Origin of the sequence: Pseudoalteromonas sp. T1lg65, assembly GCF_051930985.1 — a bacterium.
Classification (GTDB): Bacteria; Pseudomonadota; Gammaproteobacteria; order Enterobacterales; family Alteromonadaceae; genus Pseudoalteromonas.
In genome coordinates this window covers 461,372-922,744 of the sequence record NZ_CP196838.1, presented here as the reverse complement: position 1 = coordinate 922,744, position 461,373 = coordinate 461,372, and the positions used below count along the sequence as shown (strand labels likewise).

Genomic DNA, 461,373 nt, shown 5'->3' with positions numbered 1-461,373 from the left:
ACGCCATAGGCGCTACCGCCAACTGTACCAGCAACGTGTGTACCGTGACCATTACAGTCTGTCGCATCAGCGTCATTGTCCACAAAATCGTATCCGTGCGATGCGCGGTTTCCGAAATCATTGTGAGAAATACGAACACCGGTGTCGATAATGTAAGCCGTTACGCCTGAACCGTCATAGTCATAATGATAGTTTGAATCAAGAGGTAGATCGCGTTGGTCAACACGGTCAATACCCCAAGTTGGGCTGCTTTGGTCACCATTTGTAGTGAATGTAGGCTCGATTGCTACAACTTGATCTTGCTCGATGTAGGCGATGTTAGGGTTTCTTACCATCTGCTTGAGTTGAGATGGTGTTGCTTCAACCAAAACGCCATTGATAACACCGTTAAACTCACGTGCGATTTTTACGTTGTGCTTGTTTGCAAGGCCGCGAGCTTGGCTTTTGGCATAAGCTGAAATTGCTTTGCCATCTTTAGGATTGACTACAGAAGGAGTATCGAAAACGACGATGTAGTTATTTGGAACTGCCTTGCTCTTATCTACTGCCTTAATTTCTGCTGCATTGATTGCTGAAGATGAAAGACCAGCAAGTACAGCAATACTGAGTACACTCAATTTACTCATTTTAATTTCCTTTACATGTTGTTGTTGAATAAAAACCATACAAACCATAACTGGATTGGCGTGAAAATAAACTATTCCACTGCAATTAACTTAACGTGATATTAACTTAAATGTAAATATAAAATTACAATGTTTGGTTTTTAAATTTTTAAGTAATTGATTTTGGTGGTTTTAAAGTTTGTTTTTTCGATTCGTTTTTTTACATGTTTTAACATTTTTTAGTTTGCTTAGTAAGTTTGGTACATGTTATTAACATGAGTTGAGTGCACTTTAGGTGTCGGCTAGTATGGTGTTTAGCGGCGGGGAAACGTATCGGTCTTTTATTTATGCAGCAGGTTCAATTTGGAGTCTCTTGGCTCGGCCTAGCCATGAACTTAGGTTTAAAAAGTGTTGATTAAGATCCGTAGCAACGTTTTACATGTTTAATTTGTTCTGACAGAGAAAGGCTACTTTGCCACAGGGAGAGTTGCACCTGTGGCAAAAAAGTTACAGAGAGAAGCGATAGCTGACTGATAGACTCGCTTGATATTGGTGGAAAACGTCACCATCAAATTGCCAACTGCAAACATCTTTTGTTTCTGGATTCGTGTCACATGAAACCGTTGATTTATTGTCGACCAATGTTGCCAGCCAACGGATCTCGCTACTTACATGAAATCCAGCACCCACTGCATACTCAAGTCCTGCGTATAAACCTGATGCAAAAAAGGTATCGGCTTCCAAAAAATTTGGGTCCATGTAATTGATACCTAATTGAGCACCAAGATAACCATGTAGATCACCCACAAGCGGACGTATGACTGCACTTTGAAAAAGTAAATATTCGTTGCGAATTTGGTGAAGCGGTGAGCCAGTCAATTCGATATCACTTTTAGCGTAATAAAGGCCATAGCGTCCATCTTGGACGTAGCGATCGACACTCAATGCATAATGACTTTCATCTTCAAATTTATGAGTTTGATTCAAAGTGGTAAGCAGATCTTCACTTATTGTTTTGCCACCATATACTGTGATGCCATAGTCTGCATAAGCCGCACCAGAAACGCCTAGTGCCAATAACGAAAACAGAGAAATTTTAAACATAATTTATTCATTTCCTTGAGATTAAGGTCCCTATTCTCGCACAACAAACGGTGAGAAAATAGCTTGAATTTGTGTCATTCCAAGCTTATTATTGCCAAGATCTTACTGGTTGGAATTGACATTGAAATTGATTGTTAGGCTCATGATTTTATTTATGCTGACTGCGAGTTTTTCGGGGCAGGGCATGACTGTGAGTGATTCAACCTGCGATCAACATCATTCTGGCGCAAGCAACATTGCTGTCAACGACATCGAAGATACTGAGCTTCATGCGATGATGGAAAAGATGGATTGCTGCGAGTCAGACATTTCAAGATGTGCTGACTGTAATTGTGTGGCTCATGCCTGTTCGCCGAGCATTGCACTGTATCATAATGATGATTTGGCTCTGACCCTCAAGCAACAACTCACCAAATCGATATTTATTTCTGGTGAAATCAAACGTATTTCTCTTTCACTGTATAAACCTCCTATTCAAGCCTAAAACAGGATAGAACCGTCTGAATTTAATGACGTGTTTGGTCCGTATTCCCAGTTATATAGTTTCGAGTTAATTTAGATCGTTCATAGCTTATCTACATTAATTGCTATACCAATTGAATCAATGGGTATTGGTAAGTCACCTGAACGGTTAGCGTAGAGGAAAAACGCGTGAAATATTCATTTCAGCATACAACTATGGTTAATGATATAAACCGTGCAACTTTGCTTAAGCTGAGTAAGTTGATATCGGTATCACTGAGCTTAAGTATTATTGGGTTTGCGTTTCCGGCATTTGCCGCGATATCAAATCTTGACGAAGCAATTCGTGTTGCCATTGCACAAGACAGTCAGTTACAGGGCAATCAATTTCGTAAACGTGCACTTGAGGCGAAGAGTATCGCAGTCAATACACTCCCTGATCCTCAAGTTTCTGTAAAGATGATGAATTTACCAGTTGATAGCTTTTCATTTAATCAAGAAGCAATGACTCAGTTGGCTGTAGGAGTTACTCAGGCCCTACCAAGAGGAGACAGTTTAACGTATCAAAGTCAGGAAATAGCGCTAGGCGCCGCAAAAGTTCCCTTGTTAAACGAAGCACGAATGGCGTTGATAAAAAAAGAGGTGTCGTTACTTTGGTTAGACATGCTACACGCAAAAAATGACTTGGCGTTAATCAATCGAGACACTGCACTTTTTGAGCAGATGGTTGACATCGCCAACGCTAGTTACTCGAGCGCCTTGGGGGCTGTTCGTCAACAGGATGTGATCCGCTCTCAGTTAGAACTTGTCCAGTTACAAGATAAAAACATAGCAGCGGAGCAACGATTTAATAACGCAAAAGCAAAACTCGCACAGTGGTTAGAAGCAGATCCATTAGCTCCTGCAGGTCCCTTAATCACGGTATCTAAAGTCGCTGACCAGCTACCCGTTATTCCATTCGCCAAACCTGAGCTGTTACATCAAACTGATAGGCCTATAAATTTAGCTCACTCTTTGCTGAAGCACCCGTTAGTTATTGCGGCTGATATTGATAGTGAACGAGCAAAGAAATCTATTCAGCTAGCGGAGCAAGCTTATAAGCCACAGTTTGCCGTAAATGCGAGCTATGCATACCGAGATGATGCACCGTCTTCGGCGTCACGTTCGGATTTCTTTTCGGTAGGTGTTACGTTTGATGTGCCGTTATTTACAGACAATAAGCAAGACCAAACTAAGGCTGCCGCAGTAGCGCAATTAGAAGCAGTAAAAACCGATAAAATGATAATTTTAAAAAGGTTGTATGCCGGTTTAATGAGTGAGTTAGAGGTTATTGAGCGTCTAAAAAAACGGCAGTCACTTTATCAGCAAGCAATTGTTATACAAAGTATTGAACAAGCTGAAGCTGCACTTACAGCCTATACCAATGATGATGGCGACTTTTCGGAAGTTGTCAGAGCGCGTATTGCTATGTTGAGTGCGCAACAAGCAGCGTTAGCCATTGATATTGATTTACTTAAAGCCGTCGTGCGCAGTAACTATTACCTAGCTCAAGCAAACAGTCAGGGAGTCTCACATGAATAAACACACCACAACGATCATCATTGCCCTGATCATGCTTATGTTGGGAGTCACTTTGGGTAGTCAATTTTCACAACCAAGTAGTGGTTCAGGCGAGCAAGCGAGCGGTGAAAAGCAACCACTGTATTGGGTCGCTCCCATGGATCCAAACTATCGTAGGGATAAGCCAGGGAAATCACCGATGGGCATGGATCTCGTGCCTGTTTATGAAGAAGCATCTAGCACCGAACAATATGGTGAAGGTGCGGTGGAAATCGCGCCTCATGTGGTTAACAACCTCGGAGTAAAAACGGCAAAAGCCAGTGTTACTGTAATGGAACACGAGATAACTACGGTAGGTTATGTGCAGTATAATGAAGACAGCTTGGTACATATCCATCCCCGTGTTGCTGGTTGGATTGAACAATTATTTGTTAAAGCAGAAGGCGATCCGGTGCAGCAAGGAGAGCCGCTCTATACTTTGTATTCGCCTCAATTAGTGAATGCTCAGGAAGAGTTTTTAATAGCACTGAAACGCAATAACCAAGCCCTTATTGATGCTGCAAAAGAACGCTTGCGTGCATTGCAGCTCAGTAACGCGTTTATTAAGACGCTAGAGCGTACGACTAAAGTTAGCCAAAGTATTACTTTTTATGCTCGCCAGTCAGGGGTGGTTGATGGTCTTAAAATTCGAGAAGGATTTTATGTCCAGCCAGGCACGACGTTGATGAGTATTGCCAAGTTAGATGAAATCTGGGTAGAAGCTGACGTTTTTGAACGTGATGCAATGCAAGTTCAGGCAGGTCAAGCTGTGACAATGACATTAGACTTTATTCCTGCAAGGCAATGGCAAGGCAAAGTCGATTATATTTATCCCTCTCTCAGTGAAAAAACGCGAACGCTCAGAGTAAGACTGCGTTTTAGTAATCATGATGGTACGTTAAAGCCCAACATGTTTGCCAACGTAATGATCCATGCGAATCAACGTGAAAATGTGCTGCAGGTACCCAAACAAGCGGTGATCCGAGGCGCGGATCAAGACCGAGTGGTAGTTGAGTTAGAGCCTGGGGTATTTAAGTCGGTGGCCGTGACGCTTGGGCATGTTGGCAAAGATAGTATTGAGATCATCGATGGTCTGCTGGCTGATGACGTGGTAGTGACCTCTGCACATTTCTTGATTGATTCACAATCCAGTATTAATTCAGACTTTTTGCGAATGCAGCCGTCGCAATCTGAGGATTCGCTGTGGATGGAAGGAAAAATTCACCATCTTGATAGCGAAAAGCGCATTGCAAACATTGAACATGGTCCTGTAGAAGAGTGGCAGTGGCCATCTATGGTAATGGATTTTGAAGTGGCACAAACCGTAGATTTTGAACAACTCGCTACAGGGCAAAGCTTGCATTTTGAAGTAACAAAATACTCAGACGGGAGCTATTTACTTACAGGTATCCACATTATGGAAGCGGCTTCACAGACCGAGTCAAACGTCGCAAGTGCGACGGTAGATGGTGTGATCAATCGCATTGATTTGGAGCGTCGAGTTTTGAATATCTCTCGCGAGGCGATTGAAAAGTGGCAGCGTCCACCGGCAACCATGGATTTTATGGTCGACGAGAGTGTCGCGTTGGAGCAACTGAGCGTAAAAATGGCAGTCTCATTTACTTTTGAAGTACGTGATGAATTTATCATTGTTGAAATACAGCCCAAAGCTGAACACTCGGCACATCCGCACTAAGGAGCAAGCGATATGATCGAATCTATTATTCGCTGGTCGGTATTTAATCGCTTCTTTGTGATTTTACTCACCGTGATGGTCACAGCTGCGGGGATCTTTGCGGTCAAAAACACACCCGTAGACGCGATTCCAGACTTGTCGGATGTACAGGTTATTATAAAAACCTCCTATCCGGGCCAAGCTCCACAGGTGGTGCAAGATCAAGTCACGTTCCCATTGACTACAGCGATGCTGTCGGTACCAGGCGCTAAAACTGTTCGTGGCTATTCATTTTTTGGCGATTCTTATGTGTACGTCATTTTTGACGATGATACTGATCTTTATTGGGCTCGCAGTAGAGTGTTGGAATATTTGAGTCAAGTTGACTCACAACTTCCGGCAAGTGCTAAACCACAGCTAGGTCCAGATGCAACTGGTGTGGGTTGGGTATACCTGTATGCTTTGGTCGATAAAAGTGGCAATCACGATATAAGCCAATTGCGCAGCCTTCAAGATTGGTTTTTAAAGTACGAATTACAAACTGTGCCCGGGGTGTCAGAGGTAGCACCAATCGGTGGGATGGTGCGTCAGTACCAAGTACAAGTTGACCCGGACAAATTGCGTGCTTATGGCATTCCGCTACAGCATGTTCAGCAGGCACTGCAAAGAGGTAATCAAGAGTCAGGCGCCTCGGTCATAGAGATGGCTGAAGCAGAATATATGGTGACCAGCAGTGGGTATATTCAAAGTGTTGGTGACATAGAATCTATCCCGTTGGGGCAGGCAATAAAAGGAACGCCATTAACGATAGCGGACATTGCTTCGGTTAATATGGGCCCGCAAATGCGCCGTGGTATTGCTGAGCTCAACGGGCAAGGAGAAACCGTCGGTGCTGTAGTGGTGATGCGTTTTGGCGAAAATGCTCAACAAACTATCGATGGTGTTAAGCAACGTCTCGCCGAATTGCAAAATAGTTTACCGGAAGGCGTTGAAGTAGTGACGGTTTATGATCGTTCAAATTTGATTAGCAGCGCGGTGGATAATTTATGGAGTAAATTGCTAGAAGAACTGGCTGTGGTTGCTGTTGTGTGTTTAGTCTTTTTGTTCCATTTACGTTCATCCATTGTGGCGGTAATTACGCTTCCTTTAGGCATTTTAGTGGCTTTTATCGTCATGTATTTCCAAGGCGTGAATGCCAACATTATGTCGCTAGGTGGCATTGCAATTGCCATTGGTGCGATGACGGATGGTGCAATCGTGATGATAGAAAACATGCACAAGCACATGGAAAAAGTACCGTTAACCAATGAAAACCGCTGGCAAATCGTAACTAAATCAGCCGCAGAAGTAGGCCCAGCCCTGTTCTTTAGTTTACTTATTATCACTGTGAGTTTTTTACCAGTGTTTATTTTGGAAGCACAGGAAGGGCGCATGTTTGCTCCATTGGCTTATACGAAAACCTATGCCATGGCGGCATCTGCAGGTTTGGCGATTACGCTCATTCCAGTATTAATGGGTTATTTTATTCGGGGTAAGGTGATGCCTGAGCATAAGAACCCAATCAATCGTTTTTTAATAGCCATTTATACGCCTGTACTTAGACAAGTATTACGGTTTCCGAAGTTTACTTTGCTGTTGGCGCTATTGATTACCGGTGTGGGTTTTTATCCGTTAGATAAAATTGGCAACGAATTTATGCCGCCGCTCGATGAAGGCGATTTAATGTATATGCCTACGACCTACCCAAGTATTTCAATCGGTAAAGCAAGAGAGTTATTGCAACAAACCGACAAATTGATCGCAACCGTGCCTGAAGTCAAAACTGTATTTGGTAAGATTGGCCGCGCAGAGACCGCCACGGATCCGGCACCTTTAACCATGATTGAAACCTTCATTCAATTGAAGCCTCGTTCACAGTGGCGTCAAGGCATGACAACTGAAAAGCTTAAAGCTGAGTTTGATCAATTAGTTAAGTTTCCAGGTTTAACCAATGCGTGGGTAATGCCAATTAAGACTCGGATCGACATGTTAGCAACGGGTATTAAAACACCTGTCGGGATTAAGGTAGCAGGTCCAGATTTGCAGGTGATCCAACGAATTGGTCAACAACTTGAGCAAGCGCTGCAGAATGTTGAAGGCACTGCATCTGTTTATTCTGAACGAGTGGCAGGTGGGCGTTACATAAAAGTGGATATTGATCGCGACAAAGCGGCAAGGTTTGGGTTAAACATTGCCGATGTGCAACAAGTTGTGGCGACTGCAATTGGCGGCATGGATGTAACGCAAACCGTAGAAGGACAAGAACGTTATCCGGTCAGTTTACGCTATCCTCAAGCTTACAGAGACTCGCCAGAGGCCTTGCAAAGCTTGCCCATTGTGACGTCATCAGGGCTGAATATTACTTTGGGAGATGTGGCAGATATTCTAATTGAAAATGGTCCTCCGGGGATAAAAAGCGAGAATGCTCGGATTAATGGCTGGACACTTATAGATATCAGCGGTGTTGACGTTGGTCGATACGTTGACAGAGCGAAACAGGTCGTAGAACAGCAAGTGATGCTGCCCCCAGGCTACTCACTGACTTGGGCGGGTCAATACGAATACATGGAACGGGCTAAAGCTAAGCTCAGTGTGGTACTGCCTTTGACGCTCGGAATTATTGTGGTGTTGCTTTACCTGTGCTTCAGAAGCTTTACGGAAGTGGCGATTATTTTACTTACCTTGCCAATGGCGATGATTGGTGGGTTGTGGCTACTGTATATCGAAAACTTTAATTTTTCTGTGGCTGTCGGGGTTGGTTTTATCGCGCTGGCGGGGGTTGCGGTAGAGATTGGTGTGATAATGCTGGTGTACTTAAATCAAGCCGTCTCTGCGTTAAAAGACAGCAATAATAACCCAAATCGTCAGGAGTTAGCTGAAGCCATTCTAGAAGGTGCGGGGCAGCGGGTTAGGCCTGTAATGATGACTGTCGCGACGATTATTATTGGGTTAATGCCTATTTTATATGGTACTGGAACCGGATCTGAAGTCATGAGTCGAATTGCTGCACCTATGGTTGGGGGCATGCTGAGTGCCTTGTTATTAACTTTGTTGATCTTACCTGTGGTGTATTATCAAATTCAACGCGTCAAATTGACGATGAAAGGTGAAAATTAATCCTTAGGTATTGAAATTGAGCTATAGCTCTAATTCTTTAAGCTTGTACCTTCTCTTGCCGTAAGGTCATTGCTATACTGCGCCGGTTTTGTATAAAACTGGCGCATTCTAAGTAAAGTGCCCGACGAACAACACGGCAACAGTAAAACACTGAAGTCGTTTTATCCCATTTGTTCTACTCTATCTTATGTTGTTTAAGGTAAGGCTGTTAGTTTTACTTCTATACTAAATCTGGATTGAGAGTGTTGAAAGGGATGAAGGACCGCTAGCAAATGTACATTATCGCACCATTAAGTACGATCCCGCCGTATATTTGTATTAAAAAAACAACAAACAACGAGTTGATATAAAAAATGCCTTTGTAATTACATAATTGAGTGTCAAAATTAGGTACGGCTCGTTTATGTGTGCAACTATGACTTAATCGCTTGAATATTAAATAAATTATTCAAATTTAAACAAGATATTTGGTGGCGATTACCCGTAATTTAATTTTTCAGATATTTGGCTGTATTTAGGTAGTTTTATGAAATCATCCCAACGAGGAATGCTTGGTAATATGTCGCTGACTTGGCGGCTGGTATTAAGTGTTTGTTCTATTGTTTCCGTCATTTTTATTGTTTTGTCCGTGATTGCGGTTAACCGTGTTAAGGTTGAAAGCACCGAGCGAACTAAAGCCGGTTTGGCCAGAGCGATTGAAACAGAAGCTGCGAACGTGCGCGAATTGTTTGTCAGTCGATATAAAGTACTACAAACTACTTTTGACTCAAATACCATGCAGCAATGGCTCAGTAGCCGAGTTCAGCCTTGGGCACCACTTGATGCTGAACCGCTGTATGCACAAGTTAATCAATTTTTATCACGCGTAGTCGATAGTGAACCGGAAATCATCAGTGTATTTTACAGCCCTGAAAAAAGCCGAGAATACTGGGATGAAGGTGGCCGCATTCCACAAAAGGTCATGACCAGACCTATTACAGAGATCCCCTGGTGGCAGCTGACGGAAGAAAAGCGCCAAGGCGTTGTTAACGAACCGTTTGAAGATAGCCGAACAAAAATAGTCTCCGCCGCGATATCAAAGCCTGTATTTGACCACAATGGTCGCAGAATAGGTATTGCCGGTGTTGATTTGAAATTAGAAGCAATTCAGGACCAAGTTGCAAATAACACCAAATATCAAGGCGCGGGTCATGCCTTCTTGTTTCAACACGATAGTCGCTTAATCACCCTGTTGCCGGATACACAACTGGAAGGTAAAGATAGAACCTTAAACAAACTTGATTCATTATCGGGAAACTCGGGTTTTACCGCTATGGAAACCCTAGAGGATGATTTGTCGTTTTTTCCTGTGATGTGGCAAAACCAGCCTTACTTGGCTGCTGTAGCCAAGGTGACGGTTTCTGAGCCACTGATGAATTGGCGATTGGTGTTACTTTACCCACAGCAAAAAATCGATGCACCAATTAACCAAGCAATATGGCAGTTAATCTTAATGACGATTGTGCTTATCGCTGTAATCGCTTTAGTGCTTACTTGGTCTATTAAACGTGGTTTAAGGCCATTGCAAGAAGTGGGTGATGCGATGGCTCGGATAGTCAATGGTGACGGTGACCTAACGCAGCGCCTAGAAATCAAAAATGATGATGAAATAGGTAGAGTAGCGGGACTATTTAATGGCTTTGTAAATAATATCAATGAGATAGTATCAAACAGCCTACGCGTTTCTGACTCTGTTTCAGCTTCAAGTGCTAATATGCAGCAAATGATGGTGAATGCTGAACAAGCCGTGAGGGAGCAAGATTCTCAGCTTGATATGGTGGCCACTGCAACCACTGAGCTTGCTCATGCAGTGAATGAAATTAGCCGCAATTCGCAGCGTTCAAGTGATGCAACCATTGAGGTTAAACAGCAAGTAGAACATGGCATGTCTTTGGCGACTCAGGCAGATCAACAAATCAATCAATTAGCTTCCAGTTTCAGAGAAAGCGAAGAGTTGGTAAAAGAGTTGAATATCAGTAGTGATCGCATTGGTGAAGTGTTGGATGTGATTGGTAAAATAGCAGATCAGACCAACCTGCTGGCGTTAAATGCTGCTATTGAGGCAGCTAGGGCGGGTGAACATGGTAGAGGTTTTGCTGTGGTTGCGGATGAAGTTAGGACATTAGCAAGTCAAACCCAAGATTCAACACATAATATTCAAACTATAATCGACTCGTTGCGCGGCAATACTAAACGTGTGTTGGAAGTGATGGTGAACAACCGCTTACAAGCAGAAGAAAGCGTTGAACATGCGCAGACAATCCACCAGAAATTGACCGAGCTCACCACACAAGTAGAGCAAATCCAAATGCAATCAGTTGAAATTGCCACTGCGACGCATCAACAATCAACGGTGTTGGAAGATGTATCGAAAAACATCGTTACCACCAAAGACCTTTCACATAGCACGTCAGAACTAATGAAAGAAGCCAATGCAGCCGGCGGTAAACTGCAAGAAGAAAGCGAAGCTCTGCTGCAGAGCTTACAGCACTTCAAAACTCGATAAACTTAAATATTCTGCTCAGCGTTGGTGTGAATTTAGCGCTGAGCAGCGAAGACTTTTATTTGAAGCTTACTTTCAGATCAGAATACGTCCTTACTTCAAACACTTATCCATATCATGATCAAATCTAAAGAAAATACAAAGATACCAATGGTTTTCATGAAGTTGCATTCGTGTTTGTTGGCAACTCCTTGTAATAGAAATTATCCCAATCAATAGTTATTACACTAGAACGTTTTTCATTCTAAGCTGCTTGTTTGTGTGATTTATATTTCTAAGTTCGTTGTGCCATTAGAATAAAATTTTGAGCCATGCTTTACTCATCAATAACGTGGTTGAATATAACTCACCATTGAAATGTTAATTTATACTAATCCGCAATAACACTTAATCATTTTGAAAGATTAAACCTGACGATAGCTGCGTTAAAAATTTCTCATTTAGAACAACTAAATAACGAAATTTTTGCCTTGCCTACATGGATGTAGGTACCTTAGCGGTAGCAGGACGCGAGAGCGGAACTATCGACAAGGTTTTCTTGCTTGAAAATAGATCTCTTAGTTAAGCGGATTGGTATTATTTTAAAATGTTGATGTCTTGTGGGTTTTGGTATTAACTAGTTTTTATCTTTGTTATTGTAAAGGAAACTACTATGAGAAAACCATTACTAGGCTCGATCATCGCTTTTGCAGGAGCTTTCGCTTTAAGTACTTCCACTGCTGTGAGTGCAGGAACCGGTTATACACAATGTAACTATCTATTAATACAAGGGACTCCAGCCCACTTAAGACCACCAGGTTCAGAGAATATTAGCATTACACATCCAGGCAATGTGCTATGTGATTTTTCTTATGTCGGAGAGTGGGGATACTACAGCCTAACTTCTCAAAAATACGTACCCAAGTTCTCGTTATAAGACACTAGCGTTTTGACAAACTTAGTTATTATAATTTGATATTTCTTGCCAAGTTTTGGCAAGAAATAACTTGAATACTAGAAAAAATAAGAGCTTTGGCATGTGATTTAACGTTTCAAAGTATCACAACAGGCTCAAAGATTTTGCGATATAAACGCTTCTAACGCTTCGCAATTTAGAGGCTTTGCAAAGTAATATCCCTGCACCAAATCACACCCGTACTCTTTGAGAAAGTCAAGTTGTTGTTGGTTTTCAACGCCTTCTGCACAGGTTTTGAAACCGAGCGCCTTGGCAATATTAATAATTGCCAGCACGATAGCACAGTCGCTTTTGGAATGTGGAATGTTAGCAATGAAGGACTGATCAATTTTTAATGTATCAATTGGTAAGCTATTTAAGTAGCTCAGTGACGAATATCCTGTTCCAAAGTCATCAATAGAGATTTGATAGCCGCTTCTTTGCATTAACGATAATAGTTCGTTGGCTGTGGAAGACTTGTATCCCATTATGGTACTTTCTGTTAACTCAAACTCAATGGCTGATGGCACCACTGGGATTTCAGCTAGCGCAATCAGCATATTGTGAATGCTTTCGACGTTATCGAGTTGTATACCGGAAATATTGATAGAAATAGGGGGGATGGGTAAACCATAACTTTGCCATTTGTTTATCTGCCGCAAAGAGGTTTTTAATACCCATAGGCCAATATCGATAATAATTCCCGACTCTTCAGCGATAGGGATGAAATCGTTCGGCGATATCACACCTCTTTCAGGGTGACGCCAACGAACGAGCGCTTCGCACCCCACTACCTTATTGGTCGTTATGTCAATTTTAGGTTGATACAACAGAAACAACTGATCTTGTGTAATGGCGCGTTTTAAGTCTATTTCCAAACTGAGCTTATCCGACTGAAAAGTAGATAACTCTTGAGAGTAAAATTTGTAGAAGTTCTTGCCGTGTTTTTTTACGTAATACATGGCAGCATCGGCCGACTTTATTAGAGCCTCAGGGGTTTTACCATGGTTGGGATATAACGCTGCTCCCACACTTACCGAGATATCAATTTGTTGATTGGCTAGCGCGAAACTTTCATTAAAACAAGCCAGAACTTTTTCACAGACCCTCGTTATAGAACGAGTAGAATTTACGTTTTCGACCAAGATGGTAAATTCGTCTCCACCTTGCCTGGCGATAGTGTCAGAAACGCGCAACGCCTGTTTGAGTCGTGTTGCTGCCTTAATCAGCAGCTCATCTCCAGTATGATGACCAAAGGTGTCATTAATAACTTTAAAACGATCTAGGTCTAAAAATAATACGGCGACTTGAGTTTTATTCCTTTTTGCTAATTCAATGGCATGAGAAAATTTTTCAGAAAACAATTTTCTGTTTGGTAGGCCAGTTAAGGCATCGTGCATTGCTTGATGTGAAAGCTTCTTGTGCATTTCTTCAAGTTCTAAAGTACGCTTTTTTACTCGATTTTCTAGCTCCTTATTTATAGTTGCGAGTAACTGAGCTTTTTCCTTTTCGGCTTCGATGTTTTGTTTTTTTTGCTGTGTTATTGCGGCTTTCAGGTTTTTTTCAGCTTGTTGATATGAACTCGTTAGTTTCTCTAGTTGGTGCTTACTGTTATCGACGAAACCTTCAACGATGATAACTTGCTTAGCTTCGAATATAAGCTTTTTAAACAGTAAGTTGACCGCCTTCTCATGATTGTCGATGGTCATACTTATAACCACTTCATAGGTGTTATCCAACGCGAGTTCACTTTGTAGTTGCTTGTGGTTAATGCGCTTACTGAGTTTCGAAATCGCTAAGGGTAAAGGGGGGTTGCCAAGCCAATTAGTGAGCGTGCAATTAGCTTCAATTAGCTCTAGCGAGTCAGGATTAATGATCCCAATAGCAGACGTTAGGGCGTTGGTAATTTCATTTCCAAACACAAGTAAGATGCTCATCTAACATGTTGGTGTGATCATGGATTAATAGCACTGAAGATTTATTGCTTTGCAGCTCCATTCCTTATCCTCAAGTGGTTTTACTAGAACCTACACATGATTATAGCGACAATTTGACATTTGAGGGGGACTCAACCGGATAAAATTCAATGTTTCTAGGTAACTGCGGTTTTGCATATTAAAAATTGTGAGCAATATGGAATTTGCTATTCAACCGAAACATGAAATGGACAAGTGTTCAATTGAGAGTATTTCAACCAAAAAGCAGACGAGTTTGGAATTGAATTAATCTCAATAGCCACTTATTGAAAATACATTTGGTCTAATGTTAACTGTTAGCTTAATTAATGTACAAAAACGTAAAGGAAACTACCATGAAATCTATCTTGTTTGGCGCAGTAATTACGATTGCAGCACTTGGTGCTGTGGTTCTATCTCCCTCGGTAACGGCAGGGACAGGTTACACAGTTTGCGAATACACCTATTGGTGGGGAGCACCTTCAAATAACAGACCGCCAAGTACTGATAACTTTAGTGTTCAGTACGCTGGTTACGTTTCATGTCCATCTACTAACATCACGCCTTGGGGGCACTACCGTCTGACAGCTCAACGATACGTAAACTAATTGCAAGGGCCCAAAGGTGATCAGTGTTTACGGTTACCTTTGGGTATATACTTTACTGTGCTGTTATTTATGCCATCTGCAAAGGTAATATTGTTATTCAGGAGTTAATACAAAAGGTTCCGTAAAGACAATAAAATCTTCCGATAAATCAGTATTTAATGTTTGTTCGCATGGTTCGCATCGAAGTTTATTTTGGGCAAGAAAATCAGCCTCTATTCTCAATGCATATTGACCCTTCTTAAGGCGGTCGATGATAAAAAAACCATCTTGTTCAGTGTAAATCTCCCTAACTTCACCGGTACTATGATTGATTAGTTCAAAAGGGATAAAACCTGGATTTCGCTGTACGTTTCCTTTTTCATCTTGTTTAAACACTTCTCCCTCAGCTTCAAAGAGTTGCTGAAAAGGCAGTATGACGTTCACTTCACCACCTGGGTGTGACTCTAATTTAACAGATGTATATGTTGGTATTAAAAAAGGGTTATCCAAGGATTCAGAGCTCACTTGAAATACCTTTGGATCATAAATATCAACTCCGACTAGTTTCGCGTAGTCTTCTTCTTCAATGGTTTTAACGGACTGGCTTACTCCAGAAAGCGCAACGCCTTGCAGACTTGGTTCGTTAAGTTCTTTGTCCCACAGACCGTTGTAGTTATGATCGATAAAAGCGCTTTTTTTGATGGTGCTACCTCTGCGATAAGAGCTGCTGCTAAAGGTGCTTAGAGGGTTGCTACTATTGAAAGAAAAAGCCATGCTCAAGGCTGCAATAGTATTTCCCTTACTACTATGAGATAAAGATGCGCTAAGAGATAGTTGCCGAAAAGATTTGCTCACTCTGAGTTTTGTTGTGGTGTCATCTCTGCTTGTTTCATGGCGTATTGAGGATGAAAAATTGTAACCGTTAAAGTAGTGACTATAACGGATGGTAACGTCTTCGACCGGTGTTGAAAAATATTCTTTGCTATAAGAAAAGTGCAACACTCCCCATTTGCTGCTTAGTGATGAAACGTATGCAATACGATCTGCTGTGACCCCTTTGATTTGTTTTTTCAGAGTCAGATAGTGAGTTTGGTTATTTACATTAAATCCCAGTCTACTCTCGAAGCCTTCTTCTGTGACTCCCAAAGCACTGCTTTGATACAACTGACTGCTAATTTTGATTGAGTCACTGTCATAACTATGCCCTATGGTTTTGTTACGACTGGTTATTCCGTTAGAAGCGCGCTTCTGGCTGAGTACATAAACACTATGCTCTGCAATGCTAAAGTCAACTTGATTGTCGTACAAAAATTGTCCGTCGTAGCCCAGTTTAGTGGAAATAACTGAACTAGATTCGCCTCTCCATTCAACGTCAGAATAGGGAATACTGCGATTCGAGACGTCTGTGTTTATCCACTGAACGCCACCACGTATAAGCGTCGATGGATTATATACATACGTGCCATTTAACATGGCAAATTGTTGTTTTCGCTGTTGAGATAAGCGTCCTCTGCCTAGCATATTGTTGTTGGCATCAATAAATACAAACTCAGGAGTCCATTGTCCTTGGCGCAATCCTTGCCAACTTGACTTTTTAATTTCGCGTTTTTCAATACTTCCATCGGGATTAGTAAATTGTAGGTAGTATTGAGTGTCAGCGTTCCTAAAATCAATATCTATAAATTGATAATAACCGTCACTCTCTGTTTGTTTGAAATCAACTAAATAGCCGTCTTTAAATAACGCAACTTCGCTTCCAGGAATAGTGTAACCGCTGATATCGTCTTGTAATTTCCGGCTTCTTCTTTCATCTTGGCCAATAAATAGTCCAAGCCCTCTAGACACGCTCTGCGTCAGCGACGATGTCGTTGCCCGAATATCACCAATCTGATAAGTCATTGGGATGTTGTTTAACGCTAATTTGCGAGAAAAGGTGGCTTCTCCTGTGACAGATTGAGTATCGCTTTTTGCTAGTTTAATATCTGCTTGGTGATATAAAATATCTTGAGTGAGTTGAGTATATGCTTGATAACCTGCTTTATTTTGATGTTTCAGTGAGAGATTGACATCCAAATTAGGTGCAGTATATAGCTGATACTTATCGTGTTTTGTTAACTGACTCGCATCACGTCTTTTTAGAACTTCAATTAATTTTTTCCTTTCTGCGATAATAAGTTCCGCTGTGTTGGGATGTCGATCACTTGTGTTAATACTCAACGACTGTTTGCTTGTATTTAAAAAATACTCAATCTCAAAATTATCTAATAGATTGAGTGCAAGATATGTTTCTCCATCCTCAATAAGAAAGCGTGCAGGTTTTAAATTGGCATCAACATGCTCATTCCAAAAAATACCTGTGAGTGTTGCAGTTGCTAGATCAAACTTTACGTTTGTAGCTAACAGTGAATTAAAACGATCAAGATGTAAAAAGTAATCTTCGTAATTTTTGGTGACTAATTCGACTTCGCTATTGATTGAGCGGCCGTCAATTCTTGTATCAACAAACAAATAGTCCAAATAATCTTCTGCGTGACACTTATTACAGTTAAGCGAATATAAAAGCAGAATTAAAACTGCAATAACTATTTTTTTCAATGGGTTGTATATTCTTCAGAAAACGCGGAAATGTGTTAGCTGATAACACAGCTAACACGTTTTATACTTATTGATAAGCAGCAATGATGTCATAGGTAAAAGACTTTTCACCGGTACTTTGCATTGCTGTCTCGTGGTCAACAAGCGTGATTGTACCGAAGTTACCAAGGTTAAGATTGCCATCAGCATCGAGCTTTTGGTAAATAGCTTCTTTTTCGCTGGATTTTATTTCAGTCATGGTGAATTTTAGTCCATCCAATTGCTGATCTTGCGCAGGAAGTGTCCAAGTAACGTCTGCGTGTGGGACGCCAGAGAGTCTGAAGTGAGCGTATGCACCTGCACCTTTACACAGCCTGTCTACATCTTGTAAACGTGGAGGTTGACTCGGTTGCGAAGTACAGCGTGCACCCACATTGGTTGCGCGAGTAATTACCAAAGGAGGAAACTCCATTTCTTGCGTTTGGTTAATGACCAGAGGCTCTTCCTCTTTGGTCAAGTTAACAGTAACCGTTGATTGCTTGGTGACAGCCAAAGCTGGTGCAGAAAGCGTAATAGCTAGGGCAATGAGAGATAACTTTTTCATGATTTTCCTTTTCTATATTAAGTGGTGGTTTTATTGATAAGCTACTGAAATATCAAATGTAAAATGATACTCAGCAGTTTGGGTCGAATCCTTATCTATTAGCGTGATGATACTTTGTGCGTTATATTGAGCTTCTCCAGATGAGTCTAGAGTCAGAGTCTTAACAATGGGTGTGGCATGCTGGTTAGTTGTAAGACGCAGGCCATTAATTGTTTGATCTGCTGTGTGTGTTAGTACCACTGCGGCACCAGCAGCTCCTGTAACTCGATATAAACCTGGGTATGCTATTGAGCCCGGACATAAAGAATATCGATGGTCGCTATCATTAACGATGCCATTAGCATTACATACAGCGCCTTCAGTCGTTGCTGGTGTTGCTGATAAATCGGGAAACTGTATTTTGTTAACTTCTAATATCTCGAGCGCAGTTTGAATGGACTCGAAATTGACGTTTAAATTGAATTCCTTTGCCATAGTGGCTGTCAATGGAATAAAACAAAACATGGACCATAGCGCTTTATTCTTCATAGCTTTTCCCTTTACTATATTTTGACTTTGGTTTGGAACTGGTGGTTATCCCTGTTTTCTAATTCTTCCATGGTAATAATAATTTCTTCATAATTACTTTCTTTACCAATGTCAGTTTTAAAAATACGCGTATCTAACTCTGGATAAATACTGACCTGGTTAATTCTAAACAGCTCTTTTCCGTCTTTTGTACTTACGACAAGATTACCGGTAAAAGAACCTATGCCTTCACGTTTAAACTCAAGGAGTAGTTTCTTGTTTTCTGAATAGTAATGCTTTGATAGAGTTACTTTGGCTTTTTTTTCTGCAGAGTAGTTTTTCAGAAAAACAGGTATGATGTATTTAAAGTTAGGTTGAATAAAGACACCTGAAACCTTTTTTACTCTCTCAGAAGTTAACGACTCAATCATCAAGTGCGAGCGGAATTCCCCTTCACTTTTAAGGCCTTTTTTTATTAGTCTAATGCGGGCGAAGCCTTTCGGTGGTACGTCCCGTACAACTCTTGGCCCAACTCTTAAATACTCCTTTGCTGAAAGGGCATACTCATCTGCAGGCTCTAAGTTACCATTAAGATCCATTGTCATTTCAGTTAATGTTACTCGAAAGCTCTGTAGCTTTTCAGAATCATTATAGATTTTAAATTCCTGTCTTCTATCGCTTTTTTCAAAAACTAGTCTTGTTTTATCTAATTTAAAATTAGTTGCATGAGTTTGAAGTGAAAATAGCATTAAAACAAAAATTGCAACTTTATTAACTTTGTTCATGGATTGTGTTTGTTTGGTTGTTTTTTTTATTAGACTCAAGCGTGGATTTCAAGTCAACGTGATTTTTGGTTTTGATAAAAATCTAATGTTTTAATTTTTGGGTTTTACTTGCTTGTTTAGTTTTTTTATTTTGGTTATGGCTTGGTAATAAAAAGATAAGAGTTTTGTTGTTTTTAATATCTGATTTAAAGGTTGACTAGAGGTTTTGTTTTTGAATCTGATGTGGCTTTTATTTTGATAAAAATAACGATGAGATTTAGTTAGCATGGATTTAGCCACTGAACAGAAAGCTCTCAACAGAGATAAATTAACATATGTGATATGGAAATTTTGAAAGTGAATATATCTCAACTGCTAAGTGTTGAAAATATGAACTTTGTAATGTTAACTAATAGTCCCTATTAGAGTACAAAAACGTAAAGGAAACTACTATGAAATCTGTTTTGATCAGTACAACCATCGCACTGTCTTTTATTGGTGCATTAACAACAGCACCTTCGGTAAACGCAGGCTCAGCTTATACTATTTGCAACTATGTAATGACTCAAGGTGCTCCTTCTCATGTTAGACCGCCGGGATCAGATACACACCGTATCGTGCTGTCGGGTCATGTGCAGTGTCAGGCATCGTTTGTTGGTGGCTGGGGCTTCTATAGTTTGACTTCTCAAAGTCATGTCAATTAACAGCTGAAGCATGTGCCCTACTCAAATAGGTGTCATTCATTTTAGTGTGTATTTGAGTTATTGATAGGAGGTTTAACGATCTCCTTTTTATTCGCTACGATGTATTAATTAATATTCCTTTTCATTCCTTCTGATTTACATTTTGTGACCGCTTATACGTAAAATTATTGGGTTACAACTTGGATTAAATAACCTCAACTTCCTAAATCCGACTAGACAATGAAAATGTATGCACTACCCATTTCATTTTCATATACTGGAAAAGTTATTGTTTTTGAGTAGTAAGTGGAATTTAAAAGATTGGTTAAGCAGTAAAATTCCAAGCCAGAATCGACCTTTTTAATCGTTGATAACTGCATTATATAAACTATTTTTAATTTTCTTATTTAATTAAGGATTTTTATTTAGAAGTGGGTTGTGGATTAATATCATTTTTAATGAACAGGTTCTCCTGCAGAAAGATGAATTTATTGCATAATAAAGTTGGTTATTTTTTCTCTCATTGCTGCTAATCTAACGCTCTTAACTTAGCAAAATTTTGGAATGCTTGGGTGAATACGCGGTTTTATGAGATAGATCTTCTACGGTTTTTGTGTGCTCTCGGTGTTGTGATATTTCATTATACATACACAGCACATATGGAAGGGTTTGCACCTATAGCTGATTTCCCATTATTGCGAGAATTTACTCGGTATGCTTATATGGGGATTAATTTTTTCTTCGTAATAAGTGGCTTTGTCATTTTGATGAGTGTGAGTAGCAGATCTTTAGCACACTTTTTAAAGTCACGGTTCATTCGGCTTTTTCCTGCCTACTGGGCTGCTTTACTCTTAACAACCTTAGTTACCCTATATATAGGTGGTGACAAATTTACCGTTAGCCCTGCGCAGTTCATCGCTAACATAACAATGGTTAATGAGGCAATGAACTATGCACCAATAGACAGTGCCTATTGGACACTATATATCGAAATTAAGTTTTATTTATTTATGGCTGTGATCTTACTGATAAGGGGGTTACGCTATCTTGAAGCTGTAATTGGCGTTGTATTAATCGCAAGCTTATTAATACTATTTACACCTTGGTCTTTAGAAATCAATATGTTCACCGCAATATTCCCACATTGGAGTGGTTATTTTGCGGCAGGTTGTACTCTATATTTAACTAAACAGCATGGGGTGAACATTTATAGAGCAGGCTTATTGTTACTCTCTTTGTGTTTTGTTGTGGTGCAATCGACAAAATTTGGAGGGTTAATGGCGAGCTGGTTTAACATTGAGTTTGACCCATTTATCATTGCGACAATCAACGTGATATTTTTCGCTATTTTTCTCATCAGTGCATTATGTGAAAAGCATCCGCTTAGACTGCCGGTTTTTTATTATTTTGGTATTCTTACTTATCCATTGTATTTAGTGCATCAGCACATTGGTTATATGATTTTTAATCAGTTTGGTGAGCAAAAATCAATAGCGCTACTCGTCGCTTTGTGCATATTGTTAATGCTAGCTTTAGCTGCGGCGATTCATTATATTGTCGAAAAGCCTGCTAGCAGGCTTTTAAAGCGACTATGGGAACGGCCTAAGCAGGTTGAAGCAAGTATTAAAGAAAGCTCGTATAGGCTTAGGTAAAGTGGCTATTTTCCAGCCTGTCCAGCTTCTAGGATAGGCAGCCCAGCTTCTGTAGGGATATAGATCCGCTCGCCGTTACCTTCTTGGAGTCCCTTAATCCAAACATAACGCAAATATGCTTCATTTCCTTTGAGCGATTCTCCAATTATTTTATTTGCTTCTGCAGCCGCTTTTGCTCGTTCGATATCGGCTTGACCCTCTGCTTTAGCCTGAACTATTTTCGCTTCACCCTCTGCTTGAGCGAGCGTTACGCGCGCTTTAGCTTGCATTAGAGCTGCTTGCTCTTTTGCTTTGGCTTCTTCTATTAATATTTGTTTACTCCATTCGGCTTCTTTTAGCGCGGCAATACCATTCATTTCTAATTTATATACTTTGTACTTTGGCCAGGCCCAAAGTGCTAATACGATAAGTAATACGAAAAACAAAGTGGTAATAACCAATCCGCCAAAAGCGATGGCGTTGCGATTTGGATGCATAACTTTTCCTCGAACAGCGCAGGTAGCGTGTGATAAATAGAATAATTGTACCTTATAAGGTTACGAAAATTCAAACTGTGAGCAAATTGCTTCTATCGCAGATTTGCACCTTGTGGAGGCTGTAACTCAAACGGTTCGCAGGGAGTGCCTTGATGATAGCGAAGCTGCCAATAAGCATTGTTTCGTATCCACACTGAGGAGCGTTTGGCAAAATAATTTACTTGCCCCAGTCCTGATACTACGGCTGACTTATACACTAGCAGATATGCCTGATCCCCTAGTTTTATAGACTCATAATCCTGCGAATGAATGGTTGTATTTGATGGCTTTTCTTTTTCCATCATGGCAACGATTGCGTTGAAGTTGTAGCTATTGCCAGACATGCCAGTTTCATAAAACTGCGGGTGGAGCAGGCGGTTTATTTCCGATTTAGATTGTCGTGTATGATACTGATGTAAAGCGATTTCTTGCTGAATTAAAATATCCATTTAGGTTCACAGCCGAATGCAACGTGGTTGGTGGTTGTCATTATACTCAGTAATTGTTCAAGAAGTAATCGCTGCCGTGGTTTTATTTTGTCAACGGATCACGCGTCTCAGAATTGGTAACTGAATTGAACGCGCAGATTTCTGGGAGCTTGTAAATATTGGATTGGAGAAGTGCCCCGAGCATTCCCATGGTAATAGAGTTTGTCGAAGACGTTTTCAATATAAAAACCAAGTCGATAGTTCGGTGTTTGCTTGTAGAGGTGAAGAGCCACGGTCGTCCATCCGTCAATTTCAGTAATTTCCGTTCCGACATCGTTAATACGGTTGGCTTCTGTATAGTTTTCGGCCCAGTGGTCGACAAAACCTGCTATTCGCCAGTGTTGATTTAAGTTATAAACCAAACCTAATTTCAGTTTATATTTTGGAATATTAAGGACTTGGTACTGGCCATTAACTTGTTCTTTGTCTGGCGAGACGTAACGGAGCGCTATTTGTCCTTGCCAGCTACCACGATGGAATTTCAGTTGGTTTTCAAAGCCGGACACTTTTTGTTCTCCCGTAATTTCCGTGGTCCATGTGCCATTTTGTGGGTCTAAGATTTTTTCATAGAAATTTTCGGCTTTCATTTGATAAATAGCGGCAATATTGGCAAATGAAATCTCGTGCCAAGTAAATCTTTTACTCCAGTTTAGCTCTGCCATTTTCATCGTTTGTGATTCAAGGTTATCATCAATCACCAAATCAAATTCAAAAATCGTCGGTGGCCTGAATGCTTCGCCGTAAGTGAGCTTGATTGCTTGGGAAGGATCTGGCTGATAAACAAAACTGGTCCTTGGCAAATAGGCTGAGTTAGTGAAATCTTGATGGTTGTATCTTATGCCAGCGCTGATTTTGAGACTACGCTCCTGCCATGAAAGTGTTTTTGAGTATTGAGCGTATAGTGCATGTTTTTCTGACTTTTCTTTGTCTTTTGCCCATTCTGGAGGAGTGAATAGCATAATGCCGTTGCCAGTATTTCGGTACTTAACTTTGCGGCCAATTTCTGTTTTCCAGCCATCATAACCAAAAATCCAATCGCTGTTTTCCTGTGAGGTATATTGCCACTGGGTGTTAAGGCGAATTCTATCAGATGGGCCGATGTCTTCTCGTTCGTTATACTGTACTAAGTCTTGATAACGTGTGGCTCCATCGGGAATAAGGGTGGTTAACCTGTCTTTCTCTTTGTATTCTCTAAAATAGCTTAATTCGATAGTGCCTTGCCAAGACTCTGATGGCGCGAAATTTTGTCCAATATAGTAATTTTCATACCCCCTGCGCGAATCGTCTCCGGTAACGTAGTCGTATGAGACGGCTTCGATGCCGCTAACATTTTCTCCCCGACTGAGGTTGCCACCGATATAGAAGTCCTGATAACTCAATGTAGCGTCTAAAGTATAGTTACTTTCATCATTTCGAAATTCGCCACTGCTGAGATCTCTTAGCGGATCTTTGCTGCTTCGGCTGAATCGCACTGTATCAAAAACAAACTGTTTTAATTCCTTATAATCCTGCGCACTGTCAAAGTAACTGGCACTGAATGAAAAAGAGAAGCTGTCGTTTTTGTGATTTAGTAGTACATGTCCATGACGCGTATTCGCTTCACCTATGACTACGTGAAGCTCGTTCTCTGGTTGACCTAAGCGAGTGATAACGTTAATCACCCCTTGTGTTGCATTGCCGCCATATAGTGTTGAATTAGGGCCTTGCAATACTTCTACTCGTTCGATACGACTAGCAGGAAAGTTATTCATAATAAACGCTTCGTTGGCCAACAGATTTTGTACTTCTCGACCATCAATTAACATGAGCGTACCAGACATGTTTCCAGTAAAACCACGCTGCCCGCCGGGTAACCAGCTCCATTGGTAGAAGTAGTCCATATTGGGAATACTGGCTAACATTTCTTTTAAATCTCGCCAGCCATAGTTGACGATATCATCGCGACTAATGACATATACGGTGCCCGACGAGGTAAGCCAAGGTTCACTTTTTTTTGCTGCAACGGAGACCTCAACTTGCATAAGCTGTTCGAATGGTAAAGAGAATAGCGAGTCCTGCTCATTGTTTTCAGCGTGTAAATTGAGAGAGCAACAGCTAAGTGCAATGTAATAAACATGGCGAACGTGGGTCATAGATTCCGATTTCACTGCGGATTTACCACGAAGTATAGTGCAAAATTAAGAATTGAAGGTGAGCCAAAACGCTTACAAAAAGCCTGAGTTTAGATACTAGAAACCGAAGAAGTCTACACTGCTAAAATGTCAATTTACACATCTTCAGCACCCTCAAGGGTAACCTTTCCTAGCGAAGTTCCTAAGTTTGACATTCTGCCTCTTAGAGTTGCAGGGTAACAGTTTATCAAATAGCAGCGTAAGCTCACGGCTATTGTTTATTGAAACCAACCCGAGGTCAGCATGAATATTAAATTTGATGATGTTCTAAATCTATTTGAGCTAGTTAATTTTGGTTCTCCGTACGAAAGTGAAGAATATATTTGTAAAGAGTCAGGAAAGACATATTGTTACACTGAGTTTGCTGACAACGAAGAAGAATTGCCAGACGATATTAATGATGAAAAATACTTAGCGATTCCTTATAAAGATGACTTGAATCTTGGTAATAATCTCGCATTCAATTTTACTTTAGAATATCTACCGTCTGAATATGAAAACGTACGTTCAACCTTTAAGCGTAAAGGTGCTTATGTGAGGTTTAAATCATTGCTAGAGAATGCTGGCATAATTGAAGCGTGGTATAAATATGAAGCCATGCACACGGAAAAAGCGTTACGAGAATGGTGTACACAGCAAGGTATTATATAATCAGCGGTTAACATGCCAAGAAAGTTTGAGGTCAGGTCTTGCTTTTTGCCTCTCTCCACACTTTTTTGTTTAGCAAAGTGCAAGACCTGACCCCAGGCCGTTCCAAGACCTGACCCCAGGTCGTTCTTCTAAACTTTTTCATCCAGTCCTCTGATTTAATTGTATTATTAATTCTAGTGTAGGTTGGAAAAGCCGAAGGCGCCTTCCAACAAAGGTGTAAAGGGTTCGCGACTAGGCTCTTTTTACGCAAGGAGAAACGAGCCCGTTTAACCATTGTTAAGGGACTCTCAATCGTCGGATGGCGCTTCACTTATCCGACCTACAAATCTTAAGAGCAATCACAAGGAGGTGGTACGCGGTATCGGCGTAATTATGTGGCTGGTGGCACGTATTTTTTCACGGTGAATTTGTTAAACCGTAATCGCGCTTTGCTGGTGGAGCATATTGATGTTTTACGAGAGTCTGTTAGTAGGGTGAAGCAACGGCAGCCGTTTGATATTGATGCTTGGGTGGTGATGCCCGATCATTTGCATGCTGTACTTACTTTGCCTCAAGGTGATTGGAACTACTCTAATCGTTGGCGCGAGATCAAAAAGCGCTTTTCTAAGTCATTACCAAAGACTGAATTTATTTCTAATACTCGTCAGCAATCTGGTCATAGGGGCGTTTGGCAGCGGCGCTTTTGGGAGCATACCATTCGAGATGAGCGGGATTTTTGGCACCATGTAAACTACGTTCATGACAACCCAATGAAGCATGGTTTGGTTAAACGTGTCGTTGATTGGCCGTATTCCAGTTTTCATTATGCTGTTGCAAAAGGGGTTTATGATCCGTCATGGTCTGGAGGAGTCTGATAGGTGGACGATACAAATTTTAGTTGTGTTTAATAAACACGTCGTATGGCGGCGCTTTGCGCTTTATTCCGACCTATGGGTTTAATCTGCGTAGGTTGGAAAAGCCGGAGGCGCGACCCAACAAAGTGTCAGATGTACGCCTTAAAGGTCCACTTGTGGCACAAAGCCGTCCTCAGGCTCTAACTCATTTCTGTTATTCAAATTTAGCTGCGCCAATCGACGCAGCTAAATTCAACACTTAAAACGATAGATTATTTAAAATCTCATCATCCACGTTATTGGCTAACGTGACTTTTAATTTCGGTGTACGTGCCATTTCGCGTTTGATTGCGAAGTTGGCCTCTTCGTTACGTGCCCAACTGCGACGGGCAATACCATTGTTAACATCAAACAATAGCATTGACTTTAAGCGACCTTCGGCTTCTGGTGACCCATCAAGTAGCATACCAAAACCGCCGTTGATCACTTCGCCCCAACCAACGCCACCGCCGTTGTGGATAGATACCCAAGTCGCACCGCGGAAACTATCGCCAATTACGTTGTGAATGGCCATATCCGCAGTAAAACGGCTGCCATCGTAGATGTTTGACGTTTCACGGAATGGTGAATCAGTACCACTGACGTCATGGTGATCACGACCAAGGACCACAGGACCAATCTCGCCGCGAGCAATTGCATCATTGAAGGCTTTGGCGATTTCAGCACGGCCTTGTGCATCTGCATATAAAATACGTGCTTGCGAGCCAACTACCAGCTTGTTTTGTTTTGCGTCTTTGATCCAAGTGATGTTGTCTTGCATCTGTTGTTGAATTTCCTCAGGCGACTCAGCCATGATCTTGTTCAACACGTCTGCGGCGATTGCATCGGTTTTATCTAAATCTTCCGGTTTACCTGACGTACATACCCAGCGGAACGGGCCAAAGCCATAGTCAAAACACATGGGTCCAAGAATATCTTGTACATAAGAAGGGTATTTAAAATCGATGCCGTTTTCCGCCATGACATCGCCGCCAGCGCGTGATGCTTCTAGCAAGAAGGCATTACCATAATCAAAGAAATAGGTGCCTTTTGCTGTATGCTTGTTCACGGCGTCGGCGTGGCGCTTCAACGTTGCTTGTACTTTTTCTTTGAATAGTTCTGGTTCTTCACGAATTAAACGGTTTGATTCTTCGTAGCTAATATCCACAGGGTAATAGCCGCCTGACCAAGGGTTGTGTAGCGAAGTTTGATCAGATCCCAGATGCACGAAAATCTCTTGTTCGTAGAACGTCTCCCACACATCAACCACGTTCCCGATGTAAGCAATTGATACGACTTCTTCATTTGCTTGCGCTTCTTTAACACGCGCTACAAGGGCATCCATGTTGTCGATTAGCTCATCTACCCAACCTTGCTGGTGACGTTTGGTTGCGGCTTTTGGGTTTACTTCTGCACACACAGTGATACAGTTTGCAATGTTACCCGCTTTAGGCTGTGCACCACTCATGCCGCCAAGACCTGCGGTTAGGAAGATCTTACCTTGCGGGCTTTCCCCTTTGTTTAAAACTTTACGGAACGCGTTCATCACTGTAATGGTGGTGCCGTGGACAATGCCTTGTGGACCAATGTACATAAATGACCCTGCTGTCATCTGACCGTATTGTGTTACGCCTAGCGCGTTAAAGCGCTCCCAATCATCCGGTTTAGAGTAGTTCGGGATCATCATTCCGTTAGTGACGACTACGCGTGGAGCATCTTTTGAGGACGGGAATAGACCCATAGGGTGTCCCGAGTACATGTGCAGCGTTTGGTCTTCTTCCATTTCGCTTAAATACTTCATGGTCAATAGATACTGCGCCCAGTTTTGGAAAACTGCACCGTTACCACCATAAGTGATCAGCTCTTCAGGGTGCTGCGCTACCGCTGGATCTAAGTTATTGTCGATCATTAGCATGATCGCAGCTGCTTGTTCACACTTAGCAGGGTAATCGGAGATAGAGCGGGCTTTAAGCTCATAGTTTGGCTTGAAGCGGTACATATAAATACGGCCAAAGTCCTTTAACTCTTGGGCAAATTCAGCTGCGAGCGCTTGGTGCCATTCTTTTGGGAAATAACGTAGTGCGTTACGAATTGCCAATTGTTTTTCGTCGGCAGATAAAATGTCTTTACGTTTTGGTGCACGGTTAGCGTCTGCCGGATATGGTTTTGGCTCAGGTAAAACGCTTGGGATCCCTTGTTTAATTTGTTCTTGGAAATTCATCACAACTCTCCCTTAATTCACGGTAAATGCTTGAGATTTCACTAAAGCTATCATGGCATCGATGTCAGGTTTCAATAATCTATCTTCTTCTAGTTTGGCAACCTTGGCACGGATCACTTTAAAGTTCGCTTCGATTAAATCTGAACAGGTATTTGGGCGTCTAAATTCGATTGCCTGAGCTGCGTACATTAATTCGATAGCGAAGATTTTTTCTAGATTACCTAAGATCTGGTTTAACTTACGGCCTGAGATACTGCCCATAGAAACATGATCTTCTTGACCCATCGAAGTTGGAACACTATCCGCGGAAGGTGGGAAACACAGTGATTTGTTTTCAGTAACCAATGCAGCAGTGGTGTATTGTGGGATCATCATGCCTGAGTTTAAACCACCCGATGTGGTTAACAAACGTGGCAAACCGTGTAAGCCTTCGAGTAACAAGTAACAGCGTCTGTCAGAGATATTACCTAGCTCGGCTGCTGCAATTGACGCATAATCTAACACCATAGCCAGAGGTTGACCGTGGAAGCTACCACCTGAAATCGCTTCTTCTTCACTGATAACAATCGGGTTATCGGTTACCGAGTTCATTTCGATTTCGGCAAGTTCTTTAAGGTGATTGTAAGCATTACGAGAAGCACCGTGCACTTGCGGAATACAACGCAGTGAGTATGGATCTTGAACACGATCACAATCGGTATGTGCAGCCATGTTTTGCGAGTCTTTGAAGAAGCGACGCATACGGGCTGCAACCTCGATATTCCCCTCAAAAGCACGAATTTGGTGTAGCTCTTCTCTAAACGGCGATTGGCTACCTTGCATACCTTCAATACTCATTGCGCCTGCAAGATCTGCAAGGTCAAGCAAGTAACGCATTTTGGTCAATGCGGTGATGGCATGAGATAGAATAAATTGCGTACCATTGATAAGCGCCAAGCCTTCTTTTGCGTGTAGCTCAAGTGGCTCTAAACCATGCTCTTTCAGCATCTGTGCTGCAGGCACTATTTGCTCACCTTGCCAGAACTCACCTTCACCAAGCAAAGGTAAAAACAGATGTGAAAGCGGCGCTAAGTCACCCGAAGCACCGACAGAGCCTTGTTCAGGAACCACTGGAATTAAGTCAAGTTCAATGAACTTTAACATGCGCTCAACCACTTCAAGGCGAATGCCTGAAAAGCCTTGGCTTAAAGCGTGTACTTTGGTGATCAGCATTAATTTTGAGATGGGCTTGACGATTGGCTCACCCACACCGACAGCATGGGTGATCAGCAAATTCTTTTGTAGCAGGTGGGTTTCCTCAGGCGATATTTGGGTATCACACAAGGGGCCAAAACCGGTATTTATGCCATAAACAGCTTTATCAGAAGCGGCCATTTTGTCGACGTTACGACGGCTTTTGTTAATTTTATCTAATGCTTCTTGGCATAGTTCAGCTTGGATACTGCCATTGGCAATCCCGTTTACAATATCCAGATTTAGACGGTCAACACCATATCTAAACGTCATAGTTTTCTCCCAAATATCATCTTGTTGCGATCTGCATTATCGCGTTTATGGGAGCATGCTAACTTGTGCAAGATGTTTTATAAATGCATAATAATCGTAATTCATTCCGATTTTATCGAACTAAAGGTTTGGCACTTTAATGCAAGTTCATGACGTTGATTTACGGTTACTCCGAATTTTCGTGGCAATTGTTGAATGCGGTGGTCTGTCGGCCGCAGAATCACGATTAAATATTGGTCGTTCTACCATCAGCTCTCACCTGTCGGATCTTGAAGTGCGGCTAGGAATTAAACTATGCAAGCGCGGTCGCAGTGGCTTTGAGCTAACAGAACCCGGCCGAATAACTTATCAGGCTTCATTGGAACTATTACAACAATGTGAGGCATTTGCCACCACCGTGGCTAGCTCAAAAGATGAGTTGGCAGGTAGGGCTACGATTTCGGTTATTGATACTATGGTGAGTGATCCGCGATGCGGCGTTGCTCGAGCTATTTCAGCACTCAGAGCAAAGAGCGATAAAATTCAATTTGAGATTAATGTGTGTGAAGCGCGAGAAGTGGAAACATCCGTCGTGAATGGTCGCTCTTTGGTAGGACTTGGCGTGAGTCGACATCAGCTGAGGGGATTAGAGTATCAACCACTACACAACGAAGTGAATTACCTCTACTGTGGGGTTGGACATCCACTTTATGATTGCGACGCTTCAGAGACCGATTCGCTATTGGCTGAAGCGGAGGTTATTTCTAGTAACTACACAAGAGATAAGGAATCGCGAAACGACGGCTTAAATTATCAAAATAGTGCCGTTGCCTATCACGATGAGGGGATTGCACATTTGATTTTATCTGGGCAATTTATAGGCTATTTGCCTGAGCATTATGCCAGCTATTGGGTGGATAAAGGGGTGTTTAAACCGATATTGCCAACTAAATACAACTACCAGATCCCGGTGATGTTGATATCTTCGAAAAGTAGTGCCTCTTCTCCTTTAGCGACTGCACTTATAGAAGAAATTAAACGTTGCCATCATCATCAGTAAATACGATTTCTTTAGAAAATGTTCCCATATTTGCAATTAGTAAAGTAGCTATTTTTAACTAAACTTAGAGGGATGTTCCATGTAGTAAGCGAAGTTTATATGAAAAAATTTGGCTTGGTTATTGTTGTTACCTTGCTTTTTATCCCACTTTTAACATCAGCGAAGATATCCGATGAAGCTTTTAGCCAAATGCGTTCAGAAGTCAGCGCCGCAGGCGGAAAATCTCCATTGAGTGGAATTGAAACCATAGACAATCTGTTGGCTAAACACGGATCGGAGCTCGCAAATTCACAAACAATCCGACTACTTTATTTAAAGTCTTGGTATCTGATCAATGCAGACCGGATAGAGAGTGCAGTCAGCACTTTAGCTCAAGCGCGTCTGCTGGCGCGTGATATTGACGAACCGGGTATTCTCTACAGTTATTACAGCATCTCTGCCAGTGCTTTCTCCAATGTCGAATTATATGAGTTGGCACTGGAAAACAATTTAAAAGCGTATGAGGAAGCGCCAAAGTTAAACCGACCTGAATTTATCAGCCAAACCGAAAACAATATTGGTCATGTTTATCTTAAGCTAGGGTTGCTAGACCAAGCGCGATACTACTTTCAACGTTTTTACAACTCGGCAGTGGAACTAAAATTGGTGTCCCAGCAAGCAACGGGAATGAATAATCTCGGTGAGGTTGCCTTCTTAAAAGGTGAATTAGAAGAGGCATTGCAACTCCATGAACAAGCTTTAACAATACGTCGAGAAAATGGCTATCAGTATCATGAGGCATGGTCATTGTATAATCTCGGCCGTGTTTATGCCGCAAAACGCAGGCTCGATTTGGCAGAACAATATCTTGTGCAAGCAGTGGAAAGTTGGGAAAACAACAGTGCTTTTTCTAAAGCGTTGTTAGCTAAGTTGGAATTGGCAAAGTTACATTCAGAATTGTTGAGAGTAGATAATGCTGCCAATCTAATAGAGGAAATTATCCAACAGAGTACTAAATACAATCAATTAGTGACCCTAAAAGAGGCGCTGTTACTAAAAAGTCAACTCAAGCGAAGTACTGGCGATTTTGCAGAAGCGCTAGATGTGATAGATAAATTTAACGCAGTGACCAGGCAATTTTCAGAAAAGCAAGCATCCATAGGACTTGCCTATATGGTGTCACAAACTGAACTGCAAACCAAAGAAGTCGCGCTCAAACAGTTAGAACAAGAGCACCAACTCACTCTGGCCATCGCAGAGGCTCGCCGTCGACAAAACTACATTATCGGTGTTAGTGCGGCTTTGGTCGTCTTAATTACTTGGTTCTTTATCTATCGCATTAATCGGCAAAAACGTAAGCTTCAGATTTTGGTCGAACGTTTGAAACGCACTCAAGACAAGCTTGTTGAATCAGAGAAAATGCGTGCGATGACCACTTTGGTTTCAGGGATGGCACATCAGCTTAACACGCCATTGGGACTGGTGATCACAGCAAATTCTACCTTGCAGTCACAAGTAGAAACCTTGACAGAGCAATTGTCTAATCAGTCATTAACGCAAAACCAGCTTAAGCAGTTCATTAACGAATCTTCAGAGTTGTTGCAGCTAAGCCAAAAAAACAGTGAAAAAGCGGCTGATATGATCCAGCGATTTAAAATGATGTCCGCCAAACTTCAAATGAGTGAGTTGAGTCACTTTGATGTGCTGACATACTTGCAAGAAAAAGTCGGCAAATTAGAGGCCATTCAACAACCGGGAATCGCATTCGAGATCACTGGAGAAAGTATAACTATTACAACTTATGCGTCTGTTTTACTTAAAGTGATTTCTCAATTAATTGAAAACTCAGTGAAACATGGCTTTCAAAATACCAACAAGCCAAAAATACTTCTTGAGGTGAGGTCCGGTGATGAACAACAAATTGACATTCACTATATAGATAATGGTGAAGGCATCTCACTAGATAAGCGAAAACAGGTGTTTGATCCGTTTTATACTACGCGGTTAGGCGAGGGGAGTCTGGGGCTTGGACTTAATATCATCTACAACTCAGTGGTGCATATAATGCAGGGACAAGTTGAGTGCGTAGAGGACTCTAAAGGGGCGCACTTTGTGATCAGTTTACCTCGAGTTATAGCTAAACATACGATAGATTCTCCACAACAAGAGGAAGTAGATTCGTTATCAGAAGCCTTTAATGCGTGATAAGCCAGGGTTGTTTTACAGATTCAAAGAAATACTGATAGTCGCGTAAATCGCACTAAGAGTAATAAATGCCAAAACCGCCATCATTACTGAGCGCTCGGGAATGGCGTGAATAGCTAATGAGGGCATCCACATTAGTACATTGAACTTGGGTAAAAAGAACACGCAGTGCTGTTCAAATTTTTTTAGCTGCTGGTATACGTTGGTCAAAGCTAGTTTTGCCCCTGCTAGGTACGCTAACACAAACGTGGAAGCGCCAACTAACTCAATCATTGCCATCAGCTCTACCCCTACCATGATCTCAGTTCCTGCCAAGAACAATACAAGGATCATGGCACTGGTGTGCCAAAAGCTTTGAGCGCATTGATCTTTTAATTTGCTGAGCAGCTTCATACTTTATCCATTGTGTTTTAGCGCACTTCGGAGGATACGCGCTAACCTAAGAGCGTTTAATATGTATTTGTCTATATTTTATACATATTGAAATACCGCTGCCAGGAAATGAAGCTTGAGCTTATTCGCTTATGGTGATAGAAGTAAAATAGTAGAAGCGAGTTTAGCACTTAACCCAAATGGGTTAATTAACTGTCGAAGAAAAAAAGTACCTAGTCGCTTCCTTTTTTGTAAGGAGATTAAATGGTCGTTGAATATAACAAGCACAAAAAAATTACGACTACACAATTCATACTGGTGATCGGTTCCATTGTATTTATGCTGTTAACGGCATATACCTCAAACTTGCTATCAGACGACTTGGAGCAGTTTAATTTAAGCGAAGAAGCGCGACTTATTTTTATTGTTTTTAGTGCTGTGGGATTACCTGTTGTGAGTTTATGTATATCTCAACTGCTGGTTAAGTGGCGAGGTGTGGACTGTGGCATTAAAGCTGTATTTTATTCATCGTTAATCGTATTGCTAGCGCAAATCCCTTTTTTGTTTAGCTGATTGAGCTGAGTTTTATTGGCGGTTAACTTGGTAACCGCCTCTAGGTGATTTGTTAGCAGTACCAGCCGTCACAGGTGAAGTCAGAAAGACAACGACCAATATTAGATACACCACGGCGACCACCAGCTACAGCCGGTGTATTTTCAACAGGAAGCTTGCGCTTCGATTTTGATTCTGACAGATCTTTCAATCGAGTTTTAGTAAGTTTTAGTTTCATAATATTTTCCTTAACTATCTGCAACCGGTATTGGTTGCTATGTCAAAATTAAATGATAGTGGTATTCATTCCAATAATAGTTTTCTTATCTACATGTTATCTTTGATAATATATTCGTGATTTGATGATTTATTTGACGTAATCGCTGACTATTCAATGGAGTTAGAGTGGATTCACCTAAACTTTGTGTGACGTATGACCATCATTACTGATGTTTATTAGTCATAAAACTCTTGTATTTGTTGGTTGGAAAGTAGCCGGCTTGCCTTTTGGAGTAAACTTTTTAACGACAGCTGTAGTAAATGACGGCTGTGAGAATCCCTAAAAGGCAAGAGTTAAACTCAAGCAGGGACTCATGAACGAAACGCACGTCCTAGCTTACAAGCTTGGTATTTAAGATATTTTTTCGCTGATTCGAGACCCTTGTTGGGTTAGGCAGAGCTTTATTTTTTCTCTTACTGCCGATGATTTGTTCTGGCTCAGTTTAAAGTAGCCTTGAATGTGGTTGATGTTTATCTCAAAAAAGGTAATTGCTGCAAACAGACCTGTTAGTTGTTTTTCATTAAGCATGTCCATAGTCCAGTTACCGTTTGATGGCGCTTCAAAATGAGTTACTTGCTTACGCATGGAAGTATTTTTATCAGCAATAGAGTTTGTGACTTTCAACTCTCCCTTCACAATCACGTTGGCGTACAGCCAAGTGGGGAGTTTTACTTCAGGAATCATTGACGGCGACAAGTATTGGTTTTCAGCGTGAAAAATTAAGTGAACGATATTTCCTTTCGCCTGAAATAAAGGATTACTGTTTTGTGCGTGGCCAATGAGCCGGTTGGTATCGTGGTCATAAGTTAGTGGCAGAAAAACAGTCTCGATTACGCCGTCGATTACTACTGATATGGTGGCAAGTGGGTAAGCGTTAATCACTTCTTTCAAAACGGCTTCATCGTGTTCAATAACATAGTTATTTGGGTAACTCACAGTTTTGCCTCCAAATTCTTTTTAACCTCTGGCCACATATCGTCGGTAATGACGTATCTCGCGGTGTTGCGATAGCTGCCGTCTGGTAACTTACGGTCTTTCAACATTAATCCTTCAAAGTGCGCCCCTAAGCGAGCGATGGCATTTCTCGAGCGCTGGTTATTTTCATGAGTCTGAAATTGCACACGCACTAATCTCAAATCTTCGAAAGCATGTTTTAACAACAGGTATTTAGCATGTGTATTGACATGCGTACGCTGGAACTTAGTTCCGATAAAAGTGTGACCTATCTCTGCGCTGAGGTGTTGTTTATCAAGTCGGAATAGTCGAGTGTTACCGGCAAGTTGGCCGGTGACTTTATCCTCGACAGCCATAACAAGTTGCTCATTTTCATCAAACTGTGCGGTTTCATTGAACCATTTGCTGATCACTGATTGGTTTTGGCAATAGTTATTAAAGAGCCACTGCCAAACCATCGGATCTTGGCCTAACTCAAGTAGATCGATTAAGTGAGAACTTTGCAACGGGGTTAGCGTAACTTTCTCGGATGATAAAGTGACTGGGTGTAGCATTTGGACAACCTTTACAGCGTTTAGGATTAACAAAGAAGTTGCATTGTTGGTTAATTTTGGTTGAGATAGAACAACCAGTTTTATATTTTTTACTAGACCAGATGGCAATTTCTATTTCGACTGATGTGCAACTAACTCAGAGTAAACACCGAAGACTCGCGGCAATACTACGTGAGGCGATTGTCAATGGCACTTTAAAGCCTGGGGAAAAACTACCTTCCGCTAGGGATCTCGCTATTTTGCACCAGATAAATCGGCATACCGTGATGAATGCACTACAAAATCTGGTGTCAGAAGGCTGGTTAGTCGCAGAGCAACGTAAAGGTTATTGTGTGAATAGTGATTTGCCAATCACGGCATCGCATAAAACAACCGCCCCCATCGAAAACGTCCTAGAAAAAAAGATAAAAGCTAACTTTGCAACCGTTTTAACAGCAGTAAAGTCTCCCAATGTATTTGAATATCAATATAATTTTGCCAGTGGCATGCCGGATATTGAGGCATTCCCATTTGCTGAGTTTCGACGCTGTTTGAGTCAGGCGTGTCGAACAACGCATGTTCAACATTTACATTATGCTGAAGTTTCTGGAATTGAACGGTTACAGATCCAGATTAAAGAATACGTGCGTAAAGCTAGAAATTTAGCGTGTGAGCAATTGCTTATCTGCAATGGTTCGCAAGAAGCTTTAACTTTGGTGGCAAGTGCCTTTATCAATCCAGGAGATGGAATCGCAATGGAAGCATTAGGATATCCACCGGCGAGAAAAGCATTCCAACGCGTTGGTGCTCGTGTACATGCAATAGAACAAGATGACAAAGGGATAAAAGTCGAAGCACTAGCCAACTGCCTAAAAGAAAATAATATCAAGCTCCTTTATTTGACTCCTCTGCATCAATATCCAACTTCTGTAACGTTAGCTGTGCCACGTAGAATGGCTATTTATCAACTCTGTCAGCAATATGGGGTATTTATTATTGAAGACGATTATGACCATGAGTTTCACTATACGTCACCGCCACTACAGCCCATGGCAGCAACCGATCCTAGTGGCATTGTGATCTATGTTTCTACTTTTTCTAAAATTATGTTTGCTGGTGCCAGAGTTGGATATTTAACGGCGAGAAGCGATGTAATGCAGCAGCTTATTGCGCATAAGCAACTCCTCAATCATAAAAACGAAGTTTTAACTCAACTTGCATTGGCTATCTGGATGGAACAAGGTGGCTTTGAACGACATTTACGTAGAGTGACCAAAAGTTATGCTGCGCGTTATAAACATACTGAACGACTTCTTATCGAACAACAAAAGTCGATGGATGTCTGTTTTAATACCCCACAGGGAGGTATGGCGTTTTGGATCGATTGTAAAAAAGATGTCGGTAATTTGACCGTTCTAGCTAAAAGCCAAAGCATTTATGTACAAACCGAGCCGGAGTTTTGCATTGAACCCAAATCATGGAATACTCACATCCGGCTAGGATTCGCTAGTCAAAACGAGCAAAAGCAACAAGCCGGAATTGAACATCTATTTAAAATAATCAAAGAGATGAAATGAACAAGCGTGAAGCATTAGCAGAATTTATTACCTTTGGGGCAAACCAAGAACAAGCAATAGCAATTATTGTGGCGAGTGATGAACCATGCCATCTGCGATTAACACAATCTATGTTAAAGGGCGCACTAGCGCGCTATGTTGACGGTCGTATCAGCGAGGACGAACTTCAAATGTGGGCCTATGTGGTTGATAGCCGAGATGAGATCGAAAAAAGAGAATTCGAAGATTACATTTATGCGCTGATAAACCCTGAGTTAATGGGTGGACTTAGCAAAACTAATATCAAAAAAATGTTAGCCTTGCTCGACGACTAGCCTGATCTAGAAATTTTTAAATAAATTTCTCCCTCCAATCAACTTTTCAAAATTTGCTCAGTATAAGAGTAACAAGCAATTAAGAATAACAACAATCATGGCGGTAACTGATTAATGCAGGAAGAGAAACAGCTGATGTTACGAGTGAAAGAAGGAGAGCTGGATTGTTTAGCACCTTTGTTCGAACGATACAAACGCAGGTTATTTCAGTTCTTTATGAAAACCGGTCACAACAAACAAGTCAGTGAAGATTTAGTTCAGGAAACGTTTATGCGGGTTTTGGCTTATCGCACTGGATATAGCGGGGAGGGGGCATTTAGCACCTGGTTATATAGTATTGGACGAAATACCGCGGTTGATCATTACAGACGTAACAAAAATAGTATGAACCACGATGAACTAGATGAAGAGGCTGTAAATTCAGATCAGTCGCTTGGTGAAAACTTTGAAATTCAAGAGCGACAGAAACTGTTTGATCGAGCATTACTGAGTATTTCTGCGGAGCACCGAGAAATATTGGTGTTGAGTCGATTTCAGCAAATGAAATATGAAGAAATAGCAGCAATTCAAGGGTGTAACGTTAACACCTTGAAATCTCGAATGGTCAAAGCGGTTGAGCTGCTTAAGGCAGCATACCAATCTCTATGTGGGGAGGAAAAATCATGAATCATTCAGCGTTAATTGCTAAGAAAATTGCACAACTGAGCGACAGCGAAGCTGAGCAATTTAGTGATGAAGAACTATCGATTATTGCAACGGATAAAGCATTGCGAGCAGAGTTGGATTTCATTGCGTCGTTTTGGCATACGCCTGCGCAGCCGCTTCCTGAACCATCAAGTCAGTTGGATTCGCGTTTTTATGAGATGTTAGCCCAGGCGAACTCGGTTCAAAATGAGGCATCACCCAATAACAACCGAGTCGAACAGTCGATAGAAACCACTTGGACAAAGTTGAAACATTTCGCAAGTGCGATAGTCGCAAACAGCTTTAGCCCTCAAGTTGCTGGGATACAGCTAGCAGTTATAGCGGGGGTTTTCACTCTTGGTTATAGCTTGAACTCGCCACCCTCAGGTTCAGCAGAGCTCTTTGCTTTACAACAGCAGGTGGATGGATTGCATAACCGAATCGCGCTGTCGTTGATTCAAAAAGGCTCTGCCAGTGAGCGCTTAAGTGGAGTGAGCTATGGAAAACAACATTGGGGCAAAGATGCAGAACTAACTAATGCAATGCTGCAATTATTGAATCACGACCCGTCCAGCAATGTTCGCTTGGCTGTCGTCGCTACCTTGGACTCACCAGAGCTAGTAGCGTCGCTGAAAACCGATCTGATAAGTAGTGTTGTCAACCAACACCAACCCATAGTGCAGCTAGCACTTATTAAACAACTGCTGCGTTTTGGACCACAGCAACTCGAAGAGGAACTAATGTCACTGACTGTCGAAGATGGAATAACTGAAGAAGTGAAATTGTTTCTCAACAAACAACTCAATAAAAACCTTATTTAATAGAGGCCATGACAATGAAAAAACTAATAATAAGTGCACTTATCTCTTTGGCGTGTTCAACAACTTACGCAGCTGATTACAGCCTAAACTTGTCAGAGCCAAGTAAAGCAGCAAATATCGAGATTAATGTGGTATTGGGATCGGTGAAAGTAGTGGGCTACTCTGGCAAAACCGTCGAAATAACCACAGATTTGGAGCCGTTAGAAGTTGTTGAGTCAGACGATAGTGATGACAAAAAGTTAAAGGGGTTAAAATTAGTTACCCCGAAAAGTCCACAGTTAATTATGGAAGAAGATGGCAATAATGTGGAAATCAATAGTTTGTCTAGAAAAAGAGCGGTGCATTTTACGATAAAAGTGCCTAACACAAGTAACTTGGATATTAGAGTTGGTAAAGGGGGCGATATAACCGTTAGTGATGTGAATGGTGAATTAGATTTGATCAGTGGTCAGGGAGGCATTTATGCTGACAAAATTTCCGGACCTATCGTTGCAGAGAGCGGAAAGAAAGGGATTAAAGTACAATTTACTCGCTTTGAGCAAAAATCACCGTCATCACTTATTTCACACAAAGGTGATGTAGACGTTAGTTTACCGGCTAAAACCACTTCTGATATCAGTTTGCAAACATTTATGGGAGAGGTATATACCGGCTTTGAGATCCCATTTGTATCCGAACAAACCGCAAATGAGCAAGATAGCAATGGGAAGCGGATCATCGTGGGTGGCAGTATGATTGGAAAGCTTAATGGCGGAGGGCAGAAGCTAACTCTAAGTTCTTATAAAGGGGATATATACATCAGAAAAATGTAAAGCTTGGACTATTCCTTCACTCCCATTTAGGCCACATAAGCACAATTTGCTGTGCTGTGGCCCATTTCGCTTCTTTGACCTATCTAATCGTACAGAATCGACACCGCAAAAGTGATTGGGTTGTTATCGATACATTGGATTGTTGCTCTAAACGTCATTATTTATCAATTTATACAATAAATTTAAATTAATTACATTTTGGATCTGATGTTTTTTTTGATTTTTATTCCTTGTTTTTTATGGATATAATTTGTTTTTCTCGAAACTATTCTTATGGATATATTATTTGTTGTTAACTGTTGGGTTTTGAAGGTTGATTAATTGTTTCCATGTGTTGATTATGTTTACTCCAATTCTGGAAACGCAAAAAAGGAAAGTCCAATGAAAACAAAAATGATTTTACTAGCGGCAAGTTTGGTTGCAGGTTTAGCGGCAACAGCAGCATCAGCGTACCGTGGTGGATATATTCTTGAGATTATGTATCTAGATGATAATGGCAGAGTTGTCGGTGAAAAAATTGTTAACCAGTGCTACGGTTCAACGTATTCATGGGGTCAAAAAACTTCGCGAACAATCGTAAGCTCCGAGCCTTGTGGCGATAACTTTGACATCAGATAACCTCTGCAACGCTTAGCGTTCAGCTTTGACTTTGCAGTTTAGCTTACACTGTAGAGTGCTCAGTTATTGAGATTAATCGATATTTAAAGACAACAAAAATTTAAGGAAAATATCATGAAAACAAAAACGATTTTATTAGCGGCAAGTTTGGTTGCTGGTTTAGCGGCAACAGCGGCATCTGCATACCGTGGTGGTTATATCATCGAAATCCTTTACTACGATAACAACGGTAAAGTGGTTGGTGAAAAAATCATCAATCAATGTTATGGCTCTACATTTACTAGCGGTACAGTTACATCGAATGCTCGTATCGTAAGTAGTGAGCCCTGCGGCGATAACTTCTAAAAAATAGCGTTATCGAAAAGCAACCCTCGTAGTCCTAACAAGAATTACGAGGGCTGGATTTTTCAAATTTTTACACCTTCAAATACTTATTCAGTTAACTCTCTCGAACTCAATATTAGTCTCTGATGACATTTAAAGAAGATACTTTGATTGGAGTTGGTTGACCAAATAATGGATGAAGATAGTCGGTAAACGCAAAATTAGGGACAATATAAGATGAAAACAAAAATTATTTTATTCGTGGTAAGCACATTAATCGGCTTGTCGGCGACAGCAGCATCTGCGTATCGTAGTGGCTCTATCATAGAGTTTATTTATTTTGATGATAACGGTATGGTTGTTGGAGAGAGAGTAATAAACCAATGTAATCGTACCGATACTAGTTGGGGACAAGTGACATCTAGAAAAATCGTTGGCAGCGAACCTTGTGACGATAGGTACCACAATTTTAACTAGTCTTAATTTCGGATAAGTCATGCTTCTCTAGCTACCGACTTTAGTGTTTACGGGGTTGAATTTACCCAGTTGTCTCTAAAACTAACTGGCTAGAGTTACTTGAAATGTAAGTGTCTTTAAAACCAATAAGGTTACCATCCCTTTATTCAATGGTTAATTAAGCCTGTCATCTTTAATCGTTCGTACATCAAACAAACATGATGGGAATGCATTGTTCTCCTATTAATAAATTTTCGTAAGTATAAGAATTTGCACTCACCAGTTAACCCGAGTGATGAATTATGAGATCAAATTCAGTAATACAGACTACGTGCCCAGCAGTAATTTGGGCTAAATGTATTGACTTGTACCTTTTATAGGTTCAATATGGCGTCGGTTTTTTCAAGGAGAATTACAATGAAACTAAAATTAATGAAGAAAAATATCAAAACCTTAAGTAATACTAATCGTCAATTAGATAATGCACAGACGCCAAATGTGGCTGGTGGATTTATTACTGGTTCTGTCGAGACTAATCAAGCCCAAATTGCATCATTTGTAAATGAATGTCACACTGCAACATGTTTAACGACGAACTCACTTGTATGTAATTCAGGACCGGTTCTATGTGACATTAGCATGAACGGCTAATCATAAACTAAATCTGCTCAAGCATAAGCAATGGTGTAGACGCTTATGCTTGTTTGATTGTGTCAGTGAGGTGCGCTTTCCAATACTTGATGATAAAAGTCGGTTTGGCTTATTTCAGTAAATGCAAGCTTAAGTTTGTTTATCACATCTATCGACGTATTATAATTTGCTGCAAGATAACCCTTTACAGACAGTTGCTTTACGTCGAATACGAATTTGAAATGGTCTTGAGGTAGGTTAAGTTCTTTGGCCATTGAGGAAAGATATCTAGGGTCGTCTAGCACAAGGTCAACCTTGTTACCTATCAACAATTCATAAGACTTTTCAATATCTGTGGTCAGCACATAATCAAAACCCAAAGCTTTTAATACGCCTTCTGCAACATCACCTCGTTGCAATGCCAGCTTATACTGTTTCGCATGCTCTAGAGTAGTAATGGTAACGTCATCTCGATAACTATTAGTGACAAAGCCTAAGTGAAATAGGGCTACTGGACCTATCCAGTGAAAGTAATTTTCACGCTCAGGCGTTCTGGCCATACTGTAAATTAGGGTGTTACTTTCCCGCATGGCAAGCTTGTATGCTCTGGCCCATGGATAAATAGTGAATTCAGTATCTATACCAGCGTGATGGGTGATCTGCTTGACCAATTCAGTGCTTGTACCTGCGACTTTATGATTTTCAACCGTTTGATTTGGTGGAGAAAGCTCCGTCACTATCTTGTAGATGGTATCTGCATCCGCAAAGCGACTAAGGCTGATGCCTACTAATAGAACGATAATTCTGAGCACGGCGACTGTTTACCTCATTTTATACAAATTAAGTATTGCTTTGATTTTACTTAAGCGCCAGTGCGTGAGTGAATAAATGTGTTATCGAGTATCTAAGATATTCATTTGATGAATACTACACATCACTAAAGATTGTCGACAATTTGCTTTTCGTTAGGTTGACGTAAACGTAAACCATCACTATATTGTCTACACTGTTTTTGGCCACGGCAAATTCCACAGATATGAGCTTTTTTAACGAACAAGCTGTTACCTCTTCTGACAAAGCCTTCTTTCGTTTGCGCAAAGAAATTGTTGAGGGCGTTATCCCCTCCGGTGCTAAACTGAGTGAGATGGAATTGTCGACAAAGTATGAGGTAAGTCGTGCTGTGGTCCGTGAAGCTATTAACCGTTTGGAGTCATGTCATTTAGTTGAACGTAAGGCTAACATCGGCGCTCGAGTAGTGACGCTAACACCGGAAGGGCTGTTAGAGCTGTATCAAGTTAGAGAAGCACTAGAAGGTATGGCTGCACGTCTTGCCGCACAACATATGTCTGACGACGACATTAATAATTTAGAATCATTACTCCATAGTCAATTTGATGAAGTAAAAAATCAACATTCCTATTATCAAGAAGCTGGTGACCTAGATTTTCACTATCGGGTTATTCTGGGTAGCAATAACACCAGCCTTATTTCTATGTTAGTCAATGGGTTATATCACTTAGTGCGGATGTATCGAGTGCAGCTGGGCATGGCTGGGCCGAGAGTAGAAACTGCTTTTGAAGAGCACAGAAATATCGTCCGAGCGATTGCCAGTCGTGATCCAGAACTGGCAGAAATGCTAATGCGCAGACATATCCAATACTCCAAAAACAACATTGCAAACAAATTAACTAATAACCAAATTTAGAACTTAGAGAGAACATCATCATGAGTGCAGGAAAAAAATTTCGTGAGGCGCTAAAAGCCAATCACCCTTTACAAATCGTCGGAACAATCAACGCTTATTCTGCAATGATGGCGAAAAAAATTGGTCATCAGGCCATTTACCTATCAGGTGGTGGTGTAGCAAATGCATCATACGGGTTACCGGATTTAGGCATGACGTCGCTAAATGACGTTATTGCTGACGTTAACCGTATTACTTCAGCGTGTGATCTACCTCTTATGGTTGACATCGATACCGGCTGGGGCGGTGCGTTTAACATAGCGAAAACCATTCGTGACATGGAAAAAGCCGGTGCAGCGGCTGTGCACATGGAAGACCAAGTTGCACAAAAACGCTGTGGTCACAGACCAAATAAAGAAATCGTGTCAACTGAGGAAATGGTGGATCGCATTAAAGCTGCGGTTGATGCGCGTACTGATCCAGACTTCTTTATCATGGCGCGTACTGACTCATTCGCACAAGAAGGTTTGGAAGCTGCTATTGAGCGTGCTAAAGCGTATGTTGCAGCAGGTGCAGACGGTATCTTTGCAGAAGCTGTACAAACGGAAGAACATTATAGAGCGTTTAGTGAGGCGTTAGACGTCCCAATTCTGGCTAACATTACCGAGTTCGGTAAAACTGAGCTTTGGAATAAACAAGAGCTAGGTGAGTGGGGAGTCGACATGGTGTTGTATCCACTTAGTGCATTTAGAGCTATGAATAAGGCTGCCGAAATGGTGTATCAGTCAATTTTAACCAATGGCGATCAAAAAGCGGTAATAGACAACATGCAAACTCGTATGGAACTCTATGATTATCTTGGATATCACGAGTACGAGCAAAAGCTAGATGCACTGTTTGCTGAAGGCAAGAATAAATAATCGATTTGCTGTGGTTAGCGCCACGGCGCACAAAATATCAATACCCAACAGGTAAAAAAATTCAGGAGAATAACTAATGGCTAAAGTACTAAGTGGCGCAGGCCTTCGTGGTCAAGTAGCAGGAAAAACAGCGCTTTCAACGGTAGGAAAATCAGGTTCTGGTTTGACCTATCGTGGTTACGATGTAAAGGATTTAGCTGACAAGTGTCAATTTGAAGAAGTTGCTCATCTAATCTTAAAAGGTCACCTACCAAATCAAACTGAGCTTGACACATACAAGGCGCAATTAAAATCAATGCGCGGCTTACCATTGGCACTTAAAGAAGTACTAGAGCGTATCCCTGCAGACGCGCACCCTATGGATGTATTGCGTACTGGTTGTTCGATGCTGGGTAACCTAGAAGGTGAGCACAGTTTTGAGCAGCAAGGTCAAGTAACAGACCGCATGTTAGCTTGTTTCCCAAGCATTATTTGTTACTGGTATCGTTTTAGCCATGATGGCGTGCGTATCGATGTAGAAACAGACGATGATTCTATTGGTGCACATTTTCTACACATGTTACACGGTAAGAAACCAAATGAATTACATGAGCGTGTAATGCATGTGTCGCTAATTTTATATGCTGAGCATGAGTTTAACGCGTCGACGTTTACTGCGCGTGTTTGTGCGTCAACGCTGTCAGATATGCATTCTTGTATCACAGGTGCGATTGGTTCACTTCGTGGTCCTCTACACGGTGGTGCAAATGAAGCGGCGATGGAAATGATCGAACGCTTTGAATCTGCTGATCATGCGGAACAAGAAATGATGGGCATGCTTGAGCGTAAAGAGAAGATCATGGGCTTTGGTCATGCGATCTACTCAGAATGTGACCCACGTAACGAGATCATCAAGCAATGGTCTGAAAAACTCGCAGCAGATGTTGGTGACACCGTACTTTATCCGGTTTCAGTGCGCTGTGAAGAAGTGATGTGGCGTGAGAAAAAGCTATTCTGTAATGCTGATTTCTTCCACGCATCAGCCTATAACTTTATGAAGATCCCAACGAAGCTGTTCACGCCTATCTTCGTAATGTCACGTCTAACTGGTTGGGCGGCACACGTAATGGAGCAGCGCGCTGATAACCGTATTATCCGTCCATCAGCGGAATATACCGGTGAAGAGTTGCGTCCAGTGCCAGCTATTACAGAGCGTTAATAAATTCGTTCTGCTGGCGCTACTACTCGCCTCTGCCTAATCTCGGCGGCCTTTCGGCCGCCTTACCACCGTCACAGATTTTTTGGAAGTTGCTATGAATACCCAATTTCGTAAACGTTTACCCGACTCTGAGCTGTATTACTATGACACGCGAGAAGCGGTAGAGCACATCAAGCCAGGTGCCTATGAGACTTTGCCTTATACCTCTAGAGTCTTGGCTGAAAACTTAGTTCGTCGTGCTGAGCCTGAAAAGCTTACTGACTATTTAACGCAAATTATTGAGCGTCGTCGTGATTTAGACTTTCCTTGGTTTCCTGCTCGTGTAGTTTGTCATGACATCCTCGGTCAAACCGCATTAGTTGACTTGGCTGGTCTACGTGATGCTATTGCTGAAAAAGGCGGCGATCCGGCAAAAGTAAACCCGGTTGTGCCAACCCAGTTAATTGTTGATCACAGTTTGGCTGTAGAGCACGCTGGCTATGAAAAAGATGCGTTCGAAAAAAACCGAGCGATTGAAGACCGACGTAATGACGACCGCTTTCACTTTATCAATTGGACTAAGACTGCGTTTAAAAATGTCGATGTTATTCCTCCAGGTAACGGCATTTTGCACCAAATCAACTTAGAGAAAATGTCTCCGGTTATCCAAGCTCGTGACGGCGTGGCGTTCCCAGACACGCTAGTGGGCACCGATAGTCACACACCACACGTTGATGCACTCGGCGTTATTGCGGTTGGGGTTGGTGGCCTTGAAGCTGAAAGCGTGATGCTTGGCCGTGCTTCTTACATGCGACTGCCGGATATCGTCGGGGTTGAAATCACAGGTAAACGTCAGTCGGGGATCACCGCAACGGATATCGTGTTAGCCATCACTGAGTTTTTGCGACAAGAGCGCGTAGTATCAAGCTACCTAGAGTTTTTTGGCGAAGGTACACAAGACCTAAACTTGGGTGACCGCGCCACTATTTCAAATATGACGCCAGAATATGGCGCGACAGCAGCGATGTTCTACATCGATGAGCAAACCATCGATTACCTTAAATTAACTGGTCGTGATGACGAACAAATCAAATTAGTTGAGCAATACGCAAAGCTAACAGGTCTTTGGGCTGATTCGTTAGATAAAGCGCAGTATGAAAGGGTGTTGACGTTTGATCTATCAACGGTGACTCGTAACATCGCAGGTCCGTCTAACCCGCATCGTCGTGTTGCCACGAGCGATTTAGCGAGCCAAGGTATTGCTAAAGACATTGCACCGACAGAAGATGGTCTAATGCCAGATGGCGCAGTGATCATTGCTGCAATCACGAGCTGTACCAACACCAGTAACCCAAGAAACGTTGTTGCAGCAGGTTTGTTGGCGCGTAACGCTAATAAGCTAGGATTAAGCCGTAAGCCTTGGGTAAAAACGTCATTTGCACCGGGGTCAAAAGCGGTTCGTTCTTACATGGAAGAAGCGAAACTATTGCCTGAGCTTGAGCAACTCGGTTTTGGTGTGGTCGCCTTTGCGTGTACGACCTGTAATGGCATGAGTGGCGCACTTGATCCAAAAATTCAGCAAGAAGTGATTGAGCGCGACCTTTATTCTACCGCTGTATTGTCAGGTAACCGTAATTTTGACGGTCGTATTCACCCGTATGCAAAACAAGCATTCTTAGCTTCGCCACCTTTGGTTGTGGCTTACGCCATTGCTGGAACGATCCGTTTCGATATTGAAAATGGCGTACTAGGTCATGATCAGCAAGGTAATCCTGTCACATTAAAAGACATTTGGCCGAGCGATGAAGAAATCGATGCGGTGATCGCCGAAAGTGTAAAACCAGAGCAGTTCCGTGCCGTTTACGAGCCGATGTTTGACTTGTCTGTTGATTACGGCGAAGACAATGATCCGCTTTATCAGTGGCGTCCAATGAGTACTTATATTCGACGCCCGCCGTACTGGGAAGGCGCGTTGGCAAGTCCACGCACGATGAAAGGGATGCGTCCGCTGGCAATTTTAGGTGACAACATTACGACAGATCACTTGTCTCCTTCGAATGCGATACTGGCAAGTAGTGCAGCAGGTGAATACCTTGCAAAAATGGGCCTGCCGGAAGAAGACTTTAATTCTTACGCAACTCACCGTGGCGATCACTTAACAGCGCAGCGTGCGACGTTTGCTAACCCTAAACTACTTAATGAAATGGTGGTTGAAAACGGGGAAGTGGTACAGGGTTCTTTGACTCGTGTAGAGCCTGAAGGCCAAGTAACTCGCATGTGGGAAGCAATCGAAACCTATATGGAGCGTAAGCAGCCTCTGATCATTGTTGCAGGCGCGGATTATGGCCAAGGATCTTCTCGTGACTGGGCTGCTAAAGGGGTTCGCCTTGCAGGGGTTGAAGTCATTGTGGCAGAAGGCTTTGAACGTATTCACCGTACCAACCTGATTGGGATGGGCGTATTGCCGCTTGAATTCAAAGCTGGCACTACGCGCAATACTATTGGGCTTGACGGTACAGAAACCTTTGATGTTGAAGGTGAGCCAGCACCAGGTGCAACGCTTACGCTTATCGTTAATCGTCACAATGGCGAGCGTTTGGAAGTACCAGTAACATGTCGACTAGATACTGCCGAAGAGGTTTCTATTTACTCGGCTGGTGGTGTATTGCAGCGTTTCGCGCAAGACTTTTTAGAAGCGTCAGGCGTTTAAGGTAGGAGCGGGGAATGTTTAAACCACAATTAAAAGTCCCCGCCACCTACATGCGTGGCGGAACCTCTAAAGGGGTGTTTTTTAAACTAGACGATTTACCGCAAGCGGCGCAAATGCCCGGTGAAGCGCGAGATAAGTTACTACTCAGAGTTATCGGCAGTCCAGATCCGTATGGTAAGCATACTGACGGAATGGGTGGTGCGACATCAAGCACCAGTAAAACGGTAATTTTGTCAAAAAGTACCCAAGCTGATCACGATGTTGACTATTTATTCGGCCAAGTGGCGATAGACAAACCCTTTATTGATTGGAGTGGCAACTGCGGCAACTTAACCGCAGCGGTTGGCGCTTTTGCTATCAGTAATGGGTTAGTCGAGGCACATAAAGTGCCCGAAAATGGCGTAGCGGTTGTCAAAATTTGGCAAGCTAATATCCAAAAAACCATTGTTGCACACGTTCCAATGTGTAACGGTGAGGTGCAGGAAACCGGTGACTTTGAGCTAGACGGAGTGACTTTCCCTGCCGCAGAAGTGGTAGTGGAGTTTATGGACCCAAGCGATGCTGATGCGGATATGTTCCCGACGGGAAACTTGGTCGATACGCTAGTCGTGCCTGAAGAAGGCGAGTTTGAAGTCACCATGATCAGTGCAGGCATTCCCACTTTGTTCTTTAGAGCCGCTGATTTAGGGTATCAAGGTACTGAATTACAAGAAGCAATCAACGGTGATGAGCAAGCATTAGCCCGATTTGAAAAGATCCGCGCTTATGGTGCGTTAAAAATGGGGCTTATTGCAGATCTTGAAGAAGCGAAAGTACGTCAACATACGCCGAAAATTGCCTTTGTTGCTGCACCACAGGCTTATACCTCTTCCAGTGGTAAAGCCATTGCGCAAGCGGATATTGACCTAAATGTTCGTGCACTCTCGATGGGTAAGCTACATCATGCCATGATGGGCACTGCGGCGGTGGCAATTGCAACAGCCGCAGCCATTCCCGGTACATTAGTAAATGAAGCTGCTGGTGGAGGTGAGTTGCATGCGGTCACGTTTGGTCATCCTTCAGGCACGCTAAAGGTAGGTGCAGAAGCGGCGCTCGATGATGGACGTTGGCAAGCCAAAAAAGCAGTGATGAGCCGCAGTGCTCGCGTATTAATGGAAGGCTTTGTGCGAGTACCTCAAGAGTAAAGCATAATTTTTCAGTTTAAATTGAACTAGGAACCTCATAGCCCTACCGCTAAGGTGGGGCTTTTTTATGGGAAAAATATCATGTTAGATGCAATTTTAGCGTTAATGTTGACCACCGCTTTACTACTTGGCTCGCCGGGCCCTGCACCATTGGCGCTGGCTGCTACTGGCGCATCTGGTGGAGTGAAAGCCGGTTTGCCTTTTTTGATTGGGATTTTGTTGGGATTACTGGTTGCGATTACGCTGGCCGCAACTGGTGTGGCAGGATTTTTGGTTGAACAACCAAAATTGAGTGAGATACTGAAATGGCTAGCCGCAGCGTACTTGTTGTATGTGGCCTACAAAATAGCAAGTAATCGTTCAAGCCTGTCAGCGCAATCAACGTCATTACCCAGCTTTAAAGATGGCTTTATTCTTAATTTACTTAACCCTAAAGCCTATGCGGCTTGTATTGCTATTTTTTCCAGTGTCACTATACCTGCTAGCTCGACACTCATCTCTGCGAGTATTGCCGCCGTAGTTTGTTTTGCAGTTGCCGTTTTTGTGGATTCGCTTTGGCTAGTATTTGGTGCGGTGATCCACCGCTTCCTAGAAGATGACAAAAAGTTGCTTTTGGTGCGTTGGGGCTTTGCGGCAAGTCTGGTGCTGTTGGTATTAGCCGCGCTAATACGCGGCTAATAGAGGTTAACTTAGTGCGGTAGGGCGCTGCCATCACAATAACTAACGGCTTGCCATGCATCATATTCCCCTGACTTATCCGGCTCAAAGTTATAGCTCCAATGGCGAGCTTGATAGATGATACCTTTATAGCTTACGTTGGCATCGCCTTGTCGGTAGGACTTGTTCCGTTGCCAAGCACTCGCCGCACAGCCACCAAACTCGTAACCTAGAGTGAGTGGGATCGATAATTGACGGCCGAAGTCAGCTTGCAATGAGTGACTTTTTTGCTGCTCATTCTGTTCATAAATAAGTTTTAATTCACCTTTGCCTTTTGCGGCATTGAAAAATGGAAACGCCAGTCCGTCTTGGGCGCTGTCAGAAACGCGTAATTCATAACAACCCACAGGCTGGTCAAGAATGAGTTCGTGCCATTGAGTTGGTGCAAAATCTTGCCAAGTTTTTACCACATTTTGTTTTGCATCTAAAAGTTCGATTTTGGTTTCTTCAGGAATTTTTCCTGTGAGTACTTTGAGGATTGGGTTGTCAAAAACGGCGAGTGGTTTTTTGAATTTTGCCTGTAGGGTGTTATTACTTGCTACCTCATCACCTGGCGTAGTTACAGCTACATTAAGCTTAGCTGTGCTACTATCAAATTCTCCTAAGTACGCTGTTGGAATACGTATTTTTCTATTTTCATTAGGTGAAAGGTCGCCTCGCCACGTAAAATTATGCTGCTGATTGCCATCAATTCCATAGGTAAAATCGAGATGTTGTAGAGCAGTCGAACCAGTATTTTTCACCTCGACTTCAATAGCACCACATTGCACACCAAATCTATCTGGTGTATCGGCATTAGGAGACAGTATTAGGGATAACGCGATATCCGTATTAGTTGGTTTGTTTGCATAGGTCACTAGTACGGCATTGACGATATATCTCGGTGCTGTATTACCATATTGGGAAGGCTGCCAGCTATAGCGTTGCCAGTCGAGATCTAGGCTATTGTCAGTTTGTGTTGTTTTTATCTCATAACTAAATGGTTCGACTTTTTCGCCAGGGCACCAGTTAGAGCGCGCAAAAATGTAGGTTCCACCCTGCGGGAAGGTGGCACTTTGATCGCAGTCGTCACGCCATAGTTGTTGCTTGACGAGTGGTTGGTCGTTATGGGTAAAAGTGAAGAAACGATCGCACCACTCACCGCATAGCTCTGGCTCATTGTTTTCGTTGTCAAATGACAGTGCATGACCGTGAGATGAAACAATCATTTTGATTTCTGCATGTTGCTCCCGAGCGGAAAACGAGAAGGATTTGGCAGGTAGCTGGGATGCAAATTGATCCGCTGTTTTATAGGCCCAGCCCTCGGAGCCTGATTCGTATAATGGGATCACTCTAAGCACTTCTTGTGAATTAAAATCAGGCTGAGAAACTAACCTAGCACTTATTCCAAAGGCACTTTGTTTGGCACTCCATCCACCGTAATGTACGTTAAATGTGCCTTCGCCCTGAAGAATAGGGATCAGATGAGAAACATCAAAAACATAAGTACGTCTCCAATCGCGACTAAAGCCGTGCATATTACGCTGCATATATCCTGCATAAGGTGTTATCAATCTGCCGAGTTCATAACTTACACCATCTTTTTGCCATTCAAAACGGACTGTGTAGTCCCAGTCACTACAACCTTGCTCAGCACAGCCAAGCTCGACTTCGAGTAAATGCTGTCCATGGTTAGATTGGGACTCTAGTCTCACGGGGAATTGATGATCGCCGTGGTGATCAAATGAGGTATACGGGGCGAGTATTTGTGGTTTAGCAAGTACCGAGGTACTTAAAAGGGTAATGAATATTAGCCAGTGTTTCATGGTCTATCCTTGTTTACATTAAATTTACACTGTGCCATAAAGTTCCTGCTTCGAATACAGTGTTTGTTCTCAATTGACTTGAAGAATTTTAACGTTATATGCGGTTAAACCGCTAATATGATGAATTTATTCAGAACTATGGAAATATGGAATAAGCACAATCGAATTGTAAATTTTTAGTTATAGCGAAGGTGGTGTATTTGGACTACATATTACTTGCTAATCGTAGCATTAGACTCTGAAAAAGTAGGAGGGAATATGTCTAATTCAGGTCAAGTTGAACAACACATCTCTAAACGTGTACTCGAGTCCACAACCACTAGCGAACCGTCACTAGGTCCACTTAGCCATTTGCCCGGCGTGTGGAAAAACACAGGGCAATTTCAAGGCCATGGTTGGAACATGATCGCTTTGCCTTTTCCAACAGGTAGTCATGACTATCGTCTGCTCAACAATCAATATAACGAAACATTGACTTTTCAACTGGTTGACAAAAACGTGCCAAATCGGGGTATGAATGGTGATCAGGAAGTATTTACTATCGATTATGTACAAGCAATAGATCAAATCGCAGCCGACGATGCGCCGAGATCTGGGCTTGCTGGTGGTGATGGTTTAGCCATTCACCATGAGCCCGGCCTGTGGTTGCACATGAAAGACCATATTACAGGGGATTTAGATATTGCTCGCCTTTCTAGCATTCCTCATGGCGATGCATTAATGGCACTGGGTAAAAGCCAACAGAGCAAAACGGGCTTTGATATTCCTAATATCAGTGGTTTACCAATTGGTGTGGATCAGGACTTACACAACCCATATTTGCAACCGTATTTACATTTTCATGAACAGCCTTTCAAAGATCTTTTTGACCCAACACAACCTAATGAACTGCTGGATCAAGCGATTTTACCTTTTTTCCAGCAGAAAAAAGTCGCCAATGTTACTCAACTAAAGGTTGATTCATCGTTAGCGAGCGGTGGGGTAAACAATATTCCATTTATCACCAAACAAGCCAACGCGACGGAAGTTAGCGCTATTTTTTGGATTTACGAGCTAACAGAAAAGCTACCAAACGGCGAACCCAGAATGTTGCTGCAATACACGCAGACGGTAATGCTGGAGTTCTTTGAGCGAAAAGATGGTCAAGGATTAATAAAATGGCCACACGTTAGTATTAATACACTAGAAAAACAGCCTTAACTTTATATCCCTTGCCAGTTAAAAATCTGGCAGGGGATAGTTCTTCTAAAATCAGTTAAGCATTTTAGGCTTACAAACTGGTTTGCCATCTTTTTCATATAAGCAGCTGGGGCTGTTTTTTCCTTGTAACTTCCATTTTGCAAACTTTAATAACGTTTTAAACAGTATGTAGCCCTGTTTGTGCGGCCCTCTAAGTTCAATAGGGATAGGGGAGGTTGCTTCTTTTTCATGAACGGCCCCTTGCATAACTCCAGCTTTTGCATCTAAGCCTGGGTCTTGAATAAAGCTATGGATAACACCAATAAACGGCCAGTTTGCCGAGACCGTGTTGCCAATAGGAGTGCTACAGCAATTAGCGTACCAACGGTGCATACCCTTGTTTGATAGCTTTAGACAAGCGAGGTGCTCCTTGCCTGAATCTAAATGAAAGTGAGACAAAGGCACCTGAACGATTTGCGTGCCGCCAGCTACATCTAACACAGTAGATTGTTGCTGTAATTCAATCGCAAACTGGCGACAGTCGCTGCAGTAACAAGTTAGGTTGTTTGCATTATTTGGCGTGATGTTTTCGATATGTCCAGTAACTTGGTTACATTGGCATGATAAATTGAGTTTGTTCATCAGTATCTCCCTATCTACACCTAACAGAGTCGAGTCTAGCTATAACTATTTGTGTTTTGCCAAAGTTGTATTTATCCAGTCAATGTAACTAGAAATTCGTACTTGGTAAGATTTACCACCATAGAGACCATGTTTAAATGACTTAAGATCTCCTTCCACATAATCCCAACTAAACATTCCGGCGAGGTATTGTTTACCATTTTTCGTAATAACCAATGGACCGCCACTATCTCCCGAGCCATCTATCCCTTCTAGTGCGGTAGCATTTTTACCTTGATCTAATGAGATTGAAATCCAGTTGCCATCAACAAGATCTATTTTATTGGTCATGGTCCTGAGTATTTTTGCGCGTTTTGTCTCATAGATAGAACCATCCACGCCATTGCCTGTAGAACCTCTGCCAAATGCAGTAATAAATTGGCCAACTTCATCTTTTTGTGTGTAAAGTGCCAGTGGTTTCACATGAGTAACCGGTGTCGTGAGTTTAATAAGCGCAATATCACTGGTGGTTTTCATAAAATCCATAAGAGGCTTAGCATCGCCAGAATAAAGTGAACTGTCAGCTTGTTTTGCATTTGGATGAATAAAGACACTTTCGATAGTAAAAGTTTTACCTTGAATTTGTATGTCTCGACCTTGATAGTCACCGAAAATCAAATGAGCAACAGTAACTATCCATTGCTCGTCAAACAAAACACCATGACCTTCTCCGGGCATGTTAATTAGATATTCCGGTGCTTGCTTTGCAATGTAACTTTCTTTTGGTACATCGTGACGAGTGACAATGGCTAAACTACTAAAACTAAAACTGGCAAGTAAACACATTAAAAGAACTTTATACATACATATCCTTTGACTACTAACAACGACAACTAACCGTAACAACGTTTAAATTGTGAACAGTTAAATTTGCTGGTCGCATTATTGCAGATAAAGTACATCTAATCGACAATGCGAGCATACTGATTTATGTAATAAATTGTGTATTTTTAGTGCTTGTCTACAGGCATTAAAGTAATTGTCGGTACGGGTAAGAACTGAGTAATATTCCTAGCTCTCAGTATTGTTTATCTTGGTCTAGGCTTCTTTCGTATACTTTTGCGTGGTCGACAAAAGTAATTAAGCACTCGTATTCTTTTAGGCTATTTGAGACTTTAGTAAGACGGTTTGCCATTGCTACTTTCGAGTAACTGGCGAGAGTATGGGCTTAGTTTTGTAAACCCCGTTTACAGCTAAAAATCCCTGTTCGTGAAGAGTATGGTGATCATTTTTTGCTAAAACTTTGGCTCTAGCGTTAGCCTGGTGATTTACTATTGTCGACCTATTAACAGCTGCTATTAGCATAAGCAGAGGTTATGATTGCTAAAATGAATCGTATTAATTTCATGATATCCCTTCTATCAAGATAAGATTGCTCTTATCTTGATAGAAGGGATATAGCTCAATCCAGACTGCCTTTACCACCGCCACGATTCAGTGAGCTAGTGATTATTTTACATCCTCATTCTGGGTTGCTACCTGCAGATTCTGGAAGTTCCTGCTCCCATAAATCACGCAGTTTTAATTAACGTTTATAAACGACATCAGCTGGTTGCCAGCAGTGATGGTGTTCTTTTCGCCTTCATAAATATCTTGTGCACGCTTGGTGACAAAAACATCGTTAATCCAGGAGAATAGATCATTATTAAACATAACTAATAACTCGGCCGGAAAACTATCATCACCACTTTGTGCTTTGAGTGTTTCAGCAACTTCATCAATTAACAGCGCACCGTCATTAAATTCCACACAAAAAAACAAGCCGTTTGCGACTTCTTTGTAATACTTAGCGACGTTTTGGCAGCGTTGGTGGGTAATTCCATTACTTTCGATGAGGTAAATTTCGGCTTCCAACTCTTGTAAAACGTCTCTTATGCCGGCTAAGTCTTCTTCAAAGATAGGATTTTCGCTCCAATAGTGCTCAGCAGAGAGCGGCGCTTTGTCCGTTCGCGCACCTAATGCACCTTTTTCACCGGGCGAAAAATCAAAAAAGGCCTCTTCGAATAGTTCACAATTTGTTTGCGATCTGAAATTGGCATTATAGAGTTTGGCATTTTTCTTTAATTCTTCGATCACTTTGGGATTTGTTCTGCGAGATTCTTTATTCGACTTATCGAGTAAATGCTCTTTAAATATTTCGTTAGAATATTTGACTTGTTCTACCAACGCTAGCATGTTTGTAAGGTCTTTTTGCATTGAAATGTAATGAGTTGGCTTACCTTCACTATCAAGGATTGCTGAGATGTTCCATTCCACAGGATACATACTACCGTCTTTGCGATAATTAATAGAAGAACCGTAAAAGTAGCCGCGCTCCTGAAGCGCTTTGCTTAACTTAGCTAATACGCGTTGATTACTTTGTGGTCCTTGAAATATCGACGGGGATTGGCCAACCAGCTCCGCCAAATCGTAACCGGTGTGGTAACAAAACACTTTGTTGGCGTAAACGATGCGATAGCCGTTTGCTCGGTCAGCGTCGGTGATAACTATAGCATGGTGTGAATTCGCGAGGATTTGCTTTAATAGTTCAAGCGCAGAGCAGCTATTTAGAAGCTGACTGAAAAACATCGCTTCTTCCATACCAATGGTGTTTCTGTTCATGTTTATCACCCCAAAAGTCGTCGGTTAGAGAGTTTAAAGCATCACTAAATATTCAACGTTTAAGCTTAGATTAAAGATCAGCTATTTGGTTTGTTTTTATGCCAAAATTAAGAGAGTTTTTGGCAACTGAACATTGGTTAACTAAGCCAACTGAGCCCTGAGGTGATCAATAAAGAGTTGGGTTTTAAACGGGGTAAAACTGGCTTTTGGATAGTAGGCCCAAAGTTGCTTGGCTTCTGACTTGACTTCTGGCAGCACCAGGGTGAGCAATCCGCTTTCTAGCTCATGCTTTATGTATTCGGGTGAGATAAACATCAACCCCATGCCTTGAATGGCTGCGGTAAGGATCGCGTCTAGGTGATCAGAAACAAAGTTGTAATTATTGAAGTGAAACACTTCCCCTGAATCTAACACGATGCCGCCGATCTTGTGATAATAGTTACTTAATAACATTCGGTGTTGTTTTAGGTCTTCTAGGCTATTAATTTTGGCGTGGCGGGACAAGTATTCAGGTGCGCCAAACAGTTGCATTTGATAGTCAATCAAGCGAGTGCCTTTGTGTGCCGTAGAGTCAAAGCCTTCGTAATAGCGGGTGATGACTAAGTCGTGCTGAAGGTCAGGGTGCGCACCGGGTGCAATTACGTTGAGGTGAATTTTAAGTTTTGGGTACTTGGCTAGGAACGACTCGATATTTGGCATCAAGATAGTACTACCCACAGCCAGTGTAGCCGCGATTTTTAAACTGCCCTCAGGTTCATTGGCAGCCTTTTGCGCTTGTTCTTTCATTTCGGCAAACTGTGTTACCCATTCCAGAGCTTTGGGTAAAAATAATTGACCATCTTCGGTCAGGTTTACTTGTCGAGTGGTACGAATAAACAAGCTCATCCCCAGTTCTTTTTCCAGCCAGTCAATTCGTTTGCTGATAGCTGAGGCGGAAACTGCATGTTGCTCCGCTGCTTTTGTGAAACTTCCAGTTTCTACAACATGACAAAAACTACTTACGGCTGTTAACCAGTCCATTATTAATTCCCCATAGGAAAAGGTGTTTTTATTATTACCTTGTTTTTAGGAAATTAAAACCACTATAGAATAGTGTTAAATCAAACTGTGAAGCTTTTTTAAAGCTGAACATGTTTGTCACTTTCCGCTGTTACCGCTTTCTCTATTGAAAATTTGGAGTGTCTCGTGTCGTTAGTTGTAATACTCGCTATGTTATTAATGTCTTGTTCTCAGCTAGCCAGCCAGATTTATATTCCGGTGCTGCCAGAGATCACAGAGTCTTTGGCCTTGTCTCCAGGTTTAAGTCAAGCCGCGGTTGTTAGCTATTTCACCACTTTGGGTGCATCGCAACTGCTAGTTGGACCGCTGCGCGATAAATTTGGTGATCGGCCATTGTTTATGTGGGGACAGGGGGTTTTATTGGTCGGCACCGTATGTTGTTCAATAGCGCAAAATGCAGAGCTGTTTTTTATTGGTAGAGTGTTACAAGGGGTGGGAGCTGCTTCACCTGTATTAATTGGTCGAACAATCTTGGCTGCTAATTTATCTGGAGCGCGTTTAAAAAGTGCCATGGCGACGTTAGCCATGTCTTTGAGTATTACGGCGATTATTACACCTGTTACGGCGGGCGCGTTGTCTATTTACCTTGGTTGGCAGGGGATGTCTGCATTGGCAGCAGTGTACTTTTTTGCTGTTACCATACTTGGATGGATGGTTATTCCAAAACGCCACAAAACAACCTCGATAATTCGACCTGCCAACTTGATTTCTCATTACTATCAACTAGTTATAGATAAATCATTTATTTCTTTGGCTAGTTTAAAATGGCTACCCACATTTTTGTATTTAACCATACAGTTATACTTGCCATTCCATCTAGCTGACAAATTTGGCTTTTCTGCATCTCAAATTGGTCAAGCGATGATGTACTCCATGTGTGGTTTATTGGTCGGTGCAACATTAGCCAAGGTGCTACAAAAACGACACTGTTACCTCAAGATTGTTCTTTGGTTATGGCCATTTTTGCTATTGAGTACGGGGTTGTTGTTAGTCGCAGGTGATAGCGCGGTTGCGATTTTAATTGCTTATGCAGCAATTATGCTGGTATTTGGTGCTTACTTTCCCAGTTATATGCATTTGATAGGTGTGTTATATCCTGAACAACCGGGTACAACGAATGCATTGGTTGGTGCAATCGAGTTGCTCTGCTTTTCGTGCCTTGCATGGTGGGTTAATCAATGGCTGTTAAGCGATAGTGTGTCTTTGGCCTGGTTAGTACTTGGATGCGCGGTTTTGTTATTAGTGACTTGGAGGCATCTGTCTATAGCGATGCCGAATATGCAATTAGAAAGAGGTTAAGTATGGAGTTTTGCACACAAAGGCTAGTGATTCGGCGCATGAAACCAAGCGATCTAGAGGCTGTGTATTTACACCGAAGGGATCACGTTACGGCGAAATACATCGGTGCACCGGCAACCATGGAGTCAGCAAAAGCCAGATTAGATATGGCATGTCGTGTATGGGCTGGCTTACCACAAGAGCGGTTAATTCTAGCGATTGAGCGGCGTTGTGACAGGCAGCTCATTGGCGAGCTGGTGTTTAAGTATCTTGACGAAACCAAACAACGCGGCGAAATCGGTTTTCGCTTGGCTCGCGCAGCCATTGGTCAAGGGTTTGGGTATGAAGCTGCGCAGCAATTTATCACTGAGCTATTCTCGCAATTTCCAGTAAAGCTTATTTGTGCAATCTGCGCGGTTGAAAATCACCAATCAAAGGCATTGATGGAAAAGTTAAGGATGGAATTCAAAGAAGTTCGTAAACAGTGCTTAGAACTTGAGACAGGTTGGCACGATGGTTTGGTTTATGAAATATCAAAGGACGAGTTTTCAAAGCGGCAAAACAATTTGACGTTAAATCCGCAGGTGACTGCTTGATTCTTTGCTCCTTGTTGTTCGTCACAATAAGCGACTTCAACGAACTCTTTATGAGTATCTAAGCTAATGAAAAGTATGTTATGTTTGTTCATGGTAGCCTCAGCTGTTTAGTTACTTTACAAACTAATTATGGCTCTGGCTTTTGGCTAACTCACGAAGATGCGGAGACTAGCACCGTGCGGAAGCCATTATGTCTATATACAATCTGGTCTAGCGAGTGAAAATTATATGGATCATGCAATAGTAATAAGAAAAGCAAATGAAAACGATCATGCATTCATTTTTGAGCTTTCACCTCGTCTAGCTGAGGTCGCGCAACTAGATTGGCATACTGACGATGCAGTTCAAGAAATGCAGGATAACTATATTTCTGAAATGCTTGCCCAAACATCAACACCAAATACAACACTGATTGCCGAGTCGGAGAATACCCCTCTAGGTTTTATTCATGTTCGTACAGGCAAAGATGGTATTACGGGTGAAAATTGTGGCACTGTTCCTCTTTTGGCTGTATTACCGAAAGCTCAAGGACTTGGTGTAGGTAGGGCTTTAATGGCCGCAGCTGAAGGTTGGGCTAAAAAACTGGGCTGCCGCTTGTTGCACCTTGAAGTATTTGCAAGCAATTCAAAGGCAAATAGTTTTTATCAGAATCTTGGTTTTAAACCTGAGATGTTGCATATGGTCAAAACCATAGAGTAACTTGCATATCAGGAAAATTAAAAAATTTACAGGATAGCCACTCAAATTTGTCAGAGTGTACAACCACTCATGACCTTTGGACGCCAATAAAATTAACTCTTTATTTGTGCATGGATAAGAGGTTGTGGATAATTTCCTTTATCCAAAATTCGTGCTGATCATGCTGTAATTTACTGAGACGGAGACCGAACATTTTGCATCGGATTATACAACTTGCAAATTAGCTGTTAAATTGTCAATTGACACTATCAATTTTGGATGGAGTTTATGATGAAAATATGCAACAAAAAATGCATTGCAATTAGTCTTTTGTGGGCAGCTGCGATTTTGTCGGCAGCCATTTTGGGTGCACCACAATTTTTAACATTGGTGTTATTACCTGTCTTAGGGTTCATGTCAGTAGCCATTTTTAAGAAAACCACTCGTTCTTAAATTAACCAGTTACACGATCCGTAACTGTTTAAAAGTAGAACAAATAACGCGTTAATTGTGGTTGGAATCTCTTACGCTTGGCGTGCGCTCATTATTCGCGTTTCTAGCTAAGCACTTATGCGTCCATACTGCGCCTAGGAGGATTAAATGTGATTATCAAGTTTGACGTTTTTGGTAAACAAATGTCTGTGATAAAAAAAGAACAGCAATGGCAGCTATTTAATGAATCGTACACCGGTATTCGCTCAAGAGTATATGACGTAATAATTCCTCCTGATATAAACGAAAATGAATTAAAAAGATTTTTAGATGACATTTACCACGAGTATTCATCTGAAAAGCATTCTAAAGTGAAAAGGCTAAAATAGCTAAATAGCCACATAACAAGCGATTGCAGTAAGGAACCTTTAATAATTGGCTTACCTCACTGCGTTCGTTTTATTATTCAACTATAAGCAGACCCTGAATGGGGCGATGGAACGCATTGAAGGAGTGGTGGAATTGAAGCGCAGTGCTGCGTTAAAGTTTTATTTGGCTTTGTTTGTGGTATGCATCATCGCTTATCAACGGAAACTGACTACGATTGATAACTTTTTTATCAATCCCTTGTATATTGGCTCAATGTTGCTTGGCATTTTATTGGTGTTTAAGTCATTAGGCTACTCTTGTAAAAAATGCCTCAAAAATCAAATAATATTGGGATGTTACAAATATCGTTTACCCACAGCAAAGTGTTATAAATGTGGGTATGACATCGATAACAATCATCCATAACCGTGCGTTAAAAAAACAATAAATGCAGTTCTATGAAATATTTTAGAAAAGTGATTGAGCAGCATATTCCTATCAATGATGACGAGTGGGCCTCTGCATGCGGAATATTTAACCTCAAGCATGTCAAAAAAGGAACGACAGTTCATCATGCAGGTGAAGTGTTTAGTGAGATCTGGTTTATTAAAAGTGGCTTAGCCAGATCATATTTTAGTGATATGAATGGTAAAGAACATACTTGGCAGCTCTATTTTCGTGGAAAAAGTAAACATGGACTAAACCACTTTATGGACGATAGTGTCAGCTTTTATGAAAAAACAGGGTCAATGCTTAACTTTGAGATTCTTGAAGATTCGGCCTTTTATGTGGTGTCTCTGACAGAGCTTGATAAGTTTATATCACAAGAAAAAAAATGGGAGATCTTAGCGAGGATATGGATACATAACACCTATTATTCTGCAACATACAAACGCGTTCTTTCTCTTATGTCAGAAACCGCAGCCCAAAGATATGAGCGTTTACTTGACGAATACCCCTCTATATTTAAGCAAGTTAAGTCATATCATATAGCCTCTTATCTTGGCATCGCTCCACAGACATTGAGTAAATTAAAAAATGAATCTAGGTGAATGAATTTTAGTATTCCGTTGTTTACCATGTGTTTTTTCGATGGAAATAAACAATGAATATGTTACAAAAATTTAAAAGCCAATATGAGCAAAGTTCCCCGCCTTTCGTCGGTAACGTAGATGGAAACAGCGCCACTGAGTGCCTTGCTATGCATGCATGGAGAACATCATGATAGAACTTACTCAGATAGGTAGACAACTCATCTTTATTGGCATTGTCTTTTTCCTTGTTGGTCTAATACAAGGTGCGTTGATACCAGCTGTAAAAAATTCTCGGATGGCTCTTTCTGGTCACTTAACCGCTGTTCAGTGCGGAATGGCTTTGGCCATCTTTGGTGTTATCTGGTCGCTGGTTGCGTTGCCTTTATCTTTAGAAATCTTTGTGGCTTATGGCTGTGCATTGGGATTTATACTTATTTGGTTGGGAATAACGATTGCGTCTGTAACAGGTGCAAGTCAAGCGCTTCCAATCGCTGGTGACGGATTTTCAGCAACCGTTACTACTGAATCTATGGTTAAGGTTATGGTACGAATTGGGTCACTGCTATCACTAATCGCTTGTATTTTGATAGCTTTTTCATTACTACCAATACTTCGTTAGTCATAATAGATACGTACCGAAGTCGTCTAAACGGCCCATTTTGACTCGCTTTTTGGAATTAGCAAAAACGTCGGTTTAGCCCAGAAAGAAAGTTAAAAGGGCAGCCTTTTTAATGGTTACTTTAATTTATCAAACACTCAATCAGATCTTTTTACTGTTTGAGTGCTCTCTTGACTATCACTCTCTGTGATTTTAACAGGGTTGCTTGACGGTAACGTATCGTTTTTTTGGCTCACAATATACAACTGTAACTGTTGTGAAAAATAAGTTGGACTTTTAAAACCAACTGCAGCCGACAGAGCTTTTTGTGAGGGATATATTTTATCGCAGTAGTATTCATAGGCTTTTGCCATGCGCATGTTTTTCAGATAACTACCAGGGGGAACACCAAATTGAGTTTTGAACTTACGAGTGAATGTTTTTTCCGTCATATACAACTTGGTGGCAATGGATTTAGTATCTAAACTTGGGTCGCTCAGGTTTTCTTCAATGACCTGTTTGACGGATAAAGCAAAGTCCGTAGTAATTGGAGTCATATGACTTTTAAACTTTGCTTCTTGTATTTTTCTGGTTTCTTCTTTTTTTGTATAAGCCTCGTTTTTTAGTTTCACTGCAGCAATATCGTTATTGCGCTTGTGTAGTTTATCCTTCCTAGCTCGAATATAAAAATATGCGCTTAAGGTTAATGCCAGAACCAACAACATGGGTAAAGGTTTCGTTACCAACGGTGTTACCTGAACTCCGTTTTCTACCAACATATTAGTTGAGTAGATAAAGCTCCCCCAGCCAAATAACATCAAACTGATGTTATACAGTCTTGCATACCAATCCGTCGCAAGTGCCAAAGAAGAAACTAAGCAAATGTGCAGTGCAAGTAGAAGTAGAGGAACCGGAACCAATATAGATTCACTATTGATAGCACCAACTCGCAAAATATTATTGTGTGTGATCACCAAAAAAACCACATAGATCAAAAAAGCAGCGGTAGCAATAAGGTGATTGCGTGACTTTTTAACGAACCGATTGGCGGTGAAAAAAGTGAGTATATTCATTTCCCTGATAAGACATCCATTAGAGCACTTAAAAATCCAGACATTAACATCAAAATAACAGACAAACATTTTGTTTACAATGGTCGGAGCTATGAGTGTTGGATATAGTTTTTGCAGATTCATCGGAGTCGGGTTTTACCTTTTCCTATGACGATTGTATCAAAGGGAAAAACAAGATCTGATCTCATCTTTTAGTCATTTAAGAAATAGAAATGATGACTATTTATTTTACCTATTATTAGGAACTTAACTATGAATAAGATTGAAATTGCAAGAGTGAAAACATTCAAGCTAGCTTGGGACGACCAGAAAAGTGGCGCGGGTATGAATGGGGCTTTCTACAACCCAACCGATATTCCAGTAGGATTTTATGCTATCGGTTCGTACGGGCAAGGAAATTATGATGCGCCAAATGGCAGCGTTGTGGTTGTTAAGCAATTGGACGATGGTGCATTGACACATCCACAAGACTATTCACTGATGTATGACGACAAAAAATCGGGAGCGAGATTAAACGGTTCTTTTTGGTTACCAATTCCGCAAGATGGCTATGTTGCAATGGGCATCGTTTGTGTAGAAGGATATGAAAAGCCTTCGACAGACATGGTTGTTTGTTTACGAAAAGATCTTGTCACGAAGGGAAGTGCTGGAAGCCCAATTTGGATTGATAGTCATTCTGGCGCTACTATGGACGGTGGCTTTTGGAATATTGATGTCGAAGCGGGTTCAATCAATACAGGTACGTTTGCAGGCACTCAAACTCATGTCTCTACTGGAGCGAAACCTCTGTTCGGGATCAACAATAATGTTGCGTAGCAGAATATCTCGCAACTACTTTTCAAACTAAAAAGCGAACAAGATGGGTATTGCTGCTGATTAAAAGGTGGCAATCTCAATTTTGGCGTTGTTGTTTTGAGCGCAGGATAATCCAAGGACAGTCATTGCAGTAACAGTATTGTGCGACTGTCCATATTTAGGTCCATAATTACATTCCAGAGTGCTTTTTCAATTGCCCTGAATAAGGTCTTCACAAGCCTGCTGTGGACAGTTTGGCGTGCAAATATCTACTGTAGATTTTCCCACATTCCCAAAGCCCGCACTAATCAGTAAGGAAAAAATAATGTAAAACTCATTGTTGCTGAGTTTATAAAAAGAGCGTGTTTGGTGAGGTTTTGTTAGGCTTAGCTGTCGGTGAATAAACACGACATGACTAATCATTAAAGGAAATAATATGAAACTCAGTCTATCTAAGAAAAAACTAAAAGCACTTAGTCAACAAATGCAACTGAACAATAATGTGACTCCTCACGTTGCAGGTGGTGGAAATTCGGTTGAATGGTGTCGAAGCCAAAGATCTGTGTGCATTGTAACGCGTAACTTCTGCTAGCCACTAAATGCTTCAATCAAAAAATGCTGCGCCTAATTTGGCGCAGCATTTTAGTCGACATAAAACAATTTTAGTCAAAGTTTACAGTAGCAGAATCAGCAGGCTTCACTGCTTGTGATCCATCATCATCTTCAACTGTTGCGGTTACTGTATTCACATGTGGTGAAGAAGTAACGATAGCACTAAATTCACAGCTGTAGCTGTCACCGGCTTGTGTGGCTTCAGCTAAAACTTGAGGTACAGAACACGTAGTAGACTGAATATCTCCAGCAATCACGGTGATATCACCAAACTTATCGTCTATCAGACTGGTTAGTGTCAGAGGTTCAGCATCAGAGTCATTAGACACCGTTACTTGATATGTCACCACTGCTTGTGTCGCAGTTTTCACCAGACTTGCTGCCGGTTGTACGTTTTGAATATTAACCGTTGCATCGGCCATATCCGTTAACGTTTCACCATCATCGTCGACACCAGTTACAGTGACAATATTGGTAACGGATGAGTTACCATTGCCAGCAACATAGCTTGAGACGGAACAACTATAAGTGCCACCCGGTGCAATAATTTGTGGTAATGAACAACTTCCCTGACCATCCAGTGCACCCAGTTTATCATCGTCAAACACCGTGATTGTGACTGTATCCACCGTCGAAGTGTTATTGATGGTATAAGTATACGTCACGTTACCGCCGGGTTCGTGTAATAGCTCAGGTGACGCTGACTTAAGTACATCAATACTTGATGGTGTGTTTAAGATAACCACAGTTGCTGAGTCACTGGCACTCACGGTGTTACCGTCATCATCACTACCAGTTGCAGTGATGGTGTCTGTTTCTGAGTCTCCAGCATTACCATTAACAAGTACTGTGAATGCACAGTTATAACTACCACCGACCGCAATAAGTTGTGGCACCGAACAATCACCTTGACCATTTAGGTCTCCGTGAATTGAGTCAATTAACGAATCGATAGTTACCGGATCAGACGAGGCTGCGCTGGTATTATTAATTACCACTGAAAAAGTAACTGCTCCGCCTGGCTCAAGTAATTCTGTGGGCGAAGCTGTTTTAACCAGTGTAATACTGGGTATTGAATCGCTAAGCGTGACGGTGGCGTCATCATCACCATTGAGGTTATTGCCGTTGTCGTCGGTGCCACTTGCAGTCACTATGTTGGTTTCAACATCACCAGCATTTCCAACTAGGTCAACCGTAAAACTACAGGTGTATGTATCTATACCGCCGGGGTTTCGGTCATCCGGCACTATCGTTTGTGGGACGCTACACGTTGTATTGATAATACCGTCATGGCCAGCAACCGTGATATCGCCGTAAATACTGTCCATCAAAGTATTTAGAGTGACATTATTTTGTGGATCAATGCCGACGTTAGTCACAGCAACGGTAAAGGTTACGCTACCGCCAGGCTCTACGAGCGTCGTTGGATCAGCCGTTTTTGAAACCAATAGTTCCGCGGGTGGGACTGAAATTGGAATGTTAAAGGTGTTATCACATTTACATTTTGACGGTGAACCAGGATACGCATCACTCGGTACCGTACACAATTCATTGGCACCGGCTTGACGCCAACTTGTACAGTAAGGCAAGTTCAATTGACCGTCATTATCCGGGTCAACACAAGTCGCAGTTAACGTAAATGTTGGATATAAGGGATTAAAATCAGGTTTACTGATGTCGCCACATTGATCTTGAATGCCCGAAGGAGTGGATTCTCCAGGTAATGGATCATCAGTTCCATCTAAGTCTAACCAAGGTGGAGATGGCTGGAATGGTAGCGTTGATATACTACACGAACCACTTTGAGCTCCATCATTATTAGGATCACCATCGGTGACGAAATAGATCCCGACATCATGACGTTCTTTTGAAGTTGTCTCTATTTCAAAAGTCGCTGTGAAGGAAACCGTGTCACCTTGATATGCACAACCATCATCTAAAATTTCTAGCTGAGGTGTACCGTCAGGATTCGTTGCTACACCAGCAATCGCGACGTCATTTGCGGTACATTGCACAGCAAATCCGGCTGTTTCTTCCATACAGCCACCAAGCTCGGTGGATAGCGCAGTGGCATTAACACTGGTTAGTAGTCCAATCGTTAATGCTATTCCTGTGGTTAAAGGCCGTAAAGCCTTTTTGGTCGGACGTGCTAATAAACTGCTGACCACGCTTTTTGCACGTGTTCTGTAAGTTAAAAGCATAAGGATACTCCTTTGAGGTAAATAGTGTTCACATTGTGCTAACTACAACCAATACGACTACTCCTGTCAGCTCGTTAGAACGGTGAAGGCTCATAGTGCAGCCCGTACTTCATCCATCAATAAATGGATGACATAAGGTTTTTACTCGTCGGTTCATCACCTCCAAATGATCGGTAAAACAAAGACCTAAAACAGAGACGAAATATGCGTTTATTTCAGTGTTGCTCGAAATGGATTTACATTATACATCTATATAAGACATAAAAATTTCTATATAAAGTGGAGTTTTAATTTATCGTTGCTTTTTTGGGGATAGGAGTTGCACTAAAAGCCATACTTTTCATGTGGTTATTTTAGAAATCAAAACAAATATTAAAGTATTAATATATTAATAAAGTTGTAGGTAAAAAGTTTGGTGGTGCGTCGCTGTCAAACATGTCGTTAACGCACCACCGAAAACAACGGAATTAGGCTTGTTTATCAGTATCACCGGGATAGTAAATTACGGCAGGTTCCGAATAATTAGGTACGTGGTCATAACTGAATACCGCATAATATTTCGAGAGCTTTGAAGTCCCAAAGTTATCCAAAGTATACTCGTCTTTACCACCATAGAGTTTAACGCCATCAAATGGCGAACGCGGTGGATGAAAGCGGTTTCTAACTACAAAGTTACCGACCAGATCGGCATTATCAGGGTTGTCCCATGTTAGTTTTACCACGCCATTTTCTACCTTGGTTTGTAAGTTAGTCGGGGCGGGGAGTGCTTGAGTACGACGGCGAATAAAGTGGACAGTCAGTTGTGCTGGTTGTTGAGCACTGCAATCGGCCCAATTGATCAACGCCGACTGAGCCTGCGACTCGGCAGTGGCACGAATAATAAAATAAAACGGTGTCTGGGCACGATACAAGCGGGCTAACTCGTTCAGGCTGTAACTATCAAAATTGAAGTTATGGGTGGTGCGTTCTTTTAGCTGAGCGTTACTCACTTCGTAGCCAATGTATTCAATTTTTTGCCGCTGTTTTACATGTTTGAAATCAACATCTTTTAACTCAACCAACTCAACGGTAAAGCGTACATCCTTGGCGGAAGACAAGCTATTATTACTATGAAGGGTTAAGCAGGCTTGAGTAAACACGGTCTTCTCGGGATCGAGAGGTTGTTCGTGCTCAAATGCCAATTGCCCATATACAATTTCGCCCTCGTCATCAAAACCTGAAGCCAATTTGTCTGCAATCACTTTATCGCGATAAATGGTATTACAGGAGGAAGCGTTCAAGGTTAATGACTGTTCGGGGAGCTGATAGATGAGTTCAAGGTTAGGGCGGTAATGTAGGCCGCTGCCAAATGGGCCGTAACCGATGTCGAATTGCATTACTTGGGAATCGTTTCCAACTGGCAATCGGTCTGGGCCTTGAATGCGTAGCAGTAACGTGCGTTGGCTCAATAGCCGGTTGAGTAACGCACGTTCAACACCATTCAGTGACCATTTTAGCCAGATCCCTTGCGTCATTTTGTCTGACTCAATGGTTTGTCCCAAAGTATGTAATGGCTCTGCTTCGGTAATAACCTGAAAGTCGTAAATATCGTCAAGCAAGCTGGCGTCTAGAATTGAAATAGACCATTCACCATACTTTTCAATTTTCGCATTAACACGATTCATTGGATACAAATAGAACTGCGCCGTTTCAATATGAGAACCCTCAGGAATATTGCTGATGTCGAATGCGACTACACCAACACTGATACCTCGGCTCTTATCTATGCCGATAAACATTGAGTTGTAGCCAAAGTGCTCCTTATTTTTACCTAGAAAGTTCTGTGACAAATAGCCAATATGCTCTCTTGCTGGAAATAGTGTGCGGCTACATTGGTGATTGTCTAGTTTGGTGCGAAGTCTCAGTTCAGGACTAAATGGGGATTTAATCTTGGTCACTTTGTCCACGGCGCGAATATTGTAAAAGTAGGTATGCCCACTTTTTAGCTGTTGATCAATAAAGGATAAAGATTTGGTAATGGCTACCAAAGAGGCTTCAGTACATGCTGCCTTATTATGCTCATTGCGATATAGCTCAAAATAAATATCATCGCGTTCTTCATATTCCCACTCTAACTCTGCGCTGTCATGATTGACGTTAGCGATGGTGAAATTAGTGACACGGTTTGGCGCAAGTGGGGAATAGTTAATGGCTTCACTGAGCGCATACAATACAGCGGGAATATTTTCTGCGACACTTTCGGCCATATTTTTCATGTAATCAGGAATATTCCGAGTTCCAACTTCAACCACAGTGGCGATAATGCCTTTGCGATAGTAATATTCTCGACCACTACCATGGATCAGTTGTGCTGGTGGTTTGCCGCGATGTATACCATATTGCCGGCCAGTTACCTTTTTAATCTCGTTGTTCATGTTGGCGCACAACACATTTAAATCGGTGCCTTCTATCTCAACCTCATGGTTGAACTTATGGGCAGGAAAAAACACATTGCCTTGTGAGTGATAATCCAAAGCAATACGGATGTTCTCATGACTCTCCACAAAATCTCGTATAGCGCAGGTCTCAGGCTCTGAAAAGGCGTGCGGACCACCGTAGGTGTTTGATGCGGTATTTTGGTTTCGCATAAACTTTGCATCGAAATTGCGGTTTAGATCTACGCCAAACGAACCATCACCATTGTTACGACGGTTTTTTCGCCAGAATGAAAAGTGGTTTCGTGAATATTCAAAGCCGTCAGGGTTTAGGCAGGGCACCATATACAAAGTATTTCGCGTTAACGCGGTTTGTAACTTTGGATTAAAGCGATAATTGTCGATCACATACTGAATAAATTTAATGGCGAGCTCGTTACCAATCCACTCTCTTGCGTGAATGGAACCAGTGTAAAGTAATGCAGGTTTATCATCGGCGTAAGTCACATCAAGGGATACCGTGACCAACATAATTGGTCTTCCTTCCCAAGTTTCGCCGATGCTTTGTAGCCGAATAAGGTGAGGGTGTTCGCTCATTGCTTTTTTGAGCATGTCGATGGTGTCTTGATACGACGCATATTGAATTTTCATAGATACTCCGAGAAAGGCAAAACCCGCTTGTAAACAAACAAGCGGGTGGTGTGATTACGCAGGTGTTGGATAGTTATTGTGGCTCATCACGTGTTGCCAATGAGATAATATACGTTCGAGCTTACGGCTTTTCAGGTTGCGGACAGAGCAAAGACGCTCAGGGTCGTTATTCAGGGCTTCTACAACGCCAGGCGCTCCAAAACTTGATAGCAGTTCATCAATCATTTTGTCGCCAATACCTTTCACTTCAGACAGAATCGCTCTTAGTTGCTGTTCATCAAATTCACTTGGCGCATAGCTATTAAGTTCAGAGTTGTTTTCATCACTCCCTGGAAGCGGCGCGTATTGCTTTGCTTTGATATTGGTAGCTTGCAGCGTGTAATTATCCTGAAAATTCCAGACTTCTGATGGCCATTCTTCACTTGGGTCATATTTCACATCCATGATTGGATAGTTGTTTTCATCTAGACCGGTAAATAGCTCGCCAGAGTCTTGGCTCGGTGTGTACGAAGAAAAACTGATATGGCGCATAGTGCGTAGCAAATTTGAGTTGATTTTGCCCAGCTCTTCCCAATTGTAGAGCGGGATGTTGGGCTTTCTGAAACGACCGCTACCGAGCATCCACATTAAATACTGACCGATCCAGTCACGGATGTAGGGGAACGCTGCAAACGCGGTGGCACATTCTAAAATACGGAGTTTTCCATCGACACCCAAAGCAATGTCACAAGCCCAGTATTCTGCGTTGGCTGCTTTTGATGCCTTAGCTGCTAGGTCTAGTACAGACTTTGGCACGTCTTGATAATCCATGCTGCCACCTTGGCTGGTGTTAGTGAGCCATTCACCCTCAGGCGGTCGACGCCAAAATGCACACACCGGTTTATGACCAACCAGCATGACACGAATGTCTGCCTGCATCGGCACAAATTCTTGCACGTAAACTGGATAGTAGCGCTTTTCCGTGAGTAACTGTTTTGCCTCAGTATAGCTGTCTACTTTATGTACAAAGTAGCCGCCATAGTTGGACGGACCATAAGAACGTTTGATGATTTTTGGGTAGCTCGCCTTGGCCAAATATTGCTGGGCTTTTTCAGGAATATAAAAGATTTCTGTATGTGGCGTTGGCAGATCATATTTACGGCAAAAATGCGTGACGTTTTCTTTGGATTTGTTAGAAAATTGGCTATCTAAAGAGGGTAAAAATCTCACTTCAGGAAGCGCACGAGCAATCTCTCGAAATGTCTCATAAGCGGTCGCAGGGATATTACCGATAAGTACGTCAATTTTCTTGCGTTTAACTTCTTTGATAAACCGCTCTTTATCATTCCCCCAATGGTAGGTGACGGTTTCTATTTTATCTGGCCAGCCTTTGAAGTTAGATTTGTCAAAAAAGCGCAGTACATAGTCGAGATACAAAAGTCCAATTTTTGGAAGTGTTTTTTTGGTTGTCATTGCCCTAGGCCACCTTCGCTGAGTGAATACCAGATTTGCGTTGAATCGTTTTTTCAATGAGCTCAACCATGGCGTTAAGCTTGGTATTATTAAAGTTGAGTCCCAACGCTTCTTGTTCGGGGGTTGCAAATGCTGGAATGGTATTAACCTCTAGCACAACATACTGTTCTCGTTCACGGTCATAAATCAAATCAACACCGGCGATTTCTAGGTCTAAAATATTAGCGGCCTGAATGGCTAAGTCGACCACCTCTTGATTTGGCTCACGGACAAACACTGAGCCGCCGCTGGTGATATTGGTTTTCCAATCGTCTTTTGGTGCTTTACGGCCATAGCAACCAACAAATTTGCCATCCACCACATCGATTCGATAGTCGGTATTGTCATAGTTGATAAAACGTTCTACATAAAAGTAGCGCAAATCGGTACGACTGAGAAATGGCAGCAACATGTCCAGTGCTTGTTCACCATCGATTTTAACTATGCCTACACCTCCCCAACCATCCGTCGGCTTGTACACCAACTTACCACCAAAGTCGCGAATAGCGGATTTCAGACCATCCATATCATTTTTGTGACAAAGGCGGTAATCCGCGGTGCAAATTCCGTGACTGGATAGTAGGTGAGAAGTTCTGAACTTATCTTCGGCGAGAGAGAAAGCGTTGAAATTGTTGAGAGTGGGGATGGTGCGGCTAAGAACTTGATAAAGGTAGAGTTGAAATTGTGTTTGTTGTCCGGCGTTGTAACTGAGAAAGGCGTCTAATTCTTCCATTACCACTCCGTTACACATTATTTTGCCATCTTGTGCCCTCGCATCTCTGAGGTTTAGTCCTACACTCGCTTGAATTCCGCGTTCCGCTAGTAGGTGCACAAGTTTTTGTTCTATGGCTTTACCACCGCCATTTTCATACATCCAGATGCCAACATGTGATGCTGCCACTGTGTTCTCCTTGGTTAGATAGCGTTAATAGGCGTTGTCGTAGGTGCATTGTAAACGTCATTGTGTGACAGATTTTTTAAAAAAAAGGATGAACAAAATTTGTTCATAAAAGCTTCACTTTACTGCAACGACTGCTCGCCAGCATGAGGCAAAATTGATAAGGAGCAGGATGATGGCTGAGTTAGATTTTGACGAATTAGCAACACTAATTAATTGCAATTCCTACAGTAAAAATAAGGCAGGTGTCGATCTGCATGGAGAACAGATGGTGGAGTTGTTAGTACCACTCGGGTTTTCGCTAACGCGTTATCCAAGAGAAAATATTGGCGATCATTTGTTGTTTCAGACTCCAAAAAGTGTCGGTAAGAAAATCTTGCTGCTAGGGCATCTCGATACGGTTTTTCCGCCCGATACGTTTACTGATTTTAGGCAAGATGATACGTGGGTGTATGGGCCCGGTGTGTGTGATATGAAAGGTGGAAATTTCGTTGCATTAAATGCACTAAGAAGGCTTAAACAAACATTTGGTACCTTAAACAATATCGACTTTTTGTTGGTTAGTGATGAAGAAACCGGGAGTGATGATAGCAAGTTATTAACGCACACAATCGCAAAAGAATACGATGCGTGTTTAGTGTTTGAAGCCGCAGGTCAAGATCATGAAGTGGTGATCGCTAGAAAAGGCATTGCTACGTTCGACATTACTATTCAAGGCAAAGCCGCTCATGCTGGCAACCATTACCAAGATGGAATTAACGCCAACCTTGCGTTAGCAAATATGCTAATTGCTCTGACTAGACTTACAGATTTAGAGCAGCAAAGCACCGTGAACGTCGGTAAAATTAAGGGAGGGATCGGCGCAAATACCATCTCACCCCATGCCAACATGTTAGTTGAAGCAAGATTTACCAACCGCCAAGAGCAATTACGTTTGTTAAGCGCCATAGACGAGGTTTGTATTCAAGCCCGAACGGAAGGCGTACAAATTGAAGTCTCAGGTGGTCTTCAGCGTGGAGTAATGAGTGAAACGCCAGAGCAGCTCGATTTTTTGCGACAAATTGAATCGATACTCGGGTATGCACTGAAAACGGAAAAGCGTGGTGGCGTTTCGGATGCGAATGTTGTGGCATCAGCAGGAGTTCCAACACTTGACGGATTTGGACCCTATGGCGACGGTGACCATACCATACATGAACGGGCGTTAAAATCGAGTTTCGCACTGAGAACTTCTCAGGTTAGTGAGATCTTAGCTTGTTTGTGTTTTAACTATAAAACAGAGGCATTAGAGACACATTCTGCCTAGCTTGTCGGATTTACTCTGTTAGACATAAATAAAAAGCGCAACAGTGGTCTGACTGTTGCGCTTTTACTTGATACCAACACTAATAGGGGTTATGTATTAGTTTGCTTTGATAGCTTTGTACTTAAGAGTAACGCTGTGATACGGGAAGATACCACGCAGTCTAAAGTTCCACTTACCTTCAGCAGGTTGATCAAAGGTACAGCTTTCTTCACTACCCCAAAGGTATGGGCGGCAGTCATATTTAAAAAAGCTTGGCATTTTGTGATAGCGGACATATAAATCCGCTTCGCCCTGACCTGTGATCGACACTTCTAGTTTGTCAAAGCCCGCAGGGAGGTCGATGGATTTGGTCTGCCACCAGAACCAGCCCGCTAGATTGGTAAACTCACCTTCGATAACTGTCGGCTCTTTTGCAAAGTTGAAATCGATTACCACAGGATCGTGATCAGAAGCACGGTAGGCATGCTCAGCATACAAGCTAGCTTTGTGGTTATCTGATTTATATTCTGTGTTGTAGTCTAGTGCGACTGGCTCATCAGCATTGATATGCCAGTCAGTCACTGACTGTACTTTGTCGTACATGCTAGATGAAGCAAAGGCGTGATCTAGGCTACCAATACGGCCTTGATATACATATGAGTAGTCTTGGCTGTTTCCGTGGAACTGTTTCTTCACGTCGACAAAGCCGTTATTGATGTAGGTCGTGATAGGATCTTCCAATCCATAGGCATTCATATCACCTAAGATGATGACATCTTCTTCAACTACGCCAGTTGGGTTAGCGGCAAGCCACTCAGTCAATTTGTTTACTGCATTGACACGAGTTTGGTTCCAGCAGCCTTGGCCGTCATTTTGGTCTTGGTCTAGGCCTTCTGCTTTTGAACAACTCCCTTTTGAGCGTAAGTGTGCCATAACCACAGTGAAAGTTTCATCACTGCTAACATCTTTAAATGTTTGTACCACAGGTGGACGGTTACCATAGTCAAATGGCACCGCTTCTGTGAATGAGGCCGTTCCGACTTCAGACACTTTGTTACTGCGATAAATAATCCCAGAAGTAATCGCATCACCGCCGACTTTATCCACGTTTAAGTTAACAAAGGCATAGGTATTATCGCTGTCAGCTGAGTTCAAGCTGTTAACCAAGTCAGCAATTGCACTTAATTCAGAGAAGCCATCGTTTTCAACTTCTAATAAGCCAATGACGTCCGCATCTAGTGCAACAAGCGCTGATAATGTTTTGGCTTTTTGACGCTCAAATTCTTCGATATTGTCTGCGCCACGAGGTGTTGGGAAACCACCGCCTTGACCGTCGCCATTGAAGTAATTTAATACGTTAAAACTAGCAATTCTTAAATCACCACGTTGTTCTACAACGGGTGCTTCAGTGCGTAAATTGGTGTTGATAAAGTTTGGCGTCACGGTTGGGTGGATGCGGTACTTACTGTAGCCGTAACCTAGTACACCTTGAACACCCGTGACTTTATCGCCAAGTCTTAATGTGTTGTATGCGTCAAGCGTTGGCGTTGGGTAAGGAATAACGTCAGGATTTTGAACTGAAGAACCATCATCGAGAAGGATTTCTTTAGCTTTGTTTTGTGCTTCAAGTTGGTTTGCAGCTTCACCAGGTGTTGCAATTTGCGTGCTTTGATAAAGGCGTTCAGTTCCTAACAGGACTTCACCATAACGCTTAAGTCCATAGGTATCATTTACGATCAAATCGTTGCTGATGTTTACAAACATCCCTTCGTAGGCTTCTAGGCCCTGTTCAACAGGCAAGGAAATATCGGTGGCGCTAAATGGTGCAGTGCCGCAAACTTGCAAGTCTGCAACAAAACCAAGCTGCGTTTGGCCATATTTTTCTTCGACTTTTGCGCGTAACTTAACAACATCTCCAACGTTCACTGAGGTGTCTTTAAAGTAAACAAAAATACCTTCTGATGTACTGCTGTCAGAATCTTGATCGGCACTTTCTTCTTGAATGAAGAAACCTTTCAACTGCTCGTCGCCTTGCAAGCTGGAAGTCACAACCGCTTGTACTTCAACAATTTCACCAGCTAGTGGACTAGCATCGCCATTCCCTTGAATCGCACTGATTAAGGTGTTGTTTTCACCACAGACAAGTGGATCTGGCTCTGGTACGTCACCACCGTTTATGTGACTACCTAAATTTGAAAAGTCGTCTTTTGCTAATACTAACCATTGTGATTCACCAGCAAACTCAGCGGTTGCATCGGTTCTGCCTGTAGTAATAGTATTTTTACGTACCAATGTTCTGTCTTTGGTACGAACTTCTCCGTCTATCCATTCACTTCCAGGATCTACACCAAGCTGTCCAAGGCTATCTACGACGTCACCATTGCGGGTTAGCGTAATGGCATCATCACCATTGAACCAACTACTTTTGTTGGTCAGTTGTGCTTTATTTACAACCTCAGCAGCGGCATCTGCATGTGCAATAACATAGGTAGCTTTTGCAGCTAAAGTGCCAGAAAGCTCAATGTTAGTGCGTGCTTCTTGAGCACCGTTAAAGAAAAAATTAACCGCATATCCTGACAGGTCAACGTCGCTATCGCCACCGTTATATAACTCGATAGCTTTGTTATAGCTGCTTCCTTCTACATATTCAGAGATGATCACTTCGGCTTGAACGCTCATACATGCAAGCGTTACTGCAGAAGCGAGTAGTGATTTTTTAATCATATTATTATTTTCCCGTGTTTTTTATCGTTACCCGAATATTGCTCCGGGTGGCATAGTTTAAGTTTTTCACTTTACATTTCAATTAAAGTTAAATGTCTATTTACATTGGTTTACATTGAGTTGTGCGGTAGAGGACATTTATCGTTGCAATTTGGATTGATTTGGTTGTTTCTTTACTCGGTGAACTATTCGCCTTTTGGCGCTGCTGCCTTCGGCGTCTGATATGGTCTACACTGAATTTATTAAACGAAGAGCTAGAATGAGATTAGCGTGCGTGAAGGCGTGAATTGGTTTGTCATTGTGTTGATAGTGCTTTTGTCGTTCGATGGACAAGCAGGTTCTAGTGTTGTTCCAATTTCTAAAGTAACGGGTAGTCACAACCTTTGGCCGCCCTATGTGATCGATGAGAGTTCTGGCTTTTCGGTTGAAGTAGTGGGCCAAGCGTTTGCTAATCAGAACATACGGTTCCAATTTATGGATGCGCCTTTTAGTCGTTCCATGCGTCTGCTAAATAAGCACAAAATTGACATTATTCCGGCACTTTGGTGGTCAAAGCAGCGGGCTGAGACGGTGCTATTTAGTCAATCTTACTTTCATAACAATCTGGTTCTTGTCTCAGCTCAGCAAGGTGTTTTTCACTTTAGCAAAATTGACGAATTATCAGGCAGAAGTGTATGCGTTATTCGGGGTTATCGCTCAGTAGAGTTATTGGGTGCGGTTGAAGGAATTTTGTTGGTGCAGCTAAATTCGCTTAACGCTTGTATCATTCACTTGAGTATGGGAAGAGTGCAGCATGTGGTAGCGGATGAGCTGGCAATTTTATATCTGAAACAACGTAATCCGAGGTTTACGAGTTTGTATATTCATCAAGAAAAGCTAGCGATATGGCCGCTGCATATTGGTATTAATCGCCACCATCCTAACGCAGAGCAAATTATTTCTGCATTTAATCAAGGTTTGCAAACCCTAAAAAACAGTGGGGTATATCATCAAATCCTAGCTAAATACGGTTTTAAACAGGGCTGAATTAGCAATCAAATCTTGCATTGAAGGCAGCACAGACAAAACGAGCAACACGGCCATCACACCATTAAAGTAGCGCCGACGTTGACCATTAATAAGCCAGTTTTGCAGCGAAACACCAGCCAACATCCATATGCCCACACAAGGAATGGCAACAATTAAAAAGACGAGCGGTAATAGCCACTGGGTGTTCATAAAGTCCGTCGATTGAGTGCCAAAAGCGCCGATTGCACCAATCGCTATCACCCATGCTTTACCGTTTATCCATTGCAATAAAGCACCGTGTATAAACCCAAGCGGAGACGCATTGTCTTTGCTATCAGCTTGACTTGTGTCGTTGGCTACTTGCCACGCAAGGTAAAGCATGTACAAACAACCCGTCCATTGCAGCAAATGTTGCATGACCGGAAATGCCTGTAGCAGTTCACCAATACCCATTAATACCGCAAGTAGCATAAACGCGAACCCGAAGCAGATCCCGAACAACAGTGGCATTGAACGGCGGGTGCCATGATTCAAGCCAGAAGACATCACCAATATGTTGTTTGGTCCAGGCGTGATTGAAGAAACAATCGCAAAAAGTGTAATGGCGATGAGCGTGTCCATTTCGGTTCCTTAATTCAAACTTGCTTATCTGCTGCAATGTTCAATCAACAGGCCTCATAAGGTCCATGTTATTGCATACGTATTCAGTGGACTGATTTTACTGAGCAACTATTGTGTTTCATAAATGTAAATAACCACAACTGCGGATAAACGAATTTGCCCAATAATACTATTTTGTCCACTATCTTCGTTGTTTTCACTTGTAATAGCCAGCTATTAAAAGCGAAAACGCCGTAGTATTGAGCAAAATATCATCATTGGCATGAGAGGAATCATTGGGTTTTGAGAGTTTACACTTTCAAAACTCTTATCCGCAGCTGAAGTTTAATAAAAACAGAGAGCACAATGATAAAACTAAAAAACCTTTGCGTTGCTACCATGGCTGCGGTAACGAGTATAGCGAGCGTGTCCAGTTACGCAGCTAACAATGACGTCACGACTTTCGTTCATTTGTTCGAATGGTCATGGCCAGATGTTGCGAAAGAGTGCGAAACCTTTCTAGGACCGAATGGCTATGCAGCGGTACAAGTATCACCACCAAATGAGCACATTGTTGGCGATACATGGTGGACTCGGTATCAGCCCGTTAGCTATCAATTAGTCAGTCGTAGCGGTGATAAGACTGAGTTTGCAGATATGGTGGCACGCTGTAAAGCAGCTGGTGTCGACATCTATGTGGATGCGGTCATCAATCATATGGCTCATGGCAGTGGAACAGGTGTTGCTGGCAATCAATTTGCTAATAAACAATACCCTATTTATAGCCCTAGAGACTTTCATGAAACGTGTGCTATCAATCCACAAGACTACGGCAACAATGCGTGGCGAGTACAACACTGTGAATTAGTTGGATTGCACGACTTGGATACCGATGCAACTTACGTTAAAGGCAAACTTACGGAGTTTTTAAACTCACTGACAAGCTTAGGTGTGGCTGGATTCCGACTTGACGCTAGTAAACATATGCCCGCACAACACATTTCCGACATATTGTCTGGCGTTTCGGGTAACCCTTTAGTGTTTCAAGAAGTCATAGACCAAGGCAGTGAGGCGGTTTCTGCGTCTGAATATTTTGGCAATGGTTTAGTAACCGAATTTAAATACAGTATCAAGCTCAGTGACACGTTTAAAAATGGCAAATTAGCTTGGTTGCGGAACTTCGGTGAGGCTTGGGGCATGATGCCTAGCTATCAAGCCGTGGTGTTTACTGACAACCATGACAATCAGCGTGGTCACGGTGGAGCCGGAGCGGTGGTCACATTTGCCGATGGCGATTTATACGATTTAGCCAATGTTTTTATGCTAGCTTACCCTTACGGATATCCAAAGGTCATGTCTAGCTTTGAGTTTAATGGCGATACAGATGCGGGTCCTCCGAATGTGCCTGTTCATCAAGAAAGCCAATTGAATTGTCATCAGACGCTTTGGCAATGTGAACATCGTCGCGAAAAAATTGTCGGTGCAATGCGTTTTCGCAATGCGACTAATGGTAATTGGCAAGTTTCCAACTGGTGGGATAATGGAAACAATCAGATCGCTTTTTCTCGAGGGAATTTGGGCTTTGTCGCGATTAACAAAGAGTCCAGCGGCATGAACGTATCGCTACAAACAGGGCTGGCACCGGGGGTATATTGTGATGAACTATCAGGTCAAAAAAAACAGCAGGATTGCAGTGGGCGTAGTGTTTCAATCGATAGTAACGGGATGGCAACGATATCTTTAAATGCGATGGATGCCATTGCTATTCACCACCTTAGTAAACTTGAGCAGCCGCCCATGAATCCAGATTGGCAACGAACGCTAGTGTTTATCAAAGCGCAAACTCAGTCTGGTCAAGATATGTTTGTGCGAGGTGGGATCGATCATCAATTTGCACAGACGATAGGTAGAGACTGCGATCAAAACCCAGTACTGTGTATGATACCAATTAAACACCTGAATTTAAGAAACCCAACTACAACAAACTGGAAAGTGGGCGACGGCCACCTTGACTGGTTGGGTTCTGAGCCATCTCAATCATCTGAGGCAATGGGAAGTCCTCTTGATTGGACCACAGATCAGTGGCCGAATGACTGGGGCGCGGCCAAACGCTACGCAACCGATGGGTTTGGTGAGATGATTTTAAACCAATGGGGTGCGCATTACTGGCTGTTAGATGTAGAAATGGATTGCAGTAAAAGCTATCAAGGTTGGTTTGAATTGAAAGCCTATGTCAAAAATGGACAAGGCTGGGAAAATGACATTAATCAGCTTGATGCTCCGTATAAAAGCAGTAATCACTTTGCTCGCTGCGGCAAAATCAATGTCTTTGAATTTAATGCCGGTGAGGTACAAATAATTAACTTTTAGCTACTATAACCTCAGCTGCGTATAAGGGTTTTGGTGATCCAAAATTAAGGCGACGCTTAGCTCTTAACCACCATTGGGCAAGTTCGCTTATGCGTAGCTGAGGTTAGTATAAGTCAGGCATTGCATCTACTTTGCCTGACTTAGCCAACGGTAATGCTACGCATTTCTTAATTCCCTTGAACCAGTTAAACTAACCGCAACGGATACATATTGGCTTCACTTTGTGTTGATAGCCTCACTCATAATAATAATTGCGAACGACTTATATGGAACAGCAACAAAATTCTCGTTATTCGATGCTTTGGCAACTTTTAGGCCCGGCTTGTTTTTTGATTACTTACTTTAGCCACTCTCCAGAAGGGATGAGCATTGAAGCTTGGCGTACTGCAGGGTTGGCTATGTGGCTAGCAATTTGGTGGGTGAGTGAAGTAGTTCCCATACCTGTTACATCGCTGGTACCGCTAATTGTTGTTCCGCTTGCTGATATTAACAATATCAGTAGTGTTTCAAGCCTCTACGCCCATCCCCTGATTTTTCTGTTTTTTGGTGGTTTTATTATTTCCATCGCGATGGAACGTTGGCAGCTGCATAAGCGGATAGCGCTTTGGACCATGCTTCGAAGTGGTAGTAACCCCAAAATGCAAATCTTAGCGATGATGGCAGTGAGCGGCTTTTTGTCTATGTGGATCAATAATACGGCGACCACACTAATGATGCTGCCCATCGCTTTATCGGTTATTTACGTGTTAGGCGAAAATCACTGCGGCGATGAAAATTACGGAAAAGCGTTATTACTAGCCATAGCTTACAGCGCTAGCCTTGGTGGAGTAGGGACTATTATTGGTACGGCGCCCAATGCCCTAATGGCAGCGTACTTATGGGAAAACTACGGGATTAAAATTGGTTTTGCACAGTGGATGGTGATGGCGGTGCCATTTACCGTCGGCATGATATTACTGTGCTGGGTTTGGCTCACTAGGTTTGCGTTTAAGGTGACTGCCAATGGGAATGAACAAGCACTAAAAGATATATTTTCAAAACAACTCGCTGCTTTGGGCAAGATGTCGCTGGCGGAGAAAAATGTTGCGTTGATTTTTGTGTTCGCCGCGATTAGTTGGATATCTCGGCCGTATTTAGCTAACTGGACAGGCCTTGCTATCACCGACACGGGAATTGCAGTGTTTTCTGCTGTAATGCTGTTTTTACTACCGGCTAATAAGCAAACTGGTGAAAAAGTGATGGATTGGGAAGCTGCCAAAGCTGTGCCTTGGGGGATTTTATTGCTGTTTGGCGGCGGTCTGGCGTTGGCGGCGCAAATCAAAAGTTCGGGTCTTGCGGTGTATATTGCTCAGGTGCTGTCAGGCGCAAGTGTTATTCCTGTGGTGTTGGGGGTGTTGGCAGTGGCAGCGTTAATCACTTTTCTTACTGAATTAACCAGTAACACCGCAACCGCGGCAGGCTTTTTACCGCTACTTGGCCCTGTTGCTGAGCAGGTAACTGGTACTCCGCTCATTTGGGTTGTACCTGCTGCAATCGCAGCCAGTTGTGCGTTTATGATGCCAGTCGCAACTCCGCCAAATGCGATTGTATTTGGCTCCGGAAAATTGCATATTGCCGATATGGTAAAAGCTGGCTTTGTCATGAATTTACTGGCAATCGCGTTGGTAACGATACTTACTATGACGATAGGTGCTTGGGCATTTGGCTATTAAATCAACATAAGCTTAATCGCTTCAGAATAAGTAACGGGCGCATCTGCGCCCTTGGCTATTTTTCTGTCAAGCTGCGATAGAAGAGGGTGGTCACGCGTTCTTCAGGTAGCCAACTGGCATACTGTAGCTCGAGGGGAGCCAACGGTCTTGCTGTAACGACATCTTCTAATGAAGCACCCACATGCATAGCTTTTAACATCAGTGACTTAGCTTGGTTAAGTAATGCTAGATAGTGGATTAGTGCACTTTTATTGGTGACTTGTCCATGTCCCGGAATGACGATGGTTTTGTCGTCAATCTTGTGAATAATATCTTCAATTGCTTTCATCAAGCCATTGAGAGAGCCTCCACCATCCACATCTACAAATGGCAAACTGCCTAAATTGAAAAATAAATCTCCCATGTGTACCGCGTTTGCATTTTTGAAAAACACCACAGCATCACCGTCGGTATGTGCATGGTGATAATGCCATAAATGAGCTTGCTCTTGGTTAAAGTTTAACTTCATATCTTGGCCGAAACTGAGAACTGGCAAATAATCAGAGTCAGCGCCATGTTTTTCCTTGAGCCGCTCATACACATTGTGGTGGGCGATGATGTGACTTCCTGCATTAGCAAAGTTTTCGTTGCCGCCGGTGTGGTCACCGTGATGGTGGGTGTTGATGACAAACTCGGGCGCTGCTTTGTTCAATGTTTTAAGTTGTGCCTTAATGTCATCGCTCAAGTTGGCAAATTGATCATCAACAATATATATACCGTCTTCGCCACTACTCACTGCGATATTTCCACCTCGTCCGTACAACACATAAAGGTTCTTTTTGAGTTGTTCGAGCTTGAAATCTACTTGTTTTTCATCGGCTTGTGCAGCCCCGCTAAGTAGTAGCGTTGAGGTTAAGAGTAAAAATATACCGTGTTTCATGTTGATCCTGCTGTGATTTTTATGTGAGTTATTAATTTATACTAGCCCCGAGTAAATTTAGATTAGTAAATTACCTCATCTAGGGGCTAAACAAGCCTAGACCAATACTGTTTAATGTAAATTGCTTGAGTCAATTTACAGCATTGTCGAATTTATGCCTGTGCTAGCATAAGAGTAATAGGCAGTGTAAACGAGTAAAAGCGTAAGCAGGGCGCTTGGTTTAATTCTCTTAAAACTAAGCGCTCACTGAGCACGTTTTTTATGGCTCACTTTTCGTTACTTGCATTAACGCTTGGTCCATCTTGACGATAAAGTCGCGCTTATACGGAAACCGCTCGTTATAGCCTGAACGATAGCCAATATGAGCGGTTCTGCGCATTAACACTTTATCTTCTATTATGGCTGAAATATCTAAGCTTAGCGGCGGAGCAGCAATCGAATCCAGCGCTATTTGAGTAGAGATCCTGTCGTTTACGTAACAGTCTATACGGCCTTTAGCTAGTTTCTCCACATTAGAAATCGTGTCTTTGTTTTCCCATATTTGGACTAGTCCGAGCTGCTGTGATTGTTTTAATGCGTTATCCAATATTTTGTAACCTGCGTTTAATCCAACATTGATCACATGAGTAGGAGTGGTATTAGGTAAACCTTTTAATGATGAGCCTTGATTACAAAAAGCGACAACGACTTCCTCCTGCAAGGTGACTGAATAGGGCCACATATATGGACGTGAATCACGATGTATGTAGGGTGGAAGTATGGCAAAGTGCTCGCCCTCTTGTATTGATAAGATACCGCGTTTCCAAGGCACACCAAGAATTTCCACTTCGTATTCATCAGCAATAAGAGATGCTGCTTGTTGCACTAATCTGACATAAATACCACGCATTTCACCGTCTTGTCGGTAACTGTAGGGCGGGTAGCTTTCGTCTGCTAGGATGGTAACTCGGACCGGTTTGGTGGTGCCACGTGTTAAGCCATCGCTATTGGCTTTTACAGGTGTAAATACAAAGACAGAGAGTAAAACTATGCTGATTAAAGCGCGCAAAAGTATATTCCTGATCATGCGTTTAATAACAACCATGTATTTAACATTAGCTGGTTCTTGACGGAATAGAAATTGAATAATGATATGTAAGACAAGTTATTCAAGTAAGGCTATATGATATGAAACAGTTGTATCAGTCGCTGAGGCAATTTCTACAAGATGTTTTTACTTGAGATGAGTATTTAAACATAGCGATACAACCATCAAGAAGTGAACCCGTTTGTGCTATTGAGTATGAACAACAAGGCTCAGGTATGTTCATATTTTAGAATTCAAGTTAACCTCGACTGTGCATAAGTTTTAAAATAGTTACGAACATGACATCCAAAGGAAAGGAGTTAATCAATGCAGGTTTCCTATTTAGCACAACATCCCAATGAAGTTGAAACCATAGCCCAGTGGTATCTTGATGAATGGGGACAAACTATTGCTGGCATTACCTTGTCAGAGATAAAAGAAAAAGTAGCGGCGAAAGCGCAAAGCCAAGAGGAGTTTCCGCTCGCGTTGGTTGTGCATGAGCACGACGAGCTAGTCGCGGTTGCCGAGCTTAAATTGCAAGAAAATAAAAACCACCCTGAGTTTATGCATTGGTTAGGTGGTGTCTATGTCGCCAAGTCCCAGCGTGGAAAAGGTTATGCACATGCTCTTATCAACCGCGCGAAGCAACATGTCGCACACTTGGGAATTAGCAAATTGTACTTGCAAGCAGAGCAGCACAATGTAGCTTTATACCTAAACCATGGCTTTAAGTTCGTTTGTAAGACTGAACATAATGGCGTGCAAACAACGGTAATGGTGTGGGAGAGTGAATCTTGACAGGAAGCTTAACTTTTGGAGCATTATTTAAGTAATTGTTTTTATTTTAAAACGGGAATAAGCAAGAACCTAGCGTAATTATCTAGCTTATTCCTTTAAACATTAAATGCTCAAAATTACCCCTTGACCATCGAACTCTGTACAAAACATCACTAAGTGGTCTGCTAATACCAAATCGTAGACGATACGGTTAAAAATTACGGTTCCTGTCTGCCTATCCGTACAAACTACTCGGTAAGTATAAGTCCCTTTAGCTGGTGTAAGGTATGATGCAACTTCTTGCTGCGCGGCGACAGGTGTAGCCATTGCTGAAATAGTCAGAGCTGCAAAAGTACCGAATATGACTGATTTTAAGTTCATGTTTATTCCTTTGAGAGATAAATAGTTTATATTTCATGGTGGATAACTTACCATGTACCAAATATGTTTACTTGATTTACATTTTGTTATCAAGTTGTTTGCGCCTATATTGTGAAAAAATGCGTGTTAGAGTGATATTTTATTTGAATTTTCAATGTGTTATACGTTTTATGAATTGTATTTGACAGTCGTGTTTTGAAGTGAAAAGCGTAAGATCTAAACTAACTCTTCAAAACAATCAGTTCATATGAACGGTTGGGTGTATGAAAGGGAGTGGTTTATTTAATGGCTGGTTTAAGCTGTGAGATCAACCGGTGGCAAACTCACTTTTGGACAGAAGTGAGTTAGAGCCGAAAGGACGGCTTTGTGCCAATATCGGATCTTCAACGAGCCTGTAGAATAACTCGTTTCAAATTTGTTTTTGTAATCACCAAACGATAACTGAGTTCCTATTTTGATTCAATCGTTTAGTTGGGTGTGAGTAATTATTTTAGAGCGTTTGGTTTAAGCTGATTTGTTGTGGTTTAAGAGGCGTTTCGGAGCTGTTAGGTCAGGTTGTTATTGGCTTACGACACCCTTTCTCGTAACTTTTCGATATTGTGAACAAGGCAGTATAGCTGCCATTGCGCATTGACTTTTACTTGACCGCGTAATGTGAGCTTATTCATCCCTTTATTCACCGTGATGCTGCCGAACACAGGTTCGATACATCCAAGTCGTTTGCTGTATTGTCGTCGTCCCATTGGGCTGTCTATTTTCACTTTCATTTTATCGATGAAACTGATTATGTTGCGTGATTCATCATTCTTAAACTGTACTTGTCGCCCTGTTTTTATCGGTGGTTTTCGCATACATTGCTGTTGCAGGGGGCAGATTTTACAGTCTTTTAAGTAACCGCAGAATCGCGTGTATTCGTGATGATGACTTTTTACCTGAGTACCACTTCGCCACATTTCTTTACCTGCTGGGCAGCGACAAGTTTGTGTACTGTCATCAAAATGGAAGTCGTCTGAGGTAAATAAACGGGGTTTGCCGTTACGCCGTTTTAATCGGCGCTTTTCTTGCGCTGTTTCGTAGGTTTTGCTCTCTTTAAACAGCGGGTTGCGTTTTCTAAATTGGTTATCGGCGATGTAACTATCAAAGCCACTTTGCGCCATAAATGCCAAGTTAGATTCGCTGTTAAAGCCGCTGTCTGCGGTGAACTTTATTGTGAGTTCATCTGTGGGTTTAACCGTGTTTAATTTATCAAGCTGCTGCTTTAATTGCGTAATGGCTGGTTGTAGTGTTTGCTGCTCACCCACCGAGCCACACACTTGTGCTTGCAGGATAATTTGGTGCTTATCGTCATTTATCGCAATACCGTTGTAGCCTTGGATGGTGCCTTTAGAGGTGGTCATTTTTGCACTGTCTGGGTCGGTGATATTGCTTTTAACTGGCTTCCCTTTGCTGCCTGTTCTTTCTGTATGTGTGGCAAGGAACCTTGTGATTTTAGCCGCGCTTTTATCTAGCTTTTCTTTTTGCTTTAAGTCCTGAATGACTAGTTCTTCACTTAGGCTGTCTTGTGCTTGATGGCGCTCAATGATGCGTTTACTTGCCCGCTCTAGTTTTGCTTTTTTACGGCCTAACTCATCGAATGTGCCGCTCCACTCCTTGCTCGCATTCGACTTTAACTTGCAGCCATCAATAGCAAACATGTTGCGGCCTATCAGCCCTTCTTCGTCACAAATCATCAGCACTTGTGTGAACAGCGGTTCAATCTGTTCGTGCATTTTAGCTACAAAACCTGCTATTGATGTGTAATGCGGCTGAATATCACCCGACACACTCATAAATAAAATGTTTGTTTCACACGCTTTAGCAATTCGACGACTACTGATTAAACCATGTGCATAGCCAAGTAAAATAACCTTTAACATCACCGTGGGCGGATACGCCGCAGCGCCTGTTTTGTCGTTGTTATACCAAGCGTCAAAGCCCGACAAGTCCAGCTTATTTTCAACAATATAACAAAGCGCATATTCAAAGGTTCCTGGCAAAATTTGCTCAGCGAAATTGATAGGTATGAATTTGCTTTGGCAGGATAAGTCTGGCTTGTAGTTGGCCATAACAGATTACCATGGGTGAATAATATCTATTAGATCACAGTAACCAACTCGATTCAAGGTTGAAAAATAGTCAACCCAAAACCAACAATCCAGTACCTGAAAAGAGTAATTCTACAGCCTCAACGCCCCAATAAGGGGCTGATAATGCTTGGCTAAACTGTGTAGCGAAGCGGAACCGAGCCAAGCTTTAGCAGTCCCGCACTTAATTGGCTTGTTAGGTGTTTTTTACACCAGAGTATAATTCCCCTAACGTTAGATTATCATGCCACACATCATTGAGTTTAACTCCGTATTTTTTACTTACTTCGTCTGCTAATGTTTCAAATTCAAGTGCGTCAGCCATCCATTTTGAAGGATAAAGCTCCCGATATATATCGAGTAGTTTATCGTTAGGTTCAAATTTAAGTTTGTCATTTTCAGAGAATGCAAAAGAATCGGTGAACAAAAGTAAGAATTTACGGATGTCTTCTTTGCTAGAGTTTGGAAACTCAGTTTTCCAACTCCTTCCCATGCATTTCCGGCTACGGTATTTTTTTGGCAAAGTCTCACTAGACCAATAAACGATCACGAGAAAAACGATAATACCGATTATGTACTCTGCGCTCATGAAACACCTAACGCCCCAATCAGGGGCTGATAATAGCTTGCTAAAATGTGCAGCGAAGCGGAATCGAGCAAGCTGTTAGCAGTCCCACGCTGAATTGGCTTGTTAGGTAGCGACTGCCTCTATTTTACCAATTTCTTTTACATTTGGGGCCTCGCTACAAATAACCTCTAAACATTCGTCAGCAGTAACTATTAAGTGAGACCATTCATCATCATTTCCCATGAAAAAGGTAAGCGGACTTTCTTTATGCCAACCATGACCTTTTACTTTAAAAGTATTTAATTTTGGTCGATCATTGTTCCAGATTTCTGTCAGCCCATGTTCATCAAGGCAACGAAAGCCATTTACAGATTCAAATAATAACTCGAATATAGTTTGCGACTCCTCGTGAAACACGCGAGCAACAAGCTCATGACCTTCGTGTTTTGCGTCGCCTTTGATTTTGTACTTTATACCGTTCGGTTTTTCCAGAGTCCACTCTTTAGTGCCCCAAGACAAATCAATTAGCCACAAACTGCCATCTTCAAAAGGTGTCGACCAACTCTCAAATTCCATCTAGCTACCTAACGCTTTGCTAAGGGGCAATTGACAGTTGGCTAAACTTGCGCGAAGCGCCAAGCCAACGGTTAATTGTCCCAGTGAGTTTACGAACGAACTTGAGCAACTTGTTATAAGCCATTGGTTGCCACTCTTTGCCCGCAATGAATACATACAATAGAACCAGAAAACCAGCGCCAAACTACTTTATCCCAACTACCACTTGAAGCTGGGTGAGGCTTCTTAAAACCTTGAACAGTTAAACACTTATTGCAATGAGGACAACGGTTAAAAAGTGCCAAAACAATGTGAACTAATACTGCACAAAAGAAAGCACCAAACAAATAGACTAAATGAGTTGCACTAGCATCAGGTTCAGAAAAAATTTTCCCATAAGCCAAAGATACAAAGAAAACTAGCAAAAGTGTCCACGCTGCAAACACGCTTAACACATCAAGTTTTCTGATTATCGATTTCATCACCGAACTTCCCTTGACTTATAACAATTTAATATCGACCCATTGGGTCGTTTTTCTACCGAGCCTCGGGTTGTTTTTGTCATTGTACCAGATCTATCATACTAACTAACTTGTTAATACAGGTATATTTTTAATAATTATAGAAAGAATAAAAACGACCCAATGGGTCATTTTCTTGACTATAGAAGAAACACAAAATGACTGGACATAAAAACAGTGTTTTTGAAATGATTTTCTAATGGCCGCTTCACGCCCAGAAGCACTACTCTAAACACGTTTTGGGGCATAAACGAGTTAATACCACGGTTTGTTATTGCCCCTAAGAGACTATTGTTAGCTGTTTCTAGCTTTCGGTATAAGTGAAGCGCCATGCTACTTTGACCGTTTGATACGGTTTGTTTCCAAATTTTATGTGTAATCGCATCGCTTGCAATCGAATATAAACAACTTATTCGAAGGAATGATTCTCACCCCACATTCAAATAACCTACCGAGCCGCAGCCAAATCTAGTGGCACATTTATCGCAGACGCGTGGCGCATTGTGTGTGGGTTTTCCACACCATCAATGCTCCACATCAAATCGGCCAACTAATTTGTTGAGATCTTTGGCGAGTGCGACTAATTGCTCAGCGCCGGAATATAAGGTATCGGCCTGTTCACCAACCTGACGCACCGAAGTGTCAACCGCTTGGATCTGCTCACGTGTTTGCTCAGAGGCATGGCCTTGTTGGTTAGCTTGATCTGCTACGTTTGCGACAATATTTTTGATCCGAGACACTACACTGGCGATTTCTGAAAAGGCTTGTTGTGCGCTTTGCGAATGGGTGATTGTGGTTTCTGATTCACTAACACTTGCGGTCATTTGCTCTGATACGTTTCTGGTTTGTTCAATCAACTTGGTTAAGACTTTTTCAATATCCTGTGTGGCATCATGTGAACGTTGAGCTAGAGTTCTGACTTCATCGGCGACCACGGCAAAACCTCGGCCTTGCTCTCCGGCTCTTGCTGCCTCAATTGCAGCGTTTAATGCAAGTAAGTTCGTCTGCTCTGCGATACCTCGTATCACACCAAGAATATTAGTGATATCTTGGCTTTCGGTTTCTAAATGGCTCATCGCGGTAGCTGATTCCGCCAAAGAGTTATTTAGTTTAGCAACCTGAGATACGGTGCTCTCAATGATATCGCTACCTTGTTTAGCATGTTCGTCAGCGGTTGAGATATCATCCAGCGCCTGCTGGCAGCAGTGGTTAATCTCTTGGGCAATGTGTTCTACTGATTCGGTCGTATTAGCCGCTTTGCTGGACCCTTCAGCTTGATTATGACAAAGCGTGCGAATGTCATTAATGCTTCGTTGGGATTTGTTCGCAGCGCTATTTAGAGTGTGAGCGTTATTTTGAATATCTTTTACTAGTACATTGATTGAGTCCAAAAATTTATTAAACCAGCTGGCTAACTCGCCAATTTCGTCTTTGCTTATCACTTTCAATCGTTTTGACAAATTGCCTTCGCCCTGCGCGATTTCTTTCAGACCATCTGAGACCATTTCGATGGGTTCAACAATTTTGTTCGCCATCACAATGGCGATAATTATAAACAATATCAGCATGATCAAAGCGATAAATGCAATGCTCATCGACATGTTGTATGAGGAAGCCAAAATTTCTTCTTCGTCAATAACCGCGACGAACTGCCATCCTAACTCATCAGAACGATAAATTTTGGCATCTACGGTCTTTTCGCCTGTTTCGATGGTTAAATAAGGCTTGCTACCGGCATTTTTTATTGCATTGAAAATAGGTGTGTCTAAATCATCTATATGTTTAAAATTCGACGCTTTATTCTTGGGATCTGCCAAAACGGTACCTTTCGCATCGAGGAGAAGAAGATAGCCAGTCTCTCCAAGTCTGATGTTGCTAACTATATCGGTTAAGGTACCAAGCGTGACATCAAGGGATTGCACGCCAATAAGGCTGCCATTACGTTTAATTGCTGTTGCAACTGACACCATTGCTTGTCCAGTCACCCCTTGATAGGGGTCGGTGATAATGACGTCGTTTGGTGCTTTTTTAACACTTTGATACCAGGGCCGTTTGCGAGGGTCATAATTTCCTAGTGGCTCGGCGGGATACTGAATAAAGCCGCCACGTTCAGTGCCAAGGTAAACGAATAGCAATTCCTCATGGGTCTGTCCAAACGACTCATAAAGCTCAAAAATTTTTGCTTCTTGCGGACCATTTGTCGCCGGGGTCATCGGTTTAGGCGCATCGAAATAGGTCGTCGTGTCGTCAGAAAGATTGGTAACGTCGCGGTTCTGTGCCAAAAATCGCGCATTTTTCTTGGTTTGTTCGAAAAACAAGATAAATGAATTCTCCACCTGACGGATTTCATTACTAGAGGTTTCCAAGAAGCGATTTAAAGACTCTTTTTTGGTTTGCGATATACTGACTAAAGAAATAGCAATGATGGGTACTATGACGGTTGCCACAAAGCTGACTATCAACTTTATTCTCATTCTCATAATGATGCCTCTTTATAACACGGACTACCGTTTAGAAGTTGTAACGTATACAGCACAAAACTACGCTAGGTATTTTTTATTGTTATTAACGGCGATGATTGCAGCATAAATTAGCCTTTTTACTGCAGTCATCTATTACTAAGTATTAGCACTGAATTTCATGTTTTTTAAGTAATTTATAAAAATCTGTTCGATTCCTTTGCGCTAACTTGGCTGCTTCAGATACATTTCCTTGGCACAAGGTAAGTGCTTTTTGGATGTAGTCTTTTTCGAATGCTTTTTTGGCCTCGTTTAACCCCTGAAAGTTAGCCTGACTTTTTTCATCATCTGGGATGGCTTGTTTTATTAAGTCTTCGCCGATAATTTTGCTCGGGGCAAGCGCTGCGCAGTATTCAATTACGTTGTGAAGCTGTCTGATATTACCAGGCCAATGATAGGTCAGTAGTTGCGTGATTGCACCAGGACTAAGTTGTTTAGTTTGGTTGCTTAATTTGGCTAGAAAATGATTTGCAAGTAACGGAATGTCTTCGATGCGTTGGCTTAAAGAAGGCAAGGTGAGGGTAACCACGTTTAGTCTGTAGTAGAGATCTTTTCGAAATGTCTTGTCGGATATTGCTGATTGAATGTCTTTATGGCTCGCAGAAATAATACGCACATCTACGTCAATTTCAGTGTCACTCCCAACAGGTCTGACGCGCCTTTCTTGTAAAACTCTTAACAGTTTCACTTGCAGTTCAAGGGGCATATCACCGATTTCATCTAGAAACAAAGTACCGCTGTCTGCGGTTTGTACAATACCTTTTTTATCAGCGATAGCGCCTGTAAATGCGCCTTTTTTATGTCCAAATAGTTCAGACTCTAGAAGGTGACTTGGGACCGCGCCACAATTGATTGCCACAAATGGCCCGGACGCTCGGTGACTGGCTCGATGGATAGCTTGAGCGGTGACTTCTTTTCCGGTTCCGCTTTCACCTTGGATAAGTATATTTGCGTTGCTGGTCGCAAGTGCTTTGATTTGTTGTACCAAGTGCTGCATTGGCTGACATTGATAAATCAAGCCATGAAATGCTGCAGATTGCTCGGCTGATGAATGTTGTCGGTTACCAAGCGCTTCGCGGAGCACATCTGCAAGCTGCACACTGTCAATGGGCTTAGTGATAAAGCTGACAAACCCTTGTTGCATTGCTTCTACCGCTTCAGGAATTGAACCATGGGCAGTCATCATCACCACTGGGAGGCCGGGGAACTGACTTTGGATCTGTTGATTCAGCTCAAAACCATTCATATGGTTCATTCTTAAGTCGGTGAGTACAAGGTCGACTGGTTTAAGTCTCAATAGCTGTAGTGCTTTGTTTCCGCTCGGTGCAGTTTCTACTAAGTAGCCAAAACTTTCCAAGCGCATCGCGAGTAACTCGGTGAGTGAAGGATCGTCATCAACCAACAAAATACGTAAACTTGTTTTTAACGTGTTCATTCTTGCTCCTCCTTTTGGGAAAACGCTTGAGGTGAGCTGTTCATCAGTCTTTCAGATTCGGTTGCGGCAAGTTGTAGCTTTAATTCTTTCAGTTGTTTGGTGAGCGCCTTAAGTTGACTGTCTAAAGACTGTTTCTCACTCTCAGCTTGTTCTAAGCGCCTATCAAGATAAAAATTATCTATTCGTTGCGTTCGCAGCTGTTGTGTATGTAAGGTTAAGTGTTCGAACCACACAATATATGACTCTGGCCAATTACTATCTACATGTTTAATTTCTTCAATTTCATTAAGTTGTTTGGTGGTCGACTGTGTCGAACAATAATTTTCGATAAACTGATTTAGTTGATCAGCGTTGATATATTCAATGTCGAGCGGGTTGTAATGCGCATTTTTACAACGTTGAATTAGCGCTTTTACCGTGCTTGTAATCGGCGGAAAAGCAGTTTCCTTTGCAGCTGCTTCGCTTTGGCTATTTGGGCTTATGGCACAGCCTACGAGAGAAAAAGTGATCATAGTAATAATCGCAAGCTTCATTCTAAATCTCCTTTGGAAAGCTAATCTCTATACACGCACCTGTTTTGACAGGCACCCAGCGCAATTTTCCTGCTAATTGGTTTACACACTCAGAAACAATCGCAAGGCCTAGTCCAGAGCTTTGGTGTGGTTTATCTTGCTCCTTCTCACAGCGGACAAATGGCTGAAAGAGTTGCTCTGGATTGTCGTGGACAATGCCTGAGCCATCATCCGATACCAACAAATTTATCGCCGCATTGTGTTCTTGCACACAAACGATGGCTTTGGTCTTGGCATATAGGATAGCGTTGTTGAGAAGTTGAATAAGGATCAACTTCAGTGGAAAATGGGGCAGGGGGATTGAAACATCAACCTCCCAGCAAATTTCGATGTTTGTACTGTTAATACGTTTGTGTAAATGCTGCTCAACTTCGAATTGGATAGTGCTCATGCACACTTTGTGGTTCATACACTCGGGGTGGCTTGCGGCACTGTAATTTAGTAATGCATCAATTTGTTGTAATAAAGTATCAACTGCTTGAGACATCAAGTTCACGATCCTACGCTGCTTACAGTTGATCCCACCTACAATTTCACCGTCTAGTAAGTTTACGCCTTCGTTTAATGACGCTAACGGAGTCTTAAGCTCATGCGTCACATGACGTAAAAATGTTTCTTTTTGCTGCTGGACTCGCTGCAATTCTGCGTTTAGCCAGTTGAGTCGCTCACCGAGCTGTTGCATCTCAAGGCTTCCTTCAAGCTTTATTGGTTTGGAGAAGTCACCTTTCCCAACAGCCGATATTGCCGAATCTACTTTACCAAGTGCAGAGCAAAGCCGGTTGATTAAAAATAAACTCAGGCCTATCAAGAGTGGATACAAAATGACTAGTCCTAACAGAAAAGCTTTTTGATCATTTGCGAAGCTCTCTTTGTGTTGGTTAAGTTGCAGCTCAAGTTGGTTTTTAAAGCTAGGAGCTAGCGTTAATAGTTGCTCAGATAAATGTGCAAGCTGCGATGCATTCGGCGCAGCGATGTCGCTGCGTTTTTGAAATTGTTGCCAATTTGCGACAAAGCTTGGGGAGGGAGCAAAAGCTAACTGTGCTATCTGGTCACGTGTTGTATGCCACTTTTCGTTGATACTCGTCGCGAGTTTATCATTTTGCAACAGCTCATTGTTTTTAGACGCCTTTTCCAAACTTTGCAGGTCGTGGATCAGCTGATTGTAATCAACAATAAGTTGCTGATTTTGTTGATAGGTTTCGTGTACTTCCTGCTGATTTAGTGACAAGGTATGGGCATACCATAAAGTAAGTAAGCACAGCGGAAATATACCCACTAATAAGGCGAATAAAACTTGTTTTTGTAGCGGTAAAAAAAACATGTTTTTCATATCCTAAATCTCACTTGTTATGTATTCGATTTATGCATTCCATGACTAGGTGTTGCAAAATAGCGACATCGTAATGTATTGATATTATTAACATTTAAATCTTCAGCGATCGCTTATGTAGCCATTTGGCAACATTATTACTTAATTCTGCCTGAATTATTTTCGATGATTTTTATTAACTCTATGTATTTATTGGCTTTTTATTTTTTGGCACTAAGTTTGATTAGTAAGAGGTGAGCAGCAAGAAACGCTGCAGCTTATTAGCTTCCAACTCAATGTTGAAATAACTTAATGAAATAAAGAGGAATAATTATGAAATCATTCACAATTCAACTATCAGTTTTAGCGTTTTCTCTATTGTCTATCACGGCTCAAGCAAGCTCTGCTTTTGCCGAATATGACGCTGATAAAGATGGCTACATTTCGCTTTCAGAGTCGAAGGTTAATCCAAAGCTAATGGCACAATTTGCAGATTTAGACACAGATGAAGATGGTCGTCTAAGTGAATCTGAGTTCGCTAAGTTTAACGGTTAATAGTAATTAATTCGATTGAAAAGGAGAATGGTATGAAAATCAGATATGTAGGTATTACAACAGTTTTAGCATTGGTCAGCACTTTAAGCTTTGCAGCTAGCGAGACCTTTATCGATTTGGACAAAAATGAGGACGGTAAAATTAGTCGAGTTGAAGCAGCGTCGTCTTCACAGCTGCTCGCTCGATTTGATGAGCTTGACACCAATAAAGATGGTGTTTTGAGTGAAAGTGAATTTGCGAAGTATAGCGATGAATAACCGCTAAAGTTCCTGTGGTGGCGTCGGATTAAAAAGGTGCCACTCCTTCCCAAGCCCTCTGTGTTGAGGGCTTTTTTACTCTACCGCAGTTGCCCACCTGACTTGCTATAAATACATGTTTATTGCTAATCGCTAGCTTCTTAGTTTCGGCGTTTAAAAAAAATACCTTTTAAACATAATAAAACCTCACTTTTAAAGATAATAACTGACCTCAGCTGCGGATAAGCGTTTTGAAAGTGTGAATATTTAAGAGCCCATGACACTTCTCGTACCAATGAAGAAATTTCATTCAATATTAAGGCGTTTTTACACGGTAATAGCTGGTTATTGCAAGTGAAAGCAACGAAGAGAGTGAATAAAATAGCATTATTGGGCAAATTCGCTTATCCGCAGCTGAGGTTAAATACTTATTCGTATGACTACAAAGCGCCGATTTACTTAACCGCTCAGCTGGGTTGTTCATAAAGCTTTATGCGGTTTTTAGAAAAACAAGGAATATTTTCTTCGTTATAACTTTGACAATTATGAATAGTTTACTAATTTTGTTATCGACCTGTTTAAAAGGTTAACAATTTGAATAATTATAATAGGAACAACAAGATGAAAAAAACTATTCTAACTTTGTCCATTCTCTCATCTCTAGGTATAGGAACCGCTCTTGCGGGTGATGCAACGTATCAAGGCGCACAAATGGATGCGGCAATTGCAAATACGTGCATCATTCGTTTCAATGACAATGTTTCTAAATTTGATGTAGAGGGCAAAGCTCGTGGAATGGTGGCTAAAGTGAACGCTCAAGCCAAACATATCTATAAAAACACGATTAAGGGAATGGCAGTCAACATGAACTGCGAAAAAGCACAAGCGGTGTTTGCTGGAAACACTGATATCATGCGTTTTACACCAGACGGTAAAGTGTATGCGAATCCAGCAATTGCTAAAGGTAAACCTGGTAATGGTGGCAGCGATCCGCAGCAAGTTCCTTGGGGAGTGACACGAGTTGGTGGTCCTGTTGATGGTAGCGGTTACACAGCGTGGGTTATTGATACCGGTATCGATTTAGACCATCAGGATTTAAATGTTGACGCCAGTCGTGGCTTCACTGCATTTTCCAGCGGTAGAAACGCAGGTATGGATGATGGCAATGGTCACGGCACCCATGTTGCGGGAACCATCGCTGCATTGAATAATGACATTGATGTTGTGGGAGTTGCTGCTGGCGCAACCGTTGTTCCAGTCAAAGTACTTGATGCGCGTGGATCTGGTAGTTGGTCTGGCGTGTTAGCTGGAGTTGATCATGTCGCTGTGAATGCAAGCCCTGGAGATTGCGCGAATATGAGCTTAGGTGGCGGCTTCAACCAAGAGTTGAATGATGCTGTGGAAAGCGCAGCACAACAATCCGGAGCATTTTTTGTGGTAGCCGCGGGCAACGAAAGCCAACATGCTGGAAATGTTTCTCCAGCGAGTGCCTCACATAATCGCGTTTACACTATTTCTGCATCGGATTCGAATGACAACTTTGCGAGCTTTTCTAACTATGGCAACCCTCCGGTAGATTATGCGGCTCCAGGTGTGGCAATCCTGTCTACCAGAAGCGGTGGTGGCACAACGACCATGTCTGGCACTTCTATGGCATCGCCAGCTGCTTGCGCCGTTATCATGATGCGTAACGGAAATCCAGCCACAGACGGTAAAGTGTCAGGTGACCCTGACGGAAACGCAGATAGCATCATCCACCTTTAATTAAAACAACCTGAGCATCTTACAAGGTGCTCAGGTTGCTCTAGTTTATCACCCGTCAATGATACCATTGCAGTTATTATCTACACCATCTCTACTCCAGCGACCTTTACTGTCATTCATATTCGGGTGAATATTGGCATTACTATCGTCACAGTCACCATCTTCAATACACACACCGTCATTATCATTGTCAGTACACTGCACCGGTGGCGGAGTAACTCCGGGTTGCCATTGTAATGCTGCGTGTGCATTGATTAGGCCTGCCCCCGATATTTTGTCCCAACCAGAGTCATAAAGATCAACAGCAGTTTGGGTAAGTGCTGTTTTAATCTCGTCTGGCGTTGTCGCTGTACCATTGCTTATTAACATCGCTGACAAGGCCGCGACATGTGGAGAGGCCATTGAGGTACCCTGAAAGAAGTAGTAGCCCCAGCTACCGTTAACACGGGTTTCTTGCAAAATCCCATCACCATAGCCATCACCATTTTGGTCAGCGCTGGTGTCTCCGCCTGGTGCAACAATATCTAACAGTGCTCCACGGTTGGAATAACGCGTTACTTGGTTGACTAAGTCCGTTGCACCAACAGAAATCACTGTTTTATAGCTTGCTGGGTAACTTATGTTTCTTTTGCTGGCGTCATTACCCGATGCCGCAACAACGGTCACTCCGTTATTGAAGGCGTAGTCTAACGCAGGATCAAGTATTGGATCAGAGGTAATGTTATATCTGGCGCTCACACCAAGGCTCATATTGATAACATGCGCCCCATTGTTGACTGCGTAATATATCCCGTCTGCAATTGCCGCCATACTGCCGGAGCCATTATCGTCAAGTACTTTTACTGGCATGATACATGCGCTGTGAGCCAAGCCCGCAACACCGGTATTGTTATTAGTAGCTTGAGCAACAGTGCCAGCCACATGTGTGCCATGTCCATCGCCATCTTCAGGATAACCGGTTGGATTGTAGACATCATAAGGGGCTATAACGCAGTTTATTCCATCCACAGGATTTGTTGCCAAACCTGTATCTAGCACGGCGACAATAGTGTTACCACCTGTCGTTATATCCCATGCATTATGAGCTTGAATATTTTGCCAATTCCATTGATACGTTGCAAAAGGGTCGTCAACGATAGCAAATGCGGTGACTTGCAAATTAACATGAGCAAATTTGCCTTTAGCACGTATGTTGCGAGTCGCAGACAGCTCATTACCGTTGCCTACACTTAATACCGTTAGGTCTGCATTTGGATAATAATGCACCACAGAAAATTGGATATCGGCCGCTTTACCTTTAACAACCAGTTCTCCAGACTTAAAAAGGGCATTACTGTGTGCGCTGAGTGGTAAGGCAAGCGCACAGGTTATTATAGAGGTTACAAAAACGCGCATCTCTATCACCTAAAATCGTGTATAGGTAAACTTAAGTATTGCGCTTATCTGAATAAAGTAAACGTTAAGTGCTAACTTCGGCTATTCGAATTTATTACAACGATATAATTGTCTGGTATAAAAATTTCGTCGGCTTTAGCTACACCAGCTATAAACCCCCTTTGGTTGCATTTTCACTGCATGTTCTGAGGTTCTCTTTTGCGTAATGCGCTCGCACCTCGTATTCGTCAATGGCATTGTGATAGAAGACTACTTCGCCAATAGCACCTTTAAATAACCCTGTTTTATAGGATGATCTACTGCCGATGCGAAACGGCATGGAGTTTGATAAAGAGCCTCGTCTGTCTGTTGGATCTAGCGTGGAGACATGTACACCATCTACATAGAAATTGGCGCCTGCTTGATTATCTCTATCGACAGAGACTGCGACATGATGCCATAAGTTGTCAGCAACAAAAGCGGATGAATTGTAAAAGGTGCAAGATGAATTTGCATTTTGACAGTACCAGTCGCCGTTCCCATCGGCTAGTTGCAGAGATAGGTAGCCATCATCTATATAAAGCGCATAACCTTGTACATTGCTTATTTGATTTTCAAAGCGTTTGTCCACAATTACATGTTGACCTAATCCAGATGACTTAATCCAAGTCATAATAGAAAAGTCTCCCTGGCTGACATTGAGGTTTGGTTCGTTTACTTCAACGAAATCGTCGTAACCATCAAGGCAGAACGCGAGGTTTTCCTGAGATTTGGCAAGCTTAATTGCCTGTTCTTGTTGCACTAGAACTTGCGACGAAGAAGATGTGACAGATTGCAGCTTGGTATTGAACACGGTATAAAGCAATCCTGCAAATACACAGCAAATCAATATAATAGCACCTAAAAAAAGTGATTTTTGTTGTGATTGCTGGGTATTAACGTCATATCTAACGGGAGAAATAAGCTGGTAGCCACGCCCTCGAACGGTTTTGACATGTTCTTGTGTATCAAGTTGTTGCAGTGATCTGCGAAGTATGCTGATCCGTTGCTTAACATTTTCGTTGCCCGTTATAATCCCTGACCAAACCTCGTGTTGCAGTTGTTCTGGACTTAAAGGTTCACTATTACGAGCGGCAAGTACACGAAGTAACTTAAAGGACAGGCTAGATAATTGTTGTTCGGCGCTACCATTGCTAATCTTCTCAGTTTTGACATCGGCATAAATTTGACCGAGCCAAAAGCCTCTAATTTCTTTTAGTTCATCCGTTTTATTTTCAGGTGCAAACTTATCCATAAAAGAGTTGGCAATGTAGTTTCTTATTTAGGTAATTTCAATATTACGTGTATTTGACCCGTAATTTCCAGTGCTTTTATTTAAATTTTAATTGTTATTATGCATATTTGAATGATTATTGCTCAGTTGCTGGAGTTTACTCTAAATGACTGGCATAAAATGTAATATTTGGTAACTTATCGCCTAAAAAATATTATTAATTGTTATCCTCTGGTTCTATCAACTTAATTACCAATCCTGCATTGAACTTCAACTCGAAGTTAACCTGTCCCAAAACCGCGAATCTATTGAGTTAGCAATACAGACCGATGGGCATTTTAAATTCTTCTGAGCGTTTAAAGTAGACAAGTCACAGGGGGAGAGAGAATAAAATAAGTATAAATATCAGTAAAATAAAAATCGTGAATTTGCTTTCACGAAAGCTTTACCTAGTTTTTCTGCCAATTTGTACGGAATATAGGAATATTCAAAAAATCATTATGATAGGACTACTTTTATTGCTTCTTAAGCGATGGTCTAGCATAACTCAATCTTGGATGGGCAGACATCAGAGGACCTTATGGAGAAACGTATCAATTTGTCGTTGGCTTGCAGTATCTTGTTGCTAGTCAATTCAACTATGGCTCAGTCGAGTGAACAGCTAAGTGCTTCTTCAGCGACGCAATGTGACCACGTAATACCAACTACGCAGTATCTAATAGATGGTGAACAACTAAACATTTTGGCTGGTGATACGGTTTGTTTAGCTGCAGGCAACAGGGGGCCGTTAAGGGTAAAAAATGTGGTAGGAACGACTTCTTCACCAATTACCATCCGCAATCAAAATGGCATCGTAACCTTTAAACCCTATGAATATAGTATTTCCATCCAATCTTCTAAATGGGTGCGACTAACTTCAATAGAAGTGGAAGGCGCTGCAAAATACGGGATCCGACTCGGAGGTACCCTAGGAGTTGGTGGGTTATCAGAGTACATTGAAATCGATCATATCGAAGTTTATCAGGCACGGTTCGCAGGCATGTTGATTAAGACCGATCCTACTTGTGAGCAGTCAACTTGGGCTGAAAACTTTACGATGCGTGGTGTAAACATTCATAACAACTATGTACATGATACCCAAACAGGCGAAGGATTTTATATTGGTTACACAGGCAAATACCGTACATTGAACTGTGATGGACAAGAAATCGTCGCGTATCCACATAAAATTGAAGATGTAAATATACATAATAATAGGTTGGAAAATATTGCTGCCGATGGCATCCAGCTCAATTCTGTCAAAGGTAAGGCAAAAATTAGTAATAACACTATCTATCGAACCGGAGTTAGCCCGTTTGACAAAAACTGGCAAAATACTGGCATACAGGTCGGTGGTGACGATGTTGAAGTGACTGGAAATTTGATTTACCGCAGTGGCGGAAATGGAATGATGCTTGACGGAGATGGGCTAAAAATCGAGGACAATCACATCATTTTTGCCGGTGAAAATGGTATTTTCTCCCGTAATCCTGCTCAGCAAAATGCCAATATCAGCGATGGTGTGGCACATAGTTATAAGCGAAACCTCATCATTCATCCAGCCAGCTATGGAATAAAGATCTATGCGATAAATACTCGGACAGCGCACGAAATTGTTGAAAACACTTTCGAAAATGATGGTGTGGTAGATGCTGCTGGTAGAGAAATGACGCTAAGCTATCTGAATAATCAGGTTATTAGATCAGAAGTCAATAATCATCACTACGTGACTAAAAAGCCGATATTAGATTAACAGAGATAAAAAAAACTATTGTAACGCAAAAGGACTGTGGATGAATGGAATTCTCTACAGTCCTTTTTTCGTGTTTAACACTTTCAATTTAAAGATTAAATCAAAATCGGTTTAGTTATTTTGACGCTTGTGTTGGTGCTGTTCTTTGATCAACTGTTTAAGTTCTTGGATCTCAGCATGTAAATCTTCTATGGTTGGTTTGTTTTTCGCTTGTTCTTTTTCCTGTCTCATTTTGGCATGCTCATCTTCCATAACGTTAACAACAATGCCAATTACCATATTCAAAAATGCGAAAGCCGTGAAGAAGATAAATGACAAATAGAATATCCAGGACATAGGATAAACTTCCATTGTCTCGTATTGGATGTCTGTCCAGTCTTCAAATGTCATAATTCTAAACAGTGTTAACATCGATATGGCGATATCTCCCCACAACTTAGGGTTGATATCTTTAAAGATAAAGCTGCCAATTGCTGCGTAAATATAGAAAATAATGAACATCAGCAATACGACATAGCCCAATTGGGGCAGAGCTTTTATCAACGAATTAATCAGAACCCTTAATTCGGGAACCACAGACACCATTCTTAGTACGCGGAATACTCTGACCAGTCGGGCTAGTAAAGCCATTTCACTGTCGTTGATTGGTACCAAACTAATCACGACGACTAACGTGTCGAAGATATTCCACCCTTTTTTAAAGAAGTTCCTCTTGTCATCGTCGGTAATAAAGCGCACGGATATTTCAAACAAAAAGAACAACGTAATGAAGACGTCTAGAATATGAGTCAAGGAAATAGCGCTATCAGGAAGTGCGAAAGTTTTGGCACCAATTTCTAACGCTGAAATAATAATGACTGTGACTACAGTTAACTCGAAAAACTTATTGTTTTTGAGTGTGTTTAGGTTTGTCTTGATATTATCGTACATGCTTCGCCAATAAAGTGTTTGTTACTAAGTAAAACCAGCGGATTATATCCTAGTTCTGTGTCATTGAAAGGAATAAATAGTTGGGAAGCTCTTACTTTAAATTTTGATTTAAAAACATTGTGTTATCACAATGTGGAAGGTAACGGGTTTTGATTAACTAGAATGGAAGTGTGTTAATATTTGAACACGTCGAATAAGCTACAACAATAGCCTTTGCTACACATTATGAGAACGCTGATGTTACCAGTTTTGCATTTCCGTTATTCGACTAATGGTACGTTGGAATGCGAAGGCCAGTTGCTCACCTTGATAAATATCTTCAATCTTTGCTGCTGCATTAATTATGAGTAATGTTTTTGCCTCATAGCATTCATCTACCAAGGCAATAAGGCGTCTCGCTTCATCATCGCCTTGTCGCTCGCTCAAGTTATTAGCTTGACGTATATAGCCCTCTTCAATACCTTGTGTACAAGCTTTTGTATCCGGTTTATTCGCCAGTATCGGAATGCTATTTATATAAATAACGCTAAAACGTTCAGTTAGGGCGATATAGTCTTCGACTGCTCTTGGGCTGGTGCAAAGTGATTCAAACTCAAAATAAGCTACGTTTGTTCCATAGCCTGAAAAAACCACAGGGCGATTGTTAAGTATTAATGTTTGTGGTGCGAGGGTGCCGCCGTTTTGTGCAAAATGTCGCTTGATTGCATCGTCGTCGTTGATAAAGTAATGGCGGTACTGCAAGTCTGCTGCAAAACGATGGTCGTGGTCGCCATCAACTGAAATTACTTGGCAATGCGCCAGTAGTAAAGCGATGGTTGGCGTAAACCTGTCTCTGTGAATTCCATTTTTGTATAGCGATTCGGGATGACAGTTAGACGTTGCGACCAAAGTGATACCTGCCGCAAACAGTGCTTCAAACAACCTTGCCATTATAATTGCATCGCCGATATCAGTGACAAAAAACTCGTCGAAACACAGCAAGGTTGTACGCTTAGCCCATTGCTTTGCGATATGTTCCAAAGGGTTCTTTACACCTTGAATCGAATTTAACTCAGCGTGTACTTTTTTCATAAAATGATGGAAATGGAGGCGAGTCTTTTTGCTAGTGGGTGCAAGGTGGAAAAACAAGTCCATTAGCATGGTTTTGCCCCGACCGACACGACCGTATAAATAGATTCCACGGCAGACAGGTTGTGTTGCTAGTGAGGCTAGCAAATCATCCAATGCTTGCACTGCGTATTGTTGTGCAAGGTCCTGTGACAATTCACCGTTAGATATCATTTTATTATAGTGATTGGAGATAGACATAAATACTTAGCAACCGACATAATGAGCAATAATATCATAAAGCTAGGTATCACAATGGACCGATTTGACAAGTTAAAAGCTACGCTGCAAAGCTATAGTCCAATTTCCGACCAAATATGGAGCGCATTTTCTAAGATACTCTCTTTAAAAACCTATCAAAAGGAGCAGTGGATTTATAAGGAAGGGGAGATCCCGTGCACTTTTGCGTTTGTCACTCGTGGCCTTGTTCGGTTGGTAAGCACCAATTCGGATGGTCAAGAATATAACAAACGGTTTTTTACTGAAGGGGAATTTCCCGGCGTGATGCATGCGTTGCATAGAAACGAACCTGCACGCCATGGCATTCAGGCGCTTGAAGATTGTGAACTAGTGTTGATTGACTTTAAACAGTATCGGGAGCTAATGCTCGAAAATATTGAACTGCTCAGGCTACAAGTACACTATCTTGAAAAAAATTGGTTACTTGAAAAAGACCAAAGAGAAATTTATCTGGTGCAGCAAGATGCAAGGCAACGATATTTAACGTTTTTAAAGGAGCAACCAGAATTGGCGAAGCGCGTACCACAATATCATTTGGCGTCACATTTAGCAGTGACAGCGACACAATTGAGTCGGGTGAGGAAACAATTAAAAAATGAGGGGATATTTACATAGGTAAATGAGTTAGCGTTTTGCGCTTGTTACTGTAGCTGCATCTTAACGAAGGAGAATGATGATGAAAGCAGAACAGTTAAAAGCGTTGTTACACTGGCGATATGCCGTACGTAAGTTTTCTAATAAAAAGGTCAGTCAAGCAACAGTTAACACATTACTCGAATTCACAGGGCTTGCACCTTCATCGTATGGCTTGCAGCCTTATAAAATTATTCAAATTACCGATCAGCATACGAAGCAGCAGCTACTTCCTCACTCTTATGGACAAGATAAAGTAGCTGAGAATAGTCATTTGCTAATTTTTGCAGCCGATATGTCTCCAATCGATAAACAAGTTGACGGTTACATGGATAAATTCAAGCGTCAAAGAGACTTACCTACGAAGACCTACGAAAACATGCAGTCGGGTATGACAGGTGTGCTCCTTAACTTATCAGAGCAGCAGAGGTTACAGTGGGCTTCAGAGCAGGCCTATATTGCACTTGGCACATTGTTAATTACAGCTGCTAGTTTAGGTATAGATGCCTGTCCCATGACGGGTTTCGATAACGCAGCTGTAGATAAAGCACTAGGACTCGAAAAACAACAACTGCGTAGTGTCATGCTATGTCCCCTTGGTATTCGCGATATCTCAGATAACAATGCTGATATGCCAAAAGTTCGCAAAACACTTTCCGAGCTGACCATGGAGCTATCATTGTGATTTTCTCATTGCTTGCGATTCTAGCTGGCGGCACGATAGCCCTACAAGCGAGTATAAATGCGCAGCTTGGCAGTATTCTTAAAAGCCCGCTGCTAGCGACAGCGGTGGTACTATTAGTCAGTGCTTGTAGCACCATGAGTGCGTTTTCTGTTTCTGATAATGCATTACCTGAAATGCAAATTCTCAAAACAACCCCGTGGTATTTATGGATAACCGGTGGGGTGTTAAGTGCGATAGGAATTAGCTTATGCTACTTCCTAATTCCAAAGATGGGGATTGGCAATATGATGGCCTATTACCTGTCTGGACAAATTGTAGTGGCTATGGTCATCGCTCACTTTGGCTGGTTTGGGTCTAACCATACACCCGTTACTTGGTTAAAAGCCGTGGGAGTAATCGCTATTATATGCGGGGTGATATTGGTTAACTTGAGCCAAAAAACAACTGTCTAACACCGATTACGATAAGGCTAGGCAGCAGTTACCAAAGTACTGCAGGCTACATGTATAACCTGTTGCATATACCAACTATCTTGTGCCAAAGTCTCTCCAATGTACTTTGGCTTGCGCTTCATTAAGGGGTCGTTGCATCTACCGCCTTGGCAATCTCAGGGACGTTATTTAGTTGCTTGATGTAACCTTTTAGATTCTTAAATGCGGCACTGCGCTCTAAATACTGTTTTGCTCTAGCACAAATCATATATAGGTAACTGTCGCAAATAGTAAACTGATCTGAGAGCAGGTAATGTTTATCCTTAAGCATGTTATCAATCACTTTAAAGCTCGCATCCAAGCGCGTTTGTTGAGTTCTGATTAAGTCATCGTACATTAATGCACTTTGGGTATGTCGTTCTGGATAAGCGTAGATTAACCAATCGTTTTGTAGTGTTGAACTCATATAGTGTAGCCACTGTAAGCAGGTAGCCTGTGCCTCAAACGATGAGGGCAGTAGTGACTTGTCTTTATGCTTCAAGGCAAGATACTGACTAATTGCAGCACTATCAAACAAGGTAAATTTATCGTCGACTAGCGCAGGCACTTGTGCAGCTGGGCTGATTTTCATAAAAGAAGAACTGTGATGAACGTTTTTCTTCATATCGACGAGTTCAAGCTGGTAGGGTTCGCCAATCATTTCTAGCAGGATATGAGGGGCGAGACTAGCGCTTTGAGGATAATAAAACAGTGTGTACATAGATCACCTATGAATTGACTCATCAATTAGTAAAACGATCTTATTTGCCAAGAGACTAATTGAATGAGATTAAATTAAGACAGGCTCCTTCTTTGGTACGTCCTATTCAACCTTAGGTGAGTAATTGAAAATACTCAAATAAAAATGCCAGCAAAGCTGGCATTTAAATCAGATATTTTGACGAGCCTTACCTGCGTATGGACACAGACTTAAGGTTGGTAATAAATTGGTGAGTCAGGCCCAACTGGAAGGCCAAAGTAGAACACCCAAATATAGAATAGCGCAACCCAGCCAATGAAGAAGAACATGCTGTAAGGCAACATGGTGGCCACCAGTGTTCCAATCCCCATATCCTTTTTATACTTGGTGGCAACGGCCAGAATTAAGCCGAAGTAACTCATCATCGGGGTGATTAGGTTGGTGACAGAGTCACCAATACGATAGGCTGCTTGAATAGTCTCTGGAGCGTAGCCTACCAACATCAACATCGGCACAAAAATTGGTGCTGTTACTGCCCACTGAGCAGACGATGAGCCTAAACTGAGGTTGACAATTGCGCACATAAAGATAAACAAAATGAACACTTCTGGACCAGTAAGGTTCAACGCCTGAAGCAAAGCTGCGCCATTGATCGCTAAAATGGTGCCTAGATTAGTCCACTTAAAAAACGCAACGAATTGTGCGGCAAAGAATACCAGTACGATATACATGCCCATAGAGCTCATACTTTTACTCATGGCGTCGATCACATCGCGATCATTTTTCATGGTGCCAACGACACGTCCATAAACAAAACCAGGAATAGCAAAAGTAATAAAAATAATGACTACGATACCTTTTAAGAAAGGAGAACCGGAAACAGCGCCGGTTTCAGGGTGACGCAAGATCCCATTTTCGGGAATAATGGTTGAAGCTAAAACCAAGCCTAGTATTAAAAATGTCACACCGGCCCACTTTAAGCCACTTTTCTCTTTAGCTGAAAGCTTTTCAATACTTGTAGCAGAAAGGTCTATGCTGGCCTCATTTTCATTATATTTGCCGAGGCGTGGTTCAACGATTTTCTCTGTGACCAAAGTCCCGATGATAGCGATTAGGAACACAGAAATCATCATAAAGTACCAGTTTGCCTCTGGTCCCACTTGGTAATTAGGATCAATCATTTGCGCAGCGGGTGTAGTGATACCAGCCAGCAAAGGATCGATAGTACCTAAAAATAAGTTTGCACTGTAACCGCCAGAAACCCCGGCGAATGCAGCTGCAAGGCCTGCAAGAGGATGTCTGCCAAGGCTATGAAAAATCATAGCAGCAAGTGGGATCAGCACCACATAGCCGAGCTCTGAGGCGGTATTTGAGAGGATTGCTGCAAATACAACCATAAAAGTAACGAGTCGTTGTGAGGCACCCATAACCATACCACGCATTGCTGCGGATAAAAGCCCTGAGTGCTCAGCCACACTTACCCCCAACAGCGCCACAAGTACGGTGCCTAGCGGGGCAAAGCCTGTAAAGTTAGTGACCAAACCGGTCATAATGCGCTGCAAACCCTCAGCACTCATCAAACTCACCACTTTGATCACGCCATCACGGTCTGGTCTTGGATCAACAGCACTTAAGCCCATCCAATCTGCAACACCACTAAACACAATAATGGCGATACAGAACATAGCAAAAAGAGTGATAGGGTGAGGAAGCAAATTACCCAAGAATTCAACAGTGGCTAAAAAGCGGTTAAAAAGACCACTTTGTTTTTGTTGTTGTTCTTGATTATCAGCTTGCGTCTCTACAGCATTTGACATAGCTAAATTCTCAGTTTCTTAAAATGCCGCGAATAGTACCACTTTTATCTGAATTGGTCATGTGTAAGAGATGTGATGCTCGTTGCTTGGGATGAATTACAGGTAAAAAAAGGCACATCGAGGAGATGCGCCAAAAAGTCACTTAGTCAAAGTGTGTTAGAGCCTGTTTCTTTGTTACAAAAACAAGCTTGAAAGATCAGAACTATCTATTTAAACGCAGCTACCTAGAAATAGATCACAGTAAAGACAATTGATTTTGCATCGGGTCGTGTTTGTCTTTTGGACTAGGCTTTCGTTTGCTTTTGCGTTTTCGAGAAGCATGCTTACTGATCACTCTTTGTGTTTCTTGGCTATCTATGTGTGATTTATAGTATTCAGCAATTTTCTGTTTCGCAGCCTTGGCTGCCTGGTCGGGATCTAGTTCCGGTAATGTATAGAGATCTTCTTTAATGCCTGAAAACAACCAAGGTGTATGAATATAGCCGTCGGGCACATGAGCCAGTTCAGGAATATAGTGGCGGATAAAATGTCCCTCAGGGTCGTACTTTTTCCCTTGCACCACTGGGTTATAAATACGAAATGGGTTAATCCCCGTGGTGCCTGCTTGCATTTGCACTTGGGGATAGTGAATACCCGGCTCGTAGTCGATAAATAAGCTTGCTAAATGCGCAGCGGTTTTTGGCCAATCTAGCCATAAGTGATAGCTGGCGTATGCCATTAGCATTGCGCGCATGCGAAAGTTAATCCAACCTGTATCAATGAGCATTCTCATGCAGGCATCGACAAAGGGGACACCGGTTTCACCTTTCGCCCAACGCTGAAATTTCAGTTCGCAAAAGTCGTTTGCACGCATTTCGATTAAAGAGCGATGCACAGAGCGCTCGGCATAACAGGGTTCTGACTCTAACTTTTGTACAAAGTGACTATGCCAGTAGAGTCTAGACAAAAACCCCGAACGGTTACGGCTATGAGGTACTTGCTCAAGAGTTTGCTGTAATACTTGTCGTAAACTCAGCAGACCGTAGCACAGGTAAGGGCTTAGTCGTGAGCAGGCCTGTTGCGCTGTCACGGGACTGGAAATACCGTATAGATAGCGCTCAATACGAGCATTTAAGAACGAACTTAAAGTGCGAGTCGCGTTCAGATAGCCTCCATGCTGAGGATTACGTGCATAGTTTGTATCATTGCCGGGATACTCATCAAGCAAGCTCAGGCCTGAGTGATTAACAAGAAAGCTGTTCAGTTTACTCGGGATCTTCGTGATGGGGGCTGACAAAAACGCATCGGCTTGTGTTTGCCAATCGTCTCGGTTAAGTCTTCCTCTAAACACTGCCTGCTGCTGAAACTCCTTGATTTTAATACTTTTAGTTTTGCACCACGCAAATACCTGGCTGTCTCTTTGATAAGTCCAAGGGTTGCCTGTTTCTTGATGGCAAAATAGCGTATCAATTGCAATGTAGTTATGGATTTTCTCAAACACATCAATAATATTACCCTTGCGGATTGTGAGTGACGCACCTCTCTCAGCTAATAATTTGGCCAAGCCAAGTAGGCTTTCTCGGATGAAGCCAAATTGTCTGGCACTGGTGTCAGCGAGTTGCCAATATTGCGGCTCAATGATGTACACAAACAAGGTGGGATAAGCTGATGCAGTGGCTTCAAATATAGGCAAATGATCCTCGAGACGAAAATCACGCTTCAACCACACGACATTAATCATCTAATACGCCTTTGAATAATAAAGGGTAGCGACGCAATCGCTTACCAATATAATCGTCTGCCAGTAGTTGCTCACAAATACGATTAACATCTTGATCGACTTCAAACACCCACTCGAATCTGTCGACTGCAATCAGGAAACCACGTTTTAAGAACCGTTGTTGTTTATAGTAGGAAAGGTTGTTGCGAATAATGTTGAGTTTGCTTGGGTCGTCTTTTAAGCGAGCGACTACCTGCGTGATAAAACGTTTACTGTGCTCGCTTTCAGGGCGTACACGGTTGTTTTTACGCCCTCGGTTTGAAAATGGATAGTAGCTACTCATTGGCTTTGTTGTATATGTGTTTCAATTTATTGATGAAATCGTCTTTGTGCTTTTCGTGCTGATAGTCAAGGTGGTAAGTGTTATGAAAACCAGAGCGTAGCATTACTCCACTGCCTTGCAGATAAATTGTATAACCGTCGGGATCGGAGAATGCGGTAACACCTTCATAAAACTTACCGTTTTCGGTGCTTTCTCCATGCTGTTGAATATATTCAAAAACATTTAGTAAAAATCGGCTGTCGAGTTCATTTTTCATGTTTCACCTCAATCTGATAAACGTTGTAAGTGGCGTTGCAGATCACTTGATTAAGTTAGAAATAGATTTAAAGTGTGGGTTTTTTGCTGACGTAAGCCACTGAAATAGCGCTGATTCCAAGCTCATAAGTCGAGCACCATCGGCTTGCATTTGTGAAAGTGCCCATTGTGTGTGTTTACTGTTTCTGGAGCAGACACAGTCAGCCAAAATAACGACATTGAAGCTATCGTTCAGCAAGTCATTAACGGTTTGTTGAACACAAATATGGGTTTCTAATCCGACCACAATCAAGGAGTGTTTCTGCGTTGCTTTTACTTTTTGCTTAAGTTCATTATCCAGATAGGCACTGAACGAACATTTTTCAATGGCGGTGTGCTTGAAGGCGAGGAGCTTGTTCGCACTGTGACCCAAACCTTGTGGGTATTGCTCGAAAAGCAAAGTAGGAACACCAAGTATTTCAGCGGCAGTCAATAATGTTTCGACATTACTTTCTACGTCAGCGAAGCTGTCGATGTGAGGGCGAAATTTTTCTTGAATATCAATGACCAAAACTAGGCAGTCTTGAGCGTTTAAATTCATAAATAACTCCTTTGCAGTTAGCAAGAGTGAAAACGCTAGGTAAACTTCAGAGATAATCGCGAGTAGTACGCGGTTCTACTTGATATAGTGGTATTGAAAAACAACGAAGTAAATGGATTAGCGATGAAAGTTCACTTTTTAGGCACCTCATCCGGTAGCCCTTCAAAAACCAGAAATGTATCAGCGACAGGGGTGAGTTTTTGCAATACCAAACAATGGGTGTTGGTAGATTGTGGAGAAGCGACACAACATAGGCTATTAGCCAGTGAGCTGTCGTTGTATCACTTAGAGGTGATATGCATTACACATTTACACGGTGATCACTGTTATGGTTTGCCTGGGTTAATTGCTTCTATTGCTCAGTCTGGACGCACTCGTCCAGTTACCTTGATAGCGCCTAATGAAGTTATTGAATTTGTGAGAGCGACGCTGTCCATGACACAAGTTGAGTTAGACTTTGATCTGAAAATGCAGTCACTCGACACATTACCTAAAACCTCCGCATTTGATTTTTGCGACATTGAGGTTTCAGCGCTTCAGCATCGAGTGCCAAGTGTCGCCTATAAAATCACTGAAGTTAAAGTGCCCAAAAAGCTTAAGATAGAAAAGCTCAAAAGTGAGGGGGTTGAAACGGGGGCTCACTATAACGCGTTACAAAAGGGGCTCGACGCGATTTATGATGGTCGGAAGTTGCTCGCGATTGATTATACTTATCCTAGCTGGTGTCCCAGAAAAGTGGTGATTTGTGGCGACAATGAAAAGCCTTCGCTGTTAAAACCGGTTATCGCTGACATTGATTTACTCGTTCATGAAGCCACCTTTACTTCTTTTGATCTTAATAAAGTAGGCGGTCATACCGGCCATAGTGATGCAAAACGTATCTGTGAGTTTGCCAAAGCCGCGGGCGTTAAACATCTCATACTGACTCACTTTAGTGTTCGTTATCATGGCAAAGGCATGCTCAAGCCATTAGAAAAGGAAGCCAAACAATACTTCGATGGTGAATTGACCTTCGCGAAAGATGGCTTGGTCATAGCGGTTCCAGAAATCAGTAACTGACAACACTCGATAGTCAACAATGCGTTAAAGTTTTTGCTTGTTATCAATGGTCCGCATTAAAATTTCAGCCAGCCGCTCTCTATCAATGGGTTTTGCAAGGTGACTATTAAAGCCAATCGCTTCGGCTTGCGCCTTATGCTCGGGCATTACATCGGCGGTCAGAGCGATAATTGGCAGTTGAGATTGTGAGAACTTCTCGCGCACTTTGGCTGTAGCTTCATAGCCGTCTAATACCGGCATCTGGCAGTCCATTAGCACCATATCAAATGGTTCAGCTTGGATTGCTTCAACGGCTAGTTGACCATTTTCGACAATTTTTGGCTCGATACCGAATGAATTTAACATGGCGTTGATCACAACTCGGTTAACTGGATTATCCTCTGCCACCAATACTTTTAACCCGCTAATCGCAGATCCGTCAATATCTAAGGATGTTGCTTGAGGGCGCGTTCCCTCTGGTAAAGACAGTGTTATTTGAAAAGTCGAACCTTTCCCGAGTTTACTATTGAGGGTTAAACTGCCACCCATTAACTCAGTCAGCTCTTTTGATATAGCAAGCCCCAGTCCAGTACCACCATATTGGCGAGAAGTGGAGCTATCGGCTTGGCTAAAAGGAGCAAAAATGAGGTTTTGCTTGTCCTTATCAATACCTATACCGGTATCTGTTACGGTTATGGTTAAAGTGATTACGCCAGCAGTGGATTGAGCTTCAATATGCAACGTTACTTTGCCCACAGAAGTGAACTTAATTGCATTACTGCTCAAGTTGATAAGTATTTGTTCCAGTCGCAACATATCACCTTTTATCCAACACTCCTTGGGAAGCTGGTGCTCAATTTGCCAAGATAGTCCTTTTTCTGACGCAATTGAGGCAAACATGCTATCTAAGCGTTCCAGCAATTCCGTCAGGTTGAAATCATGTTCTTCTAATTCCATGTTGTTGGATTCGATTTTTGATATATCGAGAATGTCGTTAACGAGATTCAGTAAGGTGGTGGCTGCCAGTCCAATGCGTTTTATGTAACTTTGCAATTCTTCGTTCGATTGGCTTACTTTTGCGAGTGATGAAAACCCTATCACGGCATTTAATGGCGTTCTTATTTCATGACTCATGTTAGCGAGGAAACGACTTTTTGCTTGGTTGGCAAAATCTGATTCTTGTTTGGCTTGTTCTAACGATCTGGTTTTTATTTCAACAAGGTTATTTAGCGCTTCATTTTGCCGCATAAATAGCAGTACCAGCAAAGAGAGCAGGCTACAGATAGACACCTGTAAGATCATCAACATCAAGGTTTGTTGTAGATTTAAGCTTGCGATGAACTCATCTCTTAATCGAAGCTTCATTAACCATTTTTGTCCGGCAAAATGCAGAGTACGCTCCCCAATATACGGGTGATGAGAAGTTGAGTCAGTCTCTCGGTTCCGATAAAAAGGTTGTATTGAACCCATCTCATAAAGAGAGATATCGAGCATATTAGTATTACTTTGCGCCAAGGCTTGCGCTGCAATTATATTTGCGTCTACAACAATCGTTGCAAAGCCTTGTAATCTCGCAGAATTGATACTTCCTTCTACTGATTGCCCATAAACCGGAGTAAACAGTAAATAGGCAGGTTGTGGTGTTTTACTTTGCACCAGCTGCAAGATACCAGATGCCTGTGGTGCATTGGACTGTATGGCGGCATTGAGCGCAGCTTTTCGGTCTGGTCGTGAATAGACATTAAACCCTAAAGCATTGCTATTTTGCGCTTCAGGGGAGATATAAGTGACGACGACAAGCGGATCAGACTCCAGTAGCGGCGTGCCTTTAATATTAACGTTATCGCCATATAGTCTTTGCAGCTTGGCGTTTAACGCTTGGATCCCATCGTTGTTGATGTAGCGATTCCAAGATTGCGCTTTTATAAATGGATATTGCTGACGCAACTTATCGGCTTTAACTTTAAACTCGTCTAGGCTGATATCTGGATTTTTATGTATCACCGCCGCTAAATCGTAAGCAGCAACGAGGGTACGATCTAAGTATCGATGGAGTATATTCTCGACGACTTGAGCTTCCCGTTCTGCCACGCGTGCTGCATTTTTTTGATTGTTTTCTGTATATAAATAGGTGGTTAGAGCAACGGAACAAGTCAGCGCTAGACTACTAAACAAAGCACTCCAAGCTCGCGGTTTATTTCTATAGTCAACTAACCAAGGTTGCAGTAGCACCATGAGGATCGGGGTGATAAGTATGACGCCTAAGCTATCACCAAACCACCAGAACAACACGTTATTCCAATGACTATCGGCACTGTAATTAGGATTGAATAAGCTTAATGCTGAAACGCCAATATTGGCAGAAATTAGATTGACCGCAATGCCGACGAGTCCAATTGTGAAAAAGGCATGCTTTCTGGTGGTTGGAAAAATGGGGTTCCCTAACCATTTTCTTAGTAGCAAACCACCAACTAGGGCTTGTAGCATTGCGCCACTTGCGATCATGCTTACTTCTTTTAGTTGCAGCCAAGACAGACTTATGAAATCGCTAGTTGAGACACTCCAGTTGAAAAACGCTGACGCGAAAAATACCCCAGGGAGAAAGCGAAATCCAAAAAGATAAGTGCCAGTTAATGCAAAACCTGCCGGCAGCCAAATCGGCAAAACTTGTGATTGAACGGTGAAAAACAACAGTAAATGACCGCTGGTAATATAAGCGCCGACAAAGGATAGATAAAGCAAAGACCTTTTCCATGCGGATTTTATTGTAAGCAAGATTGGTTCACACAGTTGGATAGTATTGATTTGATTAAGTATAGCCAGAAAATTTAAAACTAAATGGTTATGTAGTTGTTGTGCGCCTTCGTTTTATAAACGATTAAAAGGGCAAGACATTAGCAGAGGTAACAAAAGTGTTTTTATTTGTTAATTTTTTTGCTTGCTTAGTACTGATTGTACCTTTTAAAATTCCAACCTGTGACTGAGGTGTGGTTTTCATTTTTAGGTTTTTGAAAAGGTATCGGACAGTCATGGTTGCGACCCGCTGACTTTACTGGGTCTGTGAAATATTAACTTTATTAGGAGCTTTATCATGAAATTTTGGGAAAAGGACTTTTTCCGTCAAGTAATTATGGTTTTATTTGTAACGACATTTTTAGCTGCATGTGGCAGTGAAAACAAAGATGTTGTTGAGCCACCTCCACTCGCAAAAACGAGGGATGCAATTATCGTAGGGGCAGGCTTGGCGGGTTTAACCGCTGCTTACGAACTTGAGCAACTTGGTTATTCTGTCACGGTATTGGAAGCGCGCGATCGAATTGGTGGGCGAGTCGCAACGATAGAAATGGGCGACAAGACGGGTGAAATAGGTGGAGAGTTTATAGATGGCGAAACGGTCCATAAAGAACTTCATCGCTATGCAAGTTTGTTCAACGTTGAACTTGCCGACACCGGCTATTGGGGAGATATAGAGAGCGGCGCATATTACATTGATGGGCAATTGGTAAGCTACACCGATTTTGAAGAAAATTATGACTCAGCGGTGGTAATCGATTTCAATCGGTTTAACGATCAACTCAGTATGCTAGCGGATGCAGTTCCAGACCCTGAAAAGCCAGCCCAGTTATCTTTGGCACAAGACTATGATTTGCAAAACGTACAAAGCTGGATTGACGATTTGCAGCTCCACCCAAGTGCTAAACAGCTTGCTGAGCAATTTGTTCGTGGCGAATTTGATGAACCGAGTGACCTCTCGTTATTACATTTAGCTCAGTATGCCAAGGTGTATGAAAATGTCTCGGAAGATGATGTTGAAGCGTTTCGTTTCTTAAAAGGTGGTCGGGCAATGGTGCAAGCATTTGCAGATAATATTGAAGGCGATATTTTGGTTAGTCAAGCTGTAACCAAAATTACTCAGGTCGATAATAAAGTAGTGGTAAATACCGTGACTGACAGTGAGTTTAGAGCTGATGTTATTGTTGTTACCGTGCCACTCAAGGTACTCAATAAGATTGCTTTCTCTCCGGCTTTACCAGAAGCAATGCGTCAAGCTGCCGACAATATAAACTACGGAACACACTCTAAGGTACTGCTTAGATATAGCAAACGCTTTTGGCTTGACCAAAACCTAGGTGGTGACACAGTGGTTGCCAGTTTACCTACAGGTTGGACTTGGGAAACGACAGAGCGTCAAGGTGGTGAAGGAGGAATATTAATTGCTTACACCTCTGGTGATTACAGCAAAATGCAACAGCAATGGACAGATCAGCAGATTATAGACGCGCGTCTTGATGAAATTGAGATAATGTATCCTGGATCTTCACAATACTTTGTTGAAGCCAAAGCGCAAAATTGGCTGAATGAAGAATGGACTAAAGGCGGCTTCCTTGCTTACGGACCCGGCCAAGTTACTAAGTATTGGGACTTGTTTAAAGCGCCGGTTGGGCGAATTTATTTTGCCGGTGAGCACACCGACACACTTTACTTAGGTTATATGGAAGGCGCGGTTAGAAGTGGCGTTACCGTAGCAGAGCAAATTGAAAAGTTAGGGTTATAGCGCTTGCTTTTTTTATGCACAATAGCTTCTTAATCGTTATTCATATCACTTAGATAATTTGACTATATTGTTCACTTTTATGGATATTAGCTTGATATGTACCTCATGAAGGGTCAAAATGCTGGTGGTTTTTTTAAAAGGAAATTAACTATGAAATTTAAATTAAATAAAAAGAGTATAAAAGTTCTTACTCAACAAGGTAACCAGTTACCATTTGCACAAACCCCTCTAATCGCTGGCGGTAGATTACCACACACAGTTGGTAAACATTACGATTGCCCTACATTAGACATGCGTTGTCCTTCAAGACGCGCTTGCTAATAGCGACATTCAATTACAACTCGGGCCGGTACTAGTAACAAGTACTAGCCAATCATTAGAAAGCAGTTATTAATCCCTAGGGTAAAGGGCTTAATATTAATCAGTTTAAAAGGAAATTTTAAATGAAACTTACACTTAATAAAAAAAGCATTAAAGTATTAAATAAAACCAATGGTCAGCTTCCTTTTGCACAGACTCCTCAGGTAGCTGGTGGCAGAATTGCTTCTTTAGTTAACGAATGTAATACGGCGTTATTGTGTCCGCAGACTATCCCTTGTAATTCAGCACTTGATATTTGTCCAACGATGATGGTTAAGTGCTTACCATAGTCTTTACTGGCTTGTAATCGGATTGTTTGAATTAAGAAAGTTGCTGTCATTTGGCTACTTTCTTATTAATAGTTCGAATTAAATAGTTTTATGCTGAACCGTTTTACTCAGATTTAATAATGCTTAGGTGTTTAGTATTAAAGCGTTGATTTGCATGCGTGTGTCAGAGTCGTTGAACAATGGTTGGCAATTATATGGTAGTTCAACACTCACTTTTAATAGAAATACGCCAATAGCGGGCCAAGCATTGGTGAAAGATGTGCCGGACGAAACATTTAGTCAAGACATTGATTTGAGATCGTCTTGAACTACAAACAAACAGCTATCAGTGATACAGCGCATAAAGCATTTATGTGAGCCTGTCGGTCAAGTTTGATATTTATCCGAGTAAGCGGCTTCAATCACTAGCTAAGTTGCTTTTCCCATTTAGCCGACCATTGCCTTAATGGGTTTAATGTCTCCATAAGGGAACTTCCTAACTCTGTAAGTAAATAACCATCAACGGATTTACTGATAAGTTTTGCCTCAGTGAGTTGTTTAATTCGAGTGTTTAGTACGGAAGGAGACATGTGGTCACATTGTGATTGTAACCCTCTGAAACTCATAGGTTGTTTATTCAGCTCCCACAAAATTCGCATATTCCACTTGCGGCCAAGTAGGTCGAAAACTGCCATGATAGCAACGCCGCTATCGGATCCTCTCACTGGGGAATTTGGTAATGGTGTCGTCATAATCCTTGCGCTTCTAAAAAAGTAGCGGTAAATTGCTACGGAAAAAGTAGCGATTATTTTAACTTATCTATCTAATAAAGCGAGGAAATGATGTTTTTAGTCGATATGACGTTTACCGATATTTCAAAAGTGACACCGGAAGTAACCGAGTTACACAAAGCCTATTTGGCGAAGGAATATGCATCGAACAACTTATTATTTGGAGGGCGTAAAGTCCCAAGAACCGGAGGAATTTTGATCTCTCAGCACGCGAGTAAGGAGGAATTATTGCACGTGCTGGAGCATGACCCTTTTGTGCAAACTGGTGTCATGGAATATACCATCACTGAATTTTCGCCCATGATGGCATCACAACCATACCAACATATATTGCTTGAATAAATCAAATAGACAAGGCGCTGTCTGAGCGCCTTTACTATTACATTTCAGCTGCGAAGCGAATATGCTATTTTGGCCACGACCACCGTTGCGTTCACTTGTAATAGCTAGCTATTACTGCATAAAAATGCCTTGGTATTAAAAGCGTCTTGAGTTCTTAAATGTTGACACTTTCAAAACCCTTATCCGCAGTAGAGGGTATTTAGGTATTATCGATTTTGCTAGCAAACCAGCGCCAATCGGCTTGTACCGTTTCGGCATAATGACTGGCTTGTTGAACTAAATTATCCACCACATCAGGGAAGTGTTGTAGTATCCCTTTTTGAAATTCTAGGGATCTCCTGTCTGCCCGCATATGTGATAATGCCAAAGCATGACCGCATGTGTGTGCATATTGGCTAAATCCAGCTTTATTTGCGGCACGCTTACCTATTGTTACATCTTCTGGACTGATCCCGACTTTAGCGTGATGTCTCGAACGAATGAGCCAATGACTTTCTTGCCAAAAAGCGCTATCTAAAATTAAATCGGCTCTTCGTTGCATTTTTCGCTGACAATTAACGGTCAGATGAGCGGGATTCAGCCGGTTTATCGGACTCAAGCCATCAAAAAAACGCAGCGGTGAAGCCTGTTGCTGTTGTTTAATCTCTACGATATGACATAGAGGTAAAATCGATTTGGTTGGTTTTTGCTGTAACGGTCCAACAAGCAAATAGTAGCGGGCGAGATGCAACGAACCGGTCCCTTGATCTACTCTGGCGACGCAGTCCAATATACTGTCGTCTACATACGGTGCAAACTCATGACACAAGGCTTGTTGCTGTTCAGAGTTTAAGCGCACAAATCTTAACTTATCATCGCGAAAACGCAGTGGTTTGGCATCTAAGTCGACTTCTTTTGCAAGGGTACTTTTAATCGTGAACGCAGCGCCACCAGCCATACGCTGTAGGCCTTTTTGCCAGCGTTTATGCAGAATGTGAGTTTGATCAAATTGGGTGAGTCCAGTGTGACTGTTTATTTCGTTTTTTAAAGACAATTCACAGGCGCTTAAATATCCAGCGATAAACTCATATTGCGCTTGGACTACCTGTTCTTTTGTCACTATAGGTTTGGTTTTGTCTTGTAAATCAATAGCGCTTTCTTTAATCCGGCAGCCTTCCAGCTGTGTTAAAGGTAAACTGACTAGAAATCGGAACACATCCCATACTGCATGGCCGACACAGGCATCATCAAAATCATTTGGTTCAAATATTAAGGTATCACCATGACTGCCTTCTTCGCTATGAAACCCAAAATTACTGGTGTGGCAGTCACCCATAATGTTAGTCAGTTCAGGTTGATATGCAGACTCAGGCAATTTAATGAAGCCGGACTTCAGGTCATGGTACATCAATGCTGCACTGCCTCTAAAGAACCTAAAAGGGCTCAAGCGCATTTTGTCGAACTTTAGGTTTTGGGTTTGAGGAAGAAGCCCTTCGTGTTGTTCAAAATAGGCATCTAATTGCTGGTGGCGATTCATGATGGAGTCCTCCAAATGATGATGTCTGTTGCACTTTTTCGCAGTACGCAGAAGTAAGTGGCTTTTTTTAAAGCTTGTACTTGAGACAAGTCAATGAAAGTGGCGAGACATCGATTACTCAAAGTTACTCTAGCTAGCCGCAATGACAGTTTTGTGTCAGTTCAAGACAATATAACAATTGTCTCTTATATGGGAAGGATAATTGAAATAGGAGATAAACCGTTTTGTACCTTTTATTGGGGGTAAAGGTAGAATACTCAGTGGGTATTCTACCTTAAGCTCGGTTTAACTATCGGGCATTGGTACTTTCAAAGATTTTGTCGGCTGATGCAGCAACAAAGCCGGTATAGATTTCGCCATCTGGCTTGGCATAGCGTAGTGCAAACTCGTAGAAGCAGCTCGGAATGCTGTATTCACCATCGCTAAACGTGACCAATTGGTGATCTGCAAGGGTTGATGACTGCTCTAACAGAACTTCAGGAGAGCCTTTGATTTCGCCGCCTGATGCGTTTAGCTCAAAACCATTGTCTTTTAATGCTTGGTTTACAGCTTCGATGGTTGTGAAGTTTTTCAAGTAATTGATACTTACCGTAAAGTGATTAGCACGGTAGCCCCATGCCGACATCCAAGCAGCATATTCACTCTCAGCTAGCAGCTTTTGATAAGTCTCGTGGCTTACTTGCCAATGGGTACCAGAATACAAGAAGTCATCGGCCGATACGGCATCTTCGTCAATTTGCTCAACCATTTCTTGGATGACTTTTTGCAAATCTTGCGAGAATTTATCGACCAATAGCTCTGAGATAAAGACTTTAGGTTTGCTTGGATCTTGATGTTCAAAATGCTTGGCATAAAGCTTTTTCGCTTCAAAATGATACTCGCCACACTCTTTGTAACCGACAGCTTTAAAATGCGCTGCTAGCTTTTCTAAGCCGACTTTTTCAATGTTGAATGTACGTAGTGCAATATGATCATTGATCACATCGTCTTGTTGGGTAGAGCCAAGCAGCTCATGGACCTTGACCGCTGAAGGTGTCACTTCTAGGTAGTTATCCCAAAGTTTTTCGAAAAGTGTATCTACGTTGTTGTGCATAATCGTTTCCTAAATTGTCGTCAGTGAATAATTTAAGCCTTTCAACAAGGCATTAGCACGACACTGAACGCGTTAAAGCGCAAATGCGTTTACCATATCACCAGAAGTCACATTAATCGCTTTTGCGACCTCTGCTGTCATTTGTATTTTTTCTTCAGCGGTACACAGATAGATTTGATCGCTGAAAGTAGCTTTAAATTCCTCTAGTAAGCAATTGGACACCGCCATTGGCCGAGTGTTTCTGGGTAAAGTATCGACGATTTCGACTTCACCACTAAAAGACTCTCTTACCGTACGAATGTTGTCTAGTTTAGCTTCCACCGTTGGACCTGCGTCAAATAGGTCAACATAACCTCGGTGTTCAAAACCTTCATTTTGTAGTAACCGCAGTGCAGGCTTGGTCTTTTCATGGACCTGACCAATAACCGCTTGTGCATCAGGCGACAGGAGATTGGCATAAATTGGGTACTTTGGCATCAGTTCGCAAATGAATACCTTATCACCAAGACCCACTAAGTAATCGGCCTGAGGAAATTCGATGCTGAAAAAGTGCTCTTGCAGCCATCGCCAAAATGGCGAATTACCTTGTTCATCACTGACTCCACGCATTTCAGCGATAATGGTATCGCTGAACCGTTCTCGGTGTTGAGAAATAAACGAAAAACGAATCCGTGATAAGAATCTACCTGCAAACCCTTGGCGGTGACTTTCTCTTAAAAACAGAGTGCATATCTCTGAACAACCGGTGTAATCGTTACACATGGTTAAGATATCAACCGTATTGTAGACATTTAACGTTCTTGAATGATGGACCGTCTTACCGAGATGATAGTGATACAGCGGCGTTGACATACCTACTGCAGCTTCGACAGCCGTAGTACCCACAATCTTGCCTTGTGAGGTATCTTCTAATACAAACAAATAGCCTTCATCAGCGGGGGATTTGACCGCTTTTGCGAAGCTAGCAACAGAGCGTTCAATTTTACTTGCCAGAAGTTCATCGTCTACAGGCAACGAGGTAAATCCGTGGCCAGATTCGACCGCGATGCGTTTAAGCGCATCGAAGTCGTTGTGTGTTATAGGTCTTAATACCAGCATGATAATAACAAGAAGCTATGCTTCTTTACCCCTTGTTTGCCACGACTTCTGCGACTGCTTTTTCAAATCGAGCCAAGCCTTCAACTATTTCTTTATCACTGATAACCAGCGAAGGAGTGAACCTGACGACGTCAGTACCGGCGACTAAAGACATCAAACCATGTTTATTACTGGCAACTAAGAAGTCACGAGATTGGCCTTTGAATCTTTCATTCAAAACAGCTCCTAGCAACAGTCCTTTACCTCTTATTTCAGAGAACACATCGAATTTGTCGTTGATGGCCATCAAACCTGCACGAATAAGCTGTTCTTTTTGCTTCACACCGTTTAATACTTCTGCAGTGTTAACGGTATCAAAAGCGGCTTCTGCTACCGCACATGCCAACGGGTTGCCACCATAAGTCGAACCATGTGTACCCACTTTAAGGTGAGCTGCAATTTCAGTTGTAGTCAGCATGGCACCAATTGGAAAACCACCACCTAGCGCTTTAGCCGTAGTCAAGATATCAGGTGTTACGTTAAGGCCTTGGTAAGCATAAAGGTCGCCAGTACGACCTACACCAGTTTGTACTTCGTCAAAAATCAATAGCGCGTTGTGCTTGTCACAAAGGGCTCGGACACCTTTCACAAATTCATTGGTAGGAGCGATGATCCCACCTTCACCTTGCAGTGGTTCCATCATTACTGCGCAAGTGTTATCTGACATGATAGCTTCAAGTGCGGCTAGGTCGTTATAATCGACATGAGTGATGTCCGCTGGCTTAGGTCCAAATCCATCAGAGTAAGCTGCCTGACCGCCAACAGTGACGGTAAAGAAGGTACGGCCATGAAAACCTTTATTAAATGAAATGATTTGTGTCTTGTCGGCGCCGTAATTATCGAGTGCGAAGCGGCGTGCTAGTTTTAATGCCGCTTCATTTGCTTCAGCGCCCGAGTTTGCAAAATAGACTTTTTCAGCAAACGTCGCATCAGTTAATTTTTTTGCTAATCGAAGCGCTGGCTCATTGGTCATCACATTTGAAAGGTGCCATAGCTTTTCGCCTTGCTCTTTTAGTGCGTTTACCAACGCTGGATGGCAGTGACCTAAGCAATTAACCGCGATACCGCCAGCAAAATCAATATACTCAGTCCCATTTTGGTCCCAAACTGTAGCACCAAGTCCTTTGACGGGGATAATGTCCGAAGGATTATAATTGGGAACCATTACTGCATTGAATAACTCACGATTTACTTGCATGACGCCTCTCTTTAATCGATTTTTGCTTGCTGATTAGATACCCAAATTGTTGTCATTTTAGAGGGTATTCATTGAATTTTTAGAAACTGGAACTATTATCAAGGTCTTTTATGATAATTTGCAGTGCAAAATTTCACATATTTGATATGATTTTTGTCAATTTGATGGTGTTAGGTTGCAAAATGCTTACTTCTCAAGATGAAAAACTGATAGCTTTGTTAAGGAACAATGCGCGTGAAAGCGTTTCTGAGCTGGCAAGAAAACTGCATTTGTCTCGAACCACTGTTCAAAATAGGATCAGTAAGTTAGAGCAGTCGGGAGTAATTAAAGGTTATCGTGTTGAGTTCGCCCAAGAATATACCGATGACTTGGTTTCGGCTCATGTTTCTATCAAAGTAAAACAAAAACTTACTGCGAAAGCCTATTTGGCACTCCAGCAGTTACCCCATGTATCGGCCTTGTATGCCATTAGTGGCGAATATGATCTTATCGCAATAGTGCAAGCGCAAAGCCTTCAGCAACTGAGTCATTTACTCGATGAAATTGGTGATCTTGAAGGCATCGAAAGAACCAACTCCTCGGTGATTTTGGAAACCAAATTTGAACGCTAATATCTTGTAGCAAATAATGTTTTATAAGTATCGCGGGAGGCTAGAGTCATCTTGATGATTGCTTTTCTTATGCGAAGTTTCCCCCGAGAGTGTGGTACTGTGGTAACTATCAACCTATTAGCCGTTTATCACAGCGCAATAATCGGCAACTCGTTTGTTGTAATACAACGTAATTCCTAGCCAATGTGAGACTAATGTCTAATACCTAGATATCCCTCAACTATTTGAAGAACTTAAAGAACTTCTCTAATTCATCGTCTAGAGATATTAGTTAAATTCACTTTACAACCATGCGGCTCTGGACTAATTTTTCCCCAATTCCCGTGACACTTGGCGCATGGATTGCAGAGTTCTCATATTGATGTCGCAATATTCAAATGAGCAGTGACTTTGCGCCATATTGGTGCAAACGTGCACCACAAAGTACTGTCATAGAAACACAATATATTTTTGTTTTACTGGGCGGAAAGTGAGCGGTCTTATAAGTGATTGTTCAGCCCAGAGATTGTACACAGTAACCGAACGTTTGCAGTTTAGCGCACGGCGCTGTGATAGAGGAAATCACACAGATATTCGGGGGTATTATGCTGACCAAGCGTTTTTTCAAAACCAAAGATGAAGCAGAAGTAACATTCTCTTTTGAGCATCCAGAAGCCACTAAAGTTGAGTTAGTCGGTGATTTTACTGATTGGCGTCCAGTGGAGATGAAGTTTGTTAAAAAGGATAGGGTATTCAAATCTAAGCACAGGCTTCCTGCCGACAATCGCTTTCATTTTCGCTATTTGATTGATGGACAGTACTGGGACAACGATGCAAAAGCTGATGGTTACGTGCCAAATGGCTTCGGCGAAGACAACAGCGTGGTATCTACATTAAGGGCGTAATCGAAGCTATGGACCCAGTTTCTCAGCTGTTATATTTGTATGGCATTGGCTACGAATACCACAAATATAATGGAGAGCATGTCGTATTTGACCATCAAGTGCGATTACAGGCACTGAAAGAATGCGGAATTTCATGTGACCAGCCATCAGAAGTCATTTCACTTAACTATGAGTTGGATGTCGCAAAGTGGCTTGGTTACGTTGAACCAATCACCTTGGTAGATTTTGAGCGTCCAGTTTTATCTCTTCGTTTGCCTGCTGAGCGGTTGCCGGATGTGGTGCAGCTATGGGTCAAGGAAATTGATTACACTGCAACGATAGATTTGTGTTTGGCAACAACGGTCGGCAACTACAGCTTTGAAGGCTGCGAATATATTCATATTGAGGTACCCATAGCGAAATTACCTGTTGGATACCACAATGGGGTCGTTGTGATCGATGGTAAACAATTTGACACTGAACTGTGGGTGACGCCATCACAGTGTTTTGATCCTGTGGCCAATGATGAAAAGCTTGTTGGTATTTCAATTCAACTATATTCATTGCGCCCCGAAACCAACAAGCCGTGTGCAGATTTTTTTGAGCTGCATACTTTAGTAGAGCAATGCGCTGGACGCAGTATCGATTATGTGTTGCTGAATCCACTTCACTTGTTGTTTGAAGACAAACCCGAACGCGCAAGCCCATACAGCCCAAATGATAGAAGGTTGTTAAATCCTCTTTATCTATCATTTGAGTTGCTAGCGGAAAGGTTTCCGTCATTACAACTTGTACTCAACAGCAAGGAGCCAGAACTCAGGGAGGATGGCCTGTTTGTCAATATGACCGACGCCGTTGAGTATAAGTATCAGGGGTTAAGAAATAATTGGTCGAAGATTCAAGCGTTGCAAGCAGATTGGCAACCAGAGCTCGAGAAGTTTTATCAAGCCAATCCTGAGCTCCATGCGGCGTTGGCAGATGATGAATTTGAATCTTTTGTGCAGTGGCAGCTGTTTGAGCAGTTGGCCTATTGTCAGAAAGTCGCCATCGAATCTGGTATGAAAATAGGACTCATCAATGACCTAGCTGTAGGTTGTGCAAGAGATGCTAGGGAGTACCTATCTAACCAAGGGCTTTACTCTCACAATGCGAATGTGGGCGCACCTCCAGATCCATGGGCTGAAAAGGGCCAAGATTGGGGTCTGCCTGCTATCAATCCAGTAAGCTTGAAAAACAGTCATTTTTCGTTTTTTAAACAGTTGGTTAGAGCTAACTTGTCCGGTGTCGGCGGGTTGCGTATTGATCACGTGATGGGGTTGAGGCGGTTATGGTGGTGTTTCAGCCATGAGGGTGAACGAGCGGGTTGCTATGTCTACTATCCATTTGAGCACTTGCTAGCAATTCTAAAAATTGAGTCGGCGAGAGCAAAGGTCATGGTTATTGGGGAAGACCTAGGGGTAGTGCCTGAAGAAATAAAAACCTCAATGCACATGAGTCATATCTACAGCAATATTCTATTTTACTTCGAAAAAGACCATTTAGGTCGATTTAAACACCCCAGTCAATATGCCAAAAACGCCTTACTTATGGTGGCCAATCACGATGTTCCGCCTTTTTGTGGCTGGTGGCAAGCTTATGATCTTAAGCTAAAACTAGAATATAAATTGTGTACCGAGTCAGAGTATCAGGCACAGCTTTCGCAAAGACAGGTTGAAAAACAACAGATGCTTGAATGGATATCTGAATCAGGTGGTCCACAACTTACAGTCGAAGACCATGAAGAAGCCGTTTATTCAGCGCTTTTAATCTGCCTTGCACATTCAAATGCTAAGCTTCTCACGTTGCAACTTGATGACCTGGACAAGCAACGAGTACCGGTCAATATACCTGGTACCGATCTGGAATATCCAAACTGGAGAAGAAAGCTGTCAGCACCGATTAATACCATCATTAGTCAATCAGCGATATTGATAGAAAACATCGTTGATTCAAGGAAGTAAATATGAATTCAATTGTCAAAGTAGCAAGCAATAACCCAAATTATGACCTTCAACTGATGGCATTAGAAAGTGGCAACTTTAGAGATCCATTTGCCTTTCTCGGTAAGCATGTTATCGACGAAAAAACATCCATTATTCGTGCTTTTATACCGGGAGCTCAGTCGGTATCTTGCTGTTTCGGTAACGTCCAGTATGCAATGACACAGTACAAGCAAAGTGCATTGTATTTTATTGAGCTAGCGACCAGAAAATGTGTTAATCGTCATCAGTTTGAAGTGTTTTTTGAACAGTATTCGGTGGTTAGACATGACCCTTATAGTTTCCCCACTTCGCTGAGTGATAGTGATCTCTACTTATTTAATGAAGGTACGCAGCTTCAAGCATATCGACATTTAGGCGCGCATTGTATTGAAATCGATGGTATTTCAGGCACTCGGTTTGCGGTCTGGGCACCCAATGCCCAAGCTGTGTCCGTTATTGGTGAATTTAACCATTGGCAAAATAACGAACATGGTATGCGGCTGCACCCAGCAAGTGGTATTTGGGAGATCTTTATTCCGGAATTAACCGTCGATTGCTGCTACAAATTTTCTTTACTAACTTATGATGGGCAACGACTGGAGAAAGCCGATCCGTTTGCGCTGAAGATGGAACAGGCCCCCGGGACAGCTAGCATAATTCAACCGTCAATCACGGCCATCTCGTTGACTGATGAACAGCGCCAACAGCGACAAGTGCGAAATAAAATCGATGCGCCAATTGCTATTTATGAGGTGCACTTAGGCTCGTGGAAAAGACGTACCGAAGAACAAAATCGTTATTTGACCTATCGTGAATTAGCGGATGATTTAGTACCTTATGTCAAAGAGCTGGGTTTTACACATTTACAATTAATGCCTATCAGTGAATACCCCTTCGATGGTTCATGGGGCTATCAACCTGTTGGCTTATTTGCACCGACCAGTCGTTTTGGTGGCGTAGATGACTTTAAGCATTTTGTATTAAGCTGCCAGAAACATAACTTAGGCTTATTAATCGATTGGGTACCTGGACACTTTCCATCAGATCCACATGGGTTGCACAAGTTTGATGGTACGCATTTGTTTGAACACGCAGACAAAAGGCAAGGATTCCATCCTGATTGGAACACCTACATCTACAACTATGACCGTGCCGAAGTAAAAAGCTTCTTAGCATCTAATGCCTTATATTGGTTATCTGAGTTTGCCATTGATGGGCTGAGAGTCGATGCAGTGGCATCGATGTTGTATCTCGATTACAGCCGCGATGATGGTGAATGGGTGCCAAATTGCTACGGTGGTAGAGAAAACTTGGGCGCCATAGATTGTCTCAAAACCGTTAATACACAATGTTATGGTTTTGACGGCGATATTATGATGGTGGCGGAAGAATCCACAGCTTGGCCAGGTGTAACTCAAAGTGTTGAGCATGGCGGTTTGGGTTTTGGTTTCAAGTGGAATATGGGATGGATGAATGACACGTTGCAATACATGTCTAAAGATCCGGTCCACAGAAAATATCACCACCATGAAATGACGTTTTCTATGGTATATGCCTATTCAGAAAACTACATTTTGCCGTTGAGCCACGATGAGGTTGTACACGGTAAAGGATCATTATTAAGTAAAATGCCAGGTGATGATTGGCAACAATTTGCAAACCTGCGCGCCTATTATGCATTTATGTATGCTCATCCAGGTAAAAAACTACTCTTTATGGGGAGTGAACTTGCGCCTCGCAGTGAGTGGGACCATAACCAGCAACTTGACTGGTCACTGCTAACCAGTGAAGCGCATAGTGGTATCTATAAAACCATTAAGCAACTGAACCAAGTGTATCGTTCGACACCACAGCTTTATGAATGCGATAACACGCCCGCTGGATTTAAATGGATTGATGGTGGAAATGCCGAGCAGAGCATTTTTAGTTTTGCTCGATTTGCTAAGAATTCGTCATCACCATTGGTGGTGGTTGCTAACTTTACCCCAAATACCCACCATCGCTTTAGATTGGGTGTACCAGCACCTGGGGTCTATCAAGTTTGTTTAAATACCGACGAACAATCGTTTTGGGGCAGCGGTTGCTCAGTCGTTGCAGGTAAGCAGCAACTAGTAGAAGCGAAACCTAAATCAAGTCATGGCTGTGCCAATAGTATTGAGATCACCATACCGCCTTTAAGCACTATTTATTTGCTACGTATTACGGGTGAGGCATGCTAACCAGCTATCGTGGCACCACAGCCGCTGTTGGCGCGACCGTTAATGACAGAGGTGTCAATTTTTGTGTGTACGCACCAAAAGCGACACAGGTGTGTCTAAGCCTGTTTGATAAAAGTGGCCACAGCGAGGTCAATAAGCTCAAAATGTTTCGTCATGAAGGCGGATATTGGAGTTTGTTTATTGAAGGGCTGGAAAACCAAAGTTTGTATGGTTTTAGGGCTGATGGACCTTATGATCCAGAAAAAGGCTTGTTATTTAATAAAAATAAACTGCTGCTCGATCCGTACGGCAACGATTTTTTTGGCGAGTTCACTTGGAGCGAAAGACATTTTTGTCATCTACCTGTTGGCAAGCTCAGTCTCAGTGATAATGCTATAGATATGCCCAAATCTCGAGTTACTCAAGTAGAAAAATATCAAGGCAAAAGACCAAATATACCTTGGTCAAAAACCGTGATCTATGAATGCCATGTAAAAGGCGCAACAATACGTCATCCCAATATTGCTGCTGCGCATCGCGGAAAATTTCTTGGCATCGCCGCAGCCGAGTTTATTGAGCACCTAAAGCAATTAGGTATTACGGCTATTGAGCTGTTACCAGTACACGCATTTATTACAGAGCAATTTTTAACGACCAAAGGGCTGCAGAATTATTGGGGCTATAACACTCTGAGCTTTTTTACCCCCCACAAAGAGTATTTGGTCAACGATGATATTCGAGAATTTCCAACAATGGTTAAGGCGCTCCATGACGCAAATATCGAAGTCATTATTGATGTTGTTTTTAACCATACAGCTGAAGGCGGCATTGATGGACCCACTCTAAGTTTGAAAGGGTTAGACAACTTAGGTTACTACCGCACCCTAGCCAACAAGCAAAACGTCTACATCAATGATACCGGGTGTGGTAATACCTTGAACATCAGCAATCCGGCGAGTTTGAAGTTGGTGCTCGATAGCCTCCGGTACTGGGTAGAATACATGGGGGTTGATGGATTTCGATTCGATTTGGCAACTATCTTAGCTAGGGAAAGTACCGGATTTAATGCAAGTCACACGTTTTTACAAGCGCTAGCGCAAGATCCCGTGCTATCAAAAGTAAAACTTATCGCCGAACCATGGGATATTGGACCAGGCGGTTATCAAGTTGGCCAGTTTCCGTCTCCTTGGCGAGAATGGAACGATAAGTTCAGAGATACGGTAAGGCGGTTTTGGCGAGGTGACTTTGGCGTCTTGCCCGAACTTGCTATGCGGATCCATGGCTCTTCAGATTTATTTGAGCATAACTATCGTGGCCCCCTAAATTCGATCAATTTTATTACTAGCCATGATGGTTTTACGTTGTACGACTGGACCGCTTATAAGCAAAAGCATAATGAAGCCAACGGCGAAGGTAATCGAGACGGTCACAGTGAAAACTTCTCAATGAATTGCGGTGTGGAGGGTTTTAGTTCGGACCCTGAGGTTATGGATAAACGCCTCACCATGCAAAAAAATGCGTTGCTAACGCTGATCTTATCCAAAGGTGTGCCAATGATATGCTCAGGATCAGAAATGGCACACAGTCAAAATGGTAATAACAATGCGTATTGTCAGGATAACTGTACTAATTGGTTGGCATGGAAAAATCATCAGCAGCACCATGCGTTAAACTTTTTCATTCAAGACTTATTGGCGATTAGAAAGCAATTTAGTGCTTTTTCTCATGCATTCTATGTCCATGATTCAGATAGTCGTTATGCCGTAAATTGGTTCGATGAACATGGTGAGACATTATCTCCGCAACAATGGCAAGAACCGACCAGGCAATGGTTAAGCTATACCATATCGGATCAGCAGCTAGGGCAAAGTTTGTTGCTGATTTTTAATGCGAGTAACCAAGATCTGCAGATGAGCTTGCCTCCGAGCGCTTTTTCTAAACACTGGCACTTAGCAATTTCCACAGTCACACATCAGCTTACGAAAAAATTATCAGAACACATTCAAGTGCCTGCAAAAACGGCATGGATATTCACATCGATTCAAGAGGATAACAAGCATGGCTAAAAACAGTGGATCAGTTTGTGTGGTAAAACACTGGCAAGATGCTCCAAAAATGGATGAAAGCACCTTAGTTGATGATTTGACGCGTCACTTTTACTACACCTTAGGTCGCGACAAAGTGGGAGAAAGCCAGTTGTATTTATACCATGCATTGGCGCTGACTATTCGCGATAGGCTGGTAGCACGTTGCCGAGCCACTAATCAGTACTTGGCAGACAAAAAGACGCGTAAAGCAGCTTATATTTCTCTGGAATTTTTGATGGGCCGAGCGCTTTCTAATGCGGTGTTGAACTTAGATCTAGAAGACAAAGTTCGAGATGCGCTAAAAGAGTATTGTTGTGAGCTAGAAACGGTTGCACAAGCAGAGCATGATGCAGGTTTAGGTAACGGTGGTTTAGGCCGTCTAGCTGCTTGTTTTCTTGATAGCTGTGCGTCCTTGGCATTGCCAGTTATCGGTTATGGGATCCGCTACGAATATGGCATGTTTAACCAAAAAATTGAGCAAGGTCATCAGGTAGAACAGCCTGATAACTGGCTGCGTGAAGGACACCCTTGGGAACTCGCTGCGCCGGAGAAAGCCAAGCGAATTAAGTTTTCAGGGCATGTTGTTTCGCATATTGACCGTTCTGGCAGAGAGCACAGAGAATGGATTGATACGCAAGACGTCTTGGCCGTTCCTTATGATGTGCCGATACCCGGTTATAAAAACGAGGTCGTCAATACACTCAGACTTTGGAAATCCGAAGCGACCGATGAGTTTGATTTAAATGAATTTAACGCCGGAAGTTACTCGGAGGCTGTGGCCAAAAAGAACCTCGCTGAGCAAATCACGATGGTATTGTATCCCAATGACACGAGTGAAAACGGCAAAGAGTTAAGGCTGAGGCAGCAATACTTTCTTTCTAGTGCGAGTTTGCAGGATATCGTAGATAACTGGGTTGAGAGATATGGACCCAGTTTCAATGACTTTGCTGACTATCATGTGTTTCAACTTAATGATACTCACCCTAGTATTGCCGTAGCCGAACTGATGCGTATTCTTGTTGATGACTATGAATTGGAATGGCAGGAGGCGTGGCAGATCACCACCTCTACGATGGCTTATACCAACCACACCTTGTTACCTGAGGCACTAGAGAAATGGCCAGTGTCTTTGTTTGCTCGACTGTTACCACGACTGCTTGAAATCATCTACGAAATCAACGCTCGGTTCTTAACTGAAGTGGCGCTGAAATGGCCTGGGGACATTGGTAAGCAACGCGCTTTATCATTAATCGAAGAGGGTGAGCAGCCACAGGTAAGAATGGCCTACCTAGCTATTGTAGGCAGCTATTCCGTGAATGGAGTCGCAGCCTTACACACTGAATTATTGAAATCAGGGCTATTTAGTGACTTCTACCAGTTATGGCCAGAAAAGTTTAATAACAAAACCAATGGTGTCACGCCAAGACGCTGGTTGTCGCATTGTAATCCGCAATTAGCCTCATTAATTAGTAGCAAGATAGGTGATGCTTGGAAAGCGGACTTTGCGAAGATCAGTGATATCAGACGCTACTTTGACAACAAGGCTTTTCAGCAAAAATGGCAGCAAGTAAAGCTCGAAAATAAACAAAGACTTGCAGACTTAGTGAGTAAAGAATGTGGTGTTGAATTTGATGTGACGATGTTGTTTGACGTACAAGTTAAACGGATCCACGAATATAAACGCCAGCTGCTCAACATATTGCATGTGATCCACCTTTATGATCGGATCTGTCGAGGAGACACTGAGAATTTAGTGCCACGTTGTGTGTTATTTGGTGGTAAAGCCGCGCCTGGTTATTACATGGCGAAAAAGATTATCAAGCTAATCAATAATGTCGCAAGTGTGATTAATCAGGATAGAGCTGCACATCCTTTCCTACGTGTAGCCTTCTTACCCAATTACAATGTTTCTGCGATGGAAGTGATCTGTGCTGCTACGGATTTGTCGGAACAAATATCTACGGCAGGAAAAGAAGCCTCGGGTACTGGCAACATGAAATTCATGATGAACGGCGCGGTTACCATTGGCACATTAGATGGCGCAAATATTGAAATCAGAGAATGTGTTGGGGCTGATAATTTCTTTTTGTTTGGCGTAACTGCAGAGCAAGCTCAGCAAATCCGACAAGATTACAAACCAATGGAAATCATAGATGGCTGCATTGAGTTAAAACGGGTGATGCAGTTATTAGAGAGTGGACATTTTAACCTATTTGAGCCGGGTATATTTGACGACATCGTCAACGCCATCAAGTGTCCTTCAGATCCTTGGTTGGTGGCGCAAGATTTTCCTTCGTATGTAAAGTGCCAAGAAAACGCTTCGCAAGCGTACGAAGATAAAGAACATTGGTTGCGAATGAGTATTCTCAATACCGCAGCAAGTGGCAAATTTTCTAGTGATAGAACAATTCAAGATTATTGTGATGATATTTGGCGTCTGAGCCCAATGCAGTTAATCACCGCAAACTAAAGTTATGGAGAATAAACGGTATGCCTAATTATGCGAATCGCTACATTAGTACTTTAACACGTGAAACGTACGCGTTGATTTTAGCTGGTGGTCGTGGCTCACGATTACATGAGTTAACGAATTGGCGAGCCAAACCTGCGGTTTACTTTGGGGGTAAACATCGGATCATAGATTTCCCGCTTTCAAACTGCATTAACTCTGGGATCCGTCGGGTCGGTATTGCGACCCAATATAAATCACATTCTTTGATCCGTCACGTGAATCGTGCGTGGGGACATTTTAAGAAAGAATTAGGTGAGTCTGTTGAGATATTACCAGCATCACAGCGCTATGGAGACGAGTGGTACTGCGGCACCGCAGATGCCGTGTTCCAAAACATGGACATCATTCGTCATGAATTACCAAAATACGTGATGATATTATCTGGTGATCACGTCTATCGAATGGACTACGGTGGGTTATTGGCTAAGCATGTTGAAACGGGGGCGGATATGACAGTTTGTTGTATTGAAGTGCCATGTGAAGAAGCGGCGAAAACCTTTGGTGTTATGACCGTAGACGAAAACAAACGAGTGAGACGTTTTGATGAGAAGCCAGCAGAGCCAACATCGATTCCTGGCAAGCCAGGCACATGTCTAGCATCAATGGGTAACTACGTATTTAATACCGAGTTTTTGTTTGAACAACTGAAACGAGATGCAGCAAGAGAAGGATCAGGACGAGACTTTGGTCACGACATTATTCCGTCTATTATTGAAGAGCATAACGTATTTGCTTATCCGTTTAGAGATCCCTCACACCAAGGTCAACCATATTGGCGTGATGTAGGTACCATAGATTCGTTTTGGGAAGCCAACATGGAATTGGTTTCACCTGAACCGCAGCTAGATTTGTATGATCCACACTGGCCAATTTGGACATACCAAGAGCAGCTACCTCCTGCAAAGTTTATTTTTGATGACGATGACAGAAGAGGGATGGCGGTGGACTCGACAGTGTCTGGTGGCTGTATCATTTCTGGTTCGAAAGTAAAACGTTCACTGCTATTTTCTAACGTTCATGTGCATTCCTACTGTGAAATCGAGGGGGCAGTCGTACTGCCAGGGGTACAAATTGGACGTGGTTGTAAGATCAAAAATGCCATAATCGATAGAAGCTGCCAAATCCCTGAAGGGATGACAATTGGCTATGATCTTGAAGAAGATAAGAAAAATGGCTTTAGAGTATCCAATAAAGGTATAGTGTTGGTTACCAGAGATATGCTGGCGACCATTGAAAAAAGTGCCAGAGAATCCGTAGTAAAGTCGGCGTAGAGGATATATGCATGTATTAATGGTGGCAGCCGAGAATGATCGGTTGCCCAATTGTAAAGTTGGTGGCGTAGCAGATGTTATAAGAGACATCCCTTACGCCTTGGCTGAACTAGATACCAGAGTATCCGTGATCACACCCGATTACGGTCAGCCAGCACTGCCACGAACATTTGTAGCAGACATTGCAGTGCCGTTTAGGCAGCATCTGGAAACTGCGACCTTGTGGTTAGTTGAGCAGTCCCAACACGTCACGCAATATGTGATTTCTCATTCATTATTTAGTGAGCATCATGGCGCAATCTATTGCAATGATGCCGAGCAGCCATTTGCAACTGACGCAAATCGTTTTGCGTTTTTTAGCGCTGCGGTTGCTGAACTGGTAGAGCATGACGTGGTTACTGACGTTGACGTATTGCATTTGCACGATTGGCATGCAGCGGTGATAGCGGTATTGAGTGAGTACAATCCGAGATTCAAAAAGTTATCAGCAATTAAACAAGTTTATACGGTGCATAATTTGTCATTGCAGGGAATTCGGCCGTTTAATCATGACCACTCAAGTCTCGAAGCTTGGTTCCCCACCATGACTTACGACGGGATCACTATCTGTGATCCTAAGTTTCCACACTGTTTTAACCCAATGCGCGCAGCAATCAATTTGTGCGACAAGGTACATGTGGTGTCCCCTAACTATGCGAAAGAGGTAATGCGAGCAAGTCATCCAGAACTTGGTTTCTTTGGTGGTGAAGGGTTAGAGTTGGATATGCAAAATGCTTCAAGCCAAGGCCGTTTGGTTGGGGTATTAAATGGTTGTGTGTATGACAAAGATGGTAGCGACCGCGCTTCAGCTATCGCTTTTAATGACTACTTACAACATGCAGAGCATCACCTGTTTCAGTGGATGGCAAATCATCAAACGGTTCAGCCTCGTTATTACATTGCTCATCAGCGTATCTTACAGTGGCGTAAAGAATCACATGATGGTCCGTTAATAACTAGCGTGGGGCGATTAACCGACCAAAAAGCACTGTTACTTAGGCAGCCCTATGATGACTATTTAGTGCTAGACAAAATAGCTTCGCTTGCTGCTCAGCACAGTGCTCGTATTATTATCGTCGGTTCTGGTGATAGTAATTTGGAAATGCTCTTTACTCAGGTCATGTCTCGACATCAAAACCTATTATTTTTAAATGGCTATAGCCAAGTTTTAGGGGATGAATTATATGACTTGGGGCAGCTGTTTTTAATGCCTAGTTCATTTGAACCCTGTGGTATTAGTCAGATGCTGGCGATGAGATCGGGGCAACCCTGTCTCGTACATAACGTAGGTGGGTTGACGGATACCGTCAAACACGGTGAAACAGGTTACTGTTTTGAAGGAGAAAACCTGGCTTCACAAAGCCATGCGCTGGTTTGTACCTTTGCAAGTGCCCTAGAAGATATTGTTAACAATTCAGAAAGTTACCAACAGATAAAATTGCAAGCAAGTTTACAACGCTTTGATTGGCAATCTGTAGCTCAAAAATACCTCTCATTTATTTACAAGTAGGCTTTTCAGCCTACTTGTCTTTCTTTTTTATCAAAAAGATTTATCTTTTACGCTATTATTTTAATACTTAATAGCTTAGGTTGATTTTATTTATAATCTAAAAGGTTTAAAATTGAAAAATGTCTAAACCAAAAGTATGAAAATAGTACTTTAGGTACGAAGGAGTTCCTGTTTGAAGGTTTTTGTGGCTCGCCAGGCCATATTTAATCGCAAAAAACAAGTTGTGGCGTACGAATTGTTATTTCGCGATGGTATGAAAAACAGTTTTCCCAATATTGCTGATGATGCAGCAACGGCAAAGTTGATTGTAAACAACCAGCTTAATTTAGGCACGAGATATTTAACCTCGGGCAAAAAGGCATTAATCAATATTGGCCCGGACTCATTGCGTCAATCGTTGTGTGAATTTTTACCTGCCAGCGATGTAATTCTTGAGTTGTTGGAGACAATCCCACCGACGAAAGAGAATTACGAAAGGGTGAGAGAGCTATTTCATGATAACTTTCGTTTGGCCCTTGATGATTTTCAATATACGAAGGAATGGGAGCCTTTTCTCAAATTAATCAGATTGGTTAAATTTGACATCATACAAAATCCATTACACACGATAGGACCTTTGGTTAACCAACTGAAACAAAGAAAAAACTTAAAGCTGCTCGCGGAAAAAGTAGAGACAGAAGAAGAATTTGAGCAAGCAAAAAGAATGGGGTTTCAGTTTTTCCAGGGATATTTTTTTGCAAAACCGAAAGTAATAGAACATAAAGACATAGAAATTAACTACGTCGTTGCCATGTTGATCTATGAAGAAGCGCTGAAACCCAACATGAGTATCTCACGACTATCTGAGCTGTTTGCCCAAGATACTGCACTTGCCTACAAACTACTGCGCTTGATTAACTCCGGCGTGTTTCCCGTAAAACATAAAATAGAATCACTAAGACAAGCGCTGGTTTATTTGGGCAATGAGCGAATTTTGCGGTTCGTTAACTTGCTGATGACGGCGCATGTGGCAGAAGGTAAACCGACGGAGTTAACTCGTTTGTCCATTATGCGTTCGCGTTTTTGTGAATTGATAGCGCAACAGATTGCCCCAGGTTTAGTCAACATGAGTTTCCTCACTGGGCTGTTCTCATTACTTGACGCAATTTTAGATAGGCCCATGGATCAACTAGTTACAAAATTACCGTTTCCAGAACAGTTACACGATGCGCTTTTAGGAAAGGCAAATACGTTGTACTATATCTTAAATATTGTTAAGGCCTACGAATCTGGAAGCTGGTGGAAGTTACAAGATGCATGTGGTTATTTGAACTACAGCGATATGAACTTACCTGATTTTCATGCAGCCGCGATTAGCTGGGCCGATATGTATAAGAATCGCGTATATTAATGAACAGAATAATAACAATTGATGTTATCCGAGGCTTGGCGCTACTCGGATTGCTTTCTATGAATGTGTTTCATTTTGCTAATTTTGAACTCGGCTATGTTGCTAATGACCCAGCTCATCCTCTAGACAGTTTGTTGCAATCTATAAACATTATATTTTTTGATAGTAAATTCAGAACCTTATTTGCGATGTTGTTTGGTGTCGCACTGTGTATGCAGCTACAAAGTCGAACTAACGAGGTGATAAAAAGACGTTTAAAAGTCATCGCTGTGATTGGATTACTCCATGGTTATCTTATTTGGCCTGGGGATATACTACTCAATTATGCCTTCTCTGGTTTTATCGCGTTTTCAATAATCAAAGGGCCGCAAACTTCTCTACGTACTAAATCGCTATTATTGTTTTTGATCCCTACCATACTGATGTTCGCAATTGGTTTGCTCGATCCGGAGCCCAACCATACACGAAGTCATGCAGACTATATTCAAGCTTTATCTAATTTGCCGAACGACTACCTATCATTACTACTGAGCAACCTGATTTATTTCAGCTTAATGGTTGTGGTGATGTTTATAGTAACCCTTTGGTATACGGCAGGTTTGATGTTATTTGGTGCTATGTTGTTTAGACGTGGTTTTTTCGATCTTGAAAATCGCCAAGATGAAAGCAAGATTATAGCTGCTGGGGTCATTGCGTTTATCGTATCTATCATTATGGCGCAGTCAGATCTATTACCAAAAACGGCGTTAGAAGCGCTAACCTGGGCTTTGGCAGTCCCCGTAGCATTGCTTTATGCCGTCATCGTTAAGCAAGTGTTGCGCAGTGGGTTAAGTGCGTTAAGCTGGTTGGCAAGCACCGGCAGGTTAGCGTTAACCTTATATATCAGCCAGTCAGTGTTTATGACCATATACTTTGTGTTTTTATTCCCTGAGTATCGAGAATCTTATAATCGAATTGACTATTTTTCACTTTTTGTTGTCTTCGCTGTACTACAGTTAGTTATCGCGCACCTGTATTTTAAGTTGTTTAAACAGGGGCCTTTAGAATGGTGTGTGTCAAAGGTAGTTAACAAATAACGTGATGAAAAGACTGTTACTAGCGTATGCGTTTTTCCTTAGCCTATCTGCAAATTGTTATGCAGCTATTGATTTCAACGTATTACTAGTAAACCCTTCGACAACCGACGATCCTTTTTGGGGTAAAGTTCAGCAAGTCACCGTTGCAGCTGCAAAACAATTAAACGTCGGTGTGTCGGTGATATATGGTGAAGGGAATCGTCATATTCAATTAGCAGAACTACGCCGCTATCTCAGTGTAAATCGTAAACCAGACTATGTGATCTTGATTAACTACCCTGGCGGTGCAATGCAAACCTTGCAGTTGCTTGAGAGCCATGGCGTAAGGTATCTCACCCTAGAGCAAACGCTAAATGGTACAGAAAAACAACAAATTGGCTTGCCGGGAGAGAACTACAAATATTGGTTGGGTGAAGTCTTCCATGATAATAAGCGCGCCGGATATCTACTTGCTGATGCTTTACTTGATAGTGTAAAACGTCAAGGCATTAAGGATATTAAGGCGATTTCTATCAATGGACACTATGGAAGTGAGTCAGATCTGCGAAATATCGGTGCTTCAGAGCGTTTGCTAGAAGCGGATGTCACGTTGCAGCAAACGGTTTATGCTGGGTGGTCGAAACAGCAAGCTTACGACAAAACCTTAAAACTATTGGAACGTTATCCACAAACAAACCTCATCTGGTGCGCATCAGATCTGATGGCGATAGGAGCCAAGAAAGCACTAAGAGACAGTAATCACAGCGCCGTTGTGGGAGGATTTGATTGGTTAAAAGAGGCCATTTCGGGTGTTGAGACTGGAGAAATTCAGGCCTCAGTTGGAGGGCACTTTATGATGGGGGCGTGGGCGTTGGTTACGCTGTACGATCATCATTATGGTCATCCTTATTGGTCGCAGCACAAGAGCCTGACATTTGATTTGTCGGTGATCACCGCCACGAATGTCTCTGAGTTTTTATGGATAAAGTCCATAAAAAATTGGTCAAAGATTGACTACAAAGCCATGAGCATTAAAAATCAACCAACCAAGACTTATCAATTTACGCCAGACATTTTACGAATGCCATAGAGGAAAGCCTGCAACTGGTTTACAATATCGGCTTTTATAGCAAACTGGATTAAGCGTGTCAGAACCAAAGCGCCTCAACAAATATATTAGTGAAACTGGATTTTGTAGTCGTAGAGAAGCGGATTCGCTGATTGCTGATGGACGTGTGAAAGTCAATGGTAACCCTGCAGAAATGGGTCTTAAAGTCAGCGATGCGGACAACATCGTCATCGATGGCAAACCATTAAAAGCCAAACCGAAAGCGGTATTTATTGCTTACAATAAACCAGTTGGCGTGACCTGCACCACCGAACGTAAAATCAAAAGCAATATTATCAGTGCGATAAACTACAAAGAACGTATTTTCCCCATAGGTCGTTTAGATAGGCCTTCAGAAGGCTTGATATTTTTGACTAACCAAGGTGATATGGTTAACAAGATTCTCAGAGCTGGAAACAATCACGAAAAAGAATATGAAGTTACGGTAGATAAGCCGCTCAATGACCGCTTTGTATCCAGAATGTCAGCGGGTGTGCCAATTCTTGGTACTGTTACTAAGCGATGTAAGGTTAAAAAAACGGGCACTAATTCGTTTACGATTGTGCTGACTCAGGGACTTAATCGTCAAATCCGACGTATGTGCGAATACTTGGGTTATGAAGTTACAAAGCTCAAGCGCGTTCGTATCATGAACGTTGATTTGTCGGGTCTTGCTGTGGGTCAATGGCGTCATCTTACAGACAAAGAAATGGCTGAAATAGAAAAAGCTACGGCTAGCTCAGTAAAAACGGAAGAAGCATCTGGTGCCGTTGGGACTTCAACCGCAAAATCTACAGAAAACCACAGATCTGGTCGGGTTAAAAAAGCAGAACACTCTGTTCGTACTCCAGCCAACAAATCAACCAAAAAGCCCAGCAAAAGGGTGTCCGGGACGCTAAAGTTGAACAGAAACTAAATGGTGTCAATGCACTAGTTGCGGGTAAACACATTGGTAGAGTAATTAAAAACGGCCCCTTGTTGGGGCCGCTTTTGTTTAAACACTTGGCTGTTTAATACTGAAGTAGATGCAATACAATACTGGCAACACAATAAGCGTCAAAATAGTCGCAAATCCCAAGCCAAACATAATTGTGACTGCCATTGATTGGAAAAATACGTCGAATAGCAGCGGGATCATACCCAATATGGTAGTTATCGCAGCCATGGAAACCGGTCTAACTCTGCTAACACCCGAATCAAACACTGCCTGATATGGTGCTTTGCCACTTTCCAGCTCAAGGTTGATTTGATCCATCAACACAATCCCGTTTTTGATTAACATACCCGACAAGCTTAACAAGCCAAGCAGTGCCATAAAGCTGAATGGCGCTTGCAATAGGACTAAACCAGCAGTAACACCAATAATTGCCAGCGGTACTGTCGACCATATTACCAGTGGCTTTTTGACCGAGTTAAATAACAAAACAGTGATCATAAACATGGCCAGATAACCGATGGGTAATGAGCCAAAAATGGCTTTTTGCGCTTTGCTGGAAGACTCAAACTCACCACCCCATTGCATTTCATAGCCTTGCGGTAATGCGATAGATTCCACCTTACCACGAATACGGTTGAATAACTTTGCAGGTGTTTCATCGCCCAACACGTCATGATCTGCCATTACAGTAATGGTACGTTTGCGATCTCTACGCATGATTAGGCTGTCTTCCCAGACCACATTAAACTCATCGACAATTTGGGAAACTGGTACATAAATATTCAATACTGGGCTGAATATTTGTAAGTCACCCAAATTTTCGACGTTTAGCCTCTCTTCTTCTGGAGAACGTGCGATTATAGGAAGCAACTGCGTTCCGTCTCGATATAACCCGACTTTGGCACCCGATAAAGACGTAAGCAGTAACTGATCTAAATCTGATTTGCTGATCCCAAGGCGTCTAGCTTTGTGCTCATTAAATTCTGGACGAATAAGTTTGGTTCTTTGCCGCCAGTCATCACGGATGTTGAACGCTTTATCATCGCTGGCGATTGCGAGCTTGGCTTGCTCAGCGAGTTGTCTTAGCACTACAGGATCGGGGCCGGAAAACCGCGCTTCTATTTTTGCGTTCGTCGACGGACCGATCTCCATACGTTTAATAATCAGTTGACCATCAAGCTCTTGTGCTGCTTCAAATTGACGCAGCTTTGCTATCATGGCGGCTACGGACTCTCGGTCTTGCACCCTAACAATTAGCTGGCCATAGGCACTGTACTGCTTTTCTGGAGGATAGGTCAGCATAAATCTTGGGGCACCTTGGCCAATGGTCGTGGTTACTTCTTCTACCAAATTATCCTGCAGCAGAAATGATTCAATGCGCGCGATATTCTCAGCAGTACTGCGAATATCAGCACCTTGATAATGCCAATAGTTAACGTAAAACATTGGCGTATTAGACGCTGGGAAAAATGATTGTTTCACGGATTTAAACCCAACTATCGAGCTGACCAGTAAAACGAGCATTGCAATGATAGTGATAACTCTGTGTTTTAAACAAAATGATAATAGTGATTTATATACGGTGAAAATCACTCCTTGATACGGATCGTCTTGTTGAGCATTTTGCTCTCCTGATGCAGTTTTTGGCCCACTAAACATTAAGTTCGCAAAAAAAGGCGTTAGCGTAATCGCTGTAACCCAGCTTAATAGTAGAGAAATCAACAACACCCAAAATAAGGAACCGGCAAACTCTCCACTGGCGTCAGAACTTAAACCGATAGGTGCAAATGCCGTGATACCAATTATCGTGGCGCCAAGTAACGGCCATTTTGTTTGCTCGACGATATTCACAGCCGCTTTTACTTTAGACTGGCCCTTTTTGATATTAATGAGAATACCTTCTGTCACAACGATGGCATTATCCACCAGCATCCCTAATGCAATGATCAGTGCACCGAGAGAAATTCTTTGTAAATCGATGGCAAATAGCTTCATAAAAATGAACGTACCAAGCACTGTAAGCAAAAGAATACCACCAATTAAAATACCGCTTTTAACGCCCATAAAAATAAGCAAGACTACAATCACAATCGCGACAGCTTCGAGCAGACTAACAATGAAACCATCAACCGATGTTTCTACTTCGTTGGGTTGGTGGTAGACGGTGTTAATATTCATCCCATATGGACGTTGATATTCTAGCGCCTGTAAATGCTGCTCAAGTCGAGTTCCAACTTCAACAACATTAACTCCGGAGCTGAACGAAACCCCAACTAACAGTGCTCTTTGCTGATCAAATCGCGTGATATGATTTGGCACCTCGGCATATTCTCTAGTTACTGTTGCAACATCACCAAGATAAATCAGCTCTTTTGCACCAGGCTTGGAAATAAGCAAATCTTCAAGCTCTGAAACATGATGAAATTCCCCGGTAGGGTGAAGGCGAATGGACTCATCGCCAACCTTAATTTTACCTGCATTTGAGACTGTGTTTTGCGCTTGTAAAAGGGAAAATATATAGCTTGGAGATAGCCCAAGTTGAGATAACTTTTGAGTTGAGATCTCAACAATGACTTGTGCTTGCTGTTCACCCGCTACGGTAACTTTACTGACGCCTTCAATCAGCACTAATTCGCGTTTCAAAAAATCAACGTAGTCTTTTAACTCATCATAGGAATAACCATCACCAGTGACTGCATAAAGAACACCATATACGTCAGCAAATTCATCGATGACACTGGGGGGATAAACACCTGGGGGCAACTTTGAGGTTAAGTCATTGACTTTACGGCGTAATTCATCCCAAATTTGCTGTAGATCTGCTTTGCGATAGCTACTTTTCATCTCCACCGAAATCTGTGATTTACCTGGTGAAGAAATTGACGTGACGTAATCAACATAGGGCAATTGTTGAATTGCATTTTCAATCGGAAAGGTGACTTCTTCCTCGACTTGTTGGGGCGACGCGCCCGGATACATTGTGATCACCATCGCTTTTTTTAGTGTGAACTCGGGATCTTCAAGTTGTCCTAATCCAAAATACGATACGGTACCTGCAATCATCAATAGCAGGGCAAACATCCAACTGATGACCTTGTGCTCAATCGACCAATTTGCAATGCTCATATTATAAGCCTCTTTCTTTGGTCCAAGGTCTAACTTTTGCGCCTTCTTTGAGGTAATGAACACCGGCTGCAACAACTTTTTGACCCGGCTGCAAACCAGCAAGAATTTCAATGCCATCGTGACGAAGTGGGCCAACTTTCACCGCCTGCTTAGACACTGTTTGTTGTGTCTCATCAAACACCCAAACATAACTATTCCCCTGAGTCTGTTGCGTTTTGTCAGAAAAAACAGCTTGATTAGGAATAACGATATTGATCACGCCATCTTGGGTAATTTTACTAGAATCGATGTAGACATGGCCGGTCATACCTGCCAATAAATTAAAGTCTTTGGGGATTGGGAGCGTAAACACGACCTTATAAGAAAGGGTGGTAGGATCGGCCTGTGTGTCCCACTCTTTAACTGTAAGTGAATATGATTTATGCGGATAACTATCAAACACCACGGTTGGTTGATAGTCGGAATCTTTATCCACACGTGCTACAAGTTTTTCTGGGACGTGGATGACCACATCCATCATATCTCTGGTTTCTAAGCGAAGAATATTTTGCTTGGCAGCGATATTTTCGAAGTTTTTCACAAACACTTTTGCCACAGTGCCGCTAAATGGCGCTCGCAGTTCACTGTACTCAAGATTGGTCTTAGCAATTTTAAAGGCTGATTCTGCAACTTGTTTGTCGGCTAACGCTTTGTCAAATTCTGCTTTAGTTGCGATACCTTTTTCAAATAAAGGTTCAACACGAGAGAGTTGCGCTTTGGCAAGTTCGAATTGCGCTTTACGCTGCTCATATTGCAATTCAAAGTCCTCTGGGTCTAATTTGGCCAAAAGCTGACCTTTTTCCACTTCTTGCCCTGCTAGCACTGGGAATTCGATCAGTTCACCATTCACTCTGAATGCGATATACGATCCTTGATTGGCGACCACCTCAGCTGGAAAGCTGCGCATTGTGGTGGCACTGGGGTCTGTTACCTGATGAAGTTTTACTGGCCTAATTGGATCTGGCTGATTATTTTGCTCTGCTTGCTTTTCACAACCACCAAGCGCAGTTGCTAGCAGCAAAATCGAAAAAACTCGTAACATGTTATTCTCCATGAACTTATGCCAATGATGGGATGCAGAATAATGGAAATAGCTATAAAATAAAAATTATAAAATCTTCTTATCTTAATAATATTTATTTATGAAAATTTCAGAACTCTACGTATTTCGTGTCGTGGTTGAAGCGCAAAGCCTTGCCAGCGCTGCAATGCAGTTACACAAAACCCAGCCGGCAGTAACACAAACAATTAAAAGACTAGAACAAAGCCTCGGTTTTGCGCTGTTCACTCGCGATAAATATCGTATTGAGCTTACCGAACAGGGGCGGCGATTTTACTTTCAAGCAGAACAACTATTAGAACATCATCGTGACCTATCTTTGCTAGCTAAAGAGTTTGCTGAAGGGAACGAGCCAAAATACAAAATATGTTACGAACCGGTTTGCTACCATCCGAGCTTTGATGCAATTATCGCCGACACTTTTAAGTCGTTTCCAGCCACAGAAATGACCATTACAAGTGGTAAGCGTTTTGTCTCTTTAGAGCAAGTGAATCAGGGTATTGCAGGTCTAGGTATCGGACCATGGTTTGACTTATTTCATTCTATGGGTAATTTAGAGTCGTTGCCGATTGGTGACCTAAAATTAGGCCTAGTTTCAAAACCAGGTTTTATGCCCAAAGAGGTGTACTTTGAAGAACTTGCAGATTATCCGTCACTTGCGATGGTGGAAAGCGAGTTCAAATTTGACAGTGAAAGGTTGTCATACACGAACAGTACCAATACGATGAAATTAGATGATGTCGCTTCAATTAAACGTTACTTGCTCAGCGGTATGGGATGCGCGCTAATCGCGCTGAACTTATGTGAGGACGAACTGGCGAGTGGCCAACTACAGCAAGTCAAAGTCAAGGACAGACGTGATGAATTTACCGCTGAAATTCATGTATTTCGACAACATAAACGCCATCATGGCCCGGTAGCAAGATATCTATGGCAACAATTTAAGCGATTAAGTGATGAGTACCAATATAATGCAGCAACTTGCTGAACGCGTTTACACCGTAATTGGAGGCATTCCTGCTGGTAAAGTGCTGGCTTATGGCCAAGTGGCTAAATTAGCTGGCTACCCAAAGCACGCACGCAAGGTAGGACAGTTATTGAAGACACTTCCAAGTGATTCGACTTTACCTTGGTTTCGGGTGATTAACAGTCAGCGCAAAATTTCATTTGCTGAAAATTCTGCCAAATTTATCCAGCAAAAATCTTTGCTAGAACAAGAAGGCGTTATCTTTGATAAAGCTAATAGAGTAAGAAAAGAAAATTTCTGGATATAGAAAATGCTGATCTAGATTATCGGTCCGTGCGTAAAGACTAGCAAGTTCTGGCAATTACGACGAGTTTATGAGAGCAGCAATTTTTCCGCTACCCGTTTTTCTTTTACCTGGCGGGTACACAAGATTAAAAATTTTTGAGCAGCGATACCTGAAAATGGTGACTGACGCTATGAAAGGCGATCGTTGTTTTATTTTGTGTACTTATAGCGACACCGCTCCACATAACGTTCCTCGCGAGGGTGTACTGGTTGAAATTATTGATTTCTCTCAGGACGAAAATGCTCAATTGTTGATTGACGTTTACGCCAAACATCTTGTCGTTATTGGTGATGTTGATGTGAACGCAGAAAACTTGCGACATGGTGAGTACGTAATCATTAACGACCCGCCTTGGCAATACTGTGACGATGACTTGACTTTATTAGATGACGATCTGGCTAATCGATTAGAACTTGTGTTTCTTTCTAATCCTATTTTGGATGATTTGTATAGAGAGAAGCATTACAGCGATGCGTTATGGGTGACTTCTCGTTGGTTAGAACTGTTACCAATATCTACCAAACAAAAGGAAAAAGTAAGATCGGCAACCAAGTTTTCGCAGGTAGCCGAGTTTTTACATACCGTTTTTGAAGAAAATGAGTGATCGCAGAAAACAACGCTTACGTATAGCATAAAATCAATGTAGTTTAGGGGAACCACAATGATTACTCAGCAGCAAGCAACTGACTGCTATCAAAAAACAGGAAGTCAAGGCGGGATGCAAGAAACCCCAACTAAAGCTTTGTCAGAAGCACTGATCAAGGTGGCCGAAAACCGAGATAAGCGCGCTTTTGCGTACTTGTTTGAGTATTTCGCGCCCAAGATAAAGCGCTTCGGTGTGAAGCAATTTGGCAATGAAGCGCTAGCCATGGAATTGGTACAAGATACCTTAACCTCGGTTTGGCGTAAGGCACACCTTTATCACAGTGACAAAGGCGCTGCGACCACTTGGGTGTATACGGTAATGCGTAACGCGTCTTTCGATACGTTACGGAAGATGAAAACCAACAAGGAAGAGCATATCAGTGAAGACATTTGGCCGATTTTACAAGACAGCCAAGCCACTGATGAAGATTTTAAAGACCATCTCCAAAACGCGCAGATTCAAAAGTACATTAATAAACTTCCCGCAGCACAGCGTGATGTGGTTAAGGGCGTGTACTTTCAGGAGATGTCGCAAGAGCAGTTGGCAGAGCAATTAGATATACCCGTAGGCACGGTCAAGTCAAGATTGAGACTAGCGCTACAAAAACTCCGTTCACAGATGGGAGAGCAGTAATGATTAAACATCACCCACAAACCGAACTGTTAAATCAATTTGTTGAAGGTACTTTGCCAGCAGGCCTTAGTATTGCTGTTGCTGCGCATGTTGAAATGTGTCCACATTGCCAGCAACTAGCGGCTGATTTGGAATCTAAAGAAGCAGCTGTTCATCTCGGAGGTGACGCAGAAATATACGTCGACTCAGATTTAGAAGCAATGATGCAAAATATCACGCTCTGCGATGATGTAGATGAAGTGTCCGAATACATTCAACCCAAGTTTGAATACCAAGGCAAAAGCTTGTGCCTGCCAAGAGCCATTGCTAACACGGATCGCAGTAACTTTACACAGGTCGGTAAAATTGCACGTTCACGATTAATGCTTGAAGACGGTGAGTATCGCAGTAGTTTGTTACAGATAGGCCCTGGCGGTGAGATCCCTGAACATACTCACACTGGCTTTGAGTTAACACTGCTACTAGACGGCGAATTTGAAGATGAATCCGGCCATTATGTACCGGGAGATTTTATCTGGCAGGATGGTAGGCATAATCATTCGCCGAGAACAAAAGAAGGTTGTTTGTGTTTTACTGTTGCTAATAGTCCGCTACATTTTAATAAAGGGATTAGTAAGTTACTCAATCCAATCGGTAAATTGATTTATTAAACTGAGGCTTTAAATTCTGTGGAATTTTCATCACCAATAAAAATTGGCATCAGCGCTTGTCTGGCCGGAGACAAGGTTAGGTTTGACAAAGGCCACAAGCGTTCAAATTTTTGCATGGACGAATTTGCAAACCATGTTGAGTATGTAAGGTTTTGCCCAGAAGTCGCGGTTGGTTTACCCATTCCACGACCTACAATTCGTCAGGTCAGAGTGGGAGACACCATTAAAGTATGTCGTCCCGATGGCAGCAATGATGTGGCGCCACAACTAACCGAATACGGTAAAACTGTCGCTTTACAGCAGGCTCAAGAATTATCAGGGTTCGTTTTTTGTGCCAAAAGCCCGAGCTGCGGTATGGAGCGGGTAAAAATATATAACGAGGAAGGAACTGGCAACACATCAGAAGGCATCGGCATCTTCGCGCAGCAAATCATGAAGCACAATCCACTGTTGCCGTGTGAAGAGAATGGCAGATTAAATGACATGCACCTGCGTGAAAACTTCGTCATGCGTGTGTATGTTTTTAAAAGCTGGCAGGAGCTGAATTGTAACAGCGAGATTGGCTTGCACGAGTTAACGTCGTTTCACGCAAAGCACAAATATTTGCTGATGAGCCATAACTACCAAGCGTATAAAGATTTGGGGAGATTACTGGCGGACGGCAAGTCCCAGTCGCTTGACGAGCTCAAATCACAGTACATTCATGGACTGATGAAAGCGTTAAGCAAGCCTGCGTCAAGAAAGAACCAAGCCAACACGTTAGCACATCTGCAGGGGTATTTTAAAAATGAGCTCACAAGTGTAGAGAAACAAGAGCTTTGCAAGGCGATAGACGAATATAGAACGGGTATTGTGCCACTATATGTGCCACTTACGTTATTGAAACATCACCTGACAGTGCATCCAAAAGACTATTTAGAACAACAGGTTTACTTTGATCCTTATCCCAACGAATTGAGACTCAGGTTTGGTATTTAAATGACAAACTCCGCTTTTTGGTTTCGCAGAGATCTTAGGATCTTTGGTAACGAAGCACTAATAGAAGCAGTAAACAACGGCGCACGAGATGCGCTGTTTTTTTATTGTGATAAACAATGGCAACAGCATGGATCGGCATCGATCCAAATCGACTTACTGGAGCGTCGCCTCATCGAGCTTGGCAATATGCTGGCTGAGTATGGTGTGTGTCTGCATATAATCGATGCTGGAGATTTTGCGGCTATCCCCGAATTGCTCAAACAGTTTTGTACAACCCACCAAATCTCAGCGTTATATGCGAACAAAGAATACGAGGTCAACGAAGTCGCCAGAGATAAAGCATGCGAAAACATCGTTAACTTGAAATTGTATGATGGAGATCTCATAGCAAAGCCGGGCACAGTTGTTACGGCTAGTGGTGATATGTTTCGTGTATTTACGCCATTTAAAAAGGCATGGTTAAAACACTTTGTAGGACAGTCCTTTACCGTTGCAAATTGGCCGCTAAATCAGGAGCAGCCAACCACATGGGCTGCTCCCACTTGGTTTAAGTACACAGGTGAGTCTGAAAAGTGGCCGGTTGAGGATCCACATATCGTAGATATCGTGAGCAAATTCATAAATAACAAGCTCTGTGATTATCAACAGTATCGAGATTTCCCTGCTATAAAAGGAACATCTGGCCTGAGTCCTTATTTAGCCCTTGGCATTGTGTCACCAAAGCAATTGCTGGCAGAAATTCAACTGCACTATCCGGAAGTGTTAGAGCAGCCAAGCAAACCAGAGTTCTGTTGGGTTAACGAAATTATCTGGCGCGAGTTTTATCGGCATCTTATTGTTGCTTACCCCAAACTATGCAAAGGATTTAATTTCAACCAGAAGTACGATTTTGTGGCGTGGCGAGATGACCAACAACAATTTCAAGCTTGGTGTGACGGCCAAACCGGTTATCCCATTGTTGATGCTGCGATGCGCCAGTTAAATAAAACTGGCTGGATGCATAATCGGTTGCGAATGATAGTTGCTAGCTTTTTAACCAAGCACTTGCTGATAGATTGGCGTCAAGGCGAGGCTTATTTTATGTCTAAATTGTTAGACGGCGACTTAGCAAGCAATAACGGCGGATGGCAGTGGGCTGCCAGTACAGGATGTGACGCGCAACCCTACTTTAGGATCTTTAACCCGATAACTCAAAGCGAAAAGTTTGATCCCGACGGTAGTTTTATTCGTATATATGTGCCTGAATTAAAGGATGTTCCAGCTAAGTATATTCATTTTCCGCATGATTATTTAGCCGTATACGGAAAAGGACAATACGCTGGTCCATTGGTTGACCACAAACTTGCAAGAGCCAGAGCGCTTGATGCATTTAAGGCATAATTATGGACGCGAGAATCGAACGATTTGTTTCTTTATACAATGAAATCGACAAACATAATTTAGACAAATTACAGCAGATATATAGCTCAGACATTGAGTTCGTGGACCCGATGCACCGTATTGACGGACTCGAACAATTAACCGAGTACTTCAAAAAGCTTTATGAAAATGTAGGTTCAGTCACATTTGCAGTCGACAGGTCATACTCCGCTGACGAAATGAGTTTTTTGTATTGGACGATGCGGTTTCGTCACCCGAAACTCAATGGCGGTAAAGAGGTTTCAGTTGATGGACACAGTGTGTTGCAGTTTCGGCAGGACTATGTAGTTCATCATCGCGACTACTTTGATACTGCGCAAATGCTCTATCGTCATATTCCGGTGCTTGGCACTTTGGTCAAATTTGTAGAAAAAAGGGCGGCATCATGAAACGAGTACTGATCACAGGCGCAACCTCGGGTATAGGATTGGGGCTAGCTAAACGGTATTCAGCTAATCATCAGGTTATTGCATGTGGCCGTAATTCTGAGGTGTTGCAGCAACTATCGAAAGAACACGGTGTTGTGGCTAAAGCATTTGATGTGACTGATTCTGATGCAATTGCAAGCAACTTTGCCGAGTTACAACCTCTAGATTTAGTCATCCTTAATGCGGGCGGCTGCGAATATATTGATAACCCAAATCAATTTGACGGCAAACTGTTTGAACGCGTCATGCAGGTTAATCTCATTTCAATTGGCTACTGTCTAGAGCACTTGTTGCCAAAAATAAAGCCCGGCGGCCAATTGTGTATTGTCAGTTCTAGTAGCGTTTACTTGCCGTTACCAAGGGCAGAAGCATATGGTGCTTCGAAAGCTGCTATTACCTATTTGGCACGGACCTTAACCGCTACGTTGAATGACATAGGGGTGACCGTTGTTCATCCTGGGTTTGTTGAAACGCCACTCACAGATAAAAACGACTTCCCGATGCCATGCATTGTTAGTGTTGAACAAGCTGTGTCAGAGATTGAAAAAGGATTAGAGAAAAGAAAGGCCGAAATCCACTTTCCACGGCGCTTCACCTATATTTTAAAATTACTGGGGTTATTGCCATTCTCAATGTGGTTACCCATAGCCAAAAGGATAGCAAGTTGAAAAAAATAGCGATTATTGGCAGTGGTGTGTCTGGAATGACAGCTGCCTACTTGTTGAGTAAAAAATATCAGGTCACGGTGTTTGAAAAGAATGACTACATTGGCGGTCATACCGCGACGATTGATATTGAGCATCAAGGCGAACGGCTGGCCATAGACACTGGGTTTATCGTATTCAACGACAGAACGTACCCTAAGTTTGAAAAGCTACTTGCAGAAATTGGTGTTGGTCGACAAGAAACACAGATGAGTTTTAGTGTCCACAACACCAAGACGCAATTCGAATACAATGGTCATACCTTAATGACCTTGTTTGCACAGAAACGAAATGTCCTGAGACCAAGATTTTGGCGCTTATTGTACGACATTGTGCGTTTCAATAAGATTTGCAAAGCGTTATTTGACAGTGACGACTTCAGTCAGTGTGAGACACTTGGCGAGCTTCTCGAGCTGCATGACTTTAACGACTTTTTCAAAATGCACTACATTTTGCCAATGGGGGCCGCTATTTGGAGCACGAGTATTCGTGAAATGGCTGACTTTGAATCTCGCTTTTTCGTACGCTTTTTTTATAATCACGGCCTGTTGGATATAACCAATCGTCCTCAGTGGTACGTTATTCCTGGAGGTTCTAGGGAATATATCGCCCCTTTGGTTGAGCAATTTAAGGACCATATAGTGCTTAATGCTCAAATCACTTCAGTGCACAGAACCGAATCTGGTGTCGTCGTAAATCATCAAAACGGTGAACAGCAAGCATTCGATAAAGTTGTATTTGCATGTCACAGCGATCAGGCGTTGGCACTGATAGATGACCCAAGTGAAAAAGAGCAGACAATTCTTGGCGCAATACCTTACACCGCGAACTCAGTGGTATTGCATACCGACACATCGTTGTTGCCAAAAAGAACCGCAGCGTGGGCCAGCTGGAATTATTTGCTCAATGATGCCACGGAAAAAGCCGCTGTTGTTACCTACCAAATGAATATCTTGCAAGGGTTAAATGCCAAGCATCAATATTGTGTCACCTTGAATCATGACCAAGGCATTGACGAGGACAAAGTGCTTCGTCGCTTTACTTATCATCACCCAGTTTTCAACACATTGAGTATTGCAGCGCAAAAGCGAAAGCATGAGATTGATGGTGAGCATCATAGCTATTTTTGCGGCGCTTATTGGTTTAATGGCTTTCACGAAGATGGTGTGAAGAGTGCGGTTGATGTTGCCAAGCAACTCGGAGTCGAATTTTGAACAGTGCGATTTTGATTGGTCGCGTTCGACATAGACGCTATGAAACTGCAGAACATGCATTTTCTTATCCTATGTATATGATGTGGCTAGATTTAAATGAAATAGCTAAGTTCGACCATCAATCTCGTTTATTTGGTACTAAAGGGTTTCGAGCGCTGCGCTTCGAGCAGGGTGATTATTTACAGCATGAAACCGGTTGTCTGCAACAGAGAGCGCTTTCAACCAGCGCCAAATTAGGACATCCCTGCGAGGGATTTAACGTTTACTTTATGGGGCAAATACGGTGTTTGGGGATTTATTTCAGCCCGGTAAACTTCTTTTTTTTCAAAGATCCTGAGACAAACGTCTTCACCCATGTGGTAGCAGAAGTGAGCAACACCCCATGGAATGAAAAACACTGTTATCTAGTAGAACTTAAACAAAATGTGAACTTTAAGAAGGACTTTCACGTATCACCGTTTATGGATATGGATATGAATTACCATTGGAAAATCATTCCACCTGGTAGTCGAGCTGTTATTCATATTGCGAATAAACGAGCAGAGCAGTTGGTGTTTGATGCTACTTTAGCATTAAAAAAAATACCGTTAACTCACCAGTCACTGGCAGGGTTGTTGAGGTCTTTTCCTGTTATGACTTTGAGCATTGTTAAAGGTATATATTGGCAAGCACTGAAACTGTTCTTGAAGAAAGTCCCATTTATTGGACATCCTGGAAGCGTACACGATGGAAAACACAACGACATATGATCAAACCACTTCTTTGTCCTTTATGGACAAGTTTTATAGAAAGCTTGTATTTGGTGCTTTGAACACCCTTGAGTGGGGTGCTATTAAACTGATTGAAGATAATAATGCATACCGATTTGGTGAAAAGAACACCAAAGAAGCGGTAGAAATCAAAGTACACAGTGTTGAAATGTACAAGTATTTTGCAACCGGCGGCAGTATCGGTGCGGGTGAATCATACATTCTAGGACACTGGTCAGCGTCTAACTTAACCAAGCTAATTGAGATATTTGCGGTTAATCAGAAGCAGCTAGATGCGTTTGAGAACAAGTTTGCTTTGTTCACGGGAGTCGCAAACAAGCTAAAACATTGGCGCAACAAAAATACCAAGCAGGGCTCCAAGAAAAACATCGCTGCACATTATGATTTGGGAAACGATCTTTATTCGTCATTTTTGAGCGAAGAGATGCTTTATTCTAGTGCAGTTTATCCCACTCCGAACGCATCTTTAGAGGAGGCACAACAGTACAAATTAAAAGCGATATGCGAACGAGTGGATTTGCGCGCTTCAGATCGTGTTATAGAGATCGGTACTGGTTGGGGGGCATTTGCGGTATACGCTGCTAAAAACTACGGTTGTCACGTTACCACCACGACGATTTCAGAAGAACAATATGCTTATGTAAGCGAGCTGATAGAAAAGGAAAACCTAGCGTCGCAAATTACGTTATTAAAAAGTGATTACCGTGATTTAACAGGGACCTATGACAAGCTAGTGTCGATTGAAATGATAGAAGCGGTAGGACATAAATTTCTACCAGGCTTTTTCGAAAAATGCAGTAGTTTACTAAAGCCCACGGGAGCGATGTTAATTCAAGCCATTACCATCGCCTGCCAACGTTACGAGCACTATCTAAAGGAATCTGATTTTATTCAGCAATATATCTTTCCAGGAGGTTGCTTACCTTCCATTACCGAGATGACCAAGCAAGTGAATGAAAAAACCGATATGGTTGTCCATGCACTTGACGACATTGGCGCACATTACGCAAAGACCTTGTATGATTGGCGAGTCCGGTTTGAGAAAGCGTGGCCATCGCTGGATTCAAAGCGCTTTGATGAACGTTTTTATAGGTTGTGGGAGTTCTATCTGTGTTATTGCGAAGGGGCATTTAGGACTCGTGCTACTAGTGCGGTGCACCTAGTCGCTAGAAAACCGAGGTATCAGTCTCATGACTGTATTAAAACATTGGATTACTAATGCCTTAGTGTTCCAACTAATTTGGTTTTCGGCGTTCTTCCTTCAGTCTGATGCCTTACCGATTATGATAGCGGGCTGTGCTTTTATGCTCTGGAGTCATCAAAATCGGCGCCTGAACGGGTTGTTGATGGTGTTAGGAGCGGCGATTGGTATAACCACTGAGTACCTAGCAACTCAGCTAGGACTTCTAAGCTACTCGGGGGAGCAGCTGATACCGCTTTGGCTACTAGTGCTGTGGATGGCCTTGGTACTAACTATCAACAATGCGTTGAGTAGGCTCTTGCATCTTAAGGCTTGGGTGCTGATCCCGTTATTTGCGATTTGTGCACCACCGAGTTACTTCGCTGCTGCTCAAAATGACATCTTGGAAGTACACGTGAATTGGGTTCAATTTTGGTTTATGTATGGGTTACTTTGGGCTGTGTCATTTTACGTCATAACGCGTCTAAACCGCTTATTGCATGGAACAAGGCTTGCCAAACGCCAGCCAAATTGCTAGTTTTTTGTCAGGGCAACCGTTGTTACTACCCTTAAGGTCAAAAAATAATAATTAATTCGACGAAATAGTGGAATTTGGGGTTGCACAAAGAAGCAAAATGCATAAACATAGGTTTTGCTTAGGCATATTATAAAGTTATAGGAATCTAATAATGAATAAAGCTCAACTAGTTGAAAAGATGGCGGCAGACGCAGAGATTTCAAAAGCAGCGGCAGCTCGCGCTTTAGAAGCATTCACAGGTGCAGTAACTAACACGCTTAAAGACGGTGGTTCAGTTGCTCTAGTTGGTTTCGGTACTTTCTCTGTAAAAGAGCGTGCAGCGCGCACAGGCCGTAACCCACAAACAGGTGCTGAAATCCAAATCGCTGCGGCAAATATCCCTACTTTCAAAGCAGGTAAAGGCCTAAAAGATCAAGTTAACCCTTAATCTTTAGCATTGAATTTGAAAACCTCCTTTTATGGAGGTTTTTTAGTATCTGATTATGCCTTAAAGTTTGGCCTCGGTGATTAGCTTTCCACAGGCTTATATTGCAAACTTTTATTATTAATGGCTACATTGCTGTTGTTCTTGCTAAGAATCGATTTAAATGACGAAGTACCAACTTAAAGCTCAATCGGGGAAGTTGACCGTATGGGCAGAAGAGCCAATGATCATCAGCTCCTTTGAAGGAAATATAAACGAAACTCTAATCTATTTCCTCAACGAGAGTTTGAGTAAATGTTTGGCGGAGTTTAAAACTGATAAATGGGTTTATGTGAGTTACTCAAACCAAGCGAAAGCTGCCACACCTGGAGCTTACAAGATGTTGGTGCAGTCGGCTAAAGACTCTATTGCATCGGGTTGTGTCGCAGCTGCGTACGTACTTGATTCTGCGATAGCGAAAGATCAAACCAAAAAAATGCGCGCCGAATTAGGGCTACCAGAGCCATTTGAAGACGTTCTGTTTGACACACTCGAAGAGGCTAAGGACTCTGTGTTATCACGCTTACGCCAGCACTGAGACAAGCTTAGGTGTGATCCTAAGTATCTGAAATAAGAAAATCACCTCAAGCAAAGTCGCTAGAGCTTCTACTCAATCGTCATAATCAAGTCGTGAAACTGTCATATAGCTGCCTTAAGCTTGTCCCCCGAAACAGTAAAATACAGCTAGAAAATATCTATTCGTCTTACGATGTGAAGCAGTTACGGGAATAATACTTTAGCGCCTTTATAGGTGTTCGATTTGAGAGAATAAATCAGCGATTAGCAAGGCTCATATATAAGTTCGCTTAATTTATAGATAAGATTTTATCTCCTCGATAGTGGTTCGCTTAAATTGTGCATAATTATTATATGAACGCCAATAGTATTATAGATTTTATACTATTTACTTCATGCCTTCGAAATTCAACGTAAACGCGTATCAAACTATTTCTAGCTGCCTAATTAATTGCGAAGGATTTTAACATGGCAGGTTTTACACGCCGAGATTTTATAAAAAGTGCTTTGATGGGAGTTGGAGCAGCAACAATCACTATCTCATTAGCGGGTTGCTCAAGTGATGATAGCAAGGTTGCTCAAAACGATTTCAGTGTTGACTTTAACCATGGTGTAGCAAGTGGTGACCCACTTGCTGATCGCATTATTCTGTGGACCCGAGTAACACCAGAAGGTCTACCAGCATCGGTAGATGTCACTCTGCAAGTTTCTGAAGATCAAGAATTTGGAGTTTTATCTCACAGCAAACAGTTGGTCGCTCTGGCAAAGAATGATTATACGGTAAAAGTTGACCTAACCGGTTTAGCTGCAAATAAAAAGTACTATTATCGATTCGCTACTACAACAGCGCAATCACCAATAGGCAAATGCAAAACACTGCCGATTAATGACGTTGAACAAGTAAAACTCGCAGTGATGTCTTGTGCAAATTACCCCGCCGGATATTTCCATGTTTATGCAGAAGCAGCGAAACGCAACGACCTAGATGCTGTACTTCATTTAGGTGATTACATCTATGAATATGGCATGGGTGGTTATGCTACTGAAAAAGCGGCAGAAATGGGTCGAACCCTCGATACAGGTAACGATAAAGAACTACTGACTCTTGAGGATTATCGTCTTCGATATGCAAAATATCGTTCTGATCTAAACCTTCAAGCACTCCATGGAAATGTGCCATTTATCGCTGTTTGGGATGACCATGAGGTGTGTAATGATACTTATGTTGATGGAGCTGAAAACCACAACTTAGGTGAGGGGGACTTTTCTGCTCGTAAAATGGCCGCCTTGCAGGCGTACTACGAGTGGATGCCAATTCGCCCTATGGTAAAAGATCAGATGGAAAGTCTATATCGTCGCTTTGACTTTGGTGATTTGATTTCGCTTTATATGCTTGATACACGGCATGAAGGCCGAGCGAAAGCGTTAAACTACGCTAACTATATCGACGCGCAGACTGGGCAAGTAGACTTACTGAATTTCCAAAACGATTTGCTATCGACAGAGCAACAATTGTTAGGCACCAACCAATTAACATGGCTGACCGATAATATCAAAACTTCAGGATCAAAATGGCAAGTTATTGGTCAACAAGTTTTAATGACTAAAATGACGATACCTGCAGAGTTACTTGCCGCATTGGCGAACCCGTCAACAGATGTTGTTTCATCTATTACTCAGTTGACAGAATTAAAGGTACGGGCTAAGCAACAAGACACGAGTTTGAGTCAAGCTGAATTAGCACGTGTTACCACGGTAGCGCCATACAATCTAGACGCTTGGGATGGTTATCCAATAGAGCGCGAAGTGATCTTAAAAACAGCGAAGGCTGCTGGCAAAAATTTGGTGGTAGTTGCAGGGGATACCCATAACGCGTGGGCAGGTAAGTTGTGCGATACACAAGGCGAAGTGTGTGGTTATGAATACGCAACCGCGTCGGTAAGCTCACCTGGATTAGAGTCATACCTTAAGTTAACGCCTGAGCAATGCCAGAAGTTTGCACAGGCACTTACCATATTGGTGGATGATTTAGATTATGCCAACCTCTATCAACGAGGGTATTTGACGCTTACTTTCAGTAAAGAGAAGGTAGATAGCCAATGGTATTTTGTAGATAACGTTCACCAGGAACGTTTTGAAACAGGAACCAAACAGCTTGAACTAGTCGCCAAATACTAGTGACTGCGAAAAAGTCCCTTGTTTTGGCGAGGGGCTTTTTACGGGTACTGAAGAGAACACATCATACAAATTGTAATTGCAGTAAAAGTTAGTAACCACTAAGTTAAATAACATAGATTTTTTATCAATGCTCGGAATATTCATAATTTCAAAATGCAATATTGATAAAAATAAAACGCTATTAAATCGATTTTGATTGTTTGAAATTTAACCTAATGAAATAAAGCATATTAATTTTCTTAGTGATTGTTATCTAAAAGAGTATCAAGATATTTGCGTAATTTAGTATTCTTTTTAATGCATGTATTTTTGTGTAAGAAGCTGTAATGGATAAGCTTTTTCATTATATGTAAGGTATGTTTGCATTCTTTATTTAAGACTGCACCTTGCATAATGCAAGATACAACATGAAAAGGTGAGTTAAATGACGATATCTAGAAAGCCTCCAACATAAGCAACTATAACAGAGGTAGCTAATTACTGACCTTAGCGAGGTAAAGCTATCCAAGACATGACAAGGTCAAGTCGCTCACACTGGGAACTGCTTGGAGTTTCTAAGATGAGTCGATGCTCTTCATTTCAAATTATTATGTTTCACTAAAACAGGGATGTGTCATTCAAATGTTGGTGCGCAGTATCACCAACATTTTTTTATTCAAAAGGTTAGGATGACTCAATTAACAATATCAAAACAGCGCTCAAGTTTGTGGAACCAAACTAAATCTGGCGGAGTTAAACGCTGTGGAGTGGCAGAAATTTCAAAGCTCAAGTCAAATTTCGGGGCGAGATAATTGTTCACTAAGGCTTGAAGTTTTAAAGTTTCCAACTGATGAAACCCGTTGATTAACACGCCTTTCGTTTTCTCATCAATGACTTCACCTTTATTTACGTTGTTTGCAGCGACAAGCCATGTTAACAACGCCTTTTTGGTGCTATCGGGGTAGTTTTCGATGTATGTCGTCATGGGGCCAATTAATCTTTGAAAGTTCAAGGTGTTTTTTTGAATACTAAAAATCAATAGCAAATTGGTTCCTGCAGTGATGATGCCAGAACGCTTGTTAGTTTCTTGAAAGCCGCTGAGCGCATTGCGGTAATATTCTTCTGCTCTATCTAGGTATCCCATATCCAACTCTAATGTACCTAAGTTGTTATAAATTGTGGCTAAGGCTCTTTTATTGTTCAGTCTGAGCGCTAGGGTTTCAGCTTGCTTGTAATAAAGTTTTGCCTGTGGATGGTTTTCCAAATGCCTTGCCAGCACAGCTTGATTGATCAATAGACCAATGCGTTCTTTATCTGTGTTGGTAAGCAGTAGCGCACACTGATAGCTTTGTTGTGCTCGCTTTAGATGGCCCAATTTACGTAATACAATCCCAGAGATCCTAAACGCTTCCATGGCATTATCCTGAAAGTATTGGTGCTGCTTTAAATTGAATAACGCTTGAATCTCATTTTCTATTCCGGTTAGTTTATTAGTTGCGATGGCAGCACGCATCTTAGTTAAATGCCACCTGACAGATTGAGCTGCTGTGAGCGTTGACAAATCGTAAGGTTGTGACAATAGCTCAAGAGCCCGAGACGCCTCCACGATGATATAATCCTCCGCCTCTCGCAAAATATCGCTTGCGGAACGCTGTGGTAGTGTTTCAACATTGGCTAATGCAACGGTGTGATAGGTGATAATTAAACATAGAATAGCGATGGCTTTAAGCAACAAATCTAACTCCTGCTCTATTCACATCTTACGATGTTAGTAATTGCTGATATTACAACAGTAAAGGTTAGTTGAGAACCGACATAATTGCATTCGAATTGACTAAGAAGTTGGGATGATGGGTGTGGATTGTACCGTAACAGGAATTCCTTCATTCAGACGATAGTGCTAAGGACAGCTTGAAAGTCATAATAGTGACTTTAGTATTTTAAAACTGCATTTTAATAGGTTACCATCTGTATAGGGACAAGTTATTTCTTTAGCAAAATGTTTGAACTGATTAAGTTACTAGGGCGGGAGATAACTCCTGAGTTAAAACTTGCACTGAAATATATGGCACTATTTGGTGCCGGATATTTTGTTTTTATTACTATTTACAGTATCTTTTTTTATATTTATGTCGCCAAACAGCAAACACAATTTATTGATCATATTCTGTGGTGGCTAAAGCTATCTGGAGTTTGGTATGTTTTCGCTCCTCTGCTTCTGTACAAACTAACGTCATGGCGATTATCAAAACTTTTTTTACAAAAGACCTTAGTGCTCTGTCTATTTTTGGTTAATAGCGCAGCGGCTTTGCAACTCGCCTATGACTATCAATATTATCAATCCGAGTTAATTGAGCAGTTTATTCTATTCTTGCCCAAGCAGATAGGTATATGTGCCGTGGTTGTTCTTTACTGGTATTTGTTTGTCTACCAGCGTTTAGCTAATGGTAAAACTAATGATGACAGAGAAAATATAAACAACTTGATGGTAAGCAGCAATAGAAGTCTTCAGCTCGAATTTAAAGGCCGCCCCGTAACTTTGTACTTAGAGGATATTGCTTTTATTCAATCAGCAGGAAATTATGTTGAGATAACAACAGAGCAAGGTACGTTTTTAAAGCGGACAAGTATTAAGCAAATGTTGGATGAGTTGTCGAGTGACTTTTGTCAGTGTCATCGCAGTTATATTGTTAACCTAAAAAAGGTCGTTGCGCTACAAAGCTTACCTTCGGGTGCTGCGATACTGACTTTAACCAGAGGAAACGAGATCCCCTTGAGCAAGCGCAGTAAAGCGCACGTAAAGCGGCAGTTGAAAAAGGTTTCGGTCATGGAACTTGAGACTGTAAGTTAACCTATTACAACACAACCTGACTGTCACCTTTGTGTCAATATAAAATCTAAAAACATGCCAATTTAAAGTACGAGTATCAAATAATTAAGGCTACTATACAGAGGTTATATCCGGTGACGTGTGCTCTAAGGTGTAAATGCAGATGTGTTATACCTGCATAGAAACCGACTTGATTATGTGTTAATACGAAAAATTACAAAACACCTTTTGCCAAAGTAACGCTACAGGCTATAGTATTGCCATTAAATTGTTGAATAAAATGTAAAAATAGCAAAATTTCACCTGGCAAAAAGGAGCTTAGCGATCTGTGATGTTGACTCGTGAGCTAAGTGAAAATATGCGTAAAGATAGGGAATGTTTATATGAATAATTTAAGTAAAGAATATGTAAGCGAGTGCCGGAAGGCACTAGAGGAAGAGCAAGCTTACAGTTTATCAAACACTAATAATTGGTCACATGTTAATAGAGAACTAGTCCATCAAGATTGGGATATTTTATATAAAAAACTGGCTGAATACGTTGGTAAATTGACCGTTGCAAATGATAGTGTTCAATCGCTAATAAAAGAACATTTTGAAATTGCTTGTAGATTTTATACACCATCAAAAAAAGCTTATATTGGTATGGGTTTCTTTTATAAAGAAAACAAGGAGATGGAAAAGTTTCATAATTCATACCATCCTGAAATGGTTGATTACTTAGGCAATGCAATTGTCCACTATGCTAAGAATAACCTGTAAATAAGATAATTAGCGTCAGTAGAGAGCACACTATGTTTGCTCTTTACGGAAGGGGATTTTAGATGGAAAATGAGTGAACTATCTTTTTTCGTAGCGCTTTTCCTCAGTTGTTTTGCTCACTACATTAATCACTCGTATCAATCAATTACATCTTTCTCATACTTTCTTTTAGCCAAAAAACAAACTTGAAATAGCCGATGATACAATCATCTTTGATGCGCAAATAGTGCAATTTAGCTGTGCACTTTTTATAAGAGTTGAACCAAATAAGTTTGTTTGACGTATTGACTCGGTCGATATATGGAGGGCTTATGTTCAATTGGTTTCGATCAGATATTTCTAAACTCTACAAAAGCGTGCTAGATGCCTCTATTGACGGTGTTGTAGTAATTGATGAAAACAACTCAGTGATTTTTTTTAACCAAGCCGCAGAGGCTATTTGGGGCTATAGTGCCAGTGAGGTACTAGGGAATAACGTTAAAATGCTCGTTCCTGCCGAGTTTAGAACAAACCATGACCAGCATGTAAATCGTCATCGACAAAGCGATGATGATAGACTCGTCGGTCAAACATTAGAACTATTTGTTGAAACCAAACAGGGTGAGCGTCGTACCATTAGTTTATCTTTGTCAAAGATAGATCTCGGTAAACAAAGGCTTTATTCAGCAATAGTCAGAGATATTACGAAGCAAAAAGAAACCCAACAAATCATAGATCAAACCCTTGAACAGTGTGTTGATGGTGTAGTCACGATCAACGAAAAAAACGAAATCATATTCTTTAATTCAGCAGCAGAGTCGATTTGGAAATGTAAAAAAGAAGATGTGATGGGAAAAAACGTTAAGGCACTTGTGCCAAAAAACATCCAACCAAAACACGATGACTTTATTAATCGCAATCGCACTTCAGGTCACAACCGCGTGGTTGGCACATCCATCGAGTTACCGACCACCACATTTACAGGTGAAGATATTTGGGTTGCCCTATCTTTGTCAAAAATAGAACTAGAAAACAGAGTGTTATACACCGCGTTTGTCAGAGATGTGACCGCTCAATATCATGCGAAGAAGTCCTTCGAAAAGCTTTCTTTAGTGGCAAACAATACCAGCAATTCAGTGGTCATTACGGATAGCCTTGGATGTATTGAATACGTTAACGAAGGCTTTGAAATCATGACTGGGTATACTAAAGATGAGGTGCTCGGGAAGAAACCAGGAGAGCTTCTGCAAGGTGAACATACAGATAAAGCAACGGTAGCGAGAATTGGACAAAAACTTCGTAATAGAGAGTCATTTTATGAAGAAATATTAAACTATGACAAGTCAGGAACTCCTTACTGGATATCGTTAGCAATAGATCCCGTGATTAATGACAAAGGCGAATTAACTAATTTCGTTGCTGTTCAAGCAAATATAGACGAAACCAAAAAGCTATCTCTTGAATCTGATGTAAAAATGGCTGCAATTGAACAGTCAAATCTGGTGATAGAAACGGATAATGTTGGACAAATTAACAGAGCCAATCAACTTGCGTTAGACTTGTTTAATGTTGCAGACATTGACAAACTCAATGCAGCCATTGGCAATATGAAATCCCATTTTAATAACGAAGATTGGGGGGAGCTCATCCGTGGTAAAAGTATTAAAACTGAAATTAACTTACAATCAAGCGTTGGTGAGTTTCGTTTAGATATAGTGGCAACACCCATCAATGAAATGACTGACAAAACATCTGGGATATTGATTTATGCCGAAGATATTTCAAGTAAAAATAAGATGATTACTCAAACACATTCCGCGATGTCACAAGTGCTTGATAAGATTAGTTTGATTGTGCAGTCCATTAATAACATATCGAACCAAACTAATTTGCTTGCATTAAATGCGGCTATTGAGGCAGCGCGTGCTGGAGAAGCTGGAAGAGGTTTTGCAGTGGTTGCGGACGAAGTCAGAAATCTCGCCCAAAGCTCGACCGATTCTGCCGAACAAATTACATCATTAATTGGTGAAACAAAAACGCATGTTGAGCAGTTAGCCACCTATTTGTCAGGTGAAAGACAATAATCGCTAAATGAATAATCTTTAATCAAATCTGGCAGTAGCATGAGCGCCATAACCTGAGCCTCAAGGCGTGAACCTAAAATTTTGTCGTGTGGCGCCTTCAGCTTAACCAACCTACCTTTTGATGTAGCTCGGCATAAGGCGCGCAGCGCCGCCATCCGACTAGAAGCAACCAGACTTACCGCGTTCTATGGATGCAAATAGTAAAGGGAGTAATTACTTTTTTGATGTCAGCCAGAGGCTAAAATAATTTTGGTGGCGCACTCCCACTTCATGGGGGTACTAACAAACACCCTGAGGCATCATCCTGATCTGAAACCCAGACAAAATAAGTGTCCGGTGATGCAGTCTGTTTAGACCTGAGTAAACCCAATTATTCTGAGCCGACTTCATGGTTGGCTTCGTCTTGAATTTTCAAGATGCCACTGCAGTTACTTTCTTCGATTTGTCGAATTTTATCCAATTTTAACAGTGTGTTATATGTTTATTCGTAAAGCTTATCTGTTGCTTTTTTAAGTTCAGAGTGTGGTAGAAATTGATCTGTGATGGTTAGAATTGAATGCAGATTATTTCTTAGTTTATCAAGTTCTATGTTTCCTGGCTTCACAGCTGTTTGTAACAAATGAATTGCCATGTCTGCTAAAAGAATACGCTGTTTCTCTAGCCATTCTTCATCGCTTTGGGTAGCGGAGTTACTAAGGTAACTATTTTCTACCAAACTATGTAACTCCCAGCTTGTTTTAATTAGCTTATTCCTTTCAATATCATTCACTGTCGACCTCCCGAAACATCTAAAACCTCATTAATGAGACTTGGCAAAGTTGCTTACTTTGTAAAACAAACAAATATTAACGCATTGAAAAGTAATTTAAATCAATTAAGGACTAAAAAATAAATTAAATGTTTTCGAACGGCCGCTCCTCGCTCAAAGCCGCCTGTTGGGTGAAGTCTAAATCTGTTTTTTAACGCTAGAAAAAATATGAGCTACGGCAGTTAAAGGCAGATATATTTGACAATTTCGGCACTCTTTAGCTTTGGCGGCATAGCTTCTTATCTAGATGATATTTGGAGTAATATTAAATTTATTCAGTAATGGATTAAGGGTTTTGCGCTTAATTGGTGTTTAAGCACGTTTGTTTTTTAACGGGTAGGATAGGCACCGTGTCGTTTATCCCTTAAGCCACATTATCAATTCGTTGCTAACAAAAACCGGCCGTTCGTACCAAAGCGCTAGATTTGCGTCGTCCAGACATATTAATTTGTCGTTCGCTCATTTATTGGAGGAAGCGATATGCAAAATGAACGACATAAAATGACTCGATTTATTCACTGGCTCAGTGCTGTTTTGGTCATTGGTTTGTTGATATCGGGTGTATTAATGACCCGAGGAGAGGTTTACTCACTCTACGATTGGCATAAATCATTCGGAATAATAAGTTTATTCATCATAGTAGTCAGGGTTTTCTATCGAAGGCTTAACCCTTGGCAATCGGCTGCGCAAGGGACACCACAACAGGTAGTTGTCAACAATGTGCATTTATTCATACTATTTGCATGTGTACTGATGCCAACCTCCGGTTTGATGCTCTCGGGTTTTAGTGGTCATGGTGTTGCGCTATTCGGTATGGAAATTATTAGCGAAAATATAGATGCCGAAGGGCAGGTGATTGCGCATAGTCAAATGGGTTACGCACTAAGTGCTTTGGTGCATGAATATTTGGGCTATGTACTATTATTGGTCGTGGGTCTGCATATTGCCGCTGCACTTAAACATCATTTTATCGACAAAGACCATGTGTTACGAAATATGCTGACAGGTAAATCGAGTTGATGATCAAATGCTAGCCGCACTGGGCGGCGATAAACAGGCTGAAAGTGAAGCTTGCATCGAAGGCTTTGATGCAAACTTCACTTGTAATCAATCGTCAAATTTTACTTCAGTAGCAAGGACAATATTGTTCGCTTGCAATAATCCTTTGATTTCTACACGAGCTCCTCGCTCAAGTTCGGCAGCACTGCCATCGATAAAAACGGTATTCGCATCTGTGGTAATTTTGCGAGAACCAATAGAGAAGTCGGTTGCGGAGGTAAATTTGTTAATCCGTCCGCTAACTTCGATTTGCTGATCTTCATCATCGGCATCGATAAACTCGATTTCTTCAGCTGTAACATGTGTATCACTTTGCTTTCTACCTTCGAGTTTAATGTTGACGCCAACTGCTAGATCGGTCGCTTGACCATTTTCAAATTTAGTCTGAGCAGAATATTCAACAGTAAAGTTTGAAATGGTGAAAGCTTGCTCTGATAAGCTAGAAATACTGCCTTCTAGTTTTATCTTTTCAAGTTTTTCAAACTCCACCTTGCTAGCAACTAAAACACCTTCTTGGTTTATTGAACCTTTTACAGTGACAGATTCGCCGTCAGCTAAACGGCTGGAATTTCCGTTTTTGAAATTAGTTTCTGCTGTTGTTGTAATAGCTTGATCATTGACCGAAAACGCTTGAGCCGAAACAAAGTTGGAGATTTGTCCAGATACTTCGAGCTCATTTTGTTGGTCTTCTATTTCGACCTTTTCAGCAACCAAAATACCTTCCGCGTTGAGTATACCTTCTACTTCGACACTCACGCCAATCGAAAGAGCATCACTATCGCCCTTAAAACGAGTTTGCTCGTTGGTTGTAACAGCTTGGTCTTCTACTGAAAAGTCGGTAACAGAGTTAAATGCGGTAACCAGGCCCTTTACTTCCACTTCTTCGACGTCATCTTCTCGTTCAAACTCAATTTTCGTGGCAAGGATGCTTCCATCAGAGAGCTCTTCACCTTTCACTTCAACCAGCACGCCATCGGCTAAATCGGCTTCTGTTCCATCCTCGAAACGCGTAAATTCGTTTGTCGAGATACTGCGGCCGCTAACGCTAAACTCAGACGAAGAGACAAGATCCTGCACTTCTCCTTTAAGCTTTACGTATTGTGTGTCGTTATCGTCATCGTTTTCAGCAGCAGATTTTGCTTCGATTTCTAACGCTAACACCTGATTATCTGGTAGCACTTGTCCTTCGATTTCAACTAAATAACCACTTTGAACCGTGGCAAAGAAACTTTCTGAATCGACAGGCTCATCATTCACTTCAAATTCAGTGACTGCACTGGTCGTAACATCTACACCTTGTACCGTTATTATCGGTGCACTGATTTGTTCGATAAGTCCGTCTATGTTTACTGCATCAGAGGGCTCGTCAGTAGAAACGGATTCTCTAGTTAGCTGTTTAACCAGTAATGTTTGATTTTCTGAGGATAAAAAGGCCTTCAGCGAAATAATGTCACCAATTACCAAGTCGTCTAGCGTCATCCTTCTTACTTTTTGACTAGATTTGTCCTTGAGTTTGCTGTGCGCGTCAAGTGTAAATAGGGTATTTAGTACGGTAACTTGTTGGGTTTCACTGTTGATTGATCCAATGGGACCATCCAGCTTGATCACGCCTTGCTTGTCCAAGCGAATTTTGCGTGCAATAAACTGTTCATCGGCTAAACTTCCGTGCACTTTGACTCTCACTCCGACATTCAGATCTGTTTCACTGCCGCCAAAAAACTCTGTGTCAGAAGACCAGTTAACTGTATTGTCACCCAGAATAAATGCATTTTCATTTTCGATAGCGCTGATCACGCCGTCAATGGCATATTGGAAGCTTGTGGTCTCAGAATCTTCATCTTCTCGCTCTATGACTTTCACTTCTGTTGCGGCCAGAACCCCCTCTGTGGTAGAAGTTTCACTGTAAACAACGACTTGCTCACCATCAGCCAGCGCGCCTTCGATTTGCGCCGCACTGTAATCGACAACCAGGTTGTCTAAAGAGAAAGTGAGTGTTTCTGGATTTAATAGAGAAATAGTACCTGCGAGCTTTAGAGTCGTTTCAGAATCATCCAAAGCAATATGGGTCGCAATAAGCTGCTGTTGTTCGTCTTGAATGGCGCTTACTTTAATGAAGTCACCAATTTGTAGGGTTTCAAAAGTGGTTTCAGTAAACTCAGTGCTTTCATCTACCTTAAATGTCAGACCTAATACCTGAATACTCGATTCGGTTAAAGAAATAGCTTCAATAGGGCCTTTTGCCTTAAGTTCGAAGTAAACTTCTTCTGCTTGGGCATTTTCACCATCTGCATCTGTACGACCGACCACAGTGACTAACATACCAACTTCAAAGTCTTCTTCGGTAGTTGGATCTCCATCTTCGTCTTTAAATTCAGTCGTGTTTGTTTCATAACGTGTACCGTTAACGTAAATACTACCAAAGTTGCTCACCACCCCTGTGCTTATCACTGGGGTTTGATAGACGAGTTGAAGATTGGTTGTTGTATTTTTTGTAACAGTAACAGTGTGAGTAGTAGGTAGAACATCAAAGTTTAATGCGTCTGCCGTGACGTCATTTGCTGTTACGGTGTAGCTGCCAACGGCTAAGTCGGTAAGGGTTTCTGAGCTAGTGATAGTGTTATTGTAGCCATCAGGTCCCGTTATGCTCACATTAGAATCTGTGTTCTCTGGTAAGCCTTTAATAGTTATTGATAATGCGCCCTTTGATACGGTTTGTGTGGGGGGAGTATCACTCCCATTTGAGCCTGAATCTGAGCTGCCTCCGCCGCCACATCCCGCTAATGAAATAAGACAAGCACCAAAAAAATAAGTGATAAAGCGTCTCATATATGACTCCATTATTTATAAATTAATCTACATCACAGTGCCCCGAATTAAAAAGGTCCTAAATTGAGGGTAAAAGAGATGTTAAGTAAGGTTGTCAGTCTAGTTGATTTTATTGCACTATACAAAATTACTAGTTCCCGCTTTAACACCTAGTTGTAATGTATTGCTTTTGGTCGTGTTTTTTAGGAATAATTTTGAGTTTTTGTTAGTCTGGTCATAAATTGCTGTTGTGGAAATGACAAAGCATATTCAGTAAAAGCAATATTTCACTTGGGATTAAAGATACTCTACAACAATTATAAGGATGTGGTTCTAATGAATATCAACACCAAAGTTTTCATTTTGTTCTTTGTTTGGGTAATGCAATTTGGTTCGGTCGCGTGTGGTTTCGAATTAACTAAACTGGCTAACGAACACCTCCTGACTTACCAACAGCAGCACCAATTCCAAGGTGCGGTATTAATCGCTAAAGAAGGCAAGGTGTTGTTTAGCGAAGCATACGGTTTTGCTGACAGAGAAGATAAAAAAAACAATGCATTAGATACTCAGTTTTTGATTGGTTCGTTAACCAAATCGTTTACGGCAGTGGCAATTATGCGGTTGTTTGATGCAGGTAAACTAGACCTTAAAAAGCCACTTTCAGCGTATTTGCCAGCACTAGAATCCAATAAAGCGACAGCCCTGACGCTGCACCACCTACTAAAACATCAGTCGGGCTTGGCCGTACATTTGGAGCGTTTGACATCCTTTGAGCAAAAAGATGTGTCATCTAAAGAAATATTAGAAATTATTAATCAATCTCCTTTGCACTTTACGCCAGGAACACAGTATCAATATTCTAATCTAAATTATCACCTTGCCGCGTTGGTGATTGAAAAAGTGACCGATAAGACCTACAGCGAGGCGATGTCGGAACTGGTTTTTAAGCCGTTAAATATGCAACACAGCGGTGTCGAACGTATGGCCAGCCCGCCAGATAATAGGGCTAACGGATATCGCAAAGGGCTATTTGGCATCAATAGAGATGAGAATATAGTGTCTTATGCGTTAGGCTCTGGAGATATATACTCCACGGTTTATGATTTACTCACTTGGCAGCAAGCACTAACCAAGCCTGGCTTTTTAACACAAAACAGTTTGCGTTTACTGTTTACGCCTGCCAGTGAAGCTTTTGGAAATTATGGCTATGGCTTTAGGATCCAACCGTATCAGCGTGCAGAAAACAGCCGTGGGCAAGTTATCCGTCATGGCGGGTCAATGGACGGTTTTTTAACTAATCTGCATTATTATCAGGACGACCAGTTAACGGTAATTGTCCTGGCAAACATTAGAAACTTTCCCATTCGTCAGTTAACATTTGAGTTAAAAGAGCTCGCATTAGGGTTTTCACCGGGTACACGTAGCAGAGATGAATTGGAGTAATCATTGTGCTGCAAACTCAGCGTGTATGCATTTTGAGTTTGCAGCAGGTGCGATTGCAATTACGTTTTATTGAGGTGCTCAAGAATATAAGGGAAAACATCTTTATCGGCTTGTTTTCCGAATATACAATCTATATGAGCATAGTTTGCAATGACCTTGCGGCAAAACTTTTCATTTCCAAAGTGCTGACATAATCGATCATAAGACAGTTTAGTACTTTCAGGTAGATAACATTCATTATGCTCACCGCTGATAAAAAGAATGGGCACGTTTAACCTTTCTATATGACTCATGTATACGTCTTCACCTTGCGCATTTACTAGCCTTTTTGCTCTACATATCGTCGCGAGATGTTCCAACGTTTCTATATTTGCTTCTGCAAACAATTCATCAATGTGCTGGTGTAACAAGTCGGTAAGCTGATCATGCCGATATAACGAAGCGTACATAAAAGTGACCCGGTGACAACTGTCGTTGTTGCATCGTCCTTGCGCTTCGGCTAGTGCATAAATACTCAGCGCTTTATCGTATAGTTTAGTTAGACTATTACTGTACTCTGGAAGCCTTGCCGATAATGAATCAATTCCCAGTCGCTCTAAGAAAGAAGGGAGATGCAGGCCAGTTTTTAACTCAGTTGAAAGGGGTAACACGACGTCCGTTGCAATTTGAGATGCGACGACGCTGCGCACACCTTTTAAGCCGTTTAGCATGGACATAAAAAAGGTGGTGGCACCGTAGCAGTGGACCACTGCTTGTATATCATTTGCACCTGTTACCGTTCTGATTTTTTCAACTGCGGCGGGATAATCATATTGGGCAATTTGATCTCCGTTAGATTGCAACCTAGCAGTCGGTAATGCGATACTGACCCGATAGTCGAACAGCCAAACATCGTATTCATTTGCCACTAAAAACTCGACTAGGTTGGTATCAATCATGTCCGTTGAGAAAATGCTCGACGCAACACCTAATCCGTGTACCAACATTACCGGTCCCTTTGTACCGCCGTGATAGCGAGTAAGCAGTAGTTGTTGACTGTCTTGTGTAACTAGGGTGTGTAACTCTGGTGCAGGTGCTCTTAGCGGGCGTTTTTTTCTAGTAATACTGCTGCCGTCAGCTTTAGCATTATAAAAAATACTGCCATAGCTTTCGTACAAAGTACCAGCAAAGAACTTACCAAATTGTGCGATTGTTCGGAGTCTCTCGGTTACATTTGCTGCATTGCTGACTTTAATTGTGGCTAGCTGGCGTAAAAAATCCTCTGGCTTTATGCGTAGTATGCCATGCCCAACGGTTGTTCCGTTGGCGTTTTCTCCCTCGTAAATGTCTACAAATAAAGTCGTTGTATCGTCCCATAAATCCAGCTTCCCTGGCTGATCTTTTATTAACTTAAACCCCTCAAAGTAATAGCTTTTTCCAACAGACGATTTGAGGTGCATCTTATAAATCATCTTGCGAGTATCTGGTGGAAAGGCTTGACGTTCAAACAACCTGAACTCCCCTTGTGTGACCTGAAGCGGAGTAGGCGACAAAAATTGACACTCGACAGTGCCACTTATGGTTGCTTTGTGATGCTCGTCTTGCAGCATATGAGACAGATCATCGGAGTCAATAGTGACAATGAAAGACAAACTCCGTTGGTTGCTCTCACCTTGCGAATAGGCCTCAAAGTACTTCTGCTCATTGGTAATGGCAGGATCGGTTGGCGGTGAGAAAAACCCAGCCATACGTTCGGTAAAACTTAAGCCTAATGGACTTTGTTGAGCTGGTTTTGTTGATACACTGGGTAACTGGTAGCTAATATGCCACCCTCTATCTTTCGCAATTAAAGCACAGCAACGCTCGGCAAGCGCGCTAATGGTAAGTAATGGATTCACAGCTAATGATGTTGGGATGATCGAGCCATCAGCAACGTAGAGATCGTCATAACAGGACTGTCCAGCATCGCAAAACACCTGTCCTTTATGATTAACAACACCAAAACTTCCGGACTCTGCCAAGTTACAACCTCCTAGAGGGTGAACGGTGACTAAACTTTTATTGAACAGTTTTGACCACAACGGATTTTTAACATAAGTACCACCCAAAGCTTCTGTTGCTTTGCGTAAACGTTGATCTGCAAATTCAAAGTTGCTTTGGCTGCCTAAGTTGGGCCAATTGATTTTAATCTTGTCGTTTTCTAGGACCAGTTCGCCTTTACCATCGTCATGACTCATTACTAAGTAAGTTTGCGTATTGTTGGTTGCACCATAGTAAGCACCACGCAGCTTACTTTGCCAAATACGTCCTTGCTCTGAGATATCGTCTAACAGTCCTGTATCGGTGTCATGACCGAATATCCCGGCAGTAGTTTGAAGGGTGTCAGGTAAAATTCCAGCGATAGCACCTGGCAAACTGCCTTCTTCGATAATCATTTTAGATTGTGCATTGCTATCAGTTCTAAAATCGATTGCGCTAGTGATGCACGGACCGACGGGATGTTTAGATTTAGGGTCGTGACTACCGAACCCGATACCGTTTATGGGTTCATCGCAATTGTATCCAAACGCCAATACATCACCGTTACCAGTAAAGTTTTTGCCGAGTTGCGGGGATACCGCTAAGCCGAACTTGCGGCTACGCAGTAAAATTTCATTACTGCCTAACGTGCCAGCCGCGAGTATTACTAGTTTAGCTTCAATAAATCGTGGCGGAGAATCAAACTGATCGTCACTATTGGGGCGATAATATATCCGCCAACCAACGTCAGTCTTTTCTAAATAACGCACGCTGGCTTCACAAAAAATTTCTGCTCCGTGATTGTATGCATCGGGCAGGTAATTCATTCTCGTGGTGTTTTTAGCGTTGTGATTACAGCCTGATACACAGTCGCCACAATTAATACAGGCAGTTTGCTCAACGCCGACATGATTGACGCCATTTTCAGGTGTTTCAAAGCACACGTTAATAGGGACTTTTGAAAACGATGCATCACCAAATTGCTCAGCTGATTTTCGATGTGCGTTGAGCTTATTTAGAGCTGGATAGTGGTCAGGGTAGGTTTGAGGTTTTAGCATTTCAGTGGCTTTTGCAAAACCATGAGCTAAGTGTTCATCTACGTCTTGCCTAATTTCTTCGGGCCATTGTGGCTGAGCGAATACATCGTCTGTCGGCTTTAAAGATACATTGGCATTGATTAAAGAGGTGCCTCCTAAGCCACAACCCACGACAACATTTTGTTGTTCCTGTACATGTATATCAAATAGTCCGGTTTTAGAGCCAATGCTTGTAGTGTTGGTATGTACTTGTAGTTCAGCTGCGGCTTCAAGTTCCGTATCTGGAAAGGAACCGGTTAGAATTTCGCGACCGCGTTCTAATAAACAAACATGCTGGTTTGCCCTTGCAAGCCTTGAGGCTGAAATCGCGCCTCCATAGCCGCTACCGACAACGACAACATCATAATGGGGTTTAATTTTTGCTAATGGGATAGAAATAGGTTTCATAAAAAATTCCTTCTCAATCACTGGCTAGTGATATGAAGCTAGCGTAAAAAAGCGAAGCGACACGCTGTACAGAACATTAAAGATAGTGCTGATAGAAAGGTTTTTCCAAAAAGTGATATGTGGATCAGAAAAAGCCGAGGTTAATTAATATCAATGCGTCCTTACACAATATTACTTGCCATTTTAGGTGTGTTGCTCTAAATTACTGAACCCAAATTGAGAACGGATAGGCAAGGGATCGTTGCTTGGTTAACAGTCTTACTGTGCTTTATCTCAGGTCTTCGCAACTTTTATTAAAGGAACATTCATGAACGCAAAATTAAGCAAGTTCGCTATGGCTTTGGCTATTCTAGCCACATTATCAGCATGTCAAACAACTAAGCAAGAAGGCGAAAAAGTTGACAAACTGACAGTTGGCGTAGTGCAAAAGGAAATCAAAAAAGGGATGCCTTCGACAGATGTGGTAGTCGCTCTAGGAAGTCCTAATATCGTCAAAACGGCACCAAATGGTAACGAAGTCTGGGTATATGACAAGTTTTCAAAAGAGCAAGTTTATCAAACTGCTGGCGGTGCTTTAGGATACTTTTCAGGCAATGGCGGTGGCGTTATTTCTTCTGAGTATGGTTCAAGTCAGGTGAGCTCAAGCACGCTAACAGTGATAATTAAATTTGATGTTGCGAGCAACGTTGAAAGTATTGCCTATCACCGTAGCAAATTTTAAGTTTGAGCCTTGGTTATGAAGCAGATATTAAAGCTATTGCTAGTTAGTTTGGTTGCCTTGTTGTCGGTTGGTTGCTCATCAACAAAGCCGCAAATGTCGACGCTAGAAGTAAGAAGCATGCAAACCAAAGAGTATGAAAATACCTCTGATTTAGTTGTGTATAAGGCGCTGATCAATGCACTGTTGGACCGAGAGTTTATTCTTAAATCTTCAGACTCAAACGCGGGCGTGGTGTTAGCGAACTATACTACGACTAAGTTGAATGGCACTGAAGTATTAACAAAAGCACTAGCTACCTATCTTACCTTTGGTTTGAATTGGATTTTTGGTGATAATAACATGGATGACTCATTGTCTATTGACGTTTCTGCGAATGTAACGCAATTACAAGGGATCACCAAGGTTAGGATCAATGCCATTGCAAAGCGTATGAACAGTGAAGGTGAAATACTAGAGTCGGAGATGATTGTGGCACCCGAATACTATCAAGATATTTTCGAGCAAATTGAAAAGTCAGTATTCTTGGAGCAAAACCTGGACTAATTTCAAAGTCTTAACACCTCTATAAACAAAGCGGCAAACACAATGTGTTTATTGCCGCTTTGCAGTTCTCAGCCATTCCGTTTTTTACATTACTTGAATCTGGTAAAAGATACTGAATTTACGCTGCGTTTATATGGTTTCAAGTAGTGGAAATTTAACCCGCCCTCAAACTTTAAAGGGTTGCAACGAACTGGCCTGCGGGATCTTTCCTTTGTGCCTAGTACGTTACTATGCGCAAGGGATCTGTGGGCTGGTATAGCAAACAGGATAACTAAATTGACACATCCAGGGGGCGGTGCGAGTATCACCGCCGCCAATATTAGGCGTTTGTTGTGCCGGAATTACCGCTTTTTTGCTCAAGTCAATTACCGCTTTTTTCTTCAGTACGAGTTTCATCATTTTTTCCTTACATGTTGTGTTAATCTCGCTATTTACCCTATGTAAACGCTTTTATTTGGTAAAGAGAATAAATTTCATACAGGAACAAAAAAGCCCCTAAACCACGATAGCTTAAGGGATCTTGAATCAACAACGTTGCGTTTAATACCATTCCACAATAAAAATTAATCATTTTGAGGAGCTAAACCTGAGGTTAGCCGTGTTAGAAATTTTTCTTTTACCTTAGCGTTAGCAGGACGCGAGAGCGATCCTGCCGACAAGTTTTTCTAACCTCAAAATTGATCAACTCATTAAGCGAATTGGACTTATTCGTTAGTCACTCCTTCCCACACGGCTGATCATTTCGCCCGATTTCGCTCTTACTAATATTTGCTGATCAGTATCAATCGGACCTTGGTATTGTTGCCAATCTTGTCCGCCGTCAGTGCTGTATTCTAGAATAAGACCGGGCAACTGGCTTAGCACGTGTATTTTGCCATCAATCTTTTTCGCACCAGGTACTGGCACGTAATAGTTTAGTCCGGCCTCGGCGAGTTTAGGGTATTCTTTTAGCGCGATGACACTTGCAAATTGGCCCCATTGTTTAGTCTTGAGGACAGTATTCTTTTGGTCAGCTTCCCACTCAGCCTTATGCCAAGCTCGTTCGCCAAGCGCAATAAGTCGAGGAAATAGCATTTCGGTTAATTGCTCTGGGGTTCTAATGGTTTCTGTCCAAATTTGTCCCTGCATACCAACAATGTTTTCAGGTTTTTCAAGCTTTGGCATAGCTCGGCCAACCAAATCTTCAAGGTTTTCGATTGGCTTTCCGGAGCGTTCGTAATCTGCATTGGCGTAAATATCGTCGGGCATAAAGCCGTAGACTTGTTCTACGTCAGTGTAACGAGAGGCCCAATACAAGCCACGTTCTTTCGGATCTGGCTCTTGTGGATGATCTAAATATAAATGCGTACCGGCAGAAATAATTGCTTTATATCCAGCATTGGCTAACCGATAGGCTCTGTCTGCGACACCCCATTCCCAAATATTGTCCCAGGCGTTGGCATAGACATTTTCACTGTCAAATTGTTCGATAGGGAAGGGAGTAATACGATCATACATTAACCCATCTTCCCAAGCGCCAATATCTAAGCCTCTTTTACCCAGTAGTTTTGAAGCTCTGGCGGTAAAGTAAGCTTTTAGGTCGGCAGGCCCTTTGACACCGCTGTCAGGCTGTGCAAAAAGTTGATCGCAAATCGGAGATTTGGTCCAAGAACCAGGGCCAACTTCATCGCCACCAATATGCAGGGTATTGAGTTTCAATCCAGCCTCGCGGTACATTTGTTGCAGCTCATAGGCAACCTTATCAACAAAGCTGTAGGTAGAGTCCATGCACACATTGATTGAGTTATCAGTAAAATACTGCATGGTTGAATAAACTGATTTATCCTCTGGATCAGATAACAAATAGGCTTTTGCTTGTGTTTCTTTGCCTGCCGCCATCAGCTTTTTATAGCGCAGTTCCATAGACTTGATTGCTGCTCTTGCGTGACCTGGCATGTCAATTTCAGGAATGACTTCTATATGTCTTTGTGCTGCGTACTTTAGTATTTCGATAAAATCAGCCTTAGAGTAATAGCCGTCATTTTTGCCATTAGCAAACGGGCCGGCCCCCCGTGTGGGTAGCAAGCACTTGGTTTCGCTCAGGTCAAAGCATCGTTTTGAACCTAGCTCGGTCAATTCAGGTAACCCATTGATTTCAATACGCCATGCTTCGTCTTCTGTTAGGTGTAAATGAAGCTTGTTCAGTTTATAGCGAGACATTTGGTCAATCAGTTGCTTAGTGACTTCTACGCCGTGGAAGTTGCGGCCCATATCGTACATAAAGCCACGCCACTGGTATCTTGGGCTATCTATCGCTGTTAGCCTTGGAACATCAACGGCTGATTTAACGCCTGCAGGAATAACACTCAATAGACTCTGGATACCATAAAATACACCAGCATTATCAGCACCGATGATTTCAATGGTTTTGCTGTCGATGTTTAGCATATAGCTACCAGACACACCGTTTGCGACTTTTTTATCAACCGTCATTTTAATGACTTGTTTGTCAGCAGCCGGAATATGATCGGCGGTTGCCGCCAGATTAATTCCTAATTTGTTCTTTAATTCATTGAGTAAGTACTGCATTTCAGACTTCACGCTGCCTTGATAGCTCACCGACCAATTTGCATTTAGTTCGGTACTGCGGCTGCTATATTCGACCCGCTCAGGTGTTGGCACGATCAATCGTTTGGCTTGTTCAGCACTAATAGCGTGTTTTTGCGCCGCCAAATAGCGATTATATCGCCACTCACCGGTAGGTAACTGCCAGTGGTCCTTTGGCGTGGCATAACGTTCATACTGTTGTGGTTTAGTGATTGGTTTCACATACTCGCTTTGTACTTCCGTATCAGTAGACGCGATAACAGCAGGTGTTAAGCCATTTTGTACGATAAAAACGCGTGGGAAAAAGTCGGTAAATGAAACTACCGAGTTTCCAGCTTCATAAGGCAGTATTAAAGTTTCTCCGGCCTTCAATCCCTTAAATTCGTCAGTTGGCACTAGTCGATAGACATCGCCTTGCACAAACTCAATTTGTAAGCCTTTGACTTGCTGATTTTTTAGAGGCGGTAAACTGTTAAAATAGATTTGCCAGTCAGATTTACCGGCTGGTAGGGCAGTTGATGAATGGTTTACCAGCTCAAGTTCTTGCAGGTGTGACGCTGCTCCGTTGTGGTGATTATCAATTACTGCCCAGTTCCAGTCTAATTTGCTGGCCAAGTCATTTAACTCAGATTGAGACAAAGATGCGTGCGCGTGGCAAGCGCCAAATGCAAAGCAGGATAATAGTATTGATGAAATGGGTTTCATTTAATACTCCTTAAATTATTAGTTATTCAGTTGGTGCCTCATCTGGTGCGATCTAATTAACGTTTGGCTAATTAAGAACATGATAATAATCGCTTAATGGAGCAGGGGTAAAAGTTAGGTATAAATCAGGGCTAGTGTTAGAGAAGCATTGCGCAACGGTCGAAACAGCCGAGTAGTGTAACACCGAAAAGGACTGACAGGTGTTAGGCCAAAAACTTGATAAGTAAACTGTTTCCATACAACACTATTGTAATTTTCTATTCAATACAGGCTGTTATATCTTTCAGACCGTAGCAAGTCAATGCAGAAAATTTCAAGATCTAGCGGTAATATTAGGCGTAGCCGAAAAGAGTAGAAACAATATACGCAAAAACCCCCTTAACGTAAAATTAACCCCAAATTATCGCTGAAGTGTTGTTATTTTGGCTTAGCGAAACCAACCTAACCCAACATACGCAGTATTCGGTTAAAGAATATTCGAGTAAACCTACTATGTATAAAATAGCGGGAAAATTGTAACGCATCTGCTTGATTTTCATAAATCATAAAGTAGAATGCCTGTTCACAGTTTGTAAACGTTTAGTAACTTTACTAGTTGTAACCTGATCTAATCTAAAAATATCTAGTGTCTAATAAAAAAGGATTGAGTTGGTGAGTCGTTTTGATGATTACAGCACAGGAGAAGATTTGCGACGCATGCGCATTGTTGCTGGCAAAACTACCCAGCAAATGGCTGACTTGGTTGGTATATCCCGACAAACCTACGAAAATTACGAAAACAACATCGGTAAATTCTCTTACGCCTATTTCCAAGTTTGGTGTGACCACTGTGGTATTAACCTCAATCCTGTTAGAGAGCAGTTCAAAGCGTTGCGAGCCGTCATTGACGACTCAAAGCTGTGGCGTAAGAGCCCCACACCAAAAAAACAACGTGGGAATGTGAAGTGATGTTTATAAATTGTTTTGCATATGTGAATATTGAGAATTTATTAGAAATTTCATGCAACGTGATATTTTCATATGTACCCGCACAGGCTAAAGTAGCATTAACGTTCACACATTAAGTGCCTAGTTAGAGAGGAATTTATAATGCTATTCAATACTTTAAATAAAATTAACGTTTTCTTATCAAAGTTTAAAATCCACACTCAGAAAACATCACATTTACCCGCTGAAAGTAAAAGTAAGTGTGAGCTACAATGCATGGACCGTAACGTATTAAGTGGAGTGGTTGGTGGAAGCTGGGGTGACCAAGTTAAAGACGAAAAAGAAGATCGACCCGCACAGCCGCAAGCCACCACACCAACAGCTAACTATATGGCGGTTGTTCCAGTTGATGAATTAAAGAAAGTAGTTGGTGGCAGTTCAGGTGGCAAAGTTATCAAACGCGATGATTTTATAAGTACAAGGGTAAAGTACAAGGAGCTTAAATGAAGCTATCAACGCTCATATTATTTTTTGGTTTGTTGCTAACTGTAGCATTATCCTTTTTTCAGTTTGAATCTCCGTATTTTGGTAATGCTTTGTGGCTTGGTATTGTTTTAGCGCTATGTTTTCTCGTTAAAGAGCAAGAGAACATTAAGCATATAGTGATCTTTCTGATAGTTGCTTTAATTACTGAAAAAATGTTATTTCAGTACCTGCTCAGTTTATATGAAGCGGGAATGAAAGGGTACCAAACTAATTTCTATATTTATAGCATGCACTTTTTTGTTGATTTAGTGACCTTGTTATTTATCAAGTATCGAGTTCGGCTTTCGTTAAGATATATTCACCGCTTTAAACCCGATGAATGGCGCTTAATTTATACCACTTATGCAGACGCATTGCTTTATGCTATTTTTATTGCTTTTATAGTTGTTGATTTAGCTGCCTTTTTTGAAAATATAATTCGTAATATGGAGCACTTTTTAGGGCTAAGTGTAGAAGTGGCAAAACCATACTGGGACTGGTTCTGGGTTAAAAAGAGTTATCCGTACGTTAAATCATTCCTATTGTCGTGTGTGATTGCAACGTTAATTATGACAATCATCGCTGAGAGAAAGCGCAGGGTACTTAGGGAGATGGAGCGTGAAGACGCTGAATCTGAAGTAAGCTAGCTGCTGAGTCACCTCAGCTGAGGTGAGTTAATTTAAGTATCAAAACCTGCCAAGTGCAGGTTTTGTTGTTTATGCAAAAAGATAATAAGTTCTTGCGGAGTCTTGTTCTAACACTTAGGTTTAACTCTGTTATACCTCAGAATTGCAAAGTGTTCCGGAAATATCTTGTAGGGTGTATTAGCCGCAGAAAATGTTAGGCGGCAATGGGTGGCGACAAATCCAGTTGGTGAGGTCTTTAGCGTGAAAGCGTATAGCCGATACAGCTGGCAGCAGTAAACTTGCCTTCAAGGAGATGATGAATCCTAACAAAACGATAATCTAGTTGATTTAACATAATATAAATTATGGGAGGTTGATATAAAGCCAAAAATAATTAAAATAAATATTTAACCTTTTAAAAATCAATTACTTATGACCGATATTGTCTAGTATTGGACATTATACAATTTTCTTGAACTTACCAGTCTTAATGCTCCTAGCCATATATGGAACATGATCTGTATTTGAACACAAAAAATCAATTGTCTGTCTGAGCTCAACTTCAGAATGCTCAGGTATCCAAAGAGTAACTTTTTTTAAACCGCGAGATTTTTGTTTATTTTCATAACGTTGGTTCTTAGTTTCCATGGGTCACCAGTGACTTATCCTTAGATTAAAGATTTAACCATTATTGGGTTTTGGTGTTGCCGCGCTACGCTCAGGCTTCGCTTGGCGCGTCACCACCAAAACCAAAATCAATATTAGGCTCCGTTTGAGCTGGTTCATAGGTTGGTTTGTTTGGCGTTGTTGATTTGCAAAAGGCATTGTATTTGTAATCCGCGTGCTCAATGATGACATAGCAATAACTCATGATGTTGACCGTAAAGCCCATTAGCTTCAAATCAAACGTGTTTAGAGAAACTAAACCATCAGGTGTATCAAATTCCAAAATGGCAGTCTGTTCGATTTTCTCACCGTCAAATTTAACGTGATAACCGCTAACCTGCGCCCTAGTTGCATCAAATGGTAGACTCACATGAATAGGCTCACGAGCAACAGCCGGAACAGGGTCATTATTAACAGCAGTAGAAATATCCGTTTTACTATTTTTAGTAGGAACCTGCGCGGGTTGCGGGTTTTTTTCCACATCCATAGCACCACTGAAATATAGGATGAAATAACCAGCGCACAAAGTGAGAACGACCACCGGAAAGGCAAACATAGGACTGAGTAGAAAATTTTTTCCTGTTGCGCCTGTAATAGATTGGGTCGCTGTTGATTTGTAGAGTCTGTGGACGTCGATGGGGATTTTGCGCCACTTTTTCGGGTCTGCCCTGTTTGGCGTTTTGCCGTCCAATTTTGGATTATGTTCATGTATTCTCGGCCTCCGGTTGAAGTATGGAATTTTGGCTAGCCCGTCAAAATATTTATGTGCATAGGCGTACTGGCTAACGTTACGGATGTATTTATGTACAGAGGTGATATCAGGCGTACAGCAAATGATGTCCCAGTTGTATTTACGGTGGCGCATGTACGCCTCCTTTAGGGTTTTTGGGTAGATGATATGCCCGTGTTCGTTAAATATCTCGATACCCAAATCATCAACATCACCGCTAGTTAGGTCGTCTGGTTTGTACGTTTCGAGTGTATCTAAATGGTACTGATACCAGTCACTAGGTAGATAATCCTGATAGTTTTGAACGGGCTGATAATCACATGATTCAGGTTTGAATTGAGTGGTTTCAGTCGGGTAAATATCCTGAACCTCATCCATGATAATGAGCGCACCGCACGGCATCCAATGATACCAATTACGCCACAATTTATGGCCTGATTCGCTCTGACTAGACATTCGCCACAATTTTGCAGAATCAGGGAATGTTTCGTTTAACTCGCGCTCGATATCATCCAGAGGTTTAATGCCCTCGATATTAGTGACTACTAAACGCCCCGCTCTCAGCGCTGGCAATAACTCAAACCAAACTGCTGAGGCTGATTTAAACGAACCTGGCGCACCATGAAATATTGACGTCGCCATTATAGAAACCTCATAACATAGCGAGTGATTAGCGCCTGAATTACCACATTGAGCGCATCAAATGCACGCATATCAACGAGAGCAGCACGAACGTCAGCAGGTAATTGATTAGCAGCCGAGGTGATGCGACTGGCTATCTGAAAATTCTCAATGATGTTTTTCGAAACCTGCCAACTAAATTTAATAGTCTCTAACTCTATTTTGAGTCTGAGTAGCGTTGCATATTCAACGAACCATGCAAAAAAACGCGTGATAAAATTAGGGAGGTCGGTATCTAAAAAATCCCAAATATCAGAAACAAAATCGTTCATAAAACTAAACACACCCTGATAACCGTCGTAGTGAGATGCTAGCGCTACAGGCGATAAAAATAGAAATGCGGAAATTAATAAAATGGTTTTGGTTTGTGTGGATTTAATCATGGCGCTCCCTCAACAAAATAAACAACGCGGACATAGTGGCGATTAGCATTAATGGTGCTGCTAGCATTTGATAAAAATTGCTAAATCTGGCTACTGAAATATCAATTGATTCACCGTAAATATCTAATGTTCGCTCCTCGTATGAACCGCTAATGGTTGGCGAAACATCAAAAACAGTGTCTAACTGAGTGCGAATGTCGTCTAGCTCTGCAGTGTTCAATTCGATTTGGTCAGTAATTTGAACCCTGATTTCATCAATAGAATCCTGAGTAAATAGGTCATTCAGACCCCCCTGCTTTCCCGCCTGAGCAACACCGGCACACTCGAACCCCTCACAATCTGGCTCAGGGTCTGGGCAGTCCTCGCCCTCGCAAGGTTCATCACCAGCGAGTTTATCGTTAATAGAATTGAGTGTGTCACGGATAGAATTTAGTGTTGCAGTTTGGGCGTTGGTTGAATTGACAATGTACCTAGTGTTATTCGCAACAGTAGCGGTTTGTTCGACGTTAGTAGATGCAGCACGAAACGCGTTATTTGCCTGCTCGGACATAATTTGAGTATTTTTACCGATGACGTCTAATTGAGAGGAAAAAAACCGAGTCAGGTCATTAGAGTGCCTAGACTCAATATAAATATTGTTGAGCGCTCTAACATTGGCTCGACCAAAATCAACCTGATTTTGAGTAGACGCAGTAACATTACGGTTCATTTGGTTTATACCGTCTAGCTCGGTTTCTGAGGTTGACGGGTCGGAGATTTGGCCTAGCGGCTCAGCAGATGGAGCGGTACTAGGAGCCTCAGGCAAATCAGACAAATCAGGCGGAATAAATGGATCTGGAACAGTGGGTAAACCATCGCCACCATCACCATCATCACCACAGCTAGTCCCCTCCTGACCGTCGTATAATGGTGACACCATCATCATGTCATTATTGTCAGATGAGTATTTACACGTTGAGCCGTCTGGATTGGTGAAGCAGCGATTACCACCACCTATACTAAATGATGGACGGTCATCTAACGATGGCTCCTGACAGTTATCACGGGCTGGGTCGATGCAACGAGATGGGTTGTCATCAGTTTCACCACCCCGTTTTTGGGTATACGTTGGGTGACCATCAGGTGGGCAATCCTCTACCTGAACAGTAAATTGAATGTAAAAACGCCCAGCGGTATATATATACGGCTCAAATGTACAATGGTCCTGACCATCACAACCGCGACGCTCAGTAACAGTAGCTAAAATAGGATATGAATTATCATCGAGAGGACCTGAATGAAAACCGGTATAAATATACGTTTTGCCCTCACTCGCGGATTCAACAGCAGATAAACATTCAGACAGCAGATGACCGCCACCATCTAAATGAGTGCAACGTCCATAGTCAGTAGGAACGAGAATAGGTTTTTGCTCATCACGTTTAAACTCTAAGGACAATGAGTTGAATGATAGAAAAAAGGCGCTGATAAGCGCCGTATAGAAAACTCGCATATAACGCCTTTAATATTAGGAGGTACGAACCCCGCTAGAAAAGCCCTCGACGAAGACCCAAACGAGAAACGTACCTAGAATAATGGTCGTAACCATTAACGAGATAATTTGCTAATGATAAAACCAACACCGAAACCGATTGAAGCTAGTGACAACAGACCAACGACAACGAGCGTATAGTTTGACTGACCAGCAGCAACAGCGGTTTCAATCGTTGCCGCAACATCAGGAGTGGTTGCAGTAGCTGACGCCATTGCAGAACCTAGCGCAGCAGTAGAACCTAGAGCGATTTTTGATAGTAATTTCACGATTTTTCCTTAATTTAATTGAGTGTGTTTTTAGGTTTTGCCCATCACTCGGACGATTCGACCAATTGAATGAGCGGTAAAAAATGCGGTCAATGCCGCGGCGTTGATTAGGCCGAACGTAGCCAAATCAAATTGGAACAGCTCGTTGAGCGTGTCTACCAATCCGTTTAATTGAATTTGCGTCACCTGCTCAGTCGTCAACAAAACGTATTCGCATGTTTCAGCAGTTGCTGCGATTAGTTGGCCTGATTCGGAAATGATGACGCATTGCATATCAGACAGCCTTAAGCAATTCTTGAGAAGCTGGAACAAGCTTCATTTGACGACCGTTAATTTCAAGGTCACCCCAACGGCCAACACAGAAAGATTCAAGAGCTAACGTATATTTGCCAACTGGATAGGCATTGTTGTGGTCATCGTGAGACAAACGAAATTCCTTAGGAAAAGCACCACCCGTATGAGCGTATGCCTTTTGGTCATAAACCACCCTTTCGTTGTCTTTGCCCTTATTAACAGTGCGAGGCATTGGGTTCTCATGGCCTTTTACGATTTCAATAATTAGTTGTTGATGTTGCATGTGTTTTCTCCGTTAACTTACTAAGCGTAGGCCGCTTTCGAATTGCTCTGATAGTCGCGTAGGTTCAGTCCAGCCTGCTGGGTGCTGGCGTTCGAAATCGACGTTGATAAATCTGATTAAAGGCACGACATTGGATGCCGTGGCTTGTAGGTTTTGTAGGTATGCCTTGGGGACTACCTCTGTAATTTCTTTAATGCTTCTATGGAAAGTTGCTTTTGGTGTAGTCGCTTTAACCTCTTCCCAACCCTCGTGCTTCATCATTCGGAAAAATCGAAATAGACGATCAGCCTTGGAATAACTAAAACCAGTTTTAGTCTCTGTTTTAAAGTGCTCTCTCAAATTTTCATGAACTTCAGTGTCGCTGTATGTACGCATATGTTCGCCCTCAAATGTCTTAAAAATATCTGACCAAGCGTGATTCCATAGCTCTTTAATTAGACACCCATCAAAACTTCTAGCGTGACTTTCAAACTCCCAAACATTCGTAGGAATAGCGAGGCGATGCAACATGCGGGGCATGATACTGGCCTCTAAACGAAGGGCGTTTGTAGCAAATTCTTGTACATCGGGTGCGCTCATAGCATCGAGCTGTATTTTATAAATTGGGTCTTTGGTCTTATCGTAACGTGACGTGATTTTGGCTATTTGGTCTGCAAGCTCAAACTGCTTCAAGTAAGCTTTGAGACGTTTATGGCGGCTACCTTTGCCAAAGTAGGCCGTGGTATCAAACGATGATTTACTACCTCTCGTTTGACCGTTTGAAATGTTTCTAAGTGCGTGTATCACATTCCTGCTGTCAGACTCATTTGGTAAATGAGCAGTAAAAGTGCAGTCAATCTGAGCAAGCGTAGCGTGTTCAAAATCCAGTATCTCGACCATATCAGGAAGTGCGTAACAGAAAGCAGAAACCAACGAATCAAGGCAAGTCATAACGTTGCATGTACCAAAAACATTTTGACCAGTAAGGAGTTTCGCAGGGCTAGCTTTAAGCTCAATGTGTGGATAGTAATTAGAACCGCCTTGATAAACCTTAAAACTTAAAGTTGACCAACTGCTAGGAAGTGATTCAAAAGGATGTCTAAGACATGAAACCTCAGCAAGTGCAACGTTCTCAGCATCTAGACGATAGTCGTTCGGACGAAAAGTAACGTCCCCCGCTTCCATCTTGCAACCGCGTTTTTGACATTCACGCAAATCAACCAAACCGCTATCACCTTCAGGTGATGCAGCAACGACAGAGTCGTTAAATGGCACTTTGATTCGCAAGAGGTCTATCACAAAAAAATCCTTCTGATGAGTAGTAATGGTAACTAATCCCAAAAAATGAGACAGGTCATTACCGACCTGAATAGGTGAATACATCTATTCAACTGCGATATTTATAACAGAAGTGAATGGGTGAATACAAGTATTGATGAATAATAAAATTCAAGCGTGCTAACATTCAGCTATTAACAGAACGGAGTTAAAGAAGTGGCGAAAGCAAACAGAACAACGATCTCGATACCAATTGAAAAGAAACTAGAGTTAGAAAGAAAAGCTATTGAGGTTTCATATAAAACAGGGAGATCAGTAACTTGGACGGACATTGTTCATTACATGATAGATAATTATCAAAATATGGCGAAACAAGATCTAATCGAAGAAGAAGAAGAGAAAGTTTCAAAATGAGACTAGAGTCCACTATTAAAGTATGTGGACTCTCCACACCGTACCCCACTCGGTACAACTGAGCTGACTGAAAGTTGGTTTCGGTTTATCAAGGGAGCGAACGCATTCGCTCGGGGTCAGGTCTCCAGAAATAGTACCGACCGCCATCGGCGGGTTCTCGCGCTAAAACACCTGAGTTAAATCACTATCGAGTTGGCGCTTCATGCGGCAAGCCGCATCGTATCGAATTCTACTTAACCACCAAACTTCATTTCACCAGTAGAAGGATGATGACTGGTTTCTAAATAGAGTTTGATTTCATCTTTATTTTCAATGTCATAAAGAACATTTATTACAGCATAACAATCGCCACGATATAAAATGTGCTCACCAACTCTAGGGATATCTGCAGTATCTATAGATTTCAATATAGGAGCATTTGGAGATTGTTTAATTACTAAATTTAAGCGTGGCATAATTAATTTCCTTTTTTAAGAGTTTAAATTTGAAGGCTATATATTCAATACATGATTTTTAAAATGTGGGATGAAAGCCAACCTCACCATAATTTGTATTATGTTACGGGCACTAAAGCAATGCTTTTGTGATGGTCGGTCACCTACCTATTTTGACCGACCATAAACCACAAAACCCCCGCAGAGTAATGATTTTGCGGGGGTTTCTCTCAACATAACACTGCTGCCATTATCGGTGGTTTTATTGTGTGTGATATCGGTTGCTTTTGTAAACCAACCTTTTTAGAATAAGTCCAATACTAACCAATATCGGACTTTTATGCTTATTCCCTTGGTCGATACGCTCAAACAGCTGCGCTATCAAATGGCACATGTTGAGGATAATACACTTCATCAGGAATATCCCGAGTTACATCAGTTTTTGTCTGATTTAGATTGTCAATTGGATGTCTGGCAAGATCTGTCATTTTTATTTCAGTTTTTATATGTGTATGGCCGTAAGTCTGAGGCGACATTTAATCGATTTAGAAATGAGCTGGAACGATTTTATTTATGGTCATGGTTAGTTGCTAATAAGTCTGTATTTGAATTAAAGCGTGATGACATCGAAGCTTATGTTGATTTCGTTGTTGAGCCAGATAAAGCTTGGGCGCAGTCTTCAGTCCAATGGCGTTACAAACAGAATTTAGGGGTTCGACAGGTCAATCCGAATTGGCGCCCCTTTGTTGCTAAAGAAAATGGCGTTAGCCAACAGACATTAGCGGCTATGTTCACGGCACTGAATGTTTTTTATAAGTTCGCCATTCTTGAAGAAAAGTCGTTTACCAATTTTGTTCCTGTGGTTAAGAAAAACAGCCCCTATTTAGTTGTTCAATCGCAGATCAACATGCCAGATACGTTAAGCGACTTACAGTGGGAATATGTATTTGGTGTAACCAAAGATCGGTGTGAAGATAAACCAGAGTTAGAACGAAATCTATTTACTTTGGCCTGTTTAAAGGGATTGTATTTACGTATTTCAGAGCTGTCGGACCGCCCTCACTGGTCTCCTGTGATGAGTCATTTTTGGCAAGATCAAGATAACTTTTGGTATCTTAGAGTGATGGGCAAAGGAAATAAATTACGAGATGTCACACTAAGCGAAGATTTCATCGACTATTTAAAACGCTATCGTCAATATCGCGGTATGACTGCCCTACCGCGTGTCGATGAGCCATTTCCCATTATTCATAAGCTGCGTGGTCAAGGCGGCATGAATGTTCGTCAATTGAGACGTATCGTGCAACAAAGCTTTGACTTAGCGATAGAAAAGTTGAATGAAGACGGATTTACCGAAGATGCAGAACAACTAGAAGCTGCTACCGCTCATTGGCTCCGCCATACTGGTGCGACACATGATGCGCAACATCGTCCTTTAAAACATTTATCAGAAGACTTGGGTCATGCAAAAATTGCTACCACCGACCAGATTTATATTCAAACAAATATTAAAGAGCGCGCGAAGTCAGGATTAAAGCGAAAAATCTAAGCTTATTATTAAAAACAATATGTTATATAGGCCGGTCAGATTTGATTGAAACGAGTAATCAAATCTGACGGTTGTAGTAGATGTGCCAATGGCGCGTCGTAGGCACGATCTGCATTTCCTCGTTAGGCGTCAGCGCCAACTACTGTCATCATTTTCTTTGAAAGCGAACAATAAGCTCGTGCATATCTTTTGCAACTTGCTCTAACTTGTTACTTTCGTGCTGCACGTTATCAGCACTGCCAAGACTGTTGTGTGCGAGCTCCGCAATATTCACTACTTGCTGATTGATTTCCTCAGATACCGAAGCTTGTTGCTCTACGGATGAGGCAATTTGCATAGACATGTCGCTGATCTGAATTACTGCGCTAGTAATTTGTGCCAGCATTTCGGTGCTCTCATTCAGCCTCTCGATACCTAAGTTGGATTCGTCCTGACCTTTTTGTGCAATATTTACTGCCGCATCAGTGCTAGAAGCTAATTCTTCGATGATCGCATGGATCTCTTTGGTGGATTCTTGAGTACGCTGCGCTAAGTGTCTGACTTCATCAGCAACAACGGCAAACCCTCTGCCCTGTTCACCTGCCCTTGCCGCTTCTATTGCTGCGTTCAGTGCAAGTAAGTTTGTTTGCTCGGCAATTTGTTCAATCATTTGTGCAGCTGAAGCGATTTTGTCGGTCTGTTTTGAAACCCCCTCAACAGAGTCTCTGATATCTCCAATGGTGCCACTTAACTCTTGAAAGGCGACCCTTGTTTTATCTGCAATTTGCTCACTTTGCGAAGTTAATGCTAGCGATTGTTGAGCTTCTTGCGCACTTTGTTTAACGCTTTCTGATACATCACTAATCGACGTCGTCATTTCATTCATAGCGGTTGCGACTAGCTCTGTTTCCGATTGTTGTTTTTGCAGATCTCGATAGGTAATTTCTGCTTCATGACTTGCGGTATTAGCCCCTTTAGACACAATAGAAGCTGCAAGTTCAATACGAGTAAGGATGGTATTTAGGTGTGAGCGTTCGCTTTTTAGACGCACAAATAGCGAGCCTAGAGTGCCCTCCCACTGGGTGTACACCTGTTGTGATATTTCATCGCAAAAGCTGTGCGCTAATTCATTTTCAATTTGTTGTAGATGCTCTTTATTGCGCCATACTGAGTAAGCAGAAAGCGCCAACATATTGCCCATCAACCAAAAGAACCCAATTGACTCCGAGGAAAAATACCATAATAGGCTTGAAGAAATGATATTGAATACTGGCCAAATATAACCCAACCTTGGCAAGGTAAAGCGCTTAGTCTGGCCTGATTGGACGCTTTTATATAGTGCAGATGCCCGATCGACATACTCTCTTTTTGGTGCGCACCGGACCGACTCATAACCGACAATTCGACCACTTTCGGTTATTGGTGTAACGTAAGCGTCAACCCAATAATGGTCGCCGTTTTTACAACGGTTTTTCACGATCCCCATCCAGGGCTTACCGGCTTTTAGTTCCGCCCACATGGTTTTAAAAGCGAGTTCTGGCATGTCTGGATGACGTACTAGGTTGTGCGGTTGACCAATCAACTCTTCCCTCGAAAATCCACTGACCTGAACAAAAGCCTCATTACAGTCAGTAATAATGCCTTGCAAATCGGTTACAGAAACCAGCCTAACATCTGGCGGGAACGTTTTTTCTCTTTGGGTTACAGGTTGATTGACTCTCATTAAGCACCTATCCGGATTTGGTTATTCTATCCTTTCAAGAGCGTGGAAAATACGCACTAAGTTTATGAAAGGCAAGCGTAAATAGATACACAGCAGAGTAATTAATACTTTGGTGTGAGTTATTTATATGCTGACTGTAAAATATAAGCCAAGAAATCCAATTTTGCCTTACGTGCGTATTATGTTTCTTGTAAAATGAAAAACTTATCTTTAGTGATTAAGGAGCTTTTGGTGTCGAGATTTTCTGCAATTACAGACAACCCTCATGACAATCGATTTAACGCAAAAACGGGGATTTTAGTAACTAACCTTGGCAGTCCAGACGCCCCTACACCAAAGGCGCTTCGAGTGTATTTAGCGGAATTTTTATCCGATCCTCGTATCGTAGAGATCCCCAGACTAATTTGGCTGATGATTTTACATGGCATTATTTTACGGGTAAGGCCCAAAAAATCGGCGCATGCGTATCAAACCATTTGGACTGAAGCCGGCTCACCGCTTATCACAACCACTCATGCCCAAGCGAATAAGCTAAGCGAACTACTTACAAAGCAAGGAGTTAACAATGTTGAGGTGGTAACCGCCATGCGTTATGGCAATCCTTCTATTGAGGCTGGTTTGGAACAACTAAGAGAAAAAGGCATTACGCGGATTATTATACTGCCCCTTTATCCTCAGTACTCTAGCGCTACAACAGGTTCAACATTTGATGCCGTAGCAAAAGTATTGGCTAAATGGCGTTGGGTGCCAGAACTCCATTTTATTAATGGTTACCACAAGCTTCCTGCTTATATCGACTCATTAGCGAATTCGATAAAGGAAGACTTAGATAAGCACGGTATGCCTGATAAGTTGGTGTTTTCCTATCACGGCACACCAAAATTGTTTTTGGACCGAGGCGACCCTTATCACTGTTTCTGCCAGCAAACCACACGTCTTGTGGTAGAAAAGTTAAACCTGGATACGGATAGGGTTTTGACGACTTTTCAGAGCCGCTTTGGGAAAGCCGAATGGCTACAACCCTACACAGACAAAACACTAGAAGCTTTTCCAAAACAAGGTGTTAAAAATATCGCAATTTTAAGCCCCGCATTTAGTGCAGATTGCTTAGAAACACTAGAAGAGCTTGAAGTTGAAAACCGCGATGTATTTATGCAGGCAGGCGGTGAACATTATCGCTATATTGCTGCGTTAAATGACAGGGACGATCACATTCAGGCTTTAGCCGAATTAGTCAAACCCTTACTGTGAACCCAGAAACCACGAGTAACCAGTACTAATCAGTACAGGTTACTCGAGATCACATCAAACTCGTTTTGTTGGTTTGTCTGTAGCATTGATATGCATTCATCAATCGGTTTGGCAGGACTAAAATAGTAACCTTGGATATGGCGACAGCCAAAACGAGTCAGTGCATTTAGCTGCTCTTGGGTTTCTACGCCTTCTGCGATGACCGTGATATTAAGACGTTGACTTAGGTTTATTAAGCAATCGATCAGTGTCTGCTTGTTTTTGTCGGTGACCAGACTATCTACAAAGCTTTTGTCGATCTTAAGATAGTCGACTTGATTTTCAATCAAATTACTCAGAGATGAATAACCAGTACAAAAATCATCTAGCGAAATCTTTACGCCAAACTCTCGCAGCCGGTTTAGGGTCTTCCAAGTATATTTGTTTGTTGCAATCGATTCTGTAACTTCGATGGTGATCGCATCATACGGCAATTCTGCACCTTCAATGGCCTGAGTGATGAGTTCAGCTTGGTTGTTGGTGGTCATAAACTCATTGACTGAACGATTGATCGAAAAGCCTATCTCTTTAAAACCTAGCGCATGTACAACGGCTAAATCACGGCAACTTTGCTCTAAAACGTACTGACCAACCAAATGGATAAGACCAAACTCCTCAGCAATAGGAATAAATGACCCCGGTGAGACCACTCCATAATCATTATCAAACCATCGAACCAGTGCTTCAAACTTCTCTATTTGGCCCGTATAGGTGTTTATAATTGGCTGATAGTGGACGGTCAGCTCCCTTGCTTTTAGGGCGCGTTTTAGTTTGTCACGTAAGCGAATTTTATTTAGATGTGCACTCTGTAGCATTTCATCATGCAGTGCAATTTGGCCTTTGGCGGTTTTTTTTACGCTATTTAAGGCGTATGCCGCATTTTTCAAAAAGTTTGCCGCGCTGAGTTTTTGTTTTGCTTTGAATTGTGCGACACCCGTCGAGACGGTTAATTCGATGGTAATATCGTTAAAAACGTACGGCATGCTTAGCTGTAACGAAACATCCTTAGCAATTTTTAACGCGCTATCTTGTGTTTGGTTGTCGACCAAAATAGCAAACTCATCACCACCATAACGTGCGACCAGGCTATCTTTGTTAAGGTTTGCCTTTAGTCGTTTAGCGACACACACTAGCACTTTGTCGCCAATACTTGGTCCGAATAAGTCATTGACGTCCTTAAATCTGTCTAAGCCAATGAACAACAAAAACAGATTTGAACGTTCCGCCGCTGCGACTTTATGCTCCAGCTTTTGCATAAAGCTGCGTCTATTCAACAACGCGGTTAATGGTTCATGATTCGCGTAAAAAATGAGCCTCTGTTCATTTATCTTCCATTCAGAGATGTCTCTAAAAATCGCCACATAGTTGGTAATTTCACCTTCATCATCGGTTACAGCAGTCAAAGTCAATTCTTCAGGATAAATTTGGCCGTTTTTTCTGCGGTTATAAATTTCACCTTTCCAATAGCCTTGTTTAGAAAGTGCTTGCCACATTGCTTCGTAAAACGCTTTGTCTTGGCGCCCAGAGGACAATATTGACGGATCCTTTCCTATTAATTCACTACTGCTGTAGCCAGTCAGAGTTTCGAAAGCTTTATTAACCATGATGACCTTATTGTGCTGATTGGTGATCATAATGCCTTCAGTTGAGTGTTCAAATACGACATTGGTAAGCTCAAGCTGTTTATTCAGCGCCCAAACGTAGCTAACATCTTGAATTGTGCCTGTGAAAATAGGTTCACCAAAATTACGCGTATCGTTTTCAACGTGACCAATTATCCTAAATAGACCGTGCTGATTATCTCGACCTAAATGTGAGACTTGAATATCTAGCTGGCTTTTTTGGTTTGCTCTGATTAATGACAGCGCTTCATTCAGTCGTTTTTGGTCGGGTTCTATTAAGCTAGTTAGCAGTGATTTTAAGCTCAGAGGCTGATCGCTAAGGTCCAGCAACCGAGACAACTGCTCTGAAAACTGGTGGCTGTCTTGCTTAATATTCCAAGTCCATGTGCACAAATCCGTAACCTGCTCACCCTTTGCTAACTGTTTCAACAAGGTATCTTGCTTGGAAAGCACTAAATTATGGTTAAGCTCGGTAGCAACTAAATGACTTAGCTCCTTAAACCACAGTTTACTTTCTGTCGACACTGACTTTTCGTGGTCAAACATACATACAAGTATGCCAATGGGAGAATGGTCCAGCGCTCGAAGTGTAACAGCTAAGTAGCTTGAAATACCTAACAGAGAAAGTAACTCATCTTCGTTATAAAGGGTTTGCAGACCCGTATTTACACAGCAAACGGATTCGCTATTTTTAGCATCAAAGCAAGGGCTGCCAGCAAGTGAATAAGTAATGTTATCTACCAGTTTCCCTTCATGTAAGTACATCAACGTTTTGACTTTACTATCATCATCGATGAACTTACCGATAAAGCAGTGGCTTGGCTCAAGTTGTTCATAGATATTGGTTAATGCGAATTTATAGCGCTCTTGTGTGCTGGTTAAATTGAAAAACTGGCTAAATGATAATGTCATACCGGCTACGGAAACTAAGTCGTATGGAATTGCAAGTGTAGCCAAAAAATTAAAGGTAACCTAAAGGTAGATCAAGGAATTGCGGGAAAGTGCTAAGATTTTGAGACGTATGACAAATTTGGCAGTGCAGCCTTGACCTCAAAGCTGCACGTGATTAAAGAATCATCTAATTGTTAGATACTTGGCTGGACGTCTAGCCCATAACCGAACATCACCGCCAGTACTAATACCGTGCCTGCGGCCAACATCAACTTTGCCATTAGCGGAAGACAGAATCTGAACCAATGTGTGTATGGAACGCCAGCCATGCCCAGTATACCCATTAGTACCGCATTGGTTGGGATTATCATATTTGAGAATCCATCACCAAATTGATACGCAAGCACCGCGACTTGTCTAGGTACACCAACTAGATCGCCAACAGGTACCATTAGAGGCATAGTTACGTATGCTTGTCCTGAGCCAGAAGGAATAAACATGTTCAATAACGTTTGGATTAGCAACATGCCGACCGCTGAAACTTCTGCAGCTACGTAAGAAAGTGGCGTTGAAAGTCCGTTCACTATGGTATGCAAGATTTGCCCATCTTCGAGAACCAAAGCAATACCACGTGCAACACCAATTAAAATTGCAGTTGTTACAAGATCTGAAACGCCTTCAATAAATCGGTGTGCGGCATCGTCAGCTGATAGTTTACCGATAATAGATATTACAATACCCCATGCGACAAATAATCCGCCGAGTTGATTAAGGTACCAACCGTGATTAGCTATGCCCCACACTGCAACTACAAGTGTAATAATGAAGGTAAGCAGCACCAGCTGATGGCGCTTATTTAATTGAGGGTAGCTTGGTTGTGCTTGACCAGCTAGTGGGCAAGGCACATCTTTCATCATCGAAAGCTCTGGGTTATGTTGAACTTTGTTCATGTAAGACCAGACGTGATGAAAGCCAATTAATACGAATGGCACGAAAATGGCAAGCCTGAGCCAAAGACCCGAATATACGGGAACTTCTGCAATCTTTTGGGCTACTATTACAGTAAATGGATTAAATGCTGATACACCATAACCAATGCCGTAGCCGGCTACGATCATCCCAACAGCCACCATTGCATCAAGACGCATAGCTTTACACAGGGCAACTAGAATTAATACGAATGGGATGTACTCCCCTGCGGTACCTATGGCACTTGAGGCAAGTGCAAAGCAAAACACTACCATAAAGATTAGTTTTTCAGGCTTATCTCCATGTTTTTCAAGTAATCTTCCGATTAGTGCATCGACAGTTCCAGTCGCTCTGGCAATGGATAACACACCACCGACGATTAAAACGAAAAAGATAACATCCTGTGCTGCTGCAAATGCTCGCGGGATGGCTTTAAGTAAATCCCAAGGGGTCAAAAAGACAGTTTCGCTGGCGATTTTATATGTGCCAGCCAGCACTATTTGTCGATCTGAATCGGTGGTTGCTGTATCAAAAAAGCCTTGTGGCACTATCCAAGTAGAGATAAGTGCAATAACCATCATACCCAAAAGTAACACTAAGGTATGAGGAACTTTCAATGTTTTTGCCATGGAAAGTACAACTCCATTCGGTGGGGTGAGAAAAATTGTACGCATCTTACCGATATTCGGCGCAAATTTCACGACTTTTACCAAATGATAACGTTTTGGTTGTTTTTAGACCTAGCTGGGTGTGATTTACCTGTACTGTTTAGTAGCGGGGTTATTCGCTCGACGCTACTACGGTTTGGTTACGTCCATTACGTTTTGCTCTATACAATGCCTTATCTGCAAGCTTTATTGCATGTTGAAGAACAGGTGTAGTTGTGGGCCAATGCGCCACCCCCACAGATATGGTCAATTGCTGCTGATGAGGAAACTCGGCTTGAGATACTGAGATTCTGAGTCGTTCCGCCACGGAAAAAGCCGCCTCTATAGTGGTGTTTGGCACAAAAACGAAAAACTCTTCGCCACCACTGCGGCAGAGGTGATCTTCAGCCCTCGCATTAATCTTCATTAATTCTGCAAGTTTTCGGATTACCTTGTCACCAGTATCGTGTCCATAAGTGTCGTTCACGTTTTTAAAGTGGTCGATATCCAGCGTGATGATGGCGATAGAGGCCAGTTCCACTTCGCTATGACGCAGCCACTGCTCCATACCTCGCCGATTGTTAAGTCCCGTTAATTGGTCTTTTTTACGCTCGTCGTCGAGTAATCTAATACGTTGCCCGAAGGTTTCAGCACTGGCGAACATTGCCCGTTTAAGCCAAGCAGCCTCGTAGTACCAGGTGCTTATTGAGGCCAAATGAAGCTCTCTGTCGTCCTTTGCCTGTTCTTGCAGTTTAGCCAGTTTCCACAGCGGTTTAGAGATAGCAGTACCAACCCAAAACACAAGAACCAACAGCAACACGGTGATCGGGATTGCTGACTTCAATACCACAATCATAGTATTTTCTAGCTGGTCCATCGTAACTTGAACCGGCCGCTGAACAACGACTCCCCAATTACTTGTCTCAATTGGGGCGTAACCGGCAAGCATTGTTACGCCGCGTGTATTGGTTAGTTCCATAGCACCGTCACGGCCATTAATTAGTTCAGTTACCGCTTTATTAGTGGCAACGTTTTCGCCAACTCGCGATTCGTCATGGTGATAAATGAGTTTACCTTCAGGGCCAACCACGTAAACATAGGTTTGATCGTTATGGTGATGTGAAGCAAGCAGCTTGCTGAGAATATTCTCTCCTTTTAAATACACTCCTGCTGCGATAAATCCAAGATACTCTCCGTCTGATGAAAATATGGGGTGAGTTGGGCTAACCATGAGATTTTTAGCTGGCGAAACAAACGGCCCAACGATAGCCGGTTGACGATGATACAGCGGGCTGCGTTCGACTTCACTTTGTAAACTAACGCCAATAATTGCAAGGCTTGACGGTTGCGCTGCAATGATCTGCCCTTGCTGGTTAACTACGACAGCGGAGTCAAAGCTATTAGTTTGGGTTAATAGTCGTAATAACTCCCGATTGACGTTTTCATTGTTGTCCAAATTAGGTGCAATCGCTTCACTTGCTGCTTTTAGTTGCATTAAACTGGTTGTCAGCAGCAGATTGGTTACGTCAGCTAGCTTCTCAGCATAGGCTTTATTCGCGGAAAGTGTGTCGTTAACTAGTACTTTTTGCTGAACCTTATAACTTGATGTTAATGCGTTGAGCAGCGAAAAGATGACACTCAATGTGGCCAACAGAAGAATTAATTTTTTTAAGTCTAGCCATGGCTTCACTGTCGTTGTCATCAAAACTGCTCGTCGTAAGTATCTTATAATACAATGGGTTAAAGTTTTTTATGGTTGCTGCTGTTCAAGCCGAGGGAAGAACTGCTGCAATTTTGTGGTCATTATAGCGACTAAAATAAAATTTGCAGAGTTTTAACGCTTTAGATATCGTTATTGAATTAATACAGTGTAAAATATAACAAACGTAGCAACTGAATTGGTCGTACATGAAAAAAACCAGAACTAACCCTCTTGTAGGGCATTTTACCTTGGCTGCTGTGGCGTTAGCCTTTATATGGTTATTTGTTGATGATTCAGACATGTTACTAGTATTTAATTCTTTAGTACTAGTTTACGTTGTGGCCGCATTGGGCCACCGGATGTTGAAGTCAGGTAACAAAAAGAAAAAATAGCACCTCACAACATTTTCAACGAGCGCTATTTTTTAATAGCATCTAACAGTCGGCCACCGTCACTGCTCACTTGGTTTAACAGTGGTAGCCCCATAATCGACGCAAGTACCGGATAAACATCTAAGTTACTTGCTTCATCAATGACGAGTCCTTGACGAAAGCTGGGACCGTAACCTACAAAGACTGCATCCATGTCTGGGTGATGACCGTAACCATGCGCCCCAAAATATTTTTCTTCAGTGTTGTCATCAATAAAAATGGTGTGGGGTTTGGCTTGCAACACTATATCGCCAACTTTTGCCGAGTTTCCACCAAAGAGTGTATTTTTATCAGATTGCGAGAGCACTTTATATCGGCCTTGTGCTTGGTTGCCTAGATCAGCTGAGAATGATTCTGTTTTCAGGGTATCGTTTCCTAAGCGGTATAAAGACAACTGAGTCCCACTATTTTTTATCGTCCAACCTTTGGGAATATTTAAAGACGCCACTGAAATCATTTTATCTCTATGAACTTCCGTCATACCATGATCAGAAACTACAACTAGATTAACCTCAAGCCCATTATCGGCCAATTGCTTGATGAAACTACCGAGCATATTATCCAATTTCTGCACCGCTTGTTTTGTTTTTATATGGTCAGGCCCAAAATCGTGACCTATTGAATCTACACTGGAAAAATAAGCTGCTATAAATAACGGGCGCTGTGATTTGGGCAACGATAGCCAGTCGAATATCTGCGAAAACCTTCCCTGCTCTGGAGCGAGTTTACTATAGTGGAAAAAATAATCCGGTGTCATGCCATTGATTCTCGCGTCGGACTCAGGCCAAAAGTAAACCGCAGATTTGTGGCCGTGCATTTTAGCCAGATTCCATAATGGAATACCGCTTATCCAGGAACTGTCTTTTCCACCTTTACCCATTTTGTAACATTGGTTTCTGTCACTGTCGCAGAAGTAGTTACCCACTAAACCGTGGTCTATTGGTTTAAGACCTGTAATTAACGATAAATGATTTGGAAATGTTTTGGTTGGATATTGTGGTTTAAGTTTGGTCACGCGAACCCCCTGCTGTGCCAATGTGGCGAGGTTTTTCGCTTGATGCTTTTCGATATAGTCCCATCTAAAACCATCGAAAGAAAGCAGAATGGTAGTGGGTTTTGCTGTGGTAGAAGCACTGGCTACTAGAATTAGCAAAGCGAGAATTTTGTTCATGATAATTATTCCCTGAAATTTCAAGAGATATAAGCTTGTCAATCCTTAATTACATCATAGCTATATGAAATTATGAAGAAAAAGGAGACCTACAATAAGATATATTGGCGGCAAAGATAATTTTTGTCTTTGCTTAAATGAAATGCTTGATCTAAAACAAAGCTCATCATATATTAAACTTTCAATAATTACTGAAAGTTCGAAATATGACACTATCACCAAAAATAGAAAATTTTGTCCTGCATTGCGGCGAAATGGGCAGTCGTTGGGGATTTAACCGTACGATAGGTCAGATGGTTGGTCTATTGGTTATTCATGAACGACCACTTACCGCGAACGAAATAGCCGAGGCACTAAAGATTTCTCGTGGCAACGTGAGTATGGGGATCAAGGAACTTCAAGCCTGGCAGCTCGTTCGTGTACAACATATTCCTGGAGATCGAAAAGAGTATTACGCGCCAAATGGATCTATCTGGGACCTTGCAAACAAAGTGTTTGAAGAAAGACGCAAACGAGAAATAGATCCCACCCTCACTCTACTTAGAGATCAAATCCTTGATAGCGCTAATACCGATGAAGAAAAGTATGCTCAGCAGCAGATGCAAGCAATACATGATTTGTTAGAAACGGTAACTAAATGGTCCGCTGAGCTTCAAAGACTAACACCAGAGCAGTTGCAGTCGTTAATGAAACTCGGTTCCTCCGTAAGTAAAGTGATCGACTTGAAAGATAAAATTTTGCGAAAATCCTAGTTAAGTAGTCGAGGTGCGTCATGCTTGATACCCTTATGCTGTCGCGAATGCAATTTGCGGCTAACATTAGTTTCCATATTCTCTTTCCTACCATCACAATCGCGCTAGCGTGGTTTTTGGCCTTCTTTAAACTCAAGTATGACTTAACTCAACATCCCGTATGGCTGAGGATCTATCGCTTTTGGGTCAAGATATTTGCATTAACGTTTGCTTTAGGTGTGGTTAGCGGGATCACTATGTCGTTCCAATTTGGCACCAATTGGCCTGGATTTATGGAGAAAGTGGGCAATATCGCGGGACCTTTACTTGGCTACGAAGTGTTAACCGCCTTTTTTATGGAAGCGACGTTTCTTGGTATCATGTTGTTTGGTATGAAAAAAGTACCAGCAAAAATCCATACGTTGTCGACATTCATCGTTGCTATCGGGACCACCCTTTCTGCATTTTGGATCCTATCGCTTAATAGCTGGATGCAAACACCTGCGGGCTTTGAAATGCGTGATGGCGTAGCTTATGCCACAGATTGGTTTGCTGTGATCTTTAATCCCTCATTCCCCTATCGCTTTTTTCATATGCTCTTAGCAAGTGCCTTAACAGCCTCATTTTTGATCGCAGGGATCAGTGCCTACAGGCTGCTCAAAGGAGATGAAAAACATGCCCCTAAAAAAGCGTTAAAGGTTGCATTAACTGCTGCTGCACTATTCGCTCCTTTACAGGCTTTCGTTGGCGATTTGCACGGTCTAAACACGTTTGAACATCAACCACAAAAGGTTGCAGCGATGGAAGGAGTTTGGGAAACAGAGCGAAGTGTTCCTTTTACGTTGTTTGCCATACCAAACGAAGAAACTAGAAAAAACGATTTTGCAGTTACGATTCCTTACGCTGCCAGTTTTATTTTAACCCATGACATTGACGGTGAAATTAAGGGGTTAAACGAGTTTGTTGGACAACACCCACCAGTTAAACCGGTATTTTTTGGGTTTCGAATTATGGTGGGAATGGGACTGTTAATGATACTTATCGCATGGCTTACCTGCTACACCGTTTGGCGTAAACCGACATTACCAACTTGGCAGTTAAAAGCACTAGTTGCGATGACATTTTCAGGTTGGTTGGCAACGCTCGCTGGATGGTACGTGACCGAAATTGGCCGACAGCCTTATTTGGTATCTGGTGTATTAAAGGTCGAAGAAGCCGTCACCACCCTACCGACGGAAAATGTGCTTTTTACACTGATAGGATATCTCAGTTTGTATTTGGTATTGCTCATCGCGTACATAAGAACGCTATTTTACATGGCAAGAAAATCAACCAAAGTGGATGAATACCGGATACATCACGATATTGAGGGGGAGCAGTATGCTTAGTCCAGAGTATTTATCAATCATTTATGCCGGGCTTATGGCGTTAGCAATATTGGTTTATGCCATTTTAGATGGCTATGATTTAGGTGTTGGGATCTTGCTGTCACTACAAGACAGATCAAAAGCCGACACCATGATTGCATCCATAGGCCCTTTTTGGGATGCCAACGAAACCTGGTTAGTATTAGCTGTAGGACTTGCTTTGATTGCTTTTCCTCATGCTCATAGTGTTATTTTGCAGGCATTATATATTCCTGTGGCAGTTATGTTGTTTGGCTTAATCCTCAGAGGTGTTGCATTTGACTTTAGAGCTAAAGCGAGAAGTCATAGGAAAGCTAGATGGGACAAAGTGTTTAAGTTTGGTTCGTTGCTCACCGCATTTTCTCAAGGCTATATGCTAGGTTTTTATGTAATGGGTTTTGAGCAATCAATAACGGCTTACTTATTCTCGGTATTCAGCGGTATCGGAGTTATCTTTGCTTACTCTCTCATAGGTGCTGCATGGCTGGTGATGAAATGTGAAGGGGAACTACAACAAAACGCGATGAAGTGGTGCAGAGCCAGTGCACGGGTCGCGCTTTTTGGCGTACTTTTGGTGTCGATTATTAATCCTGCCATTAATGATTTAGTTTATGATCGCTGGTTTAGTTTACCAATGGCATTATTACTATTACCGGTACCAGTAATTTGTGTAAGTTTGTTTGTATTGCTAGAACTTGTGCTGGCTAAGTTGCCAGAACAACCCGACTCAGGTGCTTGGCTGCCGTTCCTAATTTCAGTAGTCATTTTTACATTGTGTTTTTTTGGCCTAGTTTACAGCTTCTATCCGTTTGTGGTACCCGGTCAGCTAACCATCTACGAAGCTGTGGCTGATGCATCGGCACTGACTTTTTTACTCTATGGCGTAGTGCTTGTAGTACCCACAATTATTGCATATACCCTGTTTTCGTATCGGGTTTTTTGGGGCAAAGTCGAGCCACTTTCATACACAGATTAGTCTATTCAGTTTTAGCCCAACCAAAAAGGCAGCGAGTTGGACGCTGCCTTTTTTATTGGATTGTAGTTACCAGCTTAAATTTTGGGGTAGCCGATTCTATCGGATAAATAACCAACGCTGGTTGCAAAATAATATGAGCGGTTCCAATTCATGAGCGCTTTGTAATTGTCATAAGCCAAGTACATACGACCATTTATATCATCCGGCATTACTAATGCAGCGGTAATATTGACGTCAGGCAGCGGTGAACCATCCATTTTTCTTAAGCCGAGTTGTTGCCATTCTTGAAGCTTGCGTTCAGACTTTTGCCAATATTGTAACCACTCGCTGTGAGACTTGGTGCCGCGTTTCAGTATGTAATTACTATCGAAGTTATCTGGTAATTTGACTTGACGGCCCCATGTTAAATTATCATTCCACCCTACACTTTTCAGATAATTTGCAATTGATGCAAATGCATCAGCTTGCGTATTCCAAATGTCTTTTTTACCGTCTTTATCATAATCTACTGCGTACGAGTTAAATGAGGTGGGCATAAACTGTGTTTGACCCATCGCACCAGCCCAGGAGCCTTTAAAGTTGTCGACGGTAACATGACCTTCTTTAAGGATATCTAGGGCGGCCCAAAGTTGCCTTTTATAGAGGGCCTCACGGCGACCATCAAAAGCCAAGGTGACCAGAGAACTAATGACGGAATATCCGCCTTGTACACGACCAAAACTACTTTCAAGACCCCAAAGCGCGACGATAAACCGTGCTTGAACACCGTACTCTGAAGCAATTTGCTCTAGTAGTGGTTGATGCTTTTTATAAAGTTTTCGCGCTTGTTGCACTTTCCACTCTGGCACGCGTTTTGGTAGATAAGTCTCAAGTGTTTCGACGATTTCAGGTTGGGTTTTGTCTTCTGTAATTACTTTTTTCTTGAATTTTGCGGTTGCAAACGCTTTATCAACCAATTCTTGCGAGTACCCTTTTTCTAATGCTTCGACTTTTAATTTTGCAACATACTCGTCAAACTTTGCTTGGGTATTGGCAAAAACTGAAGTTGATAAGCAGGTAGCGGCTACTAAAAGCGCAATTTTTTTGATCACGTGTCGGTCACTCCATTTTGCTTTTTAAATTCATCCAAAAGGCTTTCTGTGTGCGGGGGGAGTTGCAAGTAAAAGCCATCCTCAATTAATCTTTGCTTAACGGTGTCTAAATCAGCAGTTCCGAGCTTTGCTCTTTTTTCAATATTGAACATCATAACGTATATCGGTGTACCGAATGTTTTCATTAAAGGGTCAGGAATTGCAGAAAAGTCATCCCTTTTGGTTATATATAAGTAGGTATCGGCTTTTTTAGAACTTTTATACACAGCTGTCAGCATTATGCGCCTATAAATTCTTGCTAATCATTGTCGCTCACTATACCATGCTATCAATAAGTTGTGGAAAGTTTTACTACCGCTTAAGTCTACGCAGACAAGGCTTTTAAGCGATTAGAATAAGAATTTGAGTGCATATGGCAAAACAAACATTCGAACTAAAAGGAAACCTATTTACACTCTCTGTACTACAGTTGTTCTCTTCGGATTTATCCAAATTGCAACAAGAATTGGACAGTAAGATTTCACAGGCCCCAAAGTTTTTTCAAGGTGCGCCAATCGTTGTGAATTTAGCCGAGGTTCAGGAAGAAGAAGTAGAATTCCAGCAGTTAAAGCAAGCACTAGTGAATTTACAGCTCAATCCTGTCGGTGTGTGTAATGGTACTCAAAAACAACACAACTTAGCCAAAGATGCAGGTTTTTCTGTACTAAACTACTCCAAAGATGTGCAAGCTTCCGATACGCCTTCTCAACAACAAACACAAGTTGTTGAGAAGCCAGTGTACTTACCCCCACAAATCATTAAAGGTACGGTACGCGGCGGGCAACAAGTCTACGCAAAGGATAGGGATTTAATCGTTTTAGGTGCCGTAAGCGCTGGTGCTGAGGTTATTGCCGATGGCAACGTGCATATCTACGGCGCACTACGAGGCAGAGCAATCGCAGGTGCTCAAGGTAACGCGGAGGCAATTATATTTTGCCAACGCTTAGAAGCCGAACTTGTTTCTGTAAACGGTTGTTATTGGGTAAGTGATTCGCTTCAAGGTGAGTTTTGGCAGCAAGCCGTGCAAATAACACAACAAGATGAACTATTAAAAATATCAGCTTTGGTCAAAGGATAAATCAGATGGCAAAAATTATTGTCGTAACTTCAGGTAAAGGCGGTGTAGGTAAAACAACGTCTAGCGCAGCTATTGGTACCGGACTTGCGCTTAAAGGGTACAAAACAGCCATTATCGATTTTGATATTGGTCTAAGAAACCTTGATTTAATTATGGGGTGCGAACGCCGAGTTGTATATGACTTCGTCAATGTCATAAATGGTGAGGCAAACCTAAATCAAGCACTGATTAAAGATAAGCGTGTAGATAAGCTATACATTTTACCAGCGTCACAAACTCGCGATAAAGATGCGCTTACTCGCGAAGGCGTCGAAAAAGTATTAAACGAATTGAAAGATGAGTTTGATTTTATCATTTGCGACTCACCAGCGGGTATTGAAGCTGGCGCGATGATGGCATTGTATTTCGCTGATGAAGCGATTGTTACCACCAACCCGGAAGTTTCCTCAGTCCGTGACTCGGATAGAATTTTAGGTATTTTGCAAAGTAAGTCTCGGCGTGCAGAACTAGGCCTAGATCCAGTCAAAGAACATTTGTTGCTGACTCGATACAACCCGGAGCGAGTAGACAGTGGTGAAATGCTGTCGGTAGAAGATGTAAAAGAAATTCTCGCTATTGACTTGTTGGGTGTCGTACCAGAGTCAAAGTCAGTGTTAAACGCCTCTAACTCAGGCCAACCGGTTATCTTAGATATTGATTCAGATGCTGGTCAAGCGTACTCAGACGCTATTGACCGACTACTTGGAGAAGTTGTGGACTTCCGATTCTTGCAAGTGGAGAAAAAAGGCATCTTCAAACGGATCTTTGGGGGGTAATGTGTCTTTACTAGATTATTTCCGTTCAGAAAAAAAGAACAGTGCGTCACTGGCTAAAGAACGTTTACAAATTATTGTAGCGCATGAGCGCTCTAAGCGCGGAACGCCAGACTACCTTCCTCAGTTGAAGCAAGATATTTTGGATGTTATCCGTAAGTACGTAAAGGTAGATTCTGATGCAGTCAATGTTCAGTTTGAGCAAAACGAAGATGATTTGGCGGTATTGGAACTTAATGTAACCTTGCCTGACGAAGAAAAATAGATTTAGCTATATAAACTAGAGCGTGTTGATCTTTGCTGTTTGGTTTTTTAATTTCCCTTGGTGGGTTTTGAGCGCAGTGCTCGACTTGTCGCCTAGTGATCTAAGCAAAAGTTGAGTCACAATACACAAAGTGCACTATGATGAACTCGAAGGGCAGCGTTTTATTGGCATTTATACTGCTTTATCGCCTGACTTACATAGGATAACGATGCTACGCAGGCTCTGCTTTGTATAAATGCCATTAAAACTAGTGATAATTAAAGCCGGTATTATAAATATGCCGGCTTTTTAAGTTGCGTGACACTGATGATTCAAATTTCACGTGCATTTCTATCAAACAGGCTGATTGTTATGTAAGTTCAGTTAGCCTTTGCAAAAATGATTTATCTATTTTCTTAATTAAGAACTTCCGATATTAAAACTACTCTGTATTTTATAATTCGAAACTTTTTGCATGTTTACTTTTTCTCATATTGTCGTTACATTGAGTTTGGTTTTAACATCAAAAGGAGATGCTAGATGAAACTTAATTTAAACAAGAGAAATATTAAATCGTTATCCAAGGATAAAAATCAAATCGGCAACGAAATGACACCCAATGTTGCTGGTGGAAGAAATACTCAAGCTTATATTTGTGGCTATACAGGTTTTTATTATTGTGGAACCAGCGGCTGCCCATCAGCTAGCCCAGATTGTGAAACATTAAGCTGCTATTGTTAAAGCTATTAGATTAGAAACCTCGGCTTATTAATTTCTTTGCGCAGGGCAAATAAGTATTTTTCAATTAAAACTATTGATAAAAAGCTTTGCCCTGACGTAATCTTTGACAGCTTCTTTCCTACAACTTTTTATTACATATAATACTCTCCATTCTTCGTTGTGTATCTTAAGTGTGAAGTTATGACGATGACTAAAACAACTTTTTCTTGAATATAAATGTAAGAAGATGTTTTAATATGTTTTATGGATACTAAATCATAAGGACATTAATGAAAAAAACAGTACTATTAAGCCTTACACTGTGCTTGTCTGCGTGCGGCTCAACTGACAAAGCAGAGAAAGAAGATTTATCTCAAATTGAAAATGAACAAAAAACTCCGCCGCCTCCGATGGTATTTGGTAAAGGAAGGTTAGGTGAAACTAAGTTAGGGTAATAAAATGGAATTTAACAAAGCTATTTATGTGTTTTGTGCTGTTGCAAGTTTTTCTAGTCTAGGACAAGAGTTAATTAAATTTAAATCTGGTGATATCGCTACTGCCGAGTCATTTAACAACAATTTTGAACTTTTGAATCAGAATACTTTAGCAAATGCTAATAAGCTTGACGCAAATTCTGAGCTGCTTTTGTCTTATGTAGAATGGCTAGATACATTCAAAGAAGAACAATTTAGCTGGAATACGGCGATAGAATTGAACATGCAGAAGCTGTCAAAAAGCTACGAAAGTGTAAACGCGAATTTGGCCAAAGCAGAGAATAACTCACAATATATCAGCGTCCTTCAACAGCAGCTTTCTTCGGAGTCAAATCGCATTGACAATCAAGCTGTACTAATATCAAAGAATATTCAAGAATCACAAGCACTGAAAACTCAGCTCGATGAAATTGGGGAGAATTTGGATTCAAATGTGCCTTTTATCAATCAAAACGCTCAAGCACTAGCAGCTCACTCTCAAACTTTAAACTCTCACGGGCAAAATATTTCTGAAAACTCACGTGCAATTGCTTCTGTAACTCAGCGTGTAAGCTCCATTAATGCGCCTAAGTTCACAGTTTACATGGATGACTACGGTTTACTTGGAGAAGTTATGTCTTTTGGGGGGATTGTGAGTATACGCTCAGTGGTTATGAAGAAAGACAATTTAATATACAACATAAATGGTAGCAGACTAAGTCTGCGAATTGTTTCATACATGGATGAAAATTGTACTGTTCCAATAGTTTATGCACGAGATGCAGCTTTACGCGGGTTGGGTGATGCTGTTGTTAGTATGGATCTCAAGGGGGACTTGTATGCTGTAAATTTACAATCAGAAAAGTATGTATTGGAAAATATTTATAGCTTACAAAAAGTTAACCCTGAAACTTTTGAGACTTATGACAGACCTAAATGTCTGCTAGACTCGACATCAAAAAATGGAATTCGCATGATTTCAGTTTTCAAAGTCGATACCCCGGATTTTGTTTACCAAACTGATCTGAATACAGATTTCCCAACCACTAACTTAAGTAATGCGATTTACATCAATTATGCGAACTAAATTATAAAGTAAGCCAATGACACTCAAGCCTAAAGTCTCGAGTGTCTAAACTAGCGAGATACCATAATTGATCATCAAAGCCATTCAGCCAGTTTTCCATTTATTAGTTCTTTTCGCCAACCCATATTTAGATCTGGCTGCAATAACGATTCACGTTCTGCTTCGGTTTTTTTCCAGCACCAGCTTAACACTTGGTTAATCTGCTTTTTTGACGCGAATACATCAGCTGGAATATTATTTTCTTTGGCTACTTCGGCGACGACATGTTTAACTCGTTTAAACTCTTTTTTATACTCAGGAAAGTCGATTAACCGTTTAACACGAGCTGGGCATTCATTCTCAGGAACACGTTTTCCAGCTTCAACACTGGCTAAGATTTCTTTGCCAGAGCGGTTCACTTCCATGGCCTCAATACCAGGAATATTGCGTAGGCTGTTTAAACTAGTTGGACGTCTTTTGGCTATTTCGACCATATTGTGTTCTTTCAAGATAAAACTCAACGCTAAGTTTTTCACCTCAGCCTTTGCTTTTCTCCAAGCGGCTAGCTCTCTTAAGATGGCAAGGTCGCGAGGCTTCAATTGCCAAACATTTTTTACGTCTTGATAGAGTAATTCTGGTGGTAATTTGAAACTTCTTTTAATGGCAATGAGCTTACTTTCATCGACGACAATATCGAATAGGCCTAATGCAGTAATTTTCTCTGCGATTATTTTATAACAAGGCAATAAGTGAAAAACGTCACTGGCAGCGTAATCGAGTTGTTTATCAGTTAAAGGCCGCTTGAGCCAATCTGTTCTGGACTCACTTTTATCAATTTCAACGTCGAGTAATTGTTTTACCATCGCAGCAAAGCCAACACAGTTACCTTCACCAAGTATTTGCATTGCAAACTGTGTATCGAAAATTGGGCTAGGGATAAACCCTGCGAATTTTAAAAATACTTCAATATCTTCTGATGGAGAGTGAAGCACTTTTACAACCTGCGGGTTTTGGAAAATTTCCCATAATCCCTCGAAGTTAAGTTCAAGCAGAGGATCAATAAGGGCCAGTTGTTCACCATCGTAGATCTGCAATAGAGCGATTTCGGGATAAAGAGTTCTACGGCGCATAAATTCAGTATCTACTGCCAAGACGTTAGCTGTTTTAATAGCGCTAATGAAGTTGTCTAATTCATGTTGTTGTTGAATAACTTGGTACTGCACTTTTTCTCCCGTTCGCTTTAAAAATCCTGCGAATACTTTAGACCGAAAAAAAACCGGCTATTGCCGGTTTTTCCAAGGCTAGATCTAATCTTTTAATGCCCTACGCAATATCTTACCGACATTGGTTTTTGGTAACTCGTCTTTAAATTCAACGAGTTTTGGCACCTTGTAGTTTGTAAGATTCTCACGACAATGTTTGATTATATCTTTTTCTGTCAAAGATTGGTCCTTTTTAACCACAAAAACTTTGACTTGTTCACCACTAACATCATGGGGAACGCCGACAGCTGCAACCTCTAATACGCCATCCATCATCGCCACGACTTCTTCGATCTCATTAGGGAATACATTAAAACCAGAGACCAAGATCATGTCCTTTTTACGATCTACGATGTAAAAGAACCCCTCTTCGTCATACGTTGCAATATCACCCGTTGCAAACCAGCCATCTTGCAGGCATTCAGCGGTTGCGTCTGGACGATTATAGTAACCAGCCATCACCTGAGGGCCTTTTACGCATAATTCACCAGGCTCGCCTCTTGGGCATTCACTTCCGTCCTCTGCAATGATCTTTATGTCTGTACTTGGAGCAGGAAGACCGATTGAACCGTTATATCCATCTAAGTCATATGGACAAATGGTTACTAATGGTGCGCATTCGGTCAAACCGTAGCCTTCCATTAGCTTTGACTTTGTCACAGCTTGCCAGCGCTCTGCAACCGGACGTTGTACAGCCATTCCTCCCCCTAGCGACATTTTCAGGGTAGAGAAATCTAGATCAGAGAATCCCGGGGTGTTTAACAAACCATTGAACAAGGTGTTTACGCCGGTGATCGCCGTAAATGGGTACTTAGCTAACTCTTTTACGAAAGCAGGCATATCTCTTGGATTAGTGATTAAGATATTATGGCCGCCATACTTCATAAATGTTAAGCAATTGGCTGTGAGGGCAAAAATATGGTAAAGCGGCAAAGCCGTAATAACGACTTCTTTACCAGTGTTAAGTACTTTGTCTAAGCAACCCGAAACCTGTTCAAGGTTAGCGACCATATTGCCATGCGTGAGCATCGCGCCCTTAGAGACACCCGTCGTGCCGCCTGTATATTGTAAGAATGCAAGATCATTTAAGTTGACTTCTGGTTTGCTGTAGCCAGAAACCGGAGCGGAAACGACGCTTTTAAACGGAATGGTATTGGCGATACGATACTCAGGTACCATTTTTTTCAAACGTTTCACGACAAAATTGACTAGATGCTTCTTTACTCCGCCTAACATATCGCCAATCTCAGTCAACACTATATGTTTAACTTGAGTTTGAGGTAAGGCTTGTTCGAGTGTGTGGGCAAAGTTAGCCAAAATAAATATTGCTTTTGCCTCTGAGTCATTGAGCTGATGTTCTAATTCTCTGACAGTGTAAAGGGGATTGACATTGACGACTGTGCAGCCTGCGCGCAGCACACCTAGAATAGAAATAGGCGTTTGTAGTAGGTTTGGCATCATGACAGCTATTTTGTCGCCTTTGCCAAGTTTTAAATCGTTTTGTATGTAGCTTGCAATTGCTTTTGTTTTTTCATCAACTTGTTGATAGGTAAGAGTTTTTCCCATATTGGTATAAGCAGGTAATTGGGCAAACTCTGAAAAACTCTTTTCAAATAATTCAAGCAGCGAGTTGTAATGCTCTGGGTCGATAGTTTCAGGCATACCTTCTGGGTAGCGCTTTAGCCAGATTTTTTCCACTCTTAGCTCCTGTGTTCTCGTTATTTTTATACTCACCCTATACCTTAATCGATATAAGATACTTTAACAATTGAGTAAATGCTCTAAACTATCCATATTCCCACATTCTAATGTCTTTTACAATCTAAATGCAGGTATGGGGCGGGTTGTAGCATGTTGTGTAAAATAAACTTTCCGTTTTCATCTTTGCTTTGTCGGTTATCAAACGTTAATAACTCCGTTTAATATGAGCGTTTATAAGCTTATAACAAGCCTCTGGATTTTCCATGTGACAATGATGTCCACCTACAATTTCTTGTACTGAAAGATCATTAAAGCAACCGGAAAAAATCTTTCGCTGCTTTTCAATCAGTTGGTAACCCCGACTGCCAAAAACCAGTAATGTGGGAGTGGTTATAGTTTCAAGGGCGTTAATTGCTTGCGCTTTACTATATCTGAATCCCGAATGGTGCTTTAGTCGTGGATCAGAATTAAGAGTTACGCCCACATCACATTTATCACTGCCACGTTCCATTAAGCATCTGGCGACGGATAAATCAAAGTCACTCACTTTACGACGAAGTTCTACAAGTTCCTCAATATTTGTAAACGTCCGTCTAGTGGTTTGCTGGTATCTATCCCTGCTGGTAAATGCGTTGATGAGCTGTGATTTTGTTTCGTTTTCTTCCGTACAGACAATGCCAATTCCTTCAATTAATGAAAGTGTCTGACAATATGAGGGATAGCAGGATGCAAATAGATTGGCAACCATTGCACCTAACGAGTGGCCAACTAAATGGCAATGCGAGATGCCAAGGGTATCGAGAAAACATTTTAGATCGTAAACATAATCGACAAAATAGTAATGCGCATCCTCGCTGCGCCAGTCAGACCATCCATGACCTAAAAAATCGAGTGCTATATGTGTATAGTTTTCGTCAGTATAAGGCTGTAATGGTTGAAAACTATTGCTATTGTCTTGCCATCCATGCAAGTAAACGATGTAATTTTCTCCATTTCCCCACTGTTGAAACGCAAACGGGCCCACTTTGTTATTGTTAATCTCAAAATTGTGCATAAATAACGTCTTTAGGTATTCATAAATTGATCATTCATTTATGATTCCATATTGACACAATCTGAACCAAGAATCTTCTTTTATGATGCTGATTTAAAAGTAGTAAATCGTTTCATAAAAATAGCGACAAACTAGCTACTAAAAATCAATAACACACGGGAATAGTATGAAATTTAAAATCAGCCTAATGGCCGCAGTTATAGGTTTGGCTGCAAGCAATTCTGCGACCGCCGCACCTAAAAATATTATCTACATGATTGGCGATGGTATGGGACCAGCTTATACGACAGCTTATCGTTACTTTAAAGATGATAAGTCTACCAAGGTTGTTGAACCAACAGTATTCGATGAGATATTAGTAGGCATGGCGCACACTTACCCAGACGATGACACTGTGGTTACAGATAGTGCGGCAGGCGCAACGGCGCTAAGTACTGGCACTAAAAGCTATAACGGCGCAATTGCAGTAGATACCCATAAAGAATCACTTGAAACAATGTTGGAGATCGCAAAAAAACGTGGGAAAACAACCGCCTTGGTTGCTACTTCCCAAATCAATCATGCAACTCCCGCAAGTTTTGCAGCGCACAATGAGTCGCGTAGAAATTACGATGAAATCGCCAACGATTACATTGACAATAAGATTGATGGAAAGCTTGCAGTCGATTTGATGTTAGGTGGCGGCACTCAGTATTTCATTCGTGATGATAGAAATTTAGTTGAGGAGTTTCAACAAGCTGGCTATCAGTATGTAGACTCGCTGTCGGATTTAAACGAGTTGAATAAGTTGCCGGCGTTAGGACTATTTGCAGAAAAAGGATTGCCATTCGCAATTGATGAGTCTCCATTTAGATTGAAGCAGATGACTGAGAGCGCTTTGTCGTTACTGCACAAACAAAACGATAAAGGTTTCTTTATCATGATTGAAGGTAGTCAAATCGACTGGTGTGGTCATGCCAATGATATCGCCTGCGCTATGCGAGAAATGGATGACTTTGCAGAGTCAATAAAGCTTGCAAAAGCCTATGTTGATAATAACCCCGACACAATTTTGGTCATTACGGCAGATCACTCTACTGGTGGCTTAACTTTAGGCGCTGATGGTCAATATCGATGGGAACGTGACATTGTCACAAGGGTCAAGGGCTCGTCTGGAGAGATCACAAAAGCGTTATTAGTGTCTAAAGATGTGAAAACCACGTGGCAAACACTGACAGGATTACCATTTGATGAAGCGACGCAATTGAAGGTTCAAGATGCGATTAAACAAGGTGCAAAGGCGTTAGACTTGCTAGTGAAGACGGAGATTAGTAACGCCTCTTTTACTGGCTGGACAACTGGTGGGCACACCGCTATTGATGTTCAAGTATTTGCGCACGGTAAAGGAAAAGAACAATTTATTGGTTCGCAGAACAACACAGAAATTGCAGATAAGCTGATTAGATTCATTAAATAGCCAGACAAAAATACACCCAAATTACACTGTGTATTTGGGTGTATTCAACGCGATTATTTTTGCCGTTTTAAAACAGCAACAGCAGCAAGGTTCGATTTTAAGTTACCGCTATTAAAATGGATTTCCACCAGTTCCCAACCTTCGCTTCCCAAAACATTTAACTCTTGATCTATCTCTTCAAAATTGGCGATGGCGGAAAATATACCTGACAGCTCAAATGTTTTAGTTATGTATTCCCATTTCATTGGTTATCTCCGTTTTTTGTGTCAAAAGCTAACTTACTATTACAGCTAAATAGTATTATCAAATAATTACGAGTTTGACCAAGTATTATTGTTAGGTTTTTGTTTTGAAAAAAGAGACAATTCTATATAAAGTCTTTTAAAATTAAGTTTTGTCCTAAATTTCGATTGTCGAGTTTAAATTCCTAAGGAGGCCTCTTGGATAGAAATAAAGCTTTACAAAGTATATCGACTGAGATGGTAAGACAGATCACATTAGTCATAGCTCTTGTTATTTGTTTGTGTATTGCAATAATGATAATTGTTTGGTCAAGACAACCTGAACAACGACCATTAATTTCAAATATCGAGCTGGTCGATGCAGTTAAAGTAGTCGATGTGTTAGAGCATGAAGACATAAACTATAGAACAAATCTACAAGCCCAAATGATCTACGTTAGCTCTAAAGATATGGACCAAGCAAGATTGGCTTTGGCTAGAATTGGATTAGTAATAGATTACCCCGATATATATCATTCAACAGACCCTGAGTCTGCTTGTACAGTACTAGAGGAAAAAATCTTCGACTCGAAACAAACGGCAAAAGAGAAACCACTGGTTAATCAAGAGTGGTTTCAGTCAATAGTGAGGTTGTTATGTGGTACTTTGATTATAATTGTTTTAATTTTGTCGGTTGTTCGTCCGATGCTTAGGGAGCTGATATATCCACATGGATCGGATAGTAATAGTCAGTAAGAAACTGTTAGTTATTTCATCCAGAAATTCTTGAATGTGCTTTACACTCACTAAGCGTAAACAGAAACACCAATCATTGATTTAAGCTCTTCGCGGCGGGATTCAGTTGCGATTGCCAAGTATTCGCCAATAGCCTTGCTGCTTTTGAAGTTTGGCTGGTCGTAAATCGTAGACCTTTGTTGTTGCTGAAATTGTTGTGCTAAAGCAACGCCTTGTTCACTATTTCGAATAGTGGACTCACGCTTTGGCGACTCAAGTTGTGTTTGAGTCGCTTGATCTGCTTGTTTAACAACAGGCTTTAATTGGTAGGTGCCTGCCTGTTGAACAATGGAGTTAAGCTTCATGTTGCCCTAGCATCAAGGAAAGATTCATTTCACTATATGAGTAAAAATACGCCTTTATTCTCTTCCTGGCAACTTTTTCCAAGTCACTGTGTCTCTAACGTATTGAGGCTGTGCATTTGCAGCATCAACCGCTTGCTGGTGCTCAAAAGCTTCGTCAGCAATAAACAACATATAGTAAGCATCAGGTAGCGTGATATTGTCATTAACTGAACATTGAATTTTCTCAGCTAGTTGAGGATAGGCCTGCCAACCAGTGCCAACCGCGATAAAATCAGAGAAATCCCCTGAAACCTCTTCGGGCTTGATAACTTGTTCATCCCCAGATAAGCGTATTAGGTTGTTTTGTTGGTCGTCATACTGAGCTAAATATATTTCGCCCATTCTGGCATCAATCGCAGCGATCACGTTTTTATTATTCGTCTCCATCAGCGCTTGTTGTGCCATCGCCTGAAGCGTCGACACGCCAACGAGTTTGAGGCCCGTTGAATATGCCAAACCTTGAGCTACCGCAGTGCTGATACGAACACCAGTAAAGCTCCCCGGCCCTCTGCCGAATACAATCCCCTGTAAATCGCTCAGACCAATATCCGCCTCACGAAGCATACGTTCAACCAAAGGAAGAATTTTTTGGCTATGTTGCTGTGGACAAACTTCAAAGTGGCGCAGGAATTTTCCTTCGTAATGAAGCGCAATACTCAAGGCTTCGGTTGAAGCGTCAATGGCTAACAGGTTATGTTTCATTTTTATCAATGTTCTCTAAAAATCGGATTGCTTTTGCCAAGTCTCTGGTTCGAGTCATATCAGGCAAGCTGGTTAAGAAAGTTTGGCCGTATTTTCTCGTAACTAATCGATTATCGCAAATAATCAGCACACCTTTGTCTTTACTATCACGAATAAGTCGTCCAACGCCTTGTTTTAGGCTAATCACAGCCTGTGGTAACTGAATTGCTTCGAATGGTTCTTGCCCTTTAAGCTCGGCATCTCGCATTCGGGCTTGGAGCAAAGGGTCGTCGGGAGACGCAAAAGGCAGTTTGTCGATTAAGACACAACTCAACGTGCTGCCTCTGACGTCTACTCCTTCCCAAAATGATGCCGTGCCTAACAGCACAGCATTGCCGTGGCGAATAAACTGTTCGAGTATAATTCTTTTCGATGCCTGACCCTGCATAAACACCGGATATTGTAAGCCAGTAGAAAGTCCCTCGTATACTAGATGCATGGCACGGTAGCTCGTGAACAAAAGGAAAGTTCGACCTTTTGCTGCAGCAATGACTTGCTTGGCTATTTTTACCAAAGTGTGAGGCATCAAGTCATCACGCGTTTCTGGTAAATACCTGGGCAAACAAAGCAACGCTTGCTGACGATAGTCAAATGGGCTGTCCACGATAAACTCTGAACTAGGCTTTAGTCCAAGGCTACGACTAAAGTGTTGCAATGAATTATCTACAGCAAGGGTTGCTGAGGTAAAAATGAAACCAGCTTGGGTATTTTCAACTATCTCTGCGAATTTGCTTGATACGTCCAGCGGAGTGATATGAATAGAAACAAATCGACGTGATGTCTCAAACCAATAGCTATATCCGGTTTGAGTCACATCAAAAGCGCGTTCTAACTGCTGTTTAAAACTCAGTACTTTTTCAAATGGGTGTGCAATCTTTTCACTGCGGTCTAAGCACTGCTTGAGTACCTTGTAGAGAAAGTCTAGGTTGGCGATCACACGATGCATTGCATCACACACCGGTTTGTTAGACAGCGCTTCGCGCCAATCTCCTCTGGCACCATCGCCGCCAAATACCAAGCGTAAATCTGCGACACTGGTTTCTAGTTTGTTTAACGTCTTACCAAGCTGCAGCATGTCTGGGATATCAGCCCTGTAGATAACACGTAAGTCATTTATCAGTGCTTGTAAGATTTTAGTACTAATGGTTTCACCGAAATAGTCGCTAGCAATTTCAGGTAATTGGTGGGCTTCATCAAAAATATAGCTATCAGCGGTAGGCATTAACTCGGCAAATCCGGAGTCTTTAACGGCCATATCTGCGAAAAACAAGTGATGATTGATCACCACAATATCTGCATCAATCGCACTAAGACGGGCTTTGCGAATATAACAGCCTTCGTAGTCAGGGCATTCTTTGCCAAGACAGTTATCTGCCGTGGAGGTGACATAAGGTAAGACTTTCGCGTCTTCTTCAATACCAACGCAGTCAGCAAGATCACCGCTTTGTGTCTCTGTCGCAAATTTTGCCACCATAGCGAGTTGGTGCATGACATCTGGATCATCAGTAGGCACATGGGCAACATGTTGAGAAAGGCGATAAGGACACAGGTAATTACTGCGGCCCTTGAGTAATGTCACTTTCTTACCATTGGTTAGGACATTTTTTAATGTTGGAACATCACGGTGAAATAATTGTTCTTGCAGCGCTTTTGAACCTGTAGAAACAATGATTTTTCCTTTGGCTTGCAGTGCAGGAACCAAATAGGCAAAGGTTTTACCGGTGCCAGTACCTGCTTCAGCAATACACTGCCCGCCTTTTGATATGGCTTCTTCAACAGCACAAGCCATATCAATCTGAGGCTGACGAGGTTGGTAGCCCGGAAAATGCTGTGCAAGTGGTCCTGTTTTTGAAAATACAGCGGATACAGCCACAGTGTTCAACGTTCGCAATGAGATAATCGAAGGATTGTATGTTTGTACAGTCTAAATCGCAACAGGGAAACTAAATCCATAGCGATAAATGGTCAACATCTTATTGTTTTTTCGACTTAACATAACCGAATCCTACCACGATTAGATAAACACAAAAAAGCATGCTTCTTTCTAGCGTGTTGCCGTGGCTTGCTTGGTAAAGCACCCTGAGATAGTCATTTATAAAACACATAGTAAACAAGACGATAGCTGCAGTTATTTTAAACTGACGCTGGTTATTAGGGATGATTGAGATAACAGATCCGATCAATGCGATAATGCTGAGGTAATAAACCAAAATGGCCATCGCTCCGGGAACTACACTGGGGAACAACGCAAAAAACGCAATAGCAGAACAACTCCAACCAAGGATTTTTTTGAAACTCATTTTAATATCATATCCTTTTGATTTTATTTATACGCACACTTTTTGAGATTATCGAGTAACTAAACAGGTAGAAAATTGAAGTTAGTAGCGAGCAAAAATTAAGCCCACGTGTCCAAGTTTTCCCCTTTATGCTCCTCTTGATTGCCTTTCTTTTCGTCTTCCTCTTCGTTGGCTTCTTCAATACGCATGTGTTCTTGTTTAGAACGTTTTGATTCTAATTCAGACTTGAGATCGTTTTTTACCTTCTCAAGCTTATAATGTTGCACTCCCGCGATATGAAACGCAGGTTGATGTGTCACATCAAGGCGAACAATTTGCCCTAAAAAGGGCTTATATGCGTCCATACAAACCTCACTTAACTCACTGCTAGTATTACATATTATCGGCAGTTATAAATTATTCTTTAAATTATGACAAAAAGAGATTGCAAACGTTCATAAAAGTATGGTTATCTATAAAAGTACTAAATATTAACAGCAACAAATAACAAAGGTTACACATGCTAATTACACTGACAGCAATCCATCATCACCATCATCACACGGAGTAGCCTGTCAGGTATTTCGCTGGTGGGTTATTCCTTAAAGGAACCTCCGGCGAGCTAACCGAAGTCATAGTTTATATCGCCCCGAGGTTCCGCCTCGGGGTTTTTCGTTTTGGGAATTAGGATATAAATTATGAGTAATAACAATCGTTTAAGAATAGCAATTCAAAAATCAGGTCGACTTTCAAAAGACTGCCAAGCACTTCTAAAGCAACTTGGCGTAAAACTTAATCTCCGTGAACAGCGCCTTATTGCGCACTCAACAAATCTACCAATTGATGTTCTGCGTGTTAGAGATGACGATATTCCAGGCTTGGTGATGGACGGTGTATGTGACCTTGGTATCGTCGGTGAAAATGTACTTGAAGAAGTTCAAGCAGAACGTGCCAGAAATGAGCAATTTGCAGATGTGAAAAAACTTTCACAGCTAGACTTTGGTTTTTGCCGGCTGGCACTGGCATGGCCTCAAGAGCTGGGAGCACAGGAAAAATCGTGGTTCAACGGCAAACGGATCGCTACCACCTACCCTGAAATCCTCAAGCAATATTTAAAACGCGAAAACATCGATGCCAGTGTGGTGATGCTAACGGGTTCTGTGGAAGTGGCTCCTCGAGCAGGATTGGCCGATGCCATCTGTGATTTAGTCTCCACGGGCGCCACTTTAGAAGCAAATGGCTTGATGCAGGGTGATACGATACTGGAGTCTAAGGCATGTTTAATCCAAAGCGCGTCATTGGTCGATGAAAGCAAGCTTGCGTTGATAGATAAACTGTTGCCTCGCTTGCGCGGTGTTCGTCAAGCAAAAGAAAGTAAATACATCATGATGCATGCGCCCAAGTCAAAATTGGATGATGTTTGCGCTTTACTTCCCGGAACTGGTCAGCCTACCCTACTCGCCCTCGCTGGCAGTGATGACTATGTAGCTTTACACATGGTGAGCAGCGAAACCCTATTCTGGGAGACCATGGAAGAGTTAAAAGCACTGGGAGCAAACTCCATCTTAGTCATGCCAATTGAAAAGATGATGGAGTGATCCCATGCTTAATTGGCAACTAGCATCAAAACAACAGCAAGCGCAATGTTTAACTCGCCCAGCGATTGCAGTCAGCGACAAGGTTAAGCTAGTGGTAGAACAGATCGTTGAGCGGGTCAAAGCGGAAGGCGACAAAGCTTTATTGGAGTTATCTCAGCAATTTGATGATCGTGCTAATCCCCGAGTGTTAGTTTCAGAACAAGAAATTCAGGATAGTGGTTCGCTATTAAAACCTGAGCTGAAATCAGCTATTGAACAAGCGTATGCGAATATTCGGTGTTTTCATCAACTGCAACAGCCGACGGCTAAAAGTATAGAAACACAACCAGGCGTTACATGCGAATTACGCTACCAAGCGATTGAATCAGTTGGTTTGTACATCCCAGGCGGCAGTGCACCGTTACCTTCATCAGTACTGATGCAGGGCGTATGTGCGCAACTGAGTGGGGCAAACAAGGTGGTGCTTGCTACGCCGGTAAAGGGAGCGCAAACCATTAACCCGGCCATCCTTTATGCCGCAAACCTATGTGGCATTAACACCATAATTGAGTGTGGTGGGGCCGGTGCGATTGCAGCAATGGCGCTTGGCACCGAATCCGTTCCTAAAGTGAATAAGATTTTTGGTCCGGGCAATAGCTTTGTGACTATGGCAAAACAATTACTCAGCCAAACTGTGCCGGGTCTTGCTATCGACATGCCAGCAGGTCCTTCGGAAGTGCTCGTGATTGCTGATGAGCGCGCGAACCCACAATTTATCGCCGCGGATCTACTATCACAAGCTGAGCACGGTGAGGACTCTCAAGTTATTTTATTGTGTAACAGCGAGACGGTGATCAAAGAAACCCAAGCTGAACTTGATAAACAATTATCACAGTTATCGAGAGCGAACATTGCAGAACAAGCGCTGCAAAACAGCACGTTAGTTTTGGTCGAAAGTATTGAACAGGCTTTCGCCATTTCGGCCGAATATGGCCCAGAGCACCTTATTTTGCAATTGGCAGACGCAAATTCTTATTTGCCATTGGTAAAAAATGCGGGATCGGTTTTCGTTGGTGACTACACGCCTGAGTCTGCTGGTGATTATGCGTCTGGGACGAATCACGTGTTACCCACTTATGGATATTCTAAGACTTACTCAAGCCTCAATCTGATGGATTTTTATAAAGCCTACACGGTACAAACGATCACCAAACAAGGGCTGTTTAATTTGAGTCAAGCGATTTTACCACTTGCTGAAGCGGAAGGACTGGATGGACACGCGAATGCAGTGCGAATGAGATTGGAGAGCCGTAATGACTAGTATTGCACTACCTGAAAATATTGACTCGCTCAAAGCCTATAGCTCAGCAAAGAGCGAAAAGTTAACCGGAACAACTTGGCTGAACGCCAATGAAAGCCCCTACGCTAAGGTTTATGAAACCTGTTTTGATACGTTGAATCGCTATCCAGATCCGCAACCTGAAGCTGTGATTGATGCTTACAGTCAGTATAGTGGGATCGATACGGATGGTGTTGTAATGACACGAGGTGCTGACGAAGGCATTGAACTGCTGGTACGAACCTACTGTCAACCAGACAAAGACAGTATCACAATATTCACGCCTACTTACGGTATGTACAAGGTTACTGCCGATACGCATAACGTTTCGATCAATGAGCTAAGTCAGCAGCAATTGGCCGATGCTAGTATTGCAGAACTTGTTAGCGCTATTGGTGATTCAAAGCTCGTCTTTATATGTAATCCTAATAATCCAACTGGTTCCATTCAACCTTTACAGCGCATAGCTCAACTGGCTGAAAGCTTAGCAAAAAAGGCGTTGATTGTGGTTGATGAAGCCTACATAGAGTTTTGTGAACAACAAAGCTGCGCTCCTCTTATTAGCGGGCTCGACAACATCGTAGTGTTACGTACCCTATCGAAAGCGTTTGCTCTAGCGGGACTTCGAGTTGGTTTTATGTTGTCTAATCCAAAGTTATTGGCGCCGATCCGCAAAGTGATCGCACCGTATCCAGTATCAACAGTCGTTGCAGTGATTGCAGCTCAAGCACTATCTGCAGATGCAATTACCCAAATGAGACGGCAAGTATCAATACTCAATGTTGCTAAAAAGAAGCTCATCTCATGGCTACAAGAAAGCGAAATCGTCAAAGAAATATTCAGCGGCGAAGGCAACTTCGTTACTTTACAGCTAACCGACAAGTGCTATGTCCAGATTGCGACGCAAATGGGACTGATTATGAGACCATTTTTACTCTATGGGCAGGACAATTGGCTTCGGATCTCAATTGGCAACGAGCAAGAATTAAAACAAGTAAAAAGTTGGCTGGCAGTTTGTCGCCAAGCTGAGGAAGTATGATGAGCAAACCGTATTTATTTATTGACCGAGATGGCACACTAATTGAAGAACCTGTTTCCGACAAACAAGTCGATAGCCTCGATAAGTTAGCATTGTTACCTAACGTGATCCCGGCATTACTTAGGCTGCAAGCTGCTGGTTATGTCCTAGTGATGGTATCTAATCAAGATGGGCTTGGTACCGCTAGTTTTCCACAAGCTGATTTTGATGCACCACATAACAAAATGATGCAGATTTTTTCAAGTCAAGGTATCCAGTTTGAGGATGTTCTAATATGCCCACACTTTGATAATGATAGCTGCCAATGCCGTAAGCCAAAAACAGGACTGCTGACGGAGTTAATGCGTTCAGGCAAAGTGGATATTAGTCGTTCATATGTAATAGGTGATAGACAAACCGATATTCAGTTAGCCGAAAATCTTTGTCTACAAGGCATACTATATCAAGATAACTGGCCAGCAATTGTTACACAATTAACGACTGCGAACCGTGCTGCTGAAGTCACTCGAAACACCAAAGAGACCCAAATTTCCGTGTCTATCAATCTTGACCAGCAATCTAATGGTGAGATAAGCACCGGACTTGGATTTTTTGATCACATGTTGGAGCAAATTAAAACTCACGCGAATATCGGGTTATCTGTTATTGCTCAAGGTGATTTGCATATTGATGAGCATCACTTGGTGGAAGATGTTGGTATCGCGCTGGGGCAAGCTTTTATATCAGCGCTCGGTACCAAGGCGCAAATTGCGCGTTATGGTTTTGCGTTGCCTATGGATGAATGCAAAGCGGAATGTCAGCTCGATCTATCTGGTCGCGCCTCGTTTGTATTAAATGCAGGTTTTACTCGGGACAAGGTCGGCGATTTAGACGTACAAATGGTTGAGCACTTTTTTAAATCGTTCTCAGATAATGCGCAAGTAAGTTTAATCTTGAGTGTCAGTGAAGGTAACGCTCACCACCAAGTCGAAGGGTTATTTAAGGCATTTTCACGCGCCATACGTATGGCCATCGCTATTGACCAATCACAGCAAACAGCAAGCTCTAAGGGGTGTTTATGATAGCCATTATTAATACTGGTTGCGCCAATATAAACTCTGTTCGATTTGCGTTTGAGCGACTTGGTGTTACGCCGGAAGTCATCTCAGCACCAGAACAACTGGCACAGTTTGATAAAGCGGTTTTGCCAGGCGTTGGGCATGCTAACGTCGCGATAAATCGCCTTCGGTCACAAGGGTGGGATAAAGCTATCGCTGAATACCAAAAGCCACTAATGGGAATATGTCTAGGAATGCAATTACTGTGTGACTCAACCGAAGAAGGCCAAGTTGACTGTCTAGGCAGGATCCCTGGCAAAGTAAAGCTACTTGAAACAGGTAAGCTCACTTCGCCTCACATGGGCTGGAATACATTAGCTGTCAAGGCCGAACATGCGCTAACTGCAGGACTTGATGAGTCAGACCAAGTTTATTTTGTGCACAGTTTCGCGCATCAAGTTAACGACGCAACTTTAGTTGAGGGAGAATATGGTCAGGCATTCTCAGCAATAGTGGCAAAAGATAACTATGCGGGCATGCAGTTTCACCCGGAGCGTAGCGGTAAGGTTGGCACCCGCTTACTCAATAACTTCATTAATTGGAAACTATAGCAAGGTAGAACGATGATTATTCCAGCTTTAGATGTGCTAAATAATAGTATTGTGAGACTTTACCAAGGCAAATACGATACCGCTCAGTTCTACCCTTTTGAACTGTCCGAACGGCTTCAAGAATATCAAAACTCAGGTGCAAAAAAGTTACATTTGGTGGATCTCGAAGGCGCGCGTAACCCGGAAAAGAAGCAGTGGCAGACAATTCAGCAAGCGACTAAAAACATTAATGTGCCGTACCAAGTCGGTGGGGGGATCCGGCGAGTACAAGATGTTGTGCAATGGCTCGAAGCAGGTGCTTCCCAAGTAGTAATTGGGTCTATGGCAGTTGATAAACAACAAGAGGTTGCAAGTTGGATTAAACAATATGGCGCGCAACAATTTGTGATTGCACTTGATGTTAATAACAAAGACGGAAAGTGGTTACCTGCAACCCACGGTTGGCTAAGCGATGCAAAGCAAGACCTGTTTGCTTTAATGGATTTTTATACCGAATTAGGGGTAGCTGATTTTTTATGTACGGACATAAGTAAGGATGGCACGATGACCGGGCCTTCATTTTCGCTTTATCACGACATTGTAAACCATAACAGTGCGATTAAGGTTCAGGCTTCTGGTGGTGTCAGCACTTTAGAAGATATAAAACAACTAAATGCATTAAACGTCGGGGGCGTGATCCTTGGGAAGTCCTTATTAGAAGGAGCATTTTCTGTTGAGGAGGCACTGCAATGCTATCAAAACGCATAATTCCCTGTTTAGACGTAAAAAATGGGCAAGTCGTTAAGGGGGTGAAATTTAGAGATCATGAAGTGGTCGGAGATATCCTTACTTTGGCTAAGTTATATAGTGAAGCTGGTGCAGATGAATTGGTATTCTACGAAATCAGTGCCAGCGTCGAGAAGCGCCTACTTGATGTAAATTGGGTAACCGAAATAGCGAGGCACATAGATATTCCTTTCTGTGTTGCAGGTGGTATTAAGTCTGTCGCTGATGCAGCTCGAGTTCTAGAACAAGGTGCCGACAAAATATCCATAAACAGCCCGGCAATTGCCCGTCCGCAGTTAATTAAAGAGCTGCACGATGAATTTGGTAAGCAGTGTGTAGTTGTTGGTGTAGATAGTTTCTATGACGAACAATCAGGTGAATATCTAGTTTATCAATTTACTGGTGATCCGGATGCGTCAAGCCGAACCCGCTATAAAACGCCTCAATGGATAGACATGATCCAGGAGTTAGGAGCGGGTGAAATCGTCCTTAACTGTATGAACCAAGACGGCGTTAGAAAAGGTTATGACAATACTCAGCTAAGCGAAATGCGCAAAAGGTGTAGTGTACCACTCATCGCTTCTGGCGGAGCCGGTACAATGCAAGATTTTGTTGATGTGTTTAAGCAAAGCGAAGTTGATGGCGCTTTGGCCGCGAGCGTGTTCCACAAACAGCTTATTTCGATTCCGGAACTAAAACACTATTTAATCACTCAGGGGGTGGCAGCAAGACAATGAAAATTACTCCAGAAAACCTAGAACAAGTAGATTTTACTAAATCAGAACTGCTCCCAGCCATTGTGCAGGATATTAATACCGGTGTGGTATTAATGCAGGGGTTTATGAATAGAGCGGCACTGGTGAGCACTTTTGAGAAGCAACTCGTTACATTTTATTCCCGCTCTAAGCAACGCCTTTGGACCAAAGGGGAAACATCCAATAACGTGTTAGTGCTCAAAGCAGTTTATACCGATTGTGACAGAGATAGCTTGCTCGTCTTTGCTGAACCTAAGGGGCCGACTTGTCATTTAGGCACAAATAGCTGTTTTGGTGACGTTGCTGCACCTTCGCTAGCTTTTCTTGGTAAGCTAGAGCAAATAATAGAAGCTCGTAAATCAGCAGATCCTGAATCGAGTTACACTGCCTCACTATTTGCGAAGGACCTCAGCCGCAGCTGCCAAAAAGTCGGTGAAGAAGGCGTAGAAGTGGCCCTTGCGGCGATGAAAAACGATAATGAAGAACTGTTGAATGAATCAGCTGACTTGCTTTATCACTTGATTGTTCTGTTACAAAGGCAAGGCCTCACGCTTGCCAATGTCATTCACACGTTATCAAAACGGAGCAAGTAGTTCAGGATATATTCGGGAAGGAGCTCTCCTTCCCGCCTAGCAATGACGTATACACTTGATTGTCAGCGTTGTCATAAATTTACACAAAATGTTTAATTATTGATCAGTTCAAAATTCTTTCCCAGTGTAGTCGCTTCCACAGCTAAATTATTCTTTTTAATCAAACTGTAAAAGTTTGTATAAGGTAAATAGTGCTAATTTTGTGTTGTTTTTTTGTTTGCTTTGTTGTCCCTTTTTCCATTTAATGACCCCGCCAAAGAGTTGGCATAATAAATTTTTAAAGGAGCTAGAAATGAAAATACAAAACTTAATGTTATTCACTGTTGCGTCTATTGGTATCGCTGCTACTTTCTCCGCTGCTGCAGAGTCTGAGTTCTTACTCGGAAATAAGAGCTACACGATCCCTGCAGGCAATGAAACGAAAATTGATGAAATTATCGCACTAATTGAAAGCGGTAACGATGTATCTAAGTTCGGTGTAAAAGAGCAAACGGTTGGGATTTCAGTTAATGATCTTAACCTAAAATCAGTCAAGAGTGACCTCAATACCTTGGGTGGTGACAGGCTTGTTGTTTACAGTCAGTTTAAAACTGCTGACTTAAACACCTATGACCAGGCGCTTTCATATACATGTCCTTCTAATATGTTCATTAGTTCGATGTCGAGTATTCACTCAGATCACCATGAAGACCGAGTTTTCAGTGTGGTATGTACAAAGTTTAAAACTGCAAACGGAAATCGTGTTTATAGAAGAACAACCAAATGGAGTGGCTACATTAATTCTGGAGATGATGCGTTCAATTATACATGCCCGAATGGCCAATTTTTAGTTGGTATGTCTAGTCGTCATTATAATCATTTAGAAGATAGAACTTTCAACTTTAACTGTGGTGGTATGGCTTACAGCAGTTATGGTTCAATACTTACTCCAGAAAACTGCAGATCAACGAGCTACACCTTGTTTGATGCGCCTTGGACGCTAGGTGGTCACGGTGCCATGGTTGGTATGGCAAGTCGTCATGAAAACCGATATGAAGATAGAACATTTGCTGTTTCATATTGTGAAGCTTTAAGTGATTGGTAATTAGTTTTAGGCAGGGCTAGCATTTTGTTGGCCCTGTGTCATGCCATACAAACTTGATGTCTTATTACTGAAAACATTCGTTAATTAAAACGTCTTGTGAATTTTTCATACTTTCCTTACTTGCTTCTACTTAGAAGCACCATGACGAAATGTCTTTCAATGAAATGGTAACGGTCTAATGACAAAAGCTATAGAACAACAGCCTCAAGTCTTTCTAATCAATTTAGATTCAAGTACTGAACGCTTAGCTAACGCAACAGCGCAATTCGAACACTTTGATATTGAGTTTGAACGTATCAGTGCAACACTTGGTTCCGCCATGGATATAACGGAAAAAGCGCAATACTACTCACATCAAGTTAACGCGACACGGTTTTTTAGACCATTGACTGACGGTGAAATTGGATGTTACGTCAGCCATTTAAGAGTGTTAAAAGAAATAGTGACTCGCAAATTACCGTACGCGATTGTCTTTGAAGATGACTTCAATTTGGTGAGTGATCTTAAAGAGGTATTTGCAGCGATTTCGGAAATACCTAGTCATTGGGATGTGATAAAACTCGCCCAACGAGGAATTGGTAAAGCTAAGGTGGTTGTCGCTAGTCAGCGATTAACGAGTCACTTTGACATTGCACTAACTAAAAAAATCCCGGCAGGCACGTGTGCTCAAGCGATTAGCTACGCGGGTGCAAAGAAAATCTTGGAAACGTTTGTACCTTTTGGTAGACCTGTCGATACTGACCTTCAGCATAGCTGGGAACAAGGAATTGATGTTTTTCAGATGAGCCCTCCTCCCGTGCAACAAGGAACACAGTTTGAAAGCACAATAGCTACACAAACTGGTAGAAATAAGCCAAAAAAGCGGTTTTGGGCGAAACAAAAGTATCATTTTAAAAAATATCTAATGAATCAAAAACGCTTAGAAGACATGGTAAAAAGGTTCGATAACGCAGCAACTTGATTGGTTACTAATCAAAGAAAAGTTTGTTCATGATAATTTAGTCTAATAGACGTGTTTTGGTTGCTATTTTGCGAGAATTTTGTCAGAAATGTGCTAGCATATAGCGAAACGGTTAGCGGATACACGTAAATCCGGTTACAAAAAAATAATAATCTACAAGGGAGCAAAACAGTGTCTATTGAAATCAATTTTGAGCTATCAGATTCGGATTTAGAGCACTTTCGCAACATGATGAAAGCAGCTATTGCTAAAAACAATAATTTGAGTGACGGTGAGATCATTGCAAAAGCAAGAGACTTAGTTGCGTCTATGGAAAAAGCAAACCTTCCTGAGTTTGTTAGCACGCGTCTGCTGTCACTACAAACATTGATCGATGCCGTATTAGATGAAGAATGGCAAATGCCTGAAGATGAAAAGAAAGAGATAATGGCATCGTTAGCGTATTTTGGTGAGCCTGAAGATATTGTTCCAGATCACATCCCTGTGCTTGGTTTTATCGACGATGCGATCATGATTGAGTTGGTGTTGCAAGAGCTGTCACTTGATCTTAAAGCTTACCGCGAATTTTGTGGCTTTAGAGCAACAGAAGAAGCGCGCCGTGGCGATGCTGCTAAGGTGGATCGTGATAGTTGGCTGGCAGGAACGCGTGCTCAGATCCGTTCTTCAATGCGCAGAACTCGTAGCAAGAAAAGCAGTCGCTTACTCTCTCGTATTATGTAAGTTAATCCAGTCAGGTGAGGCGCAGGTCTCACTTGACTACTCTTTCCCCACAACATGACCTGACACTTTACATCGTAATAATACCTTCATACTATAGCCATAATTTAATAGTGATATTATGGTAACCGGATTGAGTCTTCTCGAAAAAACATCAGGAAAACGTTATTTATTATTTGCTTCGCAAAACTATTCTTATGCGATTCTACGGCCAATACAAAGTGCGATTAAACGGTTTGGTGGTGAAGTAAAGTGGTTTTTACAAGGAAACGAAATCGACAAAACTTACCTTCATGACGATGAGCTTTCGCTGTCTTCGATTGATGAAATTCGAGACTGGAAGCCCGACGCGGTTTTTGCACCATCGAACAATATTCCTACTTTCTTCCCTGGTTGGAAAGTCGCTGTGTTTCACGGTTTTGATGCCGGAAAAGTAAACAGAAAAGGTCAAAACGATCATTATAAAATACGCGGTTGTTTCGACTTGTATTGTACACAAGGACCTAATACCACAGAACCATTTCAGCAAATGGCTGAAGAAATGGGATTCTTTAGAGTAAGGGAGACCGGCTGGTCAACGCTCGATCCTTTGTTCACCGACGGCGACGCTAACCCGTATGTAGATCACAATGATGCTAGGCCTACTTTGTTGATCTGTTCCACGTTCTCTAAACGCCTATCCTTAGCCTTAAAGCTTGAACAACAAATTCGAGCACTTAGAGACAGCAAAAAATATCGTATTCTGGTGCAGTTTCATCCAAAGATATCCGAGGAAACAGTCAGCCAGTATAAGGCGATGCAAAATGACGATCTGACGTTTGTAGAAACCGATGACGTACTACCTTTGTTAAAAGCTGCGGATGTGATGTTATGTGATACGTCATCGATTATGTTGATGTTTCTTCTATTAAGAAAACCAGTGGTGACATTTGATACACAAGTGCCAAAACCACATTTACTTAATATTACCGACCCTGAAAAAGTATCTTCGGCGATAGCTGAAGCGTTGACCTACCCTGCTAATTTAATGACAGAAATCGAGCAATATTGCCAGCAGCTTCACCCCTACTCTGATGGTCAGTCAAGCTATAGAGTACTAGAAGCAACCAATGACTTGATTGAATCTGCTGGAACTGAGCTAAAGAAAAAGCCGCTTAACTTAGTGAGGCAACTTAAATTTAGGAAGAAGCTTAACTACTGGAAGTGGTAGTCACGCTCAGCGGCAAATAAACGCTTATTTTAAGCTCACGCTATTGAAAAAACTTAATTGTTAGTTGAGTTTACTGGGCTAAAGCCAAGGCTCTGAACTATACAGAGCCTTGATTTATTTGACTATTAGTCGGCTTTTGCATTTGGGTGAGGGACACCCATCCAAGCTTTATACATCATTAACTGACGTTCTGTTGGACTCGCTACTGCCTTAATGATTTTGTCTTTATCATAGCCAGAGCCGAGTTGTACTTCGGTACGTTTCAGTAAGTCTCTTCTAATGTAAAACACTTCGACTTTTTGCTCAGGAGCGAAATTTTCAAGTGTTGCTTTAAGCGTGTTGCGCACATGATGACCGTCTATTGCGACCAGCTTGTCTCCGGCTGTTAAGCCTGCTTGCCAAGCATTACCGTTGCGAGCGACATGAGTTAATGTTAACAACGCACCTTCAGACTTTGCTTTGGCATCGAGTTTCGCAACTGGAACCGCATCTGTAGGCAATGTATGCGTTAGTCCGACTTTTTCGAACAAACTGTCAAAGTTGATGGCTGCTGGACTGTTTACGTTGTTCTCCCACCAGTTTGAATAATCGTTTCCTGTAAGCGCTGTTAAAATTGCCTTAACATCATCAGCGTTAAATTTATCTGGTAACTTATGACGCTGATACAATTCTTTATGTACATCTCGATAGCTGATCTTTCCATTGGATTCATCAAGTAGCTTGATATCAAGGGCCATAGAAACTAACGCGCCTTCAGAATAAATATTTGTGCTGTAGTTTTTACCATGGTCACCTCCTTGATTAATCCATTTATCAAAGCTGGTTGCGGCTACAGACTGCACTTCGCGACCAGGAGAGTTGAGGTGTCTATTAACCCTAGACGTCAGTATTTTGAAATACTCTTGGTTTGTGGTGATCCCAGCACTAAGCAACAAATAGTCTTCGAAATAGCTGGTAGAACCTTCAGATAACCACAGCAGATCTGAATAATTTTCACTGACGTAGTCATAAGGTACTAACCCTTCAGGTCGGTAGTTCTTTACATTCCAGGTATGAATGAACTCATGGGCAGCGGTAGAAATAAACCCGACATAATCCTCACGCTGTTTGAAACTATCACGGTGACGCTGAATTATAGTTGAGTTTAAGTGTTCGGTAGCACCCCGCGCCCCACTCGTTGCGTGAACCATAAATACATAGCGTTGATAAGGATATTCATGCCAAATTAAAGAACCGGTTGTGACTAACTTTTGCAAGTCTTTTATCATTAAATCCACGTCATAGTTACCTTGCCCCCAGACCACCAACTCGTAATCTCTGCCATCGACAGTGAATTTATGAAGTTGGTTTATACCTGTTTCAATGGGCGAGTCTACTAAAATGTCATAATTATCAGCTTCAAAACTGTGTTTAGTGTCAGCAAATTCCATCCCGGATACAGAACGCCAACTAGTAGGCACCTGAAGTGTAACGGTGACAGGCTCATTTCGATATGCGTCGCTAAACATGAAGAAACCAGAGGCATCAATAAAGGCATGGCTGTCATCGATATGCCTTGCTCGAAGTCCAAGTTCATTGGCGTAGACTTGATAGCTGACTTGGACCTCAGCGGGATCAGCTATAAATACCCGCCAAGTATTTTTGTCAATTTTCTTCCACTCAAGCGCTTCACCCTGAGTGGTTTTTGCTTCGAAATAACGAATTCCATTGGCTAAATCTAATATCTCGTAGCGTCCAGTTCGCCAATCTGGAAGTTGAATATCTAAGCTATTTAGGGCTGTTTTTGGGAAAGTAACATTGACCTTGGCTAAATGGTGTTCCGGTTGGTCGATAGTGACATGGTAGTTTACATCTGCAAATGCACTAACAGTGCAGAAAAGTATGCTTAGAGGAGCTATTTTTTTCATTTATGACTTTTACGATATGAATTATGACTGAAACTTACCAAACTACACTTTTATGCTCCAAATTATTCGACGAGTTGACACTGAAATAAGACCATTTTAAACCTTTAAATTCCTACGCACTGGTTAGCTATTTGTTGTAAACTAAATCTAAGGTATTAATAAAAGACTGGAAATTCGTGACCGATAAAGTTTTAAAGCTCGAACAAAAGTTGCAAAAAGCAATTGATGCTCGCACCACGCTTGAAAATGCACGTAAGCATCAGGTTGATGTGTTAACTCAATTTGCAGCAAAGCTTTCATTAGCCTGTAAGGGGCAAGATGTTTCTCTCGATAATCAACTTGCAAAATTTCGAAGCATAATTAACAAAGGTGTTGACTTTGAACAGCTTGTGCCTGTGATTGATGCACTGGCTGAACCGTTAAAAGTTCAAGAAACTACCACAAGTGCAAACCAACGCGCGCTTGAAGAAGCCGTATCTAAGGCTGGTAAACAGTTACAAAAAGTAAAAGGTGTTCCTGCTGAATCAAGACGTCAGCTTAGAGTTTTGTTGGAGCGGGGCCTTGCTGATGTAAACGCAACCAATGGTTATTTACCAATCCTAGAACGGTTGGTTGCAATATATCACACGGTATTAAATTCGAAGTTAGAGCTATCTGACGATGCGCTAAAGCAAAATCATCCAGAGCTTGCTATGGAATTGCTGGCTTTGATTAACGAACTAATTTTCGAAGATGAAGCGCTCGAACAAATTAAAACGATAAAAGCAGCGTTAAGTGAGAGTGATAGCATTGAAAGTCTACATGAATGTGCCGTCAACGTTATAAGGGTTATCGCCCAAACCATTGCGAAAGAGCGTCAGTCAGCGCAAGGCTTCTTAGTTTCGTTGAACCAAACTTTAGATGAATTGAATAAGTCTATTATTGAAACGACTTCTCGCTCAAAAACAACAACTAAAGAATTGGCGCTGTTAAACACCAAAATTGAAGAAAAAATCCAAAGCCTAAATGCAAAAACGCACACAGCTACCTCAATCACTGAACTTAAATCTATTGTAGATAATGAACTCAAATCATTGAGTAAAGATATCATTGAGCGCGATCAGCTTGAAGCGGCTGAGCGAGAAGCGCTGATTACCTCGTTTAACCAGATTAATGCGCGGATTAATACGCTTGAGCAAAAGGTCAATAAATACAAAACACGATTATCTGAGCAAAAGTTCAAAAGTCTCTTAGACGGGTTAACAAAACTTCCAAACCGGATGGCTTTTGATGAAAGGTATAGCCATGAGTTTCAACTGTTTGAAATTAACAATGGCGATGTGACGCTTGCGGTCGTTGATGTAGACCACTTTAAATCAATTAACGATAAGTACGGCCACAGTGCTGGTGATAAAACACTTCAAGTAATCGCCAAAGCACTAAGTAAATCAATCAGAAAAACAGATTTTATTGCTCGTTACGGTGGTGAAGAGTTCGTCCTATTAATGCCAGGAATGCCACTGGAGCACGCGCGCAGGCCACTGGAAAAAATCAGACAAACCGTGCGTTCTATACCGTTTAAGTTTAAGAACGAAGAAGTCGTTATCACCATCTCAATCGGCGCGACACAATTCACCGTAGGTGATACACCGCTGAGCGCATTCGACAGAGCCGATGATGCGCTTTATGAAGCAAAGAACAGTGGAAGAGATCGATTGTGCTTTAAATAGATGCGCTTCCTGACCAAAAAGGAGTAAGCCTATGCAGGTAGAACTAAACCCAACGGGTGTTTTAAATTTATTGTCAAAACTTGAAGTTGACTTGTTACAACAATCAACAACCAGTGAAAGATATAGGCTTTTTAGGAATTGTGCACTTGCTGTGTTGAACGTAGGAAGTCATACCGACTCAAGTTCGGAAATTTATGATAAATACGAAGACTTTGATATCAGGTTAATTGCCAGAGAGCGAGGGATAAAAATTGCGCTTAGCAATCCTCCTGAGTCTGCGTTTGTTGATGGTCAGATCATAAGCGGTATTCACGAGCATATCTTCTCGGTGATTCGAGACATATTGTTTATCTGTCAAAAGTATCAAGAACAATTAACTTCGCACGAACAGATAACTCACATGGTATTCGATATGCTGCGTAATGCAGAAGCGCTGGAAGTGAACAAAGACCCAAATATGATAGTTTGTTGGGGTGGTCATTCCATTAATGAAGTCGAGTACAAATATACCAAAGAAGTCGGTTACCAGTTAGGCTTACGAGGACTTAACATTTGTACTGGTTGTGGACCTGGTGCTATGAAGGGCCCGATGAAAGGGGCAACGATTGGGCATGCTAAACAAAGGGTGACCAATAATCGTTACCTTGGTCTGACTGAGCCAAGTATTATAGCGGCAGAGCCGCCGAACCCAATTGTTAACGAATTAGTGATATTGCCTGACATAGAAAAACGTTTGGAAGCATTTGTTCGCGTGGCGCACGGTATCATAATTTTTCCTGGCGGAGCTGGTACTGCTGAAGAGCTATTGTATTTACTCGGGATATTGCTTCATCCAGAAAACCAAAAACAACATTTACCTGTGATTTTGACGGGGCCAAAACAAGCGGCTGCCTATTTTGACGAAATCAGCGCTTTCATAGAGAAAACACTCGGTAAAGAAGCGTTAGAAAAGTTTGAAATAATAGTCGATGATCCGGCTCTTGTGGCTAAAAAGCTTAAAAGCTCCATGCCTGCGGTTCGTGAATATCGAAAATCTCAAGGTGATGCTTACTATTTCAATTGGACGCTTAAAATAGAGAATGATTTTCAACTCCCGTTTGCTCCAACGCATGAAAATATGGCATCTCTTGATCTTCATCTTAATCAACCTAAACAAAAGCTTGCGGCAAATCTAAGAAGAGCGTTTTCTGGAATTGTAGCAGGTAACGTCAAAGATGAAGGGATTACGGCAATCAAGAACCATGGACCTTATGAATTAAGTGGTGACAAAGTGTTGATGTCTGACATGGATAAATTACTAGGTGAGTTTGTCAGCCAAGGGCGCATGAAACTGCCCGGCAGCAAATATATTCCTTGTTATAAAATTAAATCGTAATCTATGAAACGCCTATTGTTAATAGATGCGTTGAATCTTATTCGACGCATCTATGCTGTTAATGAAACCCACGAAGCTAACGATGCATCCATCGCCGTTAAAAATACCTGTAATGCAGTACAAAGTGCAATTAAGTCACTATGTAAAACTCATAAACCAAGCCACGCTGTAGCTGTGTTTGATGGTGATAAAAGTTGGAGGTATCACTTTTATCCACAATACAAATCAAGCAGAAAACCGATGCCTGAAAATCTCAAGTTAAGCTTAAGCGAATTTGACGGCGTCATTGCAAAGGCCGGTATTAAATCTTTTCATCCTGAAAACGATGAGGCCGATGATGTTATTGCAACACTAGCGACCAAGGCTGCGGCATCAAATGTTAATGTGGTTATCGTGTCTACGGATAAAGGATTTTTGCCGTTACTGAGTGAAAAAATTACGGTTTATGATCACTTTAATCGAACATCAAAAACCGAGCAGGATGTGATTGATAAGTATGGAGTAGGATGCTTAGAGTTAACCCGTTATTGGGCGCTTTGCGGAGATAAAACCAATGACATACCCGGTGTTAGAGGGATTGGTGCAAAAACCGCCTGCAAACTGGTAAAAGAACATGATTCTTTAACCAATATGCTTGCAAGTATTGCCGTTAAACCCGCGATAAAGGAAAAACTTCAATTAGGTCTTGATGACTATATTTTGAGTGAGGCATTGGTGACCCTCAGGAAGGATATAGAACTCGGTTTTAGCATGAAAGACATAAGGTTAATTAAATAGTACTACTGACTGGTACTAGCTGAGCAACTTCTTTATGATAGAGGCTATATCGGTGCTGTGGGCATCCCTAGCATATTCAACTAGAGTGTAAAATGATTCGAAAAATCTTACAGTATATTTTTCTTGGATTGGCAGTTTATGCTTCGGTTGTGTTTTTGGTGATTAATTATTACAAAGACGACCCGCAAGCGATGATTTGGCAAGACCGTGAAGCATTTAACAATCGTTTTATCAGTAGCTTAAGTTTAAAAGATAAAGTCGAATTAAGTGTTGTTTTGGACACCTTAGGAAGTCCAGATCTTACCTACGTCAAAAAGTATGGTGATAATATTTCACAAATTGTCTTTTATAGAACTCAACTGGTTAAACCTGACGGCATCACCACCGAAGACGAGTGTACAGGATTATTATTTGAAAATGGTATTCTTGTTTTGTGGGGACCCGGCGCGCGAGTCGCCTTCGATAAAGTAAATAGCTAATGGAAGCAATGCGCATTACGCCCAGAACGCTAAAAGCACTGATAGGTGGTACGCATAAAGTATTGAGGCATTATTACAAAAAGGCGACGTGGCCATCCATTTACCCTACCCTTGTTAAGCTTTCACAGCTGTATATTCAATGCTATGAGTCAAATCCTAACGCTTTACATGCTCAACTTAGCCTCTATTCTTCAAACTTTCCTTACAGTACCAACCTAGTTATCAATCAAGCCATTTTGGTCTGTATGGCCTGTAAACAACTTGGATTTTCTAACTCTGTGACTGAAGAGTTGTTATTAGCTTGCTTAGCTGATTATTTATGTGTGGCAAAAGAGACCGATATGATTGGGCGAGGAGAAAGCTTATCACGTCAGGGTCAAAAATTATGGAAAGTTAGACATCAACTGACGGTAAATCTGCTAGAAGAAGCGAAAACGCCCTATTTGCAATGTTTGAGGATTTTGTCGCGGCTTTCTAGTTACAGTCAGCGATTAGTGTCACCTGAACCCACAAGGTTTACAGATAACGCGTCTCTAATTGTCGCCGTAGCACATAAATTATCGCAATTGATCACGCCCAATTTTAACAAACGAACGTTGGGGCTTGATGAGGCAATTAAACGACTGTATCTGAAACCAGCTAATAAATATTTAACAACAGTCTTGGATGCCATTTGTGGTAGCTTCAGCTTGAGACCTGCGGGGCTATTATGCGAAATTGATGAACAGCAAGGCGTATTAATTGACAGCAACGAACAAGAAAAGCTTATATGTATTATTGATTATGGTAGAGCCAGAAAATTAGTAAAAACACATAAGCCATTGGAGTTTAGATTTGCATCGATGACGATTGATGATGAGCAGCTGCTATTAAAAGTTTGGTTTCAACTCGAAACGGTTCCGCACAATGTAAACCAAGGGACAGAAACTGGTGTATTAGCGCTAATAGAAGAACTATCCCATAGTCGTTTTCAAAGCTTCAGCGCACTAGAAAAACTAATTTCCCAACATCAAAATATCGACAATGCGCTGCAATTAGCGGCTAGGCAGTACAATCGTGAACACTTAAAGGCTGCTTCCGTAAGGCATTCGCTTGCGATGGTGGGACTTGATACTGCTGGGTTACTTTCACAACGAGTATTGTTAGAACAAGTAATAGCCAGTCATCCGCTGCCATTTACAGAGGATGTATTAGCTAAATATACAATGCTAGCGCAAATTATCGCGATTTTTGTGGGGTCGAGCTATGGACAGGAATATGAAGAGATACTTTCACCTTTTACCGCAGTGGTTACATTTTTAGTTCTACATCAAGGGGTTGAAATTCAACACCTGACAGCATTTAAACGGGAACCTTTTTCAGAAAAAGTGATTTCAGTCGCAAATCTATTTGGCATACAAGAAATAGCATTCGATAAACTGAACCAATTTATGCAAAGACATTTTGCCGATAGCAAGCTTCATCAAAACATGCTGGATAGCGAAACATCGGTTAAGTCTGAATTACCTCAAAACACCAACATATTTATCTTTATTAAGCTGGTCGCCCTTAAGGTAATGGCTCCATTTTGGCAACCTACCGCCTGGCAAAGCCAGTTTATGGATGCAATGGTTTCAGATAGCGAATTTACCTCTTATCAAGCTTTTGAAAATGCCTTATTGGAAGCCGGTTTTTACTCTACTATCGAATGATATTTATTCAATAAATGAGCGCTATATCAAGCATAAACACAGGTTATGCCAAATTGACATTCCCTGCTGGAATAAGCGTAAAGAAATTGATATAAAACGCGGCTCACGCAAGCGAACATACACTCTCAATGTTTTCTACTAGACTAAATGGCATTAAACACCATTGAAGTGTAAAAACTACTTTTGATAAAGGAAAAAAACATGGCAAAGCAAATCATCACGGTGATTAAAGGCGACGGTATTGGTCCAAGCATTATCGAGTCGGCTATCGAAATTTTAAAAGCTGCTGGTTGTGACTACGAGTATGAATATGTGGATGCGGGTCTTGCTGCGCTTGAGAAGACAGGCGACCTACTTCCTGCTGAAACTTTAGAAGCAATTGAGCGCAATAAAATTACCCTCAAAGGACCTTTAACAACACCTGTCGGTGAAGGCTTTACCTCAATTAACGTGACGCTGCGTAAAAAGTTTGGACTTTACGCGAATGTTCGACCGGTTAAATCGTTCGAAGGGACAAAGGCACGTTACGATGACATCGATATCATAACGGTTCGTGAAAACACTCAAGGTATGTACTCTGGTCTAGGTCAAGTTGTTTCAGAAGATGGCTCTGAAGCAGAAGCAATGTCAAAGATCACACGTGACGGTGCTGAAAAAATCGTAACTTTTGCTTACGAACTAGCAAAACGCGAAGGTCGTAAAAAGGTCACGGCGGTTCATAAAGCAAACATCCTAAAATCAACCTCGGGATTGTTTTTGAAAGTTGCACGTGAAGTAGGTGAACGTTATCCAGAAATCGAATCTGCAGAGATGATCGTTGATGCAACTTGTATGAAGTTGGTGATGACACCAGAAGAGTTTGATGTAATTGTGACGACAAACTTATTCGGTGACATTCTTTCAGATCTTTGTGCGGGTCTTGTTGGCGGTTTAGGTATGGCACCGGGCGCTAACATTGGTGAAGACGCAGCCATTTTCGAAGCGGTACATGGCAGTGCACCTGATATTGCAGGTAAAAACTTAGCAAACCCAACTTCTGTAATTCTTGCTTCTATTCAAATGCTTGAATACTTGGGTGAAGCAGAAAAAGCTGATCGCATTCGCAACGCAGTTGCGGATGTAATTAAGAGCGGTGATCGTACAACGCGTGACTTAGGTGGTAACCATGGTACTACTGATTTCACTCAAGCGGTAATTGAGCGACTGTAAGTTATTCGGTTGTAGAGTATAAAAAAGGTGGGACTTCCCACCTTTTTTCTATCTCAATTTTGTCCCTTAATTGAGCTTTCTTCTTAGTCCTGCAAAAAGCATCAACCACAACAAGTGATATGCAGCTCCTCCTGAGGAGCCTGTAGAGCTGCTGGTTTCCGGAGTAGTCGTCGTTGGAGCGGTAACAGTTACGTCGATAGTACTGGTTAGTGTCTGCCCAAGCTTATCAGTTAAGGTGGCAGTAATTTCGTAAGTTCCAGCGCTTTGATAACGATGAGATGTTGTTAGCCCTGTCGCTGTATTGCCATCACCAAAATCCCAAGTGACTGTATAATTACCGTCACCACCTTGCCCAGTAGCTGATAGAGTAACTGATAAGTCTGATGTTGAATTACTGATTGACACTGCTAACGGCACTTCAATGTCAATCTGCTTAGATTGCGTTATCGTAGTACCACCAGCATCTGTCACTTCCACCACAACGGTATATGCTCCGCTGAGTGTATACGTGTTAGCAACTGAACGTCCAGTTTCGGAGTTTCCATCACCAAAAGACCATGAATAGCTATATGGTGCAACCCCACCACTGGCAGAAATAGAAAACTCAGCCCGCGGTCCATTTACCTGAGATAAAATGTTGTTTATTTTGAGTGCAGGCGAATCAAGGCTAGTCACTGTGACATCCGTTGAAGCGGTTTTTGTTCTGCCCTGTGCTGTGACATGTGTAAATACCACTGTGTAGTCGCCGAGTTCTGCATAAGTGTGTGTTGGTGAAATTCGACGGCTATTGTGGCCATCACCAAAAGACCAATTGAATGAGTCTAATTCTGTAGCAACAAGGCCCTCGACGGTAAATGTGATGACATTTCCAGTTTGTTCAGTGACTATTTTCGGCTGATAGTTATGGCTGATAGTCAAGTTAGCGTTGCTCGCATCTTCAGACACACTATTAAGCGTAACAGCTACGCCTAGTTTAGGTAATACAACTCCTGACTCTGGTTGCAGCTCAAAAGCGTAGTCATTTTGGTCATTAAAGCTCGAAATAGCTGACAAGTCTTGATCACCTAGACCAGCGGTTTGTTGCGTAGTTCTCAGTGCTGCATCACGAACTTGAATTTGGCTAATTGCCGGTGATACACCGTTTGCTTTAAATATTGGGCGTTGATCTGTGTCGATAACGAGCATGTTACCAGTGCCGGGGTGAATAGAAGTCGAATTGTTCGATTCCGCTTCGTTGCTATACCAAAGTAATAGACCCGTATTGTAGCCATACTGTTGTAAACCAGAGTCTAAACCTCGGTGAGAACGTAGTTGTAGATAGTAATCGCGCTGTGGCCCGCTAATGTATTGAGATATTTTTCTAAAACCCTCATATTGCAGACTTGCAGTGCCCTCAGCATCATTAGAATAAAGCACTTGCTCGCCGTTGGTGACTTTAATGTCGTCCAACAATATTCCTTTATGCGAGATTTGAGCATCAGTGAAATAAGCCATGAAAACATTGATTTGTTGGCCTTTATAAGTGGACAAGTCAAAGCTCAATGTAACGGTATTTTCTCCACTTGCTGAGGAGTCACCATCAATATAGTTGGTTACACCATTATAGGTAGGGTGAGCGTCTTTGGTTAAATTACCTGCCACTGGCTCATTGTTCACATATATTTGGAAAAGGTCATAATCTTTTTGAATGCTATAGTTCGCTAGCATAGAGAGTGTTATGTCTTCACTATTGGGTAAAGTTATAGAAAAGCCAGCGTATGAGATTAAGCCATTACCTTGGCCTGAATAATAATGATAATCGCCATTTAAAGGCTCAACAAAATCCTTGATTTCACCTGGAAGGTTGATTTTAACTTGGTTAACCTGACTGTCATTGACTCCAGCATCAGATAATGTAGTGGATTTTGCTTGTGATAGTTCACCGAGTGCATAGGTTTTTTGGTTAATCCAGTTGCCGCCTAGTTTCGTTTGTAAAACGTCTAAGTTTTTTGGAGAAAACTGATTGGGTGCAGAGCCACTAAGTGGTCCTAAATATGTGCCAGCAGACATCACTGACCAAAGCGACACGGGCTCACCAACAACGGGATTGTCTAGGTCATATTCATCTGGTAGACCCAAGTCGTGACCAAACTCGTGGACAACAACACCGATAGCTGCGTCGATCGGATTTATTGTATAGTTAAAGGCTTTATAGTTTGTGCCTGGGATAGCTTTAGGCTCGTAATTGTCGTCGAAAACAAAGAATCGATGAGACCAGATTGCATCTCCACCTAACACACCGCCACCGGCTTCTTCACCAATACTAGAATGGAACAGCATGATGTGGTCAATGACGCCATCAGATTCTGCTATTATGCCATCGCCGTCTAAGTCAAATAGATCCGTTTTATCATAGTCTGCCAAGTCGATTTGATTTTGTTCTATGGCTTTCTGAATTGCTTCAAACACTAACTCGCTAGGTCTAATGTCATTATCGTTATCGGTTCTCTCACCATAATATTTGGCGTTTTCACTCACTCGAACCCAATCGATAACTTGCCCAGATAAAGAAAAGCTGTCTCCAGAGGCTTGTTGATAAAATTGGTTTGCTGAGTTTAGGTTTTCGTTATTTGGGCCATTATAGCCAGTGTTTGAAAACAACAAGGATTGGTAATGATCAGTTGAATATGACGAATAGAACATATCCGTGTCACCAACACTTAAGCGATTATCATTATGTGGCAGATCAGGAAAATCAACCAAAATTGCCAGAATTTTAGCTTCTGAAATCCCTGGTAGTGTGGGTGAAGTCATTTGCTTTTTAAACTTAGGGTTTAGTATTGTTGGAGCCTTTATTGCTAAAGGCGGGTTTACTCTAGCCTCTGGTCCATTAAAGTTTAATGAGTTTAAAAGTTGTTGCTTTTCGTAATCACTTAGTTCTCGGCCGAGGCGTTTTTCTTGCCAATAGAAGTAGCGCTCCTGATTAAAGACTTCAGCCGTTGCTGTGACTGATGTAATACATAGGCCTAAAGCCAATGCCCGATGAATGGGTTTCATGGTGCTACTCCTCTTGATATAGCCATGTACTAGCTGTTAGTTGCTAGCAGATATAATGTTGTCATAGATAGTGGATTGATAACGACAGGTAGTGTTTGCGTCTTTTTAATAGCGGAGGTCACTACAAATTGCTAGCGGATTGCCTGAGGTTAAATAAATCAGGCTAAATGTAACCAATTCCGAAACGAAATACTATCTTTCAACATTTAAAACATCACAATGTGGTTTTTCTATGCATTCCTGTGTAGTCTTTAAGCTCGTATTTAGAGGAATTATTCAATGCAATCATTTTTTCAAGTAATCGTTCTCGTGGTGGTACTGGTCTCAATACTGAGTTCAGCGGGGAGCTATTAGTTGAAAGAAATTAGACCAAACCCCGCAACCGCGGGGTTTTTTTTGGCTTGAATTAATTTGGTATGAGGAATGAGGCGATGGCAGAGCAATATAGTGGCTCAGAGTTAGTAGTTAAGGCGCTACATGATTTACAAGTAAAATACATATTTGGATATCCAGGCGGTTCAGTTTTAGATTTATACGACGCACTGTTCCTGCAAGATGGTATTGAGCATATTCTAGTTCGTCATGAGCAGGCAGCAACGCATATGGCTGACGGCTATGCTAGAAGCACAGGAGACGTCGGTGTCGTACTCGCAACCAGTGGCCCAGGCGCTACCAATTGTATTACCGGTATTGCTACGGCATATATGGACTCGATCCCAATGGTGGTACTTTCCGGGCAGGTGCCGTCAAACTACATCGGTGACGACGCGTTTCAAGAGACTGATATTGTTGGCTGCTCCAGACCAATTGTTAAACACAGCTTTAATTGCCGAGATGCACAGCAAATCCCGGAAATTTTGGCTAAAGCATTTTATTTGGCAAATACAGGTAGACCTGGACCTGTCGTTGTTGAACTACCAAAAGATATTTTGAATCCGGAGATAAAGTTCCCCTATATCATGCCTGAACGTATCGAGATGAGAACCTACAACCCGAATGTAAAAGGTCACCCAAAACAAATAAAAAAGGCCATCGCAGCGATTTTAGATGCTAAACGGTTAGTGATTTATTCAGGGGGTGGAATAATTCTATCAAACACGTCAGACAAGCTCACAGAACTTGTCGAAAAACTCAATGCGCCTATAACTAATACGCTAATGGGGCTTGGTGGAATTAGTGGCACACACCCAAATTTTATTGGTATGTTGGGTATGCATGGCAATGTAGAAGCTAACAAAGCGATGGCTAATGCGGATGTTATTCTGGCCCTTGGCGCTCGATTTGATGACAGAGTTACCAATAATGTTAAAAAATTCTGTCCGGATGCGACCATCGTGCATGTTGATGTGGATCCGACTTCTATTTCAAAAACCATCAAAGCCCATATCCCAGTAGTTGGCTGCTTAGACAATGTTTTAGACCAATTGATACAAGCCATTGACAAGAGTGATGCTCGTATCGACAGAGCTGCACAAGAGGATTGGTGGCAAATGATCACACAATGGCGAGAGCAACGATGCCTTTCTTATGCGCCTGGTGTTGAAAAAATTAAACCACAGACGGTAATTGAAAAATTATATCAATACAGTAATGGCGACGCCTATGTGTGCTCTGATGTTGGCCAACATCAGATGTTTGCGGCGCAATATTATCCGTTTAAAAAACCAAGGCAATGGATAAATTCAGGTGGCCTTGGCACAATGGGATTTGGTCTACCTGCTGCGATGGGAGTTAAAAAAGCATTTCCTGACAGTGAAGTGCTATGTGTTACTGGAGATGGCTCAATACAAATGAATATCCAAGAGTTATCTACCTGCTTACAGTATGGACTGGCGGTAAAAGTCATCTCCTTAAACAATCGCTCTCTTGGGATGGTAAGACAATGGCAAGACATGATGTATGGCGGACGTCATTCCAGTTCCTACATGGAATCACTGCCTGATTTTGTGGCACTTGCACAAAGTTACGGCCATATCGGCATCCAAGTCAATCATCCCTCAGAATTAGATGAAGCGTTGCAAAAGGCATTTGAAATAAAAGATCGATTGGTGTTTTTGGATATTTTGGTAGATGAGTCTGAACACGTGTATCCGATGCAAATAAAGCATGGACCCGTTGATGAAATGTGGTTAAAAAAGGGAGTAAAAGCATAATGAAACGTATTCTTTCTATACTGTTAGCAAATGAACCCGGCTCACTATCAAGGATCGTTGGGTTATTCTCACAGCGAGCTTATAACATTGACAGTCTAACCGTTTGTCCAACAGCAGATAAAACGCTGTCTCGGATCACAATTACGACTCACGGTGATGATAGAGTTGTAGAGCAAATTACTAAGCAGGTGAACAAACTGGTTGACGTTCTTAAAGTGATAGACTTGACAGAAGTACAGCATATTGAAAGAGAGTTGTTACTTGCTAAAGTATTTGCTAGAGACGAATTAACACGAGCAGCTGTCACCCGCGTTTGTGAAGTGTTCCAAGCTAGTATTATCGACATGGGAAAACAAAGCTATATTTTGCAAATGGTTAGCACTGCGGACCGTATTGAATCATTTCTCGATATGCTAAGGCATGAAAGCGACATCATCGAAGTGGTTCGCTCTGGCGCTGTTGGGATTGGGCGCGGTGATAAAGCGCTGAAGGGCTAAATTTAGAGTTATGTACCGAGGGCACTTAAGGTGCCCATTTTTGTATCCTGTTTGAACTCAAGTATAATGGCTTTTTATCGCGAATTTTTGAATCTACATGGAACTATCAACTTTTTGGCAACTTGTCACACTTGCGCCTGAATACGAAGACAAATCCCAGCAACTAAAACTGAGGTTGTCTCAATTGACTACACAGGAAATAGCCGATTTTGACACGCTATATATACAACAGTTAAGAGCGTTGTGGCATTGGGATGTTTGGAAGGTAGCTTACGTTGTCGCCGGATGTAACAGTGAGTATGACTTTTTAGATTTCTGTAACTGGCTAATTTCTTCAGGCGAGTCTGCAGTCAACGCAATAAAAGTACAACCAGACACATTTGACGACTGTGTGATAGAAATACCAATTAAAGATCAGCTGCCCTACCCGTATGTTGATGAACTAGATTTGGTAGCGGGACTACTTTACGAAGAAATGAGCGGTGAAGAATTACCTTACCACAGCGTTGTAAATTTTCCACCACAAGGGAAAAAGTTTAAAAATAAGCCAAAACAGCTGAGACTGGATTTACCGAGATTATTTGAAAGATACTGGCTTGGGTAAATAATGCTCGACCAAAGGCACAAAATTATAGATAATCCTATCTAACAAAATAAAGTGTTAAAGCTTATCGGATATTATAAGTTGTTAAAAAAGGATATGTGGTAAATGGATGATTTGGTTGTACGCTATCTTCACTTTATCAGTTTTATTTTTCTTGCCGCGATGTTAGTTGTAGAAAATGTTTTAATGACGAAGGTGGTAAGCATACGAACTTTAAAGAAGCTAGTGTTGATTGACGCCATATACGGAATTAGTGCGCTGTGCACGCTAGCCACTGGCCTGTGTTTGTGGCTAATGGTAGGAAAGCCGAGTGAAATCTACACCGATAACCCCACCTTCCATCTTAAAGTCACCCTGTTTATTGGTATTGCAGTTATTTCTTTTTTTCCCACAGTTTTTATTTTAAAAAATAGAAAATCTTCTAGTAATGAAATTGTTATACCAGCTTATTTACGAATAATAAAAAAATTTGAACTCCTAATACTGTTATTCCTACCGTTATTAGGTGTTTATATTTCAAGAGCAATGACTATCTTCTGATAAGGGAAATAATAAGCAATGTATGCAGTTATATTTAAAGCCAAACCTGGCAAGCAAGACTCGGGATATAATGAAATGGTCAAACGTATGAGAGAATTAGCATTTGATAAATACGGTTGTATCGATTTTATTGCTGCAAGTGACGATGAGTATGAAGTAACGATATCTTACTGGGAAGATGAAGAAGCGATAAAGCGCTGGAAATCCGATCCTGAGCATGCGTTAGCTCAACAGCGTGGAAGAGAAAAGTGGTATACCTCATACTCAGTTCAAATTTTAGAGATGAAACGGCAGTATAGCTTTGAGTCATAGTTAAGAACTGGCTAGAGTCCAGCATAAATTTACTGGACTCATCTCACGATCAGTTACAAATAATATTCAACATTCGGCGTAATGGTTCGGCCGCGCCCCAAAGCAACTGGTCGCCGACTGTGAAAGCACTGATGTATTTATCGCCCATTGATAGCTTGCGAATACGCCCAATTGGAATGTTCAATGTACCAGTAACTTTGACAGGTGTAAGCTCTGTTGCAGTGATATCTCGGTCATTTGGTATTACTTTTACCCACTCATTGTGGGACGCTAAAATCTCTTCGATTTCCGCAACAGAACGATTTTCTCGCAGTTTAATGGTTAGTGCTTGGGAATGACAACGCATTGCCCCAATTCTGACACACAAACCATCTATCGGAATAGGTTGCTTTGAAGAGCCTAAAATTTTGTTAGCCTCTACTTGTGCTTTCCATTCTTCTTTACTTTGTCCAGATTCCATCGGAACATCGATCCATGGAATTAAGCTACCCGCAAGCGGCACGCCGAATTGGTCCTGTGGCAATGATTTATCTTGTATTTTTTTAGCGACAATATGGTCGATTTCCAAAATTGCAGAACTAGGATCTGCAAGTTTGTCTTTGACCGAGTCATGAATTTCGCCCATTTGCGTAATCAATTCACGCATGTTTTTCGCGCCTGCACCAGATGCTGCTTGATAGGTCATCGGGCTTACCCATTCAATAAGGTCTTGTTCAAACAAGCCACCTAATGCTAACAACATCAAAGATACCGTGCAGTTACCACCAACAAAGGTTTTTACCCCTTGCTCCAATCCTTGTTTAATTACGTCAAGGTTAACTGGGTCTAGAACAATAATACTATCTTTTGACATACGTAGAGCTGATGCAGCATCTATCCAATAACCTTCCCAGCCCGATTCACGCAATGCAGGGTATACGGCTTTAGTGTAATCGCCACCTTGGCAAGAGATAATAATATCCATATTGGCTAGTGCTTCAATGTCATGCGCATCTTGGAGTGGCTTTGCATCTCCACTACCAGAGAATGTCGGGCCTAATTGACCTGTTTGCGAAGTAGTGAAAAAGAATGGATTGATCTTTTCAAAATCATTCTCTTGCTGCATTCGCTCCATAAGTACTGAGCCCACCATTCCACGCCAGCCGACGAGTCCAACTTTGTTCATGTTATTTGCCTTATTCTGATTGATACGAAGTCATTGCGTGAGTCGTATGTCTAGATGGCTAAGATATCAGAATTGTAATAGTTAAACTAGTGTGCAATAGCTTGAAATGAGGAAATATTAGTCAGTTTTGACAGCGTAACTTTAAAGACTTTGCGCCATTAATTTTATGTGCTGTTATCAATTACATCGCAAGTTTGACCAACGCGCTGCAAAGAAGTTTTGATAATAAAAAACCCCGCAAGGCGGGGTTTGGATACAACATGTAAAGGTTGTCCTAATAAACGCTTTCGCGCCAAATAGAACTCGGTACGAGAAGAGCGTTTTGTTATTTTTATCACGTGCTCTAATGCTATAAAGAATACAGTCAAAAAATTACAAATCTATTAACTGATTGAGTTTAATAGATAAAATTTTAATGTCGCTACTATACACAAATTACTAGGCAAGAGTCTATGAAAATAAGCATTTTTTATCAAAAAATTGTCGAATTTTGATTGGGATCAAAAAGGCCAAGGTGTAAACCTTGGCCTTTACAAGTTAGCCGAATTTATTAAAATTCGTAACTATAACTTAGACTTAGCTCAGTGCCTTTGTCACGCTTTCTAACGATTACGTCAGACTGAGTAACTTCTTGATCTTCACCTAGTAAGTTTTTGACCTTAAACTTAACTTTTGAATTAAAGTCAGGATACCAAGTGTAAACTAAGTCTAAAGAGTGGAATGGTTGCTCATAAGCATCATCACGTCCGCCGATACCAGATGCAAGAATACGCTCACCTGCCACGTTATAAACTAACGAACCACTATGCTGGCCATCTGCAGAGTCGTAATTCACCTGTAAGTTTACGACATACTTCGAGTGACCTGTCATACGTTTGGTTGGATTGGTCAAGTTACCTGCACGGCCCGGATCAATCGAGACTTCAGAGTCACTTAGGGTAATGTTACCCGAGGTAAAGAACCCGTCAGCTACGCCTGATAAGTCATATAGCCATTCCGCTTCGACACCATATACTTCACCTTCAGTACCGTTCACAAAGGTAGCGGTGTAGTCTTCATCGCCCACTCTTAAAACAGTTTCAATCGGTGCGGTAATATCTTTATAGAAAGCTGCGACAGAGAAGTTGTCGCCGTTATCCATATAGTACTCGAAACGAGCATCATAGTTTTTCAGGTCGCTGCTCGTCAATCCTGAAACACCAAACGTTCTGATATCAGTCAGTGGGTCGTAGTAAGCAACTGGTACTAGTTCACGTAAGTCAGGGCGAACCGTTGTTTCCCCGTAACCTAAACGAACCTGATAGTTGCCATCAGCAAGATAGGTGAATGATAACGAGTTAAAGGTATCATCTTGATTCACTGTACCGGCTAAAATACGCTCTTCGCTGTAGATAATACTGTGCTTGATGCGATCAAAAATACTATTTGAAGTACCAATTGAAACTTGTTTAAAGTCTTCATAGCGAATACCGCCACTGATACGCCAAGTATTATCAAAGAACACGTCAAATTCACCGTATCCAGCATCGATCTTCTGTGCTGCAAGATAATCATCTGCGGCAGGTGCTTGAGGTTCATTAAATTGGATCAGCATATCGTTGCTCGATAAAAAGTCATCATTTAGATAACCTGTCATCGTGTAAATATCTGATTCGTCGAAATTGACCGGAATCGATATACCTGTCTTGTTACTAATTGCAAAGTTGCTGGTGTTATAAACACGTGCTCTATCCATAAAATCGTAACCCGCTTTTAGTGTGATTTCGATTCCTTCAAAAGAGAGAGGTAGCGTTACGTTACCACTGTAAGACTTTACATTGTCTTCCATATCCGTAAATGAATAGGAAATACGGTTGTCATCACCAGTGATTATTGAACTATCGTATTGGCCCTGATCATCAAAACGATCGATAAATTTGAAATCGATTTCCGTTGGAATCGCGGTTTCAGCTTTTGATTCAGTATATTGCCAATCTGCACCAATACCCCAATAATCGAGGAAAGTATGTTGGCCGATGATTTGATCGATTTCTAGACGGCGCTCTTCATATTCGAACTCATGCGTACGTTGAGCCTCACCTGTTCCAAAAATGGTTCTAACTGTACTACCGTTAGGGCTTTGAAGAACCGAGAATGACGACTTATCTTCATTATCCTCTAGGTAGATTTTTGAATAGGTGATACTTTGCTGATCTAAACGGTAGCCAATGTTAAACACCCCGTTTATGCGTTCAGATTCAGAAGTTACCTTAGAATCTTTTAACGTGATATAACAAGAGTTTGTTGTATCATCTGCGGTTTTAAGCGTTGATGAACAGTTTTCAGCTAGTTCATCCTCGATAACACCAGTTTGTCGTTCGGAGTAATCCCAATCATTGTCATAAGCACCCGCTAACATAAAACCGACAGTACCACCAAAAAATGGTTCTTCGTAACTGTTACCGATATTTGCTTTAATGTCGAAGTTAGGGTCTAGTGACTCTTCTTTTGCACGGATATCTCGAGGAAGCGTTTGTACCAACTTTTTGTTGATTGCGATGGCTTGATCCGCTCGACTCAATCCATCTTTTGATTCAATTTGTTCTCTAGCTACTATCTTTGAAAGGCTAAAGTCACCTCTATAGCGTACTACTCCAGACTGAAGTGCTTCGGTAATTCCATTCGAACGCCCAGTATAGGTAAAACCTTTATCAGAATTTAGATCCTGACCAACACCAATTTCGATTCCTGCCGTAAATTCTGATGGTACAGATTTTGTTCTGATGTCGATATTACCACCACCGAAAGCCGCGGGCATTGATGGTGAATAGGCTTTTTGAACCGCGAGACTTTCAATAATGCTAGATGGGAAGATATCTAACGGTATTACGTTACGTGTTAAATCAGGGCTAGGTACCGCTGCACCGTTTAAACGTGCACTGGAATAACGTTCACCAAGGCCGCGGACATAGATAAACTTGCCGTCTACGAGTGTCAAACCAGTTACACGGCGAAGCGCCGACGCAGCATCGCTATCACCGGTACGAGATAATTGCTCTGCCCCTAAGATATCAGCCACAAAAGCTTGATTCTTTCTTTCTTCAATGACCGCAGCAGCACTTCCTTGCAGACGTGTACCAACTGCAACCACTTCTTCGATCGCTTGTTCTTCTTCAGCAATACTCGGCATCGAAGCGCCAACAGCTACCGCCGCGCTAATAGCCAGAGCTACTTTTTTAAGTTTCATTTGAGTATTCATTTGCAATCCTGCCAAAAATCATAAAAAAGGCGCAGAAGAGTCTGCGCCTACTTCTGATAACCGAAGTTATCGCAGATAATTAGTCAGCCTCTGCTGCTTGGATTGCTTCTTTAACCCATTTGTACCAATCGCTTGAAGTATCTTTAGAAGAAACAGCACCAATGTAATCTACGTTTTCGAAGAAACTGTCGTTCAACGTTGATAGGTCCTTAACAGCAACCGTGATGTTTGTAGACTCTGCGTTTGTTGAGAAACCATCAGCAGCTAGTACGTCTAACTTTCCATTTAGAATCTGGTTAGACCCTTCGTTTTCGAACCACTCAAGCTTGTTTTCTGTTGCTACATTTTCGCTAAAGCTGTCGCCATTTTTGAAGTTTGCAGCACATGCTAAAACAGAGCTTTCAAAGTTAAGTGTATTTGCTGCCGCGTTTGCTTCAGCGTCTTTATCTTTGAACTCAATACACGTTGTTTTGTTATTTGAAACTTCTTTTACAACTAAAGCGTTGTAGTACATACCACGAATAGCGTCATCAAACTTCATGCCTTGAGATGAACCGTTATCACGGATTGATTTACCGTCAGTTGTAAGTACCGTTACGTTAGCAAAGTTCAGTGTAGATGCAGGTGCTTCGCTATAGTCGTCACCGCTTCCTTTCTCACCGTCAGTTTCAAAACCGTTGTTACCCATAAAACCAGGAGTACCAGCTGGAATTAACTTTGTTTCACCTTCATCATTGTACTCAACATCTTTCTTAGTAGTGATGGTACCGTGTTTAACGTAGATGAACTGACCTTTACCCTGCCAACCCGCATCTACGTCGATGCCGTCGTCTTGCGTATCTGTAACAACAATGTGCTTAATTGAAGCTGCACCACCGAAGAATTCGATACCGTCATCAAAACCTTGGTGAATGTGGATATATTCAAAGCTAGAGCCAGAACCTACAGCGTTAAGTGTAAGAGAGTTTAAGTCGTCTCCAGGGCCGCCGTCACGAGGACCTGAACCTGCGTACCAAATTTTCGCGTATTTGATAGAACCACTGCTATCTGCATTGTCACTACCACCGTAGTAGCTAGTTACGCCTTCTGAACCCTTATTACAAAGGTTATCCGCACGTTGTGCATCAGTACATTCATTTGTAAAGCCAAAACCATTGATCATGATACCGCCCCAGTCAGCAAACTGTGGACCAAGCTCAGCTAAATCAAATTTCTCGAATGCATTTGCAGAAGTAAATGTAATTGGTGCCTCAGCAGTACCTTCAGCATCAATTTTTGCTCCGCGAGCGATACGTAATACAGCTTCACCAGACATAAATGCCATCGTGGTACCAGCTTCAACTGTTAATGTTGGGCCATTTTTATTGATGGTACAGTTTGTAGATGTATCACAGTCTTTACCGATTAATAGTGCACCTTCAAATACGTGTGCGCCACCATCAGCTAACGGAGAGAAAGTAAGGTCTGTTTCAACTTCTAACGCTTTAGAAGCGAAGTCTGTGCCATAAACACAGTGTGGCGCATCAAATGTCCCTTGAACTTCAACACCAGCTACAGTACGAGCTACACAAGGATTTGTTGAAGTTGGCTCCTCTCCATCTGTGTTACCGTTCGTACCATTGTCATTATTAGTGGTCGTTGTGTTGTTTGAGTTGGTAACACTGCTGTCATTTACGGTAGGCGTAACTTTGATATCGCCGCCACAACCAGTTAATGCCAAAGCTGCAACAATCGCAGATACTTTGAAAAGGTTTTGTAGTTCCATTGCTAACTCCAAGTAGTAGACTTAAATTAAATTAGTTATTAGATATGTACTTAATTAATGAGGACAAATTAAAGGTTAAATATGACATTCAGATTACGAAATTATTTTGTAATCAAAACTTCATATTTATTTTGGGAACTTTTATACATAAAAAAACCGCCCGAAGGCGGCTTTGGTGTTGCGATTATAAAATCAAAGTAAAGCTTGTTTAAGTGTCTCGGAATGAACCTTTTCACTTTTAACGTATTTAATCCACTGGGTAGCAAGGTTGGTTGATTTTGCATGCTTCTTAGCTTGTTCGAAAGCTAGAATAGAAGCATCAAAATTTTGCATATTAAATTGAGCCATACCTAATGCCACATAAGCGTTAGATTCAAACGTTAAATCACCTTTCTCCAATGCTTTACGGGCTGCATCTGCTGCTTCTTCATAACGTTCGGTGTTGAGATAAATCTCGGCTAAACGTTGGTCGTAGTTGCCGTGTTCTACCTTTTCTGCTGCCGCTGCAAAATAACGTATTGACTTATTATCTTCGCGAGCTTGGACATAAGCTTCTGCTATAAACACTTGATTTTTAGAAGTATCTTCTACAACTCCGGCTTCTATACCCTGAGCTAGTGTTTCTGCTGCCTTAAACGGTAAACCACCCATCAGATAAACTTGTGCCAATTGCATATAATCTGATTTGGTTTTTATAAACCCGCGTTGTTTTGCAGTTTCAAAGGTAGCAAGTTGTTTCTTATCACTACCCACTTCGCCATACATTGCACCCAGTTGGATCCAATATTGAGGTTTGTCGTAAAGCTTGACCATTTTTTCAAGCACAGCGACGACATTTTCAGGCTGGTTTAGAGAATAATAAATAGCTCGCTGTAAAACCAACCAGTTTTCCTTTGGAACTTGCCCTTCAGATTCTGATAAATTAACTGCAGTGTTAATACTAACAATCGCTTTTTCATAATCTTTTAATAGATATTGAGCATTCGCTTTTAATAAATAAAAGTTAGGTTTTGGAGCTTGCTCAGAAAGCTCTTCCCACTTATCTAGAAATTCAATGGTTGATTTATAATCATTATTTTGCATTGTAAGTTGAGCTAAACTAAATGTCGTCGATAATCTAAGAGATTCTGGTATAGACTCTTGAGCAACAACTTGCTTAAATGATTCAATAGCATTATCTAGCTGGTTTTCATTGTAATAAATAAAGCCATAGAAGTTATGCATCATTGCGATTTCGTAACTATTCATGCTTGATGAACGTTCTTTTACCGAATCTAATGCTGCTAAACCTTCAGTGACATTACCTTCATCTGCAAGCTTCTGAGCACGTGCAAGTTGGCTATACACTTTTTCTCTCAGCGCTGGCACTCGTTTGGTTTTGGTCTCTGCATACGCTGAGTTGATATCAACACTTGGTAGTATTGAAAGCAAGCTCGGTGCTGTTACACCTGCTGTTACTAGCGCACTGAAAAGTGCTAGTTGTTTAAATACTTTCATAATCGCGTCCTTAATGGTTATTAGCCACTAATTTGAAATGAAATTTTGTTCTGAACACCGGCCACTTCAACCGGTTCGCCGTTAACAACACGAGGCTTGTACTTGAATTTTAATGCTGCATCTAGGGCTGCTCTGTCAAATATTGCTTCAGGTTCAGCTTGAACGACTTTTGGATCTCTCACCGTACCATTTTTGGTTACCACGAACTCGACGATCACGTAGCCTTCGATACCTCTGGAAAGCGCGCGTCTTGGGTATACCGGTTGCACTTTTACTATCGGAAGATACTCACCATCGCTAGATTCCAATGCCAAGCCGCCAGCCAACTCAACGTCTGCACTTACATCCGCAGAAAAATCAAAGTTTCCACCAGCAGCGTCTAAATTGTTGCTTTGTGTTTGCGGTGACTCCATCGGCGGAGGTGGTTCTTTTGGTGTTGGTGGCTTTTGCGGTTTACGCTCTTTCTTTTGTACCGTTTCTTCTTGTTTCAAACGGACAAAATCCAATACTTGCCCTTTAACTGGGTCGGTCATCGCCCCTTCACCGCCTTGGATAAGCGCTTGCATACCCAAGAACAGGAAGAAAGTAACGATACCTGCAATAACGAGTGATATTAGGTAACGCATGAGTAAGCCTTATGATTCTTGAGCCGCAATCGAAACGTCAAATGCACCAGCTGCACGTGAAGCATCCATCACTTTAATCAAGGTATCAGTAGTTGCCTTTTTATCAGCTTGGATAACTACGCTGCCTTGCGGATTCTCGGCTTTCAAACGTTCGATGTTTGCTTGAACTGCGCGGATATCTACTTGACGTTTATTGATCCAAATTTCACCTTTGTCCGAAATCGCTACAAGGATATTGGCTCGTTGCTTTTTAACCGCTGTTGCGGCTTCTGGACGGTTTACGTCTATCCCAGCTTCTTTAACGAAAGAAGCGGTTACGATAAAGAAGATGAGCATGATAAATACAACGTCCAGCATTGGCGTCATGTTAATTTCTTCAGCTTCTTCTTCTTGAAATACTTTTGCTAATGGTGCTCTCATATTCTTTTCCTCGAGCTGTTACTTAGTGGTCAAGTAACAATTTGTCTTCTAACAGTTCAACTTCTCTTTTTGCTCTGCGCTGCAGAAAAGTTGACGCAAATACGCCTGATAATGCGCCTACCATTCCGGCCATGGTTGGGATCGTTGCTTTGGAAACACCCGAAGCCATGGAACGGGCACTTCCCGAACCGGTGATCGCCATTACATCAAATACTTCAATCATCCCGGTAACCGTACCAAGGAGACCAAGCAGTGGACAAAGAGCCACCATCACATTGATGTAAGGTAAGTTAGAATTTAATTTAATACCTGCACGAGAAATCATCGCTTGTCTGATTTGCTCTGCATTCCAGCTGTTTCTCTCGTTACGAGCGTGCCAGCGATTTAACACTTCACCCTTGTATTTTCTGTAGTTACCGAAGAAGAACATAAAGCGTTCTAAAATCAATAACCACATCGCAAAGGTGATGACTGCGATGACCAGGAGTACCTGGCCACCAGTGTCAAGGAACTCTCGTAGTGCGTTAATTGCTTCAAGCAATAAGACCACGATTACGCTCCTTTCTCGCTACGTTCTGCAATGATGCCCGCGCTCTGCTCTTGTAATATAAGTAGCAAGTTACGTGAGCGAGTGTTAAGTAACGTGTATAGGAACACAGTCGGGATTGCTACAACAAGACCAAGAACCGTAGTTACGAGTGCTTGTGAAATACCACCAGCCATCAGTTTAGGGTCACCCGTACCGAATAAAGTAATCGCTTGGAAGGTATTAATCATACCTGTTACCGTACCTAGAAGACCTAGTAGCGGTGCAACGACAGAGATAATCTTGATTAAGGTTAGGTTACGAGTGATTTTTGGCATTTCACGAAGAATGGCTTCGCTAAGCTTTAACTCAAGCGTGTCATAGGCAACATCTGGGTACTGGTCTTTCACTTTCATTACACGACCCAGTGGGTTATCTTCACGAGCTACAGAGTCTTTAAGCTGGCGATTGATTTTCGCGCCCATGAGCATAAGAGAAATGAAGCGTTCGATTGCGATTAGTAACGCTAGTAGACCTACGCCTAAGATTACATAACCAACCGCACCACCTTGGTGAACTTGTTCTTCAGTGCTTGGTGCTTGAACTAACAACCCTAAGATTGAACCACCTGTTGGGTCCAGTGCAAAGTCAGTAAATCCTGATTTTGAATTTTGTAGATCAGCGGCTGTTGCAGTGAATCGACTAGACGGTTGACGTGTCAGCTCTGCTAGTGTTTCAGTGTCGTTGTTGTAAGTAAGGTACTTACCGTCTGCAATTAGGTTGAAGGCACCGACACGAAGTACTTCTTTGTTTACTTTGCTGCCACCGTCAACGATAACCTCAGTGTTAAAGCGTGTAACTTTACCCTGCTCGGTCATCTCGCGCTGCATTTCAAACCAAACTTGCTCGATGTCTTCGATTGAAGCAAGACGAGAGCTAGAGCCCATCTTCTTAGCAAGCTCAGACATATAGTCGTCGCGACCTTTAATTTCAGCAGACACAAGTGATGTAGCAAATTTGCTCGAGCTATCACCTGCAACCTGCTGTAGTACACCAAATAGTTCTTTAAGTGTACCCATACGCTTGCTCAGTGTGTCTCCTAAGTTCGCTAATTTAATCTCGTTTTCTTCAAACGTTGTTTCTAATCTTTCTGAACGTGCGAGCTCGTTGTTGCGCTTGGTTGTCAACGCATTGAGCATTTGCACTTGTTGGTCTTGCTTAGCTCTAAACTCTGCCTCACGCTGTTTGTTTTGAGCCGTTTGAGCGACTTGGCCTTGTTCAAGGGTTTTTAACAGCGAATCTAGATCTAGGGGTTCTTCAGCTTGCGCCGTTGCCGATAGTGCAATCGTAGTCGCAAAAATAGCTTGTTTTGTAAATTTCTTTAGGAAGTTCATGTTGGTTACCTCTTACTCTGCCGCTTGTACTGGCAGTGTTAACATATCTGGTGCAAGTTGTTTGCGAGCGATTCTGATCCCTTTATTAATTTGGCTAATATTGGTTTCAGGTAGAGATTCAAACTTGCGACTGTCTTTGTTCCAGTAACCCGCTTTCTTTCCATCTTTTGTTACATAAAGTAGTTCTAAGCGACCGATTCTTAAGAAATCGACTTCTCTTTCTTGGCCATCTACAGGAAGTAGAGACGTGTATGCTTCGATAGTACGACCATAGTCAACTTCTACTTGGTAAGCTTCAAGCACACGACGGAACTTTTCACTTGAAGTAATATCTGCACGGTCCATTAAATCTGTAAGTTGTTCAATGCGGTTCTTTCTTTCTTCAGGAAGGAATGGCACGTCTAAATTTACAAACTGCTCTAGACCTGTGATCATGCGTAGCATTAATGGCGTGATCTGACGTTCGATGACTGAAACTCGGTCCATTGACGCATTAATTGCCGCCATTTCGTCGAGTTGGTTTTTAATCTGTTTATCCAGTTGAGCGTTATAAACGGCTAAGCCATCAATCTCTTTGTTTAGGGTTTTAAACTTCTGCAACCGAGATTGCATGCTATCTGCAATTCCGTCGATTTTAGTTTGAGATTTTGCTGCAGATTCATTGATTGCAGCGCTTTTGTCCATGACTTGGTTTAGTTCATTTGCACCAGCCGCAGCCGTTGCTAGCATACCTGCAAGTAGCAGGGGGTTAACGCACTTCATCGCATACACCTTAGTAATTGTTGCTTGTTGCTGAAAAACTGGGTGCAGTCTAATTCCCTAAAATGACAACCATGTTGCGTAAATAATTCAGAATTATGACAGTTGAAATAAAAGGTACATTTGCTGAGGGAAATCGCAGAATATAAGGAAGTGAAAGAGAGGTGTTACGATTAAAGGTAAAAATTGTCATATAACTTTAATAAAAAAGCCGCGATTTATGCGGCTTTTCATCGTATGAAAATTAAACAGATTATACTTTAAACTTCAATACCATATTTTCCAACTCATCAAATTGCGCTTTTAGAGATTTGCATTCATCGAGTGTAGCTTTTAGGTTTTGACTACCTTGCACACTCAAATCACTAATATGATGAATATCACTGTCAAGTGACTGGATCACTGTGTTTTGCTGATGTGTCGCACTCGCTACCGCGTGATTGACGCCATCTATAGAGTCTATTGAGTGACTAACTTCTTGCATTTTCATTCCCGCGGCATTGGCCTGTTCCGCACTTCTTGCAGAGTCTTCGAGGCTGGCTTTCATTACTGATACCGCTGAAGATGAACCTTGTTGCAATTCGGCAATGGTTGTCTCAATTTCTTGCGTTGATTCTTGAGTTCGTTGGGCGAGTTGTCTGACTTCATCGGCTACAACAGCGAAACCTCGGCCCGCCTCCCCGGCTCTAGCAGCCTCTATTGCGGCATTAAGCGCCAATAAATTAGTTTGTTCGCTCACCCCTTTAATGACTTCTAACACCTGACCGATACTGCCGGACAGCCTATCTAAACTATCAACGGTCGTTTGAGCTTGTGACATTTTTTCAGTTAACGAAGCGATTTCTTCAATGTTCGCATTTAACGCTGTCTGGCTATCTACCGACTGTTTATTGGCAATGCTGGCTAATTCAGAGGCATGATTAGCACTATTAGAAATTTCAATTGCGCTGGAAGAAAGTTCGTTAATTGCAGTTGCAACGTTATCTGTTCGCTTAGACTGATCGCTATACATAGAAAGTGTATCTTGGGTTTGATCCACCAAACTGTTCACGGATTGTTCAAGCATTACCGTTGTATCTTTGACTTTGACTATCGAGTCGTGAATTTTTTCTACGAACTGATTAAAGTAATGAGATAGCTCTCCAAATTCATCTTGGCTGTCCACGTTTAATCTTCTCGTGAGATCGCCCTCACCCTGCGCAATATCTTTTATCGCATGATTAAGGTCATACATGGGGCGCATTAAATAGTTCAGTAAAAACTTCAACAGGAACACAATAACCAGTACACCGACAAGCATGTAAACCGCCGCCGTATTTCTAAAGCTGGATACTTGTGCATAGGCAATGTCTTTGTTGATCACCACGCCTAAGTACCAGTCTACGTTTTTTATACCTTCCATTCTTACAAAGGAGACTAGCTCTTCTTTACCTTCTAGTTCAATTTCTACAAACTCAGGCTGAAGTGCCAAGCTTTTCCCAAATAGAGCTTCAATAGGACGGTCGTTAAGTTTGGTATTTGGGTGACTCAATATTTTGCCGCTACTGTCTAACAGGAAGCCATAGCCAAACCCTAAAAAGTCGATTGCATTTATCGTTTCGGTAATTGTCGCCATATCGATATCACCACCAACAACGCCTGTTAGCGTATTGCCGGACATCACAGGAACCACCGCTGAGATTGTAAATTCATTAGTCGTGACGTCGATGTATGGGGTTGTAAATGCAGTATCTCTTTTTTGTTTGGCTAGGGTATACCAAGGGCGTGAAGTGGGGTCGTAATCAGCTGGCAGCTGAATATTTGGGTCATCAAGGATAAACTGCTTAGACTCTGTACCGAGAAATACGTTTTTGAAATCCCCTGCAATATCAGCTGTCTGTAGTCGTCTTAACACAGCATCACGAGAATCACTGTCACGATGGCCTTCGGCGACCGAACGGACTATATCAAGTCTGTCATTAAGCCAGTTTGCAATGTTTTGAGAAACAGATTGTGAGATTTCTTGCAAGACTAATGTCAATCTTGTTTCTGTTTGGCTTCTCATTACCAAAAAATTATTGATGGTAAATAAACCCAATACGATTACCAGAACGAGAGAGGCGGCGACGGTAACTTTGGTGGTGAACTTTAGCGCTTTAAACATCTTTATCCTGTTCAATATAAGTCAGTCTTTAATTGTTGTAGCAAAAACTTATTGCGTTGTCTTTGCTTATCGGCAAGTTTGCGGTGTTTTTTACAAGTTTAGCTGTTAATTGGCTAAAAAATATCTAATTAATTCAGAAGAAACTTAGATTAGTGCGGATAAAGGGGACCAAAAGCATGTAAAGTGAGTTGTTTTTGGAACGTTCCATTAAATATAAAAGGCTAACGCTATGAATACGTATTCATTATTAGTATCGCTAAATGTTAAAAGCCCTCCGCAACGTGAGTTGAGAAGGGCTTCGTTGTGAACAGACGTATTAATGATGATGCTAAACCAGCTTGCGCTGCCAATGCTGTGAAAGGTTTACTACGTTAAGACCAAACCAAGCGATATACAGATAACAGATAACGGGAACAACAAAGCTAATCTGGATGTGAAAATGGTCTGCTACCAAACCTTGAATTAGAGGAACGATCGCACCGCCAACGATGGCAAGACAGAGTAACCCAGATCCTCGACTTGTTAATGAGCTTAAGCCTTCAATAGATAGTGTAAATATGGTTGGAAACATGATGGAGTTAAATAGACCAATTGCCAGCACAGACCAAAGTGCGATGCTGCCGCTTGACGCCATGCTGATAACCAATAGCGCGATGATCACCAAGGCATTAAAGGTGATTGCTTTCGATGGAGCTATTTTTTGTAGTAATGCTGAGCCGATAAAGCGCCCAACCATTGCCCCACCCCAGTAGTAGCCAATGAGTTTTGCGGCTGCATGTTCTTCAAGCCCTGCGATGTTTGGATCAGCAAAATAGTTGACTAAAAAGCTGCCGATGGATACTTCTGCACCTACATAGCAAAATATCCCTACGACGCCCATCATTAGATGAGGTGCTTCCGTCAGTTTATGTTGCTGAGCTTTACAGCTGTCAGTGTTGGTATGAGCTTCAATGTCAGGTAATTTTAAAAAAGCGAAAATGATCGCAATAGCGAGTAATGCAACGGCCAACATTAAATAGGGTATTTTTACCGAATCAGCACTAGCCGCATCTGCGGTAAGTGCACCGGCAGTACCAAATAATAAAAAGCTGCCAACGATGGGACCAACGGTTGTACCCAGTGAATTAAGTGCTTGTGCAAGATTAAGTCGGCTTGAAGCGGTTTTAGTTGGGCCAAGAGCTGCCACATAGGGATTTGCCGAGACTTGTAAGATAGTGATCCCTGAAGCTAGAACAAATAGTGCACCTAAAAATATCCAGTATTGGTGGACTACCACTGCTGGATAAAAAAGCGCGCAACCGATCGAGCCGATAATGAGTCCAGTCAATATGCCATTTTTGTAGCCAAACCGCTTAACTAAAAATCCTGCGGGTAGCGAAACGATAAAGTATGCACTAAAGAAACAAAATTGGATAAGCATTGCTTCTGTGTAACTGAGATCAAAAACGCCCTTCAGCCTTGGGATTAGCACATCGTTTAGTACTGTTATAAACCCCCACAAAAAGAATAGCGTCGTCATGGCGACCAAAGGCAAGCGATAGTTCGTCTCACCTCCAGCATGGTTAGTTGAGTACGTTTGATTTGTATTTATTTCACTCACTAGAATTTCTCCAACCTATTTTTCAATTAAGTCTACACAGGGTTACAAAAAAGTCACAAATGAATTTTAGGAACGTTCCAAATTGTGAGCCGGAGTAAACAAAATTCTCCATCCGTAGATAAGGGTGTTAAAAGGTACGAACAGCAGTTTTTAGAAACAAGATCACTACGCTTGGGTTTACACGCAAGTAGAAATAAAGAAAAATGAAATATCAAAAGTCGTTGAAAAATAGGTGTTAAACATCATTTATCAGTGATTTATCCGTGGGACGTTTAAAGTTTGACTGACGCCCATACTTCGCTAATTTTAACAAAACTCAATATGCCTTATGTAGTGGTGTTATTCGGAGAAATCGAGATTGAAAAACGTTGAAGCTTTTTTGGTTAGTTCCTTCACTGTGAATGGAGCTGGTGGAAATCCTGCAGGTGTGGTGCTAAATGCAGATCACCTGTTGAACAAACAAAAATTACAAATAGCACAAGCAGTTGGGTTTTCTGAGACTGCGTTTGTATCTCGTGATGATGACGCAGACTTTGAATTATCTTTTTTCACCATAACCGGAGAAGTTGATTTCTGTGGACACGCCACATTAGCTGCATTTTCGACAATGTATCAAGAAGGGGTCATAAATGAAGGAAAATATCTGCAACGAACCAAAGCTGGTTTTCTTATGGTAACGATAGAGGCAAATGGTCATATAGTTATGGACCAAAAGTTGCCTGAATTCCTAGGAGAGTTTAGTAGTGAGGCTATAGCGGAGTTAATTGGACTAGACTCGGCAGTACTTGAGTCAACTCGGTTACCTATTGAGGTTATTTCAACAGGTTTACCTGACATTATTGTCCCTGTGCCTTTTGGGTATCTCGATCAAATTCAAGTGAATGAAACTTTAACCAGCGAGTTCTGTGAAAAGCATGGCGTAATTGGTATTCATGCATTTGAGCTGTGTGACAAAACTAGTAAAGTGACAGCAAATTGTCGTAATTTCGCTCCACTGTTTGGGATTCCAGAGGAGTCGGCGACAGGCAGTGCGAGTGGTGCATTAGCATGTTACTTAGCTAAACATCTTCCTAATACACACTCGAATAGCTTTACTTTTGAGCAAGGCCGGGCAATGGAGTGTATTTCAAAAATTACAGCATCTGTTGAGTCGAGCGATAAGGAAATTATTGAGGTCAAGGTTGGTGGCTTTGCTCATACATTCGGTAGGCAGGAGATCTCGTTATAGCAAAGTGCTCAAGAGGAACTGTCTATGTTTATGGTAAGTTGAATCGATCTTAATCTAATCAGCCAGCCAAAAGGGGCACCTTCAAGGCGTGAATCTGAAACTTTGTTGGGTGGCGCCTTGTAGGAACAAAAATTGGGGTAAGGTCTTGCGTTCAGTACGTTGATATAGCTTTATCAACATCTGTTCTTCACTTAAAGCCGCTTGTCAGATCAAGTTTAAATCTACTCTTTTAAACGATAAGGTCGGATATGTGCTGCGACAGGTAAGTTGAATCTCGGTAGGTTGGCATAAGCAAAGCGCGATCCGGCGTTTAAAGAGAACTGCGCAATCGGTATCATGCCCTGCATTCGATTTGTTGGTTGGACGTCGTGCTATCGAGTCTGAGAGTTCAAGTTAAGGTCATTAAGATAAGGGAGTGAATGATCTTTACAAATTAATCAATATCTAGCAAAGGCCATTCGACAATATGGTCTTCAAACTCACTTTCTAAATCTATATTGCTTTCTGAAATGGCTTTATCTTTGATACTAATGCCTGCACGATGCATTTCGGCCTTGCTACCCTGATGACGTAATGGGTGCCAACTTGCCAGTCCCCTTCCCTCATACAATCGACGGTAACTGCAACTGTTAGGCATAAAGAAAATATCTTTGAGGTTATCTTTAGTTAGCTGTACACATGAAGGCACCAATTGCTGACGTTCACTGTAACGACTGCACCCACAAGTCGCGGGATCGTTGTACTGGCAAACGACGTCTGTATAGATCACTTCTTCACCTTCACGCAAATGATCGGTGCTTTCAAATTCGTCATCATCACTATCGATAAACGAGTGTAGACAACATTTTCCGCAGCCATCACAAATAGATTCCCACTCTTCACGTGTCATTTGCTCAAGTTTTTTTTCATTCCAAAAAGCCAACCTATTTTCCTCAGCTGTGGACTAGCGTCAGTATGTTACTAAATCTGCCCTTTGAAAACAAAACTTACAGGCACATTGGTTCGATTTTGGAGCGGCTGTGTTAACTTAACAACGGTAATGAAAAGTTTATTTGTACCCCACCAATGTTGTTATTTTTGGATGAAATTACTCCACCATGACCTTCTATTATTCTTTTGCAGATTGCTAGCCCCATACCTGTCGAGTGGTTTGTTCTATTTCTGGAGGTGTTCAATTTATACAAGGGGTCAAACATATTGTCATGAGTGGTTTGTGCTAATGGTGAGCCATCATCATCAATGGTAACTTCTAGTATGTTGTTTATGACCTTACAATCGATGTGAACTTCTACACCATCGCCACCGTGGGTTAATGCGTTACTCACGATCTCACTAAAGACTTTTTTTATTGATTCAATGTCTACATTTAACTTAGCTATCGAAGTGATTTGATGGGTTACTCTGACTTTGTCTATTGAATGGGGAATTGATGTAATAACTAAGCTATGGACTTGGTTTATTAGCGTTTGTACATCTATTTCGCTCAGAGTTAAAATTTTGTTTAGTTGGTTTGGCTCTGTCACCAGCATAAACTGATTAATTAAGGTGTTGAGTTCATTAGTCTTATTCATTAGCTTTGCGTAGCTCTCACTGACATTTTCAACAATGTTGTGTTGTAAGCATTCAATTTGTACCTTCATTACCGTCAGAGGTGTTCTTAGCTCATGTGATAGGTCCGTCAATAAGCGACGTTGCTGAGCAACTTTTTGCTGGTTGCCTATTTCTATAGACGAAGATAATGTCTGGACTTGGTGTTCTAATGTGTGTAGTAGCTCTTTCTGAGCCGCCTTGTGTTGCTTCGCAAGTGCGACAGCAAATAGCGTAACTTCTAAAAGGTAGCCGAGTTTAATTGCTGTCGACACTGATTTCACGTCAAGATAGTGGAAGGTTAGCACGCCTCCAATCGCAATAATGTTAACCAGTATCACATGGTTCAATAGGCTTAACGCAAAAATCGTGCTTCCAGGGCTTTGCTGCCTGTGTGCCCAAAAGGCGATATAGGTTAAAAATGGTGCAATTGAAAAACTTAAAATGAGATTTAGCAACACGGATTGAGTTACAAACGCAACGGGGATTAAGAGAATATAAGCCGCAATAAACGCGTTACAGCTCAGATGTAACTGCCTACTGTAACGTTTTAAACTTAAAAAGTTGCTGATAAAGAGCAGATGAAAAATAGGTACCACAGTCATTAAAAATACAGTGAAAACGGATGAAAACAAGCCTGAATCTGGCCAAAAGTATTTTATAGTGAATCCCGACATGTCGAGCACGATCAGCATAAACAGCGTAGTCCAAATGCTGTAAGAGATGTTGGTCGCATTGAAATTGAAATATAGGTTTATTACAACAAAGCCAAGAGCTGCCAATATGATGCCTACCAACGCCCCGTTAAGTATTGAACTTTTCACTATTTGTTGTTGTACGGTTTCTTGATCTAAAACCTGTAACGTGGCTTTTGTATTGGCAAAAGTCTGGTAACGAATAAGGTAGTGACTGTTACTGGACGATAACGGAACATATAGCTGGGCGGCTGGCAGGTATCGATCAGTAAAACCTGTAACAGGTGTATGCTTAGCTACAAGCGCTATTTTATCGGATGTAATTTGATAAACCTCTAACCAAGGTAGCCGCGCGAAACCAAAAGAGAGGTATCGCGCTTTGTTTAATAAAGCAGGTTCGCTTGGTATCGTTGCCCATTGATAAGGTGTTTGCGTTAGCGCCGGTTGATTGTTGTCTAGATAGTTACGCAGTTTTTGTTTGGCGGTGGCATTTAACTTAAGTTCTGCAGCCACTGTTTCAATCGTAATTGGTCCCAAACGCACCGATAAAGAAGCAGAGTCATTAGCTGTTACTACAAATGAAGTGGTAATAGCTATGAAAATTAGTATATGTGAACAAATTCTAGTTATTGTTTTCATGTTGCACTCGCTACTCTCGACGATGAGTACACTACCCTTTAAATCTGCATGAAATATGGATCAGCTAGAATCATCGCACTCTTTGCTGTCAATTATTGCAATTAGTTACCTGGGTGGGCAAATAACAAACAGATAGTGCCTTAAATATATACAAAACATCATTAAGTCATGAAACTGAAATATAAATGTAACATTGCGATGCTCTAATTCGCCGAGAAATAAAAACGTGCTTAGCTGCGCAAAATAACAGAGCAAAAATATGGTTAATCAAAATAGTTCTTCAACTCTATCCAAGGCCTTCAATTGGCTTTCAATCGCTTTTCTGGTCTACATCGTACTTGTTGCGGTAAGCACAGTCAGTGGTGGCTTTAAATTAGCTTCAGGTGGTAGTGAAGGAGCAAAAGAGATATTCGCTTTTGCAACTAACCCTTTAGTTGCACTTCTGTTAGGCGCATTGGCGACCGCGCTTGTACAGTCATCATCAACGGTGACATCAGTAATAGTTGGTTTAGTCGCAGGCGGCCTACCCATTGGTATCGCGATTCCTATGGTGATGGGGGCCAATATTGGTACGACGATCACTAATACCCTGGTTTCAATTGGTCACATTCGTAATAAAGAAGAATTCAGACGTGCTTTCTCAGCGTCCACAGTGCACGATTTCTTCAACCTACTTGCCGTAGCTATCTTTTTACCGTTGGAAATATTATTCGGTATTTTGGAAAAATTGGCTGCTAGCCTTTCACATCTGTTTATTGGTGACACCGATCTGTCATTGAAAGGGTATAATTTTATTAAACCTATCGTTAAGCCAACGGTTAACGTAGTTAAAGATGCTGTAAGCTTCCTAGATAATACGGCAGCCGGTGTTGCAATGGTTGTGGTAGGTATTTTAATGATTTTGTTTGCGGTCACCTACCTTGGAAAGCTATTGAAACAGGTGTTAGTTGGTAAAGCAAAAGAGCTACTACATAGCGCCATCGGCCGTGGTCCATTAGTGGGGATTGGTTCAGGTGCTGTAGTTACGGTAATGGTTCAATCGTCTTCAACTACAACAAGTTTAATGATCCCGTTGGCCGGAAGTGGTGTCTTTACGACTCGTCAAATTTATCCGTTCACGTTGGGCGCAAATATCGGCACGACCATTACAGCCTTACTTGCTGCAACTGCTATCACAGGAGCTGCTGCAGAAGTTGCACTCACAATTGCGTTAGTTCACGTCATGTTTAATGTCTTTGCTGTAGCATTGATTTACTCGGTTCCGGTATTACGAGAAATACCATTGACGCTTGCTGAAAAGCTTGCACACATAGGTTCAGAAAACAAGACGGCTGCACTGGGATATGTATTGGGTTCATTCTTTGTATTCCCTGGCCTGATAATGCTCGCAGTAAGATAGTCCAAATTAGTAATGTTAAAAACAGCCCACACGTTTGTGGGCTGTTTTGCTTTTAAATGACTATCTGCCGCTACCACTTTGTCATAAAAGTGTCACCTTGTATTGCGATAATGGCAACGTCATCAACATCCAATATTTAAAAATGAATCAGCAGCAATTACTATTTAGTTTTAAACAACCAGAGATTGATACCCCCTTGTTGGGAAATTATCAATTGCTTCAGCCGTATGAGCGTGCTTGTTTAAAATCAGCAGATCTAGGTTTCACTATTTGCGCATTATTATCTGATGATGCTCGCATAGGCGATAGAGTTGAGTTCGTACTTACCAAAAATGGTGAACGTAAAGCCAGCTCGAGAAGCGAAGTTATGGTTGAAGCTTGTACGAGTTTGCAAGGTATTATTACGGTTAATATGGACGATACTTTGGCCGCAGGTGACTACACCTTGCAGATAAATTTGTTGGGTCTGCATTCTCACCTAAAAAATACCGCCGTTTACGAGGTAATGTTGGCTGACCACTTTGTTGCCAAGAACGTAAGCGATAAAGTTCACAGCCCCCAATCAACCACTCTAAAAAGAGCACTGAATTCTGTAGTTTCAAGTGTGTTGTCTGTTTTTTAATTGGGGAAAGAAACCTTCCCCATAGAAAACGGTAAACTATCAGCGTTTCCTGAAATACATTCATTAGCAAGCAAGGCGAATAGCGCGGCTTCTTTAGCATCAACATCTATATCAAGTAATTCAGGACTGGTGATAGCAATATTTTGATTTAAGTGTGTTATTAACCGAGAAAGTAGATAGCGGTTATGTACGCCCCCGCCTGTCACAAATAATTCGATATGCTCAGAAAAATGGTTGAGTGTCTGTGCAATTGCAAGAGCAGTGAACTCAGTTAATGTACAGACTACATCTTGTGATGTTATGTTTTCGTTCAACTCAGCAATTAATACATCGACCATCTCGAGGTTAAATACTTCTGGCCCAGTCGTTTTTGGCATCGACTTAGCTATAAATTCATTGCTCAGTAATTTATTTAAGAGTTTAAAATTAATAGAACCTTGTCTGGCGATTTCTCCATTATTATCAAACTTTTTTCTAAAATCGCGTTTCATCACTTGATCAATAAGGGTATTCCCCGGGCCGATATCTGAGCAAATCGTTTGCTCGATGTTGCCTTTAGCTGGTAGATAGGTGAAGTTAGCAATACCTCCGATATTTAGTAAAACTCTGGCTGTTTTATTTGAGGAATAAAGCAAGTAGTCACCGTAATGTACCAGTGGAGCGCCTTCTAGTCCTTTTGCGATATGTTTTTGACGAAAATCCGAAACTGTAATTATACCCGTAGACGAGGCAATTCTGTCTGCGTCAGCGAGTTGTAAAGTAGAATGGTTAAATTGCGAATCAAATTGGTATTTAGGGGCGTGGTAAATTGTTTGTCCATGGCTTGCAATTAAATCAATCGTTTGTAAATCGACGTTCCATTCAGTGAGGGTCTGTTTAATTACGCGAGCATATAATTCACCTAACCAGCCGTTGACCTGACATAGTAACTGTAAATCTACCTGTTGCTTGAACGCGATGCCACTGAGTACAGCAAATTCTTTTTCAGTGTATTGGTAAGTGTGAAAATGTAATAACTTGAGTCTGGTATCTTTGCCGCAGCCATCTAGTTTACAAAGCGCTAGATCTAAACCATCTAGAGAAGTGCCACTCATTAACCCAAGGATAATTTTGCTGTTTTTGTTTGATATTTTGAGCAGTTTTTCAACATCATTTTTCATATGTATTAAGCTCCGGTAACGCGTTAAGCAACATCTTGTAGCTATAGTTTTTGAAATTACCAAAACCACTCAGCTGCTTGATTTTATATTTACTAAACCAAGGGCAATTAATCCCGAGTAAAAATAACAGTTTGGTTCTGGCCGTTTGACTAATACCATGTCTTTTGCAGAAATCTTCAATCACTAGCAGAGTTTGCTTTAGGTCATCTAAATCCGGCAATTCTATCTCTGTTGGTACAGTTAGCCGCAGGTTTTTTCCCTGACAAACGCTACAATGTCCACATTGTTCTGGTGCGCCTTTGTCACCAAAATAACGTGCTAATGCCTGATGATAACAGGTGTCAATTTGAAAAAAGCGCATGAGATCGGAAACTCGCTTTAACTCGCCTTGCTCTTTAATCAGCGATTGTTGATATAGCTGTTCAATAACCCTATCGCAATCGACCGAACGATAATTGACATGATAGACGCTGGTATATTTTGATGCTTTTACATCAATAAGTTGTTTAGTCTGCAGGTAATCCAACGTGTCTTTTAACTGTTGGAAGCTAATCTTTTGGTCTTGGATTTTTTCAAGGTCAATGGTTCCCCATTTTCTGGCAAATGTGATACAGGAAAACAGCGTCACTAAAAATGGCTGTTTTTGCTCAGGGAAATGGCTGAGAATTTTTTGCTGTTCATAATTCAGTGAAATTTGCAGCTCTTTAAAATAGCTATATTTGAATTCAATAAGCTTGCTAAGCTCTAGGTTAACGATGAGTGTTTTTAGGGTTACCGTCGATATATTTGTCGTTTGTGATAGCTCATAGTCGTTGCAGTGAAATTCAGTTTGTTGGTTTGCAAACAGTTGCTCTACCAGAATCGCCAAAGATGGCTTGTCTACAGTAGAAGCAAAGATATAGTTTTCTATTATCGCTCGCTTTTGGTTATTTAGTAGCGCAACACAATGGGATAGCTGCCCATCTCTCCCCGCTCTGCCTATTTCCTGGCTATACCCTTCAAGTGACTTTGGCATATCATAATGCAACACCCAGCGAATATTGGGTTTATCTACACCCATACCAAAAGCAATAGTAGCGACCACCACCATAGCATCTGATGCTAAAAATTCACTTTGAATTTTGGCTTTATCAGCTGGATTAACACCAGCATGGAAATGTTTTGCTTCAAATCCCGCGGCGTTGATCAATTTGGCTAGCGCTTCAGCCTGTTTTTGTTGTGTAACATAAATAATCCCGGCACCTGAGGCTCGTTTTAAAAACGCGAGTAAATAAGCTTCCTTATTCTGTTCTGAAACTTCAATGGCTGATAGATTGAGATTGCTGCGATAAAACCCAGTACGAACGATATTGTCAGGGGAAATGCGAAACTTATCAGCCATGTCATTAGCAACTTTGTTTGTTGCTGTAGCAGTCAGCAGTAGTACTTGTTTGATCCCTAGCTTTTCTCGATATTGGACCAATTTTTGATATTCAGGACGAAAATTATGACCCCACTCAGAAATGCAGTGAGCTTCATCTATCACCAGCATTGAAATTGCACATTGTTTTATTAGCTGCTGAGTGGATAGGTTCGCAAGTCGCTCCACGGAAATAAACAAGATCTTTAACTCGCCTCGGAGTAACTTTTTTTCGACCAGTTTTGATTGTTGATTGGTTTGCGTGCTGTCTAGGGATTCAGCGTTAATTCCAAGAGATTGTAGATAGTATTTCTGTTCATGTATTAGTGCGAGCAAAGGTGATACTACAATACATAGTCCGTCCAGCAAAAGAGCAGGAAGCTGATAGCAAAGTGATTTTCCTGCGCCAGTTGCAAAGATTGCCAGTGTACTATTTCCGGCAAGTAAGGTTTCCACAACCTGTTGTTGGCCTGGCCTTAACTGATTGTGTCCAAACACATGTTGTAGAGTATGGATTGTATCGGTAGGTAAAGTCATCCTGATCCACGTCGATATTTCTCTGTTACTTTGGCGATTGTAACAGAAATCTTCTCAATGGCTTGATTTACTTTTAGCAATTGGGCTTCGCTAAAAGCATGTTTCGCAAGCATAAAATGAATGCTGTTGTCATGAACGATATAAGAGTGTGGAACGATTTCTTGGAAGCCAGAGGTTAAAATTTTATATCGACCTGCTGAGTCATCTTCCACGGTAAAATCTACTCTGTTAATGGTGATCAATTCAAAACGGCGATTTAAGGTAGGGACTTCAACAATTTGTTCAGCAAATTTAGTAATTTTTCTGAGTTCTTTTAGTTCTTCACCATAATATGCGCCAGGGTTGATTGCGAAGGTATAACCTTCCGAGAATAGCGTGTGTAGCGTATCGTTCGCTTGGTGTTTTTTGGTCGTAAACAAGCGCATGATTTCTTTACGATATGGTTTACTGAAAAAGGCAATTTGTGCTCTTTCTTTGGTATAGCTGGCAGAAGGTAATATGTCGATAAAGCCTTTCTGTAGCTCAGTTATGCCTCTAGCCGATGAAGGGAGTTGTACAAAATCAATGCAGAGCCCTGCTTCTTTAAACACTAATTTGGTAATTTCAATGTCAATTCCATAAGGTTCTGAACGATACATAACATAAGGCGGCCAACTTGTGCCTATACCCACTTTATAGACTTGCTGCTCCATACATGGGTTAGCATAAAGGTGAGTGGTATACGATAACAAGACCAAAAATAGTATCTTTAGCACGCAATGACTCGTTAGTTCTACATAGGTTAAGTATGAATTAAACCGGCAAATTTGGTAGGTAACTTGTCGCACAGTCAAAAGTGCTGGAAAAAGCCCACTCTATACGAGCGGGCTTGTTGATGGGTATTGATTAGTTTTCTAGCGCTCGCCAGACAAGTGCTTTTCCTGGTTCTTCACCTAGTGTCCACCACTTAGCTTCATAGTTAGCACCTTTGTGTGAAACCCGATCGCCGCCAACGTAAACTTTGCCACTTTGCCAAGCTGGGTAGGCCTGTGCGCTATCTTTGACTGTCACGTTGAAGGTTTTCGACACAGCATTTTCGCCATCTGATACAGTCACAGTAACAGGAACTGTGGTGTCTGCGTTGACTTGTGAGGCAGTGATATTTACTGTACTACCAGAGCCATTCACCACGACGCCGGCTTGTGCTTGCCAATTATAAGTAAGCGTTTCACCTTCTGGGTCTGTAGCTGATACAGAAACGGAAATCGTAGCACCCTCTTGTAAAGTGACATCACTAATAGGCTCGACGATAGGCGCTTCATTTTGGCTACCCTCAGGCTTAACGGTCACCGGAATCGATTTAGTAGCGGTAAATTCACCATCGCTCACTGCAAGTGTGAGTTGATATTCTGTTACTACTTGCACTTGAGGTGCAGTAACCGTAACGGAAGACTGGTTTGCTCCATTTAATGCTAAATCTGCAGAAGCTGACCAGCTATAAGTCAATGTATCACCGTCAGGATCTGTCGCTTGGGCATCTACCGTTGCTGATTCACCAGACATCAAAGTGACTTGACCGCTAAGACCAATTACTGGTTTGCGATTTGGTAATTCACCTCCTGATAGTCCGTCATACATAGCGTTAAGGATGTCACCATTGTCAGCATCTATTTCCCATGCGAATAAGCCGCCAAGTTTATGTGTGTTTACATATTGGCCTTTTGCTTTAACACTCTTAGGGCTATCGTAAGTAAGTAGTTTGCCATTCGAGCGGTTCCAAACATAGGCAGCTTGAGCTTGTTCGTCATACCCTGCTTCGTAACCATTTACGCCAGTTCCGTTTGAACCAACTGCATTGGCTGCTATTGCTTTGTAATCCATAATGCCAGGTTGCCATACACCTTGTGACTCGCTGCCTGTAATCGGTCCGTTACCCGGTGCGGTCATTGGATTATCAGGGTTAGTCGCGTTAGCTTCAAATACGCCTTCCCAACCACGTCCGTACATCGCAACACCCATTACCAATTTAGATGGTTCTACACCTTGCTGTAGTAAAAGTTGAATTGCATTATCACCAGTGTACGCAGGTCCTTTACGAGGGTTACCTTGGTCATCATTACCGGTGCCGTTACATTCGCCAACAGAGATATGAGAACCACAATAGATACCAGTTTGATGACCTGTCACATTGTTCCAAGCACCATAAAAGTCATAAGTCATGGCAAAGATGTAGTCCATATACTGTTGAGCTGCTTGATAATCAACATCTTCAATTTTGTCATATCCAGAACCGATAGCTGATGTTAGCTCATACGTTCTGCCTGTTTCTGCCTCAAGTTCATCAAGCATTGCTCTAAGTTCTTGCATTAGCGCAATGTAAGCTGGACCGTCATTTACTGGATCACCAAGATCACCATTAGGACCATCACCACCTGGGAATTCCCAATCGATGTCGACACCATCATAGAACTTCCAAGTTTTCAGGAATTTTTTCATTGATGCTACAAACGTGTCGCGATTCGCTTTATTAGTGAAACCATGGAACGGATCTGATAATGTCCAACCACCGACAGAAGGTAGAATTTTAAGGTCTGGGTAACGTTGCTTAAGTGCCATAAGTTGGGCGTATGTACCACGAATTGGATCGGTTGTAGCAACACCGGGTAGAGACTTCTGCACTGCAGCCCAAGGATCATGAATGACAACTTCGTAATCTTGTGAATCAGCACAAGCAGTTTGTAGAGCTCGCCAACTATTGCCGTTTTCAATTTCTTTTAATGACTCGTTTTCACCACAAATTGGGATGAAGCCGTAGAGTAAATGGGATAGATTTTGTGCTGGGATCTTGGTTACATCGAAATTTCGGCCATAGATCCCCCACTCGACAAAGTACGCACCTGTAACCATGCCCGGGATCGTACCGTTGTTTTTGTTGTTAGGGTCAACATTCATTGGCAGTGGATCTAAGTGTCCACCGTCTGTATCAGCAATAACAATCGGTTTGCCTGCACTTCGGGCGCACTCTGTTCCTTCGCATAACTCTAAGTAAAGTGTATGTCTTCCAGAATTTTTGTACGGAAATTCAACGACGCCGCTCTTAGTACCCGCAGGAAGCGAACCTTCATTAACTAGCATATCGTCAAAATAGACTTTGTAGCCATCGCCGCCTGCGCCACTCCAAGCGTTCCACTTAATACTAACCATCACTTCTTCTTTGGCTTTGACTAGTTGTTTATACGAACCTCTGCCATCCAAGTTTACTTCGACAAACGAATAGTTTTGCGGTTTCCAGTCTATTGATGGTGTTGAAGGTGCAGCCAGTGCTGCAGTACTCATAAGAGATAAGCTGATTAAAGCCGTTAATTGATTTAGTTTCATAATTTTTCAACCTTTGTTGTTACATGTTGTATCCATTGATAAAGCTACGGATCTGTTAAATTTTCTTCCAAACGTCTGAACTTGGGGGTAATTCACCTAATGTCCACCACTTGGCTTCGTAAACGTTGCTTTCATAAATCACTCTGTCGCCACCAACATAGACCTTATTTTCCTGCCATTTTGGATATTCGTCGGTTGGTTTCTTTTTGATAGTGATATTGAAAGACTTGGTGGTAGTTGCTTGACCGTCGCTAACAGAAACTGACGCAGATAACGTTGTCGTTGCTGCCACTTCTGGTGCGGTTATGGTGATGGTGTGATCTTGCCCCGTGTAAGTAAGTGGAGCTGGAATTTGCCAGTTAAACGTCAACACATCTTGTTGGTCATCATCATACGCATGGACGTGAAGTTGATATTCGCTTCCTTCATCTAAGGTAAAGTCGGCAATATCATTTACTTGTGGAGGTGTATTTGGACCTGCCGGTTTCACAGTGAGAGTCCATGTGTATTCTTGGTTAGCAACGAATACAGAATTTGAGTAGATCTCATTCGGGTTAAATCGTATCTCGCCCTGGCTATTCTGAATCCCTATTTGAATTTTGTTGGCATGGGACGATATTAATTCATCAACGGTCACTTCGACCCAGTTGGATTGGTTTTCAGCTGTTATATCAGTATGGTGGTTAATGATTTCGTTACCGTTTTCGTTGAATAACCGGAACCAAACCATATCGCCTGCTTTTGCTTCTTGGCCTTGCTTTACAAAATAGCCTTTTTGGTGCCATTCGATTGGCGTAGCACTCGACTTTATAGTGATATCAGAGCAATTGTAGAACCCTTCTCCAGCGGGATCGTATCTCTGCCAACGAGTGAAAAGTGTTGCGTCACCTTCACGGCCCTGTGGAATATCTATGTTAAGGATGTAGTAACGTTTTCCATCTGGGTCGACGACAAATTCGGTGTTTCCAAACTCATTGATAAGTTCCAGATCACTCCAAGCCAAACGACTAACTGACGCGTCATATCCTGGCTTTGATAGGTAAAATTGCCAAAAACTTGGATTATGAGGGGTTGTAGCACGAAACTTAACTGATATTTGGCCTTGTGCATTCGGCTCGATAACCGTGCGCTGCCAATGCGCTGACGGAACGCTCATACCACTTTTGTTTGGATCTCCACCCGAACAAAGTGTCCCATCAGGAACTTTTTGTTTTACTGCATTGATGTCATTGTAATGCTCAACATTTTTTGCAAATTCATGTTCTTGTACGAACTGGTAATGGCCCGACTCAAGATAAGCGGCTCGACATGCCAAATTGGGGATGTTTGAGCCGTCTTTCGGCCACCAATAACCTTCTTGTGCTTGGCAAATAGCTTGCCTTGCTTTGGGGTAATCAGTGTAGCCATGAGCTGATACAGGATTTGAATACAATCCAGATGAAGCGCCGATTACAACCAAGCTACTAATTAATTTTTTCATCATGTTCTCCTCAGGTGAAGGAGAGTCGATACTCTCCTTCCACACGCATTTAGATGTTGCAGACTTTGATATAGTCGCTGCTCACTGAAGGCTGTTTATTGGACCACCACTTGGCCTCGTAAACCCCCTTTCCATCAATGATCAAATCACCTTGCTTGGCATGTGTACCTTGAGGAAATGCTGGATATACCGTGATTTCGCTTATCGGCGTACCTTTGCACTCAGTTACCGGATCAGTAGGATCGGTTCCTGGGGCTGCGATTGGTAACGCTGGATATTCACCGGCAAATGCATAACGTTTACCATCTTTTTCCACGGTAAAGTTAACCGGACCAGAAATTGGCATGTAGTACATTACTTGAGCGTTAACCGTTTCCCCCGGCCCGAATGACTTGGGAGTTCCACCCCATTCGTTCACTAATGTAATTGAGAATCGATGGAATTCATTCTCAAAACCGCCGATATTATTACCAGCAGCATTAGAACCATTCGCATCTACTGCCATGCGAAGTTTTTCGGTTGCATTCCAATTTGATTTGAAAATCGCAGAGGTGGCGACCGGAACGTCAAAGCTAATTTTTGCACCGGTCAAATCGACTTCTGAATTATTTTTAAATGAGAAAGTCGGCGCAATTGGGTAGTTGTCGTCTCCGACAGGGAAGTCTTTAGCAACAAATTCAATATCGACAGCCTTTGCTGGTAATACAAAATCTTTATTACCTTTTACCGTGGAGTAAGGCGCGCCACTTTGATTGAACTTGTTGTAAGCCAGCGTTGTAAGATCAGAGCCCATAAAGTACTCGCCTTTAGCTGCATCATAGCTAAAGTCACCGGCTAGTTCCCAGAACATGATCCCACCAAGACCTTGGTCAATTACATAGTTAACCTTGGTTGCCATGGATTCTTCGTCTTCAATCGACAAGAACACGTCTTTTTCCGCATTCCATAACCATGGCGCGACTGCTACAGAGTCATAGTGACGTGCGTACGTACCGTTTAGTTTGTGATCAGGATTATTAACCGGGTCAAGTCCATACTGTGTAACATAACTACCGACGACACCTTGCTGTAAGTTTTTAACATGCCAAAGCGGGTTGGAGCCAGCTGGCACCTCTTGTCCTGAATCGTTTTTGTCGTGCCACAGATTGTCTATACCAATTGCGCCGTTACCACATTTATTCTTGTCACCGCTACCTGTGCCAGGAGGACAATTAGCTTGATCCGGTGCGGCAGCCTCTCCCCACAGGCCATTAGTGCCACCTTGAACATTTCTGAAACCACGGGTGTAATAGGGGATACCAATATTGATGCGTCCTGCTGAAATTGAGCCTCTGAAGTATTTTACTGCCCAATCAGTATTTAAATAGCCAATCCCTTCAAACTCTTTAGTGCCATATACATTCCATTGCTTCAGCTCTGAATCTTCGCCTGTGTCATAAAGTGCGGCGTTATGACCAACGTGTTGGTTCCAGGCTCCGTGCAAGTCATAGGACATAATGTTGACGTAGTCTAAGTATTTTGTAACTTGGAACGTTTCCATGCCACGAAGCAAATAGCCAGATGATGGGGAAGCAATTGTCAGCATGTAATGTGTATCATCTTGTTGCCCTGCGACATCAAGCGCTTCGCGTAGTTTTTTCATTAACACTTGATAAGACGCATTGAGTGCAGCACGACGAGGATTAGATATCGCAAAATCATCCGGATGACCAGAATCTTTCATTGATGATGGATATTCGTAATCGATATCGACACCGTCAAAGCCATATTTTCGGATAAACTCTACAGAACTTGCAACAAATGCATCGATACCTGCGTGGTTTACACTGCCATCAGCGTTAGTTGTCATGGTGTAGAATCCACCACTATTAACACGTGAGCCATCAGGGCCAAAGAAGCCACCGGTTTCTGCCCAACCACCCACTGATATCAGAGTTTTTACATCGGGGTGTTGCTTTTTAAACTTGTTTAGAAGGTTGAAGTGACCGGTGTAAGGTAAGCTTGGATCCATCTCTGCGCCTGACACGCCAGGCCAAGTCATATTCGTTGCAGGGTTGTTTTCTTGTGCTGGGTTGCCAATCGAGATCTTGTTATTTGCGTTTACATGGGCAAAAGCATAATTAATGTGTGTAATTTTGTCCCACGGAATATCTTTGACTAGGTAGCTTGGTTGGCCATTTTTACCATTTCTCCAACTAGTAAAGTAGCCAATCACTCGACGTGGATGATCAGTCGCCATGACTTCACGGCCATTTTCATCATAAACATCACAGTAATTCGGTTGTACGCCCGGTGTTTGATATAGTCCTTCAGGCGCACAATTAGCGCCAACTGGCGGCTGTTCAATCACTTCAACAAGCACTTTGGCTTCAGCACTCGCTCCTTCGTTATCGGTTACTACGAGTTTAATCTCCGCGTTACCCAGTTGAGTTGGTGTCCAGACATGATCTATTGGACCTTTATCAGCTTGTAAAACTCGCTCTGCGTTTACGTAAAGTTCTAATTTTGTAACCGTTCCGTCTGGGTCACTGCCATCAATTTGAATTGTAACCGGTTGGTTAACTGTCACCCTACTTGAACCGGATAATGTTAAATTTGGTACCGGAAGTTTATTGCCTGTTTGTTCAACGATGATATTAGATGACAGCGATTCTGAGCGGGCCGATTCGTTGTCTGTAGCAATCGCACTTACTACGTGGTTTCCAGCAGTTGACGTCCACGTAAACTCATATTTATTGCCCGTAGGAGTTGTATCAATGCCGATAGAGTTACCATTTACAAAGAACTCTACTTGAGTGACGTCGCCATCTTCATCCGTTGCATTGACCGAAATGACAACGCTGTCATTTTCATTAAATTGACTACCTTCTTGTGGCTGAAAGCTATCCAGTTTAGGTGGTTTATTATTGACAACGCTGTCACAATCGCCCAATTTTAACCAGACATCCCACGGTCCAGAATGCGTGGCTGGATCTTGTTGTGTCCACCACTTCGCTTCATAAGCGACTTTGTCCTTTTGTACCTTGTTTGTTGCAACGTAAGTTGAACTTGCATCCCACTCTGCTAAGGGAGAACAATCATAAGCATATGATGTTCCTGAAATAATTGCGGCCAGAACTGGTGTTAGTTTAGCCATTTTTAGGTTCTTTACATGTTGTATCATAAGGAGGTTCTCCAACCAAATATTGTAATATGTTAACAATAACAACATAAAACTAACACAATGTGGGGATAAGGCAACCGTAGATTTGTATGAAATCTAGTCTCTTAAGATGAAGAAATGGTACTTTTTTTGATTTCTTCGCTATACGAATTGACAAAATAACAAAAAATTCACTTTTTTCGAATTACCTAAAATCGAGTTATTCATTAAAAAACAATAAATAAGAATTATGTTAAGATACGAGAGTGTATCTGAGATTATTTATATAGAATTGATTAGTATATATTTGTTTGTTTAAGTTATAAAAAAGCCTGATTTGGTCCTATTAATAGCGCAAAATTGACTGTTTACGTAAGCTTCATCGTCACCTCAAAGGCACTAATTATTAACTCTTTAAGACATCAGGCTAGTGCATGTTAAAGGAGAATTAGCTATCTAAATTTTTGGCTCTATATGTGGAATGACTTGCGGGAAAGAGCCGTACGAAAAGTAACTTAAACATTATGAACACTCAGACTTAGACCGAATAATACGCTAAAGATCAGGAAAATGCTTTTTCGTTACTCGACGACTATCCGAGACAACCTGACATGCAGCTGGTATATCCATGGATGCTACAGTAGATGGAACAAATATTTTGAGCAACGCCTATCCGCTGTACCAGTTTCGCCGAAATGCACATTGATAATGGCTCCATTTACTAGGGCCTGTTGTTCTTTCAAGTGACAGCAAATACTTTTGTTACAACTGTCACATCGCCAATGCTGGAAGTAAGATTTGGTAATGGTGTACATGACACCTAGATTCTATATGATTCGAACAGCGTAACCTTTGTTCCGTTTCAGCAAAGCCAGATTCTAAGTGATTTAGCGTTTAACCGCGTGTTAGTAGAATATGTGATTAGGTACCTGCATGATAGGTACCTAATAACCAAAGTATTAATTATCTTTACAAAGACTTAGCTAATATTTGCAGTGGATGTTTTAGTTTAACGTTATCGAATCTTTTGACCTGACAGCGACATGAAAACCCTGTCGCGAGAAGCGAATCAGATGACTTTGAATTAACATGCTGCTGCCAACTACTTTGATATAAGGCAGTTGAATGTATTTGGTTTTGTACTTCGTGGCCGTAGGTTCCAGCCATTCCACAACATCCAGTATTAAGTGGTTTAAGATCGATTGCCAACTCAGAAAATATTTTTTGCCAGACTGATTTTCCTTCTGGCATGTTTGTTGATTCTGTGCAATGGCTCAGCAGTTCAAAGGATTGCTGTTGACTACTTTTACTAGAATATCTTTGCCAATCTAGTTTTGCTAACCACTCATGTACAACAAGTACTTCAAATTCACCTCTAGCGTCACCAAGAATATCTGAATATTCGTCACGGAAACAAAGTACTAGTGAAGCGTCAACGCCGACCATAGGTCTGTCATATTCGGCAATTTTTGCTAAAAAGTTAGCGGTAGTTTTCGCAGTCGATTTAAACTCTTTTAGGAACCCTTTAACATGCTGTGGTTTACCGTTAGGTTTAAATGGGAGTAATTGAGGATGGAAACCAAGCTTTCTAATTAGCTCGATGAAATCTAATAGTAATTCAGACTCATAGAATGAAGTGAATGGGTCTTGGACAATAAATACGGCTTTTTCTTTTGTCTGTTTGTCCAATGTTGAAAAACGTTTTTCGTCATAGATATACTGTTGATCTACAATGCTTAAAAGTTGAATTTTACTCAATTTAGGTGCGTCTACAAAACCAATAACGTTATGCATAGCGTATTTTGTGATCCCCAAGTTTTGAATAAAATTAATTATGTTGGGAAATCGAGATGCGAGTGGAAGTACGGACTCGACACCAGCAACCAAATAATCCTTTAAAGGACGATTATATTTGCTGTAGTAAAAGTTTAAAAACTTAGCTCTAAAAGTCGGAACATCAACTTTTATCGGGCATGCCGTTGTACAAGCTTTGCAAGCTAGACAGCTATCCATCGAAGCCTTAACTTCATGGGAGTAATCGTAATCTGATTTTTTGAGTGTATTTAAAAATCTTTCCCACCAAGTAGTATCGTTTTCGCCATTAATGAGTTGTTTTTCTATGGTGACCAAATCAACACCTGCGTTTCCTTGTAGTCTTAGCCATTCTTTAAAAAGGCTTGCCCTACCCTTGGGAGAATTCCTTCTATCATTGGTTACTTTATAGGAAGGACACATTGGTGAAGTTGACTCATAGTTAAAACACAGTCCGTTTCCATTGCAGTTGACTGGTGCTTCATAACTCGCTTTTACTTCAACATTGATTTGCTTGTCGAACCAAGCTCTTTTTTTACCATCGACAGAAACTAACTCATCATTAGAGTCTATCGGTGTACATATTTTTCCTGGGTTTAATCGGTTATTGCGATCAAATACTGCTTTAATTCGGCGCAGTTCTGTAAATAGTTCGTCACCAAAGAATTCTGGACCATATTCACTACGGTAACCTTTACCGTGCTCACCCCACATTAACCCGTTGTATTTAGCGGTTAACTTTACAACCTGATCTGAAATCGTGCGCAGTAATTTTTCTTGTTCTGGATCACACATATCTAGGGCTGGGCGAACATGTAAAACTCCAGCATCGACATGGCCAAACATACCATATTCAAGTTGATGCTCATCAAGCAGCGCTCTAAACTCCATGATAAAATCGGCTAAATTTTCTGGCGGAACCGCGGTGTCTTCGGCAAACGCTATGGGCTTTTTTGTGCCTTTAGTGTTGCCTAACAGCCCAACTGACTTCTTACGCATGGCATAAATCTTAAGTATCTCATCCTTACTGCTGGTAAGTTGATAGCCGATAATGCCCGCCTCGCCTTTTGCCTGCAATTCATCTAAACGAGCACATAGGTATTGTACCTTTTCAGTTATTTCTTGTTCCGATTCGCCATTAAACTCAACCATGTTTAGGCCAAGCATCTGCTGGTTGGGTACGTCGGTTATTAAGTCCGATACTGAATGCCAAATAATGTCTTCTTTCGCCAAATTAAGTACTTTACTGTCAACTGTTTCTACCGAAGTCGCATTGGCGGAGACTAAGAAAGGGCTATTTCTTAGGGCTGATTCAAAAGAATCGTATTTTATGTTTATGAGAGTTTTAAATGGTTGAATTTTGGTCAGATTTAGTTTTGCTTCAGTTACTATTCCGAGCGAGCCTTCTGAACCTGTAATGATCCGTGAGAGATCAAACGTCGCCATTTGTTCGTCAAATACATTTTCTAGATCATAACCGGTAAGGAAGCGGTTAAGTCTTGGAAACTTCTCTTTAATAAGTGAGCGTTTACTTTGGCAAACGTTGAGCGCAGTTTTATACAGTGAGCCCACTCTTGAGTCTTGCTCCGAAAGTAACTGCGCTTTTTCAAGAGGTAATCTTGAGGTGTTTAATTCTGTACCATCAACCAAGAAAGTCTGTAAACCGAGAACATGATCACTGGTTTTACCATAAACTAAAGAACCTTGACCGGATGCATCGGTATTAATCATGCCGCCAATGGTTGCACGGTTACTGGTAGACAAATCAGGGGAAAAGAAATATCCGTAAGGTTTTAAAAAATCGTTAAGCTGATCTTTTATTACGCCAGCTTGAACTCTTACCCAACCTTCTTGCTCGTTAATCTCTATAATGTTTCGCATATATCGAGAAAGATCAATGACAACACCGGGTGTTAGTGATTGACCGTTAGTCCCAGTGCCACCGCCTCGTGGGCCAAACGTCAATGACAAAAAGGGATCTTGCTGAGCAATTTGAAGACAGACTTGTACGTCTTTATTTGTTTTTGGAAATAGAACTGCTTGTGGGATCTCTTGGTAAACACTGTTGTCGGTTGAGGTGACCAAGCGAGTTGCATAGCTGAAGTCTATGTCTCCTTCAAAACCACATTCTATTAGTTTCTGTTTGTATTGATTTATAAGCTCGTTTGCAGAATCCTGCTGACTAATTTTTGCGATCATAACGGTAGAGATTGCTAACTTTGTGCTGATTGTAACATGAACTCTAAGCGGGAAACGTGAGAAATTTATGCTTTGTTACAATCTGAAATAGTTTATTTAGTGTAGATATTTATACTGAGATTTGAAGGAGGAAGTTTATATGAAATATTTTTATAACACACTTGGTGCATTTTTATGTCTTCTGGCGTTGGTATTTGTTGTTGTACCAGGCCCATCAATCATATTTTTGCTCGGTGCATTGTTATGTTTTTCGATACACAATCCTGGCGCGAGAAAATATCTGAAACGCTGTCAGATTATGTTAAAAAGCACCTGTGAGGCATTAGATAAAAGATTAGGTCGATAAAAAAAGCCCCAACACTCGTCGGGGCTTTTTTTTATTTGTTGAATTTTTCAGCTAAGTAAAGCCATGTTTCTAAAACGGTATCTGGATTTAGAGACACCGAATCAATACCTTGCTCAACTAACCAAGCAGCAAAGTCTTCGTGATCTGAAGGACCTTGACCACAGATCCCAACATACTTACCTTTTGCTTTGGCTGTTTGAATTGCCATTGATAGTAATTTCTTAATTGCTGGATTTCGCTCGTCAAACAAGTGGGCAATTAGACCAGAATCACGGTCAAGACCAAGCGTTAGCTGAGTTAAGTCGTTTGATCCGATAGAGAAACCGTCAAAGTACTCTAAAAATTCTTCAGCTAATAGCGCATTTGATGGTAACTCGCACATCATAATAACTCGAAGGCCATTTTCACCGCGTTTGAGTCCATGCTGATCAAGCAATTCGATTACTTGTGCTGCTTCTTCTAATGTACGAACAAATGGGATCATGATTTCTATATTGGTAAGACCCATTTCATTACGAACTCGCTTAATTGCTTCACACTCTAGTGCGAAGCACTCGCGAAAGTCTTCCGAAATATAGCGTGATGCGCCACGGAAACCAATCATTGGGTTTTCTTCTTCCGGCTCGTATTGCTGTCCACCAACTAGGTTCGCGTATTCGTTTGATTTGAAATCAGACATGCGAACAATGACTTTTTCTGGCGCGAAAGAAGCACCTAACGTCGCGATACCTTCAACAAGCTTGCTGATATAGAATTCAACTGGTGAATCATAACCAGCAATGAGGTCGGTGATTTCCGCTTGAAGCTGTGCAGATTGCTTATCGAAATGAAGCAATGCTTTAGGATGAATACCAATCATGCGATTAATAATAAACTCAAGACGTGCAAGTCCGATCCCTGCGTGTGGTAATCTAGCAAAGTCAAATGCGCGGTCTGGGTTACCAACGTTCATCATAATCTTCATTGGTAATTCAGGCATGCTGTCTATTCGAGAAGAGATGACTTCGTACTCAAGCTGTCCTTCGTAGATAAAACCAGTGTCACCTTCTGCGCATGAAACGGTAACTTCGACGCCGTTTTTAATCAGATCAGTTGCGTTGCCGCAACCGACTACCGCTGGAATGCCTAGCTCACGTGCAATAATGGCCGCGTGACAAGTTCGGCCACCGCGGTTTGTTACGATAGCTGATGCACGCTTCATGATAGGTTCCCAGTCAGGATCAGTCATGTCGGTAACGAGTACATCGCCTTGTTGCACAGCATCCATCTGGTCGATTGATTCTAATACTCTTACCACACCAGAACCGATTTTGTGCCCGATTGCTCTACCTTCCGCTATCACTGAAGAACGTTGTTTTAGTTGGAAACGTTCCATCACGTTGGCATCTTCGTTTGAACGAACAGTTTCTGGACGAGCCTGTACGATGTATAGCTTGCCGTCGTTGCCATCTTTTGCCCACTCGATATCCATCGGACGGCCATAGTGCTTTTCAATGATCACTGCTTGTTTCGCAAGTTCTTCTACTTCAGCATCTGTTATAGAAAATTGATTAGATGCAGACTGCTCAACGTCAACGATTTCCACTTGCTTACCGTGAGATTCATCAGCAGAGTAAATCATCTGTACGGCTTTGGAACCGATATTTCTTTTCAGAACTGAAGGACGCCCAGCAGCAAGGGTTGGTTTATGAACATAAAACTCGTCTGGGTTTACAGCGCCTTGTACGACCATTTCACCTAAACCGTAGCTCGACGTGACAAATACGACGTCTTCGAAGCCAGACTCTGTATCTATTGAGAACATAACGCCTGAGGAAGCTTTATCAGAGCGCACCATTCTCTGAATACCAGCCGACAGTGCTACACCTCTATGGTCATAACCTTGATGTACTCGATATGAAATTGCACGGTCGTTAAACAGTGAAGCAAATACGTGTTTAATCGCTACCATTACGGCTTCAATACCACGTACGTTTAAAAATGTCTCTTGCTGGCCTGCGAATGATGCATCTGGCATGTCTTCTGCTGTTGCTGAAGATCTTACTGCGAATGATACGTCTTGGTTTTGGTCGCCGTGAAGTGAAGCGTATGCTTCTCGAATGGCTTTATCTAAGGCTGGTTGGAAAGGTGTATCGATTACCCATTGTCTAATTTGGGCGCCAACTCTTGCGAGCTCATTGACATCGTCAACGTCGAGAGAGTCAAGAATTGTGTGGATTTTTTCATTGAGGCCTGATTGCTCTAGGAACTCATTAAAGGCATCAGCGGTTGTTGCGAATCCACCTGGCACTTGTACACCAGCGTTAGCAAGGTTAGATATCATTTCACCTAGAGAAGCGTTTTTACCACCAACTCGAGGTACATCTTGCATACCCAACTCTTGATACCAGAGAACGTAGTCTTGCACGGAACTGTCTCCAAAACAAATTGTATTAAATGTGAGAGAAAATTTGACCTTTGTATGGGGTCACGGGCATTCTACAACGGTAAGACTGCTTTCGTAAACCGCGATAGCTTATTTTCAACAAATTCTGAATAACTGATATATTTATGAGAACAGCATTTTATATTTCCGATGGTACGGCCATCACCTCTGAAGTGTTTGGCCATGCAACGCTTTCAATGTTTCCTGTAGAGTTCACTCACAACACCATCCCTTTTGTTGAAACGGTTGAAAAAGCAGAAGAAATTAAAACATTGATTGATTCAACATATACGCTGAGTGGTGAGAAACCTTTGGTTTTCTTTACTTTTGTAAACCCAGAATTGTCCGATATTATTTTGTCATCCCAAGGCGTTTGCTATGACTTTTTGTCTTATGCAAGTGAAATCGTGAAACGCGAATTAAAAGTCGCCCCTGTTCCAAAAATGCATCGAACTCACAGTATTCACGAGTCTAGCTATGATTTTCGAATTGATGCGGTGAACTATGCGCTAGCTAATGATGATGGTGCGAACATTAAAGACTATGATAGCGCAGATATAATTTTGGTGGGTGTCAGTCGAAGCGGTAAGACACCAACAAGCTTGTATTTGGCGCTACAATATGGAATTAAAGCCGCTAACTATCCAATGACTGAAGATGATTTAGAATCTGGCAATTTTCCAAAATGCTTATTGCCGCATAAACATAAAATATTTGGCTTAACTATCGATCCTGAAAGGCTTTCAGCGATAAGGCAAGGAAGAATGGCCAACTCAAAATACGCATCAATTAGGCAGTGCAGAATTGAGGTAAGAGAAGTTGAAATGATATTTAAGAAACACAAAACGCCTTATTTGAACAGCACGCGTTACTCAGTAGAAGAAATATCTGCAAAAATAATCGCTGAAACAGGACTTAAACGCCATAAATATTAACAGTTAAGGTGGCTAACGCCACCTTACTGAAAGCAATTAACTCTTTGCTCTTGCATCTTTGAGCAAATCTGCAACCAAGAAACCGAGCTCCAGAACTTGGTCCGCATTTAGTCTCGGGTCGCACTGCGTTCTGTAGCGTTGTGATAAGTCTTCGTCAGACAGACCATAAGCTCCACCGGTACATTCGGTTACGTGCTGCCCTGTCATTTCCAAGTGCACTCCACCAGGATAACTACCTTCTGCTTTATGAACTGCGAAGAACTGGCTAATTTCACGAAGTATATTGTTAAAACTACGTGTTTTATAGCCTGTGCTCGCTTTTTCGGTATTACCATGCATCGGATCAGATGACCAAATTACTTTTCTACCTTCGTCTTGAACTCGGCGAACCAAGCTTGGCAGTTTCTCTGGCAGAACATCAGCGCCCATACGAGTGATCAAGGTTAACCGCCCAGGAATGTTGTCAGGGTTTAACGCATCGATCAGCTGTATAAGTTCATCGTCCTTCATTCCAGGGCCAACTTTAACACCTATCGGATTCTTAATACCTTTGAAAAACTCGATATGCGCATGATCCAACTGCCTTGTTCTTTCCCCAATCCATACAAAATGAGAAGAACAATCGTACCAATCACCGCTTAAGTGGTCACGTCTTGTTAACGCTTCTTCATAACCTAGTAATAAGGCCTCATGAGAAGTATAGAGCTCGGTTTCTTTCAAGCTTGGTGCAACGTTAGAATCGACACCACATACTTCCATAAATTCAAGCGCTTCTTGAATTCGTTCTGCGAGTTGCTGAAAGCGATCTTTGAGCGGGTTAGCAGCTACAAAACTCATATTCCAGCGGTTTACTTGATGTAAATCAGCCAAACCACCTTGAGCAAACGCTCTTAAGAGGTTTAATGTTGCAGCACTATGATGGTAGGCTTTCATCAGACGCTGTGGATCGGGTATTCTAGCTTCTTCAGTAAATTCAAAACTATTAATGATATCACCACGATAAGATGGCAGCGTTACGCCATCAATGGTTTCATAGTCCGAAGAGCGCGGCTTTGCATACTGACCAGCCATTCTAGCAATCTTTACAACAGGGCACTTACCGCCATAGGTCAAAACAACAGCCATTTGTAAAAGCGTTTTGAATGTGTCTCTGATACTTGCTGCACTAAAGTCGGAGAATGACTCTGCACAATCACCGCCTTGTAGTATAAATGCTTTTCCCTCACATACTGCTGCAAGGCTTTTATGAAGACTTCGAGTTTCTTCTGCAAAAACCAAGGGCGGTGCGGCATTTAGTTCTTTTTGCACTTGCTCTAATTTTGTTAAATCTGGGTATTCTGGTTGCTGGACTATAGGTTTAGTTCTCCAGCTATTTGGGCTCCAATCAGCCATTATTATTTCCTCATTCCAATCGTGTTACCACTAACGAACAGTAACCTAATAGAATAACTGCTTCAAGCGTTAATTACCTTTTAAAAGAACACATCATACAACATTGATTTAAACGTGATAGCACATATCGGAAAGTTGAAAGAAATTAACCAGATTACAGCTCTGTTTTCGCTATTGATACAGATTCGCAAGTTCATGACGAAGTGCCGTGATACTTTAAAACGCTACCCGTTGTGTTCATTAATAAATTAAGACTAGCTAAGATACGTTTAGTCGGTAATAACTATTTACAAGGTTGCTTTGGCCGTGTGGCTGCTAAACCATATTTTACATGCCTTGTTACATCGGCATGTTCAATTCACTTGGCTGTTTTTTGTTTTGCAAGCAACCTACTGCAAGATGTAGGAGCTTTAAACTTTGATGTAACTTACCTGTAATGATTTGCTCGCGACTTTATTTTCAATTTACAAAGATCAAGCATTACTTCTACCCTTCTTTACTATTCACAACTTTAATAAAACATTTATCAATCATGGTACTTTGATGCCGAATTTGGGAGGAGACTATCACATTATCTGCGAATAAGAGTTTTGAGAGCGTATATACTTACACAATTACGAGACTCTTTTAAATTAATGAAAAGATTTAGTTCAACATCAAGGCATCGATCGGCTACGACAAATGTCAACACCGATGTAAATGGACTAAATTGCATTATTGGGCAGGACAATTTCATTAATTGCATTTACGGTTAAGCATCTACACACTCGCTGCAACCATTCACTCAGTCCTGACAATTTTATTTTCAAATTCGCCGAATTTTGATTAGCAGCTCTCATGAAACTTACTTTTGTCTTTTGGTAATTAGGTTGTTTAAAACTCATAATACTTGAACTCAAATTTATGAGTTTTTGCACACTCTTATATAACCAGCTACAAATGGGAGAACCTCACAATAGCTGGATTAGAATTTGACTTTATCTACAAGTCAAATTGTCTCTGGTTATTAAACTAAGGCGAAGCTAAGAATATGTAGAAGCCTTGCAACTAGTAAGCACTAACTAATGTTAAATACGCTTACCTAGCCTAATCACATTGAATTTCAATTTACTTCTTTTAGTTTGATAACTATAATATATACTGAGAACACATCATACTTATTAGCCTCTATATAGTACGATGTGTTCTTTACCTAACAATTACCAAAAAGACAGACTATGAATAAATTTTCCATCCGTTCCACGTTTGACCTAATGTACGAACAAATTAATCTTTTAGTTGATGACATTAAAAAATCCGATGTCATCAACTCCACATTTTTTGAGCTTCCAAAAATATCTAAAAGTGATGAACATAAAGCACCTAAAAGTATTGAGGTTAAAAAAATTACAGGTCAAAAAGCGATAGATAAGTGTTGCGAGGCATACTTAGATATGTTTCTAAACAACAAACAAAGTGGAAAGGTCGCTCAACGTTATCCTGGGTTATTATTAATAAATGATAACGGTGAACAGATCCAAAAAAGACTTCAAGCGGTAAACAAAGCAAAATTGGATTTTAAGAATCTTATTTTGGAGATAGGTAATTCAGATGCTCGGTTTGAAGCTGTTCATAACGCCATTCCAAATCTAATTACATTAGCTGCATATCGTAAGATTCACAGTGAATCTGACTCTCCCTACTCTGTTCGTTTCACTTGGATGAAAAAACACGCTACTCAGACGTTATCGAAAGAAGCTGCAATGCAGATGTTGAATCGCTCTTCATCTTATTCTAATCCAAGAATGATTGATCAAAGTAAGTGGTTGGCACTCGTTGAAAATGAAAAGTATCGATTATCTAGTCTAAAAGAAAATAGCAGACTAAGAATACGTCGTCCTACTCGGGTAACTCCAGAGGTAAACATACGATACACAGCACAAAACAGGTATCATGTCAGTGCAGCTTTACCTTTCATATTACTTAACCCAAATAGTGAAATTAAGCTCGGCGATTTAAGCAATTATAATTCAGAAACAACTGACCCTAGAAAGCGTGACTATAAATATTTAGTTGAGAGAATTTATCTAGAACAGGTTGACTAGTTATCAAGGTGAGAAAAAACTATGTATTTGTGTAAGTGTATTTATGTTAAATTGGCCTAGAAAGGCCAATTTAACATAACTTATTTCTTTACAATTTCTTCTAACGTATCTTCATCTATAACTTCTGCGTTTTCTACTATCCGTTTTCCACCTTGGATTTCGATACGCTTGTGATGTTTATTCAATGCAAGTATTTCGTCACAGAATTGTGCAGATGGATGCATTTCGTAAACATAATCAATAATTTTTCCTGTTTTATCATCTTTAACATTGGAAATGTTGTAATCAGAGATAGCACCTTTCTCGATCAAATCCTTCATCGTTGTTGTCATGTCTCTGCGAAGAGCTTTCAACTTATTGTCTGTGATTTTGTCATCAGCGTAAATTGAACCATATTTTTCCATAATAGAAATTAAGCGGAAATGATAGGTTTTACCCGGAGCGGCATATCTCCACAAATGATAAAGTCTGAGCATCATCCATCTCGACAATCCTCGCTTTAGCTCTTGAGCACTATTGAAGTAATAGCCTTTGTACTCCAGATTATCGATCATGTTGTGAACAAAAGCATTCAAACAAGCAACGCATTTAACATTACCTCCTTGCCCTTTTTTTCCACTGAAATGGAGTGAAGATAAGAAGTTCATATTGGATTCATAGAAAGAGTCGTCAATGTCTGAGTTTCTTGTATCTGTTGCTGTATATTTGAAAGACAGCTTAGACCCTTGTAAAGCCTCTAATGATTCTTTGATCTGGGGATATGGCATAGATTGCCCAACAGCTTTCAATTCTTGGGCAAGTTCATTCATAGAAAAAATGACTGCGTATTGAATACCAGACTTAAAATTGATTTTTACTATTTTACCCTTTGAAGCAAGTCGAATTAATGCCCGTTCGACTTTTTCTTCGCGATCAGATGGCCAAACTAAAAACTCTTCATCATCTCCATCAATTTTTGTACTCACAACAGCTGGAGTAATCTTTATTTCACCTTCATATAGAATACCATCAACTTTTTCAGATATTCTTCGAGTAACGATTGTTTTTTTCGGAGCTTCTTCGAGAGGCAATTTTTTATGACCCGAGCGAACGAACCTTCCCCATAAATCGTAGTGGTTAAAAGTGTTAGAATAAGCTCTTAACTCATGCGCAGCATTTTCTATTGAAATACGAACATCTTTGTTATCGGTAAATAATGCTAGGCTCTCGTTATCAGTTGCACTTTCCACGCCATGGATTTGTCCACGTAATGAATCAGGCAGATTATCTACTGAGATGTTCACCTTTCGGCTCATGGTTTTACTTCCAAATTTTCATGACGTCTAATAACAACATATTCGTAAGAAAAAGTTAATGTTTAAAGTTAGTAAAAAACTGATCCAGATTGAAATTTTTCAAACAGATCACATTTATACTAACTGAATTATTTTCGAGATCATAATTTTACTAACTAAGGTGCCATAAAGGCGTTTTTTCGGGCCGAATAGAGCACAATTTACCGATTTTTAGGTGTTACAGAAAAATACATGTGGATAAATGCCAAGCCAATTAGTAAAGATCAGATCTATTATAAGTAGAGATCAGATCCATACCAACTATTACCTTCCAAATTACTGTACGAAGTGGATAAGTTATTGTTTTGCCTTAGTAAAATATTGATCTGCAGGGCCCTTACAGTGAGTAAGTATGTGCATAAGCTGTTTATAATTTCTCTCCTAGAATTTCAGTAGGTAAAACCATGATCTGTCACTAAGTACAGATCTGATCTTAACCAAGTATATAGTTGATCCAGAAATATAACAATTATTTATATAAATCATATAGTTAGATTTGAAATTTTGGCACTTATCCTTTTAATACCTATTATCTAACCAAATTTAATCTTTCTTACTTATTCTTAGTAAGCGATTAAAGATATAAATGTCTTCTTTTTTTTGTGTTTACATAAAAAATAATGGACATTATAATATTGTGTATCAAACAAAGGATACACTGTATGTCTATAAATAATAATGCGCTTTCAACCTACCGCTTGTTGAAAGCAACTGCTGAAGTTGCTGAACAGTCTCTCTCTGGGCGTATTCAGCATTACAGAGCCCACTTAAAAACAGAAGAAAAAGAATTACGTACCTACACACAAAAAGCCGCAGCTGATCTATTAGGTGTTAATAACAGAACCCTGAAGCGCCGACATGATCAAGGTGACTTTGATAACATTAACATTCAAAAAGGAGCAAATGGGCACTACGCATATACATTAGCCAATATTTTTGCGATGGCTGAAGTGCTCGGTATTAAAGCCGATCATAGAAGTTCAAATGATAAGCTTCAGGTGATTGTTATTAATAGCTTAAAAGGTGGTTGTGGTAAAACAACCAGTTTAGTCAATATTGCAGCAGCGCTTGCCACAACAAACATCAAGCGTTACCGCATCGGTATTATTGATCTAGATCCACAAGGATCATCTTCAAGCTTTTTTCCATCAAGTGATCATGAGCCTATCACCGTCGGTGATTTAATGCGTGACTGTATAGAGTTAGAAGAAGGTGAAACATGGAAAGACTTGGTTGCTAGTTCTTTCCAAGCAACACACATACCCAATATCAGAGTATTACCATCAGGTATGGACGATTTTTACTTTGAACATGAAACAGCAACTGAATTAAAAGAAAGTTCAAGTTACGAACAAACTCGCCATTATCACAAGCTTAAAGAGAAGGTGATAGCACCAGTAGAAGATGAATTTGACATTATCTTAATCGACACGGCACCATCTCTTAATTTCATGTTTTATAATGCTTTAATGGCTTCAACCTCGATGTTGATCCCGGTACACCCTGAAGCTGTAGATTTTGACGCAAATAATAAATATCTAAAGCGATTAGGTGAAATTTATCATACTGTTGCAGCCTTAGGCCATGAAGGTTGGGACTTTATGCAGTTTTTGGTTACAAACTACGTTAAAGGTAATCACTCACAGCGTGATATTGTAAAGGACGTGCGTAGTGCATTTGGTCGTCAGGTAATGAGTTATCCAATTAACCATAGTTCCGCTATAACAGCTAGTTCGTCGTCGTTTAATACAATCTTTGATCAAAAAACTTCAGACAGTCTTGCAAGCAGAGAATCGCTGATAAAAGCGCAAGAAAATATCAAAGATGTTGTTGATGAATTAGAGATGCTGATTAGGTCAAATTGGCCATCAACACAGTCTTCACTAGCAGAATAAAGAGGTGTAAAGATGGCTAGAAAACGTAAAAATGATACCCGAATTGATCCCTTCGCCTCTGCTGTTGAAGGTAGCAGCTTAGATGATCTATTAGATCAAGCTAAGGCTGGTGACGTAGTCACTATGCCTGCGCCAAGCGATCCCAACCGTACAATTGTATTAACTTGTGAAATCATTCCTCATTCTGATATCGACAAGAAAACCTTTGTTTATGGTAAAAACAGACGCGAGCAAGCACTTCTTAGCGAAAAAGCAGTCGCAGATATTTTGCCTGCAATAAAAAAAGACAGGCGTAATCTTCATCCGGCGTTATGTTGGCAAAAAGATGGCAAGTTACAGGTATTGTCTGGTTCTAGACGCCGAAAAGCTTGTTTATTAGCCAACGCTGATTACGTTGTTTTAAGCTCGAAGGACTTTACAGATCAAGATGCAAAGACGCTTGCTGTATCGTCAGATCAGTATATTGCGCCTAGCTTATGGGAGTTAGGAAAAGCTTATGCTCAAACGAGACAAACACTCCAAGATGAAGGTGCAAAAGGCTCTTATCGTGAAATCGCTGCCATAGAAGGTGTTTCGCATACTGCAGTCGCTGATGCAATAAAAACTTTTGAGGCGATTCCTTTGAACGTTTTACAATTGTATCCAACTGCAAATCATCTAGGCAGAGAAGCCGCTAAGAAAATCATCACTGCTATGCAAACAGATCCAGATAAGTTTGCTAATAATATTGATTTACTCAGCTCTCAGGACTTTATGACTGAAAGCATGTCAGAGGAAAAGCGCTCGGTGTTGATCACCAAATTTTTGACCACCCTTTCAGAAGTAGAAAGCCGTAATGAAGCGTTGTTAGATAACGAATATGTGCGTATTCAGCGGAACGTTAAAAATGGTGACGTTACTGTACGTATTGATAATCGAGTGCTGACCGATAAACGTTTAGAACAACTGCAGAAGTTATTGAGTAATTATAATTAATTTCAAGTTGTTAGCGCATCGGTTACTTTATCGGTGCGCCACTTGTTTAATCTGTTAAGCATAAGTAGTAAGCTGTTTTTGCTAAAATTCTATCCACTTGACCTCCAACCAGTCTAAATTTCGCTAATAATTCGAATTTCGCTCTTTAGCTTAAAACTGTAATTTCATATACTGGTTCTTTATTTTTGTTTTTCCGTGCATCAATGTCTTCGCAGTTATCTAAAGAACAACTCGTCGCCCTGTTTGAAGAAATCAAACAAGAGCAAGCTAACCAGTTTCCCCTGTCTGAGCGGTTTCTTCGGCAATACTTTAACTCAGCCTTGCTGGTGAAGGCCAAAGAGTACTTACAGGACGAACAAGTATGCTTTTTGCAGCATTCGGATAACTTCGAACAAATAGATGCTCAAGTGCTGGGTAATTTTGGTAACACCTTTACGCAGCACATTAAAATATCTCAAAAGCAAGGCCAGCCTTTGGTCGAAGCCAGTTGTAACTGCTCGAACAATCCTAAATGTCGGCACATTGCAGCTGTGCTATTGAAATTAAAGGTTGAACATTCCGGTGGCTTTGGCGAAGCGTTTTTAGTTAATGATTGGTTCAATGAGCTGGCTCAACTACAAACAAATGATAAGCAAGATGCAGAAAGCGTTTTACTGTTTGTACTGGAGCCGAAAGCCAACGAAATACTTGTGAACCCTAAAATTGCTCCAAACCGACCAGATGGGCTCTATCCGTTAGGACGAGTGATGACAGAGCAACAGCTTAATAGTCAAGTCGCCCCTCCTAAGCTTTTGGAGAGTGATTTTAGGTTATTAAGTTGGATCCGTTCACAAAATGCTCCTGGACATTTTGAACTGACCGGAGCTTGGGGCTTTAACGCACTTACTCAATTAGTCCATACGCACCGTTGTTTTTTTCAAAACGATAGAACTCCTCTGACATTCGGTCACAAACAAAGTCTTGATTTCTATTGGCGCCAAGATGCTCAGCAGCACCAATTAAAAAGCCGCTTGGCAAATGTAGAGCATTGGCGGTTGATTAAAACTGATCCGCCGATGTACCTTGATACTGAAAATCTGTTGATAGGTCGTATAGAAACTGAATTAAGTGCACATGAAATAGCTCATCTCAACACAATGCCTCCGGTCAGTGATGAAAAACTCGAACAGGCAATTTTGCGTTTTCAAGATATTTTTTCGGATGATGTTATTCCTCCACCTCAAGGTTATGCTCATCTATGCAAATCTAAGCAGACTGTAGCTAAGCTCGTTAGAATTGATAATAGTGCAAAACCAAAATTTACGATTGTAAACAGTAGTGATAAACGTGGAGCCACAAAGAACCGTCTAGAACAAGTACTCTCAGGGCTAGGCTTTGTTCATGAAGGTGACCATTATTTATTACCTACCGATGATGCGGTGTCGTTACATTGGTTTAATTCTGAAGTTCGTCCTTATTTGTTAGGACGGCATTGGGAAGTTGATGAAGTCACAGGGGCGGATCAGATTAATAGCCCAACTGTTGTACTGGAGCTAAAGCGCGATAAACAGCATCATGTCGTAGGCAAGGTCACCTTTGATGATAAACCCGTGACCCTGAACTGGGAGAAATCTCCTGAGCACGAGCTAAACCATTTATCACATGAGTATCGCTATGTAGCTATCGGCGAGCAATTCTATGTGTTAAAAAAGCAGGTTTACGATGAATTACTGTCTTTAAAAGACCGTTTCAGTTACTACCTGTCGAGCTCACAGTTTAAGTTTCCTTTGTCTTACGCCAAAAAGCTATTTAACCTAGAAAACATCAAGGCACAGTCTTCTGACAAACGTTTACTGGACTATATTGATGCGCTTTCATCTCCTAGCACTAATGCTGAACTGCCGATCTTAAATGTTGAAAATCAGCATTTCACATTGAGAGATTATCAAGTCCAAGGGGTAAACTGGTTAAAATTTCTAAATAAACACCAACTCGGTGGCATTCTTGCCGATGATATGGGGTTAGGTAAAACCCTGCAGGTCATTGCATACTTTATTTCTCAGCACAATGTGTTGGTAACACAACCTAGTCTTATCGTCTGCCCAACTAGCTTAGTGGGAAATTGGCGAGATGAGTTTGCACGTTTTGCTCCGCACTTGCCTCTTACGGTTATTCACGGTGCCAATCGTGAAGAAGCTCTGTCTTCTATTGCTGGCGCGCGATTTATTTTGACAACCTATCCCTTGCTAAAACGGGATGCCAATTATTATAAGGGGCTAGAGTTTGATTCGATCGTGTTGGATGAAGCCCAATACATTAAAAATGAAGCTGCGCAAATTTCAAAATGTGTGAAGCAACTTAATGCGCGTTTTAAGCTTTGCCTAAGTGGTACTCCTGTTGAGAATAACTTACTTGAGTTAAAGTCGTTGCTAGATTTTGTGATGCCAGATGTCCTAGGAACTCGGCAACAGTTTAAACAGCACTTTCAGTTACCGATAGAGAAAGAACAGGATACAAAAAAAGCCCGCGAGCTCAAGTCATTAATCGCGCCATTTATTTTGCGCCGCACCAAAGCTGAAGTCGTCACTGAGTTACCTAATAAAACGGAGCTAGTTAAAGAGCTCGAATTTGACAGCGAGCAGCTTGGATTGTATCAAGGCGTTCAAAGGCAAGTCGAAAGTAAGCTTATGAGCTTGTTCCAAGAGCAGGGCGTTGAAAAAAGTAAGCTAGCTTTTTTAGATGCACTATTAAAGTTGCGTCAAATTTGCTGTCATCCACGCTTAGTTGATAAGAGCCAAGCGTTAGCAAGCGGAGCCAAATTTGAATGGTTAAAACAACATTTACCGGTGTTGCTTGATGAAGGCCGAAAGATCATAATTTTCAGTCAGTTTACCAGCGTGTTGGATTTAATTGCTGAGCAATGCCGTAATCAAGATCTCTCATTTACTATGCTGACAGGACAAACTCGTCATCGTGACAAAGTCATTGAAACGTTTACTCAAGGTCACTGTAATGTCTTTTTGATCAGCCTAAAAGCTGGCGGTACTGGCCTGAACTTAACGCAAGCAGACACTGTCATCCACTTTGATCCATGGTGGAATCCTGCGGTAGAAAATCAAGCAACTGACCGTGCTTACAGGATTGGGCAAGATAAACCAGTATTTGTTTATAAGCTGATAATGGCTAATTCAATCGAAGAAAAAGTATTTAAAATGCAGCGCGAGAAGCAGGCACTTGTAGATGCACTTTTTGCTGATACCAGCGTAAATCTGGGTCAGTTTGATGAGTCACAAATGCTTTCTCTCATTAAAAGTTAAAAAAACTAAAAAAGTTTTGAACTTCTGAATTTCCTGCCGGTCTATCATTATGCTTGTTGTTAAATTAGTTAGAGCAGTAGGCATATGTTGATTTCCCCCTTGATTACGAATTGTAATGAGCCAGCTAAATTTAGCTGGCTTTTCTTTTTCTGGCTTTTGCTTTGCTCCATTTTTGTTCCATATTTTTTAAGTGTAATAGTGCACAGTAAAAGGAAAGCTTGTTACTTGTAGTCTTTGATGTGTGTTTTTCAATGGTAAAGCACAACTCAGAAGTGGCATGCGGTTGTATTCACGACTATTGAGCATTCAGATAAAACATACACATGATTAGCCAAGACAATGTACTTTTTCGGTTAGACTTTATTGAGCTGCACTCACAATCTGATTATGATCTACTGCACGAGGTTGCCAACAGCGATGACTTAGAAAACATTCTTTCAATGTTATTGCTAGATGACACGTTATCCGACGCCTTAAAGCGTCAAGTTAAACAGCAGTTAAAACAAGTTAAGAGCAAATAGATGTCCGACAATCAGCAAATTCTCCTTGTGGAAGATGATCTCGATATCGCAGAGCAAGTCCTATTATTTTTTAAGGCTTCAGGGTTTGAGATACATCATATCGCCGACGGTGCAGAGGTGGTTTCATGGGTGAAAGCCAATCAGCCCAGTGCGATTTTGCTCGATGTCATGTTACCAAACCAAGATGGTTTTGAGTGTATGCGTCAGATCAGAGCATTTTCAGAAGTACCGATTGTCATGTTAACAGCAAGGGTGACAGAAGATGATCGCCTTGAAGGATTAGAGCATGGTGCAGATGACTATGTTTGTAAGCCTTTTAGCGCCGCTGAGTTGGTCATGCGGATCAAAGCTATATTAAGACGCTGTGCTCATAGTAACTCATATCAAAAGTTAGTAGATGTAAATAAAGACGAATTGGCGGTAAAGCTCAAAGGTCAGTTGCTGGATTTAACTAAAGTTGAGTTTGAGGTATTTGCTCTGTTGTTTGAATCTCCCGGTCGCGTATTTTCTCGTCAACAAATACTTGATGCGATCCAAACCGATAATTTTGATGTTTCAGATCGAGTGATCGACAGCCATATTAAAAACATCCGTAAAAAGATCAAACATGCCGGGGTTAGTTCTAAGTTGCTTGAGTCTGTCTACGGTGCCGGTTACCGCTACAATGAAAAACAGATCAACGCTTGACTAAGTGATTGATCTGCAATAGTGAGGTATCATCAAGGGCAGCGCTATCAATGGGATGTCCTTATGTTTTGGTCTAGTTTAGTTAATTCACCTTCCCTTCTCAGTATCGGACTTTTTGTAACGGGGATTCTGGTTACAGTCCCTGCTTATTGGCTATCTCGCCGAGGTTATAAGCAGCGCTTAGCACAACAAGAGGCGCAACAAGCATCGTTATCGCAGCAGTTACAAGACGCGCTAGCGCGTCTTGAACTGATGCAGGCGCAACAATTACAGAACCATGGCTTGCTACAACAAGCGCAAACAAGGCTTGCTGAACGTCAACGGCAAGCACAAGAATATCAACAGCTATGGCAAAAAGAACAAGATGCCAAAGAAGATATTCAAGCTCATGCGCACGAGCTTGAAGTTGAAATGACTAACCTCAGAACCACGCTGGAACAAAAACAAGCTTCGTTTGAGCAACAACTTCAACAATTAGAACAAGCTAAACAACAGCTTAAAGAAGAATTCCATAACTTAGCAAATCAGATCTTTGATGAAAAAAGCGAGCGCTTTACCACCCAAAGTAAAGAGAAAATCCAACAACTTTTGCAACCCGTACAAGGTGAACTAAAAGGCTTTCGAGACAAAATGGAAGCAATTCATAGTGAAGAGCTAAAACAGCGTGCCTCTTTAAGAACTGAGCTGTTGCACCTTCAAGCCAATAATAAGGCCATGACAGAACAAGCTAATCGCTTAACGACTGCCTTACAAGGACAAAAAAAGACCCAAGGTAACTGGGGGGAACTAATGCTTGAAAATGTGCTAGACAGCGCAGGTTTACGCCTTGGTAAAGACTATGAACGAGAATTAAATTTCAATACCGAAGAAGGTAAATATCGTCCCGATGTCGTCGTCTTTTTGCCGCAGCAACGGCACCTTGTTATTGATGCCAAAACCTCGCTGAATGCTTATACCAACTATGTCAATGCAGAATCAGACATTGAAGCGAATCAAGCCATTGTGGCGCATGTAGAGGCCGTAACGGCGAGAATAAAGGAATTAGGCAGCAAGTCGTACGAACGATTACCTGGACTTAACTCTCCTGAAGTCGTGATTATGTTTATTCCGGTCGAATCGGCATTTGTTGAAGCCATTAAACACTGCCCTACCCTGTATCAAGATGCGCTACAGAATCAAGTGCTTGTGGCTACTCCGACTACATTACTAACCAGCCTAAACATCGTTAAACAACTATGGCGCTTTGAAGAGCAAAGCAAACATACTCGCGAGTTGGCTTTAAGAGCCGAAAAGTTCTACAACAAACTTAATAGTTTCTTGCATAGTATGGAAGGTGTTGGCAAACAGCTGGATAAAGCGAAAGAAAGCTATGAAAAAGCATTTTCTCAACTTTATATGGGCAAAGGCAATTTGATTAAACAAGCCTCAGAGTTTAAAGAATTAGGCGTGTCGGTAAATAAAGAGCTTCCCGCTGAACTGGAAGAAAAATCGCGTTTAGAACTTGAATAGCGGTATCTGCATTTGTCGAGACGAAGTGGGCAAGTTAGCGAATTGACGGTGTGCTCAGAAAAGAACTGAACAGAAGGCATTAGATATGCCTTCAAGTGAACAATTAAAATTAGATAGCATGTAAAAACCTACGAATTTTGCTTTGCAACGCCAAATAGGTTTCAACATGCTTACTCTACCATATCAAGATTGGCACAGTGCTGAGTTCGGCAGTTTATCCGACTTGCAAGCTAGTACAATGAGCGCTTCATCAATCGCGGGATCTTGATTGTTTTTTAGGTGCTCTGGAAGTAAGTAAGGGACAAACACATCAACAGGTATACCCACTTCCTCATGATCGACACCGTCGGCATCAAAGTAAACTTGATTAGATAGACCCAGTTGCCAGCCATTGGGTAATCGCTTAGGTAGGATGTCACTATAGCTGCCATTGGAGGGTTCGCCAATCACTAGGGTATCGTCTCTAGCAGTAAGCCCTAACAGCATTATTTCAGCCGCGCTGGCCGTTTCTTGACTAGTCAAGACGACTATAGGGCCTTGGTAGTTAAAGTTTTTAGAAGGCGTTACCCAAATAGGTTTTTGCTGACCAAGTTGACCGTCGACAACTGTGGCTTTTGAGCCAATACGGGTTTTTTCTGCAAATAAATAAGACAATATTTGCATGGATACTAAGTCCACACCGCCACCATTACTTCGCAGATCCAAGACCAATCCATTACTCTTGTTTATGTTCGGTATAAATTCAGTCATGGTTTCATCCACAGCATTTAACCATGACTCTAACGCATTTTGCTGAGTAAACCCCATCATACTGTCTATTCGTAGATAGCTGATGTTATTTTTCATGGTAGCAAAGTGAAAGTTATCAAAGCGGGTTGTCAGCCTATTCTTGAGGGCGTATTTTTCGATAAAGATTTGCTTCCATTTACTGTATTGCGCGCTAATATATGGCCAAAGGTAAGGGTATTCTTCATCTTTCACCCATGCTTGACGCAGGCGGTATTCATAAGCCAGTAATCGTGACTCAATATCTGCTATCTCATTGTGTTTTTCATCACTCAGACTTGCATGACCATCACGTACTTGGTTGATAATGTTAGAAAAGATGTCCGCTAGTTGTTCTTTTGTCGTGTCTTTGCTGACCATTGAACGCCAAATAGGATATCTATCCTGCCAATGCCAGTTCTGCTTTTCTCCATAAGGAAAATGGTTTGCATAAGTCGCCCAAAAAACATCAAAGTTTGTGATTGGATCTTGATTTGGTTTATCAGCAAAAGCGCAAATGGTAGGTAGTGCGTCTAGTTTTGTAACTTCAATTGGATGCAGTGCAAACCACTCTAATTGATAGTTGTTTTCGTTATCACGAGATAGCACCTGTGAGGCTGTTAGTCCCTCATATTCGTTATCTGCAATGGGATTTCTTATGCAACTGTTTGCGGTGATATCGTAAAATTTCAGCAAGTCATTTTTTACTTCAATGAGATAGCCATAACCTTGCGTTTTCCAGTATTGAAGGGCTGTGTTTGCTTTCGCAAAAGAAGTGCCACACATCAACACCATGGGTAAAAATATACTCTGTATTTTCATTATTAATCCTTTTGATTTTATTATTCTTTTATATCCCAATTACAGCGGCTTACTGATTATCAGCTAGTTCGTTGTGTTTATAAAAACTAAGTTAAAAAAGCGATTAAGCGCTTTAGTTATTTGATGTGGTTGTATAAGGTACGTGCATGTTTTTTAATGGTACCCAAATTAACTAAAAGGATATTAGAGAGATGAACATGAATAGAAAGTTAAGAGGTACAGCAGTCAAAACTGTGTTGCTAATTTTTTCGGGCATCACGTGTTTGAGTGCTCAAGCCAGTGAGTCTGAGATAGGTTATACAATGAGCACAGGTTATCCATACTTTGCGAATATTGAATTAAGTTATGGTAAAGCATTTGGCGATAGCCGCATCCATGCAGCTTATTTACTCGGATTAGATACTGGAATATCGCTAGGTTATGAGCAGGGTATTTCTGGCAACAATAACTGGTCTTTAGGTTTTGTTGTTGGTGCGCTTGGTGCTAAAGACGACAGAGAACCCTGCCCTGACAAAGGCAAAAATATTTCAGGAACGGTCATCGATGATTTAAGTTCATCTATTGGTGAGGCGATCGGATGTGGACTTAGCGATATATTCGATAATGAAACCACGAATGGTATTGGCTTGAGTCTAAATTACTATTTTAATGGTATGAACAACAGTGGATGGAGTGTTTCGCTAGTTGGTGGCTATGGAGAAGCTAGCCGCAGTAATGAAAAGCGCACTGATGCGAGTATGTTCTTGAAGTATCATTTCTAATGAGTTTTAAAATGGCGAGGGATAGTTTCGCCATTTTTTCCTGCTAAACCTTGTTACTAGTAGGTTTAGCATTGCGCATATTCTCCTGTGCGAGGGCTATCAACGAACAAGTGTAAATACAACGAATAATCAGCTACGGCGCTCCACACAGTACTACTTTGAGTTGGGCACAAAGACTGTTTGATGTATCGCTGCATTTCCGTATCATTTAGCGCCAGCTTAGTCGGAATTTTAATATAAACATGTACTTCACCCGGCGTGGTGTTCAAATGTGAATATTGCCAACTGCCTATCGCATATTGTTTTGCAAAGTGCCGAGCTACTAGCCTTTCTTGCTGTTTCGAGAAACTGGCTAACTGTTTTTCAGGATTGCTATTCGAAATTACACACCAAGTTAAAAATAAGACTCCTAATATTGCGGCAAATCTAATTTTGAAATTAGGCTTGGTTCTAGCTTTCTTTCCTGTTCGACTGGGGCGAGTGCGAGATTCGGCTATTTTTAACCACTCTGAATGTTTTAGTGTCCGTTGCATGTTGTTAGGTCTTTGTCTTTCCATGATGGTAAGTTAAACAAAGCAATATGGATTAAAAATGGAGACTTTTGAGGTCCGACCTTAGTAACCTCAATTTTTTGTGTAAATAGCCTTGTTAGGTAAAATCTAGGGTAGTAATTTTGTAAAGGGGGTTTACAGTTTTATATTGAGAATAATTGTATGATTGCAAACTTCGCATCACAAAACAAAATTTTACTAACTGAGTTAGTAAAATCATGACCTGTCGTTCGTTTAGTTAGTAAAATTTTGGTCTGAAAGCGGAAGAATTAGATAAAAATGAAGCTATTTATGTCTTTGAAAACCTCGAACATTAAGATCTGCATTTGATCATACGCTATCGTGTAATCGTGTTAGTTAAATTCTGATCTATATCATACTGCTAGTAAAATCGTGATCTAAAATAAAAAAGGGCCTCGCGACCCTTGCTGATAGGAACTATTCAGATATCAATCAAAATTGATTCATAGTATTGGCTTCGCCGCCGGCCTTTAGTGCATTTTCACCTGAGAAGTATTCCTTATGGGTATCCCCAATATTGGAGCCGGCTAAATCTTGGTGCTTTACAGATGCTTGCTCTCGACGAATTTCTTGACGCTGTACATCCTTCACATAGGCCAGCATACCTGCTTCTCCAAAATAACCTTCAGCTAAAATGTCGGTGCTGAGTGCCGCTGTATGATACGTTGGTAGCGTGATTAAGTGGTGGAAAATGCCAGCTTCTCTGGCTGCATCACGTTGAAAGTTCTGTACTAGAGTATCAGCTTCTAGAGCAAGTTCAGAACTGTCTAGTTCTGGCATCATGAGCACTTTTGGATCTGAACTAGGATCTGGGTAAGCTGATAAGTCTTTCCCCTGTGTTAGCCATTGTTGATATACCTGCTCTCGGAACTTGAGGGTCCAGTTAAATGATGGGGAGTTGTTGTAAACGAGCTTGGCACCGGGAACCTGTTCGCGGACTCGGTTCACTAGCTCTGCTATTTGCTCAATATTAGGCTTTTCAGTTTCAATCCAAAGTAGATCTGCACCAGCTTGTAAACTGGTCACACAGTCTAATACCACTCGATCTTTCTCAGTTCCTTCACGGAACTGAAAAAGTCCATTGTCTAAACGAACTGGCTTTTGTAATTCACCATTGAGCTTTATTGCCATTTCACCATCAGCAAGTTCAGCTAATGAAGTCACAGGTTGTGTATCTAAAAAGCTGGTATATTGGCTGGCTAAGTCGCCAGGGGTTTTCGATACAGGGATCTTTTGAGTCAAGCTGGCACCCAATGAGTCGGTGCGTGCAACGATGATACCGTCTTCAACCCCTAGTTCTAAAAATGCATAACGAACGGCATTTATTTTTGCCAGAAAGTCCTCGTGGGGAACAGTCACTTTGCCAGCCTGATGGCCACACTGCTTTGCATCGGATACTTGGTTTTCAATTTGAATTGCGCAAGCGCCTGCTTCTATCATTTGCTTTGCGAGTAAGTAAGTCGCTTCTTCGTTACCAAATCCTGCATCAATATCCGCGATAATGGGAACCACGTGCGTTTCAAAGTTATCAATTTGGTTGAGGATGGATTGGGTGTCCCCGCCTGTGGCCGCGGCTTCATCTAACGCTTTGTATAGGTGGTCCAATTCGCGTGCATCGGCTTGTTTTAAAAACGTATATATTTCTTCGATTAGCGACGAAACAGCGGTTTTTTCATGCATGCTTTGATCTGGCAATGGACCAAAATCTGAACGAAGCGCCGCTACCATCCAGCCACTTAGGTAGACGTATGATCGTTTAGTGGTTTTCTTATGACGTTTTACTGCCATCATCATTTGCTGAGCTGTAAAGCCGTGCCAACACCCTAAGGATTGCGTGTACTGACTACTGTCCGCGTCATATGCAGCCATATCTTCACGCATTACTTTGGCGGTGTATCGCGCAATATCAAGACCGGTTTTAAAGCGATTTTGCAGGTGCATTCGATTGGCGTATTCCGGGTTAATTGAACGCCATGCTGGTCCTTGTGATTGACACAAGTTGGTAAAGCGATCGAGTTGTGATTGGTAAGTAGACATAGCAATTTATCCTTTGAACGGGAGTAGTATCTAGTTATGCATTGGAGCAATGTGAGAGAACTCCGCTGCGCTTATTTAAACACTAGGCTCGGTTTTCTGATTTTTTAAATTTATAGTTGTTATCCTGGGTATTTTTTATGTGAATGGCTAAGGGGGTTCGTTTTCTGTCAATTTGCTTTATGTTTGATATAACCCGTTCAAAATATTTTAGGAAATAACATGAGTCAGTACGTTTCTATCGCTGGTCTTCAGATTGACAAACGACTCGCACAATTTGTTGAAACATCGTTGTTGCCTGGCACTGGCCTTGCCATTGATGATTTCTGGCAAGGTGTGGCAAAGATTTATCAAGATCTCACGCCTGTAAACCAAGCGCTGCTCAGCAAGCGTGATGAGTTGCAACTGCAAATAGACGCTTACCATAAAACCAATCCAGATTGGCAAGCGAGTGAATATCAAGCTTTCCTTGAATCGATTGGTTATTTACTACCTGAGCCTGCCGATTTTACTATCGAAACTGAGCACGTTGAGCCTGAAATAGCTAAATCGGCTGCGCCACAGCTCGTCGTTCCAGTGAGCAACGCCCGCTTTGCCTTAAATGCAGCTAATGCTCGCTGGGGCTCGCTGTACGATGCACTGTATGGTACAGATGTACTAAGTGAGGAGGACGGAGCGGCGCGCACCACACATTACAATCCCGTGCGCGGCTTTAAAGTCATGGCGTATGCTAGGCAGTTTTTAGATAACGCAGTTCCGCTGGTCCAAGGCTCTCACATCGAGAGTACCAATTATGCGGTGCTAGATGGACAGCTCATAGTAACATTGAATGATGCAACTCAAGTCACGCTTGCTAACACGTCTCAATTGGTCGGCTATCAAGGCGAGCCACAAAATCCCTCATTGATACTTTTAAAGCACCATGATTTACATATCGAAGTCGTTATCGATCCGCAACACCCTGTAGGACAGGCTGATAAAGCTGGGATAAGTGACATCCGGCTTGAATCTGCATTGACCACCATTATGGATTGCGAAGACTCTGTCGCTGCGGTCGATGCCGAAGACAAAGTGTTAGTATACGGGAACTGGCTAGGTTTGATGAAAGGAGAGCTTTGCGAGCAATTCGATAAATCAGGTGAAACGGTCACTCGAACACTCAATGCAGACCGCCTTTATTTAGATACCCAAGGACGGCGTATGACCCTTAAGGGTCGTTCAATGATGTTTGTGCGTAATGTTGGTCATTTGATGACCACGCCTGCGGTTTTAGATGCGCAAGGTCACCCCCAGTTTGAAGGTATTTTAGATGCGATTATGACCAGCACAGCGGCATTGCATGACTTGCAGGGAAATAGCCCATTTCGAAATTCGACAACGGGCAGCATTAATATTGTAAAGCCAAAGATGCATGGACCCGAAGAAGTCGCATTTACCGATACGTTGTTTGCTCGAGTTGAGCAGTTATTGTTGTTACCCAAAAACACCATAAAAATGGGGATTATGGATGAAGAACGACGTACTTCGGTTAACTTAAAAGCATGTATCGCCTCGGCGAAACAGCGAGTGGTGTTTATTAATACCGGGTTTTTAGATAGAACAGGTGATGAGATCCACACTTCGATGTTTGCCGGTCCAGTGTTACCTAAAGCACAGATCAAAGGCCAGTCATGGATCGCTGCATACGAAGATCAAAATGTGGATATTGGTCTTAAATCAGGGTTTAGTGGTCGAGCCCAAATAGGTAAAGGTATGTGGCCTATGCCCGACAAAATGGCGTTGATGATGGAGCAAAAACGCGCTCATCCAGAGTCCGGTGCCAATACCGCTTGGGTACCCTCGCCTACCGCAGCTACTTTACATGCGATGCACTATCATTACGTCGATGTATTCGCCAGACAAACTGAACTGAGGACACGTCAACAAGCGTCACTTGAGCATTTACTCACCCCCCCGTTGATGATGAAAAATAACTTGACTGACGCGGATGTTCAGGCGGAATTAGACAATAACGTACAAGGTATACTCGGCTATGTTGTTCGCTGGATTGAGCAAGGTATTGGTTGTTCTAAAGTACCGGATATCAATCACGTTGGTCTGATGGAAGACAGAGCGACGCTACGTATTTCCAGCCAACACATTGCCAACTGGTTACATCATGGTATTTGTACACAGCAACAAGTTGAGAAAACTTTTCAGCGTATGGCTGCTATTGTGGATGAACAGAATAGTCACGATAGCCAATATCGACCGATGATCAATGGGTTGCTTTCATTAGAAGACAACCTAGCCTATCAAGCTGCGCTCGCGCTGGTTATGGAAGGTAAAACACAACCCAATGGTTACACTGAACCACTACTACATTACTACCGACAACAATACAAAAATCAGCAAGATTCAAGAAGCTGATAACTGAGCATGTTGGAATTTAAAAAGGCCGGTGTACGGCCTTTTTCGACCTCGCTAGGGTTATGACGGATATGTTTTTGCCAAAGGTTATAAACTCTGTATAGTTACTATCCATTCTGAGAGTCAACTTGACTTAGAACCACTAAGTAGCAAATTTTTTGTATGCTTAACGATGACTATCTCACTCAGGGTTGACTACCCAATTATACAAATAGATATAACACTTTCATTTTAAACGTTACAAAAAAGGATTGAGACAATGAATGCGTGGATATTCGGGGCTGGAATAGTCGGTGTGCTGACGGCTTGTGTACATGTTTTTGCTGGTCAAATAGACCCTGTAAGGCCGTTTCTTAAAACATCATTAGCAACCGTACCTAAAGCAACATTGCTTGCCTGTTGGCATATGGTATCAGTGATGTTGCTTATTCCTTCCCTGTTAGTAGCCTATATTGGGTGGTATCAACTCGATACCTTATATTCTTTAGTGATATTTATCAGTGCTATGTTTCTGGCTTTTGCATCGGTGTTTATTTTCGTGGGCTGGCATTTTTTTAAGTGGGATGCCTTGGCAAGGTTGCCACAGTGGAGTCTATTGCTGACGATTGGTGCTTTGGGGTTGTACGGGAGCATGTGGAATTAAAGGTTTGTTAGTACATACCAACAAACCTTTTCAGTTTAAGATGTTGAACTCAACAACGTCGTGAGCTTGTTAACGACAATGGGGTTGTCGGATGTTTCGACGACCTGTTTAAGGCGAGTTTCATTGGCTTTTGTTAGTGTTTGCTGTGACTCGGTAAAAGAGCGTACAAACGCATCTACAAATTTACTTTTTGGATTGGCAACCACTGTATTCACCACAGCATCTTGATAACTGCCTTGTTTGGTAAGTACCTTAATTGCATTTAACTTCACCGCTTCATCAGGGTTGTTTAGTAAAGGTGGCAGTTGTTTTATAAGCTGCTCGTCTCGGCTATTGGCAACTGCAAGCACTGTGGTCGCCAATGATTCACCTTGGGCCAAGTTGCTGGTTAACAGTTCGCTGACAGATGCTGATTTTTCAGGTGTAAAGTACGCCATTGAACCAATGCTAAGTAGTGCAGTAGAAGCAGCTTGATTTGATGTTTTGCTTAATTCGGTTAGGGCACTGAAGCCAATGTCGCTCGACGCACCAAAGCGCCCTAGAGCAATAGCAACTCGATGTTTGTTCATATCTGAAACCACAGAAGTATTGAGCAAGTCTGCTAGCATTTGTTCCGCTTCTGGACTTTGATTTTTTTGAAGCGCATAAATGATTGCCGAGTTTGATGTTGGCATATCTGAAAGCATTTCCGCTATTTCATAAGCTGTATAGTTCAAGTGTAAGTACTCGCCAACTATTTTGGCTAAATCAGGATCTAGTGAAGCCTTTAGTTGTTCAATTGCATTCAGTAGCTCTTGCTCATTGGTGATCACTAATTGTGTTTTAACCTGTTGGTTGCTAGCTACAAGATGCGCATTAGTGTGGCTGTTGACTGAGATGTTAGCTAGATTGATATTTTGCTGCGAAGGGACAACAGTTACATCTTGAATGATTTGATATTGTTGTGACTGCTGCTGCCATAGTCTGGTGTTGGTGTAGTCTAGTCGCTCAACTTGTCCATTGTTGGCTAAACTTAACTCCCACTTTTCTTCTTCTTGCTGTGGTTTTTGTTGAGCGTGCACATAGTCTGTTTGGGTAGCTGTTCTCGTTACTTTTTGTCCTTTTCGAGCATACGCAAATACTTTTCTTTGCAAGGCATCTTCATAAGTAAGCTGAGTACGCTCACTGTAGCTCATTAATCCTAGCACCTGCTTCACAACCTGTAATACGTGTTCCTCTGACAAACCTAATAAGTCTACATTTTCAAATTGGTGACCGTTGTAGTGCACCGTAAAAGGTAATTGAGTGGGGAGTTTTGAAGGTCTATTATTTTCTTTAAACGAAATGCCATCGAGCCTGCCAACGTAATGTTGTGCCTCTGTACTTTGCTGCATGACCATAGTCCAACTCAAAACCGAGTGTGTTAATACAGTCTGCTTTGTGTCTTGTACTGAAGATTCGATAGTCACCTTATACTGTAAAGGTCTGTGTTCTTCAGTTGCAGCTAACTTTGCATCTGTCTTGTTTTTTGATGCTACGGTGGGTTGTTGAGGTTGAGCTGGGGTGAAAGTCAGCCAAGCCAGTGATGCTGCCAGTACGACAACAACTAGCATTACCAAATGATATTTTGTTATTTTCATCAGAACTCCATAAAGGCGACGAATGTCGCCCATTTAGATGATTAATTAAAGTGCTTCCCAACTTGGGCTTGCGTACTCATATAGTTTGTATTCACGTTCATAAAGAGGATCCCACTTCATGATGTCGACATTGAATACCAATAAGCCCCAAAGCTTTTTGCAATAACCTTCAATTTTGCCGTCACCGCCAGAGAGTTTTGCTGAAACTTTTAATTCAAGGAAACCTTCCTCAATAATTTGTTCATCAACGTTCACACGACGGATACCGGCTTCCAAATAGCCTTTTCCTTTAACTTTCAACAGGCTCAATTTACCTTTTACACCAGCTTCTGCGATGCCATGGCCGAATGAACCGTAAGCTGAGCTTGATACCAATCCGCCGATATACGGCTCTACAGAGGCATAAATGTAGTCAGGGCGTCGAACACCGCCAGCTTCAAATGGCTCATCATTATCGTAACCACCAATTACGCCACCTACGGTGAAGTCTGCGCCTGCTTCGATACCTGCGCCAAATTTTACGCCTAGCTTCAGTAGACCAAGCGGATCTAGCGGTATTTCAATACGTGGCTTGATTGGCTCAGGGATTAGGTCAAAGTAGTATTCGATTGGGTAACTGACAGAGGCGTTGAGCAAGTCGTCACAGTTGGGTTTGAAAGCAGCAACGCTATCTTCACCCACTTCTAGGTTAAAGGTTAAGCCTTGAGTACAATCAAGCTTGGAAGGGTTAAACGAGAATTCGACAAAACCAACAGACATTTTGAAGTTACGATTATGTAATTTCACCCAGTTTTCGGCTTGATAGAAACCGCTGGTTGCACCATCAGCTACCTTTTCGACTTGCATCCAACCTTGTTGACCACGGTATTGGTGTGAGCGCCCAACCGCATTGTTCTTATTAATGACACGAGCCTGACGTTCAACGTAGCCCGGATCCTTGTAGATTGAAGCTTCAGTACTCGGAGCAGCCATCAGGCCTACAAGTGCAGTCAAGCAAGCAATACTAAACTTTTTCATTTTTATTCCTAATTTGGTTAACGAGATAAGTTTTCTGGTGTGTTGCGCAACCGGCAGCATGCTACTTTTGTTTTGTTACATTTAACTTACAAAAATAATTAATAAAGGTACAATTTGTTGCGTGGGGATTTGATTTCTTGTGTTTTGTGGGCTTTGTCTTTTAATTTTTAATTTTAACTGATTGTTTTTATTTTCTTTATTTTAAGTGGTTGTTTTTATTTTTGAAATTACAAGCCAATATAAAAACCCGATAATTACTAAAAAATTCAATAGACTCAGTATTTCAATATACATTTATTTAACAAGTTGAAGGTTCAAAGTCCAATATGGACTGAAACGTTATTGAGGTGACCGTTATATTCGTTGTCATTACGGGTATGGCTTAACTAACACGCATGGTATGCAAAACCAAACCTAAGGTAAAAAATATTTGACATGATGGCGGGAGGAAACTAATCTGTCGAGTATGTTATTTTTTACTTCAAGTTAAAAAGGTTGAACATGTCAGACAACAATCGTTTAAAAGCGTTTTTGGATTCATTAAGCTTTCGTGACCTTACCATTGCTATTGAACTGGCAATTACGGGTTATATTCTATTTTTCTATATTGGTGAAATTGTTGCCGCTTTACCTGCGGAAAGACAAGACGCTGGCTGGGCTTCAATGCTACTGTTAAAAGTAATTGCTACATCCATTGTTATCTCTATTGCGGGTCAACTATTGCTGTCGTTTGTAAGTGATGGTGACATGGATAAACCCATGGACGAACGAGAAAAACAAGTCGCATTTTCAGGGTGCCAGCAAGCATACTGGGTATTACAAGCTGGCGTGTGTATTGCTATATTCCAATATTCGGCTGAAGCCCATGGTTGGCCTAGCAGTGTTCAGTTAGATTTGCCTTTTTTACCATTACATATTCTAGTCGTCGCATTCTTAATGGCTGAATTGATCGGCTATGGCACACAACTAGTAAAATCTCGGATCGGAGCATAATATGGCAGAGTTACCGATCTCTAATAAAATCCGTTTGCTACGATTTATGAATGATGAAATGACACAAAAAGATTTGGCTGAAAGAGTGGGAGTTACTAGGCAAACTATTATGGCGATCGAAGCGGCAAAATATTCGCCGTCATTAGAAGTGGCATTTAAAATTGCTCAGGTGTTTAAAGTGCCATTAGAAGAGGTTTTTCAATTTCAAGGTAAGTAATTAGTCCATACCAGACACTAAGTTACTTACCCGTTGTTTGTTCCTTATCCAACACACCGACATACATTTATAATTTTTATAATTTAATTCAGAGGGCTATGCTAAAAACATAACCTTCATTATCACCGATAATGGCTCATGAGAAGGCAATCGAAAATGACAAAGGGTGTCATAAGAGTTTTTGTGTTTTTATTCTTCGGTTTGTGCATGCCACTCACATACGCAAAGCCATGTCTTGACACTGTCAATATCGGTATTGTTGGAGATTGGCCTCCTTTGACTGCTATGGATGAACGTGGCGCTTGGGGGATCGATGTCGAGTTTGCTGAAGTCGTGTTTAAGGATGCTAATTTTTGCACTCACTATGTTCGGCTTCCTTCTAGTGCAAGGGCACTGGAGGAAATGGAAAAGCATAATATCAATGTCGCATTGATGGTGAGCTATACCGAAGAACGAGCGAAATACGGGGTTTTCTCTGTGCCCTATCGTCGAGAAATAATGCGGCTTTACTCACTTAGTAAGCCGCGACAACAGTTAACCTTGGAGGACATTGTCTCTAGTTCAAAAACGGTTGGAGTTAGTATTGGCTCATATTACGGTGAAACTCTTGAATCGCTTAAAGGAAAATACCCAAATCAATTTGTGAGGATCAGCAGTGCAAAAAGGCGTGTTGAGATGCTGATTAAAAGTCGCGTTGACTTCATTATCGATGACACCATAACGGCAAATTATTTCATCAATCGGTTTGACTATCATCACACACAGGAATGGCCTGTGGTCATTCATGACAATGAAGTACACTTTTTACTCCGCAAAGGAGCTTTTTCACCTCAGCAAATTACCACCATTAATCAGAGTATTCTTAAGTTTAAGCCTACGATAGAAAAGCTGATTGAACGCTATTTAATAGAAGCCAAGTCTGTAACGAAGCGACTTAAGTAATTTTTTTGTCATGGCGTCTTTATATAATTCGCGATAATAGGCGTATAAATTTTAGCCTTACCGTAAATTTCTCAATTTATTTTTTAAAACATAAAAGTTTATAAATTTCATATTGATACACTCTATTTTCGGTCCTAACTTTGGTGCTTTTACAAAAAGTCAACCTTGAAGTCTCAATTTTATCACCTTACCATTTATTTTTATTGAACGATCAATTAATAAAAAGCTATGCCAAAAGTCGGAATGGAACCTGTTCGCCGTCAGCAGTTAATTGACGCCACATTACAGTCTGTCGCTGAGCTTGGATTACAAGCGACGACCATTAACAGTATCAGCAAACGCGCTGGGCTCTCATCTGGCATCATTAGCCATTATTTTGGTGGTAAGCAAGGATTAATCGAAGCAACAGTGCGTCATTTATTGGATAGCTTAAAACGCAGTTTGCTAGATAAAACTCAGCCCGGTTGTAGCGCTGAGCAACGGTTGGTTTACATTGTTGAAGCGAACTTTTCACTGGTTCAACAACAGTCGCACACCACCAGAACTTGGTTGAGCTTTTGGGCGCAATCAATGCATGACGAAGAGCTTCACCGATTACAGCGGGTAAACAGCCAGCGTCTGTACAGTAACTTAGCGTATTCATTTCGGCAGCTCATGCCTAAACAACAGGCAAAAGAAGCGGCTCAGCTAGCCGCAGGTATGATCGATGGGTTGTGGCTACGAACAGTTTTAAATAAAGCTGATCAACAGCAATTCCAGCACAACGAAGCTTTAGCCAAGCGCTATATCAACTCTCTTATTCAGCAGTTTGGAGCACAATAATGACGGTCCCAGTATTTCAAAACTTTGTCCATGGTCAATTCTTAGCAAATCAAAGTGGCGAGAAATTTGCGGTGAAAAACCCAGCTACGGATCAGGTGATCTATGAAGTTGAGGTCGCTGATGAAGTAGTGCAAAAAGCCGCAATTGAAAGTGCTAAGCAGGGCTTTCAAGTTTGGTCTGCAATGTCACCCATAGAGCGTAGTCGGATTTTACACAAAGCGGTTGCTTTGTTACGTGAACGCAATGACCAGCTTGCTGAAATAGAAGTATTAGACACTGGAAAACCGTGGCAAGAAGCTGAATGTGTTGATGTCCAAACGGGCGCTGATGTGATTGAATATTTTGCAGGACTTGCACCTACACAGGTGGGCTCTCAACAGCCTGTGGGTAATGATTTCTTTTACACTCGTAAAGAGCCATTAGGTATATGCGCTGGCATTGGCGCATGGAATTATCCTTTACAAATTGCGTGTTGGAAATCAGGTCCAGCCTTGGCGGCTGGTAACGTACTTATTTTCAAACCTTCAGAAGAAACACCGCTAGGCGCTATTAAGCTTGCTGAGATTTTTATCGAAGCCGGTGTACCGGCTGGGGTATTCAATGTCGTGCAAGGTGCTGCAAAAGTTGGACAATGGCTTACTACGCACCCACAAATCGAAAAAGTGTCTTTTACCGGAGAAGTCGGCACTGGCAAGAAAGTGATGCAAAGTGCGGCTTCGAATCTAAAAGAAGTGACGATGGAGCTAGGTGGAAAATCGCCGCTCATTGTTTTTGAAGACGCAGATCTCAGCCAAGCTGTTTCTGCGGCAATGTTAGGTAACTTCTACACTCAAGGGGAAGTGTGTACTAACTGTACACGAGTTTTTGTACATCGCTCTGTTTATCAACCCTTTTTAGACGAACTCCTTGAGCGTACAGAGCATAATATTATCGCTGGTGATCCCATGGATCCAAGTGTCAATCTTGGCGCACTGATTTCAAAGCAGCATCAACAGCTGGTGCTAGATTACATTGAAAAAGGCATAGCCGAAGGCGCCAAGGTATTGACTGGCGGACGAGCCCTTAGCCCTGAGTCAGCCCCAAATGGTTATTTTGTTGCACCTACCATCTTTGTTGATTGCGATGATGATATGACCATCGTTAAAGAAGAAATTTTTGGTCCGGTAATGTCGGTGTTGGTATTTGATGATGAGCAAGAGGTGATCGAGCGAGCCAATAATACGCACCTAGGACTTGCAGCTGGTGTATTTACCCAGAACATAAAGCGTGCTCACAGAGTCATTCATCAATTAGCGGCTGGGATCTGTTGGATCAATAGCTACGGAAACTCACCTGCGGAAATGCCTGTTGGCGGTTATAAGCAGTCTGGAATTGGCAGGGAAAATGGAATTGAAACGTTAGATCAATATACCCAAACCAAGTCGGTTTATGTCGGTATGAGTGATATCGAAAGTCCATTTTAACTTTTCTAGAGCAACTCGCTGAAGTAACGCAATAAACGCGGTTAAGGAGCACCATGACAGAATTTGATTACATTATTGTTGGCGCTGGTTCGGCAGGATGTGTGCTGGCAAATCGCCTATCGGAAAATCCCGAACATCGGGTACTGCTGCTTGAAACAGGTGGTAGTGACAAGAGTATTTTTATTCAGATGCCAACAGCGCTCTCTATTCCGATGAATACCGAAAAATATGCATGGCAGTTTCATACTGAGCCTGAGCCATATTTAGATAACCGAGTCATGCACTGTCCGCGCGGAAAAGTACTTGGAGGTTCATCATCCATCAATGGCATGGTGTATGTTCGTGGCCACGCAAAAGATTTTGATGAATGGCAGCAACATGGTGCTAAAGGTTGGGATTATCAGTCTTGCCTCCCTTACTTTAAACGTGCGGAATCTTGGTATTTAGGGGGCGATGAGTATCGTGGGGAGCAAGGTCCACTAGGCACTAACAATGGTAATGAGATGGCAAACCCATTGTATCGAGCTTTTATAGATGCAGGTAAACAAGCGGGTTACGCATTCACTGACGATTATAATGGTGCGCAGCAAGAAGGCTTTGGCCCAATGCATATGACAGTCAAAGGCGGCAAACGATGCTCGGCAAGCCGCGCGTATCTCGACCCAATTAAACAGCGTCGTAATTTAACGGTGATCACCGGTGCTTTAGCTCGCAAGGTTTTATTAAATGGCGATAAAAAGGCGACGGGAGTTGAATATCAAGTCAAAGGAAAGGTGCAACAAGCATCAGCGAAAAAAGAAGTCATCTTGAGCGCTGGTCCAATTGGCTCCCCTCACCTGTTACAGCTGTCTGGAATTGGCGATAAGACAGTATTGCAACAAGCGGGTGTTGAGTTGCAGCACCATTTACCGGGAGTAGGTAAGAACTTACAAGATCACTTGGAGTTTTATTTTCAGTATAAGTGTAAGCAACCAATCACTTTAAATGGCAAGCTAGGGCTGATTTCGAAAGGCTTAATTGGTGCGCGGTGGTTACTCAATAAATCAGGACTTGGTGCAACAAATCATTTCGAGTCTTGTGCTTTTATCCGTTCTAAGGCTGGGGTTGAGTGGCCTGATCTACAATACCACTTTCTACCAGCAGCGATACGCTATGATGGCAAAAGTGCTTTCGAGGGGCATGGTTTTCAGGTTCATGTTGGTCATAACAAGCCTAAAAGTCGCGGCGAAGTGACCATTAAATCAGCTGACCCCACTGTGGCTCCAAAAATTCAATTTAATTACCTGCAACACCCAGAAGATATCGAGGGTTTTAGAGCCTGCGTCAGGCTGACACGAGAAATTATTGAGCAAAGCGCGTTTGATGATTATAGAGAGAGTGAAATCCAACCTGGCGAACATATTCAAAGTGACGAACAAATCGATGCTTTCGTTCGTCAAGCTGTAGAAAGTGCTTACCACCCTTCCTGTTCTTGCAAAATGGGGGAAGACAGCATGGCGGTGGTGAACTCGAAAACTCAAGTACATGGTATTGAAGGGTTAAGAGTGGTGGATTCATCTATCTTCCCCACCATTCCTAATGGCAATCTGAATGCGCCAACCATAATGGTTGCGGAAAAAGCAGCAGATCTGATTTTGGGCAAAGCAATGCCTAAAGAGCAACCTGCCAAGGTCGTAATGACCGCGAATTGGCAAACTTTACAACGTAGTTCGGAGATCTAATTTAGCCACTTGTATCGCTGACTGACGTTAGTCATGTCAGCGGTGCGGGACTTGCAGTGGCGTGCGGCGTAAATAGGTTACGCGGTATTAATGCGAGCAATAAAAACGGAGAAAAAATGAGTTACTTTTATCTATTTTGGGAGGGTGACAATGACAGTGTGGCTTAGTGCAGGCATCATTTTCACCCTATTGGCAATCGCCTTTATTTTAATTAAATGGGGAAATCTGCGTTGTGTCGGTGTGACACCGGTTAAAACGTTTACCTTTATCGCTATCTTGTTTACTTCCGGCTTAGACGTCGGATTGATTATGTTTCCGCTTACTGAGTTTGCGGGTTATGCAGACATAAAAGCAAGCCCAGAATATGCGTTTGCGAATCCTTTAGCCATTGAGTTTGGCTTCTGGGGATTCCTCATCTGGGGTTTTTACTTTCTTACGTGCTTTTATTTCTGCGTAATAGAACCCAAAGTGAAGTTCTTTGACATTCCTTGGGTTAAGTTTGTTAATAATGTCGTGATCATCGGCACATGTGCGTTCACTGCTTACTTGCTGCTCGCCAATCTACCTTGGTATTTACCGAGTGTGGGTGATGGTGAGTCAATCATGCCGAGCTTTTATTTAATCGTGTTTGCAGCTATTGCATTTGCTGTGTACTCCAGCACTAGTCTGAAGTATGTGCGGTTTTTAAGTATTACCACTACTTGGGTATTTCTCGGGCTTATTGCCTTTATGTGGGCATCAGCGTTCATATTTGGTGAGAGCGAAGTCGCCAGCTACGTGGAAAACCTCGGCTTGATTAGCGACTACTTTGCTAATATTCATCAATTTGTATTACCACTGAACGATTACCACGAGTTTTATCTGTTCTGGTGGTTTGCATGGAGCATTATGATTGGCCAGTTTACTTCTCGTTTTGTTGGTGGCCTGAGAACCTATCAAGTACTTGCTGCCATGTTGATTTTCCCTTCTATTCCAATTGCTGCGTGGTTTGGAGTGTTATATCACTATCACGAAGCAGGGATCCCTACGACGGGAATTAAAAACTTCGCTATGGTTTTTGTTGGCGTGGTATTTGTGATTAATTCACTGGACTCACTCACGCGCTTATACACAGACAATTTAAACCTCACGGTTAGTCGCTTAGGGAAAAGAAACTACCTGATATTCAATATTGTAGTGCTATCGTTACTTACTCTACTGTTTAAGCTAGACTTCTTACAAATTCAGTGGGTAGGTGCACTGGTCATTGGTTTGTTTTTCTCTTGCTTTGGCTATATAGGATACCGCAAGTTTAAAACTGTGAGTAACATTGATAGCTCTCCAAAAGACAACCTTATCGACTTTAGTAAAATAGAATCAGTTAGCTAGGAATCATTATGACAACATCATTTAAAAAACTTTTCTGTGCATTGCCATTGGCGGTACTTTCGACCACAGCAATGGCTGACTGGTCGGCAACGGTGACTGGCGCTTCGGACTATACCTTTAACGGTGTAAGCCAAACTAAAAATGATCCAGCTCTGCAAGGCAGCCTTGATAAGGCCTTCGATAACGGTGTTTATGCCGGTAGCTGGGCATCCAATGTGGACTTTGACGGAGGTACCGATCTGGAATGGGACTTTTACGTTGGTCGTTATGTTGAGCTACAACACGGTTGGAGCCTAGATTATGGTATCGCTTATTACAGCTACCATGGGGGGGACAACTCTAGCGATGGCAACTATCCGGAAGTCTATACTAAGTTTGGTTATGCCAGTGACTATGGTCAAACAGAGTTTAACTTTTGGTACAGCTGGGATTATTTTGGCACTGAAGCGGGACATACCATAGCTATGGTTGCGCACACCTTTGAAGTTGCAGAAGGCCATGCCATTAGAGCAAGCTTCGATGTATCAAATTCACTAGATGGTGACAAGTATGCTTGGGATGGTGAACATAGTTCGTATCACCACTATCGTTTAGCGTATCAAACCAGTTACGAAGGATTTGATATTGAGGTGGCGGCCGAAAACACCAACTTAGATTGGAATACCGCCGATGAACGGATTGTGCTTTTGGTAAGCAAAACATTTGCCCTATAACATGCCGATAATTAGCCCATCATAGTGATGGGCTTTCTTCTTTCTCAGCTGCTAAGCTCGAACCTACGGGTTAGTATCTTTTGTAACTTTCTGTTAATTGTTTGTTTACAGTTAATGTGTTTTATTGTACCTTAAATCTCAGAAGAGTATTTGAGATTAGCCTAGGTGCTTTTCGTTATCCTTACTTCTGGCTGCTTTGGCCGTATTGAATTTAAAGGTAAATAGTTTCAGTGTCTTGCGTGAACTGCAGTGTTTAGTCCGCTACTCGGTTGTACTCTATTACAAGGTGGCTTGAAAATTAATAACTCATTTATGGAGTGATTTATGAAACTAAACAAACGTGAACTTAAGCAATTGATTGTTAGCGACGCAGAAATGCTACTTTACACCGACATGATTGCTGGTGGTAAAAATGAAAAGTCAGAGCCAATAGAGATACTCAAGCGCACGAGAAAGCAGGGAAAAATATACGAAGACCCAATTGACGCGTTAAAACGTACTCGATAAAAGATTTACCATTCTCCCAATTTGCCGTAGCCCAGATAAAAGGAAGTGCTGTTACGGCAAATTATTTTTCGATTCTAGATACGTTCTAACTGGTTTTGCGAGCTTAGAGCCTTACCTTTGCTTATATTGTGTTGGACAATAGCCTCTACTGATATCAGGGTGTCTCAGCTTGATGTGCTTTGACTTTCTCCCCGATACCCGCTTTCGCCAAAGCTTGAAACTGCTTGAACGCAAGTTTTCTCGCATAAAACGAATGAGTTGAGACTCACTTAAGCCATAAGTTAGTTCTATCGCTTCAAAGGGGGTTCTGTCTTCCCACGCCATTTCTATCACTCTAGAAATATCACTTTTGTTCATTTGTTGCTGCTTGTATGTATTTGGTATTTTCAAGTACGGAACTCAAGGCCAATGCGTTCACTTTTAGACTAGAGAATTACCGGAATAGCAGCTTAAGTTTCTGTTTGTAGCCTTCCCTACCCTGTTTATTCGCTAGCAAAAGCCAAGTTGATTGTTGTTTTTGGCGGTAGAGGAACTAAGCGATCTGCAAGTGAACTTGAAAGTAGCACGCTCTGATTATTGTACTCGGTGTTAATAAGATAAAGTCCAGATTTGTCGGTATAGTAAAAGGCCAGTTGTTGTATTCGGGTTGACCACAACACAGCCTGCGCAAAGTTACAATTGACAAAGACACTGTGTTCCCAATAAGTCATTTCAGCATTGCCGCCAACGACATCAACAAATGTTAGCTTTGAACGCTGTAAAGCCCCTTTCCAAAAACGGGCTTTGCGAATATTTTCTCGTCGTGTTTTCGGTTGACCACACGGATTCCATAGACTGATTATGGCGCCTTTTTGTAATTTAGAACTAGCACAAGCAGAGTAAAAGTAAGCGTTTTTGTATAGCGTCCAAGTTCGTTCATCGATAGCACTGGAACAGCTGTGACTGTTCATTATCCGCCGGCTTGTTGCTTTAACTCTTCAATCATCTGTTGATCGCCCATCAGATTCTTTAAAATGGCCTTGACCTTTGGATCTGACGCTTCTTCATAAAGTGACAGAAGATCTCGTGCTACTTTTCTCTTTTGTTTTTCATTTGAGCCAGACTGAAAGTACTGCGACATTAACCCTTCCGCAGCGAGCGTTTTGACGTAGTCATTTTGTTCGTTCTCAAGTAGTTTAACAAACGAGTCTGACAGTCTTTCATCGACAATTGGTGTTCTTGAGACTAACTCTATGGCTTGTAACCGCAGCTTTTCATCGGTCATATTGTGCGTCATGTTCATGATTGACTCCACGGCTTGATAGTCATACTGTTCAAGCTGGTTTCTATTGAGCATAAACATGTTCATCTGTAATTGGCTCATAGCTGCCAGTCTCTCGGCTGGGCTCAACCCTGCGTTGAGAATTTTTTGTTTCAGTTCATCACTGACCTTGGCTGCATACTCTGGATCTGTTTTGATTCTAATTTCATAATCTTCGGGTAGATCTTCATAAAACCCGTAAATAGGATTCTTAGACTTCATCTCATCAAGTTTTTCTTTCTCTCGTTTCTCGATAAGAGAAGCAATTAGTGCCTCAAACTGCTCTGGTGAGTTGTTCGCTAGATCCGCAGGATTCTGACTTTCCAAGTAAATTATACGAGACTCTAGTCTTGCAATGGTTGATTGTAGTTCTTGCAGCTGGTTTTCGTTAGTGGCAAGTTGACTGTTATTATATGTCGGTAAAGTCGCTTGTTGTTGTGGTTGAATTTGGTGTAAAGGTAGTGGTATCGCCATGTTAGATGTAAGTTTAGTTTGGATAACGTTAAAGGCTGACAAAGCCAGTGCTAACACAGAGCAGCCAACAGCGATATTTAGTTTAAACTGAGACATGAAGATACACCTTATTTAAAATAAAACGTGTACATTTAGTATAACCTGAAGCAACGGAACGACTGAATATACACTCACACGAATATCAGAGTTAACGATTACGTTACCATAACAAATACAAATAACCTATAAGAATCAGGTGGTAACGTTCAAATTTATCAATCGTGTAAAGTACTTTAGTATTTTCAGCTAGTTGCTAGGAACCATAGCAATGTTATGGGGCTTTACAAACAAAAAGCCGAGCATTAGCTCGGCTTATCATCAAATGCTGAGTGTGAGCTTATTTCTTCACAATCGCATTGTGATAAACATTTTGTACGTCATCTACATCTTCTAACATAGTGATCAGTTTTTCGAAGTTAGCGATAGCTTCTTCGTCTTCAATTTCAACATGGGTCTGAGGCACCCAAGTGATTTCGTCTACTTCAAAGTTGATGTCAGGAAATGCTTCTGAAAGAGCGGTTTTAGCTTTGAAATATTCAGTATGAGGTGCAAATACGGATACTTGACCATCTTCGACTTCAACGTCTGTGACATCAACATCAGCCATCATTAGCGCTTCCAAAACTGCCTCGTCATCATCACCTGCAAAGCCAAGTATTGCAAAGTGATCAAACATGTGTGCGACACAACCAGGGTTGCCCAGGTTTGAACCAGTTTTGGTAAACGGTAAACGAACGTCCTTGATGGTACGGTTCATGTTATCGGTTAGACAGTCAACTATGATCATACTGTTACCTGGGCCATAGCCTTCGTAACGTGCAGGGGTGTAATCCTCACCAGCACCACCTGCTGCTTTTTCAATGGCCTTATCGATGACGTGTGCTGGTACCTGATCTTTCTTCGCTTTGTCAATTAAGCGACGAAGAGACAAATTGGTCTCAGGATCTGCACCACCATTTTTCGCAACTACGTAAATTTCTTTACCGTACTTTGAGTTCACTTTTGTCTTTGCCGCTGCCGTTTTTGCCATGGCGTTTTTGCGGACTTCAAATGCTCTGCCCATCTTAATTCTCATTTTTAAAAAATTGCCTAAGATTTTATCAAGACAATCTAATTTGGGCTATACCTCAAACGGGCATAATCACGAAATCACAGCGCTAAATACCGTTGTGGCTTTGTGGAGTGAATGGATAGGCAGCCTAATAGCTCATCAAAGTGAGAAAAGACCACGTCAGCTTGTGCTGCATAATCAGGTAATTCATTCGGTACGTACAAACAGGAGAGCATGTCGGCTTGATTGGCAGCCTCAACATCGTACCAGTAATCACCGACGTAAGCACAATGTTGCGTGGGCATACGCCAGTGCTGGGCTACATGTATCAACGCGGTAGGATCAGGCTTGGCTGGTGCATCATCTCGGGTTAATAACAAAGAAATGGGGAGCTTCGCTGTTTTAAGCTTTAAATTGGCAGCTTTAGAAAAATTTCTTGTGACGACGGCTGTTGGAACCCTTGCAGCTTTAAGCGCCTCTAAGACCTGATGAACACCCGGCAGTGCTTCACAATGACTCGCATCATAGAGTTCATGTTGATGCACGATATTCATCGCTTCTTCTCGCATGTAAGGGGACGGCAGGTTTTCAATATATGAGAGTAAATCTAAATTTTTGGGGCAGCCAATTTGGGCCTTTATCAGAGAAAAATTCAGCTCAGATGTGACTAACGTCCCATCCAGATCGAAGATCACACCAGTGACAAGATTCCTATCCATCGTGTTTTTCCTTTCAACCGTCTTATGCATTGTGACGCACACTCTTTTAAAAGTAGGTAGCTAATGCAGCTTTGTAAAGCCAGTATCAAGAGGGAGTAAGTACCATCTTACTCCCATAAATATTGATTAAACGAGTTTTCTTAACAGTCCTTGTGTGTTTTGCCGCATGGTTTTAGATACCATGAAATAGCCAATACTCGATACAAATGCTGCGCCAGTAAGCGGTCCTAGTAACCAGATATAAGGATGTAGTACCCCATCTACGCCAAAAACTTGTTTCTGAAGTATAAAGAGTGCGCCATCGCTTACAACGGATGCCACAAGCCCGGCAAGCGCACCGAGTAACAAAAATTCGTACAGGGTTGCCAACTTGATGAGCCTACCGCGTGCTCCCAGAGTACGTAATATAACGACCTCTTGCATACGTTCGGCCAGACTTGCTTGTACTTGTGACACCAAAACTAGTGAACCACTAATTAATACGATACTTAACACGAAACTGATCGCTAAAGAGACTTGAGAAATCATCGATTGTGCTTGTTCTAAGCGACTTTTAATGTCGATCATACTAATTGTCGGATAGGACTGTAAAAACTCGCTAATTGGCCGAGTACTCGATTCTTGTAAAGTTGCGGCGGTGAAGTAAGTAACAGGGAACCTACCAGCTAACTTGTCGTTAAAGATCATGACAAAGTTTGGTTTCAAAGAGCCCCAATTAACGCTACGGATACTTGAAATCTTCGCCTCGATGAGTTGCTCATTAATTAGAAATGTTAAGTCATCTCCAACCGTTGCGTTGATGCGCTCAGCGACGCTTTGTGAGATTGAGACTTCCAACTCCTCAGAGTCGGTAAACCATTGACCTTCGACTATTTCATTACCTTCGGGTAGTGATGATAGCCAAGTTAGGTTTAATTCGCGCCCGACACCTTCTCGTGCATCTTCATCTTGTTCTTCACCCTCTTGCAACGAATTTCTGCGCGCAAACTTTTCACCATTGAGGGCATCTACTCTGCCCATAAATACAGGATAGAAATCTTCATGAACCAGATTGTGTTCAGCGAACAAAGCCTGCATCGGGGCTATTTCAGTCTCATTTATGTTGATGAAAAATGCATTGGGGGCATCTTCTGGAACTTGCATTTGCCAATCAGCGATCATGTCATTTTTTAACACGACGAGGAATAACATGAGCTTTATCGCAAGCGCAAAGCTGATCAGTTGAACAGCATTGGCATTCGCCCTTTTTTGTAGAGTCGCAATGGCGAGTGACCAGCTAGAGCCGGGGCTCAAGCCCATTTTTCTGCCCGCGCTGAATAGCAGTCTAGATATGCCAAAAAGTACTAAAATCAGAACGATCGTCGCTACAAATAAGATCCCCGTTATTTTAATGTCTTGGCTAAATAGCCACATTAACCCAAAGATGGTTAACACAGAAACCATAAGGTGAATACGGCTAACCGCTAACGTGTCTCCTAAATTTCTTCTCAGTACTCTCAGAGGTGGAATATCAAATAAGTCGAGTAGCGGTTTAAGCGAGAACATTAATGCACAAACAACCCCGACCGAGATACTGAGTAACCATGGTCGAAAGCCTGCAGGAGGTAACTCCGTTCCCATTATCTTAACGAGATAACTGGCGCCAATTGTTTGTAAAACGTAGCCTATGGTTAATCCTACGATTACCGAAAATAATGTCACCATTGAAAGGTGTAATAGATAGATACGACGAATTGTTTGCCTACTTCCCCCTAAGGTTTTCATCATCGCAACGGGGTCGTATTGCCGTTCACAATAACGCTTGGCTGAGACAGCCATCGCAACCGCAGCAAGCATGATCCCAAATAGTCCTGCAAGTAGTAAAAAGCGCTCTGAGCGTGCCAAATTTTCACCCAACGGAGATTGTCGGTCCTTTATTCCTTGCCAGTTTTGATTACTTTTAAGGCGGGGCTTTAACCATGCATAATAATCGCTGAGTTGAGACTCACTACCAGAAAAAAGCAGTCGATAGAAAGCGCGACTGCCGGGTTGTATGGCTTGGGTAGCAGGAATATCAGCATAGTTTATAAGTACGCGTTTGTTGCCCGCCAGTGAGAAAAATGGCGCATCTGGCTCATTGACCAACACTTTGCTTATAGTAAAGCGTGCGGCACCTACTTCAACCTGATCGCCGACCTTTAGTGCAAGTGAATAAAGCAGTCCTTCACTTAACCATATGTTCCCGGGTTTAGGGGCACTTTGAGTCGTATATTCTTGCGCAGCTAGGCTGTTTTTCAACGTTACTTCGCCGCGTAATGGATAGTCGTTAGTGACAGCTTTTATTGAGCCCAAGATCAGTTCATTATTAGCGAATAACATGGAGTCGAAAAACACCAATTTGGCAGTGCCTAATCCAGATTCTTGTGCTTTTTGAAGGTACAGAGGGTCGAAATCATGGTTGCTTGAAAGGCGCCTGTCAGCCGCGATAAAGTCGGCAGATTTTTGTTCAATGTTTGATTTTATCCGGTCAGTGATCGAAGCGAGGCTGAAAACAGTGAGTACGGCTAATGCTATCGCAGCTAGTATAATGGTGAGCTCCCCACGACGTAGCTCTCTAGAAAATAAAGTGAGTGCTAACTTAAACCACATTCTTTGATACTCCCTGCTTTATGGTTTCCAATTGCCCTCCTTCAATGTGGATAATTCGGTCACATTGGTGAGCCAATTGTTCATCGTGAGTGACTAGCACCAAAGTCGTTCCATTTTCTTTATTTAAATCAAAAAGCAACTTTTCGATCAGGTGGCCATTTTTACTATCTAGATTTGCTGAGGGTTCATCTGCAAACAGAATTTTTGGGTTACCCACAAACGCTCGCGCGATAGCAACTCGCTGTTGCTCCCCTCCCGAAAGCTGTGATGGGTAATGCGTAAGACGGTGAGATAAGCCTACCTTTTCAAGCAACGTGATTGCCTGTTGTTTGGCATTGCTATCGCCAGCCAGTTCAGCGGGTAGCATGACGTTTTCTAGTGCAGTCAGGCTTTGTACTAACATAAATGACTGAAACACAAAGCCAACTTTTTCGGCTCTTAACCTGGCCCTCGCTTCTTCATCCATGGCGTGAAGTGCCTCGCCGTCAAGGTAAACTTCACCAGTCGAAGCAATATCTAGTCCTGCGAGCAAACTTAGCAAAGTGGACTTCCCTGAACCGGAGGCACCGACAATGGATACCGACTCTCCAGACTTGACAGTGAAATCGATATCACTAAGGATAGTGAGGTCTCCAGCAACCGTGGACACTTGTTTACCAAGGCTTTTTACCTGAATCATATTTAATTGAGAAAGCGAAGACATGACATTTAACTTCCTAAAACTGTTGATCATACTTATTTTTCTAGTCATCCCGCTGGATGCAAAAGCCAAGTATAAAATAATGATAGTTGGTGATAGCTTAAGCGCCGCGTACGGTCTGAAACAAGAAGACGGCTGGGTAAAATTGTTACAAAATAAATACGTGGAAAAAGACAAACCGATCGAATTAATTAATACATCCGTAAGTGGACAAACGACCGGCAATGCATTGGCTAGAATAGAGCAACAGTTAGCTAGTCACAACCCCAGTCATGTGTTAATTGAACTCGGAGGCAATGATGGACTAAGAGGCTTTCCCGTAAACAAACTACGTGAGAATTTGCAAAGCTTAGTTGCCAAAAGCCAACAAGCCAATGCAGTGGTTGCGTTAATGGAAATTCAGATCCCACCTAACCTCGGACCCCGTTACACATCAATGTTTATTAAAAGCTACTCGGTTGTCACTGAAAAAACTAACAGCTATCTTTTTCCTTACTTTATGTTTGAAGTTGCTGGCAAACCAGAGTTGATGCAGAACGATAACTTACATCCAAACAAGCAAGCTCAACCGCTGATCGCTGAATTTATGTATACAGAGATTGAAAAGTGGTTGGCAATAGCTAATCGCTAGGATCTGTTGAACTTTGCTGTTTGATTTTTATTCCTGTATTGAGGGCTTGGGCGCGGCACTCGACTTGTCGACTAGGGCCGAAAATAAAAAACCCGCTCGCGCGGGTTTGATGTTTTAGTTTGAGTCGATCCATTCGACTAGGGAACTACTTAAAGCTAGCAATGCTGTTTTTTGTTGCATTGACGGTTTTCCAAGCAAACGCTTCGCCCACTACGCCATAAGGTACTCCACCTAAACTCCAGTTTGGATTTGAGAAGTAATCATACTGCGTTGCATTTCCGAATACATGGGGATATGCCATGATACTGGCAAAGTTGTCTTGTACACCGTATCCCATGCCATCAACATAAACACCGCCGCGAGTATCGCCTTGTTTACGTGAGTGCGCTAGACCTTGATTGTGGCCAAGTTCGTGAACAAATGTTGTAGCACCGCAGTCAATACCTGTGATGCTGAACATGCGGTCACTCATATTTGAATATAAGTTACCGGTAGAGCTAGACCCTTGACCTACCCATGCTAGACCACAGGTAATATAGTTGCCATCTCGCTCACTAGTTCCTAATACAGCTACCATATCAGCACCCCATGAGTTGCGAAGGCCTGCCACGTAACTACTTTGAGTTACGCCGTTAAGCCAGCCACTGGTCGGAGTAATGTCATGGTTTCCTAGGTTTTGTGTACCAACTAAACGCAGCTGTAAATCTAACTGGTTTTGTGAGTAAACCTGGTTTGTGAAAGCGACTAGTTGATTGATCTTCGTGTTGATATTAGCTGTTGCTGCTGCTGATTGATTAGTATAAAGAATACCGATATCAATCGTTGTTGCAGATGCAAAGCTTGATAGGCTTAATGCCGTCGCTAGTGATAGGGCCTTTACAGTTGTATCCATGTTATTTTCCTTTCTTGTCTCTGTTATTTCACATTACTTATTGGTTTTGGGATCAAAAATATCTTGTTTGACGGTTATATATTCGTTTTCAGTTGATTCTGTCGGATGCAATTCTTCTTCTCGGTGAGAGCGATATAGATCTCGCTTTGCTGCGATCCAACCGTATTGCTCTTTTGATTCAAAAACGTAATTACCGCTTGGCGCCGTAAGTTGTCCGTAGATTGCATCTTTACCGATGGTTAATACTGTTGTATGGAACCTGCCATCAGCGCCAGTCACCGAACCAAACACACTTTTATCGCCGTTTGCAGCAATGCTGGTCGATGAAACTTCGGCGATAAAGCTTTCTTGAGTTTGTGGGATCAGTAGCTCAAAGGTGTCGCCACTTTCCAATGTGCGCAATGTATCTAAATCAAACTCGATATAAGCCTCGTTGTTTAAATCTTTGGGTAATACTTTTGCGTTTTCCAGAACAGACTTGGCAACATCTGAAAGCTTGTTTACGGCATAAAAATCGGACTGGTTAACAGGCTCATTATTTATGGGTTTATTTTGAGTCACTTTCACAGTGGAAGTATCTTGAATGTTTTTCAGCGAGCTTACGCTTTGCAATGGTGATGATTGTTGCTGAACTTGCGAATGGCTTAGCTCAGGAGCTTGCTGCTTATCAAAATAGAGGTATGCAGAAAAACCTGTGATTAATAATGTAGTTACACCGATAAGCTTGCGCATAGGTCATGTCCACCAAAGTTGTTAATATGTTTAAATAATATTCACTAGATTGTTCTAAGATCAACGTGTAATTTACATTGATTAACATGTTGTGATGGTGGTTTAGAGTTTAAACTCTTGAATAAGTTAAGATATTTTCATTAACAATTATTTACAATTGTGTTTTTGACCGGTAGTTTTTTGTGCGACGAGTCGCGAATTTGTCATATAAACCTGTTATGCAACGACAGGTAATGCACGAAAAATCACAATAATTTTGACTTATAGACCAGATACCTTCGTTGGATATTTAGCCATGGATTTTGAATATCGAGACTTAACTAAGCGTAATACTTCATCAGCAGAATGTTTATGGGGATCTGTAATGGGTTCCATTACTACAAAAGTTTTGTTTGAGTAGTCTATTGCCATAGGCACGATCGGAACTTGGGCTTGTTGAGCAATAAAAATAAATCCAGTTCGCCACTGGGAGGTGTATTTGCGTGTGCCTTCAGGCGCTAATCCCAAAATTAGAGTGGGTTGGCTGGCAAAAATTTGACTAACTTGATCTACAACACCATGAGCAGAGCTTCTATCAACGGGAATGCCACCAAGCCCTTTTAGAAGCCAACCCAAGGGGCCAACAAACAGAGAGTGTTTTCCTAAAAATTGAATTTTTACGTCTAGCGCTAATTTGACCGCGATGGCAATGATAAAATCCCAGTTTGAGGTATGCGGAGCGACAGCTGCTACAAATTTCCCGTAACAGGGAAAATCCCCCACCACGCGCCAGCCTGCAATTTTAAGCATGGCACGTCCAATAATTTTGCCAATAACACTGTTAGAAGTGGGAATGTTAGGGGGTAATACGGGCAACATATGGGCAAACTATTATGGTCACTGATAGTGAATATAGCATGCCAAGTCGTAGCGGTTAGTCAATTGTTACCCGATGCCAAATATCACCGTCGGAAAAAACTAACATTTGCTGGGTGTTGTTAATATTTACTTCTACCAAGTTTTTTTGTTGGGGCCAAATATCTCTCAGCGCAGTGTAGCTAATATTGAGCTGTGTGACATTGTTTAACGGTGTACTGACTTGCTGATGTACCCAGAAAAACGGGTGCTCTATCCTACTGCCCTTAAGTGTTATCGGTAGTTCATCACCGTTTTGGTTTTCCATAAGAAAGCTTTGGTGTACGTATCGCGACAATTTATCTCTTAAACCACTATCTGAATGCAACTCTCCTTTGGGGGAGAACAGTATTTCTACGGCGTGCTCTAATTCATGAACATGGAACCTGTGATGTATGTCAATTAGCTGCTTTTGCTCGTCGAAAGCAACATAGCTGGTGGTTGTGTGGAGCTGATGAGCATAGACGTTGCCTTGCGACAGCATCAACATTGCTAGTAAGTAGTGATGAAGTAACTTTGTGATATTTCCTTTGTTCAAAATTTGCAACCTCCTTCGGGTTTCCCAGAATTATTGAAAGTTTTGCATATACGTAAAACAAATCTAGAAACACTTACTATTGGACAAGCCAACAATTGAAGCGGATTGTAGCTTAGCATTGTTCGTGAAAAATGTGTTCTAACAATCACAATATTTGTTCTTGGGTAAGGCACTGGCTAATTTTTCTTCGTATCTTGCAAGGGACGCTGTGATTTATAAATATCAGTGAGTTAATTGACTATCAACATGTTGAATGTCCAAATTTGGAGGCTTATTTTTTGGCTATATAAAATCACTAATAAATATAAATGGGATAGTATTGTGGCTGTCACTGACATGCTATACCTATTATGTGCGCGTACACAGAGATGTGGACTTGGGGCATTTGTAGTGTGCCAACTTGGTATTCCGTCAAATTATTGTCTACATTTTTAAAATAAATAGATAAAAAGAAATTAGTAGTTGCTATCACCCTATATTTGTCTTTAAAATCGCGGACTTTACAGATTTTGGGTAAAACTGGCGTTAGTTTTGCTCTGTATTTTATACCCGTTTAGCAAAGAAATGTGGTGAACAGTATGGATTTTTACATACTCAAGAAACAAGAAGAATTTGTTGCGATTCCAGCAAACGAACAGTGTTGTAAAGAATACCTTGATGAAGGCTATTTTTACGTTGATAAAGTTGCAGCTTGTAATGAGAAGTCTGCAATTAGAAGTGTTCAGGAAAAGCACAATAAGGTATTTAAAGTCCCAGCGAAGGTTGTGTTGTTTGTAATACCGATAATGTTGTTTGCTTGGTGGTCGGTTACTCACTGATTGCTCTCGAGACAATCATCAAGCGAAATTAATTAGACAATGTTATATTAGCGTCCTTAGTCAAAAAGGAACGCTAAATGAAGGTCTTACATACATCAGATTGGCATCTCGGACAATCTTTCTACGAGCACGATCGGAATAACGAACATCAACGTTTTTTGGATTGGTTGGTCGAAACCCTTGCAACAGAGCAGATTGACGTGCTCATTGTTTGTGGTGATATATTTCATACTGCAACTCCCCCTGCTAGCGCCGAAAATCAGCTTTATTCCTTCATTCAAACGGCTAAGTCATGCTGCCCGAAACTACATATTGTTATCATTGCTGGAAATCACGATTCAGCCAGTCGCATTGAGACCGCAAAGCCATTACTGGCTTCTTTTTCTACCCATGTTGTAGGAAGATTTAATCGAGACAATCCAACGCAAGCGCTCATAAACCTCACGATAGATGATCAGGTATTACATATTCTTGCTATGCCTTTCCTCAGAAGCTCGGAATTACCAGTAACAAAGGAAAGCGGATATCAACAAGGTGTTCAAGCTGCATATCAGCTTCTCGAGCGTGAAATTAAGGAAATATCAGGGCCGATTTTAACAATGGGACACCTCCATGCTAAAGGCGGAACTATCTCTGAGGATTCGGAACGCAATATCAGTATTGGTGGATTTGAGTCGGTTTCAGCCGATGTATTTGGGAACAACACCAGCTATGTTGCGCTGGGTCATTTACATAAAGCACAACGTATCGCTCAGTGTGAGCACATCCGTTACAGCGGCACGCCTATGCCCATGTCTTTTTCTGAGCGTGATTATAAACATCAAGTGTTGGTAGCGGAATTTAGCGATGATCGGCTAATGAGTGTAAAGCCCCTTTACGTTCCTAGATTTAAAGACGTTATTTATCTACCAGATAAGGGCGCAGCTGATCTTAAAACAATTTGCGAGCTTATCGAAAACTTCGACTGGCAACAGTTTCCAGTAGCGCCTTATGTCAGGTTAAGATTGTCCGCAACTGAAATGAGTAGTCAGTTTAGAGTCGAAATTGAACAAGCCTTGGCTGGAAAGCCTGTGACTTTTTGTGGTATCGAGCGTGTTTCAGAAAGCACACCTACAAAATCATTACAGCTTGAAGATATTGCTAGTGTAGAACGTTTGTCACCCTTTACTTTATTAAACGTCGCCTTTCAGGAAATTCAAGGCTGTGAAGAGGATGCGCCAAAAGAAATACACGATAAACTCGCCCAAGTATTGGCTGAGTTAGAGGAAGAACAAGGATGAGACTTGAACGTATCGAAGTAAAAAATCTCGCGTCGTTGGTTGACGCACATGTCGACTTTACCCAAACACCATTGCAAGAGTCAGGGATATTTGCCATCACGGGTGATACCGGTGCTGGTAAAAGCACTTTGCTTGATGCTATCTGTTTAGCGCTGTATGGTAAAACAGCAAGATTAAAATCTGATGCGAAAAGTAAAGTCATGTTTAATGGCGATGATATCAAGCTCAATGACCCTCGTAACCTGTTGCGCAGAGGAACAGCAGAAGGCTATGCAAAAGTTGACTTTACTGCACAAGATGGCAATTCCTATCAGGCAATTTGGTCGGTAAAACGCGCCAGAAAGAAAGCGTCAGGTGCGCTACAAGAAGCTGCATTAGAACTAATTTCACTGCCCGATGAAAAGCGGATCTGTGATGGCAAGCGAGACACCTTGCAGCGTATAGAGCAACTAGTAGGTTTAAGCTTTGAGCAATTTACGCGCGCCGTATTACTGGCACAGCACGAGTTTTCTGCATTTTTGAAAGCCAGTGCGGATGAACGGGCACAATTATTAGAGTGTCTCACAGGGACTGAAAAGTTTAGTCATATTGGTAAAGCGGTTTTTGAAAAGCATAAGCAAAAAAAACAGCAATTAGAAAACCAGCAAACAAAGCTGGGCATGATTTCTCTCCTCACTGAAGAACAAAGATCACAACTCACTGAACAACTATCTCAAAATAAGCAGCTATACCACTCAAGCAAAGCAGAGTTTGATGACTTACAAACGAAAATGCAGTGGCTACAGGAGCTAAAAGTTCGACAGGAGAAACTGGCAGAAACCAAAAGCAAACAGAATACGCTAGCAAGTCAGTTAGCTTCATTGCAAGACGAAAAACTAGTCGCAGAGCAGGTACTCTTAGTCGAGGAAGTACGCGATAATCGCCAACAGTATCAGCTAAATAATGAAGAGCTGGTCGGTATTTCAGAGCGGTTGCAAGCCCTTCAGCAAAGAGATTTTGCATTAGAGCAAACTAAGTTGGAAGAATTTCTGCAAGGCTGCGATAAAACGCTGTCAATGCGGCAAGCAGTATTCAAGCAAGCTGAGCCGGCAATTAAGCAAGTAAAAGAGCTGGATGAGCGTAAATCAGTTATAGATGAAACGCGTAAATTACACCAGCAGGTTTTGGCAGAAGAAACGGCTAAGCGTGCTACACAAACACAGCATTTACAGGCCGTTAGTAACAGTTTAAAAGAGACTAGTAATAGGCTGCACGAAACGGAAAAGGCGTTATCTGCAACACAAGCAGTGGCTGCGATTAGTGATAATTGGCAAACAATAAAGCGTCAATTCGTGAGTTTGCGTGATGCACAGTCTCGCTTGGCAGACATAGCGCGGGAACAAGCATCATATACAGCCTCTCAAAAAGAGTTAGAAGATAAACGTATTGAGAAAAAGCAGCAACTAGAGTCACTAACCGCACATTATCAACATACACAAAATATCCTTTCTGACATCGAACAAGCGCTAACAGCCTTCAGCAACCGAGATTTAAATGAAGAACAACTACATTGTCAAAGTTACATTCAAGCAATGCAAACTGTCTCGCAACAAGAGTCCGCTTTGTTACAACTCGATGCTAGAAAAACGCAGCATCAGGTTGCGCTAGAAAGGCTTGAATTACAACTTAAAGACACGCTTCAGCAAGAAGAGATCAGCAAGCAAAGAGTGGCGATTGCACAAGACAACTTGGCACAGATAAACTTACGTGCCAGTGAGCATGTTAGTGCCCTGCGAGCTAAGTTAAAGCCGGGTGAAGAGTGTATGGTATGTGGTGCTAGAGAGCATCCATACGGAGTTGACCATATTGACGAACACTGGACTCGGCTTATCGATGACTTTAATAGTCAACTGCGAAAAGCAGAATTAGCCAAAGAGCAAGTAAGAGCAAGACACAATCAGATTGTGGCAGATAAAGAGAGAGAAAATGCTAATTTTCATTCTGCTGTAAATGAAATTGCGCAAACTCAGCAAAACATTAGCAATCAACGTGAACTCATCGCGGCACTTCCTGATGCATTTGTGGGTATGGCATTACCTGAAGCTCAGCAACGGCTTGCCGATATTGTCGCCTTAATTGCTCAAAGTCAGACACTCTATCAATCACAAAGAGAACAAGTACAGGCCGTTCAGAATGCGGTTAGTGCATTAAATGAGGCGAAAGAGCAGCAACAGCACTTAACTGAACGCTCGTATCAGCTTAGTAGCTTGATTGAAAGCTTAGGTGCTGAAAAAGACCGTATTGGTGAACTCTACCAAACAAATCTGTCAGAGCTGAAGGCGCTGTATGATGAAGAACTTTGGTGGCAACAGTTTGATGTTAATTCAGACAAAGCATTGGGTGAACTTACGGATATCGTGCTAAACAGGAAACAAACCGAATCACAATATCAGTCACTTAGTGAGCTTTTGGATACGGAAGTGGCTCGACAATCGCAGCTGCAGTTACAAGTAAATGAACTGAATGAACGTATTGAGGTGGAACAACAAAAGGTTACGGTCCTTAACAAAGAGTTGACGGAGCTTGCCACTTTAAGGTTGCAACACTTACCAGCTGAACTCTCGCTTGAGCAATGGGTCGCTGAATTTACAGAAGCAGTTTCTACAGCAAAAGAACAAAAAGGCCAGGCCGAAAAGGCGCTTTATCAGCTACAGCAAGAACGAGAGAAAGCGCAAATAAATATTGCGTCGCTTCAGCAAAGACAAGCTCAAATCAGAACGACTCAAAACCAGTTGGATGAACGTTTTACGAATTGGTTGGCGGACCATCAACAATTCGCGCTAAGCCACGAAAAAGTGGAGGCACTTCTTGGTTGTGATCAACAGCAAGCTAAGTTACAAATAGAGAATTATGTGTCGTTAGATAGACAACTCGAAAAAACCAGGCTGCATGTTGAACACCAGTTGGAAGAAATCGAGCAATTGTCATCTAAATATCCAGAGCAACCAGATCAAAAGGACTTGGCTGTTCAACTCCAGCAAAAACGAACTCAGGTCGCACAAACTCACGGTGAGTTACTTAAGGTACAAAGTGCATTGGAAATTGATGAGCGAAACCGTGCTAACCATGCTGAGCATGCAAAACAACTAGAACTACTGCATCAGGATTATGAAGGATGGTTTTTGTTGGATAAACTGCTCGGAGATGCAACAGGTAAAAAATTGCGCAATTGGGCTCAGACACAAACACTGAAAATACTGCTCCAGTATGCCAATTTGCAGCTAGCTTCACTATCCAAGCGATATGCGTTAGTTGCAATAGATCAAAGTTTAGATATTGCCATCATAGATAAAGATATGGCCGATGAAAAACGTAGTGTGAATACCCTTTCTGGTGGTGAATCATTTCTGGTTTCATTGGCTTTAGCGCTGGGACTTGCGTCGTTATCGTCAAATAAAGTGCGAATAAACTCATTATTTATAGATGAGGGATTTGGCACACTGGACCCCGAGACGCTATCAGTAGCACTAGATGCTTTGGATTCCCTACAAGCTCAAGGCCGAAAAGTCGGGGTTATTTCTCATGTTGCGCAAATGAGCGAGCGTATTGCAACGCAAATTCAGGTCAACAAGCAACCTGGCGGCTATTCTAGTATCATCATTAAACAACAATAGAGAGTAAATACGATGCCAACATTTCAAGGAGAACAGGCAGATAATTATGATCAGCGAATCGTAAAGTTAATACCTGGCTATGACTTACTTCATACCCTGACAGCGGCACAGCTAGTCAGTGTGTTTCCTGACGAGGCAAAAATTTTAGTGATCGGGGCTGGCACGGGTAAGGAAATTATCGAGCTGGCCAAGGTCAACTCCAAGTGGACTTTTATTGCTCAGGATGTGTCCTCAGATATGCTCGCGATTGCAGATCAGAATTTTACTAAGTTAGGCATTTCAAGCCGAGTTGATATTCATGTTGGAGATATCAACGAGCAGCATTATCAGGCGGATGTAGCACTGTGCCTACTGGTGTTGCATTTTCTAAAAGACGATGGCAGCAAAAAGCAGTTGCTAAAGCAGATCAACAAACAACTAAAGCAAGATGGCCTATTACTGATTGCAGATCTTGAAAAGCCAATGACATCCTTTGAGCGCCCTGCTCAGCTTACTGCGTGCCAGTGGCTAGGGCTGACCGACGTCGGCAGAGCCAATACTGAATTGGCGTTAGAGCGAGAATTTTACCCACTCGATAAGATGCGCTTTGCAGAATTACTGGCTGAAGCGGGTTTTGACACGCCTAAGCTCTATTTTAAGGCGCTAGGTTTTGCAGCGCATAGTTGTAAGAAATAAAGTTCACTCATCGACTTTTTAGTTAGTAAAATCATGATCTCTTATATAAAGTTAATAAAATCAAAAGGTTAGAGTTTGTATGATGTCGTGACTTACAACAGAGATCAGAATTTTACTTAGTAAATTCCTGATCTCTGTGGGTAAGTTAAGGAATTTCGTTTATGAGAGCTGCTAAGCGTTTGATTTTTAGGTTACTTAATTGACGATAATCTAAAAACGGACAAATAATGAGGTGATTTTCCGTGTCGATAGCAAATTCAGCATCGAGCCACACCAATGAGTTGGTAAAAATATGATCTCTTAGTAATGACTTGGCATAGGTGCGGCCTGCGATAATATGCCAATCATAATTCTCAGCCTGTAAATCCGGCGATGAAAAGAGCAATGCCTCTTGTGAGTGAGCCTGTAATAACGACTTATCACGATAATCCTGCCAATCACGGTGGTTAGTAAAATTGTGATCTGACCATGCAATAGCGTCGAGTATTTTTGCATAGACGTTAAATATTTTGCGCCATCCATTGCCACATTGATTAGAAATAAACTCAAGCTCTCCCTGCCCGAGCGCCTTCAACCCATTGAGATTCAGGTATTCGTCGAGTTTAGGTGGATGCTCGATGTAGATAGCGAGTTTACCTCTCGGTACACCAAAGCCACGAGTTAGTATTTTTTTGTTCTGAGTAGTATTTATCATTGTTGCGGTGAATATTGTTTAACTTTTTGCACTGTTGTAACGCCATGAAAATTCGTAAAATTCAGAATATACTTGATTAAAATGAGCCAAAGGTAAACAAATTTCGTAGATAGGTTTTAGTATAATGGAGAACCTCGATGACAAAAACAATCTATGCATTTATTACAGCAACTTTATTTTCTTGTGTTTTTCTCATAGGGTGCACTGGTGTCCCTCAGGGTATTGAGCCTGTTAAAAATTTTGATTTGGATAGATACAAGGGAACTTGGTATGAGCTCGCTCGTCTGGATCACCGTTTCGAAAGAGGAATGCAAAATGTTACGGCGACATATTCGATAAACCAAGATGGGTCCGTCAAAGTCGTTAATAAGGGGCTTGTGACAGATGAGAAACAATGGAAAGAAGCAATTGGCAAAGCTAAGTTTGACGATAGTTCAGACGTCGCACATTTAAAAGTTTCTTTTTTTGGTCCATTTTACGGAAGTTATGTGGTGTTTGAATTGGACAAAGACTATCAGTACGCATACGTCACAAGTTACGATAAGGATTATTTGTGGTTATTGTCTCGCACTCCTTCGGTCGACGAAACAGTAATGCAGGAGTTTATATCTAAAACGAAAGCACTCGGATTTAAAACGGACGAATTGATTTTTGTGTCACATGAACCAGTGAACTAAATCGGATGAACCTATTGGAACTGTCAACCCCCTTTACAGTACCTTTTTTAGGTTCTTTGTGGCTTTTTGCACTCTGCACAAATCAACAGCAAGGATTTTCCAATCCAAACTTCTCAACAAATTCTAATCCCGTCTTTTAACTGTAGGAAATACTTAACATTTATTTATATTTAGTGTAACAGCTCTTATTCATGCTATTTCGCTCTCTACAAAAATAATATTCTTAACTGGAGTGAGTAATGAAGCGTGTAGCATATTCGTTAATAGCAGCAGCTGTTGCTATGTCTTTAACAGCCTGTGATGGTGATGATGGCTCTCAGGGACCTGCTGGTCCTCAAGGCGAGCAAGGAGTTACTGGCCAGGATGGCACCGACGGTGCTGATGGCAAAAACGGCGTAGATGGCACAAACGGCGTAGATGGCCGTGATGGAAGCGCCAATGTCCCTGGGCTTGTGCGCATTGCTACTGTGCCTGCCGGTGCTGAAGTAACTGGGCTTTTCTTGACCGAAGGCGGCGACTTGTTCTTTAACGTGCAGCATCCCAATGATAGCAACACTAAAACAGATAAATTCAACAACAAAGCATTTAACACAGGTACGGTCGGTGTTTTGACTGGCGTAAACTTTAATAACTTACCTAAGAATATTGTTAACTCACCAGTACCTAAATCTACACTAGAGCAAGAAACTGTGATCTCAGCTGTAGGTCAATATCAGATATTAGGTCAAACTGGTGATACTTTTGCAGAACTTGGTAGTAAGGGAGTTACAGGTGGGTTAGGCGTCCACTATAGCTTAAATACTGGGGAAGAAATTATTAAAAACGACAACCCAGATTTCAATGGATTTATCCCTGTAGATGCGAACACAGGTTACTTGTTTACTAACTGGGAAGCGTATCCAGGAGGAATGAGTCGATTAAAAATGAGCAAAGCTGCCAGTGGTAAATGGTCGGTAGAAGAAGCGATGATGGTAGATTTTGACCTCGTCAAAGGAACAGCGGCAAACTGTTTTGGTTCGGTTTCTCCATGGGGCACGCCACTAACATCTGAAGAGTGGATTGTGTGGTCTTCAGTAGACTCGACACAAGATCCTAACTGGAATAATCCTGAGGAAACGGGTAATGATACTATGGAAGCGCTTACAGCTCCTGATTTCCCTAACCCTTATGATTATGGCTACATTGCAGAGGTACAAGATCCAACTTCTAACACACCTAAGGTCGTTAAGCATTTCACAATTGGCCGCTATGAACATGAAAATTCAGTCGTTATGCCTGATGAACGTACCGTTTATTCTTCTCAGGATGATACCGGTGGTGTGCTATTCAAGTTTATTGCTGATCAACCGAAGGATCTTAGTTCGGGAACCTTGTATGCAGCCAAATTGACCCAAGATGCCGGATTAACAGATCCTGCGGTAACAGGGTTTGATGTCACTTGGGTGGAGTTAGCTTCAGGTTCTAATGTGCAAATTGAAACTTGGATCAATGAGTATGACAGCATCAATGAGAGTGATTTTGTTGAAGGCAAAACCAGCTACCTTTCAGTGGCAGATGTGAAAGCGTGGGCAACTGGCGCAGCAACCTACCCTACTGTCGAAAACGGAGGGGGAAAAGTCACGGCTGGAAAACCGATGGATAATCGCGCTGCATTCCTTGAGTCGCGTCAAGCTGCGAAACAAAAAGGGGCTACTGCCGAATGGCGTAAGTTAGAAGGGATCAGTATTAATTACAATCGAGTCTTAGAAGCGGTTACCGGCCAAGATGTGGTGCCCGACGAAATCGTAGACAAAGCGTATATGTATATTGGGATTGCCGATATTGATAATACGATGATCGATGGTGAAGGTGATATTCAACTATCTGCTCGAGTTAAAGACTGTGGTGGTGTTTATCGTGCTCATATTGATAATAGCTATAACTTAACTCGTATCGAACCGGTACTAATGGGCGGAACTTACCGTTCCAGTCTAACAGGTGCAGAAAAGTGTGATGTTAATCAGCTCTCACAACCGGACAATGTTATTGTTATGGAAGATGGCCGAATCATCATTGGTGAGGATGGCTTCCAAGAAAATAACACACTTTGGCTTTACGACCCTAAAGCAAATTAAGTGTTATTCGGCAGCTCTAGGGAGCTGCCTTTTTTTATTTAAAAATGGGAGTCATAAAAATGAAACACCTGAGCTTGTCATGTGTCGTCTCAGTAGGTTTTTTATTAGTAGGTTGTGATGATGAGCAAACCACAAAAGCCGTGCCATTAGGTCATTTATCTGCACAGGCGCAGCCGACAGCACCTTATCAAGAAACTAATAATATACCAGCAATAGCCTATATGGAGCATAACGAAGTTTATAATCCAGAGTCTGTTATTCCACCACAGTGTTACACCAAAACAGACGGTGTAAACAACCCTTGCTACGCCTGCCATCAATCATATGATGACAAAAAACGACCCAACATTATGCGTGATGCTAGTTTGCAAGGTGCTTATGAGTTTTCAGATTTGGGCTTTAAAAATCATTGGAAAAACTTGTTCAAAGATCGTTCGACATTAATTGAAGGGATTTCAGATCAAGATATTACTAACTGGGTTGAGGAAGACAATTACACGCCATTTATCAATAAAATGAAGCAGAACTCAGACTGGACGGGTGAAGTTACACCGCTTAACGACCTAGCATTTCCTGAAAAGGCATTCGACGAATTCGGTTTTGCGAAAGATGGCAGTGGTTGGGTAGCTTTCAATTATAAGCCTTTTCCTAGTACTTTCTGGCCAACCAATGGTTCGACCGGCGACGTTATGATTAGACTCGATAGAGCCTTTCAAACCCGGACCGGACGTTATAATAAGGACGTTTACTTAACCAATCTCAGCTTGGTAGAAATGGCTGTAAAGGACCTTGACAGTATTTCAGTTCCTGAAATATCCGAGGCCAACGTGGGTCAAGATTTAAATGGTGATGGCGTACTCTCTATTGTAAAACGCATAACCAAATTGGATACCTATGTAGGTGATGCTAATCGTACCGCTTTGGCTTATCAGCTGTATCCTGAGGGAACAGAATTTCTGCATACGGTGAGATATATTGGAGTTGATGAAAATGGGGAGATCTATAACGCCCCGCGTTTGAAAGAATTGCGTTATATGAAGAAGCACAAGTTCAAGAGCAAGCAGTTACTTGGTTCGGCTTACTATCGCGAAGCTAAAGAAAAGTCGTTTGAAAATTTACCACAAACACTCTATTTAGGTGATCGGGGGATCAATAATAATTTTGGTTGGACTATCAACGGCTATATCGAAGATAAGCAAGGTAATTTACGTCCGCAACATAAACAAGAGCTTGCGTTTTGTAACGGTTGCCATAAAACCGTTGGTTCTACCTATGACCAAACTTTTTCTTTCGCGCGCAAAGTTGAAGGCGCTGCTGGTTGGGGCTACATCAACTTAAAGGCTATGAAAGATGTACCCAATAAAGGAGAGTTAAAGGGGGAGTTTTTAACTTATATGGAGCGCGTTGGCGGCGGTGATGAATTTAGACAAAATCAAGAAATGTTAAAACGTTGGTTCAATGCTGATGGCTCGCTTAACCAAACTAAAGTAAAACGTGCTAAAAGTTTATATGAGCTTATCACGCCGTCTAAAGAACGTGCGTTGGCACTAAATAAGGCGTATTTTACTATCGTAAAAGAGCAAAGCTACCTATTTGGTAGAGATGCGACTCTTGTAAAAGCGAAGAACGTACTAGAGCAAGTTGATGAATCTCAGCAGCCTTTGTCACCTGAACATCGTTATGTGTGGGATATGCAGTTGGATTGGTCCAACTCAACAGAAGCGCCGTAACTTTTCTTCTATGCGGCTGAGTTAATTGGCCGCACCGATTTACATTTAGGGCTAACCTTCAATTGATAGATCACTTTTTTACTAACTCCCCGCGAATTTAGGCCAAACTTAAAACCTATAATTGTTATCACAGATCACGAAATTACTAACTCGAATAGTTAAATTTTCTCAGATCAGATTTTTACTAACCAGTTGCAAGGAAAAGTCAGTTTTAGATCGCTATTTTACTAACTTAATTTGGGCAAGTAGCAATTTTTGATAAGTTTTGCTTCATATTTACACTTATTAGCGATTGAAATTTTTATAGAAAGCTTAAAACGATCGACTTTTAGGGGGTTGAGTAACAAAGCTTAGTAAAATAGTGATCTCTATATCATTCAGTTAGTCAAAATCTGATCTAGTATCACGCTCACGCCATAACTAATCGTTATTGTTGGACTCTCTGATATTCCTCTGAGCATTATTAGAGGGTTATTAAAGCCTAAAACCCTTTTTAAGAAAGCACTATTAGTATAATTCTGATCTGTATTTTGTTTGAGTAGAGTAATGAAATTGATAGTCACCATCTTTGTGGTTGAAGCTCGCTCAATAACCGTGAGTTGGTATAATATTGATCTCAATTTACGCGTCAATACAGTGGAGTCTTTAATACGATGACTAATATTTTTACCGAAGTGAAAAATTGCTCTCTGTGCCAAGACTCTCTCCCTAAACCACCTAATCCTGTTGTACAGTTAAACAAACACGCAAAAATACTTATTATAGGTCAAGCTCCTGGTCGGATGGCTCATGACAACTCTAAGCCGTTTAGTGATGCGAGTGGAGAGCGTTTACGAGGTTGGTTGGGCGTCTCTGAAGAAGTATTTTACAACCCGCTTAATTTCGCCATCATGCCGATGAGCTTTTGTTATCCAGGAAAGGGAAGCTCGGGTGATCTACCCCCACTAAAACGTTGTGCACCGCATTGGCATGCCAGATTAAATGCAGAACTCAAAATGGCTGAGCTGACATTACTAGTGGGGCAATATGCTCAGCGTTACTATTTACCTAATTATCAGGGAGTAACTCATGCGGTACGAAACGAGGGAAGTGCGCAGAAACAACTACTTTGTGTTCCGCACCCAAGCCCCAGAAATCATTTTTGGGTTAGAAAAAACACGTGGTTTGAAACCGATGTACTTCCTCGCTTACAAACTCGTGTAAAGGAAGTGTTAAATTTTTAATGGCGCGACCACTTTAATTTCGCTCAACGGTTGATTAAACTTAGCTAATGCCGCATACTTCTGCGTGTTCTTACAGGCTACACTTTTTTACATTTTCAAGGAATGATAATGATCCTACGAGCCATCGGTATAACATCTATTGTATTGTCTCTATTCGCCTTTTATCCCAGTTCAATGCCAGGCGCATTGTCCGTAGCCGGTTTTTACCTCAGCTTGTTTTCGTTGATTTTATCAGCGTTCGCAAGTCACCTAGGTAAACCTATCTATTTTAGCTGTGCAGGTATTTTGTCCCTTGCTAATGTGTTATTGGTCAATGATGGAACCCGCTTCAGCGTGTTATTTTCTCAAAATGACTGGTTATACACGATATCTATGTATGGAATTTATCTGGTTGTGTTGACAATATGCGGCTTTTTAGTGAGTAAAGAGTTGCTGATCAGCGGAAATAGAAGAATATAGTTACTAATTTGACTATTAATATCAGAGCACATGCTATCGACAGGCCAAAAGTAGGTAGATACTCAACACTTCGCCTTGAGTAACTACCTACGTGATTTAGATAGTATGATTGTTAAATATGGGGATTAGAAAAAGTAACGTTTACTATTCCAAAGAGGCGTTTTACCACCATCCATACCTACAAACTTAATGTTACCTGTGGTCAACCCTTCTGGTAGCGTGTAGTTGATTTCCTTTCCTTTAGTGCCGTAGGCATAAACAGCTAGTCGTTCAACTTTTTGGTCGTTAATGTATACATCGATAAGCTCTGTGTTTTTAACGGTTAGCGTGAAAGTACCGTCAGTAGGAGCAAATTTAGCTTGCTTAAAGCTGACACTCGAAGGATTAGTGCGCTGCTTAAGAAGGCTTCTAGCAATCGTTGTAAAGTCTTCCTGATCACCGTTCAAAATATCTTCAAGGTTATAACTAACGACGTGATCTGCAACACAGCCATAGTCTTCGATTAAGCTGTTGATATGATGTCCTGTACGTACCGACTGGCGCCATGAAACTCGCATGCCCTGACCGTATGGAAGAGCTTCAAACGGAGCGCCAACGTTTTGAACGAAGACATTATGATTCATGACATTTGCGCCGCCTGCACCTGTACGCTTATGCTGGCCATAAACTTTGGCGATACCGTTATCTTGCATACCGCAGGTAAATAGATCGCCTGCAGAATACGTTTTGGCATTTGACCATACCCCTACTGGCTTATAATAGGCTTGGCCGAGTACGTTAGCGTAAGAATTCGGCAAGTAGTTTGTTATTTTGGTGTATTGTGAATTTGTGCCAGCAGCGTCTGATAATACTTCTTGCCATTGACTAGTCATTAGGCCTGTATTTAACAAATTTTGATTTAGCTCAGTATTCGTAAAGCGAGCGTGAGAAGGTGTAACAGGTTTTGCAGTAAATAGCTGTAGTAGGAAGTCAGCATAAATGATATCACCGCCAGGATTATCGCGAACATCGACAACTAGTGCGTCTGTGTCTGCAAGATGAAGGTCTAATGCATCGATAATCGACCCAATTGCAGTATTTCGGCCTGCTCTCGGCGAAAATGACGCTATTCTTAGATAACCCACTTTTTTGCCATCAACCTCAACTTTGTTCCACGTAACCGTTGGTTCTGGCGTGCTATTGGCAGCCAGCGCAAAATTATCGTCAATATCAGCTAGTGACTCTAGTTGTTGCAGTCGCTCTAATGAAAGGTTATTACTTTGCGTTAGCGCATTATCTACTGAGTCGAAATTAAGGTCTTTAAGCAGCGCCGAAGCGTGTTCAGGAATTTGTGCAGAAACCGCAGATGCCTGATTTTGAGCAGCGGTAGGTGCGAAATTAAAAACTAACCAAGGAAGTGTTATTTGATACTGCTCACCTGTTTCGTGAGATTCAAGCACCATAGTCACTTCATCTTTTTCCGGAACATCTATGCTTACATGGCTTTTTTCGTGCAGAGTTTTTAATGCCCTGACAAAGCCGCCATCAGGGTTTGCTCCTGCTCCTGCGTTATAATTGTTTCTAACTACTGTATTAATATCTACACCATCGTATGACAAGACTTTGTCACCAAGAGTCACATTAGCTATGTCGGGTGTCAGAACGGCAAAGTTACTCCAAACGTCACTTACTCTTACTTCTTTATTGCCATTACTGTCAGTAGTTTGAGCTAACTCCATTGGAATGAAGGAAGAGTATCTAGCCAGTTGTGCAGGGTAATTGTAGTTTAAGTGCAAATCTCTTTGTGATAGGAAAATAGCTTGGATCTTTTTGTGAAATTGTTCAGTGCTTAATGAACCCATCTTGTTAATTAGCGTATTAATTTCTTTAACAGGGTCAAGATGCCCAGTTGGAGAAACGCCATAGTAAAGATTTTTGGCGTACTTATGAACATACAAGCCATCTAAAATGAGTTTAGCTTGCTCAGCAACCAGCGCTTTTTGCTCATAGGTATAATCTGGGAAAGTTAGTTCTTGTCGTGAGTCCTGTAGGAAACTAAGTTGTGCTTGAGCCGCTGGGATGCAACTTAGCGCAAGTAAAGATGTCAACGCTGTCTTTTTAAACATGGGTATGCCCTTTCTTATTGTAATAATCTTGTTATATGTAACTCTATATTTACCCGAAATCAATACTTAGTACCTAAAATAATACTATTTAATTACGCTTCACAACGTGTATCAAACGAACAGCTCACTATTGCCAAAAGGGATGGATGAATAAAATTAGCTAATTATTTATTTTTGTCACTTTATTTTGGTCTATTTTTTCGTAATTGTGTTTTTTTTTGATTGGTAAATGTTGTTTTTCGTAGTGGTATGTCTGTTTTATTTACTTTTTATGGGGAGATTGTGAAATCGTCGGATTTCTTTTTTGTTGCTAATTTGGGGATTCTCACTACCAAAACTTGCTATCTGGTAGTGAGTGACTGCTTACATACCAGTCATCTTAGATAAATGTGTGGAAAGCGCGAGAGAAATTTTGGTTGCTGGTGCATTTACTTGGAACAGTGCATCTTTAAAACTAGCTTTGGAAAAATTGTTATAGACGTTGTTTGAAATAGCATAGGGTTCGCTGGGCATGCCTGTGAAAGGAAAGAGCATTCTGTCCATTCCCCCATCACTATCTCGATCATGAATAACATGAATTGCATATTGTCCAGCAGGAATTTGTTCAAAAACCGCTGTCGTAACTGGCACTTCCGGTTTGACAATCAAAGTTTTGAAAAAGTGTGCATCAGCAGCATTGATGTTTTTATCACTGGCATAGTCTTCGCTGTTGTCAAATAGCAAAACCAAAATTTGGCCATCTGTGTTCTCAACTGAAGAAATTTCCACCGTAAGACTGGTTGGTTTTCCTGGCATTGAGTTGACACTTATTGGACTTGTCGACTGACACGCCACTAAAAATAGTAGCATTACAAAAGTAATTACAGATCTCATTTTGTCTCCTTAAACTGAGAGCGGTTAGTGGAACTTAGTAGTCAATATTTATTACAGAAATAAACTACAGTTTGACGATCCGCTCCCTAGATTGACACAGTTAGACGACTTTGTTGTTAAAAAATGTTAAGAATTATCGTTCGCCTATCACTGAGTCGGTATAACGGACTTTTTCAGCGCTAAAAACTATCTGAATTTACATTCCTTGACTAAATTTAAGTTGGTCAGTTCTATCAAGCAAATAGAGTCATACACGCGATAAGCAAGGAGAGAAGGTGCTTTTATCTAAAGCCAAGTTTGGCATATTCGCGCTAGTGTTAACGTTGGGCAGTGCAATTTTATTTTTTGAGTTGTCGATTAAAGAATCTCTCAATAAGACTATTTCAGATAGCTTAGAGCAAGCAAGCCTATCCCAACAAAATGCTTATAAAAAGGCTGTGGATGATAATATTAGGTTTCTCTATTTTTTAGTAAATACGCCACCAATTCAAGGCATTGCAAGAGCGCTCAATAATGATGGAGTTGATCCAAAAGATGGCACGGAAACGCGTATTTGGAAAGAACGTCTCGCTGTTATCTTCCGTTCTTTGCTCTATTCGAATGGAAGCCTCAACCAACTTCGTCTAATCGATGCAAAATCGGGCCTAGAGATGGTTAAGGTATATCGCAATCTAGAGCAGGTAATTATTGAAAGCGAACGTAAGTTACAGGATAAATCAGCCTATCCGTATTGGCACAAAGCTATCCAGATACCAGAACGAAGCATCTATTCCGGTCCGATTAATCTTAATCGAGAGTTTGGCAAGATAACTATACCAATCCAACCAACCAAGCGTTTTTCGACACCGGTTTTCGATGAAAATAACGAGCTGTTTTTTGTATTGGTCATCAATGCGAATGCACAAAATATGGTTGAAAGCATGGCGCTTCAAGGTTCTGTAGGTAAAGAGTTTATGATACTCGACGCCGCGCAGCGCTTTATTTATCACCCCAAACAGGAATTTAGATTTACCGCAGATCTTAAGCCCGAAATTCATTTCGAAGATGTGTTCAGTACATCGCCATGGTCAAATAGACTCATTTTGCTGACGGAACGAACTACTGGCACTCGATTTATCGCTATTTTTACAAAGCTGTATGACTCCGATTTGGCCAATTCTGATACCACAATAGTGAATTACTTACCGCTAAGCCATTACACAGAGATGCTGAATGAAAAACGACTTTCAACCTATTTGTTGTTATTGTTCACCGTCCTAGTTTTTTCACTCGTTATTTATGCTTTTTGGAAATATGCCAAGGGATTACAGGCTTTAGATGCTACTAAAGCGGAGTTTAAGGCGATTTTAGATGGTGCCGCAGACGCAGTAATAGGATTTGCGATTTCTGGAGAGTTGACGAGCTTCAATGAGTCATCAAGGCGTTTTTTTGCATGGGTTGGGGAGAGAAACTTAGGCAAACATGCGTCAAAATTCACAAGTTTACCTTATGAGTATTTGGCATCATGTATTGAGAAGCTAGGATCAGCGCAAAGTATTCACCCCTTAGAAAGTGAACTAGAAACACCTATTGGCAAAATTTGGGCGGAATTTCGGGTTTCTCCTATCTATGGTAGTCGCAATGAATTAGTCGGGGTTGCGCTGTTTGTCGAAGATGCGACAAACCGAAAAGAAGCAGAACAACAGGTGCTTAGCGCGAAAAATGAATTAGAAGCACAAGTTGAGCAGCGAACAAAAGAGCTCGTTCTTGCCAGAGATAAAGCCGCGAAAGCGTCACAAGTCAAAAGTGCTTTTATCTCAACCATTAGCCATGAAATGCGAACACCTCTAAATGGCATCTTAGGTGCATTGAATCTATTACAAAAGCAACCGATGAATGACGTTCAGGCAAAGTATCTTGAAGTTATGGATACTAGTTCTTCAGCACTATTGGCTTTGATTAATGATGTATTGGACTTATCAAAAATCGAAGCGGGTAAGTTGGAAATAGATCTTGAAGCATTTAACCCGCTGTCGGTTATTGAGCACGTGGCGATGACCATGGTGACTAAGGCGGCCGAGAAAAACCTTGTTTACTTTGTTGATCAAACCAAGCTTGGTCACATTGAGTTGGTGGGTGATGCATCTCGGGTTAAACAGTTGATATTTAACCTTGTCAGTAATGCTATCAAATTTACAAAACAAGGCCACGTTATCATTCAAGCAAGCTCATACCAAAAAGATAACCAAGTGTGGCTGAGAGTGGTGGTAATTGACTCCGGGATTGGAATTGACGAAAACAATCACAGCAAGTTGTTTCAAGCTTTCAGTCAAGAATCAGCGAGCATTGCAAATGAATTTGGCGGAACGGGTCTTGGTTTGTCCATTTGTGCTCAATTGGTGATGCAGATGCAGGGAAGAATTAACTTTGATAGTAAAAAAGGGCAGGGCAGTAAGTTTTGGTTTGAGCTTCCTTTTGCATTAGAGACGGCTAAGCCTTTGGTTGTTGCGCCTGTTCTCGAAGGCAAGACGGCACGTGTTATTGGTTTTGACAGCCATCTTGAGGACTATATTAGTGCCCTAATAAGGCTGTTGTCAGGACAAGTGACCAATCAAGCTGACTCTGACATCGATATTAAGCAGATCTCAGAAGACTCAATAGCAACGCCGACCCGTGCTAACGTATCGATAGATAAAAAGAAACTGGAAATCACGCTAACACAAAACAATAAAGTATCAGATAGAGACGGTACTGTGTCACTTAAACTACCGCTTCGCTTGGCTGAGTTTATCGCGATATTTGATAAAAAGCAGGCTCAAAAGCTACAAACCAACCTTAGTAACCTTCCCATTGCAAATGTTTGTGCTGAAAAACAGCTGACGGATAAACACTATTTAGTTGTCGATGATAACCAAATCAATCGTATTGTTGCCAAGGGGATATTAGAAAGTTATGGAGCAAAAGTCAGTTTTGCCGTGGACGGTCAAGATGCGATTAATAAGCTACTGCTTTTGGAGCATCAAGGTACAGAACTGGATGCTGTACTGATGGATTGTAATATGCCTGGTATGGATGGTTACCAGTCTACAAGAGCGATTCGCCAAGGCCATGGGGGAGATATTTATTCTCAAATACCGATTATCGCCATGACTGCAAGTGCAATGGCTGGTGAAAAAGAGCGCTGCTTCTCATCTGGAATGGATGGCTTTGTGTCAAAGCCAATCGTACCAGCACAACTACTGTCCGTTTTATTATCAACTTCAACGGAACTCGCTGAACGTTCTGTCTCAGAACAGCATGATGATAACAAACTTCACGTAAACGAGGCGGCATCCTTGAAAAGACTTATGGATGATGAGTTATTGTTAATTGAAGTTTACGAACTGTTTTTGCAGCATGGTGAATGCTTTCTAGAAGAACTGAATGAAGCAATTACAGCGCGCAGTCATGCTAAAATAGCACAACTGAGTCATGCCTTTAAGGGGCAAGCAGTTGATATTGGTGCTGATTATTTAGCTGAATATCTCGCTAAATTGGAACGAGCAGCTAAGCAATGTGAGCCTGCAATTTATGACGAAACACTAGCACAAATTCAAACGGAATATGGACAAGTCGTATTTACAGTTGAAGGAAGATGCAAAACGGTTAACACCATACCACCCGAAAATAAATAACTGAGGCGTTCGATAGCTTAATGTTAGAACGTTATTCTTTGGGCCAATCGTAGTCCATTTGGGTTGCTGTTTTTCTTGCTATAGCATGACCAAAGCGCTTTTGGACTAACGCAAGGCTCATATCGATGCCAGCCGAAACACCTGCCGAGCTGGTAAAATTTTGATCCATCACAAAGCGAACATCTTCAATAACGTCCAGAGTTGGATACTGTTCTTTGAGATCATCAATATCTTGCCAATGAGTGGTCACACGTTTGCCATCGATCAACCCGGCTTCAGCAAATATGAAAACACCAGTACAAACCGAGGCGCATTGTGATGTGTGGTTAGCAGTTTCAGCAAGCCAGTTTAGTACGTTTATATCAGCACAAATATTATGGTGCAGTCCGCCAACGACAATTAGTAAATCAAATTTTGGGTGGGAATAAATGCTGTAATGGGGGTTTACACTCATCCCGCCTCGAGATGTTACGGGTGTATGGCTGGGAGCTATAAAGCTTATATTTACCGGCGTTTCGACAAAACGTTTCGCGGTATTGAACACTTCGAATGGGCCACAAAAATCTAAACATTCAGCGCCGTCGTAGATAAAAATCCCAACTTCCATTGCATTTCACCAAGGATCACTTTTTTACTAACTTGGATGATTTCTGGTCATTTTTCAAGTTTGCTGTGCAAATTAATCGATAAATCAGATGTGCGTTGTGTTTTTAGGTAACACAGTTACACCCAGCCGAAATGCACTAAACATGAATGGCAGCAAGTGGAGCTTCTTAATGTTTTGCGTATCGTCTTGCGCTTGCTTGCACTATCGTCATATTTGATCGCAAAAAGTATGTTGTTTCATCTTGCTAATACCGATAGCGCTGATAAAAATGTCGCCGAGAGCATGCAACGACTAAACACGGCATAAATGACAAAAATATCGCGATTATTAATGAATTACCCGCAAATACGTTGCGATTTGAGATTGTAATTGTCATATTTCGGTGACAATAATATTTGAAGGTAACTCTAATGTTTAAAACTTCTCTCGCAATATTGAGTGCTGCTATATGTTTATCACTGAGCGGTTGTACCAGCACGGAACAAAAACAAAATGTCACAAGTGTTGAAACGGTGCAACATGACAATATTTTACTACAACCTTTTCAAGGCCCTTATCAAGGGGTTCCGCAATTCGATAAAATGAATTTAAAGGATTTAGAACCTGCTTTGGATACTGGCATGGCAGAACACTTGCGAGAAATTGAAAATATCGCTAATAATCCGGCGAAGCCAACGTTCGAAAATACTATCGTAGCGTTAGAAAAGTCAGGAAAGGTGCTTGATAGATTATTCGCTTACTATGGTATCTGGAGCTCAAATGTATCCAGTGCCGAGTTTAGAGAGATTCAGAGCCGCTTGGTTCCAAAATTTTCGAAATATTCAACCCAAATCACCCAAAATGAAGCGCTATTTAGTCGTGTAAAGGCTGTTTATGAAAGTGATGAGTATAACTCGCTAACACCTGAAGAACAGCGCATTACTTGGACCCGCTACAATGGTTTTACGCGTAATGGCGCAACATTGAAAGGCGAACAAGCACAACGTTATGCAGACATTAATTTGGCGTTGGCGAAATTACACACCGACTTTGGTAACAATGTACTCGCAGATGAAGAAAACTACGTCGTTTATTTAACCGCTGAACAACTTTCTGGTTTGCCTGAGTCTTTTGTTGCTTCTGCAGCAGCTGCTGCAAAAGCTAGAGGCAAAGAAGGGATGTACGCTGTTACTAACTCTCGTTCTTCGATGGATCCATTTTTAACTTACTCAACTGAGCGAGAATTAAGAAAAAAGGTCTGGAGCAATTATTATAATCGGGGTAATAACAACGGTCAGCATGATAATAAAGATATTATTAAGGAAATACTAAAGCTGCGTCATGAGCGTGTAAGTCTACTAGGCTACGAGAACTATGCGGCATGGCGTTTGGAAGACCGTATGGCGAAAAAGCCAGAAAATGCCATGGCGCTAATGAAGCAAGTATGGCCGGCAGCGATTGCTCGTGTAAAAGAAGAAGTTGCTGATATGCAAGCGATAGCGGATGCCCAAGGGGCGAATATCAAGATTAAGCCGTGGGACTACCGTTTTTATGCGGAAAAAGTGCGTAAGGCTAAATATGACCTTGATTCAAATGAGGTAAAGGCGTATCTACAGCTAGATAAACTTCGTGAGGCGATGTTTTATGTAGCGGGTCGGTTGTTTAATTTCGAGTTCTCTCCCGTGCCAGCGGGATCTGTGCCTGTCTTTCACCCTGATGTGAGCGTGTGGGAAGTAACTGACAAAACCAGTGGTGAAAATATTGGTTTGTGGTATCTCGATCCATTTGCTCGTAAAGGGAAGCGCTCTGGAGCATGGGCAACATCTTACCGTAGCCATACCACTTTTGATGGTAAAACGAATGTTTTAAGTTCAAATAACTCCAACTTTGTTAAAGCACCAGAAGGTCAACCTACGCTTATCTCGTGGGATGATGCAGAAACCTATTTCCATGAATTTGGTCATGCGCTCCACTCACTTTCTTCTAAAGTGAAGTATCCAAGCTCAAACTCGGGGGTGCGTGATTATACTGAATTTCAATCGCAGTTACTGGAACGTTGGTTATCTACTGAAGAAGTCATTAATCAGTATCTAGTTCACTATAAGACGGGTAAACCCATGCCGAAATCTTTGGTTGATAAAATCAAAGCATCGGCAACCTTCAATCAAGGTTTCTCGACCACCGAATATCTGGCTTCTGCAATCATGGATATGCTGTTCCACACTACAGATCCTATGAAAATTGGTGATCCTGTAGAGTTTGAAAAAACTCAGCTGAAGGCGCTGGGTATGCCTGAAGAGATAGTGATGCGTCACCGCACAACTCATTTTGGACATGTGTTCTCCGGAGAAGGCTATTCTTCTGGGTACTATGGTTATCTATGGGCTGAAGTATTGACATCAGATGCCGCTGAGGCTTTCGCACAATCGCCTGGTGGTTTTTATGATAAGGACGTGGCCAAACGCTTAGTTGACTATTTGTTCTCGGTGAGAAATGCAATGGACCCTGCTGATGCTTATCGCCAGTTTAGAGGTCGAGATGCGAAGGTAGAAGCGTTAATGCGTGATAGAGGCTTCCCTGTGAGCAACTAATGCCAATTAAGTTAAGTAAATAGGTGCCTGATTGCAGGCCCTATTTACCTGCCAGCAGAATCGGCTTAAGTGCATTGGTTAACTCATTACCAAGTTCATAGTGTATCGCTTTGACACAAGCGATACACGCATCTTTGTCGTTGTTAAGTGCTGCCTCTTCCAATGACTGCAGCTGCTCAGCAAGAATTTCAGCTCCAATTGCTTTGGCTGAGGTTTTCAAATAATGCGCTTCATCTTTTAAACTCTGGTACTGAGCCGTCTTGCAGTAGTCACGCAATTTATCGAAAGAGCTTTTGGCTTGTACTAAAAAGTCTCTGTAAAACTGTTTTGCGGAATCTGGATCATCACCAATTAAGTCGATAATCACCTGTTGGTTTAAAGTTTGTTTAGTCATTTTGCCTCTGTACAAGCCATTTGCTTAAAGTTTCTTTCAGCTCTTTTAATCTCAGTGGCTTACTAACAAAATCATTCATACCACATGACAAGCAGTACTCCCGTTCACCCTTCATCGCAGCCCCCGTTACGGCGATAATTGGAATAGGGTCTAGTTTGTCTAGCTTTTCTCTTACGCGTATCTGTTTGGTGAGCTCATAGCCGTTCATTTCTGGCATATGGCAATCTGTAAGCAGTAACCGGTACTTCTTCTTGAACAACATTTCAAGAGCTTGCTTACCGTCACTGGCGACGTCACAACATAACTCTAGCTTTTTAAGTTGTTTTACTAACAGCTTTTGATTAAAGGGATTATCTTCCGCAAGTAGAATTTGGCACTTGGATGTTCTGCTAGATTCTTGAGGTAAACAGTGACTAGCCGTTGGACTCAGCAGCTCCTCTAGACCGCTCAGTTCCAGCGCAGCAAATTCATCATCTTGATTTGCCAACTTAGTCGCGAGTTTGGTCAGGTTCGAAGCGATAGAACTGTGGGTCTGTCCCATTACCAATTTGATGCGAGTGCCATTAAGCTGACTTTTAGCGCTGTCGAGCAGTGGTAGCGAGCAAAAAATCAGTGTCGGAATCGCTAATTTTCGAGCTGCAATAGCTGGCGCTAATGACGTCAGACAAACAGCAACGGCTATAGCATCTTGAGTATTCTCTTGAGCAGCATCATGCTCAAGTATTTCATCGCTGTATTTATTACACCCTAAATAAATCTGTTCTATTAATGGTTCTTTATGCCAATCTTCGTCGCTAAACCAGATTATTCGTTGATGAATTGGTGTAGGTGCTTCAACTTGATCTCGCTTCCAGATAGGAATGTCGATTTCAAAAGTGGTACCACAGCCATATTGACTATCCAGAGATATTTTTCCTCCCATTAAATCAACGAGCTTGCCACAAATTGCCAGCCCGAGTCCGGTGCCACCAAATTTTCGGTTAGTAGAGGGTTCAGCTTGGGTGAATGGGGAAAATAGTTTCTTTTGTACAGCGTTGGTGATGCCAATGCCGTTATCTTCTATTCGATAGGTGATATGAGATAGTGCAATGCCATCTGATTTCCAATCTACATTAATCTTTACTACTGGCCCACCTTCACGACCAGAAACACTAAATTTGATTGCATTGCTAATGATGTTGAAAATGATTTGTCGAATGCGTTTTTCGTCACCACTTACTTCAATAGGAATATCTGGAGATTCTAAAATCTCTAACTTAATACCTTTTTCTCTAGCCTGTGCTTCAAAAGTTTTAACGATGTTATGAAGCATATTTGAAGGGTTGAACAGGTAACTTTCCAGCTCCATTTTGCCTTGTTCCACTTTAGCCAAATCTAAGATTTCATTGAGGATGGCAACTAGGTTGTTAGCAGAAATGGACGCTGTCTCGATGAGCTCTTGGTCTTCGTCAGATAAATCAGAAAGGGTAAGAAGATCTAAAGCGCCGATGATGCCATTCATTGGCGTACGTAATTCATGGCTCATCATCGAAAGAAAATCAGATTTGGTTCGGCTTGCCCGCTCAGCCGCTTCTATTGCGGCTTCTAAATCGGCAGTACGTTCTTTGACGCGTTGTTCTAACTCCTGATTGATATGTTGCAGTTTTTTTTGCGCAATATAAATGTCGGTTTGCTCAATGACTACGCCGTCTATTCTGCAAGGCTTTCCCGTATTATCGAGGCCAACAATTGCCTTTGCGTAGACGTATATCACATCGTTGTTTACTAAACATCTATATCTTTGTTCAAACCCACTACCATTGCTAATAGAGTGCTCCAACGCAGTAATTACGCGCTCTTTATCAGCGGGATGAAGTAAGTCCTTCCAGCGCTGTAAGTTCCCTATATCTTCGAGATCTAGTTTAAAGATTTCGTTAGCTTGACTATCCCAGCTCCATATCCACCTACCTGAAATATTGGTACCTCTCCACGTACCAATGATCCCAGCTTGCATCGCGAGCTCTTTACTTTCTTCTGCATCGTGAAGTGCAATTAACATATCTTTTTCGTAAGTACAGTCCGCTAAAATTCCATAGATACTTCGCGAGCGCACACAGTATTTAACTTGTTCGCCCTTAAATTCAAACCAGCGACATACTCCTCGGACTATCACTCTAAATTCGCACTGGATCATTAACCCTTGCTCGATATGGTGTGCCAGTAACTCAGCGAACAGACTTTGATCATCTGGGTGTAACATCTTGATTAATGCTTCCCAATCTAATTCATCCGATGCATTCAGCCCTAACAAGGTTTTAAATTTGGGGGAGAAATAAGCTACTTTGTTGCCCAAGTCATAACACCATACACCCAGATTCGCACTATCGACCGCATGGCGAAGTATTCTTGTTTGCTCATCTTCAAGAGAACTTTGACAGTAAAAGTTAGATAATTCAGTTACTTGAACTGCATAGCCCGCTTGAGCTTTATAAAGTGATAAGTTGTATCTGTTGTCAGGAAAATGATGAAGTGACACTTGGATTACTGTGCCGTCACGCACGGCAAAAAATTGATCATCTAGGCAGGTTGGAAACACAAAGAGATCTTCTAAATTCAAACCTATCAGAGGGGCTTTCCAACGAAATAGAGACTCAACTTTTGGGCTTGCAGAAACGATGTTCCATTCTTTATCGACTGCTAACACGGGCATCGCTTCATACACAGCATCGGTCATAGTGAAACTCCAGAGAAGTCATTACAAAAAATATAGCAGCAACTGCTTAATATGGACGAAAAACCTGTCTCTAGGATTAAGAGCTACAGAAATTGTAATCTTTCGTCACTGTTAAAAAAATCCATAACATATTGTTTTAATTATGGTTGGTTTCTTTTTGTACACTCTTTGGTATGGGTTTTTATAAATTTTGTAGTATTTTAGTTTGGATGTTATTTTTTTTTGTAGTACTATTTTCATTAATTAGTATGAAATTCAGTCACAATAGTTAATTACTAAGTGGTATTGAAAGGGAATTGGATCGTTAGTTAAATCGCATTTTGGAGTAGTCCCAATGTTCAGTTCTCAACAAAATTATCGCACTCAGTCAAGTTCACTAGTATTGGTTGTATTATTCACCTGCTTGTTGTTAGCACTGACAATTATGAGTTTCCCTGCTGATGCAGCAGTGGCGATAATTAGCAAATAATCAAACTGCGTTACAATCATTGAAAGGCGGTTTTTATTGCTTGCCAGAGCAATAACTTTCAAGGCGATAGAACTTGTCCTTCACAAGTTTTAGTTAAATTTCATTTCGGTTTCTTGTCTATCTGACTCAATAGATTGGTATTATCATACTGAACTATGTATAGTGCTACGCTGACCAATAAATACAATAATCGACAATCTCGGTCATCTAAAAACCCTGTTCTCTTCAGTTCGCTACAAGGTTGGTCATTTTGTCATGATCTTCAATGTCACGATAACTGGAGATCTGACTTGATATGTAACAATAAATCAGGGTTTAACTTTTGAGGCAGGTATGCAGTTAATTCAGCTAAAATCAGAAGACCCACAAGTAAGGCTTGTTTTTGCAGATATCGACAGGCTGATGAATCGCCTTTATCCCATCGCCAGTGATCAATCGCTGTCATTAGAAGAGTTAAACCAGCCTAATGTGTATGCGGTTGGGTTACAAAACGACGAGGGTATTGTTGCGTGTGGAGCTATTGTAAAACAATTTGATAAGCGTCTTTATGGTGAAATAAAACGCCTGTACGTCAAGCCAAGCTATCGCGGCAAAGGACTGTCAAAACGCATCATGCAAATCTTATTGCATTATGCTGGAGAAGCACAAATTCCCCTGATCCGTTTGGAAACTGGCATTAATCAGACAGAGGCAATTAGTCTTTATGAAAGTTTGGGTTTTGAACGGTGTGAACGATTCGGTTTCTACCGTGATAATCCGCTCAGTGTATTTATGTCCTTGTCCATAAGCGGCAGCTAAGCGGTCATTTCAGAGCCGACAATCTACATCGGCTCTGAGCTAACTTATTGTTTTTTCATAAAAATCGTGACTTCAGCCATCACAATACCGAACTTTTTAATATACGAGCGGTTCATTAACGTATCGTCATTAAAAGCCCACATCCAATCGTCGAATTCTACAACATAACTCGTATCATCAACGGGTAAATCCATTTCATAACGCCAATTCATTGCATTGCCAAAAGTTTGTCCAGTGGCGGCACTTAGTATATCCGATGCTGTACCAGAATAGGATTCAGTCGCGGTTTGTTCAATAGTCCAAATGCGTTTAGTAACCCCCTCACCCACGAGGTAACTGAAGGTTTCATCGAGCACTAAGGCACCATTACCATCGACACTACCATCGATATTAACTTTAAATTGTTGGATCAGGTTTCCGTCTCGGTCTTGGACGATACCCCAAGCCACTACTTTACCGTCAAAAAAGTGATAAGGATTGAATGTGGGTGTGAGCGAACGGTACTTTTCCCCATCAATGGCGACACTGCAACCTGCGAGTATGAATACTAACGTAATGATTGCTATTATTTTTTTCATGAAGTGCTCCTAAGACCCAAAATTTCAGCACGCATTTCCGGTTCGGAAGTTTTTTCACTTAACCAGATTGCAAAGAACCAATTAGTGAATTGTTCGTCAGCAACTAGCCCTATTTGCTTTTCACCGTGATAAAATTCAGTAAACCCTTGCTCGTTTCTGACGCCATATAAAACAGTTCCTTTGCTCACGTTAGGAAAGATGCTTTTCATCTTTACCAGCCATGACTGACCTAGAGCTTTGTCGCTAAACCCTTGCTTTTGCATTTCTTTCAAAGAGCGTTCAGCAATCGCTTCTCCGTCCAAATCTCTTAGATACGCGAGTTTGAGCACATATGGCGACTCGTTTGAATATTGACCATTAGTGGCATAAAGCGTGGCATCATATACGTCCCAGAATACGTATGTCATCCGACTGGTTTCGCCGACCAGTTGAGGGTTAGGGATTAACTTTTCTACTTGCGATAGTTCAGCTCGAGCCAAGCAACTTGCAAATAGCAAAGCCACAATTAGATAACGCATTTTAGTATCTCCGTATTTATTCATCTTAAATTGTATACGTTGTTGCGATATTGATAGCTCACATTATTGACTTAAAAATAGTCAATGTTATCCACTAAACTGACCATTGAACTTGCTGTGCTGTACGGTAAAGCTTCAACCTGATAGGGTTTGTATAACTGAGTTTTGAAAGGTAACTGACGACTATGATTATTCGTCCTGCAAAAAAAACTGATGCCGAGCTTATTTTAGATTTCATCAATGATTTGGCTATCTACGAAAAAGAACCTGATGCTGTATTGAACACGGTAGAACAAATTGAAGAAAAGCTATTTAGTGGTGATGCAAGAGCACACTGTGTAATTTGTGAACTAGAAGGTGAAGCCATCGGATTTGCGGTTTATTTCTTTAATTACTCGACTTGGCTTGGTAAATATGGGCTTTACTTAGAAGATTTATATGTCAGCCAAGATAAGCGAGGCAATGGTGCTGGCAAAGCGTTAATGAAATACTTAGCTAGGCTTGCGGTAGAAAAAGATTGTGGCCGCTTTGAATGGGTGGTTTTAGACTGGAATAAGCCCGCAATTGAGTTCTACCAGGGCATCGGTGCAGAAGCCCAGGATGAATGGATCATTTATCGTTTGAGTGGAGAAAAATTACTAGAGTTTGCAGAGTTGCCCTAGTATGTGTCCCTAAACTATGTGTTTTAAATTGACTTTGAGCGTTGCTGCGGCATACTGATGCAGCACATCGTTTTAATACAAAGTATTTGTCTCTAGGAGCGCCAACATCAATGAATAACTAATCCCCAACACGGTTGAATTAAGTTTTTTACCTGTGCAGGGATCTGTGTTCTTGTTGTTGTGTCTTATCTTAAGCTAAGCATACATTTGCTATACGACTTTACATGCGTAGATCCCTGCCTTATGTGATTAAGGGATCTATATGCCATCTATAAATTTAAAAAATCTTTGTTATCAATTACCCAGTGGTAGAGTTCTGCTTGAGGATGTTACCCAATCAATTAGCGGCACATATTCTGTATTGACGGGACCTAATGGCAGCGGTAAATCGCACTTGCTTGAATTGATTGCACGGCGTTTATCTCCGTTATCAGGAACCGTGCACTATTCTAGCAATGTGTTTTATCTACCTCAAAATGCAGTTGCTGAATTTAACACACTTGCTGAGATGTTAGGTCTTTGTGCTCAACTCGCAGCGCTAAAAAGAGCGCAAGCTGGAGGTGCATCGGTACAAGATATTGAGTTAATAAACGATCAATGGCTGTTAGAGCAAGAGTGGCAAACTAGGCTTGCACCCATGGGGGTTTGTTTGGAAACCCCCTTTACGGATTATAGTCCGGGGGAAAAAATGCGCGTGTTTCTCGAAGTGCTATTCTCGCACTCGTGGTTTCTATTACTGGATGAACCTAGTAACCATTTAGATCAAAGCAATCGAAACTGGCTAACAGAACAGCTAAGACAGTACCAACATGGTGCGCTAGTGGTAACTCACGATGCTAAAATAATTGATAATGCGCAACAAATATTACATCTAGAATCCTCCAAGTTACGTTGTTTTGGTCCTGGTTTGCAATTGTATCGAGATACCCTTAGCTCTGAAGCCGAGCGTCTAATTTCGCAACATCAACAACAAAAGCAACAGCTTAAGACGCTAAAAGTCGCGGTTCAAGAAGCTAAGCAAAAGCATCAACAACAAAACGCCAAAGGTGCTGCCAATGTTCGTTCCGGTAGTCAAAGCAAAATGCTGGGCGATTTTAAGGCGCAGCGGGTAAGCAGACGATTATCTCAACAAACCAGACTACTGAGTCGTGAAGTTGAGACACTAAAGAAGCAGTCCGTGTTTGTTAATACTAAACAGGAAAACCGATTTTATTTTGCTGAGTATGCACTGGAACGTGAAAAAATAGGGATGCATCAAGCTGTTCTTCATCAGGGAATATCGTCATCATTGAGCTTTTTGCTGACCACAACACAGAAATTAAGAGTGACAGGAGACAATGGCTCTGGAAAGTCCACACTACTGCGTACTTTGGCTGGAGAATATGACGTTAAGGAAGGTGTGGTTTATAGGCCAAAGCAACCTTTTTATGTCGACCAATATTGCTCATGCTTACCAAAACATAAACCATTGATTGAATATGCAAAGACAAGGCTCAATAAACCAGAGGCTGAGCTGCGTACTTGCTTTGCGAATGTTGGGTTAAACCGATTACATGTAGAGTCGCAGATCAAGCTATTAAGTGGTGGTGAAAAAGTCAAAGCTGCAATCGTCATAGCAGCGATGAGTGGTTCATTTATGCTATTAGATGAACCTGATAACCATTTAGATCTTAACAGCCAAGAAGATGTGGCTGCTTTATTAAATAAGCTCCCAAACGGCTTTGTGCTGGTCAGCCATAACGAATATTTCTGTGGAAGGTTAAGTAACATATTGCACCTAAATTGCGGATAAGTGAATTTGCCCAATAATGTTATTTTGTTGACTCTCTGTTCGTTGCTTTCACTTGTAATAGCTAGCAGTACTACGTGAAAACGCTTATTCGTAGCTGAGGTTATTGAGTCATCAATTGAAGCATCCTGCTCGCAGTTACGAAATATAGGCTTGTTCAGCAAATCGTTACGCATAAATAGGCCGCGTTTTACGTAGTGCGAAGGGTTGTTGCAGGGCTATTACTATGTGGATGTACAGGAAATACTTGCTACTCGGTACCAAAGAGCGCGCACATTGTGCGACTCTTTGGCTAGAAACTTAGTATACGGTGTAATAGCTCACCTTTACATCGCCTTCATGATAAAGGTAGTTCACTTGATTGTAGTGAATGTCGATGTTCACAGATGCATAGTCGCCATCCGTGAAGTAATGATCTGGATCATTTGGCACTTGGTAATAACATACTGTTGTGTTGTCTAAGAATACATCTTCAGTCGGTGCGACAAAGTAATAAATTCTTTGCTCATCACACTTTTGAAGCTGATAACCCGCTTTGCTTAGCTGCGATTTTACCATTTGGTATTTACGACCAAATTCAAGCACTTCTTGGGTATTGTAGTAGCCTGAAGCGAGATCGATATTGGTTGCGAAAGAAGAGAAACTGATTGATGAAGCCAAACCGATAAGCGTGGTTAATAGCATTTTTTTCACGGAGAAATTCCTTCTGGATTTAGTTTACCAAATGATTGAGTTTTAGGTACGTAATGAATGTATTTGAGTGCTTTAAGAGGTGGCAGGGCACATGCCACCTCAAACACGAAATTAGTAGACAGTGAAGTAGCTAACGTCTACGTTACCTTCGTGGTATAGGTAACTTACTTGATTGTAGTGGATATCAATTACTACAGAAGCGTAGTCTGTACGCAGTGAGTAGTTATCTGGATCTCTTGGGATTGAGTACTGACATTCCGTTTTATTGTGCAGGAAAACGTCTTCTGTTGGTGCTACAAAGTAATAAATAGGTTGCTCTTCACATTGGTGTAGCTCGTAACCAGCGTTGCTTAGCTGCGCTTTTACCACTTGAAACTTACGACCAAACTCCAGTACTTCTTGAGTATTGTAGTAGCCTGCTGAAAGATCGACATTGGTTGCCAATGCAGAAAAACTGGCAGGTAAAATTAGACCCATAAGAGTGGTTAATAGCATTTTTTTCACTTAGAAATTCCTTCTAGTTAATTGTCAAATATTGCCAAATGGCAGGCGTATCCTACGGCCTGGAATTGGTCATTTCAATGTCATTTTTATGACAATTTTAATTGAGAAAAATCATTGTAAATCAAGGTTTAAATTCATATTAATTCGTAATTTTAACTATCCAGAGTGTAAAGTGTGAGGTGTGTAATTATTGTACTGCAGATTTCTTTTTGCTTGTTTGATAACAAAATGAAGGGTACTATTGGTGGTTTAATTTATGCGCCATAATGCAGTATTTTAAATTAATGTTCTTTTTGGTTTTTGGCGCTGAAAGTGACCCGAAACATGTCGCTAATTTCAATCAGATTTGTCATATAGCCACTTATATTCTTCTTAATACACTGAAATTTATCATGCATCTTTTATTTGGTATTGACTGGTAGTTAATTAGGGTAAATATACAAGAGAATCAAAAGGCAATGTTTGTAGAAGTTGTTAGTATCATGTGTCATTTAGAAGTTGAGGTGGTGGTATTTTAACCAAAACAGGCCGGGTATCCGTTAAGCTTCTTTAGTAAAAAAACAAAATAGTGTAGCTTACTATTTTTATTTACCAAAATTTAATTCTTTAATTAACCTTTTGTTTTTAAGTTTCTTGTTTTTTTTATACTATTGATCTTTCCAACATCAATTTATAAAAAAATTAAATTTTCAATACCTTTCCATTTAGTCTGGTTAATTAGCGCTTTTATATTCTGGTGACGACCTGTTCGTAAACTTTTGGGTAACTGTCATACGAGTCGTTTTTCTGTTGCGAAGGGAAATGTCGAAAACTGCCCTAGAAACGCTTTTGGCGCGCGACGAGTCCACTTATGCTAGTTGCCGGCATTGTGAGTTCGAGTTGTACCCTTCGCATTCTAAGCTAGACAGAGGCTTAGGTAGTTGAAACTAGCAGTGTCATTGTTATGGGATAGGCTAGGAGGTTAATCTAGCCACAAACTATGTGCTTTACTGTTATCACTAAATGTATATGTCTCTACCCACTGCTTTAGAGATTCATAGGCCATCGGCTTGGCATAATAGAAGCCTTGTACATATTGGCAACCGAGCTTTTGTAAAGCTTGTAACTGCTCAGCCTCTTCGACACCTTCGGCTATGACCTTGAGCGCCAGAGAGTTAGCCATCGAATGAATTGCTTTGGTGAGTACTTCCGCGTCTTGATTATGGGCGATGTCTTGTATAAAGCTTCTGTCAATTTTTAGGGTGTCGATTGGGAAACGCTTTAAGTAACTCAATGAAGAGTAGCCGGTACCAAAGTCATCTATGGCTAGCTGTAAGCCTGTCGCTTTTAAGCTATGTAACCACGATTTAATTTCATTGTCGTCTTCAAGCAGAATGCTCTCGGTGATCTCTAACGTCAGATTTTCAGCCTTAAATCCAGAAGTACGCATCGCTTGTTTGATGGTGGTGGCGTTAAACCCCAAACGATATTGTTGGCTTGATAAATTTACTGATAAATAGCAGTTTATTCCCAGAGCTGCATTTAAGGTGCGGATTTGGGAGCACGCTTCTGCCAACATCCATTCGCCAAGCTGAGCAATTAAACCACTTTCTTCGGCAACGGGAATAAACTCTTCGGGAGAAATATAGTGGTCAAAATCGATAGGCCAACGCATTAATGCCTCAACGCCGTATAGCGTTTCAGTTTCAATGTCGACAATCGGTTGATAGTAAATAGTGAGCTGATTATGTTCCAATGCGAGTCTTAGTTGTTGTTCCAGTTCTACTCGGCGGTTTACATACAGTTGCATCTCTTGTGCAAAGAAATGAAATTGGTTCCGTCCCGAGTCTTTGGCCTTGTACATAGCTAAGTCTGCCAAACGTAACAGCTCTTTATGATCCCTGGCATCGTTGGGGAGAACGGCGATACCAATACTAGCACCAATGAACATCTCAAAACCGTTGATAGAAAACGGCTGGTTTAATGCGCTGATGATCTTTTCCGCGACTTGTGCAGCATGATCGGCATGCGTGATTTGTGTCAGCAATAGCACAAACTCATCGCCTCCGAAGCGACTTAGGGTATCGCTTTGACGAATAATATTACTCAGCCGCTTGGCGACTTCAATTAGCAAAATATCACCAGCTTCATGGCCCATGGTATCGTTTATGCGCTTAAACCTGTCTAAATCAATGAACAATACCGCACTGACATGTTCGGTTCGGGACAAGCGTCTAATATCTTGCTCTATTCGTTCCAGTAGCAAAGTTCGGTTGGGTAATCCGGTTAATGCATCATAGTAAGCTTGATACTCAATTTGCTCTTCTTGTGCTTTACGCTCTGTCATGTCTGATAAAATAGCGACATACTGCTGAACTTCACCATGTTCATCATACACAACACTGATAGCCAACCACTCAGGGTAGACGCTGCCATCTTTATGCTTATTCCAGATTTCAGCAGCCCATTTCCCTTGGCTTTTTAACGTTGTCCACATTTGCTCATAAAAATGTTTATCGTGTTTGCCAGAGCTCAGCATATTTGGTTTTTTACCCAGCACTTCATGCGGCTCATAACCAGTTATATCGGTAAAGGCTGGATTTACCGCCGTGATCTCCAAATTGGCGTTAGTTGTCATAATGCCTTCTTGTGTGGCGTTAAACACTGCCGAAGCGGTTTTTAACTGGGCATTTATTTTCTTTTGCGCGGTGATGTCTTCATTAATTGCGATAAAGTTGGTTATATCACCTTGCTTGTTTTTGATAGGTGAGATTGAAGCAAACTCCCAGTAGTGCTCGCCAGATTTGCGCTTGTTGTAAAACTCTCCTCGCCAAACTTCACCGCGACGAACGGCCTTTAACAAGTTTTTGTAGTTACTTAAAGCTGGTTTTCCACCCAAGATACTTGGTGTTTTTCCTTTGATCTCAGCTAATGAATAGCCTGTGACTTTTTCAAATTTAGGGTTTACGTATTCTATACGTGCACGAGGATCGGTAATGATAATTGATGCAGGGCTTTGTTCTATCGCATAACCCCACTTTCGTAAGTCTTCTTCGGCTTTCTTAAATAGCGTTACGTTCACACTGACAAACACTTTTCCGCCATCGTGCATGTCAACCGTTTTCACTTGAAGCCACGTGCCCGCAGAAGTTCGATGCAGTTCTTTATTTAAGCTGAGCGCTTCTTGATGGGTTTGTTGCCAAGCTGAGAGTGATTGGGGCAGGGGCGTATTTTCATCATAACCAAAGTGCTGCCGCCAGGATTTATTTGAAAGCATTAATTTACCGCGGGAATTGAAGACAGCGACGCCTTCGGTCAGTCTTGCCACGGCATCGTCTAAGGTTTTACCTGCGTTAATTGCATGATCTTTGGCGGTGTGTAAGCGATGTAAAATAAACACCAGTAATGCAAAGAGTGCCATGGCGGTGATCAGCAAAGTTTGGCTCAGCGACTTTTCTTGATTGATTTGCTCAGTATGAAATTGATGATACGCATCGTTGAGCTCTTTAAAGGTAGCGTCGCTTAGTATTTGGAGAAATTTATGCTTTGTATCATCTAAGTCCATACTCAGCTGCTGTGCTACCTCAAGGTGCTGTAAAAAAGTTGTCCATAACTTTGAAGTTGTCGTTTGTTGGTTTATCAACGGGTCATTACTCAACAAATGTGATCTATTGAGTAAAAGTTGGTTCAGCAGTTGATTAGCGACCAGTGCCTGTTGTGGATCTTGTTGCGCTATCTCTGCAACCAATTGTGGCAGATACAACAAGCTATTTCTTATATTGGTGGCGGACGTTTTTATGGACTCGACTTTCTGCGCTTTTTGTTCAATAAGCTTGATATATACTTGTAATTTTTCATTAACTACCAAATTGGTATCGATAAATGGAGTGTAGGCATCACCTTTTATCTTCTCCACGGTTTGATTAAGCTTGGCAAGGGAGTCGAATTGAATCAATTCTGAATTCAGCATTTCTAGAACAGCTGCATCGAGCTTCGCATCTAGGCTTTTTATTTCAATTAAGGTTGCCACACGTTCATGGTGTGCATTGCTATTTATGCTTTGTTGAGTAAAAAAGTAAGCGAGCAAACTTACCGGCGCAACCAGCAATAACGATTGCAAAAACGAAACGGTTTTTATTTTCATGGTGCTGATACTTCTCTCATTTCATTATATATTGCCCAGCTAAACTTTATATATATATGCCTAATTTATCTGAAGGGCGAAAATATTTACTTGCCCAAATAATATCTTGCCATGATTACAACTGTTTCATTTAGGCGGGATTGGTTGTCATCATGGAAAATTAAGCCTGCTGTGAAGACATAGATAGACTTAGTATCCAAAAATATACAGCTGCGACACAGAAACCAGAAATTTGCCCTGTTGTTTTAACCCTAAGGCAATTCATCGCATATATTTAGCTATTCCAATAATAATCTACTCTATAGCTACTGCGAAAAAGCAGTTTCATAACGAATACCAAAGGCAGTCTTCAGCATAAAACAGCTCCCCAATGGCTCATTAATTAAAGCTGGAAAGGGGCTTTACATTGACACTGTTTACATCGTTTTTTATTTAGCGTGAGCTCTGAAAAACCAAAGAGAACGATAGCAAAGTGTCTACTTAATATAACAACAAATTGGCCGTGTAAGGTTGATGTAAAATAATTTTGGTAGTGCTAGCTAACCAGAAGATGGTAAAACTTGGCAGCGCGCTTTTAAAACCAAATGGTGATAGGATAAGCGAAAAATTACAACAAAAATCGGCAGGTTTCAGTATGTTTACTCTTTTCTACTTCCCTCGTAACGCAAGTTGGGCTCCTCATATGGTTTTGAAACATTTAAATGTACCATACGAGTTAGTTTTGATTGACCGTAAAACCGAACAGCAAAAAGCCTCTGAGTATCTTGCTTTAAATCCTACCGGCCGTATCCCAACTTTGGTAGATAAAGAACTCGTGCTATTTGAAAGTGCCGCAATATGTTTGCACCTGTGTGAAAGCCACCCTGAAAACTCGCTAATTCCAGCACCTCAAAGTACTCAACGAGCCAAGTTCTATCAGTGGTTGTTTTATTTAACGACTACTTTGCAGCCCGAGATGATGTTGTATTTTTATCCACAAAAGCATTTGCAGAATGAACAAGGGCAAATAGAGATTTCAGCTACCCAGCAGCAACGAGTCGGTGAGATGTTCTCATTAATTGACGAGCAACTTAGTAATTCCACCTACCTGCTAGGAGAACAACTCACCGTATGTGATTTCTACCTATTTATGTTAGCGCATTGGGCAAGTGGCTTTGCCAAAGCACCAATACAATATCAGCATCTGGGGCGCTTTATGCGCGTGATGGCTCAGCAAAAAACAGTTGTTGAAGTGTGCGAAATCGAAGGGACTGATTTGCAAATGTATCGGTGAAGATGCCTTTTGTTGAGTGCGGTTCAATCGTTAAGTACCTTTAAAAATGTCGGTCGTTTATGTGGAGTGTTAGGTTTTACAAGCGATTGATGTTTGCCTAAGCTGGAAAAGCCAAAATCAAAAGGAGCAAAGAAAATGGGACTATTAAGTGGGTTGTTAGGAAATGCCAGTGAAGTAGATAGTGATAAGTTAGACAGCCTGTTAGCAGACACCTTAGTGGAGGGTGAAGAAGTGGCACAAGCTTATAAGGTGATCCGTGACATGTTCATTTTTACAAACAAGCGTTTAATATTAATAGACAAACAGGGCGTAACGGGCAGTAAAGTGGAAATGCTCAGTATCCCTTACAACAAAATCACCAAATTTAGCAAAGAGTCTGCAGGTCACTTTGATTTAGATTCTGAACTAAAGATCTGGGTAGGATCAGATCCAACGCCGATTGCGAAAGAGTTCAAAGCGGGAGACAACATTAACCAAGTGTATAAAATCATCTCCCAATATGCGCTTTAAACTGTCATTAGCTATCTATATGACCCAGGTTTCGACCTGGGTCGAGTTTGTCTCTTACTCTGCGCTTCAATTCTTTCGCTTCTGGAAATCCACCGTCGATTTTGCGGCACCAAATTAATTCAGAGTCATAAAAAATTTGAAACACACCTTTGTCAGCAGGTGCTAAAGACACTTCTTGTAGGTCATCCGAAAATGTAGATAGCAACTCTTGTGCAAGCCAGCCACTTCTCAGTAGCCATTGGCATAAGACACAATAATAAATGGTAATTTTGGGTTTTTGCATGGTGCTCTCATTAACAATTAGTCGTGTATTTATGCTTGCTGCGCGCCAAGATTCTCATTTTGAGAAGCTTTTTTAGCGAAACTAACAAATTCAGAAAAAATCGAATCCTTAATCAGTCTATCCGGTGTAAAGGCAAAGTAATGTTGGTAGGCGTTTTCAATGACGCCGATAAGCTCTACATCATAGTGTCGTTGTAATTCGTTTTGAATAGACAAGGGGGCTGGAAAAATACCAAAACCTTGTTGCCCCAAAGCTTTCATTAGAGCACTGTCGTCAACATGACCTGCTACTTTTACTTCGATGTTTTGTTCGTTCAACCAGTATTGGATAGCGTTTGTCATTGGACTGCTTTTTGCTGGCAGCACAATCGATTGGTCTTGTAACGAAGCTGGGTAGTTTTGTTTTAGTTGTTCATGCCAAAATTTTGCCCCGTAAAAGCCTAGTTGGCTGTTACCTATTTCATGACAAAAAACCTTAAACGGTAGGCTGGAATCGAGAGGTTTATCAGCAAGTACAATATCGAGTTTATGCGTCGCCATTTGTGCGAGTAATTCGGTTTGTTGACCATCAATGCAGTGCAGGTTTGCCACTTTATCGTTGTCTATAAGAGGTGACAACCATTTAGAAACTAGCGATTTAGGTAAAGCGTCGGAAATACCTACTTTCAGAGTTCTGTGTGCGTTTGTAGCGCCACTCTGAGTTGTTTCCAGCCATTCCTCAGCGATAGAAAATATGTCATCAGCATACTGTTTAGTTAAAGTGCCAAAGTCAGTGAGTCTTAAACCACGACCTTCTCTCAAAAATAGTGGCTTTCCAAGTCGCTCTTCCAAACTGTTCAGCTGGGCACTTATGGTTTGTGGCGTAAGGTGCAACACTTTACTTGCCGCGGCAATACTGCCGTGTTTACTGACCTGCCAGAAATAATAAAGGTGGTTAAAGTTAATATTCATAATTGTTCGTTATTTACTGATGGTTAATTAGAAATAATCAGCTTTTATCTTTTTGGCAAGCTTAGTAGATTTGTACCTACAGAACAAGATGTTTACTTTGTGTAAGTTGTAACTTTAAAGGTGAGTAACGTGAGGTTGAGTTTGGTCTCGAAACAACAGTTGGTGTCGCCACAAGTGAAAATACAACTGTCCAAATTGGTGAATAAGCTACTGTCGAAGTACACAGATAATATTCGTAAGGTGAATGTGACTTTGGCGCAAAAGGCGAGTAAAAAATGTGGTCCGCTGACAATGTGTCAAGTCGATTTAGTTATGCCAGGCTTACCTATGCTAACCGTCAAAGCCGGTGGCAAGAATATGGCGCAAGCCTTGAATAGAGCGCTACAAAACGCCAAACAAATCATTGCAAGTAAGTATTTACTTCATACAAGATAAACAACTTCTGACCGTTCCCAAGCACTTGCAGCGGCAAGGAAGCCGCGCAATTTTTAAGTTTGTTTTCATTTTTTGATGAGCAATATAACCAGTAATTAAGGTATCTTAATTGGCGGTAACACTTGCCTTTATTAGATTAATATACCACCTAAAGAAAGCCGACCAATAATATTTTACCCTGCGCCATATTTGGTCTTTGACAGCACAAGTCAATTCTCATGTTATCTGCACTTTTGTATAAGCGTCTTAATTTCGCAAATGGTTTGCCAATAAAACGCAAACTTTTAAGTCGTAAGCTACGGCGAGTGTATGAGTCCAAAAAGGCGTAAGATGTCGAACTTAGCGCTTCTTTACATGCGGACAGTAACTCGGGAGATATTTGACTAAGATGAATGGCATCATGGGAGGTTTGCTCTGAAATAGCTCTAGCACTCTTAGCAAGCACACATACAGCGTAAATATCCAAAATAGCAATAGCACGCATCTTTTGGCTTTCTGGGTCTTCGAAAACTGCCATAACACAGGGCAAATCTTCTGGTGAGAAAGATAAGGGGTTAACTTGATGAAGCTCGAGCTTATCGTCTACATGCTTGTGCATTAATCGTTCCCATTGCCCCACCTGGGGCAGTGCGACACCTTTATGTAGCGTATGGATTTTTCGGGTTTTAATTTTTGCTTCAGCAGCAAGTACCAGCGGCATAATTTTATGATGCAAGTCATTATCTGCAAAAGGCTTAGATAGAACAAATTCAGCGCCATGTTCGAGCGCGACTCGAACTTTGTCCTGCTCATCAACGGTGGTGACCATAGCAATGGTGATATCAAGTTGTTTTTGTTTAATCGCTTTTAATAAAGAGAGTCCTGAAATATCAGGCATGTGCCAATCCGTTAATACAATATCAGGCTGCCAGCTGCCAATTTCTTTGAGCGCTTCCTTGGCACTGTTTGCTTTTTTAATCAAAAGCTTACGGTATTCAAACTTTTCCAACCCGCGTTTGATTATTTCCAGCGTTGCAGCACTGTCATCTACCAATAATATTTTCACGAACAACCACTTTATTGAAAAGTCTAGAGTTATTATAGGCAGAATTTTTGTCAGTCACTAAAATCTATAATGATTATTAACTGGGAAAGTGCCATGATTTTTAACAATCTCCCTGCTGATTTTTTGTTATACATTGCCGTTAATGCGGGCCTGCTCATATTGGCGGCGTGGTTTTATATTCTATTGCTGATATTAAGAGAGTTCAGGTTGTTTGCTCAAACGGTTGTTAAGGGCAATCATTCGGTTGATGAAAAGCAAAACCAAATTTTGCAATACTGTGCGGACGCGATCGATAAATCCACGAAATTTGTTGAAGATAATCAAGCCACAATCCAAGAGTTAGCCAATGTGCAGGTACATCTCGAGCAGCAATTGGCAGACGTAAAAGCGTCAACCGGTACCCGAGTCAGCGCATCGGAAAGGAAAAAAATAGATGAGCTTAACAGCAAGCTATTAAAATCGCATAAGTTGGTTAAAAAACTTAAAGGTGATTTGGATAGGAGCGTCGCGCAATTGGAAGACACAAAACAGAAGCTGTTTGCCCAATATCAATCCACAGAACAATTGCAAAAGGAAAATAGCTCGCTCAAGCAAAAATTAGATGGGTTTGAAAAAGCGGGTTCTAGCTCTGATGCAGAAATAGTTAAGCTGATGGAGAACTTTGCCCGGGAAAAACAAAACATGTCAGACATGATTTCCGACTATAAGAAACAAATAGCTGAACAAAGTCAGGCACTTGAGCAACTTTCACTGCAAGAAAAAAGCACCGAAGATGGTCCTAAACTTCAGGCGGTGAAAGAAGAGCTGGAACAAACCAGAGAGGCCTTAAAAAACCTCTCGAAAGAGAAAAAATTCATTGAAAGTCGCTATCTTGAAATTATTAACAAACATGAGCCTAAACCAAGCGACAATTCTGATTAAAACCTACCAGAGATCAATCTAATACCGTGCTGTCATGCCTATGAGTTAATACTGCTACGCTCATGGTAACCGTGCCTATTTACCATTTTTCCATTGCCTTTAACGGTCTCAATCGACGTTGAAATCAATGGTGATTTAAATGTGTTTAAATTGTTATATAAATTTGATTTATAGTGCTTTTATTCTAAAAAAAGGTTAACCGTAAAAGGAACGAAGGTGATAGAGTCATTTTATTACACATCTATCTTGTAATGTTTTGTAATGGACAAGGTTTAACGTTAAATATTATGGTCCAGTAATTGAAATACAAGGATGTAGTTTCATTGATTAACCTTAGCTTCAGATAAAGAGTGTGCTTTTATAGGTTATTTTCAACGTTAACCTCAGTAAAATTGGTCACTGCTGGTGGGGTAAGTATTAGTCATGTTTGATCAACTATTCACCTTGTTAGTCGTTTCTTGTAGGTATAAATTATTAGTGTTGGTTAATTTTGGGTTTTAATTTGTAATTAAATTGTTCACATAGTTTCTGGTTCTGCGTCATCGCTTCGTAAATTCAATTTAGAGCGGAGAGATGATGTTAAGATCAAGGAATTCTTATTTAGGCCAGCAAAGTGGCGCTAATACCCACCTTACTTTTTGGAATCATTGGGCGCAGTACCAAGAACGTATTTTATCGTGTTGCTACAAATGGTTGCATAACGATAGTGATAGAATCGACGATGCGATGGCGCAAACATGCGAAAAAGCTTTTCATGCCTATAGCCAAGACGCTGAGAGCATAGAAAACATGTTCGCTTGGTTATGCCGTATTGCACACAATGTGTGTATGGATATTCATCGTCTCAACAGCAAAGAAAATGACTTAGTTTATTTAGTCAGTGGTAATCCTTCACAGTTTTATTTCACCGAAAAGCGCTCTCATTCGTTAGAAAATGATTATGAGGTAGAGTGTTTATATCAAAAACTCACCACTGCAATTGATCAGTTGCCAGCGGATTTAAAGCAAGCAATTCAATATAAGTTTATCTATGAGATGGGCTATCCAGAAATCGCCAGTCAATTGCAGATCAGCCAAGAAAATGCACGTAAGCGTGTGCAATTAGCCCGAAAAAAGCTCAGTGCGTTACAGGCCTCATATCGAGCTCAGGATTAATCTACTTAGATTTTAAAAAGTGCGCAGCAACGCGGTAGTTTTTTGACTCAGTAACTTGTGACTAGCGCATAAAAAAGATTTTTCACAATTCGAACACTGTTTCGTTATCTCAAAACACAGAGCAAAAGTGATGTTCTATCAAGTTGACTCCTTCACATTGACCTTCTTGGGGCTGATGTGGCGGAGCTTGCACGGAGTATTGTAATGAAGAATGAAAGGCAATGGTTTGTCGTCTACACCCGAGCAAATTGTGAAAAGAAGTTTGCCGATCAAGTAAACAAATTAGAGAGTGATTGCGAAGCATTTTTACCTATCGTGGAACAAAAAAGGCAGTGGAGCGATCGGGTTAAAGTGATCAGTGCACCACTATTTAAATCTTATGTTTTTGTTTTTATCGATGGCAATGAGTTTCAGCAAATAAAACGCTTTGCTGGATTTGTCTCGTTTATCAAATTTAATAATGCACCAGCGGTCCTCTCAACGCGGGAAATAACCAAGATTAGAAACTTTGTTGCCAGTGATAGGGTAGAAGAAGTACTTGCTAATCGCTTTATTAAGGGGACTCCCATTGAAATCGTTGGTGGTAGTTTACAAGGGTATCAGGGCAAGTTGATTGAACGTCGGAATCGCCAGTTAATTGCCGTCGAAGTCGAAGGACTTGAACAGAGTATGATACTGACCCTTCCGATTGAGCTTGTGAAACCGATAAAAGAAGGGCAATGATGATGACATTGACTGCACGAGGTCTACAAACACTCAAAGAGCAACTCTTGCGCTATGAGGGCTTATCACTGATTCCTTATCAGTGTACACAAGGCAAAATGACTATTGGCATTGGTCGCAACTTGATTGATAAGGGGATTTCGTTAGAAGAGGCGGAATATTTGCTCAACAATGATATTCATGAGACCTACAAGCTAGTGACGGCAAACATCCCTGTGTTTAGTAAATTAGATGAACCAAGAAAACTCATCTTATTAGACATGGCGTTTAATCTTGGAGTGACAGGCCTAACGAAATTCAAAAATATGCTCTCGGCACTGGAAAGTAGCGACTATCAGCGAGCTGCTGAGGAAATGCTGGACTCAAGGTGGGCCACACAAGTTGGCCGACGAGCACAAGAGCTGGCTATTAAAATGATTGAGGGCTAGCACATGGCTAGTGAAGTTTATGAGCAATATGAACACGCGTATACAACGGAACGTCGAGCTGCGCATTTGTTTTACCTTTTGGGTCAGGCGTTAAAATCTCAGGATGATGAACTCGAGCAGGTTTTTAATGAGTTCCACTGCGCATTAGATGCTCTGACTGCCACGGCTAGATTTACCTCTGTCGAGCTATTGTTTTTGCTTTCACCTCAAGAGTTGCGGGTATTGGCACTGGTTTACTTGCAACAGCAAGACCCAGATATCATTGCGCCATTTCTTGGTCTTAGTTGGTTTGAGCAAGGGCCGATGTTGAGCTTAGACAAACTGCTTACTCTTGTTGACCCTAAACTTAGTAAGCAAAATGCCCTGCAATACATCAATCAAGACGCTGCGGTATTTAAATGGGGGTTATTGCGCCTACAAAATGACGGGCCAGCAATGCAGCGCAGCGTTTATCTTAGCCCTTTTTTAGAACAATATTTACAGTTTGGGCGGTATTCTCATGAGCAACTCAATTACTTCTCTTGCTCATATCCAGAGCTTGATCCTGTGTTTGACGTGCTGACTGCCTCAGTATCATCACTGACAACCCACAGTCTGGTTTCGCTGCATGTTAGCGATGGAGCCGCGTCTTGGTATATTGAACAATCAGCACTTCGTAACAACGCAAGCGTTGCTGTGTTTATTGGCGATGAAAACACGGGAATAGATTGGCACTATCTGCTTAGCGATCTTGCCTGTTTAAGAGTGCGAGCAAATGGCAAACCTGTGTATTTATATTGGCCTGATGTTGGTAACTTGTCGTCATTCTTGCAGACTAAGCTCAAGTCAATCTTAACTGCCAATACGCAAATACAGGTATTTACCGAAACCAGTACAGAGCAACTCGAAAGGTCTTTTCCAGCTGTTTATGAAATGCGATTTGCTTCTCCAACTTTGCTCCAGCGTGCTCAAGCATGGCTAGCGCTTTGTTCACATACATCAGCGTCTGAGCAGGACAAAAGTCAGGCAAATCGCTTAGCCGCCAAATATCCGGTCGCATTATCTCGTATGAAGCTTATTGCAGAACGTGCTCAAACAGAACAGCAAAGTGAGTACTGGCAAACCTTGCAGGTTCTATGTTTTCAGGCGCAGAGCCAGCACTGCGATGAATTAGCTAAGCTATGTCAGGCTAGATACACCCTAAAAGATATGATGCTGCAAGATAAAGTCGCAGCTCAGCTTCGAGAGCTGGTGGCGCGGGTCAATTTACAAACCGAGCTACAATCGCGGTTACCTCGCTTTACGCAAGGTTGTAAAGCGTTGTTTTGGGGCAAACCCGGCACAGGGAAGTCGATGGCAGCAGAGGCCATCGCAGGAGAGCTGCAGCTGCCTTTGTACATTGTCAATCTTGCCAATATTGCCAGTAAATGGATTGGCGAAACGGAAAAGCACTTAGCTAAGTTGTTTGATTCTGCTGAGCGTAATAACGCGGTATTGATGTTTGATGAAGCCGATGCCATTTTTGCTAAGCGCAGTGAAGTAGAGTCCAGCCACGATAAAAATGCCAATATGGGCGTGAGTTATTTGCTGCAACGTATGGAGCATTATTCGGGTTTACTGTTACTAAGCACTAACTTCAAAAACAACCTAGATGAAGCTTTTTTGCGGCGCTTTCATGGCGTGATTGAGTTTACGCTGCCCACTGAGCATGAACGAGTTTTAGTTTGGACACGCCATTTAGAAGGTAATGCTGATAACCATTTGCAACAAGGCATAGGCAAGTTGGCCGCATTGTTTGAACTGAGCGCCGCACAAATCATCAATATTTGTGAAGTGGCGCTGTTGCAAAGCTTGATGGCCAATAAACCCCTTATTAGCCGTAATGAAGTCGCCAATGCGATCCATCGTGAAATGGCAAAACAGCATGGTGGTTATATGGCTCAGCACTCACTAACCAACTGGTTACAAGGATAACGTTATGGATCCAACGCTTATTTATAAAGTGCAGCAAGCACTCAAAGCCTTACTTGAACAAACGGTTTTACCCTACAGCAACAACGCCTTACTAGGCCTGGGAGGGTCACAAACCAAGCTGAGTTTTCAAGCGCCCGACAAGGCATTTTTTGACAAAATGGTTAGCGATATTCCGGTTATTAATTGTTACTTAATTGGCATTAGCGAAGATATTCAGCGCCGTCAAAGTGAGCCTCCACGAACACAAATTAACTTCACCCAAACCCATCGTACACGGTTTATTGAACCAAGGTTTATCTCGCTGAGTTACATGATGACAGTGTGGAGTAAAGACGAAGAGCAAGGCGCTGAAATAGAGCATTTGTTTTTGAGTCATTTAATAGCTGGTTTAGGCAAATTTGATTTTATCCCAGAAGACATCATGCAGGCGCAGCAAATTGATATTTCGCCATACGGGGTGCGTAGTCAGTTATTTGGCAACGAACACAGCGAAAAAATTACCGGACAAGTGTGGCAAGCGCTGGGCAGCACACCCAAGCCAACGGTTATCTATTCGCTATCACTTCCTATGCCTGTGTTTGAACCTGTTCAGCTGCCTATCATCAAGGAAATGAACAACAAACTTGATAACAAACCCAGCTAGCCTCTTTTCTTTCCCAACATTCATTGTTTATTCGGCTTGTGTTGAGCGCCTGCTCTGGGGCTGATCTCTATATTTAAAGATTACAAAGGATAATTATGACTACTCAACAACTCAACGCGCGGCTGAAAAGCTATTTTCAGCGTGGTGATATTCCTACTCAAGAAGAATTTGCTGAACTTATCGATGCGGTAAATTACAGTGCGATCGATAATACTCGTTTACCAGAGCAAATTGACCTTACTGTACGTGGTCAAAGCTCATCATTAACAGCCAAAGCGCTCATTGGTGATGGCTCAGCGGTTACTGACCTTGCCAATGCACACTTACCCAAGCAAATTGACTTAACAGCGGTTGAAGGCACAGATACAGCCACACTCACCGCAGATGAGATCCACGGCAAGCTTATAGGTGATGGCTCAGCGGTTACTGACCTTGCCAATGCACACTTACCCAAGCAAATTGACTTAACAGCGATTGAAGGCACAGACACAGCCACACTCACCGCGGATGAGATCCACGGCAAGTTTATAGGTGATGGTTCAGCGGTTACTGACCTTGCCAACGCGCATTTACCCAAGCAAATTGACTTAACAGCGGTTGAAGGCGCAGACACAGCCACACTCACCGCAGATGAGATCCACGGCAAGTTTATAGGTGATGGTTCAGCGGTTACTAACCTTGCCAACGCGCATTTACCCAAGCAAATTGACTTAACAGCGGTTGAAGGCACAGACACAGCCACACTCACCGCAGATGAGATCCACGGCAAGTTTATAGGTGATGGCTCAGCAGTTACTGACCTTGCCAACGCGCATTTACCCAAGCAAATTGACTTAACAGCGGTTGAAGGCACAGACACAGCCACACTCACCGCGGATGAGATCCACGGCAAGCTTATAGGTGATGGCTCAGCAGTTACTGACCTTGCCAATGCACACTTACCCAAGCAAATTGACTTAACAGCGGTTGAAGGCACAGACACAGCCACACTCACCGCAGATGAGATCCACGGCAAGCTTATAGGTGATGGCTCAGCGGTTACTGACCTTGCCAATGCACACTTACCCAAGCAAATTGACTTAACTGCGATTGAAGGCACAGACACAGCCACACTCACCGCGGATGAGATCCGCGGTAAGTTTATTGGTGATGGTAGTGAACTATCCAATATCGGCATAGGTAACTTGCCAATCGCTACACTTGAAGAAATTTTGGCCGGTGAGCAGAGTAAACTAACCACCGCACAGCATGGTGCGTGGTTAAATCAAAAAATCGATGCGCTAAGTTGTCCAAAGCTCAAAGCGTTCACAGTTGCTTGTATTGAAACCACTCAACATATTGATATTGATAATGTGCCCGGTGAAATCGATGGATATGCCCTTAGGGATGGCGATCTGGTGCTTTTGAATGCGCAGCAAAACCAGAGCGAAAATCACATTTGGCAAGTAAATCAGCTTACAGAAGGGGTCAGTGTGCAACCCACCGATTTATATCTACCTACCGATATGCAGCAAGGTGATGCAGTTGTGATTAGCCACGGCACGGCATATCAAAATAAGGTGTTTTTATTAAAGACATATCGCCAAGAAAATAGTGACCTATTTGAATGGCAAGCCACGGAGACATTATCGATAGCAGGTGCAGGATTACGACAAGACAAGAATCTTTTGCATGTAGATTTTGCGAGTAATGATGATGTTACCAATGGCGCATCAAATAAGGTTGTTGATAGTGCAATTTTGCAACAAAGCCTGGCGGCGGCTCAGCAGCAAATTCAAGCTCAACTTCCTTACATCGAGCCTCACGCTCAATCCTCAGATTTTAGTATCAATACAAATGCTGTCGTATTTTTAGATATGCACGCTAGTCAAACGATAACAGCGTCAGTTAGTGAGCAAGTAACTCACTTTAGATTACAAGACTTCCAAGCTACTTGGGGAGCAGACACGCAAGTCATCGTCCAGTTTGACGGTGGCGCTAGTCTAACGCTAGTGCTAGATAGTGCACATGCTTACTATGATGTATACAAAATCAACGGTGATTTTTATTCTTACGACTCAACGGGCAAGTTCTTGATTTAAAGTTTTTATAAACAACCGCATCGCCAACTTAACCTGTCTAATTCTCCCCCCTATAAAAGGAAAACCTCATGAATAACTTCGTAAACGTGATCCAAAAACTAGAAGAGCTTAGTGCTCGTGACAGCAACAAAGCGAAAAGCTTAAACCTGCTAAATAGTGCAATCTATCAAGTGCGTGCAGATATGAATCAATACCTTGACATGCAATCAACCGACTTACACCGTCTAGAAGATATCGCCGATGTACTGGGCTATGCTGGTCGGGTTGTTGCTGTGAGTGATGAGTTGCCTTTGGCCCCAATTGAACCAACAAACTATGGTGCAACTGAGTTTTATCCCGGTGACTATTTACTAGTGAAAAACGGCCCTGATAGAGGCATCTATCCAATTACCATTTTAGACGATGGCGTTAATCCCAAAACCTACGACTTAGATCCTGCCTTAAAACGCTATTTAGGGGATGTTGCTGTGGTGGTGTTAAAGCTTGTTGAAAATGATTTGGTACAAAGGCACAGTATTTTTAGCTTGTCTAATGACGCTTGGCAAGAGCGTGTAATTGCCTAAACATATAAAGTAATCAACTATGTTTACCACACTACGTGAACGACTGAAGCGCTACTTTATCACCGGGGCAAAACCCACTCAGGCGCAGTTTGCCGAGTTGTTAGATGCAGCGTTAATTCAAAGCGATGATGGCATTACCAAGCAATCGTCGGCAGCGGGGCAAATACTGACCTTTTCACTGCCGGAACACCATCAAGCGAACACGGTTTTTCAACAAAGTGTGTGTATTCAAGGGGATTTAATTGTTGAGGGGCAGTTACTCGGTGCCCCTTCATCAAGCACTACAACGCCCACGAGCCAAGTTTATAGCGCATCGGCAAGCCAAAATACGCCTTATGCCAATACCCAATCAACCAGCTTACCTGTTGGTAGCGTTTTACTTTACTGCGGTGCACAAATCCCCGACGGCTTTTTAGCCTGCAACGGTTTAAACGGCACACCAAATTTAGCCCCGCTGGTGGACAACGCCATTCAACCCATTCGTTACATTATTAAAATGCGTTAACGCACCTGCCTTTACTTTTGCGCTTACAACTAACCAGTAAAAGCGAATTCGAATCTTATTACCTTTCAAGGAACTAACAATGTATCAGTCACTGAGCCATGAACAACAAGAACAGGAAATAGTCCCCGTACAGCGTCAAGCAATGAGCCGAGAAGCGCGTTTAAAAGACAATGTAGGCAGCATGATGGGCGTTGATTTAAGCCACGTAAATGTACACACCAACTCATCAAAACCTGCACAACTCAATGCGCACGCCTATGCCCAAGGCAGCGAAGTACACATCGCCCCAGGGCAAGACCGCCATCTCGGCCATGAATTAGCCCATATCGGCCAACAAATGCAAGGTCGCGTACAAGCTACCGCGCAATTTGCAGGTAAAGCCATTAACGACGACCCCAAGTTGGAGCACGAAGCCGATGTGATTGGGGCTAGGGCTGAGAGTATGTGATTCGAGTAAGGGAAATTATCGACAAGACTAGACCTTTTTTACGCTTATTGTTAGCGAGCTTCCCAATCTCACATTGTGTATCCATCTTCTTTCACAAGGAGGTTGAGGGGGCAAAGAATCCAGGAAATTAAATTGAGGAGTATGGCTATGTATAGGTCAGAAGAAAAATTAATAGTAAATAAAAGTAAGATGAAACTACCTATTGTTGAAACAAGTAATAACTCTGAAAGGACCATAAGTCGGAAATCGCGCGCAGCAACAAGCTATTCAGCGACAAGAGATATGGGTCGTTCTGCATCTTTTAATAGCCCGCGCACTTTTGACAAAGCATGTGTACAAAGAGTGATTTCTCATTCAGGAGGTACAAATGACGATAGCTTTACAGGAAAGGTTGCTGATTTTCAGCAAAGTGGCTCTGATGCATATCAAGCTCCCGCTATTGATAAAGTGCCCGGTCAGTACAGAGCTAAATATGATGTCAATGGCACAACAAACACGTCCAAATGGTTTACTAACGAAGTGGAAGTTTCATGGGATCGTGGTCATAAGTTAGCACAAGAAAATGGAGGAAAGGGTTACGCCCACAACTTGTTCTGGCAGCATCCAGGCTCCAATCGAGGGGGAGATTGGCGGAGTTTTGAGGGGGAGTTCAATACATTACTAGGAAATTCGGCAGCTACAGACGATGCTGCATTCTATTTTGAACGCAAAGGGGAAGCGAAATACACGGTCACTACGCCGTGATACTTAACTTTATTGTTATTGACGAAGACCGACCCTAACCACTCTTCCGTTTTACTCGAAAGAAAATACTGCATCAGTGCTTGGTTGCCCGAGCTTTAAATAGGAACCTTTGAGGTCAGGTCTTGCTTTTCGCCTTTTTAGCTTCTTTCCCAACGAATAGACCATAAATAAATCCGTCCGCGCAAATCATAAGAAAACTCGTTAGACGACATCAGGTAATTAATCCCTAACGCCGTAGGTTTATTGCTTTTTCACACGAACCTCAGGATCAGGCTTTAGCAAAAGGCAAGACCTGACCCCAGCGTGCCACGTAGAGGAAAAAGAATAAAACAACACATCGGGAGCAGGTCTTGTCTTTTAGTACTTTTCCATCACATCAACCGCATTTAGTATCCCAATCAACTGTGCTCATGGAAGAACAATGCAAGACTGTCACTTCCCCATAAACAGAGTATCCAGGTGTACCAATGACTTCGCCATGATTTTGTAATTTATGGAGGGCTACGGGTAAATCCAGATGAACTGGCAGCCCAAGCGCAGTAGTTGTGATCCCATTGTCCTCTTAGCGGTGTTCTTGAACCTGTTTTAGCATCCCGCCAGCGACAATCAATGAGTGAAATCCAGACTTTCTTCCACAACAGTAAACCCTCCAAACAGGCAATTTGTGTCGAATGCAAATTGCCGATTTGGGCTGCAACAAAACATTTTCTATCAATGAAAACAAGCCGATAGTAATCAATAAAATTAAACAGGAGTGAGATATGTATACACAAGTAGATAAATCAAAAGAGCACAAAAGTCGTGCGGTAGCTAATTCTGTTGCACAAAATAAAAGCAGTGATAAACAAGGTTTTGGGTTTGTAGATAATCGGTTAAGCGCAATTTCACAAAGAAAAGTTGGCAAAATTTTCAACAGCTATATACATGACAATCAAACTTTACAATTGCATTCGTTGGGGAGTGTAATTCAAAAGGTGGATATGCACTATTGGGTCGTTAAGCCAGGGGAAAAAGAGTACATCGGCTCATTTAAAAGTCATGCGGAAGCTAATAATTGGTGGAAAGCAAATAAGAGTGATTATGTTGGCTTTACTTTTGGACGGGGAAGTTCAGATACGAAGTATAAGTAAAATGGTGAAAAGATGATTTTGTGTCATGAGATGTGAAAAACCTTTGGGGTCAGGTCTTGCTTTTTGCCTTTTTAGCTTCTTTCCCAACGAAGAAAACACCAATTAATCCATCCGCAGAACTCATCAGGAAAATAGTTAGACGACATCAGGGAATTAATGCCTAACACTATAGGTTTATTGCTTTTTCACACGAACCTCAGGATCAGGCCTTAGCAAAAGGCAAGACCTGACCCCAGCGATGTTTTATCAATCTCATCGTTCATTGTTTGATGTGTTTAAAACACGGACAATACAGTCATAGTTTCGAGTTCGAGTGACATTTCAAAGCTCACAGAAACTTGAATTGCATTGTTGCGCAGCATGTTTCAATAGCGCGGAACGCATTGGTTTTGAGCGCTATTGAAATATCTCATGCAAATTAAGCTGGGTGCACTGAACCAATATAGTCTGGGACACCGTCAGTACAGTTTCTGCCGTCATCACCATTGAACTCTTCAAGAATATATACTCTTACTCTTTTTCTTGAATTCAGGGCTTCCGCTAATTTTTCCAATATACTACCTAAATTCTGGTCTTGATATGACAGCTCCATTGGATCATAGATAGCGCCCGAGTATGGACTGTGTGCTCTAACTACAATACCTGATGGTGTATTTGTTATGCTGTCAATTCGAGAAATACAATATCTGCCAGCATCCGCATGGAATGACAGTAAAGATGCAGAGGTGAGGGCAAGTAGGCCTATAGATTTAGTGAAATTTTTCATGATATTCCTTTAATTTAGATTTGTATTGTCAGATTTTTTACGTTGAATGCGGTGACATTCAATATAAAACTAACGTAGGTAAGTTTAAGGAATGTTTCTTTTGTGTGTGCCTGGGGTTAATCTGGTGTTTTGTTTTTCATAGCAAAACACCAAATTTATGTCGTTTGGTGTGCTAGGCAAACCGGTTTGATATTTTTTTGCCAATCCCCGCGCTCACACCTGAGCTTTGAAGCGTAACAAAACATGCAAAGCTTCAAGTTAGAGTGGCATTATGAATATCTCTCAGTGAATAATGTTAAGCTGTTAATTAATAAACACAGCGATAACTGAATCACTTTAGCTTTTATGTCACTTGATCAAGTAGGAGTGATTATTGAAAGTATTCTAGAATTCAACTGGTCCAAAATGACTAAATGGTACTCACATCCCGCCTCTTAGCTAATAATCAGAACAATAACAAAAGTTTAAAACCTGACATTCAGGTATATACATAGCAAAAAGCTATGGTCACCTCAACTCTCTATCCCTAAGTCTTCTCAATGACAGACAAAGCCTGTTCCCGCTAAACATAAGGTTTGAAATATGTATCTACAAGCAAAAAAGACTCCAGTAGTGAGTGATGGAGTCCCTAATGATGGTATTACGCAAAGAAAGCTATTAAACGTTTCAGATAGTCACTTTGTAAAACAAAACACGCCCATTCAGAAATCAGAAAACCACACTGACCTATCAGGCAGCCAAGGGGCAAGCACTGCAGCTCAGGCTATCTACTCATCTAGTAATGTAAAGGCCCATTACAGCTCCGATAAACCGCATCAATTCAACGCCAGCGAGCTGGAGAAGAGTTTACAACGTGAAGCTTGGCAGGTAGCTCAACAAAGTCACGTTAACGCAACTGTGCAACGAAGAAACAAGCTAAGCATAAATGACAAACAAGGTTTCGAAAATGAAACGGATGTAAAGGGATATAAAGCACAGAGCATTGCAGCGATAAATCAGCTTTCATCTAAAGATCAAGGGAATGTTAATTCTACACAGCAGGTGGCTCAACTGGTTCGAATTGAACCTAAAGGAATTAACGGCCTAACCCATCTTGTAAAAATGACCGCTGATGGCCACATCTACACCGGTGAAAACTGGCTCGATAATGAGCGCGATGAAGTCAAAACCGGCGATAAGCTGTTAGTTGATATGGACGAAGCTTGGTATTCACATCGAGGGATAAATCAAGAGACGAATTGGAAACAAGATGGCAGTGGTGAACAGGAACATTTATGGGTTCGGGTCGTTGAGCTCAACCATGCACCCGTTGAAGGCGATTTATTTGTTCGAGAAGAAATGCTTAGTGAGGGATGGCCGGGTTGGAAAACTGCACCTAAAACAATGCATAGTATCTGGGTGCAAGGGGACGTCAGTGACAGTGATGAGGCAATGGAAGGACTACAAAGTCGCAGAGGTGCAGACACTGAAGACTGGGTCGATATGATTTGGTATTACAATACTGGTGTTGAAGCTAATGAGTATACTCCCCAGCCAGTTAATGTTGATTCGGCAAAATTGGCACCATTGGTTAAGCGTAGTTTTAAACATGAAATGGCGTTGTGGAAGAAAAATGGCAATATGCCTAAATGGGTAGAAAACTGGTTACCTATATTGGATGTACTGTACGAGAAAAAATCGTTTATCACCATGAGCGATCTGATGCGGATGATCATTTTGTATTACGAAGGAGGGGTATATCTCGACGTAAAAATTAAAGTAAATCCAGATAAAGCCTTGTTTAAAGAGCGACCTATGATCAAAGTGAATGAGGCGGATTTTTACGCTGCTGAAAACTGGGCAATCATAGCGGATGCAGGCACACAAATGCTGGAGGATATGATGGTAGCAACATATCAACATTTCCCAAATGTTGATCAGCTTGCTGATTATCCTACAAACTACCAAGAGCCGTCCAAAGATGATGGCAGAAAACGCGAAGGTAAAATGCATGTTGAGTTACATGAGCGATATGGTGTGTGGAGCGAGATTGATAGAGCAGGCAGGCCACAATTTCAGACGGATTTGGGACTGACTAATCCTAGACCTCTTAATTCTTGGTCAGATGCTTATGAAGACCGTCCGCAAGAGGTGGTAATGCGAGAAGAGATTGGGTTTTTAAACAGTGATCTTGATAAGTTACGTAGAGAGCTTGCTGTCCACACTAGAGAAAAAGCAGATCTAGAAGAAAAGCTTAGGTTTTCCGCAAATGAGTCGTTCTGGCCAGCTTTGGGCCTGACACAAGAAATAGTTGATCAGTTGCCTGAAAAAATTAGGACTGAGACGGCAGAAATTGAATCGCTTGCACTAAAAATCCAAAACAAAGAAATGATGCTTGAATTTAAGGAAATGGAACTTCAGTTTCTTCAAACTGAATCAAATGATGGCGTAGATGATGGAGCCGCTCAAGGAGGAAATGATAGTGATGATGAGTTAACGGCGCGATTAAAGGCGTTACAAATGTAGGTGTAGTACCTTTTCGTTATTTCTGGTTCAATGACTAGCTAAGCGTAGAATTTACAAGGTGATAAAGTGACCAACGTGTTAATAATGATTAAGACGAACACGGCTTTATTACCTAATTACCTACCGCCGTACTGACTTTACCTGTTGGTTATACGAACGAGCGTATCGCTAGCTGTAAAGTCAACCATATCAGCTCAGCCGTTATCGTTGGCATTTGCAAGCTTTCTTGGATGTTTTTCTACGAGCCAACCAGCGTTATTTTTAGGGAAATGGTTTAACGCAACTTTGGCATTTGCAAAAGTACCATCACCGTTAGGAAATCTTGACTCCAAGAGACCTTTAAAGCGAGCTTTTAATACTTAAGTCAAGTATTAAATATCCGTGGGACAGCTAGGGCATGGACGATGAGCAGGTCCAGCCATATTAATGCGACCTAAAAAGGTACTATTTTTGTTGGCGGTTCCTTTATTGGAAACTTAAATATAAATGAAGTAAATTTATTTTTTTAAATGTTTATTTTTGAGTTAAGTATCTGAATGAAGGAAAATTAATTAGGTAAAGCTAACTCCCACAATTGTAGTTGCTGTGCTGGGGCGGTTTGTTGATAAGGATATTTGGAGATGAACAAGAAAGGCTGGTTTGTTGGCACCAGCCTTTCTTGTGATGTGCCTTTAACTAATAGTGTTACTCGTTGGTCACTTTGTTAATAATGATTAAGACGAACACAGCTTTATTACCAACAGCTGCGCTGACTTTACCAGTTGGTTATACGAACGAGTACACCGTTAGCTGCAAAGCCAATCACATCAGCTCTGCCGTCACCGTTGACATCTGCCATATGACGGGGATGCTGATCGACGCTCCAACCTCTGTCTAGAACGAAGTCATTAAGCCGTGCGACTGATCCACCAAATGTACCGTCACCATTGGCTAAAACAGTGTAAATTTGAGAATTACCAAAGCCGACAATGTCATTTAGGCCATCACCGTTTACATCTGCAAGAACGCGAGGATGTTTGCTAACCTGCCAGCCACCACTGTAGATGGTAAAGTTACGAACGGTACTTCTTGCGGTGGCAAAGGTACCATCGCCTTTAGCCAGAGCTGTATAGACGTAGTTGTTACCGAAACCAACAATGTCTGCCATGCCATCACCGTTGATATCGGCTAGCTCACGAGGATGAGATGCAACTTGCCAGTGGCCTTCTTCAATTGCAAAGCCTTTGTATGCAAACCTTGCTGTTGCAAAAGTACCATCACCTTTCGAAAGAGCGGTATAAACACCTGCAGTACCAAAGCCTACAATATCAGCTAGCCCGTCACCGTTGACATCTGCAAGCTTTCTTGGATGTTTTTCTACAAGCCAGCCACCGTTATTTTTAGTGAAATGGTTTAACGCAACTTTGGCATTTGCAAAAGTGCCATCACCGTTAGAAAGCGCCGTAAATACAGAATCATTGCCAAAACCGACAATGTCAGCTAATCCATCACCATTCACATCAGCAACAGCGCGTATGTGTTTTGCTACGTCCCAGTTACCGCCATTTATAGTAAACTGATTTGATGCTGAACGTGCATTTGCAAATGTACCATCGCCGTTTGCTAATGCGGTAATCACATTATTGGTACCAAAACCAATAATATCCGCTCGGCCATCTCCATTGATGTCAGCCATCACTCTAGGATGCTTCGATACCTGCCAGCCACCAGAGTTGGTTCCGAAATGATTAATTGCACGGATATTGTTTTCTACTGGTATAATGTTGGAGGCATTGTTGATAGCTGTCATTGTGAAACCAGAATTTCTTCTATCATTGACACCACAGCCCCCGTTGGTGTGTACACCCACAATTTCACCAGCTCGGTTTAGTACACCCGAACCTGACGAACCACCTTGCGTATCTAGGTCGCCGTAAAAAACCCTATTGCCGCTGGTGACTACGTCAGTACCTGCATCAAGTTGTTTCGCTTGTCCTTCTGGGTGTTGGATAATCATCACCTCCCCAGGCACATTGTTTTGTACGTTCTTCCAACCATACCTATCGCCAGGAGTGCCTTGTAGGCGCAAGATTGCATAATCAAGGTTGTTACCCGAACCATCTTCGACAATTTGCTCAATTCTGAAAAACTCTTGGGTTCTTAAAGAATTAGATGTACCGATTAGCTGATAGTTAAATGCTACAAAGTCTGATGTTGAGTTGCTGTCTACACAGTGACTTGCAGTCAAAAAGAGGTTTGGAGAAATCAATGTCCCGCTACAGTAACTGCCGCTAGTGTTAGTGGCATTTGCTTTGATCGCGCCAACCGATCTTTGGGTGTTAGCAACATAGTTTCTGTCAAATCCCCAATTGGCATAACGGTTATCGTAGTTTTCTACGTGTTGTAGATCATTCGCACCGCAAATACTTTCATCGGGTTCACGGTCTACTTGATAGGCTGGGCCTAAATTCAACTTTCTTAAAAAGTTCTCATTGTCGTCGGCATAGGCAAGCTGATTTCCAGCTCCGAGCAGGAGCAATGTAAAAATAGCATTATGTTTAGTATTCGAAATTCTATTCCTTGTTTTGATTTCCAATGTTTTTAAACATGCTGCACCTTGAGCAGCAGCCCAAATTTACCTGAATAGGGTTTGTTTGTAAATTTATTGTATAAAGTTGTTTCTTTTGTGTGTTGTGTTTTTATCTTCAACTTTTGGAGAATAACGGACTTAATTTTGTATCAAGGTAAGCCTCAATAAATCGTAAAGGTCCTTTACAAGTTATATCCGACGTTCAGAATGTTTATAGAATATGATGCGCTGGAGCGGTTTGTTGAGAAGATCTCTGGGATTCAATCTGGCAGGACCTCAGGTTTCGTTAAATTGTCACTGTTCCCTGTTCATTTTTTCACTTATTATCCAAAAAAAATGGGCCACTTAAACTGACCCACTTTATTTAAATCTAATTAAGATTAAGCGCTTCTTGGATCTAACGCTTTTTCAATTACGTAAATTAGCTGGGCTTTATGCGCTTCGCTCACTGTATTGCCCTTCTTCTTTGCAATCATGCGTTTAATTTGTACAAGTTGATGTCTTGCCAATGCATAAGCAGTTTGCTGCGAAGTTGACTTACCTTGGTTTGCTATACGAATCAAGCGTTCAACATATTCACGCTGAAGGTTTTGGCGGAACGAGTTAACGTTGCTACTTGAATCTTTCTTAAAGATTGCATTTGTTAAATCTGCAAATACTTGCTCTAACGTATAGTCGTTACCGTAAAGCTCTGTATCAACAATACGCTCAAGTACAACTGGATGAAGTAGCTGGTTTAATACTGACTTTTGCGTTGCTAATACTAGTTCGTGGATCTGTAGATCTTCATTTTTCATACCGTTGAAGAAACCACGTCGCTGATTTTGTAAATGCTGAGCAAGCTTTTCATCTACTTTAAATGCACTTGGTGAAAATAGCAGGTCACTTAGCGCTTCCATTGCTCGTTTTTGGTCTGCTTTGGGGACTGGCGTAAATGGCGTGCTCGCACCCTCTTGCCCCGCTAATCCACGGTCAATATACACACCACCAATGTAACGTGAAATAACCCCCGCGTTAATTTGAACATTACGTACTAGCTGTACAAAGTCGTTACGTAAGCCTTGGTAAGACTCACCTTCAACGACTGAGTTTTCAAGTAACTTATCAAACAAACTATTTGACAGCTCAATACTCTTAACCGCATAGCCAATCGCATCGCTAGACATATCATAAATGTTGATGCGAGGATCAATACCTTTACCTGGTGCACGCATATCATCGGCGTCATTACCAAAGGCCAAGTCTTTCTCAGTTGAACGAGAAAGAATTTTTTCTAAGCGTGCTTCTTCTGCAGCTGCATCATCTAAACCTTGTGAGTAACCATAAGTGATAATCCAGTCATCGTAAGGGCCCGGTTGTGTAGTAAAGAATGAGCCTTGCTCGTTACCATCAAAAGCGAAGTTAATTGCTGGGTAATCCATGACAGAGCCAGCAAGTGGTAGGTTGTCACTTGGTTTAATAGACTGAACCTTATCCAGCGAGTGCATTTGCGTTGCTTTCATGTTGTGGTTAAGACCCAGTGTGTGGCCTACTTCGTGTAGTGTTAAATAATATAAGTATTCTTTAACAAAACGCTCTTTCTCGGCACTTTTCACGCCACTTGCATTTAATGCGGCTTGACCAATTTGTGCAACTTCATGTATTGGCGCGTGGTTGTCAGTTGCTAGTAGATGATTATGTGTTTCACTATATGCATGATTACCATGTGCAAAGATGTCAAACGTAGCGTCACGACGCTTTAAGCCACCTAGGTCTAACATAATGTCAGCACCTATGATCTGACCGGTACGCGGATCGGCAAAGCTCGGGCCATAACCAGACCAAAATGCTCGTGGAGAAGCTGTCCAACGTAATACGTTGTAACGTAAGTCACCCGCATCCCATGTTGCATCGTCTGGCTGAATTTTTACTTGTACCGCATTTTTAAAACCTGCTTTTTCGAACGAGCTGTTCCAAGCAAGTGCGGCGTTTTTAATGATCTCGCGGTATTCAACAGGTGTGGTGTTTTCAATCCACCAAACAATTGGTTCTACTGGCTCAGAAATAGTCGCGTTTGGATCTTTCTTCTCTAAGTGCCAACGGTTGATCACATCGCGGTAAGGCGCTGCTGAATCTATGTTGGTCATATCGTATTTGTACTGTGTGAAGTAACCTAGGCGTGAGTCATCACGACGAGGTACAAAAGCGTTCTGTGGACGCTCGATAAAGCTGTGACGCACTTTAAAGGTAATACTTCGATCGTCAGTTATTGCAAAAAAACCAGGGTCAATATCGCTAGAATAGTGGCGTACCGGCGCTGGGCTGTCGTAAACATACTCAACAGAAAAGTCGGTGTTGGCGTCGTAGTTATGAATACCAACAAATTTAGTTTTATCTTTACTTAGCTTACCTAAAGTAGGACCTTTAGACTTGCTCTCAGGGTTTGCAGATGGTTTAAGTTGCTGTAATGCTTCAGTTAAAAGTAGCTCATTACCTTCAATAAGAAGATCACCAGTTTCTTCATCTTGCGCTTTAATTTTTAAAGACGCAACGATAGGACGGTTAATATTTGCTTGCTCAGCCTTGCTTAACGCGTTTTTTTCATCAAAGTAAAAATGAGGATTTTCGCCTCGTACTTCAATACGGTCATAGACATGCTCAAACGTGTATAACCGTGTACCCATGTAAGAACCACGTTCAAAACCACCGTACGCATTGACGCCATCAAGCGCCTGCGATGCATGAATAAACTCTTTACCTAACTGCTTTTTGTTTAGTTTGAGAAGTACTGCACCAGTTTTCTCGTCTTGGTAAACAGTAATTAACCCTTTGTATTCTTTATGGTCTTTTACTATTTCAGCAATGGTTTTATCAGCTTCCTTGTCAGCCGCTTTATTCGCATTCTCAGCTTTTGACGCTTCAGCGGCAACAGCAGTAGTCATAGCTGGGCCTGCTAATGTTGCAGCTACAAAAACAGTAAGAATGTTACGCTTAAATTGTTTGTTATTTTTCATGTTTGTCCCTTTTTTTGCGTTATAAGCGTAAATAGTGACATAAAATACAACGGCAATCACGCAAAAAAGCTAAGTGTGGCAATACCTAAGAGGCTGTTTTTGTAACAAATTATAAAGTTCACTTACACAATTTGAGAGTAGCCAGTGAATGACTCCTATGATTAGGGGTCTACTTTTTACGCTGAACACCGTGACCTTTACTGTGACAAAATGATGCTAAGCTGATAAAGCAAACTACATATAAAAACACTAAGGAATGACATGGTTACGTTACCTCTCGATTGTAGCGCTCATTACTATCCACAATTTATGACTCACTCCCAAAGCCATGCGTTGTTTACTTGGTTGAGCGAAAACTGTGATTTAACCACTCCCGATACCGCAACCATGCCAACTGGTGAAGTATTAGATATTTGGCCATGGAAAATGATGTTTGTTGACCCAAAACTGGTAGATCCTAGCGTATTTCCGGCTGAACATGGGCGAAGGCAAGCGTGGTGCCCGTTAATTGAACAGTTACAGCAACAGATTAAAGAGATAACAGGGATTGAGTTTAGTGTGGGTGTTTGCCTTTTTTATCCCAACGGTGAAGAGAGTATGGGATTTCATACTGACCTATCTGCGTTTGGTCCAACTAATGTCATTGCATCAATCAGCCTTGGTGCGGAGCGAAACTTTTTAATTCGCAGTCAAAGTAACCCTGAACTGCTACACGATATTACCCTTGAAGATGGCTCTTTGTTTATCATGGGTGAAGGATTTCAAAATAACTATGAACACGCGATTGCGAAGGGAAATGAGCAAACCGGACCGAGGTTTAATATTACATTTCGACAATTTGGTTGGGATACAAGCTTTGCTACGAGAGCTGCCTGTTGAATCAATAATGGGCTGCTCATCAGCCCATGAAAGCTATTTATCTGCTTAACTTAAAAAGTTTCAACCGTGATTTCGCGGTTCTGTTGGTTTTCGCTAATGTACCAAACTTCAACCGCACGGGTCGTGCCACCTGTACTTTTACAAATCACTTCATTAACTAAGACACCGCTACGAGCACTATACTTGGCTTCGCCCTGCGCGCTGACCACGTCGCTGTAAAAGCCTGTGTTGTGGCGTTCATTGAGCAGTTTTGGTGATTGACCAACAAGAGACGTTGACTGACAAAAACCTCCCGGTTCTCCATTATCAACATTTAATTGACCTTGATAAGTGACATCTTGGAAATAGCCAGGGCCAAAACCATCAGAGTCAACCCAATTGCTCACATTGATTGTGCTTGTAAACGCCAACTGAGGTGCAGCTGCAAGGTTGTGCCTTAATGCTTGGCGGTTGCCCTGCTCATCAGTACAGGTTGCCTCAACATACTTAGCTCTGTTTTCATACCCTTTAGGTAGCTGACCCCATAACGTTTTACCACTTACATTAAGGGTAGTGATGAGCTCTTGGCTTAACACATCATACACACCAGCGGCTTGGCAAGGAGCTGGGTTGGTAAAGTGTGGCGTATAAATACTTAAATCATACGCTGAACTTGATTGTGTAACTAACGCGTCAACTGCCGCATTATCATAATTAGTTACTCGTCCGGCATTACCGTCAGTGTCGTAAATAGTTTGAGTTGCTGTTGCGGCGAAACTGGCGAATCCTACTGCAAGCGTAAAAGCGAGCTTTTTCATAATCTTTTCCTTGTTTATACAATGTTTTATTTCGACTCTCCCTGTTTACATTAATCACTAAATTTTAAACTTTAAAGTGAATTTTTTCGATATTGGGTCCAATGTTTGCGTTTTGTTTCACAATTTCCCGCGCTTTACGTCTGAAAGTTACATATCGATTTATGACTTAAGGATTATTATGCCGCTTGTATGTGTTGATGGTGCTGCCGTCAAAATCACCGTAAATGGGGCTCAGCAGCTGGTTAAAGCGACAGATAAAATTCCCACCGCCACAAAAAACAAGTTTTCCCAAGGTAAAAAAGCGGTGCTGACTGAAGATGACGTAAAACAGTGGTTGCAAAAGTTTCAATCAAATTACGATAACGCGGCATTTAAAGGTGGGATCGCGATGGGTAAAGCCATTTCTGGAAAACCTAACCTAACCGTTAAAGGAAAGTCAAAAACCGCGCTGGTGACCAAAGACACTAAAATTATGGCGCTGCTGCAAGTCTCAAAGCCTGCGCAGAATCCTCAAGGAGTGCCCGATCCAGCTCCGGTAATTAACGTCACTATTGAGTTTACCGACCCAGGACAAAGTAAATTGACGGTTGCTTGAGCTCTATATAAGGAGAAAGAAAATGGGACTGTTATCAGTATTATTTTCGGGTAAAACCGCAGAACCAATCAATGCTGTGGGTTCAATACTTGATGAGTTGTTTACCAGCGATGAAGAAGTGTTAAACCTCGAAATCTTAAAGCAAAGGGTTGCGCAGCAGCCCAACCTGATCCAAAGCAAAATCAATCAAGTTCAAGCATCCCACCGTAGTTTGTGGGTTGCGGGTGCTAGACCTTTTCTAATGTGGGTTTGTGGTTTGGGGTTTTTATTCGCTTTTGTTGTAAACCCTATTTTGCAATGGTTGTGGCCCGAATTTGGTACGCCACAATTGCCACTTGATGCGATGATGGAGCTAACGCTCGCGATGCTTGGACTCGCCGGCTTGAGAACCGTAGAAAAGCTCCAAGGAGTGGCGCGTTAATCCAATAACTCACATTGGCTTTACTCAATTGTGCATTTCTTTTTCACACATTTCTAATTCGTTCGTCCTCTAGACACAAATTGAAAAATTCAACATCAGCTGTGACTGATGAGGCGGAGCCGTGGGGTAACCCACACAGTCTTTTGAGTGCTAAGCAAGGCCCGCCAAACGTTTATCCATTTTTCTTGGTGGGTAGGCCTTAACAAATGACTCGCTTAGCACTCATCCCCAAATTCTTGCCATTTCGGCGTTTAAGAATGCGTTCTATTAACTAAAGGAAATATTATGTCTCAATACAAAACCCCTGACGTCTATGTAAGAGAAAAATCAATTCTACCGCCGTCAGTTGCCGAAGTTGCTACGGCTATTCCTGCTTTTATCGGTCATACCACTAAGCTCAATGAAGCTAAGGATGCGGCCAATTTCTTGAATATGCCAGTGCGCATTACCAGCATGGTTGAGTTCGAGGCTAACTTTGGTGGTCCTTACCTTGAGAGCTTTACATTAACACCAAGCTCCAAGGGGTATGACATCACTAATGTTGCTGCGACTGCCACATCACCTGCGCGTCTAGACAATGCAATGTTTTTCTTGCATCAAGCGGTTAGCCACTTTTTCGCTAACGGCGGTGGTGCATGCTATGTGGTCTCTATTGGTATTGCAGGTTCTATGGCATCTAAGGAAGCCTATAACGCTGGTATTGAACTACTGAATAAAGTTGATGAAGTAACATTGATTTCATCGCCTGAAGCCATCAGCTTAGATGAGGTCGGGCACTATGAAGTGCAAAATACCGCACTTAAGCATGCTGAAAAACGCATGGATCGTTTTGCATTGGTTGATGCGCAAATGCAAGCAACGCCTGATGGTAAAACGGCGATTGCCTATGACTCTGAACGTCTACGTGCGAAAGTCACGCAAGGCTTAAAATATGGTGCAGCTTATTATCCTTACCTGAGAACGACACTTGCTAGAAGCTACGATCCTTCGATGGTGACGGTAGATGTTGATTACTCCGCAAATGTGATTGTGAGTTCCGACGAGTATAGCCTGCATACTGTGACTGGTGGGTTTGCTGATGCTACAACAATAAGCGACCTTGCTTGGCAAACACTCAGCAACAAGTATTCATATCAACAGGACGGTAAAGATGTTTATGTCACTAAATCTGACGTATATATCAAGGATACCGACGGTAATTATTACGAGTTAACGAGCTTAAATAAAGTGTCGCTCAATACTGACTCTAAAATGCTTGTGCCAGATACATCCGTTAGTTTCGATGAAAGTAAATTGGTTCGAGAAGATGTGATGGTGTCAGATCTGATGTTAAGTGTTATCGGCAACCCTGACTATCCTCTTTCATCAGCTGAAATTTACAACGCAGCAAAGACTGCATTGGCGAAAAATTACCTTGTGCTTCCCCCATCACCTGCAGTTGCTGGAGTGATGGCGAAAACCGATAAGGATAGAGGGGTATGGAAAGCGCCAGCTAACGTGGCTTTATCACAAGTTCTTGCGCCGGTTTTAGCAATTGATTCTACTGAACAAGAAAACCTGAATGTCGACGCTACGTCAGGTAAATCCATCAATGCTATTCGTACCTTTGTTGGTAAAGGCAATCTGGTATGGGGGGCGCGTACACTGGCAGGTAACGACAACGAGTGGCGTTATGTATCGGTACGTCGTCTATTCAACATGGTTGAAGAGTCGGTGCAAAAAGCCACACAATTTGCAGTATTTGAGCCAAACACACCATTCACTTGGTTAAAGCTTAAAACCATGATTGAAAGCTATTTAGAAAATCTATGGCGTCAAGGCGCGTTCTTTGGTGAGTCACCAGCACAAGCGTTTTTTGTCAATGTCGGTCTGGGTCAAACGATGACTGAAGACGACATCAATAACGGCATTATGAACATTGAAATTGGTCTTGCGGCAGTACGTCCTGCTGAGTTTATTGTGCTGACATTCTCGCATAAGAGCCTAGAAGGTTAATGAACCCAACCAAGATTGGTTGCGGCGCTTATGTTAGCGTTTCTGAGGTGCTTTAAACCAATCTTTTCCTCTTTTATTTTTACCCTAGTCGTTGTGGCTTGGGTCACAGAACTTATTATTTTTTGGAGTTTTTATGGCTACTACAGCAGCAGATATCGCAGCAGAATATCCGATCCCGGTTTACCGATTCGTCGTCAGCTTTGGGGAAGAGAGCATTCCTTTTTCAGAAGTCTCAGGCTTAGACATTGGCGTTGAAACCATCACTTACAAAGATGGCTACGGCAAAAAGCATATGCCTGGGCAACCGACGGACGTAAACATCACTTTGAAACGTGGCTTGGTACGTCAGAAGAGCCAATTCTATGATTGGATTTCATCTATCAGCCTGAACTTGGTTGATAAGAAAGACATCACCATTTCACTAACCAACGAAGATCGCTCACAGCCATTGGTAACGTGGAAAGTCATTAATGCTTTCCCGAAAAAGCTGACAGCTCCAAGCATCAATGGTGGTTCAAACGAAGCCAGTGTTGAGTCACTAGAGATGATGGCGGACGACATTAAGATCGAATTCCACTAATTTTTATTCTCCTTGTCTGGGGCACGAGAGTGCCCTATTTGGACACTATTATGATTCAAGAACTTACAACACCTATGGTGGGGTATCGCTTCGCAGCGTTGATCACATCGGCAGCGATCCCTAATCCCATAGACATATTCTTTAAGGAGATCAGTGGACTTAAAGTCAATCGCAGCATTGAGTATGACGGTAATCGAGCCACTGTGGGTAGTAATAAACAAACTCGTACTTTGACCTTTAAACGGGGTGTATTGCGCACTGGCAGCACGCTTGAGATCACCAACTTTATTAGTTTACCGCAGTGGAATCAATTTGCGGTACGTAACGATATTCTGATCACCTTACTAAATGATAATAACTTGCCCACCAAAGCGTGGTTAGTGACGCGGGCATTTATGGAAAGTTGGGAGTGGGATAGTCTGGACGCTACCCGTAACGATGTACTTATCGAGTCAATTTCTTTTAGTTATCAGAACCTTGTCACAGTGCCAATCCCGTTTACTTAATTTTAAACGTTACAAGGAGTAATGATGGAGATCCAATGTGATGCGATTCGCGTCAAAGCCAGCCTGTCACAAGATGAATCACCAAGTGATGAGCTACAAACATCTGCAACGAGTGCAGCGCCAAGTATTGCCATGGCGAGCAATCAATTAGAGCAACTTGAATTGTCACTCAAGCGCTACGTTGACAAACAAATTCAGCAATTTAGTAAACAAAAAAGGCCATAAAGATGATCGGTATTGGCGAAAATGCGGCTGGGTCTCCGTTATGTAAAGTGACCTTTTATAGCAAAGTTGAGCGCGGCTCAGGTAATCAATTGGCTGAGCTAACATTGCCCTATGATGCAAAATCGATGCAAACGAGTTATGCCAACGACATAGAAAAATCGCAAACTATTGGCGCAGAGAGTGGCGCGAGTCAATACCAAAAATCTTCGCCGTCAAAGCTTTCTGTGACGTTTTTACTTGATGACACCATTATTGATTTACCAACCGAGTTAGTGGCAAAACTTTCAGGTGATATTGAAACGGAAAAAAACATTCAAACGTTGTTGAAATACGGCACGGCTGTACAAGGCAAAACCCACGAGCCGACCTATGTTACTTTTCAGCCGCTAAACATGACGTTGAACCATGGGCCAAGTGGTGCGTTTAACGGCATGTTGTGTACCACCAAAGTTGAAACCGAGTTGGTAGATAGCAGTGGACGACGGTTAAAAGCCAAAGTGCATTGCTGCGTGGTGGAGTGTTTGTCCGAAAAAGAAATCAAACTGAAATCAGGCAAAAGCTCTCCCGATCTCACCCATGTGATCCAGCATCAAGCTGGCGATTCTGTGTTACTGCGAAGTGCCAGCATTTATGGTAATCAACAGTTCGTGCATCAGGTTGCTAAGGTTAATCGCTTGGCGTCAATTCGAAGTGCACAGGTAGGCGCACAAATCCTTTATCCCCCACTGGAGCGTTAGCATGGACTTGCGATATACCATTACTGTTGAGGGTAATAAGGTTAGTGACAAAGTCGCAGTGCGTGAAGTGAATGTGCACAATGGCGTGAATCAAATTTCCAAGCTGTGCTTGTTGCTTGAAGATGGTGATATGGCCAAAGAAACCTTCACCAAAGCAGACGAAGACTTATTCAAAATGGGTAAAGCCATTGAGGTCAAAGCGGGGTTTGGTGATGGTGAACAGAGTTTAATTTTTAGCGGCATTATTACCGCACAAAGTATTGGTTTTGAACGCCAACCTTACTTGCGGGTAGAGGCCAGAGCGGATGCGATAAAGCTGTGCCAGAATGCGATGAGCAAGTTGTATGACGATAAAACTAAAGATAGCGATATTTTAAGTGACTTACTCAAGACCTATGGCGCTTCAGCCGGAACTGTAGCAGCGAGTAAAATCGAACATCAGCAATTTTTAGTGGTAGATGAAAAGCCTTGGTCGGTATTCATGCGCCGTGTGCTTTGTAATGGTTTCGCTTTTTATAATGATGGCAAAAATCAGGTCATTGACTTGGCAAAACATACGCCCACCGCCCATGAATTTAATGTGGCGATGGATGGCTGTGTTGACTTTGAGTTACATTGCGATGTGACTTCCCACCTAAAAAAATTGCAGTACAGCAGCTGGGATATCAAAGAACAAAAGCTTAACGACAATGCTGACCCTATTGCCCCGGCCGCGAAATTTAAAGCTCACGCGGATGCCGATAAAGCACTGGCTATCCCTGACACCTTACGTTTGGCACAAGCGCCGATAGATAAATTAGAGCTTGCAGCCAAAGCGAGCGCCGAAAAGTACTATCGACAGTTGGATATGTATCAAGGCTATGTGCGTGTGGATATGTCTGCGACAAAGGCGCCTAGGAAGGTTAAATTGCTCGATGCGCTAACCCTTTCTGGCGTTGGAAAACAGTATGCGGGTGACTACGTTGTCGCAGAGATACACCATCATTTGTCAATGCAGGGGTGGTTCTGCGAGTGTACTTTGGGAGTGCCGCTGACACTAAGTATTTGGTCAGATTATAGTAAACAGCCATTAACACCTATGCTAATCGGCAAAGTTGCACCATTTAAAGCGGATCCGCAAGAGTTGATGCGTATCCCTGTGCTGTTGCCTAGTGCCAGTGCAGACAAACCCGTTTGGGCACGGTTGGCCAGCCCCTTTGCTGGTATTGAAGAAGGACTGTTTTTACCCCCAGATCCTGACACCGAAGTGTTGGTCGGATTTATTGGAGGAGATAGTCGGCATCCAGTGATTTTAGGCGCATGTCATAACCCGAAAGCCAAGCCACCATTTGAGTACGATGATAAAAATGAGCAGCGGGGAGTGTTCTTCAAAGAGCAAGCATTAGCGCTGCAGTTTACGCTTAAAGAGCCACAACTGACCGTGCAAGCCAGTGCCGATCATACGGTTACTTTTGACGCTAAAGCAGGATTTAAGCTCACTCAAAAAGACATGACTTCCATAGTCGCAGGTGAATCATTGACCGTTGAAAGTAAAGATAAATCCACCTTAGAAGTGGCGAAAGCCATCAGTGTTAAAACTTCAGACAGCATCACTCTTGAAGGCAAGGGAGTCGATGTAAAATAAGATAACAAGGAGCAACCATGTTAGTAGATCAGGCCTTTTTAGGAACGGGCTGGGGCTTCCCCGTACAATTTCAAAGCACGAGCCGTGGACCTGTGATGGATAGCGGTGAAACGTTGTTACGCCAAGCAATTCATTTGACACTAAACACGCTAGTTGGTGAGCGGCCGTTTTGGCCTGATATGGGATCAGGTCTGTCCGCTTATTCATTTTCCGATGCCAACGAGCAAAGCTTGGCGCAGCTTCGTCAGGAAATTGCAACGGTGTTACTCAACCATGAACCACGTATCGTTTTAGAGTCGATCGATTTTGACAGCAGTGAACTGTATGACGGAGTGTTGTTGATCCAACTTAATTATTTGGTACGACAAACTAACAGCCGCAGCAACATGGTGTTCCCATTCTATTTGACTGAGCAGTCAGTTTAACGCCTTTTGCCACTTTATGAGCAAGCCACTCTGTTTTGCTCAATTTAATCCTTTTTACTTATCAAGGTATTATCATGACTGTGAAGTCTAACAACACAACCACCTTGGCGGCGTTACATGTCGTCAATCCAAGTGAAGTAGGGCGTAGTCAACTTGGACGGCAGATAAAAGCACTGTCGCGCTCATATTTTAATATTGAACCGCGTACGGTGGAGGCTTGGCTCAACTATTTATCCGTGCTTGCCAAGCAGGTTAACTACATTGACGAGCGAACCTTGTCAGCAAATGGCAGTTGGGAAGCGCTATTGCCTGATCCTGAAAAGCTAGCTGGCCTTGCCAAGCTACTAGAGTCTGGAACGGCTGATGAGGATATCAACGCCTTGGCGAGTCGCCCAGACATTGCTTTGTTACTGACTTTCATTGATTTGTTGGGACATAGTAGTGAGCAATTCAACCAGTTTGTGGCACGGCATATAGAGCACTTCTACGCTGAAGTACTGCGTTTTGAACCTTTACCAGCCTCTGCTGACAGTGCTCATATTGTGATGTCGTTAAATAATATCGATTCGCTGACATTACCTGCCGGCACTGAGTTTGATGGTGGTAAAGATGCTGATGGCATTCCCCGAATTTATGCTACGAACGAAGTGGTTACGATTAATAGAGCGCAAGTAGATTATGTATCTACGGTCAACAAAATAAAATCTAACCAAACGCTCGCGTTCAATCATCACGTGTTGTTGGATGAAGCGCAAGGCGTGACACTTGAACAAAGTGAGCCGACTTTTGGTCAAGGAGTTACAGATTCTGCAGCATCGGATGTGAAACTCGGTTTTAAAATTGCGTCTCAAGACCTATTTCTTAACGCTGGTGAGCGCACAGTTTATTTGGGCTTTGGAGAGCAAGCGGAGTTACTTAATTGGCTTAGTTGGTTTGACTTTTACGTGTCTACCAGCGAGGGCTTGCTAGCAATCAATACTGAGCAGTTGAGTATCGATGGCCCACAGCTAGTTATTGAATTTGATAGTTTATTTGCGCCAATCACTAACCTTGAAGGCGCTCCAATTGGTGCGGATAAAGCGCTGCCGTTTATCGCGTTAATGTTAAAAGACGAGCATGTGCAAAAACTCTATGGTGATGACGCTAGTGTGTATGCTCGCTTTAATCAGTTTACGGTGACACAAATCAGTATCACCACCGAAGTGTCAGGTTTAGTGGGGGTAGTTGCTAATAATGGTGAGGTTGATTTAGATACCAGCAAACCGTTTGAACCATTTGGTTTATCACCACGACTGGCGTCAAAAATTCACTTTACTCACCCTGAGCTACTGACCAAAAATATCGTTTCAGCGAGTGTGGAATTTGCGTGGCTAGACAGGCCGAATAGCTTTCACGAGTATTATCGTCCCTACAGTTACTATTATGCTCAGCAAAGTGCAGGTGTGGGGCCATATTTCAACAGTCTTGCAGATTGTGGAACTGAAGCGAACACGGCAGAACCACTTTCAAGTCATCGTGCCCAATATACAGAGGTGATGATTGAAGGTTCGTCAGTGGATGTGCTAAATACCGAGAGTAACAGTAAGCCATGTCAGTTCGAGACACTTTCCTTCACTGAGTTATTTTCGGCTGAATGTGAATGTTTAGTCTGGCCTGATACAACGGTCACGATTTCTCGTTCGGATGCAAGTCATAGCGAGCAAATCAGTGCGGCGTTATTTTACAACGAGGGCGAAAACACCTTACCTGTACCGCAAAATAACGTAGCAACTAACGTGTTTCGTTTTGTGACCACTGACGATAACGCAGGTTTGAGTTATCAATCATTACCACTTGATGACGTGACGGCAACAAACTGGCCCAAATGGTACACCCTTGAACTAGCAACTCAGGATTTTGGGCATAAAGATTACCCCAAAGTGATAGAGTTTTTTGCCTACATTAATGCGACTTCTGACAGCCCAATACTGGTAAATCCGCCTTATACACCTACCTTAGACAGTCTGCGGCTGAGTTATCAAACTCACAGTGTGACCTCTCCATCGCAGCTTGTTGGCAATCCCATTTTTGTGGAACAAATAGCCCCCGTCGGTCGCCCGACGACACAAATGACATCACAAACTTTGTTGTCATTACTACCGAAATTGGAAGAGTTTGGTTATTTATACATTGCGCTAAGTCAAGTTACGACGCCGGGACAAGTGCGGATGTATTATCAAGTAGATCCCGTTGACGGCTATAACATGGGAGATAACCCAAGTTTTGTGTGGCAGTACTACGATGCAGGGCAGTGGCATCGATTTAAACGTGAGGACTCCCAAGGTCAAGCAGCCGAAGGACGTATTCTAAGAGATAGCACTTACGACTTGTTAGACTCAGGTCTTGTTGTGTTCTACTTGCCAGAGTTATCGCAAAGTCATGCATTTAATCACGATGGCAAACTGTGGATACGAGCCAAGGTGAATCATGCAAAAGATGAAGCGCCATTAGACGTTAACGCTACCTACCCAGTGTACTCCAAGCTCAAAGGGGTTTTTACTCAAGGCTTGAAAGTAACACTGTCTAGTCAAGGCAATGCTGCGAGTCATTTTCAGCAACCTTTACCTAGTGAAAGTATTGGTAAGTTGGTACTACCTAACCCCAATGTTGACAAGATTATTCAGCCCTTTGCTTCTTTTGGTGCAGAGATAGCTGAGACCAGTGTGCAGTTCGATCGCCGTGTTAGTGAGCGCTTACAACATCGACAGAGATTATTAACTGCTTGGGACTATGAACACTTTACCCTACAGTCATTTCCACAGCTGCATTCTGTCCGTCCAGTGCTGCAAGACGGAGGGCTGAGTTTGGTGGTAGTACCGCTAAATCATGATGTTGCAGTGTTGCAGCCAAAAGTGCCTCGTTATCTTAAGCGGCAAATACGTGAGCGAGTTAATGCGGTAGCTGTTCCTAACTTAACGGTGGAAGTGGATGATCCAAATTATGTTGAAGTACAGCTGGAACTGATCGTTAAAATCGACCCGTTATACGATATTCAAAGTACGGTTATAGAACTAAATGATATCGTGGTTGACGCACTAACACCTTGGAACAAATTGGATAAACCGCTGCAACGCACCATTTATTTGGCATCTATTGCGCAAGTGCTGGAAACTCATCCCGCGGTAGATATGATCCAAGTGATCCGAGCCACTAAAGGTGATCATACTTTAAAACACTACAGTGTGATCAGTGCGGATAATCCCCATGATATTTTGGTTCCTGCTCGTAATCATAAAATAGCACTTGCTAACACCCTCGGTGATGTCTTTGAAGGTATCGGCAAGTGGGAAATTGAGCTGGACTTTGTGGTTCAGTAAGCTTCTCAACGTCTCTGTAAACACTCTTTAAGCCCGTATTTCAACAATCTTGAAAATTTATTTTCACAGATTTCGCACGCGTGCGTCTTGTTGCTATTCATACCACTAATTCAGGAAAGTTATGGACAATCAAGCTCTGCAGATAGCCAATACTGCGCCGATTAATTCTGGGCAAGATTTGGCAAAGCTTCGTCAGCAAGGCATTGCTAGGATTCAGCAGTTTGCCCCCAATACCTGGACCGATCATAACCGCTTTGACCCAGGAGTGACGGTTTTAGAAGTGTTGGTGTATGTGTTATCCGACTTAAGCTATAAGCTCGACTATTCAGTACCAGAGTTGCTCGCGCAGCCAGAGTCTGAACATCCAGTGTCATTTTATGAACCCGAACAAGTACTATTCAGTCACTGTGTGACAGAAGCCGATTATCGACGGCTGATCCTAGACTTGCTGGAAGTTAAAAATGTCCATGTTCGCAGTCATCAGAGTGAAGATGCCAATATCACGATTGTTGATTTTAATGTGCTGCTTTATACACCAAACGCAGTCAACAAAGCTGAAGTCAGCAAGCAAATCAACCGTGCATTTGCACAGGCTCGATGTGTAAATCATATCCTTGGTGACATTGTTTTTTACGACGTTAGCAAAGTGAATGTGGGCATGACGTTGTCTCTTACCCATGTTGAAAACTTGGTTGCACTACTGGTTGAAATCTACACCTTAATCGGTCGAGAAATGTCTCCAGATATTCCCAAGTACTCGGCAGAGCAATTACGCCAACGAGGATTAAGGATTGACGATATTTATCAGGGGCCGAAGCTACAACATGGTTTTATTCTGGATGAGGACTTAAACAAGTCTGCTTACAGTGTGCGCCTATTTAGCTCGAATATTCTGAGTACCTTGCACGGCCATGAAAATATTGAACAAGTGCAAGCCTTCCGATTTTTAACTGAGGAGGTCGGAAGCGGCAATTACAATGCGCAAGATGGTTATGAGTTTTGGCAAATTCAATTTGGCAGTGATGATAGTGCACAAGTCGTCAATATCGCGCAGCTAGGTTTTGAAGAACAGAGTTTTTTTAGTGAACTAAATATATTGATCGATGGCCAGCCATATCAGTTAACGGATGATGACAAGTTAGCTATTAGAGCTGGATTACAACAACTTAATCAGCCCCCTCAAGTTGCGGCATCCGTGATGCTAGCAAAATCTCAGCGCGGGGAATATTTGGGGTTAAGCCAATATCGTTCATTACAACATGAGCTGCCACAAGTCTATGCTGTGACTGAGCAAACTCTTGATGGTGTCATTGATTCCGCCGAAAAAGCGCGCTTATTACAATTTAAAGGATACTTACATTTATTTGATCAACTTTTGGCTGATCAACATAAGCTGCTTGACGTATTTCCCGCGCTGCTTTCACTACCGCAACCTCAGGTTTATGAAAGTATAGGCTTACTGCTAGACCGGATGTTAGCCAGCGAGTCGTTGAATCCAGAGCAAGTCGACATATTCTGGCAGCAAGTATGTGCTTTACCACACTCACAGTTAAGTCAGGCGTTGAGTGAAATAACCGGTATTGAGCACCTGTTAAATACTGACGTGTTGGATTACTGGCAGCGGGGTATGCAGTTAAGCCTTGAAAACGACTTTTCCATTGCTCAACTTACTCGACTTAATCAAAGTGTTAACCATCTTCTGGCTCGTTTTGCGGAGCGCACTGTAGATAGCAATCTACTGAAGTACAAAGCGGTTTTTTCGTTTTATGTGTCTGGGTTAGAAGATGAACGCGATCCTAATCCTGATGAGTCTCTGCTTGAGCGATTAGTGTTATTGCGCCAATACATCGACAAATGTCGCTTACTTACTGAAATTGGTGAATTAGGTCAAAATCGTTGTCGCGGTTATGACTATCTATCAGATAACGTGCAGCGAAGTCAGTGTAGTAGTTTGGCGAAGGGAATAATGCGCCGCTTGGGGATGTCTCATCCTGCGCATATGCCACTTGCAACCCATAACCGAGAAAGTTTTTACTTGCTGGAAGGAAGTTTATTACAAAGCGAACTGTTGACCACGCAGCAACGCTTACAGTTAAGCGAAAGCTTGTTCTTTGTCTTGCCCGACTGGACAACTCGCTTTGCATCATCGGAGTTTCGAGTTTTTACAGAGCGGCAAATTCGCGAATTAACACCTTTACACATGCCCGTTTATTGCTTTTGGCTAGACAGAGAAACCATGAGCTTATTTGAACGCCTCTACTACGGCTGGTTGAACTATTTTTCTCAGCTGCAGCGGGTTCGATTTAGTGAGCCAAGTGAATCACTCGCTCATGTCGAAGCACAGCTCAGTAAAATACTTGGAGAGTTTTTCACTTATTTTGTGCCGATAGAACCAGATACGGGACCTGAGTGGCCTTTGTCAACGGTATTATTGTCTCACCAAGCCGGTAAAGATGGCGTTTGGGATAATGTCAAACTCACCCTGGTCGAGAAGCTACAGATGTATTGTGCGGATCATTCTGCGCATGAATTTGTGCTTGAGGGCCAAACTCATAGTGAGATATATCAAAGCGTTGCCAGTACTATCGCTACGTACGCTGAGCACTTTCCGACTGGGTTTGGAGCAGATGATATTTTTTATCTCACAGCTCAGCACTATCTCGACAAAATTTGCCGGCCTAGCATCATAGAGCAGGTACAAAGTACCAATAAGCTCACCATAGGTTACACGCCTCTGGCTTATTTGAAGCCGCTATTTCCGGTGTCTATCTCAACCATTAATTCCAGCGCTTTAGAGCAGTCCAAGTTTACTGTTGCTAACAGCAAGCCTAACCGCATTTAATCAAGGAACAAATAATGAATACACGTAATGAGCAAGATGCTGCGCTATCTGAACAACCAACGACCTTGGTCGAACAAGAAGGCAGAGAAGTACTGATCTCTAAATTTCGAGACTTGCAATCGCCAACAGGTGACGACTTTGAAGCGATGATCCGATCTAGTTTTAACCAGGTGGATGATCCCATTGCGGTTGTTGAACATGATGGCCAAAGTGAGTTGGAAGTTTCTTCTGCATTAACGCTAAACTCTGCGCAATCGCCAGATGAACAATTAAGACTGACTGCTCAACAATTGAGTATGACGCAAGGAGCATCATCGACATTGACGGTGAACAAAGACTCAATGACGGTGTTTGGCGGTGTGCTAAAAGTAGAAAACGGCAGCCAAAAAGTTACGCTTGCAGACACGTTACATTCTCAGGTTGTTGATGCTGACAGTGCCGTTAATACCGCAAAAGTGAATACCGAAGCGCTGGTGGTAAACAAAAATAACAAAGCCATTTTGACGGCAGAATTAGACAGCGATGGGGATCCGCTGATCAGCACCTCAGGGCGAATTGATATTGATCAGACTTTGACGGTTGCAGGTGAGAGCACCACAAACACATTGACGGTCAGCGCTGACTCGTCACTGGGTAGAGCAACCGCACGCAGCATCACGGTGACAAATGGCGACACGACAACTTGTACTGTGGACGAAAATGGTGCGATTTTTCATCAACACCTAGAAGCGGAAAGCTCTTTAGGGGTGGGGATTGATGCAGGTAGTACTCGTGCAAAATTACACGTTGCTAAGCGAAGCAGTGATACTGATGCGTTATTCCGAGTCGATGATTATGACCATGACAGTACGCCATTTTTCATTAACTCAGAAGGTAAAGTCGGCGCAGGTACCACGGACATCCATGCGAGCTTCCATGTTGCAGGTGATGCTATCTTTGCTGAGCAAACCGACTTTTTGGCTAATGTTAGCGTGTCAGAGTCAATGTCGATTGGTTCTGACCATTTGCCAACCTCCGCCGGAAGTTTGGCTGTGGATGGCAAACTCGCGGTGGGCAAGGTCGATGCGACGGCTAAATTGGACATTCATGGCGCGATAAACTCCTCTTTACTCAATGTTGAAACAGACGCGATGACGTTTGTAACTATCACGGATGCCGTTACGCGAGACGAAGAAAAAATCACCCTACACCAAAAAACCAAAGTAAAAGAAGCGTTGGATGTAGATAAAACAGTCACCGCGCAAGATGTTACAGCGCGTAACCAACTAAACGGTAGCTCGGCTTCGATCACAGAGACCTTGACGGCCAGTTCGTTAAAGGCAACTACGGACACCCACACCAACAAACTTTGGGTTGGCAATACAGGTGCCGGGACGACTGAACAAGATAGCGCCAAAGGCGCGGTCATCAATACTACGATGACAGTAAAAGACAGTGCAGACTTTAAGGATATTCATGCCACTGAAAATATAAATACGGATAAAACGGTTAATGCCAATAACGTCAATATTGGTGGTCAAGGCGAGCCCTCTAGCAGTAAATTATCGGTCAAAACCTCGGAGCTGAATGAGTCTGCGCTACTGATTAAGTCTCATCAAGACCGAGAACTAATGCGAGTCGACTCAGGCTCTGTGCAGGTTGGTTCAGAAGCGATGCCTGTACCATTTAACGTCAATGGTACGGTAACCAGCAAAGATACCGTGACTGCGCCGACGCTGAGCATCACAACACAGGCAAATGTTCACCAAGCCTATATAAATCAACAAGTATCCGTAGCGACGCCGAGTGAACAGACCGGTTGGTTGAGCAGCGCGAAGCTGGCCGTGTTAAGTGATATGAACAACAGTTCGGGTATAGAGCTAAGTCATTTTAATGGTCAGCGTACCGAAACCGTTATCGCCAGTTATGGCGCGCATTTAGGCCTGTTTACCGACAACTTTACCGCTAACCCTGGCAAAGCACTGCATGTCGGCAAGTCCGCAGTATTTAGAGATGGCGTTGACTTTGACAGTGCCGTTAAGTTTGCGAGCAATTTAACTGCCTATAGTGAAAGCGGCGAGATGAACTTCTGCGTTTCAGATATTGAAGTCGCTATTGGTCAAAGCGAAGCGCCAACCTCATTCAAGGTATTTGCTGACACCACCAGCTGGGGGAAAACAACGGTTAATGGTGGCCTAAATGTTCAGGTTGATGGTCAGTCCATTTTTAATACCACCGACGCTCAAGTCCAAATAACTCAGCTGGGCGAAACTGCCGCACTTAAAGTAAGTGAAGTTGGCGCCGAAGGAAAAGTTACCCATGTGGCAGCGGGCCAACTTGCAATAAACCAGGCGCTCGATGCTAACCGAGAGTTTGCACTGACTGGTAAAGCTAAAATAGCCGGCGATCTGCTACTTGAAGGCGAGCAAACCGTACTAGACGTAAAAGGAAAAACCGAGCTTTACGGTGCGCTTGATGTGTATAACGCGACCACAATTCAAGATGGTCTGACGGTCAGTGTAACTAACAATAGCGCCGAGGTGGAAAAAGATGCGCTGTATGTCACAGGCTGCAGTACTTTAAACGGTGCTCTGTCGGTATTACATGGTGGGCTGACGGTCGATGAGGGTCAGAGCATTTTTAACGACATGGTGACGGTCAATGCGCCAACAGTGATAAACAGCACTTTGACTTCGAAGGAGAGGTTCTGTGCTAACGGTGGTGCAGTAGTTGCTGCCATGGATGAAGGTAATTCGCTGCAGGTTCAAGGTAAAGCTCAGTTTGACAGGGATGTTGCCATAGACGGAGATTTAAACTTTTCCGATAAACCATCTCAAGCTCGTGTCCATATCCAAGAGCAAGGCAAACAAGGCTTACTGATCGAAAGCTTTGATGGTGAAGTGGGCTTGGTATTTAACGACGGTCGCTTAGGGATTGGCACGGCACGTCCAGATTGTGCATTGGATGTCACACAAGACAGTAAGTTTAGAAAAGATGTAGAAATTAAAGGCCGCTTGGAAGTCGCAGAAAGCTTGCACGTTGATGAATACGCCAGTTTCAGAAGCAACCTTAATGTCCATGGTAATTCAGAATTGGCGGGGGAAGCCCGTTTCGGCTTGCCGTTCAGCACACCGATGGATGATGAGGCAACGGGGTTGCCAGCGGGATTTGCTCAGGTTGCGATTGACCAAAATCACTTTGCTAAGGCATTTGCGGTTTATCACCAAGGCGAAAAACCGTTTGTGATTGAAGACGGCTGTGTGGGTATTCAAACCGACTCTCCCAGAGAGGCGCTAGATGTTGCAGGCAATGCGCATGTCCGAGGTGACATAATACTAGATGGAAAGCTACGCGGTTCTGGCTTCTTGGAGTGCTTTAATGGCGCGACGATATTTGGTGATGTTGAGCTTCGTTCTGACTTAACGGTCAATGACGATGTGCATTTAAAAGACACTTTAGTTGTTGACGGTATCGCCACTTTTAATCGCCATGTTGAACTGACCAAAGAGAGTACTTTTCAAGGTTCAGTGCGCTTAAATGACGAGCTATCAGTACAAAAGTCTACGTTGTTACGCGATGATTTAGTGGTGTTGAAGGACACCACGCTACGCGGCAGCTTAACGTTAGAAGGGCTTGAAGCGGACTCTCAAGTTACAGTGAGTCCGAAGTCAACTTTTACAAACAGTATGACAGTACACGGTCATGCGTCATTTCTAAGCACACTGGAAACCACACAGGGTATCAAAGGTCCTTCACTTGCCATCGCAGGCAAAGCGGAAGAAGCGACCCATGTAATTAGTCTTGACTCAAATTCGGCTTCTGCACCGTTGAATATATCCACAGCTGGCAGTGATGCGCTACATATTAATGCCGCTGGCGATGTTGGTATTGGTACTCAAACACCTGCATGCAAACTCGATGTGCATGGTAATGCTCATGTTCGCGATACATTAGTCGTTGATAAAGTGCTGGAGCTATCTGAAGGCGCTGTACTGAGAGGTAGTGGAGCCATCGAGGGTCATATCAATGCTAGTGCGTTGCAACTTGGAGAGTCACAGAGCGTTGATACTATTTCAGTAGACATTGAACTCGGTGGAGAGTCTTCATCCAATACCACGTTAGCGACTCAAGCAGCGGTAAAGGCCTATGTGGACGCGCATTGTTGGACCCTTGCTGAAAACCATAAAGTATTGATGGTACAAAATCAGCAAGAGTTTGATGACGTGATGATGCGTGAGCAATTATGTAATCTCACAATCTTGTTAATGCCTCACACTTGTCACCCGCAGATGAGTCGAGCCTACAAACTCAAACAGCCAGTACGCATTGGCTCCAATGTCAGCATTATTGGTTTTAATCAGAGGGAAACCCGCATTGTAAAAGAGCACGCCGGTTGTCGCTTTTTAATTCATGGTCAAAGTGATGCCCTGATTAAAGGTATAGAAATGCGAGGCTTTACCTTTGATGGCTCGCTGCTTAACGGTGGTCGATACGAAGGAAACGGCGGGGCATTCCACTTACGTTGTGTACAGAACGCCAAGCTTAATTGTGTGATTGAGAATCATCACGTCACTGGAGATGGCGGCGCAATTTATGCCGAAGCCGATGTCTGTGGGGTTGAAGCCCTTCATATTAAAAATTGCTCAGCATTGTGTAATGGTGGCGGTGTGTATGGTGTAAACGAGTCAACGTTACAGGTTTCTCACTGTCAAGCAGAGCAAGGGGGTGGCGTGGCGTATTGTGATGATTGTCAGGTTGTGGCAACAGACAACAATGCAACGCTCTATGGTGGTGGTGCATACAAGTGCCAGAACTTGATGGCGCAAGGTTACTGGCGTCATAACACCGCGCAAGGAGGCATTGGACGCCATATCTACAGCGCCGGATGTGACACCGAACATGACGATCATACACATCAAGATTTCTGGTGGCATGCTCTCTACCTTGATGGTCCGGTGATGTGTGGTACACAGCCTTGGCGTAACGATCACTTCTAATACCAACCAAAACCAGGAGACCTCAGCTGCGGCTCAAAATATAAAGCTCAGTCTGAGGTTTTTAAATGTGTGCTTAGTCCCCAATGGTTCTCCTCTAAGTGGTGATGAGTTTCAAGATGAAATTTGCAATAAAACAATTAGGGGCTGACATTCAAGCTCCTCACTCAGTATTGAAAGCTTCTGGCACCAGTCTGTCAGAGTTAGAAGTTCAATTTGAACAGTGGTTATTGAATGGATTGTCACAAATGGACTGGTCTCAAGTTACAGTGCAAGATTTGCCTGTAGAAGCCATTACCCTGCCAGAAATCGACATAGAACTGGAAAAAATAGATTGGCAGTTTGTGCAACTAGATCCCTTTGCCGCTTTCAAACATTATGTTTTCCCAGTGCTTCGCCGCACAATTAATACCCACCTTAATGATTTAAAACACACCAAAGCACTTTCGCCGCAGCAAACTTCAGACATGCTCAATTTGCGAGGAAAAACGCTGATTAACGGCAATGTAATTGGATTGCTTACACAGGTTTTAGCAAAGACCCCTCCTACCATTTTTGCCAAAATGACGATGAAATTAGAGCTAAAACGGATGCTGAGCACCGCTTTTCAAACGTCAAAAACATCACTTATGGAATTACAAGCACACCCTGACTGGCCGTATTATCGTCACCTGCTGGTACGTCTGTTTGGTGCTGATACTTCTGTAATTCTGCAGCTTTTACGGCCACTTTATCCTGCTGTTGAGCACGAGCGGTTGAGTAAGTTACTAACGAAATTAAATGCGGCTCAATTGGAGCACTTCGTTAGCCAGCTAGAGCTGAGTAACGTTACCACTGCTAATAGGAGTCGTTGTTATCCAAACGCTTCAATACTGCTGTCGTTGTATGAGCAGTTTATCTCCTATCCGGAGTTCAGTGAGACGTTGCTGCGACAGGCCTGTTTAGCGCTTCATTGTGTGTCGCAAAAGCAAGCCATCAGCATGTGGTGTACTGTGCAACAAAATCGTCGAGAGCGATCTGCGGTGGGTCATTTACAGCGAATTATTCATTATGCAGCTAAGCAAAGCGATATGGCGTTAGCGCTATTGGGTGATAGTAAAACTGCGCTGGATACTCTCGACATGGCGATGTTGCCTAAAGCGTTACAGCCAAAGCTGCTAACCAACAAGACTCAGGCGCTGCTGCAACGCGAACTTGCTTACAAACGTCGAAAACAATTAGAACCTTTATATCAAATACTGGCACAGCTGAGTTGGCTAGACACCTCTCACGCATTACCCAGCCAGCGTATAAAGGCTTGGATAAAGTTACAGACGATACGAGCAAACCCGCAAATGCTCAATGCTGCGATATTTCAACAGCTCACTCAAGTGACCGAGTTAATGATGCGGATGCTTCCGAGCTACAAAACCGAAAACGAGATCCTTGAAAAAATTTGGCAGTTGGTAGCTAAAATTCGAGAAACTCGGCGCTTCAGTGTAACAACGCCTGTAGATAAATACCGATTGTGCAAGCTTTATAGTCTTGTCAACCGTTTAGCGGATGTGCCAGTGACAGTACTGCAAGCTCCCGTAAAATGGCTCGCGGCTCACACTATACCTGCCCGAGCTTTGTCTGCTTGGTTGGATGAGGTAACAGCTTGGTGTGTCAGCCATCAACAAAAAATCAAGACAAAGACCCATAACGGCGTATTACTAAAAGTTGATCTCACCAGCGTAAGCCAAGTATTGCAACGTATGCAGACACGTGCTGCCGCGTTGCAAAAAGATAAGGGTGAAATTATCGGAGAGGCGGCAAAAAATGAATTACAAGGTATGCTTTCGATAGTAAAAAGCTTACCTATTCCAGTGCGTGACAATTTATGGGCAAAGTTACAATGTGTTGAATGTTGGCACTCGTTTATACGCATATTGACTGATTTAGAAGCAGAATATAACGCTATCGAACCCGCATCAGTTGTCCCTGCAACTTTGCAACAACTGGACGAGGATGATTTTGCATTCGTCCTTAATAGTCAAATCATTGAATTGACCAAGCGGCTAACCCTGCGATTGAGCACGCTGATGCAGCAGTTTGAACAGCAGCAATTATTATCTCCAAAACTGCGACAAGCAGAAGCGAAAAATAGCCTCAAAAGCACACCTATCTGGCAATGTGCCTTGAGAAGTCATGAGATACTGACTTGTGCTTTGGCGCTTCAGTCAGTGGCTTCACCTAGCCTTAGTCGACTATACGCACTGGTATCCACGCAAAAGATCTGGTTGTTGAATGAGTTGAGCTTTTTAGAGCAAGTTCAGACACAAGCTGCGGCAGAAGGTGAGAAAATACACATGTGGCTAACTGAACATAGCAAGGCATTGAACAGCTTTAGCAAACAGATTGAACAAGCAGCCCCGCTGATTGACCGAGCATATAGTCACACAGATCGTTGGCTTACTCCTGTGTTTAACCATGCATGTGATTTACTCGAAAGTGCTGAGAATTTATGGCGATTGCCGAATCGCTTTGCGGAGCAAATTCAAAAGGTTAATTATGAAGAACCGCAGGAAATACCGCATAGTAACAGCAAGCATAGTGACAATAACGAATTGTCATCTTTCCGTGTATTCCATAACCAAGAAAACGGCACAACCTTAACAGCGCAAAGCCAAGCTCAATTGCCCACAAAATTAGAACCAGCCAATCCGCTAACGGATTTTGTCGATGAAGGTCAGACGCCAGACAAGGAGCAAAATTCGACTGATTTAACATCAAGCGCTACTTACATTGAACAGCGTCCATTCCACAACCTCAACATGCAAGCGATTCAAAACCTGCATCAGCCTGAACGGCCGAGCAACATCGCGGATAATTTGGGTCAAAGCGCAATGACCGAAAAGGCTAACCCCGGTAAGAGCAAAGAGTTACAAGATCCTGAGCAGGTCGAGGTGCAACATGCTACGTCTTTGATAGGCGCTGACTTTACTGTTTCGAGCGATAAGATAGATACCAAGCCGTTACATGAAAAGGTGGATAAAATTCAACATGCTAAAGACAATCCTTTAGCAATGGACAAGCCGCAGCAGCAGACTAAATCGACGTCGCCAAGCACTTTGATTGCTTTATTAACGCACACAACAAACTTGGAACAAGCGCAACAACTTTTAACTCAAGTCAGTCAGTATGGGGAAGCAATGTCGAAGGCATCCGTCCCAGCTGAGCAACAACAAAGGTTACAGCGAGCAGTTAAACGTAGCCAACAACAGTTGGCTCAACTTGCCAATGCTAATCGTCCAAGCTTGCAGGTGGCAATCAAAAACGCTATTGCAGGAGTGCAATCGCAAATTGAACAACTGCAAAAAAGTAATGAATCGCAACAAGCCAATCCCATTACTTTTGATGCAGGTTTAGTAATTTTATGGCCATTTTTACCCACCTTATTCTCTAAATTGGGCTTCTTGTATCCTGAGTCACATGAGCAAGCTGGTGAATTTGTCAGTAACGAAGCCAAGCTAAAAGCACACGCAGCACTGTGTTACATCGCCAATGTTGAGCCGTTAATAGAGGTAAGTCACACAGCTTGTGTGTTGCTAGATCTGCCCTTACACGCTGAGTTGAATTATGACGAACCTGATGAAGATACAAAGGACGCTATCGATTATATGCTGCAAGCGGTAGTCAGTCGTTGGGAAGTACTTAAAGGCATGCCCAAAGCTGAGTTTGTTCGTCTCTTTATCGCTCGTGAAGGGACTGTAGAGTCAACAGATACGGGTTATCACGTCGCCGTTTCAACGCTGCCACAAGATGTATTAATGGCCAAGCTGCCGTGGGGCCTTGGGATGGTGCAGCTGCCTTGGCTTGGACAAACACTCATACACATAGAATGGAAATATGGCTTTTAACCAATATACCTATCGATACCAAGGTTAAATCGATTTGGCGCTGGAGAATTGCGTTTCTTACCAATTTAATTAATGGATTGACCAAATTTGATCTCTCAAATTGGTTAAAAATTAATGCAAATAGGTATTTTTCCCACAAAAACAGATTTCCTCTTGATTGTAGGTAGGTATCAGTTTTTACAAAGAGGACTTTATGCACAATTACAATGAAACCGACACACATCAACTGATTGTTGAACATCAACACCGGTTACAGCTTTATGATGTTGCCAAAAGCCGAGCTGACAGTAGTCGTACTCACAGCGAATATGAACGCAAATGTCATCTCAATGGGCTGTTTACTCACCATGTGTTAACACAACTTAACGACGTAAAACATGAACTAGCGAGTCACGGGTACGGCTGCTTAATTGAAAGTAAAACCGAGCAAATCGAACACGATAATGTGGTGATTGATGTTATCTATGAGGTAGCATTCAAATTTGATGGTAGTTTACAAAGTGACTTAGCGGCTACTTCTGACGATAGCCAGCTGGTATTTTTTACGCAATCTGGCAGCCACTTTATTGCTTGTCGTTATAAAACCAGCCAATTAACTAGCCAAGTACAGTGGCTATATTTTGCTGATGAAGTGCAATCAGAACCCTGCTGTGAGCATGCTCAAGCCGTGGCTGAATATCACCATAGCGAACCCTCCTATTCAGAGTTGGCTTCACTTGTTGACGATTTTATCTCCCTTGTATTTATTCAAAAAAGAGCAAATTTAACTCGCGTTTAGCATCACATTTTGGACTTAAGGACGTCATCTAAGAAAGTCCAAAATGAGGTTAATTATGGCAAGTTACGCGCGCGCATTTGAAACGGTGATAGTCTTTAACTGGCAACAAGCAGACATTTTCAGCGTCGAAGTTGAAAAGCTGGCATGTTGGCAAACTATGAAGGGAGTCGGATTTTCAGAATACGAGCTATATCAACTGTTTAAGCAAGAGTACTGTGAAGAGCTTTGGTATCAGTTACACGGTGATGAGCTTGCAAACCAAAGCATAGCCAACTTATTGTTTAAAGCATCGATCAAAGGCTATATCGATATTTTGCTGTGTGAGTTTCAGCAACATTTTTTACTGCCTGTGAGTGGGCAGATGTGTCACCTAACCCTCTCTTATTTTAACCAGCTTGATTATAACGAGTTGGCCCGCTGGCTCTGTCTGACCTCAAGTTACATCGAAAATTTAGCGTTGCAGCCAACCTCTCCTCCGTATCGAGATGACCACAACATGGCTTCTGGCATGTGGCTGCATTAAGACCGTTTCCCTTCTCACTACCTCCATTTCCTGCCGAGACTTAAACCTTGGTAGCGACCTGACGGGAGGCGTTTGCCTCCTCCTTCCTATTAAAAATTTTGCAATCAATGGAGTATTTTTGATGAAAAAAAATTTTGATAAATCTAGCAATTCAGACGTAATAAAACGCACCAAAAAGCGACGCCATCGAGAGCGCAAAGCCCCTGTGCTATCGCAAGACATAGTGATGGTTTTAGTTGGTAAATGGGCTATGCCTACGACAGTTATATTGGTGCTTGTAACATGTTTATCCGGTTACTACTTGGATGTAGAAGCTTTCACCGCTGTGGTGGGAATGATTTCTCCAGTGATAATGGCATTGATCATGGTGATCAAAGAAGCTTCGGTTGGTAAGGCAGAAGATGCAACGGTAAAAGACAGGGAAGATGAGCGACATGAGCGGCTCCATCAATACCAGATTGAAAAGGAGTTAAAGCTTGCACAATTGACTTTTGATAAGAGTAGACACAGTAAGGAGTTATTAGAAAAAGCTCGGCAGTTTGATCAATCACAGGCAGCTACGCGGGAGTTCTTTCATCTTGCAAAAGAAATGAATACCCAGCTTGCTGATATGATGAAGAAAGAAACTGAATTATCGATAGGTGATACGCATATCAAAGTCGCCGATGGTAATACTAAATTACGCAGCAAATGTCCTAAAAAATGAGTAAAACCAGAGGTACAAAACCACTAAGCCGACTAAAAAGTCGGCTTAGTGGTTTTTGGGGTAGAAAAATTATTCGGGCTGAGGGCTAAGCAAAGTCACAACCAATTCGCCACCTCGTCCAGGTCGTTGTACGTTGCAGATCCTTTCACTCTGCGCAGGTCCAACTGGCAAACAAGAGCAAGGTGCAGAACCAACTAAGCGTATACAGTCAGTGCAATTCACTGGGTATAAGCCCGGATTGCCAGCGTTTTCTTGTAAGGCTTTGTTATATATTCTGTCTATTGGGGTGTTATTAGGCCCATAAAACCACCCATCACTCTTATCAACCGACATTTCCATAAAGCAATTCACGCCATTAACGCAGCTAATATCAAAAGCTTCGTAGCATGGGCTTTGGGGGTTTAAGGTAAATTCAGCAATATTGGTGCCTTGCTTACCATGATGAAAATCAGCACCTGCAACGGGACATTGAGGCTCAATATAGAAACCAATGTTGCCACTGAAGCACTGTCCTTTGGGATCAAATGTTTGACTCTCTCCAGCTGCGAGCGTGAATTTTCCTCTAAGATTATTTACTACCGTGAGAAAATCAAAAGCTGACACGCTCACTGGCGATGGGCAACAGAGGTTTTTGCTGTTTTCTGCGGCAAAAGTGACATAAACCTCAACGCTTTTGGAGGTGTCGTTTTTAACTTTTAACGTGGTGTAGTTTTCCGTTGTCATGGTATTTTCCCAGTAAGTCGGCATTATAAAAGAGATATCACACTAGCATGAGAAAACATTGCGCTTGTATTACAGGTGGTTACATCTAATTACAAGGGCCGTGACTATTGCAAGTAATTTATGTGAATAGGTTTGAGCCTGGAGGACTCTGAAGGAATTAATCGTTCAACGCGATTTGGTTGTTTCCAGATAAAATCAGTGAATACCATGGATAAAGGTGCTTTTATTTCTATACTATGGAAACTAAACAATAAAAACGCAACTAACGGAATCATGCCTACCCTTCAGCTATCCCTGGAACAAAGAGTCCTAGAGCTGGAAGCCCAGCTTGAAAGGGCTAATAGCGAGAAGATTAAGTATAAAACATTGTTTGAGGTGTCTGGAGATGCACTGTCTATTATTGACTTAAGCACGGGGCGGTTTATTGAATGCAATCAAGCGGCGATTGATATGCATGGTGTCGAGTCGGAGGAGAACTTTTTAAACCTCTCGCCTTCTGATATTTCTCCAAAGTATCAACCTTGTGGCCGGCTTTCTGAAGAAATGGCAAGAGAGTGTATCGAGAACACCTTTACAAAAGGGCCGCAACTCTTTCAATGGACGCATTCGAGATTGGACGGTTCCACGTTTCCATGTTTGGTGTCACTAACCGCGCTGCCCCTTCCTGACAAAAACCTGGTACTAGCAATTGGCCGAGATATCTCTGAATTGAATGAAACTCAGATTGAGTTAGAAAACGCAGTCTCTAACATCGCCTCTCTACAATCTGCATACCTGGAAGAAAAACAAAAGTTTGAGCAATTTGTTAACCTTGCGCCTATCGGTATAGTTATCAATCGCTTGAGCGATGGTCGCTTTGAGTATGTTAACGATGAGTTTAGCCGCTTCACAGGATATGAGGTTGATGAACTCAACCAAATGGATTACTGGCAACTCACTCCGAAAAAATATGAACAACAAGAGCAGCAACAATTACTATCCTTAGCAAAGCATGGTCGCTATGGTCCATATAAAAAAGAATATGTTCACAAACAAGGCCATACCTATCCGGTACTCCTCTCCGGTATCAAAATCGCCAAAAGTAATGGTACAGAATATATCTGGTCAGTTGTTCAGGATATTTCTAAGCAACAAGAGATTGAAAAGCAGCTTCAGCAGGCGAGAGATGAGGCTGAGCTCAATGCCAAACGAATGCAGTTAGCGAATGACTCGGCGGGTATCGGTGTTTGGGAGTGGAATGTTGTCACCAATGAGTTAATTTGGGATGACTGGATGTATATGTTATACGGAATAACCAAAGACGACTTTTCTGGTGCTTATGAAGCCTGGGAGAACAGTGTTCATCCTGACGATATAGACTCAACGAAAGCGCAGCTTTTTGCGGCTGTGGAAGGCCGTGATGTTTATGAACCCGAGTTTCGTGTGGTGCACCCAAATGGCAAAATCAGAACCATGAAAGCCAGTGCTGAAGTTATCAGAGATGAACAAGGTAACGCTTTAAAAGTGATCGGGGTTAACTATGACATTACCGAGCGCGTTAATGCAATTAATAAGCTGGAGTTAGCAACGCAAGAAGCGGAGAAAGCCAATCGTGCCAAAAGCGAGTTTCTTGCCAATATGAGTCATGAAATTCGTACACCAATGAATGCGATCCTTGGCGGTTTGCAGCTACTAAGAAATACCAACTTAGATGACGATCTCAGTATTATTATTGAAAATGCCTCGTCCTCAGCGCACTCGCTGCTCACTTTGATTAATGACATATTGGATTATTCAAAGATAGAAGAGGGCAAGCTTGAATTGGAACAACAACCATTTTCGCTGCTGGAAGTCGTAAGATCTGTCAAGTTTGATGTAGACACTTTGGCAAGCAACAAAGGAATAGATGTCTTTCATATTGCAGATAAAAGCTTTGAAGATGGTTGGTTGGGTGACATTGTTAGGGTAAAGCAGATCTTATTAAATCTAGTGTCAAACGCTGTTAAGTTTACTGCAACTGGCTCTGTGGAAATTAAGTTAAGTTGCTCCGAATACCGAGGCAAACAAGTTGTATGCATTTCAGTTATTGACACCGGCATTGGCATGAGTGAAGAGGCGCAAGCGCGGATATTTGAACGCTTTGAGCAGGCTGATAGCTCCACGACTCGAAAGTTTGGTGGCACGGGGCTTGGCATGTCCATTACAATCAGTTTAGTTAAGCTAATGGGGGGCTCTATTGCGGTGGAAAGTCTCATTGAGCATGGGACGACAGTACGAGTGATTTTGCCATTAGTTAAAACAGAGGCACATATACAAGCAAAACTGCAAAAGGCTGTGATAGCGCCCCAATTGACAGGCAAGAAAATCTTAGTTGCAGAAGATAATCCGATCAATCAAATGCTAATCCAATCAATGCTAAAGGCAACAAAAGCAGATCTAACATTGGTAGAAAACGGTAAACTCGCAGTAGAGGCTGCGAAAAAAGAACAGTTTGACCTTATTTTGATGGATATTCAGATGCCTGAAATGGACGGCGCTCAGGCTCAGCAGGAGATAAAAAAAATAAATCATGACACCTGTATCATCGCCCTCACCGCAAATGTTATGGTGGCAGATGTACAGCGTTATTTGCAACAAGGCTTTTTAGCTCACATTAGTAAGCCAATAGATATGAGCCACCTATATAGCGTTTTAACACAGTATTTAGGTGACTAGCATTATTGGCAAAGCCTAGTTTTGGTCACCATATATCGATATAAATGATCTTAGTGGCTTTTTCATCACATAAAATTTTTTATGGGTGATATGATATCGTGCAAACACGATAACAATATTTAGAGTCAGAGCTAAGTTAAAACTCGTCAATTCTTACTCGCTTTTAGATCAATATTAAGGTTAGTCATGCGACGTTTACTTGTATTACCACTCATCATTTCTGCGGCTGCAGTTGCGCAAAACTCAAACAACTACGCAGCAGCAAAACTGCATTATTCCTATGAAACTTCTTATGTTTTCAAAATGCGTAGCGAGCACAACAATACAGGCGAGCTGAATTTAATCAGTTCAATGGCCTATAAGTCGCATCGCATTTCCGTAAAGCCTGACGATGCAGTGGATATATCTAGCCCTTACATGCAAACAAAATATAGCTATGACAGCGGTGAGATGATCGATCCGACTACCTATTTTGAAATAAAGCTTAGTTCACCTTATAAAACTGGAAGGCAACATCGCTTTAAGTCAGCTGATTTCAATCTTGTTGAACATTTCTCTCCGCGAAGCGTTGTAAGTGCAGCTGTGAAGTCGTTGCTAGAAAAACAAGGTGAAGACTTTAATCAGCCACATTACCGTCGCGCGATATTACGACACGAGTTTTTAGCGGGAAGTTATGCGTTGCAACAAACATATACACCTTTAGAGCAGGAGCTAAGAGCACAGTATGAGAATGAGGTTGAATACCGTGATATCAGAGAAAGGCTTCAGTTCAGTTTAGCGCTTAACTTTAACACTGAAAACAGTGCGCGAGTTGAGTTTGGTCAACAGGCTGCTGAGGCTAAAAATGTCAGTGGACTGCAATTTAGCTCAGCATCAAATAAACTCGTAGATTACTTGACGAATACCCTGAGAAGCCATGATAAGGTTGTTGTGGCATACGAAGTGTTTTCCATGACTGGTCAGTATCCACTCTATGTTTCGAGTTGGGGGGAGTCTGGTGTAGCAAAACAACCTGAGGTAATAACGCCATTACAATGTCATAAAAACAATGGTGACAAGTTATTCTTGTGTGAGTTAACTTATAGACAGCACTTTTTGATTGATATGCCTAGCGCCCAACAGCGCAGCGAGTACAGTATGCCTAAGTTTCTACTAGACAACATGACAAGATTGGGTGTCACCGAGAAAACATTTAAAGCCTATTTAGATCAGAACCAAAGTTGAACCTGCACCGCTTAAATAAATGTGTATAAAGCCGATTGAAGAGTTGATTTATAGCTCTTCAATCAGTGTTGATAGGGGTGGCCAACATTGCTCAAAGCGCCAAGGCTCCTGCCAAAAATAGCAGACTGAATCTAGGTCAGAGAACAAATGAGCAGCAAAGTCATTTCCGTTAGTCTGGTAGTGTTGTTTACTTCTCAACACGTCAAGAGCGACGAGAACCGTTTGTTTATCCACCTTATTCTCTTGATATTGCAAAACGATATTAGTCAGCTCGGATAAGCTTGCTCTAATATCGTGTGGGATGCTGCTGCTTTCAGGGTAAAAGTACAGTTTGTCCATCGGTTACGATTTTTCTTCACTTCATGTCTTTGCAGCATAGCGAAGTTCGGGGTAAATATACAATGCCACTTTACTTATCCGCAGTTGAGGCTACTTAACCTCAGATGCGCATAAGCGGATTTGTCCAATAATGCTATTTTGTTCACTCCCTTCGTTGTTTTCATTTGTAATAGCCAGCTATTACTTCGTAAAAACGTCTTGATATTGAACAAAACCTCATCATTGGATTGGAAGATTCATCCGCTTTTTGAATAGTTACACTTTCAAAACTCTTATGCGCAGCTAAGGTTACTTAAATTCTGGCGCGTAATACATCGGGTTATGCTTGGAGTTAGTTTCATTTTATTTACATGACCTTTGTTTTTTAGTGACATTTTTGTGTGATTTGTGTAAGGTTTAGTCGCCAAAACAGAGGATTATGACAGTTTATTTTATTGCAATAATACTTTGGCCGAGGAGCTTTTAGTAACAAAAATTAAGGACAACAGCTGTGGCATTAATATCTGATACCAGTGCACAAGATACTGCAATACAAAAGAAAAAATTCAATCTAGCAACGATTCTAGCAATCGTCCTCTTATTAATTATCGTAATCTATTTTATCTTTCCAATCTTGCAGCAGTGGCTGAGTGGTCAAGTTGGAGTGCGTATCGACAAAGTAAATATTGAAACTGTGCAGCACGGAGATTTTGTCAAAGATATTTCGGTGCAAGGGAAAGTAGTTGCTGCCAAACGGCCAATATTGTATAGCCCAGCACAAGGTACCGTGACCTATTTGGTTGATGCGGGAGATAGCGTAGTTGAAGGGCAAACGCTGGCATTGATTGATAGTCCGGAACTAAAAAGTGAATATGCACAGCAACAGGCAGATTTAAACCGGTTAGAAACCCAGTTGCAAAGAGAAATTATTCAGGCAAAAAAGCAAGATTTAAATCAAGAGAATTATTTAGGCCAAGCCGAAGTTGCACTTAACGCTGCAAAAAGAGAAATGCGTCGTTCACAAGAAGGGATGCAAACGCAGGTGATTAGTGACATTGATTACCAAAAAGCGAAAGATGAGCTGCAAAACGCTGAGCGTGAATATCGATTAGCACTAAAAGAAATCAGCTTGTTAAAGGAAAGTCAGAAGTTTGAAATTCGTACCAAAGAGTTAGAGTTTGAGGCGCAAAAGGTGAAAGTGGAAGACTTACAACGCCAAGTAGATTCTTTAAAAGTGGTGTCACCGGTTAATGGGATTGTCGGTAATTTAAGTGTTGAGCAAAAAAACAGTGTGGCGAAAAACCAGCCGCTGCTTAGCGTCGTTGACTTAACAAAGTATGAACTAGAAATTCAGGTGCCTGAGAGCTACGCAGATGATTTAGGGTTAGGTATGGCGGCTGAGATCACGTTGAACAACAAGATCTACTCAGGTGAAATAGTGGCTATTTCACCGGAAATAGAAAACGGCCGGGTGGAAGGTAAAATCCGTTTCAAGGATGAAGAAATAAGTGGGCTGAGACAAAATCAGCGCTTAACGAGTCGTATTATCTTAGAACAAAAAAGGAACGTTTATTATCTACCTAGGGGGCAGTTTCTTGATGCCAATAATGGGCAGTTTGCTTATGTAGTGAAAGATGGGTTGGCCTTTAAAAAACCGATTCGTATTGGCTCTAAAAGCCTCGGACAAGTCGAAGTTGTAGCAGGCCTAGAAGCGGGTGAACAGGTGATCACTTCAGATGTGAGTATGCTTGAGGGCGCTGAAACAGTCCGTATTATTGAATAAGGCTTATTAAGTTGTTGTAGCCTAAGTTTTAAGTAATGCAGCGGTGGAAAGATATCAATCACCACGTTTACTATGCTAAAATCGGGCCTTGGAGGCCCGTTTTATTATGCTAAAACTTTCAAACAGCGTTGAACTAGCTGCATGGGAAATAGAGTTATCAGCCATTCGTTCGCAAGGCGCTGGTGGCCAAAATGTCAACAAAGTCGCAACAGCAATTCATTTGCGGTTTGATATTCATCGCTCCTCATTGCCTGCTTTTTATAAACAGCGTTTGCTAGCACTGCAAGACAGTCGGATCTCAAAAGAGGGCGTATTGGTCATCAAAGCACAGTCGCATCGGACTCAAGAGCAAAATAAAGAAGAAGCACTAGAACGCTTGAAAGCGATTATCCTTGCAGCTGTTAAAGTAGAAAAAAATCGCAAACCGACCAAGCCCACAAAGGGGTCGCAAAAAAAACGTCTAAACAGCAAAACGAAAAGAGGGGAGACTAAAGCGTTGCGCGGCTCGGTGAAGTGGTAATCCTGATGTGAGATATCGGCGAGAAAGGCATTTTAATAAACTCAAAAAAGCGATGTAAGAGAATTAGCTTCCGTGCTATTTATTGCAAAAGTCCCTTTAAGATATCAGTATTAAAGGCCTAAGTATGCTTAATGGCCTGTCTCATAAGATAGTGTAGAGCGGTTGGTTTTTTCCCAAGTACCATCAGAATAAAGGATCTTAGCTTCTGCGTAATAAGTACGATATGCAGATGCCGTAAAGGTGCAAGAAGTACCGCTAGAACAGCTAGAGTTGGTTGTCCAAACTATGCTGTCTACTGGTTTTGTTACACCAGTAATATAGAATTTAGCAGTCGTACTCCTACCAAATGAGAAGTCCATACCGAAACAATTCGTGGTACCCCAAGTGTTACCATTTTTAGTCCATACATCACATTTCATTTGCGCAGCTTCAGATGAAAAAGAAAATGCACCGAGTGTGATCATTGCAGCAGCTATTAATTTGTTTTTCATTGTTAAATCCTCGTTAGTATATTTTTTCGAATTTCCTTACATCAGCGACCAAACCTTAAAACGTAACTGCTTTAGGAAGACAACTTGGGTCACTGATGTGTTCAGATTAACAATGTGATAGGTGAGGTAAATGTTTTAAATATTATTTAACTGTTATTTATTTGTTATCAATGTTTGTTTTTTTGTTTGTTTTAGTGCTGTTATGAAGCGGTAATGCAATGGTAAAGCAAGCGCCACCAAGATGAGAATCAGTGACATAACAGTTTCCAAAGTGCCAATTAACAATTTTGCGTACTATTGCGAGTCCCAGACCATAACCACCGAGAGATTTATTTCGACTATCTTCTATTCTTTTAAATGGTGAAAAGATTGACTCTCTATGTGACTCTTCAACACCAGGACCATCATCACTAATCGTTAATATCGCTCGTTGCTCGTCAATCGTTAGTTCGACATGATATCGTTGGTAACTGAATTTATTTGCATTGGTAAGTAAGTTCTGGATAGCGCGCCCTAGATAACTTTGATGACCTAGTACTTTGATATTAGATGTTATATTGCAGGAGATGATTTTATTACTGAAACTTTGAAATTTATCAACCTGCTGTTGTACCAGTTCAGAAAGATTTAAAGCAAGGAAATGTTGATTTTCTACTTCAAATTCAAGCCGCGCATAACTTAACATTTCATCGATAAGATGCTCCATTTCTTTAATATCTTCTTGCATATCAGCAGCCTGAGGTTGAGCCACAGGAGGCAGCATTGCAAGAGCAAACTTTAATCGGGCAAGCGGGGTCCTTAAGTCATGGGAAACTGCATTGACCAACTGCTTTTGATTGTCGATCAGGCGAGCAACTTGATCTGCTAATGCTTTGATTTGAGCTGTTATTGTTGATATTGCAGAAAACCGAAAATGGCGTTGTTTTTCTGGCTGTTTGCCTTTTGATAGTTGCTCTGTGATGTACTTGAGATGTAACAAATCTAACCAAAGTGGGCGGATCCAGAATACTAACAACAGCGCTAACAGTGAGAAAGAAAGGAATTTTAAAATTTGCTGCTTGAGTGCCGACGATTGCTCTGGCGCAAACGGACCTAGTCTCATTAATTGCTCAGATTCTTTGAGTTTAAAGGTAAGCCACGCGTTACCTTGCTGATCAAAACTCTCTAAAATTTTTCCTGAATTAATGATTTTTGCTTGTTCATCCAGCCAAGCAACATCATTAATGTTAAGTAACGTGACGTTGTCTATGGTAGAAAGAGTCTCGGCATCAAGATGTGGCTGTAAACTATAGATCACCGACTTAGCATGGCGCAGATCATCTGTAGAGCTGGTTACCCAACGGGCCCAAATTGCTTCGTTAACCTGATTGATGACAACAATACTGGTAAATACCGCTAAGTAAAGGCTTAGCAACAGTTTTAGCATTCATTATTCCCAAGCGGATTTAGAGCATAAATATCCTTTACCCCATACAGTGATGAGTCTATAGGGTTGCTCTAAATTGTCGTGCAGCTTTTTCCGTAACCTAGATATTCTCACATCGACACTGCGGTCAAGACCATCATATTCTCTACCTACGACATTTTTGTATATATAATCTCGGCTAAGTGTTTCACCTGCGTGAGCGGCAAGCGTTTTCAGTAAGTCAAATTCGTAGCTTGTTAATTCGACTTCTTCACCACCAAGATATACCCGTCGGTCGGCTTTGTCGATTTGTAGTTTACCTAAGGTAAGCGAGTCTTTACTCGCTGTTATGGCTTGAGTTCGCCGAAGTAACGCATTTAATCTCGCCAATAACACATAGGGTTCTACCGGTTTTATTACATAATCATCGGCACCGATTTCTAAGCCTCTTACTTGGTCAAAGTCACTGTCTTTGGCTGTGAGAAATAGAATGGGACCATTAAAGTGGCCTCGAGCTTCTTTACAAATCGTAAAACCATCACCGTCAGGCAGCATGATGTCTAGAATGATAGCGTCCGGTGACTCATTTGAAATAGTTTGTTGAACATCTTTGGCTCGGTTTAATTGAAGTACCTCAAAGCCATTTTGGGTTAGAAATCTGGCCGTCAAGTCAGCCAGTTTTATGTCATCTTCAACCAGTAGCAGCTTGGCCATTAAAACACACTCCAATCACTTTTTAGTTTGCGCCGATATCCTTCATTTACACTACTGTGTAACTCAATTACTTGTTTTGCAAGGACATCATCGTTATTGTTTTTTAGCGTGAACAGCATGGTTTTGGCAAGCGTTATTTGAAATTGCTCTGTCACCTTCTGCGTATTTTCCCAACAAGCCAATTTTTGTTCCTCTTGGAACAGGCAAAGGTCTTGCTCTGTACTTGATTGCCATTTTACTCGAGCCGTCATTTTGCATAGTTCTCCTGCTATTTTGACCATACAGGTAATAGGTCTTATTTGTAGAGTGACAGGAGAAGTCGTTTTAGAAATAGACAATGGTGAACAACATAACAACGATAAGACGCCGAGTACTTTTAAACTAGAAGGCATATAGGCCCCCCACAAATACCGTAGCGGAATATTTATCCTGTACTATCGGGCTGTTATGAATCGCGCTACCCAGTTTCATATAGCGAGCGTTTAACTTAAACTGCCACGAAGTCGTAATTGGATAGCTATATGCAACGCTAATAAAGGGACTAACGCCAGACTTACCACGATACCAAAGACTCATTTCTTGTGTATCTTGCTGTGTGACTCCATAGTAGTAATCGATTAAGTGTTTACTTTTCCAATAGATGCCAGCTGAAATATTCAGCTTGTTTAACTCTGAATCGATGATTTTATGAGTAAGTGTCAACTTTGCATGTTGTCCTTTGTAGGTATTAGTGACATCGTGCATCCAGCTGACCGTGAGTTTACTACTATCGTTGATATACCAGTGTGTCAGAACACCGATATCAGCAGCCCATTTTCGGTGCTGGATTTCGTCAATAGTGATACCGTTATTTTTTTCTTTGTTGTCAACAGAGGGGATCCCAATTGCTTCACCAGTAAATGAATGACTACCAGATAAAATATTGGTTGGATGAACGCGCTCAAAGTAGGCTTGTTCGGGGTTAATTTCGCCAATAATACTGAGATCTACAGTCTGTTTTTCAACGAGCGTGTACCCTAATGTACCGTTGTCAAAAAAAACGTTGTCACCGTAGTAACTAATGTAAGGCAACACAGGCAATGGAATGTTGTCTCCGCCGGCCAATGGATTGGTGATAATGCCTGCGCCTACTGCAACGGCAAAACGCCATTGCCCTTTAGCGGCACAGTCATCCGATTCCTGCTGACACACTTCAGAGGCAGCAACCGAAGTAACGATGCTCAGAAGTGCAAAGGAAAAAAGCAAGTTCTTCAAAGTATTACTCTCAATATAATCATAACCCAAGCTGCGGAGATAGTTAAAAATGTTGGGTCCAGCTTCATGACTGTAATTTACCAGTCAAACAGTAAATTACCAGTTGTAGTAACAATAAATAACAAAACCAGTTTTTAAGATCACAGATCTTTTCTTTGTATGGCGTATGGTTTAACTATCAAATAACCACAAGGAGATATCAATGAAATCTAAATTATTATTTAGTTTAGCGGTGGTCACTGGTCTCAGTGCATGCGGGGAAAGTAGTAATGATTCTCTGCAAGTTGAGACCATTCCAAAGTTAACTTCACTGCAAAGTGCCAATGTACCGCTCAAAGCCGCATCTTCAACCGAGTTGGAACGGCTGCTGAAAAACGGTATGTATATGAATATGCAAAATCGCAATGCAGATCCATTAGAAGCGGTATCCAGCAGCGTTGCGTCGGACTTTTCAACAACCAATCAGTTGGTTGATGGGGTAAATGAGAGTGATAGAGTTAAGTTTGATGGTCGCTATCTCTACTTGACTGGCTCGTCTGAGTTTATGTATCACAATAAACAAGAAGAAAGCTTTGTTCGTATTGTTGATATGCAAACCCCACACTCTGCACAGCAGGTGAGCCAACTCACGGTCTCTAACGAACCTTACACCAGTCAGAATCTATACAAGCATGACGAACGATTAGTGAGTATTTCCAAAGAGCAGCGTTTTAGTTTGCTCAGCGACATTTCAGGTGAAGAAATATTGCCAGCGGCTAATTACCAAGGGCGGATTAGCTTGGTGTTTAGTGATGTCGAACTGCCAAGTCAAGCAAGTGTAGAAACCAGATTTAACATCGATGGTGAGCTGGTGGGTAGCCGTTTGATAGACACGACATTGTTTATTGTTGCTGAACATATCATTGATTACAGCTCAGAATCTGAATCTCTGACGGCGTTGCAACAATACCAATCGGTGATGGCCATGGATATAAATTCAGTGCTACCAAAAATCACCAATGAGGCGACAGGTGAAGCGCGACCATTAATTTTGACTGATCAGTGTTACATCCCCGCGAATACTTCTGAAACCGAGGGCTACACTGGACTAACAACTATCACTCAAATAGATATAAACAATCCTACAGATATGAAAACCAGTTGTGTGAGTAGCCGTACGTCGGGTTTCTATATGTCAGCGAAAAATCTCTATTTATATGATTATCTGCAGGATCAGCCAAAAGGAAGCGATGATGCAGTATCAACTTCTATATGGATTGAGCCAAAAGGGATTTCACTGCATAAATTTGCTTTGCAAGGCGAAGGAGAGATCAAATACGTCGCAACAGGTGAAGTAGAGGGGAATCTTGGCTTTCAAGGCAGCAAAATGGCACTTACGCGATTTCATGAGCGGGCTGATAAACTACACCTAGTGACAAGCTATATGACGCCAGATGCAGGATACAAGCATCGTTTATACATACTTGCTGAACAATCCGGTGAACTGAAGCCGCTATCAATATTGCCTAATGACGCGCAACCAACACCGATTGGGAAAGTCGACGAAAAGCTTGGTGTTGTGCAAGAAGACGTTTACGCAGTGAGGTATTTTGATGATAAGGCCTATGTGGTTACTTTCGAACACACAGATCCTCTCTATGCTATCGATATCAGTGATGCCAGCAACCCCAAAATTATCGGTAGTCTGGAAGTACCTGGTTATTCATCATATTTACATCCTGTCAGTGAAAATCTGTTGTTGGGCATTGGGCAGCATATCCCTGAGACCTCAGAGGATAGCGAGCAAGCTGGTGCAAAGGTTAGTCTTTTTGATGTATCCAATCCTGAAAAGCCGACCCTAGTGGGCGAACACCGTTTTGCGCAAGGGTATACGCCTTTGGAATATGATTATCAAACTTTTGCCTACTTAAAAGTTGCTGATGAACAAGTCAAATTTACATTGCCCATTGTTTATTGGCGCACAACCAAACAAGACTCAGGCATAGATACGTGGTACCAAACTAATGAATTGGCCGCGTTTGATATTTCTTTGTCAGAACAACCCCAGCTAAACTATGTTGGCAGCATACATGCAAAAGTGGACAAAGGTGAAGATGCAAGACCAGTAGGTTACCCAGAATTGGACAGAGGTGTGATTCAAGACGACAAACTGTATTACATTCACGGTAACTACATTTGGGTAGGTGACTGGAATGATCTGAGTAATCCTAGCGGTCCTAAGTAACGATAAGACAGTTTAGCCACTGCTCTCATCTTTCAAGGTGGTTATATATTAACGCAGGTTGTAATGAGTTATGCGAAAAAGAGGCTTCACATTGTGAAGCCTCAGACTGTTGAAAAAGGGCTGGACACATATCTAGCCCTTTGATCTAATAAGCGCAGTGAGTTTGGAGAGTTCACGATGCTTAAAGACAAAACCCCTCAGCAATTCGAATTGGAAATGGTCGCGATTGACCAACTTGTTCCAAAAGACCATTTAGTTCGCCTGATTGACCTTGCTATTGATTTTGAATTCATCCGCGATGAAGTCGCTCATCTCTACTGTAAAAACAATGGTCGCCCAGCGGTTGACCCAGTGCGAATGTTTAAAATCTTATTCCTAGGTTACTTATTTGGCATTCAAAGCGAGCGTCGCTTGATTAAGGAAGTCCAAGTCAATGTCGCTTATCGTTGGTTTTTGGGGATGGGATTAACAGAAGACGTTATCCACCACTCGACACTAAGCCAAAACCGCATAAAGCGCTTTAAAGACAGCAACATTTATCAATCCATCTTCGATAACATTGTCCGCCAAGCGATGAAACAAAAACTCATTGGTGGCTATAGCTTATTTGCTGACAGTACACACCTCAAAGCCAATGCCAATAAAAAGCGCTACGACATCGAAGACTTAAAAATCAGCCCCTCGGTGTATGTAGAGCAACTGAATGATGCGGTATTACAAGACAGGGAGGATGAAGGAAAAAAGCCCCTGAAGTGTAAGGATGAAACACCTTGCACAAAACCAAGCAAAGTCAGCCGAACAGACCCAGATAGCGGCTTTATGGTACGGGATGAAAAGCCAAAAGGATTCTTCTATCTAGACCATCGAATTGTAGATGGTAAACACGGCATTATTGTTGATACACACGCTACCGCGGGCAATGTACATGACTCACAACCCATCATCAGTCGGCTAGACCGAGCGCTCGATACTTTTGCACTCAACCCTATCGCAGTTGGACTGGACGCTGGCTATTTTACCGCCGCGGTATGCCACAATCTGGAAGAAAGGCAATTAGTTGGCGTGCTGGGTTACAGAAGACCGAATAAAAAGAAAGGCTACTTCGCCAAGCGGGAGTATCAATATCAAGCCGATACAGACACTTACCTGTGCCCGCAAGGTGAAACCCTAATCTACAAAACAACAAGCCGAGCAGGCTATCGTCACTATCATTCCGACCCGAGCAAGTGTGAAAGCTGTCCAGTCAGAAATCAATGTACAGCCAGTAAAAATAAAACCAAAGTTATAACGCGGCATGTTTGGCAATCGAGCGTAGAAAACGCCAATGCGATTAGGTTGAGCGACTGGGGTAAAAAGCTCTATCGACGACGAGCCGAAACGGTAGAAAGAAGCTTCGCTGACGCGAAACAACATCATGGACATCGCTACTGCCGATATAGAGGTCTGCCAAAAGTGAGCGCGCAGTGCCTGCTAGCAGCGGCATGTCAAAATATGAAGAAAATGGCGCTCATGGCGGCACGCTAGGCAAAAACCTCGAAAACTCTCACCTCAAAGCTCTCAAAATGAACTTGGACACACCAAATCACAATAATTAGCCTAGCTAACACAAAAATCCGACGTTGAAACTTACGGCAGAAAAAGCAGTCCAGCAATAGGAAAAAATAAACCCCGCTTAAAAAAGCAGGGTTTATCATCAATCTGAGGCTTCACATTGTGAAGCCTCTTTTGTTAACTGGAGCTTTAAGGTTAAATCATGTTGATTTTTAGTGTTCGCGGTATTCTTCAATAATCTCTTGTACTTCGGGTAATACCGCCATAAAAGCTTCGACTAATACGGGGTCAAAATGAACGCCCTTTTGTTCTTGGATATAATTAACCGCATCTTCAAAAGGCCATTTGTCTTTATAGGGTCTTACAGAAGTGAGCGCGTCGAATACATCAGCAATAGCGGTGATGCGGCCAGATAAGGGAATTTCATCACCCTGTAATCCTCTTGGGTAACCCGTACCATCCCATTTTTCATGATGGGTAAGCGCAATCTCTTTTGCCATAACGATTAATTGCGAGTTACTGTCAGATAGTAGCTCTGCACCTATCTCAGTGTGAGTTTTCATCAGTGCTCGTTCTCCAGGGCTTAAGCGGCCTTTTTTCAGTAATATACTGTCCGGAATGCCTATTTTACCTAAATCATGCATGGTGCTAGCGTGTAATATTAGCGTGCAGTTTTGCTCACTCCAGCCATATTGTCTTGCGATAAGTGCACAGATATTACTCATTCTAATAACATGATTACCTGTTTCTTCATCGCGATACTCAGCAGCACGCCCCAGTCTTTGTGCCACTTCAAGGCGGGTATCTTCTAGCTCTTTAGTCCGTTGCTGGACAAGCTTTTCTAAGGTATGTTTTTGATCATACATTAACTTGTGTGCCATGTGTGCATCCAAAAGGTTGCGAACTCTTAGCATTAATTCATGGATGTTGAATGGCTTCGTAACAAAGTCTCGAGCACCGAGTTCTAGTGCTTTATAGAGTGCCTCGTCAGAATCCTGAGCGGTTAAAACGATGACTGGTGGTGTTAAGGGATCGTCTAGCTTGAATAATTGCTCCATGACTTCGAAGCCACTGAGATGCGGCATGTTAATGTCCAATAAGATAAGGGATGGTCTTCTGGCACGGTAAAAGGGCATTACTTGACGAGGATCACTGATCAAGGTGACGTTGCTATAACCATATTCGGAGAGTACTTTCTCCGCAAGCTTCAAATTGGTCGGCTCATCGTCAACGATTAATATGTTCTGTGAGATTCTATGATTCATCATGATTTTTTCATTCCTTAGCCATCGCTTGAAACACATTTGGTGCGTCGTGTTGGCACTGAAGTTGAGCATGGATCAAGCTTAAAAACTTGGGTACGTCAATTGGCTTGGTGATATAGTCAGCGAAACCAGCCTCTTTTGCTCGTTGAATATCATTGGCCATTGCATTGGCGGTGACAGCTATAATTGGGGTCTGTTTATTTCCTTCAATTTTTCGCAGGTCATGGATGAGATCAAACCCGCTCACGCCTGGTAAATTAATATCCAATAAAATGAGATCAGGCTTGCAAGCTGTCGCCATTTCTAATCCCAGCGTCGGCTGCTGAGCGATAAAGAGCTCGCATTCGCTCATCCTATTGATTATCTGTTGCACAAGCTTTATGTTGGCTGGGTTATCTTCTATGTAAAGAATTTTTGCGGTTGCTGTGCTCGCTTCTTCTGGCTTGACAAATGTTTGCTCTGTTAAGGATTCGGAATCAGCTGAACTTTGTACTGTCGGGAAAAACACCGAAAATTTACTGCCTACACCGACCTCACTATCTACTTCTATTGAGCCACCCATTAAGGTCATGAGTTTTTTCGTAATGGTTAGGCCAATGCCTGTACCTTCAATATCGCTGTGTTCTTCAGTGAGCCTATTGAATGGTTTAAACAAGTCGTCAATAAGCTCAGGTGCAATGCCAAATCCAGTATCTGAAACCGTGACACACAAACATTGTTCACTTTCGGTGATACTGATTTCTACCTGACCGGATGGTGCGTTATATTTTACCGCATTGGAAAGCAGGTTAAGTAATACCTGTTTCGTGCGCATTTTATCCGCGCTGATTAATGATTCAGCATAGTTATTCACGTCGATAGTAATATTTTTGGCTGTAGCTAAAGGCAATACAAGTCTTAAGCATTCATCAATTAGAGTGTTAATGTTAATTGCTTCTATGGACAGCGTGACTTTTCCTGATTCGATCTTCGAGAGGTCGAGTACTTCATTGATAAGCTCTAATAAGTGTTTTCCTGCAACGGTAATTTCATTGAGGCTATCCTGTTGATCTTCGGTTAGTGAGCCGTCGATTTGCAGTAATTGTGTGAATCCCAGAATTGCGTTCATTGGTGTTCGTAGCTCATGGGACATACTCGACAGGAATTCAGATTTTGCTTTATTGGCTTTTTGCGCTTCTTGGGTAGCTTTAATCAAGGCTTCTTGGTAGTGAGCTTCTTTGGTGATGTCTTGGATAGTGCCTTGTACCTTGATAGGATTATTGGCTTGATCGTATTCAACTTCCCCTAAAACATGCACGTGGCGAATTTCATTTGAAGTGGTCACCAGTCTATGGTTTTCGTCAAAATGTCCAGACTTTAGCCCTAATAGGTAATTTCGTACCACGTTTGCTCTATCTTCAGGGTAAATGGTTTTGATAAAGCTTCTCAGCGAGGGTTGAAAGGTGTCTTTGCGCCGATCCAAAATGCGATATGTTTCATTTGAGCAAATACCTTTGCCAGTTGTTAACTCGATAGTCCAACTACCTACTTTGGCAATCGCTTGCGCTTTTTGTAACTGAGCATCGCGTTCGGCAAGCATGAGCTCTGCGCGCTTTCTTGCATCAATGTCTTGTACGACAACTAGCATTTGCAGTGGTTGACCGTCGTTATCTCTTTTTACTGCGCCCTTTTCTAATAACCACCTGACTGTACCATCAGGCCAAATAACCCGATGTTCAATTTCATACGGTATATCATGTTCAATACAAGCCTCAATGGCCTCTTTTACGGCAGTTTTATCCTCAGGATGTATACTGGCTAGAAATAACTCATAGTTAAATTCAGTTTCACTATCTTGATACCCAAATAGTGGCGCGATGCGTTCGGTTCCATATAGAAAGCCAGTTTGAATATTGAGTTCCCAAGTACCAATATCTGCATAAATTTGACCGCGGCGTAAACGTTCTTTGTGGGTTTCGATTTCTTGTTTGGTTTCTATGGTGCTGATTTCTTTTTCTAGTTGAGTGACGAAAAGCTGTAGTAACGCCATAACAGAAATGCCGTCTTCCAGTGGTTCTCGATGCATACCACCCATGTAGCCAATCACTTCATCAGATGAATTTTTTAGCGGCAAAATAACGTATGCTTCGATACTTTGCTCTTGTAACACTTCGAAATGGTGGAACACCGCATTAGCGTTGCACTCGTAATAGCTAGTTTCATTATCGTAGGCTTCCCGGCACAGCCCGCACAGCGCAACATGATCAATATCTTTAATTCGCCCTGCAGTATCCCAAATGTCGCAAGTTAGGCTGAGTTCTCCAAGTCTGTAATCTTCCAGCGCTATAAAGCCAATATCAACATTCATCGCTTGGGCGACCATTCTGGCCAAGTGTTTGATATACACTTCTGGTTTTAAGTAACTGAACTCAGACAGCAACATCAAGGCGTTTTCTTGCAGTTTAGATTGAGTGACATCGGTTCGGATACTAATGTATTGATATGGCCTGCCTTTATCATCCAGAAATGGCACTATGGTGGTTTTTACCCAGTACAGCTGGCCGTGTTTTTTACGATTACACACTTCACCTTGCCAGACATTACCATGCGCAATGGTTTTCCACATATCTTCGAAAAAACTCTTAGTATGACTGTGTGATTTCACTATTCGGTGATTAGAACCTATCAACTCTGATTTTGAGTAGCCACTAATTTCACAGAATAAGTTATTGACATATATTATGTTTCCTTTTCTATCAGCAATGCTGACAATGGCGTGTTTATTCAGCGCAAAATGCTCGAGCTCCCGTTCATATAGGGCTTTGTTATGTTCATTACCTTGCTCTTTTCTGAGCTGAACACTGCTTCCGCATGCCTTTAGGAGTGAGATCAGCCGTTCTGGAATTACAGGTTTAGAAACAAAATGTACAGAGCCAAGTCTCAGGGCATGCAGTTGGTCTTCCATTTTTGTGTATAAGGACATAAAAACCAGTGCTAATGACTGTTCGTAGCAGCGTTCAAACAACAGGCTCGACATGTCGATAGCCGCGTTTTGTGGCATATCCATATCTAGCAAAAGTACATCAGGACTTAGCGCTTCAACTGCATAATAAGCTTTTTCAATGTCGGTAAAGATAAATACTTCGATATCGGCATGCTTAAGTAGCAGTTGATATGCTTGAAGTTCGGCTAAACACGCACCGACTAACATGACTTTTAATGATGCGGTTAAGTCTTCTTCAAACCAGATTTGTTTTGCCAAATAGTCAATCGTTGTAGGGGAGGATAACCAAGGTGGTTCACTGAGCTTACTTAGCATAAGTTTGGTTTGAAAGTTATCCGGTGCTACCCAATATGTGTGCAAGAGAGAATGTTGGCTTGCCTTTAATTGAGAAAGTAATGTCTGATATTGAGTGACGTCATGAGGATCGGTGTATTCCAGTACTAAGGTGTTGGCATTTAAAGCGAGGATAACCTGAGGGGTAATTTCTTCAATATGCAAGACTCTAGCGTGTGACGTTTGAGAAAGCCGCATGTTTAACTCGGTTTTCAGTTTCTCGCTGTGAAGCTTCACTAGAATCGTAGGCTTAGCTTGTGTACTTTCTGTGGTAATTGATGATGCTTCAACTTGGTTTAAATCAGCCTCAGGAAGGCTTTGTGCTATTTCTGATAACTCCTGTTCGAGCTGCTCAATAGCCAGCTGCAGAGTTTCAGGGGAATGTTGATAATCTAATTGGTGAGGCTCTAAGCTGCTAGTCAGAGTAGTGAGAAGCTGATATGCGGCTTCTAATTTGATCAAACCTGCAAAGCTTGTAATACCTTTTAAATAAGACTCGACATCAGCCAATTTATTTGGGGTTGGATCTGCACTGTATTGTGAAACAAGCTCAGACAGCTTAGCCATCATTATCGGCAACTTGGTTTTAAATTCTGAGCTAAGTTCAACATTACATGGTGGTAAGTCGGTGCTACGATTTGTTGTCATTGACCAACGGCTCCCTGATATCTAGAACTCTCAACCGCGTATCTCCAGATTAGCTTCCAGACTAATGGCAAGCCGCAAAGCAATTAATGAATGGAAGTTAATATTTTGAAATATAAATGCTTTTTGAATTTTTTAATGTGGCTTAATTTCTAAAGATAGCAGGTTTTTTACACAATGATAGTAATCCATCGGCACGACCTTGAAAGCGAAATGCCCGTACTTTGAAAGGTATAGAAAGTTTCAGCAAGATGAGCCATTCGCTTATTTTACAAACTTTATTTTGTATCTTGTCATCACTTGCTAGTATGAGTGGTCAAAACAAGCTTAAGGATTTAATTATGATAGAAATTGGACAGCAATTACCTATATCTCAACTTAGTGAATTAACCGCTGATGGTATGGTTACACATCAAGTGCAAAGTTTATTTGCAGACAAAAAGGTGGTGGTATTTGCGTTACCTGGAGCGTTCACTCCAACGTGTTCTGCGGCACATTTACCCGGGTATGTCGCTTTAGCGGATAAGATTAAAGCAAAAGACGTAGATTTGATCGTTTGTGTGTCTGTAAATGATGCATTCGTGATGAAAGCATGGGGGGAAGCACATAATGCCGAGGAAATTATGATGCTTGGAGATGGAGATGCAAGCTTTACTAAAGCGATTGGTCTAGATATGGATACCGGAAGTTTTGGTGGGATCCGCTCAAAACGGTATGCGATGGTCGTTGAAAATGGCGTTGTAACCTTGCTTAATGTGGAGGCGCCAAAAACCTTTGAGATCAGCAAAGCTGAGGTGATCCTAGAGTCGCTTTAGGGCGAGTAGCAAATCATTAAACAGCCCCGAATCATTCGGGGCTGTACTGTAACATCTAGAATTCGAGGTTTTATTGCAGATCAAACCGGTCTAATTGCATGACTTTTACCCACGCAGCCACAAAGTCTTCAATAAACTTTTGTTTGGCATCGTCAGATGCATACACTTCGGTGACAGCCCTGAGTTCAGAGTTTGAACCAAAAATAAGATCTACTGGCGTTGCGGTCCATTTTACTTTACCAGTCTGACGGTCCTTTCCTTCATACAAGCCAGCCTTGTCTTGCACTTTTGACCATGAAGTTGACATATCAAGCAAGTGAATAAAGAAGTCATTGCTGAGCTGTCCGGGTTTATCGGTAAGCACGCCATGCTTGCTACCAGCGTGGTTCGCATCAAGTGCTCTAAGACCGCCTAACAGCACTGTCATTTCTGGCACACTGAGGTCGAGCATGTTTGCCTTGTCGATTAGCATCTCAGTTGGTGACATAAACGCTTCATCACTGTAGTAATTTCTAAACGCATCGGCCTTTGGCTCTAGATAATTAAAAGAACGCACATTGGTTTGCGCTTGAGAAGCATCAGTACGTCCGGGTTTGAAATCTACAGTGATAGTATGTCCGGCTTGTTTTGCTGCGTCTTCAATTGCGGCTGCACCGCCAAGTACGATGAGATCTGCCATTGAGACAGCTGTTTTACCTGCACGGCGGTTAAAGTCAGTTTGCACCGAACTGAGCTTCGTAAGTACCTTTTTCAATTCCGTTGGGTTATTTACCTCCCAACTGATTTGTGGCTCTAATCGTAGGCGTCCACCATTGGCACCTCCGCGCATGTCAGTGACACGGTGACTGGATGCAGCAGCCCAAGCTGTTCGGATAAGTTCTTGATTACTAAGTCCTGAGTCTAGCAGCGCTTGTTTCAGCTGCTTAATGTCTTTACTCGTTATCTGCTTATAGTCTGCTTTAGGGATTGGATCTTGCCATGTTAACACTTCGTCTGGTACTTCGCTGCCAATATAGCGAGCGCGAGGTCCCATATCTCTGTGGGTTAGTTTGAACCACGCTTTGGCAAATGCCAGCTCGTACTCAGCAGGGTCAGCTCTAAAGCGCTCTATCACTTTGCGAAATTCAGGATCGAATTTTAAGGCTAAATCTGTCGTAAACATGATAGGCGCATGACGCTTGCCCGGAATATGTGCATCGGGCACTAAATTTTTCGCTGCTTCATTATCAGGAACCCATTGAATAGCGCCAGCTGGACTTCTTGTCATTACCCAGTTGAAATTCATTAGATTATCAAGATAATTGGTCGACCATTGAGTTGGGGTCACAGTCCAGGCACCTTCTAGGCCGCTGGTTGTGGTATCGGCACCAACGCCTGAACCACATTTGTTTTTCCAACCAAAGCCTTGATCTTCAGTCGGTGCGGCCGCTGGTTCTTTGCCAATACATTCATCCGGTTTTTTGGCACCATGTGCTTTACCAAACGTATGACCTCCAGCAATTAACGCTACAATCTCTTCATCGTTCATTGCCATTCGGCCAAACGACATGCGAATATCTTTAGCCGCGAGTAGTGGGTCTGGTTTGCCATGCGGACCAACGGGATTAACATAAATTAAGCCCATTTCTACTGCAGCTAGTGGACCTTTGAGTTTTCCTTTATTGTCACGGCGATCATCTTTTAAAAATGCGTCTTCTGGACCCCAATAGACTAAGTCTGGCTCCCAATCATCTGTGCGACCACCCGCAAAGCCGAACGTTTTAAATCCCATGGATTCCAAAGCCACGTTGCCGGCCAGCACCATCAAATCAGCCCATGATAAACTGCGTCCATACTGCTGTTTTACTGGCCACAATAAACGTCGAGCTTTGTCTAAATTAGCGTTATCTGGCCAACTGTTTAACGGGTCAAATCGCTGCTGTCCGCCTGCCGCACCGCCGCGACCGTCGTGAACTCTGTAAACGCCAGCACTGTGCCACGCCATTCGGATCATAAACGGACCATAATGACCCCAATCGGCAGGCCACCAATCTTTTGAGTCTTTAAGAGTACGTTCGATGTCTTTTTTGACCTTTGCAAGATCGAGCTTGCTAAATTCAGCGGCATAGTTGAAGTCACTTCCATAGGGGTTAGATTCGGGGCTGTGTTGTCTCAAAGGACTAAGGTTGAGTTGTTCTGGCCACCAAAATTGATTGGTTTTTGCCTCTTGAGACAGTGGCGCAGCTTGGCTCGTTAGCGAAGAAATAGCCAAAGCCACTGCGCACAGTGAGAGTTTCGGTCTGGTAATCATAATTAGATCCTTAAATTTAAACAGTGCGTTTTACCTCCTAGACCTTAGTTCAGAATCTACTGTCGGAAAATTCAGAAAAACCAATTACTAAGTTCGACTAAATTGATTGGTTGTATTTTCAATAAATTCAAATAGTTAAGGTTGATTTTCTAATTGTTCCATTTCTTAGAACCAATATGCTTGGTGCTTAAAAGTTTGGATAACGCAGAAAAATCAGCAATCCACTGTTGGAATATTGCATACAATATAATATTGTTTAAGGCTCAACAGTTTTTGATAATAATAAAAAGGTGGTGCGATGAAGCTTTCATTGATTTCTCTGGCATTGGCAATGAGCCCAATTGGTTTACTCCAAGCACAAACGACCGGTAGTGACACTGTGGCGGATAAGGAAATAGACGTTATAGAAGTGACAGGTTCACGAATTAAACGAACACAGCATGAGTCTGAAAAGTGGTGGCCATTTGCAAATATTTCAAAATACAGCGCTGTTGGTACTGAGTACTTTATCTCAGCGAAATATCGATTCTAGGTGGGAGTGGGCCTTCGGGCCCTGATTTTATCATGAAAAAATACGTGTTTTTATCCGCTTTGACGCTAGGGGTAGTGTTAACTGCCTGTACTTCGACTGACCTGGAGTCAAAAGCTGTGTCCACAATGGATAGCCAATCGGTGTTGGCAACGGATTGGTGGAGTTTTAAGGTCACCGAGCAAGACTTCGAACAAGGTATCCAGTTACTTAAAAGCCAGAGTCTGGCAGCGCAGCAGGATTGGAATGAAATTAACCGTGTATTGTATGGGCTGCGCGGTTATAGCTATTTTGGTGAGTTGGATAATTTACCAGATGAACAACGACAAAGGCTCTCGCAAAGTGTATTGAATTTAGCAGCTAAAGTGCCCCAGGCTTATTCCACAAGGTTTGCAGAAAATCATGCCGTTGCTTTCTATCGCTTTTTACATCATCACAGTGTGACAAAAGACGCTAGTTCTCATATTCAAAGTTTACTTACACAATATCTAGCACTGGGCCGAAGCGCCTCTCAGCAAGCTGACTTTGCGCGTTGGGAAATGCTAAAAGCTTTTGGCTTTAGCGGTTTTTTTGCTCGTAACAATGACGAGATGAAAACGGTATTGATAGAGAATGAGCGGCTCGTTAAGACTATGCTCGCGTCTATACAAGAAGCTAAATGGCAAGCAGAGCACGGTTTGTGGGTGCTTGGCTATTTACATCAGCTGTTAGAGCCGTCCCGGCAACAAACATTGGATGACACGGTATGGCGGGTGTTGAATAAAAATATGTCCGAGAGTTCTAGCCGAACAGCGTATTCAAGCATTTATTTAGTCAATAGCTTTAGAGGTGCCAGCGACTGTAAAGGGGATTTACACAACCGATGTATTTCTGTCGACATTGAACAAGTCTTACCGATTAAACATCATTGCTCTGACTCTTTGTTTATCCGCGCCACGTCACTAAATGATGATCAATTGGCTGTGGCATGCAAGCGTTTAACTGCACAAGAAAGTGAGTTTCATCTACTATTGGCAACCGATAACAACGCTGTGGCAAATGATCATAATACAGCACTACGTGTGGTGATTTTCGATAACTATAGTGACTACAATCGTTACGGGCAGTTGTTATTTGATATTCAGACTAACAACGGTGGTATGTATATAGAAGGAACGCCTAGCGATCCAGATAACCAAGCGACGTTCTATTCGTTCAGGGCGTTTTGGACCGATGATCCTTATAAAGTATGGAACCTCAACCATGAATATGTGCATTATCTAGACGGGCGGTTTAACAAATATGGCGGCTTTGGCCACTTCCCCGACAAGCTTGTGTGGTGGAGTGAAGGACTTGCGGAGTTGGTCGCCAAAGGGCAGCAAAATCCTAAAGCGATTCAAGTGGCATCCAAGTTGAGTGTAAAAGAGTGGCCGACACTAGAAACAATTTTTGCCACCAATTATCAGCACTCGACAACTCAGATTTATCAGTGGTCCTATTTGGCGATGCGCTTTTTAGCAGAACAAGATAAAGAAGGATTACGAAGTTTGCAGCGTGCGCTCAAAAGTGATTTTTATCAGGGATACGAAAACAAACTCTCGGCACTTGCAAAACAGCATCAGGGTGATTTTATGGAATATGTGGCGCAGTTAGTTGCAGAGGAAAATAGCGTTAACAGTAAGGCCATCAAAAAGAACAAGGTGAATAAGTTATATCGCTATTTGTATAGAGACTATCTCCATCCTAAGCATCTAGAACTAACAGAAAATCATCGCCATTTACTGTAACTAAAACTTTGAACATAAAGGCGCTAAGTGCCTTTATGTTCAAACAACCGAACTTAGAACGTTCCGGTCTTTACTGTTTGGTTTTTGTTCCCCGCAGTGGGTTTTGAGCGCGGCGCTCGACTTGCCGCCTAGTAATCTAAGCAAAAGTTGAGCAACAATGCACACTGAGGTGAACCCGAAGGGCAGCGCTTGATTGGCATTTCTACTACGTAATCGCCTGACTCACATAGAATCACTATGCACGCAGGCTCTGCTTTGTATAAATGCCAATCAAACTGCTGCAAAAACAAATTTGAAAGTTCAACACGCGCTAATCTTTTTTCGGGTCGTGTTTATCAAACCACCATTGAATATAAGCGACTTTATTGAGTAAGTTTGATGGTCTTTTCGTGATCCCGTGAGAAGCGTCAGGAATGCGCACCATAGCTGTCTCAACACCCTGCAACTTCAAAGCTTGATAATACTGCTCGGTTTCAGAAATCGGCGTTCTATAATCTGCATCACCAGTAAGCAGCATTGTCGGAGTCGTCACTTTACCGACATAGCTGATAGGTGAGTACTTCATATAATGGGCCATATGATCCCAAGGTTTGCCTGGGAACCAATAGTCGGTGAAAAATGGGTAGAAGTCAGAGGTCAGTACAAAGCTGTACCAGTTGATCACGGGTTTAGCAACAACAGCAGCCGCAAAACGATCCGTGTGACTAACCGTCCAAGCCGTTAATACGCCACCACCAGAACCGCCTGTGACAAAGAGTCTATCTTTATCAATATAACCCTCTGCAAGAAGGTGATCCACACCGGTCATTAAATCATCAAAGTCATTACTTGGGTAATTGTGATGAATGGTTTGAGCAAACTGTTTGCCGTATGAGTCGCTCCCTCTTGGATTCATATACAACACTACATTGCCTTGTGCCGCAAACAATTGTACTTCTGCACTAAAGTGAGGCCCATAATTGGCGACCGGACCACCGTGTATTTCTAGTACTAACGGGTACTTTTTGGTTTTATCAAAGCCCGGAGGGTAGGCAACCCAAGCTTGGATTGGCAGTTCATCATGCTTGGACTTTAGCCAGATTTCTTCTACTTTTGCTAATGACTTATCAGCAAGTGCATCTTCATTTAGCTGCGTCACCCGGCGTGGTTCACCTCGCTTAACCAGCGCAATATCGGCGGGTCGTTGGGTATCCGCCAAGGTAAAAGCCACTAAACCTCTATCGCTGATATCAAAATCGCCGCCAGAATAGGGGCGACCAAAGCTGACACTGCCGACTTGATCAGTAACTACATCGAAACGGCCCTTCAATGGTTGGTAAGCAATGGTAGTTTTGCCTTCACTATCATAACTGACATAAACACCTCGGCTGTTAGCTGCCCAAACAACTGACTCGAGATTTCTATCAAGTGACTCGGCATAAACCTTGGTTTCTCCGCTTTCAAGATTTTTTATGTAAAGTAAGGCGTTTTCATAATTGGTTTTTTTATCATCAAAACCAAGGTAAGCCAGATACTTGCCATCGGGAGAAACTGCTGGATGTCTATCCGGTCCCACTCGATCTGTCATTGCGGTGATTTTCAACGTTGTTAAATCGAGCTTATATATTTCGTCGTTGGTGGGTTTGAGCTTGTGCTCCTCGTGGCGATTAGCGGAGAAATACAGTGACGTTCCATCTTTATCAATGCTTACAGCACCACCGTGATTGTAGTTGCCATTTGTTAGTTGAGTGGCATTACCGCCATTGGCATCAATTTTAAATAGATGGGTATAACCTGCGTTTGTATAACCTGCCCCATCAAAACGATAATAGACGTCATCAATAAATACTGGAGGCTCTGCCCACTCCGCACCAGGTGGTTTTCCTGCGACAGTCACAGGTGGCGCAGCTTTACTTGGAACAAACTGGCTGAAGTATAAGCTTTTACCGTCAGGGGACCAGCTCAAACTTGATGGTGATTGTGTTAAGTTGCTGATTTTCGCAACCGCCCCTGTTTTTAACCATTTTACGTAAATCTGACTGCTGCCATCGCGGGTAGAAATAAAGGCGATACGATCATTATTTGGTGAAAGCACTGGAGAATAGTCTATGTGTACACCAGATGTGACTGGAAGCATGGTATTAGTTGCTAAATCCACAGACCAAATATTGCTGACCTTGCGGTCTGTTTTGATATCCATGCGGTTGCGGACGAAATAAACCATATCGCCATCATTGTTGATATCAATCTGATTGGCGTATTCCAAGTTAAATACGTCTGTCGGCGCCAATGGAGTTGCGTGTGTTACTCCAATTGCACTCAAAAAAAGGGTACTCCATACTAATTTTTTCATTATCACTCCTGTTTTTTAACTTGAGTCTATTTATGACTCATTGGCTATCTAGATTGCAACTGTTTGCGCTGTACATAATAAGATGATTGCAAAAAGCGCTTTACCTCAACTTTGGTTGGGGATTTACCTTCCCGATCATTATTTAAAGGAGGTTATGTTATGTTTTTAGAACATGTGAATTTGGTCGTCGACGATTTAGAGAAAGTATTGCATTTTTACCGCGCGGCTTTTCCACATTGGAAAATACGTACAAGTGGTGAAGGTGAGTGGTATGGCAAACCGCGTAAATGGGTGCATTTCGGTGATGATTATCATTACATTGCGTTCAGTGATCACGGCGAAGGTAGCAATAGAAAAATTGCAGGTCACCAAGTGGGATTGGCGCATTTCGCTTATGTCGTACAAGACTTAGCAAGTGTTGTTGAGCGGCTTGCACAAGCAGGATACCAAATTGATAAGCAAGGTGAAAACCATCCTTTTCGGCGTAATGTGTACTTTATTGACCCCGCGGGTTTTGAAGTGGAATTTGTTCAGTATCTAAGTGATTTACCTGAAGAACGGAATAGTCACTAATCGACAACAACACACTGATTTTAAGTTGAATATTTATGTATTTGGTTAATTAAACTTGGTGTGTTGTAACAATCTGTGTTTCTTTTATAGGTTCGTATTGAACAATGAAATGGTTCTGTTAGGATGCGCGCAATTTTAACGCGATATAATATGGAGTTAATCGTGAAATTTAAACTTAATGCGCTATTCGCTGCAGTCCTTAGTGTTGCTGCTGCCCCTTCTTTTGCTGATACTGACTTTATCCAAGCAGGTTACGGTAAATTAAAGATTGATAATTTGAGTGAAATAAAGCCAGCTGGTTTTTCTATCACTGCAAACAAAGCATTCGATGGCTTTTATGCTGAGGCAACTTACGAAACGAGAGATGATGATCTTACAAAAACAGGCACTGTAACGGATTATTATGGTGATGTTTATAACGCTTCTGCTACATTAGACATGGATTACACTCGTCTTACTTTATTGATTGGTCATGAATATGATTTGGGTGATGATGCGCTCATAGACATCTATGGCGGTTATTCACGCGCTAAACTAGAACTTGATCTTAGTGCTTCTGCAGCTTCTCTTTTTAACAGTGTTAGAGAGTCAGAAAGAGGATCTGCAAGTGTAGATCTATATCATCTAGAAGCTGCGTATGATAAATCTTTCGGTGCATTCAATGCACGAGTTGGTCTAGGTGTAGAGCGTGCTCAGGGTGACGGTGATAACGAGACAAACTTCGTTTATCTAGCAGGCCTTGGTTATCAGTTTACCAACGCTTTTTCAATGCACTTAGCGTACCGCAACGCGGACGAGTATGACACTGTAGATTTAGGCTTCCGTTACCATTTCTAAACTGTAAAAGCTTTTTTCGATAGTTTTTAAAACCGCTTGGCTCTTATGGCTATGCGGTTTTTTTATGCGAGCTACACTTATGTTCTGGCTAACCAAGTTAGTAAGGCCCTTGCTAGTTTTTGGGGGTGTTCTAAAGGCAGCATATGCCCGCAACCTGATTCAGAATTGGCTACGATATTCGGATTTTTAGTCGCTAAGTCTTTTATCAACCAGCTGTTCACTAACGGGTCATGCTCGCTAAAATAAAAGTGCGTGGGTATGGTTAGGCCTGACAGCTTTGGCAATAAGTCCTCACGCTCAGTGGTGTAATGGTATTGGCTCACTAAATCTTCTTCACCTTGTTGTTTGTCCATCTCAAGTATTCTACTTATTAGCTCAGCTGAGTGATTGTGTTTATCAAGTAACGCTTTGGCGGCTTGGGTACTCATTCCTCGATAACTATAATGATGAATAAGCTCTAACTGATCTTCTCGACGTTTTATTTCTCGCTCAGGTAATTCTGTCGGACAGTTGGCAATGACAAATAATCTGTCTACTCTTTTGGGATACTGGCAGGCAAAATGGGCTGCAAGGTATCCACCTAGTGAGAAGCCGACTAGGTTTACCGTCTGCGATGGCAGTATTTCATTGAGGTGGGCACTTATCTGTCGCGGTGTTTGGTGTTGTGGGATGGTGAGAAAATGAGGAGTGATATCACTGGGAAAGTAAGCCGTCATCAATTCCCAAAGCTGTTCATTGCATTGTGTACCGGGCAGAAAATAAATATTTTTCATCATGAAACGTGCTCATTTTTGTTATAGGGCAGAAGGCTAAGTGAGACGATTGATTACATCATTTCAATTTTTCTTATCTTTATTAAACATTATGTTAGCTAGCTTTTTCAGACTAAAGCAATTAACCTCAGCTGCGCATAAGCGAATTTGCCCAATGAAGCTATTTTGCCACACTCTCTTCGTTGTTTTCACTCGTAATAGCCAGCTATTGCTTCGTAAAAACGCCTTGATATTGAGCAAAATACCATCATTGGAAGCTAAAAACTAAGTGGTATCTTAGTTTTGGATTACCAAAACCCTTATACGCAGCTGAGGTTAATTACCTTTAAAACAGTAGCGAATAATCCTGTTTGTACCGATTTTATATTAAAAACAGTAGCTTGTGTTGATGTTTGAAGACTTGACCTTTGCCACTTCTCATTGTGAAACTATAACCACTCTTGTAATTAGGCCTGTCTAATGAACCCTATTACCATTAATCACGCTAAGCTAAGCGCTCCAAATCTGCCCTTTTCGAGTCAAAATAAGCAGTTTTGGACTCTGCAACTATTCGGATGGTCCGGTTATGCCTTAATGGTGTTTTTTTCTATCATTCATCCTCAACTTGACGATCCAAACTTTAACTTCACAGGTCAGTTATGGAACTTGCTTGTGGAAACCTTGAGTGGTTTTTGCCTCTCATATATTCAGTGGCAAGTGATCGGCAAAACGGTGCACTGGCCGCTGAGAAAAACGCTGACAGCAAGCTTTGCTAGCGCAGCAGTGTTGGGTTTGCTATTCAACGTGATTAAGTTAGCTTCGTATAAAACCATTGTTTATGGGCAAGTGTGGTATCAACAGTTGAATATGTTGGAATTCGGGGGCTGGTTTTTATTTTCGGTGTCTACCATGTTTGTGTGGACCGCCATTTTCTTCATTATGCTTTACAACACGAGGTTACAGCGCGAACATGAAATGTTACTCAGGGCGCAAACAGCGGCGAAAGAGGCACAGTTACAGATGCTGCGGTACCAGCTTAACCCACATTTTATGTTTAACACTATGAATGCCATTTCTACCCTAATCTTTAAAAAAGACAATGACAAGGCCGGCGAAATGCTGGATAAGTTGTGTACTTTTTTCCGCCACTCTTTACAACAAGATGCCTCAATTGCCAGCACCTTAAGCAAAGAATTAAGTCTACTAGAGCTCTATCTATCAATTGAAAAAGTCAGATTTACCGATAGATTGAGGGTTGGCTTTGACATCGAACCACAGACCAAAGAAGCCAAAGTTCCCGCCTTGGTGCTGCAACCAGTGGTAGAAAACGCTATTAAATATGCTGTTGAGCAACGTAAGGTTGCAACCAATATCACAATTACCGCAAAACACAGTAATGACCAGTTAATTCTGATGGTTTGTAACGACAAAGATCAACACGCTCAGTTATCACCGAGCGGCTTTGGTATTGGTTTAAACAATACCAAGGAGCGAATGCTTACCATGTTTAATCAAGATTGTGACTTGGAGATCGTACACCACGATACACAAACCAGTGTCACACTTATCATGCCATTTGTAATAGGAGCGTAATTACCGTGATCAAGGATAAAAAAATTACCGCAGTGATCGTGGATGATGAGCCGCTTGCTATTGAAGGACTCCGATTGCGACTCGAAAATATCCAAGATATTCAGTTGGTTGGTGAAGGAGAAGATGGAGATCAAGCGATTCGGCTGTGCCAGCAACTGCAACCAGATGTGTTATTCATTGATTTACGTTTGCCTGGACTCAGTGGCTTAGAAGTGGTGCAGGGGCTTCAATCTGATTCAATGCCTTTGGTGGTGTTTGTAAGTGCTTACAGTGAATATGCAATCGAGGCTTTCGAGCTAGATGCGATTGATTATTTAATGAAACCGGTTAACTTAGGCCGTTTGCAAAAAACCATTGAACGAATAAAAGAACGCTTATCTCCGCAACAACGTGATAGAGAAAAAGCGAAACTACTCAAAGCATTAGGAGTTTCTTCTGGATTAAGTGTGACGGAGCTTGAATCGTGGTTGGACAATGACAGCGCGCCTTTTCCATCAAAATATCGCAGTGAGTTACTGATTAAAAATCATGATAATGAGCAAGTGTTTGTTGCTGTCAAAGATATTCAGTGGATAGATGCCGCTGGTGATTACATGTGTATCCATACTGAGCAAGAAAACTATGTGGTGCGGATCACCATGAAACGTCTGCAAGAAGAGTTGGACAGTGAGATTTTCCAGCGCATCCATAAGTCAACCATCGTAAATTTGCACTGTGTAAAGTCGATACAGTCTCTGAAAAACAACGAGAGTATGCTGGATTTAGGAAATGAAATTAAGCTCAAAGTTAGCCGTAACTACAGTGATGCGGTAAAAAAACTGGTTGAAAATAGATTGTCATAAAATCAAAAGCTTAAATAAGCTCAGCTGTGGATAAGTGTTTTGAAAGTGTCAGTATTTCTATACTTATTCCCACTATTGCCTTAGTTATAAAGTGGCATTCCGTTTATCAGTTTACCTTTACGTCAACGTCTTGTTCTTTTCGTCGCAATTTTGTTTCGGCTCATCGCAGCTGGTGCGTTTGCACCGAAGATGCCGCAAAATTGCACCCTGATGGCGCATTTGCGTTGTGACATGTTGTTGCTTCTATCAGTATTTAGTTTGCCAAAGTAATAACTTTGGAAAATTTTTATGAATGTGGATGGCCAAATTATCAATAAAAACAGGGCCAGTCATAGCAAGGTACAGAATCGAAAAGTTAACAAGCGTTAACTTTGAGTGTGCTAACCAACGTGGAAGCAACATCATGAGTAAAGCAACAACACTGTCTATGATTAGTTTGTGTGCACTGACTACAGTCCTGATCGGCTGTGGAGGCGGGGCTGAAACTAACACGGATACCAGCAAGATTGATGCAAGCGCTCCAGTCTCCGATTGGCAATTGGTATGGAGTGATGAATTTGATGGCAGCGCCATCGATACAAGCAAATGGCAGCATGAGGTGAACTGTGCTGGCGGTGGCAATAATGAACAACAATGCTATACCGACAGCAGCGACAACGCATATTTAAACGACGGTATTTTGCACATCGTCGCCAGACAAGCCGCGGACGGCGCTGAAAAGCCGTTTACTTCAGCGAGGCTGAATACAAGATATAAAGCTGACTTTACTTATGGTCGATTTGAAGTCCGCGCCAAGCTTCCTAGCGGGCAAGGGGCTTGGCCGGCATTTTGGATGCTTCCTACAGAAGAAGTGTATGGGGGATGGCCAAAATCTGGTGAGATAGACATTCTGGAAGCGGTTAACCTACAAACGGCAACTGCTGAAGGTGGAGCGGAAAACCGCGTCTATGGCACCTTACATTATGGCAAAGATTGGCCGGATAATGTCTCTAGTGGTAAGGCTTACAGCTTGCCTGACGGCATGAACCCAGCAGATGATTTTCATACCTATGCTATTGAGTGGCAAGAAGGGGAAATTCGCTGGTATGTTGATGGCTACCTTTATCAAACCCAACGCCGTTCAAGCGTTCGATATAACAGTAAGGATGAGGCAGTAGGCTTATCGCACCGAGGTTGGTTTGCGGAGTATTACAATCAATCATCAGGAGCGCTAACGACTCACTGGGATAACGCGCCATTTGACCAAGATTTCCATCTATTACTCAATCTTGCAGTCGGCGGAGACTGGCCTGAAAATGCCAATGAATTAGGCGTTGATGCTGACGCATTTGCACAAGGTCAACACTTTGAAATCGACTATGTGCGGGTTTATCAATGCGCTTTGGATCCTGAAACTGGCAAAGGCTGTGAAACCGTACGTGGTGGTTATGACAGTAAAGAGGATGCCCTCGTTGAGGGAAAAGCGCCAATCCCGGCACCACCTTCCAGTGGTGAAGCGAAAAATCTAGACATATTTACTGGGGAGGTTAATCCAAATTGGCCCGCTTGGGACTGTTGTGGAGGTTCTACACCTAGCATTGTCGAAGATGCTGAACGTGGCAATGCCTATCAATTTAGTGTTGGCGCTGCTCCTACCGTTAATGGCTTTATTTCCAGAGCAGAGTTTATTACCGATCCTAATGGCAAAGCCTCTCCATTTGATGCCAGCCCACTAATCGATAGCGGTACTATCAGTTTTCAAATGAAAGTCACTAGCATGCCAAATAATGCCGATGCGGTATGGGTCATGAAAATCGAAAGCGTTGAGGCAGCGACAGCTGTTGAAATTCCACTAATACAGAGCCGCGAGGGAACGGAGGTTCAAGGTGGACAATGGCAGACCTTTACCTTCGAGCTACAAGCACTTGCTGACAAAGGACTAGATATCAGCGCGATTGATGTCGTAATGGTTTTTCCTGCTTGGGGCACGGGTGAAGGTGCGGTTTATCTAATTGATGAAATGCGTATTGCAGGCGCGACAGGTCCAGCACCGCTAGTAATCTTTGAAAATGCAGTCAATCCGGCGTGGCCAATGTGGGATTGCTGCGGTGGCTCGGCGCCAGCCGTTGTCAACGATGATGACGCACATGAGCAAGTTGCAGAATTTACTATTGGTGACGCACCAACCGTGATGGGCTTTATCTCGCGTGCAGAATTTATTACTGCTGATGGTGTAGAGCCTAGCCCATTTGACGCTACCGCCATGTTAGCTGATGGTCATCTGCAGTTCGAAATGAAGGTGATAAACATGCCAAACGATGGCGCTGCCGCGTGGAAGCTTAAAGTTGAAAGTCTTGATGCGCAAACTGCTGTTGAACTGGATCTGACTGCTAGTGTTGAAGCTGCGGCACCAACGGCGAATGAATGGCAAACCTACACATTTAAACTATCAGACTTAGCTGATGCAGGCTTGGATGTCAGTGCCATTGACGTGGTGATGATTTTCCCAGCGTGGGGTACAGGCGCAGGCGCCGTATATCGCGTTGACAACGTCAAGATCTACTCCCCAACCAGCGACTCTGGATTTAATGGTCATGTGTTGTTTGCCGATCAAGTACTAGATCAGTGGTCACTGTGGGATTGCTGTGGCGGATCAACACCGACAATTGAAAATGACGATGCTGATCATGGTTTGACCGCAGAGTACAAAATTGGCGCAGAGCCTACCGTTGTTGGTGTATTCGCAGATGATAACCTCTATTTAGATGCGTTTAGTCTAAACAGCAATGGTGTGGTGCAATTTGAAATGAAAGTGCTCGAAGCACCTGCCGATGTGAACTCTGTATGGAAGTTTAAAATTGAGTCTGGCGATGGTAGTACCGCCGTTGAGCTCGAATTAACAGCGAGTATTGAGGGTCAAGCGCCCGTACTTGGACAATGGCAAACGTACACCTTCAAGTTACAAGATTTGTTCGAAGCAGGATTAGATACCAGCGCCATTGATGTGTTGATGATATTCCCAGCCTGGGGCACGGGAGAAGGAGCAGTGTTTAGAGTAGACAACATTATGATCTATGACCCTGCTTCCGTACCGCAAGCACAAGGTTTTCTTGATTGAGCAAGCAAATAACAGGCGACAGTGGTCCACGGATCACTGTGTGGGAACAAAGTAACGAATTTAAGTAGGGTCATCATGAAACACAGTAAATTAATTCCCTCAAAAGCAGCACTTGCTATTGCTGCGGTGTTCGGCAGCGCTTATCAGTTGCCTGCATTAGCTGAAACCGCTGAGCTACAACAAGCGGATAGCAAAGATAAAGTTGAAGTCATTGAGGTGCGCGGAATAAGAGGTAGTTTAACCCGTGCTATGAACCTCAAACGTAATATGAGCGGTGTCGTTGATGCCATTTCAGCAGAAGAAATGGGCAAATTTCCAGATACCAACCTGGCCGAATCGTTGCAGCGGATCACAGGTGTGGCGGTAAGTCGTAATAACGGAGAAGGTTCGCAAATTACGGTACGAGGATTTGGTCCGAGCTTTAACTTGATCACCTTAAATGGCCGCCAAATGCCAGGTACTGGTAACACTCGTTCATACAGTCTTGAAAATCTTTCGGCTGATGGGGTGATGGCGTTAGAAGTCTATAAAACCGCGCGCGCAGAGCACCCAAGCGGTGGTTTAGGCGCGACGGTCAATATTGTTACTCGTAAGCCTCTTGCTAGTCCGGGCGAGAGATATACCGTGTCGGCAAAAGCGATCCATGATAGCTCTAACAAAGTGAACGACGATATTACACCAGAGCTTTCAGCACTATACTCAAATACCTACTTTGATGACCGCTTTGGAGTGTCTGCGACGTTAACACACCATGAGCGCGATTTTCAGAAGCAGCAAGCTAATATCCAAGGCTGGTTGGCGAATGTAGACTTACCAACCAACCTCGACGCAGACAAAGTGATTGATCCACGTGCCTTAGACGAAGAAGGGAACCGTATTGGTAACCACTTTTTCCCGCGGGATATGAACTATGGCATTGAAAACTTAGAGCGTGATAGAAGCAATGGTCATGTGGTTTTGCAATATGCCCCGACAGATAACCTGACTTTCTCTACAGATTATACCTACACCAAAGCGGTTACAGGGTTGAACTCTATTAGCTGGGGAATGTGGAACGAGTTTGGTGGCAACATTAATAGTTACGAGTTGGACGAGAATGGCACTCTTGTTTATGCCGATATCAGTGGTAATGATGGCTCATTTACTGCTACGCGGTCGACGACCGAAGTAGAAGAAAAGTCTCTAGGTTTTACTATTGAATGGCAAGCACTGGAGTCTTTGAACTTGGTACTTGATTACCATGACTCCTCTAGCGAAATAGACAATGGTGCCGATAAAGGCTTAGGCAGTGAAGGGTCGTTAGTTCTCGGTTCAGATCAGCTGAACACCAAAATTTATGACTATCGCCAAGGTGAAATTCCTCACGCGCAAATTTTATGGAACAACGGCAGCAATGTATTGGCTAAAAGCGAAATTGATTCGCACTTTAGCCAGTTTGTGCACTCGCCAGGTAAGTCGGAAATACAGCAGCTACAACTCGATGGTACATGGGATAACTTTGCGTTTGAGATCCCTCTTACGCAAGTGAAATTTGGTGCTGCCATGACAGATCAAACCATGAGTGGCTCAAATGCATGGAGTGGCTTGATTGGTGGGTTCTTATTTAACCCATCATGGCCTGAAATGTTCCCAGACAGCATGTTTACGCTGCATGACACCAGTGACTTTCTAACTGAATTTGCAGGTGGCGGTAGCAGTCTAAATCCCAACTATTACTACACCTTTAGCTTTGATGAAGTAGTTGCTCGCTCTAGAGCGTTTTTAACCAATGAAGTGCTGGGAGGTGATGACTACTTTGCCACCACAGCCTACCATGACATGGGAACGTTTTCGCAAAGCTCGGTGCAAGAAGAGACGCTTAGCGTTTATGTGCAGTCCGCTTGGGAATTTGATATTGCGCAGTTCCCTGTGTATTTAAACCTGGGTGTACGCTACGAAGAAACCGATGTTACTAGTCAGGTTGCGCAACCAGTACCAACGGCTGTTTGGTGGAAAGGCGGTAGTGAGTGGCATACACAATATTTACCAGGCGATAGAACCACTCTAGAAATGACGGGTAAGCATGATGTGCTATTGCCAATGATTGACATTAAAGTTGACCTTCTGGATGACTTAGTGGGTCGTTTGTCTTGGGGTAAAACCATTGCCAGAGCACCACTTGGGGATTTAGCGGGTGGCCGTAATTTATCAGGTAGTCCAAAAATTGGCTCGCGTAATGGCAGCGAAGGCAATACTAACTTAAAGCCTTATGAGTCTACTAATTTAGACTTAAGTTTGGAATATTACTATGGCGAGAGCAGCTATGCGTCGATTGGTTATTTCAAAAAAGACGTTAAAAACTTCTTAGGTAGTCAAATTGTTACCACCACCATTGAGGGCTTTAACGATATTTATTTAGGTCCAAGATGGAATCAAGCGGTAGCCGCCATTGAAGCGCGTGGAGAGCAAGCCACCAATGACGCGATTTTTGCCGAAATTCAAGCCAATGGCTCTACTTTAAACGAGCAAGGCTATCTCACTCCCAATGCCGATGACCCGTTGATAGCATGGGATATACGTCGTCCTTTTAATGCACCAGATACTAAGACCGTAGATGGTTTTGAAGTTGCATTGCAGCATGTGTTTGGTGAGTCAGGCTTTGGCATAGGCGTTAATGCGACTTTCGTGGATGGAGATGTTGAGTTTGACGTTGACCGTCTTGAAGTGCAAACCCCACTCACGGGATTAAGTGATTCAGCAAACGCGCAACTATTCTATGAGAAAAATGGCCTGTCGGTGAAACTGACCTACGCATGGCGTGATGAGCATTTGGCAGGTGTAGGACAGTCACAAGGTTCGTCTGAGGGCCCACCCCAATTTGCCAAAGCGTTTGGACAGTGGGATGCCAGTATCAACTATGACGTTGATGAGCGTTGGACGGTATTCTTTGAGGGGCTGAACCTTAACAACGAAACCGAGCAAGCGTTTGGCCGCTATGAAGAGCAATTTTTATATGCTCGCCAGTACGGCACTCGTTATAGCTTCGGTGTTCGGTACAGCTTTCAGTAGCCCAATAAATTCGCATATTTTTCCAGCAACCTTTTTGTGAAGGCCATGAATACCATGGCCTAACCACCCTTGTATTATGGGAGTGATGCAATGAGTACGACTCTGACTGCACATTCAACACAGCAGGCACCAACACCTGAAGCGCCAAGAAAGCTTGGTGTTGCACTTGGTGCATTGACCAGTTTGTTTTTTATGTGGGGCTTTATTACTTGCCTCAATGATATTTTAATCCCTTATCTAAAAGGCGCTTTTTCGCTGAGCTATACCCAAGCGATGCTGATCCAGTTTTGCTTTTTTGGTGCCTACTTTGTCGTTTCTGTTCCTGCTGGTCGCTTGGTTGCCAATATTGGTTATCAGCGAGGGATCGTTGCCGGATTGGGCGTTGCTGCGCTTGGTTGTTTGTTGTTTTATCCAGCGGCTGCAGTTGAGCAGTACTCGTTATTTTTAATCGCGTTATTTGTATTGGCAGCTGGAGTCACGATATTACAAGTATCAGCGAATCCTTATGTCAGTATTTTAGGGGCGCCCGAAACGGCATCTTCTAGATTAACCATGACGCAGGCATTTAATTCTTTAGGCACGACCGTTGCGCCATTTTTTGGTGGTCTACTGCTATTTTCTACAACTGGTGATCACAGCGCGGCAGATGCCAGTGCGGTAAAGGTCCCTTACTTGATCCTTGCGGCAATGTTGTTGATGCTTGCGGTGATTTTTGCCAAGTTACGGTTGCCTGTTATTCATCATGAAAAAGTGGCTAAAGGTTCCGAAACTCCTCTTACTCGTTACCCTCATTTGATTTTAGGCGCAATCGGGATCTTTTTATATGTTGGTGCTGAAGTATCGATAGGGAGTTTTTTGGTGAGCTTTTTAGCGCAGGAAAACATTGCCGGATTAACAGAAGCACAAGCGGCGCACTACATCGCTTATTATTGGGGGGGAGCTATGGTTGGCCGATTTATCGGTGCGGTAGTGATGCAGCGTATCGATGCAGGCAAAGTACTCGCGTTTAACGGTGTGATGGTAATGGTACTTATCTGCATTGCAGTAGTTAACAACGGTAGCATTGCAATGTGGGCATTGCTCGCAGTTGGGCTATTCAACTCTATTATGTTCCCAACCATTTTTAGCCTAGCAATCAAAGGACTTGGTAAAGACGCTAGCCGTGGCTCGGGGTTACTTTGTTTGGCCATTGTTGGCGGTGCAATCGTGCCGCTATTACAAGGGGTTGTTGCTGATAGTGCGGGTTTGCAGTTGTCGTTTATACTTCCTGCAATGTGTTACGTATTTATCTCTCATTTTGGCCTGGTTGGCTCAAGAGCTGGGGAGGTAAACAATGAAACACGTTAAAACTATGCTGGTAATGGCCGTTGCAACATCAATACTTGTAGCATGTTTACCACCTTCTCAACCAACACAAGGAATGCAAAACGTGGATATATCTGCATGGCCAGTGATCCGCAGTGAAGTGCCCAAAGACGCGGAAATAGAAAGCAAAGTGGATGCTTTACTGGCAAAGATGACATTGGAGCAAAAAGTCGCCCAAATGATCCAGCCTGAGATCCGAGATATTACCGTTGAGGATATGCGCCGTTACGGTTTTGGCTCTTACCTAAATGGTGGTGGGGCATTTCCAAACAACGACAAACATGCGTCAGCGATGGATTGGGTTAATTTGGCAGAGCAAATGTATCAAGCCTCGATGGATACTAGCCTTGATGGCATTGCTATTCCAACCATGTGGGGAACTGACGCAGTGCACGGTCACAATAACGTGATTGGGGCGACGTTGTTCCCGCACAACATCGGCTTAGGCGCGGCAAACGATCCCAAACTAATTGAAAAAATAGCCAAGGCCACAGCCACCGAAGTGATGGTGACCGGTATTGATTGGATCTTTGCACCAACCGTTGCCACGGTGCGTGACGATCGTTGGGGACGTACGTACGAAGGCTATTCTGAGGACCCTGAAATTGTCAGAGCCTATGCGTATGCCATTGTTAAAGGCTTGCAAGGTGATGCAAATAAAGACTTTTTAAGTGATCAGCATGTGCTGAGCACAGTAAAGCACTTTATTGGTGATGGTGGGACAGAGAAAGGTGATGATCAAGGTAATAACCTAGCGACAGAGCAGGAATTAGTTGATATTCATGCTCAAGGCTATGTTGGCGGCTTGACCGCTGGTGCTCAGTCGGTGATGGCTTCTTTCAATAGTTGGCAAGGCAATAAAGTACACGGTAGTCGATACTTGTTGACCGATGTGTTGAAAACACGCATGGGGTTTGATGGCTTTGTGGTGGGGGACTGGAATGGTCATGGTCAGATCCCCGGCTGTAGCAACGATAATTGTCCACAAGCCGTTAACGCTGGTCTAGATATGTACATGGTGCCAACCGATGCATGGAAACCGTTGATGGAAAATACCATCGCTCAGGTTAAATCTGGCGTTATCTCAACTGAGCGTATAGATGATGCCGTTAGACGTATTTTACGAGTGAAATTTCGCGCGGGACTATTTACCAAGCCCAGTCCCGCCAATCGCCCTTATGCGGGTAAAACTGAGCTTTTGGGTCATGCTGAACATCGGGCTATTGCGCGAGAAGCAGTACGTAAATCTTTGGTGTTATTGAAAAACAAGTCGGGTATTTTGCCATTATCAGCCAAGCAGCATATTTTGTTGGCTGGGGACGGTGCGCACAATATTGGTAAACAGTCCGGTGGTTGGAGTATTACTTGGCAAGGTACCGGCAATGAAAACGCCGATTTTCCGGGGGCAACGTCGATTTATCAAGGGATCGCGCAGCAAGTTGAGGCGGCTGGTGGCTCGGTTGAACTTAGTGAGTCAGGCACATTCGATCAGCGTCCAGATGTTGCCATTGTGGTATTTGGCGAAGATCCTTACGCAGAAGGTCACGGTGATAGAGACAATCTAGCCTACCAACGTGCTGATAGGCGTGATTTAGCCTTGTTAAAGCAACTTAAAGCACAGGGTATTCCGGTTGTTTCAGTATTTATTAGTGGTCGTCCAATGTGGGTCAATGCCGAACTGAATGCCAGCGATGCTTTCGTTGCTGCTTGGTTGCCGGGCACTGAGGGCAGTGGAATTGCAGATGTATTGTTGCGTGACGCGAACGAACAAGTGCAATACGACTTCACCGGTAAGTTGTCTTTCTCATGGCCTCGTACTCCAGAGCAACGGGTTAATCGACATGATCAAGATTATGACCCACTGTTTGCCTATGGCTTTGGTTTGAGTTATCAGCAGCAAGACTCGCTAAACGATAATCTACCTGAAACCTATCAATCAGCCGAACCAACTAACGAGTTAGTGCTACACAATGGCCAAATTCAAGCGCCGTGGCAAATGAGTTTAATTAGTGATAAGCAGAGTACGGTGATCACGGCTAACAGTGCGGTCGCTGGTGGCATAAGTTATCGTACGATTGACAGACAGGTGCAAGAAGATAGCTTCCAGCTCACTTTAAGCAACGCGGATCCCGCTGCAATTGCGTTTTCCAGCCATAATGGCTTTAGGGAAGATCTCAGTGCCTATCAGGAAATGGGCGCAAGTCTGGTGTTTGATGCCAAACTCGTTGCGGGAAAACTAGATAGTGCAGTTGTAGCCGTGGTGTGTGAAGGAGATACCGCTTGTACCGCGCAAGCTGCAATGACATCGGAGCTAAATAGCGCCAGTGATTGGCAAACCTTTGCAATCGACTTGCAATGCTTTGCTCGTAAAAACGTTCAATTTGACAGAATGATCACTCCATTTATGCTGCGTTTATCCGGAAGTGCGACTGTCGCGCTTAATAATATTCGCTACGACCTGTCAAAAGAAGGGAGTAGAGAGGTTCAGTGTCAATAACGAAGTGCATACTGCACAAAAATTGATGCTGCTGATCTATTGAGCTTTATACGGAAAAGGCCGTTCAGCCAGAGTAGCTTGAATGGCCTTTTTTGACTACTTTTTATCAAGTAATAATGAAGTACTTAGTTCATTCTGCACGCGGCGTATGCAGGACCCGTCCAGCAGCGGTCAGATTCCCCCGCGCCTGCTACTTGTTGAGCTTGGTGTTTAGTCAGAGATTTATTTTGTAGTTCTTTAATCGACTTTTTAGTTAACTTTAGTTTCATTGTTATTCCTTACAATTGTTGTGTTTTTTGCCTAAAAAGTAGGCATTATTAATGTTGCATAATTTTTATTAAATTGGAACTATTAAGCTAAGCCCGAGCAAACTTCTTTGAGATTTTACCTAGATTATCTTGGAAGTATTTGTTGTTGATTTTTAAAGCAACTCTTGCCAACGTGTTTATTAACCAAAATATCAAGCTAGGCGAAAACATGATTACTCATCACAGCATAAGCACAGACATGGATACAAAACACAGACCCCAACATCAGGAGTTTTTGGTCAACCCGAGCACGGCGATGTTCGTATGATTTTCCAGTGAATTTAATCTTCACCGCTTTGAAATACGCGCCCTACACAACGGGAGATACAGTGGTAGTATTTGGTGTCGGTTAAACTGATTTGTTTTTTGCGAGCAGTTGCCATCGTTTGGTTTCCTCAATCCTTTGAGTGCAAAACTAAATGGTAAGCGACCTCTTGGGTTGTCACAAAGTTGTGTTGGGTGTCAGTGAGTTATCGTGATTTAGTTGCCCACCGCCAACCTCAGATTGAATAATATATATTAGCTTTTTTACTCATTTGTATTAAACAAAGCAAACTTTTCATCGTTCACCCAGTTACCGCCGAGTTGATAGTTATCTTTTAATACCCCTTCAAGTTCAAACCCTAGCTTCTTCAACAAGTTATGAGACGGGGTATTGCCTTGAGTCACGGTTGCGATGAGTTTGTGATAACCACACACGTTGAATGCGTAGTCGATAACGGCTTGGGAGGCTTCGAATGCATAACCTTGGCCTTGAAACTGTGGGTCGAGCACAAAGCCGAGTTCGGCTTGTTGATAAGGCGTCCACATACTTAGAAAGCCATGAAAGCCAATAACTTGTTGAGCGCTATTTTCAACAATTGCGAGTGTTAGCCATTGGTTTTCTTGCTTATCTTTTGGGTGAAATCGGCTAGTGAACTTTTCCCTAATCACTCGCTCTTCCCCAACATCTTCGACGTAGCGCATTACTTCGACAGCGGTGTGAAGTTTCAACCATTGTGGCCAGTCAGATTCTTGCAGTGCTCTCAGTGTCAGCCTTGGTGTCGTCAAATGCATTTTTACTCCTTTAAAAATCTTTTTGTTACAAGCGATTATGAGGTAAGTATTAACCCTATATAATTCCTCACTCTACTTTTGGCTAGGTATTTAATAGTTGCTTAATATCCTGAATTAACATAATGCTGGCTTCATTATCGCCATGAACACAGAGTGTATCTGCAACTAGGGGCAAACGTTTACCTGTATTTGTGGTGACGCTATTGTCATCATGAAACTGAC

381 protein-coding genes and 2 pseudogenes (2 of these 383 only partly in view) are annotated in these 461,373 nt (G+C 42.0%); 220 read left to right on the top strand and 163 right to left on the bottom strand.

Annotated elements, in window-relative coordinates; translation table 11 throughout:
- A protein-coding gene (locus ACSLBF_RS21135) for a S8 family peptidase (protein ID WP_440056616.1) crosses the window boundary here: on the bottom strand, positions 1-626 show its beginning. It extends 1,237 nt beyond the left edge of the window; the window shows 626 of its 1,863 coding nt (coding positions 1-626); it begins with the start codon at positions 624-626; the stop codon falls past the left edge of the window.
- Positions 627-1,112: 486 nt separating this feature from the next.
- The gene (locus ACSLBF_RS21130) at positions 1,113-1,709 is read right to left on the bottom strand and encodes a hypothetical protein (protein ID WP_440056615.1); all 597 of its coding nucleotides are present in this window, start codon (positions 1,707-1,709) and stop codon (positions 1,113-1,115) included.
- A gap of 121 nt (positions 1,710-1,830) precedes the next feature.
- On the opposite strand from ACSLBF_RS21130, the gene ACSLBF_RS21125 reads away from it, so the two are divergent.
- The 6 genes from ACSLBF_RS21125 to ACSLBF_RS21100 all read left to right on the top strand — a co-directional run bounded on the left by ACSLBF_RS21125 (position 1,831) and on the right by ACSLBF_RS21100 (position 12,059).
- Positions 1,831-2,193, top strand: a complete 363-nt coding sequence (locus tag ACSLBF_RS21125) for a hypothetical protein (protein WP_440056614.1) — start codon at positions 1,831-1,833, stop codon at positions 2,191-2,193.
- Between the two features lie 167 nt (positions 2,194-2,360).
- Positions 2,361-3,752: a TolC family protein gene (locus tag ACSLBF_RS21120; RefSeq protein WP_440056613.1), complete on the top strand. Its 1,392-nt coding sequence runs from the start codon at positions 2,361-2,363 to the stop codon at positions 3,750-3,752.
- Positions 3,745-5,466, top strand: coding sequence for an efflux RND transporter periplasmic adaptor subunit (locus ACSLBF_RS21115; RefSeq protein WP_440056612.1), 1,722 nt, complete (start codon positions 3,745-3,747; stop codon positions 5,464-5,466). The genes ACSLBF_RS21120 and ACSLBF_RS21115 overlap by 8 nt, the downstream gene beginning before the upstream one ends.
- A gap of 12 nt (positions 5,467-5,478) precedes the next feature.
- Complete coding sequence (locus ACSLBF_RS21110; RefSeq protein WP_440056611.1) at positions 5,479-8,601, top strand: efflux RND transporter permease subunit; 3,123 nt, start codon at positions 5,479-5,481, stop codon at positions 8,599-8,601.
- Positions 8,602-9,127: 526 nt separating this feature from the next.
- A complete protein-coding gene (locus ACSLBF_RS21105) occupies positions 9,128-11,146 on the top strand; it encodes a methyl-accepting chemotaxis protein (protein ID WP_440056610.1) in 2,019 nt (672 codons plus the stop codon).
- A 649-nt stretch (positions 11,147-11,795) separates the two neighbouring features.
- Complete coding sequence (locus ACSLBF_RS21100) at positions 11,796-12,059, top strand: hypothetical protein (protein ID WP_440056609.1); 264 nt, start codon at positions 11,796-11,798, stop codon at positions 12,057-12,059.
- A 134-nt stretch (positions 12,060-12,193) separates the two neighbouring features.
- Here the strand turns inward: ACSLBF_RS21100 and ACSLBF_RS21095 are convergent, their stop codons facing one another.
- A complete protein-coding gene (locus ACSLBF_RS21095; RefSeq protein ID WP_440056608.1) occupies positions 12,194-14,014 on the bottom strand; it encodes an EAL domain-containing protein in 1,821 nt (606 codons plus the stop codon).
- A 374-nt stretch (positions 14,015-14,388) separates the two neighbouring features.
- Here ACSLBF_RS21095 and ACSLBF_RS21090 point away from each other — a divergent pair, with 374 nt between their 5' ends.
- Positions 14,389-14,640 (top strand): hypothetical protein, encoded by a 252-nt coding sequence (locus tag ACSLBF_RS21090; protein ID WP_440056607.1) that lies wholly within the window; start codon positions 14,389-14,391, stop codon positions 14,638-14,640.
- A gap of 93 nt (positions 14,641-14,733) precedes the next feature.
- Here the strand turns inward: ACSLBF_RS21090 and ACSLBF_RS21085 are convergent, their stop codons facing one another.
- From ACSLBF_RS21085 to ACSLBF_RS21070, 4 genes are all read right to left on the bottom strand, one after another.
- Entirely contained in the window at positions 14,734-17,136 is a 2,403-nt protein-coding gene (locus tag ACSLBF_RS21085; protein WP_440056606.1) for a hypothetical protein, read from the bottom strand.
- Positions 17,137-17,281: 145 nt separating this feature from the next.
- Positions 17,282-17,797 (bottom strand): hypothetical protein, encoded by a 516-nt coding sequence (locus ACSLBF_RS21080; RefSeq protein WP_440056605.1) that lies wholly within the window; start codon positions 17,795-17,797, stop codon positions 17,282-17,284.
- A gap of 30 nt (positions 17,798-17,827) precedes the next feature.
- Positions 17,828-18,325: a hypothetical protein gene (locus ACSLBF_RS21075; RefSeq protein ID WP_440056604.1), complete on the bottom strand. Its 498-nt coding sequence runs from the start codon at positions 18,323-18,325 to the stop codon at positions 17,828-17,830.
- 14 nt (positions 18,326-18,339) lie between these two features.
- A complete protein-coding gene (locus ACSLBF_RS21070) occupies positions 18,340-19,089 on the bottom strand; it encodes a hypothetical protein (RefSeq protein ID WP_440056603.1) in 750 nt (249 codons plus the stop codon).
- 431 nt (positions 19,090-19,520) lie between these two features.
- On the opposite strand from ACSLBF_RS21070, the gene ACSLBF_RS21065 reads away from it, so the two are divergent.
- Together ACSLBF_RS21065 and ACSLBF_RS21060 are read left to right on the top strand one after the other, a co-directional pair.
- Complete coding sequence (locus tag ACSLBF_RS21065) at positions 19,521-19,772, top strand: hypothetical protein (RefSeq protein WP_440056602.1); 252 nt, start codon at positions 19,521-19,523, stop codon at positions 19,770-19,772.
- 551 nt (positions 19,773-20,323) lie between these two features.
- Entirely contained in the window at positions 20,324-21,403 is a 1,080-nt protein-coding gene (locus tag ACSLBF_RS21060) for an acyltransferase family protein (protein ID WP_440056601.1), read from the top strand.
- Positions 21,404-21,408: 5 nt separating this feature from the next.
- Here the strand turns inward: ACSLBF_RS21060 and ACSLBF_RS21055 are convergent, their stop codons facing one another.
- The 3 genes from ACSLBF_RS21055 to ACSLBF_RS21045 form a co-directional block, all read right to left on the bottom strand.
- Complete coding sequence (locus tag ACSLBF_RS21055; RefSeq protein WP_440056600.1) at positions 21,409-21,879, bottom strand: hypothetical protein; 471 nt, start codon at positions 21,877-21,879, stop codon at positions 21,409-21,411.
- A gap of 92 nt (positions 21,880-21,971) precedes the next feature.
- Positions 21,972-22,367 carry a nuclear transport factor 2 family protein gene (locus ACSLBF_RS21050; protein ID WP_440056599.1) on the bottom strand — a complete coding sequence of 132 codons (396 nt, stop codon included), beginning with the start codon at positions 22,365-22,367 and terminating at the stop codon, positions 21,972-21,974.
- A 107-nt stretch (positions 22,368-22,474) separates the two neighbouring features.
- Complete coding sequence (locus tag ACSLBF_RS21045; RefSeq protein WP_440056598.1) at positions 22,475-24,553, bottom strand: TonB-dependent receptor plug domain-containing protein; 2,079 nt, start codon at positions 24,551-24,553, stop codon at positions 22,475-22,477.
- Positions 24,554-24,820: 267 nt separating this feature from the next.
- On the opposite strand from ACSLBF_RS21045, the gene ACSLBF_RS21040 reads away from it, so the two are divergent.
- Together ACSLBF_RS21040 and ACSLBF_RS21035 are read left to right on the top strand one after the other, a co-directional pair.
- A complete protein-coding gene (locus ACSLBF_RS21040; RefSeq protein ID WP_440056597.1) occupies positions 24,821-25,228 on the top strand; it encodes a hypothetical protein in 408 nt (135 codons plus the stop codon).
- Positions 25,229-25,602: 374 nt separating this feature from the next.
- Positions 25,603-26,082, top strand: a complete 480-nt coding sequence (locus tag ACSLBF_RS21035; protein ID WP_440056596.1) for an REP-associated tyrosine transposase — start codon at positions 25,603-25,605, stop codon at positions 26,080-26,082.
- Between the two features lie 238 nt (positions 26,083-26,320).
- On the opposite strand, the gene ACSLBF_RS21030 is transcribed toward ACSLBF_RS21035, so the two are convergent.
- Together ACSLBF_RS21030 and hutH are read right to left on the bottom strand one after the other, a co-directional pair.
- A complete protein-coding gene (locus ACSLBF_RS21030) occupies positions 26,321-28,321 on the bottom strand; it encodes a urocanate hydratase (RefSeq protein WP_440056595.1) in 2,001 nt (666 codons plus the stop codon).
- Between the two features lie 12 nt (positions 28,322-28,333).
- Positions 28,334-29,827, bottom strand: coding sequence for a histidine ammonia-lyase (gene hutH / locus ACSLBF_RS21025; protein WP_440056594.1), 1,494 nt, complete (start codon positions 29,825-29,827; stop codon positions 28,334-28,336).
- A 139-nt stretch (positions 29,828-29,966) separates the two neighbouring features.
- Between hutH and ACSLBF_RS21020 the strand changes: the two genes are divergently transcribed.
- Together ACSLBF_RS21020 and ACSLBF_RS21015 are read left to right on the top strand one after the other, a co-directional pair.
- Positions 29,967-30,866 (top strand): LysR family transcriptional regulator, encoded by a 900-nt coding sequence (locus ACSLBF_RS21020; protein ID WP_440056592.1) that lies wholly within the window; start codon positions 29,967-29,969, stop codon positions 30,864-30,866.
- A gap of 99 nt (positions 30,867-30,965) precedes the next feature.
- A complete protein-coding gene (locus tag ACSLBF_RS21015) occupies positions 30,966-33,050 on the top strand; it encodes a tetratricopeptide repeat-containing sensor histidine kinase (RefSeq protein WP_440056591.1) in 2,085 nt (694 codons plus the stop codon).
- Positions 33,051-33,065: 15 nt separating this feature from the next.
- Here the strand turns inward: ACSLBF_RS21015 and ACSLBF_RS21010 are convergent, their stop codons facing one another.
- Entirely contained in the window at positions 33,066-33,443 is a 378-nt protein-coding gene (locus ACSLBF_RS21010) for a hypothetical protein (protein WP_440056590.1), read from the bottom strand.
- Between the two features lie 243 nt (positions 33,444-33,686).
- Here ACSLBF_RS21010 and ACSLBF_RS21005 point away from each other — a divergent pair, with 243 nt between their 5' ends.
- The gene (locus ACSLBF_RS21005) at positions 33,687-33,995 is read left to right on the top strand and encodes a hypothetical protein (RefSeq protein ID WP_440056589.1); all 309 of its coding nucleotides are present in this window, start codon (positions 33,687-33,689) and stop codon (positions 33,993-33,995) included.
- 52 nt (positions 33,996-34,047) lie between these two features.
- Here the strand turns inward: ACSLBF_RS21005 and ACSLBF_RS21000 are convergent, their stop codons facing one another.
- The 3 genes from ACSLBF_RS21000 to ACSLBF_RS20990 all read right to left on the bottom strand — a co-directional run bounded on the left by ACSLBF_RS21000 (position 34,048) and on the right by ACSLBF_RS20990 (position 35,762).
- Complete coding sequence (locus ACSLBF_RS21000; protein ID WP_440056588.1) at positions 34,048-34,212, bottom strand: hypothetical protein; 165 nt, start codon at positions 34,210-34,212, stop codon at positions 34,048-34,050.
- Positions 34,213-34,605: 393 nt separating this feature from the next.
- Complete coding sequence (locus ACSLBF_RS20995) at positions 34,606-35,190, bottom strand: FMN-binding negative transcriptional regulator (protein WP_440056587.1); 585 nt, start codon at positions 35,188-35,190, stop codon at positions 34,606-34,608.
- Complete coding sequence (locus ACSLBF_RS20990) at positions 35,187-35,762, bottom strand: GNAT family N-acetyltransferase (RefSeq protein WP_440056586.1); 576 nt, start codon at positions 35,760-35,762, stop codon at positions 35,187-35,189. The genes ACSLBF_RS20995 and ACSLBF_RS20990 overlap by 4 nt, the downstream gene beginning before the upstream one ends.
- Before the next feature lie 101 nt (positions 35,763-35,863).
- Between ACSLBF_RS20990 and pdxR the strand changes: the two genes are divergently transcribed.
- The 9 genes from pdxR (at position 35,864) to ACSLBF_RS20945 (ending at position 41,998) form a co-directional block, all read left to right on the top strand.
- On the top strand, positions 35,864-37,318 hold the full coding sequence (gene pdxR / locus ACSLBF_RS20985; protein ID WP_440056585.1) for a MocR-like pyridoxine biosynthesis transcription factor PdxR: 1,455 nt from the start codon (positions 35,864-35,866) through the stop codon (positions 37,316-37,318).
- Complete coding sequence (locus ACSLBF_RS20980) at positions 37,315-37,632, top strand: hypothetical protein (protein ID WP_440056584.1); 318 nt, start codon at positions 37,315-37,317, stop codon at positions 37,630-37,632. The genes pdxR and ACSLBF_RS20980 overlap by 4 nt, the downstream gene beginning before the upstream one ends.
- A gap of 114 nt (positions 37,633-37,746) precedes the next feature.
- Positions 37,747-38,298, top strand: a complete 552-nt coding sequence (locus tag ACSLBF_RS20975) for an RNA polymerase sigma factor (RefSeq protein WP_440056583.1) — start codon at positions 37,747-37,749, stop codon at positions 38,296-38,298.
- A complete protein-coding gene (locus ACSLBF_RS20970) occupies positions 38,295-39,137 on the top strand; it encodes a hypothetical protein (protein ID WP_440056582.1) in 843 nt (280 codons plus the stop codon). The genes ACSLBF_RS20975 and ACSLBF_RS20970 overlap by 4 nt, the downstream gene beginning before the upstream one ends.
- Before the next feature lie 14 nt (positions 39,138-39,151).
- A complete protein-coding gene (locus ACSLBF_RS20965) occupies positions 39,152-39,949 on the top strand; it encodes a hypothetical protein (protein WP_440056581.1) in 798 nt (265 codons plus the stop codon).
- Between the two features lie 381 nt (positions 39,950-40,330).
- On the top strand, positions 40,331-40,567 hold the full coding sequence (locus ACSLBF_RS20960; RefSeq protein WP_440056580.1) for a DUF6289 family protein: 237 nt from the start codon (positions 40,331-40,333) through the stop codon (positions 40,565-40,567).
- Between the two features lie 114 nt (positions 40,568-40,681).
- Positions 40,682-40,912, top strand: a complete 231-nt coding sequence (locus tag ACSLBF_RS20955; protein ID WP_440056579.1) for a DUF6289 family protein — start codon at positions 40,682-40,684, stop codon at positions 40,910-40,912.
- 216 nt (positions 40,913-41,128) lie between these two features.
- A complete protein-coding gene (locus tag ACSLBF_RS20950) occupies positions 41,129-41,368 on the top strand; it encodes a DUF6289 family protein (protein WP_440056577.1) in 240 nt (79 codons plus the stop codon).
- A gap of 396 nt (positions 41,369-41,764) precedes the next feature.
- Positions 41,765-41,998, top strand: coding sequence for a hypothetical protein (locus ACSLBF_RS20945; protein WP_440056576.1), 234 nt, complete (start codon positions 41,765-41,767; stop codon positions 41,996-41,998).
- A gap of 62 nt (positions 41,999-42,060) precedes the next feature.
- On the opposite strand, the gene ACSLBF_RS20940 is transcribed toward ACSLBF_RS20945, so the two are convergent.
- Positions 42,061-42,789 (bottom strand): substrate-binding periplasmic protein, encoded by a 729-nt coding sequence (locus tag ACSLBF_RS20940; RefSeq protein ID WP_440056575.1) that lies wholly within the window; start codon positions 42,787-42,789, stop codon positions 42,061-42,063.
- Between the two features lie 224 nt (positions 42,790-43,013).
- Here ACSLBF_RS20940 and ACSLBF_RS20935 point away from each other — a divergent pair, with 224 nt between their 5' ends.
- From ACSLBF_RS20935 to ACSLBF_RS20910, 6 genes are all read left to right on the top strand, one after another.
- On the top strand, positions 43,014-43,682 hold the full coding sequence (locus ACSLBF_RS20935; RefSeq protein ID WP_440056574.1) for a GntR family transcriptional regulator: 669 nt from the start codon (positions 43,014-43,016) through the stop codon (positions 43,680-43,682).
- Between the two features lie 20 nt (positions 43,683-43,702).
- On the top strand, positions 43,703-44,581 hold the full coding sequence (gene prpB / locus ACSLBF_RS20930; RefSeq protein WP_440056573.1) for a methylisocitrate lyase: 879 nt from the start codon (positions 43,703-43,705) through the stop codon (positions 44,579-44,581).
- 76 nt (positions 44,582-44,657) lie between these two features.
- A complete protein-coding gene (gene prpC / locus ACSLBF_RS20925) occupies positions 44,658-45,779 on the top strand; it encodes a bifunctional 2-methylcitrate synthase/citrate synthase (protein WP_440056572.1) in 1,122 nt (373 codons plus the stop codon).
- 94 nt (positions 45,780-45,873) lie between these two features.
- Positions 45,874-48,468 (top strand): Fe/S-dependent 2-methylisocitrate dehydratase AcnD, encoded by a 2,595-nt coding sequence (gene acnD, locus ACSLBF_RS20920; protein ID WP_440056571.1) that lies wholly within the window; start codon positions 45,874-45,876, stop codon positions 48,466-48,468.
- A 14-nt stretch (positions 48,469-48,482) separates the two neighbouring features.
- Positions 48,483-49,652: a 2-methylaconitate cis-trans isomerase PrpF gene (prpF, locus tag ACSLBF_RS20915; protein WP_440056570.1), complete on the top strand. Its 1,170-nt coding sequence runs from the start codon at positions 48,483-48,485 to the stop codon at positions 49,650-49,652.
- A gap of 81 nt (positions 49,653-49,733) precedes the next feature.
- Positions 49,734-50,330: a LysE family translocator gene (locus ACSLBF_RS20910; protein ID WP_440056569.1), complete on the top strand. Its 597-nt coding sequence runs from the start codon at positions 49,734-49,736 to the stop codon at positions 50,328-50,330.
- A gap of 11 nt (positions 50,331-50,341) precedes the next feature.
- Here the strand turns inward: ACSLBF_RS20910 and ACSLBF_RS20905 are convergent, their stop codons facing one another.
- Positions 50,342-52,174 (bottom strand): peptide-N-glycosidase F-related protein, encoded by a 1,833-nt coding sequence (locus ACSLBF_RS20905; RefSeq protein ID WP_440056568.1) that lies wholly within the window; start codon positions 52,172-52,174, stop codon positions 50,342-50,344.
- A gap of 258 nt (positions 52,175-52,432) precedes the next feature.
- Here ACSLBF_RS20905 and ACSLBF_RS20900 point away from each other — a divergent pair, with 258 nt between their 5' ends.
- Positions 52,433-53,374 (top strand): heme-binding protein, encoded by a 942-nt coding sequence (locus tag ACSLBF_RS20900; RefSeq protein ID WP_440056567.1) that lies wholly within the window; start codon positions 52,433-52,435, stop codon positions 53,372-53,374.
- A 51-nt stretch (positions 53,375-53,425) separates the two neighbouring features.
- Here ACSLBF_RS20900 and ACSLBF_RS20895 read toward each other — a convergent pair whose 3' ends face one another.
- The 4 genes from ACSLBF_RS20895 to ACSLBF_RS20880 all read right to left on the bottom strand — a co-directional run bounded on the left by ACSLBF_RS20895 (position 53,426) and on the right by ACSLBF_RS20880 (position 57,655).
- The gene (locus ACSLBF_RS20895; protein ID WP_440056565.1) at positions 53,426-53,995 is read right to left on the bottom strand and encodes a DUF6151 family protein; all 570 of its coding nucleotides are present in this window, start codon (positions 53,993-53,995) and stop codon (positions 53,426-53,428) included.
- 45 nt (positions 53,996-54,040) lie between these two features.
- The gene (locus ACSLBF_RS20890) at positions 54,041-54,838 is read right to left on the bottom strand and encodes a trypsin-like serine protease (protein ID WP_440056564.1); all 798 of its coding nucleotides are present in this window, start codon (positions 54,836-54,838) and stop codon (positions 54,041-54,043) included.
- 717 nt (positions 54,839-55,555) lie between these two features.
- Positions 55,556-56,635 (bottom strand): PAS domain-containing protein, encoded by a 1,080-nt coding sequence (locus ACSLBF_RS20885; RefSeq protein ID WP_440056563.1) that lies wholly within the window; start codon positions 56,633-56,635, stop codon positions 55,556-55,558.
- Between the two features lie 141 nt (positions 56,636-56,776).
- Positions 56,777-57,655, bottom strand: a complete 879-nt coding sequence (locus tag ACSLBF_RS20880) for a LysR family transcriptional regulator (RefSeq protein ID WP_440056562.1) — start codon at positions 57,653-57,655, stop codon at positions 56,777-56,779.
- A gap of 165 nt (positions 57,656-57,820) precedes the next feature.
- On the opposite strand from ACSLBF_RS20880, the gene ACSLBF_RS20875 reads away from it, so the two are divergent.
- From ACSLBF_RS20875 to ACSLBF_RS20850, 6 genes are all read left to right on the top strand, one after another.
- Complete coding sequence (locus tag ACSLBF_RS20875) at positions 57,821-58,993, top strand: MFS transporter (RefSeq protein ID WP_440056561.1); 1,173 nt, start codon at positions 57,821-57,823, stop codon at positions 58,991-58,993.
- A 38-nt stretch (positions 58,994-59,031) separates the two neighbouring features.
- The gene (locus ACSLBF_RS20870) at positions 59,032-59,568 is read left to right on the top strand and encodes a GNAT family N-acetyltransferase (protein ID WP_440056560.1); all 537 of its coding nucleotides are present in this window, start codon (positions 59,032-59,034) and stop codon (positions 59,566-59,568) included.
- Positions 59,569-59,796: 228 nt separating this feature from the next.
- A complete protein-coding gene (locus ACSLBF_RS20865) occupies positions 59,797-60,267 on the top strand; it encodes a GNAT family N-acetyltransferase (protein WP_440056559.1) in 471 nt (156 codons plus the stop codon).
- Between the two features lie 581 nt (positions 60,268-60,848).
- On the top strand, positions 60,849-61,067 hold the full coding sequence (locus ACSLBF_RS20860) for a DUF7661 family protein (protein WP_440056558.1): 219 nt from the start codon (positions 60,849-60,851) through the stop codon (positions 61,065-61,067).
- 438 nt (positions 61,068-61,505) lie between these two features.
- Positions 61,506-62,099: a Crp/Fnr family transcriptional regulator gene (locus ACSLBF_RS20855; protein WP_440056557.1), complete on the top strand. Its 594-nt coding sequence runs from the start codon at positions 61,506-61,508 to the stop codon at positions 62,097-62,099.
- A 169-nt stretch (positions 62,100-62,268) separates the two neighbouring features.
- Positions 62,269-62,700 (top strand): hydrogenase, encoded by a 432-nt coding sequence (locus tag ACSLBF_RS20850; RefSeq protein ID WP_440056556.1) that lies wholly within the window; start codon positions 62,269-62,271, stop codon positions 62,698-62,700.
- A 137-nt stretch (positions 62,701-62,837) separates the two neighbouring features.
- Here ACSLBF_RS20850 and ACSLBF_RS20845 read toward each other — a convergent pair whose 3' ends face one another.
- Complete coding sequence (locus ACSLBF_RS20845) at positions 62,838-63,752, bottom strand: helix-turn-helix domain-containing protein (protein ID WP_440056555.1); 915 nt, start codon at positions 63,750-63,752, stop codon at positions 62,838-62,840.
- A gap of 252 nt (positions 63,753-64,004) precedes the next feature.
- Between ACSLBF_RS20845 and ACSLBF_RS20840 the strand changes: the two genes are divergently transcribed.
- Both ACSLBF_RS20840 and ACSLBF_RS20835 read left to right on the top strand, forming a co-directional pair.
- Positions 64,005-64,568 (top strand): Vps62-related protein, encoded by a 564-nt coding sequence (locus ACSLBF_RS20840; RefSeq protein WP_440056554.1) that lies wholly within the window; start codon positions 64,005-64,007, stop codon positions 64,566-64,568.
- A gap of 415 nt (positions 64,569-64,983) precedes the next feature.
- On the top strand, positions 64,984-65,139 hold the full coding sequence (locus ACSLBF_RS20835; protein WP_440056553.1) for a hypothetical protein: 156 nt from the start codon (positions 64,984-64,986) through the stop codon (positions 65,137-65,139).
- Between the two features lie 70 nt (positions 65,140-65,209).
- Here the strand turns inward: ACSLBF_RS20835 and ACSLBF_RS20830 are convergent, their stop codons facing one another.
- The 4 genes from ACSLBF_RS20830 to ACSLBF_RS20815 all read right to left on the bottom strand — a co-directional run bounded on the left by ACSLBF_RS20830 (position 65,210) and on the right by ACSLBF_RS20815 (position 72,817).
- A complete protein-coding gene (locus ACSLBF_RS20830; RefSeq protein ID WP_440056552.1) occupies positions 65,210-67,360 on the bottom strand; it encodes a DUF7507 domain-containing protein in 2,151 nt (716 codons plus the stop codon).
- A gap of 467 nt (positions 67,361-67,827) precedes the next feature.
- Entirely contained in the window at positions 67,828-70,425 is a 2,598-nt protein-coding gene (locus ACSLBF_RS20825; RefSeq protein ID WP_440056551.1) for a M14 family zinc carboxypeptidase, read from the bottom strand.
- Positions 70,426-70,479: 54 nt separating this feature from the next.
- Positions 70,480-71,877, bottom strand: coding sequence for an ATP-grasp domain-containing protein (locus ACSLBF_RS20820; RefSeq protein ID WP_440056550.1), 1,398 nt, complete (start codon positions 71,875-71,877; stop codon positions 70,480-70,482).
- A 4-nt stretch (positions 71,878-71,881) separates the two neighbouring features.
- Positions 71,882-72,817 (bottom strand): ATP-grasp domain-containing protein, encoded by a 936-nt coding sequence (locus ACSLBF_RS20815; RefSeq protein ID WP_440056549.1) that lies wholly within the window; start codon positions 72,815-72,817, stop codon positions 71,882-71,884.
- Between the two features lie 172 nt (positions 72,818-72,989).
- On the opposite strand from ACSLBF_RS20815, the gene ACSLBF_RS20810 reads away from it, so the two are divergent.
- A complete protein-coding gene (locus ACSLBF_RS20810) occupies positions 72,990-74,120 on the top strand; it encodes a M20 family metallopeptidase (protein WP_440057048.1) in 1,131 nt (376 codons plus the stop codon).
- A 96-nt stretch (positions 74,121-74,216) separates the two neighbouring features.
- Here ACSLBF_RS20810 and ACSLBF_RS20805 read toward each other — a convergent pair whose 3' ends face one another.
- The gene (locus ACSLBF_RS20805; protein ID WP_440056548.1) at positions 74,217-76,823 is read right to left on the bottom strand and encodes an ExeM/NucH family extracellular endonuclease; all 2,607 of its coding nucleotides are present in this window, start codon (positions 76,821-76,823) and stop codon (positions 74,217-74,219) included.
- Between the two features lie 270 nt (positions 76,824-77,093).
- On the opposite strand from ACSLBF_RS20805, the gene ACSLBF_RS20800 reads away from it, so the two are divergent.
- Positions 77,094-77,849 carry a substrate-binding periplasmic protein gene (locus ACSLBF_RS20800; RefSeq protein ID WP_440056547.1) on the top strand — a complete coding sequence of 252 codons (756 nt, stop codon included), beginning with the start codon at positions 77,094-77,096 and terminating at the stop codon, positions 77,847-77,849.
- On the opposite strand, the gene ACSLBF_RS20795 is transcribed toward ACSLBF_RS20800, so the two are convergent.
- Positions 77,820-78,452, bottom strand: coding sequence for a LysE family translocator (locus ACSLBF_RS20795; RefSeq protein WP_440056546.1), 633 nt, complete (start codon positions 78,450-78,452; stop codon positions 77,820-77,822). The genes ACSLBF_RS20800 and ACSLBF_RS20795 overlap by 30 nt on opposite strands.
- A 378-nt stretch (positions 78,453-78,830) precedes the next feature.
- On the opposite strand from ACSLBF_RS20795, the gene ACSLBF_RS20790 reads away from it, so the two are divergent.
- On the top strand, positions 78,831-80,801 hold the full coding sequence (locus ACSLBF_RS20790; RefSeq protein ID WP_440057047.1) for an alpha-amylase: 1,971 nt from the start codon (positions 78,831-78,833) through the stop codon (positions 80,799-80,801).
- 266 nt (positions 80,802-81,067) lie between these two features.
- Positions 81,068-82,513, top strand: a complete 1,446-nt coding sequence (locus tag ACSLBF_RS20785; RefSeq protein WP_440056545.1) for an SLC13 family permease — start codon at positions 81,068-81,070, stop codon at positions 82,511-82,513.
- 55 nt (positions 82,514-82,568) lie between these two features.
- On the opposite strand, the gene ACSLBF_RS20780 is transcribed toward ACSLBF_RS20785, so the two are convergent.
- The gene (locus tag ACSLBF_RS20780) at positions 82,569-83,432 is read right to left on the bottom strand and encodes an MBL fold metallo-hydrolase (RefSeq protein WP_440056544.1); all 864 of its coding nucleotides are present in this window, start codon (positions 83,430-83,432) and stop codon (positions 82,569-82,571) included.
- Positions 83,433-83,691: 259 nt separating this feature from the next.
- Positions 83,692-84,480, bottom strand: a complete 789-nt coding sequence (locus tag ACSLBF_RS20775) for a substrate-binding periplasmic protein (protein WP_440056543.1) — start codon at positions 84,478-84,480, stop codon at positions 83,692-83,694.
- A gap of 345 nt (positions 84,481-84,825) precedes the next feature.
- On the opposite strand from ACSLBF_RS20775, the gene ACSLBF_RS20770 reads away from it, so the two are divergent.
- Positions 84,826-85,296, top strand: coding sequence for a GNAT family N-acetyltransferase (locus ACSLBF_RS20770; RefSeq protein WP_440056542.1), 471 nt, complete (start codon positions 84,826-84,828; stop codon positions 85,294-85,296).
- Between the two features lie 102 nt (positions 85,297-85,398).
- On the opposite strand, the gene ACSLBF_RS20765 is transcribed toward ACSLBF_RS20770, so the two are convergent.
- The 9 genes from ACSLBF_RS20765 to ACSLBF_RS20725 form a co-directional block, all read right to left on the bottom strand.
- Entirely contained in the window at positions 85,399-85,656 is a 258-nt protein-coding gene (locus ACSLBF_RS20765) for a hypothetical protein (protein WP_440056541.1), read from the bottom strand.
- Between the two features lie 566 nt (positions 85,657-86,222).
- Positions 86,223-87,761 (bottom strand): transposase, encoded by a 1,539-nt coding sequence (locus ACSLBF_RS20760; protein ID WP_440056540.1) that lies wholly within the window; start codon positions 87,759-87,761, stop codon positions 86,223-86,225.
- Positions 87,762-87,975: 214 nt separating this feature from the next.
- Positions 87,976-88,368 (bottom strand): hypothetical protein, encoded by a 393-nt coding sequence (locus ACSLBF_RS20755; protein WP_440056539.1) that lies wholly within the window; start codon positions 88,366-88,368, stop codon positions 87,976-87,978.
- A gap of 102 nt (positions 88,369-88,470) precedes the next feature.
- On the bottom strand, positions 88,471-88,923 hold the full coding sequence (locus ACSLBF_RS20750) for a hypothetical protein (protein WP_440056538.1): 453 nt from the start codon (positions 88,921-88,923) through the stop codon (positions 88,471-88,473).
- Between the two features lie 113 nt (positions 88,924-89,036).
- Positions 89,037-89,384, bottom strand: coding sequence for a hypothetical protein (locus ACSLBF_RS20745; protein ID WP_440056537.1), 348 nt, complete (start codon positions 89,382-89,384; stop codon positions 89,037-89,039).
- A 563-nt stretch (positions 89,385-89,947) separates the two neighbouring features.
- Positions 89,948-91,903, bottom strand: a complete 1,956-nt coding sequence (locus ACSLBF_RS20740; RefSeq protein ID WP_440056536.1) for a methyl-accepting chemotaxis protein — start codon at positions 91,901-91,903, stop codon at positions 89,948-89,950.
- 145 nt (positions 91,904-92,048) lie between these two features.
- On the bottom strand, positions 92,049-93,377 hold the full coding sequence (locus ACSLBF_RS20735) for a sigma-54-dependent transcriptional regulator (RefSeq protein ID WP_440056535.1): 1,329 nt from the start codon (positions 93,375-93,377) through the stop codon (positions 92,049-92,051).
- A complete protein-coding gene (locus ACSLBF_RS20730) occupies positions 93,374-93,910 on the bottom strand; it encodes a hypothetical protein (RefSeq protein WP_440056534.1) in 537 nt (178 codons plus the stop codon). The genes ACSLBF_RS20735 and ACSLBF_RS20730 overlap by 4 nt, the downstream gene beginning before the upstream one ends.
- Before the next feature lies 1 nt (position 93,911).
- Positions 93,912-95,279, bottom strand: a complete 1,368-nt coding sequence (locus ACSLBF_RS20725; protein ID WP_440056533.1) for a sensor histidine kinase — start codon at positions 95,277-95,279, stop codon at positions 93,912-93,914.
- 312 nt (positions 95,280-95,591) lie between these two features.
- On the opposite strand from ACSLBF_RS20725, the gene ACSLBF_RS20720 reads away from it, so the two are divergent.
- The 3 genes from ACSLBF_RS20720 (at position 95,592) to ACSLBF_RS20710 (ending at position 97,813) form a co-directional block, all read left to right on the top strand.
- The gene (locus tag ACSLBF_RS20720; protein WP_440056532.1) at positions 95,592-95,813 is read left to right on the top strand and encodes an EF-hand domain-containing protein; all 222 of its coding nucleotides are present in this window, start codon (positions 95,592-95,594) and stop codon (positions 95,811-95,813) included.
- A gap of 32 nt (positions 95,814-95,845) precedes the next feature.
- Complete coding sequence (locus ACSLBF_RS20715; protein ID WP_440056531.1) at positions 95,846-96,070, top strand: crotonobetainyl-CoA--carnitine CoA-transferase; 225 nt, start codon at positions 95,846-95,848, stop codon at positions 96,068-96,070.
- Between the two features lie 600 nt (positions 96,071-96,670).
- Positions 96,671-97,813: a S8 family serine peptidase gene (locus ACSLBF_RS20710; RefSeq protein ID WP_440056530.1), complete on the top strand. Its 1,143-nt coding sequence runs from the start codon at positions 96,671-96,673 to the stop codon at positions 97,811-97,813.
- 48 nt (positions 97,814-97,861) lie between these two features.
- Here ACSLBF_RS20710 and ACSLBF_RS20705 read toward each other — a convergent pair whose 3' ends face one another.
- Both ACSLBF_RS20705 and ACSLBF_RS20700 read right to left on the bottom strand, forming a co-directional pair.
- On the bottom strand, positions 97,862-99,208 hold the full coding sequence (locus tag ACSLBF_RS20705; protein ID WP_440056529.1) for a S8 family serine peptidase: 1,347 nt from the start codon (positions 99,206-99,208) through the stop codon (positions 97,862-97,864).
- Between the two features lie 148 nt (positions 99,209-99,356).
- Positions 99,357-100,481: a LamG-like jellyroll fold domain-containing protein gene (locus ACSLBF_RS20700; RefSeq protein ID WP_440056528.1), complete on the bottom strand. Its 1,125-nt coding sequence runs from the start codon at positions 100,479-100,481 to the stop codon at positions 99,357-99,359.
- A 559-nt stretch (positions 100,482-101,040) separates the two neighbouring features.
- Between ACSLBF_RS20700 and ACSLBF_RS20695 the strand changes: the two genes are divergently transcribed.
- Positions 101,041-102,252 (top strand): right-handed parallel beta-helix repeat-containing protein, encoded by a 1,212-nt coding sequence (locus ACSLBF_RS20695; protein ID WP_440056527.1) that lies wholly within the window; start codon positions 101,041-101,043, stop codon positions 102,250-102,252.
- Between the two features lie 111 nt (positions 102,253-102,363).
- Here ACSLBF_RS20695 and ACSLBF_RS20690 read toward each other — a convergent pair whose 3' ends face one another.
- Positions 102,364-103,182 carry an ion transporter gene (locus tag ACSLBF_RS20690; RefSeq protein WP_440056526.1) on the bottom strand — a complete coding sequence of 273 codons (819 nt, stop codon included), beginning with the start codon at positions 103,180-103,182 and terminating at the stop codon, positions 102,364-102,366.
- 240 nt (positions 103,183-103,422) lie between these two features.
- Positions 103,423-104,490 carry a cell division protein ZapE gene (gene zapE, locus ACSLBF_RS20685; protein WP_440056525.1) on the bottom strand — a complete coding sequence of 356 codons (1,068 nt, stop codon included), beginning with the start codon at positions 104,488-104,490 and terminating at the stop codon, positions 103,423-103,425.
- A gap of 21 nt (positions 104,491-104,511) precedes the next feature.
- Here zapE and ACSLBF_RS20680 point away from each other — a divergent pair, with 21 nt between their 5' ends.
- From ACSLBF_RS20680 to ACSLBF_RS20670, 3 genes are read left to right on the top strand one after another with little or no spacing between them, the layout of a single operon-like run.
- On the top strand, positions 104,512-105,144 hold the full coding sequence (locus tag ACSLBF_RS20680) for a Crp/Fnr family transcriptional regulator (protein ID WP_440056524.1): 633 nt from the start codon (positions 104,512-104,514) through the stop codon (positions 105,142-105,144).
- Positions 105,145-105,199: 55 nt separating this feature from the next.
- On the top strand, positions 105,200-105,847 hold the full coding sequence (locus tag ACSLBF_RS20675) for a nitroreductase family protein (RefSeq protein ID WP_440056523.1): 648 nt from the start codon (positions 105,200-105,202) through the stop codon (positions 105,845-105,847).
- Entirely contained in the window at positions 105,844-106,299 is a 456-nt protein-coding gene (locus tag ACSLBF_RS20670; protein WP_440056522.1) for a DMT family transporter, read from the top strand. The genes ACSLBF_RS20675 and ACSLBF_RS20670 overlap by 4 nt, the downstream gene beginning before the upstream one ends.
- Before the next feature lie 121 nt (positions 106,300-106,420).
- On the opposite strand, the gene ACSLBF_RS20665 is transcribed toward ACSLBF_RS20670, so the two are convergent.
- The 6 genes from ACSLBF_RS20665 to ACSLBF_RS20640 form a co-directional block, all read right to left on the bottom strand.
- A complete protein-coding gene (locus tag ACSLBF_RS20665) occupies positions 106,421-107,038 on the bottom strand; it encodes a glutathione S-transferase family protein (RefSeq protein ID WP_440056521.1) in 618 nt (205 codons plus the stop codon).
- Between the two features lie 209 nt (positions 107,039-107,247).
- Positions 107,248-108,834: an AbgT family transporter gene (locus tag ACSLBF_RS20660; protein ID WP_440056520.1), complete on the bottom strand. Its 1,587-nt coding sequence runs from the start codon at positions 108,832-108,834 to the stop codon at positions 107,248-107,250.
- Positions 108,835-109,069: 235 nt separating this feature from the next.
- Positions 109,070-110,554 carry an FAD-binding domain-containing protein gene (locus ACSLBF_RS20655; RefSeq protein WP_440056519.1) on the bottom strand — a complete coding sequence of 495 codons (1,485 nt, stop codon included), beginning with the start codon at positions 110,552-110,554 and terminating at the stop codon, positions 109,070-109,072.
- Positions 110,547-110,876 carry a hypothetical protein gene (locus ACSLBF_RS20650; protein ID WP_440056518.1) on the bottom strand — a complete coding sequence of 110 codons (330 nt, stop codon included), beginning with the start codon at positions 110,874-110,876 and terminating at the stop codon, positions 110,547-110,549. The genes ACSLBF_RS20655 and ACSLBF_RS20650 overlap by 8 nt, the downstream gene beginning before the upstream one ends.
- Complete coding sequence (locus ACSLBF_RS20645; protein ID WP_440056517.1) at positions 110,869-111,132, bottom strand: DUF3081 domain-containing protein; 264 nt, start codon at positions 111,130-111,132, stop codon at positions 110,869-110,871. Before ACSLBF_RS20645 ends, ACSLBF_RS20650 begins: the two co-directional genes overlap by 8 nt.
- Positions 111,133-111,174: 42 nt before the next feature.
- Positions 111,175-111,711: an isochorismatase family protein gene (locus tag ACSLBF_RS20640; protein ID WP_440056516.1), complete on the bottom strand. Its 537-nt coding sequence runs from the start codon at positions 111,709-111,711 to the stop codon at positions 111,175-111,177.
- A 123-nt stretch (positions 111,712-111,834) separates the two neighbouring features.
- On the opposite strand from ACSLBF_RS20640, the gene ACSLBF_RS20635 reads away from it, so the two are divergent.
- Positions 111,835-112,770: a ribonuclease Z gene (locus tag ACSLBF_RS20635; RefSeq protein WP_440056515.1), complete on the top strand. Its 936-nt coding sequence runs from the start codon at positions 111,835-111,837 to the stop codon at positions 112,768-112,770.
- A 24-nt stretch (positions 112,771-112,794) separates the two neighbouring features.
- Here the strand turns inward: ACSLBF_RS20635 and ACSLBF_RS20630 are convergent, their stop codons facing one another.
- Entirely contained in the window at positions 112,795-115,491 is a 2,697-nt protein-coding gene (locus ACSLBF_RS20630) for an ATP-binding protein (protein ID WP_440056514.1), read from the bottom strand.
- 349 nt (positions 115,492-115,840) lie between these two features.
- Between ACSLBF_RS20630 and ACSLBF_RS20625 the strand changes: the two genes are divergently transcribed.
- The 4 genes from ACSLBF_RS20625 (at position 115,841) to ACSLBF_RS20610 (ending at position 118,261) form a co-directional block, all read left to right on the top strand.
- A complete protein-coding gene (locus tag ACSLBF_RS20625) occupies positions 115,841-117,304 on the top strand; it encodes a flavin monoamine oxidase family protein (protein ID WP_440056513.1) in 1,464 nt (487 codons plus the stop codon).
- A 150-nt stretch (positions 117,305-117,454) separates the two neighbouring features.
- A complete protein-coding gene (locus tag ACSLBF_RS20620; protein WP_440056512.1) occupies positions 117,455-117,625 on the top strand; it encodes a hypothetical protein in 171 nt (56 codons plus the stop codon).
- Between the two features lie 122 nt (positions 117,626-117,747).
- Positions 117,748-117,954, top strand: a complete 207-nt coding sequence (locus ACSLBF_RS20615) for a hypothetical protein (RefSeq protein ID WP_440056511.1) — start codon at positions 117,748-117,750, stop codon at positions 117,952-117,954.
- Between the two features lie 154 nt (positions 117,955-118,108).
- Positions 118,109-118,261 (top strand): DUF1737 domain-containing protein, encoded by a 153-nt coding sequence (locus tag ACSLBF_RS20610; RefSeq protein WP_440056510.1) that lies wholly within the window; start codon positions 118,109-118,111, stop codon positions 118,259-118,261.
- Between the two features lie 97 nt (positions 118,262-118,358).
- Here the strand turns inward: ACSLBF_RS20610 and ACSLBF_RS20605 are convergent, their stop codons facing one another.
- Positions 118,359-118,685: a winged helix-turn-helix transcriptional regulator gene (locus ACSLBF_RS20605; protein WP_440056509.1), complete on the bottom strand. Its 327-nt coding sequence runs from the start codon at positions 118,683-118,685 to the stop codon at positions 118,359-118,361.
- Positions 118,686-118,772: 87 nt separating this feature from the next.
- Here ACSLBF_RS20605 and ACSLBF_RS20600 point away from each other — a divergent pair, with 87 nt between their 5' ends.
- A complete protein-coding gene (locus ACSLBF_RS20600; protein ID WP_440056508.1) occupies positions 118,773-119,066 on the top strand; it encodes a YciI family protein in 294 nt (97 codons plus the stop codon).
- A 199-nt stretch (positions 119,067-119,265) separates the two neighbouring features.
- Here the strand turns inward: ACSLBF_RS20600 and ACSLBF_RS20595 are convergent, their stop codons facing one another.
- The 4 genes from ACSLBF_RS20595 to ACSLBF_RS20580 form a co-directional block, all read right to left on the bottom strand.
- Entirely contained in the window at positions 119,266-120,582 is a 1,317-nt protein-coding gene (locus ACSLBF_RS20595) for a DUF2252 family protein (protein ID WP_440056507.1), read from the bottom strand.
- A 289-nt stretch (positions 120,583-120,871) separates the two neighbouring features.
- Complete coding sequence (locus tag ACSLBF_RS20590) at positions 120,872-121,675, bottom strand: DUF1338 domain-containing protein (protein ID WP_440056505.1); 804 nt, start codon at positions 121,673-121,675, stop codon at positions 120,872-120,874.
- A gap of 72 nt (positions 121,676-121,747) precedes the next feature.
- Positions 121,748-122,773 (bottom strand): arginine N-succinyltransferase, encoded by a 1,026-nt coding sequence (gene astA / locus ACSLBF_RS20585; RefSeq protein WP_440056504.1) that lies wholly within the window; start codon positions 122,771-122,773, stop codon positions 121,748-121,750.
- Between the two features lie 25 nt (positions 122,774-122,798).
- Positions 122,799-124,010 carry an aspartate aminotransferase family protein gene (locus ACSLBF_RS20580; RefSeq protein WP_440056503.1) on the bottom strand — a complete coding sequence of 404 codons (1,212 nt, stop codon included), beginning with the start codon at positions 124,008-124,010 and terminating at the stop codon, positions 122,799-122,801.
- Positions 124,011-124,192: 182 nt separating this feature from the next.
- Here ACSLBF_RS20580 and ACSLBF_RS20575 point away from each other — a divergent pair, with 182 nt between their 5' ends.
- From ACSLBF_RS20575 to rluF, 12 genes are all read left to right on the top strand, one after another.
- Positions 124,193-124,621: an Lrp/AsnC family transcriptional regulator gene (locus ACSLBF_RS20575; RefSeq protein ID WP_440056502.1), complete on the top strand. Its 429-nt coding sequence runs from the start codon at positions 124,193-124,195 to the stop codon at positions 124,619-124,621.
- 584 nt (positions 124,622-125,205) lie between these two features.
- A complete protein-coding gene (locus ACSLBF_RS20570) occupies positions 125,206-125,505 on the top strand; it encodes an isoamylase early set domain-containing protein (RefSeq protein ID WP_440056501.1) in 300 nt (99 codons plus the stop codon).
- An 8-nt stretch (positions 125,506-125,513) separates the two neighbouring features.
- Positions 125,514-127,484, top strand: coding sequence for a 4-alpha-glucanotransferase (gene malQ, locus ACSLBF_RS20565; RefSeq protein ID WP_440056500.1), 1,971 nt, complete (start codon positions 125,514-125,516; stop codon positions 127,482-127,484).
- A 2-nt stretch (positions 127,485-127,486) separates the two neighbouring features.
- Entirely contained in the window at positions 127,487-129,724 is a 2,238-nt protein-coding gene (gene glgB, locus ACSLBF_RS20560; RefSeq protein WP_440056499.1) for a 1,4-alpha-glucan branching protein GlgB, read from the top strand.
- A complete protein-coding gene (glgX, locus tag ACSLBF_RS20555) occupies positions 129,718-131,769 on the top strand; it encodes a glycogen debranching protein GlgX (RefSeq protein ID WP_440056498.1) in 2,052 nt (683 codons plus the stop codon). The genes glgB and glgX overlap by 7 nt, the downstream gene beginning before the upstream one ends.
- Entirely contained in the window at positions 131,762-134,260 is a 2,499-nt protein-coding gene (locus ACSLBF_RS20550) for a glycogen/starch/alpha-glucan phosphorylase (RefSeq protein WP_440056497.1), read from the top strand. The genes glgX and ACSLBF_RS20550 overlap by 8 nt, the downstream gene beginning before the upstream one ends.
- Positions 134,261-134,280: 20 nt before the next feature.
- On the top strand, positions 134,281-135,573 hold the full coding sequence (glgC, locus tag ACSLBF_RS20545; protein WP_440056496.1) for a glucose-1-phosphate adenylyltransferase: 1,293 nt from the start codon (positions 134,281-134,283) through the stop codon (positions 135,571-135,573).
- Between the two features lie 7 nt (positions 135,574-135,580).
- Positions 135,581-137,122 carry a glycogen synthase gene (locus ACSLBF_RS20540; RefSeq protein ID WP_440056495.1) on the top strand — a complete coding sequence of 514 codons (1,542 nt, stop codon included), beginning with the start codon at positions 135,581-135,583 and terminating at the stop codon, positions 137,120-137,122.
- Between the two features lie 172 nt (positions 137,123-137,294).
- Positions 137,295-138,512 (top strand): EAL and HDOD domain-containing protein, encoded by a 1,218-nt coding sequence (locus ACSLBF_RS20535; protein ID WP_440056494.1) that lies wholly within the window; start codon positions 137,295-137,297, stop codon positions 138,510-138,512.
- The gene (locus tag ACSLBF_RS20530; protein WP_440056493.1) at positions 138,512-139,588 is read left to right on the top strand and encodes a DUF418 domain-containing protein; all 1,077 of its coding nucleotides are present in this window, start codon (positions 138,512-138,514) and stop codon (positions 139,586-139,588) included. The genes ACSLBF_RS20535 and ACSLBF_RS20530 overlap by 1 nt, the downstream gene beginning before the upstream one ends.
- A gap of 4 nt (positions 139,589-139,592) precedes the next feature.
- Complete coding sequence (locus ACSLBF_RS20525; protein WP_440057046.1) at positions 139,593-140,657, top strand: ABC transporter substrate-binding protein; 1,065 nt, start codon at positions 139,593-139,595, stop codon at positions 140,655-140,657.
- Positions 140,658-140,712: 55 nt separating this feature from the next.
- Positions 140,713-141,591, top strand: a complete 879-nt coding sequence (rluF, locus tag ACSLBF_RS20520; RefSeq protein ID WP_440056492.1) for a 23S rRNA pseudouridine(2604) synthase RluF — start codon at positions 140,713-140,715, stop codon at positions 141,589-141,591.
- A 78-nt stretch (positions 141,592-141,669) separates the two neighbouring features.
- Here rluF and ACSLBF_RS20515 read toward each other — a convergent pair whose 3' ends face one another.
- On the bottom strand, positions 141,670-144,738 hold the full coding sequence (locus tag ACSLBF_RS20515; protein ID WP_440056491.1) for an efflux RND transporter permease subunit: 3,069 nt from the start codon (positions 144,736-144,738) through the stop codon (positions 141,670-141,672).
- A gap of 1 nt (position 144,739) precedes the next feature.
- Positions 144,740-145,819 carry an efflux RND transporter periplasmic adaptor subunit gene (locus tag ACSLBF_RS20510; protein WP_440056490.1) on the bottom strand — a complete coding sequence of 360 codons (1,080 nt, stop codon included), beginning with the start codon at positions 145,817-145,819 and terminating at the stop codon, positions 144,740-144,742.
- Positions 145,820-145,919: 100 nt separating this feature from the next.
- Between ACSLBF_RS20510 and ACSLBF_RS20505 the strand changes: the two genes are divergently transcribed.
- The 16 genes from ACSLBF_RS20505 to ACSLBF_RS20430 all read left to right on the top strand — a co-directional run bounded on the left by ACSLBF_RS20505 (position 145,920) and on the right by ACSLBF_RS20430 (position 159,467).
- Entirely contained in the window at positions 145,920-146,825 is a 906-nt protein-coding gene (locus tag ACSLBF_RS20505) for a LysR family transcriptional regulator (RefSeq protein WP_440056489.1), read from the top strand.
- On the top strand, positions 146,794-147,111 hold the full coding sequence (locus tag ACSLBF_RS20500; RefSeq protein WP_440056488.1) for an MGMT family protein: 318 nt from the start codon (positions 146,794-146,796) through the stop codon (positions 147,109-147,111). Before ACSLBF_RS20505 ends, ACSLBF_RS20500 begins: the two co-directional genes overlap by 32 nt.
- 67 nt (positions 147,112-147,178) lie before the next feature.
- Positions 147,179-147,754: an LON peptidase substrate-binding domain-containing protein gene (locus ACSLBF_RS20495; protein WP_440056487.1), complete on the top strand. Its 576-nt coding sequence runs from the start codon at positions 147,179-147,181 to the stop codon at positions 147,752-147,754.
- 57 nt (positions 147,755-147,811) lie between these two features.
- Complete coding sequence (locus ACSLBF_RS20490; RefSeq protein ID WP_440056486.1) at positions 147,812-148,429, top strand: sigma-70 family RNA polymerase sigma factor; 618 nt, start codon at positions 147,812-147,814, stop codon at positions 148,427-148,429.
- A complete protein-coding gene (locus ACSLBF_RS20485) occupies positions 148,429-149,079 on the top strand; it encodes a ChrR family anti-sigma-E factor (RefSeq protein WP_440056484.1) in 651 nt (216 codons plus the stop codon). The genes ACSLBF_RS20490 and ACSLBF_RS20485 overlap by 1 nt, the downstream gene beginning before the upstream one ends.
- A gap of 18 nt (positions 149,080-149,097) precedes the next feature.
- A complete protein-coding gene (locus tag ACSLBF_RS20480) occupies positions 149,098-150,057 on the top strand; it encodes a YbgA family protein (protein ID WP_440056483.1) in 960 nt (319 codons plus the stop codon).
- On the top strand, positions 150,058-151,437 hold the full coding sequence (gene phrB / locus ACSLBF_RS20475) for a deoxyribodipyrimidine photo-lyase (RefSeq protein ID WP_440056482.1): 1,380 nt from the start codon (positions 150,058-150,060) through the stop codon (positions 151,435-151,437).
- A gap of 2 nt (positions 151,438-151,439) precedes the next feature.
- Positions 151,440-151,865 (top strand): nuclear transport factor 2 family protein, encoded by a 426-nt coding sequence (locus ACSLBF_RS20470; protein WP_440056481.1) that lies wholly within the window; start codon positions 151,440-151,442, stop codon positions 151,863-151,865.
- On the top strand, positions 151,862-152,572 hold the full coding sequence (locus ACSLBF_RS20465) for an SDR family NAD(P)-dependent oxidoreductase (RefSeq protein ID WP_440056480.1): 711 nt from the start codon (positions 151,862-151,864) through the stop codon (positions 152,570-152,572). Before ACSLBF_RS20470 ends, ACSLBF_RS20465 begins: the two co-directional genes overlap by 4 nt.
- Positions 152,569-153,822, top strand: a complete 1,254-nt coding sequence (locus ACSLBF_RS20460) for an NAD(P)/FAD-dependent oxidoreductase (RefSeq protein ID WP_440056479.1) — start codon at positions 152,569-152,571, stop codon at positions 153,820-153,822. The genes ACSLBF_RS20465 and ACSLBF_RS20460 overlap by 4 nt, the downstream gene beginning before the upstream one ends.
- Positions 153,819-154,571: a DUF1365 domain-containing protein gene (locus ACSLBF_RS20455; RefSeq protein ID WP_440056478.1), complete on the top strand. Its 753-nt coding sequence runs from the start codon at positions 153,819-153,821 to the stop codon at positions 154,569-154,571. The genes ACSLBF_RS20460 and ACSLBF_RS20455 overlap by 4 nt, the downstream gene beginning before the upstream one ends.
- On the top strand, positions 154,549-155,811 hold the full coding sequence (locus tag ACSLBF_RS20450) for a class I SAM-dependent methyltransferase (protein ID WP_440056477.1): 1,263 nt from the start codon (positions 154,549-154,551) through the stop codon (positions 155,809-155,811). The genes ACSLBF_RS20455 and ACSLBF_RS20450 overlap by 23 nt, the downstream gene beginning before the upstream one ends.
- On the top strand, positions 155,783-156,310 hold the full coding sequence (locus ACSLBF_RS20445; RefSeq protein WP_440056476.1) for a DUF2878 domain-containing protein: 528 nt from the start codon (positions 155,783-155,785) through the stop codon (positions 156,308-156,310). The genes ACSLBF_RS20450 and ACSLBF_RS20445 overlap by 29 nt, the downstream gene beginning before the upstream one ends.
- Positions 156,311-156,461: 151 nt before the next feature.
- Positions 156,462-156,737: an HU family DNA-binding protein gene (locus tag ACSLBF_RS20440; RefSeq protein WP_440056475.1), complete on the top strand. Its 276-nt coding sequence runs from the start codon at positions 156,462-156,464 to the stop codon at positions 156,735-156,737.
- A gap of 160 nt (positions 156,738-156,897) precedes the next feature.
- A complete protein-coding gene (locus tag ACSLBF_RS20435; RefSeq protein ID WP_440056474.1) occupies positions 156,898-157,311 on the top strand; it encodes a hypothetical protein in 414 nt (137 codons plus the stop codon).
- Positions 157,312-157,757: 446 nt separating this feature from the next.
- Positions 157,758-159,467 (top strand): alkaline phosphatase D family protein, encoded by a 1,710-nt coding sequence (locus ACSLBF_RS20430; protein WP_440056473.1) that lies wholly within the window; start codon positions 157,758-157,760, stop codon positions 159,465-159,467.
- Between the two features lie 673 nt (positions 159,468-160,140).
- Here ACSLBF_RS20430 and ACSLBF_RS20425 read toward each other — a convergent pair.
- Entirely contained in the window at positions 160,141-161,181 is a 1,041-nt protein-coding gene (locus ACSLBF_RS20425) for a hypothetical protein (protein WP_440056472.1), read from the bottom strand.
- Between the two features lie 264 nt (positions 161,182-161,445).
- Here ACSLBF_RS20425 and ACSLBF_RS20420 point away from each other — a divergent pair, with 264 nt between their 5' ends.
- The 3 genes from ACSLBF_RS20420 (at position 161,446) to ACSLBF_RS20410 (ending at position 165,100) form a co-directional block, all read left to right on the top strand.
- Positions 161,446-162,297 (top strand): LytTR family DNA-binding domain-containing protein, encoded by an 852-nt coding sequence (locus tag ACSLBF_RS20420; protein WP_440056471.1) that lies wholly within the window; start codon positions 161,446-161,448, stop codon positions 162,295-162,297.
- Positions 162,298-162,659: 362 nt separating this feature from the next.
- A complete protein-coding gene (locus ACSLBF_RS20415) occupies positions 162,660-163,037 on the top strand; it encodes a TipAS antibiotic-recognition domain-containing protein (protein ID WP_440056470.1) in 378 nt (125 codons plus the stop codon).
- Between the two features lie 311 nt (positions 163,038-163,348).
- Positions 163,349-165,100 carry a PAS domain S-box protein gene (locus tag ACSLBF_RS20410; protein WP_440056469.1) on the top strand — a complete coding sequence of 584 codons (1,752 nt, stop codon included), beginning with the start codon at positions 163,349-163,351 and terminating at the stop codon, positions 165,098-165,100.
- 481 nt (positions 165,101-165,581) lie between these two features.
- Here ACSLBF_RS20410 and ACSLBF_RS20405 read toward each other — a convergent pair whose 3' ends face one another.
- On the bottom strand, positions 165,582-165,869 hold the full coding sequence (locus tag ACSLBF_RS20405; protein ID WP_440056468.1) for a hypothetical protein: 288 nt from the start codon (positions 165,867-165,869) through the stop codon (positions 165,582-165,584).
- A 519-nt stretch (positions 165,870-166,388) separates the two neighbouring features.
- Here ACSLBF_RS20405 and ACSLBF_RS20400 point away from each other — a divergent pair.
- Positions 166,389-166,928, top strand: a complete 540-nt coding sequence (locus ACSLBF_RS20400) for a cytochrome b (RefSeq protein WP_440056467.1) — start codon at positions 166,389-166,391, stop codon at positions 166,926-166,928.
- 87 nt (positions 166,929-167,015) lie between these two features.
- Here the strand turns inward: ACSLBF_RS20400 and ACSLBF_RS20395 are convergent, their stop codons facing one another.
- The gene (locus tag ACSLBF_RS20395; RefSeq protein WP_440056466.1) at positions 167,016-169,793 is read right to left on the bottom strand and encodes a DUF5666 domain-containing protein; all 2,778 of its coding nucleotides are present in this window, start codon (positions 169,791-169,793) and stop codon (positions 167,016-167,018) included.
- Positions 169,794-170,108: 315 nt separating this feature from the next.
- On the opposite strand from ACSLBF_RS20395, the gene ACSLBF_RS20390 reads away from it, so the two are divergent.
- On the top strand, positions 170,109-171,215 hold the full coding sequence (locus ACSLBF_RS20390) for a serine hydrolase domain-containing protein (protein WP_440056465.1): 1,107 nt from the start codon (positions 170,109-170,111) through the stop codon (positions 171,213-171,215).
- 59 nt (positions 171,216-171,274) lie between these two features.
- Here ACSLBF_RS20390 and ACSLBF_RS20385 read toward each other — a convergent pair whose 3' ends face one another.
- Entirely contained in the window at positions 171,275-174,697 is a 3,423-nt protein-coding gene (locus ACSLBF_RS20385; protein ID WP_440056464.1) for a GMC family oxidoreductase N-terminal domain-containing protein, read from the bottom strand.
- 307 nt (positions 174,698-175,004) lie between these two features.
- Between ACSLBF_RS20385 and ACSLBF_RS20380 the strand changes: the two genes are divergently transcribed.
- Both ACSLBF_RS20380 and ACSLBF_RS20375 read left to right on the top strand, forming a co-directional pair.
- Positions 175,005-175,418 (top strand): hypothetical protein, encoded by a 414-nt coding sequence (locus tag ACSLBF_RS20380; RefSeq protein ID WP_440056463.1) that lies wholly within the window; start codon positions 175,005-175,007, stop codon positions 175,416-175,418.
- Positions 175,419-175,433: 15 nt separating this feature from the next.
- Complete coding sequence (locus tag ACSLBF_RS20375; protein ID WP_440056462.1) at positions 175,434-175,961, top strand: hypothetical protein; 528 nt, start codon at positions 175,434-175,436, stop codon at positions 175,959-175,961.
- Between the two features lie 228 nt (positions 175,962-176,189).
- Here ACSLBF_RS20375 and ACSLBF_RS20370 read toward each other — a convergent pair whose 3' ends face one another.
- The gene (locus ACSLBF_RS20370) at positions 176,190-176,360 is read right to left on the bottom strand and encodes a hypothetical protein (protein ID WP_440056461.1); all 171 of its coding nucleotides are present in this window, start codon (positions 176,358-176,360) and stop codon (positions 176,190-176,192) included.
- A gap of 312 nt (positions 176,361-176,672) precedes the next feature.
- Positions 176,673-179,252, bottom strand: a complete 2,580-nt coding sequence (locus ACSLBF_RS20365; protein ID WP_440056460.1) for a family 20 glycosylhydrolase — start codon at positions 179,250-179,252, stop codon at positions 176,673-176,675.
- 651 nt (positions 179,253-179,903) lie between these two features.
- Between ACSLBF_RS20365 and ACSLBF_RS20360 the strand changes: the two genes are divergently transcribed.
- The 3 genes from ACSLBF_RS20360 (at position 179,904) to ACSLBF_RS20350 (ending at position 181,351) form a co-directional block, all read left to right on the top strand.
- On the top strand, positions 179,904-180,200 hold the full coding sequence (locus ACSLBF_RS20360) for a helix-turn-helix domain-containing protein (RefSeq protein WP_440056459.1): 297 nt from the start codon (positions 179,904-179,906) through the stop codon (positions 180,198-180,200).
- A 141-nt stretch (positions 180,201-180,341) separates the two neighbouring features.
- On the top strand, positions 180,342-180,686 hold the full coding sequence (locus tag ACSLBF_RS20355) for a hypothetical protein (RefSeq protein WP_440056458.1): 345 nt from the start codon (positions 180,342-180,344) through the stop codon (positions 180,684-180,686).
- On the top strand, positions 180,683-181,351 hold the full coding sequence (locus ACSLBF_RS20350) for a hypothetical protein (protein ID WP_440056457.1): 669 nt from the start codon (positions 180,683-180,685) through the stop codon (positions 181,349-181,351). The genes ACSLBF_RS20355 and ACSLBF_RS20350 overlap by 4 nt, the downstream gene beginning before the upstream one ends.
- Before the next feature lie 697 nt (positions 181,352-182,048).
- Here ACSLBF_RS20350 and ACSLBF_RS20345 read toward each other — a convergent pair.
- The 7 genes from ACSLBF_RS20345 to ACSLBF_RS20315 all read right to left on the bottom strand — a co-directional run bounded on the left by ACSLBF_RS20345 (position 182,049) and on the right by ACSLBF_RS20315 (position 187,445).
- Entirely contained in the window at positions 182,049-183,368 is a 1,320-nt protein-coding gene (locus tag ACSLBF_RS20345) for a zonular occludens toxin domain-containing protein (protein ID WP_440053034.1), read from the bottom strand.
- Positions 183,368-183,790, bottom strand: a complete 423-nt coding sequence (locus ACSLBF_RS20340; RefSeq protein WP_440053035.1) for a DUF2523 family protein — start codon at positions 183,788-183,790, stop codon at positions 183,368-183,370. The genes ACSLBF_RS20345 and ACSLBF_RS20340 overlap by 1 nt, the downstream gene beginning before the upstream one ends.
- Positions 183,783-185,282, bottom strand: coding sequence for a hypothetical protein (locus ACSLBF_RS20335; protein WP_440053036.1), 1,500 nt, complete (start codon positions 185,280-185,282; stop codon positions 183,783-183,785). Before ACSLBF_RS20335 ends, ACSLBF_RS20340 begins: the two co-directional genes overlap by 8 nt.
- A gap of 95 nt (positions 185,283-185,377) precedes the next feature.
- Positions 185,378-185,590, bottom strand: a complete 213-nt coding sequence (locus ACSLBF_RS20330; RefSeq protein WP_440053028.1) for a hypothetical protein — start codon at positions 185,588-185,590, stop codon at positions 185,378-185,380.
- Positions 185,591-185,620: 30 nt separating this feature from the next.
- Complete coding sequence (locus ACSLBF_RS20325) at positions 185,621-185,863, bottom strand: hypothetical protein (RefSeq protein ID WP_440053029.1); 243 nt, start codon at positions 185,861-185,863, stop codon at positions 185,621-185,623.
- A gap of 1 nt (position 185,864) precedes the next feature.
- The gene (locus ACSLBF_RS20320; protein ID WP_440053030.1) at positions 185,865-186,167 is read right to left on the bottom strand and encodes a single-stranded DNA-binding protein; all 303 of its coding nucleotides are present in this window, start codon (positions 186,165-186,167) and stop codon (positions 185,865-185,867) included.
- A gap of 12 nt (positions 186,168-186,179) precedes the next feature.
- Positions 186,180-187,445, bottom strand: a complete 1,266-nt coding sequence (locus ACSLBF_RS20315; protein ID WP_440053031.1) for a phage/plasmid replication protein, II/X family — start codon at positions 187,443-187,445, stop codon at positions 186,180-186,182.
- A gap of 195 nt (positions 187,446-187,640) precedes the next feature.
- Between ACSLBF_RS20315 and ACSLBF_RS20310 the strand changes: the two genes are divergently transcribed.
- Entirely contained in the window at positions 187,641-187,838 is a 198-nt protein-coding gene (locus tag ACSLBF_RS20310) for a hypothetical protein (RefSeq protein ID WP_440053032.1), read from the top strand.
- Positions 187,839-188,071: 233 nt separating this feature from the next.
- Here the strand turns inward: ACSLBF_RS20310 and ACSLBF_RS20305 are convergent, their stop codons facing one another.
- Positions 188,072-188,293 (bottom strand): hypothetical protein, encoded by a 222-nt coding sequence (locus ACSLBF_RS20305; protein ID WP_440053033.1) that lies wholly within the window; start codon positions 188,291-188,293, stop codon positions 188,072-188,074.
- A 319-nt stretch (positions 188,294-188,612) separates the two neighbouring features.
- Here ACSLBF_RS20305 and ACSLBF_RS20300 point away from each other — a divergent pair, with 319 nt between their 5' ends.
- The gene (locus ACSLBF_RS20300; protein ID WP_440056456.1) at positions 188,613-189,821 is read left to right on the top strand and encodes a tyrosine-type recombinase/integrase; all 1,209 of its coding nucleotides are present in this window, start codon (positions 188,613-188,615) and stop codon (positions 189,819-189,821) included.
- 148 nt (positions 189,822-189,969) lie between these two features.
- On the opposite strand, the gene ACSLBF_RS20295 is transcribed toward ACSLBF_RS20300, so the two are convergent.
- A complete protein-coding gene (locus tag ACSLBF_RS20295) occupies positions 189,970-191,523 on the bottom strand; it encodes a methyl-accepting chemotaxis protein (protein ID WP_440056455.1) in 1,554 nt (517 codons plus the stop codon).
- A gap of 231 nt (positions 191,524-191,754) precedes the next feature.
- On the opposite strand from ACSLBF_RS20295, the gene hemH reads away from it, so the two are divergent.
- Entirely contained in the window at positions 191,755-192,774 is a 1,020-nt protein-coding gene (hemH, locus tag ACSLBF_RS20290; protein WP_440056454.1) for a ferrochelatase, read from the top strand.
- A gap of 29 nt (positions 192,775-192,803) precedes the next feature.
- Here the strand turns inward: hemH and ACSLBF_RS20285 are convergent, their stop codons facing one another.
- The 3 genes from ACSLBF_RS20285 to ACSLBF_RS20275 form a co-directional block, all read right to left on the bottom strand.
- Entirely contained in the window at positions 192,804-195,347 is a 2,544-nt protein-coding gene (locus ACSLBF_RS20285) for a putative bifunctional diguanylate cyclase/phosphodiesterase (protein WP_440056453.1), read from the bottom strand.
- A 173-nt stretch (positions 195,348-195,520) separates the two neighbouring features.
- Complete coding sequence (locus tag ACSLBF_RS20280) at positions 195,521-196,924, bottom strand: YfcC family protein (protein WP_440056452.1); 1,404 nt, start codon at positions 196,922-196,924, stop codon at positions 195,521-195,523.
- Positions 196,925-197,075: 151 nt separating this feature from the next.
- Positions 197,076-198,644 (bottom strand): sensor domain-containing diguanylate cyclase, encoded by a 1,569-nt coding sequence (locus ACSLBF_RS20275; protein ID WP_440056451.1) that lies wholly within the window; start codon positions 198,642-198,644, stop codon positions 197,076-197,078.
- Between the two features lie 206 nt (positions 198,645-198,850).
- On the opposite strand from ACSLBF_RS20275, the gene ACSLBF_RS20270 reads away from it, so the two are divergent.
- Positions 198,851-199,036: a hypothetical protein gene (locus tag ACSLBF_RS20270; RefSeq protein ID WP_440056450.1), complete on the top strand. Its 186-nt coding sequence runs from the start codon at positions 198,851-198,853 to the stop codon at positions 199,034-199,036.
- 25 nt (positions 199,037-199,061) lie between these two features.
- Here ACSLBF_RS20270 and ACSLBF_RS20265 read toward each other — a convergent pair whose 3' ends face one another.
- Positions 199,062-200,246, bottom strand: coding sequence for an alkaline phosphatase family protein (locus ACSLBF_RS20265; RefSeq protein ID WP_440056449.1), 1,185 nt, complete (start codon positions 200,244-200,246; stop codon positions 199,062-199,064).
- Between the two features lie 206 nt (positions 200,247-200,452).
- Between ACSLBF_RS20265 and ACSLBF_RS20260 the strand changes: the two genes are divergently transcribed.
- The 3 genes from ACSLBF_RS20260 to ACSLBF_RS20250 are packed head-to-tail and all read left to right on the top strand — an operon-like array spanning position 200,453 to position 203,359.
- On the top strand, positions 200,453-200,998 hold the full coding sequence (locus ACSLBF_RS20260; protein WP_440056448.1) for a GbsR/MarR family transcriptional regulator: 546 nt from the start codon (positions 200,453-200,455) through the stop codon (positions 200,996-200,998).
- Positions 200,999-201,018: 20 nt separating this feature from the next.
- Positions 201,019-202,365, top strand: coding sequence for a cytochrome ubiquinol oxidase subunit I (locus ACSLBF_RS20255; protein ID WP_440056447.1), 1,347 nt, complete (start codon positions 201,019-201,021; stop codon positions 202,363-202,365).
- Positions 202,358-203,359 (top strand): cytochrome d ubiquinol oxidase subunit II, encoded by a 1,002-nt coding sequence (locus tag ACSLBF_RS20250; RefSeq protein WP_440056446.1) that lies wholly within the window; start codon positions 202,358-202,360, stop codon positions 203,357-203,359. Before ACSLBF_RS20255 ends, ACSLBF_RS20250 begins: the two co-directional genes overlap by 8 nt.
- A 74-nt stretch (positions 203,360-203,433) precedes the next feature.
- On the opposite strand, the gene ACSLBF_RS20245 is transcribed toward ACSLBF_RS20250, so the two are convergent.
- Together ACSLBF_RS20245 and ACSLBF_RS20240 are read right to left on the bottom strand one after the other, a co-directional pair.
- Positions 203,434-204,450 carry a lytic murein transglycosylase gene (locus tag ACSLBF_RS20245; protein WP_440056445.1) on the bottom strand — a complete coding sequence of 339 codons (1,017 nt, stop codon included), beginning with the start codon at positions 204,448-204,450 and terminating at the stop codon, positions 203,434-203,436.
- Positions 204,447-204,728 carry a YcgL domain-containing protein gene (locus ACSLBF_RS20240; RefSeq protein WP_440056444.1) on the bottom strand — a complete coding sequence of 94 codons (282 nt, stop codon included), beginning with the start codon at positions 204,726-204,728 and terminating at the stop codon, positions 204,447-204,449. Before ACSLBF_RS20240 ends, ACSLBF_RS20245 begins: the two co-directional genes overlap by 4 nt.
- A gap of 134 nt (positions 204,729-204,862) precedes the next feature.
- Here ACSLBF_RS20240 and minC point away from each other — a divergent pair, with 134 nt between their 5' ends.
- The 6 genes from minC (at position 204,863) to ACSLBF_RS20210 (ending at position 208,903) form a co-directional block, all read left to right on the top strand.
- Positions 204,863-205,567, top strand: a complete 705-nt coding sequence (gene minC / locus ACSLBF_RS20235; RefSeq protein ID WP_440056443.1) for a septum site-determining protein MinC — start codon at positions 204,863-204,865, stop codon at positions 205,565-205,567.
- Positions 205,568-205,572: 5 nt separating this feature from the next.
- The gene (minD, locus tag ACSLBF_RS20230; protein ID WP_440056442.1) at positions 205,573-206,382 is read left to right on the top strand and encodes a septum site-determining protein MinD; all 810 of its coding nucleotides are present in this window, start codon (positions 205,573-205,575) and stop codon (positions 206,380-206,382) included.
- Position 206,383: 1 nt separating this feature from the next.
- Positions 206,384-206,644 carry a cell division topological specificity factor MinE gene (gene minE, locus ACSLBF_RS20225; RefSeq protein WP_440056441.1) on the top strand — a complete coding sequence of 87 codons (261 nt, stop codon included), beginning with the start codon at positions 206,384-206,386 and terminating at the stop codon, positions 206,642-206,644.
- A gap of 519 nt (positions 206,645-207,163) precedes the next feature.
- Positions 207,164-207,364: a hypothetical protein gene (locus tag ACSLBF_RS20220; protein ID WP_440056440.1), complete on the top strand. Its 201-nt coding sequence runs from the start codon at positions 207,164-207,166 to the stop codon at positions 207,362-207,364.
- Positions 207,365-207,633: 269 nt separating this feature from the next.
- The gene (locus tag ACSLBF_RS20215; RefSeq protein WP_440056439.1) at positions 207,634-207,798 is read left to right on the top strand and encodes a hypothetical protein; all 165 of its coding nucleotides are present in this window, start codon (positions 207,634-207,636) and stop codon (positions 207,796-207,798) included.
- A gap of 4 nt (positions 207,799-207,802) precedes the next feature.
- The gene (locus ACSLBF_RS20210) at positions 207,803-208,903 is read left to right on the top strand and encodes a hypothetical protein (RefSeq protein ID WP_440056438.1); all 1,101 of its coding nucleotides are present in this window, start codon (positions 207,803-207,805) and stop codon (positions 208,901-208,903) included.
- 74 nt (positions 208,904-208,977) lie between these two features.
- Here ACSLBF_RS20210 and rnd read toward each other — a convergent pair whose 3' ends face one another.
- From rnd to ACSLBF_RS20195, 3 genes are all read right to left on the bottom strand, one after another.
- Positions 208,978-210,105, bottom strand: coding sequence for a ribonuclease D (rnd, locus tag ACSLBF_RS20205; RefSeq protein ID WP_440056437.1), 1,128 nt, complete (start codon positions 210,103-210,105; stop codon positions 208,978-208,980).
- 84 nt (positions 210,106-210,189) lie between these two features.
- Positions 210,190-211,842, bottom strand: coding sequence for a long-chain-fatty-acid--CoA ligase FadD (gene fadD, locus ACSLBF_RS20200; RefSeq protein ID WP_440056436.1), 1,653 nt, complete (start codon positions 211,840-211,842; stop codon positions 210,190-210,192).
- Between the two features lie 208 nt (positions 211,843-212,050).
- The gene (locus tag ACSLBF_RS20195; protein WP_440056435.1) at positions 212,051-212,899 is read right to left on the bottom strand and encodes an alpha/beta fold hydrolase; all 849 of its coding nucleotides are present in this window, start codon (positions 212,897-212,899) and stop codon (positions 212,051-212,053) included.
- A gap of 166 nt (positions 212,900-213,065) precedes the next feature.
- Between ACSLBF_RS20195 and ACSLBF_RS20190 the strand changes: the two genes are divergently transcribed.
- Entirely contained in the window at positions 213,066-214,355 is a 1,290-nt protein-coding gene (locus tag ACSLBF_RS20190) for an alkaline phosphatase (RefSeq protein WP_440056434.1), read from the top strand.
- A 53-nt stretch (positions 214,356-214,408) separates the two neighbouring features.
- Here ACSLBF_RS20190 and ACSLBF_RS20185 read toward each other — a convergent pair whose 3' ends face one another.
- Complete coding sequence (locus tag ACSLBF_RS20185; protein WP_440056433.1) at positions 214,409-214,600, bottom strand: DUF4177 domain-containing protein; 192 nt, start codon at positions 214,598-214,600, stop codon at positions 214,409-214,411.
- 234 nt (positions 214,601-214,834) lie between these two features.
- On the opposite strand from ACSLBF_RS20185, the pseudogene ACSLBF_RS20180 reads away from it, so the two are divergent.
- Positions 214,835-215,029, top strand: a pseudogene (locus ACSLBF_RS20180) (flagellar basal-body MS-ring/collar protein FliF); the annotation flags it as partial.
- Between the two features lie 353 nt (positions 215,030-215,382).
- Here the strand turns inward: ACSLBF_RS20180 and ACSLBF_RS20175 are convergent.
- From ACSLBF_RS20175 to ACSLBF_RS20155, 5 genes are all read right to left on the bottom strand, one after another.
- Complete coding sequence (locus tag ACSLBF_RS20175; RefSeq protein ID WP_440056432.1) at positions 215,383-215,676, bottom strand: hypothetical protein; 294 nt, start codon at positions 215,674-215,676, stop codon at positions 215,383-215,385.
- Positions 215,677-215,730: 54 nt separating this feature from the next.
- Positions 215,731-216,417, bottom strand: a complete 687-nt coding sequence (tsaB, locus tag ACSLBF_RS20170; protein WP_440056431.1) for a tRNA (adenosine(37)-N6)-threonylcarbamoyltransferase complex dimerization subunit type 1 TsaB — start codon at positions 216,415-216,417, stop codon at positions 215,731-215,733.
- Positions 216,407-218,245, bottom strand: coding sequence for an ATP-dependent DNA helicase (locus tag ACSLBF_RS20165; protein WP_440057045.1), 1,839 nt, complete (start codon positions 218,243-218,245; stop codon positions 216,407-216,409). The genes tsaB and ACSLBF_RS20165 overlap by 11 nt, the downstream gene beginning before the upstream one ends.
- A gap of 184 nt (positions 218,246-218,429) precedes the next feature.
- The gene (locus ACSLBF_RS20160; RefSeq protein ID WP_440056430.1) at positions 218,430-218,756 is read right to left on the bottom strand and encodes a hypothetical protein; all 327 of its coding nucleotides are present in this window, start codon (positions 218,754-218,756) and stop codon (positions 218,430-218,432) included.
- Between the two features lie 98 nt (positions 218,757-218,854).
- Positions 218,855-219,100 carry a hypothetical protein gene (locus ACSLBF_RS20155; RefSeq protein ID WP_440056429.1) on the bottom strand — a complete coding sequence of 82 codons (246 nt, stop codon included), beginning with the start codon at positions 219,098-219,100 and terminating at the stop codon, positions 218,855-218,857.
- Positions 219,101-219,433: 333 nt separating this feature from the next.
- Between ACSLBF_RS20155 and hisG the strand changes: the two genes are divergently transcribed.
- The 12 genes from hisG to ACSLBF_RS20095 all read left to right on the top strand — a co-directional run bounded on the left by hisG (position 219,434) and on the right by ACSLBF_RS20095 (position 230,423).
- Positions 219,434-220,333 (top strand): ATP phosphoribosyltransferase, encoded by a 900-nt coding sequence (gene hisG / locus ACSLBF_RS20150; RefSeq protein WP_440056428.1) that lies wholly within the window; start codon positions 219,434-219,436, stop codon positions 220,331-220,333.
- 4 nt (positions 220,334-220,337) lie between these two features.
- Positions 220,338-221,633, top strand: a complete 1,296-nt coding sequence (hisD, locus tag ACSLBF_RS20145) for a histidinol dehydrogenase (RefSeq protein WP_440056427.1) — start codon at positions 220,338-220,340, stop codon at positions 221,631-221,633.
- The gene (gene hisC, locus ACSLBF_RS20140) at positions 221,626-222,690 is read left to right on the top strand and encodes a histidinol-phosphate transaminase (protein ID WP_440056426.1); all 1,065 of its coding nucleotides are present in this window, start codon (positions 221,626-221,628) and stop codon (positions 222,688-222,690) included. Before hisD ends, hisC begins: the two co-directional genes overlap by 8 nt.
- Positions 222,690-223,751, top strand: coding sequence for a bifunctional histidinol-phosphatase/imidazoleglycerol-phosphate dehydratase HisB (gene hisB / locus ACSLBF_RS20135; protein ID WP_440056425.1), 1,062 nt, complete (start codon positions 222,690-222,692; stop codon positions 223,749-223,751). Before hisC ends, hisB begins: the two co-directional genes overlap by 1 nt.
- Positions 223,748-224,338, top strand: a complete 591-nt coding sequence (hisH, locus tag ACSLBF_RS20130) for an imidazole glycerol phosphate synthase subunit HisH (protein WP_440056424.1) — start codon at positions 223,748-223,750, stop codon at positions 224,336-224,338. The genes hisB and hisH overlap by 4 nt, the downstream gene beginning before the upstream one ends.
- A 12-nt stretch (positions 224,339-224,350) precedes the next feature.
- Positions 224,351-225,085: a 1-(5-phosphoribosyl)-5-[(5-phosphoribosylamino)methylideneamino] imidazole-4-carboxamide isomerase gene (locus ACSLBF_RS20125; RefSeq protein ID WP_440056423.1), complete on the top strand. Its 735-nt coding sequence runs from the start codon at positions 224,351-224,353 to the stop codon at positions 225,083-225,085.
- The gene (hisF, locus tag ACSLBF_RS20120) at positions 225,067-225,840 is read left to right on the top strand and encodes an imidazole glycerol phosphate synthase subunit HisF (protein WP_440056422.1); all 774 of its coding nucleotides are present in this window, start codon (positions 225,067-225,069) and stop codon (positions 225,838-225,840) included. Before ACSLBF_RS20125 ends, hisF begins: the two co-directional genes overlap by 19 nt.
- Positions 225,837-226,451, top strand: coding sequence for a bifunctional phosphoribosyl-AMP cyclohydrolase/phosphoribosyl-ATP diphosphatase HisIE (gene hisIE / locus ACSLBF_RS20115; protein ID WP_440056421.1), 615 nt, complete (start codon positions 225,837-225,839; stop codon positions 226,449-226,451). Before hisF ends, hisIE begins: the two co-directional genes overlap by 4 nt.
- A 292-nt stretch (positions 226,452-226,743) precedes the next feature.
- A complete protein-coding gene (locus ACSLBF_RS20110; RefSeq protein ID WP_440056420.1) occupies positions 226,744-227,535 on the top strand; it encodes a dermatopontin-like protein in 792 nt (263 codons plus the stop codon).
- 178 nt (positions 227,536-227,713) lie between these two features.
- Positions 227,714-228,496, top strand: a complete 783-nt coding sequence (locus ACSLBF_RS20105; protein ID WP_440056419.1) for a glycosyltransferase family 25 protein — start codon at positions 227,714-227,716, stop codon at positions 228,494-228,496.
- Between the two features lie 171 nt (positions 228,497-228,667).
- The gene (locus tag ACSLBF_RS20100) at positions 228,668-229,216 is read left to right on the top strand and encodes a YkvA family protein (RefSeq protein WP_440056418.1); all 549 of its coding nucleotides are present in this window, start codon (positions 228,668-228,670) and stop codon (positions 229,214-229,216) included.
- Positions 229,217-229,346: 130 nt separating this feature from the next.
- Positions 229,347-230,423, top strand: a complete 1,077-nt coding sequence (locus tag ACSLBF_RS20095) for a CDP-glycerol glycerophosphotransferase family protein (protein WP_440056417.1) — start codon at positions 229,347-229,349, stop codon at positions 230,421-230,423.
- 125 nt (positions 230,424-230,548) lie between these two features.
- On the opposite strand, the gene ACSLBF_RS20090 is transcribed toward ACSLBF_RS20095, so the two are convergent.
- On the bottom strand, positions 230,549-232,330 hold the full coding sequence (locus tag ACSLBF_RS20090; RefSeq protein ID WP_440056415.1) for a M61 family metallopeptidase: 1,782 nt from the start codon (positions 232,328-232,330) through the stop codon (positions 230,549-230,551).
- Positions 232,331-232,506: 176 nt separating this feature from the next.
- On the opposite strand from ACSLBF_RS20090, the gene ACSLBF_RS20085 reads away from it, so the two are divergent.
- From ACSLBF_RS20085 to ACSLBF_RS20060, 6 genes are all read left to right on the top strand, one after another.
- Positions 232,507-234,039: a diguanylate cyclase gene (locus ACSLBF_RS20085; RefSeq protein WP_440056414.1), complete on the top strand. Its 1,533-nt coding sequence runs from the start codon at positions 232,507-232,509 to the stop codon at positions 234,037-234,039.
- A 31-nt stretch (positions 234,040-234,070) separates the two neighbouring features.
- Positions 234,071-235,414 (top strand): nucleotide 5'-monophosphate nucleosidase PpnN, encoded by a 1,344-nt coding sequence (gene ppnN, locus ACSLBF_RS20080; RefSeq protein WP_440056413.1) that lies wholly within the window; start codon positions 234,071-234,073, stop codon positions 235,412-235,414.
- A gap of 3 nt (positions 235,415-235,417) precedes the next feature.
- Entirely contained in the window at positions 235,418-236,191 is a 774-nt protein-coding gene (gene xni, locus ACSLBF_RS20075; protein WP_440056412.1) for a flap endonuclease Xni, read from the top strand.
- 92 nt (positions 236,192-236,283) lie between these two features.
- Positions 236,284-236,670, top strand: coding sequence for a DUF3192 domain-containing protein (locus tag ACSLBF_RS20070; RefSeq protein ID WP_440056411.1), 387 nt, complete (start codon positions 236,284-236,286; stop codon positions 236,668-236,670).
- Positions 236,670-238,361 (top strand): hypothetical protein, encoded by a 1,692-nt coding sequence (locus tag ACSLBF_RS20065; protein ID WP_440056410.1) that lies wholly within the window; start codon positions 236,670-236,672, stop codon positions 238,359-238,361. Before ACSLBF_RS20070 ends, ACSLBF_RS20065 begins: the two co-directional genes overlap by 1 nt.
- A 201-nt stretch (positions 238,362-238,562) precedes the next feature.
- Entirely contained in the window at positions 238,563-239,570 is a 1,008-nt protein-coding gene (locus ACSLBF_RS20060; RefSeq protein WP_440056409.1) for an isocitrate dehydrogenase, read from the top strand.
- A 66-nt stretch (positions 239,571-239,636) separates the two neighbouring features.
- Here the strand turns inward: ACSLBF_RS20060 and ACSLBF_RS20055 are convergent, their stop codons facing one another.
- A complete protein-coding gene (locus ACSLBF_RS20055) occupies positions 239,637-242,606 on the bottom strand; it encodes an immune inhibitor A domain-containing protein (RefSeq protein WP_440056408.1) in 2,970 nt (989 codons plus the stop codon).
- A gap of 431 nt (positions 242,607-243,037) precedes the next feature.
- Here ACSLBF_RS20055 and ACSLBF_RS20050 point away from each other — a divergent pair, with 431 nt between their 5' ends.
- The 5 genes from ACSLBF_RS20050 to ACSLBF_RS20030 all read left to right on the top strand — a co-directional run bounded on the left by ACSLBF_RS20050 (position 243,038) and on the right by ACSLBF_RS20030 (position 246,712).
- Complete coding sequence (locus tag ACSLBF_RS20050) at positions 243,038-244,759, top strand: acetolactate synthase 3 large subunit (protein ID WP_440056407.1); 1,722 nt, start codon at positions 243,038-243,040, stop codon at positions 244,757-244,759.
- A complete protein-coding gene (gene ilvN / locus ACSLBF_RS20045) occupies positions 244,759-245,256 on the top strand; it encodes an acetolactate synthase small subunit (RefSeq protein WP_440056406.1) in 498 nt (165 codons plus the stop codon). The genes ACSLBF_RS20050 and ilvN overlap by 1 nt, the downstream gene beginning before the upstream one ends.
- Before the next feature lie 97 nt (positions 245,257-245,353).
- Positions 245,354-245,860, top strand: coding sequence for a DUF4240 domain-containing protein (locus ACSLBF_RS20040; RefSeq protein ID WP_440056405.1), 507 nt, complete (start codon positions 245,354-245,356; stop codon positions 245,858-245,860).
- A 105-nt stretch (positions 245,861-245,965) separates the two neighbouring features.
- On the top strand, positions 245,966-246,400 hold the full coding sequence (locus tag ACSLBF_RS20035) for a DUF2214 family protein (protein WP_440056404.1): 435 nt from the start codon (positions 245,966-245,968) through the stop codon (positions 246,398-246,400).
- Positions 246,401-246,418: 18 nt separating this feature from the next.
- Entirely contained in the window at positions 246,419-246,712 is a 294-nt protein-coding gene (locus ACSLBF_RS20030; RefSeq protein WP_440056403.1) for an antibiotic biosynthesis monooxygenase family protein, read from the top strand.
- Between the two features lie 49 nt (positions 246,713-246,761).
- Here the strand turns inward: ACSLBF_RS20030 and asd are convergent, their stop codons facing one another.
- The 11 genes from asd to ACSLBF_RS19975 all read right to left on the bottom strand — a co-directional run bounded on the left by asd (position 246,762) and on the right by ACSLBF_RS19975 (position 261,845).
- Positions 246,762-247,877 carry an aspartate-semialdehyde dehydrogenase gene (gene asd / locus ACSLBF_RS20025; protein WP_440056402.1) on the bottom strand — a complete coding sequence of 372 codons (1,116 nt, stop codon included), beginning with the start codon at positions 247,875-247,877 and terminating at the stop codon, positions 246,762-246,764.
- 550 nt (positions 247,878-248,427) lie between these two features.
- Entirely contained in the window at positions 248,428-251,115 is a 2,688-nt protein-coding gene (locus tag ACSLBF_RS20020) for a TonB-dependent receptor plug domain-containing protein (RefSeq protein ID WP_440056401.1), read from the bottom strand.
- Positions 251,116-251,194: 79 nt separating this feature from the next.
- Entirely contained in the window at positions 251,195-252,880 is a 1,686-nt protein-coding gene (locus ACSLBF_RS20015) for a hypothetical protein (RefSeq protein WP_440056400.1), read from the bottom strand.
- 192 nt (positions 252,881-253,072) lie between these two features.
- Positions 253,073-254,377: a hypothetical protein gene (locus ACSLBF_RS20010; protein ID WP_440056399.1), complete on the bottom strand. Its 1,305-nt coding sequence runs from the start codon at positions 254,375-254,377 to the stop codon at positions 253,073-253,075.
- 20 nt (positions 254,378-254,397) lie between these two features.
- Positions 254,398-255,003, bottom strand: coding sequence for an energy transducer TonB (locus ACSLBF_RS20005; RefSeq protein WP_440056398.1), 606 nt, complete (start codon positions 255,001-255,003; stop codon positions 254,398-254,400).
- A 9-nt stretch (positions 255,004-255,012) separates the two neighbouring features.
- Positions 255,013-255,423, bottom strand: coding sequence for an ExbD/TolR family protein (locus ACSLBF_RS20000; protein ID WP_010381303.1), 411 nt, complete (start codon positions 255,421-255,423; stop codon positions 255,013-255,015).
- A 22-nt stretch (positions 255,424-255,445) separates the two neighbouring features.
- Complete coding sequence (locus ACSLBF_RS19995; RefSeq protein WP_440056397.1) at positions 255,446-255,973, bottom strand: MotA/TolQ/ExbB proton channel family protein; 528 nt, start codon at positions 255,971-255,973, stop codon at positions 255,446-255,448.
- Between the two features lie 2 nt (positions 255,974-255,975).
- Complete coding sequence (locus tag ACSLBF_RS19990) at positions 255,976-257,343, bottom strand: MotA/TolQ/ExbB proton channel family protein (protein WP_440056396.1); 1,368 nt, start codon at positions 257,341-257,343, stop codon at positions 255,976-255,978.
- 12 nt (positions 257,344-257,355) lie between these two features.
- Positions 257,356-258,105: a DUF3450 domain-containing protein gene (locus ACSLBF_RS19985; protein WP_440056395.1), complete on the bottom strand. Its 750-nt coding sequence runs from the start codon at positions 258,103-258,105 to the stop codon at positions 257,356-257,358.
- Positions 258,106-258,355: 250 nt separating this feature from the next.
- The gene (locus ACSLBF_RS19980; RefSeq protein ID WP_440056394.1) at positions 258,356-260,245 is read right to left on the bottom strand and encodes a methyl-accepting chemotaxis protein; all 1,890 of its coding nucleotides are present in this window, start codon (positions 260,243-260,245) and stop codon (positions 258,356-258,358) included.
- Between the two features lie 328 nt (positions 260,246-260,573).
- Positions 260,574-261,845 carry a sugar MFS transporter gene (locus ACSLBF_RS19975; protein ID WP_440056393.1) on the bottom strand — a complete coding sequence of 424 codons (1,272 nt, stop codon included), beginning with the start codon at positions 261,843-261,845 and terminating at the stop codon, positions 260,574-260,576.
- 358 nt (positions 261,846-262,203) lie between these two features.
- Between ACSLBF_RS19975 and ACSLBF_RS19970 the strand changes: the two genes are divergently transcribed.
- Positions 262,204-263,073: a PhzF family phenazine biosynthesis protein gene (locus ACSLBF_RS19970; protein WP_440056392.1), complete on the top strand. Its 870-nt coding sequence runs from the start codon at positions 262,204-262,206 to the stop codon at positions 263,071-263,073.
- A gap of 433 nt (positions 263,074-263,506) precedes the next feature.
- On the opposite strand, the gene ACSLBF_RS19965 is transcribed toward ACSLBF_RS19970, so the two are convergent.
- Together ACSLBF_RS19965 and ACSLBF_RS19960 are read right to left on the bottom strand one after the other, a co-directional pair.
- Positions 263,507-263,995, bottom strand: a complete 489-nt coding sequence (locus ACSLBF_RS19965) for a YcgN family cysteine cluster protein (RefSeq protein WP_440056391.1) — start codon at positions 263,993-263,995, stop codon at positions 263,507-263,509.
- A 100-nt stretch (positions 263,996-264,095) separates the two neighbouring features.
- The gene (locus tag ACSLBF_RS19960; RefSeq protein WP_440056390.1) at positions 264,096-265,994 is read right to left on the bottom strand and encodes a sensor histidine kinase; all 1,899 of its coding nucleotides are present in this window, start codon (positions 265,992-265,994) and stop codon (positions 264,096-264,098) included.
- A 259-nt stretch (positions 265,995-266,253) separates the two neighbouring features.
- On the opposite strand from ACSLBF_RS19960, the gene ACSLBF_RS19955 reads away from it, so the two are divergent.
- Both ACSLBF_RS19955 and ACSLBF_RS19950 read left to right on the top strand, forming a co-directional pair.
- Positions 266,254-267,393, top strand: coding sequence for a Na/Pi symporter (locus tag ACSLBF_RS19955; RefSeq protein ID WP_440056389.1), 1,140 nt, complete (start codon positions 266,254-266,256; stop codon positions 267,391-267,393).
- A 97-nt stretch (positions 267,394-267,490) separates the two neighbouring features.
- Positions 267,491-268,015 (top strand): hypothetical protein, encoded by a 525-nt coding sequence (locus tag ACSLBF_RS19950; protein ID WP_440056388.1) that lies wholly within the window; start codon positions 267,491-267,493, stop codon positions 268,013-268,015.
- On the opposite strand, the gene ACSLBF_RS19945 is transcribed toward ACSLBF_RS19950, so the two are convergent.
- The 8 genes from ACSLBF_RS19945 to ppsA all read right to left on the bottom strand — a co-directional run bounded on the left by ACSLBF_RS19945 (position 268,012) and on the right by ppsA (position 285,854).
- On the bottom strand, positions 268,012-269,175 hold the full coding sequence (locus ACSLBF_RS19945; protein WP_440056387.1) for an anhydro-N-acetylmuramic acid kinase: 1,164 nt from the start codon (positions 269,173-269,175) through the stop codon (positions 268,012-268,014). The two genes, ACSLBF_RS19950 and ACSLBF_RS19945, sit on opposite strands and share 4 nt — an antisense overlap.
- Positions 269,165-271,111 (bottom strand): RecQ family ATP-dependent DNA helicase, encoded by a 1,947-nt coding sequence (locus ACSLBF_RS19940; protein WP_440056386.1) that lies wholly within the window; start codon positions 271,109-271,111, stop codon positions 269,165-269,167. Before ACSLBF_RS19940 ends, ACSLBF_RS19945 begins: the two co-directional genes overlap by 11 nt.
- The gene (locus tag ACSLBF_RS19935; RefSeq protein WP_440056384.1) at positions 271,108-271,866 is read right to left on the bottom strand and encodes a substrate-binding periplasmic protein; all 759 of its coding nucleotides are present in this window, start codon (positions 271,864-271,866) and stop codon (positions 271,108-271,110) included. The genes ACSLBF_RS19940 and ACSLBF_RS19935 overlap by 4 nt, the downstream gene beginning before the upstream one ends.
- Before the next feature lie 130 nt (positions 271,867-271,996).
- Entirely contained in the window at positions 271,997-274,468 is a 2,472-nt protein-coding gene (locus tag ACSLBF_RS19930; protein ID WP_440056383.1) for a glycosyl hydrolase family 18 protein, read from the bottom strand.
- Between the two features lie 55 nt (positions 274,469-274,523).
- Entirely contained in the window at positions 274,524-275,951 is a 1,428-nt protein-coding gene (locus tag ACSLBF_RS19925; protein WP_440056382.1) for a lytic polysaccharide monooxygenase, read from the bottom strand.
- 46 nt (positions 275,952-275,997) lie between these two features.
- The gene (locus ACSLBF_RS19920) at positions 275,998-279,111 is read right to left on the bottom strand and encodes a glycosyl hydrolase family 18 protein (RefSeq protein ID WP_440056381.1); all 3,114 of its coding nucleotides are present in this window, start codon (positions 279,109-279,111) and stop codon (positions 275,998-276,000) included.
- A gap of 948 nt (positions 279,112-280,059) precedes the next feature.
- A complete protein-coding gene (gene ydiJ / locus ACSLBF_RS19915; RefSeq protein WP_440056380.1) occupies positions 280,060-283,101 on the bottom strand; it encodes a D-2-hydroxyglutarate dehydrogenase YdiJ in 3,042 nt (1,013 codons plus the stop codon).
- Between the two features lie 377 nt (positions 283,102-283,478).
- Entirely contained in the window at positions 283,479-285,854 is a 2,376-nt protein-coding gene (ppsA, locus tag ACSLBF_RS19910; protein ID WP_440056379.1) for a phosphoenolpyruvate synthase, read from the bottom strand.
- A 143-nt stretch (positions 285,855-285,997) separates the two neighbouring features.
- Here ppsA and ppsR point away from each other — a divergent pair, with 143 nt between their 5' ends.
- Positions 285,998-286,807: a posphoenolpyruvate synthetase regulatory kinase/phosphorylase PpsR gene (gene ppsR, locus ACSLBF_RS19905; protein ID WP_440056378.1), complete on the top strand. Its 810-nt coding sequence runs from the start codon at positions 285,998-286,000 to the stop codon at positions 286,805-286,807.
- A gap of 36 nt (positions 286,808-286,843) precedes the next feature.
- On the opposite strand, the gene ACSLBF_RS19900 is transcribed toward ppsR, so the two are convergent.
- On the bottom strand, positions 286,844-288,199 hold the full coding sequence (locus ACSLBF_RS19900) for a class II 3-deoxy-7-phosphoheptulonate synthase (RefSeq protein ID WP_440056377.1): 1,356 nt from the start codon (positions 288,197-288,199) through the stop codon (positions 286,844-286,846).
- Positions 288,200-289,416: 1,217 nt separating this feature from the next.
- Here ACSLBF_RS19900 and ACSLBF_RS19895 point away from each other — a divergent pair.
- On the top strand, positions 289,417-290,283 hold the full coding sequence (locus tag ACSLBF_RS19895; protein WP_440056376.1) for a DNA replication terminus site-binding protein: 867 nt from the start codon (positions 289,417-289,419) through the stop codon (positions 290,281-290,283).
- 80 nt (positions 290,284-290,363) lie between these two features.
- Here the strand turns inward: ACSLBF_RS19895 and ACSLBF_RS19890 are convergent, their stop codons facing one another.
- Positions 290,364-291,578 carry a replication protein A gene (locus ACSLBF_RS19890; protein WP_440056375.1) on the bottom strand — a complete coding sequence of 405 codons (1,215 nt, stop codon included), beginning with the start codon at positions 291,576-291,578 and terminating at the stop codon, positions 290,364-290,366.
- 701 nt (positions 291,579-292,279) lie between these two features.
- Here ACSLBF_RS19890 and ACSLBF_RS19885 point away from each other — a divergent pair.
- The 6 genes from ACSLBF_RS19885 to rmuC all read left to right on the top strand — a co-directional run bounded on the left by ACSLBF_RS19885 (position 292,280) and on the right by rmuC (position 300,500).
- Positions 292,280-293,512 carry an AAA family ATPase gene (locus ACSLBF_RS19885; protein WP_440056374.1) on the top strand — a complete coding sequence of 411 codons (1,233 nt, stop codon included), beginning with the start codon at positions 292,280-292,282 and terminating at the stop codon, positions 293,510-293,512.
- Positions 293,513-293,524: 12 nt separating this feature from the next.
- Entirely contained in the window at positions 293,525-294,487 is a 963-nt protein-coding gene (locus tag ACSLBF_RS19880) for a ParB N-terminal domain-containing protein (RefSeq protein WP_440056373.1), read from the top strand.
- 203 nt (positions 294,488-294,690) lie between these two features.
- Positions 294,691-297,783 (top strand): DEAD/DEAH box helicase, encoded by a 3,093-nt coding sequence (locus tag ACSLBF_RS19875; protein ID WP_440056372.1) that lies wholly within the window; start codon positions 294,691-294,693, stop codon positions 297,781-297,783.
- A gap of 323 nt (positions 297,784-298,106) precedes the next feature.
- Positions 298,107-298,304 (top strand): hypothetical protein, encoded by a 198-nt coding sequence (locus tag ACSLBF_RS19870; RefSeq protein ID WP_440056371.1) that lies wholly within the window; start codon positions 298,107-298,109, stop codon positions 298,302-298,304.
- Positions 298,305-298,991: a response regulator gene (locus ACSLBF_RS19865; protein ID WP_440056370.1), complete on the top strand. Its 687-nt coding sequence runs from the start codon at positions 298,305-298,307 to the stop codon at positions 298,989-298,991.
- 63 nt (positions 298,992-299,054) lie between these two features.
- Complete coding sequence (rmuC, locus tag ACSLBF_RS19860; protein ID WP_440056369.1) at positions 299,055-300,500, top strand: DNA recombination protein RmuC; 1,446 nt, start codon at positions 299,055-299,057, stop codon at positions 300,498-300,500.
- 183 nt (positions 300,501-300,683) lie between these two features.
- Here rmuC and ACSLBF_RS19855 read toward each other — a convergent pair whose 3' ends face one another.
- Positions 300,684-302,087: a S41 family peptidase gene (locus ACSLBF_RS19855; protein ID WP_440056368.1), complete on the bottom strand. Its 1,404-nt coding sequence runs from the start codon at positions 302,085-302,087 to the stop codon at positions 300,684-300,686.
- Positions 302,088-302,284: 197 nt separating this feature from the next.
- On the opposite strand from ACSLBF_RS19855, the gene ACSLBF_RS19850 reads away from it, so the two are divergent.
- Positions 302,285-302,848: a hypothetical protein gene (locus tag ACSLBF_RS19850; RefSeq protein ID WP_440056367.1), complete on the top strand. Its 564-nt coding sequence runs from the start codon at positions 302,285-302,287 to the stop codon at positions 302,846-302,848.
- A 65-nt stretch (positions 302,849-302,913) separates the two neighbouring features.
- Here the strand turns inward: ACSLBF_RS19850 and ACSLBF_RS19845 are convergent, their stop codons facing one another.
- Positions 302,914-303,381 carry a hypothetical protein gene (locus ACSLBF_RS19845; protein ID WP_440056366.1) on the bottom strand — a complete coding sequence of 156 codons (468 nt, stop codon included), beginning with the start codon at positions 303,379-303,381 and terminating at the stop codon, positions 302,914-302,916.
- Positions 303,382-303,852: 471 nt separating this feature from the next.
- Positions 303,853-305,457 (bottom strand): isocitrate lyase, encoded by a 1,605-nt coding sequence (locus ACSLBF_RS19840; protein ID WP_440056365.1) that lies wholly within the window; start codon positions 305,455-305,457, stop codon positions 303,853-303,855.
- Between the two features lie 219 nt (positions 305,458-305,676).
- Here ACSLBF_RS19840 and ACSLBF_RS19835 point away from each other — a divergent pair, with 219 nt between their 5' ends.
- Entirely contained in the window at positions 305,677-307,863 is a 2,187-nt protein-coding gene (locus ACSLBF_RS19835) for a malate synthase G (RefSeq protein WP_440056364.1), read from the top strand.
- Positions 307,864-308,122: 259 nt separating this feature from the next.
- On the top strand, positions 308,123-308,506 hold the full coding sequence (locus tag ACSLBF_RS19830; RefSeq protein ID WP_440056363.1) for a hypothetical protein: 384 nt from the start codon (positions 308,123-308,125) through the stop codon (positions 308,504-308,506).
- A gap of 35 nt (positions 308,507-308,541) precedes the next feature.
- Here the strand turns inward: ACSLBF_RS19830 and ACSLBF_RS19825 are convergent, their stop codons facing one another.
- Entirely contained in the window at positions 308,542-310,125 is a 1,584-nt protein-coding gene (locus ACSLBF_RS19825) for a HEAT repeat domain-containing protein (protein ID WP_440056362.1), read from the bottom strand.
- Positions 310,126-310,170: 45 nt separating this feature from the next.
- Positions 310,171-311,142: a hypothetical protein gene (locus ACSLBF_RS19820; protein ID WP_440056361.1), complete on the bottom strand. Its 972-nt coding sequence runs from the start codon at positions 311,140-311,142 to the stop codon at positions 310,171-310,173.
- 501 nt (positions 311,143-311,643) lie between these two features.
- Between ACSLBF_RS19820 and ACSLBF_RS19815 the strand changes: the two genes are divergently transcribed.
- From ACSLBF_RS19815 to ACSLBF_RS19775, 9 genes are all read left to right on the top strand, one after another.
- Positions 311,644-312,135, top strand: coding sequence for a hypothetical protein (locus ACSLBF_RS19815; RefSeq protein ID WP_440056360.1), 492 nt, complete (start codon positions 311,644-311,646; stop codon positions 312,133-312,135).
- Position 312,136: 1 nt separating this feature from the next.
- On the top strand, positions 312,137-312,352 hold the full coding sequence (locus ACSLBF_RS19810) for a helix-turn-helix transcriptional regulator (protein ID WP_440056359.1): 216 nt from the start codon (positions 312,137-312,139) through the stop codon (positions 312,350-312,352).
- A gap of 207 nt (positions 312,353-312,559) precedes the next feature.
- Positions 312,560-313,294, top strand: coding sequence for a substrate-binding periplasmic protein (locus ACSLBF_RS19805; protein WP_440056358.1), 735 nt, complete (start codon positions 312,560-312,562; stop codon positions 313,292-313,294).
- Between the two features lie 228 nt (positions 313,295-313,522).
- Positions 313,523-314,116: a transcriptional regulator BetI gene (betI, locus tag ACSLBF_RS19800; protein WP_440056357.1), complete on the top strand. Its 594-nt coding sequence runs from the start codon at positions 313,523-313,525 to the stop codon at positions 314,114-314,116.
- The gene (gene betB, locus ACSLBF_RS19795) at positions 314,116-315,579 is read left to right on the top strand and encodes a betaine-aldehyde dehydrogenase (protein ID WP_440056356.1); all 1,464 of its coding nucleotides are present in this window, start codon (positions 314,116-314,118) and stop codon (positions 315,577-315,579) included. Before betI ends, betB begins: the two co-directional genes overlap by 1 nt.
- 53 nt (positions 315,580-315,632) lie before the next feature.
- Positions 315,633-317,300: a choline dehydrogenase gene (betA, locus tag ACSLBF_RS19790; protein ID WP_440056355.1), complete on the top strand. Its 1,668-nt coding sequence runs from the start codon at positions 315,633-315,635 to the stop codon at positions 317,298-317,300.
- Positions 317,301-317,450: 150 nt separating this feature from the next.
- Positions 317,451-318,668, top strand: a complete 1,218-nt coding sequence (locus tag ACSLBF_RS19785; RefSeq protein ID WP_440056354.1) for a BCCT family transporter — start codon at positions 317,451-317,453, stop codon at positions 318,666-318,668.
- An 8-nt stretch (positions 318,669-318,676) separates the two neighbouring features.
- A complete protein-coding gene (locus ACSLBF_RS19780; RefSeq protein ID WP_440056353.1) occupies positions 318,677-319,381 on the top strand; it encodes a TorF family putative porin in 705 nt (234 codons plus the stop codon).
- A 324-nt stretch (positions 319,382-319,705) separates the two neighbouring features.
- Positions 319,706-319,888: a hypothetical protein gene (locus ACSLBF_RS19775; protein WP_440056352.1), complete on the top strand. Its 183-nt coding sequence runs from the start codon at positions 319,706-319,708 to the stop codon at positions 319,886-319,888.
- A gap of 111 nt (positions 319,889-319,999) precedes the next feature.
- On the opposite strand, the gene ACSLBF_RS19770 is transcribed toward ACSLBF_RS19775, so the two are convergent.
- The 7 genes from ACSLBF_RS19770 to ACSLBF_RS19740 form a co-directional block, all read right to left on the bottom strand.
- Positions 320,000-320,245 carry a TIGR03643 family protein gene (locus ACSLBF_RS19770; RefSeq protein WP_440056351.1) on the bottom strand — a complete coding sequence of 82 codons (246 nt, stop codon included), beginning with the start codon at positions 320,243-320,245 and terminating at the stop codon, positions 320,000-320,002.
- A gap of 125 nt (positions 320,246-320,370) precedes the next feature.
- The gene (locus ACSLBF_RS19765) at positions 320,371-320,838 is read right to left on the bottom strand and encodes a DUF3293 domain-containing protein (protein ID WP_440056350.1); all 468 of its coding nucleotides are present in this window, start codon (positions 320,836-320,838) and stop codon (positions 320,371-320,373) included.
- Entirely contained in the window at positions 320,838-321,758 is a 921-nt protein-coding gene (locus tag ACSLBF_RS19760; protein ID WP_440056349.1) for a hypothetical protein, read from the bottom strand. The genes ACSLBF_RS19765 and ACSLBF_RS19760 overlap by 1 nt, the downstream gene beginning before the upstream one ends.
- A gap of 280 nt (positions 321,759-322,038) precedes the next feature.
- Positions 322,039-322,764 (bottom strand): YebC/PmpR family DNA-binding transcriptional regulator, encoded by a 726-nt coding sequence (locus tag ACSLBF_RS19755; protein WP_440056348.1) that lies wholly within the window; start codon positions 322,762-322,764, stop codon positions 322,039-322,041.
- Positions 322,765-322,850: 86 nt separating this feature from the next.
- Positions 322,851-323,471: an HAD family hydrolase gene (locus ACSLBF_RS19750; RefSeq protein WP_440056347.1), complete on the bottom strand. Its 621-nt coding sequence runs from the start codon at positions 323,469-323,471 to the stop codon at positions 322,851-322,853.
- A gap of 126 nt (positions 323,472-323,597) precedes the next feature.
- A complete protein-coding gene (locus ACSLBF_RS19745) occupies positions 323,598-326,099 on the bottom strand; it encodes an ABC transporter permease (RefSeq protein WP_440056346.1) in 2,502 nt (833 codons plus the stop codon).
- Positions 326,089-326,802, bottom strand: coding sequence for an ABC transporter ATP-binding protein (locus ACSLBF_RS19740; RefSeq protein WP_440056345.1), 714 nt, complete (start codon positions 326,800-326,802; stop codon positions 326,089-326,091). Before ACSLBF_RS19740 ends, ACSLBF_RS19745 begins: the two co-directional genes overlap by 11 nt.
- On the opposite strand from ACSLBF_RS19740, the gene ACSLBF_RS19735 reads away from it, so the two are divergent.
- Complete coding sequence (locus tag ACSLBF_RS19735; protein ID WP_440056344.1) at positions 326,801-327,430, top strand: arylesterase; 630 nt, start codon at positions 326,801-326,803, stop codon at positions 327,428-327,430. The genes ACSLBF_RS19740 and ACSLBF_RS19735 overlap by 2 nt on opposite strands.
- 145 nt (positions 327,431-327,575) lie before the next feature.
- Here ACSLBF_RS19735 and ACSLBF_RS19730 read toward each other — a convergent pair whose 3' ends face one another.
- The 4 genes from ACSLBF_RS19730 to ACSLBF_RS19715 all read right to left on the bottom strand — a co-directional run bounded on the left by ACSLBF_RS19730 (position 327,576) and on the right by ACSLBF_RS19715 (position 330,486).
- Entirely contained in the window at positions 327,576-328,322 is a 747-nt protein-coding gene (locus tag ACSLBF_RS19730) for a reprolysin-like metallopeptidase (RefSeq protein WP_440056343.1), read from the bottom strand.
- A gap of 33 nt (positions 328,323-328,355) precedes the next feature.
- Complete coding sequence (locus tag ACSLBF_RS19725) at positions 328,356-329,054, bottom strand: hypothetical protein (RefSeq protein WP_440056342.1); 699 nt, start codon at positions 329,052-329,054, stop codon at positions 328,356-328,358.
- A gap of 261 nt (positions 329,055-329,315) precedes the next feature.
- A complete protein-coding gene (locus tag ACSLBF_RS19720; RefSeq protein ID WP_440056341.1) occupies positions 329,316-329,843 on the bottom strand; it encodes a 1-acyl-sn-glycerol-3-phosphate acyltransferase in 528 nt (175 codons plus the stop codon).
- Positions 329,844-329,967: 124 nt separating this feature from the next.
- Positions 329,968-330,486, bottom strand: a complete 519-nt coding sequence (locus ACSLBF_RS19715) for a DUF6702 family protein (RefSeq protein WP_440056340.1) — start codon at positions 330,484-330,486, stop codon at positions 329,968-329,970.
- A 578-nt stretch (positions 330,487-331,064) separates the two neighbouring features.
- Here ACSLBF_RS19715 and ACSLBF_RS19710 point away from each other — a divergent pair.
- From ACSLBF_RS19710 to ACSLBF_RS19695, 4 genes are all read left to right on the top strand, one after another.
- Entirely contained in the window at positions 331,065-331,304 is a 240-nt protein-coding gene (locus tag ACSLBF_RS19710; RefSeq protein WP_440056339.1) for a hypothetical protein, read from the top strand.
- A 77-nt stretch (positions 331,305-331,381) separates the two neighbouring features.
- The gene (sbcD, locus tag ACSLBF_RS19705; RefSeq protein WP_440056338.1) at positions 331,382-332,584 is read left to right on the top strand and encodes an exonuclease subunit SbcD; all 1,203 of its coding nucleotides are present in this window, start codon (positions 331,382-331,384) and stop codon (positions 332,582-332,584) included.
- The gene (locus ACSLBF_RS19700) at positions 332,581-336,237 is read left to right on the top strand and encodes an AAA family ATPase (protein ID WP_440056337.1); all 3,657 of its coding nucleotides are present in this window, start codon (positions 332,581-332,583) and stop codon (positions 336,235-336,237) included. The genes sbcD and ACSLBF_RS19700 overlap by 4 nt, the downstream gene beginning before the upstream one ends.
- A 12-nt stretch (positions 336,238-336,249) precedes the next feature.
- Entirely contained in the window at positions 336,250-336,912 is a 663-nt protein-coding gene (locus tag ACSLBF_RS19695; protein WP_440056336.1) for a class I SAM-dependent methyltransferase, read from the top strand.
- A gap of 145 nt (positions 336,913-337,057) precedes the next feature.
- Here the strand turns inward: ACSLBF_RS19695 and ACSLBF_RS19690 are convergent, their stop codons facing one another.
- Positions 337,058-337,606, bottom strand: a complete 549-nt coding sequence (locus tag ACSLBF_RS19690; RefSeq protein ID WP_440056335.1) for a DUF6942 family protein — start codon at positions 337,604-337,606, stop codon at positions 337,058-337,060.
- A gap of 137 nt (positions 337,607-337,743) precedes the next feature.
- On the opposite strand from ACSLBF_RS19690, the gene ACSLBF_RS19685 reads away from it, so the two are divergent.
- From ACSLBF_RS19685 to ACSLBF_RS19665, 5 genes are all read left to right on the top strand, one after another.
- On the top strand, positions 337,744-338,283 hold the full coding sequence (locus ACSLBF_RS19685; RefSeq protein WP_440056334.1) for a lipocalin family protein: 540 nt from the start codon (positions 337,744-337,746) through the stop codon (positions 338,281-338,283).
- A gap of 239 nt (positions 338,284-338,522) precedes the next feature.
- On the top strand, positions 338,523-340,397 hold the full coding sequence (locus ACSLBF_RS19680; protein WP_440056333.1) for an alkaline phosphatase PhoX: 1,875 nt from the start codon (positions 338,523-338,525) through the stop codon (positions 340,395-340,397).
- A gap of 59 nt (positions 340,398-340,456) precedes the next feature.
- A complete protein-coding gene (locus ACSLBF_RS19675) occupies positions 340,457-342,127 on the top strand; it encodes a hypothetical protein (protein WP_440056332.1) in 1,671 nt (556 codons plus the stop codon).
- A gap of 653 nt (positions 342,128-342,780) precedes the next feature.
- A complete protein-coding gene (locus ACSLBF_RS19670; protein ID WP_440056331.1) occupies positions 342,781-343,350 on the top strand; it encodes a uracil-DNA glycosylase family protein in 570 nt (189 codons plus the stop codon).
- Between the two features lie 108 nt (positions 343,351-343,458).
- Complete coding sequence (locus tag ACSLBF_RS19665; protein ID WP_440056330.1) at positions 343,459-343,809, top strand: hypothetical protein; 351 nt, start codon at positions 343,459-343,461, stop codon at positions 343,807-343,809.
- Between the two features lie 125 nt (positions 343,810-343,934).
- Here ACSLBF_RS19665 and ACSLBF_RS19660 read toward each other — a convergent pair whose 3' ends face one another.
- Together ACSLBF_RS19660 and ACSLBF_RS19655 are read right to left on the bottom strand one after the other, a co-directional pair.
- Positions 343,935-345,914, bottom strand: coding sequence for a S41 family peptidase (locus ACSLBF_RS19660; protein ID WP_440056329.1), 1,980 nt, complete (start codon positions 345,912-345,914; stop codon positions 343,935-343,937).
- 363 nt (positions 345,915-346,277) lie between these two features.
- Complete coding sequence (locus ACSLBF_RS19655) at positions 346,278-346,787, bottom strand: DUF2141 domain-containing protein (RefSeq protein ID WP_440056328.1); 510 nt, start codon at positions 346,785-346,787, stop codon at positions 346,278-346,280.
- A 275-nt stretch (positions 346,788-347,062) separates the two neighbouring features.
- On the opposite strand from ACSLBF_RS19655, the gene ACSLBF_RS19650 reads away from it, so the two are divergent.
- Positions 347,063-350,440 carry an ATP-binding protein gene (locus tag ACSLBF_RS19650; RefSeq protein WP_440056327.1) on the top strand — a complete coding sequence of 1,126 codons (3,378 nt, stop codon included), beginning with the start codon at positions 347,063-347,065 and terminating at the stop codon, positions 350,438-350,440.
- Positions 350,441-350,471: 31 nt separating this feature from the next.
- On the opposite strand, the gene ACSLBF_RS19645 is transcribed toward ACSLBF_RS19650, so the two are convergent.
- Entirely contained in the window at positions 350,472-351,047 is a 576-nt protein-coding gene (locus ACSLBF_RS19645) for a DJ-1/PfpI family protein (RefSeq protein WP_440056325.1), read from the bottom strand.
- Positions 351,048-351,457: 410 nt separating this feature from the next.
- Here ACSLBF_RS19645 and ACSLBF_RS19640 point away from each other — a divergent pair, with 410 nt between their 5' ends.
- The gene (locus ACSLBF_RS19640) at positions 351,458-353,617 is read left to right on the top strand and encodes a M3 family metallopeptidase (RefSeq protein ID WP_440056324.1); all 2,160 of its coding nucleotides are present in this window, start codon (positions 351,458-351,460) and stop codon (positions 353,615-353,617) included.
- Between the two features lie 40 nt (positions 353,618-353,657).
- Here ACSLBF_RS19640 and ACSLBF_RS19635 read toward each other — a convergent pair whose 3' ends face one another.
- The gene (locus tag ACSLBF_RS19635) at positions 353,658-354,011 is read right to left on the bottom strand and encodes an Hpt domain-containing protein (RefSeq protein WP_440056323.1); all 354 of its coding nucleotides are present in this window, start codon (positions 354,009-354,011) and stop codon (positions 353,658-353,660) included.
- Positions 354,004-356,724: an ATP-binding protein gene (locus tag ACSLBF_RS19630; protein WP_440056322.1), complete on the bottom strand. Its 2,721-nt coding sequence runs from the start codon at positions 356,722-356,724 to the stop codon at positions 354,004-354,006. The genes ACSLBF_RS19635 and ACSLBF_RS19630 overlap by 8 nt, the downstream gene beginning before the upstream one ends.
- A gap of 802 nt (positions 356,725-357,526) precedes the next feature.
- Here ACSLBF_RS19630 and ACSLBF_RS19625 point away from each other — a divergent pair.
- Positions 357,527-357,991 carry a GNAT family N-acetyltransferase gene (locus ACSLBF_RS19625; RefSeq protein WP_440056321.1) on the top strand — a complete coding sequence of 155 codons (465 nt, stop codon included), beginning with the start codon at positions 357,527-357,529 and terminating at the stop codon, positions 357,989-357,991.
- Positions 357,992-358,035: 44 nt separating this feature from the next.
- Here the strand turns inward: ACSLBF_RS19625 and ACSLBF_RS19620 are convergent, their stop codons facing one another.
- Positions 358,036-358,569 carry a DUF3833 family protein gene (locus ACSLBF_RS19620; RefSeq protein WP_440056320.1) on the bottom strand — a complete coding sequence of 178 codons (534 nt, stop codon included), beginning with the start codon at positions 358,567-358,569 and terminating at the stop codon, positions 358,036-358,038.
- Complete coding sequence (locus ACSLBF_RS19615) at positions 358,566-359,087, bottom strand: chalcone isomerase family protein (RefSeq protein WP_440056319.1); 522 nt, start codon at positions 359,085-359,087, stop codon at positions 358,566-358,568. Before ACSLBF_RS19615 ends, ACSLBF_RS19620 begins: the two co-directional genes overlap by 4 nt.
- A 185-nt stretch (positions 359,088-359,272) precedes the next feature.
- On the opposite strand from ACSLBF_RS19615, the gene ACSLBF_RS19610 reads away from it, so the two are divergent.
- Positions 359,273-359,749, top strand: coding sequence for an N-acetyltransferase family protein (locus ACSLBF_RS19610; RefSeq protein ID WP_440056318.1), 477 nt, complete (start codon positions 359,273-359,275; stop codon positions 359,747-359,749).
- 262 nt (positions 359,750-360,011) lie between these two features.
- Positions 360,012-361,541 carry an ATP-binding cassette domain-containing protein gene (locus ACSLBF_RS19605; RefSeq protein WP_440056317.1) on the top strand — a complete coding sequence of 510 codons (1,530 nt, stop codon included), beginning with the start codon at positions 360,012-360,014 and terminating at the stop codon, positions 361,539-361,541.
- 297 nt (positions 361,542-361,838) lie between these two features.
- On the opposite strand, the gene ACSLBF_RS19600 is transcribed toward ACSLBF_RS19605, so the two are convergent.
- From ACSLBF_RS19600 to ACSLBF_RS19590, 3 genes are all read right to left on the bottom strand, one after another.
- Positions 361,839-362,231, bottom strand: coding sequence for a hypothetical protein (locus tag ACSLBF_RS19600; protein WP_440056316.1), 393 nt, complete (start codon positions 362,229-362,231; stop codon positions 361,839-361,841).
- Positions 362,232-362,342: 111 nt separating this feature from the next.
- Entirely contained in the window at positions 362,343-362,735 is a 393-nt protein-coding gene (locus ACSLBF_RS19595; protein ID WP_440056315.1) for a hypothetical protein, read from the bottom strand.
- A gap of 961 nt (positions 362,736-363,696) precedes the next feature.
- Positions 363,697-366,858 carry an EAL domain-containing protein gene (locus ACSLBF_RS19590; protein WP_440056314.1) on the bottom strand — a complete coding sequence of 1,054 codons (3,162 nt, stop codon included), beginning with the start codon at positions 366,856-366,858 and terminating at the stop codon, positions 363,697-363,699.
- Between the two features lie 634 nt (positions 366,859-367,492).
- Between ACSLBF_RS19590 and ACSLBF_RS19585 the strand changes: the two genes are divergently transcribed.
- Positions 367,493-368,131, top strand: coding sequence for a glutathione S-transferase family protein (locus ACSLBF_RS19585; protein ID WP_440056313.1), 639 nt, complete (start codon positions 367,493-367,495; stop codon positions 368,129-368,131).
- A 135-nt stretch (positions 368,132-368,266) separates the two neighbouring features.
- Entirely contained in the window at positions 368,267-368,641 is a 375-nt protein-coding gene (locus tag ACSLBF_RS19580; protein WP_440056312.1) for a PH domain-containing protein, read from the top strand.
- A gap of 7 nt (positions 368,642-368,648) precedes the next feature.
- Here the strand turns inward: ACSLBF_RS19580 and ACSLBF_RS19575 are convergent, their stop codons facing one another.
- On the bottom strand, positions 368,649-368,924 hold the full coding sequence (locus ACSLBF_RS19575; RefSeq protein ID WP_440056311.1) for a SelT/SelW/SelH family protein: 276 nt from the start codon (positions 368,922-368,924) through the stop codon (positions 368,649-368,651).
- Positions 368,925-368,953: 29 nt separating this feature from the next.
- Positions 368,954-369,874 carry a transcriptional activator NhaR gene (gene nhaR / locus ACSLBF_RS19570; RefSeq protein WP_440056310.1) on the bottom strand — a complete coding sequence of 307 codons (921 nt, stop codon included), beginning with the start codon at positions 369,872-369,874 and terminating at the stop codon, positions 368,954-368,956.
- Between the two features lie 129 nt (positions 369,875-370,003).
- Here nhaR and ACSLBF_RS19565 point away from each other — a divergent pair, with 129 nt between their 5' ends.
- Positions 370,004-370,309 carry a hypothetical protein gene (locus ACSLBF_RS19565; protein ID WP_440056309.1) on the top strand — a complete coding sequence of 102 codons (306 nt, stop codon included), beginning with the start codon at positions 370,004-370,006 and terminating at the stop codon, positions 370,307-370,309.
- Between the two features lie 148 nt (positions 370,310-370,457).
- Here ACSLBF_RS19565 and ACSLBF_RS19560 read toward each other — a convergent pair whose 3' ends face one another.
- Complete coding sequence (locus ACSLBF_RS19560; RefSeq protein WP_440056308.1) at positions 370,458-371,354, bottom strand: response regulator; 897 nt, start codon at positions 371,352-371,354, stop codon at positions 370,458-370,460.
- Between the two features lie 93 nt (positions 371,355-371,447).
- Between ACSLBF_RS19560 and ACSLBF_RS19555 the strand changes: the two genes are divergently transcribed.
- From ACSLBF_RS19555 to ACSLBF_RS19500, 12 genes are all read left to right on the top strand, one after another.
- Positions 371,448-372,275: a chromosome partitioning protein ParA gene (locus ACSLBF_RS19555; RefSeq protein WP_440056307.1), complete on the top strand. Its 828-nt coding sequence runs from the start codon at positions 371,448-371,450 to the stop codon at positions 372,273-372,275.
- A 573-nt stretch (positions 372,276-372,848) separates the two neighbouring features.
- Positions 372,849-373,430, top strand: coding sequence for an RNA polymerase sigma factor (locus tag ACSLBF_RS19550; protein ID WP_440056306.1), 582 nt, complete (start codon positions 372,849-372,851; stop codon positions 373,428-373,430).
- A 204-nt stretch (positions 373,431-373,634) separates the two neighbouring features.
- On the top strand, positions 373,635-374,153 hold the full coding sequence (locus ACSLBF_RS19545) for a UpxY family transcription antiterminator (protein WP_440056305.1): 519 nt from the start codon (positions 373,635-373,637) through the stop codon (positions 374,151-374,153).
- Positions 374,150-374,581 carry a glycoside hydrolase family protein gene (locus tag ACSLBF_RS19540; protein ID WP_440056304.1) on the top strand — a complete coding sequence of 144 codons (432 nt, stop codon included), beginning with the start codon at positions 374,150-374,152 and terminating at the stop codon, positions 374,579-374,581. Before ACSLBF_RS19545 ends, ACSLBF_RS19540 begins: the two co-directional genes overlap by 4 nt.
- 3 nt (positions 374,582-374,584) lie before the next feature.
- The gene (locus ACSLBF_RS19535) at positions 374,585-376,534 is read left to right on the top strand and encodes an ATP-binding protein (RefSeq protein WP_440056303.1); all 1,950 of its coding nucleotides are present in this window, start codon (positions 374,585-374,587) and stop codon (positions 376,532-376,534) included.
- Positions 376,535-376,538: 4 nt separating this feature from the next.
- Positions 376,539-377,177: a Pvc16 family protein gene (locus tag ACSLBF_RS19530; protein WP_440056302.1), complete on the top strand. Its 639-nt coding sequence runs from the start codon at positions 376,539-376,541 to the stop codon at positions 377,175-377,177.
- A 95-nt stretch (positions 377,178-377,272) separates the two neighbouring features.
- The gene (locus tag ACSLBF_RS19525) at positions 377,273-379,258 is read left to right on the top strand and encodes a hypothetical protein (protein WP_440056301.1); all 1,986 of its coding nucleotides are present in this window, start codon (positions 377,273-377,275) and stop codon (positions 379,256-379,258) included.
- A gap of 68 nt (positions 379,259-379,326) precedes the next feature.
- Complete coding sequence (locus ACSLBF_RS19520) at positions 379,327-379,821, top strand: hypothetical protein (RefSeq protein ID WP_440056300.1); 495 nt, start codon at positions 379,327-379,329, stop codon at positions 379,819-379,821.
- A 19-nt stretch (positions 379,822-379,840) separates the two neighbouring features.
- Positions 379,841-380,326 (top strand): hypothetical protein, encoded by a 486-nt coding sequence (locus ACSLBF_RS19515; protein ID WP_440056299.1) that lies wholly within the window; start codon positions 379,841-379,843, stop codon positions 380,324-380,326.
- A gap of 79 nt (positions 380,327-380,405) precedes the next feature.
- Positions 380,406-380,774: an eCIS core domain-containing protein gene (locus tag ACSLBF_RS19510; RefSeq protein WP_440056298.1), complete on the top strand. Its 369-nt coding sequence runs from the start codon at positions 380,406-380,408 to the stop codon at positions 380,772-380,774.
- 147 nt (positions 380,775-380,921) lie between these two features.
- On the top strand, positions 380,922-381,518 hold the full coding sequence (locus ACSLBF_RS19505) for a hypothetical protein (RefSeq protein ID WP_440056297.1): 597 nt from the start codon (positions 380,922-380,924) through the stop codon (positions 381,516-381,518).
- A gap of 761 nt (positions 381,519-382,279) precedes the next feature.
- Positions 382,280-382,648 (top strand): hypothetical protein, encoded by a 369-nt coding sequence (locus tag ACSLBF_RS19500; RefSeq protein ID WP_440056296.1) that lies wholly within the window; start codon positions 382,280-382,282, stop codon positions 382,646-382,648.
- Between the two features lie 418 nt (positions 382,649-383,066).
- Here ACSLBF_RS19500 and ACSLBF_RS19495 read toward each other — a convergent pair whose 3' ends face one another.
- Entirely contained in the window at positions 383,067-383,414 is a 348-nt protein-coding gene (locus tag ACSLBF_RS19495) for a hypothetical protein (RefSeq protein ID WP_440056295.1), read from the bottom strand.
- A gap of 582 nt (positions 383,415-383,996) precedes the next feature.
- Here ACSLBF_RS19495 and ACSLBF_RS19490 point away from each other — a divergent pair.
- Positions 383,997-385,919 carry a glycosyltransferase gene (locus ACSLBF_RS19490; protein ID WP_440056294.1) on the top strand — a complete coding sequence of 641 codons (1,923 nt, stop codon included), beginning with the start codon at positions 383,997-383,999 and terminating at the stop codon, positions 385,917-385,919.
- A gap of 754 nt (positions 385,920-386,673) precedes the next feature.
- On the opposite strand, the gene ACSLBF_RS19485 is transcribed toward ACSLBF_RS19490, so the two are convergent.
- Complete coding sequence (locus ACSLBF_RS19485; protein WP_440056293.1) at positions 386,674-388,437, bottom strand: FG-GAP-like repeat-containing protein; 1,764 nt, start codon at positions 388,435-388,437, stop codon at positions 386,674-386,676.
- 431 nt (positions 388,438-388,868) lie between these two features.
- Complete coding sequence (locus ACSLBF_RS19480) at positions 388,869-391,481, bottom strand: zinc-dependent metalloprotease (RefSeq protein WP_440056292.1); 2,613 nt, start codon at positions 391,479-391,481, stop codon at positions 388,869-388,871.
- Between the two features lie 261 nt (positions 391,482-391,742).
- On the opposite strand from ACSLBF_RS19480, the gene ACSLBF_RS19475 reads away from it, so the two are divergent.
- The gene (locus ACSLBF_RS19475; protein WP_440056291.1) at positions 391,743-392,360 is read left to right on the top strand and encodes an alpha-ketoglutarate-dependent dioxygenase AlkB; all 618 of its coding nucleotides are present in this window, start codon (positions 391,743-391,745) and stop codon (positions 392,358-392,360) included.
- A 50-nt stretch (positions 392,361-392,410) separates the two neighbouring features.
- Here the strand turns inward: ACSLBF_RS19475 and ACSLBF_RS19470 are convergent, their stop codons facing one another.
- Positions 392,411-393,157 (bottom strand): hypothetical protein, encoded by a 747-nt coding sequence (locus tag ACSLBF_RS19470; protein WP_440056290.1) that lies wholly within the window; start codon positions 393,155-393,157, stop codon positions 392,411-392,413.
- Positions 393,158-393,335: 178 nt separating this feature from the next.
- On the opposite strand from ACSLBF_RS19470, the gene ACSLBF_RS19465 reads away from it, so the two are divergent.
- The 16 genes from ACSLBF_RS19465 (at position 393,336) to ACSLBF_RS19390 (ending at position 417,324) form a co-directional block, all read left to right on the top strand.
- Positions 393,336-393,752, top strand: coding sequence for a hypothetical protein (locus ACSLBF_RS19465; RefSeq protein WP_440056289.1), 417 nt, complete (start codon positions 393,336-393,338; stop codon positions 393,750-393,752).
- Positions 393,753-393,774: 22 nt separating this feature from the next.
- Positions 393,775-394,173 carry a 3TM-type holin gene (locus ACSLBF_RS19460; RefSeq protein ID WP_440056288.1) on the top strand — a complete coding sequence of 133 codons (399 nt, stop codon included), beginning with the start codon at positions 393,775-393,777 and terminating at the stop codon, positions 394,171-394,173.
- Positions 394,174-394,458: 285 nt separating this feature from the next.
- Positions 394,459-396,168: a phage tail sheath family protein gene (locus ACSLBF_RS19455; RefSeq protein ID WP_440056287.1), complete on the top strand. Its 1,710-nt coding sequence runs from the start codon at positions 394,459-394,461 to the stop codon at positions 396,166-396,168.
- 133 nt (positions 396,169-396,301) lie between these two features.
- Positions 396,302-396,748 (top strand): phage tail protein, encoded by a 447-nt coding sequence (locus tag ACSLBF_RS19450; protein WP_138597422.1) that lies wholly within the window; start codon positions 396,302-396,304, stop codon positions 396,746-396,748.
- A gap of 50 nt (positions 396,749-396,798) precedes the next feature.
- A complete protein-coding gene (locus ACSLBF_RS19445; RefSeq protein ID WP_440056286.1) occupies positions 396,799-397,254 on the top strand; it encodes a phage tail protein in 456 nt (151 codons plus the stop codon).
- Between the two features lie 21 nt (positions 397,255-397,275).
- Positions 397,276-397,479 carry a hypothetical protein gene (locus tag ACSLBF_RS19440; protein ID WP_440056285.1) on the top strand — a complete coding sequence of 68 codons (204 nt, stop codon included), beginning with the start codon at positions 397,276-397,278 and terminating at the stop codon, positions 397,477-397,479.
- 2 nt (positions 397,480-397,481) lie between these two features.
- On the top strand, positions 397,482-398,216 hold the full coding sequence (locus tag ACSLBF_RS19435) for a CIS tube protein (RefSeq protein ID WP_440056284.1): 735 nt from the start codon (positions 397,482-397,484) through the stop codon (positions 398,214-398,216).
- A 1-nt stretch (position 398,217) separates the two neighbouring features.
- Complete coding sequence (locus ACSLBF_RS19430) at positions 398,218-399,840, top strand: phage baseplate assembly protein V (RefSeq protein WP_440056283.1); 1,623 nt, start codon at positions 398,218-398,220, stop codon at positions 399,838-399,840.
- 17 nt (positions 399,841-399,857) lie between these two features.
- Entirely contained in the window at positions 399,858-400,265 is a 408-nt protein-coding gene (locus ACSLBF_RS19425; RefSeq protein ID WP_440056282.1) for a GPW/gp25 family protein, read from the top strand.
- Positions 400,266-400,339: 74 nt separating this feature from the next.
- Positions 400,340-403,621 (top strand): hypothetical protein, encoded by a 3,282-nt coding sequence (locus ACSLBF_RS19420; RefSeq protein ID WP_440056281.1) that lies wholly within the window; start codon positions 400,340-400,342, stop codon positions 403,619-403,621.
- A gap of 121 nt (positions 403,622-403,742) precedes the next feature.
- Entirely contained in the window at positions 403,743-406,463 is a 2,721-nt protein-coding gene (locus ACSLBF_RS19415; protein ID WP_440056280.1) for a hypothetical protein, read from the top strand.
- 14 nt (positions 406,464-406,477) lie between these two features.
- Positions 406,478-411,439 carry a hypothetical protein gene (locus ACSLBF_RS19410; protein WP_440056279.1) on the top strand — a complete coding sequence of 1,654 codons (4,962 nt, stop codon included), beginning with the start codon at positions 406,478-406,480 and terminating at the stop codon, positions 411,437-411,439.
- A gap of 116 nt (positions 411,440-411,555) precedes the next feature.
- Entirely contained in the window at positions 411,556-415,317 is a 3,762-nt protein-coding gene (locus ACSLBF_RS19405; RefSeq protein ID WP_440056278.1) for a contractile injection system tape measure protein, read from the top strand.
- A gap of 193 nt (positions 415,318-415,510) precedes the next feature.
- Positions 415,511-416,095: a hypothetical protein gene (locus tag ACSLBF_RS19400; protein ID WP_440056277.1), complete on the top strand. Its 585-nt coding sequence runs from the start codon at positions 415,511-415,513 to the stop codon at positions 416,093-416,095.
- A 55-nt stretch (positions 416,096-416,150) separates the two neighbouring features.
- Positions 416,151-416,618 carry a hypothetical protein gene (locus ACSLBF_RS19395; protein WP_440056276.1) on the top strand — a complete coding sequence of 156 codons (468 nt, stop codon included), beginning with the start codon at positions 416,151-416,153 and terminating at the stop codon, positions 416,616-416,618.
- Between the two features lie 121 nt (positions 416,619-416,739).
- Complete coding sequence (locus tag ACSLBF_RS19390; protein WP_440056275.1) at positions 416,740-417,324, top strand: hypothetical protein; 585 nt, start codon at positions 416,740-416,742, stop codon at positions 417,322-417,324.
- A 69-nt stretch (positions 417,325-417,393) separates the two neighbouring features.
- Here the strand turns inward: ACSLBF_RS19390 and ACSLBF_RS19385 are convergent, their stop codons facing one another.
- Positions 417,394-418,047: a hypothetical protein gene (locus tag ACSLBF_RS19385; protein ID WP_440056274.1), complete on the bottom strand. Its 654-nt coding sequence runs from the start codon at positions 418,045-418,047 to the stop codon at positions 417,394-417,396.
- 273 nt (positions 418,048-418,320) lie between these two features.
- Between ACSLBF_RS19385 and ACSLBF_RS19380 the strand changes: the two genes are divergently transcribed.
- Positions 418,321-420,741 (top strand): PAS domain S-box protein, encoded by a 2,421-nt coding sequence (locus ACSLBF_RS19380; RefSeq protein ID WP_440056273.1) that lies wholly within the window; start codon positions 418,321-418,323, stop codon positions 420,739-420,741.
- Between the two features lie 186 nt (positions 420,742-420,927).
- The gene (locus ACSLBF_RS19375) at positions 420,928-421,965 is read left to right on the top strand and encodes a hypothetical protein (RefSeq protein WP_440056272.1); all 1,038 of its coding nucleotides are present in this window, start codon (positions 420,928-420,930) and stop codon (positions 421,963-421,965) included.
- Between the two features lie 48 nt (positions 421,966-422,013).
- Here the strand turns inward: ACSLBF_RS19375 and ACSLBF_RS19370 are convergent, their stop codons facing one another.
- Entirely contained in the window at positions 422,014-422,304 is a 291-nt protein-coding gene (locus tag ACSLBF_RS19370; protein ID WP_440056271.1) for a hypothetical protein, read from the bottom strand.
- Positions 422,305-422,794: 490 nt separating this feature from the next.
- Here ACSLBF_RS19370 and ACSLBF_RS19365 point away from each other — a divergent pair, with 490 nt between their 5' ends.
- Positions 422,795-424,066: an efflux RND transporter periplasmic adaptor subunit gene (locus tag ACSLBF_RS19365; protein ID WP_440056270.1), complete on the top strand. Its 1,272-nt coding sequence runs from the start codon at positions 422,795-422,797 to the stop codon at positions 424,064-424,066.
- Positions 424,067-424,172: 106 nt separating this feature from the next.
- On the top strand, positions 424,173-424,586 hold the full coding sequence (gene arfB / locus ACSLBF_RS19360; RefSeq protein WP_440056269.1) for an alternative ribosome rescue aminoacyl-tRNA hydrolase ArfB: 414 nt from the start codon (positions 424,173-424,175) through the stop codon (positions 424,584-424,586).
- A 128-nt stretch (positions 424,587-424,714) separates the two neighbouring features.
- Here the strand turns inward: arfB and ACSLBF_RS19355 are convergent, their stop codons facing one another.
- The 5 genes from ACSLBF_RS19355 to ACSLBF_RS19335 form a co-directional block, all read right to left on the bottom strand.
- Complete coding sequence (locus tag ACSLBF_RS19355) at positions 424,715-425,077, bottom strand: hypothetical protein (protein WP_440056268.1); 363 nt, start codon at positions 425,075-425,077, stop codon at positions 424,715-424,717.
- A 157-nt stretch (positions 425,078-425,234) separates the two neighbouring features.
- The gene (locus tag ACSLBF_RS19350) at positions 425,235-426,503 is read right to left on the bottom strand and encodes an ATP-binding protein (protein WP_440056267.1); all 1,269 of its coding nucleotides are present in this window, start codon (positions 426,501-426,503) and stop codon (positions 425,235-425,237) included.
- A 3-nt stretch (positions 426,504-426,506) separates the two neighbouring features.
- On the bottom strand, positions 426,507-427,196 hold the full coding sequence (locus ACSLBF_RS19345; RefSeq protein WP_440056266.1) for a winged helix-turn-helix domain-containing protein: 690 nt from the start codon (positions 427,194-427,196) through the stop codon (positions 426,507-426,509).
- Positions 427,196-427,588 carry a DUF3019 domain-containing protein gene (locus ACSLBF_RS19340; protein ID WP_440056265.1) on the bottom strand — a complete coding sequence of 131 codons (393 nt, stop codon included), beginning with the start codon at positions 427,586-427,588 and terminating at the stop codon, positions 427,196-427,198. Before ACSLBF_RS19340 ends, ACSLBF_RS19345 begins: the two co-directional genes overlap by 1 nt.
- Positions 427,578-428,450, bottom strand: coding sequence for a MipA/OmpV family protein (locus ACSLBF_RS19335; RefSeq protein WP_440056264.1), 873 nt, complete (start codon positions 428,448-428,450; stop codon positions 427,578-427,580). The genes ACSLBF_RS19340 and ACSLBF_RS19335 overlap by 11 nt, the downstream gene beginning before the upstream one ends.
- A 202-nt stretch (positions 428,451-428,652) precedes the next feature.
- On the opposite strand from ACSLBF_RS19335, the gene ACSLBF_RS19330 reads away from it, so the two are divergent.
- Together ACSLBF_RS19330 and ACSLBF_RS19325 are read left to right on the top strand one after the other, a co-directional pair.
- Complete coding sequence (locus ACSLBF_RS19330) at positions 428,653-430,674, top strand: beta-propeller domain-containing protein (RefSeq protein ID WP_440057037.1); 2,022 nt, start codon at positions 428,653-428,655, stop codon at positions 430,672-430,674.
- Between the two features lie 177 nt (positions 430,675-430,851).
- On the top strand, positions 430,852-432,198 hold the full coding sequence (locus ACSLBF_RS19325) for an IS1182 family transposase (RefSeq protein WP_440057036.1): 1,347 nt from the start codon (positions 430,852-430,854) through the stop codon (positions 432,196-432,198).
- Between the two features lie 239 nt (positions 432,199-432,437).
- Here ACSLBF_RS19325 and ACSLBF_RS19320 read toward each other — a convergent pair whose 3' ends face one another.
- Both ACSLBF_RS19320 and ACSLBF_RS19315 read right to left on the bottom strand, forming a co-directional pair.
- Positions 432,438-433,493: an HD domain-containing phosphohydrolase gene (locus ACSLBF_RS19320; RefSeq protein WP_440057035.1), complete on the bottom strand. Its 1,056-nt coding sequence runs from the start codon at positions 433,491-433,493 to the stop codon at positions 432,438-432,440.
- Between the two features lie 7 nt (positions 433,494-433,500).
- A complete protein-coding gene (locus ACSLBF_RS19315) occupies positions 433,501-437,454 on the bottom strand; it encodes a PAS domain-containing protein (RefSeq protein WP_440057034.1) in 3,954 nt (1,317 codons plus the stop codon).
- 338 nt (positions 437,455-437,792) lie between these two features.
- Between ACSLBF_RS19315 and ACSLBF_RS19310 the strand changes: the two genes are divergently transcribed.
- A complete protein-coding gene (locus tag ACSLBF_RS19310) occupies positions 437,793-438,266 on the top strand; it encodes a peroxiredoxin (RefSeq protein WP_440057033.1) in 474 nt (157 codons plus the stop codon).
- A 70-nt stretch (positions 438,267-438,336) separates the two neighbouring features.
- Here ACSLBF_RS19310 and katG read toward each other — a convergent pair whose 3' ends face one another.
- Positions 438,337-440,556, bottom strand: a complete 2,220-nt coding sequence (gene katG, locus ACSLBF_RS19305; protein ID WP_440057032.1) for a catalase/peroxidase HPI — start codon at positions 440,554-440,556, stop codon at positions 438,337-438,339.
- 298 nt (positions 440,557-440,854) lie between these two features.
- On the opposite strand from katG, the gene ACSLBF_RS19300 reads away from it, so the two are divergent.
- Together ACSLBF_RS19300 and ACSLBF_RS19295 are read left to right on the top strand one after the other, a co-directional pair.
- Positions 440,855-441,088: a hypothetical protein gene (locus tag ACSLBF_RS19300; protein ID WP_440057031.1), complete on the top strand. Its 234-nt coding sequence runs from the start codon at positions 440,855-440,857 to the stop codon at positions 441,086-441,088.
- A gap of 32 nt (positions 441,089-441,120) precedes the next feature.
- The gene (locus ACSLBF_RS19295; RefSeq protein ID WP_440057030.1) at positions 441,121-442,851 is read left to right on the top strand and encodes a collagenase; all 1,731 of its coding nucleotides are present in this window, start codon (positions 441,121-441,123) and stop codon (positions 442,849-442,851) included.
- 310 nt (positions 442,852-443,161) lie between these two features.
- On the opposite strand, the gene ACSLBF_RS19290 is transcribed toward ACSLBF_RS19295, so the two are convergent.
- The gene (locus ACSLBF_RS19290; protein WP_440057028.1) at positions 443,162-445,183 is read right to left on the bottom strand and encodes a S9 family peptidase; all 2,022 of its coding nucleotides are present in this window, start codon (positions 445,181-445,183) and stop codon (positions 443,162-443,164) included.
- 159 nt (positions 445,184-445,342) lie between these two features.
- On the opposite strand from ACSLBF_RS19290, the gene ACSLBF_RS19285 reads away from it, so the two are divergent.
- Together ACSLBF_RS19285 and ACSLBF_RS19280 are read left to right on the top strand one after the other, a co-directional pair.
- Entirely contained in the window at positions 445,343-445,756 is a 414-nt protein-coding gene (locus ACSLBF_RS19285) for a VOC family protein (RefSeq protein WP_440057027.1), read from the top strand.
- Positions 445,757-445,918: 162 nt separating this feature from the next.
- Positions 445,919-446,593, top strand: coding sequence for a porin (locus tag ACSLBF_RS19280; RefSeq protein ID WP_440057026.1), 675 nt, complete (start codon positions 445,919-445,921; stop codon positions 446,591-446,593).
- Positions 446,594-446,670: 77 nt separating this feature from the next.
- Here ACSLBF_RS19280 and ACSLBF_RS19275 read toward each other — a convergent pair whose 3' ends face one another.
- Entirely contained in the window at positions 446,671-447,369 is a 699-nt protein-coding gene (locus ACSLBF_RS19275; RefSeq protein WP_440057025.1) for an alpha/beta fold hydrolase, read from the bottom strand.
- Between the two features lie 456 nt (positions 447,370-447,825).
- On the opposite strand from ACSLBF_RS19275, the gene ACSLBF_RS19270 reads away from it, so the two are divergent.
- The 6 genes from ACSLBF_RS19270 (at position 447,826) to ACSLBF_RS19245 (ending at position 459,787) form a co-directional block, all read left to right on the top strand.
- The gene (locus ACSLBF_RS19270) at positions 447,826-448,938 is read left to right on the top strand and encodes a sensor histidine kinase (protein WP_440057024.1); all 1,113 of its coding nucleotides are present in this window, start codon (positions 447,826-447,828) and stop codon (positions 448,936-448,938) included.
- A 5-nt stretch (positions 448,939-448,943) separates the two neighbouring features.
- Positions 448,944-449,780: a LytR/AlgR family response regulator transcription factor gene (locus ACSLBF_RS19265; protein WP_440057023.1), complete on the top strand. Its 837-nt coding sequence runs from the start codon at positions 448,944-448,946 to the stop codon at positions 449,778-449,780.
- A 403-nt stretch (positions 449,781-450,183) separates the two neighbouring features.
- On the top strand, positions 450,184-452,877 hold the full coding sequence (locus ACSLBF_RS19260; protein WP_440057022.1) for a family 16 glycosylhydrolase: 2,694 nt from the start codon (positions 450,184-450,186) through the stop codon (positions 452,875-452,877).
- A 75-nt stretch (positions 452,878-452,952) separates the two neighbouring features.
- Positions 452,953-455,925: a TonB-dependent receptor gene (locus tag ACSLBF_RS19255; RefSeq protein ID WP_440057021.1), complete on the top strand. Its 2,973-nt coding sequence runs from the start codon at positions 452,953-452,955 to the stop codon at positions 455,923-455,925.
- Positions 455,926-456,015: 90 nt separating this feature from the next.
- Positions 456,016-457,272 carry a sugar MFS transporter gene (locus ACSLBF_RS19250; RefSeq protein WP_440057020.1) on the top strand — a complete coding sequence of 419 codons (1,257 nt, stop codon included), beginning with the start codon at positions 456,016-456,018 and terminating at the stop codon, positions 457,270-457,272.
- Entirely contained in the window at positions 457,259-459,787 is a 2,529-nt protein-coding gene (locus ACSLBF_RS19245; protein ID WP_440057019.1) for a glycoside hydrolase family 3 protein, read from the top strand. The genes ACSLBF_RS19250 and ACSLBF_RS19245 overlap by 14 nt, the downstream gene beginning before the upstream one ends.
- Before the next feature lie 125 nt (positions 459,788-459,912).
- Here the strand turns inward: ACSLBF_RS19245 and ACSLBF_RS19240 are convergent, their stop codons facing one another.
- The 4 genes and pseudogenes from ACSLBF_RS19240 to ACSLBF_RS19225 form a co-directional block, all read right to left on the bottom strand.
- Positions 459,913-460,056, bottom strand: a complete 144-nt coding sequence (locus ACSLBF_RS19240) for a hypothetical protein (RefSeq protein WP_440057018.1) — start codon at positions 460,054-460,056, stop codon at positions 459,913-459,915.
- Between the two features lie 208 nt (positions 460,057-460,264).
- Positions 460,265-460,478, bottom strand: a pseudogene (locus ACSLBF_RS19235) (transposase); the annotation flags it as partial.
- A 145-nt stretch (positions 460,479-460,623) separates the two neighbouring features.
- On the bottom strand, positions 460,624-461,151 hold the full coding sequence (locus ACSLBF_RS19230) for a GNAT family N-acetyltransferase (protein ID WP_440057017.1): 528 nt from the start codon (positions 461,149-461,151) through the stop codon (positions 460,624-460,626).
- Positions 461,152-461,233: 82 nt separating this feature from the next.
- Positions 461,234-461,373, bottom strand: the final stretch of a protein-coding gene (locus ACSLBF_RS19225) for a 5-oxoprolinase subunit PxpA (RefSeq protein ID WP_440057016.1). 589 nt of this gene lie beyond the right edge of the window; only the last 140 of its 729 coding nucleotides appear in the window; its start codon lies off the right edge, out of view — the gene reads right to left on this strand; the stop codon is at positions 461,234-461,236.

Bases quoted from the DNA above. Each gene is read 5' to 3' on its own strand.
- ACSLBF_RS19850 (WP_440056367.1), top strand. From the start codon at position 302,285: ATGAATAGAAAGTTAAGAGGTACAGCAGTCAAAACTGTGTTGCTAATT.
- ACSLBF_RS19765 (WP_440056350.1), bottom strand. From the start codon at position 320,838: ATGAACAGTCACAGCTGTTCCAGTGCTATCGATGAACGAACTTGGACG.
- ACSLBF_RS19740 (WP_440056345.1), bottom strand. From the start codon at position 326,802: ATGTCTTCGCTTTCTCAATTAAATATGATTCAGGTAAAAAGCCTTGGT.
- ACSLBF_RS21115 (WP_440056612.1), top strand. From the start codon at position 3,745: ATGAATAAACACACCACAACGATCATCATTGCCCTGATCATGCTTATG.
- ACSLBF_RS20820 (WP_440056550.1), bottom strand. From the start codon at position 71,877: ATGACAACCAAAAAAACACTTCCAAAAATTGGACTTTTGTATCTCGAC.
- ACSLBF_RS19395 (WP_440056276.1), top strand. From the start codon at position 416,151: ATGGCAAGTTACGCGCGCGCATTTGAAACGGTGATAGTCTTTAACTGG.
- prpB (WP_440056573.1), top strand. From the start codon at position 43,703: ATGAGTGCAGGAAAAAAATTTCGTGAGGCGCTAAAAGCCAATCACCCT.
- ACSLBF_RS20370 (WP_440056461.1), bottom strand. From the start codon at position 176,360: ATGATGAAACTCGTACTGAAGAAAAAAGCGGTAATTGACTTGAGCAAA.
- ACSLBF_RS20895 (WP_440056565.1), bottom strand. From the start codon at position 53,995: ATGAACAAACTCAATTTATCATGCCAATGTAACCAAGTTACTGGACAT.
- ACSLBF_RS20825 (WP_440056551.1), bottom strand. From the start codon at position 70,425: ATGAAAATTCAATATGCGTCGTATCAAGACACCATCGACATGCTCAAA.
- ACSLBF_RS19745 (WP_440056346.1), bottom strand. From the start codon at position 326,099: ATGTGGTTTAAGTTAGCACTCACTTTATTTTCTAGAGAGCTACGTCGT.
- ACSLBF_RS20280 (WP_440056452.1), bottom strand. From the start codon at position 196,924: ATGGCAAAAACATTGAAAGTTCCTCATACCTTAGTGTTACTTTTGGGT.
- hisIE (WP_440056421.1), top strand. From the start codon at position 225,837: ATGAAAATTACTCCAGAAAACCTAGAACAAGTAGATTTTACTAAATCA.
- ACSLBF_RS21095 (WP_440056608.1), bottom strand. From the start codon at position 14,014: ATGAGCATCTTACTTGTGTTTGGAAATGAAATTACCAACGCCCTAACG.
- ACSLBF_RS20715 (WP_440056531.1), top strand. From the start codon at position 95,846: ATGAAAATCAGATATGTAGGTATTACAACAGTTTTAGCATTGGTCAGC.
- ACSLBF_RS20890 (WP_440056564.1), bottom strand. From the start codon at position 54,838: ATGTATAAAGTTCTTTTAATGTGTTTACTTGCCAGTTTTAGTTTTAGT.
- ACSLBF_RS19700 (WP_440056337.1), top strand. From the start codon at position 332,581: ATGAGACTTGAACGTATCGAAGTAAAAAATCTCGCGTCGTTGGTTGAC.
- ACSLBF_RS20575 (WP_440056502.1), top strand. From the start codon at position 124,193: ATGCTTACTTCTCAAGATGAAAAACTGATAGCTTTGTTAAGGAACAAT.
- ACSLBF_RS20640 (WP_440056516.1), bottom strand. From the start codon at position 111,711: ATGAATTTAAACGCTCAAGACTGCCTAGTTTTGGTCATTGATATTCAA.
- ACSLBF_RS19555 (WP_440056307.1), top strand. From the start codon at position 371,448: ATGATTTTTAACAATCTCCCTGCTGATTTTTTGTTATACATTGCCGTT.
- ACSLBF_RS19835 (WP_440056364.1), top strand. From the start codon at position 305,677: ATGAGTCAGTACGTTTCTATCGCTGGTCTTCAGATTGACAAACGACTC.
- ACSLBF_RS19895 (WP_440056376.1), top strand. From the start codon at position 289,417: ATGAATAAATTTTCCATCCGTTCCACGTTTGACCTAATGTACGAACAA.
- ACSLBF_RS20525 (WP_440057046.1), top strand. From the start codon at position 139,593: ATGAAAAGACTGTTACTAGCGTATGCGTTTTTCCTTAGCCTATCTGCA.
- ACSLBF_RS20780 (WP_440056544.1), bottom strand. From the start codon at position 83,432: ATGAAACACGGTATATTTTTACTCTTAACCTCAACGCTACTACTTAGC.
- ACSLBF_RS20635 (WP_440056515.1), top strand. From the start codon at position 111,835: ATGAAAGTTCACTTTTTAGGCACCTCATCCGGTAGCCCTTCAAAAACC.
- ACSLBF_RS19230 (WP_440057017.1), bottom strand. From the start codon at position 461,151: ATGCATTTGACGACACCAAGGCTGACACTGAGAGCACTGCAAGAATCT.
- ACSLBF_RS19370 (WP_440056271.1), bottom strand. From the start codon at position 422,304: ATGGACAAACTGTACTTTTACCCTGAAAGCAGCAGCATCCCACACGAT.
- katG (WP_440057032.1), bottom strand. From the start codon at position 440,556: ATGATTACCAGACCGAAACTCTCACTGTGCGCAGTGGCTTTGGCTATT.
- ACSLBF_RS20260 (WP_440056448.1), top strand. From the start codon at position 200,453: ATGACACTATCACCAAAAATAGAAAATTTTGTCCTGCATTGCGGCGAA.
- ACSLBF_RS19750 (WP_440056347.1), bottom strand. From the start codon at position 323,471: ATGGATAGGAATCTTGTCACTGGTGTGATCTTCGATCTGGATGGGACG.
- ACSLBF_RS20900 (WP_440056567.1), top strand. From the start codon at position 52,433: ATGTCTAATTCAGGTCAAGTTGAACAACACATCTCTAAACGTGTACTC.
- betI (WP_440056357.1), top strand. From the start codon at position 313,523: ATGCCAAAAGTCGGAATGGAACCTGTTCGCCGTCAGCAGTTAATTGAC.
- ACSLBF_RS20275 (WP_440056451.1), bottom strand. From the start codon at position 198,644: ATGACAACGACAGTGAAGCCATGGCTAGACTTAAAAAAATTAATTCTT.
- ACSLBF_RS20835 (WP_440056553.1), top strand. From the start codon at position 64,984: ATGAAACTCAGTCTATCTAAGAAAAAACTAAAAGCACTTAGTCAACAA.
- ACSLBF_RS20650 (WP_440056518.1), bottom strand. From the start codon at position 110,876: ATGAGTAGCTACTATCCATTTTCAAACCGAGGGCGTAAAAACAACCGT.
- ACSLBF_RS20285 (WP_440056453.1), bottom strand. From the start codon at position 195,347: ATGACATTATCATTTAGCCAGTTTTTCAATTTAACCAGCACACAAGAG.
- ACSLBF_RS20420 (WP_440056471.1), top strand. From the start codon at position 161,446: ATGTTTGAACTGATTAAGTTACTAGGGCGGGAGATAACTCCTGAGTTA.
- ACSLBF_RS19445 (WP_440056286.1), top strand. From the start codon at position 396,799: ATGATTCAAGAACTTACAACACCTATGGTGGGGTATCGCTTCGCAGCG.
- ACSLBF_RS20990 (WP_440056586.1), bottom strand. From the start codon at position 35,762: ATGCTACACCCAGTCACTTTATCATCCGAGAAAGTTACGCTAACCCCG.
- ACSLBF_RS20040 (WP_440056405.1), top strand. From the start codon at position 245,354: ATGGAACTATCAACTTTTTGGCAACTTGTCACACTTGCGCCTGAATAC.
- ACSLBF_RS19290 (WP_440057028.1), bottom strand. From the start codon at position 445,183: ATGAAAAAATTAGTATGGAGTACCCTTTTTTTGAGTGCAATTGGAGTA.
- ACSLBF_RS19430 (WP_440056283.1), top strand. From the start codon at position 398,218: ATGGACTTGCGATATACCATTACTGTTGAGGGTAATAAGGTTAGTGAC.
- ACSLBF_RS19920 (WP_440056381.1), bottom strand. From the start codon at position 279,111: ATGATACAACATGTAAAGAACCTAAAAATGGCTAAACTAACACCAGTT.
- ACSLBF_RS20350 (WP_440056457.1), top strand. From the start codon at position 180,683: ATGAAGCTATCAACGCTCATATTATTTTTTGGTTTGTTGCTAACTGTA.
- ppnN (WP_440056413.1), top strand. From the start codon at position 234,071: ATGCAGGTAGAACTAAACCCAACGGGTGTTTTAAATTTATTGTCAAAA.
- ACSLBF_RS19490 (WP_440056294.1), top strand. From the start codon at position 383,997: ATGTATCTACAAGCAAAAAAGACTCCAGTAGTGAGTGATGGAGTCCCT.
- ACSLBF_RS20400 (WP_440056467.1), top strand. From the start codon at position 166,389: ATGCAAAATGAACGACATAAAATGACTCGATTTATTCACTGGCTCAGT.
- sbcD (WP_440056338.1), top strand. From the start codon at position 331,382: ATGAAGGTCTTACATACATCAGATTGGCATCTCGGACAATCTTTCTAC.
- ACSLBF_RS20945 (WP_440056576.1), top strand. From the start codon at position 41,765: ATGAAACTAAAATTAATGAAGAAAAATATCAAAACCTTAAGTAATACT.
- glgX (WP_440056498.1), top strand. From the start codon at position 129,718: ATGCTAACCAGCTATCGTGGCACCACAGCCGCTGTTGGCGCGACCGTT.
- ACSLBF_RS20510 (WP_440056490.1), bottom strand. From the start codon at position 145,819: ATGTTACGAGTTTTTTCGATTTTGCTGCTAGCAACTGCGCTTGGTGGT.
- ACSLBF_RS21100 (WP_440056609.1), top strand. From the start codon at position 11,796: ATGAGAAAACCATTACTAGGCTCGATCATCGCTTTTGCAGGAGCTTTC.
- betB (WP_440056356.1), top strand. From the start codon at position 314,116: ATGACGGTCCCAGTATTTCAAAACTTTGTCCATGGTCAATTCTTAGCA.
- ACSLBF_RS19275 (WP_440057025.1), bottom strand. From the start codon at position 447,369: ATGATGAAAAATATTTATTTTCTGCCCGGTACACAATGCAATGAACAG.
- ACSLBF_RS20355 (WP_440056458.1), top strand. From the start codon at position 180,342: ATGCTATTCAATACTTTAAATAAAATTAACGTTTTCTTATCAAAGTTT.
- ACSLBF_RS19945 (WP_440056387.1), bottom strand. From the start codon at position 269,175: ATGAAAAATGATGTTGAAAAACTGCTCAAAATATCAAACAAAAACAGC.
- ACSLBF_RS19580 (WP_440056312.1), top strand. From the start codon at position 368,267: ATGGGACTATTAAGTGGGTTGTTAGGAAATGCCAGTGAAGTAGATAGT.
- ACSLBF_RS20695 (WP_440056527.1), top strand. From the start codon at position 101,041: ATGGAGAAACGTATCAATTTGTCGTTGGCTTGCAGTATCTTGTTGCTA.
- hisF (WP_440056422.1), top strand. From the start codon at position 225,067: ATGCTATCAAAACGCATAATTCCCTGTTTAGACGTAAAAAATGGGCAA.
- ACSLBF_RS19285 (WP_440057027.1), top strand. From the start codon at position 445,343: ATGTTTTTAGAACATGTGAATTTGGTCGTCGACGATTTAGAGAAAGTA.
- ACSLBF_RS20465 (WP_440056480.1), top strand. From the start codon at position 151,862: ATGAAACGAGTACTGATCACAGGCGCAACCTCGGGTATAGGATTGGGG.
- ACSLBF_RS19450 (WP_138597422.1), top strand. From the start codon at position 396,302: ATGGCTACTACAGCAGCAGATATCGCAGCAGAATATCCGATCCCGGTT.
- ACSLBF_RS19620 (WP_440056320.1), bottom strand. From the start codon at position 358,569: ATGAAAAAAATAATAGCAATCATTACGTTAGTATTCATACTCGCAGGT.
- ACSLBF_RS19315 (WP_440057034.1), bottom strand. From the start codon at position 437,454: ATGACAACAAATCGTAGCACCGACTTACCACCATGTAATGTTGAACTT.
- ACSLBF_RS20125 (WP_440056423.1), top strand. From the start codon at position 224,351: ATGATTATTCCAGCTTTAGATGTGCTAAATAATAGTATTGTGAGACTT.
- ACSLBF_RS19855 (WP_440056368.1), bottom strand. From the start codon at position 302,087: ATGAAAATACAGAGTATATTTTTACCCATGGTGTTGATGTGTGGCACT.
- ACSLBF_RS19255 (WP_440057021.1), top strand. From the start codon at position 452,953: ATGAAACACAGTAAATTAATTCCCTCAAAAGCAGCACTTGCTATTGCT.
- ACSLBF_RS19405 (WP_440056278.1), top strand. From the start codon at position 411,556: ATGAAATTTGCAATAAAACAATTAGGGGCTGACATTCAAGCTCCTCAC.
- ACSLBF_RS19380 (WP_440056273.1), top strand. From the start codon at position 418,321: ATGCCTACCCTTCAGCTATCCCTGGAACAAAGAGTCCTAGAGCTGGAA.
- ACSLBF_RS20880 (WP_440056562.1), bottom strand. From the start codon at position 57,655: ATGGACTGGTTAACAGCCGTAAGTAGTTTTTGTCATGTTGTAGAAACT.
- ACSLBF_RS19985 (WP_440056395.1), bottom strand. From the start codon at position 258,105: ATGAAGTGCGTTAACCCCCTGCTACTTGCAGGTATGCTAGCAACGGCT.
- ACSLBF_RS20675 (WP_440056523.1), top strand. From the start codon at position 105,200: ATGATGATGAAAGCAGAACAGTTAAAAGCGTTGTTACACTGGCGATAT.
- ACSLBF_RS20090 (WP_440056415.1), bottom strand. From the start codon at position 232,330: ATGAAAAAAATAGCTCCTCTAAGCATACTTTTCTGCACTGTTAGTGCA.
- ACSLBF_RS20430 (WP_440056473.1), top strand. From the start codon at position 157,758: ATGGCAGGTTTTACACGCCGAGATTTTATAAAAAGTGCTTTGATGGGA.
- ACSLBF_RS19665 (WP_440056330.1), top strand. From the start codon at position 343,459: ATGATCCTACGAGCCATCGGTATAACATCTATTGTATTGTCTCTATTC.
- ACSLBF_RS20010 (WP_440056399.1), bottom strand. From the start codon at position 254,377: ATGAAAGTATTTAAACAACTAGCACTTTTCAGTGCGCTAGTAACAGCA.
- rmuC (WP_440056369.1), top strand. From the start codon at position 299,055: ATGTTTTGGTCTAGTTTAGTTAATTCACCTTCCCTTCTCAGTATCGGA.
- ACSLBF_RS19680 (WP_440056333.1), top strand. From the start codon at position 338,523: ATGAAGCGTGTAGCATATTCGTTAATAGCAGCAGCTGTTGCTATGTCT.
- ACSLBF_RS19875 (WP_440056372.1), top strand. From the start codon at position 294,691: ATGTCTTCGCAGTTATCTAAAGAACAACTCGTCGCCCTGTTTGAAGAA.
- ACSLBF_RS19245 (WP_440057019.1), top strand. From the start codon at position 457,259: ATGAAACACGTTAAAACTATGCTGGTAATGGCCGTTGCAACATCAATA.
- ACSLBF_RS20335 (WP_440053036.1), bottom strand. From the start codon at position 185,282: ATGCGAGTTTTCTATACGGCGCTTATCAGCGCCTTTTTTCTATCATTC.
- ACSLBF_RS20065 (WP_440056410.1), top strand. From the start codon at position 236,670: ATGGAAGCAATGCGCATTACGCCCAGAACGCTAAAAGCACTGATAGGT.
- ACSLBF_RS19300 (WP_440057031.1), top strand. From the start codon at position 440,855: ATGAAGCTTTCATTGATTTCTCTGGCATTGGCAATGAGCCCAATTGGT.
- ACSLBF_RS20220 (WP_440056440.1), top strand. From the start codon at position 207,164: ATGAAACTTAATTTAAACAAGAGAAATATTAAATCGTTATCCAAGGAT.
- ACSLBF_RS20740 (WP_440056536.1), bottom strand. From the start codon at position 91,903: ATGAGAATGAGAATAAAGTTGATAGTCAGCTTTGTGGCAACCGTCATA.
- ACSLBF_RS20320 (WP_440053030.1), bottom strand. From the start codon at position 186,167: ATGCAACATCAACAACTAATTATTGAAATCGTAAAAGGCCATGAGAAC.
- ACSLBF_RS21005 (WP_440056589.1), top strand. From the start codon at position 33,687: ATGGTCGTTGAATATAACAAGCACAAAAAAATTACGACTACACAATTC.
- ACSLBF_RS20265 (WP_440056449.1), bottom strand. From the start codon at position 200,246: ATGAACAAAATTCTCGCTTTGCTAATTCTAGTAGCCAGTGCTTCTACC.
- ACSLBF_RS19760 (WP_440056349.1), bottom strand. From the start codon at position 321,758: ATGTCTCAGTTTAAACTAAATATCGCTGTTGGCTGCTCTGTGTTAGCA.
- ACSLBF_RS19640 (WP_440056324.1), top strand. From the start codon at position 351,458: ATGTTTAAAACTTCTCTCGCAATATTGAGTGCTGCTATATGTTTATCA.
- ACSLBF_RS19505 (WP_440056297.1), top strand. From the start codon at position 380,922: ATGTATAGGTCAGAAGAAAAATTAATAGTAAATAAAAGTAAGATGAAA.
- ACSLBF_RS20190 (WP_440056434.1), top strand. From the start codon at position 213,066: ATGAAATTTAAAATCAGCCTAATGGCCGCAGTTATAGGTTTGGCTGCA.
- ACSLBF_RS20975 (WP_440056583.1), top strand. From the start codon at position 37,747: ATGCAGGAAGAGAAACAGCTGATGTTACGAGTGAAAGAAGGAGAGCTG.
- ACSLBF_RS20450 (WP_440056477.1), top strand. From the start codon at position 154,549: ATGGAAAACACAACGACATATGATCAAACCACTTCTTTGTCCTTTATG.
- ACSLBF_RS19270 (WP_440057024.1), top strand. From the start codon at position 447,826: ATGAACCCTATTACCATTAATCACGCTAAGCTAAGCGCTCCAAATCTG.
- ACSLBF_RS19605 (WP_440056317.1), top strand. From the start codon at position 360,012: ATGCCATCTATAAATTTAAAAAATCTTTGTTATCAATTACCCAGTGGT.
- ACSLBF_RS21065 (WP_440056602.1), top strand. From the start codon at position 19,521: ATGAAATCTGTTTTGATCAGTACAACCATCGCACTGTCTTTTATTGGT.
- ACSLBF_RS20810 (WP_440057048.1), top strand. From the start codon at position 72,990: ATGGCTGAGTTAGATTTTGACGAATTAGCAACACTAATTAATTGCAAT.
- ACSLBF_RS19880 (WP_440056373.1), top strand. From the start codon at position 293,525: ATGGCTAGAAAACGTAAAAATGATACCCGAATTGATCCCTTCGCCTCT.
- ACSLBF_RS19630 (WP_440056322.1), bottom strand. From the start codon at position 356,724: ATGACCGATGCTGTGTATGAAGCGATGCCCGTGTTAGCAGTCGATAAA.
- ACSLBF_RS19510 (WP_440056298.1), top strand. From the start codon at position 380,406: ATGTATCAGTCACTGAGCCATGAACAACAAGAACAGGAAATAGTCCCC.
- ACSLBF_RS19240 (WP_440057018.1), bottom strand. From the start codon at position 460,056: ATGAAACTAAAGTTAACTAAAAAGTCGATTAAAGAACTACAAAATAAA.
- ACSLBF_RS19530 (WP_440056302.1), top strand. From the start codon at position 376,539: ATGGATCCAACGCTTATTTATAAAGTGCAGCAAGCACTCAAAGCCTTA.
- glgC (WP_440056496.1), top strand. From the start codon at position 134,281: ATGCCTAATTATGCGAATCGCTACATTAGTACTTTAACACGTGAAACG.
- ACSLBF_RS20960 (WP_440056580.1), top strand. From the start codon at position 40,331: ATGAAAACAAAAATGATTTTACTAGCGGCAAGTTTGGTTGCAGGTTTA.
- ACSLBF_RS19845 (WP_440056366.1), bottom strand. From the start codon at position 303,381: ATGCAACGGACACTAAAACATTCAGAGTGGTTAAAAATAGCCGAATCT.
- ACSLBF_RS19960 (WP_440056390.1), bottom strand. From the start codon at position 265,994: ATGAAAACAATAACTAGAATTTGTTCACATATACTAATTTTCATAGCT.
- ACSLBF_RS20760 (WP_440056540.1), bottom strand. From the start codon at position 87,761: ATGGCCAACTACAAGCCAGACTTATCCTGCCAAAGCAAATTCATACCT.
- ACSLBF_RS19295 (WP_440057030.1), top strand. From the start codon at position 441,121: ATGAAAAAATACGTGTTTTTATCCGCTTTGACGCTAGGGGTAGTGTTA.
- ACSLBF_RS19260 (WP_440057022.1), top strand. From the start codon at position 450,184: ATGAGTAAAGCAACAACACTGTCTATGATTAGTTTGTGTGCACTGACT.
- ACSLBF_RS20540 (WP_440056495.1), top strand. From the start codon at position 135,581: ATGCATGTATTAATGGTGGCAGCCGAGAATGATCGGTTGCCCAATTGT.
- ACSLBF_RS20855 (WP_440056557.1), top strand. From the start codon at position 61,506: ATGAAATATTTTAGAAAAGTGATTGAGCAGCATATTCCTATCAATGAT.
- ACSLBF_RS19890 (WP_440056375.1), bottom strand. From the start codon at position 291,578: ATGAGCCGAAAGGTGAACATCTCAGTAGATAATCTGCCTGATTCATTA.
- astA (WP_440056504.1), bottom strand. From the start codon at position 122,773: ATGCTGGTATTAAGACCTATAACACACAACGACTTCGATGCGCTTAAA.
- ACSLBF_RS20020 (WP_440056401.1), bottom strand. From the start codon at position 251,115: ATGAATACTCAAATGAAACTTAAAAAAGTAGCTCTGGCTATTAGCGCG.
- ACSLBF_RS20195 (WP_440056435.1), bottom strand. From the start codon at position 212,899: ATGCACAATTTTGAGATTAACAATAACAAAGTGGGCCCGTTTGCGTTT.
- ACSLBF_RS20950 (WP_440056577.1), top strand. From the start codon at position 41,129: ATGAAAACAAAAATTATTTTATTCGTGGTAAGCACATTAATCGGCTTG.
- ACSLBF_RS20660 (WP_440056520.1), bottom strand. From the start codon at position 108,834: ATGTCAAATGCTGTAGAGACGCAAGCTGATAATCAAGAACAACAACAA.
- ACSLBF_RS20435 (WP_440056474.1), top strand. From the start codon at position 156,898: ATGACGAAGTACCAACTTAAAGCTCAATCGGGGAAGTTGACCGTATGG.
- ACSLBF_RS19610 (WP_440056318.1), top strand. From the start codon at position 359,273: ATGATTATTCGTCCTGCAAAAAAAACTGATGCCGAGCTTATTTTAGAT.
- hisG (WP_440056428.1), top strand. From the start codon at position 219,434: ATGAGTAATAACAATCGTTTAAGAATAGCAATTCAAAAATCAGGTCGA.
- ACSLBF_RS20595 (WP_440056507.1), bottom strand. From the start codon at position 120,582: ATGAATCGCCACCAGCAATTAGATGCCTATTTTGAACAACACGAAGGG.
- ACSLBF_RS19415 (WP_440056280.1), top strand. From the start codon at position 403,743: ATGGACAATCAAGCTCTGCAGATAGCCAATACTGCGCCGATTAATTCT.
- ACSLBF_RS19425 (WP_440056282.1), top strand. From the start codon at position 399,858: ATGTTAGTAGATCAGGCCTTTTTAGGAACGGGCTGGGGCTTCCCCGTA.
- ACSLBF_RS20615 (WP_440056511.1), top strand. From the start codon at position 117,748: ATGAAACTTACACTTAATAAAAAAAGCATTAAAGTATTAAATAAAACC.
- ACSLBF_RS19460 (WP_440056288.1), top strand. From the start codon at position 393,775: ATGGGACTGTTATCAGTATTATTTTCGGGTAAAACCGCAGAACCAATC.
- betA (WP_440056355.1), top strand. From the start codon at position 315,633: ATGACAGAATTTGATTACATTATTGTTGGCGCTGGTTCGGCAGGATGT.
- ACSLBF_RS19825 (WP_440056362.1), bottom strand. From the start codon at position 310,125: ATGAAAATAACAAAATATCATTTGGTAATGCTAGTTGTTGTCGTACTG.
- ACSLBF_RS19470 (WP_440056290.1), bottom strand. From the start codon at position 393,157: ATGAAAAAGCTCGCTTTTACGCTTGCAGTAGGATTCGCCAGTTTCGCC.
- ACSLBF_RS19900 (WP_440056377.1), bottom strand. From the start codon at position 288,199: ATGGCTGATTGGAGCCCAAATAGCTGGAGAACTAAACCTATAGTCCAG.
- ACSLBF_RS21040 (WP_440056597.1), top strand. From the start codon at position 24,821: ATGAATATTAAATTTGATGATGTTCTAAATCTATTTGAGCTAGTTAAT.
- ACSLBF_RS19465 (WP_440056289.1), top strand. From the start codon at position 393,336: ATGCCGCTTGTATGTGTTGATGGTGCTGCCGTCAAAATCACCGTAAAT.
- ACSLBF_RS21110 (WP_440056611.1), top strand. From the start codon at position 5,479: ATGATCGAATCTATTATTCGCTGGTCGGTATTTAATCGCTTCTTTGTG.
- ACSLBF_RS19540 (WP_440056304.1), top strand. From the start codon at position 374,150: ATGATGATGACATTGACTGCACGAGGTCTACAAACACTCAAAGAGCAA.
- ACSLBF_RS19660 (WP_440056329.1), bottom strand. From the start codon at position 345,914: ATGTTTAAAAAGACAGCGTTGACATCTTTACTTGCGCTAAGTTGCATC.
- acnD (WP_440056571.1), top strand. From the start codon at position 45,874: ATGAATACCCAATTTCGTAAACGTTTACCCGACTCTGAGCTGTATTAC.
- ACSLBF_RS19755 (WP_440056348.1), bottom strand. From the start codon at position 322,764: ATGGGCAGAGCATTTGAAGTCCGCAAAAACGCCATGGCAAAAACGGCA.
- ACSLBF_RS20700 (WP_440056528.1), bottom strand. From the start codon at position 100,481: ATGGATAAGTTTGCACCTGAAAATAAAACGGATGAACTAAAAGAAATT.
- ACSLBF_RS20870 (WP_440056560.1), top strand. From the start codon at position 59,032: ATGAAACCAAGCGATCTAGAGGCTGTGTATTTACACCGAAGGGATCAC.
- ACSLBF_RS20645 (WP_440056517.1), bottom strand. From the start codon at position 111,132: ATGAAAAATGAACTCGACAGCCGATTTTTACTAAATGTTTTTGAATAT.
- ACSLBF_RS21090 (WP_440056607.1), top strand. From the start codon at position 14,389: ATGAAATCTATCTTGTTTGGCGCAGTAATTACGATTGCAGCACTTGGT.
- ACSLBF_RS20980 (WP_440056584.1), top strand. From the start codon at position 37,315: ATGAACAAGCGTGAAGCATTAGCAGAATTTATTACCTTTGGGGCAAAC.
- ACSLBF_RS19780 (WP_440056353.1), top strand. From the start codon at position 318,677: ATGACAACATCATTTAAAAAACTTTTCTGTGCATTGCCATTGGCGGTA.
- ACSLBF_RS20530 (WP_440056493.1), top strand. From the start codon at position 138,512: ATGAACAGAATAATAACAATTGATGTTATCCGAGGCTTGGCGCTACTC.
- ACSLBF_RS19980 (WP_440056394.1), bottom strand. From the start codon at position 260,245: ATGTTTAAAGCGCTAAAGTTCACCACCAAAGTTACCGTCGCCGCCTCT.
- ACSLBF_RS19865 (WP_440056370.1), top strand. From the start codon at position 298,305: ATGTCCGACAATCAGCAAATTCTCCTTGTGGAAGATGATCTCGATATC.
- malQ (WP_440056500.1), top strand. From the start codon at position 125,514: ATGGACCCAGTTTCTCAGCTGTTATATTTGTATGGCATTGGCTACGAA.
- ACSLBF_RS20795 (WP_440056546.1), bottom strand. From the start codon at position 78,452: ATGGACACGCTCATCGCCATTACACTTTTTGCGATTGTTTCTTCAATC.
- ACSLBF_RS19410 (WP_440056279.1), top strand. From the start codon at position 406,478: ATGAATACACGTAATGAGCAAGATGCTGCGCTATCTGAACAACCAACG.
- ACSLBF_RS19770 (WP_440056351.1), bottom strand. From the start codon at position 320,245: ATGAACAAAAGTGATATTTCTAGAGTGATAGAAATGGCGTGGGAAGAC.
- ACSLBF_RS19340 (WP_440056265.1), bottom strand. From the start codon at position 427,588: ATGCCTTCTAGTTTAAAAGTACTCGGCGTCTTATCGTTGTTATGTTGT.
- ACSLBF_RS20300 (WP_440056456.1), top strand. From the start codon at position 188,613: ATGCTTATTCCCTTGGTCGATACGCTCAAACAGCTGCGCTATCAAATG.
- ACSLBF_RS19655 (WP_440056328.1), bottom strand. From the start codon at position 346,787: ATGAGATCTGTAATTACTTTTGTAATGCTACTATTTTTAGTGGCGTGT.
- ACSLBF_RS20910 (WP_440056569.1), top strand. From the start codon at position 49,734: ATGTTAGATGCAATTTTAGCGTTAATGTTGACCACCGCTTTACTACTT.
- ACSLBF_RS20470 (WP_440056481.1), top strand. From the start codon at position 151,440: ATGGACGCGAGAATCGAACGATTTGTTTCTTTATACAATGAAATCGAC.
- ACSLBF_RS19990 (WP_440056396.1), bottom strand. From the start codon at position 257,343: ATGAACTTCCTAAAGAAATTTACAAAACAAGCTATTTTTGCGACTACG.
- ACSLBF_RS20725 (WP_440056533.1), bottom strand. From the start codon at position 95,279: ATGAAAAACATGTTTTTTTTACCGCTACAAAAACAAGTTTTATTCGCC.
- ACSLBF_RS20375 (WP_440056462.1), top strand. From the start codon at position 175,434: ATGAAGCAGATATTAAAGCTATTGCTAGTTAGTTTGGTTGCCTTGTTG.
- ACSLBF_RS19690 (WP_440056335.1), bottom strand. From the start codon at position 337,606: ATGATAAATACTACTCAGAACAAAAAAATACTAACTCGTGGCTTTGGT.
- ACSLBF_RS20015 (WP_440056400.1), bottom strand. From the start codon at position 252,880: ATGGAACTACAAAACCTTTTCAAAGTATCTGCGATTGTTGCAGCTTTG.
- ACSLBF_RS19440 (WP_440056285.1), top strand. From the start codon at position 397,276: ATGATGGAGATCCAATGTGATGCGATTCGCGTCAAAGCCAGCCTGTCA.
- ACSLBF_RS19810 (WP_440056359.1), top strand. From the start codon at position 312,137: ATGGCAGAGTTACCGATCTCTAATAAAATCCGTTTGCTACGATTTATG.
- hisH (WP_440056424.1), top strand. From the start codon at position 223,748: ATGATAGCCATTATTAATACTGGTTGCGCCAATATAAACTCTGTTCGA.
- ACSLBF_RS20060 (WP_440056409.1), top strand. From the start codon at position 238,563: ATGGCAAAGCAAATCATCACGGTGATTAAAGGCGACGGTATTGGTCCA.
- ACSLBF_RS19885 (WP_440056374.1), top strand. From the start codon at position 292,280: ATGTCTATAAATAATAATGCGCTTTCAACCTACCGCTTGTTGAAAGCA.
- prpC (WP_440056572.1), top strand. From the start codon at position 44,658: ATGGCTAAAGTACTAAGTGGCGCAGGCCTTCGTGGTCAAGTAGCAGGA.
- ACSLBF_RS20410 (WP_440056469.1), top strand. From the start codon at position 163,349: ATGTTCAATTGGTTTCGATCAGATATTTCTAAACTCTACAAAAGCGTG.
- ACSLBF_RS20055 (WP_440056408.1), bottom strand. From the start codon at position 242,606: ATGAAACCCATTCATCGGGCATTGGCTTTAGGCCTATGTATTACATCA.
- ACSLBF_RS20845 (WP_440056555.1), bottom strand. From the start codon at position 63,752: ATGAATATACTCACTTTTTTCACCGCCAATCGGTTCGTTAAAAAGTCA.
- ACSLBF_RS19685 (WP_440056334.1), top strand. From the start codon at position 337,744: ATGACAAAAACAATCTATGCATTTATTACAGCAACTTTATTTTCTTGT.
- ACSLBF_RS19735 (WP_440056344.1), top strand. From the start codon at position 326,801: ATGACATTTAACTTCCTAAAACTGTTGATCATACTTATTTTTCTAGTC.
- ppsR (WP_440056378.1), top strand. From the start codon at position 285,998: ATGAGAACAGCATTTTATATTTCCGATGGTACGGCCATCACCTCTGAA.
- ACSLBF_RS19930 (WP_440056383.1), bottom strand. From the start codon at position 274,468: ATGAAACTAAATCAATTAACGGCTTTAATCAGCTTATCTCTTATGAGT.
- ACSLBF_RS21050 (WP_440056599.1), bottom strand. From the start codon at position 22,367: ATGGATATTTTAATTCAGCAAGAAATCGCTTTACATCAGTATCATACA.
- ACSLBF_RS20070 (WP_440056411.1), top strand. From the start codon at position 236,284: ATGATTCGAAAAATCTTACAGTATATTTTTCTTGGATTGGCAGTTTAT.
- ACSLBF_RS20000 (WP_010381303.1), bottom strand. From the start codon at position 255,423: ATGAGAGCACCATTAGCAAAAGTATTTCAAGAAGAAGAAGCTGAAGAA.
- ACSLBF_RS20395 (WP_440056466.1), bottom strand. From the start codon at position 169,793: ATGAGACGCTTTATCACTTATTTTTTTGGTGCTTGTCTTATTTCATTA.
- ACSLBF_RS19385 (WP_440056274.1), bottom strand. From the start codon at position 418,047: ATGACAACGGAAAACTACACCACGTTAAAAGTTAAAAACGACACCTCC.
- ACSLBF_RS19725 (WP_440056342.1), bottom strand. From the start codon at position 329,054: ATGCGCAAGCTTATCGGTGTAACTACATTATTAATCACAGGTTTTTCT.
- ACSLBF_RS20515 (WP_440056491.1), bottom strand. From the start codon at position 144,738: ATGAGCATTGCAAATTGGTCGATTGAGCACAAGGTCATCAGTTGGATG.
- hisD (WP_440056427.1), top strand. From the start codon at position 220,338: ATGCTTAATTGGCAACTAGCATCAAAACAACAGCAAGCGCAATGTTTA.
- ACSLBF_RS19805 (WP_440056358.1), top strand. From the start codon at position 312,560: ATGCCACTCACATACGCAAAGCCATGTCTTGACACTGTCAATATCGGT.
- ACSLBF_RS19670 (WP_440056331.1), top strand. From the start codon at position 342,781: ATGACTAATATTTTTACCGAAGTGAAAAATTGCTCTCTGTGCCAAGAC.
- ACSLBF_RS20110 (WP_440056420.1), top strand. From the start codon at position 226,744: ATGAAAATACAAAACTTAATGTTATTCACTGTTGCGTCTATTGGTATC.
- ACSLBF_RS20550 (WP_440056497.1), top strand. From the start codon at position 131,762: ATGGCTAAAAACAGTGGATCAGTTTGTGTGGTAAAACACTGGCAAGAT.
- ACSLBF_RS21070 (WP_440056603.1), bottom strand. From the start codon at position 19,089: ATGAACAAAGTTAATAAAGTTGCAATTTTTGTTTTAATGCTATTTTCA.
- ACSLBF_RS19455 (WP_440056287.1), top strand. From the start codon at position 394,459: ATGTCTCAATACAAAACCCCTGACGTCTATGTAAGAGAAAAATCAATT.
- ACSLBF_RS19250 (WP_440057020.1), top strand. From the start codon at position 456,016: ATGAGTACGACTCTGACTGCACATTCAACACAGCAGGCACCAACACCT.
- ACSLBF_RS20735 (WP_440056535.1), bottom strand. From the start codon at position 93,377: ATGAACACGTTAAAAACAAGTTTACGTATTTTGTTGGTTGATGACGAT.
- ACSLBF_RS21105 (WP_440056610.1), top strand. From the start codon at position 9,128: ATGAAATCATCCCAACGAGGAATGCTTGGTAATATGTCGCTGACTTGG.
- ACSLBF_RS19870 (WP_440056371.1), top strand. From the start codon at position 298,107: ATGATTAGCCAAGACAATGTACTTTTTCGGTTAGACTTTATTGAGCTG.
- ACSLBF_RS19500 (WP_440056296.1), top strand. From the start codon at position 382,280: ATGTATACACAAGTAGATAAATCAAAAGAGCACAAAAGTCGTGCGGTA.
- ACSLBF_RS20625 (WP_440056513.1), top strand. From the start codon at position 115,841: ATGAAATTTTGGGAAAAGGACTTTTTCCGTCAAGTAATTATGGTTTTA.
- ACSLBF_RS19720 (WP_440056341.1), bottom strand. From the start codon at position 329,843: ATGCTTAAAATTGCAGGCTGGCGCGTGGTGGGGGATTTTCCCTGTTAC.
- ACSLBF_RS19575 (WP_440056311.1), bottom strand. From the start codon at position 368,924: ATGCAAAAACCCAAAATTACCATTTATTATTGTGTCTTATGCCAATGG.
- ACSLBF_RS20485 (WP_440056484.1), top strand. From the start codon at position 148,429: ATGATTAAACATCACCCACAAACCGAACTGTTAAATCAATTTGTTGAA.
- ACSLBF_RS19625 (WP_440056321.1), top strand. From the start codon at position 357,527: ATGCAGTTAATTCAGCTAAAATCAGAAGACCCACAAGTAAGGCTTGTT.
- ACSLBF_RS19320 (WP_440057035.1), bottom strand. From the start codon at position 433,493: ATGATGAATCATAGAATCTCACAGAACATATTAATCGTTGACGATGAG.
- ACSLBF_RS20390 (WP_440056465.1), top strand. From the start codon at position 170,109: ATGAATATCAACACCAAAGTTTTCATTTTGTTCTTTGTTTGGGTAATG.
- phrB (WP_440056482.1), top strand. From the start codon at position 150,058: ATGACAAACTCCGCTTTTTGGTTTCGCAGAGATCTTAGGATCTTTGGT.
- ACSLBF_RS20210 (WP_440056438.1), top strand. From the start codon at position 207,803: ATGGAATTTAACAAAGCTATTTATGTGTTTTGTGCTGTTGCAAGTTTT.
- ACSLBF_RS20750 (WP_440056538.1), bottom strand. From the start codon at position 88,923: ATGGAATTTGAGAGTTGGTCGACACCTTTTGAAGATGGCAGTTTGTGG.
- ACSLBF_RS20105 (WP_440056419.1), top strand. From the start codon at position 227,714: ATGACAAAAGCTATAGAACAACAGCCTCAAGTCTTTCTAATCAATTTA.
- ACSLBF_RS19710 (WP_440056339.1), top strand. From the start codon at position 331,065: ATGGATTTTTACATACTCAAGAAACAAGAAGAATTTGTTGCGATTCCA.
- ACSLBF_RS19535 (WP_440056303.1), top strand. From the start codon at position 374,585: ATGGCTAGTGAAGTTTATGAGCAATATGAACACGCGTATACAACGGAA.
- ACSLBF_RS20035 (WP_440056404.1), top strand. From the start codon at position 245,966: ATGGATGATTTGGTTGTACGCTATCTTCACTTTATCAGTTTTATTTTT.
- ACSLBF_RS20745 (WP_440056537.1), bottom strand. From the start codon at position 89,384: ATGAAATCGATAATCAGAAAACTTGATGTGTTAAGCGTGTTTGCAGCG.
- ACSLBF_RS19645 (WP_440056325.1), bottom strand. From the start codon at position 351,047: ATGGAAGTTGGGATTTTTATCTACGACGGCGCTGAATGTTTAGATTTT.
- ACSLBF_RS20295 (WP_440056455.1), bottom strand. From the start codon at position 191,523: ATGAGAGTCAATCAACCTGTAACCCAAAGAGAAAAAACGTTCCCGCCA.
- ACSLBF_RS20690 (WP_440056526.1), bottom strand. From the start codon at position 103,182: ATGTACGATAATATCAAGACAAACCTAAACACACTCAAAAACAATAAG.
- asd (WP_440056402.1), bottom strand. From the start codon at position 247,877: ATGAACAAAGTTGGACTCGTCGGCTGGCGTGGAATGGTGGGCTCAGTA.
- ACSLBF_RS19495 (WP_440056295.1), bottom strand. From the start codon at position 383,414: ATGAAAAATTTCACTAAATCTATAGGCCTACTTGCCCTCACCTCTGCA.
- tsaB (WP_440056431.1), bottom strand. From the start codon at position 216,417: ATGAAACATAACCTGTTAGCCATTGACGCTTCAACCGAAGCCTTGAGT.
- zapE (WP_440056525.1), bottom strand. From the start codon at position 104,490: ATGTCTATCTCCAATCACTATAATAAAATGATATCTAACGGTGAATTG.
- ACSLBF_RS21030 (WP_440056595.1), bottom strand. From the start codon at position 28,321: ATGAATTTCCAAGAACAAATTAAACAAGGGATCCCAAGCGTTTTACCT.
- ACSLBF_RS19420 (WP_440056281.1), top strand. From the start codon at position 400,340: ATGACTGTGAAGTCTAACAACACAACCACCTTGGCGGCGTTACATGTC.
- ACSLBF_RS20240 (WP_440056444.1), bottom strand. From the start codon at position 204,728: ATGCTGACAGCTGTGTATAAAAGTTCTAAAAAAGCCGATACCTACTTA.
- ACSLBF_RS20505 (WP_440056489.1), top strand. From the start codon at position 145,920: ATGAAAATTTCAGAACTCTACGTATTTCGTGTCGTGGTTGAAGCGCAA.
- minC (WP_440056443.1), top strand. From the start codon at position 204,863: ATGGCAAAACAAACATTCGAACTAAAAGGAAACCTATTTACACTCTCT.
- ACSLBF_RS20970 (WP_440056582.1), top strand. From the start codon at position 38,295: ATGAATCATTCAGCGTTAATTGCTAAGAAAATTGCACAACTGAGCGAC.
- prpF (WP_440056570.1), top strand. From the start codon at position 48,483: ATGTTTAAACCACAATTAAAAGTCCCCGCCACCTACATGCGTGGCGGA.
- ACSLBF_RS19480 (WP_440056292.1), bottom strand. From the start codon at position 391,481: ATGAAAAATAACAAACAATTTAAGCGTAACATTCTTACTGTTTTTGTA.
- ACSLBF_RS19310 (WP_440057033.1), top strand. From the start codon at position 437,793: ATGATAGAAATTGGACAGCAATTACCTATATCTCAACTTAGTGAATTA.
- ACSLBF_RS19520 (WP_440056300.1), top strand. From the start codon at position 379,327: ATGAATAACTTCGTAAACGTGATCCAAAAACTAGAAGAGCTTAGTGCT.
- ACSLBF_RS20785 (WP_440056545.1), top strand. From the start codon at position 81,068: ATGGAACAGCAACAAAATTCTCGTTATTCGATGCTTTGGCAACTTTTA.
- ACSLBF_RS20165 (WP_440057045.1), bottom strand. From the start codon at position 218,245: ATGGCTTGTGCTGTTGAAGAAGCCATATCAAAAGGCGGGCAGTGTATT.
- ACSLBF_RS19815 (WP_440056360.1), top strand. From the start codon at position 311,644: ATGTCAGACAACAATCGTTTAAAAGCGTTTTTGGATTCATTAAGCTTT.
- ACSLBF_RS19585 (WP_440056313.1), top strand. From the start codon at position 367,493: ATGTTTACTCTTTTCTACTTCCCTCGTAACGCAAGTTGGGCTCCTCAT.
- ACSLBF_RS20605 (WP_440056509.1), bottom strand. From the start codon at position 118,685: ATGACGACACCATTACCAAATTCCCCAGTGAGAGGATCCGATAGCGGC.
- ACSLBF_RS19330 (WP_440057037.1), top strand. From the start codon at position 428,653: ATGAAATCTAAATTATTATTTAGTTTAGCGGTGGTCACTGGTCTCAGT.
- ACSLBF_RS19830 (WP_440056363.1), top strand. From the start codon at position 308,123: ATGAATGCGTGGATATTCGGGGCTGGAATAGTCGGTGTGCTGACGGCT.
- hisB (WP_440056425.1), top strand. From the start codon at position 222,690: ATGAGCAAACCGTATTTATTTATTGACCGAGATGGCACACTAATTGAA.
- ACSLBF_RS20655 (WP_440056519.1), bottom strand. From the start codon at position 110,554: ATGATTAATGTCGTGTGGTTGAAGCGTGATTTTCGTCTCGAGGATCAT.
- ACSLBF_RS19820 (WP_440056361.1), bottom strand. From the start codon at position 311,142: ATGAAAAAGTTTAGTATTGCTTGCTTGACTGCACTTGTAGGCCTGATG.
- ACSLBF_RS19475 (WP_440056291.1), top strand. From the start codon at position 391,743: ATGGTTACGTTACCTCTCGATTGTAGCGCTCATTACTATCCACAATTT.
- ACSLBF_RS20490 (WP_440056486.1), top strand. From the start codon at position 147,812: ATGATTACTCAGCAGCAAGCAACTGACTGCTATCAAAAAACAGGAAGT.
- ACSLBF_RS20340 (WP_440053035.1), bottom strand. From the start codon at position 183,790: ATGATTAAATCCACACAAACCAAAACCATTTTATTAATTTCCGCATTT.
- ACSLBF_RS19515 (WP_440056299.1), top strand. From the start codon at position 379,841: ATGTTTACCACACTACGTGAACGACTGAAGCGCTACTTTATCACCGGG.
- ACSLBF_RS20175 (WP_440056432.1), bottom strand. From the start codon at position 215,676: ATGAAGCTTAACTCCATTGTTCAACAGGCAGGCACCTACCAATTAAAG.
- ACSLBF_RS19550 (WP_440056306.1), top strand. From the start codon at position 372,849: ATGATGTTAAGATCAAGGAATTCTTATTTAGGCCAGCAAAGTGGCGCT.
- ACSLBF_RS20720 (WP_440056532.1), top strand. From the start codon at position 95,592: ATGAAATCATTCACAATTCAACTATCAGTTTTAGCGTTTTCTCTATTG.
- ACSLBF_RS19355 (WP_440056268.1), bottom strand. From the start codon at position 425,077: ATGAAAAACAAATTAATAGCTGCTGCAATGATCACACTCGGTGCATTT.
- ACSLBF_RS19545 (WP_440056305.1), top strand. From the start codon at position 373,635: ATGAAGAATGAAAGGCAATGGTTTGTCGTCTACACCCGAGCAAATTGT.
- ACSLBF_RS21000 (WP_440056588.1), bottom strand. From the start codon at position 34,212: ATGAAACTAAAACTTACTAAAACTCGATTGAAAGATCTGTCAGAATCA.
- ACSLBF_RS20885 (WP_440056563.1), bottom strand. From the start codon at position 56,635: ATGAACAGAAACACCATTGGTATGGAAGAAGCGATGTTTTTCAGTCAG.
- ACSLBF_RS20765 (WP_440056541.1), bottom strand. From the start codon at position 85,656: ATGAACTTAAAATCAGTCATATTCGGTACTTTTGCAGCTCTGACTATT.
- ACSLBF_RS20705 (WP_440056529.1), bottom strand. From the start codon at position 99,208: ATGCGCGTTTTTGTAACCTCTATAATAACCTGTGCGCTTGCCTTACCA.
- ACSLBF_RS19730 (WP_440056343.1), bottom strand. From the start codon at position 328,322: ATGGATACAACTGTAAAGGCCCTATCACTAGCGACGGCATTAAGCCTA.
- ACSLBF_RS20830 (WP_440056552.1), bottom strand. From the start codon at position 67,360: ATGCTTTTAACTTACAGAACACGTGCAAAAAGCGTGGTCAGCAGTTTA.
- ACSLBF_RS20385 (WP_440056464.1), bottom strand. From the start codon at position 174,697: ATGAAACCTATTTCTATCCCATTAGCAAAAATTAAACCCCATTATGAT.
- ACSLBF_RS20155 (WP_440056429.1), bottom strand. From the start codon at position 219,100: ATGGACGCATATAAGCCCTTTTTAGGGCAAATTGTTCGCCTTGATGTG.
- ACSLBF_RS20160 (WP_440056430.1), bottom strand. From the start codon at position 218,756: ATGAGTTTCAAAAAAATCCTTGGTTGGAGTTGTTCTGCTATTGCGTTT.
- ACSLBF_RS20030 (WP_440056403.1), top strand. From the start codon at position 246,419: ATGTATGCAGTTATATTTAAAGCCAAACCTGGCAAGCAAGACTCGGGA.
- ACSLBF_RS20570 (WP_440056501.1), top strand. From the start codon at position 125,206: ATGCTGACCAAGCGTTTTTTCAAAACCAAAGATGAAGCAGAAGTAACA.
- ACSLBF_RS19695 (WP_440056336.1), top strand. From the start codon at position 336,250: ATGCCAACATTTCAAGGAGAACAGGCAGATAATTATGATCAGCGAATC.
- ACSLBF_RS20440 (WP_440056475.1), top strand. From the start codon at position 156,462: ATGAATAAAGCTCAACTAGTTGAAAAGATGGCGGCAGACGCAGAGATT.
- ACSLBF_RS20955 (WP_440056579.1), top strand. From the start codon at position 40,682: ATGAAAACAAAAACGATTTTATTAGCGGCAAGTTTGGTTGCTGGTTTA.
- ACSLBF_RS20600 (WP_440056508.1), top strand. From the start codon at position 118,773: ATGATGTTTTTAGTCGATATGACGTTTACCGATATTTCAAAAGTGACA.
- ACSLBF_RS20935 (WP_440056574.1), top strand. From the start codon at position 43,014: ATGAGCTTTTTTAACGAACAAGCTGTTACCTCTTCTGACAAAGCCTTC.
- ACSLBF_RS20255 (WP_440056447.1), top strand. From the start codon at position 201,019: ATGCTTGATACCCTTATGCTGTCGCGAATGCAATTTGCGGCTAACATT.
- ACSLBF_RS19840 (WP_440056365.1), bottom strand. From the start codon at position 305,457: ATGTCTACTTACCAATCACAACTCGATCGCTTTACCAACTTGTGTCAA.
- ACSLBF_RS19345 (WP_440056266.1), bottom strand. From the start codon at position 427,196: ATGGCCAAGCTGCTACTGGTTGAAGATGACATAAAACTGGCTGACTTG.
- ACSLBF_RS19390 (WP_440056275.1), top strand. From the start codon at position 416,740: ATGAAAAAAAATTTTGATAAATCTAGCAATTCAGACGTAATAAAACGC.
- ACSLBF_RS20710 (WP_440056530.1), top strand. From the start codon at position 96,671: ATGAAAAAAACTATTCTAACTTTGTCCATTCTCTCATCTCTAGGTATA.
- ACSLBF_RS20905 (WP_440056568.1), bottom strand. From the start codon at position 52,174: ATGAAACACTGGCTAATATTCATTACCCTTTTAAGTACCTCGGTACTT.
- ACSLBF_RS20495 (WP_440056487.1), top strand. From the start codon at position 147,179: ATGAGAGCAGCAATTTTTCCGCTACCCGTTTTTCTTTTACCTGGCGGG.
- ACSLBF_RS19350 (WP_440056267.1), bottom strand. From the start codon at position 426,503: ATGCTAAAACTGTTGCTAAGCCTTTACTTAGCGGTATTTACCAGTATT.
- ACSLBF_RS20610 (WP_440056510.1), top strand. From the start codon at position 118,109: ATGCGTGTGTCAGAGTCGTTGAACAATGGTTGGCAATTATATGGTAGT.
- ACSLBF_RS20730 (WP_440056534.1), bottom strand. From the start codon at position 93,910: ATGAAGCTTGCGATTATTACTATGATCACTTTTTCTCTCGTAGGCTGT.
- ACSLBF_RS20840 (WP_440056554.1), top strand. From the start codon at position 64,005: ATGAATAAGATTGAAATTGCAAGAGTGAAAACATTCAAGCTAGCTTGG.
- hutH (WP_440056594.1), bottom strand. From the start codon at position 29,827: ATGACGTTTAGATATGGTGTTGACCGTCTAAATCTGGATATTGTAAAC.
- ACSLBF_RS21020 (WP_440056592.1), top strand. From the start codon at position 29,967: ATGCAAGTTCATGACGTTGATTTACGGTTACTCCGAATTTTCGTGGCA.
- ydiJ (WP_440056380.1), bottom strand. From the start codon at position 283,101: ATGATCGCAAAAATTAGTCAGCAGGATTCTGCAAACGAGCTTATAAAT.
- ACSLBF_RS19955 (WP_440056389.1), top strand. From the start codon at position 266,254: ATGGTTAATCAAAATAGTTCTTCAACTCTATCCAAGGCCTTCAATTGG.
- ACSLBF_RS19940 (WP_440056386.1), bottom strand. From the start codon at position 271,111: ATGACTTTACCTACCGATACAATCCATACTCTACAACATGTGTTTGGA.
- ACSLBF_RS20850 (WP_440056556.1), top strand. From the start codon at position 62,269: ATGATAGAACTTACTCAGATAGGTAGACAACTCATCTTTATTGGCATT.
- ACSLBF_RS20500 (WP_440056488.1), top strand. From the start codon at position 146,794: ATGAGTACCAATATAATGCAGCAACTTGCTGAACGCGTTTACACCGTA.
- ACSLBF_RS19775 (WP_440056352.1), top strand. From the start codon at position 319,706: ATGAAACTAAACAAACGTGAACTTAAGCAATTGATTGTTAGCGACGCA.
- ACSLBF_RS19925 (WP_440056382.1), bottom strand. From the start codon at position 275,951: ATGATGAAAAAATTAATTAGTAGCTTGGTTGTAATCGGCGCTTCATCT.
- ACSLBF_RS19375 (WP_440056272.1), top strand. From the start codon at position 420,928: ATGCGACGTTTACTTGTATTACCACTCATCATTTCTGCGGCTGCAGTT.
- ACSLBF_RS20325 (WP_440053029.1), bottom strand. From the start codon at position 185,863: ATGCAATGCGTCATCATTTCCGAATCAGGCCAACTAATCGCAGCAACT.
- ACSLBF_RS20305 (WP_440053033.1), bottom strand. From the start codon at position 188,293: ATGCCACGCTTAAATTTAGTAATTAAACAATCTCCAAATGCTCCTATA.
- pdxR (WP_440056585.1), top strand. From the start codon at position 35,864: ATGGCAATTTCTATTTCGACTGATGTGCAACTAACTCAGAGTAAACAC.
- ACSLBF_RS21055 (WP_440056600.1), bottom strand. From the start codon at position 21,879: ATGCATCCAAATCGCAACGCCATCGCTTTTGGCGGATTGGTTATTACC.
- ACSLBF_RS21080 (WP_440056605.1), bottom strand. From the start codon at position 17,797: ATGAAAAAGTTATCTCTCATTGCCCTAGCTATTACGCTTTCTGCACCA.
- ACSLBF_RS20050 (WP_440056407.1), top strand. From the start codon at position 243,038: ATGGCAGAGCAATATAGTGGCTCAGAGTTAGTAGTTAAGGCGCTACAT.
- glgB (WP_440056499.1), top strand. From the start codon at position 127,487: ATGAATTCAATTGTCAAAGTAGCAAGCAATAACCCAAATTATGACCTT.
- ACSLBF_RS19525 (WP_440056301.1), top strand. From the start codon at position 377,273: ATGACTACTCAACAACTCAACGCGCGGCTGAAAAGCTATTTTCAGCGT.
- nhaR (WP_440056310.1), bottom strand. From the start codon at position 369,874: ATGAATATTAACTTTAACCACCTTTATTATTTCTGGCAGGTCAGTAAA.
- ACSLBF_RS20965 (WP_440056581.1), top strand. From the start codon at position 39,152: ATGAAAAAACTAATAATAAGTGCACTTATCTCTTTGGCGTGTTCAACA.
- ACSLBF_RS20665 (WP_440056521.1), bottom strand. From the start codon at position 107,038: ATGTACACACTGTTTTATTATCCTCAAAGCGCTAGTCTCGCCCCTCAT.
- ACSLBF_RS20345 (WP_440053034.1), bottom strand. From the start codon at position 183,368: ATGGCGACGTCAATATTTCATGGTGCGCCAGGTTCGTTTAAATCAGCC.
- ACSLBF_RS20445 (WP_440056476.1), top strand. From the start codon at position 155,783: ATGACTGTATTAAAACATTGGATTACTAATGCCTTAGTGTTCCAACTA.
- ACSLBF_RS20270 (WP_440056450.1), top strand. From the start codon at position 198,851: ATGAAAAAAACCAGAACTAACCCTCTTGTAGGGCATTTTACCTTGGCT.
- ACSLBF_RS20755 (WP_440056539.1), bottom strand. From the start codon at position 88,368: ATGAGCGCAGAGTACATAATCGGTATTATCGTTTTTCTCGTGATCGTT.
- ACSLBF_RS19785 (WP_440056354.1), top strand. From the start codon at position 317,451: ATGACAGTGTGGCTTAGTGCAGGCATCATTTTCACCCTATTGGCAATC.
- xni (WP_440056412.1), top strand. From the start codon at position 235,418: ATGAAACGCCTATTGTTAATAGATGCGTTGAATCTTATTCGACGCATC.
- ACSLBF_RS20005 (WP_440056398.1), bottom strand. From the start codon at position 255,003: ATGCGTTACCTAATATCACTCGTTATTGCAGGTATCGTTACTTTCTTC.
- ACSLBF_RS20680 (WP_440056524.1), top strand. From the start codon at position 104,512: ATGAGCAATAATATCATAAAGCTAGGTATCACAATGGACCGATTTGAC.
- ACSLBF_RS20215 (WP_440056439.1), top strand. From the start codon at position 207,634: ATGAAAAAAACAGTACTATTAAGCCTTACACTGTGCTTGTCTGCGTGC.
- ACSLBF_RS20590 (WP_440056505.1), bottom strand. From the start codon at position 121,675: ATGCACAACAACGTAGATACACTTTTCGAAAAACTTTGGGATAACTAC.
- ACSLBF_RS19325 (WP_440057036.1), top strand. From the start codon at position 430,852: ATGCTTAAAGACAAAACCCCTCAGCAATTCGAATTGGAAATGGTCGCG.
- ACSLBF_RS20770 (WP_440056542.1), top strand. From the start codon at position 84,826: ATGCAGGTTTCCTATTTAGCACAACATCCCAATGAAGTTGAAACCATA.
- ACSLBF_RS19435 (WP_440056284.1), top strand. From the start codon at position 397,482: ATGATCGGTATTGGCGAAAATGCGGCTGGGTCTCCGTTATGTAAAGTG.
- ACSLBF_RS20380 (WP_440056463.1), top strand. From the start codon at position 175,005: ATGAACGCAAAATTAAGCAAGTTCGCTATGGCTTTGGCTATTCTAGCC.
- ACSLBF_RS20865 (WP_440056559.1), top strand. From the start codon at position 59,797: ATGGATCATGCAATAGTAATAAGAAAAGCAAATGAAAACGATCATGCA.
- ACSLBF_RS21010 (WP_440056590.1), bottom strand. From the start codon at position 33,443: ATGAAGCTGCTCAGCAAATTAAAAGATCAATGCGCTCAAAGCTTTTGG.
- hisC (WP_440056426.1), top strand. From the start codon at position 221,626: ATGACTAGTATTGCACTACCTGAAAATATTGACTCGCTCAAAGCCTAT.
- ACSLBF_RS20580 (WP_440056503.1), bottom strand. From the start codon at position 124,010: ATGCAAGTAAATCGTGAGTTATTCAATGCAGTAATGGTTCCCAATTAT.
- ACSLBF_RS20365 (WP_440056460.1), bottom strand. From the start codon at position 179,252: ATGAAACCCATTTCATCAATACTATTATCCTGCTTTGCATTTGGCGCT.
- ACSLBF_RS19590 (WP_440056314.1), bottom strand. From the start codon at position 366,858: ATGAAAATAAAAACCGTTTCGTTTTTGCAATCGTTATTGCTGGTTGCG.
- ACSLBF_RS21130 (WP_440056615.1), bottom strand. From the start codon at position 1,709: ATGTTTAAAATTTCTCTGTTTTCGTTATTGGCACTAGGCGTTTCTGGT.
- ilvN (WP_440056406.1), top strand. From the start codon at position 244,759: ATGAAACGTATTCTTTCTATACTGTTAGCAAATGAACCCGGCTCACTA.
- minD (WP_440056442.1), top strand. From the start codon at position 205,573: ATGGCAAAAATTATTGTCGTAACTTCAGGTAAAGGCGGTGTAGGTAAA.
- ACSLBF_RS19615 (WP_440056319.1), bottom strand. From the start codon at position 359,087: ATGCGTTATCTAATTGTGGCTTTGCTATTTGCAAGTTGCTTGGCTCGA.
- ACSLBF_RS19635 (WP_440056323.1), bottom strand. From the start codon at position 354,011: ATGACTAAACAAACTTTAAACCAACAGGTGATTATCGACTTAATTGGT.
- arfB (WP_440056269.1), top strand. From the start codon at position 424,173: ATGCTAAAACTTTCAAACAGCGTTGAACTAGCTGCATGGGAAATAGAG.
- ACSLBF_RS21015 (WP_440056591.1), top strand. From the start codon at position 30,966: ATGAAAAAATTTGGCTTGGTTATTGTTGTTACCTTGCTTTTTATCCCA.
- ACSLBF_RS19675 (WP_440056332.1), top strand. From the start codon at position 340,457: ATGAAACACCTGAGCTTGTCATGTGTCGTCTCAGTAGGTTTTTTATTA.
- ACSLBF_RS21075 (WP_440056604.1), bottom strand. From the start codon at position 18,325: ATGAAGAATAAAGCGCTATGGTCCATGTTTTGTTTTATTCCATTGACA.
- ACSLBF_RS20805 (WP_440056548.1), bottom strand. From the start codon at position 76,823: ATGATTAAAAAATCACTACTCGCTTCTGCAGTAACGCTTGCATGTATG.
- ACSLBF_RS20250 (WP_440056446.1), top strand. From the start codon at position 202,358: ATGCTTAGTCCAGAGTATTTATCAATCATTTATGCCGGGCTTATGGCG.
- ACSLBF_RS20620 (WP_440056512.1), top strand. From the start codon at position 117,455: ATGAAATTTAAATTAAATAAAAAGAGTATAAAAGTTCTTACTCAACAA.
- ACSLBF_RS20415 (WP_440056470.1), top strand. From the start codon at position 162,660: ATGAATAATTTAAGTAAAGAATATGTAAGCGAGTGCCGGAAGGCACTA.
- ACSLBF_RS20790 (WP_440057047.1), top strand. From the start codon at position 78,831: ATGGCTGCGGTAACGAGTATAGCGAGCGTGTCCAGTTACGCAGCTAAC.
- ACSLBF_RS19400 (WP_440056277.1), top strand. From the start codon at position 415,511: ATGCACAATTACAATGAAACCGACACACATCAACTGATTGTTGAACAT.
- ACSLBF_RS20185 (WP_440056433.1), bottom strand. From the start codon at position 214,600: ATGAAATGGGAATACATAACTAAAACATTTGAGCTGTCAGGTATATTT.